The sequence below is a fragment of the Shewanella inventionis genome (genome assembly GCF_019931735.1).
Classification (GTDB): domain Bacteria; phylum Pseudomonadota; class Gammaproteobacteria; order Enterobacterales; family Shewanellaceae; genus Shewanella; species Shewanella inventionis.
Map to the genome: position 1 here is coordinate 3,056,590 of NZ_CP082926.1, position 461,373 is coordinate 3,517,962.

425 protein-coding genes, 16 tRNA genes, 3 pseudogenes, 2 riboswitches and 1 other annotated feature (2 of these 447 cut by a window edge) are annotated in these 461,373 nt (G+C 41.9%); of the genes and pseudogenes, 193 read left to right on the forward strand and 251 right to left on the reverse strand.

The features are described from left to right. Positions 1-409, reverse strand: partial view of an EAL domain-containing protein gene (locus K8B83_RS13505; protein WP_223417418.1) — the 5' portion only. The gene continues 365 nt to the left of window position 1, outside the view; only the first 409 of its 774 coding nucleotides appear in the window; its start codon is at positions 407-409; its stop codon lies off the left edge, out of view. Positions 410-481: 72 nt separating this feature from the next. Further along, positions 482-2,503 (reverse strand): excinuclease ABC subunit UvrB, encoded by a 2,022-nt coding sequence (gene uvrB / locus K8B83_RS13510; RefSeq protein WP_188736871.1) that lies wholly within the window; start codon positions 2,501-2,503, stop codon positions 482-484. A 1,464-nt stretch (positions 2,504-3,967) separates the two neighbouring features. On the opposite strand from uvrB, the gene K8B83_RS13515 reads away from it, so the two are divergent. The 13 genes from K8B83_RS13515 (at position 3,968) to nth (ending at position 13,702) form a co-directional block, all read left to right on the forward strand. Continuing rightward, positions 3,968-4,043 (forward strand) — tRNA-Asn (locus tag K8B83_RS13515). A 32-nt stretch (positions 4,044-4,075) separates the two neighbouring features. Further along, positions 4,076-4,151, forward strand: a tRNA-Asn gene (locus tag K8B83_RS13520). A 24-nt stretch (positions 4,152-4,175) separates the two neighbouring features. Next, a tRNA-Asn gene (locus K8B83_RS13525) sits at positions 4,176-4,251 on the forward strand. 31 nt (positions 4,252-4,282) lie between these two features. Next, positions 4,283-4,358, forward strand: a tRNA-Asn gene (locus K8B83_RS13530). A 27-nt stretch (positions 4,359-4,385) separates the two neighbouring features. Continuing rightward, positions 4,386-4,461 (forward strand) — tRNA-Asn (locus K8B83_RS13535). 457 nt (positions 4,462-4,918) lie between these two features. After that, positions 4,919-6,817, forward strand: a complete 1,899-nt coding sequence (locus K8B83_RS13540) for an EAL domain-containing protein (RefSeq protein WP_223417419.1) — start codon at positions 4,919-4,921, stop codon at positions 6,815-6,817. A 139-nt stretch (positions 6,818-6,956) separates the two neighbouring features. Then, on the forward strand, positions 6,957-7,535 hold the full coding sequence (gene rsxA, locus K8B83_RS13545; RefSeq protein WP_188736875.1) for an electron transport complex subunit RsxA: 579 nt from the start codon (positions 6,957-6,959) through the stop codon (positions 7,533-7,535). Position 7,536: 1 nt separating this feature from the next. Further along, positions 7,537-8,115 (forward strand): electron transport complex subunit RsxB, encoded by a 579-nt coding sequence (rsxB, locus tag K8B83_RS13550; RefSeq protein WP_223417420.1) that lies wholly within the window; start codon positions 7,537-7,539, stop codon positions 8,113-8,115. Further along, on the forward strand, positions 8,109-10,670 hold the full coding sequence (gene rsxC / locus K8B83_RS13555; protein ID WP_223417421.1) for an electron transport complex subunit RsxC: 2,562 nt from the start codon (positions 8,109-8,111) through the stop codon (positions 10,668-10,670). The genes rsxB and rsxC overlap by 7 nt, the downstream gene beginning before the upstream one ends. A 2-nt stretch (positions 10,671-10,672) precedes the next feature. Next, entirely contained in the window at positions 10,673-11,725 is a 1,053-nt protein-coding gene (rsxD, locus tag K8B83_RS13560) for an electron transport complex subunit RsxD (RefSeq protein WP_223417422.1), read from the forward strand. A gap of 23 nt (positions 11,726-11,748) precedes the next feature. Then, positions 11,749-12,372, forward strand: coding sequence for an electron transport complex subunit RsxG (rsxG, locus tag K8B83_RS13565; RefSeq protein ID WP_223420066.1), 624 nt, complete (start codon positions 11,749-11,751; stop codon positions 12,370-12,372). Then, a complete protein-coding gene (locus K8B83_RS13570; protein ID WP_223417423.1) occupies positions 12,365-13,060 on the forward strand; it encodes an electron transport complex subunit E in 696 nt (231 codons plus the stop codon). The genes rsxG and K8B83_RS13570 overlap by 8 nt, the downstream gene beginning before the upstream one ends. Positions 13,061-13,069: 9 nt before the next feature. Continuing rightward, entirely contained in the window at positions 13,070-13,702 is a 633-nt protein-coding gene (gene nth, locus K8B83_RS13575; RefSeq protein WP_223417424.1) for an endonuclease III, read from the forward strand. Positions 13,703-13,786: 84 nt separating this feature from the next. On the opposite strand, the gene K8B83_RS13580 is transcribed toward nth, so the two are convergent. Further along, the gene (locus tag K8B83_RS13580) at positions 13,787-14,677 is read right to left on the reverse strand and encodes a GGDEF domain-containing protein (protein ID WP_223417425.1); all 891 of its coding nucleotides are present in this window, start codon (positions 14,675-14,677) and stop codon (positions 13,787-13,789) included. Further along, positions 14,674-15,480: an alpha/beta fold hydrolase gene (locus K8B83_RS13585; protein ID WP_223417426.1), complete on the reverse strand. Its 807-nt coding sequence runs from the start codon at positions 15,478-15,480 to the stop codon at positions 14,674-14,676. Before K8B83_RS13585 ends, K8B83_RS13580 begins: the two co-directional genes overlap by 4 nt. 96 nt (positions 15,481-15,576) lie before the next feature. Between K8B83_RS13585 and K8B83_RS13590 the strand changes: the two are divergent. Further along, a pseudogene (locus K8B83_RS13590) lies at positions 15,577-15,909 on the forward strand (endonuclease III); the annotation flags it as partial. Between the two features lie 451 nt (positions 15,910-16,360). Continuing rightward, positions 16,361-16,771 carry a lactoylglutathione lyase gene (gene gloA, locus K8B83_RS13595; protein ID WP_223417427.1) on the forward strand — a complete coding sequence of 137 codons (411 nt, stop codon included), beginning with the start codon at positions 16,361-16,363 and terminating at the stop codon, positions 16,769-16,771. Positions 16,772-16,864: 93 nt separating this feature from the next. Here gloA and ruvB read toward each other — a convergent pair whose 3' ends face one another. From ruvB to K8B83_RS13625, 6 genes are all read right to left on the reverse strand, one after another. After that, the gene (gene ruvB / locus K8B83_RS13600; RefSeq protein WP_188736889.1) at positions 16,865-17,869 is read right to left on the reverse strand and encodes a Holliday junction branch migration DNA helicase RuvB; all 1,005 of its coding nucleotides are present in this window, start codon (positions 17,867-17,869) and stop codon (positions 16,865-16,867) included. Between the two features lie 31 nt (positions 17,870-17,900). After that, a complete protein-coding gene (gene ruvA / locus K8B83_RS13605) occupies positions 17,901-18,518 on the reverse strand; it encodes a Holliday junction branch migration protein RuvA (RefSeq protein WP_188736891.1) in 618 nt (205 codons plus the stop codon). Further along, positions 18,515-19,033, reverse strand: a complete 519-nt coding sequence (gene ruvC, locus K8B83_RS13610; protein ID WP_188736893.1) for a crossover junction endodeoxyribonuclease RuvC — start codon at positions 19,031-19,033, stop codon at positions 18,515-18,517. The genes ruvA and ruvC overlap by 4 nt, the downstream gene beginning before the upstream one ends. After that, positions 19,030-19,782, reverse strand: coding sequence for a YebC/PmpR family DNA-binding transcriptional regulator (locus K8B83_RS13615; RefSeq protein ID WP_188736895.1), 753 nt, complete (start codon positions 19,780-19,782; stop codon positions 19,030-19,032). Before K8B83_RS13615 ends, ruvC begins: the two co-directional genes overlap by 4 nt. 111 nt (positions 19,783-19,893) lie before the next feature. Continuing rightward, a complete protein-coding gene (aspS, locus tag K8B83_RS13620) occupies positions 19,894-21,669 on the reverse strand; it encodes an aspartate--tRNA ligase (RefSeq protein WP_223417428.1) in 1,776 nt (591 codons plus the stop codon). 171 nt (positions 21,670-21,840) lie between these two features. After that, positions 21,841-24,636 (reverse strand): diguanylate cyclase domain-containing protein, encoded by a 2,796-nt coding sequence (locus tag K8B83_RS13625; RefSeq protein WP_398410879.1) that lies wholly within the window; start codon positions 24,634-24,636, stop codon positions 21,841-21,843. Between the two features lie 534 nt (positions 24,637-25,170). Between K8B83_RS13625 and cmoA the strand changes: the two genes are divergently transcribed. The 10 genes from cmoA to K8B83_RS13675 all read left to right on the forward strand — a co-directional run bounded on the left by cmoA (position 25,171) and on the right by K8B83_RS13675 (position 37,836). After that, a complete protein-coding gene (gene cmoA / locus K8B83_RS13630) occupies positions 25,171-25,902 on the forward strand; it encodes a carboxy-S-adenosyl-L-methionine synthase CmoA (protein ID WP_188736899.1) in 732 nt (243 codons plus the stop codon). Further along, positions 25,899-26,891: a tRNA 5-methoxyuridine(34)/uridine 5-oxyacetic acid(34) synthase CmoB gene (cmoB, locus tag K8B83_RS13635; protein WP_188736901.1), complete on the forward strand. Its 993-nt coding sequence runs from the start codon at positions 25,899-25,901 to the stop codon at positions 26,889-26,891. Before cmoA ends, cmoB begins: the two co-directional genes overlap by 4 nt. A gap of 25 nt (positions 26,892-26,916) precedes the next feature. Then, positions 26,917-27,690, forward strand: a complete 774-nt coding sequence (locus K8B83_RS13640; protein ID WP_188736902.1) for an ATP-dependent zinc protease family protein — start codon at positions 26,917-26,919, stop codon at positions 27,688-27,690. An 8-nt stretch (positions 27,691-27,698) separates the two neighbouring features. After that, positions 27,699-29,207, forward strand: a complete 1,509-nt coding sequence (locus K8B83_RS13645; RefSeq protein ID WP_223417430.1) for an inactive transglutaminase family protein — start codon at positions 27,699-27,701, stop codon at positions 29,205-29,207. After that, on the forward strand, positions 29,207-30,163 hold the full coding sequence (locus K8B83_RS13650; protein ID WP_188736907.1) for an alpha-L-glutamate ligase-like protein: 957 nt from the start codon (positions 29,207-29,209) through the stop codon (positions 30,161-30,163). The genes K8B83_RS13645 and K8B83_RS13650 overlap by 1 nt, the downstream gene beginning before the upstream one ends. Continuing rightward, entirely contained in the window at positions 30,126-31,907 is a 1,782-nt protein-coding gene (locus K8B83_RS13655) for a hypothetical protein (protein ID WP_223417431.1), read from the forward strand. Before K8B83_RS13650 ends, K8B83_RS13655 begins: the two co-directional genes overlap by 38 nt. Next, positions 31,885-33,015 (forward strand): DUF3541 domain-containing protein, encoded by a 1,131-nt coding sequence (locus K8B83_RS13660; protein WP_223417432.1) that lies wholly within the window; start codon positions 31,885-31,887, stop codon positions 33,013-33,015. The genes K8B83_RS13655 and K8B83_RS13660 overlap by 23 nt, the downstream gene beginning before the upstream one ends. A gap of 102 nt (positions 33,016-33,117) precedes the next feature. After that, positions 33,118-34,005 (forward strand): LysR family transcriptional regulator, encoded by an 888-nt coding sequence (locus K8B83_RS13665; protein ID WP_223417433.1) that lies wholly within the window; start codon positions 33,118-33,120, stop codon positions 34,003-34,005. A 1,424-nt stretch (positions 34,006-35,429) separates the two neighbouring features. Continuing rightward, positions 35,430-36,465, forward strand: a protein-coding gene (locus K8B83_RS13670; protein WP_398409186.1) for an IS630 family transposase whose coding sequence is annotated in 2 segments (ribosomal slippage) — positions 35,430-35,894 and positions 35,896-36,465 — 1,035 coding nt in all. Because the reading frame shifts where the segments join, the coding sequence is not laid out codon by codon here. A gap of 708 nt (positions 36,466-37,173) precedes the next feature. Beyond that, positions 37,174-37,836, forward strand: coding sequence for a hypothetical protein (locus K8B83_RS13675; protein WP_223417435.1), 663 nt, complete (start codon positions 37,174-37,176; stop codon positions 37,834-37,836). 273 nt (positions 37,837-38,109) lie between these two features. Here K8B83_RS13675 and K8B83_RS13680 read toward each other — a convergent pair whose 3' ends face one another. Further along, complete coding sequence (locus tag K8B83_RS13680; protein ID WP_188738536.1) at positions 38,110-39,177, reverse strand: IS91 family transposase; 1,068 nt, start codon at positions 39,175-39,177, stop codon at positions 38,110-38,112. Continuing rightward, a complete protein-coding gene (locus K8B83_RS13685) occupies positions 39,174-40,064 on the reverse strand; it encodes a tyrosine-type recombinase/integrase (protein ID WP_188738534.1) in 891 nt (296 codons plus the stop codon). Before K8B83_RS13685 ends, K8B83_RS13680 begins: the two co-directional genes overlap by 4 nt. 244 nt (positions 40,065-40,308) lie before the next feature. On the opposite strand from K8B83_RS13685, the gene K8B83_RS13690 reads away from it, so the two are divergent. Further along, the gene (locus K8B83_RS13690) at positions 40,309-41,550 is read left to right on the forward strand and encodes a lysozyme inhibitor LprI family protein (RefSeq protein ID WP_188736915.1); all 1,242 of its coding nucleotides are present in this window, start codon (positions 40,309-40,311) and stop codon (positions 41,548-41,550) included. A 93-nt stretch (positions 41,551-41,643) separates the two neighbouring features. Here the strand turns inward: K8B83_RS13690 and K8B83_RS13695 are convergent. The 9 genes and pseudogenes from K8B83_RS13695 to thiC all read right to left on the reverse strand — a co-directional run. Beyond that, positions 41,644-41,900, reverse strand: a pseudogene (locus K8B83_RS13695) (group II intron reverse transcriptase/maturase); the annotation flags it as partial. Between the two features lie 1,483 nt (positions 41,901-43,383). Beyond that, entirely contained in the window at positions 43,384-44,682 is a 1,299-nt protein-coding gene (locus tag K8B83_RS13700) for a putative metalloprotease CJM1_0395 family protein (RefSeq protein WP_223417436.1), read from the reverse strand. A 2-nt stretch (positions 44,683-44,684) separates the two neighbouring features. Beyond that, positions 44,685-44,960: a chemotaxis protein gene (locus tag K8B83_RS13705; protein ID WP_188737082.1), complete on the reverse strand. Its 276-nt coding sequence runs from the start codon at positions 44,958-44,960 to the stop codon at positions 44,685-44,687. Positions 44,961-45,064: 104 nt separating this feature from the next. Continuing rightward, positions 45,065-46,183: a 2-iminoacetate synthase ThiH gene (thiH, locus tag K8B83_RS13710; protein ID WP_223417437.1), complete on the reverse strand. Its 1,119-nt coding sequence runs from the start codon at positions 46,181-46,183 to the stop codon at positions 45,065-45,067. After that, positions 46,180-46,950, reverse strand: coding sequence for a thiazole synthase (locus tag K8B83_RS13715; protein WP_223417438.1), 771 nt, complete (start codon positions 46,948-46,950; stop codon positions 46,180-46,182). The genes thiH and K8B83_RS13715 overlap by 4 nt, the downstream gene beginning before the upstream one ends. Before the next feature lies 1 nt (position 46,951). Next, positions 46,952-47,179 (reverse strand): sulfur carrier protein ThiS, encoded by a 228-nt coding sequence (gene thiS / locus K8B83_RS21740; RefSeq protein WP_223417439.1) that lies wholly within the window; start codon positions 47,177-47,179, stop codon positions 46,952-46,954. Next, complete coding sequence (locus K8B83_RS13725; protein WP_223417440.1) at positions 47,166-47,966, reverse strand: HesA/MoeB/ThiF family protein; 801 nt, start codon at positions 47,964-47,966, stop codon at positions 47,166-47,168. The genes thiS and K8B83_RS13725 overlap by 14 nt, the downstream gene beginning before the upstream one ends. Beyond that, positions 47,963-49,594 (reverse strand): bifunctional hydroxymethylpyrimidine kinase/phosphomethylpyrimidine kinase, encoded by a 1,632-nt coding sequence (locus K8B83_RS13730; protein WP_223417441.1) that lies wholly within the window; start codon positions 49,592-49,594, stop codon positions 47,963-47,965. The genes K8B83_RS13725 and K8B83_RS13730 overlap by 4 nt, the downstream gene beginning before the upstream one ends. Continuing rightward, complete coding sequence (thiC, locus tag K8B83_RS13735) at positions 49,591-51,582, reverse strand: phosphomethylpyrimidine synthase ThiC (protein WP_223417442.1); 1,992 nt, start codon at positions 51,580-51,582, stop codon at positions 49,591-49,593. The genes K8B83_RS13730 and thiC overlap by 4 nt, the downstream gene beginning before the upstream one ends. Before the next feature lie 199 nt (positions 51,583-51,781). Then, positions 51,782-51,881, reverse strand: a riboswitch (TPP riboswitch). 330 nt (positions 51,882-52,211) lie between these two features. Here thiC and K8B83_RS13740 point away from each other — a divergent pair. After that, entirely contained in the window at positions 52,212-54,269 is a 2,058-nt protein-coding gene (locus K8B83_RS13740; RefSeq protein ID WP_223420068.1) for a TonB-dependent receptor plug domain-containing protein, read from the forward strand. Positions 54,270-55,030: 761 nt separating this feature from the next. Here the strand turns inward: K8B83_RS13740 and K8B83_RS13745 are convergent. The 4 genes from K8B83_RS13745 to dnaQ all read right to left on the reverse strand — a co-directional run bounded on the left by K8B83_RS13745 (position 55,031) and on the right by dnaQ (position 57,478). Then, positions 55,031-55,107, reverse strand: a tRNA-Asp gene (locus tag K8B83_RS13745). Between the two features lie 77 nt (positions 55,108-55,184). Continuing rightward, positions 55,185-55,261, reverse strand: a tRNA-Asp gene (locus K8B83_RS13750). Positions 55,262-55,401: 140 nt separating this feature from the next. Further along, complete coding sequence (locus K8B83_RS13755) at positions 55,402-56,739, reverse strand: TIGR03503 family protein (RefSeq protein WP_188736935.1); 1,338 nt, start codon at positions 56,737-56,739, stop codon at positions 55,402-55,404. 10 nt (positions 56,740-56,749) lie between these two features. Further along, on the reverse strand, positions 56,750-57,478 hold the full coding sequence (gene dnaQ, locus K8B83_RS13760) for a DNA polymerase III subunit epsilon (protein ID WP_188736938.1): 729 nt from the start codon (positions 57,476-57,478) through the stop codon (positions 56,750-56,752). 77 nt (positions 57,479-57,555) lie between these two features. Between dnaQ and rnhA the strand changes: the two genes are divergently transcribed. After that, positions 57,556-58,026 carry a ribonuclease HI gene (gene rnhA / locus K8B83_RS13765; RefSeq protein WP_188736940.1) on the forward strand — a complete coding sequence of 157 codons (471 nt, stop codon included), beginning with the start codon at positions 57,556-57,558 and terminating at the stop codon, positions 58,024-58,026. A 136-nt stretch (positions 58,027-58,162) separates the two neighbouring features. Here rnhA and K8B83_RS13770 read toward each other — a convergent pair whose 3' ends face one another. Continuing rightward, complete coding sequence (locus K8B83_RS13770) at positions 58,163-58,894, reverse strand: methyltransferase domain-containing protein (RefSeq protein WP_188736942.1); 732 nt, start codon at positions 58,892-58,894, stop codon at positions 58,163-58,165. A 107-nt stretch (positions 58,895-59,001) separates the two neighbouring features. On the opposite strand from K8B83_RS13770, the gene gloB reads away from it, so the two are divergent. Beyond that, a complete protein-coding gene (gene gloB / locus K8B83_RS13775; protein ID WP_188736944.1) occupies positions 59,002-59,781 on the forward strand; it encodes a hydroxyacylglutathione hydrolase in 780 nt (259 codons plus the stop codon). Between the two features lie 149 nt (positions 59,782-59,930). Further along, positions 59,931-61,484, forward strand: coding sequence for a lytic transglycosylase (locus tag K8B83_RS13780; RefSeq protein WP_188736946.1), 1,554 nt, complete (start codon positions 59,931-59,933; stop codon positions 61,482-61,484). A gap of 260 nt (positions 61,485-61,744) precedes the next feature. On the opposite strand, the gene K8B83_RS13785 is transcribed toward K8B83_RS13780, so the two are convergent. Then, entirely contained in the window at positions 61,745-63,571 is a 1,827-nt protein-coding gene (locus K8B83_RS13785; RefSeq protein ID WP_188736948.1) for an AsmA family protein, read from the reverse strand. Between the two features lie 24 nt (positions 63,572-63,595). Further along, positions 63,596-64,090, reverse strand: a complete 495-nt coding sequence (locus K8B83_RS13790) for a putative 4-hydroxy-4-methyl-2-oxoglutarate aldolase (protein WP_188736950.1) — start codon at positions 64,088-64,090, stop codon at positions 63,596-63,598. A 172-nt stretch (positions 64,091-64,262) separates the two neighbouring features. Here K8B83_RS13790 and K8B83_RS13795 point away from each other — a divergent pair, with 172 nt between their 5' ends. Next, entirely contained in the window at positions 64,263-64,580 is a 318-nt protein-coding gene (locus K8B83_RS13795) for a hypothetical protein (RefSeq protein ID WP_188736952.1), read from the forward strand. Positions 64,581-64,746: 166 nt separating this feature from the next. Here K8B83_RS13795 and K8B83_RS13800 read toward each other — a convergent pair whose 3' ends face one another. Further along, positions 64,747-65,679, reverse strand: a complete 933-nt coding sequence (locus K8B83_RS13800) for a LysR family transcriptional regulator (RefSeq protein WP_188736954.1) — start codon at positions 65,677-65,679, stop codon at positions 64,747-64,749. Positions 65,680-65,851: 172 nt separating this feature from the next. Here K8B83_RS13800 and K8B83_RS13805 point away from each other — a divergent pair, with 172 nt between their 5' ends. The 5 genes from K8B83_RS13805 (at position 65,852) to K8B83_RS13825 (ending at position 70,511) form a co-directional block, all read left to right on the forward strand. Continuing rightward, entirely contained in the window at positions 65,852-67,072 is a 1,221-nt protein-coding gene (locus tag K8B83_RS13805) for an acyl-CoA dehydrogenase family protein (protein ID WP_188736956.1), read from the forward strand. A gap of 11 nt (positions 67,073-67,083) precedes the next feature. Then, on the forward strand, positions 67,084-67,923 hold the full coding sequence (locus K8B83_RS13810; protein ID WP_188736959.1) for an SDR family oxidoreductase: 840 nt from the start codon (positions 67,084-67,086) through the stop codon (positions 67,921-67,923). Next, on the forward strand, positions 67,923-68,990 hold the full coding sequence (locus tag K8B83_RS13815; protein WP_188736961.1) for a phosphotransferase family protein: 1,068 nt from the start codon (positions 67,923-67,925) through the stop codon (positions 68,988-68,990). Before K8B83_RS13810 ends, K8B83_RS13815 begins: the two co-directional genes overlap by 1 nt. Before the next feature lie 2 nt (positions 68,991-68,992). Further along, a complete protein-coding gene (locus K8B83_RS13820) occupies positions 68,993-69,694 on the forward strand; it encodes a histidine phosphatase family protein (RefSeq protein ID WP_188736963.1) in 702 nt (233 codons plus the stop codon). A gap of 67 nt (positions 69,695-69,761) precedes the next feature. Next, positions 69,762-70,511 (forward strand): SDR family oxidoreductase, encoded by a 750-nt coding sequence (locus K8B83_RS13825; RefSeq protein ID WP_188737084.1) that lies wholly within the window; start codon positions 69,762-69,764, stop codon positions 70,509-70,511. 136 nt (positions 70,512-70,647) lie between these two features. Here the strand turns inward: K8B83_RS13825 and K8B83_RS13830 are convergent, their stop codons facing one another. The 14 genes from K8B83_RS13830 to K8B83_RS13895 form a co-directional block, all read right to left on the reverse strand. Continuing rightward, positions 70,648-72,942, reverse strand: a complete 2,295-nt coding sequence (locus K8B83_RS13830) for a putative bifunctional diguanylate cyclase/phosphodiesterase (RefSeq protein WP_188737085.1) — start codon at positions 72,940-72,942, stop codon at positions 70,648-70,650. Between the two features lie 903 nt (positions 72,943-73,845). Further along, positions 73,846-74,379: a cell division protein ZapC gene (locus K8B83_RS13835; protein ID WP_188736965.1), complete on the reverse strand. Its 534-nt coding sequence runs from the start codon at positions 74,377-74,379 to the stop codon at positions 73,846-73,848. A gap of 171 nt (positions 74,380-74,550) precedes the next feature. After that, positions 74,551-75,570, reverse strand: coding sequence for a quinone-dependent dihydroorotate dehydrogenase (gene pyrD / locus K8B83_RS13840; RefSeq protein WP_188736967.1), 1,020 nt, complete (start codon positions 75,568-75,570; stop codon positions 74,551-74,553). Positions 75,571-75,630: 60 nt separating this feature from the next. After that, positions 75,631-80,475 carry an NAD-glutamate dehydrogenase gene (locus tag K8B83_RS13845; protein ID WP_188736969.1) on the reverse strand — a complete coding sequence of 1,615 codons (4,845 nt, stop codon included), beginning with the start codon at positions 80,473-80,475 and terminating at the stop codon, positions 75,631-75,633. A gap of 327 nt (positions 80,476-80,802) precedes the next feature. Then, complete coding sequence (locus tag K8B83_RS13850; protein ID WP_188736971.1) at positions 80,803-83,109, reverse strand: efflux RND transporter permease subunit; 2,307 nt, start codon at positions 83,107-83,109, stop codon at positions 80,803-80,805. A gap of 49 nt (positions 83,110-83,158) precedes the next feature. Continuing rightward, the gene (locus K8B83_RS13855) at positions 83,159-84,169 is read right to left on the reverse strand and encodes a WD40/YVTN/BNR-like repeat-containing protein (protein ID WP_188736973.1); all 1,011 of its coding nucleotides are present in this window, start codon (positions 84,167-84,169) and stop codon (positions 83,159-83,161) included. Between the two features lie 52 nt (positions 84,170-84,221). Beyond that, positions 84,222-85,586 (reverse strand): DUF1329 domain-containing protein, encoded by a 1,365-nt coding sequence (locus K8B83_RS13860; protein ID WP_188736975.1) that lies wholly within the window; start codon positions 85,584-85,586, stop codon positions 84,222-84,224. A gap of 13 nt (positions 85,587-85,599) precedes the next feature. Beyond that, a complete protein-coding gene (locus K8B83_RS13865) occupies positions 85,600-87,648 on the reverse strand; it encodes a DUF1302 domain-containing protein (protein ID WP_188736978.1) in 2,049 nt (682 codons plus the stop codon). A 316-nt stretch (positions 87,649-87,964) separates the two neighbouring features. Then, positions 87,965-88,180, reverse strand: coding sequence for a DUF2835 domain-containing protein (locus K8B83_RS13870; protein WP_188736980.1), 216 nt, complete (start codon positions 88,178-88,180; stop codon positions 87,965-87,967). A gap of 91 nt (positions 88,181-88,271) precedes the next feature. Continuing rightward, a complete protein-coding gene (gene pepN / locus K8B83_RS13875) occupies positions 88,272-90,833 on the reverse strand; it encodes an aminopeptidase N (RefSeq protein WP_188736981.1) in 2,562 nt (853 codons plus the stop codon). A gap of 140 nt (positions 90,834-90,973) precedes the next feature. Continuing rightward, positions 90,974-93,025 carry a carboxy terminal-processing peptidase gene (gene prc, locus K8B83_RS13880; protein WP_188736983.1) on the reverse strand — a complete coding sequence of 684 codons (2,052 nt, stop codon included), beginning with the start codon at positions 93,023-93,025 and terminating at the stop codon, positions 90,974-90,976. A gap of 21 nt (positions 93,026-93,046) precedes the next feature. Beyond that, entirely contained in the window at positions 93,047-93,667 is a 621-nt protein-coding gene (gene proQ / locus K8B83_RS13885; RefSeq protein WP_223417443.1) for an RNA chaperone ProQ, read from the reverse strand. Positions 93,668-93,943: 276 nt separating this feature from the next. Continuing rightward, a complete protein-coding gene (locus tag K8B83_RS13890; RefSeq protein ID WP_188736987.1) occupies positions 93,944-94,402 on the reverse strand; it encodes a GAF domain-containing protein in 459 nt (152 codons plus the stop codon). A gap of 50 nt (positions 94,403-94,452) precedes the next feature. Beyond that, the gene (locus tag K8B83_RS13895; protein ID WP_188736989.1) at positions 94,453-94,746 is read right to left on the reverse strand and encodes a YebG family protein; all 294 of its coding nucleotides are present in this window, start codon (positions 94,744-94,746) and stop codon (positions 94,453-94,455) included. 208 nt (positions 94,747-94,954) lie between these two features. Here K8B83_RS13895 and K8B83_RS13900 point away from each other — a divergent pair, with 208 nt between their 5' ends. Genes K8B83_RS13900 through K8B83_RS13910 form a run of 3 tightly spaced genes read left to right on the forward strand, consistent with a single transcriptional unit; the run spans position 94,955 to position 98,892 of the window. Continuing rightward, positions 94,955-95,584 (forward strand): paraquat-inducible protein A, encoded by a 630-nt coding sequence (locus K8B83_RS13900; protein WP_188737087.1) that lies wholly within the window; start codon positions 94,955-94,957, stop codon positions 95,582-95,584. Next, complete coding sequence (locus K8B83_RS13905) at positions 95,574-96,263, forward strand: paraquat-inducible protein A (protein ID WP_188736991.1); 690 nt, start codon at positions 95,574-95,576, stop codon at positions 96,261-96,263. Before K8B83_RS13900 ends, K8B83_RS13905 begins: the two co-directional genes overlap by 11 nt. Further along, a complete protein-coding gene (locus tag K8B83_RS13910; RefSeq protein ID WP_188736993.1) occupies positions 96,250-98,892 on the forward strand; it encodes an MlaD family protein in 2,643 nt (880 codons plus the stop codon). The genes K8B83_RS13905 and K8B83_RS13910 overlap by 14 nt, the downstream gene beginning before the upstream one ends. A 124-nt stretch (positions 98,893-99,016) precedes the next feature. Here the strand turns inward: K8B83_RS13910 and K8B83_RS13915 are convergent, their stop codons facing one another. Then, a complete protein-coding gene (locus K8B83_RS13915; protein WP_188736995.1) occupies positions 99,017-100,243 on the reverse strand; it encodes a nucleoside recognition domain-containing protein in 1,227 nt (408 codons plus the stop codon). 239 nt (positions 100,244-100,482) lie between these two features. Between K8B83_RS13915 and rsmF the strand changes: the two genes are divergently transcribed. Further along, a complete protein-coding gene (gene rsmF / locus K8B83_RS13920; RefSeq protein ID WP_188736998.1) occupies positions 100,483-101,934 on the forward strand; it encodes a 16S rRNA (cytosine(1407)-C(5))-methyltransferase RsmF in 1,452 nt (483 codons plus the stop codon). A 588-nt stretch (positions 101,935-102,522) separates the two neighbouring features. Here rsmF and K8B83_RS13925 read toward each other — a convergent pair. From K8B83_RS13925 to apbC, 9 genes are read right to left on the reverse strand one after another with little or no spacing between them, the layout of a single operon-like run. Continuing rightward, positions 102,523-103,311, reverse strand: coding sequence for a TatD family hydrolase (locus tag K8B83_RS13925; protein ID WP_188737000.1), 789 nt, complete (start codon positions 103,309-103,311; stop codon positions 102,523-102,525). A gap of 54 nt (positions 103,312-103,365) precedes the next feature. Continuing rightward, a complete protein-coding gene (locus tag K8B83_RS13930) occupies positions 103,366-103,692 on the reverse strand; it encodes a PilZ domain-containing protein (RefSeq protein ID WP_188737002.1) in 327 nt (108 codons plus the stop codon). Positions 103,693-103,738: 46 nt separating this feature from the next. After that, a complete protein-coding gene (gene holB, locus K8B83_RS13935) occupies positions 103,739-104,731 on the reverse strand; it encodes a DNA polymerase III subunit delta' (protein ID WP_188737004.1) in 993 nt (330 codons plus the stop codon). A 26-nt stretch (positions 104,732-104,757) separates the two neighbouring features. Beyond that, positions 104,758-105,405 (reverse strand): dTMP kinase, encoded by a 648-nt coding sequence (gene tmk / locus K8B83_RS13940; protein WP_188737006.1) that lies wholly within the window; start codon positions 105,403-105,405, stop codon positions 104,758-104,760. Continuing rightward, positions 105,402-106,415, reverse strand: a complete 1,014-nt coding sequence (mltG, locus tag K8B83_RS13945; RefSeq protein ID WP_188737008.1) for an endolytic transglycosylase MltG — start codon at positions 106,413-106,415, stop codon at positions 105,402-105,404. The genes tmk and mltG overlap by 4 nt, the downstream gene beginning before the upstream one ends. Further along, positions 106,415-107,245, reverse strand: coding sequence for an aminodeoxychorismate lyase (gene pabC, locus K8B83_RS13950; RefSeq protein WP_188737010.1), 831 nt, complete (start codon positions 107,243-107,245; stop codon positions 106,415-106,417). The genes mltG and pabC overlap by 1 nt, the downstream gene beginning before the upstream one ends. Continuing rightward, a complete protein-coding gene (gene dcd, locus K8B83_RS13955; RefSeq protein ID WP_188737013.1) occupies positions 107,245-107,829 on the reverse strand; it encodes a dCTP deaminase in 585 nt (194 codons plus the stop codon). The genes pabC and dcd overlap by 1 nt, the downstream gene beginning before the upstream one ends. Positions 107,830-107,851: 22 nt before the next feature. Then, positions 107,852-108,490, reverse strand: a complete 639-nt coding sequence (gene udk / locus K8B83_RS13960; RefSeq protein WP_188737015.1) for a uridine kinase — start codon at positions 108,488-108,490, stop codon at positions 107,852-107,854. Positions 108,491-108,499: 9 nt separating this feature from the next. After that, a complete protein-coding gene (gene apbC, locus K8B83_RS13965; RefSeq protein WP_188737017.1) occupies positions 108,500-109,615 on the reverse strand; it encodes an iron-sulfur cluster carrier protein ApbC in 1,116 nt (371 codons plus the stop codon). Between the two features lie 154 nt (positions 109,616-109,769). Here apbC and metG point away from each other — a divergent pair, with 154 nt between their 5' ends. Next, positions 109,770-111,821, forward strand: a complete 2,052-nt coding sequence (gene metG / locus K8B83_RS13970; RefSeq protein ID WP_188737019.1) for a methionine--tRNA ligase — start codon at positions 109,770-109,772, stop codon at positions 111,819-111,821. A gap of 387 nt (positions 111,822-112,208) precedes the next feature. On the opposite strand, the gene K8B83_RS13975 is transcribed toward metG, so the two are convergent. Together K8B83_RS13975 and K8B83_RS13980 are read right to left on the reverse strand one after the other, a co-directional pair. Further along, the gene (locus K8B83_RS13975) at positions 112,209-114,152 is read right to left on the reverse strand and encodes a monovalent cation:proton antiporter-2 (CPA2) family protein (protein WP_223417444.1); all 1,944 of its coding nucleotides are present in this window, start codon (positions 114,150-114,152) and stop codon (positions 112,209-112,211) included. 42 nt (positions 114,153-114,194) lie between these two features. Continuing rightward, positions 114,195-114,977 (reverse strand): Nif3-like dinuclear metal center hexameric protein, encoded by a 783-nt coding sequence (locus K8B83_RS13980; protein WP_223417445.1) that lies wholly within the window; start codon positions 114,975-114,977, stop codon positions 114,195-114,197. A 275-nt stretch (positions 114,978-115,252) separates the two neighbouring features. Here K8B83_RS13980 and K8B83_RS13985 point away from each other — a divergent pair, with 275 nt between their 5' ends. After that, on the forward strand, positions 115,253-115,600 hold the full coding sequence (locus K8B83_RS13985; protein WP_223417446.1) for a hypothetical protein: 348 nt from the start codon (positions 115,253-115,255) through the stop codon (positions 115,598-115,600). 82 nt (positions 115,601-115,682) lie between these two features. Here K8B83_RS13985 and K8B83_RS13990 read toward each other — a convergent pair whose 3' ends face one another. After that, positions 115,683-116,111: an outer membrane lipoprotein gene (locus K8B83_RS13990; protein ID WP_223420070.1), complete on the reverse strand. Its 429-nt coding sequence runs from the start codon at positions 116,109-116,111 to the stop codon at positions 115,683-115,685. Positions 116,112-116,223: 112 nt separating this feature from the next. On the opposite strand from K8B83_RS13990, the gene aat reads away from it, so the two are divergent. The 3 genes from aat (at position 116,224) to infA (ending at position 117,937) form a co-directional block, all read left to right on the forward strand. After that, positions 116,224-116,931, forward strand: a complete 708-nt coding sequence (gene aat, locus K8B83_RS13995; RefSeq protein ID WP_223417447.1) for a leucyl/phenylalanyl-tRNA--protein transferase — start codon at positions 116,224-116,226, stop codon at positions 116,929-116,931. Further along, positions 116,921-117,640, forward strand: a complete 720-nt coding sequence (locus tag K8B83_RS14000; protein WP_223417448.1) for an arginyltransferase — start codon at positions 116,921-116,923, stop codon at positions 117,638-117,640. Before aat ends, K8B83_RS14000 begins: the two co-directional genes overlap by 11 nt. A 78-nt stretch (positions 117,641-117,718) precedes the next feature. Continuing rightward, on the forward strand, positions 117,719-117,937 hold the full coding sequence (gene infA, locus K8B83_RS14005) for a translation initiation factor IF-1 (protein WP_011496276.1): 219 nt from the start codon (positions 117,719-117,721) through the stop codon (positions 117,935-117,937). A gap of 254 nt (positions 117,938-118,191) precedes the next feature. On the opposite strand, the gene clpA is transcribed toward infA, so the two are convergent. Beyond that, positions 118,192-120,450 carry an ATP-dependent Clp protease ATP-binding subunit ClpA gene (clpA, locus tag K8B83_RS14010; protein ID WP_188737028.1) on the reverse strand — a complete coding sequence of 753 codons (2,259 nt, stop codon included), beginning with the start codon at positions 120,448-120,450 and terminating at the stop codon, positions 118,192-118,194. A gap of 43 nt (positions 120,451-120,493) precedes the next feature. After that, positions 120,494-120,802, reverse strand: a complete 309-nt coding sequence (gene clpS, locus K8B83_RS14015; protein ID WP_223417449.1) for an ATP-dependent Clp protease adapter ClpS — start codon at positions 120,800-120,802, stop codon at positions 120,494-120,496. 196 nt (positions 120,803-120,998) lie between these two features. Here clpS and cspD point away from each other — a divergent pair, with 196 nt between their 5' ends. Then, entirely contained in the window at positions 120,999-121,205 is a 207-nt protein-coding gene (gene cspD / locus K8B83_RS14020; RefSeq protein ID WP_160052900.1) for a cold shock domain-containing protein CspD, read from the forward strand. A 139-nt stretch (positions 121,206-121,344) separates the two neighbouring features. Here cspD and K8B83_RS14025 read toward each other — a convergent pair whose 3' ends face one another. Next, positions 121,345-123,567 (reverse strand): NADP-dependent isocitrate dehydrogenase, encoded by a 2,223-nt coding sequence (locus tag K8B83_RS14025; protein WP_223417450.1) that lies wholly within the window; start codon positions 123,565-123,567, stop codon positions 121,345-121,347. A gap of 393 nt (positions 123,568-123,960) precedes the next feature. Between K8B83_RS14025 and K8B83_RS14030 the strand changes: the two genes are divergently transcribed. The 6 genes from K8B83_RS14030 (at position 123,961) to K8B83_RS14055 (ending at position 129,819) form a co-directional block, all read left to right on the forward strand. Next, positions 123,961-124,635, forward strand: a complete 675-nt coding sequence (locus tag K8B83_RS14030) for a pseudouridine synthase (RefSeq protein WP_223417451.1) — start codon at positions 123,961-123,963, stop codon at positions 124,633-124,635. A 33-nt stretch (positions 124,636-124,668) separates the two neighbouring features. Further along, the gene (locus K8B83_RS14035) at positions 124,669-125,202 is read left to right on the forward strand and encodes an NUDIX hydrolase (protein ID WP_223417452.1); all 534 of its coding nucleotides are present in this window, start codon (positions 124,669-124,671) and stop codon (positions 125,200-125,202) included. A gap of 226 nt (positions 125,203-125,428) precedes the next feature. Next, the gene (mnmA, locus tag K8B83_RS14040) at positions 125,429-126,547 is read left to right on the forward strand and encodes a tRNA 2-thiouridine(34) synthase MnmA (RefSeq protein WP_223417453.1); all 1,119 of its coding nucleotides are present in this window, start codon (positions 125,429-125,431) and stop codon (positions 126,545-126,547) included. A gap of 24 nt (positions 126,548-126,571) precedes the next feature. Beyond that, positions 126,572-127,183, forward strand: a complete 612-nt coding sequence (hflD, locus tag K8B83_RS14045) for a high frequency lysogenization protein HflD (RefSeq protein WP_373284868.1) — start codon at positions 126,572-126,574, stop codon at positions 127,181-127,183. 39 nt (positions 127,184-127,222) lie between these two features. Then, positions 127,223-128,593, forward strand: a complete 1,371-nt coding sequence (gene purB, locus K8B83_RS14050; protein ID WP_223417454.1) for an adenylosuccinate lyase — start codon at positions 127,223-127,225, stop codon at positions 128,591-128,593. Positions 128,594-128,679: 86 nt separating this feature from the next. Further along, a complete protein-coding gene (locus tag K8B83_RS14055; RefSeq protein ID WP_223420072.1) occupies positions 128,680-129,819 on the forward strand; it encodes a ribosomal protein uL16 3-hydroxylase in 1,140 nt (379 codons plus the stop codon). 58 nt (positions 129,820-129,877) lie between these two features. Here the strand turns inward: K8B83_RS14055 and K8B83_RS14060 are convergent, their stop codons facing one another. Continuing rightward, on the reverse strand, positions 129,878-130,318 hold the full coding sequence (locus tag K8B83_RS14060) for a DUF4826 family protein (protein ID WP_223417458.1): 441 nt from the start codon (positions 130,316-130,318) through the stop codon (positions 129,878-129,880). A gap of 278 nt (positions 130,319-130,596) precedes the next feature. On the opposite strand from K8B83_RS14060, the gene K8B83_RS14065 reads away from it, so the two are divergent. The 5 genes from K8B83_RS14065 (at position 130,597) to K8B83_RS14085 (ending at position 135,718) form a co-directional block, all read left to right on the forward strand. Next, positions 130,597-131,628 (forward strand): Glu/Leu/Phe/Val dehydrogenase, encoded by a 1,032-nt coding sequence (locus K8B83_RS14065; RefSeq protein WP_188737046.1) that lies wholly within the window; start codon positions 130,597-130,599, stop codon positions 131,626-131,628. Between the two features lie 211 nt (positions 131,629-131,839). Next, the gene (locus tag K8B83_RS14070) at positions 131,840-132,739 is read left to right on the forward strand and encodes a UDP-2,3-diacylglucosamine diphosphatase (protein ID WP_223417460.1); all 900 of its coding nucleotides are present in this window, start codon (positions 131,840-131,842) and stop codon (positions 132,737-132,739) included. 13 nt (positions 132,740-132,752) lie between these two features. Next, a complete protein-coding gene (locus tag K8B83_RS14075) occupies positions 132,753-134,492 on the forward strand; it encodes a GNAT family N-acyltransferase (protein WP_188737051.1) in 1,740 nt (579 codons plus the stop codon). 186 nt (positions 134,493-134,678) lie between these two features. After that, positions 134,679-135,065, forward strand: a complete 387-nt coding sequence (locus K8B83_RS14080; protein ID WP_223420074.1) for a CBS domain-containing protein — start codon at positions 134,679-134,681, stop codon at positions 135,063-135,065. A 308-nt stretch (positions 135,066-135,373) separates the two neighbouring features. Then, complete coding sequence (locus K8B83_RS14085; RefSeq protein ID WP_188737057.1) at positions 135,374-135,718, forward strand: hypothetical protein; 345 nt, start codon at positions 135,374-135,376, stop codon at positions 135,716-135,718. A 20-nt stretch (positions 135,719-135,738) separates the two neighbouring features. On the opposite strand, the gene K8B83_RS14090 is transcribed toward K8B83_RS14085, so the two are convergent. Next, positions 135,739-136,851, reverse strand: a complete 1,113-nt coding sequence (locus K8B83_RS14090; RefSeq protein ID WP_223417462.1) for a TonB family protein — start codon at positions 136,849-136,851, stop codon at positions 135,739-135,741. Between the two features lie 215 nt (positions 136,852-137,066). Here K8B83_RS14090 and K8B83_RS14095 point away from each other — a divergent pair, with 215 nt between their 5' ends. Genes K8B83_RS14095 through K8B83_RS14110 form a run of 4 tightly spaced genes read left to right on the forward strand, consistent with a single transcriptional unit; the run spans position 137,067 to position 139,363 of the window. Next, positions 137,067-137,804: a DUF1538 domain-containing protein gene (locus K8B83_RS14095; RefSeq protein ID WP_188737062.1), complete on the forward strand. Its 738-nt coding sequence runs from the start codon at positions 137,067-137,069 to the stop codon at positions 137,802-137,804. A gap of 30 nt (positions 137,805-137,834) precedes the next feature. Continuing rightward, a complete protein-coding gene (locus K8B83_RS14100) occupies positions 137,835-138,602 on the forward strand; it encodes a DUF1538 domain-containing protein (RefSeq protein WP_283104356.1) in 768 nt (255 codons plus the stop codon). A 3-nt stretch (positions 138,603-138,605) separates the two neighbouring features. Then, complete coding sequence (locus K8B83_RS14105) at positions 138,606-138,956, forward strand: P-II family nitrogen regulator (RefSeq protein WP_223417464.1); 351 nt, start codon at positions 138,606-138,608, stop codon at positions 138,954-138,956. Further along, complete coding sequence (locus tag K8B83_RS14110) at positions 138,953-139,363, forward strand: CBS domain-containing protein (RefSeq protein ID WP_223417470.1); 411 nt, start codon at positions 138,953-138,955, stop codon at positions 139,361-139,363. The genes K8B83_RS14105 and K8B83_RS14110 overlap by 4 nt, the downstream gene beginning before the upstream one ends. 191 nt (positions 139,364-139,554) lie before the next feature. Here K8B83_RS14110 and K8B83_RS14115 read toward each other — a convergent pair whose 3' ends face one another. Continuing rightward, positions 139,555-141,276, reverse strand: a complete 1,722-nt coding sequence (locus tag K8B83_RS14115; protein ID WP_223417475.1) for a diguanylate cyclase — start codon at positions 141,274-141,276, stop codon at positions 139,555-139,557. Positions 141,277-141,503: 227 nt separating this feature from the next. Continuing rightward, on the reverse strand, positions 141,504-142,382 hold the full coding sequence (locus K8B83_RS14120) for a LysR family transcriptional regulator (protein ID WP_223417477.1): 879 nt from the start codon (positions 142,380-142,382) through the stop codon (positions 141,504-141,506). A gap of 126 nt (positions 142,383-142,508) precedes the next feature. On the opposite strand from K8B83_RS14120, the gene K8B83_RS14125 reads away from it, so the two are divergent. Beyond that, on the forward strand, positions 142,509-142,826 hold the full coding sequence (locus K8B83_RS14125; RefSeq protein WP_223417479.1) for a putative quinol monooxygenase: 318 nt from the start codon (positions 142,509-142,511) through the stop codon (positions 142,824-142,826). Between the two features lie 3 nt (positions 142,827-142,829). Then, positions 142,830-143,852, forward strand: a complete 1,023-nt coding sequence (locus tag K8B83_RS14130; RefSeq protein WP_223417486.1) for a Gfo/Idh/MocA family protein — start codon at positions 142,830-142,832, stop codon at positions 143,850-143,852. Here K8B83_RS14130 and K8B83_RS14135 read toward each other — a convergent pair. Beyond that, a complete protein-coding gene (locus tag K8B83_RS14135; protein ID WP_223417488.1) occupies positions 143,814-144,194 on the reverse strand; it encodes an NUDIX hydrolase in 381 nt (126 codons plus the stop codon). The two genes, K8B83_RS14130 and K8B83_RS14135, sit on opposite strands and share 39 nt — an antisense overlap. Positions 144,195-144,277: 83 nt before the next feature. On the opposite strand from K8B83_RS14135, the gene K8B83_RS14140 reads away from it, so the two are divergent. The 3 genes from K8B83_RS14140 to tnpC (K8B83_RS14150) are packed head-to-tail and all read left to right on the forward strand — an operon-like array spanning position 144,278 to position 146,609. After that, complete coding sequence (locus tag K8B83_RS14140) at positions 144,278-144,637, forward strand: hypothetical protein (RefSeq protein WP_086904927.1); 360 nt, start codon at positions 144,278-144,280, stop codon at positions 144,635-144,637. Next, complete coding sequence (tnpB, locus tag K8B83_RS14145; protein ID WP_086904928.1) at positions 144,634-144,951, forward strand: IS66 family insertion sequence element accessory protein TnpB; 318 nt, start codon at positions 144,634-144,636, stop codon at positions 144,949-144,951. The genes K8B83_RS14140 and tnpB (K8B83_RS14145) overlap by 4 nt, the downstream gene beginning before the upstream one ends. A gap of 23 nt (positions 144,952-144,974) precedes the next feature. Continuing rightward, on the forward strand, positions 144,975-146,609 hold the full coding sequence (tnpC, locus tag K8B83_RS14150) for an IS66 family transposase (protein ID WP_223417497.1): 1,635 nt from the start codon (positions 144,975-144,977) through the stop codon (positions 146,607-146,609). Positions 146,610-146,854: 245 nt separating this feature from the next. On the opposite strand, the gene K8B83_RS14155 is transcribed toward tnpC (K8B83_RS14150), so the two are convergent. The 3 genes from K8B83_RS14155 to K8B83_RS14165 all read right to left on the reverse strand — a co-directional run bounded on the left by K8B83_RS14155 (position 146,855) and on the right by K8B83_RS14165 (position 149,573). After that, the gene (locus K8B83_RS14155; RefSeq protein ID WP_124014335.1) at positions 146,855-147,448 is read right to left on the reverse strand and encodes a tyrosine-type recombinase/integrase; all 594 of its coding nucleotides are present in this window, start codon (positions 147,446-147,448) and stop codon (positions 146,855-146,857) included. 616 nt (positions 147,449-148,064) lie between these two features. Beyond that, entirely contained in the window at positions 148,065-149,396 is a 1,332-nt protein-coding gene (locus K8B83_RS14160) for a tyrosine-type recombinase/integrase (RefSeq protein WP_223417499.1), read from the reverse strand. Positions 149,397-149,483: 87 nt separating this feature from the next. Then, a tRNA-Ser gene (locus K8B83_RS14165) sits at positions 149,484-149,573 on the reverse strand. A gap of 308 nt (positions 149,574-149,881) precedes the next feature. Here K8B83_RS14165 and punR point away from each other — a divergent pair. The 6 genes from punR to K8B83_RS14195 all read left to right on the forward strand — a co-directional run bounded on the left by punR (position 149,882) and on the right by K8B83_RS14195 (position 153,092). Next, the gene (gene punR / locus K8B83_RS14170; RefSeq protein ID WP_188739082.1) at positions 149,882-150,784 is read left to right on the forward strand and encodes a DNA-binding transcriptional activator PunR; all 903 of its coding nucleotides are present in this window, start codon (positions 149,882-149,884) and stop codon (positions 150,782-150,784) included. Positions 150,785-150,966: 182 nt separating this feature from the next. Then, a complete protein-coding gene (locus K8B83_RS14175) occupies positions 150,967-151,626 on the forward strand; it encodes a Bax inhibitor-1/YccA family protein (RefSeq protein WP_188739083.1) in 660 nt (219 codons plus the stop codon). Positions 151,627-151,691: 65 nt separating this feature from the next. Then, positions 151,692-152,081: a sulfurtransferase complex subunit TusD gene (tusD, locus tag K8B83_RS14180; RefSeq protein WP_188739084.1), complete on the forward strand. Its 390-nt coding sequence runs from the start codon at positions 151,692-151,694 to the stop codon at positions 152,079-152,081. Positions 152,082-152,098: 17 nt separating this feature from the next. Continuing rightward, positions 152,099-152,455: a sulfurtransferase complex subunit TusC gene (gene tusC, locus K8B83_RS14185; protein WP_223417501.1), complete on the forward strand. Its 357-nt coding sequence runs from the start codon at positions 152,099-152,101 to the stop codon at positions 152,453-152,455. Then, a complete protein-coding gene (gene tusB, locus K8B83_RS14190; protein ID WP_223417503.1) occupies positions 152,452-152,760 on the forward strand; it encodes a sulfurtransferase complex subunit TusB in 309 nt (102 codons plus the stop codon). Before tusC ends, tusB begins: the two co-directional genes overlap by 4 nt. Next, positions 152,754-153,092 carry a TusE/DsrC/DsvC family sulfur relay protein gene (locus K8B83_RS14195; protein WP_223417505.1) on the forward strand — a complete coding sequence of 113 codons (339 nt, stop codon included), beginning with the start codon at positions 152,754-152,756 and terminating at the stop codon, positions 153,090-153,092. Before tusB ends, K8B83_RS14195 begins: the two co-directional genes overlap by 7 nt. Before the next feature lie 262 nt (positions 153,093-153,354). Here K8B83_RS14195 and serS read toward each other — a convergent pair whose 3' ends face one another. From serS to lrp, 6 genes are all read right to left on the reverse strand, one after another. Further along, the gene (gene serS / locus K8B83_RS14200; RefSeq protein WP_223417507.1) at positions 153,355-154,641 is read right to left on the reverse strand and encodes a serine--tRNA ligase; all 1,287 of its coding nucleotides are present in this window, start codon (positions 154,639-154,641) and stop codon (positions 153,355-153,357) included. 18 nt (positions 154,642-154,659) lie between these two features. Further along, entirely contained in the window at positions 154,660-155,034 is a 375-nt protein-coding gene (gene crcB, locus K8B83_RS14205) for a fluoride efflux transporter CrcB (protein WP_223417509.1), read from the reverse strand. Then, positions 155,027-156,358 carry a replication-associated recombination protein A gene (locus K8B83_RS14210; RefSeq protein WP_223417511.1) on the reverse strand — a complete coding sequence of 444 codons (1,332 nt, stop codon included), beginning with the start codon at positions 156,356-156,358 and terminating at the stop codon, positions 155,027-155,029. Before K8B83_RS14210 ends, crcB begins: the two co-directional genes overlap by 8 nt. Positions 156,359-156,366: 8 nt before the next feature. Then, complete coding sequence (lolA, locus tag K8B83_RS14215; RefSeq protein WP_223420075.1) at positions 156,367-157,011, reverse strand: outer membrane lipoprotein chaperone LolA; 645 nt, start codon at positions 157,009-157,011, stop codon at positions 156,367-156,369. A gap of 11 nt (positions 157,012-157,022) precedes the next feature. Further along, the gene (locus K8B83_RS14220) at positions 157,023-159,653 is read right to left on the reverse strand and encodes a DNA translocase FtsK (protein ID WP_223417513.1); all 2,631 of its coding nucleotides are present in this window, start codon (positions 159,651-159,653) and stop codon (positions 157,023-157,025) included. Positions 159,654-159,960: 307 nt separating this feature from the next. After that, on the reverse strand, positions 159,961-160,458 hold the full coding sequence (lrp, locus tag K8B83_RS14225) for a leucine-responsive transcriptional regulator Lrp (protein WP_188739092.1): 498 nt from the start codon (positions 160,456-160,458) through the stop codon (positions 159,961-159,963). A gap of 178 nt (positions 160,459-160,636) precedes the next feature. Between lrp and ald the strand changes: the two genes are divergently transcribed. Continuing rightward, positions 160,637-161,752 (forward strand): alanine dehydrogenase, encoded by a 1,116-nt coding sequence (gene ald / locus K8B83_RS14230; protein ID WP_223417515.1) that lies wholly within the window; start codon positions 160,637-160,639, stop codon positions 161,750-161,752. Between the two features lie 77 nt (positions 161,753-161,829). Here ald and K8B83_RS14235 read toward each other — a convergent pair whose 3' ends face one another. From K8B83_RS14235 to K8B83_RS14250, 4 genes are all read right to left on the reverse strand, one after another. After that, entirely contained in the window at positions 161,830-164,088 is a 2,259-nt protein-coding gene (locus K8B83_RS14235; protein WP_223417517.1) for a bifunctional diguanylate cyclase/phosphodiesterase, read from the reverse strand. 240 nt (positions 164,089-164,328) lie between these two features. Further along, positions 164,329-165,543, reverse strand: coding sequence for an RsmB/NOP family class I SAM-dependent RNA methyltransferase (locus K8B83_RS14240; RefSeq protein WP_223417519.1), 1,215 nt, complete (start codon positions 165,541-165,543; stop codon positions 164,329-164,331). A 125-nt stretch (positions 165,544-165,668) separates the two neighbouring features. After that, the gene (locus tag K8B83_RS14245; RefSeq protein ID WP_223417526.1) at positions 165,669-166,937 is read right to left on the reverse strand and encodes a sugar MFS transporter; all 1,269 of its coding nucleotides are present in this window, start codon (positions 166,935-166,937) and stop codon (positions 165,669-165,671) included. 163 nt (positions 166,938-167,100) lie between these two features. Further along, complete coding sequence (locus K8B83_RS14250; RefSeq protein ID WP_223417528.1) at positions 167,101-168,735, reverse strand: alpha-glucosidase family protein; 1,635 nt, start codon at positions 168,733-168,735, stop codon at positions 167,101-167,103. A 501-nt stretch (positions 168,736-169,236) separates the two neighbouring features. On the opposite strand from K8B83_RS14250, the gene K8B83_RS14255 reads away from it, so the two are divergent. The 5 genes from K8B83_RS14255 to K8B83_RS14275 all read left to right on the forward strand — a co-directional run bounded on the left by K8B83_RS14255 (position 169,237) and on the right by K8B83_RS14275 (position 180,282). Then, positions 169,237-171,957, forward strand: a complete 2,721-nt coding sequence (locus tag K8B83_RS14255) for a TonB-dependent receptor (RefSeq protein WP_223417530.1) — start codon at positions 169,237-169,239, stop codon at positions 171,955-171,957. Positions 171,958-172,062: 105 nt separating this feature from the next. Beyond that, positions 172,063-173,586 (forward strand): tryptophan halogenase family protein, encoded by a 1,524-nt coding sequence (locus K8B83_RS14260; protein ID WP_223417532.1) that lies wholly within the window; start codon positions 172,063-172,065, stop codon positions 173,584-173,586. Positions 173,587-173,696: 110 nt separating this feature from the next. Continuing rightward, complete coding sequence (locus K8B83_RS14265) at positions 173,697-175,553, forward strand: glycoside hydrolase family 13 protein (RefSeq protein ID WP_223420077.1); 1,857 nt, start codon at positions 173,697-173,699, stop codon at positions 175,551-175,553. A 93-nt stretch (positions 175,554-175,646) separates the two neighbouring features. Next, positions 175,647-177,611: an alpha-amylase family protein gene (locus K8B83_RS14270; protein WP_398409249.1), complete on the forward strand. Its 1,965-nt coding sequence runs from the start codon at positions 175,647-175,649 to the stop codon at positions 177,609-177,611. 451 nt (positions 177,612-178,062) lie between these two features. Next, complete coding sequence (locus K8B83_RS14275; RefSeq protein WP_223417534.1) at positions 178,063-180,282, forward strand: putative Ig domain-containing protein; 2,220 nt, start codon at positions 178,063-178,065, stop codon at positions 180,280-180,282. A gap of 178 nt (positions 180,283-180,460) precedes the next feature. Here K8B83_RS14275 and K8B83_RS14280 read toward each other — a convergent pair whose 3' ends face one another. After that, positions 180,461-180,703, reverse strand: coding sequence for a YecH family metal-binding protein (locus K8B83_RS14280; RefSeq protein ID WP_188739103.1), 243 nt, complete (start codon positions 180,701-180,703; stop codon positions 180,461-180,463). A gap of 451 nt (positions 180,704-181,154) precedes the next feature. Between K8B83_RS14280 and trmY the strand changes: the two genes are divergently transcribed. From trmY to K8B83_RS14305, 5 genes are all read left to right on the forward strand, one after another. Next, complete coding sequence (gene trmY / locus K8B83_RS14285; protein ID WP_223417536.1) at positions 181,155-181,751, forward strand: tRNA (pseudouridine(54)-N(1))-methyltransferase TrmY; 597 nt, start codon at positions 181,155-181,157, stop codon at positions 181,749-181,751. Positions 181,752-181,971: 220 nt separating this feature from the next. Continuing rightward, on the forward strand, positions 181,972-184,080 hold the full coding sequence (locus K8B83_RS14290) for a glycoside hydrolase family 97 protein (RefSeq protein WP_223417542.1): 2,109 nt from the start codon (positions 181,972-181,974) through the stop codon (positions 184,078-184,080). Between the two features lie 410 nt (positions 184,081-184,490). Beyond that, on the forward strand, positions 184,491-186,032 hold the full coding sequence (locus K8B83_RS14295; protein WP_223417544.1) for an MFS transporter: 1,542 nt from the start codon (positions 184,491-184,493) through the stop codon (positions 186,030-186,032). 65 nt (positions 186,033-186,097) lie between these two features. Next, entirely contained in the window at positions 186,098-188,572 is a 2,475-nt protein-coding gene (locus K8B83_RS14300; protein WP_223417546.1) for a glycoside hydrolase family 15 protein, read from the forward strand. A 186-nt stretch (positions 188,573-188,758) separates the two neighbouring features. Continuing rightward, a complete protein-coding gene (locus K8B83_RS14305; RefSeq protein WP_223417547.1) occupies positions 188,759-189,154 on the forward strand; it encodes a DUF805 domain-containing protein in 396 nt (131 codons plus the stop codon). 165 nt (positions 189,155-189,319) lie between these two features. On the opposite strand, the gene K8B83_RS14310 is transcribed toward K8B83_RS14305, so the two are convergent. From K8B83_RS14310 to K8B83_RS14320, 3 genes are all read right to left on the reverse strand, one after another. Further along, complete coding sequence (locus K8B83_RS14310; RefSeq protein WP_223417549.1) at positions 189,320-190,252, reverse strand: DUF808 domain-containing protein; 933 nt, start codon at positions 190,250-190,252, stop codon at positions 189,320-189,322. Between the two features lie 85 nt (positions 190,253-190,337). Beyond that, positions 190,338-191,375: a LacI family DNA-binding transcriptional regulator gene (locus tag K8B83_RS14315; RefSeq protein ID WP_188739110.1), complete on the reverse strand. Its 1,038-nt coding sequence runs from the start codon at positions 191,373-191,375 to the stop codon at positions 190,338-190,340. Between the two features lie 44 nt (positions 191,376-191,419). After that, entirely contained in the window at positions 191,420-192,130 is a 711-nt protein-coding gene (locus K8B83_RS14320; protein WP_188739111.1) for a DUF3334 family protein, read from the reverse strand. Positions 192,131-192,403: 273 nt separating this feature from the next. Between K8B83_RS14320 and K8B83_RS14325 the strand changes: the two genes are divergently transcribed. From K8B83_RS14325 to K8B83_RS14375, 11 genes are all read left to right on the forward strand, one after another. Next, positions 192,404-194,008 carry a methyl-accepting chemotaxis protein gene (locus tag K8B83_RS14325; protein ID WP_223417555.1) on the forward strand — a complete coding sequence of 535 codons (1,605 nt, stop codon included), beginning with the start codon at positions 192,404-192,406 and terminating at the stop codon, positions 194,006-194,008. Between the two features lie 396 nt (positions 194,009-194,404). Continuing rightward, complete coding sequence (locus K8B83_RS14330) at positions 194,405-194,662, forward strand: HPr family phosphocarrier protein (RefSeq protein ID WP_188739113.1); 258 nt, start codon at positions 194,405-194,407, stop codon at positions 194,660-194,662. Positions 194,663-194,673: 11 nt separating this feature from the next. Next, complete coding sequence (ptsP, locus tag K8B83_RS14335; RefSeq protein ID WP_223417559.1) at positions 194,674-196,380, forward strand: phosphoenolpyruvate--protein phosphotransferase; 1,707 nt, start codon at positions 194,674-194,676, stop codon at positions 196,378-196,380. A gap of 79 nt (positions 196,381-196,459) precedes the next feature. Continuing rightward, positions 196,460-196,969, forward strand: coding sequence for a PTS glucose transporter subunit IIA (gene crr, locus K8B83_RS14340; RefSeq protein WP_188739115.1), 510 nt, complete (start codon positions 196,460-196,462; stop codon positions 196,967-196,969). A gap of 243 nt (positions 196,970-197,212) precedes the next feature. Beyond that, the gene (locus K8B83_RS14345) at positions 197,213-197,554 is read left to right on the forward strand and encodes an ArsC family reductase (protein ID WP_223417561.1); all 342 of its coding nucleotides are present in this window, start codon (positions 197,213-197,215) and stop codon (positions 197,552-197,554) included. Next, positions 197,554-198,684, forward strand: coding sequence for a succinyl-diaminopimelate desuccinylase (gene dapE, locus K8B83_RS14350; protein WP_223417572.1), 1,131 nt, complete (start codon positions 197,554-197,556; stop codon positions 198,682-198,684). Before K8B83_RS14345 ends, dapE begins: the two co-directional genes overlap by 1 nt. Then, a complete protein-coding gene (locus K8B83_RS14355; RefSeq protein ID WP_223417578.1) occupies positions 198,675-199,400 on the forward strand; it encodes a M15 family metallopeptidase in 726 nt (241 codons plus the stop codon). Before dapE ends, K8B83_RS14355 begins: the two co-directional genes overlap by 10 nt. Positions 199,401-199,417: 17 nt before the next feature. Next, positions 199,418-200,266: an alpha/beta fold hydrolase gene (locus tag K8B83_RS14360; RefSeq protein WP_223417584.1), complete on the forward strand. Its 849-nt coding sequence runs from the start codon at positions 199,418-199,420 to the stop codon at positions 200,264-200,266. Between the two features lie 109 nt (positions 200,267-200,375). Then, entirely contained in the window at positions 200,376-200,990 is a 615-nt protein-coding gene (gene can / locus K8B83_RS14365; protein WP_188739120.1) for a carbonate dehydratase, read from the forward strand. Positions 200,991-201,288: 298 nt separating this feature from the next. Continuing rightward, on the forward strand, positions 201,289-202,026 hold the full coding sequence (gene kdsB, locus K8B83_RS14370; protein WP_223417587.1) for a 3-deoxy-manno-octulosonate cytidylyltransferase: 738 nt from the start codon (positions 201,289-201,291) through the stop codon (positions 202,024-202,026). 64 nt (positions 202,027-202,090) lie between these two features. Continuing rightward, positions 202,091-202,333, forward strand: a complete 243-nt coding sequence (locus K8B83_RS14375; RefSeq protein ID WP_188739122.1) for a DUF2897 family protein — start codon at positions 202,091-202,093, stop codon at positions 202,331-202,333. 218 nt (positions 202,334-202,551) lie between these two features. Here the strand turns inward: K8B83_RS14375 and K8B83_RS14380 are convergent, their stop codons facing one another. Both K8B83_RS14380 and K8B83_RS14385 read right to left on the reverse strand, forming a co-directional pair. Then, a complete protein-coding gene (locus K8B83_RS14380) occupies positions 202,552-203,631 on the reverse strand; it encodes an AI-2E family transporter (RefSeq protein WP_188739123.1) in 1,080 nt (359 codons plus the stop codon). Between the two features lie 28 nt (positions 203,632-203,659). Further along, positions 203,660-203,881, reverse strand: coding sequence for a sulfurtransferase TusA family protein (locus tag K8B83_RS14385; RefSeq protein ID WP_188739124.1), 222 nt, complete (start codon positions 203,879-203,881; stop codon positions 203,660-203,662). Positions 203,882-204,008: 127 nt separating this feature from the next. Between K8B83_RS14385 and bepA the strand changes: the two genes are divergently transcribed. From bepA to K8B83_RS14405, 4 genes are all read left to right on the forward strand, one after another. Further along, positions 204,009-205,478 (forward strand): beta-barrel assembly-enhancing protease, encoded by a 1,470-nt coding sequence (gene bepA / locus K8B83_RS14390; protein WP_223417592.1) that lies wholly within the window; start codon positions 204,009-204,011, stop codon positions 205,476-205,478. An 84-nt stretch (positions 205,479-205,562) separates the two neighbouring features. After that, complete coding sequence (arsC, locus tag K8B83_RS14395) at positions 205,563-205,919, forward strand: arsenate reductase (glutaredoxin) (RefSeq protein ID WP_223417595.1); 357 nt, start codon at positions 205,563-205,565, stop codon at positions 205,917-205,919. 11 nt (positions 205,920-205,930) lie between these two features. After that, complete coding sequence (locus K8B83_RS14400; protein ID WP_223417600.1) at positions 205,931-206,308, forward strand: DUF2069 domain-containing protein; 378 nt, start codon at positions 205,931-205,933, stop codon at positions 206,306-206,308. Between the two features lie 152 nt (positions 206,309-206,460). Beyond that, the gene (locus K8B83_RS14405) at positions 206,461-208,407 is read left to right on the forward strand and encodes a PKD domain-containing protein (RefSeq protein WP_223417601.1); all 1,947 of its coding nucleotides are present in this window, start codon (positions 206,461-206,463) and stop codon (positions 208,405-208,407) included. 265 nt (positions 208,408-208,672) lie between these two features. Here the strand turns inward: K8B83_RS14405 and hda are convergent, their stop codons facing one another. Both hda and K8B83_RS14415 read right to left on the reverse strand, forming a co-directional pair. Further along, a complete protein-coding gene (gene hda, locus K8B83_RS14410) occupies positions 208,673-209,383 on the reverse strand; it encodes a DnaA inactivator Hda (RefSeq protein WP_188739129.1) in 711 nt (236 codons plus the stop codon). A gap of 85 nt (positions 209,384-209,468) precedes the next feature. After that, a complete protein-coding gene (locus K8B83_RS14415) occupies positions 209,469-210,566 on the reverse strand; it encodes a DUF2066 domain-containing protein (RefSeq protein WP_223417607.1) in 1,098 nt (365 codons plus the stop codon). 220 nt (positions 210,567-210,786) lie between these two features. Between K8B83_RS14415 and K8B83_RS14420 the strand changes: the two genes are divergently transcribed. Continuing rightward, positions 210,787-212,013: a uracil-xanthine permease family protein gene (locus tag K8B83_RS14420; protein ID WP_188739131.1), complete on the forward strand. Its 1,227-nt coding sequence runs from the start codon at positions 210,787-210,789 to the stop codon at positions 212,011-212,013. 261 nt (positions 212,014-212,274) lie between these two features. On the opposite strand, the gene K8B83_RS14425 is transcribed toward K8B83_RS14420, so the two are convergent. Then, a complete protein-coding gene (locus K8B83_RS14425; RefSeq protein WP_188739132.1) occupies positions 212,275-212,616 on the reverse strand; it encodes a Grx4 family monothiol glutaredoxin in 342 nt (113 codons plus the stop codon). Between the two features lie 421 nt (positions 212,617-213,037). Between K8B83_RS14425 and sodB the strand changes: the two genes are divergently transcribed. From sodB to K8B83_RS14445, 4 genes are all read left to right on the forward strand, one after another. Then, entirely contained in the window at positions 213,038-213,622 is a 585-nt protein-coding gene (sodB, locus tag K8B83_RS14430) for a superoxide dismutase [Fe] (RefSeq protein WP_223417609.1), read from the forward strand. Between the two features lie 297 nt (positions 213,623-213,919). Continuing rightward, a complete protein-coding gene (locus K8B83_RS14435; protein WP_188739134.1) occupies positions 213,920-215,854 on the forward strand; it encodes a PrkA family serine protein kinase in 1,935 nt (644 codons plus the stop codon). A 56-nt stretch (positions 215,855-215,910) separates the two neighbouring features. Further along, positions 215,911-217,176 (forward strand): YeaH/YhbH family protein, encoded by a 1,266-nt coding sequence (locus tag K8B83_RS14440; RefSeq protein ID WP_188739135.1) that lies wholly within the window; start codon positions 215,911-215,913, stop codon positions 217,174-217,176. 9 nt (positions 217,177-217,185) lie between these two features. Next, entirely contained in the window at positions 217,186-218,733 is a 1,548-nt protein-coding gene (locus K8B83_RS14445) for a SpoVR family protein (RefSeq protein WP_223417614.1), read from the forward strand. Positions 218,734-218,881: 148 nt separating this feature from the next. On the opposite strand, the gene fadR is transcribed toward K8B83_RS14445, so the two are convergent. Further along, positions 218,882-219,601 (reverse strand): fatty acid metabolism transcriptional regulator FadR, encoded by a 720-nt coding sequence (gene fadR / locus K8B83_RS14450; RefSeq protein WP_188739137.1) that lies wholly within the window; start codon positions 219,599-219,601, stop codon positions 218,882-218,884. Positions 219,602-220,190: 589 nt separating this feature from the next. Here fadR and nhaB point away from each other — a divergent pair. Further along, positions 220,191-221,783, forward strand: a complete 1,593-nt coding sequence (gene nhaB / locus K8B83_RS14455; protein WP_188739138.1) for a sodium/proton antiporter NhaB — start codon at positions 220,191-220,193, stop codon at positions 221,781-221,783. A gap of 112 nt (positions 221,784-221,895) precedes the next feature. Continuing rightward, entirely contained in the window at positions 221,896-222,417 is a 522-nt protein-coding gene (gene dsbB, locus K8B83_RS14460) for a disulfide bond formation protein DsbB (RefSeq protein ID WP_188739139.1), read from the forward strand. A 62-nt stretch (positions 222,418-222,479) separates the two neighbouring features. Here the strand turns inward: dsbB and K8B83_RS14465 are convergent, their stop codons facing one another. From K8B83_RS14465 to K8B83_RS14475, 3 genes are all read right to left on the reverse strand, one after another. Beyond that, complete coding sequence (locus K8B83_RS14465; RefSeq protein ID WP_188739140.1) at positions 222,480-222,926, reverse strand: YcgN family cysteine cluster protein; 447 nt, start codon at positions 222,924-222,926, stop codon at positions 222,480-222,482. 61 nt (positions 222,927-222,987) lie between these two features. After that, positions 222,988-223,950 (reverse strand): lytic murein transglycosylase, encoded by a 963-nt coding sequence (locus K8B83_RS14470; protein WP_188739141.1) that lies wholly within the window; start codon positions 223,948-223,950, stop codon positions 222,988-222,990. Positions 223,951-223,982: 32 nt separating this feature from the next. Next, positions 223,983-224,261 carry a YcgL domain-containing protein gene (locus tag K8B83_RS14475; RefSeq protein ID WP_188739142.1) on the reverse strand — a complete coding sequence of 93 codons (279 nt, stop codon included), beginning with the start codon at positions 224,259-224,261 and terminating at the stop codon, positions 223,983-223,985. 119 nt (positions 224,262-224,380) lie between these two features. On the opposite strand from K8B83_RS14475, the gene minC reads away from it, so the two are divergent. The 3 genes from minC to minE are packed head-to-tail and all read left to right on the forward strand — an operon-like array spanning position 224,381 to position 226,146. Continuing rightward, positions 224,381-225,046 carry a septum site-determining protein MinC gene (gene minC / locus K8B83_RS14480; protein ID WP_188739143.1) on the forward strand — a complete coding sequence of 222 codons (666 nt, stop codon included), beginning with the start codon at positions 224,381-224,383 and terminating at the stop codon, positions 225,044-225,046. A gap of 27 nt (positions 225,047-225,073) precedes the next feature. After that, positions 225,074-225,883 (forward strand): septum site-determining protein MinD, encoded by an 810-nt coding sequence (gene minD, locus K8B83_RS14485; RefSeq protein WP_188739144.1) that lies wholly within the window; start codon positions 225,074-225,076, stop codon positions 225,881-225,883. Positions 225,884-225,885: 2 nt separating this feature from the next. Further along, the gene (gene minE, locus K8B83_RS14490; protein WP_160052275.1) at positions 225,886-226,146 is read left to right on the forward strand and encodes a cell division topological specificity factor MinE; all 261 of its coding nucleotides are present in this window, start codon (positions 225,886-225,888) and stop codon (positions 226,144-226,146) included. A 73-nt stretch (positions 226,147-226,219) separates the two neighbouring features. On the opposite strand, the gene rnd is transcribed toward minE, so the two are convergent. From rnd to K8B83_RS14530, 8 genes are all read right to left on the reverse strand, one after another. Continuing rightward, complete coding sequence (gene rnd, locus K8B83_RS14495) at positions 226,220-227,332, reverse strand: ribonuclease D (protein ID WP_188739145.1); 1,113 nt, start codon at positions 227,330-227,332, stop codon at positions 226,220-226,222. An 85-nt stretch (positions 227,333-227,417) separates the two neighbouring features. Next, the gene (gene fadD, locus K8B83_RS14500; protein ID WP_223417619.1) at positions 227,418-229,091 is read right to left on the reverse strand and encodes a long-chain-fatty-acid--CoA ligase FadD; all 1,674 of its coding nucleotides are present in this window, start codon (positions 229,089-229,091) and stop codon (positions 227,418-227,420) included. Between the two features lie 202 nt (positions 229,092-229,293). After that, complete coding sequence (locus K8B83_RS14505) at positions 229,294-230,181, reverse strand: alpha/beta fold hydrolase (RefSeq protein WP_188739147.1); 888 nt, start codon at positions 230,179-230,181, stop codon at positions 229,294-229,296. 167 nt (positions 230,182-230,348) lie between these two features. Beyond that, complete coding sequence (locus K8B83_RS14510) at positions 230,349-231,110, reverse strand: class I SAM-dependent methyltransferase (RefSeq protein WP_223420080.1); 762 nt, start codon at positions 231,108-231,110, stop codon at positions 230,349-230,351. A gap of 98 nt (positions 231,111-231,208) precedes the next feature. Beyond that, entirely contained in the window at positions 231,209-231,883 is a 675-nt protein-coding gene (locus K8B83_RS14515) for a M50 family metallopeptidase (RefSeq protein ID WP_188739149.1), read from the reverse strand. Then, positions 231,876-232,205 carry a hypothetical protein gene (locus K8B83_RS14520; protein WP_188739150.1) on the reverse strand — a complete coding sequence of 110 codons (330 nt, stop codon included), beginning with the start codon at positions 232,203-232,205 and terminating at the stop codon, positions 231,876-231,878. The genes K8B83_RS14515 and K8B83_RS14520 overlap by 8 nt, the downstream gene beginning before the upstream one ends. Before the next feature lie 69 nt (positions 232,206-232,274). Further along, on the reverse strand, positions 232,275-232,976 hold the full coding sequence (gene tsaB / locus K8B83_RS14525; RefSeq protein ID WP_188739151.1) for a tRNA (adenosine(37)-N6)-threonylcarbamoyltransferase complex dimerization subunit type 1 TsaB: 702 nt from the start codon (positions 232,974-232,976) through the stop codon (positions 232,275-232,277). 72 nt (positions 232,977-233,048) lie between these two features. After that, complete coding sequence (locus K8B83_RS14530) at positions 233,049-234,974, reverse strand: ATP-dependent DNA helicase (protein WP_188739152.1); 1,926 nt, start codon at positions 234,972-234,974, stop codon at positions 233,049-233,051. Between the two features lie 225 nt (positions 234,975-235,199). On the opposite strand from K8B83_RS14530, the gene K8B83_RS14535 reads away from it, so the two are divergent. From K8B83_RS14535 to K8B83_RS14545, 3 genes are read left to right on the forward strand one after another with little or no spacing between them, the layout of a single operon-like run. Next, entirely contained in the window at positions 235,200-236,462 is a 1,263-nt protein-coding gene (locus K8B83_RS14535; protein WP_188739153.1) for a cation:proton antiporter, read from the forward strand. After that, entirely contained in the window at positions 236,462-236,932 is a 471-nt protein-coding gene (locus tag K8B83_RS14540) for a DUF6265 family protein (RefSeq protein WP_188739154.1), read from the forward strand. Before K8B83_RS14535 ends, K8B83_RS14540 begins: the two co-directional genes overlap by 1 nt. Then, entirely contained in the window at positions 236,932-237,489 is a 558-nt protein-coding gene (locus K8B83_RS14545) for a DUF1569 domain-containing protein (protein WP_188739155.1), read from the forward strand. The genes K8B83_RS14540 and K8B83_RS14545 overlap by 1 nt, the downstream gene beginning before the upstream one ends. Here K8B83_RS14545 and K8B83_RS14550 read toward each other — a convergent pair. Then, positions 237,482-237,859 (reverse strand): Fis family transcriptional regulator, encoded by a 378-nt coding sequence (locus K8B83_RS14550; protein WP_188739156.1) that lies wholly within the window; start codon positions 237,857-237,859, stop codon positions 237,482-237,484. The two genes, K8B83_RS14545 and K8B83_RS14550, sit on opposite strands and share 8 nt — an antisense overlap. 236 nt (positions 237,860-238,095) lie before the next feature. Between K8B83_RS14550 and K8B83_RS14555 the strand changes: the two genes are divergently transcribed. The 9 genes from K8B83_RS14555 to hisIE all read left to right on the forward strand — a co-directional run bounded on the left by K8B83_RS14555 (position 238,096) and on the right by hisIE (position 247,107). Next, positions 238,096-239,439 carry a hypothetical protein gene (locus tag K8B83_RS14555; RefSeq protein ID WP_188739157.1) on the forward strand — a complete coding sequence of 448 codons (1,344 nt, stop codon included), beginning with the start codon at positions 238,096-238,098 and terminating at the stop codon, positions 239,437-239,439. Positions 239,440-239,693: 254 nt separating this feature from the next. Continuing rightward, positions 239,694-239,812: a sequence feature (His leader region), on the forward strand. A 71-nt stretch (positions 239,813-239,883) separates the two neighbouring features. Then, a complete protein-coding gene (gene hisG, locus K8B83_RS14560) occupies positions 239,884-240,783 on the forward strand; it encodes an ATP phosphoribosyltransferase (RefSeq protein WP_188739158.1) in 900 nt (299 codons plus the stop codon). A gap of 5 nt (positions 240,784-240,788) precedes the next feature. Further along, positions 240,789-242,081, forward strand: coding sequence for a histidinol dehydrogenase (gene hisD, locus K8B83_RS14565; RefSeq protein ID WP_188739159.1), 1,293 nt, complete (start codon positions 240,789-240,791; stop codon positions 242,079-242,081). Positions 242,082-242,108: 27 nt separating this feature from the next. Further along, complete coding sequence (gene hisC / locus K8B83_RS14570) at positions 242,109-243,170, forward strand: histidinol-phosphate transaminase (RefSeq protein ID WP_188739160.1); 1,062 nt, start codon at positions 242,109-242,111, stop codon at positions 243,168-243,170. Between the two features lie 61 nt (positions 243,171-243,231). Next, complete coding sequence (gene hisB, locus K8B83_RS14575; RefSeq protein WP_188739161.1) at positions 243,232-244,299, forward strand: bifunctional histidinol-phosphatase/imidazoleglycerol-phosphate dehydratase HisB; 1,068 nt, start codon at positions 243,232-243,234, stop codon at positions 244,297-244,299. 9 nt (positions 244,300-244,308) lie between these two features. Next, on the forward strand, positions 244,309-244,971 hold the full coding sequence (gene hisH / locus K8B83_RS14580; protein WP_223417621.1) for an imidazole glycerol phosphate synthase subunit HisH: 663 nt from the start codon (positions 244,309-244,311) through the stop codon (positions 244,969-244,971). After that, the gene (hisA, locus tag K8B83_RS14585; protein WP_188739163.1) at positions 244,968-245,705 is read left to right on the forward strand and encodes a 1-(5-phosphoribosyl)-5-[(5-phosphoribosylamino)methylideneamino]imidazole-4-carboxamide isomerase; all 738 of its coding nucleotides are present in this window, start codon (positions 244,968-244,970) and stop codon (positions 245,703-245,705) included. Before hisH ends, hisA begins: the two co-directional genes overlap by 4 nt. Beyond that, on the forward strand, positions 245,687-246,460 hold the full coding sequence (gene hisF / locus K8B83_RS14590; protein ID WP_223417627.1) for an imidazole glycerol phosphate synthase subunit HisF: 774 nt from the start codon (positions 245,687-245,689) through the stop codon (positions 246,458-246,460). The genes hisA and hisF overlap by 19 nt, the downstream gene beginning before the upstream one ends. Positions 246,461-246,483: 23 nt before the next feature. Continuing rightward, positions 246,484-247,107 carry a bifunctional phosphoribosyl-AMP cyclohydrolase/phosphoribosyl-ATP diphosphatase HisIE gene (gene hisIE / locus K8B83_RS14595; RefSeq protein WP_223417632.1) on the forward strand — a complete coding sequence of 208 codons (624 nt, stop codon included), beginning with the start codon at positions 246,484-246,486 and terminating at the stop codon, positions 247,105-247,107. 86 nt (positions 247,108-247,193) lie between these two features. Here hisIE and K8B83_RS14600 read toward each other — a convergent pair whose 3' ends face one another. The 13 genes from K8B83_RS14600 to speA form a co-directional block, all read right to left on the reverse strand. Next, positions 247,194-248,063 carry a mechanosensitive ion channel family protein gene (locus K8B83_RS14600; RefSeq protein WP_223417634.1) on the reverse strand — a complete coding sequence of 290 codons (870 nt, stop codon included), beginning with the start codon at positions 248,061-248,063 and terminating at the stop codon, positions 247,194-247,196. A 48-nt stretch (positions 248,064-248,111) separates the two neighbouring features. After that, complete coding sequence (gene lpxM / locus K8B83_RS14605; protein WP_188739167.1) at positions 248,112-249,047, reverse strand: lauroyl-Kdo(2)-lipid IV(A) myristoyltransferase; 936 nt, start codon at positions 249,045-249,047, stop codon at positions 248,112-248,114. 417 nt (positions 249,048-249,464) lie between these two features. Continuing rightward, the gene (gene ihfA / locus K8B83_RS14610; protein WP_160052251.1) at positions 249,465-249,764 is read right to left on the reverse strand and encodes an integration host factor subunit alpha; all 300 of its coding nucleotides are present in this window, start codon (positions 249,762-249,764) and stop codon (positions 249,465-249,467) included. Positions 249,765-249,767: 3 nt separating this feature from the next. Beyond that, positions 249,768-252,155 carry a phenylalanine--tRNA ligase subunit beta gene (gene pheT, locus K8B83_RS14615; RefSeq protein ID WP_188739168.1) on the reverse strand — a complete coding sequence of 796 codons (2,388 nt, stop codon included), beginning with the start codon at positions 252,153-252,155 and terminating at the stop codon, positions 249,768-249,770. Between the two features lie 15 nt (positions 252,156-252,170). Further along, entirely contained in the window at positions 252,171-253,154 is a 984-nt protein-coding gene (pheS, locus tag K8B83_RS14620; protein ID WP_223417636.1) for a phenylalanine--tRNA ligase subunit alpha, read from the reverse strand. 555 nt (positions 253,155-253,709) lie between these two features. Then, positions 253,710-256,553: an ExeM/NucH family extracellular endonuclease gene (locus K8B83_RS14625; protein WP_223417638.1), complete on the reverse strand. Its 2,844-nt coding sequence runs from the start codon at positions 256,551-256,553 to the stop codon at positions 253,710-253,712. Positions 256,554-256,755: 202 nt separating this feature from the next. After that, positions 256,756-257,646 carry a putative ATP-dependent zinc protease gene (locus tag K8B83_RS14630; RefSeq protein WP_188739181.1) on the reverse strand — a complete coding sequence of 297 codons (891 nt, stop codon included), beginning with the start codon at positions 257,644-257,646 and terminating at the stop codon, positions 256,756-256,758. Between the two features lie 53 nt (positions 257,647-257,699). Continuing rightward, positions 257,700-258,050 carry a DUF3802 family protein gene (locus K8B83_RS14635; protein ID WP_188739170.1) on the reverse strand — a complete coding sequence of 117 codons (351 nt, stop codon included), beginning with the start codon at positions 258,048-258,050 and terminating at the stop codon, positions 257,700-257,702. 79 nt (positions 258,051-258,129) lie between these two features. Next, a complete protein-coding gene (locus tag K8B83_RS14640; RefSeq protein WP_188739171.1) occupies positions 258,130-258,708 on the reverse strand; it encodes a YceI family protein in 579 nt (192 codons plus the stop codon). 83 nt (positions 258,709-258,791) lie between these two features. Further along, on the reverse strand, positions 258,792-259,247 hold the full coding sequence (locus K8B83_RS14645; RefSeq protein WP_188739172.1) for a YaiI/YqxD family protein: 456 nt from the start codon (positions 259,245-259,247) through the stop codon (positions 258,792-258,794). 29 nt (positions 259,248-259,276) lie between these two features. Continuing rightward, positions 259,277-259,915 carry a pyridoxamine 5'-phosphate oxidase gene (pdxH, locus tag K8B83_RS14650; protein ID WP_188739173.1) on the reverse strand — a complete coding sequence of 213 codons (639 nt, stop codon included), beginning with the start codon at positions 259,913-259,915 and terminating at the stop codon, positions 259,277-259,279. Positions 259,916-260,130: 215 nt separating this feature from the next. Beyond that, positions 260,131-261,057: an S-adenosylmethionine decarboxylase proenzyme gene (locus K8B83_RS14655; RefSeq protein WP_223417639.1), complete on the reverse strand. Its 927-nt coding sequence runs from the start codon at positions 261,055-261,057 to the stop codon at positions 260,131-260,133. A gap of 107 nt (positions 261,058-261,164) precedes the next feature. Beyond that, positions 261,165-263,075, reverse strand: coding sequence for a biosynthetic arginine decarboxylase (gene speA / locus K8B83_RS14660; protein WP_188739175.1), 1,911 nt, complete (start codon positions 263,073-263,075; stop codon positions 261,165-261,167). A gap of 585 nt (positions 263,076-263,660) precedes the next feature. Between speA and K8B83_RS14665 the strand changes: the two genes are divergently transcribed. The 4 genes from K8B83_RS14665 (at position 263,661) to K8B83_RS14680 (ending at position 267,081) form a co-directional block, all read left to right on the forward strand. Further along, complete coding sequence (locus tag K8B83_RS14665) at positions 263,661-264,494, forward strand: CvfB family protein (RefSeq protein WP_188739176.1); 834 nt, start codon at positions 263,661-263,663, stop codon at positions 264,492-264,494. 111 nt (positions 264,495-264,605) lie between these two features. Then, positions 264,606-265,259 (forward strand): YceH family protein, encoded by a 654-nt coding sequence (locus K8B83_RS14670; RefSeq protein ID WP_223417645.1) that lies wholly within the window; start codon positions 264,606-264,608, stop codon positions 265,257-265,259. A gap of 92 nt (positions 265,260-265,351) precedes the next feature. Continuing rightward, positions 265,352-266,185, forward strand: a complete 834-nt coding sequence (locus K8B83_RS14675; RefSeq protein WP_223417647.1) for an ABC transporter permease — start codon at positions 265,352-265,354, stop codon at positions 266,183-266,185. Next, the gene (locus K8B83_RS14680; RefSeq protein ID WP_223417649.1) at positions 266,182-267,081 is read left to right on the forward strand and encodes an ABC transporter ATP-binding protein; all 900 of its coding nucleotides are present in this window, start codon (positions 266,182-266,184) and stop codon (positions 267,079-267,081) included. Before K8B83_RS14675 ends, K8B83_RS14680 begins: the two co-directional genes overlap by 4 nt. 990 nt (positions 267,082-268,071) lie before the next feature. Here K8B83_RS14680 and K8B83_RS14685 read toward each other — a convergent pair. The 32 genes and pseudogenes from K8B83_RS14685 to K8B83_RS14835 form a co-directional block, all read right to left on the reverse strand. After that, complete coding sequence (locus K8B83_RS14685) at positions 268,072-268,281, reverse strand: cold-shock protein (protein WP_011496716.1); 210 nt, start codon at positions 268,279-268,281, stop codon at positions 268,072-268,074. 248 nt (positions 268,282-268,529) lie between these two features. Next, complete coding sequence (rlmA, locus tag K8B83_RS14690) at positions 268,530-269,363, reverse strand: 23S rRNA (guanine(745)-N(1))-methyltransferase (protein ID WP_223417651.1); 834 nt, start codon at positions 269,361-269,363, stop codon at positions 268,530-268,532. 25 nt (positions 269,364-269,388) lie between these two features. Then, a complete protein-coding gene (locus K8B83_RS14695; RefSeq protein ID WP_188740720.1) occupies positions 269,389-270,195 on the reverse strand; it encodes a hypothetical protein in 807 nt (268 codons plus the stop codon). Positions 270,196-270,648: 453 nt separating this feature from the next. Then, entirely contained in the window at positions 270,649-271,062 is a 414-nt protein-coding gene (locus K8B83_RS14700; protein ID WP_223417653.1) for an autotransporter outer membrane beta-barrel domain-containing protein, read from the reverse strand. 15 nt (positions 271,063-271,077) lie between these two features. Beyond that, complete coding sequence (gpJ, locus tag K8B83_RS14705; protein WP_223417655.1) at positions 271,078-279,105, reverse strand: TipJ family phage tail tip protein; 8,028 nt, start codon at positions 279,103-279,105, stop codon at positions 271,078-271,080. Position 279,106: 1 nt separating this feature from the next. Next, on the reverse strand, positions 279,107-279,748 hold the full coding sequence (locus K8B83_RS14710) for a tail assembly protein (protein ID WP_223417657.1): 642 nt from the start codon (positions 279,746-279,748) through the stop codon (positions 279,107-279,109). Between the two features lie 157 nt (positions 279,749-279,905). Then, positions 279,906-280,148, reverse strand: a complete 243-nt coding sequence (locus K8B83_RS14715) for a hypothetical protein (RefSeq protein ID WP_223417659.1) — start codon at positions 280,146-280,148, stop codon at positions 279,906-279,908. A gap of 99 nt (positions 280,149-280,247) precedes the next feature. Then, positions 280,248-280,961: a C40 family peptidase gene (locus K8B83_RS14720; protein ID WP_223417664.1), complete on the reverse strand. Its 714-nt coding sequence runs from the start codon at positions 280,959-280,961 to the stop codon at positions 280,248-280,250. A gap of 83 nt (positions 280,962-281,044) precedes the next feature. Further along, positions 281,045-281,770: a phage minor tail protein L gene (locus tag K8B83_RS14725; RefSeq protein WP_223417666.1), complete on the reverse strand. Its 726-nt coding sequence runs from the start codon at positions 281,768-281,770 to the stop codon at positions 281,045-281,047. A gap of 27 nt (positions 281,771-281,797) precedes the next feature. Next, complete coding sequence (locus tag K8B83_RS14730; protein WP_223417667.1) at positions 281,798-282,133, reverse strand: phage tail protein; 336 nt, start codon at positions 282,131-282,133, stop codon at positions 281,798-281,800. Then, positions 282,133-284,913 (reverse strand): phage tail tape measure protein, encoded by a 2,781-nt coding sequence (locus K8B83_RS14735; protein WP_223417669.1) that lies wholly within the window; start codon positions 284,911-284,913, stop codon positions 282,133-282,135. Before K8B83_RS14735 ends, K8B83_RS14730 begins: the two co-directional genes overlap by 1 nt. 43 nt (positions 284,914-284,956) lie before the next feature. Beyond that, entirely contained in the window at positions 284,957-285,172 is a 216-nt protein-coding gene (locus K8B83_RS14740) for a hypothetical protein (protein WP_223417674.1), read from the reverse strand. A gap of 23 nt (positions 285,173-285,195) precedes the next feature. Beyond that, the gene (locus tag K8B83_RS14745) at positions 285,196-285,636 is read right to left on the reverse strand and encodes a phage tail assembly chaperone family protein, TAC (RefSeq protein WP_223417675.1); all 441 of its coding nucleotides are present in this window, start codon (positions 285,634-285,636) and stop codon (positions 285,196-285,198) included. 55 nt (positions 285,637-285,691) lie between these two features. After that, on the reverse strand, positions 285,692-286,156 hold the full coding sequence (locus tag K8B83_RS14750; RefSeq protein WP_223417677.1) for a phage tail tube protein: 465 nt from the start codon (positions 286,154-286,156) through the stop codon (positions 285,692-285,694). 84 nt (positions 286,157-286,240) lie between these two features. After that, the gene (locus tag K8B83_RS14755; protein WP_223417679.1) at positions 286,241-286,609 is read right to left on the reverse strand and encodes a DUF3168 domain-containing protein; all 369 of its coding nucleotides are present in this window, start codon (positions 286,607-286,609) and stop codon (positions 286,241-286,243) included. Then, complete coding sequence (locus K8B83_RS14760) at positions 286,606-287,070, reverse strand: HK97-gp10 family putative phage morphogenesis protein (protein WP_223417689.1); 465 nt, start codon at positions 287,068-287,070, stop codon at positions 286,606-286,608. Before K8B83_RS14760 ends, K8B83_RS14755 begins: the two co-directional genes overlap by 4 nt. 1 nt (position 287,071) lies before the next feature. Next, complete coding sequence (locus tag K8B83_RS14765) at positions 287,072-287,434, reverse strand: phage head closure protein (RefSeq protein ID WP_223417694.1); 363 nt, start codon at positions 287,432-287,434, stop codon at positions 287,072-287,074. Further along, positions 287,434-287,730, reverse strand: coding sequence for a head-tail connector protein (locus tag K8B83_RS14770; RefSeq protein ID WP_223417696.1), 297 nt, complete (start codon positions 287,728-287,730; stop codon positions 287,434-287,436). Before K8B83_RS14770 ends, K8B83_RS14765 begins: the two co-directional genes overlap by 1 nt. A gap of 27 nt (positions 287,731-287,757) precedes the next feature. Next, complete coding sequence (locus K8B83_RS14775) at positions 287,758-288,015, reverse strand: hypothetical protein (protein ID WP_223417698.1); 258 nt, start codon at positions 288,013-288,015, stop codon at positions 287,758-287,760. A gap of 85 nt (positions 288,016-288,100) precedes the next feature. Next, positions 288,101-289,291: a phage major capsid protein gene (locus K8B83_RS14780; protein ID WP_223417699.1), complete on the reverse strand. Its 1,191-nt coding sequence runs from the start codon at positions 289,289-289,291 to the stop codon at positions 288,101-288,103. 12 nt (positions 289,292-289,303) lie between these two features. Beyond that, positions 289,304-290,158 (reverse strand): head maturation protease, ClpP-related, encoded by an 855-nt coding sequence (locus tag K8B83_RS14785; protein WP_223417701.1) that lies wholly within the window; start codon positions 290,156-290,158, stop codon positions 289,304-289,306. Between the two features lie 3 nt (positions 290,159-290,161). Then, a complete protein-coding gene (locus K8B83_RS14790; protein WP_223417706.1) occupies positions 290,162-291,463 on the reverse strand; it encodes a phage portal protein in 1,302 nt (433 codons plus the stop codon). Further along, positions 291,460-291,621 carry a hypothetical protein gene (locus K8B83_RS14795; protein ID WP_223417708.1) on the reverse strand — a complete coding sequence of 54 codons (162 nt, stop codon included), beginning with the start codon at positions 291,619-291,621 and terminating at the stop codon, positions 291,460-291,462. The genes K8B83_RS14790 and K8B83_RS14795 overlap by 4 nt, the downstream gene beginning before the upstream one ends. Next, positions 291,618-293,366, reverse strand: a complete 1,749-nt coding sequence (locus K8B83_RS14800; RefSeq protein ID WP_223417713.1) for a terminase large subunit — start codon at positions 293,364-293,366, stop codon at positions 291,618-291,620. Before K8B83_RS14800 ends, K8B83_RS14795 begins: the two co-directional genes overlap by 4 nt. Then, positions 293,323-293,832 carry a phage terminase small subunit P27 family gene (locus K8B83_RS14805; RefSeq protein ID WP_223417714.1) on the reverse strand — a complete coding sequence of 170 codons (510 nt, stop codon included), beginning with the start codon at positions 293,830-293,832 and terminating at the stop codon, positions 293,323-293,325. The genes K8B83_RS14800 and K8B83_RS14805 overlap by 44 nt, the downstream gene beginning before the upstream one ends. An 11-nt stretch (positions 293,833-293,843) precedes the next feature. Then, positions 293,844-294,176: an HNH endonuclease gene (locus K8B83_RS14810; RefSeq protein WP_223417716.1), complete on the reverse strand. Its 333-nt coding sequence runs from the start codon at positions 294,174-294,176 to the stop codon at positions 293,844-293,846. Further along, on the reverse strand, positions 294,173-294,358 hold the full coding sequence (locus tag K8B83_RS14815) for a hypothetical protein (RefSeq protein WP_223417718.1): 186 nt from the start codon (positions 294,356-294,358) through the stop codon (positions 294,173-294,175). The genes K8B83_RS14810 and K8B83_RS14815 overlap by 4 nt, the downstream gene beginning before the upstream one ends. After that, a complete protein-coding gene (locus K8B83_RS14820) occupies positions 294,351-294,608 on the reverse strand; it encodes an HP1 family phage holin (protein WP_223417720.1) in 258 nt (85 codons plus the stop codon). Before K8B83_RS14820 ends, K8B83_RS14815 begins: the two co-directional genes overlap by 8 nt. A gap of 8 nt (positions 294,609-294,616) precedes the next feature. Further along, a pseudogene (locus K8B83_RS21785) lies at positions 294,617-294,805 on the reverse strand (hypothetical protein); the annotation flags it as partial. Continuing rightward, the gene (locus tag K8B83_RS14825; protein ID WP_223417722.1) at positions 294,723-295,247 is read right to left on the reverse strand and encodes a hypothetical protein; all 525 of its coding nucleotides are present in this window, start codon (positions 295,245-295,247) and stop codon (positions 294,723-294,725) included. The gene K8B83_RS14825 and the pseudogene K8B83_RS21785, both read right to left, overlap by 83 nt. Before the next feature lie 237 nt (positions 295,248-295,484). Next, entirely contained in the window at positions 295,485-295,997 is a 513-nt protein-coding gene (locus K8B83_RS14830) for a glycoside hydrolase family protein (RefSeq protein WP_223417724.1), read from the reverse strand. A 353-nt stretch (positions 295,998-296,350) separates the two neighbouring features. Beyond that, entirely contained in the window at positions 296,351-296,647 is a 297-nt protein-coding gene (locus tag K8B83_RS14835; protein WP_223417726.1) for a hypothetical protein, read from the reverse strand. 524 nt (positions 296,648-297,171) lie between these two features. Here K8B83_RS14835 and K8B83_RS14840 point away from each other — a divergent pair. Both K8B83_RS14840 and K8B83_RS14845 read left to right on the forward strand, forming a co-directional pair. Then, positions 297,172-297,738, forward strand: a complete 567-nt coding sequence (locus K8B83_RS14840) for a hypothetical protein (protein WP_223417732.1) — start codon at positions 297,172-297,174, stop codon at positions 297,736-297,738. Positions 297,739-297,805: 67 nt separating this feature from the next. Then, positions 297,806-298,336: a hypothetical protein gene (locus K8B83_RS14845; protein ID WP_223417734.1), complete on the forward strand. Its 531-nt coding sequence runs from the start codon at positions 297,806-297,808 to the stop codon at positions 298,334-298,336. Positions 298,337-298,526: 190 nt separating this feature from the next. On the opposite strand, the gene K8B83_RS14850 is transcribed toward K8B83_RS14845, so the two are convergent. The 17 genes from K8B83_RS14850 to K8B83_RS14930 form a co-directional block, all read right to left on the reverse strand. After that, positions 298,527-298,847 carry a hypothetical protein gene (locus K8B83_RS14850; protein ID WP_223417736.1) on the reverse strand — a complete coding sequence of 107 codons (321 nt, stop codon included), beginning with the start codon at positions 298,845-298,847 and terminating at the stop codon, positions 298,527-298,529. A gap of 39 nt (positions 298,848-298,886) precedes the next feature. Beyond that, positions 298,887-300,143, reverse strand: coding sequence for a Y-family DNA polymerase (locus K8B83_RS14855; protein WP_223417738.1), 1,257 nt, complete (start codon positions 300,141-300,143; stop codon positions 298,887-298,889). Beyond that, positions 300,131-300,559 (reverse strand): LexA family protein, encoded by a 429-nt coding sequence (locus tag K8B83_RS14860; protein ID WP_223417740.1) that lies wholly within the window; start codon positions 300,557-300,559, stop codon positions 300,131-300,133. Before K8B83_RS14860 ends, K8B83_RS14855 begins: the two co-directional genes overlap by 13 nt. A gap of 115 nt (positions 300,560-300,674) precedes the next feature. Then, positions 300,675-301,421 (reverse strand): DUF4145 domain-containing protein, encoded by a 747-nt coding sequence (locus tag K8B83_RS14865; protein ID WP_223417745.1) that lies wholly within the window; start codon positions 301,419-301,421, stop codon positions 300,675-300,677. A gap of 67 nt (positions 301,422-301,488) precedes the next feature. Then, on the reverse strand, positions 301,489-301,812 hold the full coding sequence (locus K8B83_RS14870; protein ID WP_223417752.1) for a DUF4406 domain-containing protein: 324 nt from the start codon (positions 301,810-301,812) through the stop codon (positions 301,489-301,491). Between the two features lie 243 nt (positions 301,813-302,055). After that, positions 302,056-302,661, reverse strand: a complete 606-nt coding sequence (orn, locus tag K8B83_RS14875; protein ID WP_223417753.1) for an oligoribonuclease — start codon at positions 302,659-302,661, stop codon at positions 302,056-302,058. 72 nt (positions 302,662-302,733) lie between these two features. Continuing rightward, positions 302,734-303,957 carry a tyrosine-type recombinase/integrase gene (locus K8B83_RS14880; RefSeq protein ID WP_223417755.1) on the reverse strand — a complete coding sequence of 408 codons (1,224 nt, stop codon included), beginning with the start codon at positions 303,955-303,957 and terminating at the stop codon, positions 302,734-302,736. Between the two features lie 29 nt (positions 303,958-303,986). Beyond that, entirely contained in the window at positions 303,987-304,556 is a 570-nt protein-coding gene (locus tag K8B83_RS14885; RefSeq protein ID WP_223417757.1) for a hypothetical protein, read from the reverse strand. Further along, positions 304,556-305,146: a hypothetical protein gene (locus K8B83_RS14890; RefSeq protein WP_223417759.1), complete on the reverse strand. Its 591-nt coding sequence runs from the start codon at positions 305,144-305,146 to the stop codon at positions 304,556-304,558. The genes K8B83_RS14885 and K8B83_RS14890 overlap by 1 nt, the downstream gene beginning before the upstream one ends. Positions 305,147-305,194: 48 nt before the next feature. Then, positions 305,195-305,692, reverse strand: a complete 498-nt coding sequence (locus K8B83_RS14895) for a hypothetical protein (protein ID WP_223417761.1) — start codon at positions 305,690-305,692, stop codon at positions 305,195-305,197. Beyond that, complete coding sequence (locus tag K8B83_RS14900; protein WP_223417767.1) at positions 305,692-306,006, reverse strand: hypothetical protein; 315 nt, start codon at positions 306,004-306,006, stop codon at positions 305,692-305,694. Before K8B83_RS14900 ends, K8B83_RS14895 begins: the two co-directional genes overlap by 1 nt. Then, positions 305,984-306,736, reverse strand: a complete 753-nt coding sequence (locus K8B83_RS14905) for an ATP-binding protein (protein ID WP_223417777.1) — start codon at positions 306,734-306,736, stop codon at positions 305,984-305,986. The genes K8B83_RS14900 and K8B83_RS14905 overlap by 23 nt, the downstream gene beginning before the upstream one ends. Before the next feature lie 2 nt (positions 306,737-306,738). Then, positions 306,739-307,656 (reverse strand): replication protein, encoded by a 918-nt coding sequence (locus K8B83_RS14910; protein ID WP_223417784.1) that lies wholly within the window; start codon positions 307,654-307,656, stop codon positions 306,739-306,741. 51 nt (positions 307,657-307,707) lie between these two features. Continuing rightward, on the reverse strand, positions 307,708-308,241 hold the full coding sequence (locus K8B83_RS14915) for a hypothetical protein (RefSeq protein ID WP_223417786.1): 534 nt from the start codon (positions 308,239-308,241) through the stop codon (positions 307,708-307,710). Between the two features lie 55 nt (positions 308,242-308,296). After that, a complete protein-coding gene (locus tag K8B83_RS14920; RefSeq protein WP_223417788.1) occupies positions 308,297-308,515 on the reverse strand; it encodes a hypothetical protein in 219 nt (72 codons plus the stop codon). Further along, the gene (locus tag K8B83_RS14925) at positions 308,512-309,018 is read right to left on the reverse strand and encodes a phage regulatory CII family protein (RefSeq protein WP_223417794.1); all 507 of its coding nucleotides are present in this window, start codon (positions 309,016-309,018) and stop codon (positions 308,512-308,514) included. The genes K8B83_RS14920 and K8B83_RS14925 overlap by 4 nt, the downstream gene beginning before the upstream one ends. Positions 309,019-309,036: 18 nt before the next feature. Beyond that, on the reverse strand, positions 309,037-309,255 hold the full coding sequence (locus K8B83_RS14930; protein WP_223417796.1) for a Cro/CI family transcriptional regulator: 219 nt from the start codon (positions 309,253-309,255) through the stop codon (positions 309,037-309,039). A gap of 136 nt (positions 309,256-309,391) precedes the next feature. On the opposite strand from K8B83_RS14930, the gene K8B83_RS14935 reads away from it, so the two are divergent. The 24 genes from K8B83_RS14935 to K8B83_RS15045 all read left to right on the forward strand — a co-directional run bounded on the left by K8B83_RS14935 (position 309,392) and on the right by K8B83_RS15045 (position 320,873). Next, positions 309,392-310,117, forward strand: coding sequence for a S24 family peptidase (locus tag K8B83_RS14935; RefSeq protein WP_223417798.1), 726 nt, complete (start codon positions 309,392-309,394; stop codon positions 310,115-310,117). A gap of 25 nt (positions 310,118-310,142) precedes the next feature. Next, the gene (locus tag K8B83_RS14940) at positions 310,143-311,039 is read left to right on the forward strand and encodes an exonuclease domain-containing protein (protein ID WP_223417800.1); all 897 of its coding nucleotides are present in this window, start codon (positions 310,143-310,145) and stop codon (positions 311,037-311,039) included. A 2-nt stretch (positions 311,040-311,041) separates the two neighbouring features. Next, entirely contained in the window at positions 311,042-311,761 is a 720-nt protein-coding gene (locus tag K8B83_RS14945; protein WP_223417802.1) for a HipA family kinase, read from the forward strand. Continuing rightward, positions 311,758-312,606, forward strand: a complete 849-nt coding sequence (locus K8B83_RS14950; protein WP_223417808.1) for a DUF3037 domain-containing protein — start codon at positions 311,758-311,760, stop codon at positions 312,604-312,606. The genes K8B83_RS14945 and K8B83_RS14950 overlap by 4 nt, the downstream gene beginning before the upstream one ends. Positions 312,607-313,659: 1,053 nt before the next feature. Continuing rightward, complete coding sequence (locus K8B83_RS14955) at positions 313,660-313,908, forward strand: hypothetical protein (RefSeq protein ID WP_223417814.1); 249 nt, start codon at positions 313,660-313,662, stop codon at positions 313,906-313,908. A 173-nt stretch (positions 313,909-314,081) separates the two neighbouring features. Next, positions 314,082-314,438 (forward strand): hypothetical protein, encoded by a 357-nt coding sequence (locus tag K8B83_RS14960; RefSeq protein ID WP_223417816.1) that lies wholly within the window; start codon positions 314,082-314,084, stop codon positions 314,436-314,438. Then, entirely contained in the window at positions 314,431-314,607 is a 177-nt protein-coding gene (locus K8B83_RS14965; RefSeq protein ID WP_223417818.1) for a hypothetical protein, read from the forward strand. The genes K8B83_RS14960 and K8B83_RS14965 overlap by 8 nt, the downstream gene beginning before the upstream one ends. A gap of 10 nt (positions 314,608-314,617) precedes the next feature. After that, on the forward strand, positions 314,618-314,839 hold the full coding sequence (locus K8B83_RS14970) for a hypothetical protein (RefSeq protein ID WP_223417820.1): 222 nt from the start codon (positions 314,618-314,620) through the stop codon (positions 314,837-314,839). Positions 314,840-314,973: 134 nt separating this feature from the next. Next, positions 314,974-315,534: an ead/Ea22-like family protein gene (locus K8B83_RS14975; RefSeq protein WP_223417822.1), complete on the forward strand. Its 561-nt coding sequence runs from the start codon at positions 314,974-314,976 to the stop codon at positions 315,532-315,534. After that, positions 315,527-315,928 (forward strand): hypothetical protein, encoded by a 402-nt coding sequence (locus tag K8B83_RS14980; RefSeq protein ID WP_223417824.1) that lies wholly within the window; start codon positions 315,527-315,529, stop codon positions 315,926-315,928. Before K8B83_RS14975 ends, K8B83_RS14980 begins: the two co-directional genes overlap by 8 nt. Beyond that, the gene (locus K8B83_RS14985; protein WP_223417826.1) at positions 315,925-316,278 is read left to right on the forward strand and encodes a hypothetical protein; all 354 of its coding nucleotides are present in this window, start codon (positions 315,925-315,927) and stop codon (positions 316,276-316,278) included. The genes K8B83_RS14980 and K8B83_RS14985 overlap by 4 nt, the downstream gene beginning before the upstream one ends. A gap of 9 nt (positions 316,279-316,287) precedes the next feature. Continuing rightward, positions 316,288-316,500 carry a hypothetical protein gene (locus K8B83_RS14990; protein ID WP_223417828.1) on the forward strand — a complete coding sequence of 71 codons (213 nt, stop codon included), beginning with the start codon at positions 316,288-316,290 and terminating at the stop codon, positions 316,498-316,500. After that, positions 316,497-316,811, forward strand: coding sequence for a hypothetical protein (locus tag K8B83_RS14995; RefSeq protein WP_223417830.1), 315 nt, complete (start codon positions 316,497-316,499; stop codon positions 316,809-316,811). The genes K8B83_RS14990 and K8B83_RS14995 overlap by 4 nt, the downstream gene beginning before the upstream one ends. Next, positions 316,808-317,026 carry a hypothetical protein gene (locus K8B83_RS15000; protein WP_223417832.1) on the forward strand — a complete coding sequence of 73 codons (219 nt, stop codon included), beginning with the start codon at positions 316,808-316,810 and terminating at the stop codon, positions 317,024-317,026. The genes K8B83_RS14995 and K8B83_RS15000 overlap by 4 nt, the downstream gene beginning before the upstream one ends. Next, positions 317,023-317,415, forward strand: coding sequence for a DUF7694 domain-containing protein (locus K8B83_RS15005; protein WP_223417834.1), 393 nt, complete (start codon positions 317,023-317,025; stop codon positions 317,413-317,415). Before K8B83_RS15000 ends, K8B83_RS15005 begins: the two co-directional genes overlap by 4 nt. Continuing rightward, complete coding sequence (locus K8B83_RS15010; RefSeq protein ID WP_223417836.1) at positions 317,390-317,767, forward strand: hypothetical protein; 378 nt, start codon at positions 317,390-317,392, stop codon at positions 317,765-317,767. The genes K8B83_RS15005 and K8B83_RS15010 overlap by 26 nt, the downstream gene beginning before the upstream one ends. A gap of 8 nt (positions 317,768-317,775) precedes the next feature. Continuing rightward, on the forward strand, positions 317,776-318,783 hold the full coding sequence (locus tag K8B83_RS15015; protein WP_223417843.1) for a phage N-6-adenine-methyltransferase: 1,008 nt from the start codon (positions 317,776-317,778) through the stop codon (positions 318,781-318,783). Further along, on the forward strand, positions 318,780-319,016 hold the full coding sequence (locus K8B83_RS15020) for a hypothetical protein (protein ID WP_223417851.1): 237 nt from the start codon (positions 318,780-318,782) through the stop codon (positions 319,014-319,016). Before K8B83_RS15015 ends, K8B83_RS15020 begins: the two co-directional genes overlap by 4 nt. Beyond that, positions 319,009-319,809, forward strand: coding sequence for an HNH endonuclease signature motif containing protein (locus K8B83_RS15025; RefSeq protein ID WP_223417853.1), 801 nt, complete (start codon positions 319,009-319,011; stop codon positions 319,807-319,809). The genes K8B83_RS15020 and K8B83_RS15025 overlap by 8 nt, the downstream gene beginning before the upstream one ends. Beyond that, positions 319,806-320,036 carry a hypothetical protein gene (locus K8B83_RS15030; protein ID WP_223417860.1) on the forward strand — a complete coding sequence of 77 codons (231 nt, stop codon included), beginning with the start codon at positions 319,806-319,808 and terminating at the stop codon, positions 320,034-320,036. Before K8B83_RS15025 ends, K8B83_RS15030 begins: the two co-directional genes overlap by 4 nt. Further along, positions 320,033-320,158 carry a hypothetical protein gene (locus tag K8B83_RS21650; RefSeq protein ID WP_263283549.1) on the forward strand — a complete coding sequence of 42 codons (126 nt, stop codon included), beginning with the start codon at positions 320,033-320,035 and terminating at the stop codon, positions 320,156-320,158. The genes K8B83_RS15030 and K8B83_RS21650 overlap by 4 nt, the downstream gene beginning before the upstream one ends. Then, positions 320,155-320,478, forward strand: coding sequence for a hypothetical protein (locus K8B83_RS15035; protein WP_223417862.1), 324 nt, complete (start codon positions 320,155-320,157; stop codon positions 320,476-320,478). Before K8B83_RS21650 ends, K8B83_RS15035 begins: the two co-directional genes overlap by 4 nt. Next, positions 320,462-320,668 carry a hypothetical protein gene (locus tag K8B83_RS15040; protein ID WP_223417869.1) on the forward strand — a complete coding sequence of 69 codons (207 nt, stop codon included), beginning with the start codon at positions 320,462-320,464 and terminating at the stop codon, positions 320,666-320,668. Before K8B83_RS15035 ends, K8B83_RS15040 begins: the two co-directional genes overlap by 17 nt. Beyond that, positions 320,661-320,873 carry a helix-turn-helix transcriptional regulator gene (locus K8B83_RS15045; protein ID WP_223417871.1) on the forward strand — a complete coding sequence of 71 codons (213 nt, stop codon included), beginning with the start codon at positions 320,661-320,663 and terminating at the stop codon, positions 320,871-320,873. The genes K8B83_RS15040 and K8B83_RS15045 overlap by 8 nt, the downstream gene beginning before the upstream one ends. A 104-nt stretch (positions 320,874-320,977) precedes the next feature. Here the strand turns inward: K8B83_RS15045 and K8B83_RS15050 are convergent, their stop codons facing one another. Then, entirely contained in the window at positions 320,978-322,189 is a 1,212-nt protein-coding gene (locus K8B83_RS15050) for a tyrosine-type recombinase/integrase (RefSeq protein ID WP_223417873.1), read from the reverse strand. A gap of 186 nt (positions 322,190-322,375) precedes the next feature. On the opposite strand from K8B83_RS15050, the gene sbcB reads away from it, so the two are divergent. The 5 genes from sbcB (at position 322,376) to K8B83_RS15075 (ending at position 328,612) form a co-directional block, all read left to right on the forward strand. Then, positions 322,376-323,797, forward strand: a complete 1,422-nt coding sequence (gene sbcB / locus K8B83_RS15055; protein WP_223417875.1) for an exodeoxyribonuclease I — start codon at positions 322,376-322,378, stop codon at positions 323,795-323,797. A 45-nt stretch (positions 323,798-323,842) separates the two neighbouring features. Next, on the forward strand, positions 323,843-324,739 hold the full coding sequence (gene cdd / locus K8B83_RS15060) for a cytidine deaminase (protein ID WP_223417877.1): 897 nt from the start codon (positions 323,843-323,845) through the stop codon (positions 324,737-324,739). 207 nt (positions 324,740-324,946) lie between these two features. Then, positions 324,947-328,027 carry a YdbH domain-containing protein gene (locus K8B83_RS15065; protein ID WP_449618984.1) on the forward strand — a complete coding sequence of 1,027 codons (3,081 nt, stop codon included), beginning with the start codon at positions 324,947-324,949 and terminating at the stop codon, positions 328,025-328,027. Positions 328,028-328,104: 77 nt separating this feature from the next. Beyond that, positions 328,105-328,269 carry a YnbE family lipoprotein gene (locus K8B83_RS15070; protein ID WP_188740747.1) on the forward strand — a complete coding sequence of 55 codons (165 nt, stop codon included), beginning with the start codon at positions 328,105-328,107 and terminating at the stop codon, positions 328,267-328,269. Between the two features lie 10 nt (positions 328,270-328,279). Further along, entirely contained in the window at positions 328,280-328,612 is a 333-nt protein-coding gene (locus tag K8B83_RS15075; protein ID WP_308419234.1) for a YdbL family protein, read from the forward strand. A 92-nt stretch (positions 328,613-328,704) separates the two neighbouring features. On the opposite strand, the gene K8B83_RS15080 is transcribed toward K8B83_RS15075, so the two are convergent. The 4 genes from K8B83_RS15080 to K8B83_RS15095 all read right to left on the reverse strand — a co-directional run bounded on the left by K8B83_RS15080 (position 328,705) and on the right by K8B83_RS15095 (position 334,141). Continuing rightward, entirely contained in the window at positions 328,705-329,109 is a 405-nt protein-coding gene (locus tag K8B83_RS15080) for a hypothetical protein (protein ID WP_188740724.1), read from the reverse strand. Between the two features lie 352 nt (positions 329,110-329,461). Further along, positions 329,462-330,085, reverse strand: coding sequence for a 2OG-Fe(II) oxygenase (locus tag K8B83_RS15085; RefSeq protein ID WP_188740725.1), 624 nt, complete (start codon positions 330,083-330,085; stop codon positions 329,462-329,464). A 202-nt stretch (positions 330,086-330,287) separates the two neighbouring features. Next, positions 330,288-332,027, reverse strand: coding sequence for a SulP family inorganic anion transporter (locus K8B83_RS15090; protein WP_223420081.1), 1,740 nt, complete (start codon positions 332,025-332,027; stop codon positions 330,288-330,290). 185 nt (positions 332,028-332,212) lie between these two features. After that, entirely contained in the window at positions 332,213-334,141 is a 1,929-nt protein-coding gene (locus K8B83_RS15095) for a choice-of-anchor I family protein (protein WP_223417880.1), read from the reverse strand. Between the two features lie 278 nt (positions 334,142-334,419). On the opposite strand from K8B83_RS15095, the gene K8B83_RS15100 reads away from it, so the two are divergent. The 3 genes from K8B83_RS15100 to ilvN all read left to right on the forward strand — a co-directional run bounded on the left by K8B83_RS15100 (position 334,420) and on the right by ilvN (position 338,515). Then, entirely contained in the window at positions 334,420-335,595 is a 1,176-nt protein-coding gene (locus tag K8B83_RS15100; protein WP_398410890.1) for a multidrug effflux MFS transporter, read from the forward strand. Positions 335,596-336,302: 707 nt separating this feature from the next. Further along, the gene (locus tag K8B83_RS15105; protein ID WP_223417881.1) at positions 336,303-338,021 is read left to right on the forward strand and encodes an acetolactate synthase 3 large subunit; all 1,719 of its coding nucleotides are present in this window, start codon (positions 336,303-336,305) and stop codon (positions 338,019-338,021) included. After that, the gene (ilvN, locus tag K8B83_RS15110; RefSeq protein WP_188740728.1) at positions 338,021-338,515 is read left to right on the forward strand and encodes an acetolactate synthase small subunit; all 495 of its coding nucleotides are present in this window, start codon (positions 338,021-338,023) and stop codon (positions 338,513-338,515) included. Before K8B83_RS15105 ends, ilvN begins: the two co-directional genes overlap by 1 nt. A 68-nt stretch (positions 338,516-338,583) precedes the next feature. Here ilvN and K8B83_RS15115 read toward each other — a convergent pair whose 3' ends face one another. The 9 genes from K8B83_RS15115 to K8B83_RS15155 form a co-directional block, all read right to left on the reverse strand. Continuing rightward, the gene (locus K8B83_RS15115) at positions 338,584-338,730 is read right to left on the reverse strand and encodes a hypothetical protein (RefSeq protein WP_223417883.1); all 147 of its coding nucleotides are present in this window, start codon (positions 338,728-338,730) and stop codon (positions 338,584-338,586) included. Positions 338,731-338,822: 92 nt separating this feature from the next. After that, positions 338,823-340,457, reverse strand: coding sequence for an IS66 family transposase (gene tnpC, locus K8B83_RS15120; RefSeq protein ID WP_223417497.1), 1,635 nt, complete (start codon positions 340,455-340,457; stop codon positions 338,823-338,825). A 247-nt stretch (positions 340,458-340,704) separates the two neighbouring features. Further along, a complete protein-coding gene (gene tnpB, locus K8B83_RS15125; protein ID WP_223417885.1) occupies positions 340,705-341,022 on the reverse strand; it encodes an IS66 family insertion sequence element accessory protein TnpB in 318 nt (105 codons plus the stop codon). Then, positions 341,019-341,378 (reverse strand): hypothetical protein, encoded by a 360-nt coding sequence (locus tag K8B83_RS15130; protein ID WP_086904927.1) that lies wholly within the window; start codon positions 341,376-341,378, stop codon positions 341,019-341,021. The genes tnpB (K8B83_RS15125) and K8B83_RS15130 overlap by 4 nt, the downstream gene beginning before the upstream one ends. 38 nt (positions 341,379-341,416) lie before the next feature. Next, positions 341,417-343,198: a monovalent cation:proton antiporter-2 (CPA2) family protein gene (locus tag K8B83_RS15135; RefSeq protein WP_223417887.1), complete on the reverse strand. Its 1,782-nt coding sequence runs from the start codon at positions 343,196-343,198 to the stop codon at positions 341,417-341,419. Positions 343,199-343,201: 3 nt separating this feature from the next. After that, positions 343,202-343,810: an NAD(P)H-dependent oxidoreductase gene (locus K8B83_RS15140; RefSeq protein ID WP_223417889.1), complete on the reverse strand. Its 609-nt coding sequence runs from the start codon at positions 343,808-343,810 to the stop codon at positions 343,202-343,204. 115 nt (positions 343,811-343,925) lie between these two features. Continuing rightward, a complete protein-coding gene (locus tag K8B83_RS15145) occupies positions 343,926-344,168 on the reverse strand; it encodes a YdcH family protein (RefSeq protein WP_223417891.1) in 243 nt (80 codons plus the stop codon). 10 nt (positions 344,169-344,178) lie between these two features. Further along, positions 344,179-344,994 (reverse strand): SDR family NAD(P)-dependent oxidoreductase, encoded by an 816-nt coding sequence (locus K8B83_RS15150; protein WP_223417893.1) that lies wholly within the window; start codon positions 344,992-344,994, stop codon positions 344,179-344,181. 80 nt (positions 344,995-345,074) lie between these two features. Next, positions 345,075-345,920, reverse strand: coding sequence for an enoyl-CoA hydratase/isomerase family protein (locus tag K8B83_RS15155; RefSeq protein WP_188740733.1), 846 nt, complete (start codon positions 345,918-345,920; stop codon positions 345,075-345,077). Between the two features lie 335 nt (positions 345,921-346,255). Here K8B83_RS15155 and K8B83_RS15160 point away from each other — a divergent pair, with 335 nt between their 5' ends. From K8B83_RS15160 to K8B83_RS15170, 3 genes are all read left to right on the forward strand, one after another. After that, positions 346,256-347,245 (forward strand): zinc-dependent alcohol dehydrogenase family protein, encoded by a 990-nt coding sequence (locus tag K8B83_RS15160; RefSeq protein WP_223417895.1) that lies wholly within the window; start codon positions 346,256-346,258, stop codon positions 347,243-347,245. A 140-nt stretch (positions 347,246-347,385) separates the two neighbouring features. Further along, positions 347,386-348,741, forward strand: coding sequence for an MATE family efflux transporter (locus K8B83_RS15165; RefSeq protein WP_223417901.1), 1,356 nt, complete (start codon positions 347,386-347,388; stop codon positions 348,739-348,741). 36 nt (positions 348,742-348,777) lie between these two features. Further along, positions 348,778-349,671 carry a LysR family transcriptional regulator gene (locus K8B83_RS15170; protein WP_223417903.1) on the forward strand — a complete coding sequence of 298 codons (894 nt, stop codon included), beginning with the start codon at positions 348,778-348,780 and terminating at the stop codon, positions 349,669-349,671. A 60-nt stretch (positions 349,672-349,731) separates the two neighbouring features. Here K8B83_RS15170 and K8B83_RS15175 read toward each other — a convergent pair whose 3' ends face one another. From K8B83_RS15175 to pdsO, 3 genes are all read right to left on the reverse strand, one after another. Continuing rightward, the gene (locus K8B83_RS15175) at positions 349,732-350,340 is read right to left on the reverse strand and encodes a class GN sortase (protein ID WP_223417905.1); all 609 of its coding nucleotides are present in this window, start codon (positions 350,338-350,340) and stop codon (positions 349,732-349,734) included. Positions 350,341-350,351: 11 nt separating this feature from the next. Continuing rightward, on the reverse strand, positions 350,352-352,511 hold the full coding sequence (locus K8B83_RS15180; RefSeq protein ID WP_223417907.1) for a marine proteobacterial sortase target protein: 2,160 nt from the start codon (positions 352,509-352,511) through the stop codon (positions 350,352-350,354). Positions 352,512-352,594: 83 nt separating this feature from the next. Beyond that, positions 352,595-353,356, reverse strand: a complete 762-nt coding sequence (pdsO, locus tag K8B83_RS15185) for a sortase-associated OmpA-like protein PdsO (protein ID WP_223417909.1) — start codon at positions 353,354-353,356, stop codon at positions 352,595-352,597. 237 nt (positions 353,357-353,593) lie between these two features. Here pdsO and pdsR point away from each other — a divergent pair, with 237 nt between their 5' ends. From pdsR to K8B83_RS15205, 4 genes are all read left to right on the forward strand, one after another. Beyond that, positions 353,594-354,283, forward strand: coding sequence for a proteobacterial dedicated sortase system response regulator (gene pdsR, locus K8B83_RS15190; RefSeq protein WP_188740742.1), 690 nt, complete (start codon positions 353,594-353,596; stop codon positions 354,281-354,283). Positions 354,284-354,286: 3 nt separating this feature from the next. Then, a complete protein-coding gene (pdsS, locus tag K8B83_RS15195; RefSeq protein ID WP_223417911.1) occupies positions 354,287-356,458 on the forward strand; it encodes a proteobacterial dedicated sortase system histidine kinase in 2,172 nt (723 codons plus the stop codon). 153 nt (positions 356,459-356,611) lie between these two features. Next, the gene (locus K8B83_RS15200; RefSeq protein WP_223417913.1) at positions 356,612-357,802 is read left to right on the forward strand and encodes a cystathionine beta-lyase; all 1,191 of its coding nucleotides are present in this window, start codon (positions 356,612-356,614) and stop codon (positions 357,800-357,802) included. A 30-nt stretch (positions 357,803-357,832) separates the two neighbouring features. Beyond that, on the forward strand, positions 357,833-358,258 hold the full coding sequence (locus K8B83_RS15205; protein ID WP_223417915.1) for a hypothetical protein: 426 nt from the start codon (positions 357,833-357,835) through the stop codon (positions 358,256-358,258). 58 nt (positions 358,259-358,316) lie between these two features. On the opposite strand, the gene K8B83_RS15210 is transcribed toward K8B83_RS15205, so the two are convergent. Continuing rightward, the gene (locus K8B83_RS15210; protein WP_223417917.1) at positions 358,317-358,829 is read right to left on the reverse strand and encodes a CreA family protein; all 513 of its coding nucleotides are present in this window, start codon (positions 358,827-358,829) and stop codon (positions 358,317-358,319) included. A gap of 15 nt (positions 358,830-358,844) precedes the next feature. Continuing rightward, the gene (gene yegD / locus K8B83_RS15215; RefSeq protein WP_223417919.1) at positions 358,845-360,251 is read right to left on the reverse strand and encodes a molecular chaperone; all 1,407 of its coding nucleotides are present in this window, start codon (positions 360,249-360,251) and stop codon (positions 358,845-358,847) included. A gap of 234 nt (positions 360,252-360,485) precedes the next feature. Here yegD and ppk1 point away from each other — a divergent pair, with 234 nt between their 5' ends. Continuing rightward, positions 360,486-362,636 (forward strand): polyphosphate kinase 1, encoded by a 2,151-nt coding sequence (gene ppk1 / locus K8B83_RS15220; protein ID WP_223417921.1) that lies wholly within the window; start codon positions 360,486-360,488, stop codon positions 362,634-362,636. A gap of 6 nt (positions 362,637-362,642) precedes the next feature. Continuing rightward, complete coding sequence (locus tag K8B83_RS15225; protein WP_223417923.1) at positions 362,643-364,130, forward strand: Ppx/GppA phosphatase family protein; 1,488 nt, start codon at positions 362,643-362,645, stop codon at positions 364,128-364,130. Positions 364,131-364,189: 59 nt separating this feature from the next. Here K8B83_RS15225 and trhO read toward each other — a convergent pair whose 3' ends face one another. Further along, a complete protein-coding gene (gene trhO, locus K8B83_RS15230; RefSeq protein ID WP_188739915.1) occupies positions 364,190-365,203 on the reverse strand; it encodes an oxygen-dependent tRNA uridine(34) hydroxylase TrhO in 1,014 nt (337 codons plus the stop codon). A gap of 229 nt (positions 365,204-365,432) precedes the next feature. Here trhO and K8B83_RS15235 point away from each other — a divergent pair, with 229 nt between their 5' ends. Continuing rightward, the gene (locus K8B83_RS15235; RefSeq protein ID WP_223417925.1) at positions 365,433-366,110 is read left to right on the forward strand and encodes a glutathione S-transferase; all 678 of its coding nucleotides are present in this window, start codon (positions 365,433-365,435) and stop codon (positions 366,108-366,110) included. 214 nt (positions 366,111-366,324) lie between these two features. Then, positions 366,325-366,525 (forward strand): hypothetical protein, encoded by a 201-nt coding sequence (locus K8B83_RS15240; RefSeq protein ID WP_188739913.1) that lies wholly within the window; start codon positions 366,325-366,327, stop codon positions 366,523-366,525. Between the two features lie 373 nt (positions 366,526-366,898). Here the strand turns inward: K8B83_RS15240 and K8B83_RS15245 are convergent, their stop codons facing one another. The 14 genes from K8B83_RS15245 to hinT form a co-directional block, all read right to left on the reverse strand. Continuing rightward, entirely contained in the window at positions 366,899-367,270 is a 372-nt protein-coding gene (locus K8B83_RS15245) for a VOC family protein (protein ID WP_223417927.1), read from the reverse strand. Between the two features lie 48 nt (positions 367,271-367,318). Next, the gene (locus K8B83_RS15250) at positions 367,319-367,633 is read right to left on the reverse strand and encodes an MFS transporter (RefSeq protein ID WP_223417929.1); all 315 of its coding nucleotides are present in this window, start codon (positions 367,631-367,633) and stop codon (positions 367,319-367,321) included. Positions 367,634-367,675: 42 nt separating this feature from the next. Further along, positions 367,676-368,488: an MFS transporter gene (locus K8B83_RS15255; RefSeq protein WP_223417930.1), complete on the reverse strand. Its 813-nt coding sequence runs from the start codon at positions 368,486-368,488 to the stop codon at positions 367,676-367,678. Positions 368,489-369,061: 573 nt separating this feature from the next. After that, entirely contained in the window at positions 369,062-369,610 is a 549-nt protein-coding gene (locus tag K8B83_RS15260) for an NAD(P)H nitroreductase (RefSeq protein ID WP_223417942.1), read from the reverse strand. A 101-nt stretch (positions 369,611-369,711) separates the two neighbouring features. Then, positions 369,712-370,305: an HvfX family Cu-binding RiPP maturation protein gene (locus K8B83_RS15265; RefSeq protein WP_223417944.1), complete on the reverse strand. Its 594-nt coding sequence runs from the start codon at positions 370,303-370,305 to the stop codon at positions 369,712-369,714. A gap of 69 nt (positions 370,306-370,374) precedes the next feature. After that, positions 370,375-371,220 (reverse strand): DUF6279 family lipoprotein, encoded by an 846-nt coding sequence (locus tag K8B83_RS15270; protein WP_223417955.1) that lies wholly within the window; start codon positions 371,218-371,220, stop codon positions 370,375-370,377. A 41-nt stretch (positions 371,221-371,261) separates the two neighbouring features. Next, the gene (locus K8B83_RS15275) at positions 371,262-372,311 is read right to left on the reverse strand and encodes a phosphotransferase (RefSeq protein ID WP_223417962.1); all 1,050 of its coding nucleotides are present in this window, start codon (positions 372,309-372,311) and stop codon (positions 371,262-371,264) included. Positions 372,312-372,335: 24 nt separating this feature from the next. Continuing rightward, positions 372,336-373,013: a nicotinamide riboside transporter PnuC gene (pnuC, locus tag K8B83_RS15280; protein ID WP_188739906.1), complete on the reverse strand. Its 678-nt coding sequence runs from the start codon at positions 373,011-373,013 to the stop codon at positions 372,336-372,338. A 5-nt stretch (positions 373,014-373,018) separates the two neighbouring features. Next, positions 373,019-373,279: a hypothetical protein gene (locus K8B83_RS15285; protein ID WP_188739905.1), complete on the reverse strand. Its 261-nt coding sequence runs from the start codon at positions 373,277-373,279 to the stop codon at positions 373,019-373,021. Positions 373,280-373,328: 49 nt separating this feature from the next. Further along, positions 373,329-375,530: a TonB-dependent receptor gene (locus K8B83_RS15290; RefSeq protein WP_223417964.1), complete on the reverse strand. Its 2,202-nt coding sequence runs from the start codon at positions 375,528-375,530 to the stop codon at positions 373,329-373,331. 57 nt (positions 375,531-375,587) lie between these two features. Further along, a riboswitch (TPP riboswitch) is annotated at positions 375,588-375,693 on the reverse strand. A gap of 145 nt (positions 375,694-375,838) precedes the next feature. Beyond that, positions 375,839-376,231 (reverse strand): YcfL family protein, encoded by a 393-nt coding sequence (locus K8B83_RS15295; protein WP_188739903.1) that lies wholly within the window; start codon positions 376,229-376,231, stop codon positions 375,839-375,841. Positions 376,232-376,268: 37 nt separating this feature from the next. Continuing rightward, on the reverse strand, positions 376,269-376,736 hold the full coding sequence (locus K8B83_RS15300; RefSeq protein WP_188739902.1) for a PaaI family thioesterase: 468 nt from the start codon (positions 376,734-376,736) through the stop codon (positions 376,269-376,271). Then, complete coding sequence (locus K8B83_RS15305; RefSeq protein WP_188739901.1) at positions 376,729-377,241, reverse strand: PaaI family thioesterase; 513 nt, start codon at positions 377,239-377,241, stop codon at positions 376,729-376,731. The genes K8B83_RS15300 and K8B83_RS15305 overlap by 8 nt, the downstream gene beginning before the upstream one ends. Then, positions 377,241-377,594 (reverse strand): purine nucleoside phosphoramidase, encoded by a 354-nt coding sequence (gene hinT / locus K8B83_RS15310; RefSeq protein ID WP_188739900.1) that lies wholly within the window; start codon positions 377,592-377,594, stop codon positions 377,241-377,243. Before hinT ends, K8B83_RS15305 begins: the two co-directional genes overlap by 1 nt. A 202-nt stretch (positions 377,595-377,796) precedes the next feature. On the opposite strand from hinT, the gene K8B83_RS15315 reads away from it, so the two are divergent. Further along, entirely contained in the window at positions 377,797-379,554 is a 1,758-nt protein-coding gene (locus K8B83_RS15315) for a M61 family metallopeptidase (RefSeq protein ID WP_188739899.1), read from the forward strand. Positions 379,555-379,671: 117 nt separating this feature from the next. Here the strand turns inward: K8B83_RS15315 and K8B83_RS15320 are convergent, their stop codons facing one another. The 20 genes from K8B83_RS15320 to yceD all read right to left on the reverse strand — a co-directional run bounded on the left by K8B83_RS15320 (position 379,672) and on the right by yceD (position 401,405). Next, positions 379,672-380,304 (reverse strand): LuxR C-terminal-related transcriptional regulator, encoded by a 633-nt coding sequence (locus tag K8B83_RS15320; protein ID WP_188739898.1) that lies wholly within the window; start codon positions 380,302-380,304, stop codon positions 379,672-379,674. A 238-nt stretch (positions 380,305-380,542) separates the two neighbouring features. After that, the gene (locus K8B83_RS15325) at positions 380,543-382,318 is read right to left on the reverse strand and encodes a bifunctional protein-serine/threonine kinase/phosphatase (RefSeq protein ID WP_188739897.1); all 1,776 of its coding nucleotides are present in this window, start codon (positions 382,316-382,318) and stop codon (positions 380,543-380,545) included. 20 nt (positions 382,319-382,338) lie between these two features. Then, positions 382,339-383,805 (reverse strand): NarK family nitrate/nitrite MFS transporter, encoded by a 1,467-nt coding sequence (locus K8B83_RS15330; RefSeq protein WP_188739896.1) that lies wholly within the window; start codon positions 383,803-383,805, stop codon positions 382,339-382,341. Positions 383,806-383,816: 11 nt separating this feature from the next. Then, entirely contained in the window at positions 383,817-384,143 is a 327-nt protein-coding gene (nirD, locus tag K8B83_RS15335; RefSeq protein WP_188739895.1) for a nitrite reductase small subunit NirD, read from the reverse strand. Further along, on the reverse strand, positions 384,140-386,740 hold the full coding sequence (gene nirB / locus K8B83_RS15340; protein WP_188739894.1) for a nitrite reductase large subunit NirB: 2,601 nt from the start codon (positions 386,738-386,740) through the stop codon (positions 384,140-384,142). The genes nirD and nirB overlap by 4 nt, the downstream gene beginning before the upstream one ends. 219 nt (positions 386,741-386,959) lie before the next feature. Further along, on the reverse strand, positions 386,960-387,640 hold the full coding sequence (locus tag K8B83_RS15345; RefSeq protein ID WP_188739893.1) for an ANTAR domain-containing response regulator: 681 nt from the start codon (positions 387,638-387,640) through the stop codon (positions 386,960-386,962). Positions 387,641-387,642: 2 nt separating this feature from the next. Beyond that, positions 387,643-388,803, reverse strand: a complete 1,161-nt coding sequence (locus K8B83_RS15350) for a glycosyl transferase (RefSeq protein ID WP_188739892.1) — start codon at positions 388,801-388,803, stop codon at positions 387,643-387,645. After that, a complete protein-coding gene (gene cobA, locus K8B83_RS15355; protein WP_188739891.1) occupies positions 388,796-389,668 on the reverse strand; it encodes a uroporphyrinogen-III C-methyltransferase in 873 nt (290 codons plus the stop codon). The genes K8B83_RS15350 and cobA overlap by 8 nt, the downstream gene beginning before the upstream one ends. Beyond that, entirely contained in the window at positions 389,668-392,424 is a 2,757-nt protein-coding gene (locus tag K8B83_RS15360; RefSeq protein ID WP_188739890.1) for a nitrate reductase, read from the reverse strand. The genes cobA and K8B83_RS15360 overlap by 1 nt, the downstream gene beginning before the upstream one ends. A gap of 291 nt (positions 392,425-392,715) precedes the next feature. Next, positions 392,716-393,051, reverse strand: a complete 336-nt coding sequence (cctA, locus tag K8B83_RS15365; protein WP_188739889.1) for a tetraheme c-type cytochrome CctA — start codon at positions 393,049-393,051, stop codon at positions 392,716-392,718. 648 nt (positions 393,052-393,699) lie between these two features. Further along, entirely contained in the window at positions 393,700-394,575 is an 876-nt protein-coding gene (locus K8B83_RS15370; RefSeq protein WP_188739888.1) for an NAD(P)-dependent oxidoreductase, read from the reverse strand. Positions 394,576-394,588: 13 nt separating this feature from the next. After that, complete coding sequence (locus K8B83_RS15375; protein WP_188739887.1) at positions 394,589-395,077, reverse strand: acyl-CoA thioesterase; 489 nt, start codon at positions 395,075-395,077, stop codon at positions 394,589-394,591. A gap of 89 nt (positions 395,078-395,166) precedes the next feature. Then, complete coding sequence (gene fabF, locus K8B83_RS15380) at positions 395,167-396,408, reverse strand: beta-ketoacyl-ACP synthase II (RefSeq protein WP_188739886.1); 1,242 nt, start codon at positions 396,406-396,408, stop codon at positions 395,167-395,169. Positions 396,409-396,570: 162 nt separating this feature from the next. Further along, positions 396,571-396,804, reverse strand: coding sequence for an acyl carrier protein (acpP, locus tag K8B83_RS15385; protein ID WP_011496723.1), 234 nt, complete (start codon positions 396,802-396,804; stop codon positions 396,571-396,573). 163 nt (positions 396,805-396,967) lie between these two features. Beyond that, complete coding sequence (fabG, locus tag K8B83_RS15390) at positions 396,968-397,714, reverse strand: 3-oxoacyl-ACP reductase FabG (RefSeq protein ID WP_188739885.1); 747 nt, start codon at positions 397,712-397,714, stop codon at positions 396,968-396,970. 10 nt (positions 397,715-397,724) lie between these two features. Next, positions 397,725-398,651, reverse strand: coding sequence for an ACP S-malonyltransferase (gene fabD / locus K8B83_RS15395; RefSeq protein WP_223417970.1), 927 nt, complete (start codon positions 398,649-398,651; stop codon positions 397,725-397,727). Positions 398,652-398,680: 29 nt separating this feature from the next. Then, positions 398,681-399,640 carry a beta-ketoacyl-ACP synthase III gene (locus K8B83_RS15400; RefSeq protein ID WP_188739883.1) on the reverse strand — a complete coding sequence of 320 codons (960 nt, stop codon included), beginning with the start codon at positions 399,638-399,640 and terminating at the stop codon, positions 398,681-398,683. An 8-nt stretch (positions 399,641-399,648) separates the two neighbouring features. Then, positions 399,649-400,677 (reverse strand): phosphate acyltransferase PlsX, encoded by a 1,029-nt coding sequence (plsX, locus tag K8B83_RS15405; protein ID WP_223417984.1) that lies wholly within the window; start codon positions 400,675-400,677, stop codon positions 399,649-399,651. 15 nt (positions 400,678-400,692) lie between these two features. Further along, entirely contained in the window at positions 400,693-400,863 is a 171-nt protein-coding gene (rpmF, locus tag K8B83_RS15410; protein WP_011636967.1) for a 50S ribosomal protein L32, read from the reverse strand. 17 nt (positions 400,864-400,880) lie between these two features. Beyond that, positions 400,881-401,405, reverse strand: coding sequence for a 23S rRNA accumulation protein YceD (yceD, locus tag K8B83_RS15415; RefSeq protein ID WP_188739881.1), 525 nt, complete (start codon positions 401,403-401,405; stop codon positions 400,881-400,883). A 249-nt stretch (positions 401,406-401,654) separates the two neighbouring features. On the opposite strand from yceD, the gene K8B83_RS15420 reads away from it, so the two are divergent. Beyond that, complete coding sequence (locus K8B83_RS15420) at positions 401,655-402,251, forward strand: Maf family protein (RefSeq protein ID WP_223417985.1); 597 nt, start codon at positions 401,655-401,657, stop codon at positions 402,249-402,251. A gap of 53 nt (positions 402,252-402,304) precedes the next feature. Here K8B83_RS15420 and K8B83_RS15425 read toward each other — a convergent pair whose 3' ends face one another. Together K8B83_RS15425 and rluC are read right to left on the reverse strand one after the other, a co-directional pair. Further along, on the reverse strand, positions 402,305-402,955 hold the full coding sequence (locus tag K8B83_RS15425) for an HAD-IA family hydrolase (protein ID WP_223417987.1): 651 nt from the start codon (positions 402,953-402,955) through the stop codon (positions 402,305-402,307). A gap of 61 nt (positions 402,956-403,016) precedes the next feature. After that, positions 403,017-403,973 carry a 23S rRNA pseudouridine(955/2504/2580) synthase RluC gene (gene rluC, locus K8B83_RS15430; RefSeq protein WP_223417989.1) on the reverse strand — a complete coding sequence of 319 codons (957 nt, stop codon included), beginning with the start codon at positions 403,971-403,973 and terminating at the stop codon, positions 403,017-403,019. Between the two features lie 633 nt (positions 403,974-404,606). Here rluC and rne point away from each other — a divergent pair. Further along, the gene (gene rne / locus K8B83_RS15435) at positions 404,607-408,080 is read left to right on the forward strand and encodes a ribonuclease E (protein WP_223417990.1); all 3,474 of its coding nucleotides are present in this window, start codon (positions 404,607-404,609) and stop codon (positions 408,078-408,080) included. Positions 408,081-408,190: 110 nt separating this feature from the next. Here rne and K8B83_RS15440 read toward each other — a convergent pair whose 3' ends face one another. Further along, positions 408,191-409,102 carry a bifunctional methionine sulfoxide reductase B/A protein gene (locus tag K8B83_RS15440; protein WP_223417997.1) on the reverse strand — a complete coding sequence of 304 codons (912 nt, stop codon included), beginning with the start codon at positions 409,100-409,102 and terminating at the stop codon, positions 408,191-408,193. Positions 409,103-409,254: 152 nt separating this feature from the next. Between K8B83_RS15440 and K8B83_RS15445 the strand changes: the two genes are divergently transcribed. Both K8B83_RS15445 and ylqF read left to right on the forward strand, forming a co-directional pair. After that, positions 409,255-410,094, forward strand: a complete 840-nt coding sequence (locus tag K8B83_RS15445; RefSeq protein WP_223417999.1) for an isopenicillin N synthase family dioxygenase — start codon at positions 409,255-409,257, stop codon at positions 410,092-410,094. Positions 410,095-410,246: 152 nt separating this feature from the next. Then, positions 410,247-411,188 (forward strand): ribosome biogenesis GTPase YlqF, encoded by a 942-nt coding sequence (gene ylqF / locus K8B83_RS15450; protein ID WP_188739874.1) that lies wholly within the window; start codon positions 410,247-410,249, stop codon positions 411,186-411,188. A 40-nt stretch (positions 411,189-411,228) separates the two neighbouring features. On the opposite strand, the gene K8B83_RS15455 is transcribed toward ylqF, so the two are convergent. Then, positions 411,229-411,723 (reverse strand): low molecular weight protein-tyrosine-phosphatase, encoded by a 495-nt coding sequence (locus K8B83_RS15455; RefSeq protein ID WP_223418001.1) that lies wholly within the window; start codon positions 411,721-411,723, stop codon positions 411,229-411,231. A gap of 93 nt (positions 411,724-411,816) precedes the next feature. After that, entirely contained in the window at positions 411,817-412,665 is an 849-nt protein-coding gene (locus tag K8B83_RS15460; RefSeq protein WP_223418002.1) for a DNA ligase, read from the reverse strand. A gap of 144 nt (positions 412,666-412,809) precedes the next feature. Between K8B83_RS15460 and K8B83_RS15465 the strand changes: the two genes are divergently transcribed. Continuing rightward, positions 412,810-413,178: a diacylglycerol kinase gene (locus K8B83_RS15465; protein ID WP_223418004.1), complete on the forward strand. Its 369-nt coding sequence runs from the start codon at positions 412,810-412,812 to the stop codon at positions 413,176-413,178. 347 nt (positions 413,179-413,525) lie between these two features. On the opposite strand, the gene hdfR is transcribed toward K8B83_RS15465, so the two are convergent. Further along, positions 413,526-414,386 (reverse strand): HTH-type transcriptional regulator HdfR, encoded by an 861-nt coding sequence (gene hdfR, locus K8B83_RS15470; protein WP_223418006.1) that lies wholly within the window; start codon positions 414,384-414,386, stop codon positions 413,526-413,528. A gap of 108 nt (positions 414,387-414,494) precedes the next feature. Between hdfR and K8B83_RS15475 the strand changes: the two genes are divergently transcribed. The 3 genes from K8B83_RS15475 (at position 414,495) to K8B83_RS15485 (ending at position 417,698) form a co-directional block, all read left to right on the forward strand. Continuing rightward, on the forward strand, positions 414,495-414,923 hold the full coding sequence (locus K8B83_RS15475; RefSeq protein WP_223418007.1) for a DUF413 domain-containing protein: 429 nt from the start codon (positions 414,495-414,497) through the stop codon (positions 414,921-414,923). A gap of 701 nt (positions 414,924-415,624) precedes the next feature. Continuing rightward, positions 415,625-416,536: a hypothetical protein gene (locus K8B83_RS15480; RefSeq protein WP_223418009.1), complete on the forward strand. Its 912-nt coding sequence runs from the start codon at positions 415,625-415,627 to the stop codon at positions 416,534-416,536. Between the two features lie 136 nt (positions 416,537-416,672). Beyond that, on the forward strand, positions 416,673-417,698 hold the full coding sequence (locus K8B83_RS15485; RefSeq protein ID WP_223418011.1) for a GGDEF domain-containing protein: 1,026 nt from the start codon (positions 416,673-416,675) through the stop codon (positions 417,696-417,698). Between the two features lie 77 nt (positions 417,699-417,775). On the opposite strand, the gene bioD is transcribed toward K8B83_RS15485, so the two are convergent. Genes bioD through bioB form a run of 4 tightly spaced genes read right to left on the reverse strand, consistent with a single transcriptional unit; the run spans position 417,776 to position 421,550 of the window. Beyond that, entirely contained in the window at positions 417,776-418,513 is a 738-nt protein-coding gene (gene bioD / locus K8B83_RS15490; RefSeq protein WP_223420085.1) for a dethiobiotin synthase, read from the reverse strand. 7 nt (positions 418,514-418,520) lie between these two features. After that, on the reverse strand, positions 418,521-419,273 hold the full coding sequence (locus K8B83_RS15495) for a methyltransferase domain-containing protein (protein WP_223418013.1): 753 nt from the start codon (positions 419,271-419,273) through the stop codon (positions 418,521-418,523). A gap of 33 nt (positions 419,274-419,306) precedes the next feature. Further along, complete coding sequence (locus K8B83_RS15500; protein WP_223418015.1) at positions 419,307-420,491, reverse strand: aminotransferase class I/II-fold pyridoxal phosphate-dependent enzyme; 1,185 nt, start codon at positions 420,489-420,491, stop codon at positions 419,307-419,309. Between the two features lie 6 nt (positions 420,492-420,497). After that, positions 420,498-421,550, reverse strand: a complete 1,053-nt coding sequence (gene bioB, locus K8B83_RS15505; RefSeq protein ID WP_223418017.1) for a biotin synthase BioB — start codon at positions 421,548-421,550, stop codon at positions 420,498-420,500. A gap of 114 nt (positions 421,551-421,664) precedes the next feature. Here bioB and bioA point away from each other — a divergent pair, with 114 nt between their 5' ends. Beyond that, a complete protein-coding gene (bioA, locus tag K8B83_RS15510) occupies positions 421,665-422,999 on the forward strand; it encodes an adenosylmethionine--8-amino-7-oxononanoate transaminase (RefSeq protein WP_223418019.1) in 1,335 nt (444 codons plus the stop codon). A gap of 4 nt (positions 423,000-423,003) precedes the next feature. Here bioA and K8B83_RS15515 read toward each other — a convergent pair whose 3' ends face one another. Further along, on the reverse strand, positions 423,004-423,906 hold the full coding sequence (locus K8B83_RS15515; RefSeq protein ID WP_223418021.1) for a LysR family transcriptional regulator ArgP: 903 nt from the start codon (positions 423,904-423,906) through the stop codon (positions 423,004-423,006). Between the two features lie 157 nt (positions 423,907-424,063). Between K8B83_RS15515 and K8B83_RS15520 the strand changes: the two genes are divergently transcribed. Then, positions 424,064-424,678, forward strand: a complete 615-nt coding sequence (locus tag K8B83_RS15520; protein WP_188739862.1) for a LysE/ArgO family amino acid transporter — start codon at positions 424,064-424,066, stop codon at positions 424,676-424,678. A 114-nt stretch (positions 424,679-424,792) separates the two neighbouring features. Here the strand turns inward: K8B83_RS15520 and K8B83_RS15525 are convergent, their stop codons facing one another. Continuing rightward, complete coding sequence (locus K8B83_RS15525; protein ID WP_223418023.1) at positions 424,793-425,332, reverse strand: Lrp/AsnC family transcriptional regulator; 540 nt, start codon at positions 425,330-425,332, stop codon at positions 424,793-424,795. Between the two features lie 218 nt (positions 425,333-425,550). On the opposite strand from K8B83_RS15525, the gene K8B83_RS15530 reads away from it, so the two are divergent. Genes K8B83_RS15530 through K8B83_RS15540 form a run of 3 tightly spaced genes read left to right on the forward strand, consistent with a single transcriptional unit; the run spans position 425,551 to position 430,272 of the window. Then, the gene (locus tag K8B83_RS15530; protein WP_223418030.1) at positions 425,551-427,710 is read left to right on the forward strand and encodes a TonB-dependent receptor; all 2,160 of its coding nucleotides are present in this window, start codon (positions 425,551-425,553) and stop codon (positions 427,708-427,710) included. A gap of 55 nt (positions 427,711-427,765) precedes the next feature. Then, entirely contained in the window at positions 427,766-429,082 is a 1,317-nt protein-coding gene (locus K8B83_RS15535) for a cytosine permease (RefSeq protein ID WP_223418032.1), read from the forward strand. Between the two features lie 56 nt (positions 429,083-429,138). Beyond that, positions 429,139-430,272: a DUF917 domain-containing protein gene (locus tag K8B83_RS15540; RefSeq protein WP_223418040.1), complete on the forward strand. Its 1,134-nt coding sequence runs from the start codon at positions 429,139-429,141 to the stop codon at positions 430,270-430,272. 17 nt (positions 430,273-430,289) lie between these two features. Here the strand turns inward: K8B83_RS15540 and K8B83_RS15545 are convergent, their stop codons facing one another. Continuing rightward, a complete protein-coding gene (locus K8B83_RS15545) occupies positions 430,290-430,889 on the reverse strand; it encodes a glutathione S-transferase family protein (protein ID WP_223420087.1) in 600 nt (199 codons plus the stop codon). Between the two features lie 27 nt (positions 430,890-430,916). After that, positions 430,917-434,336, reverse strand: a complete 3,420-nt coding sequence (locus tag K8B83_RS15550) for a hybrid sensor histidine kinase/response regulator (RefSeq protein WP_223418048.1) — start codon at positions 434,334-434,336, stop codon at positions 430,917-430,919. Between the two features lie 286 nt (positions 434,337-434,622). Between K8B83_RS15550 and acs the strand changes: the two genes are divergently transcribed. After that, positions 434,623-436,575, forward strand: a complete 1,953-nt coding sequence (acs, locus tag K8B83_RS15555; protein WP_223418050.1) for an acetate--CoA ligase — start codon at positions 434,623-434,625, stop codon at positions 436,573-436,575. A gap of 168 nt (positions 436,576-436,743) precedes the next feature. Here the strand turns inward: acs and K8B83_RS15560 are convergent, their stop codons facing one another. Continuing rightward, on the reverse strand, positions 436,744-437,151 hold the full coding sequence (locus K8B83_RS15560; protein ID WP_223418052.1) for a hypothetical protein: 408 nt from the start codon (positions 437,149-437,151) through the stop codon (positions 436,744-436,746). 219 nt (positions 437,152-437,370) lie between these two features. On the opposite strand from K8B83_RS15560, the gene K8B83_RS15565 reads away from it, so the two are divergent. Continuing rightward, positions 437,371-439,098 carry a DEAD/DEAH box helicase gene (locus K8B83_RS15565; RefSeq protein WP_223418054.1) on the forward strand — a complete coding sequence of 576 codons (1,728 nt, stop codon included), beginning with the start codon at positions 437,371-437,373 and terminating at the stop codon, positions 439,096-439,098. A 79-nt stretch (positions 439,099-439,177) separates the two neighbouring features. Continuing rightward, positions 439,178-439,438 carry a GrxA family glutaredoxin gene (locus tag K8B83_RS15570; protein WP_188739852.1) on the forward strand — a complete coding sequence of 87 codons (261 nt, stop codon included), beginning with the start codon at positions 439,178-439,180 and terminating at the stop codon, positions 439,436-439,438. 59 nt (positions 439,439-439,497) lie between these two features. Here the strand turns inward: K8B83_RS15570 and K8B83_RS15575 are convergent, their stop codons facing one another. From K8B83_RS15575 to K8B83_RS15655, 17 genes are all read right to left on the reverse strand, one after another. Beyond that, entirely contained in the window at positions 439,498-440,649 is a 1,152-nt protein-coding gene (locus K8B83_RS15575) for a DcaP family trimeric outer membrane transporter (protein ID WP_223418055.1), read from the reverse strand. Between the two features lie 130 nt (positions 440,650-440,779). Continuing rightward, positions 440,780-440,871 (reverse strand) — tRNA-Lys (locus tag K8B83_RS15580). Positions 440,872-441,041: 170 nt separating this feature from the next. Further along, positions 441,042-441,133: transfer RNA gene (locus tag K8B83_RS15585), tRNA-Lys, on the reverse strand. Between the two features lie 170 nt (positions 441,134-441,303). After that, positions 441,304-441,379 (reverse strand) — tRNA-Lys (locus tag K8B83_RS15590). A gap of 123 nt (positions 441,380-441,502) precedes the next feature. Further along, positions 441,503-441,578, reverse strand: a tRNA-Lys gene (locus tag K8B83_RS15595). Positions 441,579-441,621: 43 nt separating this feature from the next. Then, positions 441,622-441,697, reverse strand: a tRNA-Lys gene (locus K8B83_RS15600). 123 nt (positions 441,698-441,820) lie between these two features. Beyond that, a tRNA-Lys gene (locus K8B83_RS15605) sits at positions 441,821-441,896 on the reverse strand. A 123-nt stretch (positions 441,897-442,019) separates the two neighbouring features. Beyond that, positions 442,020-442,095: transfer RNA gene (locus K8B83_RS15610), tRNA-Lys, on the reverse strand. A gap of 203 nt (positions 442,096-442,298) precedes the next feature. After that, positions 442,299-442,374: transfer RNA gene (locus tag K8B83_RS15615), tRNA-Lys, on the reverse strand. A 273-nt stretch (positions 442,375-442,647) separates the two neighbouring features. After that, entirely contained in the window at positions 442,648-443,394 is a 747-nt protein-coding gene (ybgF, locus tag K8B83_RS15620; RefSeq protein WP_223418057.1) for a tol-pal system protein YbgF, read from the reverse strand. 55 nt (positions 443,395-443,449) lie between these two features. Then, on the reverse strand, positions 443,450-443,986 hold the full coding sequence (gene pal / locus K8B83_RS15625) for a peptidoglycan-associated lipoprotein Pal (RefSeq protein ID WP_160056541.1): 537 nt from the start codon (positions 443,984-443,986) through the stop codon (positions 443,450-443,452). Positions 443,987-444,009: 23 nt separating this feature from the next. Then, on the reverse strand, positions 444,010-445,338 hold the full coding sequence (gene tolB, locus K8B83_RS15630) for a Tol-Pal system beta propeller repeat protein TolB (protein ID WP_223418059.1): 1,329 nt from the start codon (positions 445,336-445,338) through the stop codon (positions 444,010-444,012). Positions 445,339-445,378: 40 nt separating this feature from the next. After that, a complete protein-coding gene (gene tolA, locus K8B83_RS15635) occupies positions 445,379-446,362 on the reverse strand; it encodes a cell envelope integrity protein TolA (protein ID WP_223418060.1) in 984 nt (327 codons plus the stop codon). After that, the gene (gene tolR, locus K8B83_RS15640) at positions 446,363-446,791 is read right to left on the reverse strand and encodes a protein TolR (protein WP_188739847.1); all 429 of its coding nucleotides are present in this window, start codon (positions 446,789-446,791) and stop codon (positions 446,363-446,365) included. Further along, positions 446,791-447,480, reverse strand: coding sequence for a protein TolQ (gene tolQ / locus K8B83_RS15645; protein ID WP_188739846.1), 690 nt, complete (start codon positions 447,478-447,480; stop codon positions 446,791-446,793). Before tolQ ends, tolR begins: the two co-directional genes overlap by 1 nt. After that, positions 447,470-447,871 carry a tol-pal system-associated acyl-CoA thioesterase gene (gene ybgC / locus K8B83_RS15650; RefSeq protein WP_188739919.1) on the reverse strand — a complete coding sequence of 134 codons (402 nt, stop codon included), beginning with the start codon at positions 447,869-447,871 and terminating at the stop codon, positions 447,470-447,472. Before ybgC ends, tolQ begins: the two co-directional genes overlap by 11 nt. A 1,025-nt stretch (positions 447,872-448,896) precedes the next feature. Beyond that, positions 448,897-449,766 (reverse strand): flagellar protein MotY, encoded by an 870-nt coding sequence (locus K8B83_RS15655; protein ID WP_188739845.1) that lies wholly within the window; start codon positions 449,764-449,766, stop codon positions 448,897-448,899. 186 nt (positions 449,767-449,952) lie between these two features. On the opposite strand from K8B83_RS15655, the gene rnt reads away from it, so the two are divergent. Beyond that, a complete protein-coding gene (gene rnt / locus K8B83_RS15660) occupies positions 449,953-450,615 on the forward strand; it encodes a ribonuclease T (RefSeq protein WP_223418062.1) in 663 nt (220 codons plus the stop codon). 115 nt (positions 450,616-450,730) lie between these two features. Here the strand turns inward: rnt and K8B83_RS15665 are convergent, their stop codons facing one another. Continuing rightward, on the reverse strand, positions 450,731-451,336 hold the full coding sequence (locus K8B83_RS15665) for a peroxiredoxin (RefSeq protein ID WP_188739843.1): 606 nt from the start codon (positions 451,334-451,336) through the stop codon (positions 450,731-450,733). 451 nt (positions 451,337-451,787) lie between these two features. On the opposite strand from K8B83_RS15665, the gene K8B83_RS15670 reads away from it, so the two are divergent. Next, complete coding sequence (locus tag K8B83_RS15670) at positions 451,788-453,110, forward strand: Na+/H+ antiporter family protein (RefSeq protein ID WP_188739842.1); 1,323 nt, start codon at positions 451,788-451,790, stop codon at positions 453,108-453,110. Between the two features lie 88 nt (positions 453,111-453,198). On the opposite strand, the gene upp is transcribed toward K8B83_RS15670, so the two are convergent. After that, positions 453,199-453,825, reverse strand: coding sequence for a uracil phosphoribosyltransferase (gene upp / locus K8B83_RS15675; RefSeq protein WP_188739840.1), 627 nt, complete (start codon positions 453,823-453,825; stop codon positions 453,199-453,201). Between the two features lie 239 nt (positions 453,826-454,064). Between upp and purM the strand changes: the two genes are divergently transcribed. Beyond that, positions 454,065-455,102, forward strand: a complete 1,038-nt coding sequence (gene purM / locus K8B83_RS15680; protein ID WP_223418064.1) for a phosphoribosylformylglycinamidine cyclo-ligase — start codon at positions 454,065-454,067, stop codon at positions 455,100-455,102. Continuing rightward, complete coding sequence (gene purN / locus K8B83_RS15685; protein ID WP_223418066.1) at positions 455,102-455,746, forward strand: phosphoribosylglycinamide formyltransferase; 645 nt, start codon at positions 455,102-455,104, stop codon at positions 455,744-455,746. The genes purM and purN overlap by 1 nt, the downstream gene beginning before the upstream one ends. A 64-nt stretch (positions 455,747-455,810) precedes the next feature. Here purN and cysB read toward each other — a convergent pair whose 3' ends face one another. Next, positions 455,811-456,788: an HTH-type transcriptional regulator CysB gene (gene cysB / locus K8B83_RS15690; RefSeq protein ID WP_188739837.1), complete on the reverse strand. Its 978-nt coding sequence runs from the start codon at positions 456,786-456,788 to the stop codon at positions 455,811-455,813. A gap of 385 nt (positions 456,789-457,173) precedes the next feature. Between cysB and K8B83_RS15695 the strand changes: the two genes are divergently transcribed. From K8B83_RS15695 to K8B83_RS15705, 3 genes are all read left to right on the forward strand, one after another. Next, positions 457,174-457,953 carry a hypothetical protein gene (locus tag K8B83_RS15695; protein WP_188739836.1) on the forward strand — a complete coding sequence of 260 codons (780 nt, stop codon included), beginning with the start codon at positions 457,174-457,176 and terminating at the stop codon, positions 457,951-457,953. A 176-nt stretch (positions 457,954-458,129) separates the two neighbouring features. Then, a complete protein-coding gene (locus tag K8B83_RS15700; protein WP_188739835.1) occupies positions 458,130-458,537 on the forward strand; it encodes a LexA family protein in 408 nt (135 codons plus the stop codon). Then, on the forward strand, positions 458,525-459,784 hold the full coding sequence (locus K8B83_RS15705) for a Y-family DNA polymerase (RefSeq protein ID WP_223418068.1): 1,260 nt from the start codon (positions 458,525-458,527) through the stop codon (positions 459,782-459,784). Before K8B83_RS15700 ends, K8B83_RS15705 begins: the two co-directional genes overlap by 13 nt. A gap of 57 nt (positions 459,785-459,841) precedes the next feature. On the opposite strand, the gene topA is transcribed toward K8B83_RS15705, so the two are convergent. Beyond that, on the reverse strand, positions 459,842-461,373 hold the 3' portion of the coding sequence (topA, locus tag K8B83_RS15710; protein ID WP_223418070.1) for a type I DNA topoisomerase. Its footprint extends 1,108 nt past the window's final position; the window shows 1,532 of its 2,640 coding nt (coding positions 1,109-2,640); the start codon falls outside the window, past its right edge — the gene reads right to left on this strand; the stop codon is at positions 459,842-459,844.

Sequence of the window (461,373 nt, forward strand, 5' to 3'; positions counted from 1 at the left end):
CTTCAATTTTCTCAACTTCAGTAAACTCAAACATGATCTGCTCTGTTGGAAACTGATATTTTTTAGCCGCTTCGAGCGTAGTACGAATACAGCGTTCTGGCTTGTATATCGCATTAGGTAAAAAGTTAATGCTCAGCATTGAATCAATACCCAGTTTTGCCGCGAGGGCAATGGCTTTAATACGACAAAGCTGATCAAATAAATATCGATTTTCGTCGTTAACCTGTGAAATAACCGAATAGGCAGACTCATTGTTTACACCACGCACTAACGCCTCATAACCAAACACTTTCATGGTTTGGCAATTAATGATGGGTTGAAACGCCATTGTAAAATCAAAATCAAGTTCTGGGGTGTCACTGCATTGATTACAAACAAGTTTGTCACAATGATTTTCGTCTACTTTCATATTTTATCCATAACAAACGTTTGATGTAATAACTGTAGTTTACGCCAGAAAATTAAGGCATAAAAATGCATGTTAGCTGTTCAATATAATCTGTTCACGAAGGTGTTTAACCTCATCACGTAAGGCTGCGGCTTGTTCAAACTCAAGGTTTTTTGCATGCTCATGCATTTGTTTTTCTAGCGCGTCGATTTGATGGCTTAGATCAGCAACACTAGAGTACTTGGCACGTGTATCTGCCACTTCAGCAAAACGAGTTTGATGCTTGTCTTGGCCTTTAGCTGACTTAGGATCGCCAACGTCCATCACATCAGTAATACTTTTAACTACACCGCGAGGAATGATGCCATTTTCAAGGTTGTGTTGATGCTGTTTTTCCCGTCGACGTTCAGTTTCACCCATGGCTTTGGCCATTGAGTTTGTGATCCTGTCTGCATACAAAATTACTTTACCATTAACGTTACGCGCCGCGCGGCCTATGGTCTGAATAAGCGAACGTTCTGAGCGTAAAAATCCTTCTTTGTCTGCATCAAGAATACACACCAGAGAAACTTCAGGCATATCGAGCCCTTCCCGAAGTAAATTAATACCAACCAATACATCAAAGTGACCTAAACGTAAATCACGAATAATCTCAACCCGCTCTACAGTATCAATGTCTGAGTGTAAATAACGTACTTTAACGCCATGTTCATCGAGGTATTCAGTTAAATCTTCTGACATACGTTTGGTTAACGTCGTCACTAATACCCGCTCGTTTACCGCGACCCTTTTAGCAATTTCAGATAATAAATCATCGACTTGAATTGCCACAGGGCGGACTTCTAATACAGGATCAAGAAGCCCTGTGGGGCGCACGACTTGCTCTGCAACTTCACCGTCACTTTTATCTAGCTCATATTGGCTTGGTGTGGCAGACACAAAAATGGTTTGCGGCATTAAGCGTTCAAACTCTTCAAACATTAATGGCCGATTGTCTAATGCCGAAGGCAAACGAAAACCATACTCGACTAGGTTCATTTTACGACTGCGATCGCCTTTATACATGGCACCAATTTGCGGCACTGTCACATGAGATTCATCAATAATTAATAAGCCATCTGCAGGTAGGTAGTCGAGCAGTGTTGGTGGGCCTTCACCGGTACTGCGACCAGACAAATAACGAGAGTAGTTTTCGATGCCCGAGCAATAGCCTAACTCAACCATCATTTCAATATCGTATTGTACTCGCTCGGAGATCCGTTGCGCCTCGATTAACTTATTATTGTCGAGTAAAAATTGCCTACGGTCGCGCAGCTCTTCTTTAATTTCTTCAGTTGCCGCTAATATTTTTTCTCTAGGCGTTACATAGTGGGTTTTAGGGTAAATAGTGGTACGGGCAATGCGTTTATTAATGTGCCCCGTTAACGGATCAAATTCACTTAAACGTTCAATCTCATCATCAAATAATTCAATCCGAATGGCTTCTCGTTCAGATTCTGCCGGAAAGATATCAATCACCTCGCCTCGCACCCGATAAGTGCCTCGCTGCAGTTCAATATCGTTGCGAGTATATTGCAACTCGCTTAGACGAATAAGTATGTCACGCTGCCCCATAAAATCACCTTGGCGCAAGTGCAACAACATTTTCATGTAGGAATCAGGATCACCAAGACCATATATAGCCGACACAGAAGCAATCAGCACGACGTCTTTACGTTCTAACAGTGCTTTGGTTGCCGACAATCGCATTTGTTCTATGTGGGCGTTAACCGACGCATCTTTTTCAATAAAAGTATTAGATGCAGGCACATACGCTTCTGGTTGGTAATAATCGTAATAAGACACAAAATATTCGACGGCATTGTGAGGAAAGAATTCTTTCATCTCGCCATAGAGTTGAGCGGCAAGGGTTTTATTGGGAGCCATAATAATCGTAGGTCTGCCCATTTGCTTAATCACATTGGCAATGGTGTACGTTTTACCCGAACCGGTTACGCCCAGTAACGTTTGGCTGGCAATACCAGACTGTAAACCCTCAACGAGTTGCTTAATTGCAGTGGGTTGATCGCCTGCTGGCTCAAATTTGGACTCTAAGGTAAAGACTGACTCTGACACTACGCGGCTTCCTTTTTGATTCAACTTGGTATCATATACCTAAACACTGATTGGTTGCGATAGCTAATGATGATTGATGGCTGATGGCCGTTAGTTGTTAGTTGTTAGTTGTTAGTTGTTAGTTTAAAAGCATTTCAATTAATAAGGTGAACAATCACAGTCACGCAAACTTTCAGCTTAAAGCGTATTACGAGCCTTTTGGTATAAATACCCAGTAACGATGTGCGGTGATTCATTAAACGGCAAGTCAATAAACAATAGCGATTGGCTTACGCCCTAGTCGGCCCATGTTCAGGCATTTTATGTATTGTTTAGGGATGATGACAAATTGGCGATCATTACATGAAATTAATATACAGACCTTAAGATCGGTTAAAAACAGTGTATAAATCGATGAAAAACTAATCTAAATCTCAATTTAATACACAATCTACAATGCAAACATATTACAATTTTGCAATACACAGAACAGTGAACTTACAAAACAGTTGATTTTTATATCTGTTTGAATTTAATCAAGTTAACTCACTGCTAATGAATAGGTATATTTTAACTACAAACCATACTCAGCAAGGGCTTGGAGGATATTTACAGCAGAAGTCCACAAGCTTATCCACAGAAATAGTGGATAAGTCACTAAACATCAATGTGGCTGCGGGGTAGCGCGTTTGTGGGATTCATAAAAACGTAAAGATATCATGATGAAATTTTATTACATTTGAAAACAATACGACTCATAGAGACAAGCAGTTCACAATTAAGTTAAAACAGGCTCTAAAAAAAAGTAAAATAAGTCGCGATCTTTAGCATGTCGATCACGATTTATTGTCGTAGATAAATTGATGAACGTATCACACACTAGGTGCTAAATACTTCTTATTGCAAAGAGTGTCCTATTATTTATTGCAGAGCGCTGATTAGCCTCGGGCAACCCAAGCGCTATTGCACAGGCTAAAATATTGTATAACACCATATCTAAACCAAATCCCTATAGGCATATGCAAACATGCAACAAGCATTGTGAAGATAAAGTTGCCTCAAGGAAAAATGCCACATATGTCTATTATCGACACCACATCGAGCGGCTACGAGAGATTACATGTTCCACTTTAGGCCACTAAACCTTGACCTAAAAGTTCGGAATTGAATCAGCATAGTGATTAAAGTGGCTATTGCTACAAACGATTGCGACTAACGATTGCACTTAAGTATTGTAACCGCACAACAAAGAAAGCCCTGTTGATTTAATGATTTGTTATATTGCACATCCAAAGGTTGAGATTAAATCGTTAATCGCATTATTGATTGTGTAAAAAATGACATTAATGTCCAAAACTCGTGCACGATGTGTATTTGATAACCAATTGGTCACATAAATGCGTTTTTTTTTATAACTCGAGTTGACTCAGTTACCAGAGCGTTTTACTATGCGCTCCGTTCTCAGCAATACATTGCTAAAACGATTCCCCAGTAGTTCAGTCGGTAGAACGGCGGACTGTTAATCCGTATGTCACTGGTTCAAGTCCAGTCTGGGGAGCCAATTTAGTTAGTGTGCAGAGAAATAAACGTAATTCCCCAGTAGTTCAGTCGGTAGAACGGCGGACTGTTAATCCGTATGTCACTGGTTCAAGTCCAGTCTGGGGAGCCAACGTTTATTGTTATCGAATTCGATTCCCCAGTAGTTCAGTCGGTAGAACGGCGGACTGTTAATCCGTATGTCACTGGTTCAAGTCCAGTCTGGGGAGCCATCGAGATAACACAGAAAATTGAATACACAATTCCCCAGTAGTTCAGTCGGTAGAACGGCGGACTGTTAATCCGTATGTCACTGGTTCAAGTCCAGTCTGGGGAGCCAATTCAATTAAACACAGTAATGATCAATTCCCCAGTAGTTCAGTCGGTAGAACGGCGGACTGTTAATCCGTATGTCACTGGTTCAAGTCCAGTCTGGGGAGCCATTATTGTTAGCCAGAGTTAGTACCCTACACTGCTAATACCAACACTCCAAGCAACATTTTCCATCACAACTCCCCCACTTTTTACCTTATTTTTTCAGTGTCATAACCTATTGCTTGTATATTTTCTTTGCGCCACAGCTAAACTGAATTCCATCTAATGCCAATTAGGATAGAATAAGGCAGAAATTGCAGCGAGATCATTGTTCTACCTTCAACATGTCTCACGACATTATAAGCAATGTTAGCCATTGAGAATGATCGCATTCTTGAATTTCATCTTTGTTTTTCCTGTTATTATAGTGCTTTAGGTTAATTAAAATTTTTTATTCCATCTGCTATGATAGTATTGGTTATTATATGAACTATTACTTTAGCAAAATGCCTTTCAGATAAACTCGCAATGAATGCACATGCTGTTTAAGGCGCTGATTGACAACTCGTAGGGAATGGATGTTTTATGGGCTTATCAAAATCCTTTCAACTGGTTCTATTTATTGTTTTCGGTATTTTACTATTCCGACTTTATTCGGTAGAAAATATTGAAGTACAAGAACAAGGTGAAATTGCACGCACACATTATGCGAAATATGTGCAAACCTACCGCAGCTGGGATAGCAGCGGCGAAGCCTTGTATCAGCAAATGTCAAAAGATTTTACTTTTCAATTTTTTCAATTTATCCATAGTACTGACAGTAATCTCAATTTCACCCATGGCAGTTTGCAACGTCAAGAGGATGATTTTGCAAGTAAGATTTTTAATATTGAACTAGGCCACATTGAAAACCTTTCTCATGCTCGCTTGCAGGTAAGATTAGATACCCCCAGTGTATTGTCTGCCAGTGTTCATGATTTAGAAGAAACAGCTGTGATCATCATTGGCATCTATATTGTGTTAATGCTGATGTTTGCTGTATTAGTGCAAATACATAAATCACGCATCAAGTATGCGGCCGAATACATTACTCACATCCCCGACTTATCATTTTTAGCCTTAGAGCGCTCACGTTTTCCTGGGGTTTTGCGCCCATTAGGAGATGCGCTAGAGGCCTGCCGCAGCCAATTAAAATTGAGTCTTGATCGTGTTAGAAAAGAAAATGAGCAACTGACAAAAGCCGCTTACCAAGATCCTGTCAGTGGTTTTTCTACTCGCCAACGTTTTACACAACATTTAGAAGAGTTGAGTCAGTCAGATAAACAACAATACGGTGTATTGCTTATGGTAAAGGCGGCTGAACTGGCTAACATTAACCAATTGCACGGGCGTGCAGCGGGAGATGACTATTTAGCAAAGTTAGCCAATTGCATTCGAAAAGCGGTTTCATCATTAGGTGTAAATGAGTGCTTTAGAGTATCAAGTGGTGATTTTGCTGTATTTATTGACAGTCTGACACTAAAAGAAGGTGAAAAGTATTTAGACATACTCAAACGTCACCTAGATGAATATGCCCAAAGTACTCGCAGTGATTCAATCGCCCATGCCGGCATGGTGCCGTATAAAGAAGGTTGCGAGCCTCTCGCGTTAATGGCCTTAGCTGATACCGCAGTCAGTATTGCACAAACACTGGGCCCTAACCGTTATTATCAATTAGAAAAGCTCTCCGGTGATGAGCAACTCGGTGAAGATCATTGGAAATTAACCATCGATGATTTAATCAATCGTCGAAGTATCAATTTTTACCAACAGCCCATACAGCCTTGTAATAATCAAACCGATGTTTATCGTGAGTTATTAGCGCGCTTTTATAATGCCGAAGGTAAATATTTGCCAACCACTACGGTTATTGCAATGGCCGAGCGGTACAGCTTAAACGTTGAGCTTGATAAAATGATTGTTATTCAAACAATTAAAGTGCTCAGTGAAAATCCAACCATTGTCGGAAATGTAGGTGTTAACATCAGTGCATTATCGGCATTGCAAGACAATTTCACGATTTGGCTCAGAGACTTATTAACCAAACACCGTCACATAGCATGCCGAATTATTTTCGAATTGAATGAAGCGGGCATGCAAGCAAACCTAGTGTCTGGTCGACAATTTGTCAGCGAAATGCACAAGGTGGGTGCAAAAGTGGCCATTGAACGTTTTGGATTAGGGTTTACTTCATTTAAATTCTTTCGTGAAGTTCGCCCCGATTTCATCAAGTTAGACAGTAGTTACAGTGACAATATTGAACAAGATAACAACAATAAATTTTTTGTTCGTATGATGGTGGATATCGCAAAACGAATTAGCATTAAAGTGATTGCGACAGGAGTTGAAAAACAAGATGAAAAACTCACGTTAGAAAAATTATTAGTTGATGGTCTGCAAGGTTATTATATTGCCAAGCCTGAAGTTTTGGTCAAAAAACAGTAATAACTAAGTTACTATAATGTGAAATTTAGTGTTTTATTCTAAGGTTGAGCAATTTATGTTTAACCTTATTTTTTATCCGTTGTTTCTTAGGCCTAAACCTTAGATAATACTAAGATCTATTGGTCAAAAAAATGAAGCAATGACAGAGTACCTTCTTCTATTAATCGGTACCGTACTGGTTAATAACTTCGTCCTGGTGAAATTCTTAGGTCTATGCCCTTTTATGGGGGTGTCGAGTAAATTAGCGTCCGCCATTGGTATGTCGATGGCAACGACCTTTGTGCTCACTTTAGCCTCTATTTTAAGCTATCTCACCAATGAATTCTTATTACAACCATTTGACTTAATTTACTTAAGAACGATGAGTTTTATTTTAGTTATTGCAGTGGTAGTCCAATTTACCGAAATGGTCGTACAAAAAACCAGTGCATCACTCCATCGTGCCTTGGGCATTTACCTGCCGTTAATTACCACAAATTGTGCGGTATTGGGTGTTGCATTATTAAACGTAAACGAAGATCACAACTTTATACAATCTGCAATTTACGGTTTTGGTGCCGCAGTCGGGTTTTCATTAGTGCTGATTTTATTCTCAGCCATGCGCGAACGCTTGGCCGCGGCAGATGTCCCTCTTCCATTTAAAGGCGGCGCTATTGCAATGATCACCGCGGGGTTAATGTCTTTAGCGTTTATGGGGTTTGCGGGGCTAGTAAATTAATATGACAAGTATATTTATTGCCATTGCCGTATTAAGTTTATTGGCATTAGTGTTCGGCGTGATTTTAGGGTTTGCATCTAAAAAATTTAAAGTCGAAGGCAACCCAGTCATTGACCAAGTTGAAGCATTACTTCCACAAACTCAATGTGGTCAATGTGGCTACCCAGGTTGCAGGCCTTACGCAGAAGCCATTGCCAACGGCGATCATATCAACAAATGTCCACCTGGTGGCACCGCGACAATGGAAAAAATTGCCGAGCTAATGGGGGTTGATGAAGAACCATTAAATGCCGAAGCCCAATCTGCAGTCAAAAAAGTGGCCTACATCCGTGAAGATGAATGTATCGGCTGTACCAAATGTATACAGGCCTGCCCGGTTGATGCCATTTTAGGCGCAGGAAAACTTATGCACACGGTTATCGCTAAAGATTGCACCGGCTGTGATTTATGTGTTGAACCTTGTCCTGTTGATTGTATCGATATGATCCCAGTTGAAACAACAATACAAAATTGGGATTGGAAATTAAACACCATTCCCGTCAAGGTGATTCATTCTGAGCAAGAGGAACAAGCGTGTTAACCTTATTAGAACAACTTGATAAAGGATTCTTGTGGCAATCACCTGGTGGGATCCACCCACCTCAATTAAAAACATTGTCTAATCAATCTGCCATATCTCGCTTGCCACTTGCTAAACGCTTTATTGTGCCAGTGCCATTAGTCGGTGAGCAAGCCATCCTCACCGTCTCTGTAGGTGACAAGGTATTAAAAGGGCAAGCGTTAACTGAAGGCTCAGGTTTTACCTATTTACCTGTTCATGCCCCTACCTCAGGTCATATTATTGCCATTGAACAACATGCCAGTAACCATGCATCTGCATTACCCATATTAAGTTGTGTCATAGAAGCTGACGGGCTCGATACCTGGTGTGAGTTAACCTCAAGTAGCCTCGAGCAACTATCAAAAACTGAGATATTATCCAAGATCAAGCAGGCAGGTATTGCGGGTATGGGAGGCGCAGCTTTTCCAAGCCATGTAAAACTTAACCCAGCCAGCGAAATTGACTTAGTGATTATTAATGGTATTGAGTGCGAACCCTATATCACCTCAGACGACAGGTTAATGCGTGATCATAGCGATGAAATTTTAGCGGGTGTGGGGATCATTCATCACCTTCTTAATCCACAGCGGATCATCATCGCAATTGAAGACAATAAACCTGAAGCAGCTAAAAACATGCAAGCTGCAATTGAACGCTCATCGTTGCCAAAGGGGCAAATTAGAGTCACTGTTATACCAACGAAATACCCATCAGGTGGCGAAAAGCAATTAATTCAGATTATTACCGGTAAAGAAGTTCCCAGTGGTGCAATACCCGCTCAGCTCGGTATTGTTGTGCACAATGTCGGCACAGCCTACGCGATCCAAGATGCTATTTACCATGGAAAACCCCTGGTTGAACGGGTCGTGACACTCACTGGCGAAAATATCGCTAAACCCGGTAATTATTGGCTACCCCTAGGTACAACCGTTGCTGATGCATTACAGGCTGTCGATTTTAAGCCATCAACACAGCAGAAAGTCATTGTGGGTGGGCCTATGATGGGTTATGCACTGGCTGATTTAGATGTGCCTATTTTAAAAGGGACTAACTGTTTGTTAGTGCCCAGTCCTGAAGAAATCGCACCCGACACCACTGAAAAAGCCTGTATTCGTTGTGGAGAGTGTGCAGTCGCCTGCCCTGCACTATTATTACCACAACAACTTTTTTGGCATGCAAAAGCACAGGAATATGACAAAGCCGCCAGTTTTAACCTAAAAGATTGCATTGAATGTGGTTGTTGCAGTTATGTTTGCCCAAGTGATATTCCATTAGTTGAATATTATCGTGTGGCTAAATCTGCATTAAAAACAGCGGCTGAAGAAAAACGTCAAGCAGAGCAAGCAAAAATCCGCTTCGAAGCGCGTTTACAGCGTTTAGAAGATGAAAAAAATGCACGTGAAGCCAAAGCAAAAGAAGCCGCCGCTAAGCGCCAAGCCAATATGAAGTCAAGTGACAAAGATGCTGTCGCTGCTGCAATGGCAAGAATAGCCGCAAAAAAAGCACAAGCAGAGTCAAACACAAGTGTTTCTGAAGCACCAACTGTTACTACACAAACAGCTATCGATCCCAAAAAAGCCTCTGTCAACGCAGCCATTGAACGCGCCAAAGCTAAAAAAGCTGCTCAAGCGGATACCAGTAATGTTAAGGCAACAGAGCACACTGACGCACTGCTCGATAATATAAACGCAGATGATGTAAAAACGGATGACAAACAAGCTAAAGTTGCAGCAGCAATTGCGCGCGCCAAAGCCAAAAAAGCGGCTCAAGCTAATGATGTCATTTCCAGCCAAACTGACGCCATAACGGGATCTGAGCACAATAAGGACCAAGTGACGCCACCTGATGATAAACAGGCACGCGTCGCAGCCGCAGTAGCAAGAGCAAAAGCGAAAAAGCTGGCTCAAGCAGCGGCTAATTCGTCAGTGGCTGACCCAATTGCCACACCCGATGCAAATGTTCCAACTGAGTCAACTGATCCAACTGATGCAAATGATTCAAGTGCTGATCATTCAACTGAACCGCTTACATCAAGTGAAAATGCTATAGAACCACAAACTGCAGACTCAAGTGTGAGTGATAAACAGGCACGCGTCGCAGCTGCTGTGGCCAAAGCAAAAGCGAAAAAGCTGGCTCAAGCAGCGGCTAATTCGTCAGTGGCTGACCCAATTGCCACAACCGATGCAACTGTTCCAACTGATGCAAATGATTCAAGTGCTGATCATTCAACTGAACCGCTTACATCAAGTGAAAATGCTATAGAACCACAAACTGCAGACTCAAGTGTGAGTGATAAACAGGCACGCGTCGCAGCTGCTGTGGCCAAAGCAAAAGCGAAAAAGCTGGCTCAGGTTGCTGAAGATAATCAGGACCAAAGTCTTGAGAACCAACATAATGAGCAACACAATGAGCAACACACGGAGATGAGCACAGCGCTCTCTCCAGAACAAGCCAAAAAAGCTAAGGTTGCTGCGGCAGTCGCCAAAGCAAAAGCGAAAAAACTCGCTAAAAGTGCTGAGCAAGAGGAACAATAAACATGGCATTTAAAATTGCCTCATCCCCACATGTGAGTACCAGTTTACACACAAATACCGTGATGAAACGAGTCGCATTGTGTCTTATTCCTGGCCTTGTGGTTCAAAGCTATTATTTTGGTTTTGGCACATTAATACAATTATTACTGGCTGTGAGTACTGCATACCTTGCAGAAGCTGCCGTGATGAAGCTACGCAATAAAAACATCAAAGCAACATTGAGCGATAACAGTGCATTGGTTACAGCAGCGCTACTTGCTGTTGCTATTCCGCCATTAGCCCCCTGGTGGTTAATTGTCATTGGTACCCTGTTTGCCATTGTCATCGTTAAACAACTTTATGGTGGCTTAGGCAATAATGTCTTTAATCCTGCTATGGCAGCTTATGTACTGTTATTGATATCGTTTCCTGTTCAAATGACATCATGGATAGCCCCACAAACGATAGCGTTAAATCATGCTGATATATTGAGCAGCCTATTCAGTATATTTGAGTTCAGGCATTCATTTTTGGCGGAGCACTTTCAGCTCAGTATTGATGGCACAACAATGGCAACCCCACTTGATACACTCAAAACTGATTTATCGATGGGCTTAACCACCACAGAAAGCATGACAAAACCAATATTCTCTGGCATGGCCGCTGAAGGCTGGTTTTGGGTTAATATGGCTTACCTTATAGGTGGTGCCATCATGCTCAAATTAAAGGTGATTCGTTGGCATATCAGTATTGCGATATTGGCCAGTTTATTTGTGTGTGCAAGCTTTGGCTATTTAATCAGTCCAGATACCTTTGTTAGCCCGTTAATGCACCTATTTAGTGGTGGCACCATGCTGGCGGCATTTTTTATTGCAACAGATCCAGTGACTGCAGCCACCAGCCCACGTGGACGTTTAATCTTTGGCGCAATGATAGGTGTGCTTATTTATGTTATTCGTACCTTTGGAGGGTACCCTGATGCAGTGGCATTTGCGGTATTACTGGCAAATATGTGCGCACCATTTATTGACTACTATGTGCGCCCTCGTAGTTACGGCCACCGCACAGGAAATTAATCATGACCATAAACGAAAACCCAATGATTAAAAATGGCTTGTTATTAGGTCTATTTGCCTTGTGTTGTACCGGTTTAGTGGCCCTTGTCAACGCCCTGACCCAAGACACCATTGCCTTGCAGCAACAAAAGCAACTAACAGAAACCTTAACTCAGGTGATCCCAACTGCGTTACATGATAACGCCTTATTTGAGCAGTGCATTTTAGTTCATTCACCAGAATTACTGGGAAGTGACACGTCATTGCCCGCTTATTTGGCTTATAAGAATCAACAACCCGTGGCTATTGCCATTGAAGCAATCGCACCAGATGGTTATAACGGTGAAATGAAGCTCATTATTGGGGTTGATAATAACGGCCAGGTATTAGGCGTGCGCACACTATCGCATCAAGAAACCCCAGGCCTGGGTGACAAAATTGAACTGCGAAAATCAGATTGGGTCACTCATTTTAGTGGCAAAATGTTTAACAACAATCCTGAGCAGTGGAAAGTCAAAAAAGACGGTGGCCAGTTTGATCAATTCACCGGCGCCACAATTACCCCTAGAGCGTATGTAAAAGCGGTTGCAAAAGCATTGAGTTTTGTTGAACAAAACCGCCAGGCCTTATATCAAAGTCATGTTAAGTGCGAGGGTAACCATGAGTAATTATCGCGATATTGCCAGCCAAGGCTTGTGGAAAAACAATCCCGGCTTAGTACAGTTACTTGGCTTATGTCCTCTATTAGCAGTAACAGCCACCATTACCAATGCTCTGGGTCTTGGCGTTGCAACCTTACTGGTATTAGTCGGTTCAAACATTTTAGTCTCACTGGTGCGTGATTATGTCCCAAAAGAAATCCGCATTCCTGTATTTGTGATGATCATTGCCGCATTGGTAACCTGCGTACAATTGCTTATCAACGCCTACGCGTACAACTTATACCTATCGCTTGGAATATTTTTGCCGCTAATTGTGACAAACTGCATTATCATCGGTCGCGCTGAAGCGTTTGCATCACGCAACACTCTAGCCCACTCCGCATTCGATGGTTTTATGATGGGTTTAGGATTTACGGCGGTATTAGTGGTATTGGGAGCAAGCCGAGAATTATTAGGCCAAGGCACGCTATTTGATGGTGCCGATTTGTTACTAGGTGAATGGGCCAGCAGTTTAACTATCCAAGTTTGGCAAGTCGATACCCCCTTCTTACTTGCAATGTTGCCACCTGGAGCATTTATTGCGATGGGATTATTGATCGCATTAAAAAATGTTATCGACAGCAAAATAAAAGCAAGACAACCTAAACCAGAGTCGGTCGCAGTAACCCGAGCAAGGATCACCAAGGTAAGTTAACAAAACATTATGAATAAAGAAAAACGCATTCAGATCTTAACGCGATTACGAGATAACAATCCAAAGCCTGAAACTGAGTTGAATTTTTCAAGCCCTTTTGAATTGTTAGTGGCGGTCACCTTGTCGGCACAGGCTACGGATGTCAGCGTAAACAAAGCAACAGACAAACTGTTTCCCGTGGCTAACACGGCACAAGCAATTTATGATCTTGGTGTTGATGGACTAAAAGAATATATTAAAACCATTGGTTTATATAACAACAAAGCCATTAACGTCATTAACGCCTGTAAAATGCTAATTGATTTACACGGCGGTGAAGTACCCGAAAATCGCGAAGCCTTAGAAGCCCTGCCCGGTGTAGGTAGAAAAACAGCCAACGTGGTACTTAACACGGCATTTGGCTGGCCAACAATAGCCGTCGACACCCACATCGACCGCGTATCTAACCGTACTAAATTTGCCATGGGTAAAAATGTAGTTGAGGTCGAAAAAAAGCTTTTAAAAGTAGTACCTGCCGAATTCAAAGTAGACGTACACCATTGGCTCATTCTACACGGCCGTTATGTATGCACTGCCCGTAAACCAAAATGTGGTTCATGTATTATTGAAGACTTGTGTGAGTTTAAAGATAAAACGGAGTAAAATTGGATCTGCATAGAGCCAATTTCCATTTTCAAAATGCTATTTCATGTGTTGAGAAATTTAGAACTCTTTAAATTAATTTCCTTACATATCAATTTCGGTGCGATTACGTCCTTTTTCTTTAGCTAAATACAGAGCTTTGTCCGCACGCTTTAGCACTTTATATAATAACTCATTCTCTCCTAGCTCTTTTTTATCCAAACTGGTTACACCAATGCTAACAGTTAAATTTTTATTGTTTGGTAAAACGATTAATTGAAATTTTTCGTGAAGGCGAGAAGAAAAATGTTCAGCATTAGTAATGTCTGAGTTGTATAAAATGATTAAAAACTCTTCTCCTCCCCACCGAGCCAATATATCCGTATTTCTTGAAACCTCTTTTAAGGTATTTGATAACTCAATTAATATCTCATCGCCTACTTCATGACCAAAGTTATCATTAATGCCTTTAAACCAATCTATATCGATTATTAAAAATGATATTGGAATAAACGAGCGTGTAAGCTGCTGTTGCATTTTCAAAAAATCATCAGCAGCGGCTCGGCGGTTAAGTAAAGAGGTTAACGGATCCTTACGTGATAACAATAACAGCTCTTCATTTTGCGTTTCTAAATGCTTTCTTGTTAATAGTAATTCTTGATAAAGTTTATCCCTATCTTCAGCGGTATAGATAGACCAATACAAGATTGAGCCCACCAGGCGGACATTCGCAACCGCTGGGACTTTTTTAGTTTGCCCACCAATCAAAGTTATTTGAACTTCGTTGCACTGGCCATTCTTGAGCAACTCAGGGTGAATATAACTTTCAAAAAAGATCCACGAAGCCTTAGATATAAGATCAAACACCGTGATACTTGTATCAGGGGAAATACCAAGAATGTCAATTGCATACTGGTTTGCATAGCCTAGGTGGTTATTTTCCAAGTCGGTTGAGAGAAGTAAACAAGGAAATAAATCTGGAGAAACCTTATTCAATCAATAAACCTTAGAAGAGCGTTGTAAACTGCTTCTGGCTTTGTCATATGTAAACAGTGACCATGGGCGTCTATAATATTTAGTTTAGAGTTTAAGATCTGACTCTGCATATAGCAACCTATTTCTTGAGACGCTAGATTGTCATTGCTGCTTTGCAGGATTAATGATGGAACTGTCAATTGTAATAACGCCGCTCTGTCATCAGAGAAAAAGGTGGCTTCAGCAAAAGGTTTTGCATATTTAGGATCCGTAGAACAAAAGCTGTTCTCTAACTCTTTGATGTATTCTGAGTCATTATTCTCACCCATTACAAGAGGAGCTAGGTAATTTGCCCATCCTATGTAATTTTTGTCCATAAGGTTGATGAGTTCCACTAAATCCTCTTTTTCAAAACCACCTAAATATTCTGGTGGAAAGTTTAAGAAACAAGGAGAAGGACATACCATAACCAAATGAGAAAAAAGTGAAGGGGATAAAATAGCTGCACGCATGCCAATAATGCTGCTTACAGAGTGCCCTATAAAGATAACATTTTCCAAACTCAATGCTTCACATACTTCTATTACGTCATGTGCATAGCCTTTTAGAGTCGAGTATCTCGTTTTGTCATATGAAGATAAATCGGATTTTCCGCAACCAACGTAGTCAAATAAAATAACCTTATAATTTTTTTCAAGCATAGGTGTCAAAAAGCGCCACATTTGTTGATCACAGCCAAAACCATGAGCGAGCATAATTGTTTTTTCACCTTGCCCAATAACGTTAACATTGTTTCTTAATTTAATATCGAGGTTTGAAATCATTTAAAGGTTACTCAACTGATTAATGTTTAACAGAGTTACTATTACAAAATTTTTAAGTATTAGCTGGTATCGAAATACAGTATAAGCTCATTTATGCAAAAAAAGTTAAATTCCCTCCCTTGTGCAAAAAATTATCTGGTAAGCTTAATTCCTCTATATCTACTTTCCTTATCTTTTGGCTGGCCAACAATAGCCGTAGACACGCACATTTTTCGCATGTCAAACAGGACTAAATTTGCACCAGGCAAAAATGTCGACCAAGTTGAACAAAAAATGCTAAAAGTGGTACCTGCAGAGTTTAAAGTCGATGTGCACCATTGGTTTATTCTGCATGGTCGCTACACCTGCCTAGCACGTAAACCTCGCTGTGGTTCTTGTATTATCGAAGACTTGTGCGAGTTTAAAGAAAAGGTTTATCCAGAGGATTAACTAAAACAATAAAGGCCAAAACACTTTGTATGTTTTGGCCTTTATTCAGTAATTTATTGTAGGTTAACTCATCAACTAACATGCAATAAACTCATGTTTTTCTGCTACATCAAACAGTATGTAGCGCTAGCAATGGAGCTTATTGTTGCTTAATACATTGCAACAAAAAATGCGCTAAAACAAATTGCGATTACAACGGTAGTGCCTAAGGCCATTTTTAATTCTGTAGTCATTCTCTTGCCTCCAAGTAGGTATAAGTGGAGAATAACGCCTTTTGCTTATGAACCCAAAACATATCATCACAAATGTGAGCTAAAGCAAAAAAATGTCCATTCATTACTGAACTAACAGCGATTTCAATCGCAGATAATCCACTGTATTGACGCGCGAATCTTTTCATTGTCATCAGAGCTTGTTAAAGTCAGATTTATTTTAAATAAGAGAGTAAAACATGTCGCAACTACTTCACACTATGATCCGCGTTGGCGATTTAGACCGCAGCATTCATTTTTATACCAATGTAATGGGAATGAAGCTATTACGAAAATCTGAAAACCCTGAATATAAATATACCCTGGCATTCGTGGGTTTTGGTGAAGAAACCACAGGCCAGGCTGTGATTGAATTAACCTATAACTGGGGTGTTGACAGTTATGACTTAGGCAATGGCTTTGGCCATTTAGCTATTGGTGAAGAAGACATTTATGCACGTTGTGATGCGATAACACAAGCCGGTGGTAAAGTGACACGAGCGCCAGGCCCTGTTGCTGGTGGCACAACAGAAATCGCCTTTGTTGAAGATCCAGACGGATACAAAATAGAATTAATCCAGAAAAAGTCAGCAACTGCGGCATTAGGTTAATTACGACATCAACACCAACAAAATACAAAGCCAGCTAAATGCTGGCTTTGTTATTACAATGAGCAGGTGTTATATCACACAACTCAACCATGTTTACTCAGGCTTGACCAAACTAAAATGCTCATAGGCTCGTTGTGTTGCTATACGCCCTCTTGGTGTGCGCTGAATAAAACCTTGTTGAATTAAAAATGGCTCGAGCACATCTTCAATGGTTTCTCTGTCTTCACCAATGGCTGCGGCAAGGTTATCTAATCCTACTGGCCCGCCCATAAATTTATCGATAATCGCTAACAGCAGTTTTCGGTCTAAGTAATCAAAACCTTGCATATCAACATCAAGTAAATCAAGCGCATACTCAGCCACTTTTTGGGTCACTTTGCCATCGTGTTTAACTTCAGCGTAGTCTCTAACGCGGCGCAATAAACGATTAGCAATCCGCGGCGTTCCGCGTGAGCGAGTGGCAATTTCAATCGCGCCTTGTTCATCAATTTCTAACGCCATCACTTTTGCAGAGCGAGTCACAATGGTGGTGAGATCTTTAACGTTATAAAACTCTAACCGAAGTGGAATACCAAAACGTGCCCGCAGAGGTGAAGTTAACGCGCCGGCTCGGGTTGTTGCCCCAACAAGGGTAAAAGGGGGTAAATCGAGTTTAATTGAACGTGCTGCAGGGCCTTCACCAATCATAATGTCGAGTTGATAATCTTCCATTGCGGGATATAAAATCTCTTCAACGACAGGGCTTAAACGATGAATTTCATCGATAAACAACACATCACCTTGTTCAAGGTTGGTAAGCAGTGCGGCGAGATCGCCTGCTTTTTCAAGTACTGGGCCTGAGGTAGATTTAATATTCACGCCCATTTCATTCGCCACAATCATGGCAAGGGTTGTTTTACCAAGCCCTGGCGGGCCAAATATCAACATATGATCTAAAGCTTCGCCGCGATTAATTGCAGCCTGAATAAATACTTTAAGCTGTGCACGGGTATCATCTTGTCCGGTATATTCATCCAACATTTTAGGCCGCATAGCTCGGTCAATTAATTCATCTTGACCTTGTACTTGCGGTTGGATCAGGCGATCTGCTTCAATCATTTATCGATACCCTAAAGATATGTGTAACGCGTTATAACATTGACTTTAACGCTGCTTTAATCAGCGTTTCTGAGCTCATGCCTTCAGCAAATGCTGCTGAAACAGCTTTGCTTGCCTGCGCCGGTTTGTAGCCTAATGATAGCAATGCTGAAATGGCATCTTCTTCTGCGCTGTCTACAACAGGAGCCGGTTTGTAGTTGCTTTGTAGCATAAACTCTCTTTCAGATCCGACTGACGCTTCGAGCAAGCTTTTGAGTTTATCACGCATTTCTATCACTAAACGCTCAGCGGTTTTCTTACCCACACCAGGTAATTTCACCAACGTGACAATATCATCACGTTCAACACAAGACACAAATTCACTGGCCGTCATGCCAGATAAAATCGTTAATGCAAGCTTAGGCCCAACGCCATTGGTTTTTATCAAGAGACGAAATAAAGCCCGCTCTTGTTTAGTAATAAAGCCATATAATAACTGCGCATCTTCACGCACCACAAAATGAGTAAAAAGCATGGTGGGATGATTCAGCTCTGGCAGTTCATAAAAACTGGTCATAGGAACTTGCAGCTCATAACCAACGCCATTAACGTCGAGTACAATTTCAGGCGCTTGTTTTTCAACTAAAATACCACTTAGACGACCAATCATTTATATCTTCCGTATGTTCTGCTGCTAGCCTTACCGCCCATGGCAATAAGACTCTGATAAGTATGAAAATGACAAACCGCAACCCCTAACGCATCTGCGGCATCGGCTTGAGGCGCCGCAGGTAATTTTAACAGTTGTTTTATCATGTGTTGTACTTGTGCTTTTTGCGCTCGGCCAGTGCCTACTACGGCACTTTTAATTTGCGTTGCGCTGTATTCAGCAACAGGTAAATTGGCACACGTTGCCGCAACGATAGCCGCGCCACGCGCTTGTCCTAACTTGAGCGCAGAATCAGCATTTTTTGCCATAAAAACGCGCTCAATTGCAAACTCATTGGGTTGATACTGAGTAATGATTTCGGTTAGGCCTGAAAAAATCTGCTGTAAGCGCTGAGGTAGATCATCTGCTGATGTACGAATACACCCACTGCCTAAATAAATTTGTTGTCTGCCTTGGCATTGGATCACACCATAACCGGTAATACGCGATCCAGGATCGACCCCTAATATAATCATAGATTATCTAATGCTTCCATTACGTCATTAGAAATCTCAGCGTTATGATACACTTCTTGTACATCATCGTGATCTTCTAAGGTATCAATTAAGCGTAAAAATTTCTCTGCGGTTTCAAGATCTAACTCAGCTTTAGTCGATGCCACCATGGTAACTTCTGCATTAATTGAGCTAAGCGAGCCATTATCTAATGCATCTTTTACTTTACCAAAGGTTTCAGGGCTGGTGAACACATCCATTGCACCATCATCATGAGTCACCACATCATCTGCGCCCGCATCCAAGGCCAGCTCCATCAGTGTGTCTTCATCTATGCTGTTATCATAGGAAATAACACCTAATTTAGTGAATAAATACGCTACAGATCCATCTGTACCCAGGTTGCCACCTGATTTGTTAAATGCATTACGTACGCCAGACACTGTGCGGTTACGGTTATCAGTCATGGTTTCTACCATCACAGCTGTACCACCAGGCCCATAACCTTCATAAATTATCGTTTCAAGTTGCTGGCCATCAACTTCGCCCGCACCTCTTTTGATGGCACGCTCTACCGTGTCGCGAGTCATATTATTTGATAACGCTTTGTCAATTGCAGCCCGAAGCCTTGGGTTTGCATCCGGATCTGAGCCCCCCTCTCTGGCAGCAACGGTCAGTTCGCGGATAAATTTAGTAAATAACTTGCCGCGTTTAGCATCTTGCGCGGCTTTACGGTGTTTGATGTTGGCCCATTTACTGTGCCCTGCCATGTAAAGCTCCTTTTTCATGCAAGTAGAACATATTACTCGTAAAAAACATACCGAGGCAGCAGCCTCGGTATGTGGTGCTCTTTAAGAGCGATTTATACTGAACGGTTTAGGTTATTCTTCAGCTTTAGGCTTTTCAATAACTGCAATTCCGAGTTCAGTTAATTGCACAGGATTGGCAAACCCTGGCGCATTAGTTAACGGACATGCTGCGGTAGTGGTTTTAGGGAATGCCATCACATCACGAATTGAGGTTGCACCCGTCATTAACATGATAATACGGTCTAAACCAAACGCTAAACCGGCATGAGGAGGTGTACCATAACGTAATGCTTCAAGTAAGAAACCAAATTTCTCTTTTGCTTCTTCTGGTTCAATACCTAATAAGCTAAATACCGTGCTTTGCATCTCTGCATTATGAATACGTACAGAACCGCCACCTAATTCACAGCCATTTAGTACCATGTCATACGCATCTGAAATTGCAGCAACAGGATCTGCGGCTAATTCTGCTGGGCTTATGCCACGAGGTGCCGTAAATGGGTGGTGAACGGCATGTAAGCCGCCATTGATTTTTTCAAACATTGGGAAGTCAACCACCCAAAGTGGGCGCCATTGACCTTCTAATAAATTAAAATCTTCACCAGCTTTTAGACGCAATGCCCCCATTGCTTCAGCAACAACATTGGCTTTATCTGCGCCAAATAAAATGATGTCACCGGTTTGAGCACCTGTGCGACTAATAATGTCATTAACGATAGATTCAGATAAAAACTTAAGTACCGGTGATTGAATACCATCCATGCCGGCGGCTAAGTCATTAATCTTCATCCAAGCAAGGCCTTTAGCACCATAAATGCCGGCATATTTGGTGTAGTCGTCAATTTGTTTACGAGACAGTGAAGCTCCCGTGGGGATACGTAGAGCTGCAACTCGGCCTTCTGCGTCATTTGCAGGACCGTTAAATACCGCAAATTCAACCTCTTTGACTAAGTCAGCAATATCAACGAGTTCTAGAGGGTTACGTAAATCAGGTTTGTCTGAGCCATAACGCTTCATGGCTTCAGCGTAGGTCATACGTGGAAAATCACCTAAATCAACATTGAGTAAATCTTGGAATAATCCGCGCATCATTTGCTCGGTTTTTTCCATGACTTGTTCAGACGTCATAAATGAGGTCTCAATATCAATTTGGGTAAATTCAGGTTGACGGTCTGCACGTAAATCTTCGTCGCGGAAACATTTAACAATTTGATAGTAACGGTCAAAGCCAGACATCATCAGTAACTGTTTAAACAGCTGAGGTGACTGTGGCAATGCAAAGAACTGCCCTTTATAAGTGCGGCTTGGAACTAAGTAGTCGCGGGCACCTTCTGGTGTTGCTTTTGTTAAGATTGGCGTTTCGATATCCAAAAAGCCATTATTATCTAAAAAGCGACGTACAGCACTGGTGACTTTTGCGCGAAAAATTAACCGCTCAGCCATTTCTGGACGACGTAGATCTAAATAACGATATTTAAGGCGTTGTTCTTCGCTGTTATTTTGATAATTGTCCATGCTCAATGGCAATGGTGCCGACGCATTAATAATGGTCAATTGCTTGCCAAGAATTTCAATTTCACCCGTTTTCATTTGTGGGTTTATTTGGCTGTCAGGGCGTGCACGAACAATACCCGTTACTTGAACACAAAATTCACTGCGTAATGTGCTTGCAATGTCAAAGACTTCTTTTAAGTCTGGATCATAAACAACCTGTACCAGCCCTTCTCTGTCGCGTAAGTCTAAAAAAACAACTCCGCCCAAATCACGACTACGGTTAACCCAACCGACTAAAGTAACTTCTTGACCAAGATGAGACAGATTAATGTCTCCACAATAATGACTGCGCATTGAACTCTATCCTTTATCCACAAAGCGGTATTTTTGGAAATCGAAAACGATAAAAACGGCATTATATACCGTGACTCAAACATATGCATTGAAGTATCAGTCAGTTTACGTCAATTAACCATACCTGCGGCACATAATCTCGCTTGACTGACTGAAAAATCAACAAAACAGTTAGTTCATTTTATATTGATGACCACCAATCTTTTTAGCTTGATACATTAATTGATCGGCCATCTTAAGTAATAATGGTGCGTTATCAGCGTCATCAGCAAAAAGTGCAATACCAATACTGGCCGAAATACTCACACTCACACCGTCGATATGGAACGGTTTTTTTAAGGCTTGCAATATGTTGTCGGCAACCTGTTGAGCGCTGCTTCTATTGTCTATATTATTGAGCAAGAGCACAAATTCGTCACCACCAAAACGTGCAACAGTATCAGACTCACGAACACACTTACGTAGCAACAAGCCAACGCGATGCAGTAGCTTATCTCCTATGTGATGTCCATGAAGATCGTTTACCGCTTTAAAACCGTCTAAGTCAATAAACAGGAGCGCAAAACGCTGTTTCTCCCTCTGATGTGTTAGCACTGCTTGGTGTAATCTGTCATCAAATAAGCCGCGATTGGCTAATCCGGTCAGGTTGTCATGGCTAGCCATAAATTTCAGGTTATCTTCTGCTTTAAGCCTTTTTTGGATTTCAATGTTTAAACGGCGATTAGACATAAATACGACTGCAGCAATCAATGTCAAAATCAATAATCCAAAAATCAAAATCTTTAGCCAACGCTCATAACGCAACGTGTCGCTGTTTAAATCAAGAGAAACCCACTTTTGATACATATTTTGCTGTTCGGTTTCATCAATAGTGGCTAACACCCGGTCAACAAGCGGAACTAATTCTTTGACTCCTGGAAAAAAACCAATACGACTATGTTGCTCGGTTAATTCAGCAACTAATGACATTTTTAAACTCGGGTATTGGCCACCTTTTAATGTGGAGGCTAACGAAGCGACTTGTTCAACAAACATGTCCGCAGTTCCGTTGATCACGGCTTGGATCCCTTGATTAGTATCAGCAACAGTAACCAGTTCTATCCCAGGATATTGTTGTCTTAATTGGGGCACAATATGGTATCCGTCAACAACCGCGAGTCGTTTACCTACAACATGTGAGATGTTAAAAATAGGTGGTTGCGTAATCGACGTCACTATCGCCCACGGAGAGGGCCAATAAGGCGCTGAAAAAGAAAGAGCACTTTCACGCGCAGTGGTTTGTGCCATGCTCGCCACTAAGTGGATCTCACCTTTTATCAGATCATTAACCATTTGGCCAAAATCATCATATGCAACAGGAATAATCGTTAAATTTAATTGCCTCACAAGTAAATTTTTAATGTCGGCATTAACCCCTAAAAACTGACCGTTTTTACCTTGAAACTCCATCGGCGCCCAGTTTTTTAGGTAACCCATTTTAATGGCGCCTATACTGGTAATATATTGTTTTTGCTGTTTTGTTAATTTAATTTTATTAGCTGTCGCAGCAAAATATCTATCATCAGGGTTAATTAACCATTTACGCTCAATTTGTATTTGTTCTTCTACAGAGATTAAATTGAAACCCGCCTCAATTCGGTCCGCTAATCCACTGTCATCAACACGCGTTAAGGTGTACATCTGAGTGTTAAATTCGATGTCTGTGTATTGACGAAAATTAGCCCACAATTTATTGGCAAGTAAGTAATGTGATGTCATTGCAGCAGAAGAAACAAACCCAACAATTTCATGATTCTGGGCCGCGTTAACCATCGCATCTAAGGTATCGTAAAATCGTAATTGAGCTTTAGGGAATGCGGTTTTAACCTCGCTAATATAGGGCGCAGTAGGAAACACCCCTATTCTCATGTCTGACGTTTCGATATTTTTAAGCTGTTGATTATTGCTAAAAAAACGACTCTTAACTGAAATGATATTCCATGCCTGTTTAAGCCCAGAACGCATATCTTGGCTTTCTGGGTAACCAATATGCACGTCTGCGACACCCCGTTTGACATCGTCAATGGTGGTGTTCATGTCACCTGAGACAAAATCTATATTGATGCCAGTTTTTTTAGACCATAACTGCCATAAATCAACTAACATCCCTGAAGGTAATCCATCAACACCAATATCAGCAAAAGGTTCTATACCCGTTTGCATTGCAATGACAACGCCAGAGGTTTGTTTATGGTAGCCTAGCCATCGACGCTCAATTTGTTTAATGACCTTGGGTGAAATTAACTCAAACCCTGCGTTAATTTTATCAAGCAGTGTTTGATTACCTTTTATCACTGCAGGCGATAAATTAACCTTTTTAATAAAAATTCGCGATGAACTATAAAAATTAGCTGCAATATCTTGCTCTAGCTCAACATTCCGTTGATAACCTTCAATACCAGCAAAAACAAATAAATCTCCTTTTGCTGCAGCTTGCAATAATTGTTTACGGTTTTTGTATCGCTTAAAACTCAAGCGAGGCTCCAGCTCATGGAGCATGACTTCATGCGAAGAACCTGCAACAACCCCTATTTGATAAGGGATCAAATCACTCACTTGTTTTTTATTAACAATGGATTTGTGTACATAAAGATAAGCATTTAACGAGGTAAACGGCATTGCAAAATCAAACAGGTTTGCGCGTGCTGCCGTTTGAGACATACCGATGTGGATATCGGCGTTGTTGTGCTCAAGTTGATCTAAAGAGGCTTGCCAATGACGGGCGACAAATTGCACCTTCGTGTTAGTCACAATTGACCACTCACGCCACATGTCGACTAAAATTCCGGCTGGATTACCTTGTTTATCTAAATATTGAAAAGGATAGGTATCTTCACCTAATACCACCACTAATGGCTTAGGTGGATTTAACCTCGATTGCTCATTTGTATTTGCATGTACTGCACTTACAGGAAGGCTTAGCGACATCAACACGAATGTCAGCACCCAATATATCAATTTCAAGTTTTTTCCCTAATACTTTCAGTTTTGATTATCAAACGTTAGCCTGTTGATTTTGTTGACTATTGGCTGATTACGTTAAACACCTTGTTGCCCAAATAATGGATTATGCTTTTAACCTAAGCACTTGTAGCTCAACAAAGATGATAGTTAACAAAAATAAAAAAATTAACAATGCTAATTGCCACAGCTGTGGGTACTCTCGTGTTTTAATTTCTGAGAATATTATCACTTTTTACCCGTCAGTCGCGCAGTTTTATTGGAACATAAAACACCTTTTGTCGCCTTTTATATACGCTTGGTAAACGTGGGTGACAAGATCAAGTGATCCAATGATGATTTATTGTGCATATTAACACCATTAAATCTGGATCTGTATTCATAGTATTAACACTTTGGTGAACTATTTGAAAAAAAACTCACAAATTATGAGTAGGATGCTTGCTGGAGTTAACCATGTTTAGCTAAAATACAGACTGAATTTTTTCCACATAACAGCTCATGAACTCTCAACAAGATACCATTTACGCTCACGCAGCCGATCAAATAGCAGACTTTCAATTTGATCAACGAGTTGCGGGTGTATTTAATGACATGATCCGTCGTTCTGTCCCGGGTTACGCACAAATTATCAATACCATTGGTGATTTTGCAGATCGCTTTGTTACCCCTAACAGTAATGTCTACGACCTTGGCAGTTCATTAGGGTCTGCAACCTTAAGTATTCGTCGTCAAATTGAAGGCAGACAATGCCAAATTTATGCTATTGATAACAGTCAATCAATGATTGAACGCTGTAAGGAAAATCTTGCAGCTTATGTTAGCGATACCCAGGTGAATTTACTGTGCGCAGACATACGAGACATTGATATAAAAAATGCATCAATGGTGGTGCTCAATTTTACATTGCAATTTTTACCCATTGACGATCGTAATTCGCTTATAAAGCGTATATTTGATGGCATGCAACCGGGTGGAGTGCTCGTCATTTCTGAAAAGCTCTGCTTTGAAGATGAACAAATTCAAGACCTATTAGACAGCCTGCATTTAAACTTTAAACGCGCTAACGGGTACAGTGAACTCGAAATCAGTCAAAAGCGCAGTGCACTGGAAAATGTCATGCGTCCAGACAGCTTAAACGTACACCAGCAGCGATTAACTGATAATGGATTTTCTCATGTATCGGTGTGGTTCCAATGCTTCAATTTTGCATCAATGGTAGCGATTAAATGATTAGCTTCAGTTCTTTTTACAAAGACATTGCCGATTCTAACTTACAACATTGGTTAGAAAATTTGCCCGCAATTTTGGGTCAATGGCAACGCGACCATAAGCATGGTAACTTGCCAAAGTGGGAAAAAGTCCTTAATAAACTCAATTACCCACAGCCCGATGTTGTCGAACTCAAACAGAGTGTCACCATTGGCTCTGGTGAGCAACTCACGCCCGGCCAGGCCGAAAAACTCAGTAATTTACTGGCGGTATTTCAGCCTTGGCGTAAAGGTCCTTTTACTGTCCATGGTATTGAAATTGATACAGAATGGCGAAGTGACTGGAAATGGGATAGAGTAAAAGGCCATATAGCACCACTTAAAAACAGAACCGTATTAGATGTAGGCTGTGGTAGTGGTTATCACATGTGGCGAATGCTAGGTGAAGGAGCGACTAGAGTTGTGGGGGTTGATCCATCACCGCTCTTTTTATGCCAATTTGAAGCCATTAAAAGGCTCGCTGGCAATCAACATCCAATACATTTGTTGCCTTTAGGCATACAAGAGCTGCCCGCATTGGATGCGTTTGATACCGTGTTTTCTATGGGGGTATTATATCATCGACGTTCACCTATCGATCACCTATTACAATTGCGTGATCAACTCAGAATGGGCGGCGAGTTAGTATTGGAAACCTTGGTTATCGATGGTGATGAAAATGCGGTACTTGTACCGTTAAATCGATACGGCAAAATGAATAACGTATGGTTTATTCCTTCTGTCGCAGCCTTAATGTTATGGTTAAAAAAATGTGATTTTACTGATATTCGTTGTGTTGACATCGATGTGACTTCGCTTGACGAACAACGAAGCACTCAATGGATGAAAAATGAATCACTCGTCGATTATCTCGACCCAAATGATGTCAGTTTAACCATAGAAGGTTACCCGGCCCCTAAACGGGCCATTATAATTGCTACAAAAAATCAACCGAACCAAGATTTAGTTTAACTTATACTATTCAACAGGAATTGACATGTTAAAGCAGGTAATTGCTCTATCCGTTGCAGCAGCCTTATTATCAGGTTGTACAACAACTCAAAAACCAACGACACCTCCGCTAACAAATGCTGAGTTGAATAGCAGTTTGCTTAATTCGCAAACGGTCGTCATTGATGCCATTAATGCTCAATGCAATCAACAAAGTGAAGAAATTAACGCCCTATCTGCTGAAATGAGAAAGCTCAAAACGCAGGTAAGTACTGCGATGGCACAAAGACCCAAAACGATTGTAGTGCCACCGCCACAGGTAGAAAGACCCATTGCAATACCCGCTCAATGCTCTGAAGCCACCATAGGTGAAAAATTCTTATTAGGTGAAGTAGAGAGTGTGCATGTTGACGAAGTTAAAGCAGTATTTGCTACACGTATTGATACAGGAGCAGAATCCTCATCGTTAGATGCGCGTAATATCGTATTATTTGAACGTGATGGCGTGCAATGGGTTCGCTTTGACGTAATGACAAATGGCATTGATCAACCGGCAAACACATTTGAATCAAAAGTAGAAAAGTTTGTGCGTATTAAACAAGATGTAGAGTCAGAGGATGATCGTCGCCCGGTGATCCACGCTCATTTAAAAATAGGAAAATACTCAGCAGAAACAGATTTAAACCTTGTTGATCGAAGCCACCTAGATTATCCATTATTGCTAGGTCGCAAGTTTATGAAAGACATCGCAGTCGTAGATGTAGGCCAAATCTATATCCATGGCAAAGCCAAAAACCAAATCACCACTATCATTAAATAGGATCAGTAATGCATTCTCGTAAACCGTTTTACATCTTTGTTGCGCTGCTATTTATTATTGGTATTAGCACCAGTATATACCGTGGGATTGAGCACAATGTGCCCTTCTTACCAGGCGAACAAGTTCAAAGTTGGGCTGTTGATGCAAAAGTCAGTTTTGTTGGTGGTGCTCAACCTGCAGAAGTGAACTTTTCGCTGCCTAATGATCCTGCATTTGACGTTCTTGTTGAGAATGCCACGTCGCCTGGTTATGGCCTAACCATCTCAAACGATGTTGCTAATCGTCGTGCAGTATGGTCTATTCGCGAAGCCACAGGACCACAAGCGTTATATTATCGAGTAACATTAGTGCCTACCGGCAAATTATCGATATTAGCCACTGAAGAACCCGTAACACCGGATCCATATTTGTGGCCTGCTACTGAAAAATCAGCTGCAGAACAAATTACCGAAGAGGTATGGGGGCGCAGTGCAACTAATTTATCGTTTGCTCAGCAATTAATGAACTTAATTAACGATACAGAGCAAAGCCAAAACATGGCACTGCTTTTATCGGCAAACACCTCAACTGATTTATTTTTACACATGCTGCACTCAAAAGGTGTTCCAGCACGTATTGTTAACGGCTTACAATTAGAAGATCAACGTCGCCGTCAGCAATTAACGTCTTATGTGCAAGTTTACAATAAAGGCGAGTGGGTGTTATTTGACGTCCCAAATAACAAACAAGGCCGTGATAACACTTTAGTATTGTGGGAATATTCTGGCCACTCAGTACTTGATGTAATGGGCGGTATTAACTCGCAAGTTAACTTTTCAATGCTTCAAGACACTCGTTCAGCATTAGCGACCTCAATCGACATGATGATGAACGATAACGCATGGGATTTCTCACTTTATCAATTACCACTTGAAGAGCAGAGTTTATTTAAAGGTATTTTGCTGATCCCTATTGGTGTATTAGTGGTAGTATTTTTGCGTGTGATTGTCGGCATTAAAACCTCTGGTACTTTTATGCCAGTGTTAATTGCCTTAGCCTTTATTCAAACCACATTATTGACCGGTTTAATCGGTTTCTTATTGATTGTGGCCTTTGGCTTAATGATCCGCTCTTACTTATCGACACTCAATTTACTGCTCATATCCCGAATATCCGCGGTTATTATTGTGGTTATTTTTATCATCGGTTTATTCACGCTTATTTCGTTCAAATTAGGCTTAAGCGAAGGGTTAACTGTGACATTCTTCCCAATGATCATTCTTGCATGGACCATTGAACGTATGTCTATCTTATGGGAAGAAGAAGGCCCTAAAAAGGTATTTGTTTCAGGTGGCGGTAGCTTATTTGTGGCCACCCTAGCCTACTTGGCAATGGACAATGACTTAGTGCAACATTGGGTGTTTAACTTTTTAGGAATTCACTTGGTCATTTTAGCTTTAGTGTTAGTGATGGGCCAATACACAGGTTACCGTTTAACTGAGCTAAAACGCTTTAAACCACTAGTTGGAGAGAAATAATGAAGTACGCCTGGCCTTGGGAATTGAGCCGTAGCGGTGTACTGAATATGAACAGGCGCAATATTAGCTATATTGGTCGCTATAATCAGCGTAAATTTTACAAACGCGTTGATGATAAGTTGATCACTAAGCAACTTGCGCTTGCTAATAACATTGCGGTTCCAGACCTCATTGGTGTTGTCAATGAACAACACAAGATTCAAGAAATCCCAGACATGGTCAATGACCGTACTGGCTTTGTTATCAAACCGGCTAAAGGTTCTGGTGGTAAAGGGATTTTGGTAATAACTAAGGTGAACAATGGCTGTTACTACAAGCCTAATGGTCATGAAGTCACTCACAGTGAAATTTACCGGCACGTGTCTAACATTCTCAGTGGATTATTTTCACTGGGCGGAAAACCAGATGTCGCGATTGTTGAAGGCTTAATTGAATTCGACCCCGTATTTGATGGTTTTAGTTATGAAGGCGTACCTGACATTCGCTTAATCGTATTTAAGGGATTCCCTGTAATGGGAATGCTACGTTTATCGACGGCGGCGTCAGACGGTAAAGCTAACTTACACCAAGGTGCTGTTGGTGTTGGGCTCGATATTGCAACAGGCAAAAGTTTGCACGCAGTGCAGTTTGACCTACCTGTTGATAAACATCCAGACACCCACTATCCACTGTCTAATATCACAGTGCCACACTGGGAAACCCTACTGCATACGGCATCAAGTGCTTATGAAATGTGTGAGTTAGGTTATCTTGGTACTGACATGGTATTAGATAAAAACAAAGGACCATTGCTACTAGAATTGAATGCCCGCCCAGGTTTAACGATTCAAATTGCTAATGGTAGAGGCATTTTACCTCGACTAAAACACGTTGAAGCCATGAAAGGCCCTGCGATGTCAGTCGAAGAACGCGTGGCGTATGCTAAAAAGCATTTCTCTAGTAATCCTAAGTTTTAGTTTATTGGCCACAGCGAATGCTGTGGCCAATCCGTTGGCACTGTTTGTTGAACAGTGCCTTCAATACTCACCTAACCTTAGTGCACTTGCACAACAATCTCCCGATAAAGCAGCAATAAATGCAGTAGAGTTTGAAAAACAAACACTTGCATTAAATAACATCAACGACCGAATTCAATACTATCGACCCTTTGCAAACGATAACCTGAGCAAGCAAGGCTTACTATGGTGTCAATTGCATTTAGCAGATGAGTTATATGCTTTAAATACTTCAAACAATACGCAGCAGCTTATTGAGTCGATGCACTTACTTGAATCGCCTTATAAACAACTTGCACAACGCTTAGAAAACATTCAACAAACTCAATGGGATTTAATCGAAAAATCTAAGTTACACAGTGCTCAAGCAACTGTGGATCAGGCGCTTTCTACCCGCCAACTGCAAATCAAATTTAACAGCACTGAATGCGTGCTAACACCTCAAACACCTGGCCAGACTCAAGAGCAATCGCAACAGAGCAATATTAATATTCATATTGCAAAGTATTTACATCAGCAAACAAACGAACAATGTAGGCAGCAAGCTTGGTTTGCTTATCAGCTAAGGGCAAAATCTAAAGTGCACTCTGCACTTAACGTTATACATCAATTACATCAGCAAAGAGCCCAAGATAAGGGATATAACAATGCTGCCCAACTCATGTTAGCCAACAGCCAACTTAGCCCTACCAACCTCAAAGAATTTTTAGACACACAAACGGCATCATTTTCAGTTGCCCCGTGGAATTTAGCTCAGGCGCTGTCGCGCACAGAAAAGTCACCCACCATAACACCGGTTGCGACCAAGGATTATTTAGCAAGATTATTATCGCAACTCTCCGTTTTTGGGATCCACACCGACCTTATTAAGGACAGTGCTATACAAACGGCAGAACTCACTCAAAACACAGGCGACCAAAAGCAGCATACTCAGATATTAAGAATATGGCATCATCAGCGGTTACTTGGCGAGATCTACACTTACCCACACACAGCACAAGAGCAACAATTACACGTTAAAGGACAACTCATAAGACAAAGCGTGATTGGGCATCAGTTTGGGCAATATGCACTGAGCTTTCCAATACAATTAACTCAGCAAAAACAACAAAAACAATTAATCGATGAGTTAAGCCAAGCCATAGTCTCGTTATCACAAGGTGGTCAGTTTTACTTACTCACTCATAAAGCACAAAATCAACAGCCCCATGCAATCGCAAGCATATGGCTAAGCCATTATTTAACTCAGTTTCAACACTTTGCTCCTCCATCTGAAAGAGAAAAGCTGATACAAAATTACCAAACCCAAATGCGAGTATTTAAAAGTAAAGTTGCTCTGGCATTTTACCAACATTCACGCAGTATAAATGACCCAGAATGGCTAACACTTAAAGATGATCTGTCTTTAGCTTTTACACAAGGTTTTGGCCAACCATGGCCCAATGCAACTGATACAATTTATAGTTTTCAGGCTATTGCTAATCAAGGAATTAGCTATTATCTTCCTCTATGGCAAGACGCAGTTGCGAAACTGATTATCAATCAAGCTTCAAGCACTTTTTCAGCAGTAGAAATTTTTAATATATTAGTTGTAAACGAAGCTTATTTATCATTTAACGATCAACTTGAACAACTCATCGGCGCCCCTATTGATCCACATTCACTTATTTGGAGAATAAAACATGTTGCAACTGCACAAGAGTAATACGCTCTCGTTGCTATTATTGTCAGCTAGCTTATTAAGTAGTGTGGCCATAGCCAAAGAGGCGGTTGAAAAGCATTCACATAATTTAACGGCTGAGCAAGTTTATCAAGGCATTAAAACTAACCTAGAATCAAACTTATATTCACTCCCTCCTCGTGTTCAGGGCCATTATGCCATTCGCCAATATCGCATGACAGGTGAAAATAAATACGCAAATGGCTCATTAATAGACCTATTAACCATTGCCGAACAACAAGCTTATTATTATTGTAATATAGATAAACCTGGATTTATTAAAACTGAATCACAAAAAGAAGTGGCTAAAATTAAACCCGGTATACGTGGCGATGCGCGTAAACTAGCCCTTGCTCCGTATCCAGAATTTATGTTTTACAGTGATATTTTATTACGTTTTGGTAGCCGAGTAGACGAATTTGGCTTTACAGGCCCCTGTCACGATTTAATGATAAACACGTTAAAAAATGTTGATTTACAACCAGCATTAACAGACAAAAATATGATTAAAGCTTGGGCTGCTCAATTAATTAACTATGTATTTTGGGCAAAACAACTTGGGGTTGGTGACTATTACTCAGCTTACAAAAAAGCATTTATTCAAACTTATCCTGACAATGAAGATAACAAACTAAATAAAAGCCAATATAAAAACAAAATTTACGGCATGACCCACTTTATTTTTGCTGCAAGCCAGTACTATCAATATCCGGTAGATGCTAAGGAATATCAGTGGATTTTAAATTATTTTGAAAAAAATATTGATCGTATATTAGTCGATACCACTGAAGACATTATTACTGAGGTCGGCATTAGTTTCTTGATCACAGGTAATCAAGACAATCCGGTTATTAATAAAGTCAAAAAACACATTATTGCGGCATATAATCCAAAATTTAACATGATCCCATCACCTAAAGGGGAAGCGATTTTATCTTCAGGTGAACACAGAAACGTGTTAGCCATGATGCTATTAGACTGGCCAGACACTTTACACAAAGGCCCACTTTTAGGTGAAATATCCAGTACTAAGAGGTATTTACCTAAACTAGTCACTCCTAAAGCAGCTGCAAAAGACTCTAAATCGCATTAAGGCTATTAGCTATACTTAAAATAGATCAATTAAAGGCAAGTGCACTGCATTTGCCTTTTTAATGTGTCAAAATAATTCATTGTTAATTGAACAGGTCAAAATATGAGCCGTGCAAAATCAACCTTAGAACAATGGCGCATCGTGCAAGCGGTCGTTGATTTTGGTGGTTATGCTCAAGCAGCTGAGCAACTTAATAAAAGCCAATCATCACTTAATCATGCTGTTGCAAAGCTACAGCATCAATTGGGCATTAACTTACTTGAGGTAAGAGGTCGAAAAGCCTATCTCACAGAGCAAGGCGAAGTGTTGTTACGCCGGTCTCGTCATTTAACTCAATCTGTTGAAGAACTTGAACAACTTGCAACAAACTTAGGTCAAGGATGGGAGCCTAATTTAACTATCGCACGTGAAATCGTTTACCCCATCGATACATTAGTTGAAGCACTCAATGCATTTTTGCCACAAAGTCGCGGCACAAGAGTGACGGTTCTAGACACAGTGCTCAATGGTACTAACGAACTCATTCAAAATAACCAAGTTGATTTAGCTATTTGCGCCACACCACCCAAGGGTCATATTGCTGAACCCTTATGTGACGCAGAGTTTGAACTGGTATGTCATCCTGAGCATCCCCTTGCGCAACTTGATGTTATCGAAGATGACAAACAGTTAGCCCAACATTTACAAATCGTCATCAAAGACACTGGGGGCAAATCCACAAATGAAATCGGTTGGCTAAAAGCTGAGCAACGATGGACAGTGTCAAACTTCCATGAAGCAAAAGCGATCTTAGCGAAAAACATTGGTTTTTGTTGGATGCCAAGCTTTATCGTTGAGCACGAACTAATGAATAAACAACTAACCCGCTTACATTTGCGTGGAAGCTCTCAACGTAAAACAATTTTAAACCTAGTGATCCCTAATCGTGATCAACAAGGGCCGGCGTCTAAATTACTTGAGGAACTTATTTTAAAGCAGCACGCTAAATAACCTCAGCTCTGGATAATAAATGTATTTCAAACAGCTCTTAACCAGAGTTGAGGTTAAGTAATCTAAATTATGGATTACAAACGCCATTGAAACAGTCTGTTATCTTGCTAACTACGTTGACTTTCTCGTCGTCCCGGCAATGCTTTTAAGTCGGGATCCAGGTGTTTGCTTTGTACTTATGGCCTACACACACTAACGTCGTAACGCTTCGCTGATTCCAGAGTTGGATTAAATGTTACTCTGATTCAATTAAGATTTATTAATCGTCGTCCCGGCAATGCTTTTAAGCTGGGATCCAGGTGTTTGTTTGTTGCTTTATGGCCTGCGGCCACTAACGTCGTGGCGCTTCGTTGGATCCTAAGTTAGATTAAATGTTACTCTGATTCAATTAAGTTTTATTAATCGTCTTCCCGGCAATGCTTTTAAGCCGGGATCCAGGTGTTTGCTTTCGACCTATGGCCTGCGGCCACTAACGTCGTGTCGCTTCGCCTACCAGAGTAAGAGTGTCCAATGAAAGTAAGCCGCTACTTTAGATGCTATCTAACGCATTTTTGGATGGAAAATTTATAAAAATTCAAATCAGGCTAAATTGAGGTGTTAGGCAAAGATACTCAAATGAAATCACTTCTATGACACGCGGTAAACCCATCCCTGGGCGCTCTGCGAAAACATCCATGTTTTCGAAGGTCATAGCCGCGATTACATCCGCCGTATGGGTATCTTCGATTCAACCTTATTTGTAATTGGAAGATCTAACGCATTTTTGGATGGAAGCTTGTTAGATACTTTGTCGTCGTCCAGGCAATGTTTTTTAGCCGGGATCTAGGTGTTTGCTTGTACTTTTGTACTTATGGCCTGCGGCCACTAACGTCATGGCGCTTCGCCCACACCAGACCAAGAGGAAACCAACTGCTATTCCCTCTTGGATCTCCCAGCCGCCACATCAAAATTATCTGAAAAGCGATAATTTCGCGACGTGGTTGAATCCAGCTTTTGACCGCGTTTCGGTGTTCTTCAGCCTTATTCGAAAATGCTAACGCTTCAGATGGGAGTCTGATGTGAATGGATTCACAAATGTCGTGGTGGCATGGATGCCAAGGAACGACCCTTCCCCTCTAAAGCTAGCTGGCTCTGATAGGCAGGATGCCTGAATGCCTTGAAGCACATGGCCAATGATGTTCCCTACATCATTGTGACATTTCCCATATCCATATGGGTCAGATGTGCGTGAAAGGCCATGGCTAGCTCACGTATTCTTTTGTAAAGAGTCTTCAATGGCCTCAATTTCGGAGTTGAATTTAGGCATTTTTAAAGAAATAAAAATTCATTTCCCAAAAACAAAAAAACATAAACTATTGTTTATTATACCATTCCGCGAAAAAATGTGATCTAATTGCTATATCCGTTACTCACCTTTTTTAGCAATGAAACAACACACCAGTTTCGAATTAATCAGGCTATCCAAGCAAACAGCAGATGCCCGAATGCGTTTGCGATTATTGGCCGTAGCACACTTTCTTGAGGGAGCGAATAGAACTCAAGTCGCTGCTATGACCAAGGTCAGTCGTCGGATTGTGAATCAATGGATCAGCAATTATTTAAGCCAAGGTCTAAGTGGTATTGAGAGTAAAAAGTCTTCAGGCAGACCACCGCGATTAACAGACGAGCAAGCCAAACAGTTAACCCTGATGTTGACAGAGGCTGCCAAATCAGAGGTCGGTGGTAGACTCACTGGTCAAGATATACGACGCTATATATTGAGCGAGTTTGGTATTTCGTTTCACCTCAATCACGTCTATAAAATACTTTATAAACTCGGATTTAGCTGGCTTTCTAGCCGTTCTAAACATCCGAAACAAGATGTTGAAGTCATGGAGGCTTTTAAAAAACTTCCCCTTGTCAACGATCGTTGACATCCCTGTTTTTGTGTCGCCGGCTGATGTAGATATCTGGTTTCAAGATGAGGCGCGTATTGGTCAGCAAAATACCACCACCAAACTTTGGGCTGAAAAAGGTACCCGTCCGCTCGCAGTGAGGCAACAGCAATTCGAGTATGTCCATCTTTTTGGTGCGGTTTGTCCGAGAAACGGAGCAACTGAGGCCTTCATTTCACCTTACATCAATAAAGAGGTAATGCGACAACACTTGGGACAAATTTCCTTGGCGACATCAAGCGGGCGCTATGCTGTCGTGATTATGGATGGCGCGAGTTGGCATGCTAATGATATTGCAGATGATTTTGAGAATCTATCTATCGTAAAGCTACCGCCTTATTCTCCGGAATTAAACCCAATTGAGCAAGTGTGGAGTTGGTTGAGGCAGCATAAGTTAGCTAATCGTTGCTTTGAAGGTTACGAGTCAATAGTTGATGCCTGTAGTGAAGCGTGGAATGCATTCATTGAAGATAAAGAGCGTGTGAAAAAAATGTGCCATCGACAATGGGCAACAATGATCACTTAGTTATGCGGAATGGTATTACGAGTCAATAGTTGATGCCTGTAGTGAAGCGTGGAATGCATTCATTGAAGATAAAGAGCGTGTGAAAAAAATGTGCCATCGGCAATGGGCAACAATGATCACTTAGTTATGCGGAATGGTATTATTTACTTTCCCATTATTCAACTAAATTCTTGTCGGGTCAAAAGGCCTGTTGCAACCAGCTCGTGGTCCTGGCAATGTTTTAGAGCCGGGATCCAGGTGTTAGCTTTTGTTGTTTGGTTGTTAGGTTGTTTGGTATTCATAGCCTGCGGCCACTCACATCGTGTCGCAACGTCCAGCGTTAAACAGCATCTTAACTGACTTAAAAATGACAGATAAATATCCTGTGTAAGCCATATTCTTCACCTTTATGTTGTGTGTACTGTAAACAAAAAAAGTTGTAATAGTTTTTAGTGTTTTTTTAGTTAAATCGGCTAGCAAGTAAACTAAAGTAGTACGATAAACAATTTGTTTACTCCATAACCACATGAATTAATTGTATTTTCATTTCCTGCCGAATATTGAGCCCACTTTTAACGTGCAACCTCGCTTTTATTTGTCAGTGGCGTTAAATAAAACTGCTTTACATCAAGAAGATAGTAAATGTAGGATGTTAATAATCAATAAGTTAAAGGGCCGACTTTAAATTTATTTTGCCCTTCAATAAGCTGTTATACCTAAAGGGAAAGTATGGAGTTAATCTTCGAGCATATCCAAAAACAACCAGAGTTTTATGCTTGGTGTTTTGTGATTGTAAATGGGCTATGGGGAGCATTTCTGTACTTCAATAAAAAGAGGCATCAAGAAGAATTAGAAGAAATAAAACAGTCATTGAATCTCGATTTAGAGCGCAGGAAAAAAGTATTTGAGATGAAAACATCTCAATACGAAGCATATTTTAAAAGCATAGACGAAATGCACAATAGGCACCAAACTGACTACCAAGAAATCGTAGTACCAATACTGAATAGGTTTAATGCCTCTTACCAAAGGGCTTGTGAACAAAATGACTCACAAGCAGCAACGGAAGCAACAATTCTACTTTCAAATGAGATAAGTAAAATAACTTACGACGGGTTTAAGGAATTGCAGGTTATTCGTTCAGAAACTAATGCGCTTAGACTTACGGCAAGCGATACCGTTGCAGCTCTACTAGATGAGTTACAAGAATTGTATGAGCAGCTTTTTCAAATATCTTCCAAAATGGTGTCTGACCTAGTAAAAGTAACTATCGAAAATGATCAGGCATTAGCTGCTGAAAATCAAAATAAAATGAATGTGTTGGGTGAATTAACCAAGTCAAAATTTAATGAATTAAGAGAACAAATGCGAAATGATCTTAAGCAAATTTAGGTATAACTAATAAGGATAGGCCGCGCGAAGCCGCGTCCTTATCCCAAGTGTTGAACAAGCCCGAACACGTGAGATGTGACTCTTTATTATGTAATTAACAGTTCGAGAAAACGCGCTGTTTGATGTGATTGTTAGCTCGCTACTTTTCAGTAGGCAGCAAGTTCCCTTAGCCTCTTTGCTAATTAGTTAACTCGCTATATTTCAGTATCTTAAATTAACCCTCCACGGTATTCAGTTAAGCCATTATCCTTATTATCATTTTCAACATTAGGGTCAGGGTATTAAGTTTGTCGGTCGTTTCACTATGCCCATAAAGCGCATTGGTTGCTGACAACAGGGGCAACGGCGCGTCGCTAATCTGCGCTTTATCTCTGGAATGATTGGAAATACAGCCCCAGCAACCGCCAGCATCAGTTGTATTTGTAGCCTGAGTTTTTTGGCATTGCCTCTGAGTAATCCATAGTCGCGCACTCGTCTTAATCCCTTCGGTAATACGTGTTGCAGTATTAACCAGAGAAATTCTATGGTGGGTAAAGTGCGGACTTTTGTTGACTTTGTTTGGCTGTCTTCATACTCGAAACTCACATTGTCATCGACGAGCCTTTTGATGTTTTTGTCAGGCAGTACACCACGATAAAGATAGCGTGATAGATATTGCAGTGCAGGCAACCCTTTGCCCACATGCTGGCAGTCAACCACCCATTTTTTCGGCAGTGAGGTTGGCAGTTTGAGATTCAGTTTTACCAACTGTTCCAGTAAACGTGCGCGCCACACTTTAGCTAAATTGAAAGCGTTGAACAGGTATTTGCCCTTATTCTTTTTCCAGTGTTGTTGGGTTTTGTTGAAACTGCCCGCTGGAATAATAAAGTGAATATGCGGATGTAAATCACGCCGCCGGCTGTGAGTATGCAATACGCCGGTAAAACCAATATCACCGCTAAGCTTTGGTGAATTAAGCGCAAAGTCTTTGAGCACACTGGCAGCCACTGAAAACATGGCTGGATAGAGTGATTCCGGTTGATATTTAGCCGCCACATGCAGTTCATATGGCAACGTAAATGTCACCATAAAGTAATCGACAGGTAACAGTTTGGTCTGCTGCTTCGCTAACCAATCTGCCGTGGTGTTGTACTGACACTGGGGACAACTGCGATGACCACATGACAGCGGAAAATCAGCTGTATGAGTACACCCCTGACAAGTCCAGAGGCTGGCGCGTTGGGTATGAGTGCGGCAACTCAGCATGGCATTAATCGCTTGACGCATTGATGTTGTTATTTGGCCGTCATAAGCTTGATTAAACACATCAAGATGGTCACGTAAAATATCGATAAACTTCATATGTCACACTCCCACTTCAACACCAAATTATTAGTGAGCTGGTTAACCGACAAGGCCGTGTTCTTACGGGTAATTTGAGTGAGACGTGTATACCTTGCTGTGGTGTTTAGGCTGTTGTGACCGAGCAGGTGTTGTACTGAGCGTAAATCTAATCCTTGCTCTAGCAAATGAGTCGCATAGCTGTGACGTAAATTATGTGGACTGATAGATTTGTGAATGTTGCACTCAGAAATCACCTTTTTCATGGCCTTTTGAATACCACCGCGGTCCATCAGCGAGTCTGGTTTACCGTCTTTACCGGGAAATACATGCCGAGGATGGCGATGGGTTTGCCAGTAATACCGCAGCGCTAACAATGTGCGTTGCGGTAAAGGTACTAGCCTATCCTTGCCGCCTTTGGCGTCACGAATATGCACCTGCATCAACGCTGAATCGATATCGCCAACCTGCAATGAAATTGCTTCACCGAGGCGCAGCCCCATACTGTATAAGGTTAAAAAGCACACTTGATATCGCAGCTTATGGGTGAGGCTAATGACGATTGAGACTTCGGCAGGGGTTAGAATATCCGGTAGGCGTTTGACCTGCGGCGGCTTAACAATGTTGAGCCACTCCCAAGATTGATTAAGGACATACCGGTAGAAAAACTGTAATCCATTACGGTCGAGTTTTACGGTACTCCAGGAGTGAGAGGCAATTAAATCAGCAAAATAACGCTTCAAATCATCGGTTGAAAGGTTATCAGGGCAACAGTCAAAATAAGCACTAATGCGCCTAACGGCGCGACTGTACGCATCGATGGTAGCAGGTCGCTTGCCTTGCAGGGTTAAATTGGTAAGATGTTGTTGATAAAGAAAATCAAAGCGTTGTTGTTCATGAGTTTCCATGGTGATACTCCTAGGTAATGCCAAGGTAGGCAGGGTCTAGTAAGTATTTATGATGGTGAGAAAGATGGGCTTTTATCTTTTCTGCCGCAGAGCGGCTTCGTTCAACAAGTTGCTCAAGTTCGTTCGTAAACTCACTGGGACAATTAACAGTTGGTTTGGCGCTTCGCGCAAGTTTAACCAACTGCTAATTGCCCCTTAGCAAAGCGTTATGCGTATATTCATTACATCAGGGAAGTTGTTACAAATGAAGTTTCTTATTCTAAATCTATTGTTGTTATTAGCTTTTTCGGCAAAGACTCAAGCGGCAAGTTTTGATTGTTCAGCAAAATTAAACATGACTGAAAAAACCATATGTTCAAATACCGCTCTTAATACGCTAGATGAACAATTATCTAAATTATATTTTTTACGATTGAAAGAACTAAGTGAAGCAGATAAAACTGTTAAAATTAGTCATCAACGTGCTTGGTTAAGGGATAGAAATAGAAGATGTGAAAGTAATATTAATTGCTTAGTAACTACTTATGCGTCGAGAATTGAGGAGCTTAGTTTACCAATTGAAAAAATAAACAAAGTAAGCGCAAAATTTTCACATGAACCTAAACTTGAAAGTTTTAAAGTTGAAAAAAAGTGTAGTTTTTCAGATGTTACATTTCCGCCAAACTTAATTGTTTATGCTGGAGGTGCTTACAGTGGCTACAAAGTTAATGTACAAATTGACCAAAGCGGCCATCAAACGACAAAGTTTAATGTGGCAGTAAACTCTCCCGATGCTCCAGTAGCCTTAATATTAGGAGCTTATGAACCATCAATTTGGGATATAAAATGGACAGAAAAAACAAAAATATCAGCTGTCTATGCATCTGGTTATCATAGGCAAGTAGTTACTGGCTTACCAAATAATGTTCCTGTCATCACAAGTAGTTCTAGGCAAACCCCAAATTGTAAAAGTAACTTCTATATTTCCGATAAATCACTTAATAAATTAAACCCACTTTCAAAACGTTTGTTTGATAAGAAGGTAACCTTAGTTACTTTTGCTCAAAAAGGTAAACTTGGTTTTGGCGAAGCTTTTAATACTAAAACCGAATTTTATACTAATTCAGGAAATGCCATTAAGCGCCATATTGATCCATCATTACCGCTTGCAGGCAAAAAAGGATTAGAACAGCTAGTTTCGGAAGGTTTTATGCGAAAAGCAACAAAGGAAGACAGTGATAGATGGGCAAAATTAAAATTTAATATCCTCAAAGAAGATTTACCGCCTGTTTCAGGGGGGAATCTAGAGTCGAGATACAGACCGAAATTTTCTGCTACAGGATATGTAATTCTTAAAGAAGTGAGAATTCCGGCCGGCTTATTTGGTGCTCATAGAACCAATTTCTTTTTAGAGAATGGCGTGCCTTTTCCTGAGGGGAATTTAGGTCATAGCAACTTGTACGACTTCAATACAATGAAATGCCATGGCTCACTGTGCAAATATTAAACGCATAATCGGGTAGCCGGAGGTATCTAACCTCCAGCCCCCACACCACCCTGCATGCGGCTCCGCACAGGGCGGTTCATTTAGAACCCCTAACTAAACTTTCTGGTTAGGATAATGAACTGCCATCCATCCATCTCTTAGTGAATATAATCCTGCTTTCTTCAGATACTCAGTGCTTGCTGTATCCCCGGTGTTTTAGAGCTACGCCAAGGGCCTTTACTTGTGATACCACAAGCAACAGCGGCTTGGATCCTGACGCCACGTTTAAGTAAGTTTTGTACCTTAGTCCGTGGTTTTCGCCACTGACGCCAGTAGCACATACGAATACGCCGTCGGATCCAATGGTCTATGAATTTAGTGGGGTCAGGGTAAACTTTTGAATTTAGTGGGGTCAGGGTAAACTTTTATAAAAACACTTCAATACTTGTCCCTTGATCTAATTTATATCCAGAAATTCGTATGATATTTCAATTACAAACACAAACAAGGCTAAATCGAAGATACCCATACGGCGGATGTCATCGCGGCTATGACCTTCGAAAACATGGATGTTTTCGCAGAGCGCCCATGGATGGGTTTACCGCGTGTCATAGAAGTGATTTCATTGAGTATCGTTGCCTAACACCTTAGTTTCTTTGAGTTAAATGTTATAAAACATCCCTATCCAGAAATGCGTTAAATCTCTCAATAACAAACAAGGTTGAATCGAAGATACCCATACGGCGGATGTAATCGCGGCTATGACCTTCGAAAACATAGATGTTTTCGCAGAGCGCCCATGGATGGGTTTACCGCGTGTCATAGAAGTGATTTCATTGAGTATCGTTGCCGAACACCCTAGTTTTTTGAATTAGATACCATCTAAAATAGTACCCTACTTTAGTTGACTACTCATGAACTGGTGCAGGCGTAGCGCCAAGACGTTAGTGGCCGTAGACCATAAGTAAATAACCACAAAACAAAGCAAAACACCTGGATCCCGGCTCAAAAGCATTACCGGGACGACGTGTGAGTTGGGGCAATATTTGAGTTAAGACGACGAGAAACTAGCTACCAAGCTTTGTCAAAAAATGCGTTAGTGTAACTACAAACAAGGTTGAATCGAAGATACCCATACGGCGGATGTCATCGCGGCTATGACCTTCGAAAACATGGATGTTTTCGCAGAGCGCCCAGGGATGGGTTTACCGCGTGTCATAGAAGTGATTTCATTGAGTATCGTTGCCTAACGCCTTAGTTTCTTTGAGTTAAATGTTATAAAACATCCCTATCCAGAAATGCGTTAAATCTCTCAACTACAAACAAGGTTAAATCGAAGATACCCATACGGCGGATGTCATCGCGGCTATGACCTTCGAAAACATGGATGTTTTCGCAGAGCGCCCAGGGATGGGTTTACCGCGTGTCATAGAAGTGATTTCATTGAGTATCGATACCTATTGGTAAAACAAAACCACACACAGTAAATCCTGCACAAAAGTTCAAAGCAAACATGACACCTGGGATCAGGCTCAAAAGCCTTACTATGACGGCGTGATAGTTGGCATGGTGTGATAGTTGGGACGGTGTGAGAGTTAGGACCATGAGAAAGTAGCTAACATGCCTTTGTCACAAATAGTGTGAGTTAAATTTTATAAAAAAATTTAATTGGAACCATGATATTTTCAAATCTTTATTACGCTCGAACATCAGGTTAAAAAGTGCTTAATGAGTATCAAGCCTGTAGGTTTTTATTAATATTCAACTCACTCAAACAACTCACTTGCACAAAAAGAATTAAAATATTAACGAGATGGCACGCGGTAACAACTAAGCTCGGTTAAATTGAACAACTTAAACAAAAAGTGATAGTTCATTGCTGCCTGATTGATTGCTGTTAAAAATAGCCTGTTTATTTTGATAAGGATTGTAACGTTCAGCATTGATGTTTTGGCTGAATAACTTTTGCCCTGAACCAGATGTTGAACTGTGTAACTCATTCACTGAACCCGCTGCAGACGATCTAAGCAGTGAATCAACACTTTTATTGGCAGTTAGCCTTGATTGGCTCGCGGCAAGGGTTATTGCTTCTAACTGATTATCTGACGTTTTAGATGAATCTTTCATAAAAGGCGCTAATGGGTCACTGTTTTCTGCACGATTAAACAGATTCCCTAATTGGGTTAATTGCTCGCTATCTTCAATACTCATTACCGACTCTTGACGTTCTACCGCTAAGGCTTGTTTTGCCTCATTCATATTTTGCAATGCTTGAGCCGCAACACGAATATCAGCCATTGAAGGCTGAACAGGTGCCATAGCCGCTGCATACACCTTTTGCATTTTGTTTATCGTTGCTTGTGGATCGCCAGAAACAATTGACACATCGATACTCACCTCACCGTCGACAGCGTAACGCCTTCCATCGGGCCCCTTTTCATACTCATACCGAGGGCTTTGCGCATAACTTCCCCCCACTGCGGCATGGGCTTGCTCATGAGTTTTTACTTCAGAATCACGTTTAGCCAATTCAGCTATTTGCTGGGCTTCGGCTTGTTCAATTTGTTGCTGTTTTTGCTCTATTTGCTTACTAACTTGCTCACGTTGGTCAGTGTTTTTTTGCTCATCCTGAGTGTCTGCTTGTTCATCGACAACAGCTTGTGCATTATCAATGTCACTGACAGCCTGTGGCATAGCTTGATCAGCAACACTTTGGTTAGGCTCGCCAAATAAGGTAGGTAGCTCTGAATTGACTTGAGACAAACTTTTTGCGGCCTGCGTTACGGGTTGATACTCCTTTATTGCTGTGGCATTTATGTTAGTGAGTCTATTATTAACAGTGCTCCCCTGCCCAGGTTGTTGTAACACTGCGGCAATTGTCATTGGACCACTTTTTAGACTAAAACTGCCGGTGAGATTTACATTATCAACCGCCATTGCCGACTTGCCACCATCAACTGACGCAACAGAAACCTGCTGCCCAAGTAATTGAGCAGCGGGTTGAGAATGAGTCGTTAATGTAGAAGATACAACAGTGGTTGATTGAAGGTTTGATGACTTAGAAACAACAGTAGCAGAAGAATAACTCCCTCTGCCCTGTTGAATAGAAGGACTGACGTTAGATGTAGTTGCGGAACCGATTGCCGCGTTCATGGTTACACTTCGATATCAATCAAGCTGCCAATAGACTCAGAAGCCGCCTCAATCACCTTAGTCGAGGCCTGTGCTTGATTGACCGATTCAGTCGCCGATATTAAAGCCGTAGCAGTATTACTTTGTGATACTGCTTGCGAGCTCAACGTCACAGTGTCTTGTGGTACGGCTGGTTTTTGTTCATCAGGTGTGGCAACTGACGTGGTTGCTTGCGCTAAACCTTGTTGTGCACTTTGCAATCCCTGCATTCCTGAAGCATACGCTGATTGTACTTGCATCATTTGGCTCCTGATGTAAATCGTAAACCTAAAAATAAATTACGTATTTATTATTGCCTAAACCACCCAAAATGTACAGTTTTTAAACAGCAAAATTGCTCAGCTTAACTGGTTAACCAAGCCCCTTCCCAGTCTTTCCATAATGGATTGAAACCCCGTTGTTTTAGCGCTGAAACCACCTGGTCAACAGAGCGTTCATCACTAATTTCAAATTGATCAAGTTCAGTCTGTGGGTGTTGATATCCACCGGGCTGTGTTGAGCTACCCGCACTGATATGTGTAATGCCTAAAGGCAATAAATTATCTCGTAAATGGGGTAATTCACGTGTTGATAGACTGATTTCTAACTGGGGGTTAAATAATCGAAAGGCACAGATCATTTGCACAAGGCCTGCATCACTGAGCTCAACTTTAGGCTTAATCCCACCGGTGCAAGGCCGTAACCTGGGTAACGATATGCTGTAGCGGCATCGCCAGTAGTTTTTTTCAAGGTAATCTAAATGATGTGCCATTAGTAACGCATCTAAGCGCCAATCATCTAAACCTAAAAGGACACCTAAGCCAATTTTATCAATACCGGCTTTGGCAACCCGATCTGGAGTGGTTAAACGATTAATAAAATCTTGCTTTTTACCTCTGGTGTGATGTTTGGCATAGGTCTGTGTTCGATAGGTTTCCTGGTAAACCATAACCGCATCGACACCTAGTTTTGCCAAGAGTTGATATTCTGGGGTTTCAAGAGGCTGGATCTCAATTGCCACATGATTAAAATGAGCTTTCACCAGAGGCATAATAGCTTCAAAATAACTCGGGCCAACCTTGGTTTCATGCTCGCCAGAAACTAACAACACCGAGTCAAAACCTCTGGCTTTGATAATGGCTATTTCTTGAATTAACTCATCTTGATTTAATGTCTTACGTTTGACTTTATTGCTCATACTAAAGCCGCAATAATCACATTCATTGGCACATAAATTGGAAACATATAACGGGACAAACAACCCCACATTAGCCCCAAATCGCTGCCTTGTTATTGCAGCAGCCTGCTGCGCCATAGGCTCAAGGTAAGCCATGGCTGCCGGTGATAATAGCGCCATTAAACTGTTTAAATCCCCAGCGGGGTTTCGTAATGCGCGCTCCACATCTGTTGCGGTTGCTGAATATAAACTTAGCGATAATGAATCAGGGTTCAATTTAAAAAAAGTATCTGCAAATGTGCTCATCTACTTTCCCCTAAAAAACCCGTTAGTGGACTTGTTGCATAGGCTTGTTGATTAACAGCACCAAGTCCGGCCTCATAAGCTTGCCTACCAGCAATAACAGCCTGAGCAAAACAATGTGCCATTTTTTGTGGCTGGGCACTGCTTGCAATCGCGGTGTTTACTAGCACAGCATCTGCGCCCATTTCCATCGCACGGCACGCTTGTGACGGTGAACCAATACCTGCGTCAACAATAACAGGCACTTTTGCTTGCTCAATGATGATGTGCAAAAAGGTCTCTGTCGCCAGGCCTTGATTACTGCCAATTGGGCTGCCAAGAGGCATTAATGCAGCACAGCCAACGTCTTCTAAGCGCCGACACAAAACAGGATCAGCATGCACATACGGCAACACTGTATAGCCTTGCTCACATAAGGTTTGAGCAGCCAATAGCGTTTCGACAGGATCTGGCATGAGGTATTTAGGATCGGGATGAATTTCAAGTTTTACCCATTTGGTTCCTAACAATTCGTATGCTATTTGAGCTGCCAACACAGCTTCTTTAGCATTTCGTGCACCGGCTGTATTTGGCAACAGCTTAACCCCTGAACGTTGAAGCGGTGTCAGTAAATTATCGTGTTCAAGGTGTAAATCAATGCGCTTCATTGCAAGTGTTACCAGTTGCGAACCTGAGCTGGCAAGCGCCGCTAACATAATATCTTGGTGGCTAAATTTACCGGTTCCAGTAAACAATCTGGATGAAAATTGATGATCGGATATCGTTAACATACTAACCCCCAGCCACAGCAGAAAATAGGCTAATTCTGTCATGTGATTGGCATAGCACATGGGACCAGCGACTTTTAGGAACCACAGCGTCATTGACCACAATGGCGACCGAGTTAGGGCATATGTTTTTTAATATCAATAATTCAGATAAACAGATTTTAGCTGGGAGTGTTTCGTTCGTGCCATTAATTTCTACCAGTAAAAAAGACTGAGTATTAGCTATTATCATCGTGACTCTCCCAGGCTAAATGTTGTTGTGTAGCCGTGCAAACCTCACAATCTGGATCTTGAACCATTTGTGCGCTTTGCCAGACAAAAGCTTGCGCATCGAATCGATGTAGCTTGCCATAAGCCTTAAAAGTATTGGTGATATGCTGCACACCAAACAAAGCTTGTAAACTCGCGACTACCCCTACAGCAGGGCCTAACACCCCTTGTTGAGCGCAATGTTGAGCAAGGTGAATATCTGCCGGGTACAAACAACGATAACAACCGTATTGGTTATGATTAAAATCGATACAAAACACCTGTCCTTGATATGCACTTATCGCCCCACTCACTAGCGTGAGTTTGTGAGCAACGCAAATCTGATTAATTAGCTGCCTTGTTTCAATGTTATCTGTGCAGTCAAACACCACTGCGGCTGTCATTAAGCGCCTTGCCCAAACGTCAAGATGTTGATGGGTTAGTCGGTGAGCAAACACAGTTAACTTGATATTTGAATTAGCCTTAGCTAAGGCGCGTTTGGCGACATTAACTTTTAGCTCACCAAGATCAGAATCAACATAAAGTAGCTGTCTAGGTAGGTTTGACAAGGCTACAACGTCGTTGTCAATTAAGGTCATTGATTTAACCCCAGCGGCGGCAAGATACTGTGCAACCAATTGCCCAAGGCCACCCAGCCCCACAATAACAACGTGACTATTCATTATGGCAAGCTGCCCTGCCTCTCCAATATCGTGCAATAATATGTTGCTTGAATACTGCATATATTGCCGAGCTGATAAGGTATTCATACCGCCTCCTTAATCAAGGCTGAAGGAGTGCATGTGTGGCGACTTCGCGTGAGTTGCAACCAGGCATGATGCAACTCTCGATAGGCTTGTGCAGGATGCGTAGCCTGAGTTATCGCCCTCACCACAGCAACGTCACCGACCTCGCTTTGAGCCACATCGCTAAGGCAGGCTTTATCAATTCCACCAATGGCGACGGTAGGATAGTCTCGGCCAAAAAGACTCACATAGCGTGACAACTTAGCGATCCCCTGGGGTTTTGAAGGCATTTGCTTTGTGGTTGTTGGATAAATATGGCCAAATGCAATGTATGATGGCGAACATTGATGAGCCAGCAATGCCTCAAAATAACTATGGCTGGAGATCCCTAAGGCCATTCCAGCCTCTGCAAGCGCAGTGAGATTGGCATCAGCAAGATCTTCTTGGCCTAAGTGCACACCAAATGCATGGTGTTTTAGCGCCAATTGCCAATGGTCATTAACGAATAATTGAGCATTACACTCTCTGGCTAAGTGTATGGCTGCTTTAATATCAGTTTCTAGCTGCTCAATCGCTAACTCATCGTTTGCGTCAGTTAATTTGCGGCGAAATTGAACCGTTTTACAGCCCGCACTTAAAACCGCTTTGATTTGCGCTAAAGAGTTAAGCACAGGGTAAACACCCAGAGGCCCACTTAACGCAGCGAATGAGCGCTTGTTATCTGTAATATTATCTTGGTGATAATGGCCAATATGTGGCATTAAGGCTAAGTCTGTTGGCCAAGCTGTTCGCGCCAACACTCCTGGGCCTTGACCGACTGCATAGCTGTTTTGTAGCCCTTTAGTGACATAGGCTTTTGCAAGTACAACTGCATCATGAACCACAAAACCATGGGCGCTGAAACTGGCAATAGCCGACGACAATGTGCAACCACTACCATGATGATTAACCGTTGCAACTCTTGGACTTGTTAACGTAAACACCTGATTGTCATGATAAGGACTTGCCCCAAACACACGTTTTGTCACATACACATCCATTGCTTTATTGCCTTGCCATGGTGCATCACCGCCTTTGGCAACGACCTGGCATTGGTATGCTGTCGCTAACCATTGTGCCGCCAAAACCATGTTATGTTCATCATCATCGTGACTTGGTGAAGGTTTAGTTATCGTTACCGCTGAGCATAAACGAAATAACTCATGTTGATTGGGGGTAAGAACACTAATAAGCCCTGAAAATGGCGTAAAATCAATTTGATTAAATACATCACCACTACTGGCAACCATGACAGGATCTAGCACCACAACAGGTAATAGATTTTGTTGTTTGAGTGCACTAAGCCAGCTCGTAATAACATCAACTTGCTGTTGATTGGCTAGTAGGCCAATTTTGATGGCTGCTGGAGGCAGATCTGCCCATAAGGTGACTAATTGCGCCAACAACATTTTGGCCGAAATAGGTTCAACAAGATCTACGCTCACTGAGTTTTGAGCTGTAATGCTGGTAACAACACTACAGCCATGGCAACCCAAATCATTCATCGTTAACAAATCAGCCTGAATACCCGCGCCGCCACCACTGTCTGAACCCGCTATACTCCACACAATGGGGTTACTGCTATGGGGTTGATTCAATAGAGTTGATGTCATGATTGAACCTCTTTTGCCAAGCCAGAAAATGACACATCACTCATACTAGGCTGACTGCGCTGAGTCACCTCATGATAAAGCGACGAGCCAGTTGCTTTAAATTCAGCAGACTTTTGTGCCATCGCGTCAGTCTGATAGGCATTAGCTGACACCACTGAAATGGCTTGCGCTTTTGCACCATCAAGCAAACTGGCATATTCACGCACTTCTTGAGTGATTTTCATTGAGCAAAATTTAGGACCGCACATGGAGCAAAAATGCGCGACTTTAGCAGATTCTTGCGGCAAGGATTCATCGTGATAAGCACGAGCGGTGTCAGGATCTAGACCAAGGTTGTATTGGTCTTGCCAGCGAAACTCAAAGCGCGCTTTAGATAAGGCATTATCGCGTATTTGCGCACCTGGATGTCCTTTTGCAACATCAGCGGCATGAGCTGCAATTTTATAAGCAATTAAGCCTTGTTTTACATCTTCTTTATTGGGTAAACCCAGGTGTTCTTTTGGCGTAACGTAACACAACATTGCTACGCCATACCAAGCCATCATTGCCGCACCAATACCCGAGGTAAAATGATCGTAACCCGGTGCAATATCGGTTGTTTGTGGGCCTAGAGTGTAAAAAGGAGCTTCATCACAGTGTGCTAACTGTTTTTCCATATTGATTTTGATGAGCTGCATTGGCACATGCCCTGGGCCTTCAATAAAGGTTTGAACGTCATATTCCCATGCTATTTTGACCAGTTCACCTAGGGTTTCAAGTTCTGCAAATTGAGCTTCATCATTCGCATCTGCGATTGATCCTGGACGCATACCGTCGCCCAATGACAAGGAGACATCATATTGAGCACAGATTTGACAAATATCGCGAAAATGCTCGTATAAAAAGCTTTCTTTATGGTGGCTTAAACACCACTTAGCCATAATTGAACCACCCCTAGACACAATACCTGTCAAGCGTTTTGCCGTCATTGGCACATAACGCAACAACACTCCTGCATGTATCGTAAAGTAATCTACCCCTTGTTCGGCCTGTTCAATAAGCGTGTCTCGAAAAATATCCCAATTAAGTGCTTCTGCAACGCCATTCACTTTCTCAAGTGCTTGATAAATCGGTACCGTACCGATTGGCACAGGCGAATTACGAATGATCCACTCACGGGTTTCATGAATATAGCGCCCCGTCGATAAATCCATGACCGTATCGGCGCCCCAGCGGGTTGACCAAACCAGTTTTTCAACTTCTTCTTCAATTGATGAAGTCACTGCAGAGTTGCCAATATTGGCGTTCACTTTAACCAAAAAATTTCGGCCAATGATCATGGGCTCCGCTTCAGGATGATTAATATTAAGCGGGATAATCGCCCTGCCTCGTGCCACTTCATCACGGACAAACTCTGGAGTGATGCGTAGTCCTATTTGAGCGCCAAAGGCCTCTCCAGGAGAGTGTTGTGTGAGTACACTGTCTGTAACAGTTTCACGAGCCATGTTTTCTCTAATGGCAATGTATTCCATTTCTGGGGTAATAATGCCTTTTCGAGCGTAATGCATTTGTGTAACACACTGTCCAAGCTTTGCTCTGCGTGGAGCGTTAAGCACATCAAATCGCAGATGATCTAGGCCATCATCAGCTAATCGTTGCTGGGTAAACCTTGAACTTGCTCCATCAAGTAGTTCTGTATCTTGGCGTTCATCAATCCATGCTTGGCGAATTTTGGGTAAACCGTTGCGTACATTAATCTCAGCATTGGGATCAGAATAAGCACCTGCGCAGTCATATACCATGATAGGAGGGTTACCTTGTGTGATTGGCTGTTCATCTGTGCCGCCAATGATTGTATCGGTTTGAGTTATTTGCCTCATTGAGACATTAATATCTGCGCGGCTACCCGATAAGTAGACTTTTTCAGAGTTAGGATGTTGCAGTGGTTTTAAGGTATCAATAAATTGCTGAGCATTAGCTCGCGTTTGACGACGTGATGTTTGCGACATTAGCAACCTCATAAATATAAGTAGAGTTGCTTGCCTGGAGGGTGTTGATAGCAAAAGTAAACAACAAAATGCTTGCTGTTGTTTACGTCAATAACCAATTAAAAAATGAAAAAGCTGTGTAAAAACCTTGATAACCAACAATACTAGGAATTAAAGGTTAACTTACCGATTTATCGCACATTAATCATCTTCAAAAGTCATGATTATTACGCTTGTTTCCTTCGCAGGTTCTAGCCTGATCAGGTTCAACGGATCCCGAATAAACGGTCTCAGCCATAATGGCACTCCGACAAGATGTCACGCAGTATAAGCAAGCTTTGAGGGTAAAAACAAGCCCTATCTCACATCACACCGTTAAGCGATAGAAAATTGAAATACATACCGTCAATGCTCAGCCACACCTATCACCTACAGTCATCCTAAAGATCCACCATAGCGTTGACAGGTGCGGCAATTTGTCGCATTCCATCTATTTATTAGCAAGTTATAATTAATCGACAACTTATAAATCGATGATAATTATTCATCCTAAAAATGATTCGGTGATAATCTTGAAAAATAATAGCCAGCAAACTGTTTATGCTAATAACCGTACACACCTAACTTACTCACCAATCGCTTTCGCAATCATGGTGCTCATATCGCCAAATGCCTTGGCCAAACAAGCTAATATTATTATAGATACAGACATTGAGCGCCTTGAAGTTCACGGACAACAAACAACAAATAAAGATGTAGTAAACTCAGCTGAAAAGTTACTGTCAAAACAAGGCGTTGATTTTTCACAGGCAGGAGGCGTATCTGCTTTGCCCATTTTGAATGGTTTGATGGGCGACCGCATTAAAGTATTGATTGATGGCGGTGACATCACATCATCATGCGCGAATCACATGAACCCACCACTGTCATATACAGCGGCAAACCAAATCACTTTAACAGAAGTGATAGCAGGCGTGTCGCCAGTCAGTGCTGGCGGAGATAATATTGCAGGTGTTATTAATGTCACAAGCTTAAACCCGGAGTTTAACCAAACTGAGAAACTAAGCTGGCAAAATGGCAATGTGTCTGCCGGGTATCGCAGCGCAAGTGACACACTGCTGGCAAGTATCAACACTCAAATGGCCAGTAAAAACATCAGTTTGAGCTACCAAGGCGCCTATGAGGATGCAAACAGCTATACAGACGGTAATGGCCATAAGGTTCTAGACACGCTTTATCAAGCTCAAAACCATGCACTTATCGCGGCATGGCAAGATGAAACACAACAAGTAGCCCTTAAATTAACTCACCAACACATCCCGTTCCAAGGGTTTGCTAATCAGTATATGGACATGACCAATAACGACAGTTTTGGCGCATTACTTAGATATCAACAAACCCTAGAAAATGATGGCCTATTTAGCGCTCAAGCCAATTGGCACAGTGTCGAACATGAAATGGGATTTTTTACCGCAGAAAAAACCGGCATGATGCCAATGGAAACCTCAGGAAATGATTTCAGCTATCAGCTACATTGGCAATTACCTCTTAGCAACAACCGCACACTATTGCTCGGACAAGAATACTACCTGTACCAACTTAACGATAGCTGGCCAGCCATTGAAGGTTCTACCATGATGGGCCCTAACGACTACATCAATATTAACGATGGTCAGCGTAAGCGCGCGGCCGTGTATGGAGAATGGCAACAGGCCTTCAACAACCAATGGTGGATGTCTGCTGGGGTGCGTTACGAGTACGTGTCTACTCGCGCCGGTGATGTGCAAGCCTACAACACCATGAGTATGATGGGAATGACAAATGTTAATGCGCTAGCAGCTAGCGAATTTAATCAACTTAATAGACAACGAGACAATCAAATAATAGATGCGACCTGGTTGGTTAAATATCAACTAAATCATAACGAAACCATTGAATTAGGACTAGCGCGAAAAAGTCGAGCACCTAATTTGTATGAACGTTACAGTTGGGGCCAAAGCACAATGGCAACAACCATGATAGGCTGGTATGGCGATGGCAACGGCTATGTAGGGAACCCAGATTTAGTAGAAGAAACCGCCCACACAATAAGTGTAGGTTACACTCTTACAACAGAGGATTATTCAGCCTCTGCCACAACCTGGTATAGCGACATAACAGACTATATTGATGCCGATGTTATCAGTAGCTTCACCCCATCTAATAATCACACACGCAACATATTAGAATTTAGTAATGTCGACGCCGCATTATTTGGCGCGAGAATGGATATCAGCTATCAGTTAACTGAAAAAGACGATGGCAACTGGACAATCACATCCAATATCAGCGCCGCTCATGGTGAGCGAAACGATACCCATACCCCTTTGTATCAAATTAAGCCATTACAAACAGAGTTAGCCATTGCCCATCAATTGGGACATTGGAAAAACAGCTTAAGCTGGCAATGGGTTGCAACCAAAGAGCGAGTTGACAACAATCGCCTCGAAAACGTTACTGGCAGTTATTCTCTGATTAACTTTACCAGCACGATTGAATGGCAAAACGTCACCATGACAGCTGCAATCAATAATCTACTTGACCATTACTATCAACTGCCTCTTGGCGGGGTCAGTATTGCCAACTATAAACAAGATAACACTCAAGGATTTGAACAAATGGCAGGTACAGGGCGATCTATCGACCTTAGTGTCAGCTATAAATTTTAGCCAACACACTGTAATTCAGTTTTAAAATGGCAAGTGAATGACAGCCTAACCTTATTAAAGGCTGACGAAAACTTATAACACTAGTCGTGTCATATCAGCAATATAAAAAGCCTCTACAACAATGTAGAGGCTTCGTTATTTGGCACAGCGGACGCTGATGTTGTAAGAGTGAACCCACGACGCTCTGCTATCTTCCACCTAGCTATCGAGCTAAAAGAATAAATAAAAAAGACCAATAAAAAAGCCCTTACATTTCTGTAAAGGCTTCGTTATTTGGCACAGCGGACGCTGATGTTGTAAAAGTGAACCCGCGACGCTCTGTTATCTTCCACCTAGCTATCGAGCTATCTAAATATCTAACTATCTAACTAACTATCTATCGAGCTAAAAGAATAAATAAAAAAGCCCTTACATTTCTGTAAAGGCTTCGTTATTTGGCGTAGCGGACGCTGATGTTGTAAGAGTGAACCCGCGACGCTCTGTTATCTTCCACCTAGCTATCGAGCTATCTAACTAACTATCTATCGAGCTAAAGGAATAAATAAAAAAGCCCTTACATTTCTGTAAAGGCTTCGTTATTTGGCACAGCGGACGCTGATGTTGTAATAGTGAACCCGCGACGCTCTGTTATCTTCCACCTAGCTATCGAGCTATCGAGCTATCGAGCTATCGAGCTATCTAAATATCTAAATATCTAACTATCTATCGAGCTAAAAGAATAAATAAAAAAGCCCTTACATTTCTGTAAAGGCTTCGTTATTTGGCGGAGCGGACGGGACTCGAACCCGCGACCCCCGGCGTGACAGGCCGGTATTCTAACCAACTGAACTACCGCTCCAAAACGGTTTGTATACACTTAATAAAAATAACAACTTTTCAATTATCTATTTTATTAAGTGCAAACAGTTACTTGATTGGCGGAGCGGACGGGACTCGAACCCGCGACCCCCGGCGTGACAGGCCGGTATTCTAACCAACTGAACTACCGCTCCACTCAAGTGCGATGAATAATAAAGTTGTGATAATTAATCGTCAACTGTTTTTTAATTGTTTTGACTCGATTAGCTAAAAAACAAACAGAAATTAGTTTTTAGTACAAAATTCAAACATTAATCTGATAACACAGAGAAGATTAATGTTTATCGTCAGGCATAGTTAAATCGATGTCATCTAAATCTAAGCTTTCAAGTTGACTTGGCTCAGCCTTTTGTTCTTTTGGCGGATTTTGTTTTAAGCGTTCTTCAGCTGCGGCCATTGCTTTAGCTAATGTTTGACGCTTACGCCACACCACAATCCCAATAATGCCGACAATAAATAACACACCATTGACCACAATAATCCAAAAAATAGCATTATCTTTAGCTATTTGCTCTTCTATTGCGGCTTGTTCGGCAGCTTGCTCAGCAAGTTCTTCAGCAGTTGGTCCTGGCTTGGGCGGCTCAATTAAATTAAAAAACATCTCAGGCAAATGAAGTACAATTTCTCGCCCTTCTACAGTAGTGGAAACAACACTGCCTTTGACTCGGTAACTCCCATATTCAGTCACTTTAGGTAAATACAATATCTGTTCTGCACTGGTCATGTTTTGCAATGAAATAGGTACCTGTAAACCTGCTGGGCCGACAAGTTCAAACTCAAAATGAGTTTCTGCAAGTAAAACTTGGCTTTCATCTACGGTTAACTGTATCTGCCAGATACCCTTTAGTGGATCATTATTGGGCACCATTTCAGCGGTAATAGGCTGTTTCGATAACTTAAATGGCATCACATATTCACGCTCAAACACGTTGTTGCGTGCTGTGACGGTCAACGTATAGTGACCTGTGGGTTGTTCAAGATTTTGGGCGCCGGTAAATATTCCATCATCAGGCGCTTCATCTAATTCTTCACCATTGTCTTTATAAGCCCCAACAATAATGGTGCCTGTGGCAAAATTATCATCTCCAGCAATATGTTGACTGGTAAAACGCGAAGTCCATTCAACCATGTATTCTAAGCCTGGCATTCTCATGGTTAAATTGTCGCCCAGCAATCTGGCTGTGATCTTAAGACGCTCACCCTGAAACAGTGGTTGTGGCAAGGGTTGTACTTCAATGTCGAGTTTAGAGATTTTTTGAATAGTTGAGCCTTCAGTTACTTGCCCAAGTAACTGCCAAGGACCTGGCATGGGGTTTTCTATTTGGATCATGTCTGCAGAAATGCCATCAACCCATTTTACATTTTGCGGATGACGTGTTGAATACCATTTGCTTCCATCAGGTAACACCACAACCACTGGCGCAGAACCATAATCGCGCTGTATCACTAACGTTAAGCTTTCCACCATATAATCAATACGAAATCGATTTTTAAGCTCAGCGGCAAGTGAAGCCTTAACGGGGGCCGCCAATGCACTCGATTGCCAAGCCATAATCGGGCTTAGTAATAATAAAACAACTAAGGTAATGTGACGTGAAAGGCTAACAATCATAAAGGTGGGATTACCCTCTCCAAAGACATTTTCCAGACTTGGCAATGAGGTCAAGTCGTTGTTCGTGTAATACTAATTCATCGGCCGTAGCCCCAACTACTTTAAGATTAAACGCTGCTGTGTCGATTTTTTTTATCCCACCCGCTTCTTGACCGGCCTTTTCATTAGACAAATTAAACTTAATTTGTCCACCCGTCATAATTAAGTATACATCAGCTAGAATTTCAGCATCTAGCAATGCTCCGTGATAGGTTCTACGACTATTATCGATACCGTAACGCTTACACAAAGCATCAAGGTTATTTTTTTGCCCTGGATGCAAGCGCTTGGCAATGGCTAAACTGTCTAAAATAGAGCAAATATCTTTGGTTTTAGGCCCGACAGGATTGAGCTTAGAAAACTCATGATCCATAAAGCTAACGTCGAAGCTTGCGTTGTGTGCAACAATTTCAGCACCATCAATGAAGTCTATGAAATCTTGAGCGATTTGATGAAACCTAGGTTCATGTGCAACACGCTCATTAGTAATACCATGCACCTGAATGGCTTCTTCATCAATAGCTTGGCCCGGATTGATATACTGATGGTAAGTGCGTCCCGTTAATCGGCGGTTAATCACTTCAACACAACCAATTTCTATAATTCTATGGCCTATATAAACTGGACCACCAGCCTGATTCATACCTGTTGTTTCGGTATCGAGAATAACTTGGCGACTCGCACTTGAAATAATGTTCATAATTTTTACTCTTTAAGCCCTCGCCCCTAACTAAATTAAGTATACTGGCGTGAATATTTTGCTATGGTAACAATTTGATGGCCGAACTCAAACAGCTGTATATCTTTACCGATGGATCATGTTTAGGCAATCCAGGATATGGCGGTTATGGTGTGGTAATGAAATACAAAAATCACACCCATGAAATAGCCGACGGTTTTGCATTAACAACCAATAATCGCATGGAATTACTGGCTCCCATTATTGCGCTTGAAGCCTTATATGAGCCTTGCAACATCATCCTAACCAGTGACAGCCAATATATGCGTCAAGGCATTACATCCTGGATCCATGGTTGGAAAAAGAAAGGCTGGATAACCTCAACCAAACAACCAGTAAAAAATGTTGATCTATGGAAACGTTTAGACGCTGTCAGTCAACTACACCGTATTGATTGGCGCTGGGTTAAAGGCCATGCTGGACATAAAGAAAATGAACGATGCGACACATTAGCCAGACAAGCTGCAGAAGCCAAACCAAAGCAAGTCGATGAGGGTTATCAACCTTAAGCTGGCATTGTCTGAGCACCACGCATTAACCTTCGATGATATTATCAAGTCAATGCGCTTTTTACTCAAGCGAACACCAATCACAACAAAGCCAAAAAAACGTTGGAGGCTGGATATCGCTTGAGCAAAAGTGATACTAGCGTTTTGACAAACCAGAGCGCCCCGCAGTTGGGGCTGTAGCCCAGTTGGGTGCGCTGATCTTAGATTTATCTCGTATAGGTGTTAAAGGCACTGTGAGTTTACGAGCCACAATCACATATACACTGCCTGTGCCCGGTAACCAATTGGCTAAACTTTTTTGCCACCAGGGATGCTGTTCTGGCTGACGGCTTACAGGCCCGAGTAGTGAATGATGCATTAAACGCTCATCTGCAAGCACTTGATACCCTAATAAGCCGAGCCAGTCTTTCACTCTGGACGGCATAAAAAACTGGCCACTCCACGGGAGTTGACCTTGATACTTGGGTAAAATTTTGCCCGCAAAAACTGGACTCACAGGGTTAAAGCCCACAATAAATATATAACCACTATTGATGAGTACGCGGTCAAACTCACGTAAAATTTGATATGGATTTTGTTCAAACTCTAATAAAAAACAACTTATCACAGCGTCAATAACATGTTGCTGTAATGGTAAATAATGAGGATCAGCTTGAATATTGGCGTCTTGTCCTTTAAATGAGGAATAATGACGAGCAATAGAGCAGTTCATTGTATTAATTTGACTGCTTAACGCACCGACTTTAAGTAAATGATAGCCAAAAATACGTGGCCACCAAGGAGCAAGAGCTGCTTCAATTTCAGCCTGCAACACCTCACCAAAAGGCAAGTCTAGCCAATGTTGCGGTACTAACCTAGGTTCGGTCACGGTTACTCCTCTGTCTCATTAATCTTAACGTAACCAGCATAGCACTTGATGTGATTTGGTTTTATCCGTTACCCTAACAGATAAATCAACTTCACTCGAGCCAGATTATGTTTAAGGTACATACCATTGCAGCATTTAAAGACAACTATATTTGGTTAATACATCAAATAGGTAGCTCTAAAGCCTATGTCGTCGACCCTGGTTGTGCTCAGAGTGTAATTGACTATTTAGCCACCACAACATTAAATCTAGTTGGTGTGTTAATTACCCATCATCATAGTGATCACACTGGTGGGATAGCACAATTACAACAGCATTTTGATCATCGTCTTGTTGTTTATGGCCCAAGTAACGAGCAAATTGCAGGGCTCACAGAGTCGCTATCAATCAACATAAACACCACGATAGACATTAGCCATTTGGGTAACGTACAAGTCTTTGCAGTACCTGGCCATACCTTAGGACACATCGCATATTATATCGATAACAAGCTCTTTTGCGGCGATACATTATTTAGTGGCGGTTGCGGTCGCTTATTTGAAGGCACACCTAATCAAATGCTGCAGTCGCTTAAAATGTTAGCCCAGTTACCCGACAATACTGAAGTGTATTGTGCTCACGAATATACCCGAGCAAATCTTAATTTTGCCCAACAAGTGACTCCTAACAATATCGAGTTGAACAAATATTCACAAAAAGTCGATCAATTACGCTCACAAAACATCCCTTCCATACCTAGCACAATTGCCATAGAAAAAGCGATAAACCCCTTCCTACGATGTCATATAAATGAGACTCAAGTCGCAATATCGAACGAATACAAAATACCAAATATAGATGAAATACAAACATTTACACTTATGCGAGAGTGGAAAAATAACTTTTAGCCCAACATGAAAACACTTTAATAAGACAAGCCAAATGTTTTAATCTACAATGCAAAACTGAACTAAAGCATGACCAAAAGAGTCTCATAGGCATTTGGTATGTTCGATCCCTATTTTAAGGCCTGAGAACTTGAGGAAGTGTATCTTCAATGAAAGTAAATTTATTCATTATTGCCGGCACCATAGTGGCGGTAACTGGGTGTCAGACACTCCAAACGTCAACTGTCCAAACAGACAATGAACCAACTAAAGTTGCACTAAAGGCAAAAAGCAAAAAATCGGCTACCGTTACACTTGATGAAATAGAAGAGCAAGTGGCAGAGGTAAACAATTTGTGGTTGCGGATCAGCAAACAAATGTCATTGCCTACGGTCGATAATGCTCTTGTGATGCAATACAAGCAATGGTATCTGGATAATCCAAAGCATTTAGAAATTATCACCCAACGTGCAAGTCCATTTTTATACTATATCGTTGAACAACTCGAAGAACGCAATCTACCAATAGAACTTGCCTTGTTACCTATTGTAGAAAGCGGTTTCGATCCCTTAGCTTATTCGAGTAGCCATGCATCAGGTTTATGGCAATTAACACCGCAAACCGCGTTGTCTTTTGGTGTCAAAACTAACTGGTGGTTTGATGGCCGACAAGATGTTGCATCATCAACGAAGGCAGCTCTAGATTTACTCCAATACTTATACCCTAAAATGGACAATAACTGGTTTTACACGATTGCAGCGTATAATTCTGGTGAAGGCCGCTTACTCAATGCCATTAAACGCAACAAGGCTAAAGGCAAGGCCGCCGATTTTTGGTCGCTATCATTACCAAAAGAAACCGCTCATTATGTGCCGCAATTACTTGCACTGGCAGATGTCATTAAGCATGCCGATAAATATGGCATAACATTAACGCCAATTGAAAATACACCGCAAATTGAAGTGGTTAATATTGAAAGTCAGCTTGATATTAATTTAGCCGCTGATCTAGCTCAAATCGACATCGTCGACTTAAAAGCGATTAATCCAGGTTTAAAGCGTTGGGCAACAGCTCCACAAGGCCCACATCAGCTAATCGTACCAAGCGATAAAGCAGCAACCTTTAAACGTGCATTAGCCACTATTGAGCCAGAATCACGCATTAACTGGGTACGCTACAAAATTAAATCTGGTGATAGCATTAGCCGTATTGCCGATCAATTTGAAACCACAGAAACACTTATTCGCAGCAGTAACGGCATTAAAGGCAACAATATCATTGCTGGTAAGTTCTTGATTATCCCTGTGGCAATCAAAGATCCTGATTTAGCAACCATGACAGCTGACCAAATTCTCGCTCGAAAAGCCGTCGTGAAATCTAGCCCTAACAAGCAGACTTATACGATTAAATCTGGTGATTCGTTATGGAAAATTGCGCAATCTCAACAAGTCTCTGTTGCTCAATTAATGAAGTGGAATAACCTTAAGCAACAATCAACATTAACTGTGGGTAAAAATCTTGTTATTTATCCTAATGAAGTTACCGCTAATACTAGCGGAACAGAGAAAACCGTAAACTACCGCGTTAAATCTGGTGATTCTCTAGCACGTATCGCGACGAAATATAAAGTGACCGTTGCTGAGTTAATTGAATGGAACAGTTTACAAAATAGTAAATTAATTCAACCAGGCCAAATCTTGAAATTGATTGTCACGAATAGTTAGAAACCATCAATTATTTAAGACATAAAAACGGACAAGATAAAACTTGTCCGTTTTTGTTTGTAATACCTATCAGGATAAATAAGTCATCAGAAATTATAGGATAAATCGCTTAAAATAAGGCAGAAATTGCAGCAAGCGAGTTGTTCTACCGTCAAAATTTCTAACAACATTATAAGCGATGTTAACCAGTAAGAATGATCACATTCTTGTGCTGATTGGTATCATTACGTTCGAATCATTATGACATTAGGGTTAATGGTTTAAATTCCTAGCTTTTTAAACAAGCCCTCTTTAAGCTTTTCTTTTGCTTTGTCTGCTTCGTCTTTAAATTGGCCTTCTAACAACGCTTTAGTATCTATGCCAAATTTAGGGTCTTGAAACGTCCCTTTAATTGTTACTGGTATATCAACCCCTTTAAGAGACTCATCAACGCCTTCTCCTTGACCTACTAGCGAACCAACAACACTTGTGGTTAACGAATAGTCTAACGTTTCAGTTGCAATATTAGCTAACCCATTACCTTTTAAACGAATAAGCGGTGACGCCATCGCAAGATCAGGGTTCGTTACAACCGCATCTTTAATGCTAAAACTGCCGGTTAAACTGGTAAAATCAGTTTTCAATTCTTCTTTGTTATCGGCAGATAAATCACCTTGTAGCTTTTGTTGTGCGCTACGGATCATTTGCGGGATATTTACTCCGTACAATGAACCATCAGACACCTCAAACTGGCCAGCAGCATCAAGATTTTGTTTGAGTTTTTCAGGGATTAAACTAAACCCATTGCCTTTAACTTGAAAGCTGGCTTTACCAGAAAGTAAATCAACTTCAGCGGCATCCTTTAATAAAGGACGAATATTAACGCCCGTCAATACTTTTTCAAACTGGTATGTTGGCACAGCTTTACGACCATCAAGCTTGGCTGTCAATGCAAGTTTGCCTTCATACAAATCAGCCGTTAATGACGATAGCGTTAGCACACCTTTATTAATAGCCATGTTTAATTGCCAATTTTGCGTCAACAAATTACTGACTTTAATCGACTTTGCAGAGAGTTTTACATTGGCATCGATAGTGTTAAACACTGATAAATCCGGTTCAACACCCTGAGCGGCCTCACTATCGGTCGAACTCGTTTCGGCTTGGTTTTCTTGTGGAGGAAAAAGTGCATCAACATCAATATCGCCAGCATCTAAGGACATCACAATTTTAGGAATACTGTTTGCGTAATTCACCTTAATATTACCAGTAGCTGCAATATCCATTGCACTGAGCTTTGTAAGCTGTAATTCAATGGTTTTTGCATCTAATGCCATGACCACTTGAGTTGTCATGTCGGCTGTAACCAACTGATTAGGTAAACTGTCGCCTTGCGCTTTATGGCTCATGATAAAATCATTAATGGTGACTTGTTTCAACGCTTGGTCAATTTTAAGCTGTCCTTTACCTGATGAAGTCACGGCCATGTCTGGTAACGCAGCCGAAAACTCGTAAGCAAAGTCTGCCAATTTACCCAAACTAAATTCACCTAATGTAAAACTTTTTAGGCTAAAAGTTTGAGTTGTATTTGTTGCCATATCAATTAAATTGATATTGGTGTTTGTCAACGCTACGCCACCGATATCGAGTGTTTGCAACGACATTGCTGCTTTTGTATCTTTTGATGCTGACGGTGCTTGTGTGTTGCTAGCGCCCTCACCGGTTAAGCCGTCAAAGCTTGTTTCACCATTTTTTTGTGTCACTAGATTTAACGTTAATCCATCGAGTTTTAATAACTCAACTTCAATCTGTTGACTAAACAATGGCATTAATGCCACATTCGCAACCGCTTCGTTAACATCTAACATTGATGCGGGGGTAAAATTTTCTGGGTTTGAAAGTGAGATACCACCAAGTTTGATCCCTAAAGAGGGAAATACACTCCAACTGAGATCATCTGTAATCTGTAAATCTCGACCCGTTTGCTTTTTAACAGCATCGACAATTTGCGGTTTAAAATTGTTAAGGTCAAAAAACATTGTTAAGTAAACAGTAATGCCTACAACCAGTGTTAGCATAATCGCTAATAACCACTTTACTAGTTTCATTGTTATTTCCTTATTTGAATTTTTCTATTGTAAAATAGACAAATCTAATGCTTGCTGGCTCACAGCTATGCCATTGAGATCGGCATAAATCATCATCCCTGGTGCAACGTTAACCCCTGCAATTTCGATAATAACATTGACTTCACCTACATCTTTTTTGTCTGTTTTAATCGGGTTCGTGCCTAAAGCTTGTACCCCAATTTGCAGGGTAGCGAGCGTGCCAACATCACGCACACAGCCTTGAATAATGATACCTTCCCAGCCATTTTTCACAGCATTGAGGGCTATCATGTCCCCTAAAAGCGCGCGTCTTGTTGACCCGCCACCATCTACAACGAGTACTTTGCCATGACCCGCTTTGGCTAGCTCAGATTTAACCATTGAATTATCTTCAAAACATTTAACCGTCACCACTTCGCCAAAAAATATCGGCTTTGCGCCATAAGATCGCCACGCAGATGACAATAATGTCAATTGTTCAGGGTAATGGTCGAATAAGTCAGGTAATAGATCGTGCATAAGTCCTCCTTGAAAATCAGAATCTTAGGTTACTGATAAATAAGCAACTGAACAAGTTTTGTTAATTATTGATAATCTAGCGTTTGCTTTTTACCTAAATCAACTAGGCGAGAGGTGACTTAGTAGTCAAATATGAATATAATCCCAAAAAATAACGTAGACAATCATACTTATGAGCAACGATTTAAATTTACAACAAATGATGAATGCGTTTGACGAATTAGATTTTGAACAACGCACAACTTCAAACCTTGAAAATGCCCGTAATAAACAACAAATGACAGCGTATATCAATTCGCTAGATTACAGTTTACGGCGTTTGTTGATTTTACAAGAGTCGGTCAATGCGATTGTTGAACAAAAGCAAGCCGATCTTATTAAACAAGAGCATATTCAAACTTATAAGACGAAAATAATTAATTTATCGCGCCAATATAATATTTCATATCAAGATGTCATTAATATTATGGCCCAGCTTTCACACCAATAGATGATTGGCATTTTATTTCAATTGTTAAGTCGTCGACACTTAAGGCGACTTAACTCATCAAAACTCTTACAAACGTTAATCATTGACTCAACACACACTTGACCATGTTAGCCAAAATATATTGGCTAAACACAATTAATGTTTAGTTGTGAATAAACATGCTTATTTATGCTGGCGAGTGATTGGGATTTGCCAATACTACAGCAGCATTAATGTGTTGACGAAGCCAACTAAGTGCATGATCAGTTTGCGTATTACTGTGCCAGTACAAATGCGTATCTATATCTGACAATGTAAAAGGTACGGCATACATCGCTAAATTAGGATCCGTAAATTGCAACGCAATTGATTGCGGCAATGTCAACATTAAATGAGTGCCTAACACAATTTTAGCTGCCGTTTGATAACGCTGACAACGGTATTTAATCAACCGATTCACCCCTTGTTGTTGCAATAGAAAATCCTCCATGACTCTGCCAGTTGGCCGATTTGATACCACGATATGCTCTGCCCTCAAATAATCTTCTTGTTCAATGGTGTTTTTAAGCCAGTTTCTGCTATCAACAAGAACACAAAATGGATCAGACAGTAACGGGGCGTGCATTAAAGGTGGATTGACAGCCCTGGCAACATCGATAGCCAGGTCAACTTCGCCACTGGTTAATTGCCGAGTGAGTTGCTCTCTTGATAACGCCATACTGACAATTTTGGCTCGGGGTATAAGTTCAACAAGGTGTTCAATCAACAGTGGCAAAATTTGGCTTTCTAATGCTTCATGAATGGCAATATTAAAAGTCTGCTCAGTGGTTAACGGATTGAACTCCCCACATTGCTGCAACACTTGGCGAATGTGATTTAATGCATTAATAAGTTGTGGCGCCATGCGTTGACATGCTGCGGTAGGTTGCATCTGCATGCCTTGACGTATAAAGAGTGGATCGTCTAGCACCAGTCGCAAGCGCTTTATTGCATGGCTAACAGCAGAAGGTGTAATAAATAATGACTTAGCGGCCGTTGTCATATTTTGTTGCGCATAGAGTGCTTCAAAAATTTTTAACAAATTTAAATCAAGTTGCTGGATTGCTTTAGTATCTGCCATTTTTTTCCTGCCGTGGTGTAAGGTGAACCGCAAGCGGTTATGAATACTATTCAACATAACCTATCATGTTATTTCATTTCGTTCACTCAAATTACTGGGCTATGCTGTCTACTGAATTCATAAACCGTACTCTCCATTAGTTACCTGTATATCCACTCAAATAGGTTTGAACATGAATATCTACGCTACAGAAAAATCACAACATTATTTAGCGCAAGTGACCTCATTTATTCACGATAAAATTTTACCCGTTGAAGCCGAATTACTTGCCGAAAATAGACGCCTAAATCATCATCAGGATTGGACTCAATGGCAGTTGCTGCCACACATTGAAACATTGAAACGCCAGGCAAAAACACTTGGTTTATGGAATTTATTTTTACCCGACTCCGAGCTTGGCCAAGGCCTGAGTTGTGTTGAATACGCGCCTTTAGCTGAAGAAATGGGCCGTTCACTGCTGGCTCCTGAGATATTTAATTGTAATGCCCCTGATACCGGTAACATGGAAGTGCTATATCATTTTGGAAATGAGCAACAAAAAGCCCAATGGCTAACCCCACTTCTGTCTGGTGATATTCGCTCCGTGTTTGCCATGACAGAACCGGATGTCGCTTCATCAGATGCAACAAATATGCAAGCCACCATCATCGAAGACGGCGATGATGTGATCATTAACGGTCGCAAATGGTGGTCAACTGGGCTTGGTCATCCTAACTGCCAGATCATGATTTTTATGGGGCTTTCAGATCCTGATGCGCCTAAACACCAACGCCACAGTATGGTATTGGTTCCTATCAATACCCCGGGAGTAACTATCACTCGAATGTTAAGCGCATATGGAGATTTTGATGCGCCGTACGGCCATGGAGAAATGGAACTTGTCAATGTTCGTGTGCCTAAAAGCCATGTCATTATGGGACTCGGCAAAGGGTTTGAAATTGCTCAAGGCCGCTTAGGGCCGGGCCGGATCCATCATTGCATGCGTGCTATCGGCGCAGCGGAGCGAGCCCTGTCGTTAGCAATAGAACGAGGCCAATCAAGAGTTGCCTTTGGCCAGCCCATAATAAAGTTGGGCGGTAATCTTGAGCGAATTGCACAAGCACGTATGGCAATAGATCAAGCCAGACTATTGACCCTAAATGCCGCATGGAAAATCGACAATTTAGGCGTAAAACATGCCATGACGGATATTTCTGCAATCAAAGTCGTGGTCCCTTCAGTGTTGAGCCAGGTTGTCGACATGGCCATACAAATTTATGGCGGCGCCGGTATGAACCACGATACACCGCTAGCAGGATTTGCAGCTATGGCAAGAAGTTTACGTTTAGCTGATGGGCCAGATGAAGTGCATATGGCAATGGTGTCTCGTCTTGAATTAGCAAAATATAAATAATGGTAATAGCGATGAAACCAAACACACAGTCTAGCAAAAATGTGGTAATAACTGGCGCGGCTTCAGGGTTAGGCAAAGCACTAGCGATAAAATGGGCTACTCAACAGGCTCACGTGTGTATAGTTGATATCAATCAACAAGCTGGTGAACAGGTGTGCCAACAAATAACCGCATTAGGTGGTAAAGCATTTTTCATACATTGCGACATTACCAACACTGCCAGCATACAAGCACTTATCAAACAACTTACATCGTACTGGCAAACAATCGATATATTAATTAACAATGCTGGCGTGGCCTCGGCCGATAAAATAGAGGCAGAACCACTAGCGCAATGGCGATGGGTTATGGAGATCAATCTTTTTGGTATTGTTAATATGTGCCAGCAGTTTGTTCCCATTTTTAAACAGCAAGGTGGTGGCACTATACTGAATGTCGCATCGCAAGCAGGATTGACCCCCATTCCCTTTATGTCCAGTTACAATGCCTCAAAGGCTGCTGTCGTGTCTTTGTCAGAAACATTGCGTTTAGAACTGGCCGATGACAATATCAACGTCAGTGTATTATGCCCAGGCTTTTTTAAAACTAACCTTGGCAGCAGTCTACGCACTCAACTGCCAACAATGGAAAAGCTCCTAGGTAAACTGTTTGATAAATCACCCATCAATGCAGAGCAAGTTGCTGACATTGCATACACAGGTGTCTCAAATAATCGATTTTTGTTATTAACCCATTCGCAAGGCAAACGTCTATACCAATTAAAACGAATATTGCCACTGAATTGGTACTGCAAATTGGTATTGAGACAAACACATCGTTTAAGGCAAATGTTAAAGGAGGAACAACGCTAATGGTTCAACAATATCTTGATAAAGCCAAAGCCATGCGTTCAGGTGAAGAGTTAGACCCAGCAATTATCGACCCATGGTTAAAACAGCACCTTGGTGGGCTTGAAGGCGATTTAACCATAACCCAGTATACTGGTGGCGCATCAAATTGGACTTACTGTTTAAGTTACGCCAATAAAGAGCTCATTTTACGCCGAGCACCAAAAGGCACTAAAGCCAAAGGAGCTCATGACATGGGGCGAGAGTATCGTTTACAGCAAGCGCTCAAGCCTGTTTACCCCTATGTCCCACGCATGCTGGCGCATTGCGACGATGAGAGTGTGTTAGGTACAGAGTTTTATGTCATGGAAAAGCTCAATGGCATTATTCCTAGGCAAAACCTGCCTAAAGGATTAACAGTAGATGAACAGCAAGCAAAGGCGCTATGCACTAATGTGATTGATTGTTTAATCGAATTACATCAAGTCGATATAGAAGCTGCCAACCTTAGCCATATAGGTAAAGGCGAAGGATATACCCAGCGCCAAATAGATGGATGGAGCCAACGTTACACCCAGGCTAAAACCTGGAATGTCCCTTCGGGTACAAAGGTGATGGATTGGCTACAACAACATAAGCCAACTCAAGAGCACATTTGCTTAACTCACAATGACTTTAGATTTGATAACGTAGTACTCGATCCTGATGACATCACCAAAGTGAATGGCATACTTGATTGGGAGCTGGCGACATTAGGTAATCCGTTAATGGATTTAGGTAACACCCTTGCCTACTGGGTTGAAGCTGATGATGATTTTTTAGCGCAAATGACACGCCGCCAACCTACCCACTTAAAAGGCATGTTAACGCGTAAGCAAGTGGTTGAATATTATTGCGATAAAATGAATATCACCATTGATGATTTTCGATTTTACGAAGTCTTCGGTTTATTTCGCTTAGCGGGTATTGTGCAGCAAATATATTACCGTTATCACCATAAGCAAACTCGAAACCCCGCCTTTAAGCAATTTTGGATTTTTTCACACTATTTATTGTGGCGTTGTCATCGTGCAATGGCGCAAAAAGGTTAACCATGACGAATATTTATTTAATCCGTCATGGGCAAGCCAGCTTTGGCACCAACAACTATGATAATTTGTCAGATTTAGGCCATAGCCAGGCTAGGTATTTAGGCGACTATTTTACTCAGTGTTTAATTCAACCTAATCACGTTATTAGTGGCAACATGACCAGACATCATCAAACCCGGGATGCCTGTTTGTCTAATATGTCAGCTAATCTAGCCAATAAATCATTACAAATAAGCGACAATTGGAACGAGTTCGATCATGAAAATGTGATTGCGGTTTATCGACCAGAACTGGCCAAGCCTGAAATGATGAAAGCATACCTTAGCTCACACCCATCACCGACAAGAGCATTTATTGAGCTTTTTAGCCAAGCCATTGAACAATGGCAACAGGCTTCAAACAGTGAACAATATACAGAATCTTGGCAACAATTTACTCAACGCGTGGCGGATGGATTGTCAGATTTATTACAACAGGCTACCGACAAAAACACTATTTTTATTTACACTTCTGGTGGTGTGATTAGTGCCGCAGTGATGCAAATTTTATCTATTCCTAAATCTGAGTTTTTTAATATTAACAGGCAATTAGTTAACTGTGGTATGACCCAATTACAACTTAAACGACAACGACTAAGTTTAATCACCTTAAATGAACATCGCTATTTTACTGGTGAGCAACACCATTTATTCAGCTTAATTTAACCCAAAACACTCACCCCTGCTCTTTGGCATGTTTTATTAAAGAGCTAACAATAATAAAGAGTCAATGATGAGACGAACAAATATATTAATTACTGGAGCAAGCTCAGGTTTAGGGCGTGGCATGGCCATTGAATTTGCTAAACAAAACCATAACCTAGCGTTATGCGCAAGGCGATTAGACAGATTAGAAGAATTAAAACAACACTTGCTCACCATAAACCCAAGTATCAAGGTGTTAATTAAACCACTTGATGTAAATGATCACCCGCAAGTATTTGATGTATTTAATCAATTTAAACAAGAAATGGGTCAACTCGATCGAGTCATCGTTAATGCAGGTATGGGCAAAGGTGCCTCAATTGGCACGGGATATTTTGCAGCTAATTTACAAACTGCGCAAACCAATTTTATTGCAGCAATAGCACAATGCGAAGCTGCCATGACTATTTTTCGTGAACAAAATAATGGCCATTTAGTCACCATATCATCAATCAGTGCCGTTAGAGGTTTTAGGCGAGCCATGACAGTTTATGCAGCAACAAAAGCGGCACTAACATCATTAACGGAAGGTATTCGGATAGATGTAATGAACACCCCAATAAAGGTCACATGCGTGCATCCTGGCTTTATTCGTAGTGAAATAAATGAAAAAGTTAAAAAAGTGCCCTTTATTGTTGATACAGAAACAGGGTGTAAAGCCATGGTCAATGCCATTCAAAAAGAGAAAGCCAACACATTTGTACCAAGCTACCCTTGGGCTTTATTACACTGGGTATTACGTATCGCCCCCATTAGCATTATCGCTAAAATGAGTTAATCTGCACTATCATCTGCATGGTTACTCAGTGCTGCACGCTTATTGTATCTTTATACTACGGATGCAATAAGCGTCATTCAATCTGGCTTGTTGTTCAACGTAAGGTTGAATGGTATATGCGTTAAGTCTACCTGTGTTATTGATTTTGTTTGATAAGTAGCTGTTCAAAATCAGCGACCGAAAGTGGTTTTGATAACAGATAACCTTGGCCTAAAGTACAACCTGCTGCAACCAGTAATTGTTTTTGCTCTTCAGTTTCAATACCTTCGGCGATCACTTGCATATTAAGCTTACCTGCCATCACAATAATTGCTTCACACAGTGCAGCATCGTTATTGTCAATTGACATATTTTGTACAAAACTTTGATCGATTTTTAAGTAATCAAATGCAAAATTCTTTAAATAAGAAAAAGAGCAATAGCCTGTACCAAAATCATCTATGGAGATGGTTATCCCCTGCTGACGTAATTTTTCAAGCGCTTCGACCACCTCAGCTTGATTTTCCATTAACAAATGTTCAGTAATTTCAATTGAGATAGCCTCACTTGATATACCTTGTGCAATCAGTGAATCAGCCCAAGCTTTAACAAGTTTACCTTCATTGCGATATTGCACTGGCGAAGTATTAATACTAATGGATAAATTTGCACAATAACGCTGTCGCCACTCATGAGCCTGTTGAGAAACCTGGTTGAATATCCATTCACTGATCTCAACTATCAGGCCAATTTCCTCGGCAATTGGGATAAACTCTATCGGAGAAATCATGCCTTTTTGAGGGTGGTGCCAACGAATTAATGCTTCAGCTTTGGTTATTTGATGAGTGCGTAAATCAACTATAGGTTGGTACACCAAATGAAATTGTTGTTGTTCAACCGCGGTGCGTAAATCATCAATCATTTCCATTCTTTTTAAAAAATCGGTACTCATATTTTCGGTAAAATAGTGAATACTATTTCGACCGCGAGTTTTAGCTCGATACATCGCTTGATCTGCATTCGTCATTAACGCATCAATGGTTAACCCATCATTAGGATAACAAGCAAGGCCAATACTGGCTGTACAATAAAAGTTTTTTTGCTCTATTACATAAGGTTGTGCCAGTGTGGTTAAAAGTTTTTGACCAATTTTATCGATATCTTCAGGAGAGGTAGTCCCAACAAAAGCAATGATAAATTCATCGCCACCTAAACGGGCAACAATGTCATTTTTTCGGATACTGTTTTTAATTCGACTTGCGCACTCAATAAGCACACTGTCGCCTGCTGCATGGCCCAAAGAGTCATTCACATCTTTAAATTTGTCTAAATCAAGCATTGCTATTACCAATTGCTTTTTATCTCGCTCAGCATTATCGATTGCGTTAGAGAGATGCTCATTTAATAAATGTCGATTGGGTAATTGGGTTAAGGTATCAAAATTAGCCTGATGCCAAATAATATTATCCGCTTTGTCGCGCTCTATAGCGATGCGAGTCAGATTGACAAATTGTTCAACCAAAGTAAATTCATTGTCTGTTAGCGTCACATAGGCATTAAAGTAAATCGCAATTGTGCCTAAAATATTGCCATGGTGGCTGATAATCGGTTCAGACCAACACGATACTAATTGCGCTTTATGAGCTAATTGTGCCCATGGTGTCCAATTTGGGTGTGAAGCTATATCACTTACAAATACTCTTATTCCAAGCGCTGCAGCTTCACCACAGGAGCCAACTCCCTTTTTAATAGGAATGACGTCGACGGCTTCTTTATAAAAATCAGGAAAACTTGGCGCGGCAATCAAACGTAATTGTGTCGCAGTATCATCGACTATAGAAATACTGCATATTGTTCCAGGTAATTCATTTTCAATGCCTTGCACCACAGTATTTAACACTTTAGATAATTTGCTCGAGCTGGCGATAAGTTCCAAAATAGTATTTCTAAGTTGGTTTATTTTATCTTTTTCCAGTAATTGCCGGTTTTTACGTTGCATAAATAAAGAAAAGATTAATGAGAAAACCCCAGTAACTACAAACGATGCCATAATGAGCGGTAAGGAGAAATGTTCAAAATCTTGATACGTTAATAGCCCTGCAATAGTGATTAATAAGCTATTAAGCACACAAGCTATCACTGTCGGTAATAGGTAAAAGCTGGCGATAATAATAGGAAAAAGCCAAAAAATTAATTCGCTTCCGACAATATGAATACCAAATAAAATAGTAACATGAGCAATGATGGCAAATAGACCACTAAAAAGCTTAACGTTACTCGTAAACCAGACACCGATGAAAATAAAAGAAATTCCGCCAACGGCAATCAGATCGACAATAATTCGGAGTGTATTGTTTTCGATGATACTTTTAATCAAAAATGGCGACAAAATTAGAATTGCTGCAGCAGTCACAGCAAGTAATATTTTTTCTTCTATCGAGCGATTTTCCATTTTCATGGTCATAGTTATTAGGCGCCCCATAAGCGTTATTCCGTTACATTTTCAACATTAGCACGTATAAAAAAGAATACCTAAACTGAGTTAACATTATTCAACTAAATATAAAATTTACAAAGGTATACAGGCAGGGCAACCGCATGAGTGCTTGCTTTTTGAACTCTATGTTTAACCTGCAAGCAGAAGAACAAGAAACCATCCTAACTATGAAGATTTATCGAACTACGGAAGTTTGTTAAACGACCTTAATCTGTTCGAAAAATGTTCGCGTTCTCGCCCTGCCGATGTTCCATAGCCTAATACCATTAATCAGCACAATAATGTGATCATTCTTACTGGTTAACATCGCTTATAACCTTGTTAAACATATTGAAGGTAGAACAACTCGCTCGCTGCAATGTCTGATCACTTATTTATCAAGATTAGTGTAATACCATTTCCATTAATTATGTGACCAATCAGAGTCGCTCAGACTGTTCAGTTTGAGGCGCATTGTTGAAATAATGGTTATTCCCTTCTAAGGCAATGCAACAAAGAAATGGACTGTCTGAGCGTCTCCTGCAAGGCGGGTTTCTGTGCCTTCTATGCTGCTTAATAGTATTTTGACGTACGACTGCATGGATGCAGGAGGTAGAGCAACGCAGGAGCAGTTGCCGAGAGCAACTATGCCTACAATCCTATTACTTGCCTAGAAGGCACAGAATTACCGCTGAATGACCAGATAATTAGTGGAATTGGTATAAGAGGATAATGAATTAACTGGTACAAGTAACATTGTGATAAGTGCGTTGTGTAGCAGAGTAACGTTGTTAATAGCAAAAATGCTGAACGATATTTTCAGCATTTGAGGAAAGAGTTGAGTCATAAAAGCGGTGATGGAACTCATTTCCGCTATGGCTATGCAGCTACAACCTGACGAGCTTTACGAAGAGGATGCAAGCGATTATGCATGACTTTAATGGTGTCAAATTGTGCTAGCGATTTACTGTCTGACAATTCGCAATGTTGCGATAAATTCATTACGGTAGCGGCTTGTAAGCCATTATCAATTACTAATACCAATACCTTAGAATAACCACATTTCAATTGAAATAACTTACCGATTTCGCAATACACGCATTCTTCACTAACATCAAAAAACCAAGATTTAGGCATTTGCGATTGCAATAAAAAATGAGCAGCAGTGGCATTTAACGCAGTTTGTACAATAGCAGCATCAGAGATTTGCAGCACTTTAGGAAGGGTTTCTAGCATTTTAAGATAAAATTTTGCGTGTTCAACACTAAACTCAGTTGCGCATAACGCATCTGGGATTAATTGTTTAGCTTTATAAGGGGTTAAGAACTCCATCTCGGAACCCAATGAAATACTCAGTTGCTTGCAAGTCTCATTGTATTCCCAATGCCAGTCCTTGTTTGGCATTAATAACATGGCTGTCTGCACCTAAATAAAAATGAACACCAGTGCATAATAGATGAATTTTAACGCAATATCAAAAAATAATTAAAAAATATAACATATGTATCATAGTGTTAGTGCGATCGAACGATCAGCAATTCGATCGCGGCATGATTTTTGATCAATAACTAAGCAAAATAGATGTTATTTTACGCAATAGGCTTTTACGATCTGATCAATTAATGTTGGGCCTTGATAGATAAAACCCGAATATATCTGAACCATCGTTGAACCGGCATCAAATTTTGCAAGTGCATCTGCGGCGCTATTGATCCCACCGACACCAATGATCGGGATCTTTCCTTGTAAACAGGTCGATAATTGTTTGATCACTTGAGTCGATAAATCAGTCAAAGGTTTACCACTTAACCCACCCATCTCTTCTGCGTGTTGCAATCCTACTACCGCATCACGGCTCAACGTCGTATTTGTCGCAATCACGCCATCAAAGGCATTACTAATTAAAGAGTCAGCAATGGCTTGGATCTCTTCGGCAGACAAATCTGGGGCTATTTTTAATGCTACGGGTACATATTTACCGTATTTTTCGGCTAATTCTTTTTGTTTAGCTTTAATCGAACTCAGTAAATCATCTAATAACTCACCGTATTGCATGGCGCGCAGACCTGGCGTATTTGGCGATGAGATATTGACCGCAATATAACTGGCATATTGGTACACTTTTTCCATGCAAATAAGGTAATCGTTTTTACCCTGCTCTACCGGCGTATCTTTATTTTTACCAATATTGACACCCACCATGATGTCTGTTTTTTTAGCAATAAGATTACGGACTAAATTATCAACGCCTTTATTGTTAAAGCCCATTCGATTGATAATTCCTTGGGCTGGCTTTAGCCTAAACAAGCGTGGTTGATCATTACCCGGTTGTGGACGTGGGGTAACGGTACCTACTTCAACATGACCAAATCCCATCGCATGGAACGCATCTATTGATTCGCCATCTTTATCTAATCCGGCTGCCAAGCCAACAGGATTTGGAAAAGTTAATCCCATGCATGTTACGGGAGCAGACTTTACATGCTGGCGATAAAAACAATTTAACGGCGTATTCCCGGTCATTTTCAAACTGCCGATAGCAACATTATGTGCTAACTCAGGGTCCATCTGAAACATGACTTTTTGTGCGATTTTGTAAAACATGGTTTCTCCTAGACCTAAAAAAAGCCCCGGCAATCGCCAGGGCTTATTAACATTATAAAACTACTTCTGACCTTCGCAATGCAAAATCAGTAAGTTCAGTTCTCTAAGGGCGACTGAGAACTTAGCAAATTCATGTGTTTGTGAAACCTTAAAGTCTGAAAGCATATGGTACCATCTTTCAAGCAATGGTTTGTTCAATGTCATCCATTCATTAATCACACTGTCAGCATTACAGGTATCTGTACAGGTTCGTAGCACAGCAGAACTTAACGCACGCTGTTGCCAATCAAGCTCTTCTCTAAACGCTGCTCGCGCTAGGGCTTGCCAATGGTTTGCAACAGGTTGAGCACTAATTTGTTCTAAGAACCAATGTAATTCTACCTTAGCACCTAATTTAAAATAGGTTTCAGACACTAACTCGAGTGTCTTATTCTCAACTTGAGCAATTTGAGCAATGTCTAACGCAGAGAACAATGTACTCATTTTTGCCACAACTTGTGCAACTGATTGAGGTACATTCTGGTTAGTAAGTTTTGTGATTTCAGCAGAAATTGCTTTCACTTCTGCTGCAATCATATATTGGTCAACATTTGCCTTAAGTTGTTCATATACTGGTTTAAAGAACGCAACCGTTTGCACAATATCCTGAGCACGATTACGGTGGCGAATAAACCAACGACATGCGCGGCGCATATTGCGACGTAACTGATGCAGCATTTCACCTTGTACATGAGCTGGAATAACACCGTTTAAGTCAGTTATTGATGTAGTGAGTTCATCAAGGCCAAACACTTCACGCGCCATAGTATAACAAATGGCGGCTTCAGCAACTGTTGCCCCTGTCTCATCTTGCATACGTTGTACAAAATTAAAGCCCATATCGTTAACTAATTCATTGGCTAACGAGGTTGCAATAATCTCACCACGCAGTGGATGAGCAGTCATTCTGTCGGCATATTTAGCTTGTAACTTTTTAGGGAAGTAAGCCACTAACAGTTTACTTAAAAATGCATCTTCTGTGATTTCTGGCGTCACCAACTGCTCTTTAAGTACCATTTTAGCGTATGCCACTAATACTGAGAGTTCTGGACGTGTTAATGCACGGCCGTTAGCTAAACGTTCTGCTAAATCATCATCACTTGGTAAAAACTCAAGAGCGCGGTCCAATTTACCGTCTTTTTCAAGATATTGGATAAAGCGGATTTGCTCTTTGAGCTGCGATACGCCATGCACTTGAGTTACCGAAATAGTGCGAGTTTGGTCTTTACAGTCTTGGATCACAATGTCGCTGACTTCATCAGTCATGTCTTCAAGTAAGCGATTACGTTGTTTAAGCGTTAACTCACCCTCTGCCACTAATGTATTCAAGAAAATTTTGATGTTCACTTCGTTATCTGAGCAGTCTACACCACCAACGTTGTCAACGAAGTCGGTATTCATACGGCCGCCATTAGCGCAGTATTCAATACGACCTAATTGAGTACAACCAAGGTTGCCGCCCTCACCAATAATCTTGGCGCGAACTTCTTTACCATTTACACGTAAAGCATCGTTGGCTCGATCGCCCACTTCGGCATGTGTTTCTTTACTCGACTTAACGTAAGTACCAATACCACCATTCCAAATTAGATCTACTGGCATTTTCAGTAGCTCTTTCATCAGTTCAGTTGGGTTCATGCTGTCTTTATCAGTGTCTAGCATTTGCTTGATTTCAGGAGACAACTTGATTGATTTAGCTGAACGTAGGAATATTCCCCCGCCTTTTGAAATCAATTTAGTGTTGTAGTCTTCCCAGCTAGAGCGTGGTAAAGCAAATAAACGTTGGCGCTCAATGTAGCTTTGTTCAATGTTCGGTGTTGGGTCGATAAAAATATGCATGTGGTTAAAGGCGGCCACAAGCTGAGTTTGCTCAGATAACAGCATACCATTACCAAATACATCACCGGCCATGTCGCCAATGCCTAAACAACTGAATGGCGTGGTTTGACAGTCAATGCCGATTTCGCGGAAATGTCGTTTAACCGATTCCCATGCACCACGAGCGGTAATACCCATTTTCTTATGGTCATAACCGTTACTGCCGCCCGACGCAAAGGCATCGCCTAACCAGAAGTTATATTCAATGGCAATCGCGTTAGCGATGTCAGAGAATGTTGCAGTACCTTTGTCTGCGGCAACCACAAGGTAAGGATCGTCTTCATCATGACGAACCACATCAACAGGTGGAACCACTTCACCGTTAATAATGTTGTCAGAAATATCTAACAAGGCGCGGATAAAAATGCGGTAACATTCTTGCCCTTCAGTGAAGAATGCTTCGCGACCGCCTTCAGTAGGCAGCTGCTTACACACAAAACCACCCTTTGCACCCACTGGCACAATAACGGTGTTTTTAACTTGTTGTGCTTTAACAAGGCCTAATACTTCAGTACGGAAGTCTTCGCGGCGATCAGACCAACGTAAACCACCACGCGCTACTTTGCCACCGCGTAAATGTACGCCTTCAACACGAGGTGAATAAACGAAGATTTCAAATTTAGGCAAAGGTTTTGGCATTTCAGGGATTAAGCCTGGAGCAAACTTAAATGAAACGTAGTCTTTAGCCACACCACCGGTTGCCGTTTGATAAAAGTTAGTCCGCAACGTAGCGTTAATTAAATCTAAGTAACGACGAATAATACGGTCATCATCAAGGCTTGATACATCATCGAGTTGTATATTGATCTGTTCTAAAAACTTACTCAGAGTACGTGTTTTTAGTTTTGGATTAAATTTACGGATGAACATTTTCACCAGTAAATCAGCCAATTTTGGATAACGACTGAAGGTTTCTTCAATATATGACTGGCTAAATGTGGCATCGATTTGGCGCATGTATTTAGCATAAGCGCGTAAAATAGACACTTCTCGACCACTTAGGCCTGTTGACAGCACCATGCGGTTAAAACCATCGTCTTCAAGTTTCTTTTGCCACACTTGTAGTAGCGCAGTTTGGAAACGGTCTTGGCTGTCGGCAAGGTTCTCAGTGGCAGCACCTTGCACTGTCATTAAGAAATCTAAAATCCAAAATGTTGCGCCGTCATTGGTTTTAACTTCATAAGGACGTTCATTAATCACACGTAAACCAAAGTTTTCAAGCATTGGTAACACGTCAGATAAATGAATAGGCTCGTCTTTATGGAATAACTTCAAACGTACTTTATTATCATTTAACGCAGACTCTTGTGGCTGATAAAACAACATGCCTAATTTGTGGTCATCGTCTAATGCTTCTAAATGCTGCATATCAACAACAGCTGAGCTTGGCAACACGTCATCTTTGTAGCTAGGCGGGAAAGCATTTAAATAACGCTTTGTCAGACCGGTACCGGCTTGTTCACCTAGGTCGTTATTTAATGCTGTATGTAATTTATCATCCCACGAGCGTGCAGCTTCAATAAGGTTTCTTTCAATAGCGGCCACATCAACATCCATATCATTATTATCAACTTTGATAATGTAGTGAGTTCGAGCCAAAGTAGACTCTGAAAAATACGTGGTGAACTCAACATCTTCATTACTTTTGAAGTGTTGTGCCAAAATTCGTTGAGTATCTTGACGTAATTTGGTGTTGTAACGGTCCTTAGATACATAAACTAAACACGATAAGAAACGACCAAAACCATCTTTACGAACAAAGAGTTTTAGCTTGTCGCGATCTTGCATTTCTAATACGCCATGGGCCATATTAGACAGTTCATGATCTTTAGCTTGAATTAGCTCGTCACGCGGTAAGTTCTCAAGAATATTCATTAGCGCTTTATAATCGTGCGAGCGCGGGGTTAATCCTGAATTATCAAGGATCCGTTGAACTTTTTCACCCAGCAATGGGATCTCTCGAGGGCTACGGTTATACAGGTTAGATGCATATAAACCGATGAAACGGTCTTCACCAATCACATTCCCTTTTTTATCGAAACGCTTAATACCAACATAATCAACATAAGCAGGACGATGAACGCGGCTTTTAGCAGAGCTCTTAGTTAATACTAATAAGGTGTTATCTAACGCTTCTTTACGAGCTGAATCAGATAAGGTTGACAATAAAAGCCCTCTCTCACTTTGAGAGGTTTTAGAGCGATTCATTAACCCAAGGCTAGAGTCTAAATCAGGTACAAGCTCCACGTCGCCTTCTACACGTTTTAAATCGTAATAACGGTAGCCCAGTAAAGTGAAGTGGTGATTGTTTAAGTAATTTAAAAAATTAATCGACTCTTGTAATTCAGTTTTATCGCCAGGAAATGGGCGAGAAGGTAATTGATTGATTGTATCAGTTAATTTATCCGTCATTAACTGCCAGTCATTCACAGACGCTGCAACATCAGCAAGTACCGATTGGATCTCTTTTTCTATAATTTTAATGTCTGCATCGGTATTTTGCTTGTCAATCTCAATTAAAAATACTGCAACACTGCCGCTGTTTTCTGCTGCATCTTTTAAAAATGACACGCCAGTAACTGCATTTTTTTCACGCATTACAGCTAAAGGAGTATGCAGCATCACGTGTGCAGTAATCCCCATGCGATTTAGCGCCATGGTTAACGAGTCAACCAAAAATGGCATATCGGGTTGGATGACTTCAATAATAGAATGTGACGATTGCCAGCCATGTTTCGCTTGGCTTGGATTAAACACCCGAATGTGTGTTTGTTCAGGTAAGGTTTTGTTTAGGGCGTTCCACAAACTTACAACTGCACCATACAAATCACTGTCATTACGCGCATTGAGATCGTCTTTTGACATATGGGCGTAGAGACAATTGGCAAATTGCTCCACTTGTTTAGCTTGAGAACTAGGGATTTTTGTGTGAATTAAATTGACTACATTTTCAAGTAGTACAGAAGGCATTGCATCTTTCAAGGCCATGTTGCAGATTCCTTAAGCGTCTATGGCAGCGCTCTTATCATTATATGGATGCTTCGGCTTGTTGATTCGGTCGGTCCGAGTCATTTGTATTTTTCACGTAAACAGCTGTTTTGCGTTTTACAAAAGAAACTCATATTTGAGATCCGCTGCAAAGTTTATTACTAAATTGCTGCTATATCGAGGAAAATTTTAGTGGTACATCCTCTATAAATCCAGTTGATAAGTGATATCTGTGTTTAAAATGACATTTAAGTCGTTTAGATAGACTAACTATGCAAAATAAAAAAGGGAGCCAAGCTCCCTTTTTTGTTCAATTGTATGTTTTAACTATTTTTTTCGCCAAAACACAGCTGAAAGTGCCGGTAGAATAATAATTGCGCCTAACATATTTACTAAAAACATAAAGGTCAGCAAAATCCCCATGTCCATTTGGAATTTAAGCGCTGAGAAAAACCAAGTGCTCACCCCAATAGCCAATGTTAAACCGGTGAAAATAACCGCACTGCCACGCTCAACTAACGCTTCAAAATAGGCTTGCTGGATAGGCATACCATTTGTGAGCTTATTCGACATAGTCGACAAAATATAAATACCGTAATCAACCCCAATACCGACGCCTAATGCAATCACTGGCAACGTACTCACCGCAAGGCCTATATCAAGTAAGGTCATCAACGCTTGAGCTAATGTCGACACAACATACAAAGGGATAATAACGGCAATGGTCGCTTTAAGTGATTTGAAGCTGATTAAACATAAAACAAATACAGCACCATAGACATAAATCATCATAGGCAACTGCGCTTCACTCACAGCCTCGTTTGTCGCGGCCATAACACCCACAGGGCCAGAAGCCAGTTTAAATTGCAAGGTGTCACTATTAAGCTCAGCAGCAACGGCTTTCACTTTTTTAACAACAACCTCAATGGTTTCAGCCTTGTGATCTTTTAAGAACAAATACACTGGCATAACAGAGCAGTTACCATTTAGTAAGCCTGATGTAGTGGGTACTTGCCCAACAGCCTGTACTAAACTTGCTGTAGTACGGGGTAAAATCTCCCAACGTGGATTACCTTCATTAAAGCCCGCATTCACTTTTTGAGCGACAGACGCCAAACTGGCCGTAGATTCAACACCTGGAGTGTTTGCAACCATCCATTCAAATTGGTCAATTTGCGACAACACAGAATGATAGGTACAAGCTTCAGGCTCTGCTTCCACAATCACAGTCATCACATCTGTAGTGATTGAGAAGTGATCTGTAATAAAAAAGGTGTCTTGGTTGTAACGTGAATCTTGATGCAATGCCGGGGCGCCACCTTGTAAGTCACCAATTTTCATTTTAGTGGCTTGCTGAAATCCAATACCGTACAAAATTACGGTAGACACCAACACGATAGCGGCATATTTAGGTGTGGCAAAATTCGATAACCAGCGCCATAGATTTTCAATTCGCTTGGCTTTCTCAGGATTATCTGGCGTTTTTGGCAATTCAAAATAAGAAATCACCAAAGGCAACAAGATAAGGTTTGTGAGAATAATTACCGCCACACCTAGCGAAGCTGAAATAGCAAGCTCTCGAATAATCCCAATATCAATGGCAAGTAAAGTTAAAAAACCAACTGTGTCAGATAATAACGCAACACCGCCTGGAACTAATAAACTGCGAAATGCTGACGCTGATGCCGCTTTAGTTGTTTGGCCATCAAGCACCCGACGGCGTACGGCATTAATCATCTGAACACCGTGGCTTACCCCAATGGCAAACACTAAAAATGGCACTAAAATCGACATCGGATCTAACCCAAATCCAACAACTGTCAATAATCCTAATTGCCAAAAAACAGCTATTAAACTACAAACTAACGGCAAAATGGTTAGCATTACCGATTTTGAAAACAAATACACCATTATTGCTGTAATAATGATTGCGATTAAGAAAAACAATAAAACGCCTTTAGCGCCCTCTGCTACATCTCCCGCCATTTTAGCAAAGCCAATAATATGAATTTTAATCTTATCGTTTTCAAACTTAACGCGCAGTTCTTGCTCTAATTGATTGGCAAACGCAATAGTATCAATGGGTTTACCAGTTTGTGGATCAAACTCCATCAACTGTGCGGTCACCATTGCAGAGGTATAATCATTACCAATCAAACGACCAACAATCCCGGCTTTTTCTATATTGTCGCGAACAACGTTTAAGCCAAATTCATCATTACTAAAATCGGCAGGGATGACGGGGCCACCGGCAAAACCATCTTCAACCACTTCAGTAAATCGAGTAGAGGGTGAAAACAGAGATTTAACTTGTGAGCGTTCTACACCCGGAATAAAAAATAATTGATCGTGCACATTTTTTAGCGCATCAAAAAATACCGGGTTAAATATGTTGCCACTCGTATCTTCAACAGCAACCATAATGCTGTTTGCACCACCAAAGTCTTTTTGATGTTTAGTGTAGGTTTTCATATACGAATGGTTGAGCGGAATATTTTTGCTAAAAGCCGCGTCCATTTTTAATTGGCTGGCTTGGTACCCTAAAAATAAAGTAATAAAAATAAACGAAAGAATGACCCATTTCCGATTTCGGAATAAATGAGATTCAAATCCATTGACCAGTTTTTCTAACATCTTTTCGGCCCTATTATTGTTGTTTTAATTATCCAATTTAACCTTTCGGTTAATTAAGCTGGAACAGTCCTTTAGAACCGGCAAACCATAATTGGCCTTCACTGTCCTTTGCTATTGCAACGATGTTTTCACCTTGGCGACGCGTGACCATTTCAGCTTGGGTGCCCTCTACCGACAAGACTATCCCAGCGTTACCCACAAGATATAATTCATTATTTGCAGTGACAAGTGCACCATTAATGGACGACTCGACAGGTAATTCAACCTGTTGCCACTGAGACAAACTCAAATCAGATTTAAACACATGACCACGCAACCCCATAACATAAATGCTGTCATTTACCTGTATGGCATTGAACATTGACCCATCATAATCAAAATCAACTTTTGTGAAGGTGTGTCCATTATCATCCGATACCGCAACCATACCTAACTCACCGACTAATAATAATCGTTGATCGGCTAAACGAATTAAACGATTAAAATGTGGTAATAACGCTGAGCGCTCAGACAAATACAAAGATTCATCTTCGGCTTTTAATTCATTTAAATAGGCAATATCTTCTTCAAATAATAATTCTTGATGAAATTCATCTTGCCAAGTTTTACCACCGTCAGCGGTTCGATAAAACAGGCCATAAGCGCCAACAGCAATACCATCATTAGGGGTATAAAAACGCACATCTAAAAAGGGCTTTTCAATCTTGACTGATTGCATCTGCACAGACCAGGTTTCACCACCGTCATTGGTATGAATAATCGTTGCATCATGCCCTACGGCCCACCCTTTCATCTCATCGAAAAAGAAGACTTTGGTTAATTGAGTTAACACAGGAGTAGCAACTTGCTGCCATTGACCATTTTTGAGCAATAGCACATTACCACGTTGCCCTACGGCAACCAGGCGATCACCCGCATTGGCAATATCAAGTAATAAAGAGGATTGAGCTAAAGGCTGAATTTGAACAGTTAATGGGTCGAGTTGGGCATCTACTGAAGCAGTATATAAACATGCACTAATCCCAATCGCCACTGCACTGCGAAGCATGCTAAACGTCATACAAACTTCCTTAACAATGAAGGGGCGCTTGGCGCCCCTATTTTATGGCTAATTAACGAATACCAGCGCGTCTTAATGCATCTGGTGTAAAGTTAGATTCAGAAAGAGAAGCATCAAAGTTATACATGCGACCTTCGTTATCTAACCCCATTGCCAAGTAGCGACGAGATTGCAAGTCATGGAATACTTCTAACGTACTCCAATTTGTTAATGCATCGTAATAGTTAATAGAATGAGCCACACCGACACGATACAACTCATCACGGTTGTCATACATATCAGTTAAGGCAATTTGCCATGAATCTTCATCGATATAGAAAACACGCGATTTATAGATATGGCGCATGCCGTCTTTCAACGTTGCTTTCACTTCCCATACACGATGTTTCTCGTAACGCGCAAATTCAGGATTAATATGACCAGGTTTTAAAATTTGTTCATATTTTAATTTGTCTGAATGTAGCTTGTAGTCATTGTAAGGAATATAAATTTCTTTTTTACCAACAAGTTCCCAGTTGTAACGTGAAGGAGAACCGTTGAACATATCGAAATCGTCTGTGGTTCTTAGGCCATCAGACACTGTGCCTGGTGTATCAAATGCCACATTAGGCGCTTTACGTACGCGACGTTGCCCAGTGTTATAAGTCCATGCTTGACGAGGCAATGCCTCTTGGTCCATGGTTTCTTTAACTAATAACGCGGTACCTGCTAAACGGGCTGGCTGAGTCACAACTTGCTTAAAGTAAAACAAGGTGTTGGTTTCTTTTAGCTTGTCTAATGTAATTTCAGGGCGAGTATACTCAAAGCGAATTTCTTCAGCATTTTCAACTAAGGTGTATGAGCCTGTTGAAGTTGGAGCCGCTTGGCTACGATATGTTTCTACATCCACACCACGATAGCGAAGAATATGATTCCAAATCACTTCTAAACCATTTGCAGGAATAGGAAAAGGTACCCCAATAGTCGCACCAGAAATACCATTACCTTGAGAAACTAGTTCTGCGCTAACAGCATTTTTCTTTGTTGCATCATAAACATACTGAGGAACAGATGCACTGCGACGTGTTTGATACACATTCATTTGGTACGAATCAGGATACAACTCAAACAGTTTGTTTTGTCCTGGAGTTAAAAATTCAGCATATTGAGCTTTATTGGCATTTGTGATGGTAAATAATATTTTATCATCAGGAAAAGGATCTGGGTGATGCATCCCCTTAGTATAACCCGCAACAGGCTGAGTAATACCACCATCCCAAGCAGGAATTGAACCATCTGCATTAGCCGCTTTATCACCGCCTAATGGCGTTAAAGTTGTGCCCAATTTGTCAGCGTCAGCTTGTGATACTTTCGCCAGCGCAGCAGGTGCACCGAGTGCCATAATCACTGCTGCCGATAATATCGTCAGTTTCTTCATTATAATTATCCTTTTAAATCGAATACTTGACGTTGAAAGAGATATAATCTCTGTCTGTCATCGCATTAGTTGTTCCTACACCACCAAAGAAGTTGTTGTAAGAAAGATCCGCTCCCCAACGACTCTGATAATCAAAGTTTAGACCCACAGCAACAGATTTTCTGCCTTCTGTGAATAAGAACATTGGATCAGGTGTTATACCATCAACGTCGTGCGAGAAAATCACGCGAGGAGACATGTTTACCCCAGCAAACACGTTATTAAAGTCGGCTTTAGCGACTAAACGGTAACCCCAAGCAAAATCGGTTGGGAATGGATTGGTTTCTGGACCGTTGTGTAATGCTTCAATGATACCTGGCATATCTGGATTACCACCAGAACGCGCAGTACCAGGACCACTTAAACGTAACTCATCAAAACCTGGCATATCATGGATCCATACACCGCCAACTTCAGCGAGCATGGTCAAATTATCTAAGCCAAGTGTTGGGCCAAATAAATGTGTGAATGTCATCTGAGCCTGAGTAGTATCTCGGGTGATATAACCGTCAACGGTTTCACCTGGATCATACACATCCATTTGTGAGATGCCATCTAAATCAGGACGTAGACCGGCGTTTGCCAACTGTTGAGGCATTGCAGCCAACAGTAATTCTACATCATCAATTTGTAACGGTTCATCAACACGGTGGGCAATCTCACCCGCTACTGAAGTTTCACCAACAAGCGTGTTAAAACTAAATCCATACAATTGAATATCTTCAGGATACACAATCTGAGCTTTAGTAAATGTTTCCATGCTAAGAAGTAAATCACGATCGATTTCACCACCGCTAGCGGCTAAACGTCCATAATCGCGACCGATAGCTTCTGCTGTAAAGTTAGACGCGGTACCACTGATGATAGGGCGACGACTGTGGTAGTTCATGTAGTATAAACCAAACTCTGTCTCGCCAAGCTCTGGTGAGTAATAGCCTAATTTAACACCAAACTGTCCATCATCACTTGGAGCTGCATCATCTTGAACCAGGGCCACTTTAGTTGAATATGCGGTCATATATGCAGCATATGCAGCATTAAAGCCTGTAGCGGCTGCAGCTTCATACAAACGTGAATATTCAGAAATTAAAAAGTCCTGATTGATGTCTGGATTAGAGTTAAAGCCTAACTGTGCGTTTTGGTCATAGCCACCAAAACCTGCAAAATCGTTGGTCGCAAAATTAGAACCTGGTGTAGGAACCCAAATACCTTGCCATTCATATTGATAAAAAGCTTCAACGTTAAGGTTTTCTGTTAGCCCTAAAGAAGCCCATACCATACCTTGAGGACGGAACGCTTCTTTAAGCTCTGAACCTGGCGCGTTTAGGATGTTAAGATCCACGGCGTTAATTTCAGAGATACCATGTGAAATGAGTGCGCTTTCACCCCATGAAACAACCTGACTACCCACACGAACACTCAGCGGGTTGGCACCGTCATTTAAATCCCAGTTACCATAAACAAATGCATCAAGTAAGCGAATGTCTTTACATTGCACTTCTGATGCTTGGCTGTCTTCACAAGGGTCAAATTCTTTACCTGTTAATGGGTCATTAAAATCATAATCGCCATCATTTAATTTGCGATCATAAAAATACATACCACGTAAGAACAAACCATAGTTTTCGTACTTAAGTGATAGCTCATGCAATCCTTTAACGATTTCAGAAGTGGTATCGCCTTTAGCATAAAGCAAATTACTTAAATCGTTGTTGCTTGAATATGAGCCTGATTGCGCCCAAATTTCAGCTGATGTGTACTTGGTTGAGCCAAAAGCTCCACCAAAAGCGGAATATCCAGACCAATCAAATTGCGGTTGGTTAACTTTACCAATTTGACCAGACCAGTCGCGGTCAGAAACACGCCAACTTGCACCCGCGGTCCATGTTGAGTCAAATGTGCCTTGCACATCACCCCAATCAAACGAAACCGCAGAGGCTGAAGTGCTCATGCCCAAAGTTAATGCCGACACCACCCCCAAAGCGAGAGCCGACTTGTTAAATCTTTTCTTAACAATATTCATTTTAGTTCATCTCCGTAACCTGTTGGATTAGTTGTTATAGGAATTGAAACCAACATCTTGTTAGCCCACAGGCAACACCATTGTTACAGCATTTAGCGATGTTGAGCAAGGTCAAAAAAAAGAAAATGTTTAAGAAAATTAACGATGTTTAGCCAAAAAAAACAGAAATAAGCACCGGAATATTTGAATTGAGAAAATCATCATTTTTACAAAGAATGAACAGTCAGCGAAAAAAGTTTATTTTCATACACTTAGAAAAAAACAAAATATTAACCAACCCATAACAGGAATCAATCAAGCGTTTGGAGTATATGCTCTATAATTTATTAAGGGATTTGAAGCTACCATCATTATTTAACACCAATTTAAACTTTCCTCGGATCCCTTGAGGAGTTAAAAAAGGCCTAAAGTACTTACCATTAATGTGCAGTACTCTTCCTTGGTCATCACGTACTTCAACTTTTTCTGCAAGCCCTTGGTAGTAAGGTAAAAAAGCATCGTAGCTGACCTGCAATGAAAAATGTAATTCCATCAATTTCTCCACAAAAAAAAGGAGAGTCACCTCTCCTTATTTAGTCACAGCATTGCCAAATTTATTCTGGATAAATGGCTATTCAACATGGCTATTCAAGCAAAGATTTTGTCACTTTTTCGTATAAATCTTTCGATAGATCCGGTAGTTCTTTAAGCTCTTTCAAACACTGCTTCATTAATTCCTGTCGTGAGGCATCAAATTTAGCAAATTGGATCAGCGGAGTAATCATTCTCGAAGCGACTTGAGGATTGCTTTTATTCAGCTTAATTAGAATTTTAGTCAAATAGCGATACCCTTCTCCATCAGCTCGATGAAATTGATAAGTATTTGCACCGGCAAATGCACCAATTAATGAGCGTACCCGGTTAGGGTTAGAGAAACTAAAACTACTGTGTTTAGTCAACAGCTTAATGTTATCAATCACATTGTCATGATTGATCAATGCTTGTAACGTTAGCCATTTGTCCATTACCAATGGAGTCGAATGCCATTTCGATTCAAAATCACTTAACAGTTGTGGCAAAATGCTTAATTGAGCCGTTGCTGCGGCTTTAAGCGCTCCCAAACAATCTGTCATATTTTGCGCTGAGTAATATTGTTTTTCGACTAAACTTTCGTGCATATCTGACACTTGGCACAATAAACACAAGGCGATATTTTTAAATGCACGGGCGCCAGCATTATCAAGAGGATTCAACTGACGGTATTGTGCTAATAACTCATCTTCACAAGCCGTTGCTAACTCTTCTACAACAAATTCTCTCGCTTTTGCTAGCGCATCTAAATCAACGTGATCAACCTGCTCAATAAGTGCTGATGCAGAAGGAATAGACAGAATTTCAGCCACAAGTGCCTGATCCACTTTATCGTCTAAAATAATGCCTCTAAACGCTTCAATAACACGGCTGTCTACTGTCATCACCTGTTGATATTGTAGATGAGATATATTGGTCCAAATCGTTTGGCTCACTAATTGAACTGACGCTTCCCAACGAGCCACTTCACTAGAAGCATGTCGCATTAAATGCACCAATTGATCAATTGAAAAATCATAAACTAATTTAACCGGTGCAGAGAAGTCTTGTAATAAAGAAGGTGTGGGTGCACTGTTAAGGCCATCAAACACAAATGTCTGGCTAGCCTTAGTGACATCTAATACTTTATTAACAATTGACGTACCGGTATTGTCAATAAGCTCAACACTAAACGGAATGTGTAAAGTTTGACCTTTTAAGCCTTTAGATACAACTTGCTGGCTAATGGTTAAATGATATTCGCCGCTATTTTTATCAAATTTATCTGTTACTGTCACGACAGGTGTACCAGCCTGACTGTACCATCGACGGAATAAGGTTAAATCTTTACCGCTGGCGTCTTGCATCGCATTAACAAAATCATCACAGGTTACTGCTTGGCCATCGTGGCGTTCAAAATAACACTTCATCCCGGCCTGAAACCCTGCTTCACCCAAAATGGTGTGCATCATACGAATAACTTCTGCCCCTTTATCGTAAACAGTAACCGTATAGAAGTTGTTCATTTCTATGACACTTTCAGGGCGAATTGGATGCGACATAGGCCCAGCATCTTCAGCAAATTGCTGGTTTTTCATTACACGAATAGCTTGAATGCGGTTAACCGCTCGAGAGCCCACATCAGAGCTAAACTCTTGATCGCGAAAAACAGTTAAACCCTCTTTTAGACTCAATTGAAACCAATCACGGCAAGTAACTCGGTTGCCGGTCCAATTATGAAAATATTCATGACCTACAACTGATTCAATACCGTGGTAATCATCATCGGTCGCACTGGCTTTGTCAGCTAAAACATACTTAGTATTAAAGACATTTAAGCCTTTATTTTCCATCGCACCCATATTGAAAAAGTCGACTGCAACAATCATATAAATATCTAAGTCGTATTCTAGGCCAAAGCGGGTTTCATCCCACTTCATTGATTTTTTCAATGAGGCCATAGCATGATCGGCTTTATGTAGGTTGCCTTTATCAACAAATACTTGCAGTTTAACTTCACGGCCAGATTGGGTTGTAAAACTGTCATTTAACACATCAAAATCACCCGCAACAAGGGCAAATAAATAACAAGGTTTCGGGAATGGGTCATGCCATTTAACGAAATGTCGACCAGAGCGAGGCATTTCGCCTTTATCGATTAAATTACCGTTACTTAATAAAAATGGAAATGCGGCTTTATCGGCTTCGATGCGCACGGTATAAATGGCAAGTACATCTGGGCGATCTAAAAAATAGGTAATGCGACGAAAGCCTTCTGCTTCGCACTGTGTGCAATACGCACCATCTGACATATACAAACCTTCAAGGCTCGAATTAGCTTCTGGATCCAATAAGGTGATTACTTCTAGCTCAAATTCAGATAATTCGGTATGAATAAATAATTGGTTATCATGTTGACGATAGTTTGCCGACACGCCGTTTAACTTTACCGAGCTTAATGAAACTTGCTCACCGTCTAACACCAAATCATGCTGATGCTCACCATTGCGAACCACCTTACTGGTGGCTGTCACTTTGGTGTTTTTACCATCTAAAATAACATTGAGATCAACATGAGTAATAGTGAATGCAGGCTTGGCATAATCTTTTAAGTGTTTTTCTTGTGCTTGGCTCATACTGGATCCTTTTAAACAAACGCATTGATATTCTATGTTTTTCACAAGTGTGCAGATTGCCTACAAAATTGTGCTACTTAATAAAAAAATAATTAAGAAAAAACGCGCATTAAGCGCGTTTTTATCGTGTACGAAAATACTTATTTAGCTGTTGTTTTAGCCAGCTTTTCAGCATCAGCCATATCTAAAGTGATGTAGGCTGTTTCATCTAAAAATGCATCAGGCAATTTGCTATCATCTGTTGTTTCAATGTCATCTAAAGACTTAACGGCCTCTAAACCTTGTTGTATACGACGAGCATTGGCTCTGTCTAATGCACGTTGATCATCAGACTCACGAGAAGCAATTCGTTCACTTTCAACCAACGAAATGGTTTTGTCATTATGATGCTTTTTAAATTCATTAATATCTTCGTAGATATAACTAAACTCAGTATCATTAACAATACGGGCTTTGTGCTTGGTATCGAGGTTACTGATTAAGCTTGGGGTTATATTACCCAAGGTATTATATTGCGCGACAGGGACTTTATCCCAAGGCAGTGCGTTTTTCTCTTCAGACTCACCATATTCTCCCGGCTCTAGCGCACTTGGGAAACGAACATCAGGAGTCACACCTTTTAACTGAGTGCTGCCGCCATTAATACGATAAAATTTAGCAATAGTATATTGAACATGCCCAATGGGCTTTTCATACATATCGTAAATGCGACCTAGGCTCTTGTGCTGTTGTACAGTGCCTTTACCAAAGGTTGACTCACCAACAATTAACGCACGGTCATAATCTTGCAAAGCCGCTGCAAAAATCTCAGATGCCGAGGCACTGTAACGATCTACCATCACGGTTAATGGGCCAGTGTAGGCACTTTTACCATCGTTATCTCGATTTTCATTAACGGTACCATTTGCATCACGAATTTGAACAACTGGCCCCATATCGATAAATAGACCCGTTAATAATGTTGCTTCGGTTAATGCACCACCACCATTACCGCGAAGATCAATAATGATCCCCTCGACATTGTCTTTTTCAAGTTTAGCGATTTCTTTGGCAACATCCTGGGATAAGTTCATATAAAACCCAGGAATTTGAATAACACCCACTTTACGGTTGGCGTATTGGCCTTCTGTTGGTTCTATCACTTTTGACGTTGCGGCGCGATCTTCTAAACGAATTTTGTCACGGGTAATGGTGACTTCAAACGTCTTAGCGTTGACCCCGCCTTTTTTAGGTAATATCTGTAATACGACTTCACTGCCTTTCGGGCCTTTAATTAAGTCAACTACATCGTCTAGGCGCCAGCCAATAACATCAACGATATCACTGCCTTTTTGACCAACGCCGACAATTTTATCTTCAGGGGATAGTTTTTCACTATTCGCTGCAGGGCCGCCAGCAACCAGACTTTTGATCACAGTGTAGTCGTCGTCCATTTGTAACACAGCACCAATGCCCTCAAGGCTTAGGTTCATTTCCATTTGGAAACGTTCTGCATTACGAGGCGATAAATAACTGGTATGAGGCTCAACACTGCGGGCAAAGGCATTCATAACGCTTTGAAATACATCTTCGCTTTGGGTCTGACTTAAACGCTTTATGGCATTGTTGTAGCGTTTTTCTAACACTTCAACTATTTCTGGCCAATTTTTTCCTGTTAGCTTTAAGTTTAACGCATCGTATTTAACACGTTGACGCCATAACTCATTGACCTCTGTTTCGTCTTTTGGCCACGCGGCTTCTTCTCGGTCAAATTCGTAAGCATCACCGGGTTTGGTGAAGTCAAATTCTTTATCTAGAAGAGAAAGCGCGTAAGCAAAACGTTCATAACGACGTTGCTGTACAAGATCATACATGGTAAATGCAGGGCTAATATCACCAGAGGTTACCATGTTATCGAATTCGCTTTTGTACTTGTCAAAACTGGCAATGTCTTGTGCTGTAAGTACATTACGTCGGTAATCAAGTTGTTCTAAATAACGAGAGTAGATTTGCTCAGAAAAGGCATCATCAAGGGTAAAACGATGGTAGTGCGAGCGAGTAAATAACGTTGTTACTCGCTTGCTAGCCACTTTATGTTGCGGCTCTTGTGCTAGTTTGGGTAACTCGCTGATTTGAATCGTTGGTGATATTGCCCACGCCGAAAAGCCGACAAATAAGCTGGCAATCGACACGGCCAAGGTAAGTTTTCGCATCAACAAGTACTCCTTAAATTTCTATAATAGTATGTGCTCTACACGTACTTTGATGGTCAAGCCAGTGTCTAACTGAACATGCACATCTTCTTTGTTAATATCAGTGACAACACCAGGAACCGGTGTCGCGCCTAACTTAACATTCACTCGTTGCTTTTGTTTTAATTCTTCAAGCTTTGCAGGCTCAAGTTTAACAACAGGCGCAGCGACAGGTGCTGGACGTTCTTTTTTCACTGGTGCACGTTTAGGTGCTGCTTTTTTTGCTGGCTTTTTAGGAGCATTTTTAGGTGCTTGAGCCTGACGCTTCGCTTTAGCCTTTTCTTGGCTTTCTTTTAACGTCGCTTGAGCATGATCGATGTGCTCTTGCTCTAACTCACCACAGTCATTGCCATCAAGATCGATACGCTTTGCACCGGCTTTTACGCCTTTAAGATAGCGCCAGCTACTTGTATAACGACGAAGCGCAACACGCAATTGTGTTTTACTGACTTTAGAATCATCAGCTAACCGTTCAGCCAAATCTTGAAACAAACCGATTTTTAATGGTTTAGTTTCACCTTCAGCAATAAAGCATAAAGGAAAGGTTTCATATAAATACGCTAAAATTGCGTTGGTGTCGGTCAACTTGTCTGTTGATTCCATTTTTACTTCCACGTTAATAAAGGGACTGTTAGCGGCATTAAAGTGCCATGCAGTCGTTCATCTTTCGCCAAACTTTATTCAATAAAGTCCAACGTACAAATTATCATTATCCGCCTGTTTGCTAAAGTCATTGAAACAAACCTTAACAATTTAACCGGACTCCCTATCAGCTTAAATCATCGCTCACAGTGAAATCCAGTATAAATGCGTGCAGTTGCGTATTATAAAGCCCGCAGCGGCGAATGCGACTATGATTTAGCCTTATTTGTTCGCAATTTAACCAAATAAGCAAGATTCAAAACTTTTTACCATCATTTCGAGTCCAATTTGATCTTCTTCATCAAATCGATTCAGCAAAGGACTATCGATATCTAACACTGCCACCACATCTTTGCCTTGACGAACCGGAATAACGATTTCAGAATTGCTCGCAGAATCACAAGCAATATGACCATCGAATTGGTGCACATCTGCAACACGCTGGGTAGCATTTAATGCCGCCGCAGTTCCGCAAACGCCCTTGCCCATATCGATACGTGTACAGGCAACTTTACCTTGAAATGGGCCTAACACTAATTTGTCACCTCTTTTAATGTAAAAGCCTGCCCAATTAAGGTCAGCAAGATTATCATTAAGCAGTGCAGAAAAGTTAGCCATAGCCGCAATTAAATCATCTTCGCCTTCAAGTAACGCTTGCGCTTGACGATTTAATGTTTGGTAAAATTCAGGTTTCATTCTTGATCCTTTGCTCAGGCGTTAGATGCTCGTTGTCGGCATTTACGTCGTTATTGTACTGATGTATTTTTGGCAGACGTTTTTTTAGGTTTTGCTGCTGCAGGGGTTTTAACCTGTACTGTGCCTTTTAGCAAGTTAGAAAGCTCATCTTTATTGCTTGCAAGATAAAATGCGAGTTGTTCGCACTTATTTTCATCAAGACCTAAATCTGCTTGAGTCAAAAATGGGAGCAAGTTGTCGGCAATATCAAGCATCTTATCGTAGGCATCGGCCTCCTTTTTCGATGTGAATGTCATCTTTTCCACCCCTTCTCTGACCACGACAAATTGGGTAATCACTGCCATGATATTATCCTCACTGTTTTTATATACAGTGCATAGAATCTCACATATATAACTTATGATGCAAGTATTCTGATTATTCTGATATTATCTGCATGTGCTGTTAAAATATTTCCCAACAGTATTTGCAGTAAACTAAGTAAAAGAGTGCAATTAATGCTACTTTTACCCTAATATTTTCGATGTCTACGACTATGGAATAACCATTTTGATGCATGAATTTGATGATCATGATTCCATCATCTTATGCCGATCATGTGATCTAGCGGTAAGAAAACGCGCACTGCCATCGAGTGCCCGGGCAATATGCCCACGTTGTGATACTGCGTTGTACGATTCACCCTACTGTTCAATTAATGGCATGCTGGCTTTATGTCTAGCGGCGTTGATTATTTTTATACCCGCTAACTTGCTTCCCGTTCTTGAAATTCATTTTTTAGGCAGTATACGCACAACAACCGTTGTTGAAGCGGCTGTTGCCGTGTGGGCACAAGGATATTGGGTGGTAGGGTTAGCCGTTTTGGTAGCGGCAGTCATTGCTCCTGCTGTGCTAATTTTGTCAATTTTAGCCCAGGTAATGATTGTTAAGTTAAAACTCAACCGGACTTTTTGGCAACGTGTTTACACCACTTTGCTCAAAAATCAGGGGTTAATTGCGCAAATGACCATGTTGGAGATTTATGTGATTAGCTTTTTGGTGTCAGCTTTTCAATTATCAGATTTTTCAGATGTGTACTTTGGCATGGGGACATTCAGCTTTACGATGCTTTTTGTCATCATTTTATTTTTACAACGTGAATATAACCTAGAACATATGTGGAGTTACGTCGATGAGCACTGAACATTCAGCCGCAGCTGATTTGCCAGTTGACGTGGTAACATCATCTCATTCAAGTGCTCAAGCACACTTACAAGGTAATCAGCTTGGTTTGTGTTTATGTCCTGTGTGTAAAAAGCTTAATCGCACGACAAACAGCCATTGCCGCCGCTGTTATAGCTCGTTGTCGACACGTAATTATGCAAGCGTACAACAAAGTTGGGCATTGCTTGTTACTGCAACCATTTTGCTAGTCTTGGCGAATGTCTACCCTATTACGTTATTAACAAATCGTGGAGTCGTAACTAACGACACAATATTCAGTGGCATTAGCCATTTAGTACAAACCGGCATGATCCCTATTGCCATCATTGTATTTACGGCGAGTATTTTAGTCCCTTGGCTTAAAATAGTTGGATTGGCAACATATTTGGCTGCAATAAGTTTTGACCTGCCCATTTCTAAGAGAAAATTAATGGTTGGTTTTCATATTATTGAGTGGATTGGCCGTTGGTCGATGCTTGATCTATTTGTTATTTCATTAACTGTTGCCCTCGTCAATATGGGGCAATTACTTGATGCTAAACCTGCACCTGCAGCAACGGCTTTTGCATTAGTGATTTTATTAACGCAACTAGCCGCTAAAGTGCTCGATACTCGTTTACTCTGGGACCGCTTGGAAAAAACACATGACACAAATTGAATCACCTAAAGTTGTGAAGAAAAAACTATTCTCGCCGATTTGGTTATTACCCGTGGTCGCGTTAATTTTAGGCGCATGGCTCGGAGTCAAAAGCATTAAAGAGTCTGGGATAGAAATCGTTATTCATTTCCCAAGTGCTGCCGGGATAGATATAGGTAAAACCTTAGTTAAATATCAAGGGTTAACTGTAGGTAAAGTATCTGATATCGGTATTGATGATGATTTAAAGGGCGTGAACGTCAAAGTGGTGATGGATTATCGTGCCGACCCTTTTTTGAATAAAAACACCTTGTTTTGGTTAGTCAAACCAAAAGCCAGTATCACAGGCGTTGAAGGTCTAGACACTTTATTTTCAGGTAATTATATTGCCATTCAACCAGGTGATGGCCGCTCAGCAACCGAGTTTGAAGCGCAGCGAGAAGCGCCTGCAATACTGCCAGGAAGTGAAGGGATTATGGTAGAACTCAAATCCCCCAAACTTGGCTCTATTGATGTTGGCTCGCCTGTATTTTTTAGGCAAGTTCCGGTTGGTAGTGTGGTGAGTTATCGTTTAGATGGTAATAAACAAATTATCATCAGTGCGTTTGTTCAAGAACAATATACTCACCTTGTTCATAAAGATTCTCGGTTTTGGAATGTTTCTGGGTTAAAAATCGATGCCTCTTTTTCTGGCATAAAAGTAAATACTGAAAGCATTGCCTCAATTTTGGCAGGAGGAATAAGCTTCGATAATGGCTCTGAAACAGAAAAAGCCCAAAATGGTGATACCTATACCTTATTCCAGGATGAGCAAACTGCCATTGGAGGAATAACCTTTACCTTATCAACTGACAGTGCTGAAGATATTAGTGAAGGGACGTCGATAGTTTATCGAGGGATAACTGTAGGTAACATCGACAAAAAACAACTCAATGAACAAACCGTATTGCTAAGCGCAAGAGTTGAGCATCAATATAAAAACTTAATCACACCGGACAGTCGTTTTTGGTTAAGTGGTGCTGAGCTGTCACTAAAAACCATCAAAAATGTCGGCCGATTAATTACAGGCAGTGTGATAAATGTGTTACCCGGCACTCAAGCACCTGCCGAGCAAATGCAATTTGAACTTGCAAAACAAGCACCCGATTTGCTTAACGATGCAAAGTTAATACTTAACCTTGTCGCTGATAGTCATTCAGGGATATCAAATGGCGCCCAGGTGCGTTACAAACAATTACCCATAGGGCAAGTCTTGAGTGTCAACTTGAGTGATGACTTTGCTCATGTTGAATACCAAATTGAAATTTTGCCCGAATTTAAAAACCTCGTCACAGAAGGCAGTTTTTTTGTACCAGAAAGTGCGCTCTCAATCGATGCATCTCTTGATGGCGTACAGGTGGCAACTCGCGATCTGACCACCATGCTTGAAGGCGCAATCAGCCTTGTGCCAGCTAAAAACAAAACTTTAGTCCAATCTAATAGTACTTTACTTCTTCATGAGTCCATTGCTGTTGCCAAGTCATTATCAGCTCAACAACAAATGATGACGTTACAACTAAACAGCATAGATGGCGCAGATTTAGTTGAAGGTTCGCCGATTTATTATAAAAAAATGCAAATTGGCGCTGTATCTAAGGTCAATTGGCAGGCTGATACCGACAGATTTTTAATCGCTATTAATATTGATAAAAAGTTTAAACCGTTAATTAAGCCTAACACCCTATTTTGGCGTAACAGCGCTGTTAAAATTAAGGCTGATCTTTCAGGCGTTGATATTGACGTATCACCACTTAAAGGCGCCATTAATGGTGGCATAACCTTGGGCCATCTTGACGGTAAAACTAACAGTGAGGCTCAAGCAGATTTGATGCTATACGACAGTGAAGAGTTAGCCCTAATGCAGGCAAAAGTCATTGAACTCACATTACCTGTCAGTGCTAAAGTTGCTGCGAAAACAGCAATCCGTTATCAAGGCCATCAAATTGGTGAAATTTCACAGGTTAAATTAGAGCCAACGCTGACTTCACTTAAGGCAAAAGCTTACCTCTATGGCGCCTATGCGGAACATTTCAGCCGTGCAGACAGTGAGTATTTTATTGTCGATGCTCAAATATCCCTTGCTGGGATCAGTGCACCAGAAACCTTATTAACAGGCCCTTACATTGGCGTAATTCCCGGTAAAAATAACAATACCTCTAAACAGTTTGTGGCTCAACTTCATGCACGTTTAGACGCCAATATTGCCGCTAACGCACTGAGATTTCAGTTGACCAGCAAACAGCTAGGCTCGCTAAAGGTAGGCACTCCGCTGTTTTTCCGTGGCATCAATATAGGCCAGATTGATGGTTATCGTTTAGCAGATTCAGGCGTCGACATCACCTTATTTGCCCATGTGGAACCTGAATATGCGCACCTTGTTAATACAAGCAGCCAATTTTGGAACGCTTCTGGAATTAAGATTGATGTTGGATTGTTCTCTGGGGCCAAAGTGGAAACACAATCCCTTGAAACTATCTTAGCGGGCGGGATCGCAATCGCAACAAGAGATGTGACCAATGAAGCAAACACATTATCTGAAAACGATCGCATAATACTTCACGATAAAATGGCTGAAGAATGGGCACAATGGCAACCAGAACAAACTAAATAATCTGAGTTCAGGTTAATACTAATTTTATAAACTAATTTCATACCAAAAGACCGATACTGTATCGGTCTTTTTATTTCGCTTAGTTAACCTCAACTCTGGATAATAAATGCATTTCAAACAGCCCCTAGCCATAAAACCAGTAACAGACGGCGATAGCGGCGCTAATGCCTGCTGCATCAGCCGCTAATCCACAACCAAGTGCATGACGCCCATTACGAATACCAACTGATCCAAAATACACCGCAAGCACATAAAAAGTGGTTTCTGTACTGCCTTGCAAAATAGCTGCCAGTCTACCGGCAAAAGAGTCAACGCCATGATGATTCATCGTTTCTAGCATCATCGCCCTCGCCCCCGAGCCACTAAAGGGTTTCATCAATGCGGTAGGCATTGCATCTATAAAGCGTGTATCCCAACCAAAACTGCTGACAAGAGAGGCTAACACCTGCAATGCATACTCTAAAGCACCAGATGCTCGGAGCACACCAATCGCTAATAACATCGCGATAAGATAAGGGATCAATGTAATAGCCTGATTAAACCCCTGCTTAGCCCCTTCAACAAACTCATCGTAAACAGCAACTTTTCGGTAACCTGCGGCAAAAATAAAGCTAAACACTAACATCAGCAAAATACCATTGCCCATTATCATTGACATCTCGCCAATAGCATCAGCTGACAGTGTCATTAAATAAGCAACGCCAGCCATTAATGAGCCTATGATCAGTCCGGCATAAGCAATAATCACACTATTAAACAGCGAAATACGCTGCACAGTTGCGACCACTAATAACCCCACAATGGTAGAAGCGCAAGTTGCGAGTAAAATCGGTAAAAAAACATCGGCAGGATTAGCTGCGTCTTGTTGAGCTCGGTATAAAAATACCGTAACAGGTACTAAGGTCACCGACGAAGTGTTAAGCACTAAAAATAAAATTTGCGCATTCGTTGCCACTGTTTTAATCGGATTTAAACCTTGCAAATCATGCATGGCTTTTATGCCTAATGGCGTTGCTGCGTTATCTAGGCCTAATATGTTTGCAGTTAAGTTCATACTAATACTGCCATAGGCTACATGCCCACGGGGAACCTCTGGCATCAACCTAGACAATAATGGCTCAAATGCTCGCGCAAATAAGTTAACCACGCCGGCTTTTTCACCCACCTGCATTAACCCCATCCACAGTGCTAACACACCAATTAACCCCAATGAAATATCCGCGGCAAGTTTGGCGCTGGCAAACATGGCAGTGACAGAGTCGCTCAATATCTCAGTATTACCGTCAATGAGTTGAACAGTAACGGAAATTGCAGCAACAATAAAAAACAATAGCCAAACGCGATTTAACACACACAACTCCATTTACAATTTAAATCCATTGGATATGAATCCAATCTACCTGAAAATGTTCAATTTCAGCAAGGAATTACATCTAATTATGCCATTTGGGTAATGATTTACCCATTGAGGATTGACTAAATTCCAAAGCACCAACAACATTGGTTATTTGCAAGCTATCATTGACGTTCGGTAACAACAATTCCGTGTTATGATCATCCTAATTCAGCAAAAACACGATTGTGCTTATTATGATCCAATTAAATCCAAACTTTATCCGTCACATAGAAAGCGAACTGCCACCACATCTTTCGTTAACTGACTTTATCGACTACTGTAATAAACCGCTTCGAAAGTCAATTAGAGTCAATACCTTAAAAATTTCTACTACAAAGTTTGTTGAAATTATGACCCAGGCTGGATGGACATTGTCAGCTATCCCCTGGTGTGATGATGGTTTTTGGATCGAGGGAAATGATGATATTCAGCTTGGTAATGCAATAGAACACATTCAAGGACTATTCTATATTCAAGAAGCCAGTTCCATGTTGCCGCCGACAGCCCTGTTTGCGCATAATAATCAACCAGAAGTCGTATTAGATGTCGCCTCAGCACCTGGGTCAAAAACCACCCAAATAGCCGCATTGATGAATAATAATGGCTTACTAGTCGCTAATGAATATTCAGCCAGTCGCGTTAAGGTATTGCACGCCAATATATCTCGTATGGGCGCAAGCCATACAGCTATCACCCATTTTGATGGCCGCGTATTTGGCGAGTATTTATTTGAATCATTTGATGCCATTTTATTAGACGCCCCATGTGGCGGCGAAGGGACAGTTCGTAAAGATCCATTAGCGTTAAAAAATTGGGATATTGCGGATGTCACTGCCATTGCTGAAACCCAAAAAGACTTGATCGAATCAGCCTTTTTAGCATTAAAGCCAGGTGGCAGCTTAGTGTATTCAACGTGTACACTCAGCCAAATAGAAAACCAACAAATCTGTCATCATTTACAACACACTTACCCTGATGCGGTAGAGTTTGTGTCACTAAATCATTTATTTACTGGTGCAGATAAAGCCTGTACAGAAGAAGGCTTTTTGCATGTATGGCCACAACTATTTGACAGCGAAGGATTTTTTGTTGCCAAAATTCGTAAAACAACGTCAGTAGAGCGCAATACTAAAGTCCCTAAACTGCAAAAAAACTTCCCGTTTTCTATCGCTGGGCAAAAACAACAGACCGAGCTAAGATCTTATTTTAAAGATACATTTTCTATCGAACTACCACAAGATGACATCATAATGATACGAGATGATGAGTATTGGTTGTTCCCGTCCCTATTTATGGATTTTATTGGCAAAATGCGTTTTCAGCGTATTGGACTAAAACTGGCTGACGCCATGAAAAAGGGCTTTAAGGCCAAACATGAGGCCATTATCGCTTTAACATCGACAACACACACTCACAGAACAATAGAATTGGTTGCAAGCCAAGCACAAGACTTTTTAATGGGACGTGACATCGACACCCAATCTTTTGATGATATATCACAACAAGCATTAGCAATAATGCCTCAAGGTGAGATGTTGGTCAGCTATCATGGTGCAGTGTTAGGGGTTGTAAAACACTTGGGTCATAGGTTAAAAAATAATTTACCGCGTGATCTGGTACGAGACAAGGTTAACTTAAGTCTATAATAAACATTATGTTAATTCACATGTGCTGGATGAAAAAACCATGGAATATATTTTTTTGATTTTTTCATGCAAACAAAATATGCCTGACTATAATTAAGATTATCAACATTTTTGAGCGGCTTTAACCCAAACAGCTGTTTGCTCCAAGCAGTTAATATGTGAAGCTCTAAAATTTTGGCTCTTGCAACGCACCAAGAGCCACACCTGTAGCGCAAGGCTCTTAAATGAGCCCTTTCCCTAGGCCCAAAACAATTGGATAGTTTTGGGTCTTTTTTTATCCTTATTTATTCAAATGCCACAAATAGATTTAACACTTAGCTAGGGTCTGTTGATCTTTGCTGGTTGAATTTTGTTCGAGTTAAAAACGTTTTAATCGAGGCGAATGGATTGATGCCTAGTCATCTAAGCAAAATCCATTCAACAAAGAGTAAAACGTTTTTAGCCGAACCTTTCAGGCAGCGTTTGTTGGCCATTTTTACTGCGTTATCGACTTTTTATGTAGAATAACTACACCTCAAAGTCTCTGCCTTGCAGAAATGACCAACAATTCGCTGCAAAAATAACCTTGAAAGATCTACAGACCCGAGGTTATCTGGCTATTAATTTAGCGGCATCTTTGAATAAGTTAAAAAAATTGTCCGTTGTGTACTGAGCTAAATCATCAAACGTCTCACCACGTAGCTCTGCCACAAACTGGGCAACATCGCGTACATAAGCCGGTTGGTTCTCCTGGCCACGATGTGGTACTGGAGCCAAATAAGGCGAGTCAGTTTCGACTAACAATCTATCTTTAGGCACTTTGCGGATAACACTGCGAAGTTCACCGGCGTTTTTAAATGTCACAATACCGGACACTGATATATAAAAACCCAAATCGATTGCCGCTTTTGCCATTTCCCAGTTTTCTGTAAAGCAATGCAGTACGCCACCGACCTTGTCAGCATGACCGGATTTAAGCATATTTATCGTATCTTCGCGGGCATCACGAGTATGAACGATCAGTGGTTTGTTCACGTCAACTGCTAACGCAATTTGTTGCTCAAAACAGGATTGTTGCAATGCTTTAGTGTCATTAGAATAAAAATAATCTAATCCAGTTTCGCCAATAGCCACAACACGCGGATCAGAAGCAAATCGCTTTATATCGTCAATATTTAAGCCCTCTTGTACATCTAATGGATGCACACCTGAAGACAAAAATACATTTTCAAAAGAGGCGACTTTATCACGCATGGCTTCAAAGCCTTGCTGACGAACGTTTACGCACAGTAAATAATCAACGCCTTGAGCTTTGGCGTTATCCATTATTGTTTGTAAACTGGCGAGATCGGGTGCCGCTTTTAAGCGGTCAAGATGGCAATGGGAATCGATTAGCATAGGTACTTTTTCACAACTACATTAGCAACTAAATAGATGCGCAAGAATACCTAGCTACATGGTGCAGGTCAAATCGCTTGATGACAGTTCACTGGATAATAATTTTTCTATATGGTGTTTATGGCTTTCAACATCAGACTTAATTTTTACACCAATACCAGCAGGACGACCACCCGATGCACCTAGAGGATTAATCCATACAACAGTACCTTTAAATTCATTGGCTTGTGTTGCATTAGGCAAACGATATGAAATGGTCAGTTCTTGGCCTAAAAAATGGCTTTCAGTTGTGGCAATAAACAAACCTGCCGGTTTAATAAACGGCATATATGCGCGATATAACTTGTGCAATGTATCGTAGTTAACAACCAGATCAACCATATATAGATGTATTCTTTGTGTAAGATAGTTAATTAAATATAGCTTATCAATGAGTTATTTTTTTGAAAGCTAAAACATATTGTTGACACAATGCTTGAGTATTCACACTTGGCATTGTTTCTAATTTTTGACGCATCTGCATAATGCGCCCTGCAAGATCCAATATTTTTGCCTGTACTAATGGGTTTAACCCAGTTAAATCCGTTTGTGCTGTGTGTAATTGCTGCTTACTATTACTTTTTAACACATATTGACGTAAGTACAAATATAAAACATTAAGTGCATCAACAATTTGTTGTTCCGACAAGTTCAATAAGCTATTACATAAATGACCAGATTGTAAACTTTGAGCCCAATCTTGGCGATAAGTTAATAATTGTTGATAATTTTGGTTTCGCAAACTGTTGGCCAAAGACAAAGGGCCGCCAACAACGCTTATACACCATGTTACATCATGCACTTTACCTTGTGCATTAGGCTGAGGTAACAAACGTTGTTCAGCTAACCATTGCTGAATATCGACTTTGCTTGGTGGTGTAAATGCCAGAGTTTGGCAGCGGCTGGTAATGGTTGGCAATAATTGAGATGAACGATTAGTTTGTAATATTAACATTACACCGTCACCTGGCTCTTCTAACGTTTTGAGCAACGCATTGGCAGCAGCAATATTGAGCCTTTCAGCATCAACAATAATAGCAACTCTAGCTCCACCTTGCTGTGCGGTTTGAGTAAGCTGTTGACATAGCTGACGAATTTGATCAACTTTTATTTGATTACCATCGGGTTCAACAATGTGTAAATCAGGATGTGTTTGTGAATGTAATAATAAACAGCTTTTACATTGACCACACGCACCTTGAGGCGATAACTGTTGGCATAACACCGTTTGTGCACAGGCATTTGCAAGCACCACACCACCAAGCGCGCGGTCAACATTTAATAAATGAGCGTGACTACTTTTACCACGAAAAAATACATCAACAAAACCTTGATGAGCATTTGATAACCAGGGGAGCTGCGCTAATTTGTAATCGCTCATTTATGCATAACTCTTATCAAATCTAGTTAGTCCTTGCTTTGTAATAGAGGCAAACGATTCATTAATTGATGACGAATATCTTGATGCACTTTCTCCATCGACTGACTTGCATCTATCACCACTATGGTGTCATCTTGCAAAGCTAACTGTAAATAGGTTTGTCTAGCCCGTTCAAAAAAATCAATAGCTTGCTGCTCTATTCTATCCAGTTTGCCACGATCTGCTGCCCGAGTTAATCCAAGTCTAGGTTCAATGTCTAAATAAAGCGTAAAATCAGGCGTAAAGCCACTAAGGCACGCATCACTCACCGCTGTCACTAATGGCATTAACCCACGACCACCGCCTTGATACGCCAACGATGATAGGTTATGACGGTCTCCTAAAACCCATTGTCCCTTAGCAAGTGCAGGTTTGATAACATTTGCAATAAGCTGAGCACGGGCAGCATAAATCAATAAACATTCTGCTTCGTCACACAATGGATCGCTATCGTCACCAATTTTTACTAAATCTCGTATTTTTTCAGCAAGTGGGGTGCCACCTGGCTCACGTGTACATACCGGCGCTTGCCCCGTGTGCTGCTCAATAAGGTCATTAACTAAGGCGATAGCACTTGATTTCCCTGCGCCTTCAAGCCCTTCAATAACAATAAACTTACCCGGTTGAGTTATCATTTTTTCTTTCTCTGAAATTCATTTACTGCGCGGTTATGAGCTTTTAACGTTGCAGAAAAAACATGGCTGCCATCATTTCTAGACACAAAATATAAGTAATCCACTTTGGCAGGATTAGCCGCTGCAAATAATGATGCACGGCTTGGCGCAGCGATGGGAGTAGGCGGTAAACCATCAATTTGATAGGTATTAAATGCCGTAGCCTCACGTAAATCTTTACGGGTAATGTTGCCTTTATAGCGGTCACCCATGCCATAAATAACCGTTGGATCAGTTTGCAAGCGCATGCCTTTTTTAAGACGATTATTAAACACGGCAGAAACCCAATCACGCTCTTCAGGTTTACCTGTTTCTTTTTCAATAATCGATGCAATAATCAACAATTCGTAAGGAGACGTCAGTGCTAAATCAGCATCACGCCCTTCCCAAGCTTGCTTAAGGCTCATTTGCATCATGTCAAAACTGCGCTGCAATACCGTTTGCACACTATCGCCTGCATGGTAGTGAAACGTTTCAGGGTAAAACTTACCCTCAGGTAATCCTGAAGTATCACCGTTGTTAATCAGGACCTGATTAAAGTCATCAGTCCCAAATACCAGGTGTTCGCTTTTAGCGAAAGTGTGTTGCCATTCTTTTATTGATTTACCTTCAATGAGTGTCAAGGTAAATACCGCTTCTTGGCCTAGACGTAAGCGTTTAAATAACGTTTCTAACGTATCGCTTGGCAATAATTGATAGTAGCCTGTTTTAATACTTGCTAATTTCGGCTCCAATTTGACAAGGTATTTTACTTTCCAACTGTCTTGGATCAGGCCTTGCTGCTCAAGTTGTTGAGCCAGCTTAATGACTGATGTACCTGACTCTACTTTCAAAGGCTGTGATTGTGTAATAAGCAAAGGCTGCTTTTGAAATGCAATTAAGTCAGTTGCAAACCAATAGCCACTCAAGCAAAAAATGGCAAATAAAGGAATTAAGCTAGCAAGTAGTCTTGTTGTTATCGTTTTCTTCATTATGGTAAATCTACACTCAGAACTTGCCTGAATCGCGATGTCAGCGTCCAACGGCTAAATTGAAATTGGTCAATGGTGTTAACATCTACAACACCAAATAAACTGTTTGTGATAAAAATATGATCGGCGCTGCAAATATCTTCATATCGCAACGGCTTTGTTGTTACGGCGAATCCTGCTGTTAATAATTGATCAATCATTTGTTCGCGCATAACACCACTAACGCCAGCATGTGTCATGGCTGGTGTGAAAATTTGCCCCTCTTTTATTGCAAAAATATTTGCCATTGATGACTCAATAACCCAACCATCTGTGTCCAATACTAACCAATCTTGAGTATTAGCGATTAATGGTTGAGTTTTTATCAATACTTGTTCGAGGCGATTTAAATGTTTCATCCCTGCGAGCAGTGGCTGGCGAGCTAACCTAATGGGGGATGTTGCGAGTGAAATGCCTTGTTGTTGCCACTGAGCGTAATGACTCGGTATAGGATGAACCGAAACCACTTCAGTTAACTTGGCTATATCGGGAGCTTGATAACCTCGCCCGCCTTCTCCACGCGTTAACACAAGCTTAATGCAATGATCAGGGTACGCCTTTGCCAACGATAATAATTGGTCAATAAGCAAATCGTTGGCTTGCCATTGAATACCTAAACGTTGGCTACTTTGTTGTAAACGTTGTAAATGCAAATCCATATACAAAACTGCGGCAGTCTGATGAGCGCAAGCGGTTCGCATTGTAGCAAAAACACCGTCACCATAAGCTAAACCTCGATCAAAAGGGCTTATGCGTCCTTGTTCAACGTGGTTCACCCAAACTGAAGTCATTACTTATCCTGGCTTATCCGGCTTGCTACCGCTTCTTGCTGATCTTTATATTTTGCACTCTTACGAGTGTTATAAGGACGGGCAACAGCCGAACTTAAACGTTCAAAGTTTAATGCGCCTATGGTCATACCCGGGCGAAGTGCCAGAGGTAATTTACCGCTATTGTAGCATTCTAAAACGATTTTCCCTTGCCAACCTGGGTCAATTCGGTGCGCCGTAACATGAACCATTAACCCTAAGCGTGCCAAAGACGAACGCCCGTCTAGCCAGCCAACGATATCTGCTGGCAACGTGACGCTCTCTAAAGTGACCGCGAGCGCTAACTCTCCTGGATGAAGAAAAAACGCTTCGTTTTCAGCTATTTCGATTTTATCGCTCATGACACGATCGAGGGCCATCTGCATTTCTGCACTTGGGCCACTCAAATCAATAAAGGGTGCGGTATGGTCTTTAAATACACGAAATTGACTCCCTAAACGGACATCAACACTGACACCTGAAATCGCCTCATTATTCGGGCGCGGGTCAATGACTATTGTGCCATTATCTAAACACTGTTCAATTTCAATATCTGTTAAACGCATACGGCACTCTCTCCCTGAAAGGCTATTTGGCTAATAAATGCTGTATTCTGGCTTTTAAAATATCGGTAGCAATACGGTTTTTACCACCACGAGGCACAATAATGTCAGCATATTGTTTTGATGGCTCAATAAATTGTAAAAACATTGGCCTAACAGTACGTTTATATTGAGAAATGACCGACTCCATCGTTCTGCCGCGTTCAGCAACATCACGAGTTAAACGCCTTAGAAAACAGATGTCTAGTGGGGTATCCATAAATACGGTGGCGTCCATTAAATCACGTAATTTAGGATCAGTTAATAATAAAATGCCTTCTAAAATAATCACTTTTTTAGGTTGCATGTCGATAGTTTCGCTAGTGCGAGTGTGCTCTGTATAGCTATAACAAGGAATATGAACCGCCTCACCTTGTTTAAGCTGCATTAAATGAGTCGCTAATAACTGATGGTCTAACGCTTTTGGGTGGTCATAATTAGTTTTAACCCGTTCTTCCATGGTCATATGACTTTGATCACGATAGTAGGCATCTTCGTTAATCACACCAATTTGATTAGTGCCTAAATCACTGCACAACTCTTCAAAAATGGTTTTGGCAATTAAACTTTTGCCTGAAGCCGACGCACCGGCAATCCCAATAATGACACACTGCTGAGAATTCATCTCTTAACCTTACTCGTCGTCTGATATGCTAATTTTTACGGTTGATGTAACATGTTGAAGTGCTAACTGCGCCCCTAATTTTCGGGCGATTTCGCGATAAATCCCTGACACTTCACTTTCTGGCTCACTAATTACACTTGGTGTGCCATTGTCCATAGATTCACGAATATTGATATGCAATGGTAATGAACCAAGTAATGGAACATTATATTTTTGTGCAATTTGACTGCCACCGTGGGTACCAAAAGGATGCTCTTTATGACCGCACTCAGGGCAAAGATGAAAACTCATGTTCTCGATAATACCGAGCACAGGAATATTCACTTTATTAAACATTGTGATGCCTTTTTTAGCATCAGCTAAAGCGATATCTTGCGGCGTGGTCACAATAACCGCGCCACTGACCGGCACCTTTTGCGACAAGGTTAACTGAATGTCACCTGTACCAGGTGGCATATCAATGATGAGGTAATCAAGCTCTGGCCATTGTGTTTCGTTTAATAATTGCGCCAAGGCGCCAGCGGCCATTGGTCCACGCCATACAGCGGCTTCATCACCACTGAGCATAAAGCCAATTGATTGAGCAGACACGCCATGAGCAGTGGCAGCTGTCATGTGCTTACCATCTGGCGATTGTGGACGAAAATTGGGAATACCTAACATTAAAGGAATCGATGGGCCATAAATATCAGCATCTAAAATGCCCACTTGAGCACCTTCGGCTTTAAGGGCTAATGCTAAATTGACTGCGGTGGTTGATTTACCCACGCCACCTTTACCAGATGCAACCGCAATCACTTGTTTTACATTAGGAATTGGCGCTATTGAAGGTAATGCAGAGTAAACTCTAGGCTGAAAATCGATTTCACATTCAACTTCATCAATGGCATCTAACACAGCTAAACGGTTTGTAATTGCCATCACGGTATCGCGGTATTGAGTCATACAAGGATAAGGATAAACTAAACCAAGCTGTAGGCGTTTGCCTGTTATTGATAAAGCGCTAACACATTGAGCAGAAACCAGGCCTTTATGTAAATAAGGGTCAACAAATGCCTCTAAAATATCTAACACTGGTGACAATAATTCATCACTTAATTGATAATTTGTATGGGATTTAATCAAAACCACCGCTCCGAACATGAAATTTTTACAAGTGTATCAGAACTTAGTAAAAAAATAGCGATTAATACACTTTTTAAGTCATGTTTTGATGAAAAATGTCAGTCAATAAGTTACGATTGAGCCATATTTGGGTGTAATTTGATATAGAGACAAAATGACGACATCACAGCGAAAAATACTGGTCACAAGTGCCTTACCTTATGCTAATGGTCCTATCCACCTTGGCCACATGCTTGAATATATCCAAACGGATATTTGGTCACGATACCAAAAGCTACGTGGACATGAATGTTATTACATCTGTGCAGACGACGCCCACGGCACGCCTATCATGCTAAAAGCACAGCAAATGGGCATCACACCAGAACAAATGATTGCTCAAGTGCAAAAAGAGCACGAGCAAGATTTCGCTGATTTTAATATTCAATTTGATAACTTTCACAGTACCCACAGTGACGAAAACCGCACATTAGCAAACAGCATATATTTAAAATTGCGAGATGGTGGCTACATCAAAACCAAAACCATTTCGCAATTATACGATCCTGAAAAAAACATGTTCCTACCAGACCGTTTTGTTAAAGGCACTTGCCCAAAATGTAAGTCTGAAGATCAATATGGCGACAACTGTGACAATTGTGGTGCAACCTACAGCACAACTGATTTGATTAATCCTAAATCAGCCGTGTCTGGCGCAACGCCTGTGATGAAAGACACTGAGCATTTCTTTTTTGATCTACCAGCATTTGAAGGCATGCTTAAAGAATGGATCCAGTCGGGTTCATTGCAGCAAGAAATGGCCAATAAACTGGGCGAATGGTTTGAGCAAGGCTTACAGCAATGGGATATATCACGCGATGCTCCCTACTTTGGCTTTGAAATCCCAGATGCACCGGGCAAGTTTTTTTATGTATGGTTAGATGCACCAATTGGTTACATGGGTTCATTTAAAAACTTATGCGACAAACGTGGCGACATCAACTTTGACGACTTTTGGGGCATAGATTCAACCGCAGAAGTGTATCACTTCATCGGCAAAGACATTGTCTACTTTCATAGCTTGTTCTGGCCAGCCATGCTTGATGGTGCCGGCTTGCGTAAACCTACCAGCGTCTATGCCCATGGTTATGTGACGGTTAACGGCTCAAAAATGTCTAAATCGAAAGGGACATTCATTAAAGCTCGTACTTACCTTGATAATTTAGACCCAGAATATTTGCGTTATTATTATGCCGCTAAGCTCAATAGCCGTATCGACGACCTCGATTTAAACCTAGAAGACTTTGCTCAGCGTGTTAACTCCGATTTAGTGGGCAAACTGGTCAACCTCGCCTCTCGTACGGCAGGTTTTATCAGTAAACGTTTTGACGGAAAACTGGCAAAAATTACAGACAATAGCCTGGCTGAATCGTTTTTGGCTAAAAGTGAAGTCATTGCCGAATTTTACGAAACACGTGAGTTTGGTAAAGCCATGCGAGAAATTATGGCTTTAGCAGACATCGCAAACGGTTATGTAGCCGATGCAGCGCCTTGGCAATTAGTTAAACAAGACGACAAGCAAGAAGAAGCCCATCAAGTGTGCAGTAATGCATTAAACTTGTTCCGCATTTTGGTCACTTACCTTAAACCTGTTTTACCTAAACTTGCCCAAGATGTTGAAGGCTTCCTGCAACTGACATTAACCTGGGATAATTTAGCCCAAGATCTTGCAGAACATGAAATAGCACCGTTTAAAGCATTAATGCAGCGCATTGAAATGAAAAACATCGAAGCTATTATCGAAGCATCAAAAGAAAATTTGCAAGCAAGTAACACCGATGCACCAACAAGTAAAGCCACTGAGCAAACGGTAGATCAGTTAGCACTCGATCCAATCAGCCCAGAGATAAGCTTTGATGATTTTGCAAAAATCGATTTACGAATTGCACGGATCAGTAAGGCTGAACATATTGAGAAGGCAAATAAGTTATTACGATTAGAACTGGATTTAGGCGGCGAAACCAAACAAGTGTTTGCTGGGATAAAATCAGCCTACGCACCTGAAGATTTAGTCGGCAAATTAACTGTGATGGTGGCTAACCTTGCACCTCGCACCATGAAGTTTGGCGATTCAGAAGGCATGGTCTTAGCGGCAGGACCTGGTGGAAAAGACCTGTTTATTTTAGAGCCACATGAAGGTGCACAACCTGGCATGCGGGTAAAATAACCTGGGCTCGGGATAATAAACAAAGCAAAAAAGACCGCCTCGGCGGTCTTTTTTATGGCTAAGTTTGTATCGGTTTTACACCAATCAGCACAAGAGTGTGATCATGCTTACTGGTTAACATCGCTTATTACGTCGTTAGACATTTTGAAGGGAGAACAATGAGCTCGTTGCATTTTCTGCCTTCGTTTAAGCGATTTTATCTTCGCACTCTGATCACTTATTTATCCTGACAGGTATCAATGCGAAGCCATTAAAAGGCATCAAACAATCAACGACGTACCTAAAGCGTGTCAATTTTGACTTAAATTAAAATGGTTGGATCAGGGCGTGTTGCACTTGTTTTTATCAAAAAAAGATCAACACGCTCTAAATTAATAAAATACTATTTTATTGATTCGCACAGGTTTCTGACTTTGCTTTTTCTGCAAGATGTTCACTGGAATTATTTGACGTTGGAGTATTATGTTCCTCACTTGCTTGATGCAAGACACTGTCTTCATCCATTGCTTGCTTTAACCTTTCTTCATAACGCATAAATAATGTAATAAAATCATTACTAAACTTTTCGCCTTCAGACTCAGTTAACCAAAACTCGTATAAACGCTTTGAAGCTTCTTTTTCGATACGTTTATAGGTGAGTTTACGCCGTAACACAGACTCTTCTGTGTGCCCAAGCAACTGCATTGATGATACCCCTAACTCCAATGCTGAATGGTGCGTTTCAGACTCAACCACATCGGCACCCGCTTCTTTTAATAAATGGCCATGGCCTCTATCAAACGCCCTGGCAACTATCTTTAACTTAGGGTATGTGTGATGTAAGTATTTCACCAACTCAACACTACTTTCTCTATTATCGATAGCCACAACAAAAAGTGAGGCCTCTTCAATACCTGCGGTTTTTAATAAATCTGGACGCGTTGCATCGCCGTAATAGGCTTTGGTATTAATCCGTCTAATAGTGTCAACTTGCGATACCTGGTAATCGAGTACCACAGTTTTAATATTATTAGACACTAAAAAACGATTCACCACCTGACCAAAACGCCCAATACCGGCAATAATCACCGTCCCTTCATCATCAATATTATCTTGTTCACGCTGATTGGTTTTAACTTGGAAACGCGGATAAATCACTTTATCAAATAAAATAAACAAACCAGGCGTTAAAAACATCGATAACGCAACCACAATCGATAAGGTTTGTGCAATATCGGTTGGTATAACATGTTGCTGTACACTAAAGCTTAATAACACAAAACCAAACTCACCGGCTTGCGCAAGGCTTAGGGTAAATAACCAGCGGTCGCTGCCTTTTATCTTAAATATCAAAGCAAGAAAATATAGCACTAACGCCTTGATTACCATGACACATAACGTAATGAGTATGATTTCGCCAAAGCTTGCAAACAACACAGAAAAATCAATACCTGCACCTACTGTAATAAAAAACAGCCCCAGCAATAGCCCTTTAAAAGGCCCAATATTGGCTTCTAATTCGTGCTTAAACTCACTGTTGGCTAATACCACACCGGCTAAAAATGTCCCTAACGCAGGAGAAATCCCTACCAGACTCATTAGCGCCGCGATACCTATAACTAACATTAACGCAGCCGCAGTTGAAATCTCCCGCGCACCAGACTCTGCCACCATTCTAAACAACGGACGACTCAAGTAATGTCCGCCTAGCACAACAATGCCAATAGCCAGCAAAAGCACAATGGCATAAGCCCAACCCGGTAATGAAGCCACTAAACTTAATTGTTCATGTTGCTCGCTCAAATGACTGGCTGCAGATTGGGCCTTTTCAACCAACTCAGGCAAGGCCAATAACGGAATAAACGCCAACATGGGGATAACGGCAATATCTTGAAATAATAAAACAGAAAAGGCATTTTTACCTGCATGGGTTTTATTAAGACGCTTTTCTGACAAGGTTTGCAATACAATGGCGGTCGATGACAATGAAAAAATTAAGCCCATAGTCAATGCAACTGAGTTTTGATAACCGGCATATATTGCGCAGGTCATCACAGCCACCACAGAGCCAGCAACCTGTAAACCGCCCTGACCCAGCAAACGATTACGCATAGCCCACAGCATCTTTGGCTCAAGTTCTAACCCGACCAAAAACAACATCATGACCACACCAAACTCAGCAAAGTGCTGAATAGTATTGGTTTCACTGCCAACCAGTCCAACAATAGGGCCAATGACCACACCTGCAATCAAGTAGCCTAAAACCGACCCTAAACCTAGCCTGTTCGCTAACGGTACCGCTATCACAGCAGCAGTTAGATAAATAAACGCCTGTAAAAAATATTCCGTCATTAACGTTCCTTAGACACAACACGACGACTCGACGTAATCAAATTACACCGGATTAACAATATCAATAAAATGATGGGTTAAATCAAATTTGCTGGCAAGGTGTTGCCCAAGCGCCTGAATGCCAAACTGTTCGGTAGCATGATGCCCCGCAGCAAAATAATGAATGCCCTGCTCCATTGCTGCATGATAAGTGCGCTCTGACACTTCACCACTAATGAAGGCATCAACGCCCATTTGTGCAGCATGATCGATATAGTCTTGAGCCCCGCCAGTACACCAGGCAAGGGTAGAAATTGGCTTGCTGGCATCACCAATATGCAATGGTTCACGTTTAAGAACCCTAGCAAGTAATTGGCTAAATTCATTCGCCGATAACGGCTTCTCTAAATGACCATGCCACAATAAATCTTGCGCAACGGCTTCATATACTCGTGGGCTTAAAATGCCTAACTGGTGTGCGAGCTGTGCATTATTACCTATCCCGTGATGTGCATCTAATGGTAAATGGTAACCAAACAAGCTGATGTCATTATCCATCAAGGCTTTAATTCGGCGATACTTCATACCTGTGATGATTTCAGGTTCATTTTTCCAAAAAAAACCATGATGAACCAAAATGGCATCAGCATTGACAGCAGCAGCTTGGTCGATTAAAGCTTGGCAGGCTGTGACCCCTGTGACAATCGTGTTAATCGTCGACTTACCTTGCACTTGTAATCCATTTGGCGCGTAATCTTTAAACGCAGACACATTTAAAAACTCATCTAAATAAGCCGCTAATTGTTGACGAGAAATAGATGAATGACCTTGATGATATGTTGACATAAAATTCCTACAAAATGAGACCTTGTCATAAAAACTAACGGTTCCTTCCCGCTGCAAAGCGCTAAAAGGGCATTTAAAAATACAGTGTAACCGTCTATAAGCCTTAATGTAACTTGCGCCAGATTATTTTGACCATAGCAGTGATAAATGCTGACAATATGCTATTTTCGAGTGATAAACATACAACTATGGCGACTAATTGGACTTTTGTATGGTTAATCCTTTAAAATTAGTAACAACCTTCATTTAACATGATAACAAATAGGTTATTAACTATGACAACATTGACTAAAGAAGAGGTCATCAGCCAACTGCAAATGGCACTTGAAAAACAATCAGGCAACACTGTGTCGATTGAACAAGCTGGCAGCTGGTATAAAATCGACGGTGGTAAATCGGTACGTTTTAGCGAACTTGAAACCATGCATAGTGAGCTTTGTGCAACAAACACTGAAATTAAAGCGACTAACGCAAAACCTGCGGTTAAAGCACAAGCGAAACCCGCTAAGAAACAACCCAGTAAAAAAACCACAACGACATCTGGTGGGTTAACGCCTAAAGAGTTATGGCGTCAAAAACTTGAAAACACCGCTGGCAATCAAACTTTGCCACGAGGATTCTAACTTAATACCGCTTAACTGATTGGTATAAATCAAAAAGGAGCCTAGGCTCCTTTTTGCGTTATGGTTAATTCAACCGGCCAGATTACATCGCTAAATCAACTCTAACATAACCCGTTAAGTACACCACCCGAACTTCATCCCCAGTGTTAAAACTCATGCCAGGGTCGAGATCTTGAATCACCATCACTTGGTTTCCATCTTCCAGAGTTATCATTAATTCGACGAGTTTATTCTCTAAATAATAAGCTGAACGACCATGCTGACTGCCTAAGCCGCCGCCAATTAACGCGCCAAGCACTGTGGCAACATCTTGACCAGAACCACTACCAAATTGATGCCCTATTACACCGCCAATTAACGCCCCACCAAAGGTTTTCCAACCACTGTGGCTGTCTTCAATTAATTGCTTTTCAGTTAAATGTCTCACGCTCTCAATGGTGCCATACACGACTTTTTCAACTGGTACGGCCTGATTACGCTCATAAGCGGCATTTGCCAGGTTGCTCAACATGCAAAATGTCAACAATACAGCAAAAAAACACTTTCCGGTGACAGTTATGATTTTAAACATCGCTATTTTCCGCTAAGTTAACGTTAAGGTATGCCAATTAATATACTCAATTGTGAACTCACTGTCCTATTTAAATCAATCGATCGGCTTTCCGTCGCCTGAACATGCGCTAACAGAGCCCAATGGATTACTCGCCATTGGCGGAGACTTACAACCGCAGCGCTTAATGAAGGCCTATTATGAGGGCATTTTCCCCTGGTTTAATGCCAGCGACCCTATTTTATGGTGGTCACCTGATCCTCGAGCTGTATTTAAGCCTACAGCGCCATTTGGCAGTAAAAGTCTGCTTAAGTTCCTTAAAAAGTCGAGCTGGCGCTATACCATTAATCATGCATTTTTAGATGTGTTGGCAGGCTGTGCTGCGCCGCGAAATAGACAAGATGGAACCTGGATTTCTGCCGAAATACAGATGGCTTATTACGAGTTGCATCTTCAAGGCAAAGCCCATTCTATAGAGGTGTGGGATCAAGAACATTTAGTCGGTGGATTATATGGCCTGCCTATTGGAAAAGTATTTTGCGGTGAGTCAATGTTTCATCGGCAGACTAATGCATCAAAAGCGGCATTTGCTATACTGAATCAGCATCTTGTTCAACACGATTTTCAATTGATTGATGCTCAAGTAATGAACCCGCATTTACTCAGTTTAGGCGCTAAAGCATTACCTAGAGCTGATTTTTTACACTTGCTGCATCAATACAGAGACAACACAATTGCTGCGTCAATATGGGCCCCACAAGAGGTGTTAATTGAATTCTAAATCTGTCAGCGTAGGGATCAGCCACCCTTTTGATTGTAACTACATCGAAGGCAATAAAGAGCAGTTATTAGTCATTCAGGAGCAGCATCTAGATGCTCATTTATTTGAACAATTACTGGCAATGGGGTTTCGTCGTAACGGCAATTCCATTTATAAACCGCGTTGTCCCAGTTGCCAGGCATGCCAATCTATTCGCCTAAACGTGCACGATTTTGCCCTGTCTAAACGCCAAAAAAGAACCTTAAAAAATAACCAGGATTTACATTGGAAAGTAAACTATCACACCCGGCCTGAACATTTTGAGCTTTATCAACGTTACATTAACGAACGTCATAACGATAGCCCAATGTATCCGGCATCACAAAACCAATACGATGATTTTTTATTGTCAGATTGGTTACCGCCAATGTTTATCGAAGTGTTTGATAAAGACAAATTAATTGCTGTGGCTGTCACGGATAATATGCCACACAGTTTTTCGGCGATTTACAGCTACTTTGACCCTGACTACAGCAATAGATCTCTGGGCTCACTGATGATTTTGATTCAATGTCAATTGGCTAAGTCTATGGGTAAACGATTTTTATATTTAGGCTATCAAATTGATCAAAATCGGAAAATGCGTTACAAGCGTCAATATCGGCCGTATCAAATTTTAACACCACAAGGTTGGAAAATTAGCGAAGATCTTGAGCCTCTTTCTTGTTAACACCCTTTACAGTTAAGCGTTTTTGGGGCATGATACGCCCGATTTTTCATATTTGAAGGCTAATGGGATAACTTATTAATGGCGAAAGAAGACAACATTGAAATGCAGGGCACTATCCTTGAGACCTTGCCAAACACAATGTTCCGCGTAGAGCTGGAAAATGGTCATGTGGTGATAGCCCACATCTCTGGCAAAATGCGCAAAAACTACATCCGTATTTTAACGGGTGACAAAGTCACGGTTCAGCTGACTCCTTATGACTTATCAAAAGGTCGTATCGTCTTCCGCGCACGTTAATCGCTAGCCTCAACATTGTAAAAGCCGACTCAAAGTCGGTTTTTTTGTTGAGGTATCTAACGCCAATCGTATCCATTATTTGATCACACAGTAAACATCCAATAGATGGATTGCCACGTAAAGAAGCGTTAACGTTCTTTACCGATGACATAATGAATGTGATGGGCGGGATTAACGCCAGTCTGTAAACACAGATAAAAAAAGATGACCTATCGGTCATCTTTTTCTTGTTAAAGACGCTGTTAAAAATCTGTTTAAGACACTTTTTCAGCAGCTTCGCAGTCTATATTAATTTCACCATCTTTGACGTCTATGTGTGCAATACCACCACGTTCTAGTACACCAAATAATATTTCATCCGCTAATGGACGCTTAATTAATTCGGTGACTACGCGTGACATAGGGCGTGCTCCCATTGACTTGTCATAGCCTTTTTCAGCAAGTAAGGTTCTTGCTTCGTCGCTAACATCTAAAGTCACTCGTTTATCATCAAGCTGTGCTTGTAGTTCAACTAAGAACTTATCAACCACTTTAGCGATAACGGTCATATCTAAATGGTTAAACCACACAATCGAATCTAAACGGTTACGGAACTCAGGTGAAAATACTTTGTTGATTTCCGCTAATGCATCTTGAGTATGGTCTTGCTGCTGGAAACCAATCGACTTACGAATGGTCTCTTGCACGCCGGCATTGGTGGTCATCACTAAAGTGACGTTTCTAAAGTCGGCTTTGCGGCCATTGTTATCGGTTAATGTACCGTGATCCATCACTTGTAAAAGTAAGTTAAACACATCAGGATGCGCCTTCTCAATTTCATCAAGTAGCACCACACAATGTGGATTTTTAATCACTGCATCGGTTAACAGACCACCTTGATCATAGCCAACATACCCAGGAGGTGCGCCAATTAAACGTGACACAGTATGGCGCTCCATGTACTCAGACATATCAAAACGAATAAGCTTAAGGTTTAAACATGACGCTAGCTGGCTGGTGACTTCTGTTTTACCCACACCGGTTGGGCCGGCAAACATAAAGCTACCCACAGGTCTTTTTTCTGAACCTAAACCACTGCGAGATAAGCGAATAGCCGCGCTTAAGCTCTCAATCGCTTTATCCTGACCAAACACCACCATCTTAAGGTTGCGCTCAAGGTTACGTAACATATCCTTGTCAGTCGACGATACCGACTTCTCAGGAATACGTGCTAATTTAGCAATAATGGCTTCGATTTCAGCCTGACCAATGGTTTTTTTGCGTTTACTTTGCGGCATCATCACCATACGGGCACCGGCTTCATCAATCACGTCAATGGCTTTGTCAGGTAAATGACGATCATTAATGTGTTTAGCCGACAAGCTCGCGGCACTGCTAATGGCTGCTTGGGTATAACGCACACCATGATATTCTTCGTATTTCGACTTTAAGCCCATCAAAATCTTGGTGGTTTCAGCGACCGACGGCTCATTAATATCAATTTTTTGGAATCGACGCGCTAATGCACGATCTTTTTCAAAAATACTTTGATACTCCTGGAACGTCGTTGAGCCCATACACCGTAACTTGCCACTTGATAACAAGGGTTTGAGTAAGTTAGACGCGTCCATTACACCGCCAGAAGCGGCCCCCGCACCAATGATGGTATGAATTTCATCAATAAATAAAATCGCATGCTCGTCTGCAGACAATTCTTTTAACAAGCTTTTAAAGCGTTTTTCAAAATCGCCACGATACTTAGTACCGGCCAATAATGAACCTAAATCTAACGAGTACACTGTGGCGTCGGCCATCACATCAGGCACTTGCTCTGTGACAATTCGATACGCTAGCCCTTCGGCAATCGCCGTTTTACCTACGCCCGCTTCGCCGACCAACAACGGATTGTTTTTGCGGCGACGACATAAGGTTTGAATAGCGCGCTCAATCTCTGCATCACGACCAATTAATGGGTCGATTGTTCCCTCTTTAGCAAGCTGATTAAGATTCGAGGCAAACTGCGCTAGCATGCTGCGATCTTCACTATTTTCTGATTGGTCCTCAATGCGCTCTTGTTCAGATGATTCACCTTTGTCTTCATCTTTGCTCATGCCATGAGAAATAAAATTAACCACATCTAAACGGGTAATTTCATTGCGGCGCAGTAAATATACAGCTTGCGACTCTTGCTCACTAAATATAGCCACAAGTACATTGGCACCTGTCACTTCATTACGACCAGAGGATTGCACATGAAACACGGCTCGTTGAAGTACTCGCTGAAACCCTAATGTTGGCTGGGTTTCGCGCTCTTCAGATGATTCGGCAATAATGGGTGTGGTTTGTTGAATGAAATTAGCAACTTCCTCACGCAGACGATTAACATCTGCGCCACAAGCAATCAATGCCTCATAGGCCGCAGGATTATCAATAAGCGCTAATAATAAATGTTCTACCGTCATGTATTCATGACGTGAATCTCTAGCTTGCTGAAACGCTAGGTTCAAGGTGACTTCCAGATCTTTGTTCAGCATAAGCACCCCCTAAATTTAACCACAGACTGTAAGAAAACGATTTTTATGCTTTCTCTAATGTACACAGTAACGGATGTTGGTTTTCTCTTGCAAACTGATTTACTTGAAAAACTTTTGTTTCGGCAATCCCAAATGGAAAAACCCCGCACAATCCTTTGCCCTGGTGATGTATCGCTAACATGATATCAACAGCTTGCTGTTCATTTTTATCAAAGAAACGTTGTAACACTTCAACCACAAAATCCATCGGGGTGTAATCATCATTGTTTAGCACCACTTTATACATATTGGGGGGTTGTAGCTCAGATTCAACCTTTTCTTCTGTATGTTCTACACTGCCTAATTTTGCCATTGTTTAATACTAGCCTCTCGTTTGGTTCCCGACCACTTGATATTATTAAATTAATTAAATGTTGTCTTTTTGTTAATTTATGCTTGACATCTTTTCGTACAAATTTCATTCTATTTGTCAGGCGGCGAAAAATAGACCGCTGGATAATAAGTTTTACTATCTTACTGGTAAGTAGACAACAGAAGGAAGTGGAAGTATGGCAAACGGAACTGTAAAGTGGTTCAACAACGCCAAAGGATTCGGGTTTATTTGCCCAGATCAGGGTGGCGAAGATGTATTTGCGCACTATTCAACTATCGAAATGGAAGGTTACAGAACCTTAAAAGCAGGTCAACCTGTGTGCTTCGAAGTTGAAGAAGGTCCTAAAGGAATGCATGCTTCAGCCATCTCACCTACAAAATAGTAGGTTGAGACTATAAAACAAAAAGACAGGGATTTTAATCCCTGTCTTTTTTTATTGTTCAAAATAAGCATTACTGAGTCATTAAAAGGGCCCACACCGCAGGTAAGGGCCCTATTTAACAATCATTAACCAGTAAGCATTAACCAATAAGTTTGTTCAATGTTGCACTTGGGCGCATGGCTTTTTCAGCTTTAGCGGCATCTAAACGGTAGTAACCGCCTAAATCAACCGCTGGGCCTTGTGAACCATTAAGCTCTGCTAAAATAACAGCTTCATTAGTAGATAACGATTGTGCTAAAGGCGCAAAATGTTCAGCTAGTTGAGTATCGGCTGTTTGCTTCACTAAAGCATTTGCCCAGTAAAGCCCAAGGTAGAAGTGGCTACCACGGTTATCTAACTCACCTACACGACGCGAAGGTGACTTGTTGCTATCTAAGAACTCGCCAATTGCCACATCTAAGGTGTCTGCTAGTACTTGAGCTTTAGGATTGTTAGCCGTTTGGGCTAAATGTTCTAATGATGCTGCCAGTGCTAAAAACTCACCTAAAGAATCCCAACGTAAATGGCCTTCTTTTTCAACTTGTTGCACATGCTTAGGTGCACTACCACCCGCGCCAGTTTCAAACAATCCACCGCCATTCATTAACGGTACGATTGATAGCATTTTAGCACTTGTGCCTAACTCAAGAATTGGGAACAAATCGGTTAGGTAATCACGTAACACGTTACCAGTAACAGAAATAGTATCTTCGCCTTTGATGATGCGCTCTAACGTCACGCGAGTTGCTTCAACAGGAGACATAATTTGAATATCTAGGCCTGATGTATCTTCTTCTGCGAGGTATGTTGTCACTTTTTTGATTAACTCAGCATCGTGTGCTCGAGCGCTGTCTAACCAGAAAATAGCAGGCGTGTTGCTTAAACGAGAACGTCTAACGGCTAATTTAACCCAATCACGGATTGGTGCATCTTTTACCTGACACATACGGTAAATATCGCCAGCTTCAACCTTGTGGCTCATTAACACATCACCAGCTTGATTGATTACATTCACAGTACCTGCGGCGCTGATCTCAAATGTTTTATCATGGCTACCGTATTCTTCAGCTTTTTGAGCCATAAGACCTACGTTTGGTACACTACCCATGGTTGTTGGGTCAAATGCACCGTGTTTTTTACAAAATGCGATGGTTTCTTGGTACACACCGGCATAGCAACGATCTGGGATCATCGCTTTAGTGTCTTTTAATTGACCGTCTGGGCCCCACATTTGACCAGATGAACGAATAGCTGCAGGCATAGAGGCATCAATAATGATGTCACTTGGTACGTGTAAGTTAGTGATACCTTTGTCTGAATCAACCATCGCTAATGCAGGACGTGCAGCATAAACGGCAGCGATATCCGCTTCGATTTCGCTGCGCTTAGCATCAGGAAGTGACTTGATTTTGGCATAAACATCACCAAAACCATTGTTTACATCAACACCCAACTCAGCAAATAATTCGCCGTGCTTGTCAAACACATCCTTGAAAAACACCTTCACAGCGTGACCGAATAACACAGGATCAGACACTTTCATCATGGTGGCTTTTAAGTGAAGCGATAATAAAACATCTTCTGATTTAGCCGCTTCAATTTCGCGGGTATAAAAATCAACTAACGCTTTTTTGCTCATTACAGCAGCATCGATAACTTCATCAGCAAGTAAGGCTAAGCCACTTTTAAGTACCACTTCTTTGCCATCAGCTTGGGTTAACACGATATTAACTTTGTCTGCTGCGGCTAACGTCACAGATTGCTCGCTACCGTAGAAGTCACCTTCATTCATATGTGCAACATGCGACTTTGAATCACTTGCCCATTTACCCATTGAATGTGGATTTTTCTTAGCGTAGTTTTTAACCGATGTTGGCGCGCGGCGGTCTGAGTTACCTTCACGTAATACTGGGTTTACCGCACTGCCTTTGATTTTGTCATAACGCGATTTAGCTTCTACTTCTGCGTCAGTTTTTGGCTCATCTGGGTAGTTTGGAATGTCATAGCCTTTAGCCTGTAGCTCAGCAATACATGCTTTTAACTGCGGAATTGACGCACTAATATTAGGTAACTTAATAATGTTAGCTTCAGGCTGGTTAGCCAATTCGCCTAACTCCGTTAACGCATCAGCAATTTTCTGTTCCGCTGTTAATTTTTCAGGGAAGTTAGCAATAACACGACCTGACAAAGAAATATCACGGGTTTCTACTTTTACGCCAGCAGCGTTAGTAAAGGTACGGATAATAGGTAATAAAGACAGGGTAGCAAGCGCTGGTGCTTCATCGGTTTCAGTGTATATGATCGTTGGAGTGTTATCTTTCATTTTATTTCCTACATTATTGTAAATTAATAACTTATTAGAATAAATTGTATAAGCATTTGACGGGCTTTGGTGGATAACACTCACCTGAGTGAACCTTGATTTGCAACTAGAGCACGCATCCTATGTGAGCTTAGTATGTGAAATCCCCTATCCCATTTTTTATTATATTTTTCTCGCGTTGCGATGGAGCGTTTTGTTAAAACACGCCATCAGCAACAGACAAATTAGGTACAGATCACAATTTTTAGGCGCACATCATAGATCATTCTTGGCAATTTTCAAATTCCACTAAGGGCGAATACACAGTAAACTGACACAAAAGATGTTATTTCTTGTTACAAACCCCGTTAATGCAAACTCCATTAAACAACTCAGGATAGTATCCATACCTTTATGGCAAACTCAGGTAAATTCAATTCATTTAAAAAAACGGCGCCCCAAAATAGTCGTACCAATTCGCTATCGGCAAAATCACCACGCACAAACAGAATAACTCGACGTAAAAGCCCAGCGAAACCTGCTGTCGAAAATCCTATTATCGTGTTGTTCAATAAACCATTTGATGTGCTTTGCCAATTTACCGATGAGTCAGGTCGCCAAACCCTTAAAGACTTCATTCCAATAAGTGATGTTTACGCCGCAGGACGATTAGACCGAGACAGCGAAGGCTTATTACTGCTTACCAACGACGGCCAATTGCAAGCTAAGTTAACCCAGCCGACTAAAAAAACCTTTAAAACCTATTGGGTACAAGTTGAAGGTGCACCGAGCCAAGCTGCCATACAAGCATTGTGTGATGGGGTTGAACTCAAAGACGGTATGACCTTACCTGCAAAAGTACAAATAATAGACGCACCCGATGTCTGGCCACGCGTCCCTCCCGTACGAGAGCGAAAATCAATCCCTACTACCTGGCTTGAGGTACAAATCTGTGAAGGTCGAAATCGTCAAGTTAGACGAATGACCGCTCATGTAGGCCACCCAACCTTAAGATTAATCCGTTATAAAATAGGTCAATGGTGTCTAGATGATTTACAAAGTGGCCAATACAAGCAAATAAACCAATAAACCAATAAACACGGCTAACAAGGAATGACATCAATGACTCAACGCTACAAACCCAACACCACGGTTGCCTGTGTGATATACAGCCAAGGCAAGTTTTTACTGGTCGAAGAAGTCATTAATGGTCAGGTGAAATTTAATCAACCCGCAGGACATTTAGAGGCAAACGAGTCACTTATAGATGCCTGTTCTCGTGAAGTTTTAGAAGAAACAGGGCTGGACATTGAACCGCAAGCCATTGTGGGTATTTATCAATTTAGTACCAGTGATGAACTCGCGTTTGTACGTTACACCTTTTGCATTACCCTTGACCAACCGATTGAAACCACGCCACTCGATAGCGCCATTACCCGTACCCATTGGTTATCTCGCGAACAAATTAGTGAGTTAGGCGATCAATTACGCAGCCCGCTCGTGCTCAAAAGTATTGATGACTATATACAGCAAGCCGGATTATTAGACCAATCGCCGCCAGCGATCAGAGACTTGACGCAAAAAACAAATGCAAAACCTTGTCCGCACCATTTACCATTATCCTTGCTTAATGCGGATTATTTGCACACCCGTTAGCTCAGTTTTAGCCCTATATTGACGGTGCTTCAAGATAGCCCAGCGCTAGAATGCGTGGTAGAATATGCGCCGCACAAATGCAATGTTTACACGATAAGATAAAGTTTACTTTATTTTTGACCTTGTTTAGCGGCTTTCAAGCTCAGTCAATTTCAATCATTACCTTGAAACCGTTAACAGACACCACCATATACATACTCTCTTTATTCAATGGTTTTTAGGATTTATGACATCAATCAACCCAACTTCTCATGGTAAAAAAGTCATTGTCGGCATGTCCGGCGGTGTGGACTCTTCAGTTTCGGCCTATTTGCTTATCCAGCAAGGCTACGAGGTTGAAGGTCTATTTATGAAGAACTGGGAAGAAGACGATACCGACGAATATTGCGCTGCTGCAGATGATTTAAAAGATGCACAAGCTGTGTGTGACAAGCTTGGTATTAAAATGCATACCGTCAACTTTGCCGCTGAATACTGGGACAACGTGTTCGAATACTTTTTAGCTGAATACAAAGCAGGCCGTACGCCTAACCCTGACATCATGTGCAACAAAGAAATCAAATTCAAAGCTTTTTTAGAATTTGCAGACGAGATTTTAGACGCCGACTACATCGCCATGGGCCATTATGTTCGTCGTCGTGACAATAGCGATGGCAGTGTTGAAATGCTCCGCGGCGTTGATGGCAATAAAGATCAAAGCTACTTTTTATACACATTAAGCCATGAACAAGTAGCACGCAGTTTATTTCCTGTAGGCGAGCTTGAAAAACATGAAGTGCGTGAGATTGCCAAAAAAATGGGTTTAATCACTCACGACAAAAAAGACAGCACCGGCATTTGTTTTATTGGCGAGCGTAAATTCACTGACTTTCTTGCCACTTATTTACCCGCACAGCCCGGCGACATTGAAACAGCTGAAGGCGAAGTCATTGGTACTCATCAAGGGTTGATGTATCACACCCTTGGCCAACGTAAAGGCTTAGGGATTGGCGGCTTAAAAAACAGCAGCGAAGACCCGTGGTACGTGGTCGAAAAAGATTTAATTCGTAATGTGTTAGTCGTTGCACAAGGCGCTAATCACCCTCGCCTTATGTCACATGGCATGACCGTTAACCAACTACACTGGGTTGACCGTAAAGGCCCTGCCAATAACAGCAACATCACAGTAAAAACTCGTTACCGCCAACGCGATGTGGCCTGTACGATAGTTTATACCGATCCAGACAATATTACCGTAACATTCGATGAACCTGTTGCAGCCGTTACGCCAGGCCAGTCAGCGGTATTTTATGATGGTGAAATTTGTTTAGGCGGCGGTATTATCGATACGCTGATCCGAGGGTAAATCGTGAGCCATAATCAAGACAGTATTTTATTTGAACGCACAATGGCCTTTGCAGGTATTTTACAGGCCATTGGTCAGGTGCAATATTTAGCGCGCCACGGTGAAAGTGATAAAGAAACACTAGCGGCAACATTACATACCATCTTAGTCACCGAGCCTGAAGCCACTGCCGATGTCTATCAAGATAAAAGTATCTTAGATAAAGGCTATCAGTTAATACAAAATCAACTGGGCGATGGCAGCAATAAAGATGTCGAAACCACGCGCTATTTAGTCGGTATACTTGCATTAGAGCGTAAACTCGCACGCTCGCCAAATGGCTTAGGCATGCTTGCTGAGCGAATAAATCAAATTCATCGCCAATTAACTCATTTTGCCATTACCGATGAGCAAGTTATTGCCAACTTTGCCAGCATATATAGCGACATCATCAGCGAACTTGGGCCTAAACTGCAAATATCAGGAAATCCTGACTGTTTAAAACAACCCATAGTACAACATAAAATACGTGCCCTACTGCTCGCCGCCATGCGCAGTGCAGTATTATGGCGCCAATTAGGCGGTAAACGTCGCCATTTAGTGTTTGCCAGAAAAGCGATATTTGATATCGCCAAAAAAAGCCAAAATAATAATTAATCGATTCACCCTACAACAAAGTTCATCAAGGAGCTTCAAATGGATCTTTCCGCACTAACTGCTATCTCTCCGGTAGACGGTCGTTATGGTAGTAAAACCGCCTCATTAAGAGGGATTTTCAGCGAGTTCGGTCTTACTAAGTACCGTGTTCAAGTTGAAATCAACTGGTTAAAGCTATTATCTAGCTGCCCAGAGATTGAAGAAGTTCCCCCATTTAGCGAAACCGCACTCGCGTTACTAGACAGCATAAAAGATAACTTTAGCGAGCAAGATGCACTTCGCGTTAAAACCATCGAAAGCACCACCAACCACGATGTAAAAGCGGTTGAATACTTCATTAAAGAAAAAATTGCTGACAATGCCGAGCTTGTCGCCATTGACGAATTTGTACACTTTGCCTGTACCTCAGAAGACATCAACAACTTATCGCACGGCTTAATGTTAAAAGAAGCACGCGAGCAAGTGTTAGCACCTCATTGCCAACAAATTATTGATGCCATTAAAAAGCTCGCCCATGACAACAAAAGCGTGCCTTTAATGTCACGCACCCATGGTCAGCCTGCATCACCGTCTACACTCGGCAAAGAAATGGCCAACGTTGCCGTACGTCTAGAGCGCCAATTAAAGCAAATCAATGCTGTTGAAATTATGGGCAAAATTAACGGTGCTGTGGGTAACTATAACGCCCACATCTCTGCCTACCCAGAAGTAAACTGGCATGAGCTGTCACAGCGTTTTGTCACCAGTCTTGGCATTAACTGGAACGCCTACACCACCCAAATTGAGCCGCATGATTACATTGCCGAACTATTTGATGCCATTGCGCGTTTTAACACCATCCTTATCGATTTTGATCGTGATATTTGGGGTTATATTGCATTAGGTCACTTTAAACAGCGCACCATTGCCGGCGAAATTGGTTCATCAACCATGCCGCATAAAGTTAACCCAATCGACTTTGAAAACTCTGAAGGTAACCTAGGTATTGCAAATGCATTAATGCAGCATTTAGCGGCTAAATTACCGGTTTCAAGATGGCAACGCGACTTAACTGACTCAACCGTGTTGCGTAACCTTGGTGTCGGTATGGCGCACTCACTTATTGCTTACCAAGCAACGTTAAAAGGCATTAGCAAATTAGAAGTCAATGAAGCACAACTGCTTGCTGAGCTAGATAAAAACTGGGAAGTATTAGCAGAGCCTGTACAAACCGTGATGCGTCGTTATGGCATTGAAAAGCCATATGAAAAATTGAAAGAGCTCACACGTGGTAAGCGTATCGATGCACAGCAACTTGCTGTATTTATCGATGCCCTAGAATTACCTGCAGAGGTGAAAGTTGAACTGAAAAAAATGACCCCAGCAAATTACATCGGCCGTGCAGAAGCCTTTGTCGACGAGCTAAAATAGTCATTTAATTTATACTAGTTAATCTTGGCGGTCGCATCTGTGACCGCTTTTTTATTGGATTTACCACTCTTTATCTGAGGTCAATGATGTACACATTAAATATTGATACCCAAGCCTTTATTAAACAGCATTGGCAACAGAAACCACTATTAATCAAACAGGCGTTTGTTGATTTTGAAGACCCCATTGCCGCAGACGAACTTGCCGGCCTCGCCTGTGAAGAAGAAATATCTTCACGCGTAGTGGTCACAAAAGGTGATGATTGGGATGTCATTCAAGGCCCATTTGAAGACTACGACCAATTTGGTGAAGACAACTGGCAATTGCTAGTTCAGGCCGTTAACCATTGGTATCCTGCATCTCAACCCTTAGTTGAAGCATTTCGCTTTTTACCCGACTGGCGCTTTGATGACTTAATGGTGTCGTTTGCCACACCAGGCGGCGGCGTAGGGCCACACATCGACAACTACGATGTGTTTATTATTCAAGGTGAAGGCGAGCGTCGCTGGAAAGTCGGTGACAAAGGCCAACATAAACGCCGTGGCGGTAATGAAAACTCGCCATTAGTGGACGATTTTGAACCGATAATTGATGTGGTTTTACAAAAAGGCGATGTGCTATATATTCCGCCCGGATACCCGCATTGCGGCGAAACTGTCACCTTAGCCATGTCTTATTCCATTGGTTTTAGAGCGCCGAGCCAACAAGAACTGTTAACTCAACTTGCTGACAGCCTTATCGACAATAATCAAGGCCACAAGCGCTTTATTTCTTCAGATGAGCCAGCAACTCCAGGCGTGATCAGCCAAACGCATCAACAAGGTATTATGGATTTATTAGTACAACTTGCTCAAGATCCTCAAGCCTATCAAACCATGCTTGGCAAATTATTGAGTCAAAATCGTTTTGAACTCGATATATGCGAAGGCGAAGAGCCATTAAGCAGCGATGACTTAATAGATGCCATAGAACAAGGTGCAATTATTCAGCGCATTGGGGGGTTAAAGGTATTACGTCTTGAGCAAGACAGCCAAGCGCGGTTATTTATTAATGGCGAAGAGTTTTCTTTAGCAGAGACTAGCGAAACCGAATTAATGTTTTTAGCCAATAACGTTAGCATTATGCCTGAGCAAGCTGGCGAGCTAGTTGAAAATACAGGGTTACTTGAGCTATTAACTCAGTTGATTAATCAAGGCTTGTACTACCTAGCCGAAGACGAATGCTAAAGCTTGGATAAAGTAAAAGGCACCTAAAATGAGGTGCCTTTTTTATATGTTTGGAATATTAACCCCAAAGTTTTTCATCTTGATGCATTCTGTGCAGGCTTTCAGCACGAGAGACCAATAGTTGAGCAAATTTTCGTTGTGTCTCATCACGTGTGGCGCCAGATTGATGGAGATTTTCAGCTTTGAGCTGCCACATCAATGAAAAATGACGAATAGCATCACGCGCAGTTGCCGCCACTTTAACGTCTACATAATCTGATGGTAAATCACCTGACATCACCCAAAAAGTTTGTTTTTTAGGTTGTTTAGATTCCATTTTCCAAATGGCTAAATAAGGCGCAAGATAGCGACTTTCACTGGCTAGCACATTACTTGGGATCACACCTTTTTCAGCTAAAAAGCGATTGGCTTTTTGAAACTGAGTACGCACCCACTCTTGTCTCAGCGCTTCTTGATCTACTTTAGGTTCGGTTACTGGCTCTGAAACTTCTTCAGTCATAATACTTCCTATCTTATTGTTATTTTTCAGGTTAGAACAAGAATTAACCTAAAATTCAATCTCAAAAACAATGATGAAACATAAGTTACTTTACGTTTACGTAAAGTGGCAAGCTAAATTGCCACATTAATCACAAAAATAACCAAATCATGCTTTGTTGAGAGTATCGCTAAATGCTATCGTGCTGCAATAAATATAACAAGCAGTCGTTTGTACCTTATGTACTCAAACGCTCAGTAAATCACTTTACTTTTACAAACAGCAAGCGGAGATTTCACGTGGCAGTATTTAATCATGTTTCGTTCGATGAACACGAACAAGTGGTATTTTGTCATGATAAGCAAAGTGGATTAAAAGCCATTATTGCCGTTCACAACACAAACCTTGGTCCAGCCGTTGGCGGTTGCCGTATGTGGAACTATCAATCAGACGATGAAGCCTTAACTGACGTGTTACGTCTATCGCGCGGCATGACATACAAAAATGCACTTGCAGGCTTAACGATGGGTGGCGGTAAAGCCGTGATCATCGCCGATCCAAAAACAACCGACCGCGAAGCCTTGTTTTTAGCCTTTGGACGTTTTGTAAATAGTTTAGGGGGTAAATACTATTCAGCAGAAGATGTTGGGGTATCAACATCCGACATCATGATAGCCAGCCGCGAAACAGAATTTGTTGCCGGCATGGAAGGTAAATCAGGCGACCCATCACCATTAACGGCATTAGGCACTTATTTAGGCATTAAAGCAGCGGTTAAACATCAACGCGGTATTGATAGCCTTAAAGGCATTAAAGTCTCAGTACAGGGTGTCGGACACGTTGGATATTACCTGTGTAAACATCTGCATGAAGAAGGTGCAGAACTCATTGTCACCGACATTCACCAAGCATCACTTGATCGCGTTGCAAGCGAGTTTGGCGCAACTGTAGTCGCCCCACAAGACATCTACACCCAAGATGTCGATGTATATGCCCCTTGCGCATTAGGCGCCACATTAAACGACAGCACATTACCATTACTAAAGGCCACTATTGTTGCTGGCTGCGCCAATAACCAGTTAGCAGAAGTACGCCACGGCGAAAAACTTAAGCAAATGGGGATTTTGTATGCACCAGATTATGTAATTAACGCCGGCGGGATTATTAATGTGTCATTTGAGAAAAACTATGACGCTGCCGCCTCTAAAGCAAAAGTTGAGCAAATCTATCATACCTTGTTAACCATCTTTAGCCGTGCAGATGCAGAAAATCGCACCACAGGTTCGGTCGCAGACGAAATGGCCAAAGCCATTATTGATGCGGCAAGATAAACAAGATTAATTAATGCGAGGGAAATACCAAGGTATTTCCCTTTTTTATTGCCCAAAATAACTCAACTCTCACAACGCTAAAGCACTTAAGCTAAGCGCAACGTTAAGATCAAGCTTAATCAAGCTGCAATAAATCGTTCACTTAATCGTCAAATAACTGCCCTACTCTTAATTAACACTGACTCAATCTGTGTATTAGGGTAAATGACAGATGATTTCACAGAGTAAAAAACGTAATCAGCAACGCCAGCCTTTATCACATTTAACCCACAAAACGAAAATTCAACATTTTCATGCAATGTGGTTATCAGATGTTCACCTTGGCAGTATCGACTGTAAGGCTGAATTTTTACTCCACTTTTTAAATCATAGCCAATGCGACTATTTATACCTTGTTGGCGACATTGTCGATGTATGGGCACTTAAAAAAAGAGTCTACTGGCCAGACAGTCACGACAAGGTCATCAAAAAGATACTTGAGCTGGCGGCCAATGGTACGCAAGTGATTTACATACCAGGTAATCATGATGAAGCATTTAAAGCCTATGCTGACAGTCACTTTCGAGGCGTAACATTAGCTAAACAGCACATACATGAATCGATTAATGGCAAACGCTTTTTGATGCTTCATGGCGATCAGTTTGACTCACAAGTGTGTGTTAGCCGTGTTTACGCTAAATTGGGCGATCATTTATACGACGTATTATTGTGGTTAAACCGCCAGCTTCATTCAGTAAGAAGCAGCCTGGGTTATCCTTATTGGTCATTAGCCAGTTACATCAAACTTAGGGTCAACAAAGCCCAGCAAGCCATTAATCAATACCGAGATGCCGTTTTACGTTACGCGGCTAAAAAGCAGGTCGACATGGTCATTTGCGGCCATATCCACCAGCCCGAATTGTCGCAGCACACCCTTAACCAACATCATCTTATCTATGCCAATGATGGCGACTGGGTTGAAAACTGCACCCTTATTGCAGAAACCCACGATGGTAACGTTCAACTGCTCAAATGGAACGAACAAACCCTGCAAGCAGAAACGGTGACCAGTATTGAGCTAAGTCATTTGCATGAAACCCCAATCGCACCTCAAAAACAGCACGTTGCATAAAAAGGATTAGGTCATGATATTTACTGTTGATAATGTGGTGGAGAAAAACCTACCAAATGTGCACAGCAAACCCTGGTTAGCCACGCCAACCAAGGCGATGTTGCGTTATTTACTCCACGAAAAACAATGTAATGACATAGCCAATGAACACGCACATTTATCGGGAGTGGACTTTGTTGAGCAAATTCTTGCCTGTTTAAACTTTACTTACAGCGTACCTAATAACGAAGTTGAAAATATCCCCCATGAAGGACGAGTTGTGATTTATGCCAATCACCCCATTGGCTCACTAGATGCGTTAGCGTTAATCAAACTCATTAGCCAGGTTCGCCCAGACATTAAAGTGGTGGCCAATGAATTGCTTATGGCCATTAAACCACTGCACTCAATTTTACTGCCGGTGCGAAATATGACCGGTGGTACGCCAAAGCAGCATTTAGACGAAATACACCACCACCTTAAAAATGAAGGTGCAGTGCTTATCTTCCCATCAGGTGAAGTGTCTCGCTTACGCCCAACAGGCGTAACAGATCTGCATTGGCACTCTGGTTTTTTAAAAATGGCACGCGCCTGCAATGCCCCGCTACTCCCAATATATGTCGATGCCAAAAATTCAGCCACATTCTATGGCGCATCAATGATATATAAACCTCTCGCAACCTTGCTGTTAGTCAAAGAAATGTTCAAGCAAGTAGATCAGGTGATGCCGGTGCGGATCGGGCAATTAATTGCAAAAGAAGTGGTTAACAATCAAGATTTCCCGTTAAAAACCAAAGTCAAATTGCTTAAAAACCATTTATATCGGATCGGAAAAAACCGCAGCCCATTATTTACCACTCAAAATGCCATTGCTCACCCAGAAAAGCGCAGCGAATTACAGCATGCATTATCTCAATGCGAATTACTCGGGCAAACCCAAGACAACAAACAAATCTACCTGTACAAGCATCAACACAGTAGCGCCATCATGCGCGAAATTGGCCGTTTACGTGAAATCGCTTTTCGTGCTGTAGGTGAAGGAACGGGCAAACGTAGAGATACCGACAAATACGATAATCACTACTTACACTTAGTACTATGGGATAAAGATGATTTAGAAATCGTCGGAGCCTATCGCTTTGCCAGTGCAAAAGAGTTACATGAAAAGGTGGGCGAAAACGCACTTTATAGTCAATCATTGTTTGATTACAAAGAGAGCTTCACACCTTATTTCGACCAGGGATTAGAACTTGGCCGTAGCTTTGTACAACCCAAATATTGGGGCCGCAGAAGCCTAGAATACCTTTGGCAAGGTATCGGTGCATTTTTAGTAAAACACCCTCAATATCGCTATTTATTTGGCCCGGTATCATTAAGTGACAGCATGCCGTTGCAGGCAAAAGAAATGCTCGTGTTTTTCTATCAACATCACTTTGCCACCGACGAAGTGCTAGCCAGTTCATTTAACGCTTATCAATTTACGCCACAAAGAATCGAGCAATTACAGCAGATGTTTAGCGGTAGCGACTACGCAGAAAACTTTAAAATACTTAAACGGACGTTAGCAAATATGGCAGTTTCAGTCCCCACGTTATTTAAACAATATGGTGAGCTGTGCGACAATCAGGGCGTTAAATTTTTAGATTTTGGTATTGATCCAGAATTTGGCGATTGTATAGATGGCTTAGTCTTGGTGGATATTCACCAACTCAAACCCATTAAATATCAAAAATACCTGGCAGGTCATTTGCCCGCAGGGCAAATAGCCTCTTAAGTTGCCCATTAATTTACCGATTACGATGTTGTTGTAGAGCGTTAAATGATTGTTACGCTATTATTTATCTGATATAAAAAGATAAATGAGCGGGAGTCACCTATGACAACATCGACAGATCCATTAGCACAAGCAACAGATCAAGCAGCGCAATCAACTTCTCGTCATATTTGTGTCGCAGATATTATGATAACCCGTGTTGTGACCATTGATATGGATGACAGGTTGTCATTGGCTAAAGAGATTTTCGATAATGTTAGTTTCCATCATTTGTTGGTTCTTGACGAAGATGACAAGCTGAGTGGGATTTTATCTCACCGTGATTTTTTACGCGCGCTTAGTCCTAACCTCGGGACTGCGGCTGAGTTAATAAGAGATACCGAAACCCTTCAAAAACGTGTCCATCAAGTGATGAGTCATCATCCTATTACCATTGCGCCTCATTGCACTATTAATCAAGCAAGCAAACTAATTTTAGACCACGACATTGGCTGTCTTCCGGTCTTAGAAAACAATCGCATTGTGGGTATTATTACCTGGAAAGATCTACTTAAGGCATATTGCAGCACGTAATTTTACCAAATCATATTGCCCAACAGCACATACAAATTACACAATCTAACTCACACTGCAATTTGACTGTGCAATCACATTCACCTGTCTAATCACAGTTAATTTGCAACTAAAATTTTAAAAATAAATATTCCTTTAACCAGCAATAACATAAGTGAAATTATTAAATTGTTCATATTTGTGTGCTGGAAAATGTCACATTGCTCTGCTTTTATTAGTGTATTAAGGATATCGAACCACGTAAAACCTTAACATCGCAAAGTTTGTATCGGTAATTTAGGCAGTTATCATATGGAAGGATAAACATTATGATTAAATTTTCTTACCTACTCAATCAAGACAATATTGAGTTACAAGCAAGCAATTGGTGTGGCCTAGAACGGGTGTATATTAATGGCAAGGAAGTCTCACGCAAATTTAATTTTGGCTTACAAAGTATGCATGATGTGCTACTCGACAACGGTAAAAAATGCCGTTTTCAACTCATCACCGATCCGCAAACCTCATTAGTGTCTTGCCGTATATACAAGCAAAATCAACTGGTGACCATTTTAAAACAAGGTAAACAACAGCTACAAAAAAGCCAGTTCATCATCGAATCTGGCTTTGTGGTTGTGTGTGTGGGTATGTTGAGTATGTATTTATTAAGTTAATCAATACTCAATGTGGCTTATCAGCCTAAGGTAAAGTCTAAACGCACTGTAGAAGTGCCCTTTGCCGGTTTTCCATCGACAAATTTAGGCGCATAACGCCACTGGCTTAGCGCCTCAATTGATTCTTTTTCAAACAAGCTACCGCCTTTTGACTCAAGCACCTGTGGCGATTGAACAAAACCTTGCTCATCAACGGTAAATTGTAATTTTACCCAACCACTTTTACCACGAGATACATAAGACATGGGGTAATCCGGTGGGGTTCTAAATAAGGGCGTTTGCTCTTGTTGTTCACTCCATGGCGTCATTTTACCAATAGCAACACAATGCTCAGTAGCTTTGTCTCTCTGGCCTCGCTTTTGATAAATATCAACCAATAATGCATGAGCACGCAGCTCATGCGGATGACTATAAGGCAATGCTTGATATTGTTTTATCACCTCAACTAATGCATCGATTGCTTTTGTGTGCTTGCCCATTGCTTCATTTAACGCCCCATAAAGGTATGTTGCATTAACACGCTTTATTGCATTTTCTGGTAGCTTGCGGACATAAATTTCGTAAGCATCAACAGCGAAATTTCTCACAGTTCGTGTATAAAACTCAGTACCCGTTAAGCGGTAAAATGCCAAGGTTTTCACTTCAGCTACGGTGAGTTCATGATCCGACTTTTGGGCAATCTCAATCGCCTCAAACAACACTTTATTGGCATAGGCATCGTCAGCTGTGGTTTGTGCGACACCAATCAGAGGATCAATGATGTCAATGTCATTTTCAGTAAGCAGTTGACGATAAACACCTAACGCAAATTCAAATAATTGCTGAGCTTTTTCCACCTGATTGTCTTGAACCACTCTGCCACTATTTTTTTGCTTCGATTGCTCAACAATGGCGTTAGCCCAGTTTATGGCTAACTTAGCGCTGTCAAGGCTATCGACGCCAAATTTTACCGCGCCAAGTTCATAAGCTTGCCTGGCATAGGTGATAATGTCTGTTTGGTTATTGGCTTTAACAGCCTGGTTGTACTCTTGGTATGCGTGTGAGAATCCCGCCGGATCGGTATCTGTTGGTACAGCATTAGCCATCTGACTGACAAAAATACTCACCACCGATAAACGTAAAAATGTATGCATGGGTATCAATTCCTTTTTGTGTTTTCCCTATACTCAAATCACTTAATAGATAAACAGATCGCTCTACATCAATGCCGTTTTATGACTGAGATCTCGTTACCAAAAATTATTGTAATCAATTTGTTGCCAAATATCTAACCTACGTCAAACTGAAGTAAAGGTGCTTTAAACACCAATATTTGTATTCCTTAATAACGGTTTAACAAGGAGACTCAATGTCAGCCATTGCTAAATTGATGCAAGCCATGTTAGCCAGTTTCAAAGATCTTATTCCTATTATTCTCGTTGTTAGTTTTTTTGAAATATTTGTCCTTCATCAAGCGCCTGCAGAGCTGGGTTCTATCCTTGTTGGTTTAGTCTTTATTGTTTTGGGATTAACATTTTTTGTGTTTGGTTTAGAAATGGGGTTATTCCCCATAGGTGAATCATTAGCAGAAGCACTCGCACGTAAAGGCAGTGTTTTTTGGTTAGTGATTTTCTCATTCTCATTGGGATTTGGCACCACATTAGCAGAACCAGCACTAACAGCTGTGGCTAACGAAGCGGCACAAGTTGCCGCTAATGCTAGGGCGATTGAGGCCAATGAGCAGGCCATGAGCACTTACGCGATGGGACTGCGAATTACAGTGGCCATTTCGGTGGGTCTGGCCATTTTGCTTGGGGTTGTGCGTATTCTTAAAGGTTGGCCGATTCATTACTTAATTATTGGTGGCTACATAATAGTGATGATCCTCACCAGCTTTGCCCCGGCCAATATTATTGGTATTGCCTACGACTCAGGTGGCGTCACCACATCAACCATTACTGTGCCCTTAGTGACTGCATTAGGTGTGGGGCTTGCCAGTGTGATTAAAGGCAGAAACCCAATGTTAGATGGTTTTGGATTGATAGCTTTTGCCAGCCTCAGCCCAATGATATTTGTATTAATCTACGGCATGGTATTTTTAAATTAATACCGCGTTACCACGCAACTAGGAGTGCGTTTGTTTCAAGAATTGCTCACGACACTTTTACTTACAGCCCGCGATGTCATCCCCATTGCGGTGATTTTGTTTGGCTTTCAGCTTGGGGTACTTAAACGCCCAGTAAACCAGTGGCGCAAAGTGCTGCTTGGATTTGTGTATGTGATTATAGGATTAACCTTTTTCTTAGTCGGTTTACAGCTCGCACTCTTCCCCATTGGCGAAAGCATGGCAAACCAATTAACCACCAGCGAGTTTTTACACCCAAATGGCAGCAAGGCACCTTTTATTTGGCAAGATTATTTTTGGGTATATGTGTTTGCCGCAGCTATTGGTTTTAGCACCACCATTGCAGAGCCGTCGCTCATAGCAGTAGCCATTAAAGCCAATCAAGTGTCTGCTGGCACCATTGGTATTCAAGGATTGCGTATTTCGGTCGCGATTGGAGTGGCCATTGGGATTACCTTAGGCTGTTTTCGTATTGTGGTTGGCGATCCCATTCATTATTACATTATGGCCGGTTACGTGATTGTTGTTATTCAAACCTTTTATGCACCTAAAATGATTGTACCTTTGGCATATGACTCAGGCGGCGTAACCACTTCAACCGTCACCGTGCCACTGGTTGCGGCATTAGGCCTTGGGCTTGCCACCAATGTTGAAGGCCGAAACCCGCTGATTGATGGTTTTGGTTTAATCGCCTTTGCCAGCTTATTTCCGATGATCACCGTAATGGGTTATGCCCAAATCGTTGATTATTTATCTAAACGTAAAGCGATTAAGGAGTAACCTATGCGCTTTAAACTGATCGTCGCTTTTATCGACGAAGACTGCACAGACAACGTGCTCGATGCCGCGCGTCTTGCTGGTGCCACTGGTGCCACGGTTATTAATCATGCACGAGGTGAAGGCTTAGAAAAAAAGAAAACCTTTATGGGCCTTACGTTAGATATGCAGCGAGATGTCATTTTATGGTTAGTTGAAGAACATATGTGTCGACATATTTTAGAGACTATCTCAACAGTTGGCGAGTTTGACACTAACTCAGGTAAAGGTATCGCTATTCAAATCGATGTTGAAGATGCCGTAGGTGTGGCTCATCAGGTAGAAAAATTAAGTAAAGACATTGAGGATCAAATATGAGTAGTAGAACCCCTACCCGTAATCGCGATGTGATGAATAACCGCTTCGCTATGGTGGACGGCATGCACACAGTTGCGGAGGCCATCCAAGTTGCCGTGACCAAAAATGTCAGTATTTTGGTCGTTGATAAACGCAATGAGCATGACGAATACGGTATGGTATTAATGAGTGACATCGCCCGTAAGGTTCTGGCAAAAGACAAATCACCAGAGCGAACTAACATTTATGAAATTATGATAAAACCGGTGTTTTCGGTACCTGCAGATATGGATGTGCGCTATACCGCAAGGCTCTTTGAACGCTTTAACATTAACAAAGCCCCGGTTGTAGAAAGCGGAAGTATTCTTGGGTTTGTCACCTATGACGATATAGTCTTAAAAGGGATGATCAACACGACCTCTTCATAATGCAAATGCCAAATTCCTAATTAATGTAAAAATGGCTGTTTCATGGTTTACGGTTGGTTGGGAATTTCCGCCAGCCAAGATAACGGACAAAGGTTTTAACACTATGCATTGGATTTTTTAACCAATGCCCGTTTTTAATCTGTAACCTGTAAAACGCTTTAAACACTATATAAAACATTAAGTGATTACAGCTAAACTGCGTCCTGCTGAGCCATATCTTGGGGTTGTGATGTCAGTGTATCAGGGGCTGAAATATCACAAACAATATTACGTCCGCTATTTTTGGCCTGATATAACGCCTTGTCAGCCAATTTAATCAGTTCTTCTAATTTTTTCATGTGGCAATGATACTCAGCCACGCCAAAACTGGCCGTGACAGATAACACCCCACCTTCATGAAATACCGCAATGGCTGCTATTTTTTCACGAATATCATTGGCAAATTGCATCGCTGCTAATTTAGAGGTATTGGGCAAAAATAAAATAAACTCTTCACCGCCCCATCGCGCCAGCACGTCGCTTTTTCTTGTATGTTGTTTTAATGTGTTAGCAATTGTTTTAAGAGCCAAATCTCCTACTGCATGGCCATATTGATCATTAATGGTTTTAAACCAATCGATATCTAACAGGATCATGCTAAATGGTGTTTGCTCCCTTACGCCCAACTCCCAAAGCGGTGTGGCATTAACAGTAAAAGCCCGCCGATTATACAAGCCTGTTAAGTGATCATATTGAGCAATGACTTCTGCGGTAATCCGCGCCTTATCAACCTCTTTTAAATTAAACGCTAATGCTAAAGCTAAAATCGACATTTCAATTAACATACCTATCTCAATACCATGAAATAAAAAGGTATTGTATGGAATAGCCCCCCAGGTTGTTGCCGCCGAAAAAGCCGCTCCTCCAGCCCCGAGAAAAACCGCTGGAATAAAAAATTTAACCATAACATGGCCATTTTTTAACGCTAGCAACCCAAGGCTGATAAAAATAACCACTAAACTCGAGGTCAACGCCACCCCAATATTCACCGCCAAGAGTTGATCGCCATAAATGAACACGCCCAACATAAGCAATATTAGCGAAGCATAAATGAGATGATTCAAGCGATATACACGAGGCAAGTAGGTTTTTAACTTCAGAAACTCAAAGCAAAATGCAATGCCAAAAAGAATGTAACAGTATAGAAAAAAGATCATAGCCCAACGTTGAACAAATAAAGCCTCCGGCCAGAACAATTTAAAACCATGGCCTGTATAAGCAACATTTAAGCTCAAAAAAGAAAGCAAATACAGAGAGTAATAAATATATCGACTGTCTTTTAAACTAACAGAAAGTACAATGTTGTACACCAGTAGCATTAAAAACGCGCCGTATAAAAAACCATAAAAGTAATTATTAATTTCTAAATTACGTTGGATCATTTTTTCTGTGGTCAAATACAGAGGGATCAATAACGGGTCTTTTGACTCAAACCTAATTAACACTTGGGTTAGGCCAGGCTTAAACTCATAAGCTTCGGATATCATCCGTGTTTGAGAGCGACGCGAACTAAAAGGAAGTGTGTCACCGGTAAAGACATTTGCGACTAACTTATTTTGCCGAACAAAGTAAAAGTTAGCACTGTCTAACCAGGCTGAATCAAGATAAAAAAACTTTTTTATGGGTAAATTAGATGCATTGTTAATTAACACAGAAGTCCAAATCACATCACGAGTAAAACCAAAGCTGACTTTACCGCCATGATTTGGGACAAAATCACCTTGCCGATAACGACTCAGTGCTTCTTCAAACGACACATCGCCACTCGTAACCTGTAAAATAGCCAATTGCTGGCTAATGAATAACTCATCAGCAACATTTGTTAATTCAACAGGTTTACTTGCAACGTAAAAACTGCAAAAAAATAGTAACACCAGTAAATGTCGAATAGCGAATACCCTAGCAATTTATTTAATATTAGATTAGCCCCAGATGTTATGTTTGTCTAACCATTCAGTGTCAGTAAATACAAGCATTTCCTTGGGCCATTTTTACTGCGTTATCGACTATTTATATAGAATTACTACACATCAAAGTCTCTGCCGAGCAGTAACATATGTAAATAATGTTCAACAATTTGGTGCAAAAAAACCTTGAACAATCAACAGGCCCTGGCTAATTCTGCAACAATAAAATCAATAAGAGTTCGGGTTTTAAGTGGTAATTTTTTATCTTTATACAATAAATGTATCGGCATGGATTCTGGCGGGGTTAAATTATCAATGTTAACCAAGAGCCCGGCAGCAATGGCCTCTTTAACAACTATCGACGGTTGCAATATCACCCCTAATCCATCAATTGCAGCTTGCGTTAGTACCAAACCACTGTTTGACAATAATCTAAACTGGCGTTTACCAAATATTTGCTGATGCGCTACAGACAAAGAAGCATTTGTGGAATAGCTAAAACCGAGGCATTGATGATCTTGTAAATCTTCACGAGAATAGATTATAGGGTGCGTGGCGAGGTACTGCGGCGAGGCACAAAATTGCATATCGTAATCCATAATATGTCGGCCTATGAGAGCTGAGTCGTGGAGTTCTCCAATTCTTACCACCAAATCAATATTATTATTCAGCGGATCTATCAAATTATTATCTAAGCGTAATTCAACATCAATTTGTGGATACTGAAGCAAAAATCGATTCACAATAGGCGCTAATACACAATTACCAAAACTCACCGGTGCGTTGACACTTATGCTACCTCGTGGCGTACCAGCAAGTAATTGCAACGTGTTTTCAGCCGCTGCAATAGCAGCTAATATCGTTTTACACTCTTGATAATACACTCGCCCAGACTCTGTGAGCGATTGCTGTCGAGTATTGCGATTAATCAACTTTATACCAAGATATGCTTCTAACTGATTAATGTGTTTGCTAACCATAGTGCGGCTGATATTAAACTGATGTGCTGCATCGCCGTAATTACCAACCTCTGCCACATAACTAAATACCTGCATCGCCACTAACTTATCCACTCAATACCTCATGACTGCGCCCAAATGCCACACAATTATAAACCTGTGGTGTTTTCTGTAAACACCAGCAGACCATTTAGCACGACGCTTAACTGGTTTACGATGAGGTTAAAGTTAATGGGAGTGATGATGAACAATAAACTGGATCAACAAGGCGTATTTATTACTGCCGAAATACACATAAAAAATGAGGTGTCACTAGCACAAGGTATGGCCGCCATACATCAATTTTGTGCCGACATGAACAGCGAGCCGGGCTGCTCTCTTGCAATGGCGTTACAAAGTAAAACGAACCCAAAGCAATTTGTATTTTGGGAGCGTTATGATGATCAAGCGGCCTTTGACGCACACTTTGCTGCACCTCATACTCAAGCCTTTATTAAAGCTGGGCTCACCGAGCTAAAACAAGCCTTTGATTATCAACGCCTAGCCACTGAGGAATAACCAATGAGTAAAATGATTAACTGGGGTATTTTAGGTACCAGCTTTATTTCTGGTGTCATGGCTGATGCGATAAAAGCACAGGGGCAAAGCGTTATTTATGGCGTAGCAGGGCGCAACACCACTACACTCGCTGAATTTTCCGCACAATATCAAATTCCACACCAATTCACTGATTTTGATGCGTTAATCAACTCTCCAAAAGTTGATGTTGTGTATATTGCACTGCCTAATCACCTACATCATGAATACATCATAAAAGCGGCCAATGCGGGTAAAGCAATTTTATGTGAGAAGTCCCTGTCGGTCGATATGCCATCTACCATTGCAAGCCTTGATGCAATTAAGCAAAACAAGGTGTTTTTTCTTGAAGGTTTAATGTATTTAGCCCACCCTTTCATGCAGCAGCTGAGTAAAACACTTGCAAGTGGTGTTATTGGTGAAATCAAGAGCATTCGTGGTCAGTATTGCGCTGCTATCAGCCAATTTGTCAATCCGGCCAGTCTTGGGGCGCTGTTTAATCTTGGTTGCTACCCAGCATCTCTCATGCAGTTAGTCATGCAACAACAGTTTGGCAATAACATCAGCCAGCAATATCAATTGCAAGCCACTGGCCGACGCGGGCAAGATGGCAATATATGTGAATCTACAGCTATTGTGACTTATGCTAACGGTGTGCAATGCCATTTACATACAGCTGAAGACTATGGCTTACACGCCGGATTTACCATTTTAGGCAGTTTAGGAAGTATTGAGTTCACCTCAAACCCCTGGTTGCCAGAAGCTCAGGGGAATCATTTTTCGGTGAGGTTATATGAGCAAGATGCAGAAATTGTGAACGTTGCAGCCAAAGGTAATGGTTTTTACTACCAGGTAGAAGCGGTATTTGCGGCGCTAGACAATAAGCAATACACAGTGCCAAGACCATTAGCACAATTGCAAGACTCGCACGATATCATGAACCTGTTAACCGCTTGGCATCACGCCGCGTTAGAAAGCAGCGCTGAAAACCTGACCGTTAAACGTTAGGCAATCGTTAATTCGTTGTTGCTGCACAGCGGACAGTTCAGCAACAGCGAAAAACGCATATTCACTGTGTTCATTACTCAACTGTATTTTTGCCCCCTTAGGCAACTCACAACGAAAAATAAACGCTTGTGATTGGTAAGCACGGTGAAAATACACTCCAGATAAATACTGAATATCAACATAACAACCAAGCTCTTCTAAACATTCACGTTTTAAAGCTTGATGGATTGTTTCGTTAGGATCAAGCCCGCCCCCAGGCAAACCCCAATGCTTATCGCCGTAGGTCGCTTTTAATAACAAAACTTCCCCAGCATCATTGGTAATAACCGCATGCGAGCTCAATCTAAAGTGAGCTTACGGCAGCGTAGCTCAACTTATTTCAATTAACCTGATTTAATCATTGTAACTAAATCAACCCGGTCACAATGATGCCAGATAAACTCCTTAACACCCTCGCTAACTTTGAACAGTGGCGAAGCAATAAACCTTCTCGAGGTAGTGCAATCCCTGAAAATTTGCGCCAGCAAGCGATCGCCCTTTTACCGCATTATTCAAAAACAACCATTGTTAAAAAGTTGCGTATTAGTCATGAGCAATTCAATACTTGGCTTACCGCCAACTCATCAAGTGATGTATCCAATCACTTTATTTCACTACCCAATGCAACGCCGATAACCGAGTCGCTTTCTATCTCCCTGAAGTTCAACAATGGCAATTCTTTAGCCGTATCTGGCGAAGTCAGCGAAACACGGTTTGCTCAGTTAATTGAGGCCATAAAATCATGATCCATTTAACCCGTCATAGCGACATTTTGATTGCTACCCAGCCCGCTGATTTTCGTCAAGGCATTGATGGGTTAGCTACGCTGTGTAAACAACGCCTTCATTGTGAGCCTCGCTCTGGTACCTTGTTTGTTTTTATTAATCGTAACAAAACCATGGTGCGCGCACTCGCTTATGAAAATAACGGTTTTTGGTTGATGACAAAGCGTTTATCTAAGGGCAAGTTCTCTGGCTGGCCAACCATTAATAGTGCCATGACGTCCGTGGACGCCAAACATTTACGGCAATTGCTCAGCGGGAATTACCACCCATTATAAATAACCGCTTGATTTCATTTTAAATGGGATCATACTCCATCCTCTTTTTTATTCCCGCAGGCAAAAGGCTTATTGTGGCAAAACCTTTTAACGATATCGATGCACAATCTCTCGATGATTTAATCAAGCGAGTGATTGAAGCCAAAGAAAATAATCTTGCGCTTAGCGCTGATGATTATCAGTTATTGCTTGATGCGTTACTGACATTAACAACAACACAAAACAAGCTAGCTGACCACGGTATCACCGTGCATAAATTACGTAAGTTACTTGGGATTGAAAAATCATCAGAAAAACAAAGCGACCTGTGTAAAGCACAGAAAAAAACCAGCAAGAAAAGTAAAAAACCAAAAACACAGGATGAAGACTTTACACAGGTCAAACCGGTTATCATCAAACATGCGTTAAACGAAGTAAATAAAGGGGATAGCTGCCCAGAATGTTTGAAAGGTAAGGTCTATAAAGTCGAGCCTGGCAGTTTGTTGCGCATTACAGGGCAAACGCCTTTTACCCCAGAGCAACATATTATGGAGCGCTTGCGTTGCAATGCGTGTGGTGCCTATTTCACGGCAAACCTGCCCGATGAAGTATTACATGACGGTAATAGTCATCAAAAATATGGTTACTCTGCGCGTGCGTTAATGGCGATTTATAAATACTTTGCAGGGCTACCTTTTTATCGTCAAGGCAACATCCAAAAGCTATTGGGCGTCAACATCACTGCGTCGACGGTGTTTGACCAAGTAGAGCTTGTCTGTGATGCGATTTATCCTGTTTACCAGCACTTGTTTGAGTTGGCTGGCGATGCAAAGCACTATTACTTAGATGACACCACCCACCGTATTCTTGACGCCAAGCCAGTTGAAAAGAAAGTACGTAATAGCGAGAAAACACGCTTGCGCTCAGGTGTTTATACATCAGGAGTGATTGCCAGCTTAAAAACGGGCCATGATATTGTGTTATTTGAAACCAATATTGGGCACGCAGGTGAGTTTATCGACCGCATACTCTACAAACGACAAGTCACTGTCGCACCGATATTAATGAGTGATGCGCTCGCCAGTAATCAGCCAAGTACTTGCGAGGTTGAAACATCACTTTGTAATAGCCATGCAAGGCGCCAGTTTGTCGATGTCATTAATCATTTCCCCGAAGAGGTTGAAAATATACTCACACTCTATGGTGAAGTTTGGCGCAATGAACAGACAACCATTGAACGTGAACTCACCGCACGCGAGCGACTTGAGTACCATCAGCAACATTCATTACCCATACTTGAAGCGATTAAAAGTTGGGGTGAAAAGCACTTTACTAATGAAAGCATTGAAGAAAATAGCGGTCTAGGCAAAGCTATCCGTTATTTTTTAAAACACTATGACGGGCTGAGTTTATTTTGCCATCACGAAGGGGTAAAAATAGATAATAACCGCATAGAATCGATGTTAAAAATAGTGGTGCGAGATAGAAAAAATGCGATGTTTCGTAAAAGCTTACTCGGTGCGAACATTGGCGATGTTATCACGTCGATGATAGCAACAGGCAATGAAGCAGGCATCAATGTATTTGATTACTTTACGCGACTGCAACGAGATGCGGATGATGCAAAAAAGCATCCTGAAAAATACCTACCTTGGAATTATCTCGACCAATACCAATAATAAACCGCTCATAATCAAGCAATGCTTGGGCCAGTGGCCTAAGTATTGCCGTGCCTGAAATTTAAGAAACCAGATTTTTTGCTTTATTACTTATGTCACGCCATGCTGCCGTAAGCTCACGCCATGCCTGAATACTTCTTATAAATAGTTTTATTTGATACATTAAAAACTTGTTTTTACGAAATTGTAATACTTGCTTTTACGGAATTAAAATACTTGTTTTTACAAATTTACACAAGTTACTTTTATGAATCAGTATCCTCTGAAATATTTAAAGCGTCTTCTAACTCTACACCCAAATAGCGGATGGTATTATCTAACTTAACGTGGCCAAGTAGTAGCTGTACTGCTCGTATATTTTTAGTTTTTGCATAAATTAATGTTGCCTTAGTTCTTCTCATGGAGTGAGTGCCATAACGGTATTCGTCATACCCTAACTCTCTTGCCCATCGATGAATAATACTAGAGTAGTAGCTGTAACTCATTGGATAACCGCTCTTTCTAGGGCTTGGAAATATATAATCTGCTGGGGTAAGTACCTTTTCATTAATCCATTTAGACAGAGATTGGGCTGTTCGAGAAGTGATTTCAAATTGAACATCGCGGTCAGTTTTACTCTGCCTGTAAATGACACGTGTATGGATTACGCCACCACTGCTAATATCTCTAACTTTCATTCTAAGTAAATCACAAGAGCGTAACTTACAATCTATCGCTAGATTTAACAAAGCGAGCTCTTTAATATTTTTTTCGATTTCTAATCTTGTCCTAATTCTCCAGATATCTTCAAGTTTGAATGGTTTTTTCTGTCCTGTTGAGTGGCCTGTTTGCGTCAACATAACGCACCTCCTTAATAACAACAAGATTGCCCTTACTAAGTTTAGTCGGTGAAAAAATTTAATCATTAGAATAAATGCATATCTGGAATTCCCAGTAAAAAGACAATTTAGATTTCGTTTCACTGATACAGAGATGGCAACCTTTCACATGAGAAAATATATGGAAAAAATGATCCACCGATATGTTTATAGGTTTATTTGCTAAATGGCTTTGGGGCATAAACGTTTTAGCTGGTTTCATGCAGAATCCCTATATATCTCCCAAAATAAAGATACAGTTAAAACTACTTACTCACTCTTTTATACAAATTAATTTCGCTCTCAGTGAGAGCGAAAAGATTTATTTCGCACTACCCTGTAGCTGATTCGTGCTGGGTTGCAGAGTATTTAAGACAATTTATAAAAAAATCAATGTTTGAAACGCTTGTTTGATTTATAAGTTTTTCTTCGCACTCACTGACTGCGAACCATTTTCAATACCATTATATTTCGCTCTCCGCTGTAGCGAACTAATTACTGCTTTGGCAGTGTTTGTGCCTCAACTGACACTGTTACTGCCAATCGAGACAGATTGTTAATTTAGGTTTAAAGTTTATTTATTAACCACACCCGATCATCAAATTTGATATTCAATTCTCTCAATATCCTTCAGCAATGCAGCAACGTTTATATCTTTGCCGTAACGACTGAAAGTGATGTTGGGATTAGCGTGACCGACGATTTGCGCCACGATGTGCTCGCTGATATCTAGTTGCTTCATTTCATCGATAAACGTGTGCCTGAAGCCATATGACGTGGGGCGCTGGTTCGCTTGTATGCCTATCTCGGTTTGAAGCTTGGCGAGCTGTTTACAGTAGGTTTTTGACCAATCTTCAATGATGCCGACAGGTTTATAATCAAACAGTTGGGTATGAGTTGATTTTCTTTGATCAACAAACGCAATAAAACCTTGCTCAAGCAAGCGCTGATGTACGGGCACATAACGTTTGGCATTGAGGTTCTTTAATCGTTGTGCTGCACCGCTGTCATCAATGCTAATACAGTGTACGCCATCGATTAGTTTGATATCTCCAGGTTTGAGCTGGCAGGCTTCTGAAGGCCTTAAACCACCATAAAGCATTAATCGGGTGACCCATTTGAAATCGGTTGTTGAAACCTTGAATGATGAGCTGCGAAGTAGTCGTTTAAGTTCAATGTGCGTCCAGCGGTCTCTAGCTTGATTCGGTTTAGCTTTTGGTTTTTGTCCGACAGTAACGCTTTCAAAGGGGTTGCTGGTGCAGTAATTCATTAATTGGCACCACTTAAAGAACTGAAATATGGCCGCTAAGTACTCTTTATTACTTTTGTAGCTTCGGGCTTGAGTTAGTAAAGCATCGCGATAGGTCATCGCATCAGCACTGGTGATGTCATGCACACATTTATCATCAGTTTTAAGCTTGGTTTTAAGAGTGGATTTTGATGATACGGTATCAATAAAATGCCGAATACGCTGCTCAAGCTGCTTAATAGAGAGCGGCCTGATGGCTGATTTTTGTTTTGAGATAATAAATGCGCTTAATGCTTCGTTTAACCCAATAACAGGCTTTGCTTGCGCCACAGCGATAGTTTCACGGTGTTCTGACAGCTTAGTGTCCCTAATAGGGATAGCATGAGATTTAGGCGTGATATTGAACGTGATACCAGGATCAGCTGTATCAAACTGAGCTCTGAGATGGTTAATGACCTCATCAACATAGCGAATAAAGTCATTAATACGGGTTTGATGGTCAATAGACTTGATGATTTTTTTGAGTGTTCCGGCAACCTCAATGTTGCGGATAACCGCTTCTGCTCTGTCACGAGTCAGTAAGGAGACTTTTACGTCAAAGGGGAAGCCCTTGTCGCGTAAATATTTGGATAAACAGATACGTGTAAAGTATACGTTGTTGGGTGCTCGATAAAGATACATTGTCTGAGTCAATCCTTATGGAGAGCCCCTCAAACGCCAAAAACAAAAAAAGCCGTTGATAATCAACGGCTTTTTTTGTTTTTAATGTGGCGGAGGGATAGGGATTTGAACCCTAGAACGGGGTAAACCGTTGCCGGTTTTCAAGACCGGTGCATTCGACCACTCTGCCATCCCTCCGAGCGGGCGAATAATATGACAATGACCGTTTTGTGTAAAGCGTAAATTGCAAATAATCTATCAACTGCTGAATAAACACTCAGCCATTTACCTTTGCTGCCCTAGAACTAATTATTGTTATCATCTGAAAAGTGAATGCGCTCCACTTCTTTAGGTGCCTTATTTGGGCAATGTGTATGTAAAACACAGTAAAACACATAACCAACTGCGAGATAAAACAGCTGATAACCTAGACTCTGCTTGATTTGATTTCGCTTAATGATTACCTTTAACAGCAAGTATTTATAAACTATGCCAAGGATAGCGTAATGCTTTCAGAACAAGCATTCGAGATGATCGACATTGTTGCCCGAGTGGGTAGTTTTACCGCTGCAGCCAACAAAATGAATAAAGTTCCTTCTGCTGTTAGTTATGCCGTTAAACAAATTGAAGATGACCTTGGCGTTATCTTATTTGAACGTCATCATCGCAGTGTCAGTTTAACGCCTGCGGGTGAGCATTTTGTTGCGCAGTCACGTGAAATAATGACCAAGCTTAACAACATAAAACGTGACACCCAGAAAGTCGCTAATGGTTGGCGCCCTTCGTTGTCGATTGCCATTGATAACATGGTGCGTGCAGACAAAATCAGTGTGTTAATTGCCGACTTTTATCGCCACTTTACTGATATTGAATTAATCATTCGACTTGAAGTGTATAACGGGGTGTGGGAGTCGTTGTCGACAGGAAAGAGTGATATAGCCATTGGTGCAACGTCAACTATCCCTGTTGGTGGTGTGTTTAAATTTAGAGACATGGGTATGATCCCTTGGCGCTTTTTGGTGAGTAAAAACCATCCTTTAGCTAAAGCGGAACACTTACTCACTGATGCCGAGTTATTGCCCTACCCATCTATTTGCTTGCAAGATACTGCCAGTAATATTGCTCATAGACCCAATTGGCTGCTTAACAATCAACGCCGCATTGTGGTGCCTGATTGGATCCGCGCATTAAACTGTTTTCGTGAAGGTTTAGGTATTGGCTATATGCCTTACCATTTAGCTGATGTGTTTATTAAAGCAGGTGCATTAATTGAAAAACAATTAGACAAACCAAAACAAGATACCGCCTGTTGCTTAGCCTGGAATAGCGCCAATATGACACCGGCAATGCAATGGGTGTTGGATTATTTAGGTGATACGCCCAAGCTTAAAAAAGAATGGTTAAGCTAAAAGAAGCTATTGAAGATGATAAGGTTATATTAATCTTAACTTTATGGTAACGTAGCGCCATTAATCGATGTGATAAATTAATTTATATTTAATGTACATTGCTTACGCTGGATTTAATGTCAGAGTGAAAGTAATAGGTTTTCACCTTGAACAAATCATTGAGTTAATCTCAGGAGACAATAATGAGTCAACAATCCGTTTTATCACCTAGTCTATCGACTACTGAAGTCAATAAACTGCTAAAAAACACTTATATGCTACTGTCTATGACATTGGCATTTGCCGCTGTAATGGCTGGTTTAAGCATGCTGTTTGAAATTGGTCGCTGGCCTTCACTCGGTTTATCCATTGGTGGTTTAGTATTGTTGTTTGTGACTTTGAAAAAAGCTGACACCGCCGCGGGTCTTTTTTGGGTATTTGCCTTTACCGGTATGGAAGGTGCGTCACTGGGTTATATTCTTAACCATTATGCTGGCATGGCTAACGGCCCAGGGCTTATTATGCAAGCGCTTGGTTTAACGTCGGTTATTTTTGTTGCCTTATCGGCTTATGCACTCACCACCAAAAAAGATTTCTCGTTTATGGGCGGGTTCTTATTTGCAGGTATGCTAGTGATGATTGGCGCATTAGTGATTAATTTATTTGTGCAAAGCTCTGTGATGTTTATGGCGATGAACGCAGGTATTGCGCTATTGATGACCGGTTTTATTTTATACGACACTAGCCGTATCGTGAACGGCGGCGAAACCAATTACATCCGCGCAACAGTGTCGCTGTTTTTAGATTTCTTAAACTTATTTATGAGCCTTTTACATTTAATGGGTATGGGCAACGACGATTAATCGCCGATAGAGTTCAGCGTTAAATTACGATAAAATGGCCCTAATTTAGGGTCATTTTTTTTATCATGAGCAAATTCATTATTCAGGTTAACGGCAGTGTTTACGGTACCAGTGCCAGTTTTAGAGCATTGTCTTTTTGCCAACATGCACTCGCCAATGGCCATGACATTATCACGGTATTTTTTTACCAAGACGGCGTGACCAACAGCAATGCCCTTACCTGCCCAGCTTCTGACGAAATAGACATGCATGCAAAATGGCAAGCCTTTGCACAGCAATACAACATCACACTCACTAATTGTGTATCAGCAGCGCTTCGCCGTGGGGTACTGTCGCAACAAGAAGCTGTTGAAAATGGTAAAAAGCATTGGAATAGTGATGAGACCTTTACCATGGGCGGCTTAGGTGAGTTAGTCGTTGGCATAGAAAAAGCCGATCGTTTAATCAGCTTTTAAAATCGATAGGATAAATAATGAAATCTGTGGCCATTGTATTTCGCCATGCCCCCTTTGGAACCACCAGTGGCCGTGAAGGATTAGATTTAGCCATGCTTAGCGCCAGCTTTGAACAACAAGTCAGTCTCATTTTTACTGATGAAGCGGTGTTGCACCTTATTGGCGGACAAACCCCAGAGCAAGCTGGCGCAAAGGATTATTTATCCGCGCTAAAAGCACTGCCGTTATATGATATTGATACGGTTTTAGTGTGTAGCGATTCGATGCAGCTATTAGGGCTCAAAGCCAGCGAACTCAATATTGAGGCTAAAGTGGTAAGTGCCGATGTGATCACCAAAACACTGCAAGCGGTTGATGAGGTATTAGTATTTTGATTTTGCATCATATTCAAACGTCAGTAACAACCGACAACGCACTCGCTACCTGTTTACGCTTTATTCACCCTAGCGACAGCATTATACTGGCTGGCGATGCTGTTAACTGTTTATTGCAAATGCCATGGCAACATCGGTTAGCCTCGGTTAACGTATTTATACTGCAAGACGACGTGCACGCACGTGGCTTACAACAGCATATAGAAACAATTGCGACGCGTATGTCGCCTGAGCTTTTTCATATTATTGATTACTCATCATTTGTTGAGCAATCGCTTAAGCATAACAAGGTCATCACTTGGTAAACTCTTTTGATTTTAACGGTCAGCAAATTGAAGTTGATCATCAAGGTTATTTAAAAAATGTCGCAGATTGGCAAGAGTCGATGGCGCCAGTTATTGCGGCAACTGAAAACATTGAACTCACAGAACAACATTGGGAAGTGATTAGATTTGTGCGCAATTTCTACTTAGAATACAAAACTAGCCCGGCTATCAGAGTATTAGTAAAAGCCATTGGCCAAAGCTTGGGCGCTGATAAAGGCAACTCTAAATACCTTTATACTTTATTTCCTGTCGGCCCTGCCAAACAAGCCACTAAAATTGCCGGACTGCCCAAACCGGCTAAGTGTTTATAGTCTCAGATTAGATAAAAAAGCCCAGTTAGCTTATGTTAACTGGGCTTTACGTTATGACTATGGAACCATATTATCTACAAAAATGAGTACAACTTGAGCAAGCAGTACCATTACTAAAATAACAAAAAACATTCCAATTGAAGACGATACAAATTTTCCGTTATTACGCTGACCATTAGCCACCGCGAGTTACCTTTTACAATACCCAACAACAAAACAAACTGAGATAAGTGCCTCAAGTATAAGCACTTAACTAAAGTGCTTAGCCAATAACGCTCAAACCACCCATGTATGGACGTAAGACTTCAGGTACAGTAATGGTGCCATCTTGGTTTTGGTAGTTTTCTAGCACGGCCACTAATGTGCGGCCAACTGCTAGGCCCGAGCCGTTTAGTGTGTGTAATAATGCTGGTTTATTGTCTACCTTGCTGCGGTATCTGGCTTGCATTCTACGCGCCTGGAAATCTTTCATGTTTGAACACGATGAAATTTCACGATACGTATTTTGTGCAGGTAACCACACTTCAATATCAAACGTTTTGCTCGAACCAAACCCCATGTCACCGGTGCACAACACCATTGTGCGGTGCGGTAAACCCAATAACTGCAATACTTTTTCAGCGTGAGCGGTAATTTCGTCTAGTGCTGCCATGGATTGATCTGGGTGAGCAATTTGCACTAGCTCCACTTTATCAAACTGATGCTGGCGAATTAAACCACGGGTATCACGACCGTATGAACCTGCTTCGCTTCTGAAACATGAGGTTAATGCTGTCATTTTCATTGGCAATTCGCTTTCATCCACAATCATGTCGCGCACATAGTTAGTTAATGGCACTTCAGCGGTAGGAATAAGCGATAACCCTTGGCCTTCTTCAGTAGCCGGTTTAGTGTGAAATAAGTCTTCACCAAACTTAGGTAACTGGCCCGTGCCAAGTAAGCTGTCTTCGTTCACTAATAACGGAACGTAAGCTTCTGTGTAACCGTGTTCGTTAGTGTGAAGGTCTAGCATAAACTGACCTAGAGCACGGTTTAAACGGGCAATTTGGCCGCGCATAATAATAAAGCGTGTACCGGTAATTTTAACTGCACTTTTAAAATCTAATCCACCAAGCGCTTCGCCAAGGTCTAAATGATCTTTTACTTCAAAATCAAATGCCTTAGGGGTGCCCCAACGTCGTACTTCAACGTTTTCGGTTTCATCTTTACCTACTGGCACAGACTCGTCAGGCAAGTTAGGTACGCTCATGGCGATTAAGTTGATTTGTTGTAAAAGCTCAGCAAGCTCGGTTTTTTTCGCGTCTAACTGAGCACCCAAATCCCCTACTTGCGCCATAATGGAGCTGGTGTCTTCGCCGCGTGCTTTAGCTTGGCCAATCGACTTAGAAATTGCGTTACGCGACGCTTGTAAGTCTTCGGTTTCTACTTGAAGCGATTTACGCTTTTCTTCAAGCTTGGTCAAATTATCAACATCAAGAATAAAACCACGAGTGGCTAAACGCTCGGCAGTGACTTCCAGTTCATTACGCAAAAATTTTGGATCTAGCATGTTGTCAGTTCTTTTTAGTTAAACGCGAGAAAATACAAGTTGTTGACCAATGTACACCATAAAAAGACACAAGGTGACATTCAACAACACATTTAAAACAGCCTTATACCAGTAGCCTTCCTGGAGCAGCAATAAGGTTTCATTTGAGAAAGTCGAAAACGTAGTTAACGCACCTAACAGACCAACGCCAATTAGGGCTTTAATTTCTGGGCTAACATGGCTCAGTTGCCCGAGCGCATATACCACACCCATTAAAAACGATCCCAATAAATTAACTAACAGTGTACCAAAAGGAAAACTGCTTCCAAATAGCTGGATCATAAATATTGACAGAAGATAGCGTAAAACTGCACCAATTGAGCCGCCTAACGCCACAAGCAACACATTAGTCATAACGCTTAATCTCACTTTGCCGATCAAGCTCATTAAGTTGGGCGAGTTTATCTTGAATGCGTTTCTCAAATCCACGATTAGTGGGTTGATAAAATTGGCTATCTTGCAAAGACTGCGGAAAGTAGTTTTCGCCCGCGGCAAAAGCGCCTGGTTCGTTATGGGCATAACGGTATTCTTTACCAAAGACAATTTCTTTCATTAACTGAGTTGGGGCATTACGAAGATGATTAGGTACCGGTTCGTGACCAGTTTGTTTCGCTAACTCACGGGCAGCGTTAAAAGCGGTGTATACTGCATTACTTTTAGGCGCGCTTGCCAGGTAAAGAATGGCTTGAGCAATGGCGCGCTCACCTTCTGCAGGTCCCACTCTGTGATAACAATCCCACGCATTAAGTGCAACAGTCATGGCCACCGGGTCGGCATTGCCTATGTCTTCAGATGCAATTGCCAGTAGGCGTCTTGCGACATACAGTGCATCACCGCCACCTTCTAATATGCGGCAAAACCAATACAATGCCGCATCGGGCGCTGAGCCTCTAACTGATTTATGCACAGCAGAGATTAAATCGTAAAATTGATCACCATTTTTGTCGTAACCCGCCGCTTGATGGCCAGCCACTTGAGTGAGCATATCAGAGGTAAAGTCGCCGCCGTCGCTCACCAAATCACTCATGAGTTCCAGCAAATTAAGGGCTTTACGAGCATCGCCTTCACTAATGTCTGCCAATTGCTTGGCAACTTGCTCAGGCAAGGTTAACTGGCGTTTACCATATCCGCGTTCAGTATCATTAAGTGCCTGGGCAATAATTAATTGGATTTCGTCGCTGGTTAAGCGGTTAATCAGATAAACCCGTGCTCGCGATAATAATGCATTGTTTATTTCAAATGAGGGATTTTCGGTTGTGGCACCAATAAAAATGACCGTACCGTCTTCAATAAACGGTAAAAAGGCATCTTGTTGGCTTTTATTAAAGCGGTGTACTTCATCGACAAAGAGTAAGGTGCGCTGGCCACGACTTTGAGCAATGGCTTTAGCTTGTTCAATGGCGGCGCGAATGTCTTTTACACCTGAGGTAACCGCTGAGATACGCTCAACATGAGCATTAGCGTAATGTGCTATCAGCTCTGCTAAGGTGGTTTTACCTGTACCTGGAGGCCCCCACAATAACATTGAGTGCGCCCGATTTGCCTCAAGCGCTTTTCGCAGCGGCTGGCCTTCACCAAGCAAATGCGCTTGGCCTATATATTCACTGATGTCCCTTGGTCGCATTCGTGCAGCCAAGGGCCTAAAATCAGGTGCAAAATCAAACCCTAAATTAGCCATTGACCGACTTAATTAACTTGCTTTAAACGTTGATCATCAATGTCGACATTGTCTGGCACTGCAAATTTAAACAACGACTTTTCTGCTGGAGTGACAGCACGTTGAGCTGACAATTGAAATTGGCTTAAATTGCCTTGCTCATCGGTCAGGTTAAACTGGGTTAACAGTGCGGCTTTAAAGCACACACTCACGGCCACTACACTGCTATTGAGTTTTTTTGGCTGAATATCAAAACAATTAGATTGTGCATCATTTTGACGTTTTATAACTGTGTATTTATTCCATGTTTCATCGTCGCGATGAACCAATAATGCCATAGGTGATGCATCAACGGCTTGCGATACATCCATTACGGTGACTTCTTCGGCAAAGGGATTATATACCCATAAATTTGCACTATCGGCAACAATCAATGACTCATCAGGCTCTGTTAAGTGCCAATAAAACTGATTGGGATAGGCCAATGCAAACACACCATTTCCACTTTGGATAGGCTTGTTATTGATGTCGGTCACTTGCTGAGAAAATGTAGCATGCAAATTGTCAACTTTAGCTAATTTAGCACGTAACTCTGAGGCATCATCGGCCCTTGCAGCAAGCGATAGCAGGCTTGTTGCTAATAATAGGCCTAACACTGTAATACGTTTGTTCATCATTATTCCTATTAGTTTCTTGGTGGTGGCGGAGCCAACACTTCTCGGTTACCGTTGTGACCTTGAGAGCTGACAATGCCCTGGCCTTCCATCATCTCTATAATGCGGGCGGCGCGGTTGTAACCAATTTTAAATTTACGTTGTACACTTGAAATAGAGCCTCGGCGAGTTTCTGTTACAAACGCCACGGCATCATCATAAAGCGCGTCATATTCTTCTTCGGTGTCTGAGGTTTCACCCGGCAACAGGACTTGTTCACCTTCTGACACCCCATTTAAAATTTCATCTATGTATTGAGGTTGGCCACGTTCACACCAGTCGGCGACCACTTTATGCACCTCGTGGTCGTCAATAAATGCACCATGCACCCGGTTGGGTACGCTGGTGCCGGGCGGCAAATACAACATATCACCCATGCCTAACAAGGTTTCGGCGCCTTGTTGATCTAAAATGGTGCGCGAGTCGATACGTGACGACACCTGAAACGCAATGCGTGTTGGAATGTTGGCTTTAATCAAACCTGTGATCACATCAACCGATGGGCGCTGCGTTGCTAATATTAAATGAATACCTGCGGCACGGGCTTTTTGAGCAATACGGGCAATGAGCTCCTCAACCTTTTTACCCACAATCATGATCATGTCTGCAAACTCATCAACCACCACCACAATGGATGGCAATTTTTCTAGTGCAGGCGCTTCATCTAGCATGCTCTCAGATGATTTCCATAATGGATCGGGAATGTACTCACCTTTAGCTGCCGCGTCTTTAATTTTGTAGTTGTAACCTTTTAAGTTACGTACACCTAATGCCGACATTAATTTGTAACGACGTTCCATTTCGCCCACACACCAACGAAGTGCATTGGCGGCTTCTTTCATGTCGGTGACCACTTCACACAATAAATGCGGAATGCCTTCATATACAGACAGTTCCAACATTTTAGGGTCAATCATGATAAAGCGTACATCATCAGGGCCCGATTTATACAGTAAGCTGGTGATCATTGCGTTGACCCCGACAGACTTACCAGAACCCGTGGTACCTGCAACTAATAAATGCGGCATTTTGCCCAAATCAACCACAACAGGTTCACCAGCAATGTCTTGACCTAGCACCATAGACAGAGTCGATTTACTGTCATTAAAAGCAGCGCTGTCAAGCACATCACGCATGTAGACTGTTTCACGGAATTTGTTAGGTAATTCAATACCCACATAGGCTTTACCTGGAATAACCTCTACGACTCGCACGTTTTCGGCAAGCAATGAACGGGCTAAATCTTTTGCAAGATTGGTGATTTTTGATGCTTTAACTCCAGGGGCCAGTTCAAGCTCAAAACGGGTAATTACAGGCCCTGGGAATACGCCAACCACATTGGCAATAATATTAAAGTCAGCCAACTTGGTTTCAACCAGCCTTGCAACTTGGTCGAGCTCTTCTTCGCTTATCGGGTTTTTCTTACGATCGGGTACATCAAGCAAAGTAATACTCGGCAAAGGATCCATTTTGCGTTTTTCTTGTGGAGCCTGGCCATCTATCACCACTAGTCCGTCTACAATTTTGGCTTCTTTTTTAGGTTGTTTTTGGGCTACCAAAGCACCGTTTGAGTGAGGCTTTTCAAATGCATCATCAAAAGTATCTGTTATATCAACATCGTCGCTAATATCGTCATTAGTGCTAAAGCCATTTTCATCATCGTTTTTAGTGGCTACCCATGGGGCAAATGTTGGTTCGTCATCTTCAAGGGTAATTGACGGCTCGAGGCGATCATCATAATCGATTTCATCATCGTCTATGGCAGTTGGTTCTATTGCCTCTGCCACTTTAGGTTTTCGACTGAAGAAACTGCGTTTTTTCTCAATCACTGGCTCGATGTCATCAGTGTCTAGCTTGCTTATTGGATTGTCTTTTAACGATTGTGGGGTGTCATTTTGCTCAAATGGCGATTGCTCGTCTAATTCATCGCGGCGTTGTTTAAATTTATCAACCAATGACATAAAGCCTTTGGTGTCTTCTGTTTCGCGTTCACGTTTAAATAAGCTCGGCAATGTCCAAATACGCTTAATACACCAAATTGCAGCAAAGCCTGTGAGCTCAATAATGGTAAGCCAGCTAATGCCTGTGGCTAAGGTAAAACCGGCACAAATAAAACACATTAACAGCAGCGTTGTGCCTAATGTATTAAAGTATGGCAGCATCGCCTGCCCTATTACATCTCCGGCTACACCTCCGGCCGAAAACACAAACATGTTTTCGGCATTCATGCTCACTAAAGCCGCTAGTGCCAGCAGCATTAACATAAAGCCTATGATACGAAGGCCCACTGAAAAATAATCGATCTCAAAAATTCGGTGAGCCCGATTGAAGATAAACCAACCCGTTGTGGCAATAATCACCGGGATTAAAAATGCAATAAAGCCAAAAAAGTAAAACAGCACATCTGCTGTCCAGGCGCCAACCGCACCTGTCCAATTATGTATTTCGCCTTGATAATGCGATTGACTCCACCCCGGATCGTTCGGGTTAAAACTCGATAGCGCCAATAGAATGTAGGTTGCAACCATGCAACAAATAATTAAACCACCTTCGAGCAAGCGTTGTAGGCCGCTGAGTGTTTTTAGACTATTTTCCTGAGTCAAACGAAAACATCCATAAAAGAGTGAAAAATAAGGGTTAAGATAACAGAATATCACTGTATTTGCAGTGATTATGCACCTTGATTTAATGAAGCTCAATGGATTGTTATCGGGAATTAATCCAGCCAATCAAAAGTCATGTACGTCTGTAAAATAATGGGTGTTTTATCGACAAAAACAATTCCTGATGAATCTATAAAATGAAGCAATAATCGCAATTTTATAGTCCATCAAGATTGCGTTAACCGCCCTCTGATCTTTGTGTTTTACTCACGCTAACAGGTTTTACCACTTACAGAGGAAGATAAGGTTATCCTAGATTGTACAACGCCACTTTATTGGTTTGTTTTACCTCTTCCATCACCACATAAGTACGGGTATCTGACACTGAAGGTAATTTCAGTAGGGTTTCACCTAATAAACGGCGATATGCAGACATATCTGACACTCTAGTCTTCAATAAGTAGTCGAAATCACCAGAGACCAAATGACATTCTTGAATATCATCTAGCAGTTGAACCGCTCGATTAAAGCGATCAAATATGTCGGGTGTGTCGCGATTTAAGGTGATTTCTACAAAGACAAGTAATGATGCACCTAAATAATGAGGGTTAACGAGTGCAGTATAGCCATTTATAAACCCTTGTTTTTCTAAGCGTTTAACTCTTTCCAGACAAGGTGTCGGGCTCAAACCAACTCTTTTAGACAGTTCTACATTAGAGATGCGCCCGTCAATTTGTAGTTCGTGGAGGATGTTGCGATCAATACGGTCTAAATCTTTAATTGAAACGTTTTTATTACTTGCCATATATTTAACCTTGTTTTGTCCCTAAAACAATATTTAAACCTTTTTAAAGGGAATTTTCAGCAGCATAATCTGCTTAACCAGCACTATACTAGAGTTCCCTGAAATAAGCACGTTCAGGTCACAATTAATAACAACTATACCCACTAAAAGTGGGTTTTATGCAAATTGAGGCTCAAAAATGATTATTGGTGTACCAACAGAAATCAAAAACCACGAATACCGTGTTGGCATGGTTCCTTCAAGCGTGCGCGAATTGACCATCAAAGGTCATGAGGTTTTTGTGCAGTCTGATGCAGGTGTCGGTATCGGGTTTACTGATCAAGATTATATTGATGCTGGTGCTTCAATTTTAGCAACTGCTGCAAAGGTTTTTGCTAAAGCTGAAATGATTGTAAAAGTAAAAGAGCCGTTAGCTGTTGAACGCGCTATGTTGCGTAAAGATCAAATTTTATTCACCTATTTACACCTTGCGCCAGATTTAGCGCAAACCAATGACTTAATAGCCAGTGGTGCTGTGTGTATCGCTTACGAAACAGTCACTGATGACCGTGGTGGTTTACCACTACTTGCACCTATGTCTGAAGTTGCGGGCCGTATGTCTATTCAAGCCGGTGCGCGTGCACTTGAGAAATCACTTGGCGGACGCGGTATGTTATTAGGCGGCGTACCAGGAGTTGAACCGGCTAAAGTTGTTATTATTGGCGGCGGTATGGTAGGTACAAATGCAGCGCAAATGGCTGTCGGTATGGGTGCTGATGTGGTTGTGTTAGACCGTAGCATTGATGCATTACGTCGTTTAAATGTGCAATTTGGCTCAGCGGTTAAGGCTATTTACTCTACGGCTGATGCCATTGAGCGCCACGTGCTAGAAGCGGATTTAGTGATTGGTGGTGTGTTAGTACCGGGTGCAGCGGCGCCTAAACTCATTACTAAAGACATGGTTAAGCGTATGAAGCCTGGCAGTGCCATTGTGGATGTGGCAATCGACCAAGGCGGCTGTGTTGAAACGTCACACGCTACCACTCACCAAGACCCAACATATATTGTTGATGACGTAGTACATTACTGTGTTGCTAACATGCCTGGTGCTGTTGCTCGTACTTCTACGTTTGCACTAAACAATGCAACATTACCTTACATCATTAAGTTAGCTAATCAGGGTTACAAACAAGCTTTATTAAATGACAAGCATTTATTAAATGGCTTAAACGTTATCCATGGCAAATTGGTATGCAAAGAAGTCGCTGAAGCATTGAGCCTTGAATTTACTGATCCAAAAAGCATGCTTAACTAATCGCTGTTGAAATAGTAAGTTTGTTTAATAAAAATGCCGCATTAGATGCGGCATTTTTCTGTATCAACATAATAGGGTTAATTTAGTTTTGCTTGCTTGGCTAAGAGATCAACAAAGGCATCTGCTGCCATAGGCTTATAGAAGAAGTAGCCCTGCACAGCTTCAATATCTTGCTGTTTTATAAAGTCCAATTCATATTGAGTTTCAACTCCTTCAGCTACAATCGATAAATCCAAAGCTCTACTCATACTGACAATCGCTTCAATGAGTGCTTCATGTCGGGCACCCATCGAAATCTTTTGGATAAACGATTTGTCTATTTTAACTTGATCCACAGGAAAATTAGCTAAATAAGACAGTGACGAATACCCAGTACCAAAATCGTCTACTGAAATCTGTAAGCCACGTCGGCGAAGTTCAATAAGCAACTGGCTAATACTTTCTTGTTGTTTCATCATTAATGATTCTGTGATTTCTAGGGTCAGTAGATGATAAGGCAATTGATTTGATTCAAACTCTGTTTGCTTATTATCGAAATACGCTAAAAACCGCTGTTGCAAATCATCGGTCCAAAATTCAATGGTCGACACATTGATTGATAAGGGGACTGCAAGTTGTTTATTTTGCAATCGCGTTAACATATTTAAGGCTTCAGTTCTTACCCATTCACCTATTTGCACAATAAAGCCAGACTCTTCTGCAATAGGGATAAACTCATCTGGAGAAATAAATTGGCCTTTATATTGCCAACGTAATAACACTTCAGCTTTAACAATTTTACCGCTGTTAGGATTGACAATCGGTTGATAATACAAGGCAAATTCATTTCGACTAATGGCTGACTTTACATGCAAATACAGCTCTGCATTACGTTCGGCATTCTTTTGTATTTGTTGGTTGAAAAATTGAAAACCATTACGACCACGCGATTTAGCATTATACATTGCTTGGGTAGCACAATTGAGCATCTGCTCCACTTTATCCGCATCGTCAGGATAACGCGCAATACCGGCACTGAGTGTTAATTTAAGGTGCTGACCTCCCACCGAAAAAGGATTATCGAGCACAGCAATAACATCGTTAACCATGTCGACTAATGACTCTGTTGTCATCTGGCCAGGTACGACTAAGGCAAACTCATCGGCGGCAATACGAGACAGCAACACATTTTCAGGGATTGTACTGGATAAACGTTTAGCAACCAGCTTTAACACTAAATCACCCTTATCATGACCTAAAGTATCGTTAATTTGTTTAAAGTGGTCTATATCTAACAAAATCAAATTAAACGCCTGCTCGACTTCATGATGAATGTCTTTTGCATCGACTAGGCTTTGAAGACTATGAAACAAATATTTACGGTTAGCTAAGCCCGTGAGTTGATCATAGTTTGTTTGAAAATGTATGGTGTTCTCTGCGGTTTTTCTAGAAGATATATCATTGATTAACCATGCAAAACAATTTTGTTGGGTGAAAGAATCACGGATAACAGCAACCGTTAACGATATATCAATAATATCATTGTCGGTTCTTAAGCCTCGTAATTCACCTTGCCAGGCATGACCTCGAGATAAATGCTCAAATAAATCGTCAACCACCTCTTTAGGTGAGTGGCTTAAAAAGCGCTGAACATCAAATAACTTAAGATTGGCATAATAAGTCGACGTTAACGCCCTAAATATAGGGTTGGCCAGTATGACCGAATTATCTTCACTTGTTATCACCAACGCTATAGGTAAACTATTGAAAATTTTACTACTTAATCGCTGAACGTGCATTCCCCGACTACGTTCTATCGCTAAACTTGCTAACCTAGCGGCTTCTTGGATTAAGATTAAATCTTGCTCTGTAGGGGATTTTATCGTGTCGTAATACATGGCGAAAGTGCCTAACACCTTACCATCACTGTCTTTAATCGGCTCTGACCAACATGCCTTCAACCCAGACTTAATAGGGATTTCTTTATATGCTTGCCAGTTAGGGTGACTGTCGATATCTTCAACAATAACGCGTTGGCACAAAAAAGCCGCCGCACCACAGGAGCCAACTTCTGGACCAATTTCAACTCCATTTATTACCTTGTTATAGGCATCTGGCAAATTAGGCGCGGCACCTGCAATAAGGCGTTTACCATCATCACTGAGTAATAAAACCGAGGCTCGAGTACCAATTTTTTGTGCTTCGATTAGCAACACTAACGCATTGAGCATTTCGCCTAACGGCAGACCTTGCAGCACCATGTTCAAAATAGTGCTGTAACGCTCCAGCCGAGAATCGTGATAGATATCTTGCGGGGATTTTTGCGATGGATTGTCGATATTCGGTCCTATATCCATGATGCTCCGTAATGATGTGAACTGGTTCACACAACAACAAACTATGTTAACAAGATTATGCATTTGTTGCGCGTTTATCAATGCTAAATTTGTATTTAATTTGCTAACGCTCTATAAAATCTAAATAATATTGTACAAATAAAAAAACAGCGCCTTAATAGGCACTGTTTAACATGAGTAAATATTTAACCATAGGTTATCGGGGTCAAATCTTAATTGGATATTTAACACCGCAAAGGACTATTCAGCAATCCGCTCCATTTTGGCAAGATAAAAACCGTCGAATCCACGTTCAGCAACTAAAATATTCTCATCTTCCAGTAGTTTGAACTGCGGGTTTTCAGCTAAAAAAGCATCCACTTGATGGCGGTTTTCTTCTGGCATAATTGAACAGGTCGCGTAAATCAACATCCCGCCCACTTTGACCATACGGCTGTAGCTTTGCAAAATATGTTTTTGCAATTCAATCAACACAGGTAAGCGATCTGGAGTATCTCGCCATTTTGAGTCTGGATTTCGCTTTAACACACCTAAGCCTGAACAAGGCACATCGAGCAATACTCTATCTGCCGTGAGCTTTAATCGTTTAATGGTTTTTGAACTGGCAATAATACGGGTTTCAACGTTATGCGCACCCGCACGTTTTGCACGCGCTTTTAGGTTGTCGAGTTTCCATTGCTCAACATCCATGGCCAACAAACGCCCTTTACCTTGCATTTGTGCTGCAATATGTAGCGTTTTACCACCCGCGCCAGCACAGGCATCGACCACGCGCATGCCAGGTTTTGCACCAACTGCGTCAGCCACTAATTGCGAGCCCGCATCTTGTTGTTCAAACCAACCATCTTTAAACGCATCGGTACGAAATAATGCAGAATCTGAGGTCACTTCAACCGCAGAGCTTACATCAGGCAATGCAACGGCGGTTACCCCTTCTTTTTGTAATCGTGCAATCAGCTTATCGCGATCGCACTTTAGCTCATTAACACGAAGGTAACGCTTAGGTTGCTCAGCTAATGCGGCGCGCTCAGCAGGCCATTTTTCGCCTAATTGGGTTTGGCCTAACTCGTTAAGCCATTCTGGGCAGCCATCCCATAACACAGGATCGGCTTTGGCTTTTTCAAGGTTGGCATCAAATGATGCTTGTTCAATTTTTAGGGAGTACTGCATTTTGGGCAAAACAAGGCCATGAAATACATGCCAGCCATTAAGCAGCTTTGATCCTTGACGGTCAAACTCATCTGGGGTGATATCAACTAAAAAACAATACAAATTAAGTCGACGTAAGATATCGCCAGTAACTTGGGTGATCCGCGCTTGTTCTGATGGGTTAAGTGATAAACCGGAAAAGTGCTCTGAATAAGCTCGGTCTAATGGTTTTCCTCGAGTTAACACCATCGTCAGTACGTTTAATACTAATTCAGATGAACTGCCAGACAGCGGATAAGTTAACATGGGCTCTCTCATAAAATAACAATCAGTGTAAAAACGTGCCGATCATAGGGATTAAGGGCGCTGATAGCAAGAAAAAGCGACCCGAAGGTCGCTTAGTGTGTGTGCCTGTAAACGGGTATCACAATTTACATTTTTGACCCTTTAGCGCCATAGAACAAAATAAAGCCATAACACACTACGGGTAATATAAAGGCAAGTTGTAAGCCCATGCTATCTGCCATAACACCTTGTAACAATGGCACAATCGCGCCGCCCACTATCGCTAGACATAAAATACCGCTACCCTGTGAGGTGTGAGGGCCTAAATCTCTCAGTGCTAAGCTAAAAATAGTGGGGAACATAATTGAGTTAAACAAGCCAACGGCCAAAATAGACCACGTAGCAATAGCACCACTGCTGTTCATGGCAATCAAAACTAATACCGCAGCCATTAAAGCATTGAACGCTAACATGGTGCCAGCAGGAATTTTTTGCATGACAGCAGAACCAATAAAGCGACCGACCATCGCCCCGCCCCAATAATAAGTAATGTATTTAGCGGCATCTGACTCTTGTAATCCAGCAATATGCTCTTCACCTAAAAAGTTAACTAAAAAGCTGCCGATAGACACTTCTGCGCCTACATACACAAAGATACCCACGGCACCTAATACCAAGTGAATACTTTGCCACGCACTGGTTTTACCGTTATGGGTAACAACACCATCGCTGTCTGACGATTCATTGTGTTCAGCAATGGTGGGTAAGTTTAGTTTGGCAAAAATTAATGCTAAAAGCCCTAACATACCGGCCAAAATTAGGTATGGCAATTTAACCACTTCAGCCTCGGCTTGAGCATGGCTTAGGCCTTCAACTGCGCCAGTGGCTACAGATAAAATCAACACAGCACCAAAATATGGTGCAACCGTGGTGCCTAATGCATTAAAAGCCTGAGTTAAATTTAAGCGGCTCGATGCTGTTTCAACGCTGCCTAACGCATTTACATAGGGATTGGCAGCAACTTGTAAAATAGTGATACCAGATGCCAAAACAAATAATGCGCCCAAAAATAAGCCATAGGTTGCAAAGGCTGCTGCGGGGTAAAACAATAAACAGCCTAAACAGGCAATTAACAACCCACATACTATGCCTTTTTGATACCCCATCTTTTTAACCAACTTACCTGCAGGTAGTGACACCAAAAAGTAAGCGCCAAAAAAGCAAAATTGGATCAACATGGCTTCAGTGTAATTTAGCGAAAACACGGCCTTTAAATGTGGTATTAAAATGTCGTTTAAGCAGGTGATAAACCCCCACATAAAAAACAATGACGTTAAAGACACCAGAGCAAAACGATAATTACCGTTACCTCCGTCTGTTGCCGTGTGTTGTGTACTTTGCATTGTTGAAGCCATATTAGGTCTCTTCTCGTTAGTTATTGTTATATATTTTTCATACTGGCAGTTATCATAAGCACATTGACACTGGCCAATATAACCAAATTTACTCTCAGTCTAGTCATGTTATAGATCACGGGATAAAAAAAGCTGAAACACTCAATGTTTCAGCTTGTTAATATTAGCCAACTTTGCCATAAAAACTGGCATACCCAGGTAAAATTACCGAGGTAGAACCGCCTTGTGATTCAACATGGCCAGACTCGAGCCCATGCCCTTGCACAATGTCAGTTACGTTTAATTGACCTAAATCGAAACGGCATTGTTGTGCTGTAAAGTTAAACAGAACCAACATACGTTGTGCGCCTAATGTTCTAATAAATGCTAATACATTTTGGCCCGCATCGATAAAATTGATGTCCCCTTCAATTAACACATCTTGCTGTTTACGCCAGGCTAAAAAATGACGGTAACTGTTTAAAATTGAGTGGCTATCTGCCTCTTGAACATCTACTGCGCTGTTGATATGTTCAGGGGCAATGGGCAACCAAGGCTGAGTATGGCTAAAACCCGCATTGTCTGCTGACTGAATCCAAGGCATTGGCGTTCTGCAACCATCGCGGCCTTTAAACATTGGCCAAAAAGCGATTCCAAATGGATCTTGTAGTTGCTCAAAATCTATTACAGCTTCAGTTAACCCTAACTCTTCACCTTGATAACTACACACGCTGCCGCGTAATGAAAACAACATCGCGTTGAGCATTTTTACCATGGTCGGGTTAGCTTGCTCTTTACCCCAGCGAGTAGCAACACGTTGAACATCATGATTTCCAATAGCCCAACATGGCCAACCATCACCAATGCTGGCTTCTAACTCTTCTACCGTTTGGCGAATATAGGCGGCGCTAAAATCATCAGTTAATAACTCAAAGCTATAGGCCATGTGTAAGCGGTCATCACCTTGGGTATATTCTGCCATGGTGGCAAGCGAGTCTTCAGACGACACTTCACCTAATGTTACCGCACCTGGGTAGCGGTTAATCAATGCACGTAATTCTTCAATAAAGCCCACGGTTTGTGGACGAGTATTATTGTAATAGTGATATTGATACGCATATGGGTTGTCTTCGCTAAAACCACGACCTTGTCGTTGATCTTTCGGTTTGGCTGGGTTATCCCGTAGCTGTTCATCGTGGTAACAAAATGTAATGGCATCCAGACGAAAACCATCAACGCCTTTTTTAAGCCAAAACTCGACATTATTTAACACAGCTTGACGCACTTGTGGGCAATGAAAGTTTAAGTCAGGCTGACTTTTAAGAAAGTTATGTAAATAGTATTGCTGACGGCGAGGTTCCCATTCCCATGCGCAACCACCAAAGATAGCGAGCCAATTGTTTGGGGCGCTGCCATCGTCTTTAGGATCGGCCCATACATACCAGTCGGCTTTATCGTTATCGCGACTTTGGCGGCTTTGCTCAAACCATGCATGTTGATCTGAGGTATGACTTAATACCTGGTCAATCACCACTTTGATATTACGAAGGTGTGCCTGCTCGATTAGCTGCTCAAAATCAGCCATGGTGCCAAACAAAGGATCAATTTCGAGATAGTCACTAATGTCGTAACCAAAATCTTTCATTGGCGATTTAAAAAACGGCGATATCCAAATGGCATCCACATTTAAACTCGCAATATAGTCAAGCTTGGCGATAATGCCTTGCAAGTCACCCACACCGTCGCCATTAGAATCCATTAAACTGCGAGGATAAACTTGATATATTACTCCACCACGCCACCAGGTTACCTGACTCATTGCTTCCCCTTGAATTAGTTAACCCAATTTCGACCCGAGAGTTAACTTAATGTTGCGTTCGCGTAATAGAACGCTGTTGTTATTTATTGTCTGTGAGGATACGTGAATAAGGAAATCAGGTTCAATACACCTGCATACGTATGCAAAGAAAAACATTTACGCCAAACATAGAAGAAGAACACATTAAGCTCATAAAATCATAACGTTAATCAACAATTCAACATTTAAAAAGATGTTTAATAAATGTAATAATCCGTCACAGTTTCATCTTCGCAACCTTTGAATACGTATGCATAATATTGTCGGCAAAAGTGTACTGGGAGTAGTATCGTCACTGTTGTGCAACAATTTGGTCATAACTTCAGCACTTATGCAGTCACTTAAAACAGTAATTAAGCATGCTGGAGCATAAACACAATAAAGACTGTAACCAAAATTCAAAAGGACACTAACACTCGACCTAAATCAAGTTGTTAAGCGTTCACTAAAGGGGAAAGATGAATGTTGCTATTTAAACCGAGCTTACTCACGCTAGCATTAGCCGCCGCAGGTGCAAGCATTAGTGCTTACGCTGCAGATGATGTAAACACAACAGAAACTGCAGAAGAAAATATTGAAGTGATCCAAGTGACGGGTATCCGTCGCAGTTTACAAGAGTCACAATCTTTAAAAATGTCTTCTTCATCAATCGTTGAAGCCATTTCTGCTGAAGATATTGGTAAGTTACCCGACGTCAGTATCGCTGAATCACTTGCGCGTTTACCAGGTGTATCAGCGCAGCGCCTTGATGGACGCGCAAACGTTATTTCTATTCGTGGCTTAGGCCCAGACTTCACTACTGCGACCTTAAATGGCCGCGAACAAGCCTCAGTCAACGACAACCGTGGTGTTGAGTTTGACCAATACCCATCAGAATTACTTAACCGCGTGGTTGTTTACAAAACGCCAGATGCTTCTGTTATGGCACAATCTATTGGTGGCACCGTAGACATGCAAACCATTAGTCCACTGACTCATGGTGAGCAAACTATTGCTGTGGCACTTCGTGGCGAAATGAACGATTTAGGTTCGTTAAACAGTGGATCAAGCGACACTGGATACCGTAGTAGTATTTCATACATCGACCAGTTTGCCGACGACACCATTGGTATTGCACTAGGTTATGCCCGCATGATGTCGCCAAACCAAGAAGAACGCTGGCAGGCTTGGGGTTACCCAACAAATGATGCTGGCGATAGTGTTTTGGGCGGAGCAAAGCCGTTTGTTCGCTCAAGCGAATTAGAGCGCGATGGCGTGTTAGCCGTATTTGAATACGCACCAAACGAGCAATTTACCTCAGTAGTTGACGTGTACTACACAAAGTTTACCGACGACCAACGCTTACGCGGTATTGAGATACCAGCAGCTTGGGGTGCTAACGGTGGTGTAACAGCACTAACAACCGAAGATGGACTGGTTACCCAAGGTACCATTAATGGTGCAGAAGTCGTTGTTCGTAACGACGTTAACAAACGTGATGCTGACTCATTATCGATTGGCTGGAACAACAAATACACTATTAACGATAACTGGCTTGTTGAAGCAGACCTCGCCATATCAAAAGTTGAACGTACCGACATTGGTATGGAAAGCTACAGTGGCACAGGCCGTGGTACAGGTGTTGGTGCAGTTGATGATTTGGGCTTTGCATACAATGGTAGTGGTGGCTACAACTTCACTCATAATTTAGATTATGCCAATCCAGATGTTATTAAACTAGGCGACCCATTAGGCTGGGGTAGTCCACTGGGTGCAAGCACACAAGATGGTTTTATTAACAAACCAGAAATTGAAGATGAGCTAACATCTTTCCGCTTAAGTGCAGAGTATATCTTTGACGAAGGCGCAGTGCGTAGCGTCGAGTTTGGCGTAAACCGCACCAATCGCGATAAAAGTAAGTTAGATAAAGGTTATTATTTAACACTTGCAGGATACGACGGTTCTGATAATTACTTAGAAACAGTGCCTGATCAATATCTATTGTCACCAACGTCACTCGACTTCTTCGGTATGGGCGATGTGCTCAGTTATGATTCGTTAGCATTTTATAATGACGGCGGATATATCGAAACTGACGTAGCCGATGTGGATTTATCACGAGCCACTAACTCGTGGGATATTTCAGAAGAAGTATCAACGTTTTTCGTAAAAGGTAACCTAGAATCTGAGTTATTTGGTTTTCCATTAACGGGTAACGTTGGATTACAGGCAGTGCACACTGACCAAAGTTCAGACGGTACTGTTGCAACGGTAGAAGATGGTAACGTTGTTGTTACGCCTCGCACCGCTGGTGACTCTTACGTTGAATGGCTACCAAGCGTAAACTTAGGTTTTGAAGTTGCTGACGGCCAAATGGTTCGTTTAGCGGCTGCTCGTACCCTAACCCGTGCGCGTATGGACAAAATGAATGCTAACGTTAATTTTAGCTATAACGAAAACCCAACTGACGGAGTTAACTGGTCAGGTGGTGCGGGTAATCCAGAGCTACGCCCTTGGCTAGCGCGTCAATACGACATTAGCTACGAAAACTACTTTAGCGATCAAGGTTATTTTGCTTTAGCTGTGTTCTATAAAGATCTTGAAAACTACGTTTATGATCAACAAACAGCGTTTGATTTCAGTACTATTTTACCGCAAGGCGCAGATGACAACCCAATAGGTCTTGTGACCCAACCACAAAATGGTGATGGTGGTTACATACAAGGTATTGAAGCGTCTTTCTCACTTGACTTTGGCATGTTTGCTGACCAACTTGAAGGTTTTGGTACCATATTAAGTGGCTCATACAACGACAGTGAAGTGAAAGAAACGCCAGACAGTGATCCAACAACCTTACCTGGTCTTTCAGAAAAAACATTTAACGCTACTGTTTATTATGAAAATGCAGGCTTTGAAGCACGCATAAGCTCACGTTATCGCAGTGACTTCTTAGGTGAAGTGACCGCAATCAGCTTAACTCGTGTCAACGTTAACGTAAAAGCAGAAACCGTTGTTGATGCACAAATTGGTTATGACTTTACTGAAAGCGGTATCGATGCCCTATACGGTTTATCGGTTCAGTTCCAAGTGAACAACTTAACCAACGAGCCATTTACCTCATACACAGGTGAAGATGCACGCCACGTTCGTGATTATCAAAACTATGGCCGTAACTTTATGTTAGGTGCCAACTACAAGTTCTAATGGGCTTGTATTTTGAACTACACTGACAAAAAGCCTCTGTAACCTATTACAGAGGCTTTTTATTTTGAGTTTTACAATCACCGGCACCATGAAAAGGCGATAACAATGAAAAACACAACTATAAAAGACATTGTCATTGTGGGCGGAGGTACATCGGGTTGGATGACCGCTGCCATGTTAGCCAAGCTGTTCAAAAAACAGTTAAATATTACCTTAATTGAGTCAGACACTATTGGTACTATTGGGGTTGGCGAAGCCACTATCCCCCCGCTACAGATTTTTAATAGCGTACTGGGCATTAAAGAAAGTGACTTTATTAATGCAACTCAAGCCACTTATAAATTGGGCATCGAATTTGAAAACTGGTACCAACAAGGTGATGCTTACATGCACGCCTTTGGCAATGTTGGCCGAGACTTAGGTTTTACTTCATTTCATCATTATTGGCTTTGTGCTCAGGCAGCTCAAACCACAAACTCAAACACGCAATACAATCCGGCAGATTTTTGGCGTTATTCCATTAATTATCAGGCCGCTAAACACAATAAGTTTCAACCTATTGCCAATATCCCCAATGCACAAATGTCAGGCATTACTCATGCTTACCATTTTGATGCCAGCTTATATGCCACCATGCTGCAACACTATTGTTTGCAAAGAGACGTTAAGCGTATCGAAGGTAAAATAGATAACACAACACTTGATAACGGCGGCAACATTGCCAGTGTTATCTTGCAAAACGGCCAGACTATAACCGGCGAATTATTTATCGACTGCTCAGGCTTTGCCGCCCTATTAATACAACAAGCATTAGGTGTCGATTACGAAAACTGGCAACATTGGTTACCTTGCGACAGCGCTTATGCCGTACCGTGTGAAAGCTCTGCCCCATTACTGCCCTACACTAAAGCCACTGCACATGATGCAGGTTGGCAATGGCGCATTCCGCTGCAACACCGCACCGGTAATGGCATTGTATACAGCAGCCAATACATGAGTGATGACCAAGCCAAACAGCAGTTACTCGACAACCTTGATGGCAAGCCGTTAGCCGAGCCGCGTAAAATCAATTTCACCACAGGTAGACGAGTTAAGCAGTGGCATAAAAACTGTATTGCTATCGGTTTATCGAGCGGATTTTTAGAGCCGCTAGAATCCACCAGCTTACATTTAGTGCAATCGGCGATTATTCGCTTAACTAAATTGTTCCCGCATCACGGTATTCAAACACAACAGATAGATGAGTTTAACCGTCAATCACAAACTGAGTTTGAACAAATTCGCGACTTTATTATTTTGCACTACCACCTTAATGGCAAACAAACGGAGCCTGATAATACAGGGTTATGGCAGCATTGCCGCAACATGAGTATTCCCGAAAGCTTGCAGCAAAAAATCGATTTATTTAGCCAAACAGCCTGCGTATTTAGGCATCAAGACGAACTGTTTACCGAAGCAGCCTGGATACAGGTCATGCTCGGCCAAGGCATAAAACCGACAGACTATCATCCATTAGCGGCGGCGGTTGATAATTCAGCCTTGCAAGATTACTTAGCCAATATACGTAAAGTGATAAATACAACCGTTGCTAACATGCCAGAACACAGTGAATTTATTTGCGCGCTTTAAACCAGTAAATGCATTAACACTATAATTAATAAGATTAAAAATTAGGACTCAATATGACTTTATCAACCGAGCTTTCTACACCGTTAAAGCCAATCAAAACACGTTTATTGATGGGCACGATAGCCTTAGCATTCAGTTGTAGTGCTTTATCGGTAAATGCAGAGGTCAACGTGGAACCTCTATCGTGGTGGGCTGGCATGCACAATCCGCAACTGCAACTATTAGTTGCTGGCGACAACATAAGCGGCCATCAGGTTAAGCTGCTTAACGCCCAGGGCGTAAAGCTTATAAACACAGAGCAAACAGCAAGCCCCAATCATTTGTTTATCAATTTAGATTTACAAGATGCCAAAGCACAACAACTAAAAATTGGCCTTTATGATAATAATCAACTCGTTGAGCAGTTTGATTATCAACTACAAGCTCGTGAAAATGGCTCAAGAGAACGCCAGGGCTTTAGCAATAAAGATGTGATTTACTTAATCACTCCAGACCGCTTTGTTAACGGTAATCCAGATAACGATAATCACCCAAGCATGCTAGAAAAAGCAGATCGCAGCTTTGATGGTGGCCGCCATGGTGGCGACATTATGGGGATCCGCAAAGCTCTACCCTACTTACACGATTTAGGTGTGACTCAGTTGTGGATTAACCCACTGCTTGAAAACAACCAAGAAAAGTATTCTTATCATGGTTACTCTACCACTGACTTTTATCAAATTGACCCACGTTTTGGCACTAACGAAGAGTATCTGGCACTTGTGCAAGAGGCGCGCAGTTTTGGTATTGGGGTGATTAAAGATGTTATCGTTAACCACATGGGTTCTGGGCATCGTTGGATGGCAAATTTTCCAAGCGCCACCTGGGTTAACGGCCAGCAAGCCTGGCAGCAAAACCCTAAAGATATAGTGTACACCAGTCACCGCCGCACCACAGTACAAGACCCATATGCCGTAGCCAGTGACACCGCTGATTTTGACAATGGCTGGTTTACCGACACCATGCCCGACATGAATCAAACCGATCTACACATGGCAACCTATCTCATTCAAAACAGTATTTGGTGGGTAGAGTATGCAGGCCTAAGTGGCATACGCGAAGACACCTACTCTTACGCCGACAAAGCCTTTTTAACCCGCTGGTCTAAAGCCATTATGGACGAATATCCTAACTTTAATATTGTTGGCGAAGAATGGACCAGCAACCCTATTACAGTGAGTTACTGGCAAGCAGGCAAACAAAATAACGATGGTTACACCTCATACACCCCAAGCATGATGGACTTTCCACTGTACGACACCTTAATTGCCAGCTTAACCGAGCCAGAAGGTTGGGACACAGGCTTAATTAATTTGTACGAACGCTTAGCCGACGATGTGGTGTATGCCAAACCAACTGAATTAGTGTTATTTGAAGGCAATCACGACACCAACCGCTTATTTAGCTTAATGAAAAACGATATAGGCTTGTTTAAAATCGCAATGGCTTACGTGCTCACCAGCAACCGTATTCCACAGATTTTTTATGGCACAGAAGTGCTCATGCAAAGCCCAAGTGAAGGCAGAAACGATGGCGCAGTGCGCGGTGATTTCCCAGGTGGTTGGCCGCAAGATAAGGTAAACGCGTTCACTAAAGAAGGCTTAAGTGTCACTCAAAAAGAAGCATTAGCATTTGTGCGCACACTTCTTAATTACCGTAAAAATTCATTGGCTATCCAGCAAGGTCAATTGCGTCATTTTGTACCAAAAGAGGGCGTTTACGTGCAAAGCCGTCATCATGGCGATGAAACCTTATTGATTATTTATAATAAAAATGACCAGAGTGTTGAGCTCGACTTACCCCGTTTTAGCAGCGTGTTTAATGGTAATACTCAAGGCGTTGATATTTTCAATCAGCAATCTTATCAATTAGATGCCCCGCTTAAGCTTGAACAAAAAGGCGTGACGATTTTGTCATTAAAGCAGTAAATATTTTTCATGGCGAGGTTCATGCTCATAAATGAGCCTCGCCATGATCTTGCAGCTATTGTTCTCAGTGCCATACCAATAAAAAGAGCCACTATGTTATTATCTTTTAAACCATTTTTTATAAAAAAGAGCCCCCTAGCCTGTATAACTGCATTAGGATTGAGTTTAAGCCTCAGCGGATGCCAACAAGCCAATACAGACACTCAAAAGGCTCAACAACCGAGTCAAGCGGCGGCGCCAATGCCTCAAACACAGCAAATATCAACAGCCGAAAAACCTGTTGTGTACCAGGTATTTACTCGCTTATATGGCAACACCAATACCACCAATAAACCCTGGGGCACCATTGCCGACAACGGTGTCGGTAAATTCAGTGACTTTACCGATACCGCCTTACAAGACATCAAATCCCTTGGTACCACTCACGTGTGGTATACCGGTGTGCCACATCATGCGGTGATTAACGATTACACCCATATTGGCATAAGCGACGACGATCCCGATGTCGTTAAAGGCCGTGCAGGCTCACCTTATGCAGTAAAAGATTATTACAACGTTAACCCAGACTTAGCGACCAATCCGGCAAATCGCCTGGCAGAATTTGAAGCCTTAATCGAACGTACCCACGCCAATGGCATGCAAGTGATAATTGACATAGTGCCCAACCATATTGCACGTAACTATCACTCTGTATCAGCTCCCAAAGGCGAACAAGACTTTGGCGCCAATGACGACACGACTCAAATTTATAGCAAACATAACAACTTTTATTATGTGATCGGCGAGGATTTTGCCGTTCCCGATGCGCCTAATGGCTACGCCCCGTTAGGCGGCGATGCTCATCCTCTGAGCGACGGCAAATTTACTGAATCTCCCGCAAAATGGACCGGTAATGGCTCACGCCTTGCCAAACCTGACGCCAACGACTGGTACGAAACCGTTAAAATAAATTATGGTGTAAAGCCAGACGGCAGCCACGACTTCCCTACTCTGCCAGCAGAGTATGCGACTAAAACAGCGGCAGAACACCTGGCGTTTTGGCAAGCACTGGCCGCAGATGATATTCCTGACTCATGGCGTAAGTTTGAACGTATTGCCCAATATTGGTTAGCAAAAGGCGTTGATGGGTTTAGATACGATATGGCCGAAATGGTACCGGTTGAATTTTGGAGTTACCTTAACAGCCACATTAAACACACAAACCCTAACGCGTTTATTCTTGCAGAAGTTTATAACCCTAACCTGTACCGCGATTATATTCACTTAGGCAAAATGGATTATCTGTACGACAAAGTGGATTTATACGACAGCTTAAAAGCCATTATTCAAGGAAAAGCCAGCACAGCGGTTATTGCCAAAGTGCAAGCAAAAGTTAGCGACATTGAGCAACACATGCTGCACTTTTTAGAAAACCACGACGAGCAACGTATTAACACTACCGATTTTGCCGGCAATGCATTTAATGCCCTGCCCGCAATGGTGGTGTCGACCACATTAAGCCGCTCACCCACACTGCTTTATTTTGGCCAAGATGTCGGCGAACAAGGCGCGCAAATGGCTGGATTTGGTCAACCGACTCGCACCAGTATTTTTGACTATGTCGGCGTGCCTGCACACCAACGCTGGATGAATAACGGCAAGTTTGATGGCGGGCAATCCACCCAAGATGAAAAGGCATTGCGCGCATATTATCAACGCTTATTAAACCTAAGTCACAATGCACCTGCATTAACGGGCGACTATGCCGAATTAGACACCTTGCAGCGCCAACAACACACCCAGGGCTATGATGATCAAGTATTTGCCTTTAGCCGTTTTAATGCAGAGCAGCAATTAATTATTGTCAGTAACTTTAGCCGGCAACAAAGTAAAACATTTAGCTTAGTGGTGCCACACAATTTGCTAATGCAGTGGAATATCACTAAAAACACGCTATTAACAGACTTACTCAACTCGGATCCTTTAGTCACTCAATTAATATTACACAGTGACAACAACGCCACAATTGATGTGCAGCTTGCCCCGTTACAGTCAGTAGTTATGGCGCTGCAACGCTAAAGTACAATGCTTTAAGCTCTTTCAATAACACTGCAACGTCCTTAGCCAATTGGTAACTGGACGTTGTAGGTTTTATCAAGTCATCTTTTTCACATTGGTATGCAGGGTAAGCAAGTCAACCATTTACGTTTACCTTGCAACCTCTATTTTCGATAAATAGCAGAGCATTTTAGCGGTTCCGGTTGCTATGATCCCTTTAGTTGCAAAAAAAGGTTGTCTTAAATAATTAGACCATTTCCATTACCTATGCAGTGCTTTAAGCCCCCGCCCCCCATCAACCACAAGCGAACCCGATCATACTAAAGTATTGCTTTATAAATAAAAAAACATCACTTATGAGTATTGAAAATAAATGACCCAAGTTTCATTATTTTCACGAAAATCCATCGGCTAAAGACACGCGATGAGGTTTTTTAACGTTCGTTTTAATCTTTTTTATTGGAGTAGGTAAATGGAATTAACACAAAAATGGCGGCTTTCTATCATTGCGACCGCACTGTCTTTTGTTTTAACAGGTTGTGGATCGTCAGATGATGACGATGACGCATCCAGCAATAATGTCGCACCGTTAATATCTTCTAGCGCAATTGTGACCGCTATTGAAGATACCCAATACACATATCAGCTAGCCGTTAACGACCCAGATGATGCCAATGATGGCACACAATTGACATACACATTAACAAATGCCCCAAATGGCATGACCATTAGCAATACAGGGCTTATTTCATGGACACCTATTGAAGGTGTATTAACATCTGGTGCAGTGACCGTTTCGGTTAGAGATGGCGGCGAAGATAATGCACAAAGTGCTTCACAAAGTTTTGAAGTACTCGTCACACCCGTCAATGATGCACCTGTGGTGTCTGCAATCGCGGCGCAAAGTGTTGATTCTGGCTCAACGTTTACCTACCAAATCCAAGTCTCTGACGTAGACGATACTGACACGGCCAATGACATTCATTTTGAACTGGTATCTGGTCCGAGTGGCTTAACCATTAGCCCTTTGGGTTTAATCACTTACACCTCTGCTGTCGCTGAAACAACCGCAACTGACATTGCTGTGCAAGTTACCGACGGTGGTGAAGATGGCGCTGCACCGGTTCAAGTTACGTTCAATTTAAATGAAAAGTATTTTTATACTATTTCAGGCAGCTTAAATAACTATTTTAATGGTGAAGCTATCTCAGAAGGTGTAGTCAATTTGTCTAATGGTGAGGTCGTTGTTAGTACATCAACGTCTGATACCCAAGGCTTATTCTCAACCAAAGTACAAGATACGCAACTAAGCGACAGATTAACTCTTGTTGCTGATGCTACCGATTATTCTGAAGCAGCATTGAGTATTTCAAGAAATGAATTAACTCAATCGCACAATCTTTTATTACAACCAGTACATGCATCGATTAGTTTCGATGCCACTCAAGCCTCTGAGCTTGCTGTCGATGGTAATGTACTGGTCAACTTACCCGAAAACAGTCTTGTCGACTTAAACGGCAACCTTGTGTCATCTGCGGTTGTTGCTGAGCTAACGGTAATTAACCCTGCGATTGATATCGAAATGATGCCAGGAGATATGCTCACGACAAACAGCGCAAACGAAATTGTACCAATAGAATCTTTTGGGGCTATTACGGTTAGCTTTACCGATGACGCCGGTAACAAGCTGCAACTTGCAACAAACAAAGAAGCGCAAATTCAAATTCCTGTTGCAGGTTCTAACCCTCCCGCCACAATTCCGCTGTATTATTTTAATACCACATCAGGCTTGTGGGTTGAAGAAGGTGAAGCGCAATTAGTGACGATCAATGGCGAGTCATTCTATCAAGGCAATGTAAGTCATTTTACTACCTGGAATGCTGACATGATTTACGACACCATTCTGGTTAATGGTTGCGTACAAGACGAAGAAGGCAACTTATTAAATGGCGCTCGTGTTATTTCAGACGGCCGCGATTATTTAGGTCGTTCTCTGACCTTCTCCAACATGGACGGCACGTTTAGTATCCCGGTAAAGCGTAATTCAACCGTGTTACTCGGTGCAACTATTGGTTTCCAAAGCCGCACATCTATTATTAATACAGATGAAACAGATATCACCCTAGCAGAATGTTTAGTGCTATCTGAAGCGCTCACCAAAATAACCCTAAACTGGGGCGAGGCGCCTCGAGATTTAGACTCACACCTCTTTATTACTGATACTGAAGGTAACCAAAACCATGTTTATTACGGTAATTCTGAAGTAACAATCAATGATACGATTATTTATTTGGATGTTGATGATGTAACAAGCTACGGACCTGAAGTTATTTCAATCCCGCAATTTCCGGTCGAAGGCAGCTATCACTACTATGTCCATAACTACTCAGGCGCTCCTGATATTGATTCAGCGACCACTCGCGTTGAATTTATCTTTAGAAATGAACAACGCATATTTAGTCCGCCAACAGAAGGTGTAACAGAATGGTGGCATGTTGCTAAAATTGAAAAAGATGCCGAAGGACAATTGGTATTGACCTCTATTAACGAATGGGTTGATGAGCCGGTAGCGGTTCAATCTGTATCAGCCCAAGCAAGACAAGATGTGCTATCTGTTGTCCCAATCAAACAGATCAACGCTATCGTAAAGGGGCTCATTAACAGCAAGTATTACGATAAACAAGTTAACTAAACGCACAAGGGATTAAGCCTACACTTAATCCCTTTTTTATTTATCGCAGCAAAGTGATTAATGACCTATGGCGTGTTTAGTATCTGAAGTGTTCGTTACGACATTGCTCATTTGCACTGACTCAGTGGTATTGAACACAGCAGCTATCTTTTATGTCTAATCGTTATCCGAACGACATTTAGTGGTTACAGATTTTATCTGCCGCGGTAGTGATACCGTTATCGCTTGCGATAAATTTGCCCTTGTTTTCTAAAAATGTAATCAACATATCAGCATCCATCTCACTTGCAGAGCAAGTATGGTAACGAGTATCTTCACCGAATGCGCAATGCATCATATTTTTAAGCTCATGTTTTGTAAGGGCGCTGCCGTGTTCTAGCATCATCTGCATCACTTGATGACCATGAATTGAGTCTGACATTGTATTTCCAGTTAAGATGTAAATTATTTATGCTTTATATCTTATTTTTGTCCACTGAACTCTGATCTCGCACACAACTTCAACAAAGCGGTGCCTAAAATGATATTGCTAAAAATAGAAGGCAATCAGGGTAAATAAGTGATCAGTGATTGCGTAGCAAAAATCGCTCAGAAAAAGGCTGAAATTACAGCGATCTCGTTGTGCTAACTTTAACATTTACAACGACGTTATAAGCGATATTAACCAGTAACAATGCTCACATTCTTGGGCTGGCTGGCGAAATAGTCAGATTTAAATAGTTGAAGCGTCACATGTTACAAGTGAAATTAATCGCATTACAGTCAGCATGAAAACTGTGATAATAGGCAACATACTTTGTCATTATCCAAACCAAGCACTTAAACCAATCAAGTCACAGATTGTTGATTATTATTTCCAATAGGATGTACCAATGCGCGCATTTGTAGTTAGAGCCAGAGCAGCCCCCGTTGACAGTGAACAATTTTTAGCAGGTATTGGCCAATCAGCCCACACTGAAATATTAGCCCACACACTCATGAACACCATTTTTGTGGCTCAGTCACATCGCGACGACGTTGTGGTGTATTTAGTATTAGAAAGCACCACCGATTTTTCACGTACCATTTGTTTTCGTTCAAATGAGTTGGGGCATATTGGCGGGTTTCATGAGCAAAACCTCACACATAAAATAGCCAAAGCGCTAACGGTATCTAAAGGTATGGCAAAAGAACAGTTACGTGAAGTCGAAGCCGGAATTACCGTTCGTACCGTTAGCTTTGAAAAGCTAGTACAAGAGTTAGCCGAAGATTATCAACTGTATATGTTAGAGAAAAAAGGCACCCCAGTTCGCGATATTGAATTTGCCGCAAACCCATGCTTTTTACTAACCGACCATATCCCCATGCCTAAAAAGAGCTTTAACAGCTTAAAACGCCTAGGTACACAACACATTAATTTGGGCCCCAAAATGCTGTTTGCATCGCAATGTGTGGTGTTAATTCATAATGAATTAGACATGAGATTGTAGGTATTAGCGGTGTTAACCTCACTTGTTTTTATTGATTCGCGTACATCATTTATGCTGCACTCAAGTCTTTAGGGGAAAGTTAACACCGCCTTTTATTTTTGTTGTGGCTTAGTTCCGCCATTCACGTTCTGAATACGTATGCAGATCTTTGCGGTAAAATTGAAAAGCGTCATATATTACTTGTTGAAAACGATATAATAATAATCAACAAGGATACCGTATGACACCCTCATACCCACAGACAACGGCGTTGTGTCGTCACACTCAGACCAAAGCCAAGTTTAATAAGCAATTGATTGCTTTAACCTGCGCCGCCGCGCTATCAGGTTTGGTATTGACTAACACAGCGCACGCCAAAACCGTCAATGTCACATCACCAGACTCACACATTGACATCAGTTTATCTGATGATAACGGCCGCCCTGAATACCAAATACACTTTAACGGCAAACCCGTCATTAGCCCGAGTAAGTTAGGCTTAGTTTTTGTCCAGCTAGGTGAACTTGGCAGTGAATTTACCATTAAGAATGTCACCCGTAATAGTGTCGACCAAACCTGGCAACAACCCTGGGGCGAACGAGAAAACATACGCGATCATTACAACAGCATTGTCGCGACGTTATCTAACGGAAAACTTGATTTTGACATTGAATTTAAAGCCTTTAACGACGGGATCGGTTTTCGCTACGTGGTACCCAAACAAGCCGGCTTGACGAGCACTGCTAAACTGGATATTACCGACGAACTCACTGAGTTTGTGATCCCCAATCCTCAGCTCACCACAGCATGGTGGATCCCAGGGCGAGGCTGGAACCGCTACGAGTATTTATATCGCACCACGACGCTAGACAAAATTGATCGCGCCCACACACCAATGACATTCAGAACAGCTGATGGCGTGCACTTGAGCATCCATGAAGCCGCACTAACCGATTATGCCGCCATGGTATTAAATCAAGGCCGCGATGGCACATTACGCGCAGATTTAACTCCGTGGTCCGATGGTATTAGAGTAAAAACCCAACCGGGATTTTCAACACCTTGGCGCACCATTCAAATCGCTAACGATGCTCCTGGATTATTAAATTCAGATTTAATCCTTAATCTAAACGAACCAAACAAACTTGGCGATGTGTCTTGGGTACAACCGGGTAAATACGTGGGTATTTGGTGGGGTATGCACCTCAACGAAAACACCTGGGGTAGCGGGCCTAAACACGGCGCAACCACCAGCGAAACCAAACGCTACATGGACTTTGCAGCACAATATGGCTTTGATGGCGTATTAGTTGAAGGTTGGAATGAAGGCTGGGACGGCAGCTGGTTTCACAATGGCGATGTATTTAGCTTTACTCAAGCTTATCCTGACTTTGATATAAACGCGATTAGCCAATACGGCAAGAGTAAAAACGTTCGCTTAATTGGCCACCATGAAACATCAGGATCTGTCACTAATTACCGCAACCAAATGAGCGATGCTTACGACTTGTATAAAAAGCATGGCGTTACTCAAGTCAAAACCGGTTATGTGGCCGATGGAGGCGACATAAAACGCGTTGATGAAAACGGCATAATAAGACACGAATGGCATGACGGCCAGTTTATGGTTAATGAGTATTTGCACAGCGTAACCGAAGCGGCAAAACGGGGTATTAGTATTAATACACATGAGCCGATTAAAGACACAGGTTTACGCCGCACCTACCCTAACTGGATTGCCCGCGAAGGCGCCAGAGGCCAGGAGTTTAATGCCTGGGGCAGCCCGCCAAATAATCCTGAGCACACCGCCATATTGCCCTTTACCCGGATGCTTGCGGGACCAATGGACTTTACCCCGGGCATTTTCAACTTAGCCCCACAAGGGTTAGATGCCGAAAACCGTGTACAAACCACATTAACAAAACAATTGGCGCTTTATGTTGTGTTATACAGCCCAATCCAGATGGCGGCTGACTTGCCGCGTAATTATGTGCAAAGGCTCGATGCGTTTCAGTTTATACAAGATGTCCCAACCGATTGGAGCGACAGTATCGCTGTGGCTGGTGAAGTAGGTGATTATGTGGCGTTTGCCCGTAAACAACGTGGCGCAGAAGATTGGTATTTAGGTGCACTTACAGACGAAAAGCCACGTAAATTAACCGTTAAACTTAACTTTTTAACGCCAGAAAAACGTTATGAAGCACAAATATACCGTGATGGTAAAAACGCACATTGGCTAACAAACCCATATGATTATGTCATTGAAACCCAGGTTGTCACGGCGAAAGACAGCTTAAGTTTGTCACTTGCAGCCAGTGGCGGTACTGCAATCCGCTTTAAAGCACTATAACCGACTTTATGTTGCACAAATGTGCAGGTTAAGTTACCCAAATAGCATGAATACGTATGTAGTAAGTTGTACCAGTATCAGGCTCGAGGCTACTATAAAACCAGCTATTTCGTTCTGGACTAGAGGATGAGAAGGGCTAGGTCGTTTCTGGTGTGTTAACCTTTGTGACCACCAGCTTTAAAGTACCTCCATTGACTTTATCGATAGTTTATTCGGATAAATAAACCATAGATAAAGCTTAGGTCTTGGCGAATACTTGTCTTAGGGAGATGCGTATTCGCCATTTTTTTATCGACACCATTGTCTCAAGTTTGCATTACCACACTTGATCAGTGAACAACATCAGTAACCGTCGTATTAAAAAGTCATAATAAAAAGTCAGCATAGCGACTGATAAAAAGGGATAAAACATGTCTGCGGATAATCATAATAATGTTACGCAACAGCCACAACTGAGCTTTTGGCAAATCTTTAATATGTGCTTTGGTTTTTTGGGGATTCAATTTGGTTTTGCTCTGCAAAATGCCAACGTCAGTCGTATTTTTCAAACCCTAGGCGCAGCCATCGACGACATTCCTATTTTATGGATTGCCGCACCACTGACAGGCCTAATCGTACAGCCCATTATTGGTTACATGAGTGACAACACCTGGAACGCCCTTGGCCGTCGCCGCCCCTACTTTTTAATTGGTGCCGTGTTAACCACATTGTCATTATTTATTATGCCTCACTCACCTGCCCTGTGGATTGCCGCAGGTATGTTATGGATCATGGATGCGTCAATTAACATTGCCATGGAACCGTTTCGTGCTTTTGTGGGCGATAATTTACCTAAAAGCCAACGTACCCAAGGGTACGCCATGCAAAGCTTCTTTATCGGTGTTGGCGCCGTTGTTGCCTCTGCCATGCCTTATATATTAACCAATGTGTTTGATGTGGCAAATACCGCTGCAGCAGGTGAGATTGCCGACTCTGTACGCTATTCATTCTACTTTGGTGGCGCCGTGTTATTTGTCGCTGTGGGCTGGACGATTATTTCAAGTAAAGAGTATTCGCCACAAGAGTTAGCCTCGTTTGAGCAACACGCTAATCATCTAAACACCTCAGAAAATACCAACAGCCGTACCAGTAAACAGTACCAAACCGGTGGCATCATTTGGATGCTAGTTGGCGCTATATTTACTGCGGCAATTTTAACGCAAGAGCTTGATAAACAGCTTTATATCCTTAGTATTGGCATTTTTGCTTTTGGGCCACTGCAATTGTTCTGTGCCCGCAAACTGACCCAAACAACCCAAGCAGCAAACAAACAACGTGACAACAATGGTATGCTGTTTAATGTGGTTGACGATTTATTTCATATGCCAAAAGCCATGCAACAATTAGCCGTTGTACAGTTTTTTGCCTGGTTTGCCCTCTTTGCCATGTGGATTTACACCACCGCGGCCGTGACCTCACACCATTACGCCACCAGCGATGTACTTAGCCAAGCGTATAACGACGGCGCCGATTGGGTCGGAATGTTATTTGCCTCATACAACGGTTTTGCCGCCATCGCCGCTATCATCATTCCGTTTTTAGCCAAAGCGGTCGGCATTAAGTTCACTCACACCATCAATATGTTTTTAGGTGGCATGGGGTTAATCAGCTTTATGTTTATTGAAGATCCTAATCAGTTATGGATCCCAATGATTGGAGTTGGTTTTGCCTGGGCCTCTATTTTATCTGTGCCTTACGCCATGTTGTCGTCTGCATTACCGGCAAAGAAAATGGGCGTGTATTTAGGTATTTTCAACTTTTTCATTGTTATCCCTCAGCTACTTGCCGCCAGCATTTTAGGCTTGTTGTTAAAAGTCTTTTTTGACAGTCAGCCAATTTATGCATTGGTATTAGGGGGTGTCTTTATGATGGTATCGGGCATTGCCGTACTGTTTGTAAAACAAGATAACTAAATCAATTTGATACAAAAAATAACAGTGATCTGTCATCGTCACAGACAATATTTTGGGGATGTTTTATGTTAACACTACACACACAGCGCAGTGCACTTTCGAGTGCCATCACCGCAGGAATTTTAGGCCTGGTGCTAAGCGGATGCTCGCCAGCTGACTCAACAGGTAAGGTTGAAACAGATGCTGCGACATCGTTAAATAAAGTTGCACCCGGCGCACCCGGTGTTGAGCCTACATGGGCCTTTTCGGGCAAAACAGGCATTGGCACATCTTACGAGCCGTATCTCAATGGCCAATATCAAGACCAAGCGACAAATCCTGTCAGTAAAGTATGGTTTTCTGTTGCCCAGGGCATACTCACCGAAACCATGTTTGGTCTTATTCATAATGCGCAATTAAAAGAGCTGCAATTTATTATCAGCGGCAATGGCTTTGTTGATACTGAAAAAGATAACACTATTAGCACTATAGAATATCTCGATACGGACGACCAAGGCCGTCCACAATCATTGGCTTATAAAATCATCAACAAAGATATTGAGGGGAAATACCAAATCGAAAAGCATATTTTTACCGATCCTGATAGAAATAGCTTGATGATGAACGTGACCTTTAGTGCTTTTGAAGCTGGAATTACTCCTCATTTGTACGTAAACCCACATATCGACAATAGTGGTGCTAATGATATTGCAGCGATTGAGGGTAAAGCACTTGTCGCACATACCAGTGATACAAACTCAACGGTTATGACCATTAAAAGCGATGTTGACTTTGTTCACGCGAGCGCCGGCTTTGTAGGCTCATCTGACGGGATTATCGATTTACAAGACAATGGTAAGCTTGACTCACTCTACCAAACCACAAGCAATACTAATCAAGGTGGCAATGTTGCCTTAACTGCACAGTACCCCACCCTGACAAAAGCAAATGACAGCCTAAGCTTTAACTTAGCCATCGGATTCGCTCAAGACAAAGCCAGCAGTTTAGCTACGGCACAGGCTACATTAGATGCCGGTTACGATGCGGTAAAACAGGCCTATTTAGGTGATGACAAGCATGTAGGTTGGAAAGATTATCTCGCCTCACTTACGCCGCTTGAAAGCATGAGCAACAACACCACAGACAATGGCAAACTGCTGTATTCCAGTGCATTAGTGTTAAAAGCACAAGAAGATAAAACCCATGCTGGTGCCTTAATCGCATCCTTATCAAACCCATGGGGCGATACCGTGTCTGCTAAAGTCGGCAGTACAGGCTATAAAGCGGTTTGGCCGCGGGATTTTTACCAATGTGCGATGGCATTTTTAGCCATGGGCGATACGCAAACACCTAAAGTGGCGTTTGAATATTTAAAGAAAGTCCAGGTTAATCAACAAACCCCAGGTTTTGCTGGCACACCAGGTTGGTTTTTACAAAAAACCCACGTTGACGGTGAAATTGAATGGGTTGGCGTACAGCTAGACCAAACTGCCATGCCCATTATGCTCGGCTGGAAACTGTGGCAGGCGGGCGTGTTAACAGATGCAGAGATCAGCAGCTGGTATCAGGACATGTTAAAACCTGCCGCCGACTTTCTAGTCACTGGTGGCAAAGTGAAGCTTGACTGGAATGAGACAAACATTACCCCGCCTAATACACAGCAAGAGCGTTGGGAAGAACAAGCAGGATTTTCTCCGTCGACTACAGCAGCAATTATTGCCGGTTTAGTCGCAGCCAGTGACATAGCGACACTGGCAAAAGATGCTGATGCCAGCACATACCTTGCGCTAGCTCAAACACTGCAAAGCCAGCTTGAAACAAGCATGGTCACCACTAGCGGCTTACTCAGTGCAACTGAGGCGGCACAAACAGAGGCTAACGCGGCGCCTTATTACGTTCGCATTAGTCCTAATGGCAACCCCAACACCGCAGACAAACTACTCGATAACAATGGAAAGCCAGGCTTAGATCAACGACTGATTTTAGACGGCGGCTTTTTAGAGCTAGTGCGTTATGGCGTAGTGGATGCACAAGACCCTGTCATTAAAAACAGCGTAATGCTCATCGATAATCAGCAACTTGAAGATAACTTACGGGTTAAGTACGAGTTTACCGCTAAAGATGGCAGTAAAGTACCGGGGTATCGCCGCTATGGTAACGATGGTTACGGTGAAGATACGGTCACAGGTTTTAGCTATGCTGAAAATGGCAATACCGAGGATCAACGCGGCCGAGTATGGCCCTTCTTTACTGGCGAGCGTGGCCATTACGAATTAGCGCTGGCAAAAGCCAATGGCAGCTTAACCCCAGACACTAAGCAAGGGTTAATAAACACCTATGTTCAGGGCATGGAAACCTTTGCCAACCAAGGGTTAATGTTACCAGAACAAGCGTGGGATGGTGTTGGTAACCCAACTCGCTATAATTACAAAATGGGTGACGGCACCAACTCAGCAACACCACTGGCGTGGACTCATGCTGAATACGTTAAATTGGTCCGTTCGATGACCGATGAGCAAGTATGGGACTTTTATCCTGTGGTGAAACAACTAGCTCAATAATGTTTTGAGACAATAAATAATCGCTAAACACTTATTTTAAAATGATGAGTATGTACCTCCCTACTAAAAAGCTGTTGCTAAATGCAATGGCTTTTTTTTGACCAAATCAAAATATAATATTGATAATTAAACACTATTTTGTAAAAATGATTAAGATTAATAAAAATTAACGTTAAGGACTAACGAATGAATTGGTATTTAAAGGTATTAAAGCAGTATTTTGATTTTAAAGGACGCGCGCGTCGTAAAGAATATTGGATGTTCGCATTAATAAGCGCAATTATCAGTATATTACTGACGTTAGTAGACATGGGAACAGGCCTGTACAATGACATTTACGGCACAGGTTTATTAAGCTCGGTTTATTCGTTAGCGGTCATCATTCCTAGTATTGCAGTCAGTGTGCGCCGCTTACACGACACCGATCATTCGGGTTGGTGGTTATTGTTATTACTTATCCCGCTGCTTGGCGCGCTGATCATCTTGGTGGTAATGTGCTTTAACAGTAAAGACGACAACGAGTATGGCCCAAACCCTAAAACCGAACCACAATTTACTGATCACGACAATTTAACCGTTTAGATTTTAGATTTTAGATTTTAAATTTTAAATTTTAAATTTTAAATCAAAGTCGCGGTAAAACAAAAAAGAGCAAGGTTAATAACCCTGCTCTTTTTTCATCATTCGCTTAGCGCGTTAATTTAATGCTACTGCATCATGTTTAACGAGCGCTTTAATACTGCTGCGTTAGCTTTTTGATGGCATCAATTTCATCACGCCATTCATTAATAGCACTGCTAAGCCACCGGCAACCACACCAAATACGGCATTAAGCACACTGGGCGTTAACAGCCCTAAAACGCCACCTACAACATTAATTTGCTCAACCACCACGGCCGCATGTTCTATCCATTCAAACACCACATGGATGCCGTGAGTTAAAATGCCGCCGCCCACCATAAACATGGCAATGGTGCCAACAACGGTGAGTATTTTCATTAAATAGGGCGCAGCAGAGACCAGCATTAAACCAATGTTGTGCCCTAACCCTTCAGCTTTACGCTTGGCAAGGTATAAGCCGACATCGTCAATTTTAACGATACCTGCAACTAAACCATAAACCCCTACCGTCATGACAAGTGCAATGACGGACAGGGTTAAAAACTGGCCCATTAAATCCATGTGGGCGGCCACACCAAGACTAATGGCAATAATTTCAGCAGACAGTACAAAATCGGTACGAATAGCACCCTTGATTTTATCTTTTTCATACTTGGCTAAATCATCTATATCTGCTTTGCCTTTGGCGACAATGGTTTCATCGTCAACTGGCGCGGACTTTTTATGCGTCATCGAGTGATAAACTTTTTCAAAGCCTTCGTAACACAAAAACAAGCCACCAAACATAAGCAACGGTGTAATCGCCCAGGGAATAAAAGCACTGATTAATAATGCCAGCGGCACTAAAATAAGCTTATTGCGAAACGAGCCCTTGGCAACGGCCCACACAACAGGTAACTCACGCTCAGATGCCACACCAGACACTTGCTGAGCGTTTAGCGCTAAATCATCACCTAATACTCCTGCTGTTTTGCGTGCAGCCACTTTACTCATTGCTGCCACGTCATCCAAAATTGTCGCAATGTCATCTAACAAGGTTAATAAACTGGCGCCTGCCATAATCGGTTTTATCCTGTAATCAGTTTGGTATTAGGTTATAAAATGATTTAACTGTATTTAAGGTTATTTAGTAAAACTAGGCTTTTTATAAATCGTCAGCCTTTGTGCCACAGGAGTTTCGCACCACCAAACTTGTTTTAATCAGTCGTTGGCTCACTTCTTGTCCACGAATGAGTTTAAGTACACTCTCTACTAATATTTCACCGGCAAACTGGGTATCTTGTTTAACGGTTGTCAGAGCCGGATTGGCAAAACTGGCAATAGGTATATCATCATAGCCCACAACAGCAACTTGCTCGGGCACGGTAACACCGCGTTTTTTTAATGCGCGCATCGCCCCAATCGCAATTAAATCGCTGCCGGTAAAAATGGCATCGAATAACACGCCTTTATCAAGCAACGCTATCGCGGCGTCATATCCTGATGCCTCTGTATTAATTGCATGATGTTGTAATTGCTTATCCGCTTGAATACCTGCCGCATTTAATGCTGCAACATGGCCTAAATAACGGTCACGAAACTCTGGGCTATGGCCAGATGCATCGCCTAAAAATGCAATTTTTTGACGACCGGCCCCCAATAAATGCTCGGTAGCAATATAGCCACCTTGGTGATTATCACAACCAATCGACAACACCGCTTTATTGTTATGTTCGGCTCCCCAAATCACAAAATGGGTATTCTTTTCAATCAGCTTATCTAGCTTATGAGCGTAATCCATGTAATCGCCATAACCCAATAAAATAATGCCATCGGCCTTATTACTGTCTTCATAATCGGCATGCCAATCACTGGAAAGCTGTTGAAACGAAACCAGTAAATCATAACCTTGGCGAGCAGTTGCACGAGTAATTGACCCTAACATAGACAAAAAAAACGGATTAATCATTGAATCGTCATTGGTGGGGTCTTCACAGATCAACAGCGCTAAAGTTTGACTATTTTGCATACGTAAATTACTGGCATTTTTATCAACTTTGTAATTTAGTTCTTTGGCAATAGCTTGAATGCGCTGGCGTGTCTCTAAGTTTACCAACGGGCTATTACGTAATGCACGAGACACAGTGGATTGAGATACACCAGCCTTGTAAGCAATATCAATAGAGGTCGCTTTAGATGTCATGTTCTGCATCGCCTTTTATCATTATTGTCGTTAACCTTTACTTACTATAAACCAAGCTCACTCAGTAAATCATCGGCATCATCAACCACAATCCCTTTTACATTTGGATCATTTAACACGTCTTTAGTTTGAGGAGATTTTTTATGGGTGATTTTACCATGAGCTTCAAGTAGTGCATCAGCATCAAATTCTTCATCCATCTCAAAATCTGCAGAACGAATAAACTCGGTTTGATCCATGGCAAACTCAAGATAAAAAATATGATTATTTTCAGTCTTAAACGAGACTCGTCTTGCAACGGCATTATCCAGATTGGTATCAACAGAAATCGTTAACTCTTTATTAATGGTTAACATTTTAGGCTGACTTTGGCTGATTGATGTTTGTAATTCTTTGGATATTTTGCCGATAAAATCACCCAATATTTGGTTCATCAATTCGCCCATCACGTTACTTACATCATCTGATGTGTGTGAAAAAGCCAATTCAGATTCTGGCATGCCCATATTGATCATATAGCGACGATAAATCTCAATGGCAGCATCGGCCGAAAAGTTAATCACGACTAAACCTGAAAAGCCGCCATCAAAGATTGAAAAACAGCCTAAATCGGGCTTCAAGCGGGTGCGTGAAATACTTTGTACCATACCAGCATGGCTAACCTGGCTTGCACTGGTACTCGACAAAACATGAGAAACCGAATGGCATAGCTTTAAAAGAATATCGTCATTATTAACAGTGTAACTAGAATTCATCGCGTTAATACCTTTTTGTTATTTAAGCTAATCTTGCGGGTAAAACATAAAAAAATCAAAATTAAAACAAACGATTAGACTATTTAATAGCCAAACACAGTAAAAGTTTGATTAACCGCATGATATACCTCTATTTTATATTCCAATTTACAGATAACTCTGAAATGTCAATAACTGCTGTTTGCTCACAAAAAATGGCAAAAACTGTTAATTTTTTCCTAAATGCCATTATAATTCAAACATTCAAAATGGATGTGAACCTCTGGACTATAAATGATTGATTTATTGAGACGTTTAACGATTTTAAAACGATTATTCATTATGTTGTTATTGGCTGCCATTGGCACGGTTGTGTTTGGCAGTTTTTCTGTTAAAGAACAATACAATCATTTGGTCGAAGAAAAACAAAAACAGCTGAGTGCTCAAGTCTCATTATTGAGCAACACCCTCAGCGCACTACAGCAAAAGCAGCCGTTATCTGAAAATCATTTATTGTCTCTAATTAATCAGATAAATTGGCATGATAATGTAGGCTTACTTGTCGTTGACCAGCAACAGCAAATCATCATTGACAGTCAATTTAATGCCCAAGGTAAATCATTTAACATGATTGTAAGCGGCAATAATCAAACCATAATTAAACAATTATTCATTGATGCACAACACACAGTCGCACAAACACAGTTAACCTTTAACGAGTCAAACAACTCACTGTCAGTTTTAGTTGCGGCAGTTTATTTACCCAGTCATCAGTGGACACTGATCACTCATGCCAATGTAAACGATATTCAACAAAGCATGAGCGGTATCATTGTTGATTATTTGATCATCATGATGATTATTTCTGTGCCGATATTCGCCTTCTTTTTATTGCTTAATCATTCTATTACCCAACCATTAAAAGCTGCAATCAATGCCATGGATAACATAGCCAAAGGCGAAGGTGATTTAACTCAGCGATTATCAACCCAAGGTAACGATGAAGTGGCACAAATGGCCCATGGTTTTAACCAATTTGTTATTAAAATTGCTCACATGGTCGCCCATTTACAACCTCTAGGGCACAGCTTACAAGATGAAGCAGACCATTTACTCAGTACGGTTACGCAATCTAATCAAAGTGCAAATCAAGTCAATAATGAAACCCAAAGCGTTGCCACAGCCATAAACCAAATGCTATCTACCAGCCAAGAGATGGCCCGCAACACGCAAGATGCGGCTCAAGGCGCTAGCAATGTCAAAGAGCAAGCCCAACAGAACCAACAGTTGATGCAACAAACCGTTGAGCATACACAAAGCCTAGTCAGTGAATTAAAACAATCTGAACAAGTGTCGTTAAGTTTAAGCCAATCCTCTGCTGAAATTGGCAGTATTTTAGATGTAATCGGTAGTATTGCAGATCAAACAAACTTGTTAGCTCTAAATGCTGCAATTGAAGCTGCACGCGCAGGGGAACACGGCCGAGGTTTTGCTGTTGTAGCAGACGAAGTGCGCGCGCTCGCCAATCGCACTCAATCATCGACCAATGAAATCAATAAAATTGTGAGCCAAATACAACAAGGCATCAGATCGGTAATTAATATCAATACACACACCCAACAACAATCGTCACAACTGCAAGTCAAAGCAATTCAGTCTAGTGAGGCAATCGCTGAGATTTTAACTCATATCGATAATATCAGTAATATGACCGCACAATTAGCCAGCGCAACTGAAGAGCAAGCATTGGTCACAGAAGATATTAACCGAAATATCACCACCATTTCAGAGCTAACAGAGTTATCGCTTCGCGCTAACGAAACTCATGCACTGGCAGCTCAGTCATTGCAAACGGTCAGTCAAGACATGAGCCAAACCTTAAGCCAATTCAAAATTTAACTTCTTCTTGTATCAATCAGGATAAATAACTGATCAGAGATTACGTATTTAGAATAGGGCAAAAATTGCGAGAGCGAGCTGTTTTACTTTCAACATGTATAACGAAGTGATAAGCGATGTTAACCAGTAACAATGATCACATTCTTGCGCTGATTGGCGTTAAACATGCCAGCCATCTTTGATACTGGCATGGGTTCACTTCGTGATAACCTAGATTGCGGTTTGCATCACTTTTAGCTCTGTATACTTTAGGGTATATTAGGCGCTTCAGATTGAATACCTGAGTATTTCAACCTTGCTTATTACTGTGTATCAATGAGTTGACCACATTATAACCACCTGAAATATAGCGTTAAATGAGTATTTAGTTGTCATTCATTAATGAGTATTTTCTCTATGTATCAAAAAACTGTTACGATTGTTGCTCCACATGGTATTCATACTCGTCCTGCCGCATTATTAGTAAAAGAAGCAAAAGCATTTACATGCGACATTATGGTAGAGTGCAATGGCAAACAAGCCAGTGCGAAAAGTTTATTTAAGTTACAAACACTCGGTTTATACCAAGGTGTCTCTGTGACAGTATTTGCAACAGGAGAGCAAGCGCAAGCAGCAGTCGATAAAATTGCTTCTTTGTTAATAACACTCAGTTAACAGGATTGTATATGTCATTCAACGGAATTGTTGTTTCTGCAGGCATTGCATTTGGTAAAGCGTTAACCATTACCACACACATGCCGCCGCTGGATTTTAAATTGCTTTCCTCTGCGCAAATAAAACAACAGCAACAACAATTGACCCATGCAATTGAATTACTGATCAAGCATTTGCAGCATTGCCAACATCATTTATGTCCAGAGTGTGAAAACTTTCAGCTCATCGATGCAGACATTATGTTGCTTGAAGATGAAGAGCTTCAACAACAATTACATCAACATATTGCACAATTTAACGTCAGTGCAGCAGTCGCAATTGATCGCATATTCAATCAGCAAGCTGCCGAGTTAGCCGCTTTAGATGACCCATATCTGGCCAATCGCAGTGGTGATATTCTGTGTTTAGCAAAACGCTTAATCAGCGCAATTCATGGCCATTTAAAATGGGATTTATCCACGCTAACTGAAGACACCATTTTATTAGCCGATGACTTAACCCCGGCAGAATTTGCCATTTTACCGTTAAAACACATCACAGGTATCGTATTGGAATCTGGTGGACTTACTAGTCACACTGCTATTTTAGCTCGCGCAGCGGGTATCCCTGCATTACTTAACTATCCATTTTCCAAGCTTTCGGTAAAAATTAAAGATGGCGAGCAATTGGTCCTGGATGGGATGACGGGTGATTTGCATATTGCACCATCGGTAACAATATTGGCCCAGCTGAAACAACAGCAAACGCAAGAGTTGCAACGCCGCCAGGCGCTCACCGCATACAAAGATTTACCCAGTTCAACCCAAGATGGTCATAGCATCACCTTATTGGCAAACGTCGGAAATTTAAGTGAAATTTCACATGTTACTGATGTAGGAGCTAAGGGCATTGGTTTATTTAGAACCGAGTTTTTACTTATGAATGCCAAAGCGTTGCCAGATGAGCAGCAGCAGTACAAATTATATTGTGACGCATTACAAAGCTTAAATGGCGAGGTACTGTCAATTAGAACCTTTGACATTGGTGCCGATAAAGAAATCCCCTATCTTGAGCAATCACATGAAGATAATCCAGCACTTGGGATCCGCGGCATACGTTACAGCTTAAGCCACCCCGACACTTTTATCACCCAAGTAAAGGCCGTACTTCGCGCTGCTAATCACGGCCCAATCAGATTAATGTTCCCCATGGTGAACCAAATCGAAGAACTAGAACACGGCATGGTATTCATTGAGCAAGCAAAAGCTCAGTTAATCGAGCAAGAAAAAGGCTTTGGTGAAGTAAGCTTGGGGATTGTGGTTGAAACGCCAGCAGCAGTATTTAATCTCCCCAGTATGTTACCCTTGCTTGATTTTGTCAGTATTGGCACCAATGATTTGACCCAATATACCCTTGCAGCAGATAGAACCAATCCCAATTTAGCTAAACAATTTCCGGTATTATCACCTGCCGTTATTCAATTAATGTCCATGACCATTAGCCACTGCAAGCAAGCGGGCGTTAAAGTATCTTTATGTGGCGAGCTTGGAAGCGATCCGCGGGCATTAGGACTATTAGTTGGCCTCGGCTTAGATGAAATCAGTATCAATCCAAGCAATTTATTAGACGTGAAAGCTGCGCTGGTTAAGGGGCGTTATCAAGATTTTATTATCCATGCGCAGCAGGTTGCATCATTAACGCGCATCGAAGAGATCCACGCTGCGATTCAACAGTGTTAATTACAATTAAAGCTGGTAAAGTTGACAGAGCTGTTTACAATTAAACACATAAAAATATTAATAAAAGGGGCTTTTTCTTATGGGATTTTTAAGCCGCATTAGACGACTAATTTCAGGCCAACCTCAGTTAACTGGCGGTGTCGCTATTTTAGCGCCCGTGTCAGGTGAGATTGTTGCTATTGAAAAAGTACCCGATGTCGTTTTTGCAGAAAAAATTGTTGGTGACGGTATTGCCATCGATCCAAAAGGTGAGTTTATCGTCGCGCCCATTGATGGCACTATTGGTAAGATATTTGAAACCAACCATGCCTTTAGTATTGAATCTCCACAAGGCCTTGAGTTATTTGTTCACTTTGGGGTTGGCACTGTTGAGCTAAGAGGTAATGGCTTTAAACGGCTAGCCGAAGAAGGCCAACAGGTAAAAGCAGGTCAACCCATTTTGTCGTTTGACTTAGCCTTTTTACGCGACAATGTGGAAAGTTTACTAACGCCTGTAGTACTGGCGAATATGGAAGATGTCACCAAATTAGACAAAGCACAAGGCACTGTAATAGCCGGTAAAGATGTTATTTTTACAGTACAAATGTAGCTTAGCCTAAACATTAATACCCCACATTTAGAACGTTATTGACTAGGATGCAGGCAACATATGCTTGCATCTTATGAATTCTATTCAAATCACTCCTTTACCCTTGTCCAGGCTGCAACTCAATGCCACAATGATGCAATAAGTTTACGTTGCTGCTGCCTCATGTTGTTCAAACCACAGTTAATGTAACTGCCAGATTGTATATACAATCTCCATACACAACCGCTAAAAAGGAGCGCTCCTTTGACGTTATACGGCATTAAAAATTGCGATACAGTGCGTAAAGCACGCAAATGGCTAGAAGCAGAAAAGATTGATTACACTTTTCATGATTTTCGTGAAAATGGCTTAACCGCTGACACAGTCAGTCAATGGGTTAGCATGGTTGGCTGGGAAAGCCTATTTAATAAACGCAGTACCAGTTTTCGTGAATTAAGCGAAAGTGATAAATCTGACATCACGCAAGATAAGGCGATTGCATTAATGGTGCAATTCCCCACCCTCGTAAAGCGCCCTGTTTTGGTCAAACAAAACAGCATTCTTATCGGTTTTAAAGCTGAACAATATCAAGCGTGGTTTGCATAATGAATGACGTTATTGAGTTAACCAAAGATTTAATTTCACGCCCGTCGGTAACGCCACTCGATGAAGGTTGCCAAACATTAATGGCCAACCGTTTAGCTGCTATAGGCTTTGACATTGAACCCATGGTCTTTGAAGACACCACCAACATGTGGGCTAGACGCGGAAAAGACCTGCCAGTATTTTGTTTTGCCGGTCATACCGATGTCGTGCCCACCGGAGACTTAAGCCGCTGGCATACTCCGCCTTTTGAACCCACCATCATCGATGACTATATTCATGGACGTGGCGCCGCTGACATGAAAGGCTCGTTAGCTGCTATGGTAATTGCAACTGAACGTTTTATAGCAAAACACCCAGACCATAAGGGGTCTATTGCGTACTTAATTACCAGCGATGAAGAAGGCCCATTTATTAATGGCACCACTCGCGTGATCGACACCTTAGAAGAACGCAATGAAAAAATCACCTGGGCATTAGTGGGCGAACCCTCTTCAACACACAAATTAGGCGATGTGGTCAAAAATGGTCGTCGTGGCAGCTTAACTGGCAACTTAACGGTTAATGGTATTCAAGGCCATGTGGCTTACCCTCACCTTGCTGACAACCCTATCCATAAAGCCTCGCCTGCACTAGCAGAACTTGCGCAAATGCATTGGGACAATGGTAACGAGTTTTTCCCGCCGACTAGTTTTCAAATTGCCAATATCAACGGCGGTACTGGCGCATCGAATGTGATACCGGGTGATCTTAAAGTCATGTTTAACTTCCGTTACTCGACAGAAGTGACCGCCGAAGAATTGATTAGCCGAGTGGTGAACATTCTTGATGCTCACGGACTCGATTACAATATTGATTGGGTATTTAATGGCTTACCATTTTTAACCGGCGACGGCCCACTGCTCGATGCAACCCGCGACGCTATTCGTGAAGTCACCGGCTATGACACAGATCCACAAACCTCTGGCGGTACCTCAGACGGTCGTTTTATCGCGCCTACTGGTGCGCAAGTGATTGAATTAGGTCCCGTTAATGCCACCATTCATAAAGTTAATGAATGCGTTAAAGTGTCTGATCTTGAAGTATTAGCCAATTGTTATGAGCGCATTTTGGAAAAACTATTGTGCAATTAACCGCGCCACTCTTGGTCGATATTCCCCAACAGCAATACAAATTGTACGGCTTAGATGCCCAACATTTAGTCGCTGTTGGTGAGTTTTTACTTGAAAAACACACCGCCGCGGCATTTTGCAACATGCAAACTAAAGCAGCAAAATATGGATTAGATTTACAATTATGCTCTGCTTTTCGCCCCTTTGAGCGACAAGTGCATATTTGGAATGCTAAAGCATCGGGTAAACGACCGTTATTAGATGCCTCATCAAAACCGATTGATTATCAATCACTCACAGATCCACAATTAATCGACGCCATTTTGATTTGGTCAGCCCTTCCTGGTGCCTCTAGGCACCATTGGGGGACAGACATCGATGTATTTGACGCTAATCAAATCAGTAAAACCGCATTGCAATTGATCAGCTCAGAATACCAAGCAAACGGCCCTTGTTTTGCGCTGTATCAATGGTTGGTTAAACACGCAGAGGAATTTGGTTTTTATTTTCCTTATCAAGCACAAAAAAGCGGTGTTAGCCCTGAGCCTTGGCATTTAAGTTTCTTTCCTGTTGCTCAAGATTATTTGCGTCAATTTAAGGCTGATGAGTTAGCAAAAGTGTTGTCTCACGCCGAAATATCATTACAATCGCAGCTCGTAGAGCGATTAACAGAGTTAGTTGACCACTATGTATTTTATGTCGCTCCCTCTCCGGCAGAAAGCCAATATGACACCTAAATAAAGAGTTAATCCTTATGCCAACCTTGTCACCTAGTATTATCATCGACGGACAACCACTGCACTATATCGATCAAGGCAAGGGTCCTGTAGTGGTATTTTGTCACGGTCTATTAGCAAACGCTCAAATATGGCAGGCACAACTGGAAGCTTTATCGGCACAGTATCGTTGTATCGCACTAGACTTTTGGGGCCATGGACAAACTAAAAACATACCGAAAAACTGTGAAAACTTACAGGATGTGGCGGCTCACGTTCTCAGTTTACTTGATGCACTTAATATTAAAAATGTTGCACTTGTTGGTCATGGCAGTGGCGGAGCCATTGCAGCAGAAATGGCCTTAATTGCCCCTGCCCGAATAAAGGCATTGGTCATGTTAAATAGTTTTGTGGGGTTCGAACCACAAGTTAACTGTGTTAAGTATCAAGGCTTTATGGCACAAGTCGCGAATAACCAAGCCATTCCTGCCGAATTAGCCACAAGCATTACTGAGTTGTTTTTTAGTAAACACGCCAACGAGCTTAGCCAGCATAATACTGATTTAGCACTTGCCATCACACAGTTTAACCAGCAACTTAGCCAAATAAGTAGCGAGCAAATTGCACCTTTACTTAAGTTTGCCAATATGGCTATTTTTAAACGCGATACCCTAGAGTCTGTAGAAGCATTAACCTTACCCACATTGATAGCCGTTGGGCTTGACGGTTACCTTCGCACGGCATTAGAAAGCTACTTAATGCACGACAGTATTGATGGCAGCCAATTGTTACACATCGACAATGCAGGGCATTTAGCTAATATTGAAAAAGCCACGAATTTCAACCAGCATGTGATTGAATTTTTGAATAAAGTGAATTTTAATTAATCAGCCAAATGGATAGACCAGATCAATAAACATTGCTGATATACTCGTAACTTAATGACATATTGTTGGTTATTATCTACCAACATAATACTGAATAATCCGAGCACCAATGAAACTTCTTAAACCATTATTTGATAATAATCGCCGTTGGGCTGAGCGGATCAACAAAGAAGATCCTACGTTCTTTCAACAACTCGCTAAACAACAAAATCCAGAGTATCTATGGATTGGTTGTTCTGACAGTAGAGTACCTTCAAACCAAATTATTGACCTTTTACCCGGCGAAGTATTTGTACACCGAAATATTGCCAACATGGTCATCCACACCGATTTAAACTGCTTATCTGTACTGCAATACGCAGTTGATGTGTTAAAAGTTAAGCACATTATGGTTGTTGGTCATTATGGCTGCGGTGGCGTAAGAGCCGCTATGGGTAACGATCGTTTAGGGTTAATCGATAACTGGCTTGGCCACTTACGTGATGTACACCGAATCCATCAAGCCGATTTAGAACCCTTGACTGAACAACAACGTTTTGACCGTTTATGTGAACTCAATGTGATGGAACAAGTGTCAAATGTGGTTTCTACCACCATAGTGCAAGAAGCATGGGCACGTGGCCAGGATGTGGCTGTGCACGGTTGGATTTACGGCATAAACAATGGTTTATTAACCGATTTAGACGTCACAATCGATCGCGTTCATGGCCGCAATATCCCGTAAATAACTTATCAAGATTAAATTCTAATGGCCTGCTATATTCACTTAGCAGGCCTTTTTTATGCGCCAGCTAAGCAATAATATTAATTGTACTAATACCATACTTTTCATAATCGTCAGTTTTTTAAACAAGCAAAGCGTGATAAACAGATGATTGAGTAAAATATGCAGATTAAAATATTACCTCGTATATAATAAAGCTCATCAGCTAACCCAAGTTGCGGTTAACTCACAACAAATTTAGTTATTGAGGTGCCTTTATCCTCAATAGATATTGTCTACAACCAGTAAGGCTAATTTAATGAACGTGACTCTCATCATTCCAGCACGATATGGCTCCAGCCGTTTTCCTGGCAAACCCCTCGCCCTCATTGCCGGTAAGCCGATGATCCAACGCGTGTACGAACGTGCAGCCCTGGCAAAAGGTATCGACAATATTTACGTTGCAACCGATGATGACAGAATAAAAAATACGGTAGAAGGTTTTGGCGGTAAAGCGGTCATGACCGATCCTGATGCAGCATCTGGTACAGATCGTATCAACGATGCCATTGAGCGTTTAGGCTTAGGAGAAGATGATTTAGTCATTAACCTTCAAGGTGATCAACCCTTAATCGACCCTAGCTCTATTGAGCAAATGGTAAATTTGTTTCAGCAACAGCCTGGTGAATTTGAAATGGCCACATTGGGCTTTCAAATTACCGAAGAGAAAGAATTAGACGACCCAATGCACGTTAAAGTGGTGTTTGATAACAATTACAACGCCCTGTATTTTTCACGTGCCCGCATCCCTTTTGGCCGCGACATTAAAGACTATCCCGTTTTCAAACATATTGGGGTTTATGCTTACACCAAACGTTTTATTAATGCCTTTGCTAAACTGCCTTTAGGTAGATTAGAAGACATCGAGAAACTTGAGCAATTACGTGCATTAGAAAACGGCTATAAAATCAAAGTGGTGATCAGTCAATACAACGCACCAGAAGTTGACGTACCAAGTGACATTGAGAAATGTGAACGCATATTAGCGACAAATTAACGCTAATCAAGTCATCACAAATGGAAATCAGGTGGCGTTAAGTCACCACCATAGGGAGTCACACATGAGTTTAGAAGGCTATGAAGTTTGGCTAATTATCATATTGGTGCTCGGTGTCATCGCCAGTAACCTTGCCGTACTTAAGTACTCGGCTAAATTTAAAATGCCGCAATTTGGCGACCCTAAAGACAACAAAGCCAAGCCGCAAACAAACGATTCAGAGGAGTTAGCCTCAAGCAAGCACGCCGCTGATACAAAAGCAGATAACGACAAAAAGCCTGATGTTTATACCAATCAGGATAAATAAGTGATCAGAGATTGCGTAGAAAAATCGCTTAGAATAAAGCTGAAATTGCAGCTAGCGAGTTGTTCTAACTTCAAAATGTATAACGACGTTATCAGTGGTTTTAGCCAGTAAGAATGATCACATTCTTGTGTTAATTGGTATTAACCCTTAAACGGAAAATAAAAACGCTAGCCTTTATTTGGCTAGCGTTTTTTATCGAATAGGCATGATCATAGACGCTATTCGTTATCAAGTGCCACTTTAGGTGACGACGCATTAGGCCATGCGTTTATTACAGCTTTAACTAAAGAGGCTAAAGGTATCGCAAAAAAGACTCCCCACACGCCCCACAACCCACCAAACACTAACACCGCTGCGATAATCACCACAGGATGCAAATCAACAGCATCAGAAAACAGTAACGGCACTAACACGTTACCATCTAACGCCTGAATAATGCCGTACCCTAGCATTAAATAACCAAATTCAGCACTAAATCCCCACTGGAAAAAAGCCACAAGTGCAATGGGTAACGTTACTAGCGTGGCACCAACATATGGAATTAATACTGATAACCCTGTTAACACCCCAAGTAATGCAGAATAACGCAATCCCATTACCGCAAAAAAGATATAACTTACCACGCCAACAATCACAATTTCGATGACCTTACCGCGGATGTAGTTGAAGATTTGTTGATCCATTTCAAACCAAACTGTGCGAGCAAGATCTCGATTAGCCGGGAAAAAACGTTTACTGCCAGACAGTAATTGGTCTTTATCTTTTAAAAAGAAAAACACCAACAAAGGTACCAAAATAGCGTATACCATTAGCACTAATAACGACGCAGAATAGCCTAAAAGTTGTTTACCTAAGTCCAACAAATGCTGAGTGTCTAGCATCTTATTGACTTCTTCCATCATAGAATCTAGCTGCGATGCACTCACAAATTGTGGGTAATCGGCACTAAATTCTCTAACGATTAACATGCCTTTATCTATCATGGTTGGCAGATCAGTGACAAGTGACACACCTTGACGCCATATACTTGGCACCAAACCCAGCAACAATATCAACATCAACCCCAAAAAAACAACAAGCACAATTGTGGCCGCCGCCGTACGACTAATGCCTAAACGCGACATTTGCGCCACAGGCCATTCAAGTAAAAATGCTAACACCAACGCAACCAATAAAGGAGCAAGCAAACCCGCACCAAAGTACAAAGCAAGTCCAATACCGATAATAATAAACATCAAGGTAATGGCTTGGGGATCGCTAAAACGGGTTTTGTACCACTCTGTTAAAAATGCCAGCATTGAACAACCTTTATATATAAAACACTAATTAGTTTGTTTTGGTAATCAACATCGATAAACAATGCGGTTCATCGTTGACAATTTCAATACCAAAACCCATTTTTTTCATTAACAAGGGAACATCTCGACGAGAACCGTGGTCAGAGAGAAGAACATGTAACGTTTCACCCACTGCTAAATCCTTGAGTAAAAGTTTCACTTTCACTAAAGGATAAGGACAAGAATACGGTGTTAAATCAATAAAAATCATTATGAACTTGCTTTAATCATTCTAGGGCTATTATCCTAGCTTGAACAACAAACCACAAGCGATGTTGCAAAACCAACTTGTGCGTTAAGCCAAGAACTTACGACTCATTTAGCATTATAGGTTTCGCTTGCGTAAATTATCATTATCGACCTTTTCAAAAGCATTAACAGCCACTGCCATTAGCATTGTATTTGCCGGTAGTATTGCCCATAGTTTTGCCAATAACGATCTTCCCGATCTTGGCACCGCAGCTGTTAACACCTTCAGTTTAGAAAAAGAAAGTGTGTATGGTGACGCATACATGCGGGTGATCCGCTCATCTGCACCGGTATTAAATGACCCTGTGCTTTCGCAATATTTATCTGAGCTTGGTAATAAATTAGTTGCCAATGCAACTGGAGTAAAAACCCCTTTTTACTTCTTTTTACTGCGCAATGATGAAATTAACGCTTTTGCTTTTTTTGGTGGACATGTCGGTGTTCATACTGGGCTATTTTTAAATGCAGACAACGAAAGCGAATTAGCCTCAGTACTGGCACACGAAGTCACCCACGTCACTCAACGACATTTAGCCCGCTCACTTGAGGCTCAGCAAAAAAGTTCAACAGCGACTATTGCAGGTATGTTAGGCGCGATTTTATTAACCATTGCCGCCCCACAAGCGGGGATGGCAGCATTAGCAACAACACAGGCGTTAGCAACTCAATCAAAAATAAACTATACCCGTCTACATGAAAAAGAAGCCGATAGAATAGGCATGCAAATCATGGTTGATGCGGGTTTTAATCCCAATGCTGCTGCAACATTTTTTGGCCAACTTGCAGCTCGTTACCGTTTTTCAACAACGCCACCACAAATGTTGTTAACTCACCCATTGCCTGAGTCTCGTATTACTGAAGCCCGAAACCGCGCGGCTCAATATCCAAATCGATTTGTGCCTGACAGCCTTAATTACCAACTCGCTAAAGCGCGTATTCAAGTCCGCTTTTCTAACTACAGTGACGATGGTGCATTATCGTTATTTGAACAACAACTCAATAAAAATAACTACACATTTGAAGATGCCGCTCTCTACGGTAAAGCATTAGCGTTATTCCGTTTAGAAAAGTTTGATCAAGCAGAAACTATTATCGATGCGTTACTCAAAAAAGATGATAATAATCTATTTTATCTCGACACTAAAACAGACCTGTTAGCCCAAAAGAAAGACTATGCTTCCGCCATTGCTTTACTTGAAGGGCAACGTAAGTTAAAACCAACATCGCAAGTCATTAACACCAACCTGGCCAATATTTATGTTGAAGCAGATCAACCCTTAAAAGCGATCCCGCTACTTGAAGAGCTTATCTTTTTTGACAAGAAAAACATGCTGCCATACCAAATAATGGCTGATGCATATCGTAAGCTCGATAACAAAGCGCTTGAATATTACAGTAATGCCGAAATTATGGCGTTAACAGCAAACTATCAAGGTGCGATTGACCAACTTAACTACGCTTATCGTTACTCAGAAGGCCAAACTCTTCAATTAGCGCGAATAGAAGCAAGGATCCGCCAGTTTAGACAAGCTGACAGAGAAATGGACCAGTTTAAGTAGATATAACTGTATCTCTTTACGCGTAAATTTTTGATAGAATAATGGCAAACGTATTGTTTGCCATTTTTTATGACGGAATGTCCAATGACTAAAACTAAAACAACAATTTTACACAATCCTCGCTGCTCAAAAAGTCGTGAAACACTCGCATTACTAGAAGCGAACGGAGCTGACATTACCGTAGTCGAGTACCTAAAACAGCCTCCGAATGAGACAGAAATCAGTAATATATTAACCCTTTTAGGATTAACAGCACGTCAAATGATGCGCACCAAAGAAGATGAATATAAAGCCCAAAATTTAGCCAACCCTGCACTCACTGAAGCACAATTGATTAGCGCAATGGTTGCTACACCAAAATTAATTGAACGTCCTATCGTATTGGCTAATAACCAAGCCGCCATTGGTCGTCCACCTGAAAATGTTTTATCTATTCTGTAACGAGCAACATAATGACCACACAAACCTTGTTCCAACTCAGCCGTATTGGTTACCTTGCATTACTCTTGCTGCTTAGCGGCTGGTTTATTCAACAGGGCTTAAATGGCACCTATTCGCTTGGTTTTAGTTTAATTTGGATTGTGCCTTTATTATTTCCCCTTAAAGGCATCATTACCGGTAATCCATACACCTATGCTTGGGCTAGCTTTATTTTGTGCGTGTATTTACTGCATGGATTAACTCTAGCTTATGTCACCAATGACGCGTTTGTCTTTGCCCTCATTGAATCAATATTGATTTGTATCTTATTAGTGACCTTCCCTTTTTATGCCCGCAAACGTGGCCGCGAATTAGGCTTAGGATTAAAGAAAAAATCTGAACAACAGTAGAATTATGCCTGTTATATTTATTTTGCAAAAAGCGCCTTTGGGCGCTTTTTTGTTTATTGCATTTAATAAACAATGCGTGCTAGGTTAATACGTTAACAAGATGTTATATAAGTGTATTTTATAATTCTAAAAAATAAACATGGAGTCGTTTAATGAATGTATCGCGTAATGTAGGCTTTTACAGTCTTATAGCCAGCGCCATATTAGTCAGTGCATGTGGAGGAGACTCTTCTGATGATAACTCAGGCGTACCATTCTCTTCAGCTTTTGAGATCTGCAGTGAAGATTCAAGCACAAGCTTAATATCCACCGATTCTGAACTGGTTTTTATCATTGAACAGGATTATGCTGCCAATAAACCTGGCAGTATTACCGCGTCAATAGCCGATCAAGACAGTGCCGGTCGTACGTTTCTATGGCAACAAGTCTCAGGCCCTAGCCTTGAGTTAGCCTCAGTGAATAGCCCAGTATTAGCCTTTACACCCAATAGTAACGATAACTACAGTTTTAAAGTGACGGTAACAGGCGGTTCGAGCAATTATGAAGAGTTGGTGTCAATAACTGCTGACTCTACTGATAATATTTTAGGGATTAACAATGACCATCAAATGGTGGCAAATATAGATGCTAGTTTAAGAATTCAAAATATAAATGGCCAAGTACCCACAGAGATCAGCTGGTGCATGTACCCAAACATCGACAACGTTGGTTTTAATAGCGTCGATTTAACTGACCTTAATCGACCACTGTTTAACGCACCAGACGTAAACAGCGACAAACTTATTAGCCTAAAAGCCACAGCAACCTTTGACGGCCAAACAGTCAGTGATGATGTGCATTTACTTGTCACAAAAGAGCAAGCTATCCCATCGAAGGCTTACATAACTTACCCTCTCGCACGGGTACACCCCTACAAAGCAGATTCAGCTTATGCTGATAACCTTGTTAACTGTACTTACTCTAACCAGCAAATTGACCCGTGTAATATCCTCAACGAGCTACCATTTATTAGCCAAGACAGCCAGCCAGACCCGATTGACACCATAATGGACAGAGTCGTAGTGTCCCACGACTGGATGGGACAGAATTTTGAAACTTACCTTCGTGCACAAACAAACACAGACTTTGTTGAGCTATTACAATCAGTAACTGCAGTCATTATTAGTTACGATATCAGGCCAGCTTATTATTCGGGTTATATCGGAGCCATCTATCTCGATCCTGAATACTTATGGCTAACATCGGCTCAACGAGACACCATCAACGAAACCCCAGACTATCGCAGTAATTTTGGTGAAGACTTAAATTACTTATCTCCATACCGTTATGTTAAAGATAATGCGTATGCTGGTGAATATATCGATAAAGGCAACCGCATGAACCGTACCATGGATAATATGTCTGCTAATCTAGCAAGACTCTTGTACCACGAACTGGCCCATGCCAATGACTTTTATCCGCAAAGTATTCATGCCACGCTGCAAGGGCCAAGCCTAAAAGAAGAGTGGGATCGTCGCTTTGCTTCAAATGACATGCCATCAAGCCAACTTCAACTGCGTTATCCATTACTCAGTGATGAAATGTATGGCCTTGCTAAGGTTCAATACGCAGGGGAATCTGCAAACAGTACTCAAAAAGCGTTTAGTCCCAGTGATGTCGCTGAATTTTTTGCTAATGATTTAGCAAATGATGATTATGCTTACTCGTCAAAACCTGAAGATGTTGCCATGTTGTTTGAAGAAATAATGATGAGCCATCGTTACGGTATTTTGCGTGATATCGCTATTACGGATAAACCCGAAGTACAAACCAGCTCAACCATTACCGTTGAATGGGGCAAGCGCGGCCGAGTTGGACAGGCTGAATTGCGCGATCGCGCCAGCTACGTTCTCGGACAAATGCTGCCCAATATTAACACCCAACTCGTGATGGACGGTTTACCAGAGCCCGTTGCGTTAGTGAAAGGCCAAACCTGGGCGCAAAATTTAGTTTTAACAGCAGATCAATCTACATCGCCACAAAAAGTCGCTAGCCAAACTGAAAGCACTGTCATTGATAATCAGCCTTTACAGTTTAGTGGCGACCAACATGCACATTAGTCATACCAATCAGGATAAATAAGTGAGCAGAGATTACGTAGGAAAAATCGCTTAGAATAAAACAGAAATTGCAGCAATCTAGTGGTTCTAACGTCAAAATTTCTAACGAAGTTATAAGCGATGTTAACCACTAAGAATGATCACATTCTTGTGCTGATTGGTATCACTCCCTTAGATAAACAAAAACGCCAAATGAATTCATTTGGCGTTTTTTATTGTCATTTACAATGTATGACTGCATGCTCGCGGCATGGATAAGCGTGTTTTATAACCTAAGCATTTCTTTAATAAATGGAATGGTCAGTTTACGCTGATGCACCATCGAAGCTTTATCAAGCTTATCGAGCACATCAAATAAGGTACGTAAATCACGTGCCATACGGGTGAGCAAAAAACGCCCTACTTCATCAGATAACTGCAAACCGCGCATTGCGGCGCGCCGTTGTAATGCGGCAAGCTTTTCATCATCGGCCATGGGTTGAAGCTGATAAATTAATCCCCATTGCATACGAGAGACGAGGTCTGGCAAAGAGAATCCTACCTCTGAGGGCGATGCATTACCACTGACTATTAAACGACAATCTTGCTGCTCTGCAATACGATTATACAGATGAAAAATAGCTTCTTCCCACACAGGATGTCCGGCAATGGCTTCAACATCATCGATACAAATAAGTTCTAGTGATTCGAGTCCTTCAAATAAGGCAGGCGAAATACTGGCGTGGATCCCAAGTGGAATATATAAGGTACGTCGCTCTAAATCATTTGCGTGGGCACACGCCGCATGCATTAAATGAGTGCGACCTGATTTTTCAGGACCATAAACATACAAAGAAGACGTCAATTTACCTTCAGCACTGGCTTGGAGCTTTTGGATAAGCTCATCATTACCCGACGCCGGATAGTAACTTTGAAAGGTTTCATCGTCAGGTAAATAAACGGGTAAAGATAATTGTCTTGGTGAGTTTTGTGTCACTCAGATAAGTCTCAACATCATAAACGAACAAACGTTATTATACATGTAAGCGCCCTATAATTACAGAGCGCCACCTTTTACTGACTTATTGCCCCAACCATTGATAGATTAACTTTGGCTGCGATACGTCTGTTTTTTGTTGATAAAATGACTCGACACTGCCCATGGTGTCTAATTTAGATAATCGACTGTCAATATCCAGTAAACGTTGCAAGTCATCCACATTACTATATAACACAAGGTTATAGGTGGCAGTGCTGCCTTTGAACGAATGTAAACTAATCGATTTAATTGCACTCAACTGACTCAAATAGGCTTCAATATTAACCACTTGGCTCATATTACTTAAGCCAGAAAAACTCACTTCTGTGGCTGCATTACTGCCTGTTGATGCTATGGCATATTGGCTAATGTGGTAATCAGCCAAAATACTCATCATGCGTTTTACTGCTTGTTGATTATCAGCCGCTTCGCCTTGCTGATTAACTAAAGGCTGTAACACACCATTGGTTCTGGTTTTATTGAACAATTTAATTGAAAACAACACACTGTTTGCCTGATTTTGAATATTGGCAATGGCAAAGTAATCAGATTGGTAACGCGCAGAGGCAACAAATACCACATCCGTAAACCCACCACGTACGTCATTTACCGTCACGCCCATCACGTCATCTAAATCCATAATAGGTAACATAACCGGTATGCCTTTATTGGCAGACTCTTGAGTTAAATCATTACGAATGTCAGACAAAGAAGCATCAGCTAAAATAGTGGGTTCGCTATTTTCATCAATCGTTATCCACATTAAGGTCAATGGACGTTGACTGCCCCACACAGGCAATCCAGCTTCGCGTAATTTGGCAACGACTCTTTGGTGATCAAAACTGGCTTTAAGCATTAACTCACCATTTTGCTCAAAATAGCCATACTGGGTCAAAATAACCTCAGGCTCATTTATTTGCGCTTTAATCAGTGGGTTTAACACCACACTCGGGCTTCCGGAATTTTTTAAAAACACCGCAGCCAGCGCTTCTTTTAACGCATTGTCTTTAACATCGTTTGCACGTGAACTTACCGCAATATCGGCTTCTTCTAGCTTACTGACTTCAGCAGCTTGAGCGAGTGAAATTGAGATAAACACGACTAACGGTAACGCAATGAGATTTATTAGTTTTTTCAGCATCTGATAAAATAAACGCGAAGAATATAAGTAGCAAAATTATATCATAATAAAAAATGGATAACGAAAACTCTTTTTCAGTGCAGGCCATTTTGACCAAGTATTGTAGCGATATCAAATAACTATAATCGCTACATAGGCCTAATACAGGTTATGAAAACACTGGTTTTTGTGTGACAATTCGCGCCGTTTAATCACACGCTAATTAATGATGGAGAATAATATGAAACGCGTGTTAATTCCGCTTCAAGGCGCACAAATGTTATTTGTCGCATTTGGGGCACTGGTGCTAATGCCACTATTAACTGGCCTAGACACTAGCGTTGCCCTGTTTACCGCTGGTTTTGGTACCTTGTTGTTTCAACTCGTCACCAAACGCCAAGTCCCTATCTTTTTAGCCTCATCATTTGCCTTTATTGCACCGATTTTATATGGCGTACAAACCTGGGGAATTCCAGCCACTATGGGCGGATTAATGGCCGCTGGTGTGGTATACATGTTACTTGGGTTATCAGTCAAATTGCGTGGCACAGGTTTTATTCACCGCCTTTTACCGCCTGTAGTTGTTGGCCCTGTTATTATGATAATTGGTTTGGGCTTAGCCCCTGTTGCCGTTAATATGGCTCTGGGCAAAAGTGGTGATGGCAGCCTAGTGATTGTTGAACAAAACACCGCATTAATGATATCCCTTGCCGCATTAATCACCACCGTTTTAGTTGCCGTGTTTGCTAAGGGCTTAGTTCGTTTAATGCCAATCCTTGCCGGTATTTTAGTCGGCTACGGTGCAAGTTTAGCTTTTGGTATTGTCGACTTTACTCCTGTAACACAAGCTGCATGGTTAGCTATGCCAAACTTTGTTGCACCAGAGTTTAACTGGCATGCCATATTATTCATGATCCCAGTCGCCATTGCCCCTGCAGTTGAACACATTGGTGATATTTTGGCGATTTCAAATGTGACAGGAAAAGATTACCTTAAAAAGCCAGGCCTACACCGCACGTTAACAGGTGACGGTATTGCGACCATCGCGGCATCTGCTCTAGGCGGCCCGCCAAACACAACATACAGTGAAGTGACAGGCGCGGTCACATTAACCAAAAGCTTTGACCCACGAATTATGACCTGGACAGCCATTACCGCGATTACCCTAGCTTTTGTTGGCAAGCTTGGTGCCTTAATGCAAACCATACCTGTACCGGTTATGGGTGGCATTATGTGCTTATTGTTTGGCTCTATCGCTGCGGTAGGCCTTAATACCTTGATCCGTCATCAAGTGGATTTATCAGAACCACGTAATCTAAGTATTGTGGGTGTCACGTTAGTCTTTGGGATTGGCGGCATGGCATTTGGGATTGGTTCTTTTAGTTTAACGGGTATCAGTTTGTGCGGTATTGTGGCAATTATCATGAATTTGATTTTACCTGCAACAAAACAACATCATCACGAGTAGGCATAACTAACCTGAACACAGAAAAATACTAATTAGGTAAGTAAGTGATCAGAGATTGCACTGTAAAAATCGCTTAGGATAAGACAAAAACTGCAGCGAGCTAGTTGTTATACCGTTAAAATGTCTAACGACGTTATAAGCGATGTTAACCACATAGAATCATCACATTCTTGTGCTTATTTTCTAAAGCACATTAAAAAGCCCCAACAGCATTCGCTTTGGGGCTTTTTTATAACACTAAAATCTGTTCAAGGTTTATGACTACTCAGCAGACTCTTCTTTACGGTACTTGTCGGCTGTTGCTTTAATGATAGGTTGAAGCTCACCTTTTTGATACATTTCAGTGATGATGTCACAACCACCAATTAACTCGCCTTCTACCCATAATTGAGGGAAAGTTGGCCAGTTAGCATATTTTGGTAATTCAGCACGGATATCCGGGTGCTGTAAAATATCTACGAATGCAAATTGTTCACCACAGTTGATCATCACTTGAGCCACTTGAGATGAAAATCCACAGCTTGGTAATTTAGGCGAGCCTTTCATATACACAATGATTGGGTTTTCGCTAATTTGCTGCTTAATCTTTTCTACAGTTTCCATTTGATTTCCTAAGTACGACGACTGAACACATTGTTGCTATTGTACGACACCTAAACAAATAACAAAATGCCACGATTTGTAAGGTTAATCTAAAATAGACCAAATCGATGGTTATAACATAGATAAAAATACCCTAAACAAAATCCGCACTTAAATAATAGCCACATAAACTTACATTATCATGTCCCAATTAACCTATTGAGCCTTAAAACGCTTAAATAAAATACATTAAAGACTAAAAAATGTAGCAAAAGCGATAGTTTAAGCACCATGAGTTGTTTGCTGTACGATTTTCCCCTTTCGCTGAGGTTAATTCCCTAAACAATGATTCACATCACAAAAATAATCAGTACAATAGCAGTAGAGCAATGTTACCTGATGGGTAAACAAAAACGATAACCTGAATCCATGGAGAGATATAATGGCTTTCGAACTACCAGCATTACCTTATGCAAAGAACGCACTTGAACCGCACATTTCACAAGAAACTATCGAATACCATTACGGTAAGCACCACAATACTTACGTGGTAAAACTAAATGGTTTAGTTGAAGGAACTGAATTTGCTGGCAAAACGCTAGAAGAAGTAGTTAAAACTTCAACAGGTGGCATGTTCAATAACGCAGCTCAAGTTTGGAACCACACTTTTTACTGGAACTGTTTAGCACCAAACGCTGGCGGCGAAGCCACTGGCGATATCGCTGCTGCGATTAACGCTTCTTTCGGTTCTTTTGAAGAATTCAAAGCTAAATTTACTGATTCTGCAGTAAACAACTTTGGTAGCGCGTGGACTTGGCTTGTGAAAAAAGCTGACGGTTCTCTAGCTATCGTTAACACTAGCAATGCTGCTACTCCGTTAACTGACGAAACGGTTACTCCACTATTAACTGTAGACGTATGGGAACATGCTTATTACGTTGATTACCGTAATGCTCGTCCTGAGTATTTAGCTCACTTCTGGCAACTTGTTAACTGGGAATTTGTTAACAAAAATTTTACTGCTTAATCTTAATTAACAGTAAAACGTAAGGAGCCTATATGGCTCCTTTTTTATGTGCGTCATTAATTGAAAATAAAACTTTCTTACTACTACTATTTTTGCAACTATTGCAAATGCTACTGTTTGTCATTGTTTTTATTTAATTTATTTTAAAATAAAATTTAGCTAACTCGCTCCCCCTGTCCTACACTTTAGTCGTAAAGCCTAATATAACGTGAATATCGCTATCACGTTAACCTACGGTCCGATATGTACCATTTAGGCTTTTAAGGTAGACAACTGCAAGGCTTTTAGGGGGTCATCATGGGCATTTTCGAGCATTATCAACAACGTTATGAGAAAAAACTCGACGAGGAATACACCTTAGAGCAATTTCTTGATATTTGTAAGCAAGACAAAAGCGCTTATGTGTCTGCTGCTGAGCGGTTATTAATGGCTATTGGTGAAGCCAAAATGATTGACACCGCCAAAAACCCAGTGCTTAGCCGAATATTTTCCAACCGACTCATTGCCAGTTATCCTGCATTTAAAGACTTTTATGGCATGGAAGACTCTATTGAGCAAATCGTGGCATATTTAAAACATTCAGCTCAAGGCTTAGAAGAATCAAAACAGATCCTCTATTTACTTGGCCCTGTGGGTGGCGGTAAATCATCTCTGGCAGAAAAACTCAAAGCATTAATGCAGCAAGTGCCCATTTACATTCTCAGTGCTGATGGTATGCGCAGCCCAGTTAATGACCATCCGTTTTGTTTATTTGATCCTGAAGAAGACAGCGAATTATTGCAAAACGAATACAAAATACCAGCTCGGTACCTTAAAACCATCATGTCGCCTTGGGCTGTCAAACGCCTGCATCAATATGGTGGTGACATTTCTAAATTTAGAGTGGTTAAAGTCTACCCATCAGTACTAGATCAAATCGGGATCGCCAAAACCGAACCCGGTGATGAAAATAATCAGGATATTTCTGCCCTCGTCGGTAAAGTTGATATCCGCCAACTTGAACATTTCTCACAAGATGATGCCGATGCTTACGCTTATTCAGGCGCATTGTGTCGTGCTAATCAGGGCTTAATGGAGTTTGTTGAGATGTTTAAAGCCCCCATTAAAGTACTGCACCCATTGTTAACTGCCACTCAGGAAGGTAATTACAACGGTACCGAGGGTTTATCTGCACTGCCCTACAATGGAATTATTTTGGCTCACTCCAACGAGTCAGAATGGTCGACTTTTAGAAACAACAAAAACAACGAAGCCTTTTTAGACCGAGTTTATATTGTCAAAGTGCCTTATTGTTTACGCGTTTCAGAAGAAATGGCCATTTATCAAAAGCTGCTGGCAAACTCTGAGTTATCGAGGGCTCCTTGTGCGCCTGGCACACTAGAAACGTTAGCGCAATTTAGTGTGTTGTCGCGTTTAAAAGCCCCAGACAACTCATCTATTTACTCAAAAATGCGTGTGTACAATGGTGAGAGCTTAAAAGACACCGACCCTAAAGCAAAATCTTACCAAGAGTATCGTGATTACGCCGGTGTTGATGAAGGTATGCAAGGGCTATCTACCCGTTTTGCCTTTAAGATTTTATCGCGAGTATTTAACTTTGACAGTGCCGAGATTGCCGCTAATCCAGTGCATCTTTTTTATGTACTTGAAAAACAAATTGAGCAAGAGCAATTCCCGAGTGAAACCGGCGAGAAGTACCTTGAGTTTTTAAAAGGTTATCTTATCCCTAAGTATGTTGAATTTATTGGTAAAGAAATTCAAACCGCCTATCTTGAGTCTTATTCAGAATATGGCCAAAACATTTTTGACCGGTATGTCACCTACGCAGACTTTTGGATCCAAGATCAAGAATATCGCGATCCTGAAACTGGTCAGTTATTTGACCGAGGTGCATTAAATTCCGAGTTAGAAAAAATAGAAAAACCCGCTGGGATCAGTAATCCTAAAGATTTCCGTAACGAAATTGTTAACTTCGTTTTACGTGCCAGAGCCAACAACGAAGGTAATAATCCATTGTGGACCAGTTACGAAAAACTGCGCACTGTGATTGAAAAGAAAATGTTTTCCAATACAGAGGATTTATTACCTGTTATTTCGTTCAATGCCAAAACCTCAAATGATGATCAGCGTAAACACGATGATTTCGTCAATCGGATGATGGAGAAAGGCTATACCAAGAAACAAGTCCGATTATTGTCTGAATGGTATTTACGCGTTCGAAAATCATCGTAATCAACACCCAGCCCTGGCTGAGGCTTACTCAGCCAGATCGTTGACTTGGGGGGCGTATGGCAAACTTTATAGATAGACGACTCAACGCTAAAGGAAAAAGCACAGTTAATCGTCAGCGCTTCATTGAGCGCTATAAAAAACAAATCAAAAAAGCAGTCAGTGATGCCGTTACTCGTCGCAGTGTCACCGATATTGATAAAGGTGAAAAAATTAGTATCCCAACTCGTGACATAAGCGAGCCATTATTTAGACAAGGCCAAGGCGGTAAACGTAATCGTGTCCACCCGGGTAATGATCAGTTTACTCGTGGCGATCAAATTCAACGCCCTCAAGGAGGACAAGGTGGTACGGGCCAAGGTGACGCCTCAGACAGCGGTGAAGGTCAAGACGATTTTGTCTTTAATATCTCAAAAGATGAGTACCTTGAGCTGCTATTTGAAGACCTAGAGCTACCGAACCTACAAAACAATCGACTCAATAAACTAGTTGAATACCAAACATACCGTGCAGGTTTTACCAATGACGGCGTGCCAGCCAATATTAATATTGTTCGTTCACTGCGTTCATCTTTGGCGCGTCGTATTGCGATGTCTGGTAGTAAAAAACGCGCGCTTAAGGAGTTAGAAGCTGAGCTTGAACAGCTACAAGATATGCCAGGCTCACAAGCTGAAAAAATACTCGCGTTAAAAGAGCAAATTGAACAGCTTAAAAAACAAATCGCTAATGTGCCGTTTATCGACACGTTCGATTTACGTTACAACAACTATGCAAAGCGTGAAAAGCCGTCCAGTCAGGCTGTCATGTTTTGCTTGATGGATGTGTCAGGCTCGATGGATCAAGCCACCAAAGATATCGCCAAACGTTTCTATATATTGTTGTATTTGTTTTTAACCCGAAGCTATAAAAACCTAGAAGTTGTGTATATCCGTCACCATACACAAGCCAAAGAAGTCGACGAGCATGAATTTTTTTATTCGCAAGAAACCGGCGGCACCATAGTATCTAGCGCATTAAAACTGATGAATGACATTGCGCAAGCTCGCTACCCTGAAAATGAGTGGAATATATACGCAGCCCAAGCATCTGATGGTGATAATTGGTCCGATGATTCGCCACACTGCCATGATTTATTGGCTAACCATATTTTACCTAAAGTGCGTTATTTCAGTTATATCGAAATCACCCACCGAGCCCACCAAACGCTCTGGGAACAGTATCAAAGTTTACAACAACAATTTGATAATATTGCCGTGCAACACATTCGTGAAGTCGAAGACATTTATCCAGTATTTCGCGAACTCTTTAAAAAACAAGCTGTATAGGGGGCAATCATGGTTAAAGCAACCCGTAAGCCGTTGGATGACGGACCCGAATGGACATTCGATTTACTGGAACAATACCAACACGAAATTGCCAACGCGGCTGAGTTTTTTAAACTAGACACCTACCAAAATCAAATTGAAATCATTACCGCTGAACAAATGATGGATGCCTATGCCGGTATTGGTATGCCCATTGGTTACACTCATTGGTCTTTTGGTAAACGTTTTATTGAAACCGAGCAAGGATATAAGCGCGGTCAAATGGGCCTTGCCTATGAGATTGTGATTAACTCAGATCCTTGTATTGCCTACTTAATGGAAGAAAACACCATCACCATGCAGGCACTTGTGATGGCCCATGCATGTTATGGGCATAACAGCTTTTTTAAAAATAACTATTTATTTAAAACCTGGACTGATGCCAGCTCGATTATTGATTACTTGGTATTTGCCAAAAATTACATCAGAGAATGTGAAGAGAAATACGGTATTGAACAAGTGGAATTAACCCTCGACTCTTGTCATGCCTTAATGAACTATGGCGTAGACCGTTATAAACGCCCTGCCGAAGTATCATTTAAAGAAGAGCAGGCACGACAAAAAGAGCGTGAAGACTACCTGCAAACCCAAGTTAACGATTTGTGGCGAACCATTCCCACTCAACCACAACAAACAGAGCAAAAAAGCAACAAGGTATTCCCTAAAGAGCCGCAAGAAAACATCTTGTATTTCATCGAAAAAAACGCCCCTTTATTAGCCCCCTGGCAACGTGAGCTGGTTAGAATTGTGCGCAAAATGGCGCAATATTTTTACCCACAAAAACAAACCCAGGTCATGAACGAAGGCTGGGCCACATTTTGGCATTACACCATATTGAATCATCTGTACGACACAGGCAAAGTCAGCGACCGCTTTATACTGGAGTTTTTACAAAGCCATACTGCTGTTGTTGCTCAACCGGCTTACAACAGCCCTTATTACAATGGGATAAATCCCTATGCTCTTGGTTTTGCCATGTTTGTTGATATTAGGCGGATTTGCGAAAACCCAACGGATGAAGATCAAAAATGGTTTCCCGATATCGCCGGAAGTGATTGGTTAACCACGGTGCATTTTGCGATGCAAAACTTTAAAGATGAAAGTTTCATTAGCCAATATTTATCCCCCAAAGTCATCAGAGACTTTAAGTTATTTGGCATATTAGACGATGAAAAGCGCAGTCACTTAGCAGTGTCGGCCATCCATGACGAACAAGGTTATCAAGAAATACGCAATATACTGTCGCAGCAGTATAATTTATCCAATATTGAACCCAATATTCAGGTACAACAGGTTGAAATTAACGGTGATCGCTCTATCACCTTACGCTACATCCCGTTTGACAACATTCCGCTAGCAGACAGTCATCAAGAAGTACTCAAGCACTTACACCGCTTGTGGGGTTTTAATGTAAAATTAGAACAAATAGATGAATTAGGAATGGTAAAAGTCATTTCAACCTGCCCTAACATTGCTGAACAAGAAACACCTTTACAAGGCGGTATCGCCATCGCGTAAATATAAAAGCCAATCACTCAACGATTGGCTTTTTATTTCACTGAACAATGTCAAAATCAAAATCCATGATATAAGCTAAGTCTTTAGATTAAGTCATAAGCTTAAGTCTTTAGATTAAGTCTTTAGATTAAGTCTTTAGATTAAGTCTTTAGCTTAAGTCATGACCTATTTCAGCAGGCATGTCATCACGTAACTTTTGCCATAATTTACCGCTTTCTATGCCATTAGTTCGCATAAGCGAAGGTACATCGGCGTAATTTTTATCTTTAGCAAGTTGCTCAAGTTTAATGTAAAAACGCATGGTCAACTCGCGTGCTTCCTGGCTTGAAAAATAGAAACGGCCAACGCGGTTATAGAGCCCTTTGAACCCGTTTAAAATTAGCACATACAATGGATTGCCAGAGGCAAAAGCCAAGGTGTGATGTAGTTGGTAATCAAACTCTGCATACGCTTCAGCATCGTTTTCTAGGTTATGAATACCCGCTAATACCTCTACCACTTTGTCAGGATTATGACGAATAGATGCACGGAAATAAATATTGCTCACATTGCCACGAGCTGACATAAGTTGATCGACTAGTAATGGAAAGCCATCGGGATTTAAATCGGCAATCGTTTCAAGAATATTAAGCCCTGAGGTTTCCCAAAAATTATTCACTTGGGTTGGCTTACCATGTTGAATTTTCAACCAGCCATCACGGGCTAATCGCTGCAGCACTTCACGCAATGTGGTACGTGTGACTCCAATGAGTTCAGAAAGCTCACGTTCAGCAGGTAAAATTGATCCGGGTGGAAACTTGTTTTCCCAAATGGAACGAACAATATACTTCTCGGCAAAACTTGCTGGGCCTTTGGCGTTGATGATCATTAGCCTTCTTATCCTATTGCTAAACAATGGCGAAACTATTGTACTGATCATACCAGAGCGGTAGAAAATAAAAACCATTGTTTAACCACAACACATATAATGTTTATTTTTTAAACACAAATACATGTCTAGTATTTAATTTAATCAATAAACATCACAATATGTGACTATTATCATCAACATACCTAAATTTATGTCGCTTAAATCTAACAAGTTTAGTATATACTCATGTAGCTAGTTTGTTAGTGGTGTGTAGCATTTTTAGCTACAACCATAGCATTACAATTATTTTTGTTTACGCTACACTAGCCACGAAAATACAAAACCATATCGAGTTTGCCACAATCACATGTGCGCTAACACATTGTTTGCCAAGTCAATACAGGGTTATTTTCAACACAGTAAAAGGCAATGTTGTATTACTGAAATCAGTCATGGTTTGATGAAAATTAATGAAACATTGATTTTCATCAAGTTTTTGATCTGAACTTGCCTCTATCCTCCCAAACTTGTTGAAAATAATAGTGTGTTGTTTGCTATCAATAAATGGTACCAATACTGTCACAATAACAATATCGGAGAGGCTGCTATGCAGGCAACCAAAAGTCAGGCGCTATTTGTTAACTTTTTAGGTAATTCACCTAAGTGGTACAAATACGCAATTTTGGCATTTTTAATCATCAATCCCCTGCTGTTTTTTTACGTCAGTCCATTTGTGGCCGGATGGGTACTGGTCGTGGAGTTTATTTTTACCCTTGCGATGGCATTAAAATGCTATCCGTTACAACCCGGTGGATTGCTTGCTATCGAAGCGGTAATGATAGGCATGACATCGCCCACCCAAGTTCTACATGAAATAGAAGCTAACTTAGAAGTACTGTTATTATTAGTGTTCATGGTCGCTGGTATTTACTTTATGAAACAGCTGCTGCTGTTTGTATTTACCAAAATGATCACCAAAGTTAGGTCTAAAATTGTCGTGTCGTTGATGTTTTGTACTGCATCAGCATTCCTATCTGCATTCTTAGATGCATTAACGGTTATTGCAGTCATTATTGCGGTCGCGGTAGGTTTCTACTCTATCTATCATAAAGTGGCCTCAGGCAAGAGTTTTAGTGACAATGACGGCCATGACCATACATCAGAATCATCGGGCCAACTCAACAATGATGAACTTGAATCATTTAGAGCATTTTTACGTAACCTGCTAATGCACTCTGGTATAGGTACTGCTTTAGGTGGTGTTTGTACTATGGTGGGTGAGCCACAAAACTTGATCATTGCTGCGCAAGCACATTGGCAGTTTGGCGAGTTCTTTTTACGTATGTCACCCGTGACAATGCCAGTTCTGTCTGCGGGTATTTTAACGTGTTTTCTTGTTGAAAAATTCAAATGGTTTGGCTACGGCGCAAAACTTCCTGATGCGGTGCATCGTATTTTAACTGATTATGCTGCGCATGAAGACTCGCACAGAACCAACCAAGATAAAATGAAGTTAGTGATCCAGGCCATCATTGGTGTGTGGTTAATTGTTGGCCTAGCCCTGCATTTGGCATCTGTTGGCTTGATTGGCTTATCTGTCATCATTTTAGCCACTGCATTTAATGGCGTCACAGATGAACATGCATTAGGTAAAGCGTTTGAAGAAGCCTTACCCTTTACAGCATTATTAGCGGTATTTTTTGCGGTGGTCGGTGTCATTATTGACCAAGGTTTATTTGCGCCAGTTATCCAGTGGGCACTGAGCTATGAAGGTAATATGCAGTTAGTGATTTTCTATATTGCTAACGGTTTATTGTCTATGGTGAGTGATAATGTGTTTGTGGGTACGGTTTATATTAATGAAGTTAAATCGGCTTTATTAAGCGGGCAAATTACTCGCGATCAATTCGATCTGCTTGCTGTTGCTATTAACACAGGTACCAACCTGCCGTCGGTTGCCACACCTAATGGTCAAGCTGCGTTTTTGTTCTTACTAACGTCTGCAATTGCTCCTCTTATTCGTCTTTCTTATGGCCGAATGGTATGGATGGCGCTGCCTTATACAATCGTGTTATCAATTGTGGGTGTGCTAGCCATTGAAACCGGTTTTTTAACCGACATGACACAATTAATGTATGATTCGCATATGATTATTCACCATTCTGCCAAAGATTTAGGTGGCATGGTTAGCGGTCATTAATAATCAAGGTTATTGGACTTAATAGGTAAATTATTTTAAAGTCAAATCACCGATTTGAAACGCCCTCAATTGAGGGTGTTTTTTTAGCTAAAAAAAGTACTAGGAGCAGTATTTGTTAAGGTTACAGCACTTTTGTCATAGCCGTATTTCTTGGGGCTTGCTTGCATTATCTGGGGTTGGTTTAGAGCTTGCTGCACTGTATTTTCAATACATAATGGATTTAGCCCCATGCGTAATGTGCATTTATATACGGGTTGCCGTTTTAGGGCTGATATTGGCAGGACTCATTGGCATGCTACAACCTAAACGCTGGTTTATTCGTTTTGTAGGAATTAGCAGCTGGCTGGTTTCATCTATATGGGGGTTGCGATTAGCTTACGATCTTAATGATATGCAGGTAAACCCATCACCGTTTGCAACCTGCTCTTTTTACCCTGAGTTTCCTAGCTTTATGCCATTAGATGTTTGGCTTCCGTCAGTATTTTCCCCCACAGGTATGTGCAGTGATTCTGTGTGGACTTTTTTGTCTGTGAGCATGGCACAATGGATGATGGTGTGTTTTGCCGTTTATATATTGCTGGCTTTAATCGTGTTGTTTCCAGCGTTAACGCGTTCAAAAACCAGTAACAAATAAGCATATTGCTAATTAAAAAAGACCTTAAGTAAGGTCTTTTTTATTGCTGTTAATTAAGACGGTTATTCCACATCGAGCAGTGGCCACAATACAATACAGTCTTCTAAATATTTTACTTTCATTTCATTAACGGTTTTACCTTGCACAGAAATGCCCGCTGCATGCATGGCATCTTTACTGCCAGTTAACAGCGGATGCCAGCTAGGCAAGCCTTTACCTAAATATAAACGTCGATAAGCGCAGCTATTAGGTAACCAGGTTAATTGGCTAATATTCTCTGGTGTGATAGCTGTACATTCAGGCACATATTTAAAACGCTCAATGTAGCGTCGACAGCCACAACTCTCACTGTCTAATAAATGGCAGGCAGCATTAGTGTAATAAAGCTCGTCGGTTTCATCATCGATAATTTTGTTTAAACAACATTTTCCGCAGCCATCACATAGTGATTCCCATTGCTCTGGTGTCATTTTTTCAAGCGAGGTGGTTGTCCAAAACTGAGTCATCATTGTCAATCTAACTGGTTAATAATTTACGTCTGTCAGTATTTTACACCTAAAGCAAGGTGAGTTACTGCTTAATTTTTTCAGAAAGGTAAGTTAATGCCAACGAGTCATGAAACGATGAGGTAAATTGATGAAGTAAACGAAAATTATCATATACTAGATAATAACGACCTTGTGTACCATCTGGAGCAATGAGTGATACATTCATATCACTGCGAAGCGGAAGACTTGCCCCGTTAAAACGCCTAATGCCGTAGGCCTGCCACTGTGGAAAAGTATGAGTACTCTCCATGCCAAACAAATTAGGGTCTAACATCATGGTGGGTTTAACTTGTCGGCCCCAAGTTGCATCAAATTGCCACCCTTGTTGATGTAGCATGTTAGCAGCTGTAGCAAAAGCATCTTCAGTACTGTTCCAAATATCAATCTTGCCGTCTTGATCGTTATCAACAGCATAGCGTAACACTTGCGTTGGCATCATTTGCATTTGCCCCATGGCGCCTGTTGATGAGCTAAGAAGTGAAGATACAGGGATTTGCTTTTGCTCTATCAGTTTAAGCGCTGCAATAAACTCATTAACATAAAAAGATTGATTTTCACCTTTAAATGCCAAAGACGCTAACACAGACAAACTCGGATATTTACCAGATTGCTCACCAAAACCAGATGTCACTCCCCACAGCGCAATAATAAAACGTGGTTGAACCTGATAACGTTGGCTTAATTGACTCAGCAGCACATCATGCTGCTGTAACATCGTTCTGCCCGTGCTCACGGTAATCTCGGGGATCGCTTGCGGAATATATGTATCCAATGAGTGTTGTTCTCGATTAGCTGCATTGGCTTTTTTAAACGTTTTAATCTCTGAAATATGGCGCTTTGCAAGGTCTGCAGAAACACCAGCACTAATAGATTGTTGTTGTAAAGAAAGAAGAAAATCTTCAAATTGGTGATGGCTGTTTTTTGCTATCACCAAAGGTGAAAATAAGAAGTAAATTAGGGTGCTTAAGATGATTTTTAGAATCATATGAGTCTTGTTTACTCCTCAAAAGATTCAGTTTATTGCTTAAAACCTATCTCTTGTTTGTGTTGGTCGAGCAAATTAATGGCAGGGGGCGGTATTTGCAAATAAAACCCTTTTTCATCTAAAGCCGCTTTTACCTTCTCAATATCTGCAATCCCAAGATGATCTCGCTTAGATAATGGCACAACCATGACTAATGTCGGTGCGCCAAACATATCCATTAACGGTGCGGGAACATCATCAAAAACATCACGTTTTTTGACAAAAAGGTATGTATCGGCTTTTCTACTACTTTTATATACTGCACAAATCATTTTAGTGTAAATTTCCAAAGGTTCAAACTTGATAGTCAACTAAGCACACTATAACATGGTGACTCAAGAAAATAATTGTAAATCAGTTTCTAGCTGATGTTTTGGAGAACGATGCCGGGATGGCTAAACAACACCTCGAATTAAAAGCCACGTCTTTTACATTGTCAGTTCTGCACATAAATACGAGTGATCTCAACCTTATTGCTGCTGAGTTAGATAACAAGTTAGCCCAAGCTCCTCAATTTTTTTTGGGCGCGCCTTTGGTGTTGAATCTTGCTGCAATTAAACATTCCCAAATCGATTTTTATGCACTTAAGCAATTATTAACTGATCGAAATTTAATTATCGTAGGCATTACTGATGCAAGTGCAGAACAGATTGCGCACGCAAAAGAAATGGCCATCGCTGTCGTAAAATCAGGTAAACAAGCACCCAAAGCTGAGCTACCCAAACGAGCGACTAAAATTGTTAAACAAAATGTGCGTTCTGGACAACAAATATACGCACAAAATGCAGATTTAGTCATTTTTGGTGCGGTTGGTAATGGCGCTGAAGTCATTGCTGATGGTAGCATTCATATCTACGGTGCGCTTCGTGGCAAGGCTATGGCAGGTGCCGCGGGCGATAATCAAAGTGTGATTATTGCTAACTCGCTCGAAGCTGAATTAGTGTCGATTGCTGGGCAGTATTGGTTAACAGAACATTTACAACAATACGCTCTAAATCAAAGAGGTTGTGTCCGCCTTGAAGGCGAGTCTCTCACAGTTGAATCATTGCCTCAATAATTGGCAAATAAAAGGATATAAAACAAAATGGCGCAAATTATTGTTGTCACATCAGGTAAAGGTGGTGTGGGAAAAACAACATCCAGTGCAGCAATTGCCACGGGGTTGGCTTTAAAAGGTAAAAAAACGGTTGTTATCGACTTCGATATTGGTCTGCGTAACCTTGATTTAATTATGGGTTGTGAGCGTCGTGTCGTGTATGACTTCGTTAACGTCATTAACGGTGAAGCAAACCTTAATCAAGCGTTAATAAAAGATAAGCGTTGCGACAAACTGTTTGTCTTGCCGGCGTCACAAACTCGTGACAAAGATGCCTTAACCAAAGAAGGTGTTGGCAGAGTACTTGATGATCTCGCTAAAGACTTTGACTATATAGTTTGTGACTCTCCTGCAGGGATTGAACAAGGCGCTATGATGGCCTTGTATTTTGCAGATATAGCCATTGTTACAACTAACCCAGAAGTGAGCTCAGTACGCGACTCAGACCGAATTTTAGGGATGTTACAAAGTCGCTCTCGCCGTGCTGAACAGTCACTCGAGCCAATAAAAGAATATTTATTACTGACACGTTATTCACCTGCTAGAGTAAAAACAGGTGAAATGCTCAGTGTGGAAGATGTAAAAGAAATTTTAGCCATCGAACTGCTTGGGGTTATCCCTGAGTCTCAGTCGGTACTTAAAGCCTCAAACTCTGGTATACCAGTGATTATTGATCAAGAAAGTGATGCAGGCTTAGCCTACAGCGATACTGTCGCACGCTTATTAGGTGAAGATGTACCGGTTCGATTTATCACAGAAGAGAAAAAGGGATTCCTTAAACGGATTTTTGGTAGCTAACTATGTCGATACTTGATTATTTCAGAAGCAATAAAAAACCTAACACCGCATCGTTGGCAAAGGAAAGATTGCAAATTATTGTGGCACATCAACGTGGAGAACGCGGTGCGCCCGATTACTTTCCAAAGATGAAACAAGAAATCATTGAAGTGATCCGTAAATATGTTCAGATATCAGATGACCAAGTCTCTGTGCAACTGGATCAAAACGATGATAATTTGTCGGTGTTAGAGCTCAACGTTACCCTGCCTGATTCAAAATAACGCATTACGCGCATTTTGACGTCACAAAAAGATACTCACGCTAACTGAGTATCTTTTTGTTGTTTATTGCTGTTTAGCTAAAACGAATATCGCCAAGCAAATCACCAATAAGTTCCCCTCGCCAACCACACAATAATAATGGCGTTGCTGTTTGTTTAGTGTGATAAAGCCATAGCAAATATTCATGAATATGGCGCTTAGAACCGACAAATTCCAGTGGCACATTTTCTCGTTCGCACACTTCAGTTAAGCGATTTTTTATCTCTTTAAACGCTGACTTGTAGCCCGACTTAAGTGCAACAATGTCGACTTCTTCAGGCAGATTATTAAGATCTGCTGTCGCCATAACGGCGATTAAATCTTTGCCATGTACACGTTTTTCTTGCTCAGTTAATTCTGTTAATCGGCTTAATTCTGCAAGCGTACTAGGTTGCTTTTTTGCCAAAGCAATAAGTGCATGATCTTTAACCACAAAACCTAACGCCAAATTACGATTGACAGCCTTATTTAAACGCCACTTTGCCAATACTTTTAAATAGGCCAATTGCTTACCATTAAGCTGAAACGCATTTTTAACTTTAAGATAAATGGTATCACCGTCGGGCAATGACATCCGCCCTTCGGTCATACGCTGACCTTCTTCAAACAACCAGGCTTCACGCTGCTTTTCTGCAAGTTGTTGCTGAAGTTGTGGGTACAGTTGATATAAGTAATACACATCATTTGCTGCGTACTGCAACTGCGCTTCAGAAAGTGGCCGTTTCATCCAATCGGTACGTGACTCGCCTTTATCAATTTCAACCTGTAAACACGCCTCAACCAATTTGGCATAACCTAATCCGTGCCCCATACCTGCAAGGCTTGCCGCAATTTGACTGTCAAACAGTGGACTTGGCTGACATTCACCATAATGGGCAAATACTTCTAAATCTTCACTACATGAATGCACTAATTTAACAATATTTTCATTGGTTAATAGCTGCCAAAATGGGCTGAGATCAGTAATGGCAATAGGATCAATCAAGGCCAGTGTTTTGCCATCATAAGCCTGGATAAGGCCTAATTTGGCATAATAAGTTCGCGTACGAACAAACTCAGTGTCTAGCACTAATAATGTGCTTTGTTGGTATTGTTCAACTAATGATAAAAGGCTGGCATCATCACTGATATATTCAAACGTTAACAAAATAAGCCCCACTCTATATACATGTCGATAAATGGCGTAAAAAAATCAACCAATAAAAAACCGGCATTGTTGCCGGCTTATCATTTTATGCTTGCTTCACTTCGTCTCGAAGTTGTCGGCGTAAAATCTTACCCACATTCGTTTTTGGTAATTCGTCCCTAAATTCTACCAGCTTAGGCACTTTATATCCCGTTAAATGATGTTTACAGTGCTTAATTAGCTCTTCTTCGGTGAGCGATTTATCTTTGGCAACCACAAACACCTTCACCAATTCACCACTTGCTTCGTGAGGTACACCCACGGCGGCAACTTCGATGACTTTGGGATGCATAGCAACAACTTCTTCAACTTCGTTCGGGAATACATTAAAGCCAGACACTAAAATCATGTCTTTTTTACGATCCACAATAAAGAAAAAGCCCTTCTCGTCCATGTAACCTATGTCACCTGTGGCTAACCAGCCATCTTTGTCGATAACTTTTGATGTTTCTTCAGGACGTTGCCAATAACCCTGCATAATTTGCGGGCCTTTTGCGAACAACTCGCCGGTTTCACCTTGCGCTAATACATTACCATCATCGTCACGGACTTGAATAAGCGTTGACGGTGCAGGAAAACCAATAGAGCCATTATAACCGTCTAAATTATAAGGACAGCATGTTACAAGGGGCGATGCTTCTGTTAGACCGTAACCCTCAAGTAGACGCGTTGTGGTTATTTTCTGCCATTTGTCTGCAACTGCACGCTGAACAGCCATACCGCCACCAATTGAAAACTTTAACCGTGAAAAGTCTAATTGAGTAAATTCATCGTTGTTCACTAATGCATTAAATAATGTATTTACCCCTGTTAACGCGGTAAATGGATATTTATTTAACTCACTAACAAATGCGGGGATGTCACGCGGGTTGGTGATTAACAGGTTTTTACTGCCTTTGTGTAAAAACAATAAGCAGTTCACTGTTAGCGCAAAAATATGATAAAGCGGCAATGCTGTTACCACAAACTCAACACCGTCTTTGAGCGCTGGCGAGTATGCACCATTGGCTTGTAGTACGTTACTAACCACATTGTTGTGGCTTAACATAGCGCCTTTTGACACGCCAGTAGTGCCACCCGTGTATTGTAAAAAGGCCAAATCGTCACCATTGATGTCTGCTTTAATATATTGCAGACGACGGCCTTTACTTAACGCATCGCGAAATGATCTTGCATGAGGTAAATGGTATTTAGGTACCATTTTTTTGATATATTTTACAACGAAATTAACTAAAGTACGCTTAGGGGCGCTTAGCTGATCACCAAGGCTAGTAATGATGACAGACTCTACTGGAGTTTGATCAACGATTTCCTCTAGGGTGTTAGCAAAATTTGATACCACGACTATTGCTTTAGCACCAGAATCGATTAATTGATGTTTTAATTCGCGAGGGGTATAAAGTGGATTAACGTTAACCACGACCATACCGGCCCGTAAAATACCAAATAACGCAATGGGGTACTGTAATAAGTTGGGCATCATTATGGCAACTCGGTCACCTTTATTTAAATGCAATTCATATTGTAAATAAGCTGCAAATGCCCGACTACGCTCTTCAAGTTTGCGATACGTCATCGTCGCACCCATGTTGATAAATGCAGCTTGATCGGCATATTTAGCCACTGAATCTTCAAACATGTGTACTAAAGAACTAAATTGAGATGAGTCTATTTCGGCCGGAACATGTTCAGGCAGGTGATTAATCCAAGGCTGGTCCACAAGTGTCTCCTAATTATTCCACTGTGCTAAGACGTGCATTCCCCGTCAGTGGTAAAATTTATCGCAACTGCATATCATTAATTTTGTTTTTGCAGGCTTTTTTATTTATCTTGTAGTGACAAAAATCATACAAGCGTTTTAATTTTTGACCATAATCACATAAATGAATTCAAAATAACAGTGATTTCAGCAGTCATAGACACTATTTTAGAATAAATGCTCCAATCGTTTCTGCCACCTGCTTAGCATTACCCATATGTAAGTGATGATCGCCCGCTAATGTTACCATTTTAATGTCGCTAAACCAGGTATTTGCATGATGTTCTGTTTGGGTGAGTTGTTTGTAGCCATCCTGTGCTGCAATAAAGAGTGTCCGGGTATCACTGCATGACATTAATCCATCAACTTGTTCAAAAGTAAAACGATTTAACGAATCAAGTTTTAATCTAGGGTCACTTCTCCAGGCACATTTATCATCGACTAGTTGCATATTTCGTTGGGTGATTAACTCGCACCATGGCAAAGCAAGACCAGTGAGTTGATGCCGAGCTTGGACCGCGACATCAATTGAAGAATAGGTTGGTGTTGGCCTCGCTAACTGACGATTAAAACCTTGTTGTTGCAATAAGCCTTTACGCAGTCGATTTTTGGCGTGCTGGGCAGACTCAAATAAAGGTGCAAGTGCTTCGATAAGAATAAGTTTTGCTACATTTTCGCCCATACAGGCATTATAAGCTGAGGCGACAATGCCTCCTAAAGAATGGCCAATCAATATAATAGGTTGGTTTTCGACTGATATAGCCTGAATAACGGCATGCAAATCATAAATATAGTCAACCCAATGTAGTGGATATCGTCCGGGCCGATGATCAGACAAACCATGCCCTGGCCAATCAATGCAAATCAGCTGAAACGTGTTTAGTATGCCTTGTTGTTCAAACTCATCAGCCAAAGGAATAAAACTGTCTACGTTGTCTAACCAGCCGTGCAACGCCAAAATGATTGGTTTATCGATTTTGCCATAACGCTTTGCTGCAAGGGTGATATGCGCCAATGGGATTTGAAATTCGGTTGAGTTAAGTGTCAGCATGCTGGGCTCACTTTTTTACGGCAAAACGACATTGGATGGCGCTAAGAATAGGTAAAAGAGACTGCACTGATGTACTGCCTATAGACCAAACCAATGATCAATGAGAACGTCAGTCAATTATTAGGGACAACCCACAGCATAAATGCTGTAGATTATCCCTTAGCCGCTTATTTAGCCGCTATTTTGGTGAACTTAAGCGTCATACGATCGCTTTCACCAATATCAAGATACTTTTGCTTGTCTTGCTCACCCATTGCAAGTCGTGGTGGCAGTGTCCACACGCCTTTTGGATAATCTTTGGTGTCTTTTGGATTGGCGTTAATTTCTGATGTTGCGGCTAATTTAAAACCGTATTTTTTGGCTAATTCGACCATTTGATTTTGATCCATATAACCGCTTTCTGCAGCCATACCAATATTAGCCCTATGTTCAACCACACCAAGTGAACCACCTACTTTTAGAACATCATAAGCAGCTTTAAACACCCCTTCTAGCTCGCCTTTCATTGCCCAATTATGCAAATTACGGAATGTCAGCACGTGATCAGCGGAGTTATCTTTGCCTAAAGAAAACTTAGCCGGTGGATCTAGGGTCACAAATTGCACATTACCCACACTGGCTTTGTTATCACTTGCCCACTTTTCAAATTTTAATCCCGCTGACTGATAATAAGCACTTTGCTTTGTATCTGTGGCAGGTTTTGTTTCAAAATTGGCAGCAATATATTGACCTTTCTCTGCCAGATATGGCGCGATAATTTCTGCATACCAACCACCACCAGGCCATAGCTCAATCACAGTTTGATCAGGTTTAACATCAAAAAAAGCTAAGGTTTCTGCTGGGTGGCGGTATTGATCACGCAATTTATTTTCAGGTGTTCTGAATTCACTGGCCACGACTTTCGCTAACGCAGCATTCACTTGCGGCATAGCTACTTGCTTTGTCGGTGCTACATCGGCTGCAAATACACTTGTGGTTAATCCCAGGCTCGATAACCCCATTAATGCACCTAACATCATGTTACGTTTCATTTACTTACTCCTTTGTTGTAATCGACTTTTTGCCAACATAACCATAGCATTAACCCACTGAATAACAGCCAGGTCATCACCCATATCCATGCAGGTATCCAGGTCAGTTGCGCTAACATTACGGCATCGCCCTGACCACTTAGCCCAAATAATACCATTGGGCTTGCCATGGCATTCAAAACTATCATGAGTCCTAATATACGCAGTAAGGTGTTTAATGCACTACTGTTTTTTAATTTAAGTGGTAACAAAAAAAGTATTGCTAATACAAGCAAGATGGCAATCGTGAGAATATCGCGCGCCCAGAACACCAACGAGGCCGCAACTGTTAATCCAAGTAAACTGAGGGTAAAGCGGATGATGCTTTTTTTCGTAGCGAGTAAAAATATTAAATACCCCCACACTGCAGCGCCAAAATAACCTGCGTAGGCAATTAACAAACTATTGCCACCTTGACTGAAACACAGGCCAGCACCATTAGGAAATAATTGAATATGGCTGACCATACCACCCGTGACTAATGTTGCAATACCATGAGATAACTCATGGAAGTAACTTTCGAGCCATTTAAACGGAATGGAGATGTAAGGAAAACGAGTCAGTAAAAAAGCCACCAGCAGTTCAAGCATAAATCGACTACGGCTTGGCGTTGCAGATACCGCATTAGGCATATAAGTCGATACCGACCATTTGTTGAATTTCTTCTCGTTTAGCAGAGTGTTGGGTCGTTAAATACTGCGCGATAGCACCACGTTGGCTTGTCGTTTCACGATCATATTCTACGCGAGCTTGTTGTTTAGCTGATAACGTCACATCATCAACGATTGCCAAGGTATTGCTGTTTTCGGTTTGTTGTTCAGCAACAGCAACACCCGGATTGACAATAATAGGATCGCGAGCTGGCGCAATGGGCCTATTTCCAGCAACAGCTTGGCTCAGGCTCACCGAGCCTGATTGATTATTTGCCAAAGATAATGCTGAATTAATCGTCATATGCGTAACTGGCTATCTCAATATAATGTGAAGTGTTGATTAAATAATATGCCAATTTATCCACATTGGCTATTCTCGACCAGGAAGTTTTTGCCAGGTCACGGTATCACGTAGGTAAACTGGCGCCAATTCATCGACACTAGTATGTAGCCCATTTTGGTAACCATGCTGTGCAAGCAATAACATGTATTTTGCATCAGGATAAGTAGCCATGTCACACACCGTCATGTGAGATGATAATGTCAACAACTGCGGATATGCTTCAAAGCCTGTACCACATGCTTGAATTTGTTGAGCACTATCAAGTAGTAATTCAACCGAACCTGGCACACTTACATGCTCTTGACCCACTAACGTTGCAATGCCATCTTTGGCAACAAATTGCCCCCAGTAAACTTCATTCATGCGGGCATCGATACAACATAGCACTTGAGTTGCCCCTGTTTCAGTAATAACAGCTTGCGCCATTGCAGCAAGCGTTGAGATACCAATAACGGGCAAATCAAGACCAAGCGCTAAACCCTGCGTCATGCTGGTACAAATACGTATACCGGTAAAACTGCCAGGACCACGGCCATATGCAATTAAATCAACATCGGCTAATGTCACTTGGGCTTGTGCTAATACTTCATCAACCATAGGTAATAGGCGCTGGCTGTGTTCGCGAGGCGCATCAGCAATTTGGGCAAAAACCTTGCCATTGACAGTAAGCGCAGCAGAGCAGGTTTCGGTGCAGGTATCAAGAGCAAGGACGGTTAACAGCTGTGACATTATGAAAAAGTACCCAGTAAAAAACATCAAATAAGCCCAGCATGATAACTGATGCGTTAGGTTTTAAAAAGCTTAAGGGATATGTTTTAAAAATTGCAGCGCTTTGTCTAAATCACGTGTGCGTTGCATTGGCGGCAGTGAATTAATAAAAGCTTGGCCATAAGTGCGATTCACGATTCGATTGTCACATAAAATCAGCACGCCACGGTCTTTCTCATCGCGAATAAGCCGGCCAACACCTTGCTTTAAGCTAATCACCGCTTGTGGTAACGAAATCTGAGTAAAGGGATCTAACCCTTGTCGCTCGGCATTTGCGGCTCGGGCTTTATAAAGGGCATCATCAGGTGACACAAACGGTAATTTATCGATGATCACACAACTTAATAATTTACCGCGCACATCAACCCCTTCCCAAAAACTACTGGTACCAAGCAATACCGCATTGCCAAGTTGCCTAAACTTATTGAGCAAACTTTGCTTACTCGCCTGCCCTTGTATCAATAACGGATAAGCTGTGCGACCGTGCAAGGACGACGCAACTTGCTCTAGCATCTGATGGCTGGTGAACAAAATAAATGTTCTCCCTTGCGCCGCATTAATGGCTTGTACGCACACATCAACTAATTGCTTTACTGAATGCTGCGATTGCCCCACTTTACCTAAATGCCTTGGTACACAAAACATTGCTTGATTAGGGTAGTCGAACGGGCTATCTAATATCACTTGTTTAGCCGAGGTTAAGCCTAACTCGGTGGCAAAGTGCGCTAAACTGCGATTGACCTGTAAGGTGGCTGACGTAAATATCCAGCGAGTATTGACATCAAATAATTGCTGACATTGTTTAGCCACATTGATTGGGCTAAGCCTTAACATAATAAACCTTGCACCTAACTCAACACTGTAAGCCGCTTGCATGTCTTTACATTCAAAATAGTCTTGAAGTTTTTGGCTAAGTTCGTGTAGCTGCTCAAAGGCTAAATCAAGTTGATCATCTCGCCCAAGATGATGCACCATTATACCAGCCAAATCCGCTAATGCTTGTTGTAGCGTCCAGGACACTGTTGCTAAGTGTTTATTGGCAAGCACTTTGCGCCAATCAGTTACCTGATGTTCAAACATCACATTATGCCATTCACTTAAGGCAATTAAGCCTCGCTGCGCCAATTGTTCTATTTGAATACTGTCGCGGATCACTTCTCGATGAAGTTTGATGATCCCGTTGAGTAAGGTGTCAATTTCGCGGCTTGAAATATGGCTGCCAAAGTAATTAATGCAAATATCGGGTACTAAATGGGCTTCATCAAAAATAACCACATCGGGATCGGGGAGTAACTCGGCAAATCCGGTATCTTTAAGTAATCTGTCGGCAAAAAACAAATGATGATTTACCACCACAAGTTTAGCATCCATGGCACGTAATCGTGCTTTACGAGTAAAACAGACATCGTAGTACTGGCACTTTTTACCTGTACAAGTTTCTTTAGTGCTGACCACACTCGGTAATACATCAGAATGCTCAGCAACCGAGGTTAAATTGCCGATATCACCGTCTTTGCTTAAATTTGCCCATTGATTAACTTTTAGTAAATCGTCAATGTAACTTTCACTAAAATGCGCAGCATTTTGCATTTGTTTTTCAAGACGTAATTGGCACAAATAATTATTACGCCCTTTCAGTAATGCAATGGGCACGTGCATATCTAACATCGAAAGCAATGCAGGTAAGTCTTTTAAAAACAACTGCTCTTGTAAATTTTTACTGCCCGTACTAATGACCACTTGCTTGCCACTGAGTAACGCTGGTAGCAAATACGCAAAAGTTTTTCCCACCCCCGTACCAGCCTCAATTAGCAGATTATGTTTTTGACTAATTGACTCACTCACCGCCATAGCCATATCGGTTTGGCTTTGTCGATTATGATAATTGTGCACGTTTTTGGCTAACGCACCATGCTCGCCAAAATGGTGAATAACGCTTTGAGTGAGTCTTGAGCTCAAAATACCCTCATTTGATATTATGTCTACAGGCAAAGATTGCTCGTATTATGCTGATAACAACAACATCTTCCAATCATTTATCGTAATTACACTCACTATGTCGCGAGTTTATTTCATCATATCGCTACACTATTTTAACAATACCCGCTTGACCGAACGTCGGCTCTATAGAATAGTTAGCGTCCTTGTAGACATTTAATAAAACAGCATTTCCTTTAAGGCAATATGAATACAATAGAGCTTGTTTTTGCTTTTTCATTGCAACTGTTAATCATCATTATTGCATCTCAAATAATGGGGTATTTAGCAAAATTTATAGGCCAACCTAAAGTGGTTGGAGAAATGATTGCAGGCGTAATGTTAGGCCCTTCTCTTTTAGGATTCATCTGGCCAGACTGGCAACAAGGCATATTTATTGAACAAACCCAATCTTGGCTTTACTTTGGCGCACAATTAGGTGTTGGCCTGTACATGTTTTTGGTTGGATTGGAATTCAATACCGACTTATTTAAAAAGCAGGCAAAATCAGCGCTGGCAGTATCATTAGCCGGCATGTTAGCTCCTTTTTGTGTTGCCATCTTGCTATGTATTTGGCTGGTAGATGTCCCTGGACTGTTCACCGAAAATATCAGTTTTACCCAAGCCGCATTATTTATGGGAGCTGCAATTGCAATTACTGCTTTTCCGATGCTGGCAAGAATCGTTTATGAACGTGGATTAGCAGGCACATCTTTAGGTACATTAGCCTTAGCCGCTGGCGCCATAGACGACGCTGCTGCATGGTTTATTCTGGCTATTGTTCTGGGCAGTTATGGCGGAGGTGCTTTGTTAGCATTAAAAGCCTTATGCGGTGGCGCTTTTTATGCTTATATTATGCTCACAAAAGCAACCACTTGGCTTCAACCGCTTGCGAATAAAGTGCAAAATACCGGTCAATTGGGCTTTGTTCCATTTATCGCGGTGTTAGGTTTATTCGCCTTATCAGCTTACGCGATGGAATGGGTTGGGTTGCATGCCGTTTTTGGCGGTTTTTTACTGGGCGTTGCTATGCCTAGAGGTAAACTGACTGACATACTTACCGCTAGACTACACACAATTACGTTAATGATTTTATTACCAATGTTTTTTACATATTCTGGTTTAAAAACTGAGTTAACCTTATTAGCTTCATGGCAATTACTCAGTATTACCGCAATAATTTTAGTGGCATCCATATTGGCCAAAGGCATTGCATGTTGGGCTGCTGCACGCTTAAGTGGTGCCGACAACCCAACCGCGATGGCCATTGGTGCCTTAATGAATGCCAGAGGATTAATGGAGCTCATTATTATCAATATTGCACTACAACACGGCATTATTGAGCAAGGATTATTTTCAATTATGGTAGTGATGGCAATTGTTACAACACTGATGGCCACACCGTTATTTGCACTAGTGTACGCAAGAAAACAGGCTAAGATAAACAATATCATTGCAGAAGGTAATTAATGAGATTAACAATACTCTGGCTGGTATTATTACTTCCAATCCCCTCTTGGGCTAAGCCTTGTGAAAAGATCTCAGACCTAGGCGCTTTAATAGGCACCTGGCAAAATGTGCAGCAAAAACGCATTATTCAAGAACAATGGCACCAAGTGAGTGACAACACCTTTGAAGGTAGTGGTGAAACCTACACAGACCAATGGCAGCACAACGAGTCATTACGCTTATTAAGCATGCCTGAAGGCATTTTTTATTTGGCAAAGGTTGCGCATAATCCATTACCCATCGCGTTTAAATTAACGCATTGTGACGGTAAAAGTGTGGTATTTGAAAACCTCGAACACGACTTTCCAAACAAAATTGAATATATATTTATTGATAAGCAGCATTTAACTGTTGCTGTTAGTGGCCAAAACAATAAAGGCTTTACCATTGAGTTTACTCGGCTGACCAAACCTAACAAAAAGGCTCATTAATGCAACGTAGACAATTTTTAAAAGTGGGTATGCTAACTTCTGTTGTTGGTATTAGCGCAGCGAGTGCGCTTTGGTTAAGCCAAGGTGGTGATGCTAAATCGCTAACGCTCGAAGCATTATTGTCTAAACTAGAAATGCTTGGCGCATTGCCAACTGAAGTGCTAACAAAAATGAGTTTAGGCCAATGGAATAGCGCTCAAGTATTTACTCATTGCGCCCAAAGTGTCGAATTTTCAATGAGTGGGTTTCCTCAGCATAAATCAGCTGTTTTCAAACGCACAATTGGCACCATTGCGTTTTCAGCCTTTGCCATAAAAGGGGCAATGACGCATAACCTTGCTGAGGCCATTCCAGCTGCTCCCGAACTGGACCCCAGTATAGACGCTCATCAAGCATTGGCTCGGTTGATAAATTCGCTGCAAGAATTTAAACAATATCAAGGTAAACTCGCCCCGCATTTTGCCTACGGGAAACTCAATAAGCAAGATTACGAGTTAGCACACGTACTGCACTTTTATAACCATCTGGACAACTTCAAATCATTCAGCATTAGCTAGCCCCGTTGCCTGCCCTACAAGATTTGAGAGTCGCTAAGCGTAATGCCCAATTTCCCTGGTGTTGCTGTTTACAAGCAGCTTCAGTATCAAACTGCACATGCTGAGTCATATTGTTAAGGACAATGCCATCTTTAGCTAAAGTGTGTTTAATCAGATTTATGAGCTCAAGCTTAGCCCCATTATGACTAAATTGAGCTAGCTGGAATTCGGTTTCAAACACGCACACAATCAGTAAACTTTTAGGAAACGCACCATAATCTGCGGTATGAGTGATCCACTCAAAGCCCGGATAAAGCTCAAGAGCATGTTCGCACACATTCGTTAACACCAGTCTCAGTTGATTATCTATTTTTTTATCACTTTTACGCATGATATAGCTCTCTAATACTCGATGATTATGCCTATACAAACTTCTACCCACATAAATAACAATGAATACGCTTGTAGCAATTAAGCTAACTGGCACAAATTATTGCAATTGCTTATGCATCATAATAACGTTATACCGATCAGGATAAATAACTGATCATTCTTGTGCTGATTGGTATTAAATGTCTTATATGCTATTAACAGCTTAAATGTGAATTGTGCTTAAGGAAAAGCAAAATGAAATGGTTAATTGTGGTGTTCCTCAGTTGGTGCATTGGCTTTATAAGCTACCCACTTATTTGGCAAAATGATGCTGATAATCCCCAAGGCCAGCAACCACTCACCACTGATACCGCAATATTTCAGTCCAAAGGAATGACAGTCTCATCCAAGACAACTATGAGTACATCACCACAGGACGATAACACAGGCCATGATAGTGAAGCGATAAAAGCACCAATATTACAAGATGCCACGCCATACATGTCAATATTTAAGATCATGCAACTCGCTGAACAAGATCCTTTAGAAGCCTTACTTATTGCTCAAGAAACTCAACACGAGGACTTATACGGCTTTATCTTAGAAATAGCCGGCAAAAAACAAATTTCGAATGTTATTTCTTGGCTTGAACAACAAAAACAGACTGAACAATACGAATCGTTACTCGACAGCTATTTGCGAGGCTTAGCTTCAGTTAATCCCCAGCAAGCGTTAAGCGAAGTTGACATACTCACCACCGAGCCAATGAAAAGCTCTGTCATTATGTCGATTGTTGACTCATGGGCCAGTACAGATGCTATGGCAGCATTTCAGTGGCTAAAGCAACAACCCGAAACGCCCTCAACGCTTAAAATGTACTTAAATACCATGTACTACTATATTGAGCAATCACCCACAGAAGCAGCAAGTCTCATATCATCACTCCCCCTAAATGAGTCTACTAATTATCTTATTACGTCCATGGTATATCAATTAGTTGAAAAAAATATTCAAGAAGCCATTGACTGGCTAGACAGCATTGCAATCGATCAACGCGCAAATGGTGTTTTTATTATTTCCCGTAAAATGGCAGAAACCGATCCGGAAGCAGCTTTGGCCTTTTTAAACAACCAAAAACAAACGTACGAATTAAATCTCGATTATTACAACAGCGCCGTTGCAGAGATTGCCAGCGTAGATCCCGACATGATGTTGGATAGAATTGAAAATTACGACGCCAATGTGCAACGCGATATTATCATTAATGCCAGTTACGCCCTTGCAGACTATTCTGAATCCCAATTTTTACAAGTTGTTGCCATGCTCTCTGAAGACAATCAAGATATTGCCTATCGCCAAAGAGCAAGCCAATTAACTCAAACCGATCCGCAACAAGCCTTTAATATTGCTGAGCGGATCAGCGACACCAGCGTCCGTTTAGAATCCATTATTAGTACAGTTAATGTGTGGAGTGGTTTTGATAAAAAAAATGCCCTAATTGCCATTGAGAACTCAAACCAATTAACCGCCAGCCAAAAAGCGGATATCAGTAGTCAAATGCAACTTCAGCTCACTTCCTCCAATATGATTTATCCATAACCCCAAAAGGAGACTAAATTAAGGTAAGCATCATGAGTAAAAATCATCATGAGCTCTTAATGCATAACTTATGCAAAAAATTTGGTAATAAAATGACAGAAATGCTTTGTTCACTATTGCAAACAAGCATAAATGCGGTTAAGTTAACTGCAAGTCGTTTTACACAGTAACAAATGAGTGAATAATTCCTCATTTAAAGTGATTTTTTAAGACAACCACAAGAGAACAAACATGAACATCCAAGTGACTACAATCCATCATCATCACCATATGCGGTAGCCTTCGGATGCTTACTGCCGGAGGACGTTATCCTTCTGGTGGTGAACACATTTTCACATAAACCCCTGGAAGGAATTTCAGGGGTTTTTTGTTTTCTGCTCTTTGTTTTTAGAAATAATATTTTAATTTACAACATTTTATAGTTAACACATAAGGAAGTATCACATGAGCCAGTCAAAGCGTTTACGCATCGCCATTCAAAAATCGGGGCGATTATCAAAAGAGTCACAACAGCTACTTAAAAGCTGTGGTGTGAAATTTAACGTTAATGAACAACGTCTTATTGCTCACGCTGATAACATGCCAATTGATTTATTACGTGTGCGTGATGATGACATTCCTGGTCTAGTTATGGACGGAGTGGTCGACCTAGGCATCATTGGCGAAAACGTACTAGAAGAAGAACAAATCGAACGTCAAACACTCAATAAACCATCAGCTTGTACCAAGTTACGTGAATTAGATTTTGGCTCTTGTCGTTTATCTCTTGCTGTACCAAATGAGTTTGAATACAAGGATGCCACCTCACTTGAAGGCTTACGTATAGCCACCTCTTACCCAAATCTACTGCGCCGCTTTATGCAAGAAAAAGGCATTAACTACAGTGACTGTATGCTAAAAGGTTCAGTTGAAGTCGCCCCAAGAGCCGGCTTGTCTGACGGGATCTGTGACTTGGTCTCTACCGGTGCCACACTCGAAGCTAACGGCTTATATGAAACCGAAGTGATTTACCGTTCAATGGCCTGCGTTATTCAATCAAACGAAGATCAAACGCCAGAAAAACAAGCGCTCATCGACAAAATTTTATCCCGCATGAATGGCGTTATCCGCGCTCGTGAAAGCAAATACATCTTATTGCACGCCCCAACCGAAACATTAGACCAAATTGTAGCGCTACTACCCGGTGCTGAAAACCCAACGGTATTGCCATTAAACGATGACACTAACCGTGTGGCAATCCATGCAGTAAGCAGCGAAGATTTGTTCTGGGATACCATGGAAGAATTAACCGCCCTAGGCGCAAGCTCAATTCTTGTTATGCCAATTGAAAAAATGATGGGGTAACACAGATGCAAATTCTCGATTGGGCCTCTTTGACAACGGCTGAGCAGCAGCAAACCTTAGCACGTTCACCACTGATTGGTGATGCCAGTGTTGAGCAAGGCGTACGCGATATTATTGAACAGGTTAGTAGTCAAGGTGATGCGGCGCTAATTAACTTTAACAAGCGTTTTGATGGTGTTGAACTCACCAAACTGGCATTAACGGCTGAGCAAATTAATGCTGCATGCGAACGTGTTAGTGTCGATGTTAAGCAAGCTATAGCACAAGCTGTTGCAAACATTGAAACATTTCACAAAGCACAAGTGTTTAATGGTGTTGATATTGAGACCCAAGCGGGAATTCGTTGTGAGTTAAGAAGTGAGCCAATTGAACGCGTTGGTTTATATATTCCAGGTGGTACAGCGCCACTTATCTCTACTGTGATGATGCTGGCTTTACCTGCAAAGATCGCCGGCTGTGAAAAACGTGTATTAGTGAGCCCACCACCGATTAACGATGCCATTGTGTATGCTGCTAATGTGTGTGGCATTACCGACATATTCCAAGTGGGCGGAGCTCAGGCCATAGCAGCATTAGCATTTGGTACTGAGTCTGTACCTAATGTAGACAAAATTTTTGGCCCAGGTAATCGCTACGTTACTGAAGCAAAACGTTTAGTGTCGCAAGACAGTCGAGTAAGCGTATCAATTGATATGCCCGCAGGCCCATCAGAAGTATTGGTGATTGCCGACAAAGACGCAAACCCAGCATTTGTGGCCTCAGATTTACTGTCACAAGCAGAGCATGGCGTTGATTCACAAGTGATGTTAGTCACTGACTCAGTTGACTTAGCGCAAGCTGTAAATCAAGCGTTAGTTGAACAACTCGCACAATTGAGCCGTAAAGACATTGCAGCAAAAGCACTAGAATGCAGCCGCAGTATTATTGTGAGCGACATGATTGAAGCCGCTAAAGTATCTAACTTATATGGCCCAGAACACTTGATAATTCAAACCAGCTCGCCACGTGATGTGCTTAAAAAAATACGCGGTGCGGGCTCAGTATTTCTAGGCGCATATACGCCAGAGTCTGTCGGTGATTACGCCAGTGGCACTAACCATGTATTACCAACTTATGGTTACAGCCGCTCGGTTTCAAGTTTGTCGCTCGCTGATTTCAGCCGCCGCTTTACTGTTCAAGAGTTGAGTGTACAAGGCTTACAAAGCCTAGGTCAAAGTGTCATGGTACTGGCCGAAAATGAACTGCTAGATGCCCATAAAAATGCCATCGCAATTCGCCTAGCCAGCCTACAACAATGATAGTTTAGTGAAATAGAGAACATAGCCATGAGCCAAAACACAGCAGCGCTTTTTGATCCAAAACAGTTGGCCAGACCAGAATTACTCAAATTAACCCCATATCAAAGTGCAAGACGCATTGGCGGGCGGGGAGATATTTGGATCAATGCTAACGAATCACCGTTTAACAACAGTGATTTAGATAAAGTAAACCGCTACCCAGAATGCCAACCTCCAGAGCTTATCAATGCATACAGCAATTACTCTGGTGTTAAGGCCAGTAACATTATTGCCAGTCGCGGCGCTGATGAAGCGATTGAATTGTTAATCCGCACTTTTTGCGTACCAGGTGTCGACAGTATCGCTTGTTTTGGGCCCACATACGGCATGTACGCCATTAGTGCTGCCACGTTTAATGTTGGAGTTACGGCGCTCAGTTTAACTGATAATTACCAACTACCTGATGCATGGCCGAATCAAATTGGCGACGCTAAAATTGTGTTTATTTGTAACCCAAATAACCCAACGGGTACTGTGATATCAAAAGAGAACATTGAGCAAGCCATTCAAGCTGCGCCAAATGCCATTGTTGTCGTTGACGAAGCCTATATTGAGTTTTGCCCAGAGTATAGCGTGGCAGATTTACTCAGCACCTACCCTAACCTTGTGGTGCTGCGCACATTATCAAAAGCATTTGCATTGGCCGGCGCGCGTTGTGGCTTTATGTTAGCCAATGATGCCATTATCGATTTAGTCATGTTAGTGATTGCGCCTTATCCAGTGCCACTCCCTGTATCAGAATTAGCCACTAAAGCCTTGAGCGCGCAAGGTCTTGACACCATGCAAACTCAGGTGGCCACATTAGTAGAACAAGGCCTGCGATTAAGTGCGGCACTAAGTGCTTTTGGCGCTCAAGTACTGCCAGCAAACGGTAACTACGTGTTAGCTAAATTTGACGATGTTGCCAGTGTAGCTGAGCGCTTACGTGAGGCAGGCATTGTTGCCCGTGCATATAAAGACCCTCGTTTAGCCGATGCTATCCGTTTTAGTTTTACTAACGAGCTACAAACCAATGCCATAATTGCATTGTTTAACGGCTCTGCGGCTTAAACCCAATTGACATTTGTAAAAATTAACTAAAAAAATTACACCCTATTGTTAAGGTAGTCACATGAAACAGAACATATTATTCATCGACCGCGATGGCACATTAGTAGAAGAGCCAGCAATCGATAAGCAATTAGACCGCTTAGAAAAACTGGTTTTTGAGCCGCAAGTTATCCCAGCATTACTCAAGTTACAAAAAGCCGGTTTTCGCTTAGTGATGGTGAGTAATCAAGACGGTTTAGGCACCCCTTCATTTCCAAAAGAAGACTTTGACGCCCCGCACAATATGATGATGCAAATCTTTTCTAGCCAAGGTGTTAAATTTGACGATGTGGTCATTTGCCCACACTTTAATGACGAAAACTGCAGCTGTCGCAAACCCAAACTTGGCTTGGTTAAAGACTACTTAACTCAAGGTAAAATCGATTTTACCACCTCAGCCGTGATTGGCGATCGTGACACTGACGTCGAGCTTGCCAATGCCATGGGCATTAAAAGCTTTAAATACGACCGTACAACGCTTAACTGGGATGACATCGCCAATGCCCTATTAAGCAAAGGCCGTATCGCCACGGTAGTACGTACCACCAAAGAAACCGACATTAAAGTGACCATAGACTTAGACAGCCAAGCCAAAGGGGTAATTGAAACAGGCATCGGCTTTTTTGACCACATGCTTGATCAAATTCAAACCCACGGTAATTTCAAAATGGACGTCCACGTCGACGGCGATTTAGAAATTGACGACCACCACAGCGTTGAAGACACCGCCCTAGCCATTGGTGATGCGATTCGCCAAGCATTAGGCGACAAACGTGGTATTGCGCGTTTTGGTTTTAGCTTACCGATGGATGAAGCCAGCGGCGAGTGTTTAATGGATATCTCAGGGCGTCCATTTATTAAATTCAATGCAGATTTTGACCGTGAAATGGTCGGCGAAATGGCCACCGAGATGGTCCCGCATTTCTTCCGCTCATTTGCTGATGGCCTTCGTTGTACATTACACATTGGCTCAACAGGCGATAACGATCACCACAAAGTAGAAGCACTGTTTAAAGTCTTAGGTCGCACACTTCGCCAAGCGGTGAAAGTCGAAGGCGACATACTGCCATCAAGCAAAGGCGTTCTGTAAGGAGTTAACGTGACACAAGAATCTGTTTCTTCAATCAATGCCAATGACTTAACTGTAATTATCGACACGGGTTGCGCCAATTTAAGCTCTGTGCGTTTTGCGTTTGAGCGCCTAAAAGCCAATGTCGTTGTCAGTGCAGACTTTGATGTTATTCGCAGCGCCGCTCGCGTTGTTTTGCCAGGTGTTGGCACAGCAGGTGCGGCAATGGATGCGTTAAAGCAAAAAAACTTAATCGAGTTGATTAAAAGTTTAACTCAACCAGTGATGGGCGTGTGTCTTGGCATGCAAATGCTCGCCAATTTATCTAATGAACATGGCGGACGCAGTGAGCAAGATATTACCTGCTTAGGGCTTGTGCCTACAGATATTGGCGACCTTGACAGCAAAGGCTTGCCTTTACCCCACATGGGCTGGAACCAAATAGAGGTTAGCGACCATCCGCTATTTAACGGGATTGAAAATGGCAGCTATGTGTATTTTGTTCACAGCTACCGCGCGCCCATTAGTGAATACACCTTAGCCAGCAGCACTTATGGCGAATCATTCAGTGCGGCCATTGGTAAAGATAACTTTTTCGGGGTGCAATTCCACCCTGAAAAAAGCGCCAAAGTCGGTGCGCAGATTTTACAGAACTTTTTACAGATGGGATTAAACATGGGGACATCACAGTGATTATTCCAGCCATTGATTTAATTGACGGCCAAGTGGTGCGTTTATACCAAGGTGACTACGACAAACAAACCACCTTCGACTTAAGCCCGCTGGCACAACTGCAATCTTATCAAGCACAAGGTGCCAAACTGCTGCATATTGTTGACCTCACAGGGGCAAAAGATCCCGCTAAACGTCAAACCCAACTGATCAGCGAGTTAGCCGCTGGCCTTGAGGTTGATATTCAAGTGGGCGGCGGTATTCGCAGTGAAGAGCAAGTTGCAGAGCTGCTCAATATTGGGGTTAAACGTGTGGTGATTGGCTCACTGGCCGTTAAAGAACCTGAACTGGTAAAAAGCTGGTTTGTAAAATACGGTAGCGACGCTATTTGTTTAGCCCTTGATGTCAACATTAATGAGGCTGGCGAAAAAATAGTGGCGGTTTCTGGCTGGCAATCAGGTGGCGGTAAGTCATTAGAATCGTTAGTCGCCGAGTTTGAAAGCGTTGGCCTTAAACATGCTTTAGTTACCGACATCAGCCGTGATGGCACTCTGACAGGCGCTAATACTGAGCTTTATACTGAGCTTGCATCGGTTTACCCAAACATTTTGTGGCAAGCATCGGGCGGTATCGCCACCCTAGATAACGTAGCCGCAGTGCGTGACAGTAAAGCCTCAGGCATTATTATTGGTAAAGCCTTGCTTATTAATCAATTTACCGTTGAGGAGGCAATACAATGCTGGCCAAACGTATAGTTCCGTGTCTTGACGTTCGTGAAGGTAAAGTGGTTAAAGGCGTGCAGTTTCGCAACCATGAAATTGTCGGCGACATCGTTCCACTCGCCGCCCGATATGCCGAAGAAGGCGCAGATGAGCTGGTGTTTTATGACATTACCGCCAGTGCCCACGACCGGGTTATCGATAAGTCCTGGGTGAGCCGTGTTGCTGAACAAATTGATATTCCCTTTTGTGTGGCCGGTGGCATTAAAACCATTGAGCAAGCGCGCGAGAAACTGGCTTTTGGTGCCGATAAAATCTCGATTAACTCGCCAGCATTAACCGACCCAAGCTTAATATCGCGCTTGCAAGATGAGTTTGGTCGCCAATGTATTGTGATTGGGATTGACTCATACTACGACGCTGCAACTGACAGCTACAAAGTGAAACAGTTTACCGGCGATGAAGCCGCCACCAAAGACACCCAATGGTATACGCAAGATTGGGTTGAAGAAGTACAAAAACGCGGTTGTGGTGAAATTGTGCTTAACGTTATGAACCAGGACGGCGTGCGTGGCGGTTACGACATAAAACAATTAAGCATGATCCGCGCTATTTGTGACGTGCCATTAATTGCTTCAGGTGGTGCGGGCACCATGGAACACTTTAAAGAGGTGTTTGAACAGGCTAAAGTCGACGCTGCATTGGCTGCTAGTGTATTCCACAAAGGCATTATTGATATTGGCGAATTAAAGCAATATTTACACGCCAATCACATTGCCATTCGTTTATAACCTTGCCGAAAAAGAGAACACCAATGACTGATATCGTATTTGACAGCACAAGCGTAGATTGGGACAAACAACAGGGGCTTATCCCTGCAGTTGTTCAACATCACCTAACCGGCAAAGTGCTGATGCTAGGCTACATGGACCAAGCTGCATTAGAAAAAACCTTAACCACTAAACAAGTCACTTTTTTTAGCCGCTCAAAACAGCGTTTATGGACCAAAGGTGAAACCTCTGGTAATACCCTTGATTTAATCGCTATTGATAAAGATTGCGACAACGACAGTTTTTTAGTGCAAGTCATCCCAAACGGCCCAACCTGCCACACTGGCACAGAAAGCTGCTGGAAAGACGGTAACGCGCACCCTTTTATTGATAATCTGACCCACTTGATTATTTCACGTAAAGGCCAAAGCGCCGACTCAAGCTATACCGCGTCATTATTTGAGCGTGGCACTAAACGTATTGCCCAAAAAGTCGGTGAAGAAGGCTTAGAAACCGCCCTTGCCGCAGCCACTCATGACAAAGAAGAGCTGGTCAATGAAGCCTCAGATCTCATGTACCACTTAATCGTGCTACTAGAAGATCAAGGGTTATCAATGGCTGATATTAATAAAAACTTATTAGACCGCCACACCAAAGCCAGCAAATAGCCTAAATATCACCATGCTTGAGTATGGCTACATAAACAATAAAAAAGACGCCGCGGCGTCTTTTTTACTAAAAGGTAAACGTAAGTTTAGTTTTTATCACTTCGGGTAATGGTGAGATTACCATCCACATGCAAATCACGTTGCGGGTAAGCGATCACGACGTTATGCTCGTTAAACAACTCATAAATTCTAAATCTTATTTCACTTCTACGGCGACGAATGTCGGTTTCAGACACCGCATTAACCCAAAAAACGGTATCGAATGTTAATGCGTTATCGCCAAAATCTTCAAATAATACCAATGGTTTAGGCTTATCGTTAATGTCATCCCGCTCTGCTAATACTTGAAATAACAGTTTTTGAACTAACACAACGTCTGAGCCGTATGCCACACCAACACGCACAAAAGTACGTGCATTTTGATCAATTAACGTCCAGTTGGTCACGGTGTTTTCAAGTAACTGGCTGTTTGGCACCAACATATGCACACCGTCGTTACGACGAATAAGCGTAGAGCGAGTATTAATACATTCAACCACACCACGAGCATCGCCTACTTCTAAAAAGTCGCCAATACGAATTGGGCGCTCCCACATCAAAATCCAACCAGAAATGAAGTTGTTAATGATGTTTTGCGCGCCAAAACCCACACCAATCGCAATCGCACCCGAGACAAAAGCAAATGCAGTTAATGGGATATTTAAAATATCCATACTAGTAATAACCAAAATAGCGATGGTGAGTACTAAATACATACGAGAAAATAAGTGCACGGCATCTGCACTTACGTTGCGTCTGCGTAATGCACTAACAATGATTTTTCCGACTCGGCTAACGATAAACCAAGCAAGAAAAATATAAAGTGGCACTTGGATTATTTGTAATAAAGTAATTGGACTACTGTCATAAGTGAACACCACAAACGACAGAGCAGATAGCAATTCGTTAAAATCCATATACACCTCTTATTATTGTTTAAACATCTTAAATGCCACGACCATATTTTAGTAAAACCTCTGCTCGCCTGGTGGTCGGGTTTTGAGTAATCTTAAAAACCACATGTATTGTTCTGGATAGGCAGTAATCACCTGCTCTACAACTTTGTTTAATGCCAACGCTTCGTTTTCTTTACCCACCATATCTTGGGGGGCAATTGCAGGCATTACTGTCATAATAAATTGCCTATCTTGTTCATTATAACCAATTTTAACAGGCATCACTTGAGCATTACCGGCTTGAGCAAGACGACCAACCACAGGCAATGTTGCTTTAACTGTACCTAAAAACGGCGTAAATACGCTTTTATCTGGCCCTAAATCTTCATCGGGCAAATAAAAGAAGCTGTTATCTTTTTTAAGCTCTGCTAATAACGCACGGATCCCAGCTTCACGCATGTACACTCGGCCATTTTGGCTGCTACGCATACGATTGCTAAACCAGTTAAATAAGTCATTACGATGAGCCTTAGCCATGGTCACTAACGGAATTTCCATATTAACACGTAGCCCTGCATACTCCATTGGCCACACATGAGGCATGATAAAAATGATTGGCTGACCGGCATCTCTGGCCGCTTTAACATGTTCAAAACCATTCATTTGAATGCGACGCTTTAAATGTGCGGTAGATCTAAACAGTAATTCGGCTTGCGACAATAAGACCAACACAAACATTTTTACATTTTGCTCAACTAACGCTTCAACTTCTGTTTCCGACATTTCTGGAAAACAATGACTGATGTTAATTCTGGCTATCCTGATTGGTTTTTTGGCTATTTTCATCACAATAACCGCTAAACGTCTGGCAATAGGATCGCGAACACTGGCGGGTAAAATACCAAACAAAAACAACACAGCAATGGCTAACCATGTTGGCCAAAAACGCGGGTGTAACAACGCCATTTTAAAACGGGTATCAAAATGTTTTGCTTCTCGAGACAAAAGAACACTCCAAATAAACGTATACGAACAAAAACATCTCAATGTTAATATTCGGTGAAATATTATTATACCATTGTGCGTGAATAAGTAATGACTTAGCGAGAGTTTAAAGGTTTAAACAAGGCACATGACTAAAGAAATCGTTATTCTTTTTCAAAATCATGCAGCACATTGTAAGCCATTTTAAAAATCGCCTAAAAGGTATGCTCCAGCGGTTTGTGGTAATTAAAAGGGAACAACCATTGCGGCATGCATCACTTTAATCAAAAACCGTTGGACGCATTCTGAGTAATCACTTAGTCATTCGGTTCGTATTATACCAAGGTTTGCTAAACTCAAAAACAAAAGAGCCACTCAATTAAGAGTGGCTCTTAGTCATACAGATCCAAAATTTGGATTGGCGTATTAACCAGTGATTTATTTTTTACCCGAGTTTGCAGCTTCAACGCGTGATTTTAACTTCTGTCCAGGACGGAAGGTAACGACACGACGTGCAGAAATGGGAATATCTTCACCAGTTTTCGGGTTCCTTCCCGGTCTTTGATTCTTGTCCCTAAGGTCAAAGTTGCCAAAGCCAGATAACTTGACCTGCTCACCATTTTCGAGTGCTTCACGAATTTCTTCAAAAAAAGACTCAACCATCTCTTTGGCTACACGTTTATTAATGCCTAACGTTTCAAAAAGATGCTCTGCCATTTCGGCTTTGGTAAGTGCCATACTTTAATCCCTCAACGATGCGTTGAACTCGGTCTTAAGAGCCGATAAGACTGAATCCATAGTTTCAGTGATATCTTTTTCTTCAAGTGTACGAGTAGTGTCTTGTAATGTAAGTGCGATAGCGAGGCTCTTTTTGCCAGGCTCAACACCTTTACCTTGGTATACATCGAACAAGTTTAAGCCAACCAACTGATTTTCGCCAACTTTTCTTATCAAATTCATAACATCAGTGGCAGAAACTGCTTCATCTACTACAAGCGCAATATCGCGACGGTTAGCAGGAAACTTAGATACAGCTTGGGCTAGCGGCAAACGGGCGTGCAATAATGCATCCAGTTCTAACTCAAAAACAATTGTTTTGCCATTGAGTCCAAACGGCTTTTCCAAACTAGGATGGATAGCGCCGATGTAACCAATGACTCGATTATTTCTTAATATTTCAGCACATTGTCCTGGATGCAGCGCAGGATGTGTTGCCCCTTTAAAACTAAATTCAGAAGAGGCAACTGTCAAGCCAAGAATTGCTTCTAAATCACCTTTTAAATCAAAGAAGTCGACAGTTTTTGACTCCATTGACCAATGTTCTTCGTTTTGCACACCTGAAATAACCGCGCCCAGCATGGCTTGCTGGCGAACGCCAGAATCTGCTTGTGCATCAGGAACAAAGCGCAAACCGGTTTCAAATAATCTTACTCGACCTTGTTGACGGCTCTGGTTGTAACCCACAGCGGTTAATAATCCAGTAAACATAGACAAACGCATTGCCGACATTTCGATTGAAATAGGATTTGGTAACACCATGGCTTCTTGGCCTGGGTGCACTAAATTTTGCATTTTAGGGTCAACAAAGCTGTAAGTTACTGCCTCTTGGAAACCACGAGCAACAAAAATGCTACGCACACGCTTAAGCGAAATGTCTGCTTCTTTGTGATCTGGCATGGTAAGCGATGCTTGTGGGGCGGTATTAGGGATGTTGTTGTAACCATAAATACGTGCCACTTCTTCGATTAAATCTTCTTCAATCGCCATGTCAAAACGGTAAGTTGCAGTTGTAACCTGCCATGCATCATTTGCTGTTTCAACGCTAAAGCCTAAACGCTGTAAAATCTCTACTACGTCAGCATCAGGAATATGATGACCTAAGGTTTTATCTAACTTACTGCGACGTAATGTGATCTTTGCCGCTTTTGGTAAATGCTCAGCAGATACCGCTTCAATCACTTGCCCTGCTTCACCACCACAAATATCAAGCACAAGACGTGTAGCACGGTCCATTACTTTGTGTTGTAGCTCAGGGTCAACGCCGCGTTCAAAACGGTGTGACGCGTCTGTGTGCAAGCCTAAACGACGCGACTTACCCATAATGGCAAGAGGGGCAAAAAATGCGCACTCTAACAAGATGTCTTGGGTGTTTTCATTAACGCCAGTGCTTTCGCCGCCAAACACACCTGCAAGTGCAACGGCTTGTTTGTCGTCGGCAATCACTAAGGTGTCGTTTGGCACGGTAATTTCGTTACCATCAAGCAAGGTTAACTTTTCAACGCCATCGGCTAAACGCACGGTAATACCGCCGTTTAGGGTGTTTAAGTCAAACGCGTGCATTGGTTGACCAAATTCAATCAGCACATAATTGGTAATGTCGACAATCGGGTCGATTGAACGAATACCGCTTCGACGCAGCTTTTCTTGCATCCATAACGGCGTGGCAGCATTAACATTGATATTTTTAACCACACGACCTAAATATCGTGGGCATAAATCTGGCGCAACCACGTTGATGCTAAATGGTGCATCAATTGTGGCATCAACTGCTTGCCATGTTGGCTCCGTTACTGCTTGACGGTTTAATACGCCCACTTCGCGCGCAAGACCTGCCATGCCTAAACAGTCGGCACGGTTAGCAGTTAAATCAACATCAATGATGGCATCATCAAGTTGTAAAAATTCACGTACATTCACACCTAATGGTGCATCTTGTGGCAGCTCAATAATGCCATCGCTTTCGATGTCGATGCCAAGCTCACCGTATGAGCACAACATGCCCATTGAAGGTTGGCCACGTAATTTGGCTTTTTTGATTTTAAAGTCGCCAGGTAATACTGCGCCAACCATAGCAACAGCCACTTTTAAACCTAAACGACAGTTTGGCGCACCACAAACGATATCAATTAGCTCGTCGCCACCCACATTGATTTTGGTTACACGTAATTTGTCAGCATCAGGGTGCTGGCCACATTCAACCACTTCGCCAATGATCACGCCGCTAAAATCAGCCGCTACAGGGTCTACGCCGTCGACTTCAAGGCCGGCCATGGTAATTTGGTGTGATAACTCGTCACGACTTACAGATGGGTTAACCCACTCACGAAGCCAAGATTCACTGAATTTCATCTAATTATTGCTCCGTTATTTGAATTGCTTAAGAAAACGTAAATCGTTTTCGAAGAAGGCACGTAAATCATTTACGCCGTAGCGCAACATGGTTAAACGCTCTACGCCCATACCAAAAGCAAAACCAGAGTATTTTTCAGGGTCAATGCCCACACTGCGCAGTACATTTGGGTGCACCATACCGCAGCCTAAAACCTCTAACCATTTACCGTTTTTACCCATTACGTCTACTTCAGCTGAAGGCTCAGTGAATGGGAAGTAAGATGGACGGAAACGCACTTCTAAATCTTCTTCAAAGAAGTTGCGTAAAAAGTCATGCAAAATGCCTTTTAGCTCTGCAAAATTAACATTTTCTGCCACCATCAAACCTTCAACTTGGTGGAACATTGGCGTGTGAGTTTGATCGTAATCGTTACGATAAACACGGCCAGGAGAAATAATACGCAAAGGCGGTTTTTCGTGTTCCATTGTGCGAATTTGCACGCCCGAAGTTTGGGTACGCAACATCACTTTTGGATTAAAGTAAAAGGTATCGTGATCGGCACGAGCAGGGTGATGTTCAGAAATATTTAATGCATCAAAGTTGTGAAAATCATCTTCGATTTCAGGCCCTTGCTTAACAACAAAGCCTAATTCACCAAAAAAGGTTTCTATCCGTTCGATAGTGCGAGTCACCGGATGTAAGCCACCGATCTCTAAGGTACGCCCTGGTAAAGTCACATCGATTTTTTCAGCAATTAATTTTGCTTCAAGTTCCGATGCTTTTAATCCGTCGATACGCTCAGACAGCTTTTGCTGTACCGCTTGCTTAGCTTGGTTGACGGCTTGTCCAAAGGCAGGTTTTTCTTCTGCGCTTAAGGATCCCATCATTTTCATCATGTCCGTGATTTTACCTTTTTTACCAAGGTAATCGACACGGATATCATCCAATGTCTTTAGATCACTGGCCTTGTCAATGACCTCTAAGGCTTGTTCTACGATCTCGGTTAACTGCTGCATGTTATCATCCACTGCATTTGTGCATATCAATGCGATTGGGCGTCTGCTTCGACTATCAAATAAATCAACTAATTTGATAGTGCCGACGCGATAGTTTAACTCGTGTTATTTGCACAACGAGCCAAAGCTAGGGTTAAAATAAAAGAGTGAAATTTTACGTGAGCGACCGCAAATTTGCTAGTCATAATTGGACTTTTTAGTGGCAAATAGCTGTATTTAACTGCTATTTCGTTTCGTTGGCTTATCAGACATGGCTCACGCGCTCAATTCACTACAAGGACACTGTAATATTTACTGCGTTATATATTAGCCATCACCACAAGAATGTGGTCTTTGTTACTGTTTAACATCGCTTATAACGCCGTTAGAAATGTTGAGAGTAGCACAATGGGCTCACTGCAATTTCTGGCTTATTCTTAGGTTTTTTTGCTACGCAATCTCTGATCACTTATTTATCCCGATTGGTATCATTGATTAACGACAAAAAAGGTGCATTGAGCACCTTTTTATCCGTAATGATTGTCATTTTAAATAGTGACCGTAGAGGTCATCATGTTAAAAATTAACACTGGTTTTGCCTTTCTCTCCGTCATTATCGACTACAGTTAGCTCAACGCTTTTTTCACGACGACTTAAGCTGTAGGTAACTATTCCAGATGCTTTTCGACCACTATTAAATAACCATTGATGCTGTTTAATCACCCCATCTTGATCATAACTGGTTGAAATAAACAACTTGATAAACCACAGATTAATTTGGCTAATTTGTGCTGTAGGCGCCACATTTTCGGCCTCAAGAACCACATTAACGGTTTGTGATGTGGTTGCCACCTCACCTTTGTCGTCGGTTACAGTTAATTGCACCAGGTATTCACCCGACTCTGCGTATTGATGTGATGCACTCGCCCCGACAGCCGTGGCGCCATCTCCAAAGTCCCACTGCAATTGAACAATGTCTCCATCACTGTCAGCAGATGTCGACAATACCTGTAATAGACTTCCGGTTAATTGCTGTTCAAAACTGGCTAAAGGAGCAAGGTTTACCGGGGTAAATTGCAGTGACACAATCACAGGATCATGATCTGATGAGCGAAACGCATGATCTTGATAGAGTGATTGTTGTTGCAGATCAGACTTATACTCTAGGTTATAATCAAGCACAATCGGTTCATCCGCATTGATGTGCCATTCCGTTATCCCTACTACATCATCAAGCAGTGCATTGTTAGCCAATGCATGATCAAGTTGTCCAGACTCGCCAGCAAACACATATGAATAAGGCGTTTGAACACCAAGGTGATGGCTTAATTCGTGGTAACCATGGCTTGCTAACATGCTCAACGGATCTTCTTTGGCATAGGCATTTAAATCGCCTATAACCAATACCTTGCTGTTTGGATACTGATCGGCTAACCATTGCCCTATCGCATCTGTGGCTCGCGTACGTGTGATATTACAATTACCTTGACCGTCAAGGGTGTCTGGATCATTTGCGCTATTGCAATCACTGCCTTTTGACTTAAGATGATTGACTGCTACTACCACAGTTTCATCGCTGCCATTCACAGTAAAAGCTTGGGTTAACATCGGCCTATTTTTGCTGTCATCAAATAATATTAATCCACTATCATCAACGGGTGAATTGCTTGATGACAAAATACGTGCAGCACCAGAAAGTGACAACTTATCGGTACGATAAATCATGCCAACACTAATGGCATCACTACCAATTTGCGCCACATTTGGGATAACAACATCATAGAGGCTTGCTCCAATGGCAGCATTTAATCCTGTCACTAAGTCGTAAATTGCAGAGGTGCTGTCATAGCCATCGTTTTCAATTTCCATTAATCCAAAAACATCGGCATTAATGGTGTGCATTGCACTGATAATTTTTGTACGTTGGCGCTCAAACTCAGCGGCAGAATCGGCACCACGCTCCGTTGGAAAACCGCCACCGATCCCATCACCATTAAAGTAGTTAAGTACGTTAAAACTGGCAATACGTAAATCACTATCACTGACCAGCTCTGGAGAGGTTTGACGAGGATTAGTTTGCACCACATTAACAACATGGGTAGGCAAAATACGATATTGGCTAAAGCCATAATGCATCACACCTTCAAGCTCTGTAATACTGTCGCCCACTCGTAATGAATTGTCTGCCGACAAACCTGGTGCTGGATATGGGATAACAGCAGGGTTTTGACTAGTAGAACCGTCATCTAAAATAATGCTGTCTTTGGCGTTTGCTTCAGTAACCGCAAGTGCATCTGCACCGGGCGTCGCAACTTGTGTACCAATAAAGTGACGTTGAGAGCCGAGTAATACCTCGCCGTATCGCCCTAAACTGTATACATCATTAACAACTAATGTTTGTTCAAATCTAACTCTCATGCCTTCTACACGCTCAAGCTGCTGAGTTTCTGCCATGGGTAATGTTACCGTTGCCGCTGCAGGCAATACCTGTTCATTAGCACATAAGGCAAACTGGCTCACTCCAGATAATTGAGTTGTGCCGTTATATTCAGACACAGTTGCAGCAATTCGAACACGATCGCCTACATTCACTGCTAAGGGCTGGTTAGCAGTGTAAACAAAAATACCTTCTGAGGTATCTGCATCAGCATCTACTTGGGCATCAGCCATTTGCAAAAACAGCCCTGATAAGCCTGTTTGATTATCGCTGGTTACAATAGCTTCAACCACCACAGAGTTACCGACCATAGGGCTGGTTTGTGTGTTACCTTGTATCTCATGGATTGCTACCGCAGCTTGACCACACACAAATTCGACAGGATCAACGGGGTCGACAGGATCAATCGGGTCAACTGTTCCTGTTCCAGAAAATAAACCTAAATCAGCCACATCATCTTGAGCAAAACCTTGCCAGCCCGTTAATGTTACCGCATCGTCAACCACGATATCTGGTGTCAGATTATCAATATCTCGACGGAGAGTATTATTTTGTGTCGATAAGTCTCCACTGCCCCACTCAGCTCCTGGGTCATTCCCCACTTGGCCAAGTGAATCAACAACCACATCATTATGGGTTAACACAATGGCGTCATCTCCATTGAAAAAACTGGCACTACTTGTCTGCTGCGCTAAAGCTAAAATATCTGCAGAAGCATCATTATCGGCAACCACAAAGGTTGCATTCGCTGCAACACTGCCAATTAAACTGATGTTGGTTGAGGCAGTTGTACTACCATTAAAATAAAATGATAAAACATAATCACTTAAATCAATGGTATTAGCCGTTGGGTTAAATAATTCGATGGCTTTATTGTTGCTGCTACCTTCGATATATTCGGAGATAAGTAAGTCTTGTGAATTGGCTTGAAATGCCATAAGTGTTGATATTGAAACGGCAAGCAAAGTCTTATTGCTCAACATAATTGACCCCTATTACGATTGATTAATGTAATTAATTACTTGTACTTGATATGTCTATTTAAGAATTATTAGATAAATATCAGTCAAGCGAGGGCAACTATATCCTTATGCAATGACACACCTGTTGCAATTGTGTTGCACAGGTGTTTCAGAAATATAAAAACCGCCCATTAAGAGCGGTTTTCAAGAAATACGATTGGTTTTAAGATTTTTTATTTACATCAACAATATAACGCCCTTGAAGCCAATTACGACCAATTAATAGTTTATAGCCCATTTTAGTGCGATCAGCTAAATTGACATCGACTAGGTATTCTTCGCCTGGCACACCGACATTTAATCTCACTGTATAGCGTGATTCAGTGCCCTGAGCATTACGGATCAACGCGGTGCTACGAATTTTGGTACGAAGCTCGACTTGTTCACCTTTTTCATTTTCAGTGGTAAAAGTAATGATTTTACCAATGTTGTTATCAATGTTGACTGTATCTTCGTTTTCGACTTGAATATTAACCGCATGCAACGAGTTTTGTCCCGCTCCGGTATCGATTCGAGTATCAAATAACAACCCTGTTTGCTTAATACTGAGGGTAGCAACCGGGCCTATAGTTTTATTATGTGCAACGTCAACAACATAACCTTTTTTTATAAAATTACGCCCAATAAGCAGCTTGTAATTCATGTGGCTGCGGTCGCGTAGGTTAACATATACCTTATGTAAATCACCGGGATGGCCCACGTCTAATTTAACCATATAACGGGTTTCTATGCCTTGAGCGTTTTTAACTTTTGAAGTACTCACAATCTCGGCCTGCATGCGTTGTTTTTGGCCTTGCTCATTTTCTGTGGTGAACTCAATCATTTTACCTATATTGTGTTTCATCTGCTCAGATGCACCACCAATAATGTGTAAATCGACTGCGTGTAAAGAGGTATTAACAGCGCCGGTATCAATACGTGCTTTAAACATTAATCCAGAATTGTCTACCGTCATTGACTCAACTTGACGCAAAAGTGTAAATTGCTCACTTGCAAAAACAGACACTGAAACTAAACAACATAACAAAGCAGAAAACACAATACTTCTAAACATCATCAATCCCAAAGAGTTAAAACATGTAACCTAAAATGTGTTGCATTTTGCGTTTAACGTAATAAATGATCAATTTCTTGATCGAATAAATTTTTAATTAGCCCAGAAAACTCGGTAATAAAAATGCTTTGCTCTGGAGTGGCATTTTGATTAGCCACTGAAGCTAAAATTTCTTCTAAATCATAGACAATTGCATCAATTTCACGGATAACCATGTTACGTTGAGCAAATGACAATTGCGGATTTTGACCACAAACCATAATGATCTGAGCAGATAATTGCTCCTCAAATAACTCCATCACAGTTTCCGCTGCGGCAGCATTGTTTTCAGACGCTTCAAACAAGCCTAAGTGCTCAGTCAAATACTGAATTAAATGCATATATCCGTCTTTATCGGTAACCATGTTTTCACCTTTATTTACGACTAATTTTATAAAAATGGCTTCGATCTATTGATAAAAGCCACAATTAAACTGTTCAGTGTTATTGCGATAATGTTAGCACAAATGACACTGGAACAACTAAGCTGATACTCGGTAAGCCTGCGATTTCTCTTAACTTTTCAACACCAGCCACCAAATTAAACTCATCAGCTTGAACCAACACAGGTGCAAAGCTACTCACGACCAGTTTATTATCTGATAACTTAGCAATTAACACGTCAATCGTTTTATTTTGCTTTTTACCATGCATAGCAACTGAGGCATTAATTTGTGTCGTGAGTGTATCACCCACTTTCATTCCCATTAAAAGCTTAGGATTAATGAGGGCGTTCACTTTAAGCTGTGGGAATTGTGCCACCTCAAACAAAATAGTTTGCATACGTTCGTCACGTATTTGTATTCCCGTATCAACCGAATTAAGATCAATACTTAATGCAAACGCACCAGCATCGGTTAATGAGCCGGCGACCTGCTTAAAGTGATGTACCTCAGCAATATCGTTTTTCTTGACTGAAATAAAGCTGACACGTGAATGATCTTGATTGACTTGCCAATCGCCTGCCATGGCTTGAAAACTTAATAACCCAGCAGCGAATAAAGGTAATGCTATTTTCATCATTTCGTCCTTTTTGTTAATAATGACACGTTATACCACTACAAAAACAAGTATAGATGACGACTCCACCGATTTGACAATTGTCATTATTTTACTTTCGCAAGCCATTTATCTAATGCTTGTGCAAATGCGTGCTTATCCGCTTGTGAGAAACTATTTGGTCCACCGGTATGTATACCACTGCTGCGCATTTCTTCCATAAAGTCTCGCATGGTCAGGGTTTGCTTGATGTTTTCAGTGGTATATACCGTCCCTCTAGGGTTGAGCACCAGCGCCCCTTTTTCAATTGCATCAGCCGCCAATGGAATATCGGCAGTAATCACCAAATCCCCTTTGCTTACCTGTTTAACAATATAATTATCGGCCTCATCAAAGCCTGAGCTGACTCTAATCATCGAAACAAATGGAGAAATAGGCACTTTTATCAGTTGATTAGCCACCAATACTAGCTGAATCGATTTGCGTTCAGACGCCCTAAATAACATCTCTTTAACGGCATTTGGACACGCATCAGCATCGACCCAAATTTTATTGCTTATCACGCGATAATGCTCCTGTTTATTAACACAGATTAAGGTGCTAACCGATCTATTTGCCACTCGCTATCTGTTTTACTGTACATAAATCTGTCATGTAGGCGATGCTCACCACCTTGCCAAAATTCGATACTGCTTGGACGCACTAAATAACCGCCCCAAAATTTAGGTAAAGGCACCTCGCCTTGGGCGTATTTTGCCTTCATTTCAGCAAATTTTCCTTCTAAAGCCTGGCGCGCTGAAATTTTACTCGATTGCTTTGATACCCATGCAGCAATTTGGCTGTCTTTGGGCCTACTCATAAAATATTTAGCCACTTCTATCATCGACAAAGGTTCAGCCTCACCGACGATTGCAACTTGACGCTCTAATGGGTGCCAAGGAAACAACAAACTGATTTTACTGTTTGCAGCAATTTGCTTGGCTTTACGGCTTTCGAGATTAGTAAAGAACACGAACCCCTTGTCGTCAAAACGCTTAAGTAACACGATGCGTTGAAAGGGTTGGCCTGTTTCATCTACTGTGGCGACACACATTGCGGTCGGATCTGTCAGCTGAGCATCTTTGGCCTGCTGGATCCATTTTTCAAATAAATCCATTGGATTTTGAGGTAAATCACCACGCCTTAAACCACCTTGAGTGTACTCACGGCGAATATCACTTAAATCACTCATTTGTGCTTCCTTGTTTATACTCACTCGATCTATTTTACGCTGAGCTATTACATAAAAGCCAACATCTAAACCTTGGCTTTACCATTTAATACCATTTCCAATCATGACCGGTTCAAACAAATAATGATTAAATGAGATAACACACCATTTTTTAATTAAGCCTTTACCGGAACCCAACAAAAGTAACCGAGAGTGGCTATCTTGTTTCGGCCTGATTACATTAATTCGGGGTTCAAAATTTCAGTACCGAGCTGTTGAAAGTGGCCAAAATACACCTGATAATTTTGCTCTATAGGGTATGTGCAATGGGCTAAACAGATATTTTTAGGCTGGTTTGCGGCTATAACGGGAACATTAAATCCAATTGAGTCCCAACTAATGGGTTGCAATAATGCCAATAATTGCGCAGCGACTGGATTATCAGAGTCTGCCATATCAAAATTGGTTTCTACACTCACATAAGAGCTTTGCTCCTGCGGAGTAATGTGAATGGTAAAATATTGCTCGTCTTTTATGCCGTTAACTGAAAAGCCTAATGGGCTAAATAAGTGAGCATCTAGGTTAAACCCAGCAAATAATGTGCTTAAACCTAATCGTTCACACACTTGCTCGACACTTTGCTCTGTTGAAGTTAAATACTGAGCGATAGGGCCGCTAATGTGATACATCAGTAGCTCGCTAGTCTTATCTTGTGCCGCGATCAAAGAGGTGTCACTGGTAAAAATAAAATGGTGATGACTGTCAAGGTGACCAATTCGACAAGCTTTTCCGGGTATGTATTGACGTAACCGGGCAATGTCATCGGCAAACGTAGAGGCTTGTAAATGGGCTAAATATTCATTCTTGCGTTGATAGCTCACAAACGCCACGTTTTTAACGCCAATATGCTCAAGCAATGCCAGTAAGCTGTCTATTAAAGTCGATAATCCGCAAGTTAACATAACAATGCGGTTATCCCATACAAATAGGCTCGATTCACTTAATAAATAGGCATCGCAATGTTGATTATCAATAACAGAAATAATGTCTGCTTTAGCAAGACTGACGATTTGAGTCCAAAAATCTGAGCCCAATAGACGTAATGAGCCATGAGTGGATGCGGTTATGATCTCAACTTTTTTTTCAGAACCTTCAAAAAACATCAGTGTAGTTAACCTTTAAATACAGTAATGGCGTCACGATAAATAAAGGCTTAGTTATTATGCATAACTAAGCCTCATATTACGTATTCATCATCTTACGCTTACATTTAGAAATCTTCTAAATAAGTGTAACCTTCGAGTCCGATTTGTAACTCTTCTAAAATGCTAGCACGCTCATCTTCAACAATGTGTTGAGTCACTAACTCTTCGAAGGTACGCATAAACTCATCAGCATCCAAGTTAACATAACGTAATACGTCAGCCACGGTATCACCTTGGAGTACCGACTCAATATTTGCAGCACCATCGGCATCAAGACGAACAACTGCCGAGTTAGTATCACCAAATAGGTTATGCATATCACCTAAAATCTCTTGATATGCTCCCACCATAAAGAAGCCGATTAAGTATGGGCTTTCTTCACTCCACGCAGGCACGGGTAATGTGGTTTCAATACCCTGACCATCTACGTATTGGTCTACAATACCATCTGAGTCACAGGTAATGTCTAACATTACAGCGCGGCGCTCAGGCGCTTTGTCTAGGCCAGACAAAGGCAATACAGGGAATACCTGATCGATACCCCATGCATCTGGTAACGACTGGAATAAAGAGAAGTTAACAAAAAACTTATCTGCAAGCTTTTCGTTAAGTTCATCAATAATTGGACGGTGGTAACGATTGTTATTACTCAACAACCCCTTCACTTCATGACATACACGTAAGTGAGTTTGTTCAGCCCATGCACGGTGCGCTAGGCTAAATTGGCCAACAGCAAATAATGAATGTGCTTCAGCGATATCACTTTGAGTATCATGATAAATCTCAATAATGGCACGTTGATCATGTCCGCCACTGATTTCTTCCCACGACTGCCACATATTGTGTAATAGTTGCGGTGCATCTTCTGCAGGCGCTTCAATTACTTCGGGCATGTACGCTTCTGTACCAATCACATCAGTAATTAATACCGCATGATGCGCAGTTAAATGGCGGCCAGACTCAGAAATAATACGCGGCATTGGCTGCTCGTACTCATTACATAAGTCAGTTAACACATTAACGATGTTGTTAGCATATTCGTTCAAACCATAGTTCATCGAATTGTTGCTTTGGCTACGAGTACCATCGTAGTCAACGGCTAAACCACCACCAACGTCAAAACACTTGATGTTTGCGCCTAACTGACGCAACTCACAATAAAAACGCCCCGCTTCGCCCACACCTTGGCGGATATCACGAATGTTGGCAATTTGCGAACCTAAGTGAAAATGCAATAGCTGAAGAGAGTCAAGCATGTTAGCGCTTTTTAGTTCAGCAACAACTTTCAATACTTGAGCCGCAGACAACCCAAACTTTGACTTTTCGCCGCCACTAGCTTGCCACTTGCCTTTACCCTGGAATGCCAATCGAACGCGCAGACCTAAACGAGGTGTCACACCTAACTTAGACGCCTCTTCAAGCACCATTTTAAGTTCAGACATCTTCTCAAGTACGATATACACTTTATGGCCTAGTTTTTCACCAATAAGGGCTAAGCGAATGTATTCTTTGTCTTTGTAACCATTACACACAATAACAGAGCTGGCTTTTTGCGCCATGGCCAAAACAGCCATTAACTCTGGTTTACTTCCCGCCTCTAGGCCAAGTTGTGGCACTTCTTTTGATTTTTGACTGGCAAGAATTTCTTCAACAACGGTTTGCTGTTGGTTCACTTTAATCGGGTAAACTAACAAATAATCATTTTGATAGTCGTACTTAGTAATGGCATCGTTAAAAGCTTCACATAAGCTTTCCACTCTGTGGTGCAAAATCTGTGGGAAACGCACAAGTACCGGTAACGAAACGCCCGCTTGAACCATATTTTTGGCTAATTCATTTAAGCCAACTTTATGATCAGGATTTTGAGGATCGGGTGACACCGTCACTTCGCCATCTTCACGTATACCGTAAAAACCTTGGCTCCAGTGAGTCACGTTATAACCCGCGCGAGCATCTTCGATAGACCAATCAGACATAATTATTTTCCGTATTTGTATCAAAGTTAGCAGTACTTTTTATGCGACTGCTTGTTAAAATCCAGATAACGACCTAGCGCTATCTTTGGTATTCAGTTGCCATCTTTTGTATCTTTAACATGAGGTTAGCGTCTTTACCGGCACGTTGAACTCTCGATGTTATAAATGTTAAATAAAACTACGTTATGTAAGGTCAAACATCCCTATTAACATGCTCATGTTTTAATTAAAGGCATAACACATCTTAGTCTTACATTTGCATGGCTTGCAAACATTGTCGGCTAAACATAATCCAATTTATGTAACGAGTGTTTTACTGTTTAAATTAAAAATAAGATCACTTTATCAACGATAAACCTACTTGTAAAAATCGGCGCAATTAAAACCTGCAATGCAGTCTAATGCAAGTAAATTACCCATTAATTACCATAAAAGCCCTGATTTTCTGCCATCAAACCAGTTCAATTAAGCACTAAGCCAATAAATCAATTTCAACTCACGGTAATTGGCACAACCTAGCGTTGATTTACGTGTATAATTAACCGATTGAAACACCTTTTCATCTTTTATTAAGTAGAGTCATTCATGATACAAATCGGTAAACGTTATTCATTAGAAGTCGTAAAGCAAGTGAACTTTGGGGTTTACTTAAATGCTCAAGAGCTAGGACAGGTCTTGCTTCCTAATAAATTTGTCCCTGCCGGTTGTAATGTCGGTGATATGGTCGACGTATTTCTTTACCTAGACTCAGAAGATATTGTGATTGCCACCACCCAAAAAGCACTTGCCCAAGTAGGCGAATTTGCTTACTTAAAAGTAGTCGCTACAGGCCCTTACGGTGCATTTTTAGATTGGGGATTAGACAAAGATTTACTGCTACCTTTTGGTGAACAACACAAACCGGCAGAAGAAGGCCGTTCATATTTAGTGTATGTCCATGCCAATCATGCCGATGAGCGCATTATGGCATCATCTAAAGTGGATAAGTTTGTCGACAAAACTGAAGCCCATTATAGCCCTGGTGAGCAAGTAAACTTAATTATCGGTGGCACCACCGATTTAGGCTACAAAGCCATTATTAACAATAAGCACTGGGGTGTTATCTACACCAATGAGGTTTTTCAAAAGCTTCGCTTCGGCCAAAAGTTAACCGGATTTATTAAAACCATGCGCAGTGACGGCAAAATTGATTTGGTTTTACAAAAAAGCGGTAAAGAAGATTTAGACAAAAACGCCCGTCTTATCATTAATAAACTGCGAAGCGCTGATGGATTTTTACCTTTGCATGATAAAACCGATGCAGACATCATTTACGACCAACTCGGTATGAGTAAGAAGGCCTTTAAAAAATCGATAGGCGGTTTATTTAAAGCAGGTGACATCAGCATTGACAGCGATGGTATTCGCTTAACCATGTAAATTAAGGTTATCGCAAATACATAATGAGTGGGTAGCGACTCACTCATTATGTCATTTCTTTCTAAGCCACAATAATACAAGTATTACAGCGATTTTTTATAAGGACAGTGTATGGAATTGACGTCATTAGAAGCCCGCGTTATCGGATGCTTACTTGAAAAAGAGCTCACCACCCCCGACCAATATCCTCTATCACTTAATTCGTTAACCCTCGCCTGCAATCAAAAAAGTAGCCGCGAACCTGTAATGTCATTAAGTGAATCCGAAGTTCAAACCATTATTGATGACTTAACTAAAAAACGTTTTATCAGTGAGCAAACCGGGTTTGGCAGTCGCGTTGTCAAATACAAGCATCGTTTTTGTAATACCGAATTTAGTGAATTGCAACTCAGTAGCGCTGAAGTCGCATTGATATGTGTACTGCTTTTACGTGGCCCACAAACACCAGGCGAACTTAAAACTCGAACACCGCGCTTACATGAATTTAGTGACGTGAGCCAAGTAGAGGCGACATTACTGGGTTTGAGCCAACGAGATACACCGCTTGTTGTGCAACTAGCTCGCGAGCCAAACAAGCGAGATTGCCGTTTTTTAGAGTGCTTTAGCGGCAACATTGATGAACACCAAATCAATAGCGGTGAGCATATACAAGTCTCAGCTCAAACACAGCACAGTTTGGCACAAGAAGCGCGCATCGCAGAATTAACAGAAAGAGTTGACGCACTAGAGCAAAAAATGGCTCGGCTTGAAACTTTACTCGACTAATCCGTTGAGCATGTGTGTAAACTCAAATATGAGGCCATCATTGGCATCATCTCAGCCAGACAATTAATGCGTGTCATCCAAGGATTATTTTTATGCAACACGTCTCAGTGCCCTCGGGGCTGTCTCATATTGGGTTATTGGCCAAATATGAACTTAGTAAACGCTTTACCAATAAAAGTGGCATGGTAGCCCTAATCGCTTTTATGCTTATTTGGGCGATTTTATTACTTTACCCTATCAAAAGTGCCTCTGAATTTATTATGGAACCTAATTTCAGAAGCTTCACAGAAGCCCTATTTGGCCCCGGCAGTTTACAACATTTATTTGAATGGCCTGTTGCTGAATTTGCCGTGTTTTGGCTCGCAGCTTTATATTTATTTCCTCTGTTCAGCATTTTTATTGCCGCGGATCAATTCAGTTCAGACAAGCAGCGTGGCAGTTTACGTTTTTTAACCTTAAGAGTAAGCCGCAGCAGTCTTTTTTTGGGGCGTTTTGCGGGGCAAATGCTGATCCAATTGTCGTTAATTATACTCACTCTACTCGCAACCATTATCATGGTTGTCAGTCGTGATATGACGTTACTGGCTGCGGCGCTGAGCACCAGCTTATTGGTCATGGTTAACCTTTTTATCGTAGTATTACCCTATACAGCAGCCATGGCGCTATTGTCATTGCATGCTAACTCAGCAAGACAGGCGAGTATTTTTGCGATTATTCTTTGGGCATTAGTATCCATTGTTATCGGATTAATTAATTTCAAATTTCCGCAATTGAGTGGATTGAGTATCATTTTACCTGGTTCTCAAATTTCGAGCATGATAAATACCCAAGGCATTAGCTCGCTAGCCTACTCGCCAATTCCGTTATTGCAAACCGTTGTTATTTTAGGACTGGGTAATTTATTAATGAAACGGAGTGCCCTATGAGCCTAATTCAATGCAATAACTTATCGAAACACTACCCTAATAAATTAGCGCTAGACAATGTTAACCTAAGCTTAAACGCTGGTGCACCAATTGCGTTAGTTGGCCCAAATGGTGCAGGTAAAACCACACTGTTTAGCTTACTGTGTGGTTATATTCAGCCCACTCAAGGCAGCGTGACGATCCTTGGTCATGCACCTGGTAGTAAGGCACTTCAAGGGGTGTTATCTGCCCTACCGCAAGATGCAGAACTTGACCCACATTTTAGTATTGCCTCGCAGCTACAATTTTTTGCAACACTGCAAGGCTTCAGTCAAGCCGAAGCCAAACAAGAAGTATCTCGAGTATTAAGTTTGGTCGATTTAGCACAGTCAGCACAAGCCAAACCCAAAAGCCTTAGCCATGGTATGAGCAAACGAGTCTCTATTGCGCAGTCGTTAATTGGCTCACCTAAAATTGTATTACTTGATGAGCCAACTGCAGGGCTCGATCCTGCCAATGCTAAAAAGATACGCCAAATCGTTAAAGATTTATCAAGTGAAACCACCTTTTTAATCAGCTCTCACAACTTAGATGAACTTGAAAAACTGTGCGATCAGGTGGTGTATCTTGAACAGGGTAAACTACAGAAATCGGTGTCGATTAAAGCCAGTCAGGCAACAGATTTTATTACATTAACGATGCAAACATGCGATATGGATAGCCTGCATCAACAACTACTCGGATTAGCCCAGGTTATTGAAGTTAAACGCAGTGGTGATGAGCAGTATGTTATTGAGTATCATAAACAAAGTAATTTTGAGCTAGAACAACAAATCCTGGGCTTGTTAGCAGAAAAGCAATGGCGATACAAAGCCATACTTAAAGGTCGAACACTAGAAGAAACCCTATTCTCATAAGCCATTGCAATATGTCAGTACAGGCCCGTTAACACGGGCCTTTTTATGGGCCTTTGTTTATAGCCTATGGGCTTTATTATGAGTCATATCAGCTTATTTAGCCTAAATTCAACTTCAGACTCAAGCTCTACCCAGCCGATTACGTGACGATGTTCTGCAATAAATTGACTGACTGACAAACGAACCAACACTGGGCTTGATGTATAGGCTGAATTTAAAAGTGATGCACAGATTCGAGTATTCTCTATGTATTAAGGTGTTTGCGCTTTAAAACATGGCGATAAAGTCGTGCGCTAAAATAAAATACTTATACCAATTCCAGCAATTATCTGGTCATTCAGCGGGAATTCTGTACCTTCTAGGCAAGTAATAGGATTGTAGGCATAGTTACTCTCGGCAACTGCTCCTGCGTTGCTCTACCTCCTGCATCCATGCAGTCGTCGGCAACTGCTCCTGCGTTGCTCTACCTCCTGCATCCATGCAGTCGTCGGCAACTGCTCCTGCGTTGCTCTACCTCCTGCATCCATGCAGTCGTACGTCAAAATACTATTAAGCAGCATAGAAGGCACAGAAACCCGCCTTGCAGGAGGCGCTCATACAGTCCATTTCTTTGTTGCATTGCCTTAGAAGGGAATAACCATTATTTCAACAATGCGCCTCAAACTGAACAGTCTGAGCGACTCTGATTGGTCACATAATTAATGGAAATGGTATTAAATGGAATGTCGAAGTGAAGTACTTTGCCAAATAGAGCATTAAAGTACCTGTGCTGGAATATATCTCTAGGAAAATAAGACCGCTGAATAGTAACAATGTCGACGAGGAAGAAATCGAAACATAAGTAGAAGCTGGAGTATAAGCTGTTTAACTCGTTTAGACGTTGGCATTAAACATAGCGTTCGTATTAGGTCTGTTAAATTTGCAAAAAAAAACTGCAGCATAAATGCTACAGTCTTATTATTAATATCTAGTCGAAACTAGATAGAAATATTAGCCAACTACTGAAACGTTTTCAGCTTGAGGACCTTTCTGACCTTGAGTCACAGTGAAAGATACTTTTTGGCCTTCGTCTAGAGTTTTGAAACCGTCAGAGTTGATAGCACGGAAGTGAACGAATACGTCTGGACCAGACTCTTGCTCGATAAATCCGAAACCTTTGTCAGAGTTGAACCACTTAACAACACCAGTAACTTGAGACATGATATAAATCCTGTAAAATATATAATTAAAGCCTTAACGGCGGTAAAGCTGGAAAATGCCGGTATTACTTATGTTCACAGGACGAAACTGGTCGTATTGAAACACATAAATATAAGCCCAACCTTCAAGCTAAGTAGACTATAAACCATTCTCAGAATAAGTCAACAAACATCAAGCAAAGGTCAATATTTTTTTGATGTTTAAACCGAACGGTTTATCTTTGAGCATCAACTAGTTATTTGTCTGATTTAATCAACACTTGATTGTTCGCGCTGGTGAATTTCGATTTTAAAATCGATCTCACATTCGAGTCCTTGCTCTATTATTTGCCGTTTTTGCATATCACTTAACTTCCATGCATAAGGTGTCATATTCAGGAAATGTTCAATATCATTGGCTTGGGTTAACGTTAACTGATAAGTAAGCGATTCATGGGCAAGATAGTTAAACCCCTCAAGCATGAGCGAGTCTTGTGGATGCAATCTAGGTTGGCTATAAATCTTTTGTTTCAGTGCAAAATGATGCATTGGGCCGGGCGAAACAGTAATCAACGTACTGCCTGGTTTCATTACTCGCTGTAATTCTTCCACTTTAGATGGCGCATATATTCGAATTGCCAAATCGATACTCTTGTCTGCAAATGGCATTTCAAACACACTTGCAACACAAAATTGTAATTCAGGGTAGCGTTTCGCAGCTGAACGTATCGCTGATTTAGAAATATCTAAACCATAAAGTTTGCATTGCTCACCTGAAGATTGTTGCATTGTTTCAAATAAACGATGGCTGTAATAACCTTCCCCACAACCGATATCCAAAAGAGTTTCAGCGTTTGGATGATATTGCGCTGCAAGTAAATTCACCTGGTCGCTTAAGGGTTGATAAAAGCCTCGACTAAGAAACTCTCTTCTTGCGATCATCATGTCTTTATTGTCGCCAGGATCTTTGGTTTTTTTCTTTTGAACTGGCAATAAATTAACGTAACCTTCTTTTGCACAATCAAATTGGTGCCGCTGAACACATGCCCAACTTTTATCGCTTAACGTTAATGGCGCAGAACATATAGGACAAATATACGGCATGGGTAGGCTCTAGAATGGTAAAAAATTAATTTTCGTCATCAGACAGCTTTTTAACCATGTCTGACACATCTTTTGGGGCTAATAGCTCAAAACAGTCTAGCTTACGCTGTAATTGTTCAATATTGCACAGCTGCTCATTTGATGAACGACCAAAATTTGGACGTTCTAAAGATTGATGATAGGTTCTCAATAGCCACTGGTGTTTATTTTGCAACAAATGATCAAGCTTTAACAGCTCAGTTGACACGCCCGGATGAATTTTGCCCGATTCACCTTTAAGGTATTCTCGTAAATCACGTCTAACTTGCTCAAGCTCACTGATGTGCACCGCCAAAACAGAAGAAGGCTCACTGTGATCGAATTTGCGTCCTAATATGGCTTTTGCCATCACCAAAGCTTGAGGCTCACTTAAAATACGCAAGTCTTGCTCAAGAGAAATTAACTCAAAACGCGCCAGAGGCGCCAAACTAAAATACACATTATCATCGGCTTGGATATCGACAACAACACCGGCCCTCAATTGTTCAATACATACCCTTGGTGCAGTCCCCATTTTGGAATATAAACGAGCCCCTTGTCCAAGCGTTCTGATTTGATCATATTGACTCACCACCTGTTGAGTATGATGATAAATCAATTCAACAAAAGGTTGATGACGCACAATCAATGTCGCATTGGTTCCATTTACTTGACTGACCACGAATTCAGCTATCGGATTTGTCATCGCAGATAACACCAACAAATCACTCACCGATTCAGACAAGCGAAGCGTTAACAGCGTAGGCTGTTTAATTTCGCTGACAATTGGTTGAGTAAAAATATGTTGATGCATTCAATATCCTTTTTAAATTGAGATCACCTACATTCGGTGTATCGCATATTATATAATTTATCTTACTTATTGATTAGAAACTAGCAAACCTGTGCTGATGCGGTATAAATTTGCAATATTAACGCTATTATCAATTTAAGGCTCATCAATGTTAATATGCCTGTAATCGAGAAAAGGACCTTATTTTTATTATGGCTAATGCAATTCAACCCACCCTATTTTGGCACGATTATAGAACTATGGAGTTCAAGCCATTAATTTAAAATGAAAAATAAAATATAAAAACAAGAATATGTACACACAGATGTACACAAAATTTAATTTGTCACAATTATACTAATAAAAGCAAAACCCCTCAATCAACCACAAAATTACAAGCTCTGTTAACGTCTGTTAAGGATTAAAGCTTAATCGCCAAGCAGGTTTTACCCGCTTGGACTCTTGTGAGTTTTATTACACTGAAAGTGTTTCAATAGAAACGCTATCAATAAAACCAGTTTGTTTTACCAAGTGAGAATAAGCGGCAGTCCTAGCTTCTAACTCTTTGTATTCATCGGCCAATAAATTAACGCTAAATACTTTTGTGCTGCGCCCTTCTTTTAGTTGTTCAATGGGCGGCTTGCCGTCATTAAATGCCTGTTCGTTCATGAATACACTTACCATGAAACTTGCATTTTTGCCGCCGTGGCTGGTTGTTACTATCTGATAATGTTCGTTAACAGCGTCACCATCACCAGGTGACGAAACAACATCGAGTCGCTCGCTAGTAGATACGTTATTGCTGACGTTTAAATCAGATACAACTGCCAGTGCGTTGGTTAACTCAAGCCCTGAAGAAAGGGTGATTGATGGGATTAATAAAGCCATTGTGGCCTCCTTTGTTTATTGTTCTGTTGAAATAACAGTTAGATTTTGGTTTTTGACATTCGATGTTGCGCTGTAGCGTGTGTGGCTAATCACTTTGACTCGATATGAAAAGTCACTCGTAGAGGTGGTCGTGTCGGTAAAGGTCGATGAACCGTTACAAAATTCTGTGATTATGTAGCGGCCAATTTCTGCTTCCCAAGTTGACTGAATTGAACCATTAAAAGTACCACTAGACACGGTGGCCCAACTGCCAGATCCAATCTTTCTTTGTAGTTGCCATGATAGTTGCACACTTGAGCCGCTCGGCTGGCTTGTAGCGTTCCACGCGGAATCATAAGAAAATGACACCACAACCGTTTTTGATTTGCCGCCTGAGCTAAATGGCCCAATCTCAACTGGGTAAGTATTCACGGCATAGGCGTTTTTATCAGGATTAGTCACACCCGTTTTAAGTATGCCGGCACTCAAGCTACCGCCAAAATATTCATCACCATTCGCATCAGTCCAACGGGTCGCATTTGATTTGCGAATGTTTGGCCAATTAGGTTGGCCATTCAATAGCAATTTGGGGCCACGCCACTCAATTAAATTATCTGGGCCAAACGGGGTTTCACTCTCAATTTTCATGGTGTTTGCACCAATCAATCGATATTCTCCACCCTCGATAATAGGGGATTCAATTTTTGAACCGGCTCTAATATGGTTGCCATCGATTGCATCGGCGGCGATGCTGTTAGCATTTAACCCACCAAACACGGCTAATCTGGATTGCAGAGTGTCAAACAGTGCTGATGTGCCAACCAATTTATTGATTAGCGCAGAATCGGCTAAAATCTCATTCGCCGTTAAACCTCCAAACGAGGCTATTTTTGATTTCAGCTGATTGAACAATCCGGTATTGGCTAATAGTTGATTGGCTGATATTTGTCCGCCACCTAATTCGGTAACACTCATATTAAGCCAGCGGTCAACCGTTGTGACACCGGAGTTGTAATAATTTAAGCCTCTTAACCTAACGTTTTTAGTGCTTGGGTTTAATAAGCAACAATATTGCGCATTTAATGTTTCTGGTATTGATTTGGGGTCAACCTCTGACCCAATGATATACGTCCTTATTTGTAAATATTCACCATCGTTAATATCACCATTCCAAAAGTAAAAATTGTTTGCCGATGGACCTACGCTTTTACTTTCAGGGTAGACAATGCTGACATATCCGTCACCATCGGCGCTAATGCCAAAATATCTAGTTCCTGTATTGCCACCACTAACCCTATGAATAGTGAAGTTAACTTCATAAATTTTAGTATGATCTACTGCAAAGTAGTTTGAAAAAATTGTGCCATTACCTGAACTTGGAAACTCTAACGCTTTAACAGTCTTACCTTTGTGATTATGGTCAACTAAATAACCACCCGACCAGCCATCAGTAACGCCTGTTTTTGAAACGTTGTTAATCAAATTTTTTGATAGTACGTCTAATTTATCGACAGTGATCGCGTTAGCAGCAATGCTATTGGCTGATAACCCCCCAAACGAGCCTAACTGTGCTTGTAACTGGTTAAATAAACCTTGGTTGGCAATCAATTTCTGAATAAGTGCCGTGTCTGCGGTTACTTTGTCTGCGGTTACTGCACCAGCTTGCAAATGATTAGTTGCTACAGCAAGTGCAGCGATTTTTTCGGCAGTAATCGCATTGGCACTGACTTTATCAACGGTTACCGCTCCAGCTTGCAAGTGGTTGGTTGCAATCGCCAGTGCGGCAATTGTTTCAGCGGTTAAGCCACCAAATGCTCCCAGGCGTGACTTTAAGCTGTTAAATTGACTGCTGTAGGCAATAAGGTTGCCAAAACTTGCATTACCTAATTTAAGATTGTTTAGGCGTTCATTGTTAATTTCCGTGGTTGGTGCAGGGGCATAGGCATTGGCGGCGGCATTTAGCGTTTCTTGGTTATAAAAAACGCTTGGCAAAGAGTTTATATCACTAGCAAAATGATAAATTGCACCGCTAGGGCCGCCGCCACGCAACATAAAACAGTAATATATATTGCTGCCAAAAATATAAGCATCGGCTAGCAATGCTTGATACATCCCGGTGTGCGATAAAAGTTGGTCAAAATAGCCAGCTCCACCCCAGCCACCAAAATTACCAAACCAATCAATATTTAACTGACCTTTATGAGTAGAGCTATACCAATCATTCGGCGCTTGCTCATTGTATGCGCGCCAAATTTTAATCCTACGGTTAACGTTCTGATCACCTCCACTGACAACAACAGGGTAAAACTTGTTGCTATCACCATAAATGACAAAATCACTTCGAAAAGGTAAGCCTGCGGCTGATAAAATGTTACTCAACCCATTCGCTTGCCCAGTGCTAATCCTAGCATCTAACGCGCTATTGGCCTGACTTATAGCCTGGGCTTTTGCGGCATCAGCCTTGGTTTGGGCGTCTGCGATAGCGCGGGTTTCCTCTGCTGTCACTTTGCCATCGGCATAGGCTTTTGCTGTTGTTTCTGCAAGATTAGCTTTGGTTAATGCGTAGTTTTCGGCGGCGGTTTGCGCGGCAATTGATTTGACCTGAGCATCATCACTGGCTAGCACTAAGTTTGATAGCGATGATAAAGACACGTTTTTTATATAATACTCACCGCCATAAAAAGATGCCTTGAAATATAGGTTTAAATCACGGCTGGCGGCAGTTTCTTTTAACACCTGACCATTGACTAAGTAATAGACTTTAATACCATCGTACTTAACCGACAGGACATCACCTACAGCCGGCGCGCGACTTAGCACAATGCCTTTGTAAACCCCTCCCTCATAAACTTTGTAATCCCCAAGATCTGAATAAATGGCAAAATTAATATCACCATAGCTGGTGTTGTTTGATGGTGTAGCGGTTAGCCCGAACATCATTCTCCGACTTGAACCCGACAGTCTATCAATCGTAGCCGTAGCCACTATGCCGCCCTGGTGGCTTATTGATGAGTAAACACTGCCATTCCAATCACCCGTTGTATGGTGGCCGCATGAATTACCCATTACCTCAATGTAAGAGCCAAGCGACTTTAGCCCTAATGCGTCTACGGCTTGTAATACAGCGGTGGCAGAGCCTGCGGGATCTGCCCCAACATCGCCAGCATTTAAGCTGTCTTTTGCGGCTAATGCTCCAGCTCTGACAGGGCTTCTTGATATAACCAGGTCTTGAACTAAAGGGGTTCCATAATTGCTAGTTGCTGCTATTTGTAAAAAAGGAAGAATTGCCGTGGCATCGCTTTTAACAGCTAACGAGCCTTGAACCCATGTCCAACCTTGCCCTGGATTTAATGAAGTAGCGATTAACCAGTCGTCTATTGACACCCCGTTAATCACCTTGCGATATCCAAAGTTCATTCTCTGGCTAGTTAATTGAGTATTAACCCACATACCCCAATATAAAACTTCTCCGCCTGTCACTGGGATAGTGTTTTGATATTCGTAACAATCTCTCGTGTTCAATGCTAGTGCATGGCTTCGCCCATCGAGTGCGCTCACTCCGGCTAATGAGCTAATTTGTATCACACTCCCTGTACTCCACCCGCCTTTATTTCCATCTTGTGTAAACGTAGAAAGACTGAGTAGATTTGGGCCGCCAGACTGTGCCATTGCTGCATTTCTTGCATTGTTCGCCTTTGTTGTAGCGTCAATTGCGGCAGTATTAATCGCGTCATTTTTAGCGATGCTAGCCTTATTTAAGGCATCTAGGGCGGCGGTGGCTTCTGCCTGGGATTTAGCGGCATTGGCTTTTGCTGTAGCATCATTCGCGGCGGTGGAAATTGCGGCGTTTTTTGCCGCATCAGCTTTAGACTGTGAACCGCTAATAGTTTCATTGGCCGGATCAACTGGTACTACAGCTAACCAATCAATCACCATGCAGTTGTTTAGATCCTCAGTTGAGCTAGATCCCGTACTACCCCAACCAAAATAAACATTCTCATTCAAGCCCCAATTATGAGTAAACTCTATCAACTCAATAACTTGGTAGGTTTCCGTTAATAAATGTGCTAAAGATGAATTTCCTGTTTTTGGGACTCCAGCGGCCTGACTTGAGTTGTAAAAAAACAAGTTCATGCTATTTAAATTACCAATTTTCCTAGCTCTACATATCATTCGATATTTTTTGCCAGGAACAAGACCGCCTATCGTTGGTTTGCCACTGGACGATGAAACCCAAGCATTAGCCGTCCAGCCGCGCCAAATAGCCATAGCACTATTATTTGATGCTAATGGGTCAACGATATTGATCCCATAACCCGTTGAAGTAGAAACGTACTTATTATCCCCATACGTAATCACACCACCCTCAACAGTATCACTATTAACAAGGTCTATTTTACCACCGCCAGCCCCAAGCAAATTACCACGCGAATCTAATGATATTCCCATTATTTGACTGCTTGCTGAAGCGACCGCATCCGCTCTGGCCGTGTTTGCCTTATTTAGCGCATCAAGGGCCGCATTCGCCTCAGCCTGTGCCTTAGCATTATTAGCTTTGGTAGTCGCATCCGTTGCCGCGGCAGCAATGGCGGCCGTTTTAGCAGCATCAGCTTTGGCTTGTGCATCCGCTATTGCTCGTGTTTCTTCGGCGGTAACTTTGCCATCGGCATAGGCTTTGGATGTGACTTCGGCTAAGTTTGCCTTGGCTAAAGCGTAAGTCTCTGCGGCGGCCTTGGCATTATTAGCCTTGGTAGTAGCATCCGTTGCAGCGGCAGCAATGGCGGCCGTTTTAGCTGCATCAGCTTTGGCTTGTGCATCCGCTATTGCTCGTGTTTCTTCGGCGGTAACTTTGCCATCGGCATAGGCTTTGGCTGTGACTTCGGCTAAGTTTGCCTTGGTTAACGCGTAAGTCTCTGCGGCGGCCTTGGCATTATTAGCCTTGGTAGTCGCATCCGTTGCAGCGGCAGCAATGGCGGCCGTTTTAGCAGCATCAGCTTTGGCTTGTGCATCCGCTATTGCTCGTGTTTCTTCGGCGGTCACTTTGCCATCGGCATAGGCTTTGGCTGTGACTTCGGCTAAGTTTGCCTTGGCTAACGCGTAAGTCTCTGCGGCGGCCTTGGCATTATTAGCCTTGGTAGTCGCATCCGTTGCAGCGGCAGCAATTGCGGCACCTTGGGCAATACTTGCCTTAGATTGAGCGCCAGATGGGGTTTCACCGTTCAAACTAGCCGCATCAATACCATTGTTAAGCAAAGCTAAGGAAGTAAGCAGGTTGTTAGCGAGCGCGGGGTTATTTAGCGCGTCTTGTGCCGCTAGCATGTCTTTATCGCCTGCAGGCAGTTTACCGGCCATTAAATTATCAAGTTGGGTTTCTTCTTCTGGCGTGAATACCGGCGGTATTTCAGTTTTAATTTTGGTCCAGGTGTAATCCTCCCAATTGCCACTTGGTGTTGATGTTTTCTTTTCGGTGGCAACACCTAGATAGTTTTTACCTTCGCCCTGAGTTTCATTGGTGGTAAAGCCTGTACCTGCATTATCATCAGCCCAGGCAAACCAAGTGTACACTTTAAAAGTTTCACCAAACAAAGCATCATAATCACCCTGAATATCTGACACTTCACCGCGAATCCAATTGCTCCATTCACCATGGTTACCGGCTTTATCAACTAATGATGCTCTGAAGAACTGAACTGTTCTTCTCGGTAAATTCTTTACTGAATAGCTATTGATTGGGTAAGCAATGTCAGCAATCTTTTTTGTATTACTGCCTGCTATATCACTAGCCATTTGTAATTCTGTGAATAATGTATCTTCTGAGCCAACAGGAAATGTCCAATTGACAACGATTTCAAAAGGACCTGATAAGGTAGATAAATTACTTACTAAGTGTTCATTCGAGTCCTTTCCAGTAATCGCTTTTAGCTCTGATTCTCGGGCAATAGACTTCACATTAGAAGAATTAATAGCTCTAACTCTAGCCAAGTATCTCCCAGTGTAAACGCCTCTAATATCCACTGATGTACTGTATACTTTAGGTAATGTTATCCATTCACCGTCGTCTTTACGCCATTCAACTTCATATGCAACAGCATTTTTTGCTGTTTCCCATTGAATATTCAATGTGGTAACAGAAATTGTCTGCTCTGTGAAAATCGATTGAGATAACATGACACTGGCCGGTGCCTCTTGAGCACCAATGGGAATCTTACTGATCGGTCTTTCTTCTAACCTTGCACCTGTATCGATATATGAGAACTTTCCTGGGTTGTGCTCTACAGCAGTGATTTCATACTCAATATTGTCACTTTCAGCTTTAACTACACGCAGAACCCGAAATTGCTGCAACTTTAATTCATCTGATTCAACAGACCACAGTAATTGAGTTTTAGGAATTTCTGAATATGCTGCAGTTACGGTGACTTCACGACCATTTATTGCTTTGATTGTTCTAGCTTGGGCTTTACCGCTTGGTAAGTTGATAACTAATCGATCATTAACAGCAATGTTGTCGAGTTGGTCTAGGGTGATTTTGTTCCCGTTAACGGCTGTAATTCGTCCTCCGATACGATTACCAGCAATCAGTTTATCTCCAACACCTATAACAAAACCTGGCATGGGAATACTGCCATCTAGACCGACTTTAAATGTAACAGTTCTATCATTATTATTTGTAAATATAGCCCATTTACCACGACGCTGAGCTTCAGATTCTCTTGTGCAACCTAACGCCGCTAACTCAACGACATTGTCTCCATATCTACGTTGCAATGATTGCTCAGACACAGAAGTGACATCTGATTCGTATGAATTTTCCGGATTATCCCAACTGATTAATGCTCGAGTGTATTTAACTTTTTCACTGCTAGATGAATAACTGAATCGGCCATCAATTACATTGGCATTATTATAGATATAATCCACATCACGAGGCATATCTGCAACCGTGTACATTTGACCATTAGACCAATATGTCATACCGCGATATATCGACGCCAGATCGCGTAATACTTGCCACGCCTCTGTCGATTGTTGAATATAGATATTACAAACGTAACGAGGCTCGGTGCCTCCATTTCCATCAGGCACTAACTGGTCACAATATTGTGCAATATTATATAGTTCCCATTTATCCACCAGCGAGGCATTAATTCTACGACCCGTACCAAAACGGTCATCTAAAATAATGTCATAACTAATCCATGCAGGATTATCTGACCAGGCGATTTTAAACGAGCCATCCCATGTACCTGTATAACTTCTGGTAATAGGGTCATAATTGCTAGGAACCTTAATTTTACGCATGTAAGGTTCGCAAGAAATTACGGGGATGTTTTGGAATTGACTAGCGTCAAACTCAACATAAAGTAACGCAGTGTTCGGGTATTTTAATTTACGATCAATGACATCCGTAATCGCGGCAATTTGCATCGTATCAGCCACACGATTATTATTTTGATTGGCTGTTAATCTACGGATCCGGATTTGCCAGTTGTTGCCTTGAGGTAAATCGACACGGTGACTTCTTTCATATGCTTGTGTCGTTTTACCATTCACAGCACCATTTAATAAAGTTTCATACTCACCGCCATCAGTTGATAAATCTATCGCATACGTTATCCGGTAACCTGTAACATCTCCGTTATCAAGTTGTTGTTGGAGCGCTGGCCAACGAAGGCGTACACGAACTGCAGACAACAATGAATTTGTGATTGCCCTGGTGTAAGGTTGACTGGATTTGAGTTCAATACCAACAGCCGTTTCATTCTCTAATGAGGGCAATCCAGGAATATAGCTCTGATGTAAAGAGCCTGGTCTAAAGTCCCAAATAACGCCTGGGAAGTTTTCAGCACCATTAGCATCTAATATTGGCGTGCCATCTAAGAACACATTTTGGCCAGTTAATTGACCTTCAAACTCCCCCTCACCAATGGCAAGTAGAATTTTTGCTTTAGCAATAGAGCGTAAATCATCAGGAGATTCGACAGGCGTTGTTTGGCCAGAGCTTCCACCTTTTTCACCCTGAATCAAGATAGAAGTTTGGGATTTTAACAATGAGGTCTTCATATTATTTTTCCTGCTCACTTCCATCGTTACCGCCACTGTTATTGCTATTGTTTTGCACTGTTCGTTTGGATACTGCTATGTCCTCAGCATAAATACCCGCACTAATAACCGCCCCACCAATCCTTCGTTTTCCATACCCTATACCGACAGGATTACCCGCAGCAGTCGTATTGACTGCACCGCCAAAAGCATAGCTTGGGGCATTCTCACTAGCTTCACGTCCTTTTAAGCTATTCACTTGAGGTGATAACATTTGGACAACCCCTCCAGCAACCATCCCCACCCCAGCTTGAACCATCCAGCCTTGACCAAAATAAGCACCGACAACAATCAAGACAGCACCCACAATCGTTTGCAAGATACCGCCTCGTTTACTGCCCCCAACAACAGGCACAATTCTTATTTCATTGGTGCCACTTAAATCAAACTCATCTTGACCAGTGTTTTTACCATTTCGAAATATCGCATAACGCAAACCTAACTTTGCCTGCTCTTTAATAAACGATTCAAACCCTTGAAGCGTATTTTTTATGGCACTAAAGGCTTCTGATGTGGTACCGGTTTCAAGCAACCGCTTGTGTTCGCGGCCAAACCTCTTGGCCAATGAGCCAGATAATTTAATCGTAGTGAATTTAGTGCTCATAATTACTCTCGAATTTCACATAAAAAAAACCACCTTTCGGTGGCTGTAATAATATTATTAAGTGCTCAACTTCATTTGTGTCTTAAAACGACTTGATTGTATTTAGTTTTTAGTTAAGACCTTATCTATTTTTAGCGGTAAATTTGAATGATTTATACTATTTTTTAGATTGAGCTAGAACAGAAGCCGCGAGCTCTTTTGTTACTTCGTTATATTTAGCGCTGGTTAAGACTTTAGATGCTAAAGTCTCCATTTCAGAACTTGTTTGCTTATTACCATCAATCTGAGACAAAGCTGATGCTGCTAGCTTTTTAGCTATTTGAGACGATTTATCATCTTGTAGGATTTTTGCTGCGTTAGATCCGACATTTGACGAGGTTTTCTTTGTATTTGTAGGCATAACTAACTCCATTTAGTCTTGATAAAAATTATCAACTCAAAGCTATGACGGTTTTAAGCATTAAGCAAGATAAACACTTGGCCTACGTTATTTTTTAGCTTAAGTCTCACTTTTCGCAACATATCTCACAATCATCCGAGTATTCCGTTGCCAGTAACCACCATAGATATCATAACGACTTAATCGGCCGTATAGATGGTGTAAAATTTTTCCATCGCCAACGTAAACTGCAGCATGATTTACACGTTTGCTCTGTATTTGCATTAAAATGCCATCACCAACTTGCAGTTGATCATGTACTTGGATAAATCCTGCTTTGGCAAAATTATCTAAATAAAGCTCTTCATCACCTTCCCACCAACCATCTTTGCGCTCAAAGTTGGGTAAATTGATTTGCAGTGTTTCACTGTACCAGTCTCGAATACAGCTGTAGCAGTCCCATATTCCATGAACAAATGGCCTACCAATTAGCGGAGGCGGCTCTCCTGTCGGTACGATTGAGCGCAAATCACCTTCTGGCCAACTCAATATATGCCATGGCAATTCGCTGGCCTCACACATGGCGATATCGCGTTGACTTGGTTTGCTTGTTGCATCCGGATGACTGTGACAAATACCGATGATTTCAGCCTGACTTTCTGCTTCTGCATATTCTTGGGCTGATATTTCAAACTCATCAGTTTTATTGTTGGACACATTAGTGCATGGCCAATAACATGCTTTATTCGCTTGCAGAATGATTAGTCCGCAGCATTCATTTGGATAACATTTAGCAGCATGCTCAATAAAAGCATGCAAGAGCATTGGGTGCATAGGGACCTACTTATTATTGCGTTCGACCACTTTACAGGTGTATGACTATTGGTTGACTGCTAATTCCCTCCTAGCGCATAACGTTAACGTATAAGCCGAACGCTGGGGAATCCACCATGAGGCAATTCTTCATTTTCACCAAATCGGAGGGTGCAACCAGCGATAGTGCCAGAGCACTGATCTAGTTCGGGGTTATCTGTTGGCAGATCATCCTCAGTGTACATTGCGTCCCCTATATACCCACAATCCGCACCTCGATACTCACCACGCTGGCACCAATAACAATACGACGTCATTTGTCTGCCAATTTTATAGCCCGATAGATCGGCTGGATTAGATAATTCAAAGGTAACTGAAACATTATCTTCGTTAACTTTCTTATCAACATACCAAATCTCAATTGACTCTTGAGTAGGATCTGCATCTAAATTTACTTGTTCAAAATTTGCAGTATCAAGATATTTTGCCAGTGTTCGCCTAATTGTAACCTTTGCTTGCTCCATATTTTCAAAATACAAGCACAACGCACTGATACTACCGTCGATGTTAGCAACAGTTAACATTGGTGTACTCGGAGAACCATCTGAATTAACTTCTAGTCCCTCAAGCTTTGCTGGCCAAGCATGGTATTCCTGATCCTGCCAGAATATGACTCTTGGCGGAATTTCGGCTTTATTCAGATCATCGCTGGTGTATGGGATGTTATGAGCATGAAATCTAATTACATCTGCGCCGAATGCACTGCCATCAATCTCGAAAAGAATAATTTCATTACCCGGCTCGAGAGTTTGAATATCACTATTAAGCATTTTAATTCTCTAAGGGCTCTATTTAAATTAAGGATGAAACGATTGTTCAAACGTGGCGGTAATACGGTACATACCACCTCCAAGCGGAGTGTTTGTTTGCTGGGTCACTTTCCACAATGAAGCGTTGCCGAATGGTGGCGTCCACTTAAATGCCTTAAAGCCTTGGTGGTCATCAAAAAAGGCGGTGATAGCCTCGGCGGTGGCTTTGTTTTTAGTAAACGTCAGTGGCCAGCTTTGAATTTTATTGTTGATACCATCGCCTACTGATTGGCTGTAGCCATCGCCAAATTGGGCGGTGCGAGTGCGATACAGGGTATCGCCTGTGGCGCCGTTATCTGGTGCCCAGGTAAATAATTGCGGCATTAGCGATACCCTCCAGCCATACTTCGGCCAATCTGACCGTTTGGTCGTAAATCTTTAGCCAATAGTTCTCGATATTTTTGCTCAACAAACCGGCCAAGCTCTGAGCCAAACTGACTAAAAGTGGTTGTATCTGTTGCGCTGGTTGCGCTACCTGTTTGGTCAATATGGACTTGTACATTCACGCCACTTGTATTTGCCATAGCCGCTACTGGTACACCATTATAAGCAGAGCCACCAACCAAACCACCATCTGCATAGCCCTTGTGGCCTTTGCGCATGGCTTCTACTGTAGCGACGCCGCCAGCTCGTGCAACATCACGCTGCGACCAAACAACCTCCCCCTTGTGAACAATACCAGCAGGCTGGTATTTTCCACCATCGCCAGTGTAACCTCCAGATGAAAAACCGTTACCAGACCCACCAACAACGCCACCCTCAGCGTAGCCACCAAACATGCTACCGACCAATCCAGCAATCGCTTTTTGCATAGCAATTTTGGCAATATCAGCCAGTATAGATTTTGCTAAATCTGCGAAATCAGCTTTTCCTGTAGTGACAAAATCGGTCAAGGCGTCTGTCATGCCGCCAAAAGCGCCATCCATCAAGGATTCAGTTTGCCCTGCCATGTCTGCGGCTGCGTCAATGTAATTTTGCATTGATGACCGGGCGCCATTTGTCCAGTCTGCTTGCTTTGCATCGAGTTCTTTGTAGTAATTATCTTGTTCATTAAGTAATGCGGTTTGATGATCTTTCAGCATAATTAGCTGCTGTTGATATTCTTCGTCTGTCGTTTTTCCTGCAATATTGTCCGACAACGCTCTGTTTTGCTGCTTTTCAATCCCGCGTTCGATACCTTGCTTGTCAGTCAATCGCTGCTGGGCTTTATCTCCCAACCCAAAACCAGCTAACTTATCTGCATTTCGTTGCTGCTCAGCGGCTAGGTTAGCAGTGAGATTGGCGCTGTAATTTTGTAGCCGAATGGATTCATTGCGTTTGCTGATTTCTTCGTCTAAGGCGACGTTTTTTTCTAACTGGGCACGTATAACCGATTGCTCCGCCAGTAAGCTTTTTTGCTGGGCGGTAAGTACTTCTTTATTTTTTATGTCTGCAATTTGCTGTTCAAACTGCACTAACTCTTTTTGCGATTGTGTGAGCTTAGCGTTTGACTCAAGTTGGCCTTGCAAACTGGCATGGGTTTCACGCAATCGCATAAGATAAGTCGTTGCCGCGTCATCTGCGAATGCTTTAGATTTGGTCGCGGAGTCTTTGAACTTTTCATCAATTGAAGCGAGGTCTTTCTTGATTTTGTCTGGGTCAAGCAGCGCACTATTCGGATCGGCCTTGCGTACTTTTTCAATGTTACTTAAGTATTCGGCTGTCGCCTTGGTGCGTTTTTGTTCATTGGTTAGTGTTTCGTCTGACACTTTTGCAATTGCACGCTGAGCTTCAATGGACTCTTGAGTTAGCTTTGCTCGCTGCGCTTGATCTTGTGCAAGTTTTTCGGCAGATACAATTTGCTTTACCAGCTCGTTTCCTTCTGCTTGTAATTTTGCAAGGAGATTTTCACGGCGTACTGCTTCACCACCAGATCCTTTACCTAATGCGATGAGCTCATTTATTTCTTTGGTGTTTACAGCGAGCTTTTCTTTTAACGTGTCCATTCTTCCAATATCAAGAATTTGGTCCCATGATATTGATGCACCGGTTTTAATTGCTTTCCATGCTTTTTCTATACTGCCAAGATTGCTGGTAATTTCGGTTGTTCTTTGATTAATAGCATCGCTGTATGATTTAAATGCTAAATCTGCTGCCTGTGTCGATTTACCAGCTTCTTTTAATGAAACAATTTGCTCGTATACAGCTGCGGTTAAAAAATTGTATTTTTTATTAAGCTCTTCTACTGCTTTAACTGGGTCATCTGCTAATTTGGAAAATTCAGAGACGGTATCCGCAACGGCTTTACCCGTTACGTTGTCCATTTGTACAGCTGCTAAACCGACTAACTCAATCTGATTGGCTGTAAACTTCCCAGTACTCGCAATTTCCGCCAATGCGGCCGCGGCCTGTCTTTGCGTTCCGCTATAGTTTTCAATTCGCTTTGCAGACTCTATGAGTTGATCTGATGTCGTACCAGCAGAGTTACCCGTTAGAATGAGCGAATTACGTAATCTATCCGCTTCCATGCTCCCCTGGTAATAAGCCAGCGCCATCACGCCCACTGCTACAGTCACTATAGAGGCTGGATTAACTAACCCTGCAATATATGATCCCATGGCTTTAGCTGCTGGGCCTATGCCACCAAACATATCTTTTAGCTGGCCACCTTGCTGCAAAAATACCGTCATAGGGTTCTGACCAGCCTGCAACGATACCGCGATATCTGTAAACTGAGCTGGCAACCCTCTTGTTGCAAACGCCATTTGCTTTGCTGATAGTCCAGCTTTATTAAATTGAATATCCGTTTTGTCTAGCTGTGAACCCGTTTTACCCAGTTCGCTACGCATTTGAGCCAAGCGACCTGCATAAAGTTCGTATTCACTGCCAGCTATAGCCCCAGACTCTCGATGTTTTTGAAGCTGTCGCTCCATTTTATCTAGCTTGGCGTACTCTGCGACAAGAGGATCTATCTGGCCCATTAAGCGCACTAAATCATTTTTCTGCTTAGCAGCCGCACGAGCAACTTTATCTAGTGAACGCTCGGCCTTATCCATACCAGCATTAAAACTGCCTGTTTCAGCGATCATGTTTAGCGTTAATGTGCTTAACGACCGATTAGACATTTGATTGCTCCAATGTGGGTGCCGTCCTTGGCATTTTTAAGTATTACGGTGTTTTTATGGCACTGGCTTGCAGCATGACAAATACATCATCAATGCTGGCTTCTTGCTGTTGCTGAGGTTCTGCTTGGCTAAATAGCATGAACACTGATAAATCAGCCTTGCCACCATGTACCGTGTTCATGTGATGCATTTGCGCGGCTGCGATGTGCTCTTGCCTAGCTTGCACACTTAATGGACCATACTTTTCGCGATAGGCCATCCAGTAAACAACTTCTTTATGAGTTAGGTTTTGCTTGGCATGTTCGACGGTTCTTCCACCGACGCCTGCGAGGACAAGCTCGTGCCAGAAGTCGTCGTCGGCGGTAAGGATTTTGGGTCGGGCGTTAACCCAAAACCATTGACTTCATTTATCGCGCCCCACAACGCCATGCCCAATGAATCGCAAATGGGGCCATGTGCATCATTACCTGTAATGTCGTCTACCTCAAACAGCGGGGTTCCATTTTCATCGACAATACTGGACACAATGCGTGAGGTGATGGAATCAATACCTGCATGAAAATGCTTGGCTTCTAGGTTGGCCGTGGCAAATGACTTTTTGCGTACGTAAACATTGGCGCTTACGGATTCACCTTTGTCATTTAACCAGGTAATTTCTCTCTGTTCTGGTTTTGCCGGTGAATACGAACCAGATTGTATGAGACTGGCTACACTTAATTGCATGATGTTTCCTTATTTAATAACGCTCACTTTTTACTGTGAGCGTTCATGAGTGCTATTAGGTTTTAGGAACCAAAATGGGGTCACCAGACACTTGAATACCTACTGTTGACTTAACGACATCGTTTTGAGCAAAACCAAATGGGTAGGCGGTCATAAATCCTTCGAATGTAATCCATGTTCTTGTTGCTGGTAGAACAAAGTCATCGTCTAATGAGGTTGGCGCAGTGCCAACTGCGTCAGACCAGCCTAACGCCCACTTTAGCGTGGTACCGGCCGTTTTTAATTGGTGTAAACGTAAATGGCTAGGGTTTTTAGGATCGACATTTATGCCAAATGTTGCCGCACCCGGCGACTTAAGGCCTGATACAAATTCACGCGCTAACGCTTCTAATGGGGTGGTTTCGATTGAATCGACGGCACTGTCGATACCATCGATACTGGTAACGGCAGTAATTGCCAAAACTGCGCCGCCGACGGGGTCGATTGCGTAGAGCTGGGTGCCCTGTGTTTTCATACTCATATTTTTGCTCCTAACAAACGCCTTACGGCAGATAAAAAAGCCCCTGCATTTGCAGAGGCTATTAATAGATAAAGCTGGACTAAATTATCGGGTGACTATCCAATCCACATCAAAACTGTGTCGATAATGGCCTGTTTGTTCATCGCGGCTGTCGCCGTTATAGCTTGTGGTGTAGGCATCTAGCTCAATGGCGAAACGTATCGCATCACCAACATCGGTTGCGGATGAACCGGACTCGGCATACACATCAATTTGCAGGCTAAACATGTCTGTGTCTGGCCTGTCTGACATGTAGTTGTCAGGGTTACCGCCGATGACTTGCCAAACAGCATAAGGTTTGGCTACGTTCTGCGGAGCCTGACCAAAAGGATAAAGCCGCGTGGGGTTAGTGCCCAGAAGTTGTGTTACGGCATCACTCGATGCGCATAAATAAAAGATGGGTGCACTACTCATGACAACGCCTTATCGAGCTCTTTTTCAAATTCGGTGACAAACTTATCTGTTACTTGGTTAACATTATTCGCTAAGGCTGGGCGCATAAATGGATTTGCTTTTGAACGTTCTGTACCGAGTTCAATTAAGTGCCAGTGTGGTGTATTTCCTTTGGCCCCCTCGTCCTTGTTTGGTACAGGAATACGACCTCGTTTACTGGCGACCCCTACCCGATACATGATCACCCCTTTTTGACGAAAAAGCCTGCTAGCAAACTGCAAGGTGATGTTGTCTCGAATGCGGCGGCCAGTCTTTGGATCATCTACTGCAAGCGCGTTTTGCTGAGCGGCTTTTTTTACAATACCAGTCGCTTTGCGCAACGCTGTGCGGGTGCCTGTATCATTAACCGTTTGGCTTACCTTGTTCATTTTTGCTTTGACATCTTTTATACCAAGCAAACTAAATTTAAACTCAGCTGGCATATTAAGCCCCTTGATTAACACCGTCTTTACAGCGTAAACGCCACTCTTGACGCCCTGTTAAGTCGGTTTCAATTGAGTGGATGTCGTACACTCTGCCATTCCACAATATGCGGCACTGATAAAATAAACTGATGTCGATGGGAAACCAGCGCAAATTAATTCTTGCGGTGGTTTCAGATTGTTTGGCATCCGCGGCAATAAATTCACGCCCGGCGCCTGTTAGCACTTCAGCTGGCAGATTATTGAGCGGCGTTGAAGCTAATAGGTAAGTTTGCCAACCGGTTAACTCTTCGCCTGATTGCGGATCTTGTGTTTTTACAGGCAGTTGTATATGAATTCGATGACGTAGTCTGTGAGATAACATTACACGCCCCAACCTGTTCGATACGGAGTTAATTTTATTTCAGCGGCTAGACGCAATTTGGCAACGTCATCTGGTGCAGCTTGATAGTTTGCTTGTAGCAATATCATTACCCCCATAGTCACGCTAGGCGGTAGCTTTCCTGTGCTTTCTACAATCAAATTGGTTAGGGAGTCCCTTCCCAAAAATTGACAGGCTTCGTCTTCAGCGGCATCAAGCAAAAGTTGTAGCTTTTCATCATCGGCATCATGAATGACATCAAGATATGGTTTTGCTTGAGTTAATGTTATAAGTCCCACTGCAGACTCCTGCTTAATTTAAAATAACTATTTTGATTTTTTGCCAGAGTCAGCCTTAGCCTTTAATGCTGCTTCTTCATCTGCTTTAGCTTTTAATGCTGCGGCTTCTTCGTCAGCTTTAGCTTTTAATGCCGCAGCTTCATCGTCTGGGGCAAGCTCTACCATTCCAAGCGCTTTTAGTTCATTGAAGTTATGCTGTTCAACCTCAAATGGTTTTGATTGTTTTGTTTTGACTTCTTTTACGAAATAAAACGATTTCAGTGCAATAGCCATAACAGTAGCCATGGGGTTCTCCTATTTAAAAACAATAAAGGCTGAACATTGTCAGCCTTATATTGATTTACTTGTCAGTTAAGTGATTAAGTAGCAGTTATACGAAAGTAAAATCGCCAGTCACAAATGCTTCAGGGCGATATACGGCTAATGCTAAGCGCTCTTCTGCACGGATACTGACCATATTGTTTTCGAAGTCTTTGTCGTTCTCTGTAGAGATTAAGACTTCAATGTCCATGCGGTCGTAAATCTGTGCACCCATTTGGAAGGCACCCACTAAAAATTCATTTTGAATAATTGATTGGGTTTCAACGACTGGGCGGTTCCAAAGCGTTGGTGAGGTTTGCCCCTGCGGCTTACCGATCAGGTAATTTTTATTACTGTCTTTGAGCATTTCAATGATTGCCCAATCGATAGGGTTTAAGACAATGCCGTCTGCTGCATACTCAGCTAATGCCGCTTGCAGTAATGCTAAGCGAATGCGGTCAATATGCTGCTCTGTGTCTACCGTTGCACCAGTGGGTTTAACGTAAGCGCTGGCTTGTGGAATAATACCGTGCAAATTAGCACCTGTGTTATTGCCGTACAGTAATTGCATTTCTTCTTTGAGCATTAATCCGTATTTAGCACGGGCATTAATAAAGCTTTGCAGTTGTTTTGCATCGTCTAAAATTTGGCGAGAGCCTTTAAACATGTGCGCGATAGTGCGAACTGCATTGTTAACCAGACTAAAAGTAATGTCTGAATACGGTTTTCCAGTGTTTTCTGCTACAACATCAGCATTGTTGGTAAAACCTGTCTCTTTAACATATTCAACGCTGTTACTTTCTGTTTCACCTGGTGCGATTAAGTCACGAATGGTGAGTCGACGTTCTGGGCCTGCAACAATACCTGCCATACGATCTGGCCGCACTAACGCCCCACCCGAACCACCGGCAGAGGTAATGGCTGAGCGTGGCATACCAACACGACGACTACCACGAAATGAGCTATTTACGCCTTCCATTTCTTTGTCGTTAGCAACACGCTCACCAATCGACATTTCGTATTCTTCTTCACGACTTTCTGGGCCTTTTAACAGCTTTTGCTCTGCTTCTTGCAAGCGAGATTGTAATGCACCCTGCTCAAGTAAAAGTTTATCCACTTTATCGCGAGTTTCCGCATGCATTTCACCAGATGCTTTAATTTGCTTGTTAGTTTCCTCTGCGGCTGATTTAATTTGATCGCCGATTTTTGCTAGGTTAGTACCTAACTCTTCAACTTGTTGTTCAAAATTTGGACTTGGCATAATCGCCTCCGATTAGTTAATTAAGATTGTTTTAGACGCATTGATTAATGCGCTTAGATCTGGGGCGACAGCGTTTTGCGTATCGGACACATCAGCATTGTGCGTGATGCCGCCAGTAGCGCTCGGCGTACTGGACTTTAAATCTTGTAGTAGTTGACGACGTTCGCTGCGAGGCACACCAGCTTTAGCCATGGCCGCATCCACTTTACGAAGCGAGTTTGCATTGGAATTGTCACTTGATTCGCTAATCTCATCTGCAGATAAGGTGCCTGATGCGAAACCCAGTTCGACCGCTTTTTTGCCACGAATAAAAGATTCTTCATCCATCATTTTGGCAATCGTCTTTTCACTTTGACCGCAACCTTCGACATATAAATCAACCATGGCTGCGTCGAACTCTTCCATGTCATCGGCAACGTTACGCAGTGCATGGCGATTGCCTACTGTGTATACCCAACAATTGTGGATCATCAAAAAAGCAGAACTGGCAACAAATCTGGCGCCGTCGGAACCGGCCATATAAATAACAGACGCTGCTGAAGCGGCAAGACCAAGCACCTTGGTAGTCACTTTGCCTTTGTGCTCAAGTAAGCGATTGTATATAGCAATACCCTCGAACATATCGCCACCTGGTGAATTGATGTACACCGTCACATCATTGTCATTACCAATACTGCGAAGTGCGGCATCGATACGCTTGAGAGTGACCCCTTCACCGTACCAGTCTTCGCCGATAATGCCGTAAACGGTAATGGTCGACTCGGTGTTTTCAACGGCGGCTTTAATGGCTGGGTTCCACAGTTCTTGCGCACGCGGAGAGATATCGCAGCGCACTCCGCTCTGCGTAAAACTTTTTGGAAAAGGCATGGTTTACTCCTGCTTGTCTTGATTTAGCCAGTTCATTAACGCTGATTGCGCTTTGTCTGATTCTGACTGGACGCCAAGTTTGTCGATGGGTGATAAGTTGGTTTGAACCGTTAGCACGTCTGCATTACCGCCTCGACGCGGCAAGTTTTCTTTAACCCGGCAGTCATCACGAGTGTAAATGCCGTTTTGAGTCATTTTGCTGTAGAACTCGGCACGTGATGTGCTATCTCCACGAAGTAATGCTTCTAGGTTGTACTGTGCATATTGGGTTTGACGCTGAACTGGCGTAAGTAAATTGATGTAAATTGATTGTTCGATGCGGCGTATCCATGATGATAATGTTAAGGTTACAAAACCAATCATCTTCTGCTCTAACCCTGTGCCCCAGTTGCTATCTTTACCGCCATAACCAATAAGTGATGGGTCAACTAAAAACCAACGGCAAATTTCTTCTACGCTGTGATTTCGAGACTCAAGCAACTGGGCATCTATGGGATTAATACCAATTAACTCTGGTGTAATACCTTGTTCTAACACAGGGGATTTACCCGCATTCATCGCGCCAGTGATGGTTTTGACATATTCACGAAATTCAGTTCTTTGCTCTGGCCTTAATACCCGATCAACTTTAAACGCAACGGTTTTTGTCATTCCGTTTTTAAAGGTGTTGGCACTGACATCTTCTGCCGACATGGCCCCACCAAACACGTTGGCACCGTATGAGATGGTGGATAAACCAATTAGGCCGTCTAACGAGAATGCTGGGATATGCATCATGTTTTGTTTGAGGATTTGGCGTTTTTTACCCTTGCGGCTTGTATACCAGTAAATCAAACTGCCGTTATCAGCTAAGTCCACATCCACTCTATGTGGCATTAAAAAATCCAGCGCAATGATTTCGTTACCAGAGCGATGAACTTCAATAAAGGCATTACCTCGCAAAAGCATTGAGGCTAAAACAGCTTCCCAGAATTGCATTGAAGTCATGTCTGCATTAGGACGATGGCTTAATACATTGGATAAGCTACTTTGAACTTGGCGTCTCCCACCATCTGATTGGCGTTCATACAAACCTAGTGGCAACATGGCTACTGTTTCAGAGATACGTCTTACACATGCCCACACTGCGGCTAGCTGCATTGCGGTGTTTGCATTGACAGTTTTACCCGTTTTGGACGTGGCCATTAATTGCGACCAAAAATCACCGTCAGTTAGGCGTAATGTTTTACCCATGAAACTGTCAAATGACGCAAAAGGTTGATTGGCAGCTTTTGCAATTGCATGGGTTAGTGAGTTTGGCTTCACGCTGTCATTCCTTTACGTAAAAATGAAGCGCCAGCAAATGAAAACACTGATGCACTGACTAAGGACCAACCAAGGCCGAATAGAATATATGTGCCAGCAACGGCCAGTAATGAACCTGACAACGCTAAGAATATGAATACTGCGAGTGGTAAGTTCATGAGTAAATTGGGTCCCGTATTGCCTCTAACCAATCTTCATCGTCATCAATGCCTTCAGACTCTAAGGCGGTGCCCACTGACATAGCTGCAGCAACCACACCATCGATGCGACCGGTTGATTTTTTCTTGGTGAATATTCGATTATCTTTGGCATCTGCTTCAAGCACTGCGCTAGCGGCATTCCACCGAAGACATGGATTAACTTTTATTCTGATTTCTTTGTCAGTGATCAGCTTTTCAAATAGTTCGATAGACCTTGGCATCCACAGATTTGATTCAGACGCCTTGTAATAACCTTGACCATGTTTGACCAGAGGGATGTAGACATTTGCTTCTACTAATACAGGTTCGAGGTAATTAATACGGTATTGGTCGAATCCAATACATTTAATGTCGAACTGTGCTGATAAATCTGCGATGCGTTCAGCAACAAAACTGTAGTCAACGGCATGACCTGGCGGCGCGTGGATAAACCCTTGCGTTAACCACGCTGTATAGGGCACATTGTCCGTGCGTTCACGATCTAAAAGCGTGTCTTTGGGTGTCCAAAACTCGACAAGTAACGTTTTAATCCGTGGGAAATAAAGTCCGAGCGCGGTTAAATCTCGAGTACCCGATAAATCTAAGCCACCGTAACACTCTTCACCGATGAGTTCGTTAATGTCGATATCGTCTTCACAATCTGTCCATGTGTCTGCTGATAACCAAGGCGATGCTGAATCAACCCACTGACAAAAGTTAAGCCGCCTAACGATGCTTTCTTTTGCTGGCATGCCCTTGGCTTGGGTAACCTGTTCACGCAAATATTTATGAGTGAAAGTATGCCCAAGCGATGGATTTGCCTTTGGCCAACAACTTTCATCATTGATGGGGTCATCGCCTTCGTCTAACGAGCAGATAAATGCAAAGAACGAATCATCTTCTTTGGTACCGGCACAAATTGATTTACCGTATTCATGGTATGAGTAACAAACGCTAGTTCGGTCATGACCTGAGTTGGTGATCATGAAGATCAACGCTTGCTTGCGGCCTTTGGTACCGGCTCGCATCATTTCTACAACGTTGTTATTTTTGTGTTCATGCACTTCGTCAATCAGTGCCATGTGTGGGCGTGGCCCTGATTGACCATTGTCTGAACTAATCGGCCTAAAGAACGAGTTTTTAGCGATATAAGCAAGGTTCCAGACACTTTGCCCTGTACCTGATTTTTTAAGTCTTGAGCTTAATTGTGGCGATTGATTGACCATGGAAACCGCATCGCGAAACAAAATCATCGCCTGGTCTTTTTTAGTCGCGGCTGCATACACCTCTGCGCTTGCCTCTCCATCAGCGACCAAACCGTATAAACCAATTCCGCCTGCTAACGGGGATTTACCAGAACCTTTGCCACTTTCGACATAGCACATACGGAACCGGCGAGTATTGTCTGCATCTTTCCAACCAAACAATGAGCCAACAATAAACGCTTGCCAGTCTAATAGTTGAAACGGTTTGCCTTCGTGATCACCGCCACTTAGCCTCAAGACTTTGGGGAAGAATGATATAGCCCGGTTTGCAGCGTCTAAGTCAAAATAAAGGCCACGTTCATGGCCTGTTTCTAAATCTTTTAGGTGACGTTTGCAGGCATTGCGAATGTCGGGACCTGCTAAAAACTCACCGGATACGACTTCCTTTGCCCAGCGTGTAACTCTGTCTTGATGGTTATCCGAAGAACTCGTCGATTTCTTCTTTTTTCTTACTACCATCGGTTACCTGTACTTTGCTTCTAGCGGAAGGGGTTAATCCAAACTCAACGAGATAACCTTTAAAGCGTCGGTCTGCGTCAGCTAGCATTTGCACTGCTGGATTTGCTTTCATCAGCATTTGCTCGACCTGGGTGAATTCTTGGGTTTCATCATCGACGTTTTCGCCAATGATCTTGATGCTTTGATAGGTTCTGCCGTTTTTCTTTATTTCATCACGTAATTCAAGGATTTCTGCGTAAACATCACATAAGCGCTCAAGGGCCAAACCATCGGCTAGGGTAAGAACACCCATATCTTTTAGCAGCTTGGTGAGCTTTTTCCACGCAGCTTTAGCTCTAGGGCTTAAGTGAGCTGGCATGCGTGGAATTCCAGGGGCAAGTTTTGGCTCTTTTTTATTTAGTGCGCGCTTGCCAGGATTGCCTGTGACTAACTTTAGCGCGGTGGGGGTAGCTTTTCTGCCAGCCACTTTTACCTCGCTTATTTATTCCAATGGTGTTTAGGATCCGTCGGTTGGCCACTTGCGTCAGCACCAAGCTTTACACCTCTATTCTCCATAATTTTCTTAGTGCTATCGTGACAAGGCTTACAAAGTGGTTGCCAGTTTGCAGTATCCCAAAATAGGGTTTGGTCACCTTGATGCGGCTTGATATGGTCAACAACTGATGCCCCTACAATTTTTCCTTGTTCTTCACAAAAGCAACAGAGGGGGTTACGTTTTAAAAATGTCTCTCTGGCTTTTTGCCATTTACCACCGTAACCACGCTCTGCGGTTTTGCGCTTATCATCACGCCAACTTATGCCTTTGTTCATAATGTGTTTGGTTCATCTAAATAAACTGGATCAGTGTTTTCTTCTGCATCCGCGGCCATCAGATGGTCCATTATGTCTAAATTACTGTTCACCAATTGGCTGATTGCGACTGTTTGCTGATTCAGCGCTTCGGTTTGTGCCTTTAATGCTACGATTAATTCTTTGGTTAATTCATCAGACATCAGAATCACCATGACTAATGTGGTTTTTTAACGCTTCCATCCTGGCTTTGTGATATTCACTGTCTCGCGCTTCCGCCGATTGCGTTCGTCGATACTGAACGATGAATAAAACAATCGTTGACGCAATACCAAGCAACAAGGCGATATTACTTAATGAAAGAAAACCGCCTATCGCGGTGGATATAGAAGCGATGTAACTTCCTGTTTGTACAGTTTTATCCATCATCGGCGTCATAGTTCTATTTATCATGTTTGAGCCTACTTAGTTGTAGACAAGTTAGATTGATGTTCATTAATCCAGGTCTGCAATGCGAACCAGTCAAGGTCACAAAGAGAAATCACTTCAATTAATGAATTTGTATAATTAGAAAGCTCTTGATTCGTTGTGCTGAAGTAATCCGGTACTAAGCATTGGCTTATCAGTTCCTTTGGCGGGAACACATAAACTGTCTTTGTTACGGTGACTGTTCGCACATTTGGCTGACTGCTCGAGCACCCGGTTAATATCCAAAGGAATAGGAGTGTTACTCCAAGAAATCGTTTTTTCATCGGTTGTCTCGTCAAAAATTTTCTTTAGCGCTTTATTGCTTTCTGCAAACTCATTCTTGATGGCAACTCTGTGTTGTTCTCTAGCGCTAAATGTTTTAGCCAGTAAAACCGCACTATCACGCAACTTGATTTTTTCTAGCTCGGCAGCTTCTAGCTGCTCAGTAATAGAGATCAAATCCCTTTGCAAGTTTTCCTTGGATTGCTCAGATCTGGCCAAATCACTCTTTAACAGTGCTATTTGCCCCTGATTGACCTTCAAAACTGCAACAAAACTAGCCATTATAACAATCAGCAAACCGATAACTAACGCAATGATTTTATTATGTAATGTATTGAACATTTTGATCATTCCTTCGCGCTATAAAAAAAGGTTCCATTTCGCGGTTTTGTATAAAGAGGGGAGCGAACGGTCAGGAAGCCAAAAGCCCCAAGGTTTCGACCCGCCCTCCCCATTGCAAACTCCCAACACGGCATAATAGGCGTTGATTTCAGGAGCTTTTATTAATTATTTGACATCTGAAGGGGCTGTTTTAAAACCCCTCTATAATCGTTTCTAATCGCGTTGAGCTGGGCGTGATTATCGTTGTGATTCAATGCATCGCCTGTGTCGGTCTTGGGCACGAATCCAAACCCCATAACATCTTTTATTCCCAGGTGTTGAACAATCATAACCAGCAACCGTTCGATACTGGGGCAGCAACAACGCATCACATGCCTGTATGTATTCACCATCAATCAAATGTGTTCGCATGGGCGAGGCTATCCAGCGTCCAATGCCATATTGATAAACCCAATCGACATACAGATCATATTCACCCTGGGTTAGCTCAACACCAGATAAGCTTTTACGAAATCGATTCTCATCAACTGATATGTGTGACTGAGCTGTCTGCAGTGCTTTAACTGGGGTAATCGTTTCACCCAACTTAACCGGGCTACCATCTGCATGATAAGTAGAACCAAATCCGACAGTCGGACGATCCCCTTTAACGGGTACGGTTGCAGTTGGTGAGAAACCTTCTGACACAATGAGAGTAATGAACGCAGCAGCTGAAAGACTAAGACCTGCGACTGCTAGTCTGTTTCGCATGTATACGGCCCTCGAAAATTGTCGATGGTGAAAACAAAAAGCCCCAGCAGATGCTGAGGCTTGAAAGTATTTAGTCGTTTATCGCTGACTTGCTCATTAACGGGGCGCGAACCCGACCTGCGTCATGTCGTTATCTAATAAAGAAAGAGCGACTTCTTTTCACTGACTGCGTTGATTAGTGAACTGTAGAAAGCAAAAAACCACCGGCAAGGTGGTTTCTTTAATGCGTAATTTTCACAGCATGGGAAAACGATAGACGAAAACATTAATCGGTGCAATAACTATTTTACGGTTATATAAATAAACTCGAATAAAACGGTACTAGCACTCATTACTTATCACTTAACTGATTACTAAAGGCTTTTATCTGCCTTACCTGAAAGGCCATGTTCAATGTCACTTTCAAATACATACCAAGAGTTATTCATACTATCAATGTCAGATTGCTTGTTTGGTGAAATGCCAGATGCGCTTTTTGCAGAGCTTACAGCTTCTCTCAGTTTTCCAGCTGTGTAGCCATTGAGCGAGCCAATAATACTAGACACCATAAAGTCTAAGCTCTTTGACGATATTGCCGCTTGTTTTTTGGTGGGCGAATTAGCTACTTCACAAAGTAAATCACGCAGTTTAATTAGTTTATTGCTATCCATAATCAGCCCTACTTCAGTTCATTTGATGCACAAGACTAAATCAGTATCGCAATTCGCCCAAGGCATTTAGCCTATAAAATATCTTCCTGTTTGGAAGATTCATAATGTAGCTAAAACATTTTTAATAACAACATCATTGCTTAAGCTGCCCATAAATATAATCTAGGTAATATCTTGGCGATAGAGGTGGTGTAATGGTAGGTTTAGTAGAAGTGTTTAGGTGTATTCTGAATATGCTCGCTTATTGTTTAGATTTAGCTGTATTCATTTGCTGTTTAAAGCCGTAGAACTCAGCCCCCGAAAACAGTGCTCTTCGAAGCATACATGCAAGACCTTTTTTGTTGCAAATCGAATTTGCAAGTCTAATGTACAAATTTTGCTTTGAAAAATAAGACTATTCACCGTACTATCAAAGGGTAAAAAGATATTTTAAATGGAAAAAACTATTGGTTAATCTGCTCTAGGCTGCAAGAACTGTTGAGCCTATAGCTGGAGGTCGTAGTATCAATCACAATGGAGTGTATATGGAATCATTTTTAAGAATCATGAGAGTTGCTGCTGTCAACTTCCCAGTTGCAGCCTCTTTTATTCAAATAAGTAATGAGCTTGATGCAATCAAAATTAAACAAAGACTTGATGCTTTAGAAGACCCTATCAGCGTTCTACACACAGACCTTCCAGCGTTATCTCAAGTGATTTATTTTGCTTTAGTTAAAAATGATTCATCCACATTAAATTTCAGAGATGAGATTTACACAAAATACTCAAGAGCCTTCGCTATACTCGACTCAAAAGGCTTAATTATGAAGTTTGATCAAGCAGATTCATTATATCCGGTTGCAATAAAAGTAACAGATCCTTGTTTTATTTTATATTTATGCGCCCGTTTTGAAGAAACTAAAAAAATGGATTTACTACTTTCGATTGTAGATAGTTGCGAAAGAGGTAAATGGTTGCAGGGTGCTGAAATTCAGAAAGAAATTCAACTTCCGATAGTATTTATCCAAGCTGTTTTTGATGTTTATCAAGCAAATGGTTTTGGTATATGCTCCAAAGCAATAGGAGCTTGTAGCTATTCAGCAAGCTCTTAACAACTGCCCCCTTAACTGGGGAATCTAGCTCCGTTAATCTGAATATTTAAAAATTAAGGACAATGTAATGTTCAAAGTTAAGTTAAAACTACTAAAAGTTGCAATATTTATCACACTAACCGGTTGTACAGGCATGAACGATGCAATGACACCATCTATGAACACACATAAAGACTCATTTGATGGTGCTCTCATAGTTTCTCAGGCTCCTGTGAGTTCCTCATCAAGCTTAACTGAGGGCTGGCATACTATGGGCTTTGAGTGGAATCAAAAATTTCCTGATGTAGTTTTCCTAGAAGTCGGAACAAACGGAATCACTAATGTTCAGGGGGTGGCTTTTAATGTGGACGGTGAAATAATTGAAAATATAACAGAAGCAAGTGTTCTCACAAAATATGGTAGCTGGTCTACTCGTCGTCTAGTTATGCCAATAAACGAATTTGTCAAAGTAGCAAAAGGTCGTGACGTCAAAATGAAATTAATCCAAATTGATACCTATTCGGTATCTAGTTTTGGAGCAAGTAATTCTGGTGCAGTTGTTAATTCTAAATTTCCTCCATTCCTAAATAAGCTGAAAGAGCTAGATGTGATCAAATAAAGCTAGTGCGCGAATGTTCATTTGCTAAAAAGCCACAGTTTGGTATAACAATCAACTAATTCAATACACGTATAATCGACGTATGCAGGCGTCTTAGAATTAGGGGGAGGGTTAAAAACCCTCCCTAAACCACATTAAAAACTAAGCTTATTGAACATGAAGAATCCCCTTAATAGAGATTATCCGGAATCTATTTTTTCAAACCTTCAGTTATTCTTGAGTGCACATATTTATTCATAGCAGCTTGTTGCATTTTTTCCCACGAGTTGAATGTCGTATTGTTTGTAATAAACGCCTCCCATTCATCATCAGGAATCGCCTTAAAGTCTTCTGGATTTTTAACGTCAAATCCACTCGCTATAAACAATTGATTTAAATCTGAGAAACTAGAGCATTCTCCTAAAAACTCAGGTGTTAAAATATCGCTTAATTCAACTTTGTGCGTACCATGTAAATCTTCTAAATTCTTTTTTAACTTATTTAATCCATTTGTTTCTATCTTAATTGGCATTGGTTCACTCCTTTGAATATGATGTTTAATGACATAACTTTAGCACTTTACTTTTGGCAAGCTATCCCATTTGGTTGTGTACTGGGGTGTCAATAATTGTCGTCGCATTGACCACTTCTGCTCGATGCCTTGAGCAGCTAAGAACAAAGTATCTCGTCCATATCGTAAGTTAATGCCATCAAGGGTTTTCATCAATGCATTATCCGCCTTAGTAGTGTTAAATAAGTCAAATTGTTGATACTTATCACTGCTTAAGTTAATCAGGCCCACACCTATCTTGTAATACTTAACACCTACCTTGAATAGCTTAGTTGCTGCGACAGTCGCGGCGTTCGTCATTTCAATTGTGCAGTTAGTGGGACTTGGAAAGTGGATAATTGATTTAAAACTAACGGGTTGTTCATCATAGGGCGAATTACTGGCAAATAGCAGCATTGATTTACAGCTTGAGCCTTGCCCCCTAGCCTTATTAGCTGCTATCGCGACATGCTTACTCAGTGCTTGCAGTAATGAATCAAAATCAATAATGCGCTCACCAACTGAGCGTGTCGAAAATATTTGCTGCTTATCAGCCTTAGCCTCATCCCACTGTTTACACTCTTGGCCATTGAGCTCTCGCACCGTACGTTCAATTTCGATACTAAATTGCTTTCTAGCGACTCCAGGAGGAACTTGAGCTAGTTCAAAGGCTGTTCTAACATTCATACACTCAAGTTTTTTACTAATACGTCTGCCGATGCCCCACACATCACCAACAGACATTTGTTTTAAAATACTAACCCGTTCTGTATCACTTTCTATCAGACATACCCCGTTATAACCTGGTAATTTTTTCGCAGCATGATTCGCAGCTTTAGCAAGCGTTAAGGTGGCTCCAATACCAACACAAACAGGCAGCCTGGCTTCCTTCCATACAGCGCGGCGAATCATATGCCCCTGTGTGTTAAGGTTCTTAATTGCTGGTGAACAGTGCTTAAACGACAGAAAACTCTCATCTATTGAGTACACATGTTGCTCAGGCCCAAATCTTCCAATGATTTCCATCATCTTACTTGAGAGATCTGCATACAGCTCATAATTAGACGAACACGCTATGACCCCAAGCTTAATACACAGATCTTTAACCTGAAAGTAAGGAGCAAACTTAGGAATACCTGCTTCCTTGGCTTGGCGGTTAGCCGCCACAATACAACCATCGTTATTACTTAACACTATTATGGGCTTGCCACGCCAATCAGGCCGAAACACTTGTTCGGCACTGCAGTAGAATGAATTGGCATCAACTAAGGCAAACATGCATTGCCAGCCAGTAAAGAGCAATGGTGATGAAGCCGCACAGAGCGAATAACTACCCCCTCTATGCAAAATTCATCATAGTCATGTATTTTGACAGCTTGATGCTTATCATTGGATGATAAGAGCAGCTTTCTATGTTTATCGAGGATCTTACACACAAACTCGCCATTGAAGTTTGCCACTATGACTGCCCCCTGCTGAGCGGTAATGTGGCGATCTACAATCAATAGATCACCATCAAAGATACCCGCACCTTGCATCGAGTCACCTTGTGCAACACCAATGAAAGTTGAACTTGGATGCAAAATCAGCAACTCATCTAGACTTAACCCCAACTGAGAGTACTCAGCTGCTGGGCTTTCAAAACCACTGATCCCCGCACTAGCCGGAATAGGGATAAAAGGAAATACACGCATAAACTCACGCCACTGTATATAATTACAGTGATTATAGCGCTTATGGTGTGGTTAGCAAATGCAGATTGCATGGTTGTCAGTTAAGTGATTTAGTATCAAACACAGTTACATATTTCTATTTAACTGGTCCTTTGTTTTTAATTATTCCTGCCGATAACACATCAAGCTCATCTTCTTCGGTAGGGAATAGTTTATCAAACACGTGAGCTAACAGTTTATAAGCATCAACATTATCTTTTCTACGTAACAGCCCTTCGCCATGTGTTGCGGCATTCCCAAGTAGCCTTAGGGCGTTCAACTTGTCCTTCAAAGACTGGCTTATGTCATTTATGTTTTCAACCCTTGTAGCTAAAGAAATAAATTTACCTTCAGCTGACTTATCTGGAACCTTAAGCACATCGAGCATCACCTCTACCGTTGCTCTAATCCTGTTTCCACATGCATTATCATCACAAAAGAATAAAGCAAACGACTTTTCCAACATCAGAGCTATTTCTTCAGGAACTGTAGGAGGAACGTTAAAGATTTTTATTGGTGGGTAGAAAAATATTGGTTTAATGCTAACAAAACGATTCTCTTGTTGCTGGCCGTATTCATCACAAAAATAATGTTCATCATGCTCACCAACGCCCGTTATCACTACTGTTTCTGAACATCTAGAGTTATTGCATTTGAGAAAGCCTGTAATGTTATATTTTACCCATTCATAATCAAACTCTGGGTGTTGATGTGATGTTAATGTGTTTGCTGTTTCTTGAATCAAAAGATCTTCTTTCCGCTCTAAAATACCTCTTTTGCACGTGGGGCATTCCCATTGAGGTAAATGATCCATATCAAACTTCTGTTTTAAAAATTCATCCATAAAAGGTAAACTTGTATCCGTGATTAAAAATACAAGTTAGCCTAATTATATTGAATTGATAAGTTTTTTATTTAACCCGGAAACAATGAGGTGATTCAAGCAGAACGACTGGCACATCAACAATCTTAAGCCCTATCTTCTTAGCGTAATAATACTCAGCAGTGGCGCCAGATGATTTACGCCAACCTGGTAACATAACCATCTCATTGCATGCGCGGATCATAGCAAAGCAAATATCCATGTACTGAGGTTCAGTTAACCCAACAGGTAAACTAGCTGAATGTAGCACAACACGACCACTTGATTGCAATTGCTCTGCAGCACTAAAGAACGCCTGCTTATTGATATCGATATTGCCACTGATTGGGCCTGCTATATAAGTAGCGATCATTATTTATGACATGGCGGTAACAAACTGGCAATGGCGTTATCTACAGTATTCTCTCTCCACTCATAGCTACAACAAACGCATGCTTTTAATAAATGTTCTTTTTTACAAATTATAGTGTAATCAAATGCCCTCGGCACATATTTAATGAATTCACTCATCTTGCCTTGTTGCTTGCTGGTACCTAAATTGAGGTCCTCTTCAACCCATTTAATATTGATGTCATTAGAGCCACACTTAATGCATTTATCCATTAAGACCACCAAACAACGCATTTTTATAACACTTTAGCTCTGCTATCGATTCTCGAATATCAGCCAGCGCTTCATGCTTAAATAGTTTCGCACCGACTGCCTTTTGCTCCAACTCAGGCGCCCATGCTCTGGCTGCTAGTGCGATAGCAGAGATATCTAACTGACGATAATGCAAAAATTCATGGAGGCGTGGCATTTGGCATAAGATGTACGACCGGTCAAACATGATTGAGTTACCAGCGAAAATAACGCCCTCTTTGGTTTCTCGGTTATAGGGCTCAATACCCATGGCTGTTAAGTGATCTAAAATCTGCTGCTCACATTCTGCCAATGAGTAATCGCCAAATCTAACCTCATCAAGCAAGCCGCTTTCAGTATGGGTATCTATGGCCCACTGATGTGAACGATTGATCACGCCTTCACTTTGATGAACCACAACTCTTAAAGCGCTGCCAACCTGGTTGAGCTCCCTGTCGGTGACAACAAGTGCTAATTCAAAAATTGGGTAATATTCCATCCCTAACTGACCATTATCCAAACGACCATTTAGGCCACCAGTCTCAATGTCACCGAACAAAAAATAAGGTTTATTACTCATTAAATATCTTCCCTTTGTGAAGATGTAAAAAACGACCTAAAACACCCACCAAGCCTGCGTTTCAGCCGTTCACTAAATGTGTTCTATCTTGGTACTATCTAGGTCGATTACCGAGGTAAACGGATTAAAAACCGCCATTAAATGGCCATGCCACAACTCGATTGCCGCCCTTTTCTGCTCTGCTAAATATGTGTGAATATACGCCTGGTCTAACTTGGTCATTGAGTGGTTCAACATCTGCTCTGCGACCATATAATCAACCCCTAAATCAGCCCAGCATGACCTTGCCAACTTACGTAAATCATGTGCCGTCCATTCACTTTGGCTAACCTGCTTCACCATACTATTTGCCAATCGCTCATCAATTGCACCTGCTCGCATTTTATGAGGAAACAAATAAGCCCCGCGATAACCGCCTGCCAATTGATTACGTTTATGCCAATCCAACACTTTAGACATCAACGCAGTGATTGGGATGGTTAACTGAGCCTGTGTCTTTGTGATTTCAGCAGGGATAACCAATTTAGCGTTCGCTTCATCGTAATACGACCACTTCAACAATCGGGTTTCACCAATGCGAGTTCCATAGGCCAGCATAATAAATATCAACACTGCACTATCCTTTTTAGCCTTGTCGATGTTGGTCAGCAGCTGCAGTAAATCAGTTGCTTGAAGTTTAGGCGGTTTAGTGGCAATAGGTGTTGAAATAAAGTCTGTAAAGCGAAGTGACGATAATGGGTCAACACTAATCAACTTAAGCACTGTAGCCTGTTTAAAGGCTTTACGTAAAATAGCGTAATACTGGCGAACACTGCCAATAGCGTATTTAGACTGCAGTGGCCAAATCAGTAATTCATCGACTTTATGGTGATTAAGCTCACTTAACAAAACATCCCCGAGCACAGGCAATAAATGCTTACTAATGGCACACTTAATGTTGCGTTTTCGCTTTGTCGATAAACTATTATCAGACTGCGACCGGGTTAAATACCACTCAAGCAACCCTTTGCAGCTTAGCCAGGTTGTTACGTTAATATTGTTGTCTTGCCTGTGTTGCACTGCCAACGAAGGTAAACCGTCAATAATCACCTTAGCACCAACAAGTGGCCAGCTACCTACCTTTTCCCAACGGTCTTTACCATCTTTATAGGTGATCAAATGCCAACTCCCCGCTGCGCGAGACTTTGACACTCTCAATCGCAGCGGATAACGCGGATCCCTAAGCTCAGTCACCGTGTTATCAACCATAGAACGTTTAATTGCTGCGTCACTAAATTGAATCGTTACCACTGCCATCAGTCCAACCTCATATTATTCGCGCTATTCTAGTAAAACTGAGCAACAGATATCGACTCTCTATCTTCAACCGACAGCCCACAATGAAACAAGGATTCAACCAACTTAGAGATAAGCTCAAACTCACCCATAATCACAGCCTGTTGCTTATTAACCAGGTCTGTTAACCCCTCAGCATGTACCCCACTGCCACCGCAAGCATCGCACTCATACACATAAAAAAGCGGCTTAGTATTGCCTGCTCCGTTACATACCTGGCAGCGTGGCAGACTGCGGATCTCAGACTTAACCTGGCTAACACGCTTAACCAACTGGTTGTATTTATCTAGCGATAAAACATGATTTTTACGGTATGTATCATAACGTTGCATAGCCAAAGACTGCATTGCTAACGTATTGGTCAAACGTAAATTTAAACGCTCTAACGGCTCGACTCTGTGGCTATCTGCATTACCTATTGCACTGTGACTATCTAATTCTTCTTGAATAACTCGAATACATGAATGCACTCCACATGCAGCCTCATGGCAACCCATTGACTCAAACTGTTCGGCCTCCCTGCTTAAACGAACAACCAAATCTTTTACGGTGTGGATCATTAGCCTTGACTCCCACACAAATGCTCAGCTTTGATGATGTTTAATATTTGATGCCCATAACGCTCTGCATCGTTAACCTGGCGATACAAATCATCAATTGCATCCATGTACAAGTCATAAAACACTTTACTGAATTGCTCTTGAGTCACAGTAACATTAACCAAAGCTGAGAACGTACCCGCTAAATTATCTGTGGTACTTAACCTAACGCCCGTACCGGCACAACTTGGACAACCACTATATGCATCATATCGCCTAGGCAAACGATAACCGGTACCATTACAGGTCTTACACGTTCTAGAATTACACACTTCAGCAACAACCATTAACGCCAATGCATTCGCTGCTTTTGGTTTTAAATTCTCAATAACAAACCTCGATGACAACGCCGCAATCAATGCTTTTTTCATGTCGCTGTCATTATTAACTCTAACCTCTAACACTCTTGCCCCAATTGGGAATTTTCCCTGGATCATCGCAACCACCCCAATCGCATCATCTTTACTAAAAACCCCAAAACCACCCATCACAGCCGCAATGTCGAGCGACTTAGGTGAAATCAAACAAAACAATCGCTCTAGAGATACCATTGCCAATCCTTATAAATATTCTGCAAGCGTGTAAATTAGTGCCAGTAATTAACCAAACAATGCAATCAACGCTGCATCACGGCTATCTTCATTACTGCGACCAGTCCAACCGGTAATTTTATTAAAATAGCTACTATTCTTTTTTGCCGCTTTAATTGGGCCGCGCAACGGTTTCACCAACTGAACACGAATACCGTTATCCTCGAGCACTTCTTTTATTAATCTGGCAGTGGCCTTAACCTTGCCTAAGTCCTCAGCAATACTTAAATTCACCTTCATTGCCGATCCACTCTGGCTAGGAGCATATCCAACGTATTGCAGCAATGGGTTTTGCCCCTTATTGGTTTGCTTAAGTCGTTTAGGAAAAACAGGCTTTTTGTTATCAACATCTTCAAGCAACACCGTTACCACGCCGTGTTCATGGGTTAATCCCACTACATAGGCAATCAATTCACTAAAGCCCAAACTTTTGATAAAAATGATTTTGCCGTTAACCACCACTGCAACACCGCTTTTAGTTAAATCAGGGTCTATTCCTACTTTCATCAACTCACTCCCCTGAACTGACTTGCTATGCCATGTAAATAGGTATTGGCCAGTTTTCTACCATTAGCCTTATCACTAAAAAACAATCTCACATACTCTTCAGACACTTCATGGCGCATTGATTTAGGGATAAAACGCATCTTTTTTAAAATCCATTCAATGTCTGATTTACCGTCAGCGTTTTTTTCTCGACTCCAAAACAGCGGATATTCTCTGCGTTCCAACCGATGAGGCTCGGCTTTGGGCGTTGCTTTTACCTCAACAATTGCACTGTACATGTCCGGTGAATCATCATTGATCTGCTTGAGTGCCATAACGCTTACGCCCCCTGTAGCTTGGCCAATTAAAGGGCACGGCAACACTCACCGCATCTTGCACTCGTTGATATGCTCGCTCGCCTAACAACTCGTGTAACCCCTGTTGATTCAAATTAGTGATAAACCCTGTTGGCCTGCGTCCATACAAACGCTTATCAATAATCCGGGTTAGCCACAGCACTTCATCAGCACTACCACGCTGTAAGCCAAGTTCGTCAATCACCAACAATTGTGGCTTCATAAATTCGGCAATCAGTTTTTCTTCGGTTAACGAATTGTCGCTGTAAGACATACGCAACCGAGCAAACAAATCCATTACACTGATCACCACAACCGAATAGCGCTTACGCATTAGCGCATTAGCCATAGCACTGGCTAAATGATTTTTACCGGTGCCAGGCGTACCCAAAAATAAAAAGCCTTTTCCCCCACTAAGTAACTCTTCAAACTTATCAACATAGCGCTTGGCAACATCTACAGCGCGTCGTTGTTCCTCAGTTTCAATCACATAGTTATCAAACGAACACTCTAAAAAATGGGTGTTAATCCCGCTGGAGCCCATCAACTTTTCAACAACTCGCTTTTGATGCTCTGCCGCGGCAGTAATTTCAGCCTGACGCTTTTCAGCCGCAATTTGATTACGGTCAAGCGGCTTAACACCATCAGGGCAACCCATTTTTTTTAATAACCGAGACAGTTCAGATGAAACAGATGGCATTGAATTCATAGTCATAGCTCCGTATTAAAATCGTTAGCAAAGTCAGCGTATGGGTTGTAATCACTGCGATGTGCGGGTACATGAAGCGGATTACTTGATTGATTCATCAACTGCGGCAATGGCGCCAGCCATGTTTTATTGGCAATAAACTTGGTTATGCCCAACACAAACTGGCCTGCGGCATTGATACCCCAATTAGGATCACGCTTGGCAGCAAGTGCCAGCCAATCAACCGCGGCTTGGCAGTCTTGGTCGGTTAGCTTTTCACGTTTCCATGCAGCCCATGCTGCTGAGTCAGAACCGCCTTTGCGGTGATTGGGGTATGCCTTAAAAAAATGGTTAAACGACGATTTAGCACAAATATCTTTTTGTCTTTCTTTTGTAGTATTGTCTTTCTTTTGTGGGGGTCTAGATTGACAGTTTTCACTGTCTAAACTGACAGGGCTATTGTTCAAATTGACAGTTTTTACTGTCAGTTTAGACAGGTTAGACCTGTTACTTTTTTTCGTTATTGGGGGCGAATCAGACTTACTACTCCACTCAGAAACAACTGTGTTTACACCGAGTTTTTTGCCTTCTTTTATTAAAATATTACGCTTTAACAGGCCACCAGCAATACGAGAAATATTGTTTGCATCAATGCCAGTCATTTCTTCTATTTGGCTATACGATAGCCAATCAAGCGCCTTACCAAAGCCATAAGTCCTGCGGATAACAGACATCAATACTCGGCTTTCTCTATCGCTTAATTTTGTCATACAGAGCGCGTCCACCAGCGTGTTAGACAGTCGTAAATATCCATCATCTAAGTCTGCCTTCACCACACCACCCCGCTTGCTTACATCACTCATATCTGCAATGGGCCTTAAAGGCACAACATTGCTATTCGCATCACTATTGACGCTGTCCACTGTTTTTTGTAACATCATCAAACCTCTCCGGTATTAAACCCACGGCCTCCACAGCTCTAGTGGGTTTTCTTATTTTTGAACTTTTGTTAAATCTATTGAGCACCCTGCTGCAACTAACAAATGCGCAATTCCTGTTGCACTGTTTGTCGGGCTGGTTCTTACAATTGCAGCAATTGCATCAACTTGCTGCTCATTGGTTAAACGCTCAAAATATTCTCGTTCCTCTGGTGACTCAACCACATCAACAGGTCGATAAACGAGTGGTTCATAATTAGGTTTATTGCTACTTAACAACCAATCACCTTTATTAACGCTACTCTCATGAATAAATTGATATGAATTGGGCGTGATATTCTTGTACCAGCAAATTTCACCATCCGAAGTTATACCAAAAGCTTCTGCGTCATTAGGTGCCTTCATAAAAATCACATGTGCATTACTAATAAGCTCATCAATAATCGGCATAGGTGTAACCGATGCGCAATAAGCACAGCACCCAAAAGTTTCACGCTGTTGAGCAGTAATTTGGTATTCAGTGCAATCAGGACAAAACGTTAATTCGTCTTGCTCTTCCATCGAGTTGTTATCACTTACCTGAGTCATTAGGTTTAGCTCCTTAAAACATCCAACAAAACAAACATAAAAAACGGTTTACTTATCACTTAAGTGATTTAGCACCTGTACCCAATTTTCCGTTTATTGCTAATCGCTCATAGTCATAACGGCAATCTGCATCACAAAAATGGCTAGTAGGTCCAAGAGGCTCTATGCAGTAATGACAAAAACCTAAAAATGGCAACACAGGCCTACGTACTTTTAGTGCAGCAGCAAAATGCAATTCAGCTTCTTTTGCCGCGTTATCGGCTGCATCACTCATGCGCTCACCTTTGCACTAGGCACATTTGTTAAGCTGCGAACCTGGCTACTCACTACAGCCTTCAGTGACAACACTTCTTTTACTGTGTTGGTTAACTCACGGCCTATACACTCGTATTCATCTTGCGTAATAACGCCATCGGCTCGTGATGCTCTAATCTCAGCGAGTGCCATCCCCATTTGTTCACTAATTTTTAATAGCTGGTCACTGAGCTCTTCATCACAGTTCACCGACTCAGGTAACTTAACGAACACACCACCACGGCTTTGACACCACGCAGTTAAAATACGGTCATCATTGGCAATGTCAGTAAGATGAATGGCATCACGCAAATACAAGTGATTACTGTCATTCTCTGGGTTTAACTTGTTGTACATAACACCAGGCTGCTGAAACAGCGTATGCGCTAGCTTATCAACGCCAAACTCATGGCCTAACGCATGGGCAGCATAGAGAGGATCAGTGCATGAAAGGGTGTTGCGCTTTAATGTGCGATTGCTCATGAGGAGGGATATCCTTATTTAAGATCGAGTAGAAACATCAACGGCATGAGCCGAACGTAATTCGAGTGACTTAGATGAATGAACGGTTAATTCACCATTTGTTAAGCGTTCAATTTGAAATGCACGCAACTCAGGAACGTCTTCGCCCCAACCAGAAACAGATTGGCTTTTTATTTTAAGAGCCGCAGCTGTAGCGGCTGTTCCGCCAAAAAATTTGAGGACGTCTGACTTTTTCATAAAGCCCCTTGTTGTTAGTAGTAAGAATACAACACCGATGTTAGTAGGTTTTCCTACCTATGTAAACTAAAACTACGATTACACACTCATAAATTTTGTGTAGTCTTTCCTACGCATAGAATTGAGGTTAGATAAAATGAAAAAGACAATGGGAAAGCGCATTGCCGATAGGAGAAAAGAACTTGGCTTATCTCAAGGGGATGTGGCTAAACATGTCGGCATTAATCGAGTGTCTGTTAGTAATTGGGAAACTGACGGTAAAAATGGTACCTCGCCAAAAGGGGCTAACTTAATAGCACTAACAGAAATATTAAATTGCACCCCTGAATGGCTGCTTACCGGCGATGACACAAAGGTCGTCAACACAGAGTCCAATGCCGAGTGGCATGCAGGATTTGAGCTATGGGATGGCGACACACCACTAAGGGATGATGAAGTGGCACTACCGTTTTTTAGAGAAGTAGAGTTGGCAGCCGGCAACGGCTCAACGTTCGTGCAAGAAAATGGTGGCTACAAACTAAGGTTTGCCAAATCCACATTGAAAAAAAGCCGAGTAGAACCGGAACACGCTGCTTGCGTTACCGTTTCTGGTAACAGCATGGCCCCTGTATTACGTCACGGCACCACAGTCGGTGTTGATACAAGTAAAAAAACCATCGTCGATGGTGAAATGTACGCTATTGATCATGACGGCATGCTACGTGTAAAAATGCTATATCGCACACCTGGTGGCGGTATCCGGATAAAAAGCTACAACAACGACGAGTTTCCTGACGAGTTTATTCAACCAGAAGACATGGGCAGTGTCAGTATTATCGGCTGGGTGTTTTGGTGGTCTGTACTTAACGTTTGGAATAATTAACCAAACACATATTCAAGGAATGAAAATGAACAGTGAACAAAAAGATTTTTTTGCAAAGTACCCTTACATACCCAAAAAATTTATTGCAATTGATGTTGAAACAACAGGTTTAAACGCCGGGGTTGATAAAATAATCGAAGTTGCAGCAATCAAATTTGATCTGTTATCAAACGAACATCTTGTTTTTGAAGAATTGATTAACCCAGGTTTTACTGTATCTAGCCTTATCACCAACATTACCGGCATCACTAATGCAATGCTCGAAGGCAAAGAAAGTTTCTTAGAAATAGCCCAAGATCTACATGAGTTTATAGGCGACTTACCTCTTGTTGCATATAACGCTCAATTTGATAAAAACTTTTTATTCAATGAATTCTCATTAGCTAATCTTGAACTCACCAATCCTTTCCATTGCCCCATGAATCTGTCAAAACAAGCATTTACATTACCAAATTACAAATTAGCTACCGTCGCTAAACATTGCAACGTTCCACTTGATGGAGCTCATAGAGCAAAGGCTGATGCTATTGCAGCTGGCCGTGTATTCATGTGCGCGGCAACGACACTTGGCCATATTAATGAAATTTCCCCAAAAAAGTTATCTGCCAAATCATCAGGAGCAAATCATAAAGACTACCCGCCGAATGAGCTTGGTAAACATTACGGTCAAACCATCGTCTTTACTGGCGAACTATCAATTAGCCGCGCTGAGGCATTTGAAGCGGCCGCAAAAGTTGGACTAGCAATTAAATCTTCCGTTTCAAAAAAAACTAACTATTTGATCATTGGTGAACAGAATGAAAACATAGTTGGCGCTAGCGGAATATCAAGCAAGCAGATAAAAGCCGAATCACTTATCGATGACGGTATAGACATTCAAATTCTTGATGAAGATGAATTTATGACGGTAGCAGAAGAGTAACCATGGCAATAGAAATAACTCAAGTAATCAGGCGAATGGAACAAGGGTTTACTCAACCCTATATATGTGGCTGCAGTGATGGAGCAAAGTATGTGGTTAAGGGGTCTAACACCACTGGGAATCAACTTGCGATCGAATTGATTTGCGCTTTCTTATCTAAAAACTTCGGATTACCTCTACCTGACTTCGCACTGATTCGTGTGCCACAAGAAATTATTGACAGTGGTGCATTTCCTGGGCTTGATATCGAATGGTGTTTTGGTTCAAAGCTTATTGACAGCCTGACAGAAATGCTCTTCACACAGATTAAAAAAATTGATAAACAAGTAATGCTAGACCTTTATATTTTTGATTATTGGATTAGCAACCCCGATAGAAGCCTAACCAAACATGGTGGGAACCCGAACGCCTTTTACGACATAAGTAAATCTTCACTTATTATTTTCGACCATAACTTAGCTTTTGATGAACAATTTTCAGTTGGAACTCATAAAGAACTTCATCTCGCATCAACTGTATGGAATTGTGAGCAAACAAGAATTGATGATAAACCTATGTACAGTGAACGGTTTGCTATAATAATGGATAATTGGCAACACATTATTGAACAAGTCCCATCAGAATGGTTCGAAAATGAAAATGCAAAATCTAGCTTCATGGCAAACATCAAGGTAAGATTGCTATCTTATACAAATAATCAATTTTGGGAGGGGATTAAATGAAGCAATTATGTCACTACTCTATCATTCGCTTTATGCCGTTTCTTGAAACTGAAGAATTTGCCAATGTGGGTATCCTTCTTGTTACACCACAAACTGGGTATTCTGCATTTCGATTAGCACCAAAACGATTTGCCAGAGTAACAGACTTTTTTAATGACCTAGACGGTAGTATTTATCAAAAAGGTTTACATCTTTTTGATGAAGAACTTAAACGAGTGACTCAAGAATACGGTTACAGAACTGGCAAGAACTTGTTAAATGCATTTCAGGAAGTAACCCGATTAAGAGAAGGTGTTTTCAGATTTGGTACTATGTCAGCTATTCTTTGTGATAACCCAGAACAACAACTTGATGAGTTATATGATTATTACGTAGGTAGAAACTTTGTTACGCCTGAGTACCGCGAACAAGTCATGGTAAAAAGTCTCCGTAATGGGTTACGTAAACACGTAGATGGCCTACGTTATGTGCAAAAACAATTGCACGGTGATTTGAACACCGCTATCAATATGCCATTGGTTGCTGCTGTTGATGATTATTACAAAGTGATCAAACCTCTGGCCTTTGATCAGACTAAACCCATTGGCTTATTGGAGCATGGCGAAAAATGGATCGGCCGCGTAAAACGCTTACTTAATAATAACGCTGTTCTGCCTCAAAATATGTTGTTTACTGTAGAAGAACCAGCGAAGAATAAAAGCGAGTTAAAAGCTGTATACTTAGAGGTTGAGCGAGAAATTGACAAATTGGGGATAAATGTTGTCCCCTTTGCCGACAAAGAAGCAATTTATCAATTTGCAAGAAAATTACATCAGCCAGAGGCAGCTCCATTTAGCCTAACCTAACTCAGTTAAGTTCAATCCATACACCAAACCCGCTTCGGCGGGTTTTTTATTGCCCAAATTCGACACCTACCCCTGTTATAGCGCGAAACCTCTACCACAAAACAACACATCACCGCCCCTGAAACCATAAAAAAATGTAAATAATTATAAATAGAAATAAATAAATGTAGGATTACCTACTAAATGTGTTGACACAAATTAGTAGGATAACCTACTATCTAATTATTGATTAGCAACTGCTCAGCAGAAACCCTAATCCGCTCTTTAACAAACTGAACCATGAACGACTAACCACTGGATGGTGCCCTCATCAATAAGGGTACCAAACAGTACTAGGTCACTCCAAGAGCCAGCGATGGAGGACAGAAATTCGCTGAAATAGACTTGTACGCCTATTGTGGCGACCGGGTATCAGATTGCTCAGATAGGCAACCAACCAGGGAAAACCCCTGCGGCTGATAAGGGACATGATCCCGCCCTGCGAGCATGACCCGCAACGCGTACAACCCCGCCAACCATCGGCGGCTAGGTAGATGGACAAAGCCCCTTACTTCTTTTTTGCAATAAAGATCAAGTGATGGCGCATTGGGAAGCAGTTTGCACAATCGGTTAAATGGCGCATTTTTTAATGCGCTGAGTTACGGCGTTACAAAGCGTCAGCCTATGACGAAAGCTCGGAAGGCCGTACACAAACTGCTTCACCAATGTGAGAAAGCCAACTAATACATAGGATGTGCGTAATGCGAGTTAAATATTGCCTAATATCAGGGTGGGTGTTGTTTTCAATCCATATCGTTTTGTATACCGCTTACTTTATTTCTGTGCAGTTCGATAGCTTTTTGGTGTTCGGCCTTAAGCCTTCTAATGCGATTGACCTGCTCTCGGTAGCGATTTACAGCAGTTATTTGTTGCTTGTATTTTTTTACGTCCTTGGTAATAGAAAAAAACAGAATGCCCATAAATAGCAAAGCTAAAGCCGAAAAGATGTAAATCAACACCAGCGATCCATCATTAATCAGTAGTTTTCTTATGCCTAATACTAAGGATTATGCCATGCAAACATATGGCCGAAGCACATTGGAAATTGCCGAAGACAACCTGCTTGAGCTGGTGAGCCCTGTGTTTAACATCAGCCGAGGTGATGCACAAAGACTGTGTATTCATCGCCGCGAACTTGGCTCTGATTTCAGAAAGGCAGGCCAAGTATTGCTAGATGCATGGGAAGGTACAAGGGAACAAATTGAAAGCGTTAATAAACTGCTACTTGCAAAGCGATTGTGCATTTTAAAAAACTGCAATTAGCGTTACCTCTAAATCGAGTTGATTCGAACAACCAAACAACTCGATTTATTAAAACTGCATGGAGTTTCGCTATGCAATCACAACACCCCGACTTTATCGATTTGCTCATGCAGCTGATCGCTAAATTAATCCCGTTCGATTTGTTTTAACCATCACATTAGCGCGAGGAAGATATGCAAATTAACTATCAAGAAAGTAAATCAGTGATTGAGGCCAAATTGATAATGAACCTTGGCATGGCATGTCGCCTCGCATTAATGCCAAACCTAATGAAATGCCCTACCGTTCGCCAGCGCATTAAAGAGCTGGAAGACTATTTGCAGTACAACACATGCACTGCGTCATTTCGAATTAACTATGTTGAATATTCAGGTCAACTCAATGACATCTGCTGCATGCGAGTCAATTGCGCTAATAAAATCCGAGTTTACCGTACCCAGCAGCAGCTAATGCCAGTAATACACACTTGCAACAGAATAAACGACTGGCGAAATCGTCAATTGGGTATGCAAGGAGTGAACCATGGGTAAACAACCTGCAACGCTAGACTGGTGCGATAAAAAGATTGCTGAAATGGACCAGATGATCCGCGATTTTCCGGAGCACACTCACAGGTTAACACGCTTAAAAGCGGGTTTTATCGTCACAAAAAAACGATTAACTCAAATCCACCAGCTGCATATTCGTCAATTTCAATGAGGGCATAACGATGTTTTTTGTATTCGGAGTAAGTGAAACGATAGTGAAAAAGGCCGCAGATAAAAAATGCAGTCGATTCACTGGGACTTATCCAAATAGACGAGAGCTATCACTTGAAGAATATCAACAAAAGTTAGCAAAAACCCGTGATGACCTGTTTGCCAAAATGAAAGCACAAAAACTGAGTCACGGTTTGTCAACACCCAGTTTAGCAAAGCATACGCAGAGCTAACCAAAGCACAAGAACGATGCCGTGACATTGAAATTAGGTACAGAAAGCCAACCGGTGCAGTTAATCCAAAAACGAAAAAAGACGTTTTGGAATGGACTACATACATAGGCTAACAATCGAAGAGAGCAGCGTTTATGAATAAACAAATACCAGCTTTTTTAATTGAAATGTCAAAGCAGATGCACGAGCAAGATAACCGCTACACCGCTGAACCAATTTGGCAAGTGCGCTATAAACGCTATTTAGTTACCGAGCAAGGTTATGACGAACATCATTGGGAAATAATTCGTGAAGATGACGGCGACCCAGTTTATCGCTCTCATATTGACAGTGACTACAAGAAACTTGCTGAGGCCTTAATTGATAGCGACAAAGATTGGTGCATCGAATGGTGTGACGATAGTGAAATTGTACTTGGTGATGAAGATGATTTTATCGCTAGCTTTTCAATGCAATATAACCCTGACGGTTGGATTGATTTACCCGATGGCTATAAGCGCCTATATCTTCAAGAAGTAGAAGAAGTAATTAAAACCTGTTTAACCGAAGCTGATGCAAGAGCTTTTATTGCACGAAAGCAGCACGATTACCCAAAGCTCTACACCTATGTTGAATCAATGGTGTATTGCCCTCAGATGATTGAACTACGCAACTGGATATTGTCATTGACTAAGGCAGAGGTGAGCAATGGCTGAAAAACTTACCCCTAAGCAAATCGCAGCCAGAGCGTATTACCGCGCAAATCGTGACTACATACTTGCTCGTTGTCGCGCCAAGTATCACGAATCAGTAGGTAATAAAGTACCTGATTTTGTGTCAGTTAAAGTCGCGAAGAAAGCAGTAAAAGCAGTTGAAACGCCCAAGCCTACAAAAGCAGAACCGACCAAGGCCGAAATTGAGTTTGGTAAACAGCTAGACCCGCAAAATCGATTTAACGGCGTGATTAATGCCGGTGATGAATACAAAGACCGCAAGGCCATCAATAAAGCCATTAGCGACCAAGGCAAGGTAAAAACAGCAGCACGACGCAGAGCCGAAGATATACGCCTAGCGCGGGAATTAGGGTTAAGTTTGGAGGATTTAGCATGAGCCAACGTTATAGATATTCAGATTTCGTTACCGAAGATGGCGTTAAATTGTTATTGGAAGTATTCAATGAAGTAAAGCAAACCCCAAAAGGTGCTTGGGTCGAGCATTCTAAATGGTATTCAAAAAAACGCTTTGTATTGAATGGTGGCGGCAAGCGTTATTGCCACCAAACCAAACAACAAGCTTGGAATGCTTATCGTCGGCGCAAGTTATCACAACGCAGACTCGCGGCCGATGCATTAGCCAAAGCTGAATATGCACTAGAACAAATAGCCCTGATGGATTCGCCACCAGAAGAAAGCAAAATTTTAGGCAAGCCAGAATACTGGTTTAACTACGTGTTTGATTAAGAGGTCAGCATGAACATGTTAAATGACGCAGCAGTTTTGAGCGTGATAATTAATTCAAAGATGGGAACGGCGCACTACTTTTCTTTGCAAATGAAAAAATCTGCAAATCCACTATCAAGAATTAATGTTAGCGCAGCGTTACAGCGTTTAAAGCGTAAAGGGTTGGTAACTAATGATGGACACGTTTGGCGATACTCGCCGAAGAAAGGCGGTGCAGCATGAAGCCATTTGAATATATCAACACATACTACAACGTTAATGCTGAATTAGGCAGAAAGGTAGTTGTCGATGGTGAGCCTGGCGTAATTGCTAAAGATTGCGGACACTACATTGGTGTCAACTTTGACAAACATAAACCTGGCGATATCTCTAACTGTCACCCTACTTGGCGCGTTGAGTACGGTGCAATTTGCAAAATAAGAAAACCGACAGCATCACAGCGTAGATACCAACGATACTTAGAGCGTGGCGATTGCTTTGATAGTTTTAAACATTTCTTGTTATGGGAATCGTCACAAGGCGGTGCAGCATGAATATACACCAATTAATTAATTTGGATATGGGCGAAGCTGTAGATTGGCTTATTAGTAATTCAAACGATTATGCCTTAGTACCTAGAACCCCAACAGAAGATATGTGTGAAGCATTTCATGATGCACAAGATGAATGGGAAAACGGCGGTATTGAATCACCAGACCACCAATGGTCTGCAATGATCAATTCACATGAAAATGGAGGGTCTGTATGAGTACTCAATCATTAAAATCGTTTACAGAAATACCAAAACAAGACTGGCCACCACACCAACAAAAAACATTAGTTAGAGTGCTCTTATCATCAGAGTTTCTTGTGCAGCAATTTGTTGAAACGGATGGCTTAATAAGATTAAGCATATGCAAAACAAATCGAAAAGGTAATCGTTGGGCTGATGGAATAACTTGGGACCAGCTACAAGAAATAAAAATGCATGCTGGATTTGGTAGTAAATGCGCTGTAGAGGTTTTCCCAGAAGATTCCAACGTAGTGAACGTGGCTAATATGCGGCACATTTTTATTTTACCAGAAAGACCTGCATTTGCCTGGACTAAACAACCTTCATATAAGGCAGAACATGAACTACCTTCTCCCCGGATTTGAATCGACAAAACGACTGACATTGATACTTTCACTCACTCGCATTAGCTCACCAGACATTATTTCTGCTCTAACCCTTCATTACACAACTTCATTACCAGCCGAACGTGCTGCGGCTCGTCACCAAATTGAATTATCTAACTTAGTGCGCAATCAAAAGAAGCTCGAAAAAGTGGCAGCAACCATTGAGTCGATAAAATCCATTGATTGGGAAAAGCATCAAGCCAAGTTAACAGCTGTTGAAGCTAGAGTAACGGAACTCGAAGCGTTAATTGAACGAGCATCAAATTACCTCAACGCGATCGGCATGAATGAAGAATTAGAAGCCGAGCTTTTTAGCGCTATCAATAAATAGGACTCAACATGAATGTCACCAGCAAATACGCACAATCATTAGCCGAATTAAAAGCAAAGCCTACTCACTATTTAAAAGAAGTGGGTGATCAATGGCAAACGCCACCAGCATTGTTTTGGGGGGTATTTGCTAAATTTGGTCCATTCGTTTTAGACCTATTCACCGACGGTGAAAACAACAAATGCGCCAACTATTACACCGCTGAAGATAACGCACTAATCCAAGACTGGGCAGATGACTTGAATGGATGTAAAGCATTCGCCAACCCACCTTACTCCCGATCAAGTTATGAAGATGAGCAGGCTATTACCGGGATGCGTAACATCATCGAAAAAACCCGAGCTGAACGAGACAAAGGCGCCAAGGTAATTTACTTAATAAAGTCCGCAACCAGTGAAGTATGGTGGCCAGAAGATGCTGATCACGTTTGCTTTATTCGTGGTCGAATTAGTTTTGATTTGCCAACCTGGTTCAAACCTGCAAATAAAAAACAAGCAGCATCAAGCGCGGGGTTTGCCTGTGCAATTGCGGTATTCGACAAAGACTGGCAAGGCTCACGCATGAGTTACATCAACAGAGACGACTTATTGCGCGATGGCAAAATCATATTAGATATTATCAATGCTGCAGCGTTGCACATTCCAACCGCGATAAATGCGCAAAAAACCATTGAATACAAAAACGCTAGCAAGGTTACAAATGAGTCAATCGACTTGGAAAATACAACTATTGAGTCTAACTATGGTGATGTCGTTACAAATGAGCAAATTGACTTAGAGCACTTGATTGCCCAGGTTAAGCATAAAGAAGCAGCTTTTAGTAAATGGCCAAGCGAAGTGCAGTATGTAGTTGAAGAAGCGTTTAAAGCCAACCCAAACAAGTTCAACGATTATCGACAAGCGGTATTAAGTGAAATAGCTAACACACGGTTACTCGAACAGCAGCGACCAAGCAAAATTATCGCAGAATTGTCTGAAATGCTTGAGCGAACTGAACCAATGAGGGCTGAAGCATGAAGAACAAGTTAATCGACTTAAACAATCACCTGTTTGCCCAAATTGAACGCTTATCTGATGAATCAGTTAAGGGTGAAGCGCTAAAAGAAGAAATGGCACGTTCAAAAGCCGTTGCTCAGATTGCATCGCAAATTGTAGCAAATGGTCGCTTGGCGTTAGATGCGCAAAAATTGTCACCTGAGTTACCAATTGGCCGACGATTGCCTCAAATGCTGGAGAATACGAATGGCTAGGTTTTTATACACAAAGCAAATGATTAGATTTTTAAAGCGTACATATAAGGATTATTCACTCGCTGAAACAACCCACTTATTTAACAGTAAATTCTCTCTCAACAAAACCATATCTCAAACAAAAAGCACACTGAGTAACCATGGCATAACCTGCGGCCGAACCACTGGAGAAATAAACAAGGGGAAATCTCGGTTATTTACAGCAGAGCAACATAAATGGATTGAAGCTCAGTATAAAAAACATTGCCTTAAAGACTTAACCGCAATCTTCAATTGTACTTTTAATACTTCTATGACGGCCTCCCAACTACGCTCATTCACCCGTAATCATAAAATCAAATCAGGCAGAACCGGGCAATTTAACCCTGGGCAAACAGCCTGGAATGAAGGAATGAAAGGCTGGGATGCTGGAGGTGACTCACATAAAGCAAGATTTAAAAAAGGACATATTCCCCTTAACCAAAAACCTGTTGGTTCGGAAAGAATCGATACTAAAGACGGTTATGTCATGGTGAAAGTTGCAGACCCTAACACCTGGCGATTAAAGCACATTGTTGAGTGGGAAAAGGTCAATGGGGAAATGCCTGATGATCACGTGCTTTGGTTTATTGATAACGATAGAACCAATTGCGATCCAAATAACCTAATGTTGGCAACAAAAGGCCAGCATGCCGTGGCCAATAAGCTTGGTTTAGGTAATGCAGATGCACAGTCAAAAGAAACGGTAAAACTGCTCGCACAATTATCCATTACCGCGGCCACTCGTAAACGAAACAACAAGGTGGAGATATGAACAAATTTAGTACTCGACAAGGCATTGTGACAATTTCACAGCCCTTCTTCACGCTCATGCACGATCAGCGACAGGTCACAGTGACATATACCCCTAATAATTTCAGCGGCTGGGGAATTTGCAAAGACTATAACGCAAATGAAATCGCCGATTTTACTCAACCCGATGCTGAGCTATTTGCCAGCAACGCTGATTCTAAACTTCGTTTACCGGGGTATGCAGCATGAAAAAGTCAGAAATAATTAAACAAGCGCTGCGTCAATGGTACACCCTGCCTCGTGATCAAGTGGGTTCATGCCAACAATACATGAAAACACTCGCTGAAAAACTGGCGAAGGAAGGTAAATGATGAATATTGTCATAGAGCAGAAGTCAAAATTGATTGAACATTACTACATAAGCGAGCATATGAGCGGTGATCAAGTTGCAGCAACTCTTGGTTTGAGCCCGTTCATGGTAAAAAAATATTTAAGAGAAAAAGGTCTGTCAAGAAATCGGCAGGAAGCAAGATTGAAATGCGCTGCAACTTTAAGGGGTAAAGATTCAAATATCTCATCAAGTCCTTACGAAATGCAAGAAGCAAGAGAGTCTCGATTGTCATTGCTAGCACTGCAACTTGTTGGAAAAAGGCACCAAAACTTAAGGAAAGTAAATGATGTCGATGAATGACTTATTGACCCAAGCACGCTGTGAAATCGCTAGCTTAAAAAAGCAAAATGCAGCATTAAAGCAACAAATAACGCTATTGTCTCAACGGCCTGAGTTTGACCTTTCAACGGTGCATGGGCGTGAACAGGCGGTCATAAGCAGGTTAAACAAGCAAATCAAACCGGATTCTATGGTGGTAAACGATGAATAACCAAGAGCAAAAAATTTTTACGGCAACTCAACAAGAGCCATTATTTTTAAAAACCAAAGAAGTCATGGAAAGATATCGCATTCGATCAAGTGCAACACTATGGAAATGGAGGAAGGAGCTCGATTTTCCAGCCCCTATTCATAACGGGCGGTTCTACAATATTCAAGCATTAGAGAAATGGGATGAAAAGCAGTTAAGCTCATAAAATTGCCTGATTGAAGGTTTCGCTATGCTAACAAGTTAGGTTTTGTTTTTAATGCAATTCCAAAGCTAAACCTAACTTGGTATTTAGATGCACAAACAGAAAACTTAAGCCCTTTTCTCTAAAAAGGCCACAGTCCTATCACCTTTCGCGGCTAGCAGTAGTCGCTCTGTCCACATTTTGTAAGCCAAAGCTTGCTCGTCCAACCAATCATGTTTGTTATACACAGCCATTACCCCGCCTAATACATGCCCCAGCATTTTTTCAGTAACATGGGGCAAAACTCCAAGCTCAGAAAGCCTAGTAGAAATAGTCCGTCTAAAATCATGTAGGCGCCAATCAGGAATATCAACTCGAGGTTTCAACTCTCGGACCAATTTGTTTACCGATGCTATACCAACAGGTTTTTTAAAATCGTTTGGAGCAGGGAAAGTCCAATCTGAGCGGTGTAACGCCCACTGTTCTTGTAGTAACTCAAGAAATGCCGCGCTTATTGGCCTGCGGATAGGTAAGTTAGTTTTACTGTTAACAACGGGTACCGTCCAAACCATACTGTCTAAATCAAAGTCGTCACGCCTAGATTTTAACAACTCAGACACACGTGCACCGGTCATCATGCAAGCTTTAATAGAATTGGTTATGGTTCTGGTTGCCCTTGTCTTATCTAATTCACGCCAAATTTTACCGCACTCAATAACGGTTAAGACTCGTGAGCCAACCGTTGAAGTAGAACCAATATCTGAAACCCTAAGCTGCAGAACATCAACTGTCGTAATAAGTTGACGGCGAACAGACCAGTTTAAAACAGTTTTTAACTGCTTTAATATAGCGCCCGATGTGACACGACTCACTTTTGACTTGTTATCAAAAAACTCTATCCACTCGCCTAGTGTGATATCTTCAACAAGACGCTCAGAAAAGGCTGAAAATAAATGTACACGAAAGCATGATTGGTAAGTCGCAACAGTACCAGGCTTTAACGAACTGCCCTGCTTCATGAGAAATTGTTCGCAACAATATCTTACAGTCGCCATGCCACGTCTTGTATTACGTTGTTTCCAATAGACTCTTGGATCTGTATCATTCGCTAAGGCGTTTCTTAGCTCAGGCACAAGTTTTCTTGCCTCAGCTAATTTAATATCAGGATAGCGGCCAAGCGTAAGACGACCAGGTGCAGAGCGATACCTGAATCGATATTGCCAAGTAATTGTTCCAGCATCAGTGATGCGAACACTAAGCCCATCTCGATCAGCAAGCTCTGGTTTACCAGAATATGGCTTGCCTACTATGGAGCGTAACTGTGTGTCAGATAAAGACATTTTGAAAGCCTGTGTACATATTTATAAAAATATCATCTGATTTTATGACACAAACAATGATATGTACACAGCAAGGTACACAAGACAACGAATAGCAAACAAAAACAATATAAATAAAAGCGAAAGGTTTTAAATTTATTTAACGATGAATTACATAAAGTTAAATGCAAAAATGAGTCAAATAAAATGAATACAAATCATGATAAAAAACAGTCGCTTTTCTGGCACGATTATGAAACGTTTGGTGCTAACCCAGCCAAAGATCGTCCGTCGCAATTTGCAGGGATTAGAACCGATCTCGAGTTAAACATTATTAGTGAGCCAGAAACTTTTTACTGTAAACAATCACCAGATTACTTACCGTCACCAGAAGCAATCCTCATTACAGGTATCACCCCACAACTGGCAAATTTAAAAGGCATTCCTGAAGCTGAGTTTATGCGCCGTATCAATAGCTTATTTAGTCAACCTAATACCTGTGTTGTAGGTTACAACTCATTGCGCTTTGATGATGAGGTCAGCCGTTATGGTTTTTACCGGAACTTTATCGACCCCTACGGTCGTGAATGGCAAAATGGTAACTCTCGCTGGGATATTATCGATTTAGTCAGAGCCTGTTACGCATTTAGGCCCGATGGAATTAATTGGCCGTTAAAAGAAGATGGAACACCTAGTTTTAAGTTAGAGTTGTTAACGCAAGCAAATGGGTTAAGCCATGAAAAAGCCCATGATGCAATGAGTGATGTTTACGCCACCATAGCCATGGCAAAACTTATCAAAGAAAAACAGCCTAAATTATACGACTATTATTTTAATTTACGTCGTAAACAAGCCGTTGCTGAGCATATCGATGTATTAAAAATGCAGCCTTTAGTGCATGTCAGTTCAAAAATCAGTTCGCTGCATGGTTGTACAACATTAATCGCTCCCGTGGCATACCATCCAACCAATAAGAACGCGGTGATCTGTGTCAATTTAGCCATGGATATTTCACCATTGCTCGAGTTATCTGCACAAAAAATTAGCGACAGAATGTACACTTCGCGACATGATCTAAGTGAAACAGAGCTGCCAATACCGATAAAACAAATTCATTTAAACAAGTGCCCATTTATTGGATCGCCAAAATTACTTGACGATGAGGTAGCTGCAAAACTACAGTTTGACAAAGCTTTTGCTCGTGAACAGTATAAGCGTTTAAAAAATAACCCTGAAATCCGAGAAAAACTCAACCAGGTGTTTGATTTAGAGTCTGATCGTCAACCAATTACCGACCCAGACCTGATGTTATATAGCGGTGGTTTTTTCAGCCATGCAGATAAAACTAAAATGGAGATCATTTGTCATACCGAGCCGCATAATTTAGCCGCTTTGGAATTGCAATTTGATGATCCACGCATAAATGAAATGTTATTTCGTTTTAGGGCGCGCAATTACCCTGAAACGTTATCCGACAATGAAGCTCGCCGGTGGCGTGATTTTTGCCAGCAGCGCTTATCGGATGCAGATTATGTGATTAAACTCGAAAACCTGGTCGAAGAAACCAGCGAAAATGAACACAAACAAAAGTTACTTAAAGCCCTATATCAATACTTACAGTCATTATAGTGAATTATCACTTAGCCCGATTTATTTCATTTAAGGATTAAGGGAATGCAAAATCGATTTTTAGACAGCATTACTCAGTTAGACAAACCATTAGCAACCGCATTGGCACCATTATTACATGACCAATTTTGTGGCCACATTGATGCAAACCAGTTTGCCATGCTTGTTAAAGCAAGCGGTAAAAAAGAGCAACAAGTATTAATGGACTTATTACCCATTGCAGCAGCACTTGCCAACCCACCTATTAGTGAGTTTTATGTTGGAGCGATTGCCAAGGGTGCCAGTGGCGATTTGTACATGGGCGCAAACTTAGAGTTGCCAGGTGAAGCATTGTTTCACAGCGTTCATGCAGAACAAAGCGCCATTAGCCATGCTTGGTTAAGCGGCGAAACTGAAATTGTTGATATTATCGTCAACTTTAGCCCTTGCGGCCATTGTCGTCAGTTTATCAATGAGTTAGTTAACAGTAGTAAAATTAACATTCATTTACCTGAGCAAGAAACTAAGCCTTTATCTCATTACCTTCCTTATGCATTTGGTCCAGCTGATTTAAATGTAACTCAGCCATTACTGTGTAAACGTGAAAAAGAATTTAGCTTAAATTCAGACGACCCAATGATAATTGAAGCACTTGACCAAGCAGGTTTAAGTTACGCCCCTTATACAAACAGTAACGCTGCTGTAGTGCTTGAAACAACCGACGGGGCGACTTTCTGTGGTCGATATGCCGAAAACGCAGCATTTAACCCCTCAATGCAACCGATGCAAATGGCATTGTCTAACCTCATTAGGCACAACCGTCAATACACTGAAATTAAACGAGCGGTATTGGTAGAATCCTCAGAAGGCAAAATCAGTTTAGTGGGCGCCGCGATGGATGCGTTACATGCTATCGCTGCTGTTGAACTAGAGCACATTGTTGTTGAACCTGTTCCAGCTTAATAGGTTAATCGAATCTGCAAAAGGCGCTTAAATGCGCCTTTTTTATTGCCATATTGGCGCACTAAAGGGATTAATTATCTTTTATAGGCTAATTCAATCAAACTGTTAACATGCTAATCTTAAGTTAAATCGAAATTGATTTAACGACATAATTGAGCTGTAACAACGCTAAAGCACAGCAAAACAGAAGCAACGAGTGAGTCACTATTGCGCATATTCACCATAAAACGGATTTTAATTTTTATACTGTTATGTACAGTAGGATTTGTGTGGGCAATTATCGAACACGCTAAACCCCTTACGGTTAAACTTGTTAACAACTTGCTGGCCGATTATCACATTGAAGTACTCAACTTTGATGTCGAATACGTTTCATTAAATCATCTTTATATTCCTAAACTTATCCTCAAAATAGAAGACAGTCATATTGCAATTCAAGAGTTTAACCTTGAGCTGCGCGACAGTATTCAAATACTGAAAAACCAGCAACTGAATGCAGATGACATCGTCAGTATTGACACCCAAAGCGTGTATGTTGACCTTGGTGAACGCTTTTTTATTAGGCAATCTCAACAAACTGAAGACTCGCCCGCCACATTACAATTAAATCTCACTCAACTGCCTACCATTAACCTGGGCAATATTACGATCACATTACCCGAATTAGAGCCCACACAGGTAAAACAACACAGTTTTGCCATGGATAATCTCACCTTATCAAAAACCGGGCAGTTAACAACCCTGTGGCGATTTGATGATTTCCCGCTTTTTGAAGTTGATGCCACCTTAGGAAAACGCCATTGGGAATTTAACACACAGGTCGATTTAGGTTTAAGTTATCATGGGCTTGAGTCATTACAGCAATACTTAGATTTGTTACACGAAAAACAATTTACGACCCATGCTAATAATAACCTTTTGAGTAACCTACAAAAGCAACTCAAATTTGTTCTAGCCCCAATTGAAGAACACCAAGTCGCGATTAAAGGCCAATGGACTAGCCACAACCAATTAAATTTACTGACAGGAGAGCTTTTAAGCCAACAATCTTTAAGTGAGTTTTCGCTATCCTCTGCACGTTGGCCAAGTGTTTTTTTTACCCCTGAACAACCGATACACTTTACTATGGGGTTAGGTGTTTACCCTGTAATCGATGCATTTACATCAGCAAAGGCAAGCAAACCACTTGAAACATATGCAGTAAAACTCAATGTCGCACCAATAAATTATCAGATTAGTCCCAGCGTTTCGGACACCGAACAACTACTGAATTTACTGATCACCGATACAGAAACCAGAAAACGGATACAGCAGCAGCTCCAACAGCTGACTGCGCCAGGTGAGCAAGCCCATTTGGCTATCCAAATGACAAAGCCCATCGACGCTTTCATTCCACTGCAAAACAGCACCTTAGCCGCTCAAATAGCAATACCCGACCTGACATTACGTCTTATGGGGCTAGGATTAAATACTGAATTGTCAATGAATCACATCAAGGCAAATAGCCAACAACAATGGCACAGTGAATTTGATTGGATTATTCTATTACCCCATCACGAAACAACAGCTGAAAATAAACAACGTATTAATTTAAAAACAGTATTACCCAATCTCGACATTGAACAATTAACCTTTGAAAGCGCAGCAATCAATCTTTCAGGTGAAGTCAGCTCTCACCAAAAAAACGATATCAAACTCAGTTTGCTCCCAAGCTCTAGTATCACGCTTAACCAGTTGGATTTTGCACAGCAAGAAGGAGATACCACAACCCATGCCATTCAAAAAAACACCACGGCAAACATTGCAAAGGTACTAGTGAGTGTTAAGCAATCCTCAACCTTTCATTACAATAAAAATCTCGACATTACGCTGTCCCCTTTCAGCATTGCAGTAAACAAATTAAGTGGCCAACATGTCGTTCGTCAAAAAGGCAGTAAAACGATCACCTCCTTTGCATCGGCAAATTTGGCGAGTATGGACGTTGAGCAAAAAATCTCTTTGGCCATTAATGCTGATGAATCAATAGAACAAGCCATTGAACGTTGGATACAAACGCCTATGGCAAACCAAATAGTCTGGAATATTAAGCAGCTCGATGCGACAAAGCAGACAGGGAAAAGTCGTCGCCAACCACTATTAGCTCTCGATAACGTTAACTTACGCCAACAACTTAACTTATCTAAAGGGTTATTAGTGGGCAGCGAGCAATGGCAACTCGATTCACTGACATTGAGTAGTTACCATTTGTTAAAATTTGCCGATCCAAAGAGCCCATTATCATTAGCAGGACAATGGACTTTTGATACCGATATAAACACCGCACTTAATATGCTAAAAAAAGTTCAACCATTACCCAATAACGTTTCCCTGCACGGCCATAGTCGTTTAGTTGCTGGGTTTGCTTTAAGTGAACTCAATAATAGCAGCCAATTTGAAATGAAAATTCAGCAGAAACTGTCGTCATTATCTGGCAATGTTGCTGGCAATGCCTTTGTGGGTGGCGATGTATTTGCCCAATGTCAATTTAACTGGCAACAGCAACACGACAAACCAAATACTCCATTGGAGGCTCAGCATTTTGCCCAAAGTCAATTGGTGTGCCCCCAAACTGCTATTAGCATAGAAAAAGCCAACATCGGCTTATTGATGACTAACCTCAACATCAATGCCAATATCGAACTAACAAAAGATGGCAACAAGCAGCCAGAAAACTGGTTACAGCAAATCACTGGCTTAAGTGAAACTAATGTCAGTTTAACCGCCAGTGGTGACATGCTTGACGGGCGCTTTTTACTGCCAGAATTTGTGCTAAAACTGCATGAAAAATCTCATGGCTACCTTTTACTGCAGGGATTAAGTTTGGCCCATTTTTTAGAAGAACAACCTCAAGTCGGTGTAAAAGCCAGTGGCATATTTGATGGTGTGTTACCCGCAGAATTGGTTGACGGTAAAGTGACCATAGCAGGCGGTAAACTCGCAGCTCGTTCACCTGGCGGTTTAATTGAAGTTGCGGGAAATCCTGCAATGGATCAACTTGAATTATCTCAACCTTATTTAGAAATAGTATTTACAGCACTTGAGCACCTTAACTACACTGAATTAGCCAGCACCTTTGATATGAACCCTAATGGCGATGCATTTATTCATGTCGCAGTAAAAGGGAAAAGCCGTGATATTGAGCGTCCAGTACACCTAAATTACGATCACCAAGAAAATCTTATTCAATTATACAAAAGCACACAAATTGGCAATCAACTGCAAAACAAAATAGAAACCAAAGTTCAATAACAAAAGCAACTGAAGATCATTGGTCTAAAAAGGAAATCCACGTGAAATATTGGTCGATATACAAGAGTAGCCTCAGCATGCTAATTGCTGCATTCGCCTTGTCTGCGTGCACACCAACCGTAAAGATTGATCCGCCAGACAAACCCATAGTCATTAATCTCAATGTTAAAATAGAACATGAAATTAAAATCAAAGTCGATAAAGAATTAGACTCTTTGATTGAAAATGATGAATTATTTTAGGCCCAGAAACATGATGAAATCTTCATTGGTTATCGTGACCCTGCTTGCCACCAGTATTCTGTGGTGCTCAAATGCTTGGGCAGTGACATTACAACAAGCCAAATCGTCTGGCTGGGTTGGGGAACAAACAAACGGCTATTTAGGTGTAATAGTTGATAATGCTGAAGTACAGCAGCTGGTATTAACAATCAATGCCAAACGCAAACAATATTATCAAGTTATTGCGACGCGTAATCATATTTCTCTTGATACTGTAGCTAAACTTGCAGCGCAAAAGGCCATACAAGCCGCTGAGTCTGGTCATAAAATACAAACGCCGCAAGGAGAATGGTTAACTAAATGAGCGTTAATTAACTGTTCCGCTTACGACGCTATCGACATTGATCGCGATACCATCAACATTTGAGGCAAAATCAACACTATATTGGTGCAATATTACATTGTCGCCATAATCCAATAGTCTAAGCGCTTTTGAGGCTCTGCAACTAAGCTCTTACAAGAGTCTTTATATTGCGTCATTAACGCGCCTAAGTTGTTCGAACCTGCCAGCTTTTCAATTTGCTTCTGTTTTGCCGTAACCACATCCTTATCGACCTGCTCAGGGCTACGATACTTACCAGCAAGAGTTATTGCATCAGTTGCAGAAGTCTTTAAACGCTCGCCTACCGCCATCATTTGCGGCGCATTCATCGCGCTTATCGCTTCAGAGCTAATTTGATAATAGGCAGCGCATTCCACTAATTCATCGGTAAAGGCTTTTTCAGCTGCATCTTCTGCAAATGAAGCCGTACTGAAACACACAAATGATGCAGCCAAAATCCACTTTGCTGGTTTGAACATTCTATTGTCTTCCTTATGTAAAATAATTTGATTTTCTAGTCGCCAGACCCTAAACAATCACACTCGTTAGGTCTTTGCTACGGTTAATAAAATTTGAACTCCCGCAGCACAAACCTATGATAAACACGACACATATCACATTATCGTATATCAATAACGTGTGAATTGAAAAGCCTCACTGAAGATAGGTTAGATCATTTATTGTAAGCGAACATACCAAGCAATACGCTTTACACACTGATGTGGGAGTAATTGAAATTAAAAAAGGTGTGATAAAACACAGATAACCGTTAGCTAAAACATTACCTGTGTTGAATATCATAATTATTTATTGTAAATCATGCCCTTGAGATTAAAAACCGTGGTTGGAGTTACTCACTCTAAACCAACCTGCAATACTCTTACGGGTTTTAAACGTTGGACGCACTTCGTGAGGAAAACGCTCACTTAAAAACAGCACCAGAGTACCAATTTTAGGGCTGACCACATCTAAAGCTTGGTCAAGTTCGTCATAAATAACCAGCTCGCCACCATCACATTCTTGCCAATCTGGATTTAAGAAAAACACTGTCGATAAAATTCGGTTTTGGCTTCCATGCAGAGCATCAACGTGTTTTTTATAAAACGCGCCAGGTTCATACACAGCGTAATGGCTTTCAAAATCAAACAAGCCCATAAATAGTCGACGATTTAAACCATCTTTTAACTGGTTCATAATAGAGAGATATTCGCGATCGGTATGATCTTGATTGTCTAACCAACTAATTTTATCCGAGCGGATCTCAGTATTGACCTGTTGCTCAATACCTCTACCAATGGCTGCTTTTTTAAAATCAATATCTTGCTCAGCTTGCATTTTTTCAAGCAAGGCTAAGCTTACATAATCAGGAATGATGTCAGATAAAAGAATGTATCCTTTATCGACTAACGCATCTGCGATCACATCCAGCATTGCTTCACTTACTTGCGAAACCATACATGCTACATCCAACAGAAAGACTACGCTTTTTACTTTACTTAAGGACTCTAAAAAGAAGTTAAGAGCCTGATTTTCGAGGGGGCGTCGATACAAGGTATGATTGCCATACCTCAGTTATTTTGTGCGATTTTATAGAATAAAATCGCACATAACAACAGTTATTAAAACACCATAAAATCAGTAGTTTAAAGCAGATTCATTAAATTTGACTGTGTGATAGTATCGATTGATTAGCTGCAGTCGTTTCTGCACTTTCTGACGTTGGCTCAGTCGTTGCTGCTAAATGGCTTTGATGTAACTTGAGCGCTAAATATAAATCTGAGCGAATGATAATCCCCTCTTCGCCTACCACCATATCCGTTTGCTCAAACCAACTGATTAGCTGACGTTTTCTGCCAGCTAACACTAGGCTTACACCGCGTTTACGCAGCAATGCCTCTATGTCGGTTAACATCGCCATCACACTCAAATCTAAATGTGTAAAACATGGCACGGCGTCAATCATGACACAATCAACGGATTCAAGCTGATTTTGCCTAGCAAACCGTTCAAGTAACCTGCGTTTAAAATAGGTTGAATTAAAGTAAGTTAACGGTGAATTAAAGCGGTAAATAAATACTCCCGGAACCGCCACAGCCTTGTCACTGCCGTCAATACTGCGAATAATCCCTTTAGCGTCAAGCCCTAACACTTGATCGGTTGGACGCATCACCGTTCGTAAAAATTGAAATAAACCAAGCAATACCGCGAGCGTAATACCAGGGATCACCCCAATAAATAGCACCGCAAATAAGGTTGTCAGGGCTAAATAAAATGCTTGGCGATCGCGAAGGCGTAGCACCCAAATTGCTTTAAAATCGATAAGGTGAACTGAAGCAATCACCAATACCACACCTAAAGCGGCACTGGGAATGTATTCAAGTGGCGCGGTTAAAAACACCGCCACTATGGCTATCAATACCGCAGCAATAATAGACACTAACTGGGTTTTACCGCCATTAGCATCGTTAACCGCGGTGCGAGAGTCGGCGCCACTCACGGCAAAGCCTTGCGATAACGCCGAGGCGATATTGGCTAATCCTAACGCTTTAAACTCTTTATCGGCATCAATATCATAACCGTTTTTTGCCGCAAAACTGCGGGCAGTCAACATCATACTCACAAAGCTGACCATGGCTAAGTTAAGGGCAGGCATCACCAGTTCTCGCGCAATACCAATATTAAACACAGGTGTTTGAAACGAAGGTAAACCGCCAGCAACAGAGCCAATGACTGCAATATCGTATTGATTGAGATTGAATAACCACACCAATAAGGCGCCCACGGCAATGGCAAACATTGACGCTGGCCAAGTAGGTTTAAGCCGTTTCATCACAAAGTAAATAATCACAGTAAGTACTGCCATTAAAAATGTAGGTACGTGGGTTTGCGATAAATAACTCGGGGCGCCACTTAAGCGCTCAAGAAGGTATTTTTCATCAAAGGTAAAACCAAATATTTTGGAGAATTGCCCTACAATAATGGTAACAGCAACCCCGTTTAACAGCCCCATTAAAATGGGTTTAGACAAAAAATCAGCCAGTACGCCTAATTTAAATCGACTGGCAATTAAGCACCAAAAACCCGTCATCACCGTCATGGTCATCACTAACTGCCAATGCATTAAGCTATCACCAGCAGCCAATGGTGTAACAACCACAGCAATCACAGCACAGGTGGCAGCATCAGGGCCAACAATAAGTTGTCTTGAGGTGCCAAACAAGGCGTAAACCAACATGGGGAGCACACAAGAGTACAAGCCAACAGCGGCGTTTACGCCGGTGAGCTGTGCATAAGCAATCGCAACAGGTAATGCCACGGCCGCAACAGATAAGGCTGCGGTCACATCGTCTTTAAGCCAACTTTTTTCATATCGAGCAAAGGTCTCTAAACCAGGCATAAACTCAAACAATCGATTTAAAATCACAACAACTCCAATGTAATCCCCTTGGTAGCTATCATAGTTTTATTTCAATTTGATTACGACACATTCAATTGTGACCTTTAAAAAAATTTTCTACCCAACATAAAAACGCCAAGGAAGTGAACCTTGGCGCTGTGTAAACTATGCTTTTGCGGCATCAATTACTTAAACGATAATTGATACACCGCCGTTGTACCGCTAACTTCATTACCAATAATCAATAAAGGCAATCCAGTTGGGCTATTGTTTGCGGCAATAAACTTCATCCCTTCTGGCCCTAAGTCGCCAGCCTGGGTCGCCTGTCCCTCAATGTCGCCACCATCAATAGCAAAGTCGGCAGTAAAGTCACGGTTATGTACGTAATCTACAAACGATACTGCAAAAGGATTACTAATATCATAAATCATAAAGCCTGAAGTGCGCTCTAAACCGATAAATGCATAAGTACTGTCACCAAGTTGCCCAATGGCTAACGCCTCAGGCTCTGGCCCTTTGTCATCGCTGCGACTATCACCCTTGTTTTCATCGTTATTGTTATTAAAATTCATCCCTAATAACGCACTGGTGATCTGCTCAAAATCACTGCCACTGTCATATACTTGTTGGCCTTGTGCGGTCCAAATCGAAAATGAACGTCCACCGTAGGCCATAATGCGATCAACTAAGCCATCGTTATTGTCATCACCTATGCTTGTTGTCACTTTTAAACGCGCCAGTTGCGTATCATCTTGAATAGATGCAAATTGCGGATGGTTTGTATCAAGGGTTAAGTCTTCGGCACGCCCTTCTTCAGAAAAACCATCATAATCACGTGCATCACCTTCATTGGCACTCACAATAAAGTCAGTGTTATTCCAACGGTAACTCACGATAGTGTCGGGTTGATACATTCCATAAACACCAGCGTAAGATTTCAGGTTTACCATATCGTCTTTATCACTGGCATCGATTTTGTTGTCTGCCAATCCAAAGTCTTTAGCCCCCAAGGCATTAATACGAGTGACCGTTTTTGCTTGTATATCTATGACGGCAATGGCGTTATTTTCTTGCAGGCTGACATAAGCAAACTGGCTGTCTGGTGACACCGCTATGTATTCGGGCTCTAAATCTTGGGCGACTGTAGCACCGGGGCCAGTAATGTTAATGTCGGCACTTAACTCACTAGCTCGCGCCGCCCCGACGTTAAAATCACTAAACCCCACCAGCGTTGCAACGTTTGCTGGCGAATTATTGATGATATCGATAATGGCAACAGAACCTTCTGGATCAACAGAATAATCGCTATTAGGCTCTCCCTCATTAGCCACTAACAACACGCTGCCATCTGGGCTAAATGTGACATTATCGGGTAGCGCCCCCACATCTACAGATGATAAATACTGTGGCAAAGACGATGCAGATAAACGATAAAATGCCACAATGCCATTACCTTGCGTTGCATTTCCATTCGCATCGGCACGCTCAACCGCTGCCGCGAGTAAATCACCCGACACACTAACACTATTAACGGCGCCAAGCAGGGCAAGTCCGGTGTCGGCATTAAGGTCAAGTTCGGCTAATTTGGTGATATTGTTTAACGTGTAACCCGCCTCCCCCACAACAGGTGTTTGAGAGAGTGTTGATAAGTCGAGCAAATCCACTTTGCCACTTTGGGCATTAACCACAAATGCAGTTTGGCTAGCCGCATGATAATCGACAATTTCAGCAGCACTTAATCCATACACATCTGACTGATAGCGCCCAACAAGTTCAACACTCAATTGCCGCTGTGACACATTACAAATCACCTGCGTTTGCGAAGCATCGACTTCTGCAACATCGAGCAAATTGTTATTGTTAGTGTCTAATCCCGTCTCAATTTGCTGACCGCCAAATGGACATTGTGCATTACCAGCCAACAGTTCAGTAATATTAACTAATGCAGAAACACCATTAGATCCATCCGTGCCATTTGTTCCATCTATCCCATTTGTACCATCAATGCCATTGATGCCGTCGTGACCATCATCGCCATCACAACCAGAAAGTAACGCAGTAGAAAGGAGTGCTGAAATTAATAGCGGGGCTTTACATTTTGCAAACTTCATCATTTTGAATGGTCCATTTCATCAGATTTAAAACCCATAAACTAATGTGCGAGTGTTAATATTTGATGATAAAAATGTTGCATAAAATATGAACGAGTTTGCGTTGCTTATTGTTGTAAAATCCGCTGTCAATTTTGATAATCTTTCCATTAATGCATGCTAAACTATGCCCTCTTTTAGGCAAATAGCCGCTCAGGTCTAATGACGCAGTCGAGGTTCATGTGGGATCGCCAGTAAAATCAACTCCACCCCAAGCCATATCCAGCATACCTAATTTGGCCATGCTCATTCCCATGTTAGCTGCCATTGTGGCCATTACACCTTTAGCTATTGATATGTATTTACCGGCAATGTCGGTACTGGCACTGGGTTTTGACGCCGACATTACCACTGTGCAGCAATCATTAAGTATTTATTTGGCAGGTTATGCCGTTGGCATGCTGACGTTTGGGCCGTTAGCCGACAAAATTGGCCGCCGGCCCTTAGTCATTTTTGGACTTTCAGGTTTTACTCTCATCAGTTTACTTATTGCTTTAAGTGGCAGTATTGAACAGTTTTTGCTATTACGATTTGCCCAGGCCTTTATCGGCGCAGCGGCAACAGTTGTTGTGCCTGGCTATATCAAAGAAGTCTATGGTGATAACACTGCCAAAGGTATGTCTTATGTCAGCTTAATTATGATGCTAGCCCCATTGCTTGCCCCCACTTTAGGCAGCTTAATTATGGAGCTAGGCGACTGGCACTTGATCTTTTTAAGCCAAAGTTGCTACGCCATCACCTTATTAGTTTTAGTGCTGTTTAAATTAAAAATGCCAAGCGATAAAAACCCCGACAATCGCAGCCAAAAGTCATTTTTACGTGCCTATTACACCGTATTTTCACGCAGTGGAGTCAAACTCAACCTCACAAGTGGGGTGTTAACCTCTTTCGCTTTTTTCTGTTATTTAACTGCTTCGCCGTTTATTTATATGGAAGTGTTTAACTTAGACAAATCATTATTTGCCATTTTATTTAGTACCAATGTGGGTGCGCTGATGCTGGCCAATATCGTGAACTCACGAATTGTTAGTCGTTACGGCTCAAAGCGCATGCTGCATGTATCGACACTGTTTGGCGTGTTGTCAGCTATCGCGTTATTGATGGTAAATCTCCTAGATTTTAGTTATCACTACACTGTGCTCACATTAATCCCATTAATGGGATCACTTGGGGTTATGTCGGTTAATGCTGATGCCATAGTATTGCTGAAATTCAAACAAGAAACCGGTACAGCCACCGCAGTAATTGGTACACTCCGCTTTGGTTTCGGCGCCACAGCAGGGCCATTTCTCGCCTATTTTTATGATGGCAGTGCAGTGCCTTTTTCAGCACTCATGCTAAGTGCTATCGTGCTTGTGGGCATTTGTCAGTTTTTACAAAGTCGCCTGCCTAAAAACCAACTGCAAGCACCAATTTGACATACTGTGGTAATCCGCAAAGTACACAGTTAACACATGTAAATTGAAATCCTTTGACACGCAACAATGATTGAACAATAAGGCCATCACATCGATGGCCTTATACCATTCCGCGTTAGTAAATGATCTCTCAGCGAGAATTTAAAAGGGCTTAAACAAGGCGAATGACTGAATGAATAGCTGCTCTCTTTCGAAGTCATGCAACGCAGTGTAAGCCCTTTTAAAACTCGCCTTAAAGGAATGCCCCAGCCGCTTTTGCTCTGCGTTCTCGCTATTTGAAAGGGAACAACCAATACTACATAGCGACGCCTTAATCAAAAACCGCTGGACGCATTCTGAGTGGTCACTTATTAATGCGGAATGGTATTAGTGTTTCTTGAGGCGAACCTTGCCAAAATCAATTCAACAATGACAATTTAAACGCTCACGTACCTCCTCATAATCAACTAGCCTTTAGCTCACAACCATGAAATAAATTCAAGCTTTAAAAAATATTAAACAAAAGGCTTGCAGTAAAATTAAATTTACATACTATGGAGTTCAGTGATTCAGTAGAGTCACTAAATGAACCAAGTCATTGAATTTAGCTACTGTTAAATTCAATCGTCGAGTTTGAATTACCATTCAGACTTATTTTTTAAAGCGATTACCGTCGTTGTATAACAAGATACTGTTTACCATACGGTAACTTAAAAAGGACTCATTTCATGGAAAAGCTTTCTGGCGCGAGTATGATCGTGCGCTCTTTAATCGATGAAGGCGTAAGCCATATTTTCGGTTACCCCGGTGGTTCTGTTTTAGACATCTATGATTCTCTTCATAAAATAGCTGGCGTAGAGCACATTCTTGTTCGCCATGAACAAGCTGCCGTTCATATGGCCGACGGTTATGCTCGAGCAACGGGTAAAGTTGGTGTTGTGCTTGTTACCTCTGGACCTGGCGCAACTAACGCCATTACTGGTATTGCCACCGCTTACATGGATTCAATCCCGCTAGTTGTTTTATCAGGTCAGGTACCGAGTAATCTTATTGGTAATGACGCATTTCAAGAATGCGATATGATTGGTATTTCTCGTCCTGTTGTTAAACACAGCTTTTTAGTGAAAGATGCCAAAGACATTCCTGAAATTGTCAAAAAAGCCTTTTTCATCGCGTCAACTGGCCGCCCAGGCCCTGTGGTAATCGACATTCCAAAAGATTGTTTAAGCCCAGACATACTCCATGATTATGTGTACCCAGAAAGCGTAAAATTGCGCTCGTATAACCCAACCACTACGGGCCATAAAGGCCAAATCCGTCGTGGGTTACAAGCCCTTCTTGCAGCCAAAAAGCCCGTGTTATATGTTGGCGGAGGTGCGGTAATATCGGGTTGTGATGCACAAATCCTTAAACTTGCAGAACGATTAAACATTCCTGTTATTAGCACTCTCATGGGATTAGGCGCATTTCCTGGTACCCATAAGCAAAGTTTAGGCATGCTAGGTATGCACGGTTGTTACGAAGCCAACATGGCAATGCATAACACCGACTTAATTTTTGGTATTGGGGTACGTTTTGACGACCGTACAACCAACAATGTTGAAAAATACTGCCCTAATGCAACCATTTTACACATTGATATTGATCCATCATCTATCTCAAAAACAGTGCGCGTTGACATACCCATTGTTGGCTCAGCAGACAATATTTTAGACAGCATGTTAGAACTGCTAGCAGAAACTAACGAGATAAATGATGCCGATGCGTTATCGACCTGGTGGCGTGAAATTGACATTTGGCGTTCACGAAAAAGCCTCGAGTTTGATCGCACTAGCGACCGCATAAAACCACAACAAGTGATTGAAACATTACATAAATTGACTAATGGCGATGCCTATGTTGCCTCCGATGTGGGTCAACACCAAATGTTTGCCGCCTTGTACTATCCATTTGATAAGCCACGCCGCTGGATTAACTCTGGTGGTCTAGGCACCATGGGCTTTGGTTTACCAGCAGCCATGGGCGTTAAGATGGCGTTTCCTGATGCAACCGTGGTCTGCGTAACGGGTGACGGTTCGATTCAGATGAATATTCAAGAGCTATCAACGGCACTGCAATACGATACTCCGGTAAAAATCATTAACTTAAACAACCGTTTCCTTGGCATGGTTAAACAATGGCAAGACATGATTTACTCGGGTCGCCATTCACAATCTTATATGGATTCGGTGCCTAACTTTGCCAAAATTGCTGAAGCATACGGCCATGTAGGCATGAACATCACTCACCCAGATGAGCTAGAGTCTAAATTGGCAGAAGCGTTAGCCATGAAAGACAAACTGGTATTTGTGGATATTAGCGTAGATGAAACCGAACACGTTTACCCTATGCTTATCCGCGGCGGTGCAATGAACGAAATGTGGTTAAGCAAAACGGAGAAAAGCTAATGCGTCGTATTATTTCTGTATTACTTGAAAACCAACCCGGCGCATTGTCACGAGTTGTTGGACTATTTTCACAGCGCGGTTATAACATTGAAAGTTTAACGGTTGCCCCAACCGAAGACACCACGCTTTCAAGGCTTAACATTACGGTTATCGCAGACGAGTCGGTCTTAGAGCAAATTGAAAAACAGTTGCACAAACTCATCGACATTTTAAAAGTAGCCAACATTACTGAGTCGGCTCACATTGAACGAGAAATTGCGTTGGTTAAAGTCAAGGCACAAGGTGATCAACGTGAGGAAGTAAAGCGTACTGCGGATATTTTTAGAGGGCAAATTGTCGATGTAACGGCGAATCTTTACACCATTCAAATGGTCGGCACGAGTGACAAAATTGACGCCTTTATTCACTCGCTAGGTGACAGTACTAAGGTTATAGAGATCTCTCGCTCTGGCGTAGTTGGACTAGCACGCGGTGAAAAATCAATGCGCGCATAAACGCTAAACTCAAACCATTAAAAACCGCTAGGTCACTTAATACTAGCGGTTTTTTATGGCATTTCCCTTTATAATTCAGGGTTTTTAGCCGTCCAGGCTTTGTCTAGCTCATCATCATCGGCATGTAAATCGCGCGTCATTAAGGCTTCTAACTCAGCATGCTTTTGTTGATAGTGAGAAATATAATGTGAGCTTACGGCAGCATGGCGTGACATAAGTAATAAAGCAAAAAATCTGGTTTCTTAAATTTCAGGCACGGCAATACTTAGGCCACTGGCCCAAGCATTGCTTGATTATGAGCGGTTTATTATTGGTATTGGTCGAGATAATTCCAAGGTAGGTATTTTTCAGGATGCTTTTTTGCATCATCCGCATCTCGTTGCAGTCGCGTAAAGTAATCAAATACATTGATGCCTGCTTCATTGCCTGTTGCTATCATCGACGTGATAACATCGCCAATGTTCGCACCGAGTAAGCTTTTACGAAACATCGCATTTTTTCTATCTCGCACCACTATTTTTAACATCGATTCTATGCGGTTATTATCTATTTTTACCCCTTCGTGATGGCAAAATAAACTCAGCCCGTCATAGTGTTTTAAAAAATAACGGATAGCTTTGCCTAGACCGCTATTTTCTTCAATGCTTTCATTAGTAAAGTGCTTTTCACCCCAACTTTTAATCGCTTCAAGTATGGGTAATGAATGTTGCTGATGGTACTCAAGTCGCTCGCGTGCGGTGAGTTCACGTTCAATGGTTGTCTGTTCATTGCGCCAAACTTCACCATAGAGTGTGAGTATATTTTCAACCTCTTCGGGGAAATGATTAATGACATCGACAAACTGGCGCCTTGCATGGCTATTACAAAGTGATGTTTCAACCTCGCAAGTACTTGGCTGATTACTGGCGAGCGCATCACTCATTAATATCGGTGCGACAGTGACTTGTCGTTTGTAGAGTATGCGGTCGATAAACTCACCTGCGTGCCCAATATTGGTTTCAAATAACACAATATCATGGCCCGTTTTTAAGCTGGCAATCACTCCTGATGTATAAACACCTGAGCGCAAGCGTGTTTTCTCGCTATTACGTACTTTCTTTTCAACTGGCTTGGCGTCAAGAATACGGTGGGTGGTGTCATCTAAGTAATAGTGCTTTGCATCGCCAGCCAACTCAAACAAGTGCTGGTAAACAGGATAAATCGCATCACAGACAAGCTCTACTTGGTCAAACACCGTCGACGCAGTGATGTTGACGCCCAATAGCTTTTGGATGTTGCCTTGACGATAAAAAGGTAGCCCTGCAAAGTATTTATAAATCGCCATTAACGCACGCGCAGAGTAACCATATTTTTGATGACTATTACCGTCATGTAATACTTCATCGGGCAGGTTTGCCGTGAAATAGGCACCACACGCATTGCAACGCAAGCGCTCCATAATATGTTGCTCTGGGGTAAAAGGCGTTTGCCCTGTAATGCGCAACAAACTGCCAGGCTCGACTTTATAGACCTTACCTTTCAAACATTCTGGGCAGCTATCCCCTTTATTTACTTCGTTTAACGCATGTTTGATGATAACCGGTTTGACCTGTGTAAAGTCTTCATCCTGTGTTTTTGGTTTTTTACTTTTCTTGCTGGTTTTTTTCTGTGCTTTACACAGGTCGCTTTGTTTTTCTGATGATTTTTCAATCCCAAGTAACTTACGTAATTTATGCACGGTGATACCGTGGTCAGCTAGCTTGTTTTGTGTTGTTGTTAATGTCAGTAACGCATCAAGCAATAACTGATAATCATCAGCGCTAAGCGCAAGATTATTTTCTTTGGCTTCAATCACTCGCTTGATTAAATCATCGAGAGATTGTGCATCGATATCGTTAAAAGGTTTTGCCACAATAAGCCTTTTGCCTGCGGGAATAAAAAAGAGGATGGAGTATGATCCCATTTAAAATGAAATCAAGCGGTTATTTATAATGGGTGGTAATTCCCGCTGAGCAATTGCCGTAAATGTTTGGCGTCCACGGACGTCATGGCACTATTATGGAGTATGATCCCATTTAAAATGAAATCAAGCGGTTATTTATAATGGGTGGTAATTCCCGCTGAGCAATTGCCGTAAATGTTTGGCGTCCACGGACGTCATGGCACTATTATGGAGTATGATCCCATTTAAAATGAAATCAAGCGGTTATTTATAATGGGTGGTAATTCCCGCTGAGCAATTGCCGTAAATGTTTGGCGTCCACGGACGTCATGGCACTATTAATGGTTGGCCAGCCAGAGAACTTGCCCTTAGATAAACGCTTTGTCATCAACCAAAAACCGTTATTTTCATAAGCGATTGCGCGCACCATGGTTTTGTTACGATTAATAAAAACAAACAAGGTACCAGAGCGAGGCTCACAATGAAGGCGTTGTTTACACAGCGTAGCTAACCCATCAATGCCTTGACGAAAATCAGCGGGCTGGGTAGCAATCAAAATGTCGCTATGACGGGTTAAATGGATCATGATTTTATGGCCTCAATTAACTGAGCAAACCGTGTTTCGCTGACTTCGCCAGATACGGCTAAAGAATTGCCATTGTTGAACTTCAGGGAGATAGAAAGCGACTCGGTTATCGGCGTTGCATTGGGTAGTGAAATAAAGTGATTGGATACATCACTTGATGAGTTGGCGGTAAGCCAAGTATTGAATTGCTCATGACTAATACGCAACTTTTTAACAATGGTTGTTTTTGAATAATGCGGTAAAAGGGCGATCGCTTGCTGGCGCAAATTTTCAGGGATTGCACTACCTCGAGAAGGTTTATTGCTTCGCCACTGTTCAAAGTTAGCGAGGGTGTTAAGGAGTTTATCTGGCATCATTGTGACCGGGTTGATTTAGTTACAATGATTAAATCAGGTTAATTGAAATAAGTTGAGCTACGCTGCCGTAAGCTCACAATATAATGCTCTTCTTCACAATGCCACTTGTAGAGTTCTGGCATCATTTCTTCATCTTTCTTACGGAAAATACGCGCTAAACGGTAAGCCTCATACGGGTCGATACCTAATTGCTGCAAAGCATCTTGGCCTAATGCCAGTGCACTGCCAAAGGTTTCACGGCGTATATGCTCAATATTTAATTCCATCAATTTAAAGCTTGCCTGACGGTCATCGGCATTCACCACAATGTTGAGGTGTGGATAATGCTTTCTTACCAGCTCAATTAAGGTCGTTGATTTTTCAATGTCACCAATGGTTATCACTAATAATTTCGCTTCTTTAGCGCCAGCAGCTTCAAGCAAATCTAAGCGGGTAATGTCGCCATAATACACCTCATAACCCAGTTTACGCAGTACATCAACGTTAGTTGAGTCATGGTCAATAATCACTGGCTTAACTCCAGCAGAGATTAAAAAACACCCTAAATCAGTACCTAAACGGCCAAAGCCAGCTAAAATCACCTCATGACCACTGTGCTCTATGTTGTCATCTTCTCGTGCATTCAACTGAGTATCGTCTTTCGATATCGCGAGTTTGTCATAGGCCATAAACATCAATGGGGTTAAAAACATCGAAATCGCTACCGCAGAGATTAACGGCTCTACTGTCTCAGCGCCCAGTACGCCATTGACCTTGGCAAATTGAAATAACACAAACGCAAATTCGCCGCCTTGTGCTAATGCAACAGCAAATAACGCTCTGTCTTTTTTTGCCACCTTAAAGACCTTGCCTGTAATGACTAATATTAGCCACTTAATCACAATTAAGCCCGCGGTTAAGCCTGCAATAAGCGCCACATTATCGCCAATTAAACTGAAGTTAAGGCTGGCACCAATTGAAATAAAGAACACCCCAAGTAATAAGCCTTTAAAGGGTTCAATATCGCTTTCAAGTTCATGGCGGTATTCACTGTCTGCTAACACCACACCGGCTAAAAATGTCCCTAACGCAGGCGACAAGCCCACCACGGTCATTAATAATGAAATTCCCACCACCAGCGCTAATGCCGCCGCGACAAAAATTTCTCGAACGCCTGTGGCTGCAATAGCTCTAAATATGGGGCGACTAGCATAACGGCCCAATACTAAAATCCCCACAACCGCAAGCAGGGTCGCAATCACTTGTAAATACGCTGGTAAAGTATTGATATCAAATAACACCGAACCATAATGTCCATCATCGCCTAAAGTTAACGTGGCCAGTAGTGGCATAAACGCTAACATGGGGATCACGGCTAAATCTTGAAATAACAACACTGAAAACACCGAGCGACCTGGCGCAGTATTCATTAAGGCTTTTTCTTTGAGGGTTTGTAGCACAATCGCCGTTGAGGATAATGACAAAATTAACCCGACCGCCAACGCTTGTTGCCAAGGCAAAGCCCATAGCGCAATAGCCGCCATGACAAGACTCGATAACACCACTTGCATGCCGCCCATGCCTAAAATGGGCGTACGCATCTGCCACAGCATAGAAGGCCTTAACTCTAAGCCCACTAAAAATAGCATCATCACAACGCCAAACTCAGTCAAATGCATCACGACTTCAACATCGCCAATCAGTGAAATCCCAAACGGACCAATGATCATCCCTGCAATCAGGTAACCGAGCACCGAACCGAGCCCTAAACGTTTGGCTATCGGCACGGCAATGGCTGACGCGGCTAAGAAAATAAATAACTGCAGTAAAAAATATTCCATTGTTTATGCCCTTAACATGATGTCGTCAAGATTTGCGTTTAAAAACTCAGCCTGTTGGGCTTTGTCTTTATCTAATACGCCATCACGAATAGCGATAATAAGACGTCGATACGCTTCTGCGTGGCCTGTAACTTGCTCTAAAGGCAAGCCACGGTGCACGCCCATCACCGCAAATGGCGGTAGCCACTCCATTAAGCATAAATTGGCGGTGGCACGCATTGGCGAGGTTAATTCAGCAATGGTAAATTGATTGGCGCCATCAAGTCGGTAAGTTGTCGCATCGCCCCCCGCGCTAATAGCTTGAAAGCACCATTTATCTTTTAACGCCGTGCCCGTTTTACCATATGCCCAGCCGTGCTCTAGCACTAAATCTAGCCATTCTTTAACAATTGCAGGCGTTGAATACCAGTAAAATGGATGCTGAAATATAATCACATCGTGGCTTTCGCACAGCTGTTGCTCGCGAGCGACATCAATTAAAAAGTCAGGGTAATTGGCGTACAAATCATTAATAGTCACACCTTCAATGTTTTCTACCGCGGCCCTCAACTGGGCATTAATGTTCGATCGCCCTTTCGCTGGATGGGCAAAATTGATCAATATTTTTTTCATTGCGATCCCTAACGAAATCAATAATGGCTGTTTAACGCAGACAGTACAGCTCTACTTTAGGCTGGAGTAATAACTGCTCATTGCCTGAACACAATAAGCAGTACACATAGTGATGTTATTGGCTCTGATGAAGACGCTGATATAAAGAATCTTTTAATAATGAACGACGATGCTTTAACTGGTGCATATCTTCATCATTAATTGGCGAACCGTCTAACTCTAGGGTGCGAATTTCTAGATCAAGTTCATGATACTGATTGGCATCTGCAGCAAATTGACTGTCGGCTGCATTTAGCTCAGTAATACGCTGGGTAAATTCTGGGAAATCAAGAATTAAACAATGGTTTTCACCTAACATAATAACCTCTTTATCCTACATTGACTTGGGCAATAATTGATTCAATTGCTGCCACTAACTGTTGATTTTTAACTGTGTTTAACGCATCTGTATGTGGCGAGGTAAATCGGCGCTGATCGTTATCGTAATAACGCCCACTTGCTTGAGCAAACTCATCAGACAATACCGCGCGGCAAAGAATATCTGCACCAATATTTAAATCAGCACCGGCCATTCCGTAGGCTTCTTTAACTAATTTACTGCCCAAAAATGACGCTGGATTAACGGCAATAAAAGCCGGTCCGCTATGTTGTAATGTCGTGGCTAAATGCACTGACCACATAGTGATTGCTAGTTTACTTTGCGCATATACCGCGCCATCAGCAGGCCCAGCATTGGCGCTGGCTAATGCAGCTAAATTAACACTAGCTTGAGCCGCAGAAGATAAGTTAACCACGCGACCAGTGCTGTCTAGCAAGGGCAGTAATCGCTGAGTTAATAGATAAGGCGCAATGGTATTAACCACAAAACGCACATCTAAATTATCTACACTGGTAATTTGAGGCACTTTGTACACACCGGCATTATTAATGATCACATCAAGCTTATTGTGCTGAGCACTAATGGCATCAGCCAATGCAGCAACATCAACTAGGCTCGATAAATCAGCGCGGTAGCTTTGTATTTCGCCGGCACCCGGTATGGCTTTGAGCTCGGCCTCAACCTGGTTTAGTTTTTGTGCATTACGCCCGTGAATAAGGACTTGATGCCCTTGTGCAACCAACATTTTGGCTGTGGCTAAACCAATACCGTCGGTAGCACCTGTGACTAAAATAATTTTTTTCATAATAATATTGTCTCGTTTAATTGAGTGGGTCATTCACGCTGACAAACTGCATCAGCGTTGATGATGGCACGCGATTAAGGTTAGTTTATTTCTTGCACCTTCATCACTAGCTCATTCCAGTTTCGTTGATTAACGATGTCATGCTCAAGCCCTTGCTCATCGGCAATGGTAAAACGTTTAATGGCTGGGGTTTTGCTGGTTGCTTGATATAACCAATAGGCTTCTGCTTTTAATGCTTCTTCAATCGGTTTGTCGATAGACTCATAAACGGCTTGTTTACAGGCATTAATTGATTCAGCAGGAAATTGAGCAATGCGCTGTGCTAATGCATCGACATAAGGGCCAATTTCGTCAGGATCTAATGCTTTATTGATGGTGCCGTACGCTTCTGCTTCATCGGCGCTAAAGTCACGAGCACTTAAAATAATTTCTAATGCACGGCCTAAACCGGTTTGACGTGCCATACGTGAAGCTCCGCCACCACAAGGTAAGATGCCCATGCCCACTTCCATTTGCATAAACTTATATTTACCGCGAGCAGCAAAACGCATGTCGCACGCTAAAGCAAACTCATGCCCACCGCCACGCGCAAAACCTTCTAATTTAGCGATGGTCGCTTGCGGTAACTTGCTAATTCGTTCAAGGATAACTTGTAAATCAAGTAGCTTTACATCATCACGAGACACGGCTTCTGTTGACATGTCTTTTAACAGGTTTGTGTCGTAGTGCGATACCCAAATTTCTGGATTGGCAGATTGAAACACCACCACTTTAACGTCGCGGTCACGCTCAAGTCGCATTGCTAGACCATTTAAATCCGCTAACATCTCTTGGCCTTGTACATTCACTGTACCAAAATCGAATGTGACCGTTAAAATCGCGCCATCTTGGCTTGCTTTAAATGTTGTATAACCTTGATATTTCATTGGATTTTCCTTGTTATTCGTATTTCGATATTCGTATTTTTTTGTGGAGTGCTATTAACATAATGTGTCAATTTCGATAAACAGATTAACAAGCAAGCCTACCTTTGATAATTGCCGGTACAACATAAATAGTTTTAATTAATTATTAATAATTACCGTTAAAATTAATTATTATCGATTTTATATTAATAGTAACAATGGTTTTTGGATGCTTTTTACACAACCAAAACGTGATTATTAATGAAAACTTAAAACACATTGTTGTTTACTGGCCATTATCATTAACACTCAAGCGCCTATACTAGCTTCACACAAACACAACGAGGTTTTACACAATGAAAGCTATGATAATTCGCGAATTTGGTGCAGCTGATGTTTTCGAGTCGGCAGACATTCTTAAACCAACAGTAAGTGCGGGTAATGTATTAGTCCGCTTAGCAGCAACAAGTGTTAATACCATTGACATGATGATCCGTGAAATGGGCGAAGCATTGCCTTTCTCACCTAAAGCCCCTGCAGTATTAGGAATGGACTTTGCCGGTACCATTGAAGCTGTCGGTGAAGGCGTCACTGAATTTAACGTTGGCGACGAAATTTATGGCTGCGCTGGCGGTTTAGGTGACTTACCAGGCACGCTTGCTCAATACATGTTGGCTGACGCTAAGCTTATTGCTCGTAAACCTAAAAACCTTTCTATGCGTGAAGCGGCAGCATTGCCTTTGGTGGGGATTACCGCATACGAAGGCTTAACACGTGCAGGTATTGCAGCAGGTAAAAGTGTACTGGTCCATGGTGGCGCAGGTGGTGTGGGGCACGTTGCAGTACAACTTGCAAAACATTTTGGTGCCAACGTTTTTGCAACTGGCGCTGAAGGCACTCAAGCTGAGCTCATTGAAAAGTTAGGCGCTAAAGCCATTAACTTTAAGACAGAAACGGTTGCCGATTACGTTGCTAAACACACTGACGGTGCTGGCTTTGATGTTATTTTAGATACTGTTGGCGGTGCAAACCTAACCAACTCGATTGAAGCCGCTAAATTAAACGGACAAATTGCCACAACCTTATCGTTCATTGAATTAGATTTATCAATGGTACATATGAAAGGGTTGTCATTGCATGTGGTCTTTATGTTAATCCCTATGATGCACAACATAGGTCGTAAAGTTCATGGCAATATTCTAGCTGAACTGGCTAACATTGTTGAAGCTGGCGCATTAGTACCTGTTGTTGATGAACAACGCTTTAGCCTAGAGCAAGTGACTGCTGCACATCAGCATTTAGCCAGCGGCAAAGCCATTGGTAAAGTGGTGATTGATATTAACTAAATCACTTTAGGGTTCACATTAGTTATGTGAACCCTAACCTTTCACCATGATGTTGTCACATTAATCCAATTGCTCTGACAACATCATGCATTTTGCTTTGGCTTAATTATCGCCCCGCCCTCATATAGTTCGGAAAGATTATGTTGACTGTATCTTCAACCCTTCGCACCCTTATTAATAAAACATTGCCATTATTCATTGGTTTGTTGGCCATTATGTCGGTGCAATTAGTTGACTCGGTATTTATCGGCTTATTAGGCGTTAATGAACTTGCCGCACATGGTATGACGCTACCATTTCAAACGCTGTTAATTGGCGTTCAGGTGGGTATTGGCGTTGGCGCCACGGCAATTATCTCTCAAGCAATTGGTGCAAAACAACACTATAAAGCCCGTGCTATTGCCTCGTTATCTGTCTGTGGTGGCATTATATTTATGTCATTAATTTGCTTACTTTTATGGCAATTAGACACGCTTGTATTACGTGTATTTATCAGCCCCAACACCCATGACCCGCTATCTATTATTTTGGTTAATTTATTTACCCCTTATTGGCCTTACTGGTTATTTAGCGCCCTAAGTGTGGCAGTGCTGTACCTGCTTACTAGTGTTTACCGCGCCCATGGCAATACCAAAACCACTGGTGCGATGTTTGTTACTGCCAGCATTATCAACCTCATTTTAGATCCATTGTTGATGTTCTATTTTGATCTCGGCATCATAGGTGCCGCTATTGCTTCAAGTTTAGGGTATGCTTTTGCCACTTTGTATGTACTGTTTGATGTAATACCAAGACCATGGTTTATTGTGCTACAGCCCCACATCGGCACCTTTAAATATTGCATAGAGCTGGCAAAAGTCACCTCAGCGACGATTACCAATCAATTTTTGCCTGCCGCCAGTGCGTTTGTCGCCATGATACTTATTGCCAAACTAGGAACCGACGCCATTGCTTTTTGGAGCCTGTTAGCGCGTATTGAAAGTTTTTTACTGGTATTTACTTTAGCGTTAACTATGTCTATTCCACCTATGGTTGGCCATTATGTCGGGGCGCGCCAACACCAAGCCATAGACAAGTTATTAACCGCCACGGCAAAATTATTGCTCAGCTTTACCGCCTTTATCGCTGTGTTATTAGTGCTAAGCATTGACATAGTGTTGCCACTTATCCCCCAAGACCCGACATTAAATACTTGGATAAAAGCAGCCCTGTGGATCATGCCCATCAGTTACGGGCCATTAGGAATATGCATGGTGGTAGTGTCGGTATTTAATGCATTGGGTACGCCAAAAACAGCATTAATGGTGTCGTTTGCCAGACTGTTTATCTTATATATTCCTGCCATTGCCATTGGCACCGCAACGGGTGATATGTTAAATACCCTCATTGCAGCCACAATCGCGAATATGTTGGCAGGCATCTTTGCATGGTTTAAGCTTAAAAATCACCTAAAAAGCACCCTAGCTCATACGCAACCTTGTGTTGCAAACGCCTAGATATTTTATGACGTTAACTTAATACAGGCTAAAAAGATGAATTTTGAACACCTAAAACTGTTTGTCCGAGTCGCGTCAACCCACAACATCAGCCAGGCTGGCCAGGAATTGGGCTTATCGCCTCCGGTTGCCAGTATGCATATCAACCGTTTAGAAGAAAGCCTAGGTGCGCGCTTAATTCACAGAACCACACGTAAAGTATCGTTAACCGAAGAAGGCATGGCTTTTTTACCCCATGCAGAAGAAATCATTCAAAGTGTGGTAGCGGCCCGTGCGGCGGTAGGTAGTGGCGATGCCCAGCCTCAGGGAACATTGCGGATCACCGCACCAGCTTCTTTTGGTCGTATGCATTTAATGCCTGCCTTTAAAGCATTTATAGCTAAATACCCGTCGCTGTATATTGATATACGTTTAACCGATTCGATTGTCGACTTAGTTGAAGGTGGGTTTGATGTGGCTATTCGTAACGCACAATTACAAGACTCGAGTTTAATTGCTAAAAAGTTAGCCGTAGATAAACGCATTATGTGCGCCTCTGCTGATTATGTCGCCCAATATGGCAAACCTAACACGCCAGAAGATTTACACAATCATCAATGCATTAATCAAGCAGGACTTGAAAACTGGGTATTTAGCACGCCAGATGGCCCATTGAGTATGAAAATAAAAGGCTCAATTCGTATCGACCATGGAGAAGCGGTTCGCGATGCTTGTGCCAATGGAATGGGCATTGCAAAATGCGCCACTTGGATTGCTTATGAGCATTTAAAACGTGGCGAAATGGTGCAAGTGCTTGAGGATTATCCATTAATTGACGAAGCCGCCATTTGGGCGGTTTACCCAAGCTCGCGCTTGTTAGCCCCCAAAGTCAGGGCTTTTATCGATTATTTTTCCAATTATTATGGCAACCCGCCCTATTGGGATAAATAACCCGTTAAATAACACAGCCCAAACGAACCTAGTTTGGGCTGTTTCTTTTAGCAGCAAAGGCTACACCATAGGCTTGGCCTGAACGATATAGCGGTATTGGGCATTACCGCTAAGCTGATCAAATGGATAGCAGGTGATTAAGGTTAATTGGCTGTTTTCGGTTTGATTAAGCACCTCTGTGGCGGTTTCGTGTACCACTTGCGTGGCGGTAATTTGGTATACCTGTAACTTTCCCGTGGCACTGTAAAGCTCAATCATGTCGCCGACATTAACATACTGTAAACGCATAAAATGGCTGTCGCGGTGACCGGCAATAATCGTATTGCCCTGCTCACCTACGCCAGCGCCGCCGAGCATTAAACTCGGGCCAAAAGCAAGATTACGACCCGATGCCCCAGCCAGCACATATAAATCGGGGCCTAATGCTTGTGTGCCTTGCGCATGGGTTTGCAATAAGCGCATTTTGGCAACCGGGTGCGTGTCGGCCCATGACCAAGGCTTATGAGGCTGATTGTCCACCAGCGTTTGTTCAAACGCACGCTCAATTAAAAACTGGGCAAAATGGGCTTTAGCTTGCATATATCCTCCTTGAACAATGAGCCCAAGGCCCAACAATATTATCAGCGCCATAATCCATAAATGTGTTGTGGTATATACAGATGGCTTCATCTCTTAACTCCTTAGGCATCGGCTTTAAGCACCAATACCTGCCCAGGTAAACGTTGACGTAACCACAAATAGTGCAAAATGCCCAAGCCAAGTAAGCTAAATCCAATCAATAACCATAAGCGGCTTGACGTTGCTGTTTGTGGTAAAACGTGTGCCGGATTACCCACCTGCAAGCCATGAGGTAAATGCGATTGCACATTGGCATCAGTGGTTTTCTCACTCATTTGGTTTACGGGCGTCACATCGACCGCCACTAAACTGGTTTGGCTGGTAACCAGGTGATACTGCATGCCTAAGGCTTCAACCTGCTTATTGACTCTTGGACCACTGGCGGTATTTTTATATAACTCAAGTGCAGTAATTTGCGCATTCGCCCACAACAAATCAATGCCTCTTGCGGGTTGGTTATCGGTAAAATCAAGTTGTTGCTGCCAGTATTGACCATTAATATTGCCGGACACTATGATAGGTTGTAACAACTGGCTAGGTGATTTAATACTGACCCACAATGGCTCGTTTTGATATAAATCGCTAATGGTTGATGGCCAGTAATCAGGCACACTGCCATCAAGATAATACAAGCCAATATTGGTCAGTACCGGTTGTTCTATTTTAGTCAGCAGTTGCTCAACCTTATCTTTTACCTCAGATTGTTTGCCAATGTAGGTAAAAGTGCCACGGCCCATAGTGGCTGCACGGCGCATAAAGTCTGAATTGGGCGCCGAACCAATGCCCACAGTAAATAAACGGCTATCACCGAGTTGATCGCTAATTAACTGATACAATTGTTGCTCATTGCCTACCGCGCCATCGGTCATAAAAATCACCTGGCGTAACATAGATTCACCACGCACATTAACCGCATCAGGTTGAAGCGTATCAACCAATGCAGCGGTAATCGCTGGCGCCATTTCAGTGCCGCCATTCGCCTCAAGTGAAGCAATAAAACGGTTCGCTACGCCCAGATTACGGCTAGTGGCAGTTAATGGCACGGGCGATAACATGCTTATTTGTTGGTTAAATTCAATAATATTAAAGGTGTCGATATCACGCAGCCCAGCAATGGCAAATTGTAATGCCTGCTTGGCTTGCACAATCGATTGGCCCGACATAGAGCCTGAGGTATCAATCACTAAAATCAATTCACGGCCAATTAAATGCTGCTCGCTCATTTCAACACTGGGCGGCATTAACATCACCAATGAATACACACTGTGATCAATCATTGGCGAACTTATATTGTCAGTTGAATTATCCTCAGCGCGATGGGTTTTACCGGTTTGATAAAAAGTCGCCGCTTGCGGCAATGCGCCTACATCTGCCTGCCATTGCAATACAAAGTCGCGGTCTGCAATTTGTTTACCGTTAAAGCTTACTGTGTAGCGCTGGCCGTTCACACTTTGCTTAATGGGGTGGTATAAACTGTCAAGTGAATTGAGGGCAAAGCCCGCATCAATATTGACGTGCATGCTGACATTAATCCCCTGAGCACTGCTGATTTCACTCAGTTGATTGGGAGTAATGCTTGGGTCAATATACGCTATCGTTAACGCCTGTTTATCTTTGTCGCTGCTTTGCTCAGGGTGATAACGCGGCGTAATGGCCATGGGAAAGCGCAGACTAAACAGACCATCTTTAAACCCAACCGTTTGTTGGTAACTTAACTCCACCACGAGCTGATCATGTGGCCCTAAGTTGGCTACTTCTGAGGTAAAAATATTGCGACGTTGTTGCTGCAATAAACTCGCCTGTTTACCTTGTTTTTTCGCTGTTTCAAATGTCTGCAGCGCTTGTTTTTTAGGCTGAATTTGCCCCGCAATAATCTTGTCACCTATACGCAGCTGCATACTATCTACTGCGGCATTTTCAGGTAACGGAAACACATAACGACCATTAAGCCACTGGTCTGAGTCATTAATAAATATCTGCTTAACCGTGACACGATTAAGTAAGCCAGACACGTCCATGCTCACCTGGGTATCCATAGCCAAAGCTTGTATCACTTGATCTTGAGCAAAATACACCAAAGTACCTTGAGTAATGTCATCGCCTGTCATAGCTGATGGTGACGCTTGTGCTGTAGCAGTGAATATCACTAACAACACTGTGATAAACCACTTTCGATAACTCAACAGTTCAGCTAAACCCGACACGTATAAAATAATCCACATAGCAACCCCCTGTCTTGTTACGCCAATACACTGGGGCTTGGCGTAACAAGGAAACCATTAATAATAAAATGAATACCAATCGATTAGTTTGCTGCCAGTTGCGCCGCTGGGGACATTAACGTCAGGGTGACTCGACGGTCGAAAAAGTCATTCTCAATGTTTTGCTCTGTGTGTAATGGTGAGGTCGCACCATAAGCTCTACCTTGAAGGCGTTGGCGGTCAATCCCCTGTAAAACTAAGTACTGAATAACTTCGGCCAATCGCTGCTCAGATAACGCCTGGTTATATTGGTCATCACCACGGCGGTCAGCATAGCCCGTTAAATCAATGGTTAATTCTGGCGATAAGGTCATCATGTACGCCACATTGTCTAACTGCTGCTTAAATAAAGGCTCTATCTGGCTTGAGCCGGTTTTAAATTGCACATTCATGCCAATGGTGAGTTCGTTGAGGGTTTGTTGCTGGTTTGCGTTAAGCTCCGCGAGGTTAGTTTGTAATTCATAATACTTCTCAGATACTTGCACCAACTCTTGTTGTTGCAGATCCATCGCTATAAGTTGCTGTTGTTGCGCTACCAATGTGTGCTCTTGTTTCACAAGCTGCTGATTTTTATCGGCAATTTCAGCTTCATCGCCCACGGTTTTACCAATAATGGTACCAGTGAACGCCCCAATGATTGCGCCAACAGGGCCAGCAATAACGGCACCAAGTAATATTCCAGAGCTTAAACCCACTAATTCTTCTGTGTGTTCTCGCGCCTTTTGAGGCTCTGCCACAACAGCCCACGAGGTGTGTGAAAATAAAATAGCGCTAATAACAGTGGCGGCAATAAGTTGCTTTTTCATAATGAGTCCCTTTTCGCAATGATGTGTAAAATGAAAGTCATTGAGTTAACGTGCAACCTCATAACTTTATGCCGCTATTAAACAAAATATAAATGGCTTTATTGGGGAGCAAAAATGGCAATGTGGCGATCAAATGTGGCAACAAAATGGCAATTGAGTTTCATGGCTTTTTTGGACGATAAAATCCTGTATAGTCAGCAATGTATCTATTTATGTCTTACTAAATGAAGTCACGCCATGAAACGAATTGCCATAGTTGAAGACGAAGCGGCTATCCGCGAAAACTACAAAGATGTGCTGCAACAACAAGGTTACAGTGTACAAGCCTATGCTAATCGCCCCACTGCAATGTTGGCGTTTAATGCGCGCCTGCCCGATTTAGCCATTATTGATATTGGCCTTGAGCATGAAATTGATGGTGGGTTTACCTTGTGTCAGGCTCTGCGCGCTATGTCGAGCAGTTTGCCAATAATCTTTTTAACCGCTCGTGACAGTGATTTTGACACTGTGTGTGGCTTGCGTTTAGGCGCCGATGATTATTTAACCAAGGATGTGAGTTTTCCGCATTTACTTGCCCGGATTGCCGCATTGTTTCGCCGCTCAGAGCTAATTGGCTCAAGCCCCATTGAAGATAACCTACTCGAGCGCGGCCATTTAACCATCGATGGCAACCGTATTCAGGTGTATTGGAAAACCCAGCCTATTGAACTCACCGTCACCGAGTTTTGGATGGTCCACGCCATGGCCAAACACCCAGGGCATGTGCGCAGCCGCCAAGATTTAATGCAAGAGGCTAAAATCTACGTCGACGACAGTACCATTACTTCCCACGTAAAACGCATTCGTAAAAAGTTTATTGCTATCGATAACGAATTTGATTGCATCGACACTGTGTACGGTATGGGCTATCGCTGGGACAATATATAATTTATGTATCTACCGCTAGGGCTTCGCGCCAAAGTCGTTATCTTGTCACTCTTTTTACTCTGCCTGCCCTGGCTTGGGTATGAATACGTCTGGGAGATGGAAAAGTACCTGCGTCACGGTCAAGAAAAAACCCTAGAAGGCACCACACAAGCACTTGCAACCGCGCTGCACGAACGGCCAAAACTGTTTGATAATCAGGCCAGCTTTTTAAATCAGGTTGAAAAAGGTCGCGACTTATACGCCTACCCCATAGCTGGCCCAATTCAGTTAGACGGTAAGTTAGCAGACTGGGATTTATACCAACACCGCGCATTAAATTATGCAGATGGCCACCTTATTTATAACCACAATGAGTCAGAACCCACCAACATCAGTTTTACTCACATGGTGGGAAAATACGGCGGCTATTTGTATGGCTATTTTCAAGTAAACGATCCACACGTGGTCTTTCGGAGCCGTAAAAGTCTGCGCGTCGACAGAAACGATCATTTAGTGATGGCAACCCAGTCGCCAGATGGTCAATTTAGACGCTACATAATTGCCAATACCAAAAGCGGTTGGTTAAGTGCATTTGAATTGCCTGCCGATCCCACGCAATCAACCCCAGTAGAGCCAGAATCGCGCATTCAGGGGCAATGGCTACAAACAGAGCAAGGCTATAATATTGAATTTAGGTTGCCGCTGACCATGGTAGGCAGCAAGCTCGGTTTTGCTATTCATAACATCAATGATGTCAATAACCGCCAACTGGTTAACGTGATAGGCACTTCTGCAACTGACTCTGTCGCCAGTTTAGGCACGGTATTAGTGCCCTCGCCTGAAATCGAAAGCATTATCAAAGGCATGAGCCACAACAGCTCACGTATTTGGGTGGTCGATAATCACGGTCGTGTATTAGCAAAATCGGGCGATATTCGCACCTCATCTAACACCTGGGCAGATGATTTAGACGTGAACCAGCCCAATACCTTTTGGCAAGGCGTGAAGCAAAACTACATATTGCCCTTGTACTACAAAATACTCACCCGGCCACCGCAAGATTTTATCGATTCACTGCAAGACTCAACCGAGCTGACCGGTAGCCACATTGAAAAAGCCTTAGAAGGTAAACAAGGCTCAACATGGCGCTTAACCCCAGACAACAAAGCGGTAGTTTTAGCCGCAGCCAGCCCCATTTGGATTGACGATAAAGTGATGGGGGTAGTGATTGCCGAAGAAACCACTCATGGCATTCGCAGTTTACGAAACCGCGCGCTTGAAAAACTCTTCAACGTCATTTTAACCATTATGAGTATGGGCACACTGGCGCTGTTTATCTTTGCCTCGAGCATCTCGAGCCGTATACGCAGTTTACGCGATCAGGCAGAGCTAGCCATCGACAGCCAGGGCCGTGTGCGCCAGCAAATTGTGGCCTCTAAAAACCCTGATGAAATTGGCGACTTATCACGAAGTTTTTCAAGTATTGTCAGCCGCTTAGGTCAATATACCCATTACCTTGAAAACATGTCGTCGCGCTTGTCGCACGAGTTACGTACCCCTGTCGCGGTAGTGCGTAGCTCGCTTGAACATTTAGGTTTACAACAACTTGATGAACCATCACAAAAATACGTGAATCGCGCCCAGGAAGGGGTGAATCGCCTCCACTTAATCTTAAACAATTTAAGCGAGGCAACACGATTAGAAGCCAGTTTAACCCAGGCAGAAAGTTGTCGTTTTTCGCTTAAAAAAGTGATTAGCGGCTGCATGCAAGGTTATCAAATTACCTTCCCCGAACAGGCTTTTAACGTGCATATAGAAGACAAAGCCATGCAATGCCAGGGCGTACCGGAATACATAGCACAGTTAATGGATAAACTGATCAACAACGCCATTGAGTTTAGTGAAAAAGACACCGCTGTTACCGTCAGCCTGACGCAGTTTAACAAACAAGCAATACTTAAAGTCAGCAATATTGGGCCCTTATTGCCTAAAGACATGGACAGCCAAATTTTTGAATCTATGGTGTCTATTCGCCCACAAGGGGTTAATGGCAAACCCCATTTAGGCCTAGGGTTATATATTGCTCGCTTAGTCACAGACTTTCACCACGGCAGCATTAAAGCCAGTAACATCACCGAAAACAACATGAGCGGCGTTGAAATCTGCTTGAGCTTACCGTTAAGTGATGAAAAATAGTCAAGCTTGTCAATTAGGCGCTTTTATTTAAACCACTTGGTGCTAGGATGGCACAACAACGAACATTACTGATCATTGCAGCGCATTTCGTCATAGTGTTAGTAAGCGCTTATATTAATAGTATGAACACTGCCCCTAACTGGAAAAATCAACATGAGCAAAAACGACAAATTAGCCACTCAAATTGTCAGTGTCGGTCGCGAGAAAAAATTCACCAAAGGCATTATTAACCCACCCGTATTTAGGGCCTCAACCGTGGTGTTTGACACCATGGACGATATGCGTTTTGCCACTAAAAACAAAACCAATGGTGAGATGTTTTATGGCCGCCGTGGCACCCCAACCCACTTTTCATTTCAACAAGCCATTAGCGAATTAGAAGGTGGCGTGGGCACCGCATTATACCCATCAGGAGCTGGCGCGATTAGCAGTGCATTATTATCGTTTTTAAAAAGTGGCGATCATTTGCTCATGGTCGACACGGCTTATGAACCCACGCGCGATCTATGCAATAAAATGCTTGCAGGATTTGGCATCGAAACCACCTACTACGACCCAATGATTGGCGAAGGCATTCGAGAACTGATTCGCCCCAATACCAAGGTGCTGTTTTTAGAATCCCCTGGTTCCATCACCATGGAAGTGCAAGACGTACCAACATTAAGCCGTATCGCACACGAACACGACATGATTGTTATGCTCGATAATACCTGGGCATCACCGATTAACTCGCGCCCATTTGATATGGGAGTCGATGTATCGATTCAGGCGGCCACCAAGTACATTGTCGGCCACTCTGACGTGATGATGGGCACCGCAACCGCCAATGAAAAATGTTGGGAGCAACTGCGCGAAAACAGTTATTTAATGGGGCAAACCACCTCACCAGACGATGTGTATTTAGCAGCCCGAGGTTTACGCACTTTAGGTGTGCGTATGGCGCAACATAATAAAAATGCCCTTAAAGTGGCAAACTGGTTAGCAAGCCGCCCAGAAGTCGACCATGTGCGCCATCCTGCGTTTGAAACCTGCCCTGGCCACGAGTTCTTTAAACGCGACTTTAGCAGTGGTAATGGCCTGTTTTCATTTGTATTAAAGCAAGGTGACTTAGCATCTGTTACTGCATTTGTTGAAAACATGGCACACTTTAAAATGGGCTTTTCATGGGGCGGCTTTGAAAGCTTGATCTTAGGCGTATTTGGTATTAATAATATCCGCACCGCCACCCAATGGGATAGCAGTAAACCACTGATTAGATTGCACATCGGCTTAGAAGATACCGATGACTTAATTGCCGATCTAGACGCGGCTTTTGAACGCTACAATGCCGTGGTAAACAAGTAAGCTTTTTATCAATCATTTAAAAGGACACAAATGAACTTTATCAGATTAATCATACTCAGCTTATGTATTGGGGTGACTTATTTCGCGTTAAGCATCGCAGCGATAGGACAGTCTGCTGCGGGTAATGTATTTTGGTGGTTTAACCTAAGTGGCTATCCTACCATCACCCATTTAGCTCAACACTTTGTCGGGATAGGTTTAGTGGCGTTTATTCCGGCATTTGTGATTAAAAGCTATGAGCCAAGCAAACAATGGTTAGCAATAACAGTGGTTGTTTTAGCAACCATGTTATTACACGGTAATCTGCATTACATGCCGTGGGATCCGATGGGCATTGTCAGGTTTATTTTTAGCACTTTATTGTCGGGCGATATCGGCGCTACTGTGATGTTTTTCTATATCACCGTACTACCCGTATTGTGGTTATTGATATTAAAAAGAGCGTCACGCATTTAACATGCCCGCTCATCAATAAAAAAGGCAATCTATTTTGATTGCCTTTTTTATTATGCGTTTATTTTGTGGTTAATGGCTTTTGCCATGCATCTGTACCGTATAAAGGCACCGTTGATAATGCATGTTTATGGCTGCCGTTGGTTTCTTTGGTTGAATACGATAAATACAACAAGGTTTGATTTTCAGCATCAAAAATACGACGTACTTTTAAGCTTTTAAACAAAATACTTAAAGATTCTTTAAACACCACTTCGCCGTTTTTACCCATGTCAATTTGGGCGAGCTCGGCCTGACTAATCGGACCGGTTTGACGGCAACTGATGCTCATGTCAGATGGATCAGCTAAATCTAAATTGGCCTCAATACGACTAATATGACAAGTCACCCCAGGTATTTTAGGATCGTGTTTTGCGTCAATAATCACATCTTTGGTGGTAAACAGTCCTAAACTGACTTTGCCTACATCATCACTACAGCCACTCAGTACTACACTGCCTAGCAATGTGGCTAATAACAGTGATGCCGTTTTAGACGCATTATTTGCAAACTTAAAGCTTAATTGACTGTGCATATTATTGACTCTTTTTTAGTTAAAAGCATGTTGGGCACAACGGGTTAACCCTGCCGTTACCGAACTAAAGTGATCACCAACCACCACTTTTGCAGCAGGATAAACACTGGCTATTTTTTGATATATCGCCGGGCTACGCGCTGTACCACCCGTAACATAAACAATATCAGGGCTGCTTGGCAAAGCGCAATCTTGTTGTTGTGCTTGAGCTGTTGCCGTTTGCATCGCTTGTTTCATTAAGGCTTCAACTTTGGCAAGTGGGTCACTGATGGCTTGTTCAAACTGAACCGCAGTAAGAGTGATAAACAAGTCTTTTTCAATAAAATCAAGCGAACACGAGGTGCTGTCGACATCAGACAAACTGATTTTTGCCATTTCAGCTTGACGTACCACTTGATAACTCATTTGGTTTTTTTGCACTATTTGTAAGCGTTTAAGTAGTTGTGGGTGTTCCGCCTCTTTTATCAACTGCTCAACTAATTTACGTGACGCTAAACTAACAAAATCGCGCTGGGCACTAATGTCGTTCACCGACACCGCATTCCAAAAAGGTGCTCTTGGCATAGGTTTACCGTTAGTCATTACGGTATCAGAACCAAAACTCGGCATTAAGCCTGTCATCGCCAAGGCAATATCTAAATCATTACCGCCAATACGCTGCCCAGAGTGACCCAAACAATCTTGTTTGCGATCGTGATTATTACAGTGCGAAGGCCCCATTTTCACGACAGAGCAATCTGTTGTACCACCGCCGACATCGACCACCAATACCGTGTTGTCACTGTCCAGGGTTGACTCAAAATCCATTCCTGCCGCTAATGGCTCAAATAGAAATGTCACTTCAGTAAACCCTGCTCGCGATGCCGCAAGACGTAAAATAGCTTCAGCTTGCTGGTTACTGTCTTCACCACCAATGCCTTGAAAGTTAACCGGTCGGCCAATTACAGCATGAGTCGATGCAGGCAATGATTTTTGTTGCAGGGCTTTATCGGCAAGGTTTTTCACGTGTTGCATCATTAAAGTGACGATGTCTTCAAACAAGCCTATCTGATCGGGACGCAGGCCGTTGGCGCCTAAAAATGATTTTGGCGAACGGACATAAAAACCTTCTTCTGGCATTTCAAGGTATGCGTCAATAGCGGCTTGCCCCACAAATACCGCTTGCTCATTGGGCAGCAAATCGAGTTCATGGCGCATTTGCTTAGCGCGCATTAACTGCGAACTACGAATATGAGAATATTGAGCTTTTAAAGGCTCAGGTAAACCTTGATATACCGCTTCAGCAATAAGCTCTCGGTCCATGGCATATAAGGTTGAAGGCATAAAATCTGAATGATTAGATAATGGCAGTAAGGTTACTGCGTCATTAATCATCACTCCTATTGCACAATTGGCACTGCCATAATCAAATCCAACAAACATTGGCTTACCTTCAGTCGTCTAATCGAAAAAAGCGCTCAAAATAACACACTTATGGCGCTTGCTAAACCATTTATACTATATACGGGTTTTATTGCCGCTTTGGGCAAGTGCAAGAAATAAATCTGTCATAAAAATCACATAATATGTTCGGTAACTTAAATTATCTCTAACGAGATAAAGCATATACTGGGTGTGAAGGAATTATCACAGCCTAATTCGTTGATAGGATCAGCAATGTCATCTGCTATTAGTGAGCAATTTATTGATAAAGAATTGTCGTGGCTTTCTTTTAATGAGCGAGTACTGCAAGAAGCCTATGACAAACAGGTGCCGTTAATTGAGAGAGTAAGGTTTTTAGGGATTTTTTCTAGCAATATGGACGAGTTTTTTAAAGTCCGTGTAGCCTCAGTGCGTCGAGCAATTCTATTATCGAGCTTGTCAGACTCACCTTGTTCTAGCCGTGAATTATTGAAACAAATTCAGCAAAAAGTCATTGATTTGCAGGAGCGATTTGATTCAATTTACCTCGAACTCATTAAAGAACTCGTGCGCTTTAATATTTTCTTAATCAATGAATTGCAGCTCAATGAGTTTCAGAGTCAATGGTTACATAAATATTTTAATGACAACCTAATGCGCCACATTGCCCCATTTGTTCTGACCAAACACAGTGAATTGGTTAAAAACATCAACGACGATGCCACGTATTTATGTGTCTGTTTGCATCAAGGAGACGAGAAGCAATATGCCTTTGTCGAAGTGCCCACAGCAAACCTGCCCCGCTTTATTGAGCTTCCGTCGCAACACAAAACCAAGGTTAAACATCTTATATTGCTAGACAATATCATCAGACATTGTATCGACCAGTTGTTTAAACCGTTTTTTGAATATGATCATATCGAAGTGTTTTCAATGAAAATGACTCGAGATGCGGAGTTTGATATAGCTGTTGAGCTAGACAAAACCCAGCTAGAACAAATGTCTAACGGCCTTAAAAAGCGTTTACGAGCACAGCCTGTTAGGTTGGTGTTTGACCGTGAAATGCCAGAGCACATGCTCAACACATTAAAAAAGCAATTAAACATTAGCTCAACAGAATGTCTTATTCCGGGTGGGCGTTATCATAGCTTTAAAGACTTTATTAATTTCCCTAATCTTGGGCGTAAAAAGCTGTTAAACGATAAAATACCCGCATTAAGTAGTGTGAAATTTAACGCTTGCGCCAACAACTTTGAAGCCATCCGTCAGCACGATATTTTATTAAATTATCCATACCATAAGTTTTCTCATTTTACCGAGTTAGTCCGTCAAGCGGCATACGACCCAGCGGTTACAGCGATAAAAATCAATTTATACCGCGTGGCTAAAAATAGTCACATTATGCAATCGTTAATCGATGCAGTTAAAAACGGTAAACGAGTCACCGCCGTTATTGAACTGCTTGCGCGCTTTGACGAGCAATCAAATATCGACTGGACCGTACGCTTAACCGAGGCGGGCGTAAAAGTGCATCATGGTATTCCTAGCTTAAAAGTCCACTCCAAGCTCTGCCTCATTAGCCGCAAAGAAGGCAATGAAACAGTATTGTATGCGCATATCGGCTCAGGGAATTTTAATGAAGGTACCGCACGCTTTTATACCGACTTTTCATTGTTTACTGCCGACCAAAACATCACCCAAGAAGTTAAACAAGTATTTGAACTATTAAAGCGCCCTTACCACAAAGACAACTTTGAACACCTTATTGTTTCGCCTTTTAATTCCCGCCAACGTTGGTTAGCGCTTATCGATGATGAAATCATTGCCGCCAAGCAAAAAAAGCCTGCAGCCATTACCCTTAAAATTAACAATCTTGTTGATGATATTATGGTTAACAAGCTCTATGAAGCATCACAGGCGGGCGTAAAAATTAAATTGCTAATCCGCGGCATGTGCAGCTTATTACCACAGGTAAAAGGCATGAGCGATAACATTGAAGTGCTCAGTATTGTAGACCGTTTTTTAGAGCACTCTCGAGTAATGCAGTTTTACGCTAATGGCGCCGACAAAATCTATATTGGCTCATCTGATTGGATGTCACGAAATTTAGATGAACGTATTGAAGTCTGTACGCCAGTTTATGATAGTGAGCTGAAAAAAATGATCACCGATATTTTGAACATCCAACTGAGTGATAATACCAAAGCTCGCATAATTGACCCTTTACAACAAAACCTCTATAAAGCCAGAGGCAATAAACGAAAAGTACGCAGTCAGATTGCTATTCATCATTATTTATCCCAATATGAATCAAAGCAGGCTCAAAGAATGATCGATGCAAGCGCTGATAACACAGCAGAAGTCGCAACAGATTGGCTTGAGCAACCACAACAAAAAAAGGCTTAATATCACGTGTCATCTACTGAACACTCATTACATTTTGTCGCCATTGACATGGGGTCAAATAGCTTTCATTTAGTTATTGCTCGTGAGCAACATGGCAGCATTCAAATACTGCATAAAGAAAAACGTCAAGTACAACTGGCAAAAGGCCTGCAACCCGACGGCACCCTAGACGAAGACGCCATCGCTCGTGGTCTGGCCTGTTTAACAGAATTTAATCAGCGTTTTTCAGATTTAGAACAAACTCGGGTACGATTGGTTGCCACCCACACGTTGCGGGTTGCGACTAATTGTCATCAATTTATTAAAGCTGCGTTGAAAATCATTCCTTATCCAATAGAAATCGTTTCTGGCCACGAAGAAGCACGATTAATTTACCATGGCATTATGCACAGCCAAACGTTAGCGGAGCAAAACCTGGTGATTGATATTGGAGGTGGCTCAACCGAAGTCATTGTGGGTAAAGCTTCTTCAACCTCTCATTTAGCCAGTTTAAAATGTGGTTGTGTTAGTTATCAGCAGCGCTTCTTTCATGATGGCGCACTGACTAAACACCACTTTAAGGCTGCGCAAAGTGCTGCTGACAAACAATTTTCACAACTCAGTAATGCGTACTTTAAATCGTCATGGCCACTGGTATTAGGCAGCTCTGGTACAGTTAAAGCCATATCAGAAGCCTTGCAATGCATAACCGATCCCCAGCAAAGTTTAACCTTAGAAAATTTAAAATCCTTAAAGCAGTATCTTATTGGTGTTGGCCACATTGACAACATTAAGCTAGACAACCTCGACCCAAAACGAATTCCCCTATTGGCTCCTGGACTCAGTATTTTAATCAGTTTTTTTAAACGCTTATCTATCAATGAAATGCAAGTAGCACAAGGGGCATTACGTGAGGGAGTGTTATATGAGCTGGCACAAATTGAGCAGCTTGAGGGCGTCAAACAACGTACAGTGAGTAGCCTGGCGCAGCTTTATCATATCGACCCGGATCAAGCTGCAAATGTAACAGCAACTATCGACCATTTATTTTCGCAAGTGGCCTCGCAATGGCACATTAGTGAGTACCAATGGCTGCTTCACGATGCCGCCATGCTGCATGAAATAGGTATTCAAATCAATTCACGTGCTCATCAACGGCACGGTGGCTACATAATTCAAAACAGTGACTTGCCTGGGTTTAATCAATTACAACAGCACCTACTCGCCTTGCTCGTAGCCAATCAACGTAAGCGCATAGATGTCGAGGCCATTAGCGAACTGGATGACGACGAACAGATCATATTGATTCGATTATTGGTTATTTTTAGACTGGCAATGGTCATGAACCTGGGGCGGATAAGCAACAGTATCGAACCGGTTAGCATAACCGTTGATGAACAAACCGTGACATTATCGTTAATAGAGGGTCAACGTTTACAAAATGATTTACTTTGCAGAGATTTAGCTCAAGAGCAGAAAAAACTGGCGTTGCTAGGGATAAGTTTACGTTTTTAATCTGTTATGCAGCCCAGCTTTACTGGGCTGCAAACATCAGCAGTTAATAGATAGTCTACTTACTTTTTCATTTCTTCTTGTGCTTTACGCTGCGCTTCTTTTTGTTGGCGACGTGCGGCAATCACTTGGTTAACGTCACTGCCTATGTGCGCTTCACCGCGTTGCTTAGCTAATTGCACCTGGCGCTCACGCTCAATAAAACGTTGGCGCTGCTCTTCAGGGATTTTATCAATACAATGCGGGCAACTCACACCTTGTACATAAGCCTCAGATTGTTTTTCAGCTTCGGTGATCGGCATACGACATGCATTACATTGGTCATATTGACCTTTCTCTAGGCTGTGGTTAACGGCAACGCGATTATCAAACACAAAACACTCGCCTTCCCACATGCTTTGCTCTTGGTCAACTTCTTCAAGGTATTTTAAAATGCCGCCTTCAAGGTGGTAAACCTCATCAAAGCCCTGCTCTTTTAAATATGCGGTCGATTTTTCGCAGCGAATACCACCGGTACAAAACATTGCCACTTTTTTATGTTTAGCAGGATCTAGGTTTTGTTTTACGTATTCAGGAAACTCACGAAAGGTTTCTGTTACTGGGTTAACCGCATTTTTAAAGGTACCTATTTTCACTTCGTAATCATTACGGGTATCAACCAAGACCACATCGGGATCAGAAATCAGCGCGTTCCAGTCTTTAGGCTTAACATAAGTACCCACCACTTTACGTGGGTCAATGCCTTCAACGCCCATGGTCACAATTTCTTTTTTAAGCTTCACTTTGGTGCGATAAAATGGCATTTCATCATCAAAAGACAACTTGGTTACAATGTTATCTAGACCTGGTTGGCTGTCTAACCAAGCGAGTAAGTTATCAATACCCTGCTGCGTGCTAGCAACCGTGCCGTTAATGCCTTCTTGAGCAAGCAACAATGTGCCTTTCACTTCGTTTTGTTCCATTACCGACAATAACGGCTGACGAATTGACTCAAAATTGGGCAAGGCAACAAACTTATAAAGGGCACACACAACAACTTGAACAGGGGATGTTTGGTCTACATTAATGTCTTGCATACAATTACAACTCCGCTGGCTGGAACTTAATTTCCAGTGCATAAATAAACCCGGCGCACCATGCGCTAAGTCAAAAAAACGGCCGAAAGTATACCTAAATCACAATTGAAACACACCCACAAATTCGATCTGTATTCAAATTAGCTTTACACTATCTCCGCTAATGGTTAATTCACCTTGCAAATGTTGGCATAAGCTAAGATTTTCGTTCCCTAAATAAGTGTATTTTATGAATTCTGCAATTTTGTATTCTTTTCGTCGATGTCCCTATGCCATGCGTGCTCGCATTGCACTGCATTTAAGCACACTTAACCCATACATTCGTGAAATAGAACTCAAAAATAAACCTGATGAAATGCTTGCTGTGTCAGCAAAAGGGACCGTACCGGTTTTAATCACGGCAGATGGCAGTGTAATAGCTCAGAGCATTGAAATTATGCAGTTTGCGCTAACACAACATCCCGATCTAACCTCCCCTTGGTTAAGCCCAAATACCTATCAAACCTTACTTAACAACATATCAACTCCACAAACCAATGAGCTGATAAATGCTAATGATAACGACTTTAAACCCTGGTTAGACAAGTATAAATATGCAGACAGATTTCCCGAGCAAAGCCAGACATGGTACAGACAACAGGCAGAACTGTTTTTGCAGTTATTAGAAGAAAAATTAGCTCAACAGGCGTACCTATGCGCAGATAGCCCAACATTAGCTGACTTTGCGATTTTTCCGTTTATTCGCCAATTTGCCAATGTAGAACCGCAGTGGTTTGCAACAAAACCGTACCCAAAGCTAAGCCAGTGGTTAAGTCAATTAGTCAACAGCCCTCTATTTTTAGCTGTGATGCAAAAGACACCTCTTTGGTTGCCACAGCGAAACATAATGAAGCTCAAGCAAGCATAGCAACAATAAGTAAATGTCATACCTTTGTGTAAAAATGAAAATTTTATGAATATTTAGTAGGTTACTGACTATTATTCTGTTTAATTTTACAGTAAATTATCAGTCAAATGTAAATAACAGCTAAAAACACGCAGTTTTGGTTGTTTTTTCTGCAAAAGTTAAATTTAGGCTTACACTTAATTATCGTCATTGCTGGAATGCAAAGGAACATGACATGAACAATATGGATATTACGTTAGTCTTCATGCTTATTGCATTATTGATTTTACACATTCATTTTTGCTATCGGGCATTTACCTCGAAAGCACATATCAAAAACGCCCAGCGTATCGTGTGGGCAATGCTCAGTTTGTTAATGGGTCCATTAGGGTATTACGTCTACCAAAACCTTATTCCACTTGAGTTTTACGAATAGATTGCGACAACACGTTTAGGTGTAATACCAATGGCTATATATTGTTAACTCTTTGGTTAAAAAGGCTTTACGGTATAAACAGGCGAGCGTATCCATTGTGTTCGCACTACACTTGAAAACCCAACTTTGTAGAACATGTTGGTACAAGATCCGTTGGGCTGTCCACCACAATGAGCTATGGCCTCGTTATGGTGGTTAACCTTCAAAAGGTACTTCAGTGCACGGATTCAACTGACTTTTTCGAGCACTGAGCCCTGAAATTTTTCACTTACAGCTTATTGTACGTAAATGAAACATGGCATTATTTGAACCTGTAACAAATCTTGTCATTGCTTTGCAGAGAGTTCAAATAGGTGCACCCGACACTTGTTTTTTAAACATGCTGATCGATGAGTATCGGGTTTCCATCAGGATCAATAATTGCAAAACTCGATGGCCCTCTGTCTCCAGTTATTGAATTTTCAACTATTTCGATACCTTTAGATTTAAACTGCTCAAGTAACTGACGTACATCATCAAATGCGTCTACACTTTTAGCATTTTGATCCCAGCCAGGATTAAAGGTCAGTATATTTTTTTCAAACATCCCCTGAAACAAACCGATATTGGTGTCCCCATGCTTCATGATTAAAAAACCATGGGACTCTTCGCCGGCGAAGACTTCGAAGCCTAATTTCTCGTAAAATGCTTTCGATTTTTTCAAGTCTTTTACCGCTAAGCTAATTGAAAAACAGCCCAATTTCATTATCTTGCTCCTTGGTGATTGATAAAAACAAATACGACTTTATTAACATTACTGTTTATTGGCTCTGTTAACAACAAAACTCAATGCAACCAAGCTGATACTCAGACAAACAACACCAAACCATCCTGCCAGATCAAACGCTTGAATGCCCACAAATGACCCCAGTGCCCCACCAAGATAATAACCAAGCATATAAATACCGTTTATGCGGCTTTGGGCCTGTGGATCGATTGAAAATACTCGTACCTGATTAGACACCTGAGCACTGAACACCCCAAGGTCGATAAGTATAATACCGACAATTAACCCCAATAATGTGTCGGCAAATAGACCAGAAATAACAAAACCAATCGCAATGATCACCAATGCCATCCTTATCATGTTACGAGAGCCAAAACGGCTAACTCACGAGCCAGATACTTTGGCACCTATAACACCTGCAAGAGCAATCACCCCAAACAGCCCTGCTTGCTGAGCATTATAATGAAACGGAGACTCGCTAACGTGTAAGGCTAACGTCGCCCAAAGCGCATTGAAGGACGCAAACCAAAGTGCGCCAGTAAAAGCCGAAGCTCGCAGTATGGCATGCTGTTTAAATAATGTTGCCATGCTCGCAACAAGCTTAAAATAAGGGATCTTAATTGTCGGTGTATTGGTTGGTAAAAAAACGGTTAACAACACACCAAACAAGGTTGCAATACAAGCTGACATAAGAAATACAGCCCGCCAGCCAAACTGCTCACCCACAAAACCACTGAGTGTTCGAGAAAGTAAAATGCCCACCGTCAGACCTGTCATCAAAGTACCTATGACCCGACCTTTGTTTTCGGGCGTGCTTAACGACGCGGCAAATGGGATCAACTGCTGGGTTATATTGGCACTTAAGCTAATGATAAAACAGGCAATAACCAAAGCAATAAAACCCGATGAAGAAAACGCAACCAGTGATGATAGCACTAACAATACGGATAAAATGGCAATGAGCCGTTTGCGTGGCAGGGTGTCACCTAAAGGAGATAAAAACAATAACGCAGCGGCATAACCAATTTGTCCAGCCGCAGGCACCACGCCTAGTTGTCCACCGGTTAACCCAAGCTCTGCTCCAATATTGGGTAAAATGGGTTGATTATAATAAAGGTTTGCCCCCGTTGCCGAGACCGCGCTCGACATCAGTAACAAGCGCCCTTGACTTAATGTTTCATTGTGGGTTGTTGACATAATCCCGCCTTAATTTTGTTTATCAATTCGGTGCCTGAGTAGATAAACAAATTGTAGGGCGAACCAATCAATAACAAAAATAGTATTTAAATCTTGAATCAATACGATTTATGTATAGATAAAATCGGCTCAGCAGTAAAAAAGCTTGGAATTAACCGATAAATGTCTCGGCTTTAGCTTCCTGCGTCGCTTTATTTTTTAAATCCATTTTGTTTTAGTGCCTTGATATTTCGTAGGAATGAAAGCGTCAGGCAGCATTCTTTATTTCAAAAAAATCGCGCTATAAGAGCCTCAATATGTGTTTGTATTATTTTATTGCTAAAAGCACGAGCCGGTTAAATTTAAAGAGGCGCCAAAAAATGACAAGGGTTTTGATACACAGTGCACACAACATAAAGATGGGAGACAGGGCTGACTGTAATGGTCTAATGACAAAGGATATTGATTCGATTTTTGTAGACAGATACAGATGAAGTGTAAAACTGGGCGAAGCGCCCAAGGTTAATGCCCGAAGGCCATCTACATGAAGATGGCCACTGGTCAAAACGTCAAAACGTGATGACCTTGTGATATTTACAAATAACGCGCAAATTGTTGGCCACTTTTAAGCGGTTTAGTGGGTGCGACCACCGCTGGGGTGCCGACATATAAAAAGCCCACAATTTGGTCTTCTGCTGCTAATCCTAGCGCGTTATTCACATCAGCATTAAATGCAAAATCACCACTGCGCCACACAGCGCCTAATCCTATTGCAAATGCCGCTTGTTGCATGGCCATGGTGGCGCAACCTGCTGCGATGTGCTGCTCAATGGCCGGCACTTTGTCATGCTGTTGTGTTTTGGCCACAACGGTGATTACCATAGGCGCACGATATGGCATGTTACCAGCCTTGGTTATCATGGCGTCATCGGCACCTTGCGCTTTGGCGGCGGCAACAAAAATGTCAGCTAACTTAGCAAGGCCATCGTCAACGGCAATAATAAATTCCCACGGTGTTAGCGCGCCATGATCGGGTACTCTGGCGGCGGCATCGAGTAAAAAAGTCAGTTGTTCATCGTTAGGCGCTGGGGCCACAAGACGGGGTGTTGATTGGCGGGTCAGTAACAGTTGTTTAGCGTCCAAGATGCAATCCTTTCATGAAATATTTTGCAAATGATATTAACAAAAATCCCACCAATTTGGTGGGATAAATTAAACGGGTTTCATCTGCACAGTGAACAACACTATTTTAATAAGCGACGGCGAATAAAATAATCGGCACTGGTGTAACGACCACCGCCAATGACCAGTAATGCTAACAACATAAATAAGTAGGTGATGGCAAATTCAATCCCGTTATTTAAAATCACAAAATTGCCTGAGCTGGTCAGCCATTCGTAATTACCGTGTTGTTGTAAAATAGACTTTGCCGCGGCTAACTTTTCTGCTGAGGCAATCACGTTCTCGTTCGCTAACCATGAACTAGCATCGGCAATCGCTAACCAGCCATTAGGTAAATGCACCGCAAAAGCAGCCACCAGCATGGTGATCATCATAGGTAAAGCCACTAATCTTGTCGCAAGACCAATTAATAATAATACTCCGCCAAAGAGCTCTGTGCCTGCGGCCAATGCCGTCATCACCTCTGGCATGGGTAACCCTAAGCCCCAATCTGGATTACCAAACCAGGCTGCTGTGTCGTTAAAGTGCGACAATTTATTGTATCCTGCTTGCATTAATACGGGGGCAAGGTACAACCTTAACGCCAAAGCGGCTAAGCCTTCTAAATGCTTAATAGTGTGTAAAAATTTTTGATATAACCCAATTAATACCTGCATAAATAGCCTATTTTGATTGTCTGTTGAATTAAAAGACCCGTAAGCTCAATAAAACATTTCAATCAAAGATTATTTATCTAGGTGTAATTCGGTTAAATCGTCAACAAGCTCAGCTAGTTTACGGTCAAAATGCTTACGCTGTTTATCGCTAAAGCTCTGATTAAGTTCAATTATCATGACACCAAACTTATGAGTATTCACATCAACATTGTCTCGGTAAACTGACGATTTGAGTTCATCGGGTGCGGTAAATAAGCGAGTCATTTGGGTGGTAAAATACTCTGTTTCATTGCGGCGCAATAAAGCTTGTTCAAATTGACGCTGCCATTCATGACGATATTCTAACCACATATCAAGTGTAGCGAGCCGCTCGGTGTTGGCCTGATGAATAATCTGTTTTTGTGCATCACTTACACTGCCCGTCCACTCTTTGAGCTGCTTTTCAATGCGTTTATCTGAGTCTTTTATTAACTCAGCCTGATCTTTACCAGCGTATTCTTCGATAAGCTCTTTTTGCTCCTTTTTAAGCTGAGTTAATACTTGCTGAACTTGTTTGTCATCAAAGCTGGCAATAATGGGCAGTAGCTCTGGCATAACAAAGTCAAAAATACGGTACCAATGTGCTTTGGCCATAGTGACTTGTTGCTGCCACAGCTCAGGGGTTAAAGAATAGTCATTGGCTTGTGTGGAGAGTATGGTTAATTGATCACGGTAACGTGGAAGCTCTTCTTGTCGATGCCATACTAAAAATTGCTCCACCAGATGATCAAACTTATTTTGCTGATCGCGGTTTAAGTCAACGTACTCTTCAACTTCCCATTCAATGGCCCAATCAAGAAAAAAATAACTCACCTTGGTTGAGCAGCCTACAAAGAAAATTGAACAGCACAATAACAGCAACAGTTTTTTGGTCACGATTGATCCCTCAAAATTTATATTGTTTATATGTACATTGATTAGTGGATGAGAGCCAAGTATTGATTGTAAAACTTAATGTATTTAGACATCGCTAATGTATCTTCTTGAGTGGTTTCAGCGGCCATAAGCAGCGCCCACATCGCCGAAAACAACCAAAAACAATTTATTGCTGCAGGTAATGCCGCCTTGGCAGCTGCCACGTCTGTTAAACTCGCCATTTGACAATATTGCACAATAACCTTGTGGGTCAATTGATTTACTTGTTCATTTGTTAACTCATGTGTAGCTACGGCACTGGCTAAATCAAATAGCGGGTGGCTGGCAACAGCGTATTCGTAATCAATACAATACAATTTCGCTTGGTCGACATTATCATCATGAGTTTGGCAAGCCGATGTACTGCTTAATAATAGGTTATGCGGTGTTAAATCACGATGACAGAAAATTGGCAATAATACGCACGACTCTAGTTGTGATAACCAATGCCTTACGCGAACATTCATGCACTGCAATTGTTGCCATGCTTGTTGCCATTGCCCTTGAGTTTGTTCTGCACTGTATTGTGCAAGTTGCTGGGCATACTGCTGCCATTGGGCGCTAACGGTGATACTTTTAGACGGTACAGGTAATTGACTCAGCGAGGCAAACAATTGTGCCAGCAAAGTAACTGCATCCACATGAGGATGAGACATCGCAGCCAATGGCCGAGCAGATGAGTGGCCAAACATTGATGAGAATTGACTCCAATCGCCATGAGGTTGAGCGACAAACTCACTTAAATAGAATTGCTTGTCATCACTCACCCATTCAAGTTGCGGGGCAATATTTGCATCAATGGCAGCTCGCCAACATTCAATTTCAAGCTCTCGGTTACACCAATTGCTGTGGCGTTGGTTAACGCGTAATACCTTGTCACCTGTGGGGCAAGACAATCGGTAATTTTGGTTACTTAACCCTCCATTTAATAAAGTTACTGCGCTGCATTGGGTTAATAATGAGTGATACATTGCAGCAGGCATGGCCTGCTGCAATGTTTTGATTAACTCACTTGGTAAAGTCAGCAAGGGTGATGGCATGTAATCTAACACTATAACAATCTGATAATGCAGTGATTATACACTAATTACTTGTGAAGAAACCTTGTCTTGCTCTACAACATTATGTTGATATTTTTTGCGCCACATCAGGTAACCCGCGAGTGCCATTCCGACATATAAAATAAATAAACCGCTAGTGAGCATTAAGCCTTTTTGAAAGTATAAATAGATAGAAACCACATCAATAACAACCCAATAGAGCCAGTTTTCGAGCACTTTTTTTGCCACTAAATAGGTAGTAACCACTGCAAAACAGGTTGTTGCTGCGTCAATATAGGGAAAAGCCGCAGAAGTATAATTTGCCATTGCGTAGCCAACAATCACAGACACTAAAGATGTCACGGCAATGACGATGCTATGGGTTTTAAGTGACCAACTGGTAATCTTAAGATGGGAGCTAACATGGTGTTGCTGCGTTTGCTGTGCTGGCGGCACATGCAGCCATAACCAGTAACCGTAAACCGCCATACCCATATAATAAATATTAAGTACCGACTCCATCAACAACGACACATTCCAAAACAAAACGGTATAAATTGCTGTGCTAATAAATGCAGCAGACCAACACCATATATTGGTCCGCATGGCCAAAATAAGATACACAAGTGCAAGCATGACCGCGATAGCCTCCCAAAAGGTCATTACCGATGCTTCGTTAATGGCTTGCTGAATCGCTAATATCATGTCATTCATGGTCATTATTCACTATGGCTTAGGTTAAGTTCGCCGCCAATAAATTTGCACACAAACACGGCTTTGCCCCACTTTTCGTGAGCGGCTTGCATTTCGATGGCTAACATTGACATCACATCGCTGTATTCACCACACACTTGCGTTGCCATGGCATTGGTAACACGTTCAATATTGTTGTAACTATCAACACGACCAATAAACCACTTGATCGGGTCAAGATAGTTTTCGTTAAAGGGATACATACTGATTTCTGCAGTTAATTTCATCGCTTATATCCTAAAAGGTATGCGGCACCGGGTGGTGCCGCTGTTGAACTTACATAAACTTATAATCGAATGTAACGCCCACTTGACGAGGGTCGCCATAACGTATGTATTGCTTGTCGGCCCAATCTAAATCGGGTTCGTTACCAAAGTAGAACCCGCGCACACCATATTCTTTATCAAATAAGTTTCTGCCCCATAAATAAGCAGACCAGGTTGCGGTTTCATAACCAATACGTGTGTTAAAAATGGTATAGGCATCTGAGGTTGATTCGTTACTGTCTGAGTAATAAAAATCACTTTTACCACTGGCATTAAGGTTAGCAAACCAGCCAGAGTCAGCCACATAAGTCATTCCGGCACTGTAGGTAAATTGAGGTGAATGAGCGAGTTCACGGCCAGATAAGTCGATAATAGAACCGTATTTGTCGCTGTATTCATATTGACCGTATTCGGTTTCCAACCAACCAACACCGCCGTAAAATTCAATATTTTCAGTAACGTACCACTTGGTATCCAGCTCTGCACCGTAATTTTGCGAACTACCGGCATTTTCAGTAAATAGCACAAACCGTTGAGGATTATCAGGATCTTGTAAAGACGCAGCCACTTGTTGATCTTCACGATCCATAAAGAATATCGCTAGCGTAGAATCAACTTGGCCGTTTAACCATGTCGACTTCATGCCGATTTCATAGTTATACAAAATCTCAGTATCAAACTCTTTTTTGTTGGCAAGCTCAGTAGGCAGGGTCATGTTAAAACCACCCGCTTTATAACCTCGCGCAATACGGGCATAAGTATTATGGTTGCTATTAATCGCTTTTGATAAAGCAATATGGCCGCCCCACATGTTTTCTGACGGGTCAAAATTATCATTATTGCTGTCAGTATATTCGCTGTCGCGGCGCTCAAAACGCAAACCGGTTGACAACAAATAGTCGTTGCCTAAATGACTGTCCAATTGCCCGAATACCGCATAATTTGTGGCTTCATAACTTGACTGCAGCACTTCATCTGGCCAGGTGTTGTACTCTGAGTACAAGTCGTTATCTTCATTGAGGTTCATGGCATACACACCCACTAACCAATCCGTTGAGCCTGCAAAAATACGCCCGGCATCTTTTGACGATAAACGAAACTCTTGGGTTAATGTACGACGGTCCCCCGCTTTATCCCAGGTGTAATCGTATACACAGGGCTCAGTGCCAATAACATTGTAATCGTCGTCATACGCTGTACATTGCTTACTGGCCCAGTAATCAGGGTTTGCCCAGTCGCCGTCATACGCATGATGATGATCGGTTTGTGCGAGTGATGTGAGCGAGGTAAAGTCAAATGCACTTGCACCACTGTAAATAAACTTAAGCCCTGCACCTGTGGTTTTTTGAGTATCAACACCCGGTTTATCCGTTAAGGTATTGCTGGTGTTATTATCGAGTGTCCAGGCATCGTAGCCATTATCAAAATTGGCATGCAGTAAGGTTAAATCAATTTGTAAATCGTCGCTGGCATACCAACGCAATTTAGCGCGGGCGCTTAGCTCATCACGCTCATTGGTGTCGTCACGGTTTAAGTATAAATTATCACGATACCCATTTTGATTGTGCTGCTCTACAGACACGCGATATAACAACTTACCTGTATCATTTAATGGCCCAGAGCTAAAACCAGAAAACGTACGTAAATCATCATCGCCCACGCTGACTTTAGCGCCATGCTCAAACGAGTCGGTTGGGTCGTTACTTTTAAGGTAAATTAATCCAGCTAATGCATTGGCACCATATTGCGTCCCTTGCGGTCCACGCAGCACTTCAACTTGCTGCATGTCATACATACTCGACACCATGCCAAGCCCAGACAAATCAATATCATCGACCACATAACCCACTGAAGAATTAGGCGCTCCTTGGTATTGCTCTTGCTCACCCACACCACGGATTTGAAAATACTTAGGGCGCGAACTTCCGCCTGACCAGTTAAAGTTAGCGATAGAATTGAGTACATCTTCGAAATGTTGAGCGCCTTCATCTTCTAATTGCTGCGCATCAATGACGGTGACACTCGATGGCATTTTATCAAGGCTGATATGACTAAAATCAGCATTGACAACAATCACTTCCATTTTTTCGTATTCTGGTGTGACGCGCTCAATATCTGCAGTTTTAGCCAGAGTAACGGGCGAGCTCAATGCGGTAATAACCGCTAAAGCAATTGGCGAATGGGATAACCCAAATGAATTTTTCGTGAACATAGGACCTCAAATAGTTATTTTGAGATCCGGCAAGAGTAGCGAATAAGAGGTGCACTTATAGATAGTGTGGCCCATTCCTACGCCGGTATAAGCCGGATCAGGTTCTAAGGGTTCGTCTTAAGACATCTCAGTTCAGTAGTGCTGAACACCCCTTGGCGGCCACGAGTATAAACTATCTAAAATTTGATTACACGATCCTTCATACAATTTGATAACACAAAATAGCGTGTCAATATCAAGTCGGTGTTTCTTTGTATTCAAGTAAACAAAGCCTTGCTCAGTATTGAGTTATCACATATCAACAGCGATTAATCAGAGTAGGTTTCGCGCACGTATATTTCAAAATGACTGACTTGAGTATTAGGTGCGACGGCACTCACTTGCAGTTGTTGCATGCCATGTAATTTAAGCGACTTCCAACTCGTTGCTTCATCTTCAATGGTATAGCCGTTGGCGTCAAACCAGGTGAATTTGTATTGCACGCGTTGGTCATAGCTCGATTTACTTTGAATTAATGCAGACGCTTTAACTAGGTCTCCAATCATTATTGATGAAATGTCAGTCACATTAACATCACTGGCAAAAGAGCTGCTATCCACTCGCACTTGCCCGTTAGAGTCAACGGCAATACCCGCGGTATTGTGGGCGCAGGCGCCAAATAACAAGGTTGAAGTGAGTACAAAAAATGATGCAAGTTTCATAATCTTTTCCTTAAATGTTACTGGCGGTATTGGGTTATTAGTCTAACAAAAAGTGCGCTCTCGCAGTCGCAATTAACTGTTTACGGTTTGTTTGCCAACAATTAATACTCACATTGGCCACCCGGCGACCTTGACGGGTAATCTTGCATTCTGCAAAGGTGTCTTGGTGTAAACCAGCCCGTAAATAATCAATTGAAAAATCGACAATTTTAGGCACCTTTTTAGCTTGCATAAACACCATTAATTGCACAATGGCCGACATTTCCATAAAACCAGCAATTACACCGCCATGAATAGCCGGCAAGATTGGATTACCAATATTGTCATCTTTAGCGGGCAGTTTAAACACCATTTCGTCGCCAAAACGGGCCACCGACATGCCAATAAATTGTGAATATGGCACTTTTTCAAGCAAATAACTGTAGTCATTTAACTCAATGGCGCGCTTTACCACATCTTGAACATCCAACTCACTTGATGCCGCTTGGGTTGTTTGCTCAGTCATCTTGACTCTCCGGCAAATTGCCCATTAGCGCTTGACGAAACTCTTCGCCAACCATTTCTGGGCTGATACGCATAAACGAACCAACGGCATGAGCAATGGGTTCATCAATACTGTCTTGATAAGCAATCGCGCGAGTAAAAGCCACACTTGACGACAAACGGTAGCATTCTGCAAAGGCATACACCGCTTTATGAGGCTCAGCAGGCTTCATGTAGTCAACTCGCAAATCTAACGTGGGCGACAACTCAAGTGATTGATATTTTTTTAAAATCGCACACACCACTGCAGTACCACAGGAGGTATCAATTAAGGTGGTGATCACCCCACCATGAATTACGCCTGTATCTGGATACCCAATAATATCTCGGCTATAAGGCAGTTCAATTAACACGTGGTGCTCGCTGGCTTCTTTAACACTTAACCCTAATCGGCGACACTGCGCCAATTGATTAACAAAGCGTGTTGCCACTTCCGTTAACGGAAAAAAGTCACTGTTAATCTTCATTATCCGCGGCTCAACATCGGGCCTAATGGCGCTCCACCAACAAGGTGCATATGGATATGATATACCTCTTGGCCGCCATGTTTATTGCAGTTCATAATCAAACGATAGCCATCTTTTGCAATACCGGCTTCATCGGCTAATTTAGCTGCGACAGTCATCATTCTGCCTAATGCTTTTTCATCTGATGCTTTGACATCATTGGCAGTAGGGATCAGATGATTAGGAATAATAAGAATATGCGTTGGTGCTTGTGGGGCAATATCACGAAATGCAGTGACTAGCTCATCTTGATATAAAATATCGGCAGGAATTTCACGACGAATAATTTTACTGAATATGGTTTCTTCGGCCATTTTAAGATCCTTAATGAATGACATCATGTTGCTGCGGTTAATAGTACCAAGTCTTTAATCTCTGACTCCAGAAAAAACACACAAAATCAGCTATCTTTTACATAAAATGGGATTCGTTTGCTTAACTGGGTCATTTTTGGCAGCATTGTCGATTATAGCTCAATCTTGTTGATTGTAATGCTTCTACTATTTGGAACTCTTTATGCATTTTCATATCCATGCGGTCGATCCTAAAGCACACTTATTTGAAGTGACCCTAACGGTTACCCAAGCCTTCCCCTCACAAATTTTTTGTTTACCCGCTTGGCTACCTGGCAGCTATATGATCCGTGACTTTGCCAAAAACATTATTGAAATAAAGGCCACAGAAAACCAACAAGCCTTAACGGTTACCCAGCTAGATAAGCAAACTTGGCAACTCAACAACCAGGGTAGCGACATCGTATTGTGCTACCAAATTTACGCCTGGGATTTATCTGTACGCACCGCCCACCTTGATACAAACCACGGCTTCTTTAACGGCAGTAGCGTATTTTTAGCCGCCAAAGGGCTTGAATCTCACCCTCACACAGTCACAATTGCAAAGCCCGCACTGCCTGAATTAGCCCACTGGATGTTAGCCACCAGCATGCAAAGAACCGCTGGTGAACAATTTGGCTTTGGCGATTTTAGTGCAGAAAACTACGATGATTTAATCGATCACCCAGTAGAAATGGGCGAGCTCACCATCGAAACCTTCTTCGCAGCAGGCGTGCCTCACGATATCGTACTCAGTGGTAAGCATCGCGCCAATATTGCTCGCCTGGCTAAGGATTTAACCGCCATTTGCGAATATCAAATTAATTTATTTGGCACACCGGCGCCGTTTGAGCGTTATGTGTTTATGACCACGGTTTTAGATAACGGCTTTGGTGGATTAGAACATAAAGCCTCAACCGCGTTAATGTGCTCACGTAACGACCTCCCCTTGTCACTCGATGGGCCTGTCGATAAAGGCTATCGCACCTATTTGTCGCTGTGCAGCCACGAATACTTCCATTCATGGAATGTTAAACGCATTAAACCTGCCGAGTTTACCCCATTTGATTTATCAAAAGAGTCGTACACAGAGCAGTTATGGGCGTATGAAGGGATAACCTCCTACTACGATGATTTAATTACTTTTAAATCAAAATGTATTGATGAAAAAGGTTATTTAACTCTACTGAGTCAAATCATGACGCGTGTGTATCGCGGCGAGGGGCGCTTTAAACAAACCTTAAAACAATCAAGTTTTAATGCATGGACCAAGTTTTACAAGCAAGATGAAAATGCCGCCAATGCCATTGTTAGTTATTACACCAAAGGCGCCTTATTTGCGTTGTATGTAGACTTAACCATCCGCATTGAAACCCAGGGTAAGCACAGTTTAGACGATGTAATGCGCGCGTTATGGCAACAATATGGCCTGCCACACATTGGCACTCACAGCATGAGCCACCAACAGATTGTTGAAAGCCTGCTAAATCGCCCCTGTGACGATATTTTTGCTTATTTAGACAACACCCAAGACTTACCATTGAGCAGTTTACTCGAACAAGTCGGCGTCACCATGACAGTGAGGCCAAGCGAAGGAGTCAATGATTTAGGGGGTGGAGAGGCTAAAGGCTATAAAATTGCTTTTGGCGCTAAAACAAAACCAGAATCCCTTGGCCTTAAAGTATTAACGGTTAGCCAAAACAGCCCAGCACACCAAGCGGGATTAAGCGCCGGGGATTTACTGATTGCCGCTGATAATTTACAAGTTACCGCCCAATTTGAGCAACAACTGCAAAGCTACAGCGTAGGACAAGAGCTCAATTTACATTGGTTTAGACGCGATGAATTAATGCAAGGGCAATTGCCTGTACGTGAAGCCGTCGCAGATACTATTTCTTTAACCATCAATGATGCCAGTAAAACCGCACTTTGGTTTAACTAACAGCGGCTTAACATATAGTGTCTTATTAATTGTGGTTAATCACGACCAGCTGACACAAAAATGGGTATCAATTGATACCCATTTTTATTTTGTTAATAAAAACAGTTGAAAATGAGGCTATACCCTCACCTCATGCATATGAGTTTGCGCCCATGCAATTGCTTGACCTCGGCTCGACACACCAATTTTTCTAAACGCTCGATATAAATGTGTTTTAATCGTCGACTCACTCACAAACAATTGATTAGCAATATCTAAATTGGTACTGCCTGACAACAGCGCATGTAACACTTCACGCTCTCTAATGGTCAGTTGCTCACCCTCTGCCTCAGTATCGTCATTCATCATTGAATGTAATAACTCTTGCGGCATAACACTGCGCCCTTTGAGTATTTCATTCAAGCCAAGGCTGATCTCAGCCAAACTGCTATCTGCATAAAACACCCCTAGGGTCGTTGCAGGATGAATAAGAAAGCGGGTGTCGAGTTGTTTAGGGAAATTAATAAAGACTGTATGTATGGCGCAATATTCACGCTCAATAAGCCGTTGCAATTGATAAACCTGTTGAATATCAATGGTTGATAAGTCAAAAAACACCACAGAAACAGGCTCTTCAACGAGCATTTTTGCCATGTTGCCAGGTTGAGCTTTAGTTAATTTAACCAAAAACTCTTGGGGCCAACGGCTATCGAGCAAATCACTTAGCAACTGAGATCGTGAAACAATCATCCAATTAACAACTTTAAACATCCCATACACTCCATGTGAACCAACTAAACGACTTCAACGCCAATCAATATTCAAACATCTTAATATTATCAATCAACGCCTTTGGTGCAAATAAGCCAAAAGAATAATCACAATAACAAACCTAGACTTTAGTACTATGACAATTTGCAATACCATCATTTTAGTCGAGTCGATCGATTATTGCGTTATTAAGCGATGAGTTTATGCCATTTTATTAATCGTCAATAAACTTAAGGAATTAAACCAACAAGCTCGTCATTAATGCCAAGAATAGGACTATCGAAGTTATTTGCCAAAACCTTACTGGGTTGCGACTCATAAAAGGGACAAAATGTTGCGGGCGTTGATTGGCACTTGCCGTAGTTAATTGATGAATAAGTTCACAGGTGTCAGCTTGACGAAGATTAGGTTCATTGTTTAAGGCTTTTTTTAAGGCTGCATCTATCCAGGTGGGCACCATAGGATTAAGCTGATGAGCATTCACATACTCCAGGCGTAAAAATGCTTGCCTTGTATTACATTTGGCCAATTTAGCATTAAAAGGTAACTCACCGGTCAACATTTCGTAGGCGATGACCGCCAATGAAAACAAATCTGCGCGACCATCAGCTTGATACCCTAATATCACTTCTGGCGCGGTATAATCTGCAGTACCCAAAATATGGTCACGTGTCAGAGGGGTGCTGATTTCAGCCACACCTTTAATAAAGCAAGAACCAAAATCGATAATTTTAACCACGCCATCACGGGTGATAAAAATATTATCTGGCTTTAAATCTTGATGCAGTGTCTCTCGGCGATGAAATGCCCTTACACCTAATTCAATTTGCTTAAGCAGTAACAGAACCTCTTCTACCGGAGCCCTTTTGTGCTGAACTAGCCATTGCGCTAAGCTCACGCCTGATAAATATTCGGTCAAATAATACAGTGCTGATTTAGGCTTGTGTTGTTCAACCACTTTCACCACATGAGTACTGTTTATCCGCTGACCTATCCAACTTTCAAGCATAAAACGTTCAATATAAGCGGCATCGTCAATGTAGTTTACAGAGGGGGTTTTCATGCAAAAAGCCTGATCTTGCCCATTAACAACACGATAAACCTGGCTTCGTTGCGACTGATGAATAATATGCGTGACCGTGTACCCATCTAGTTTCATCCCTACACTCAGGGGAGGCGGAAATGGCCGCTGAGACAAACTTAAGTACACATCATCGATTGCTTGCTTTGGAAGTTGTTCAACAAATAAGAGTTGCGCGCTGAGATTATCTTTACTACCTAAATCATAGGCTTTGCTGATTAATAGTTGGCAAAACTGCTCACACAAAGAGTCTGATAATTGAGGATGTAGCTGACAAAAAGTCGTGAGTTTTTGCTGTAATTCAAACTCGGTAAATTGATCGTGGATGCCATCTGTGGTTAATAAATACAGATCGTCTTGCTCTACACTCAGTGCTTTGTAATCTACATCGAGTTTAACATCCATGCCTAATGCACGGGTAAGATACTGATGTGATGCGTTAATTTTTGTGCTGTGATCATGACTTAATTGCGTTAACTCACCGCGGCGAAAGCGGTAAATTCGCGAGTCTCCCACATGTAACATGTGCACAGTACAGGATTTAAAAACCAAGGCACTGAACGTACACACAAAACCTCGCCGTGCATCGCGGTAGTCTTGCCCTAAGCCATACAACCATCGATTTAATGCAGTTAGTACTTTTGCACTTGAGGTTTGCACGCTCCAGCTTTCTGGGGTTGAGTAATAATCGGCTAAAAAATTACTCACGCTGATAGCCGAGGCTTGTGCGCCTCCCTCTGCCGTACTTACGCCATCGCTAATAACACTGACAATTCCTTTGGTCATCAATGAGACTCCGCTCGGAATACGGATCCCTATCGCATCTTCATTTTGCGATTTACGACCTTTTTCAGATGCTTGCCCCACCGCCAATTGCAAACTGGTTGCAAAAGGCAGCGAAGAATTTGGCTGCTGTTCGGGCTCAAGAGGCATAAATGTCCTATGTAATCAGTTTAGCTAACGCTAATTAAAGTCACTTCACCGTCTTCATTCACTTCGGCAATATGGCCCTTAGGTTCATTCATAAAGAATAAGGTGACAAAACCAAATACGGCACTTACCGCAATGACATAGAAGAACGTTTGCGTTGACACCATTGAATATACCGTTAAGAAGAACACAGCTCCAACATTACCGTAAGCACCTGTCATACCTGCAATTTGCCCCGTTAAACGGCGCTTAATTAATGGCACAGCAGCAAACACGGCGCCTTCTCCGCCTTGTACGAAGAAAGAACATGCCATCACCACAACCACAGCCAGTGGTAAGGCCCAACTAGAGTCGATTTGCGCGACAGAGAAATACCCTATTGCTAAGCCTGCTGTTAAAATCAATAACGTTGTTTTACGACCAAACTTATCACTTAACCAACCACCACCAGGGCGAGACATTAGATTCATAAAGGCATAACTTGATGCCACCATGCCTGCTTGTGCCATACCCAGTGCAAATGTTTCAGCAAAAAACAGCGGCAACATTGACACTACAGCGAGTTCAGATCCAAACGTGGTAAAATACAACACATTTAACACCGCTACTTGCTTAAACTCATAACGTTCAAACTCAGGTACTTCAATAGAAAACAAATGTTTATTAACTTGGTAGGTCTGATAAAAATCAACTAAAAACACCAATACAAGGCCAGCATAAATCAAATTAGTCACATCTTGAGTAAACATACTGACACCCGATGGTGACAGCTTCCAGCCTAGTAACGCTAACGTGGCATACATAGGCACTTTCATCACAATCAGTAACACCAAGTCGCCTTTGCTGGTCACCTCTAATCCGCCGCCTTTTTTAGGTTTAAAATAGGTTGAGCCTTTTGGGGTATCGGTTACGTTAAAATAATAAACAAAAGCAAATACTAAGCTCATTAAGCCTGTAATACCAATGGCATAACGCCAACCATCTGCGCCACCAAATGCCAGTGCAACCGCAGGTAATGTGAAGGCAGCAGCGGCAGAACCAAAGTTGCCCCAACCACCATAAATTCCCTCTGCTGTGCCGAGCTCTTTGGCAGGAAACCATTCACTGACCATACGAATACCAATCACAAAACCTGCACCGATAAAGCCAATCAAAAAACGCGCCCAAGCCAGTTGTTCAAAACTGTCAGCAACGGCAAACATAAAACACGGAATAGAACAAATAGCGAGTAATGCCGAATAGGTGATGCGCGGACCGTATTTATCAGTCACCATGCCTATCACTATTCGGGCTGGAATGGTTAATGCCACATTGAGGATCAACAAGGTTTTAATTTGTGCTGTTGTCAGCCCAAGGCTATCGGCTATCACACTAAGTAATGGCGCGGCGTTAAACCACACCACAAACGTGATAAAAAATGCCATCCAGCTTAAATGCATAATTTTCATTTTGCCGCTAAATGAAAACAGGTTAAATTTTTCTGCACTCATAGTGATATTCCTTATCCTTTTGCTAACACAAGGACCTGGCCCTGTTCGGTTTTAATATCAAAAGGACTGGCAATTAAAGCGTTATCCTCAATACACACACCCGTTCTCAATTGGTAATGTTGCTTATACAGAGGTGACGCGACACAAAGTTCACCGTCCATTTCACAGATTAATCCGCGCGCTAACACACTAACGCCGGTCGCAGGATCAACATTATCAATGGCATATAAACCATCTTTGCCTAAGTTAAAAATAGCGACAGCTTTACCCGCTACCCAGGCCGCCACTCCGGTTCCTTCAGGTAAACGAGATTCTTCACACACATTAATCCAACTCATGCTACTACCTCATCTGCTGTTGTTTGTTGCTCGGTGATGTCTTTAATGGCGATGGTGCCAGCTCCTGCATCTTTAATATTGGGAAAACGCTGTTCACGCACTCGCTGATAGGCATTGGTATCAAGTCCTGGCGCCTCATTTGGGTTCACAAACTCATTAAAGCGCGCAAGAAACTCTGGTTTCTCAAGACTGGTTTTCCATTCACATTGATAGGTGGCAACAATATGGTTCATTTGCTGCTCTAGTGCGGCATTAATGCCAAGTGCATCATCAATCACAACCGATTTTAAGTAGGCTAAGCCACCGTCTAACGACTCCATCCAGGTTGATGTCCGCTGTAACTTATCTGCCGTTTTGACATAAAACATTAAAATGCGGTCAATGTATTGGTATAACTCATCTGTTGATAGATCGGTGGCAAATAGGTCACCATGGCGTGGACGCATACCGCCGTTACCGGCAACATAGAGGTTCCAACCTTTGTCGGTTGCGATTACGCCTATATCTTTACTTTGTGCTTCAGCGCATTCACGAGTACAACCCGAAACGGCAAATTTCAATTTGTGAGGACTGCGTAATCCCTTGTAGCGGTTTTCTAAATCGATGGCAAAACCAACCGAATCTTGTACACCATATCGGCACCAGGTACTGCCTACACAAGACTTTACGGTACGCAGAGATTTGCCATATGCATGGCCTGTTTCAAAGCCTGCATCAATGAGTTTTTGCCAAATTTCAGGTAATTGCGATAAGGTTGCACCAAACATATCAATACGTTGCCCACCGGTTATTTTGGTATACAAGTCGTATTCTTGAGCGATTTGTCCCATCGCAATCAATTTGGCCGGTGTGATTTCACCGCCAGCCACTCGCGGCACAATTGAGTAAGTACCGTCTTTTTGAATATTACCTAGATATGCATCGTTGGTGTCTTGCAATTGCACATGAGCATTATCTTGGTTTAAAACATATTGGTTTTGTAAACTGGCAAAAATCGATGCCGCTGCAGGTTTACAAATGTCACAGCCATAAGTGAGACCATTTGCACAAGGCTTACCATGCTGGGTGATCAAGGTATTAAAATCGCTAATGCCTTCGACCTGGCAAATGTGATAAAGCGCTTGTCTGTCATGGTCAAAATGGGCACAAATTCCGGCATTAAAATCAAGCCCTGCAGCTTGCAAGGTTTGGTCAATAATCTTTTGCACTAAAGGCGCACAACCACCACAACCAGAAGCGGCACGAGTACAAGACTTAATCTCAGCCATTTTATGACTGCCAGCGTTCACCGCATTAACAATGTCCCCTTTGGTCACTTGATGGCAAGAACACACAATGGAGGTATCTTTGAGATCTGCTTCGTTTTCAGCCCCAGCCAGTAACAAATCAACGGCAGAGCCTTCAATCTCATCTTGCGATAAATACATATCAAGCAAACGGCTATAATCGCTATTGTCGCCAATTAACACGGCTCCTTTTAAAAACTTGCCGCTGTCATCAAGCCAAAGCTTTTTGTATATACCAGCTTGATTGTCTGATAATTCTACAAACTGAGCATGTTCAAACCCACGGCTAGCACCAATAGCCGCCACATCAACGCCTAACAGCTTGAGCTTGGTGCTCATGTCTGCTCCGGTAAATGATTGGCTTGGCACGTTTGAGGTCGATGAGGCTATGTGAGATGCCGCCACACGAGCCATTTGATAACCTGGCGCCACTAAACCAAATATTTTTTGTTGCCATAAAGCACATTCACCAATGGCATAAACATCTGGAGCTGATGTTAAGCAGTAATCATCAATTTCAATACCGCCACGCTCACCAATGCTAATATTAGATACTCTTGCCAGTGCATCTTGTGGGCGAATACCGGCCGAAAATACAATCATGTCGGTTTCAAGATACGAGTCATCATTAAAGGTCATTCGATGAATAGCGGTTTCGCCATCAATGATCGCTGTCGTGGCTTTAGATGTGTGTACACTGACGCCAAGCTGTTCAATTTTACTGCAAAGTAACTCACCGGCTCTGTCATTTAGCTGAACGGGCATCAATTGTGGGGCAAATTCAACAACATGCGTTTTTACCCCTAATTGCATCATGGCATTTGCAGCTTCTAAACCCAATAATCCACCGCCGACAACCACACCAACTTGGCTATTTTGCGCCGCAGCTTGAATGGCCTCGAGATCTTCAATGGTGCGATACACCAAACATTGCGCCCTATCGTTACCCTGAATAGGTGGCACAAATGGATAGGAGCCAGTAGCTAATACCAAGCGGTTATATGAATAACTGTCACCTTGAGCACTCGTAACGGTTTTAGCGGCAATATCAACAGACGCGATTGGCGTATTTAGGTGAAGCGTGATCCCCCAATCTTGATAGTCCTTTGCGCTTGTTAGCATGAGTGGCTCAGCGCTGCCTGTTTCAAAATATTTAGACAATTGCACTCGGTCATAAGCGGGACGAGGCTCTTCACCAAATACATGCACTTCAAATGTTTTATTGAGCCCTAAACTACACAGTTGCTCAACAAAGTGATGACCTACCATGCCATTACCGACGACCACTAATTTGGGTTTTGAGATTGTCATTTCCTACTCCTTCATGCCTGAGACCGTAAAAACAAAATGGCGCCAACTCCAATTAAAGAGTTGGCGCCATTGCCAGTTACAATCCCGAATTTTTAATTTTACTGGTTACACACTTTGGTTAATCAACCATTATCTATGCGCAGTAACATACTGTGATATTGCAGACTTTATGCCAACAGACATAGCAAAATAAACATCTGATTTTAAACAATTTAATACTTAACAACCTTTATGGTTAGTCGAGTTGATGTTCACCTTAGACACAACCGCACCAACATGGGGCGCACCATGATTGATCGGTTCAGCGCAATCACGCTTAGATTGATTGACAACCGCAATAATTTGAGAAGACATTTGTGCCAACGATAGGCCTTTTTGCATGGCTTGTTGTTGAATAATTTGGTGGGCTTTAGCTTCATCAAACCCTTGCTGCATCAAGATCAATTTAGCCTGGCTGAGTAATTTAATGCTGCGAATTTCATCATCCAGCTTTTTAAATTCTGCAAGCGTTTTACTGGCGGCATTAAAACGAATTTGAGCCAAACTGATCACGCTCGTTAAGCGGTTAACAGTTAACATGTCAGGAATAAAAGTAATGCGTCCACAATCGAGTAATTCAGACAACACTGTTTGTTCCCAGGATTTAGCATTGACGATAATCACCATGGGGTTGCTGGCTAAAGTGCGTTGAATTAACCCCTGAATTTGGCTATGTAATTTGTCAGTCAGTATCAGTAACGTATCAAACTGCTGCTGGTGAAGCCGTTGCTCAACCTGACTAATTGAAGCCAATACAGTGACGTGTCCAAATGCGGCCAAACAAGCCTGATATTGCACCATTTCGCAATCGACTACCGGCACAACTGAAAAACTGGGATCACACAAAATTAAGCTACGCATTGCTACTCCTTGTTGTGCCAATTAGCCAATGGACTATTTACAGAACTAAAACGATTTTGCCAGCATTGTTGACTGACACTGATGGCCTGCTCTACGGTAAAAGGTTGCTGTAAACCCAGTCTATGTTTCGATTGTTGATTAAGTAACAGCAAGACAACCGCTAACGTTGCAGTGATGCTACTCAGTGCTTGTTCTATCATGGTGCATGACATCAACTCACTGAGCATATTTGTATTTAACGATTGTTGTTCGCGCCATAACAGCGCAAGGATCTCACTAGACAATTCAGCTTGGCCGATTTTTGCACCAGAAAAACCTTCTAATAATGTTGGGATAGTGATACTCGACAACACAAGTTTATTAGCTTGCCCACTAATAACTCTGATATCTGTCGCCACTCTAGGGTTAATCTCTGTTTCACCTTGCAACCCTTTAAAAATAGCAATCTGACCTGCTGAGTAATCTTTATGTGCAAATAGGGTTTCGCATACTTGCTGATGTAAATCATCTAACCCAGGGTGAAAATAACTGCGTAAACTGATCGGTGCATTAGTTGGATTAATACAACGTGCTGCTGATTGAATTAAACTGCGTAAACCGAGTTCTTGATGTAATTGGCGGCAATCATCTAAAACAGGCACTAAATCCCCAGCACGAACATAAACGATATGATCAGAATTTAATGCATCCTGCGCACTGTTTGGGCAAGTGCAACAACGAATATTTAATGCATCGATGCAAGATTCAACATGACGACGATGAGGCAATGCCTGGCTATCGCCATGTAGCATCACTCTAATCCCTTGGCTTGCGAGCAGTTTTGCCACCAACAATAACCAAGGCAATTGCTCACGTTTACCGGCATAAACGGGCCAATCAATATCGACCGTGAGTGACTCCCAGCCAGTAACAACACTTCGGCGTAATCCGGCAACCATGCCTGCGACTTCGTCAACGGTTTCACCGCGCACTCGCATGAGCATCATGGCACTGGCCATTTGTACGCGAGTGGCATGCCCGGAGGCAAACCCTTCTATCAATAAAGCAGCCTCTGCAAAAGTTAACGCGCGCGAGCCCTTTTCACCTTTGCCAAGTGCCTTTATTAATAACCGAAAATCAAATGCTTCGGCTGATGTTAAGGTTAGCTCGCCAATTTTAGGCATATAAAGCCTCATATTCTTGATGTGGCTGTGACGAAGCAAAATCAATATCATTTAGTAACGAAGTTAATTGCTGACCAACGCCAACCACGTCACCAATAATAATCAAGGTCGGTCCAGAATCTTTAATGGTTAATGCGGCTTCAGCCATGGTTTTGACCGTTGCGTAAGTCACTATTTGATTCGGTCTGCCGCCATTGGTGACAAAGGCCACGGGTAAAGTTGCGTCACATTGTGCGTCAAGCAAACCCACTGAAATACGGGCGGCTTGTTCTTTGCCCATATAGAAAACCAACGTCGACTGAGCAGCTAATAAGGCTTGCCACTGAGCAGGAGCCACCGCATTATCATCATCCGACATTTTAGTACCGGTGATTAAGGTAACGCTGCGTGCCATACCGCGAAACGTAAGCGGAATGCCTGTACTTGAGGCACAACCTAATGCCGCAGTAACACCTGCAACAAACTGAGAACGAATGCCATGTTGGGCAAGATAAAGTGCTTCTTCAGAGCCGCGACCAAAAATATGCGGATCACCACCTTTTAAACGCACCACTTTTAAGCCTTGCCGAGCCAACGACAATAGCAATGCGTTGATGTCTTCTTGCTTGATACTCGGTTGGCCACACCGTTTACCAACAAAATGACGCTGGCAAGTGGGTGTTACCAAGGTTAGGATTTCACTGCTGACCAGGCTATCAAATACCAGTGCTTCAGCTTGAGCAACAATGCGCGCAGCTTTTATTGTCATTAACTCTAACTGACCACAACCGGCACCAACGATAGCAACCTCACCCGATTGCAATGATGTTGAGTTAACTGCACCAGTCAAGTTAACGCCTTGGATAACGCTATCTATAGTTTGCATTAGGCAACATCCTCTTCAGTTGAGTATTCTAAATCGACATAGGTTAGTGCTTGCTGCCAATGTGCTTGGGCACATTGTTTAACTTCACTTTGGCAACTACCACATTGACGGCCACAGCCTAAACTGGATTGAGTGGCATCTAATGCCTTATCAAATTGCAAATGCTGTTTGCCATGATGAAATACTTGTTGATCAAATTCGGCATTTATCTGGTTAGCAATTTGTGCCTCAGTCACCCCTGTGCAAGCACAAATCAATGGGCTGTTTCCAGCATTTATTTGCTGATGTAATTTCTTAATGAATGTCTTATCGATGGGCTTTCCGATAAACGCATTCATGGGCTCTAGTGCCAAATGAACACGGGTGGTAGACAACACTTTAATGGCACAAACGATGTCTTTTTCCATATTGCATTGCACATGCACTCGCTGGCCATTTACGTTAGCTGACCATAATAATGAGTGAGGTGTAGACTGATAAGCAAAACCATCTTCAGCTCGGCTAAAACCGATGTGATGGCATACTCCTGTTGTTAATGTTTGCGCAACCTGCCAGCACATACCTTGAGCTGAAGGATCATGAGAGCCAAACACAATACCTTGTAATGCCAGTTCTACAGGCTTAATAACAACCGCTTGAGACTTAAACCCAGGCTGCAAAGAAACGGGATCGACTCGGTTATCAAGGTACTGGTTCACACCCTTACCTAATGAAAATTGCTCAGACCAATGCATAGACATTAAAGCCATGCTCTTAGGTATATCTTGGTCAATCACCACACGTGCAAGCGCAAATTGGCTGGTATTATGTTGTACATCCGACTCAAGAGTAACGAGCTCGCCTTCTTTCACTGAATATTGTGCAAGTGTTTCAGGATGCAGTTGAATGATGGGCTCAGGAATACTTGCTCGCAAACTAGCAATATGGCCGGTACGGGTCATGGTGTGCCATTGATCGCGACTACGGCCGCTATTCAATATCACTGTACCGGTCGACGTTGTGCTATTGCTCATATTGGTGTCAGCAGGTGTGACAAATTGCGCCTTACCCGTTGGTGTTGCAAACACACCATGGGTAAATACCCGCACACCTTGTTGACCAATTTGATCAGCCGATGCGATTGGCCATTGCGTGGGTAATAAGTCGTTATACTCACTGTCACTTAAGTTTGTTAATCCACTTAAATCGAATATTTTACTTGGAAAAACCTGTTTCACCTTGGCAGATAACCCAGCAAACTCGCGAAATACACTCGCACTGTTAGTAAACTCAAAACCATTAAAACCCATTTTTTGAGCAACTTGACTAATGGCCCACCAATCTGGTTTGCTTTGCCCCTTTGCAGCAATAAAACCACGCTGACGCGTGATGGTGCGCTCACTGTTAGTAACAGTGCCACATTTCTCAGACCAACCTTGAGCGGGTAACAACACATCTGCCAGTTTTGCAGTATCAGAATCTGGACTGATTTCGGACACCACAACAAAAGGGCAATCTGCCAACGCTTGCGCAATTTTGTTGCTGTTAGGGAGTGACACAACCGGGTTAGTGCCCATAATCCAAATGGCTTTTATTGTGCCTTGTGCGACAGCATCAAACATATCGACCGCGGCGAGGCCTTTTTTGTCTGCAACATGGTCAACTTGCCAAAAATCGGCGAGTAGTTCACGCTCTGGAGCAGAAAACCCCATATGGCAAGCTAACTGAGTTGCTAGGCCGCCCACCTCACGACCGCCCATGGCATTTGGCTGCCCAGTTAAGGAGAAAAAACCGCTGCCAGCCCTGCCCACATGCCCCAAGGCTAAATGACAATTAATAATGGCGTTAGTGGTATCTGTGCCAATAACCGACTGATTAATACCCTGGCACGACGCTGTAAGTACATTTCGATTTTGCGTAAATAATTGATAAAACTGGGTAAGTTCAGCCTCTGTTACACCCACTTGTTTAGCCAGTTTTGCAACATCAGCACTCAACAGCTGTGCATCCCCGACCACCTCTTCAAAGCCTTGTGTATTTGTAGCGATATACTCATGATCAAGCTGTTTATTATCGGCTAAATACCCTAATAAACCATGAAACAACGCCAAATCCGCACCGGGTGCAACAGCGAGATGAATGTCAGCTTGTTTTGCAGTGGCGGTAGCAACGGGGTCTATCACCACTAATGTCGTTTGGTTGGCTTTTTTAGCGGCCAAAATACGCTGAAATAAAACCGGATGAGTCCATGCGGTATTGGCACCGATTAAAATAATCACTTCTGCATGTTCAATATCATCGTAGCAACCAGGCACAACATCTTCACCAAATGTTCGTTGCATGGCACTGACAGCAGATGACATACATAAGCGTGAGTTCGTGTCGACATTAGCGGTTTTAAGATAACCTTTAACAAATTTGTTTGCGACGTAATAATCTTCGGTAAGTAATTGACCAGAAAGGTACAGCGCAACAGAGTTGGGACCATACTTGGCAATCGTTTGGGCAAACTTATCAGCTATTAACGAACTGGCCTCATCCCAGGCTATTGGTATACCTGAACGTAACACTGGATAACGTAATACATTAGGCTGAGATAAGCTGTCGAGTAAACGCTCACCTTTAGCACATAGATGACCGTGGTTAGCAGGATGTTGACTATCTCCCGTTAAAGTGAGTGTAGACACGTCAGCATTTTCCCAATCTGCTTGAGTTGAGGACACACTAACGCCGCACCCTACACCACAATAAGCACAACTAGATTGGATTGTTGACATACATTGACCCTTTCAGATTAATCATTTCATGTGATTAATACTGCGAAAGCCGTGCCAAAAAAATTAACCTACTGATTTAACTTAAAAAGGGAGAGTTTTTACCGCGAAGTAACACTAAAATTGCGCAACATAAGTGCAACACAGCACAGTTAAAGTGCGCAACCAATTGAAAATAAAAGAATTTATATACCTCTAAAGAGGTATGTCCATAAGTTTAAGTTTAAAACGATACTCAGTCTAAAACAAAAATACCGACATAATATGTCGGTATTTTTTAATTAAATAAACGAATTATTTAGCAGTACGACCATCATCATGGCATGTATCGCATGTTGGCTTATCGCCCACTTTAGCTTCATGAGGTGAGTGACAGTCAGCACACATTAATACACCATCATGCGGTTTGTGGTTATCATCCATTTCAGCAAGTGAACCATGACAACTTTGGCATTGTTCAAATTCATATGCGCCATCAGCTGATGGCTCTTCATTAGCATGACAGCTTTCACAGCCACCCATTTCAACGTGAAACTCAGCAAGGGTTTCGTCAGCTGCAAATGATGCAGAAGACATCATCATTACCGAAAAACCTGCCGCAAACAATGCACTTAGCAGTTTGTTGCTCATTATTCATTCCTCCAATTTAGTGTATGCCCACATTCTTTTTATCTGACGCAGGTCCTACACCGAAGCACGACACTTAACTTAATTCATCACTCAACTATTTATATCGCTAATCATTAAATTTGATATCCATAGAGATCTAAATTAATGGACAATTTAAAAGTAGTTAAGCAAGTCACTTTAAGCAAAATTAATTTAGATGAAACAATGATAGCAGTGTTACTGGATTGATTATGTGCGCTACATCATGTAACTCGATGGTTTTTCGTGAATAAATTGAAAGTAAATAACTAGGGTCTGTTGATCTTTGCTGTTTGAATTTTGTTCGAGTTAAAAACGTTTTAATCGAGACGAATGGATTGATGCCTAGTCATCTAAGCAAAATCCATTCAACAAAGAGTAAAACGTTTTTAGCCGAACCTTTCAGGCAGCGTTTGTTGGCCATTTTTACTTCGTTATCGACTTTTTATGTAGAATAACTACACCTCAAAGTCTCTGCCTTGTAGAAATGGCCAACAATTCGCTGCAAAAACAATCTTGAAAGATCAACAGACCCTAATACAGCAAACGCCAATGTTGAAGCGATTTTCAATAAAAAGCCCCCAATTAAATGTGGAGGCTTGTTACTGTCAAACATCGATAATTGCTATATTAACTGCGTGATTTTTCTAGCCGTGCAAGCAAGCTTGAGGTGTCCCAACGGTTACCTTTCATCGCTTGAACTTCTGAATAAAATTGATCAACCAAAGCGGCAACGGGTAAATGGCTGCCATTACGGCGAGCTTCATCTAATGCAATCCCTAAATCTTTTCGCATCCAATCAATAGCAAAACCAAAATCGTATTTACCTTGCCACATGGTTTGATAACGATTTTCCATCTGCCAGCTTTGGGCCGCTCCCTTACTAATAACCTCAATCACTTTAAGACCGTCTAAACCAGCACTTTTAGCAAAATGAAGGCCTTCTGCCAAACCTTGCACAACACCTGCAATACAGATTTGATTAACCATTTTTGTTAACTGGCCAGCGCCTACAGGACCTAACAACTCTGCACAGCGACTATAAGCGTCAATAACCGGTTTTACAGCATCATAATGGGTTTGCTCGCCACCCATCATCACGGTTAACACACCATTTTCGGCGCCTGCTTGGCCACCAGATACCGGCGCATCAAGAAAGGCGATGTTCCGCAACGCTAAATGCGCAGCAATCTCACGGGCAACATCAGCTGAAGCTGTAGTATGATCAACTAACACCGCACTAGGGTGCATACCGTGAGCGACGCCTTGTTCACCAAGTACCACTTGGCGTAAATCATCGTCATTGCCCACACAGGTAAACACAAAATCTTGTCCCTTCGCGGCATCTTTTGGCGTTAACGCTAATTGGCCACCAAATTGCTCAACCCACTGAGTAGCTTTTGACGTTGTACGATTATAAACCGTAACCTCATGCCCTTGTTTGACTAAGTGACCAGCCATAGGGTAACCCATAACGCCTAAACCAATAAATGCAACCTTGGCCATGATTTTTCCTTATTTATTCAACAGATGGTTTAACATGTGCTTCCATTTCAGCACCAATGCGTTTACGCATATCCATTAATCGTAATGCACTATCACGTAAACGAACATCATCAGCAGTTTCAGGGATCCATTCAGGGACTGATGTGGGCTTACCTTCATAATCAACGGCCACCATAATCACGATACAATGTGTGGTCAAATGACGTTCAGACTCTTTAGGATCACCCGCTTTAACATCTATCGCAATATGCATCGAAGTGCTGCCGGTATAAATCACTTTACCTGTCACCTCTACAATATTGCCAACATGGATAGGTTTAACAAAACGAATACCGCCAGCGTAAACAGTAATACAATATTTACCGCTCCATCCAGCTGCTGATGCATATGCGGCCAAATCGATCCACTTCATCACAGCGCCACCGTGCACTTTTCCACCAAAATTTACATCTGCAGGTTCGGCCAAAAAACGCAATGTAAGTTGTCTATCTTTACCGGCCATAGAGCCTCCAAGTCATGCAATATTTACTAACGATACACTTAGTACAGGTACAAAAAAAGCGCACTTGGCGCTTTTTATCGTGAACATTTCTAATCTATTTTTTTGAATAACAGAGAACCGTTTGTGCCACCAAAGCCAAATGAATTACATAAAGCGTAATCAAATTGATGACGACGAGAAGTGTGCGCAACAAAATCTAAATCGCAACCTTCATCAGGGTTATCTAAGTTGATGGTTGGCGGAACATGCTGATCGCGCAGTGCAAGCAAGGTAATGATGGCTTCAATTGCACCAGCAGCACCCAGTAAGTGTCCGGTCATTGATTTAGTTGAGCTCACTAACAAGTCATAAGCATGTGGCCCAAATACTGCTTTTACAGCTGCCGCTTCTGCTTTATCACCCGCATTGGTTGAAGTGCCATGTGCGTTAATGTAGCCCACTTGCTCTTTTTTAATCTTAGCATCGTTAATGGCATTAACCATTGCAGCTGCAGCACCTGCGCCATCACTCGGAGGAGATGTCATGTGGAATGCATCACCACTCATACCAAAACCCACTAATTCGCCGTAAATTTTAGCGCCGCGTGCTTTAGCATGTTCATATTCTTCCATCACAATCACACCCGCGCCATCGCCAATAACAAAGCCGTCACGGTCTTTGTCCCAGGGACGGCTTGCCGCGGTGGGATCATCATTACGAGTTGATAATGCTTTAGCAGCACTAAAACCTGCCACACCTAACGGACAAGTAACATCTTCAGCACCACCAGCCACCATTACATCGGCATCGCCATAAGCAATTGTACGAGCAGCAAATCCAATGTTATGCACACCTGTTGTACAGGCTGTAGTCACGGCAAAGTTTGGACCTGTCATGCCATACATAATCGATAGATGACCCGCTATCATGTTGATAATGGTACTTGGTACAAAAAAGGGAGACACTTTACGTGGGCCGCCATTAAGTAAAGCAGAATGGCCTTGTTCAATTAACCACATACCGCCCATGCCAGCACCAATTGCGGTACCTACTCGAGCTGGGTTTTCTTGGCTCATATCTAAGCCAGAGTCTGTTAATGCTTGAATACCCGCGGCCATGCCGTACTGGATAAATAAATCCATTTTACGTGCATCTTTTTTTGATAAATATTGTTCAATATCAAAATCTTTTACCGAACCACTAAAACGAGTACCAAACTCACTGGCATCAAATTTAGTAATTGGGGCAATACCACTCTTACCTGCCAATAAGGCATTCCAAGAAGACTCTACATCATTACCTACAGGAGTTACGAGGCCAAGGCCTGTGATGACGACACGACGTTTAGACATGATATTTACCTTTTAATAAAATCAGCTACGTTGCCATTATTGCGATAAAACGTAAGAAAAATCAGGGGGAATGTTGTCATGCAATTAAATGGAACGAGCGTTTACCAATGCTTTAAACAAAAACAGGCGGCATAAATGCCGCCTGTTTCTGTGAATTCTTGATTACTGATTCTTAGAAACGTAATCGATCGCTGCTTGAACAGTAGTGATCTTTTCAGCTTCTTCGTCAGGGATCTCGGTATCAAACTCTTCTTCTAGAGCCATAACCAATTCAACAGTGTCTAGAGAATCTGCGCCTAAATCGTCTACAAAAGAAGCAGCTGATTTAACGTCTTCTTCTTTAACGCCAAGTTGCTCGATGATGATTTTCTTTACACGTTCTTCGATGTTGCTCATTAGTTTTCTTTCCTATTCAAATTACGCACTTGCGTAAGATTGCGAGTAGTTTATTCGAATTAGATAACAATGCAAGCTTAGATTTTGTGGTCTAACCACAAAAATTAACATTGAATTGTCACTAACACTGACTCAAATGAAGGTAGTTTCCTACCTATCGCCCTTAAACCATGTACATACCGCCATTCACATGCAATGTCTCACCTGTGATGTAAGCGGCTGAATCCGAGGCCAAAAACAATACTGCATTGGCAATTTCTTGTGCTTGCCCTAAACGTTCCATCGGAACTTGCGACATAATAGCTTGTTGCTGCTCAGGTGTCAGCTCATCTGTCATGTCTGTCTGAATAAATCCAGGTGCAATAGCATTCACTGTTATTTGACGAGATGCAACCTCTCTTGCAAGAGATTTTGTAAATCCTATCAAACCAGCTTTTGCTGCCGAGTAATTAACTTGGCCAGCATTACCCATTGTACCTACTACTGAACCGATACTGATAATACGTCCGAAACGTTTTTTCATCATAGATCGCATTACAGGTTTAGACAATTTAAATAATGACGTTAGATTAGTATCAATAATGTCTTGCCATTCATCGTCTTTCATTCGCATCAATAAATTGTCACGAGTGATACCAGCATTGTTCACTAGAATATCAACATCGCCAGCTTTTTCTTTGATCTGGGTATATAAATCTGCAACAGACTGAGTATCAGTGACATTTAACACCATCCCAAAGCCTTTGTCACCTAGGTATTGTTGAATCGCTTCTGCGCCCTTTTCACTCGTAGCTGTACCAATGACCACAGCACCGGCTTGCACTAAGGACTCAGCAATTGCACGGCCAATACCACGGCTTGCACCGGTAACCAACGCCACTTTGCCGTCTAGACTGATATTAAAGCTCATAAAAACTCCTTTATTCGGTTAATGCTGCAAATGAAGCAACATCATTTACCGCTTGAGCGGATATCGATTTATTAATTCTTTTTGTTAATCCGGTTAATACTTTACCAGGGCCACACTCTACTAAATTTGTAACACCTTGTGTCGCCATAAACTCAACGGTCTCGCTCCAACGCACTGGGCAATATAATTGGCGCACTAATGCATCTTTAATTGCATCGGCATCTGTTGGCATTGCCACATCAACGTTGTTAATTACTTTAATGGTAGGCGCTGAGAATGTCACTTGAGTTAACGCTTTGGCTAATTCATCGGCAGCGGGTTTCATTAAGGCGCAGTGTGATGGCACGCTAACAGGAAGTGCTACAGCCATTTTAGCGCCAGCGGCTTTACAAGCGGCAGCTGCACGTTCAACTGCATTTTTTTCACCGGCAATAACCACTTGTCCAGGGCTATTAAAGTTAACAGGGCTGACGACATCACCTTGAGCAGACTCTGCACACGCTGTGGCAATAGCATCATCATCAAGACCAATAATGGCAAACATGGCTCCAGAACCAGCTGGCACCGCTTGTTGCATTAATTTACCGCGTAGTTCAACTAGTTTTACCGCGTCAGTAAACTCAATCACACCAGCACACACTAACGCAGAATATTCACCTAAGCTGTGACCGGCTAGTAATGAAGGCATTGGTTTGTTAGACGCTTGATAAGCGCGCCAAATAGCCACGCTTGCAGCAAGCAATGCCGGCTGAGTTTTATCTGTTTCATTTAACGTTTCAGCTGGGCCATTTGCAACCAAATTCCATAAATCATAGCCTAACGCGCCACTTGCTTCGGCAAAAGTTTGCCCAATAATGGCATGAGATTGAGCTAATTCAGCTAACATTCCTACGGCCTGAGACCCCTGCCCCGGAAATACAAAAGCAACATTTTCCATAACTGGTTACCTGTAAAATAATGTAAAAGTTAAAAACGAATTAATGCACTGCCCCACGCAAAACCGCCACCAAAGGCTTCGAGCAATAATAATTGACCACGTTGAATACGACCATCACGTACGGCTTCATCAAGCGCGATAGGCACAGAAGCGGCCGAGGTATTCCCGTGCTTGGCAAGGGTAAGCACCACTTTATCTAAACTCATATTGAGCTTTTTGGCAGTGGCATTAATAATGCGAAAATTGGCTTGATGCGGGACTAGCCAGTCAATTTCTGACTTGTCGACATTATTGAGGCGTAGCGTTTCAGTGACCACATTAGATAATTGAGTTACCGCGACTTTAAATACGTCATTACCTTTCATAGTCATAAAGCTAACGGCTTCTGAGCCTTCACCTGAGCGAGGAGGAAAAGCGCACTTTAACAAGTCACCTTGGCTACCATCGGCATAAATATGAGTGGCAATGATACCAGGGGTGTCACTTGCACCAATCACTGCTGCACCTGCACCATCACCAAATAATATGACCGTTGTTCGATCGGCGGGATCGCACATGCGTGACAACACATCGGCACCAATGACGAGTACTTTTTTAGCCGCGCCCGTTTTCACAAACTGGTCGGCAACCGACAAGGCATAAACAAAGCCGGAACATGCCGCAGCAATGTCAAAGGCAGGAATATTTTTAACGCCTAATAGTGCTTGAATTTCGCAGGCGGCTGCAGGAAATGCATTAGTTGCACTTGTCGTTCCGCACACAATCATATCAAGCTCACTGGCGTCAATTCCGGCCATGTCAAGCGCTTGTAATGCAGCTTGATAACCCATGGTTGCTACCGATTCGTCTGTTGCAGCAATGCGCCGCTCTGAAATACCGGTTCTTTCCACAATCCATTGGTCACTGGTTTCAACCATTTTTTCGAGATCTTGATTGCTACGAACTTGCACAGGCAGATAACTGCCTGTTCCGAGAATTTTTGTATGCATATATGAGATCAGCTATTGATGTCTAAAAGAATCGACTCCAAACGATCTTTAATCATTTCAGGAAGACGACGTTTTGCTTCTGTTGCTGCTAAATTTAATGCTTGTAAAAATGCAGCTTCATCCGCGTTACCATGACTCTTTACTACTATTCCGCGCAATCCTATCAGACTTGCACCATTATAGTGGTCGGGGTTCATCTTACTGAGAACAGCTTGTATGTGTGGAGCGATGAGTTTGGAGAGTAAACGTACAAAAAAGCCGTCTTTTAACCCACGCTTTAATTGATGCACTAATAACTTGGCAATGCCTTCGGACGTTTTAAGGGTAATATTACCCACAAAACCATCACAGACAATCACGTCTACATTACCCGTATAGATTTCGTCACCTTCAACAAAACCAATGTAATTGACTTGGTCTGTGTGCTGTAACAATTGACCAGCCTGTTGTACCTGATCATTGCCTTTAACCTCTTCGATACCCACATTTAATAATGCCACTTTTGGACGAGCTTTTTTATGAACAGCTTCACATAATACTGAGCCCATAATAGCAAATTGAAATAATGCTTCAGAATCGCAAGACACATTTGCGCCTAAATCGAGTAAATAAACTGGCTTACCGGTGACAGCAGGTAAACAAGATACTAACGCAGGCCTATCGATGCCGGGCAACGTTTTAAGCAGCACTTTAGCCATTGCCATTAATGCACCTGTGTTTCCTGCGCTAACGCAAGCGGCTGCTTTTCCATCACGCACCAACTCCAATGCAATTCTCATTGAGCTATTTTTACGTGAACGCAACGCATGAACAGGCCTATCACACATGGTGACGACTTCAGTGGTATGAATTATTTCAATGCGGTCTAAATCTGCAGATGGAGTTTGAGGTAAACATTTTTGAATGTCGGTTTGATTACCAACTAAAATTATTTTTAGCGTACTATGAAATTTCAATGCCTGCATCGCTGCAGGCACTGTCACGTGGGGGCCGTGATCGCCCCCCATCGCATCTAACGCAAGCGTCAGATTTGTCATCAGATAATCAACAAATTACTTGTTGATTACCTTTTTACCGCGGTAAAAACCATCAGCAGTCACGTTGTGACGTAGATGTAATTCACCGCTAGTTGCGTCTACTGATAATTGAGCAGTGCTCAATGAATCATGTGAACGACGCATGCCACGCTTTGAACGTGATTTTTTATTCTGTTGTACAGCCATTTGACCTGTCTCCTAGATTACTTGCTCTTCAGTTTTTCTAACACTGCAAACGGATTTGGACGCTCCTCTTGAGCGGGTTCGATCTCGCCTACAACTATATCTTTCGACCCTAGGTTGCAATCAGTTTCCTGATGCATAGGGATGATCGGCATAGCGACTATCAATTCATCTTCAATCAATTGATGCAGACGTACTTCACCAATCTCATTACACTCAATTGGGTCATACGCATCCGGGAGCTCATCGATTTCTGCCTCAGTCCGACAAGGACTAAAACAAAAGTCGACCGTAACCTCAGTAGTAAATTGTGTCATGCAACGTTGACATAACAGAGTGAGCTCCGTCACAGCCTTCCCGCGAAGGTAGACTATCCCCTGTAAATCGACGCCACATTCCAACGACACAACTACGTCGGAACAGTCGCCGGCACATAACTCGCTTAATCGCTTTAGTTGCTTGCCTGGCACATAACCTTCATAACGAAGGCCGCTTGAGGCAGCGCGTATAGGATCAATTGAAACCGGTATCTTTACTGTTTGCATAAGGCGCGCATATTATAGTTTGAAAACGCTGGAGTCAAAGAAAATTTCCGTAAAATAACGGTAATTGCACCTAACACTGACTCATTAGGTATTCTTTAATCCTGCATTGAATTTGAAAGTTGGCAAATTTTACCGAACCCGCCCCCATCACACAAGCATTACTCGGTGAAAAATACTCCATTTGGTCCACTGATTACAGTAAACTGACGGATAATGGCTCATATCACACAGTGAAATTAAATAAACGCAATGAAATACAATCTTATACTCGCGTCCACCTCGCCTTTTCGACAACAATTAATGCAAAAATTAATGTGCCCTTTTGACTGCGTTAGTCCAGATATTGATGAATCAGCGCAAATCAATGAAACCGCCACGGCTTTAGTGCAACGTTTAGCTGAACAAAAAGCAAAGGCAGGTGCTCAACTAGCCGTTAACATTGATACACCCCAATTGATCATCGGCTCTGATCAAGTTGCCGTTATTAACGGGCAGATTATCGGTAAACCTCACACTGTTGATAACGCCATTGCACAGCTCACAGCGGCGTCTGGTCAGTCAATCACTTTTTATACAGGCCTTGCGGTTTACAACAGTACAACAGAACAGATGTTGTCTTGTGTGGAGCCTTTCATCGTTCATTTTAAACCATTATCGCAAGCACAAATCCAATATTATATCGACACAGAACAGCCATTAAATTGTGCTGGAAGTTTTAAAAGCGAAGGCCTGGGTATTGCGCTATTTAGCCGCCTAGAAGGTAACGACCCCAATACATTAATTGGGTTACCACTGATTAAATTGATTGAATTACTGCAGATGCACGGTATGGACGTATTAAGCTAAGCATCAATGTCACTAAAAGCCTTCACGCTCTTCTGTGAAGGCAAAACACTTGATTACAAATAATCACGAATAGCAGAAACTCGGTCAACAATAGCAAGAGGCTTAAGCGTTGATAACGTGACTTCATTATGAGCGCCATAGCTCACGCCAATACTGGCCATTTTTGCGTTGTTGGCCATGGTTAAATCATGAATTGAATCACCAACCATAATGGCTTTATTAGCCGCAACATCAAAATAGCCCAATAATGCATGTAGCATTTCAGGATGCGGTTTACTTTGCGCATCACTGGCACACCGAGATGCATGAAAATATTGGCCCAGCCCAGTCAGCTCAAGCACTCTATCAAGCCCTTCTCTTGCTTTGCCGGTAGCAATGGCCAATAAATATCCAGCCTCATGCAATTGCTTTATTAACTCTTCAACACCTTCAAATAACGGCGTGGGATAATCGCTCGCTAAATGATGACGTCGATAACAATCGATAATTTGTTGATGATCGTGATGCTGTGAAAATAAAATAGGCATAATGTTTGGCAAAGATAAACCAATAACATCTCGAACTTGTTGTTCTGTAGGTACTGGCAACATAAGCTCTTGGGCAACACTTTGCATGCAAGACACAATTTTACCGACCGTGTCCATCAAAGTACCATCCCAATCAAAAATGATTAAATCAAATGCTTTTTCTTTACTGTTCAACATCACGCCCTATTTTAGTCAATCCACGGCAACTTAAGGTTAACATGTTTGCGATTACGTTAATCTACGCTCTTTTAAGCCTATCTAATGTCTTAACTAACACTTCGTCTAACGGTGCTTTAACCTGCATCACTTCATTGTTTTCAGGATGCGTAAACTTAAGCTCTGCCGCATGTAAAAATAACCGGTCTAGTCCTAATGCACGCATGCTGTCATCAAATTGCTGTTCGCTATACTTATCATCGCAGGCAATCGCATGGCCGGCATATTGGCAATGCACACGAATTTGGTGAGTGCGTCCTGTTACAGGGCTGGCTTTTACCAACGTACATCCCTGGTAACGCTGCATAATTTTGTATCGGGTTTCAGACTCTTTACCTTCTTTGTTTACCCGAACAATTCGCTCGCCAGACTTTAAGGTAATCTTTAATAACGGCGCTTTTACCACTTTATCGCTTGCTTGCCATTCACCACGCACAAGGGCTAAATAATCTTTTTGCATGGTTTTGCTGCGAAGCTGTTCATGTAAATGTTTTAATGCACTGCGCTTTTTAGCAACCAACAACACACCTGATGTGTCTTTATCTAAGCGATGTACCAGCTCTAAAAATTTTTGTTGCGGACGCAAAGACCGTAATCCTTCGATCACGCCATAATCCACACCACTGCCACCGTGCACAGCAATACCAGCAGGTTTATTCAACACGATTAAATGATTATCCTCATGAATAATCCGCTCTTCTAATTGTGACACTCGAGATAAATTAGCAGACGGCGCGGTACGATTATCTTTTTCAGCCACTCGCACGGGGGGCACACGCACAACATCACCCATTTGCAATTTGTATTCTGGTTTAATGCGCTTTTTATTTACACGCACCTCTCCCTTTCGCACAATCCGATAGATCATGCTTTTGGGCACGCCTTTTAGCTTAGTCAGCAGAAAATTATCGATCCGTTGTTCAACATTATCTTCGTCGATACTCACGTATTCAACTTGGGGGGTAGTTTCAGTATTCATGATGCGCCATATAGTAGTAACCGCAATAGTGTACCTTATCTTGCAAATGATTGGCTATGACCATTGGTGACATGGGCGACTTGAAATAAATACACGAAAGAATATGGGCTTTTGATTGATGAACATAGTGTTTGTTGCTATATTTGCGCTCTGGCTGAGAGTAAACAGTGGATAAAGTGTTCACAACTTTCACCAAATGCGAAAAACTGTAATTAAGAAAATGAGCTTTATCGGTAGCAAACCATTGATTTGCAGGTTGTATATAAATAAAAAACGACAAAAAACGTTTCGACAATCAAACCGTAAGTATTCAGTAAAAATTTCAATTTAACTGCAGTAAATCGCCCCAAATTCGAACAAAATTTTAGCTTGTTATCAAACAAACCGATTCGACTTGGGCATTAACGGATTAAATACCATAATTTATGGGGTTGGTTGTAAGTCAACGAATTCCTTGTTTTTGTAAATATTAGAAAATAAGCCATAAATAGGATGCGACACGCAGCGACTGCGTTTTACAGAAATGAGCACCTAATTGCCTGAAACTAACCGTGAGGTTATACCGATTAATTCAGGCCCGTAATGCAGAAAATCGTGTTGTTTGATGACCTCATTTAGAAGAATCACGTCATCATGAAACGTATGTTAATCAATGCAACTCAATCAGAAGAGTTGCGTGTTGCCCTTGTAGATGGGCAGCAACTGTATGATCTCGACATTGAAAGTCCAGGTCACGAACAAAAAAAATCAAATATCTACAAGGGTAAAATCACCCGCGTAGAACCTTCACTTGAAGCGGCATTTGTTGACTATGGCGCTGATCGTCATGGTTTTTTACCGCTAAAAGAAATCGCACGCGAGTACTTTCCTAAAGGATACTCTTTCCAAGGTCGTCCAAACATCAAAGAAGTGGTGCAAGAAGGCCAAGAAGTCATCGTTCAAATTGATAAAGAAGAGCGTGGCAATAAAGGTGCCGCACTTACTACCTTCATCAGTTTAGCCGGCTCTTACCTCGTATTAATGCCAAATAATCCACGCGCTGGCGGGATCTCGCGTCGTATTGAAGGCGATGAGCGTACTGAACTAAAAGAAGCCATGAGTGAGCTTGAAGTGCCAAATGGCATGGGCTTAATTGTACGTACTGCGGGTGTAGGTAAAGAGTCTACCGAATTAAAATGGGACTTAAAAGTTCTACAACACCACTGGGATGCCATTCAAGAAGCCGCTCAAAGCAAAGCAGCACCATTCTTAATTCATCAAGAAAGTAACGTGATCGTACGTGCTATTCGTGACTATTTACGTCGCGATGTCGGTGAAATCCTTATCGACCATCCACGCATTTTTGAAGAAGCTAAACTACACATTGGCCTAGTTCGCCCTGATTTTGTTGAGCGCGTTAAGCTATATGAATCTGAAGTGCCATTGTTTACTCACTTCCAAATAGAGTCTCAAATTGAATCTGCATTCCAACGTGAAGTGCGTTTACCATCAGGCGGTTCAATTGTTATCGATCCTACAGAAGCATTAACGTCTATCGATATCAACTCTGCTCGCGCGACTAAAGGCGGCGATATTGAAGAAACTGCACTAAACACTAACCTTGAAGCCGCAGACGAAATTGCACGTCAATTACGTCTTCGTGACCTAGGTGGTTTAGTGGTTATCGACTTTATCGATATGACACCTGTGCGCCATCAGCGTGAAGTTGAAAACCGTTTACGTGATGCCGTTCACCATGACCGCGCACGTGTTCAGTTAGGCCGCATTTCTCGTTTTGGCTTAATGGAAATGTCACGTCAACGTTTACGCCCTTCGCTTGAAGAGTCAGCAGCACATCTATGCCCGCGTTGTCATGGACAAGGTACTATTCGCAGTACTGAATCACTTGCACTGTCTATTTTACGTTTAATGGAAGAAGAAGCCATTAAAGAAAATACCACGCAAATCGAAGCCATTGTGCCGGTTGATGTGGCAGCATTCTTATTGAACGAAAAGCGCAAAGCAATTCGTATCACAGAAGAACGTCATGAAGTTGAAGTGTATGTCATCCCAGATGCTCACATGAAGACACCAGAATATCGCGTCGTTCGTCGTAAGAGCGATGATGAAGTGAGCGAATCAAGCTATAAACGCGTTGAAAAGCCAGCATCAAAACTATACGAGCCACGTAAACTTGAGCGAGCTGCATCACCAGAGCCTGCTTTAAAAGGGTTTGCCGCCCCACAAAAATCAGCCACTGTTGAAGCTGCACCAGCTCAAGCGCAAGCAACTAAAACACCTGTTGCATCTGCACCATCGCAACCAGGCTTTTTTGCTCGTATTGTGTCAGCCATTAGCGCACTGTTTTCAACTAGCGATAGCCAAAACAAAGACACTAAAACAGCTACACAAACAACAGATTCAGCACAAAACAATAATCGTCGCCCTCGTCGCAATGACAACCGCAACGAAAATAGCAATCGCAATACAAGCCGCAACGACAACCGTCGTCAGCGTAATGACGGCGACAATGCAAAAAACACCAACGAGCCTCGTACTCGTAATAAGCGTAATGATCGTAATAGCAAAAATAACGCTCAAGACGACAACGCTAAGAACAAGCCGCGTACTGAAAGAACAGACAAAGCACTGCAACAGGTTAATGAACCCAAAGCGGCAGAAGTCAAAACAAACACGGAGAAGTCGCCTAAGCAAGAAGCTGCTCGCGAACGTCGTCAACGCCGTAATATGCGTCGTAAAGTGCGTATCGAGAACGAACAAAGCGAAGCCGTTGCAGCAAAAGCGACTGATGCAGACACAGCTAATAACACTGCAACAGACAAACCTGCAGTAGTGGTGGACGTGCCTGAGGTCAAAACAACGGAGCCAAAAGCAACTGAAGCAAAATCTGAAGCCAAAGCTCCGCGCAGCCGTCGCCAGCCACGTAAAGACAGAAGTGAGCAATCAACTGAGGCACAAGCTAAAAACGAGACAACTACCGTTTCAGAAAATGCTGATAACGCACCAGTAGAACCTGTATCTCAAACCGCTAACAACGGCAATAAAACAGATGCGACAGATGTCAAAGCGCAAACCAATAGCGATAATGTTGAAAAAACCACTGTCGCTACCAATGACGTGAACATCAATGACGCCTCTGTAGCAGCACAACATGCTTCAAATAGTGATGCATCTGATGACAGTGATGCAGAAACGGCTGAAGATACTAAAGTTGAAGGACGTGAAGGTCAACGCCGTAGCCGTCGTAGCCCTCGCCACCTAAGAGCCGCAGGTCAGCGTCGTCGTCGTGATGATACAGACACTAACCAACAAGCAGTATTTACCTCTGTTGATGAGTTAGAAAAGCAATTAAATGCTGAGCAATCTAAACAAACGGGATCAACCTCTTCAACTGAAGATACCCCTACAGTAAAAACTGACTCGGCCGAAACTAACACGCCAGCAGTTGAAGCGCCTAAAGCGGCTGAGCCAGTTGTAGAAGCTGCCCCTCAAGCGCCGAAAGAATCTGAGCCAGTTGCAGAAGCTGCCCCTCAAGCGCCTAAAGCAGTTGAGCCAGTTGCAGAAGCTGCCCCTCAAGCGCCTAAAGCAGCTGAGCCAGTTGTAGAAGCTGCCCCTCAAGCGCCTAAAGCAGCTGAGCCAGTTGCAGAAGCTGCCCCTCAAGCGCCTAAAGAAGCTGAGCCAGTTGCAGAAGCTGCCCCTCAAGCGCCTAAAGCAGCTGAGCCAGTTGTAGAAGCTGCTCCTCAAGCGCCTAAAGCAGTTGAGCCAGTTGCACCTGTCACTAATGACAAGTCAACGTTAAATGCTTCTGCGCCAATGGCAAAGCCTGCACCAGTTGTACGTCAAGCGAAAGTAGAAACGGCCGCTGAAACTCAGGTTGAAGTTCAAGCAGACACCATAGCAGTTGTTGAAACTGCACCTAAAGCGCCAGCAAAAGCCAGTCGTTTTGGTTCGATGGTGTCATCTGATATGACCAAACCTACTGTTGGTGTTCGTGAACAAAAAGCAGTGCCACAAGGCAAAGCTTATGACACACAGACTGAAAACAGCGCACCAAAATCAGTGATAGCTAACAGCGCATCATCAGGTATGGCGCGTCCAGGTAAGTAGTCAAAAAGACGTCTAATGACGCAAACATAAAAGCCATGCTAATTTAGCATGGCTTTTTTATTGCTCATTAACGAGGCTGATATCGCTAATATTTTCCTTATACCAACAGATTAACGCTTACGTATTTCGGCAAACTTTGCCATCACTTTGTTAAACTTAGGTTTTACCACTAACTGACAATAAGGTTGCTCACCGTGTTTAGCAAAGTAATCATCATGATAGCTTTCAGCGGCATAAAACGTATCAAAAGCACTTATTTGTGTCACGATGGGATTTGGCCAGATTTGCTGTGCTGTTAAGTATTCAATAAACGCATTTGCTGCATCGACTTGCTGGCTATTATGAGCAAAAATCACAGAACGATATTGTGGACCTTTGTCGTTACCTTGCTGGTTTAATGTGGTCGGATCGTGACTTTCAAACAGTACCGTTAATAATGTCTCGTAACTGATGATATTTGGGTCAAATGTGATATGCACCACCTCAGCATGAGCCGTTTTACCAGAACATACCGCATCGTAATTAGCATCTCTGGCATCACCACCACAATACCCAGACTGAACACTCAATACACCGTTTAGTTGAGCAAAAATAGCTTCTACACACCAGAAACACCCAGCCCCGAAAGTGGCTTTTTCGGTGGTAGAGGTAGCAACTTGAATTAACTCATTCACGGGTTTAAACACCATAGATACAGAGTTAACACAGTGACGGATATTTTTGTCCGTTAGCCTCTCACCTTCAAATACATGCCCAAGGTGGCCACCGCATTGATGGCAGGTGATTTCAACTCGACGGCCATCTGCATCCATTGTGCGATCAACCGCCCCCGCTATCTCATCGTCAAAGGCGGGCCAACCACAATGCGCATTAAACTTGTGCTCACTTTTATATAAGGGAGCTTCACATTTTTTACAACAATAAATACCTTGAGCATTATGATCGACATACTCACCACTAAAAGGACGTTCGGTGCCTTTTTGCTCAATAACGTATTTTTCAAATTCAGTTAATTTATTCATTGAAAGCTCTCATTAATTGCCGCCCCACAAACATTACGCAGATGAACGAATATCGGTTCAACCAATTACATGTGAAAACGAGCAAAGAATTGCGACAAAGTGTGACTAAGGTTACCATTAGCGTGGGTCAACACACTAATAAGAAATATATAATGAAACTTAATACAATTGATTATTTAGCACCAGATAGTGCTGCACGATTTGTCGAGTCACTTCGAGAAACTGGATTTGGGGTATTATCAAACCATCCAATCCAAAAACAACTGGTCGAAGACATTTACAAAGAATGGTACGAGTTCTTCTTGTCAGATGAAAAACATGACTTTTTGTTTAAACCAGAAACACACGATGGATTTTTCCCGGCTTCAATATCAGAAACCGCTAAAGGCAACACAGTCAAAGATATCAAAGAATATTATCATGTGTATCCTTGGGGGCGTATTCCTGACTCACTTAGAGCCAACATCCTCGCTTACTATGATCATGCCAACGCCTTAGCATCAGAGCTATTGGGGTGGATAGAAAAATACACTCCGCCAGAAGTTGCTGCAAAGTATTCAATTCCGCTCCCTGATATGATCGCAGCAAGTCAAAAAACATTATTACGTATTTTACATTACCCTCCAATGAAGGGCGACGAAGAGCTAGGCGCAATCCGCGCAGCCGCTCACGAAGACATTAATTTAATCACCTTATTGCCTGCAGCCAATGAACCTGGATTACAAGTAAAGGCCAAAACGGGTGAATGGATTGATGTACCAAGTGATTTTGGCAGCATCATTATTAATATTGGTGACATGCTCCAAGAAGCTTCAGGGGGCTATTTCCCTTCAACTTCCCATAGGGTAATTAATCCAGAGGGTACCGACAAAACTAAGTCGCGTATTTCTTTGCCATTATTTTTACACCCAAATCCAGAGGTAGTCTTGTCTGAGCGTTATACCGCAGACAGCTACTTGATGGAAAGGCTACGTGAGTTAGGTGTTATTTAAACGTATCGCATTTCAAAAGTACCAAGACTAAGCGCCTCCGGGCGCTTTTTTTATGTTTTTACTGAGCTAACAAGGTACAATATGGCTTTTACATTTCTCGGTAAATATTGATTTTATTTACTTGAGCAGGCATTCGGTTATAAGGCAACATCATGGCAATTCAGTGGTATCCAGGACACATGCACAAAGCACGCAAAGAGATCGAAGAGGCAATGCCTCAGGTCGATCTTGTTATTGAAGTGCTCGATGCTCGCATTCCCTACAGCAGTGAAAACCCAATGGTGTCACAACTTCGTGGCGATAAACCCTGTATTAAACTGCTCAATAAATCTGATTTAGCCGATCCAGCCGTGACAGAGCGATGGATTGAATACCTTGAACGTGAACAAGGGGTTAAGGCTTCAGCAATTACGACTTTACAGCCGGGCATGGTCAAAAATATTCCTGATATTTGCCGTAAACTGGTGCCACATCGTGATGTGATAGAAAAAGACATCCGTACCATGATTATGGGGATCCCAAACGTGGGTAAATCAACCATCATCAACACCCTTGCAGGGCGCACCATTGCCAAAACCGGCAACGAGCCTGCTGTTACTAAAACACAGCAACGGATTAATTTACGTAACGGTATTGTGCTTTCAGACACCCCGGGCATTTTATGGCCAAAAGTCGACAACGAAGCGAGCAGTTATCGCCTAGCGGTTACTGGTGCGATTAAAGACACGGCAATGGAATATGAAGATGTCGCCATGTTTGCCGCTGAATATTTTTTAAAGGCTTATCCTGAAGCCATGCTAGAGCGGTACAAACTCAGTTCATTGCCAGAGACAGATATTGGTTTACTTGAAGCCATCGCAGGCTCTCGTGGTGCACTTCGCCCTGGTGGTCGTATTGATTATCATAAAGTGTCAGAACTGCTTTTACACGATTACCGCTCTGGACGCATCGGACTATTAAGCTTAGAAACACCTGAAATGGCCGAAGCAGAAAAACTGGAAGTGGCGCGACTATTAGCAGAAAAAGAAGCATTAAAACAACAGAAGATTGAACAAGAAAAGTTAAAGCGTTCAGGTAAACGACATAACGATTAACCTTTAACGACCGCTAGAACATTAAAAAAGGGGTAATCATTTACCCCTTTTTAGCCTCTGCAATTTGCTGAGCTAATTTAGCTAAACTGTTTTCAAGTAAATCAATCACTAATTCAAAGCCATCATTGCCACCATAGTAAGGATCGGGCACTTCACTATTTTCATCACCGGCAAACACTAGCATTAAATTAAGCTTATGCTGATATTGCTTAGGGCAGCGCGCGTTCAAATCGTGTAAATTGGCGTTATCGGCTGCCAGTATCAAATCAAACTCGGTAAAATCACGCTCGGTAATTTGCCTTGCTCTCATTCCACTAAAATCTAAACCACGTTTGCGCCCAGCAGCCATACTGCGACTATCTGGCTCGTTGCCCTGGTGGTATGCTATGGTCCCTGCCGAATCAATCTTTAATGATAAACCATGCAATTTTACTTGCTGTTTAAAAACGGCCTCTGCGGTCGGAGAGCGACAAATATTCCCCATACAGACAAATAAAACAGACGACACATCTGCTAAACGGTGTTTATTGTTCATAAATTCAACTAGATATTTGTATTTGGTATAATCATACTATCAAAAGATAAAGTAAACCGACTAACACATAATGTGCTGTCATCTCGCTAACGTTTATTGAGCTGGACGCTCTCGTAAAAATGTCGCAAACCTTGGCGTTCCTTTTTGAGTAAACCCTGAATATTGGTACGTAATCGTCGCCCCAATGGCGGGAGGCACTTTTCGCTGCTTGTCAGTTAATCCGCTGCCAATATTAAATACAACACCATCTGGGGTTTTAACGGTTAATGCACCCAACAGCCCAAGGTACTTACCTTTACCTTCGGTATACCCAATCACAACCGCTTCGGCGTCATATTTAGGTTTGAGTTTTACGATAAATTGACTGCGACCAACCTGATAAAAGGCCTGCCGATAATGTAACATTAGGCCTTCACCGCCCTCATCAACAACCCTATCGAGCTGATTAAAAAGTGCCGTATTATCTGAAATTGATAACTGACTAATGGCTTGTAAATGCTTAGAGTCAACGTGTTTTACTAACTTTTGCATCGCAATGTATCTTTGCTCAAATGTACCCGGATGCTCTGGCAAATCAAATATCATAAACCTAACAGATTGCCATTCTTGCTCGAGTGTCTGCTCACGTCTGACTAATGCGGATATTTGTTCAAACTGCCCTCTGCCGAGCCACAGCTCTCCCTCAACAGGATAATCAGGAAACCCTTTTATGAATGATATTGGTAAGGCAATATCTCGGCCACTTCTGGTTAACATTTGTTTTCCTGTCCAGTAACCGCGCACGCCATCAAGCTTTTCACTGACCAGATAATCGCTCACCTCAAGATTGGCATCATAATGGCTGGCAAGTTGAATATCGGGTTTGGGCAACACGTCACTATAACTGTAAAGGCTAGTCATCTGTAATAGTGCTAACAGCATAAAACACACTTTGCGTAACATAAGCAATCCTTGCCAATGGCGAAACTATTGTAAAAAAGTAAAGCCTAGTACAACTCAGATAGATATCCATATTTCGCTAAATTAACTGTTTCCATAGCGCAACGATGTTACAATTGAGCCAGAGATAACCAAAAGACAAATATAATGAAACCAACAAATAATCATGGTCTTAAGCGCGTTTTTAGAGCTACTGGGTTTTCAATTAAAGGCTTATTAGCGGCATGGAAAAACGAAGCAGCCTTTAGGCAAGAAGCAATATTAGCCCTATTGATGCTGCCAATCGCACTTATCATTGATGTGAGTATGGCAGAGCGTATATTAATGATGATGACATTGATGATTGTCTTAATTGTCGAATTGATCAATTCAGCCATTGAAGCCGTTGTTGACCGGGTTGGCGATGAAATTCATCCCTTAAGTGGGCAAGCCAAAGACATTGCCTCAGCGGCTGTGTTTATCAGTTTAGCGCTGTGTGCAATCACCTGGGCAATGATATTAATACCGCTGATTTAACGCCTATAGGTTTAAGGGATATCGGTATATGATTAAAAGTTTGGTGTAAGTGCCTATGGCGGGTTGTCAGACATTAATGAAGCAAAAGCACTTACTCACAACATCATTCACCACATTAGGGCGTATTTATCTGTCAGACAAGCGTAACAGAATGCCGTTTAGCCCGTAGGATCAGTAAATTGATGGCCGTGCGGCTAAAAAACAGCCGCAACCCATCGCTCTGAGGCTAACATGACTCTATGGTGCGTTAAGTAATCTCGACCTAAGGCAACTATGGCCGCAATTATCTGCCTTACCAAAACCATTTTTATCTCTCAACATAAAACATAAACAAAGATAAACAGACCCTAAACAGTCTCATGACTTAAGGTTTTAGCTAAAATGGCAATCGTTTTTTCAATATAAACTAGTCGTTCATTTTCTGGCCAATACGCGGCATACACATTACGTGTAATGTTGTTTGCTCCTTTTACCATAAACAAGGTGTTATTGGTTAAATATGGCTTCACGAGCACTTCAGGTAAAAAAGCACACCCCCCATTATTTAATATAAAATCCAATGCCATTCTTGCCGAACTGGTATGCAATACCGGTAACGGCAACATGGTAAATTCTTGTGCATGGGTAATATTAAATGCCGTCCCCCAGTCAACCTTGATATATGGTATTGATGAGGTTTGCGCGAGGTTAAGGTTGTGCTGATCGGCAACCAACACCAAGTTTACTTGCGCTAATTTAACCAGTTCAAGTTTATCGAGTTTGGGTGGGTCAAAACTTATCGCGATATCAAGGCTACGTTCTATTAATTGTCGAGTCATAACCGATGCCGACAACACATCGGTTCGTAATGACACTCCATCTAGCTCCATATGCAATGGCTGCAAGTAGGGCTGCAAATAAGCTTCCCAAATATTCGGGCCTGCAGATACCGTCAATTGAATACTATGCTGTTGATTTAAAATAATATCTTGTTTTGCCCTTTCCCACGTATTTAATACAGCCTCTGCATGACCAAGCATTCGCTCACCTGCCGGTGTTGGCTGAATATTATTGCGTAAACGCTCAAATAACTCGACCCCGAGAATACCTTCTAGCTGCTTAATCCTAAAACTCACTGCACTGCGGGTTAGGTAAAGATTTTCAGCCGCCTTACCAAAATGACGTGTACGAGAAACCTCTAAGAAGGTTTTTAATAAATCTGTATCCATAAAAATTCTTTACCGTTAAGGACAAAATATTTTGATTTTAAAAATGATAATACTAGCCAATACTCCAGTTGAAAATCTTTATATCTCATAATCTAGAAGGTATTAGCTATGTCTCAGCAATCATTTGTCAATGCTAAACAAGGTATTGAAGCTCACACCAATGGGTCAAGTGACAGTTTCCGCTCTACTAAACGCTTCTATGATGACGCGAATTTTCCCAAAGGATTTAAGCGTTGCGGTGATTTTACCAGTAAGGAAGCTGACTTGCTTGAACAACATGGTCAAGCAATGAAAGATTTAGCTGAAGCAAAACAACTGCCATGCAATGTCGACGAAGACCAATTTGTAAAAGTGGCTCAAGGTATTTTACCCGCCTCGACCACAATGGAATTATTGTGGGTTAAATACTGTCGTTTAGCAAAAGGAAAACCCTTTTATGCTGTAGTAGGCACAATTCATGCCCCAGCAAGTGCTAAAATTGAAATTGAATTTGATGACGTTGAAGATGACGCATCTGACACAGATGAATCGGAATAACCCTTATTCAGTCATCAAAAAATGTCATTAATTCAATGACCACTCATGAGTAGAGCCATTAACACGACTCTACTCTTAGGTGCTCAACTCTGCCCTCACCACTAAATAAACATACTTTTTCATCACACCATGTTTTAGCAATTTAAAACCGTTCCCTTTTGGGACGCGTTTATCTTTCAAGATATATTGCTGTCTATTGTTGCTCGTTCAGAGATGGCTGAGGATTTTTCGTGTCGTTATTCTACATAAAAAGCCAATAACGTCTTAAAAACGAACAACAAGTGCAACCCGAAATGTTAGGTTAAAAACGCAGTATGCTTTGTTGAGCCAATCTGCTTCGATTACCATCCACTCACTCGCCCCGCTTAATCCATTTTATCTCGAACAACATTCACCCAACAAAGGTCAACTTGCCCTTGCTTTATTCTACTGTGGCTTGGTACCAGTTCACACCAACGAAAAAAACATGATTCTATGCAACATTTAGATACAAATACTTCACATCTTGTAGTGACCTGTTAGTATGTGTGCTGAACAGTTTGTGCTCATCTTTGTTTATTTGAATATCAGCCACGACACATTTTAATAACCCCACTTTGGTTATCTGTCGTAACAAAAAATTCAATCGCAAATACCGCAACTGCATCATATGAAGTCGCATACAAAGTCGCTTTAGAAAAAATAATAAGTGCGGAGTTTCAATGATTAAGTCCATTTTTTATATTGTCATAATGCTGTTGTGCACACAAAGCGCAAACGCTTCGAATATCGACAATAGTGATCCTATGTCCATTATGGACACGTTCTCCCTGGATTTTGGGGTGTTTTACGCTAACTCAGATTCAAATATGGCCGTCACTAACCCTAAAACAGGCGGCACGTTTCCCATAGATTTTGAAGACACGTTACTCCTAGCTGAAGAACAGTACCTTCCGTACTTTGAGCTAACCTACACATTCAATCAACGTCATCATTTTTACATCGACTGGAAATCTTTAGATCGCCAAGCAGATAACAACCATGTAAACGAGGATTTTATCCTCGAAGACATTGATGGCAAAGATTACTTAATCGAGGTGGGAACCAAACTCGATACCGAACTCAATATTGATATATTACGACTGGGATATGGTTATGATGTTTGGCAAGGCACTGATTATGCTGTTGGTATTTCTATCGGTTTTCATACCATGTTTATTGAAGCCGTTTTTAAAGGCACAATAGGCACTTGTATCCCAGACTCTTCTTTAACTAGCTTGTGCAGTAATGTGGTCGCAACACCCGAGGTTGTTGATGACACGCTTACGGCTCCATTGCCTAATGTCGGTATTTATGGTTCTTATGAATTGTATCATGGATGGACTTTTTCAGCGTATGCGCAGTATTTTTCAGTCGCTTATGATGATGTTGATGGTTCGCTAATCGATGTTCGATTAGGAATTGAAACTCAATGCTCTGAGAACTGGTCACTAAAATTGGCTTATAATTACTATGATGTTGATATCACAATAGAAAAACAACGAAAAATGAACAACAATGTACTAAAAACATTCGATCATAACATCAATTACAGCTTTACTGGCCCTCTGTTTGCTGTGTCATATCGTTTTTAGTTTGCTAACAATATCCTCTTCATAATCCCATTGATATGCTCTTTTGTGATCAGTAAAATGATAATGTATTGCTATAATCTCTATCATACTCAATAACCTTACCAGTCTTTTCATCGCGCTATGCATGAGGTACTTAATGCCTAACACCTTATTACAAACTGCTGCTGCTAATTTGAAAAAAGCAGTGCCGCTAATGCTTAAGTACAAAATCCCAACAACACCCACCAATTATGCGCTTTGGTATGCCTATGTTGGTGAACAAAATCCATTGTTGAACCAAGATCTCGACACCGCAATAAAGCAAAATCAAACCTGTTCACCTGTTACCAGTGAGTTACTTTATAGAAAACATGTAAGCGATCCTGTTGAGCTCGATGTACGCGAAATGCGTAAAAATCTTGATGCCATGGTTTGCGAGCTATCACAATCACTGCGGGATACTAATTTAGATACTGAGACCTTCCAGTCTCAAATTGACAAAGATTTTAAAAAATTAAGCGACCTGGAAACCAAAGGGTTTTCACTTGAGCAAGTGATTGGGGTTGTGAGAAGTATTGTTAAAGAGTCATCAAATATACGATCTAGTACAGTGAGCTTTACCGAACAATTACAAAAAGCACAATCTGAAATTGATACACTAAAAACGCGATTAGCAGCATCTGAAAAAGACATGTTATTTGATGCCTTAACAAATGTATTAAACAGGCGCGCATTTAACCATGATATTGAAGCACAGATTGATTTATCGCCTACTGGTACATGTTTGATTTTAATTGATATTGACCACTTTAAATCCTTTAACGACACTTTTGGTCATCAATTGGGTGATTTGGTATTAAAAACAGTAGCTAAACGTATCCAAGAAGCGTGTCGTGATGGTATAAAACTCTATCGTTTTGGCGGAGAAGAGTTTGCCATTATCGTGCCTAGCAGCCAATTAAGAGTGGCAAGGCAACTGGCTGAAGCGATCCGCAGAGCCATAGAAAAACTCAGCGTAAAAGACCGTCGTAGCGATAAAGTGATTGACTCAATAACAGCCTCATTTGGTGTGGCAGAGTGGAAACCCAAACAAAGTGTGGCCCAGTTAATTGAAGCAACTGACAAATTATTATATGAGGCAAAACGCCTTGGCCGTAACCGAGTGATGCCAATTGCCAGTTAAGTTAATTGGCCAAAAAACCATAAAACTCAACCTTGAGATGAATAAACCTTCATCCGGTTGAGTTTTTTATTAACTCATTATTCCGACTTTGGTAATTGCACATAAGCCGCCGCATTGTCGGCCGTCGGATTTGCAAGATGTGGCACATAGCCTAAAAATGGCGCTTGCATCATGTGTTGTAAACTTTGCAAGTTTTCATCAATAAACGCCATGTCGGCATCAACCTGATTGGCCACCCAACCAGCAATACTCAAACCATCGGCTAGCAGCGCCTCTTGCGTTAACAACGCATGATTTAAGCAGCCAAGTTTCATACCCACAACCAGAACGACTTCAATTTTAGTGTTTTTCGTTACAGCATGACTTAACTGAACACTATTGCCATAAGTGGATGTCTCTTGTTGAAGCTGAGTCTGCAATAACTTAACCGTGTCAGATAAATACTCGCCATTACCTAACGGTAAACGCCAACCACCAGCACCTTCAATTAAGGCAAAGTCAGCATTAACCATTGCCGGGTGAAACATCGCATCAAATACACCTTGTGCACTTAACGCAGCATTGACCTGCAATGCTGCAATATGCGGTGCAATTGCGGGTTCAAAACTAATTGGATTAATCTCTTGATACGCTAAGCCCATGTTTGATTGCGCCATTAACATCAATGCATCACGGTTGCGCAACCCATCGTCAGTCATTTCACAACCTGAGGCAATAGGTTTAAAACCGCATTTATGCCCTTGTGCTTTGGCCAGCAATGCCGCAGATATTAAGGTTTTGCCGCTATCGGTGTCGGTGCCAGTGACAAAATACAGCATACTTTTAGCCCCGTTTAGCGCGAATAAACGCGATTTGATATGTTAAAGGAATGCCTTTTTCTGTGCGCAGCCTCTGGGCTAATTCAACACGTTGTTGCCATTGCTGCTTTTTTAGCACTGTCCGGTTTGGGTTATGCTGAGCAAATGACGCCCCTACCCCTTTAATGGAGTACAGCAAGCTACGTAAATCATCAAAATAGACTTGAATGCATTCAAGTTTGATATCAATACTTTGCCATGTATTATTTTGAGTTTGCGATGACATAAATGCTTGTTTTAACGCCGAAACGGAGTTGAATTGATTGACATGAAAACCTAAGGTTTTCAACTCGGCTAAACTGCCATCGGCAACAATACTCACATGACACTCACCATTTGGGCGTAACACTCTATGCAACTCACAACATGCTTGAGGTAAATTTGGGCACCACTGTAAGGCTAAATTAGAATAAATACTGTCGACAGACTCGGCTTGTAACCCTAACGCCTGGGCATCACTGCACAGAGGCAAATACTCTGTAAATTGTTGAGTTAGCTCAGTTAACATGCCATGGGCGATGTCGACTGCCACGACTTGATTAACCGCAGTCAATGCTGAAAAATCTGTACCAGGCCCAGCACCTATATCCAATAATGTGCCGTTTAAATTCGCTTGTTTTAATAATTGCTGTGCACTTAAACGTTGCAATACATCATGTTGTTTATATTGGCGTGCAGCGCTTGAAAACTTATTGGCCAGTGGATTATCTAACGTCATGAGGTTTCTCATCGATCCAAATAAATGTCGTTACTATGTGGGTAACGTCGCTGATGTGTTTGTATCAACATCAGAATGATTAAGCGCTAATGCAACGGCAGCCACCAAGGCACAAATGTCGTCAGGCTGATGCAGAGCATTAAGGGTGATCCGTAACCGGGCCTGCCCTTTAGGCACTGTAGGCGAGCGTATTGCTCCCACCAAAAAACCTTGCTGAATTAACTGTTTGGCAATGGTAACAACACGCTGATTGTCTCCAACTATAATGGGCTGGATAGCCGTTAACGATTCAGTTAACGGTAATTGATTTTGTGTAGCGACCTGTCTAAACAGCGCGATATTGGCTAACAGTTGGGTTAACAATTGCGGGTGCGAATGCTGCCAATTAATCGCCGCTAACGCCAAATGGGCATTAGCAGGAGATAACGCCGTTGAGTAAATGTATTCCCGCGTTGTCGCCACCAAATAATCAATCACGTTTTGAGAAGCTAAAATGGCCGCGCCCTGGCAACCTAATGCTTTGCCAAAGGTCACCACTTGAATATCGACCTTGTCTGCGTTAACCAAGTCTCTGGGTAACACACCAAAGCCATGAGCATCATCAACAATCAACCAACAGTGATGCTCGCGACATAAATTTGAAAGTTCAGCAATGGGGGCGATATCACCGTCCATACTGAATACGCTTTCTGTGACCACTGCGCAGTTGGGATGGCGTTCAATAACACGCGCTGCACTGCTAAGATCATTATGTAAAAAACGGCTAATTTTGCATTGGCTGTCTTTTAAGCCATCAATCACAGACGCATGGACTAACTTGTCTGCAATCACTGTGTCATTGGCATTAAATAGGGTTTTCATCAGCGCGCTGTTTGCACTAAAGCCAGAACTGAATAGCATACACGCCTGATGGCCTGTTAATTCACACAAGCGCTGTTCAAGCTGTTGATGTGCAACACTGTAACCACTGACTAACGGCGATGCTCTACTGCCTACGCCGTATGTTTGCGCTCCTTGGTAAAGGGCTTTAGCTAACGCCGGTTCTTGCGATAACCCTAAGTAATCATTGTGGCTAAAATCAATAACCTTGGCTTGCGATACAAGCCCGTTAACCCGCCTTTGACGTAAAAGACCCGTCGTGTGTAATTGCTCAAGGGTAGTATTTATCCGCTGAGCGAGTGGATGGTTATCCGTTACTGACAGATCTGATTTTGCCATGGCTAATTACAGTGCCGCGGCATCGTAAAACTGCTTTGTCGACTTATCTTGCTTAGCACTGGCTTTAGCAAGTAATGCACTGTCGGACTCAATATTGGCTTGTGGGCCTTGCTCAGGGTGTAAGCCCAAACGACGGAACAGACTCATGTCATCGTTTTCTTCTGGGTTTGGTGTAGTCAGTAACTTACAGCCATAGAAAATAGAGTTTGCACCAGCAAAGAAACACATTGATTGCAGTTCATCGCTCATGTTTTCACGCCCGGCGGATAAACGCACCCGCGACTTAGGCATCAAAATACGCGCAACGGCAATAGTGCGCACAAATTCAAGTGGGTCGAGATCATCTAACTTTTCAAATGGTGTACCTGCCACTTTCACTAACATGTTGATAGGCACTGAATCTGGATGGTGCTCTAAATTGGCTAACTGTTGCAGCAAACCGGCACGGTCAGTGGCTTGCTCGCCCATACCCACTATACCACCAGAGCATACTTTCATACCTGAGGCGCGGACGTTTGTTAAGGTATCTAAGCGGCTTTGATAGGTACGGGTAGTAATCACGTCACCATAATATTCAGGCGAAGTATCGAGGTTGTGGTTGTAATAATCTAAACCCGCATCAGCAAGTTGCTCAGCTTGCTCAGATGACAACATACCTAAGGTCATGCACGTTTCCATGCCTAACGCGCGCACATCTTTAACCATTTGAGTTAAATACGGCATGTCTTTATCGCGTGGGTTTCGCCAAGCGGCGCCCATACAAAAACGCGATGCGCCAGCAGCTTTTGCACTTTTAGCCTCTGTTAATACTTTTTCAATTTCAAGTAGACGTTCTTTTTCAAGCCCAGTGTCATAACGCGCGCTTTGAGGGCAATATTTACAATCCTCAGGGCATGCACCGGTTTTAATCGACAAAAGACGACTGATCTGCACTTCGTTAGGGTCAAACGTTTCACGATGAATACTGTGGGCTTTAAACAATAAATCATTCATCGGCAATGCAAACAATGCTTCGATTTCTGCTTTTTGCCAATCGTGACGAACTTCAGCTAACGACATGGATCTTTCCTTTATTTTGATTTTATGTTGGCTAGGATACCCTGAGCCCGTAAACTGTCAACGCAGCGAACACCTCACACTTTACAAGTGATTAAAAAAAGAGCACCCATAATTATGGCACTTTCAGACACAAACACCACTATCGATTATGCTTTTGATGCACAGCATATTTGGCACCCCTATACCTCTATGACCCAGGCGCTGCCTGTATATGGTGTGGTTTCTGCTCAAGGTTGCGAGCTGACGTTAGACAGTGGTGAAGTGTTAATTGATGGCACCAGTTCTTGGTGGTCATGTGTGCATGGTTACAGTCATCCGACCATTTTAGCGGCCATGCAGCAGCAACTGTTAAGCCTAAGCCATGTGATGTTTGGTGGCATCACCCACCAGCCCGCTATTGAGGTTTCAAAACGCCTAGTGCAAATGACCAGCGCCAATTTAACCAAAGTATTCTTGGCCGACTCAGGCTCTATTGCCGTTGAGGTGGCCCTAAAAATGGCGTTGCAGTATTGGCAAGGCCGCAATAAGCCGCATAAACAGCGAATTATGACGGTAAAAAGTGGTTATCACGGCGACACCTTTGCCGCCATGAGCGTGTGCGATCCAGACGGCGGCATGCACACCATGTTTGGCAATAATGTCACTAAACAGGTGTTTATTCCTGCACCCACATCGAAGTTTGAAGAACCCCTCAATCAAACCGATATAGATGCATTGGAAAATGCATTCAACCAACATCATCAGGATATTGCCGCGGTGATCATTGAGCCTATCATGCAAGGTGCTGGCGCAATGCGTTTTTACTCGCCAGCCTATTTAACTAAGCTGCGAGCCTTATGCGATGAATACCAAGTGCTGCTGATTTTAGATGAAATAGCCACCGGTTTTGGCCGCACCGGAACCTGTTTTGCTTATGAGCACGCTAATATTGAAGCGGATATTTTATGTGTTGGTAAAGCACTGACTGGCGGTTACATCAGTTTAGCCGCCACCTTGTGCAGTGATGAAGTCGCTAATGGCATTAGCGACTCACCCGCTGGCGTATTTATGCATGGCCCAACCTTTATGGGTAATCCATTAGCTTGCGCTGCAGCCACTGCCAGTTTAGATTTATTGCTTAAAGGTGACTGGCAACAACAAGTCAGCACCATTGAAGCTCAACTTAAACAAGAGCTCGCCAGTGCCATTAATTTAGCGCAAGTTAACGATGTACGCGTATTGGGCGCCGTTGGGGTATTAGAAATGCACAGCCCAGTCAACACGGCTGATTTACAAAAAGCCTTTGTCGACTTAGGGGTTTGGGTAAGACCTTTTAGCCGCTATATCTATATTATGCCGCCATACACCATTAGTTCAGCACAGTTAAGCCAGTTAACGTCAGCCATGTTGGCCGTTGCAGGCTCTATTGTCCCTTCAAAAAGCAATCACACTTTGATCAGTCATGGGTAACCCACTACACGCCCTGATCTAATTCTGATTGAGCATGGCCGATAATGGCGTCTGAAATATCTTTATAGACACCTTTAAGTAAAATCCAATGGTGCCAGTAGAGCGTTTCAGTAATGATATGCTCTTTGCAGATGTGCACTAATTCACCTGATGCCAGTTCTGATTTAATTTGCGTTTTTGGTACTAAACAATAGGCTGCACCTTGTTTCGCCATAGTCACAAAGGCTTCAGATGAGCGCACTGTGTGTAATGGGTACTCACCTTGTGTTAAACCAAAATGCTGTTGAATGTATCTTGTGTGCATATTGTCTTTATGATCAAAAGCAATACCTGGGGCTTTTTTAAGACTATTTGCGCTAATTCCGTTTGGAAAATAATTACGCCTAAACTCTGGTGATGCAACAAGCAAGTAATCTACGCAGCCTAGCCGAGTTAATTGACACCCTTTAATGGCGGTTGATTGCAGAGAAATTGCCCCAAAAGCTTGACCGTCTTTAACACGATTTATGGTGTGTTCTTCACCATCAATGAGCAAATTGACCTCAACTAGATGTGACTTAATCACTGGAGCAATGGCAGGGATAAGCCAGGTCGCCAAAGTATCGGCATTACTTGCGATATGTAAGGTTAACGGGGTTTGTGGTGAATTAGGCATGGCACTTGGGAGTAAATCTGCCTCAAGTTGCACGACTTGGTAATAATGTTTTAATAGCTGCTTACCTAAGTCCGTCGCGTGAATGGGCTGGCTTCTTATCAGCACAGGCTGCGCAAACTGCTGTTCAAGCTGTTTAATACGCTGTGACACTGCCGATTGCGACAAACACAACACTTCTGCTGCGCGTTCAAAACTTTGCTCTTTTATAACACAGCTCAATGCGAGCAATAATTTGTAATCGAGTTTACTCACAACTACCTACCCTTTAGCAATATTGGCCATTATGGAAACGGCTAAATATTGGTATTACATTAATTATTCTTATGCTTAAGAAAATATATTAATTTAACTTATAAAACAAATCCTGCTACTTTAGCGACCTCTAACAATACAGGCAACTTATACTCTCATGGCTACTTCTGCATTATTTCAAGGGCTTATTCTCGGATTGGGAATGATTATTCCAATTGGTGCACAAAACTCATACATATTGAGCCAAGGCATCAAGCGCAATCATCATTTTTTAGCCGCCACCATATGTATGTTGTGTGATGTGTTATTGATTGGCCTTGGTATTTTTGGCGGAGGAAAATTAATCGCCAGTAGCGATTGGTTAATGCTTATTATTGGTTGGGGCGGTGTATCATTTTTAGTGGTCTACGCCATGATGTCGTTTAAAAATGTCATCACCAATCAATATACCATTACATCGCACGTTGCAGCGGCCAACAGTCGTAAAAAAATTATCGGTACCACCTTTGCTGTCACCCTATTAAACCCTCATGTTTATTTAGATACGGTTATGATTTTAGGCAGTGTGGGTGGCACTTTTGAAGGCAACGAAAAATGGGCATTTGCGATGGGTACCATGTTGGCATCAATCCTCTGGTTTTATACCATTGCCTTTGGTGCTGCTAAGCTGGCGCCTTGGCTTGGAACGCCTAATGTACAGCGTTTAATCGACAGTCTAGTTGGCGCGATTATGCTAATTGTGGCTTACTCGTTGTTGACCACCTTACTTTAGAATACAACTTGCTGCCCTACTAATGATAACCTTGAGCTAACCCGGGATAACTGATGAATTCATATTAATTAAAATCAAAACGTTACCTCGAACTCAGGTTAGTGAGCAGTTAATCTAAAGATTCACTCTTTCGGACATCAGCTCTTTGTCAAAATTATCGTCATCTAACCATTTCAACTTTGATAATGGATACCCCAAAAACCATTTAGCTCGCTCAAGTACAATTCGAGTATTAATGCGTTTGATTTTTAAATCCGCTTGATCGCTTAACTCTGAGCAAATTTGATTTAATGCCTTAATATTAGGAAAACAGCTAAGCGAAATATAATCCACATCACCACTTAACTGCATGCAGTCCATTATCTCTGGAATATCATTAATCCGATTAACAAAACGACGCCGAGCCGGTGCGCTATTATCTTCTAAGGTAAATTCAATGTAAGCCAGCACATGTTCACACAGCTGATCCAGATTGATATCGGCATGTAAATTACGAAAGTAACCCGCTTCTTTTAATGCTTTAACTCGTTGAAAGCAGGCACTGGGCGATAAGTTCACTTTTTCAGCTAATTCAATATTGGTAACCGACCCTTCTAAGTGCAATGTGGATAATATTTTTTTATTGTAACTGTCAATCTTCAATTTCTTCTTCATTGGCTCTATCCACTGGTTTAATGCAGCTTTCTATATTGAATCATCGTTAGTTAATTTGCAAAAACAAGGTGATTTTGTGCAAAACCGCTACAAAATTTTCGAATTTAGCCCTAATTACAAAATATTATTTTGCAAACAAAGTCCCAAAATGACTGTAGGTAATTTATTTAACAAATTGATTACGATTAAATACGACTATAACTCCAAGAGGGAACGCCATGAGCTCATATGCCCAGACTCTATTTGCAAAAAAATCTTTTGTTGCTGCAGCGATTTCGATGGCGATAAGCTCCCCATTATTAGCAGAAGAAAACCAAAGTAAAACAGAAGCCATAGATACTAATGGCGTAGAAAGGATTTCTATTACTGCCCGTGGTCGTGTCGAAACCTTACAAAATGTGCCCGATTCTGTTACCGCTTTTAGTGCAGACATGATTGAAACCCAGCGCATTACTAATTTTCGTGATGTCGCAGATATGACGCCTAACTTGAGCCAATTAGATAACTTTCGCCCAGGACTGGCACGCATTACTATCCGAGGATTAATTACCCCTCAAGTGGGTGATGCACCGCTGGCCTTTGTCGTTGATGGCGTTACCGCCCCAGATTTAGAATTTATCAACCAAGATTTGGTCGACATAGAACGTATTGAAGTGATGCGGGGGGCTCAAGGTGCGCTGTACGGTAAAGGGGCTATTGGCGGGGCCGTAATTGTTACCACCAAAAAACCAACCGAAGATATTGAAGGCTCAGTCAAAGGCTCTTATGGCAATGGCAACACCTATAATCTCAGTGGCGTGGTATCGGGCTCGTTAAATGAACAAGATAGCGCGTTTTTCCGTGTCGGCGGCTATACCAAACATAGCGACGGATTAATTGATAACGTCTTTTTAAATGATGAGGCTGACTATCTATCAGAAGACTCAGCGTTTGCACAGCTTCAATTTGATTTGTTTGAAGAGACAAGCATAAACCTTAAAGGACGTTATACCACCTCAGATGCAGGTTTTGCCTATTATCAAAATGTGACAGAAGACAGCAAAGAAGACTACGACCTAGAGACTTCACAAAACATTGATAACAATGACCAACGCGATGTTTACGAGTTAAGTGCCAAATTAACCCAAGAGTACGACCTAGGTACATTTGACTTCATCACTGCCTATAGCGATTCTGAAAACGAACATTTTTATGATGGCGATTACTCAGCAGATGCCACCTTCATTGATGAAGACGGCTTTTTTAGAGCGCCATTTGCCACCGAAGGGCTTTATGACATTGGATCATTCACCCTCGAGTCACGCTTTACCTCGCGTGGCGATCAAGCATTAAGATGGGCTGTTTCTGCTTTTTACCAAGATAAACAACGTGACAACACCATTAACTTTTTTGATGACTTTGCCGGTGATACGGCGCAATCTCGATCGGACTTTAATGACGACAGCCTCTATTTTACTATTGCCGATAAAAATAGCAGTAAAGCCTGGGCACTGTCAGGGCAAACAAACTACGATATTACTGACAAACTTGAATTAACCACCGCATTACGTTACGACGAAGACAAACGTGAATCCTATGACCCGGGTGCACGTGAAGAGACTTTTGCTCAAAAAACATTTAGCCAATGGCAACCAAAAGCCACGCTAGCCTATCAAGCAACAAACGACTTATTGCTATATGCTGGTTACTCAAAAGGCTTTAGAAGCGGCGGCTTTAATGAACCCGCAGAAGGCATTAGCCGTTCATTTGACCAAGAAGTGTCGGACAGTTATGAAACAGGGTTTAAATCGAGCTTATTTGATAACCGCTTAACCCTAAATGGCGCATTGTTTTGGATAGATCAGTCAAATGCACAAATCACTCAATTTAATATTGATACCTATACCCTAGAAAACCTGTCTATCGACAAAGTTGAAACAAAAGGGCTTGAACTTGAAGCCGACCTTGCAATCACCGATGACTTAGATCTGCGTTTCAGTGCTGGGATTGTCGATTCTGAAATCAAAGAGTTTGACCGTCAACCAGAATTGGTCGGCTACACGCAATTTTATGTCGCCGATTACAACTATGCACTGTCGATGAATCACCACTATCAATTCAATGGCAAATGGGCGTTATTGTCACGAGCTGACGTGCAAGTTGTTGGGCCACAATCATTTTCAATCGATATTGCAGACATTCGCTCATCGTCTTCAACCACATTTAATCTAGGTATTGGGGTTAAATCTGAGCAATGGACAATTCAAGCTTATGTTGACAATCTCACTGATGAGCGAAGCATAGAAGACTTGTTTATTGTGGCTGACGGAGTGACCGATCTTGCACGTCAACCCAATAAGCCGCGTAGCTTCGGTATCGAAGCGATTTACAACTTCTAAGCAATTTAACATGGTGTTAATGGCGCGAATACCTGCGCCTTTACTAGGAATCAATATGGCTGAGCCCCAAACAATCGATGACTTGCTAGAAGACTACGCAACCACGCCGGTGCCGAAAAATAAAACCCATAACGGTTGGCGTATTGGCATGGTCAATGGTGGCTTAGCCTTTGCGGTACCTGGACTCATTACCGGCCTAGAAATCGGCTCCGCGTTAGGTTTAGAGCAAAGCATATATGCCTTTTTAATCGGCGGGTTTATCTTGTCGGTGTTAGGCACGATTACAGGCTATGTGGGCATGAAAAACCGCTTAAGCTCGTGTATGACGATGAAATTTGTCTTTGGCTTGCAAGGTGCCAATATTGTCAGTTTAGCCTTTGTATTGTCATTACTTGGTTGGTACGGCGTTAACATCAATTTGTTTAGCGAGGTGGCGGCTCAGTTTTCAATGCAGCTTTTTGATTATGCGCCACCTATTTGGACATTCGATATTGCTGCCAGCATAGTGATCACCTTAACTACCTTATGGGGTTTTAAGTTTATTGAGCGCGTCTCAAGCCTTTTTGTGCCCATTTTGTTTTTACTGGTGGCCTACATGCTTTATCAAAGCTTGGGCTATGTGGTGAACGACACGCCCACAACAAGTGGTATAACATGGATAGATTTTACCTTTGGTGAAGCAGTGTCAGCCGTTGTCGGCAGTTTTATTGTGAGTGTGGTATTAATGCCAGACTTTAGCCGCTTTGCCGCTAAGCCAAAAGACACGGTCATCGCCTCTTTTTTACCTTTTATGTTTATCAGCAATTTTGTCTATATCGCAGCAGCAATTGCCGGTTTAGCAGTAGTGAACGCTGACATTCTTGTAGTGATGCTAACCCTTGGCTTAGGGATGTTTGCCTTTGTGTTATTAATTGCATCAAGTGCCGTGACCAATGTGGTCAACCTTTATAGTGCCGCATTAGGTTTTAATGCCATTACACCGCATTGGTCAGAATGGAAAATCATCATTGCTGGCGGAGTGTTAGGTGCCGTGATGGCATCATTTAATTTACTCGATAACTTTACCGGGTTCATTTTTAGTTTATCAATTCTATTTAGCCCTGTTGCCGCAATTTACATTGTCGACTTTTTCCTTATTCAACAGCAAAAAATTTATCAAATTGAACATTTAAATCAAACTGCTGCATTTAATTTTCACGCATTAGTGGCTTGGGTTGGCGGGATTGGGTTTGCCATGATGGCCAATAACGGCTGGCTAACGCTGACAGGTATTGAAGTATGCGACGCCATGTTAATCACAGCCCCACTTTACTTTGTCCTCAAAAAATTTACGGCAGGCAGTAAGCCACAAAACTCAACACACAGCTTATAAAACCAACAACAAAATAAATTAAACCACTGATTTAATTATATATACCAGAGAGTCATATGAAGTCATTAACGCGTTTAGAGCTAATAGATATTTTACACGGATGTGTTATTTTAGGCACAGGTGGCGGTGGCGAAATGGATGAAGGTATTGCCTACATTGATGCTGCACTCGCCGCAGGCAAAACCTTTACCCTTGTGGATGTAGACGAGGTCCCTGCAGGGAAAAAAATCTGCACACCTTATATGCTGGGTGCTTTATCGGCGCTATCTGAAGCCGAAGAAGCCGTTTATGCCAGATTACCTAAAAGTGATATGTCATCCATGATGACCGCATTTAAACGCCTTGAGCAATACACCAAAGATAAATTTTACGGCACCATTTGCTGTGAACTCGGCGGCTCAAATACGGCAATTTCTTTTTATGTAGCCGCAATGGCCGATGGCTATATTATTGATGCCGACGTTGCAGGGCGCGCCGTGCCAGAAATCACCCACTCTACCTATTATTTTAATGATATCCCCGCAGCACCAATTGTGGCAGCAAATGAGTTTGGCGAATGTTTTATTTGTGAAAATATTATTGATGATTTACGCGCCGAGACAGTGGTACGCGCATTATCTGTGATCAGCCGTAATGATATTGCCGCTATCGATCACGCCATGCCAATTGAACAAGTCAAAGACGCGGTAATTAAAGGCACAATTTCTAAGGCGCTGGCCATTGGTAAAGCTTACCGTCTTGCAAAAGAGCAAGGTCAAGATATTGCACAGGCCATAGCAATTCACGGTGAGGGCTATGTTGCATTTAGAGGTCAGGTTTCACAATCACAATTTAGCACCGAAAAAGGCTTTACCATTGGCACAGTAACCATTGATGGCAGTGGTGAGTACCAGCAAGAGCAATACCAATTAGAAATCAAAAATGAGCATCTTGTAGCACGCCGCAATGGTGAAGTTGATGTCACAATCCCAGACTTGATTTGCTGTATTGATATGGACAACCAAGTAGCAATTACAACTCCGAATCACCATGTTGGCTTAAATGTCGCTATTGTGATTTTACCGGCGCCAAAAGAATTTGTTACCCAGCGCGGCTTGCAAGCATTTGGTCCAGCTTATGTTGGCTTATCAACGCCCTATGAGCCTGCTGTAGCAAAACATTTTGCCAAACTGGGTAAACAAACCGCTTAAACAATACAATGTAAGTACTAAGCCCGCATTGCAACAAAGCCTGGTATTTGTGTAATGCGGGTTAACCAAGCTCTTATCTGTGGGTAATCAACTAAATCAAAACCACCTTCATGCGCCACATGGGTATAAGCATAAAGCGCAATATCGGCTAAGGTAAATTGCTCGCCACACAAAAAAGGCTGCTGTGAAAGTGTAAATTCCATGACGCTGAGCGCTTTATAGCCTTTAGCATGTAAAGCATGGTACTCGGCTAAACGATCATCCGGTAAGCCTAAATACAGTTGAATATAACGGGCCACGGCAATATAAGGCTCATGACTGTATTGCTCAAAGAACAGCCACTGATACATCTTCGCTTTGCTAAACTGATCGTCAGGAATGAGCGAAGAATTAGCCGCCAAATACCCCATAATCGCGTTTGACTCAGATAATACTCTGCCATCATCAAGTTCAATTAACGGTATTTTTCCTGTAGGGTTTTTAGCTAAATAGGCTGCGGTCTGTGTGTCACCATTAGCAATACTCATCTCTTGCCATTGGTGCTCAATATTGAGCATATGTAACACCAGTTGCACCTTGTAGCAATTGCCAGACACACTGTCGCCGTAAGCTTTTATCATGTTATTTCAACTCCAATGTAGCCACTATTTTTTAACTAAACTCGAGATCAGGGCGCGTAAAGCCGCTGGTTTTACCATTTTTGCCATATAGTGATACCCACGTCGTTCAATGTCATCAACAAGATCTTTATTGGTGTTAGCGGTGATTAAAATCCCGGGCACGTGTGCACCATAGCGTGAGCGAATATCATCCATGGCATCAACGCCATTTTTATCATCATCTAAATGATAATCAGCCAAAATAATGTCTGGCGCCACACCTTTAAGGCCTAACTTAATGCGAGCATCTGCAATATCTGTTGCACAAATAACTTCACATTGCCAACGGCTTAAAAGGGAATCCAGCCCTGCTAAAATGGCTTCTTCATTGTCAATACATAACACCTTAACGCCTGCCAGAGGTTGCATAAGTGAAGGGGTTGGTTTAGCCACCACCTGGCTAATTGTTTGCCCTAACGGCACCATGATAGAAAACATTGAGCCTTCTCCAAGCGACGATCGAACTTGGATAGGATGATCAAGCACTTTACTTATTCTGTCGGCAATCGCCAACCCAAGACCTAAACCACTCACATTACGGCTGCTAGGATGATTTAAGCGCTTAAACTCTTTAAAGATTTCTTGGGTTTCATGCTCATCAATACCACATCCGGTATCAAGCACCTGGATTTCGATATAATCACCACGATGACGACAACCCAATAACACCTTGCCTCCTCGAGCATAGCGATACGCATTGGTTAAAAAGTTTTGCAAAATACGCCTCAGTAACGATGGATCTGAATTTACCGTTGCCGAGCATGGCACCATCGAAAATGAAATTTGGTTATCTGCCGCCATCGCGTCAAACTCAACAGACAAGCCGTTAATGATTTCAGATACGGCAAAGTCGCGCCGATTAACGTCAACCATGCCGGAATCAAGCTTAGAAATGTCGAGTAAATCTGTTAGCAACTCTCCAGCAGTTTTTAATGAGCTATTAACGTGGGTTAAGGTTGTTTGCGCTTCTAAATCTAAATTAGGATATTGCGATAATGATGCTGTAAAAAGTCTCGCGGCATTGAGCGGTTGCATTAAATCATGTCCTACCGCAGCCAGAAATCGAGTTTTAGAAGCATTGGCCAGTTCCTCTTGCGCTTTTGCCTCAAGTAATTCACTGTTGAGCATCGCCAGTTCATAGGTGCGTTCTTTTACTCGACTCTCTAATGTTTCATTGGCTTCAAGTAAGGCTTTTTCTTGTAACCGGTATTGAGTAATGTCAGTAAATGTCATCACAAAGCCGCCATCAGGCATTGGATTACCTTGAATTTTTATCACTTTGCCATCTTTACGCTCACGCTCTGAAGTGTGAGGTGTGCCGTTGCGCATATGCTGCACCCTAACAGCAACTTGCTCTTCTATATCACCTTTACCACAAAACCCCCGTGAGGCATTAAATCTAACCACATCTGCTATTGGCATACCTTGCTGCAAAAAGCCTTCTGGGTATTGATATAAATCGGCGTATCGATAGTTCCAAGCCACTAAATTCAGGTCTTTATCTACCACGCTCATCCCTTCATAGGCATGTTCAATGGCACCACGAAGCATATCTTGGCTTAAAATGATTTTAGATGATGCTTCATCGACCAGGCTAAACACTTCGTCAAGCGCTAAATCCCTCCCTTGCAGCACAGAGTCCATCACCAGCGAAGCGCTAGACGCCCCAAGAACACCAGACAACATATGCTCAGTGTGGGCAATTAACTCCTCTGGAGCCGCCTTATACCAACCGTCACTTTTTACCGCGTCGGGAGAAAAACGGCTAAAGCTTTCATAGGCACGAGTCGGACTGACAAATCGACTTGCCAAAATAAGTAAATCTTGCTGAGATATCGGCCCCTGACGTTTATTTGCATCTTGTTTTAGCGCCCAGGGCTTAACAAAATTACTCGCCTGAATACGTTCAGCGACGCCGGCTCTGAACCAAATAGACCCTAAAACGTAACACACCACATTAGCCAGTAACGCGACTAACGTATCACTCACATTTGGGTTAATGGATCTCAGTAAGTCAAACTCGCCGCCAATAAACCTTGCGCCTGCACTTTGTAATAAAATAAAACACCACAAGCTAAAACCTACAGCAAGCCCCAAATAAACCCCGGTTCGATTACCGTGCTTCCAGTACAATCCTCCCACCAACGCTGGCGCCAATTGAGAAAATGCGCCAAATGACAACATACCTAGATGCGATAATGAGTCGCTTTCTGCTAGGGTTAAGTAACTTAAATAACCAAAGCCTAAAATCACCGCTATTGCTAAACGGCGTACATTGAGTAACAACTGCGAAAACTGACTAAAATTCTTTTCTCTGATTTGACCTGTACGCAACAAAAACGGCACCAGCCATTCGTTACTCACCATCACACTGATAGTTACCACGGCTACAATGACCATGCCAGTTGCTGCTGACAAAGTGCCTAATAGTGCGATTACAGCTAAAAAGGGTTGATCGAGTGCTAATGGCAGGTTGATAACATAGGTATCTGCTGCAACTGAGTCACCTAAATAAACTCGGCCAGCTAACGCTAACGGGGCGACAAACATACCAAATAGCACTAAATAAATAGGAAATATCCAGCGAGATTTCTTTAAAATATGCTCGCCGCCACACTCCACAACCATGACATGAAACTGTCTTGGCATACACAAAAAAGCCGCCATACCAACAAATAACTCGGGTAAAAATGACTCAAGGCGTAAATGGCTATTTTCTAGTAATCCTTTCGCTGAGGCCTGCTGCCAAATATCGCCAAAACCATCAAAAAAACCAAAACTAATCACAGCACCAACAATAATAAACGCCGCTAATTTCACTAACGATTCAAATGCAATAGCCACCATCATTCCAGGGTTGTGCTCTGTTGCATCTAATTTTCGAGTACCAAATAAAATCGCAAAAACAGCAAGGATGATGGTGATTAACAATGGTACTGCAACGGGGCTTAACGGGTTGTCGTCGGGTTGAAACAGATTAAGACTGAATACCATTGCTTTAAGTTGCAACGCGATGTACGGCATAATGCCAAATAATGCAATAAGGGTGACGATTGCGGCAAGTAATTGAGACTTACCATAACGGGCAGCGATAAAGTCAGCCACTGAGGTGATATTTTGCGCTTTTGACACCACCACCATTTTTCGTAGCATGCCAAACCCAAGCGTAAACACTAAAATAGGGCCAACAAAAATGGGTAAAAAAGACCATAAATCAGTAGCCGATTGCCCTACCGTGCCTAAAAAACTCCATGATGAACAATAAACAGCAAGACTTAATCCATAAATCCATACCTGCAATTTTTGACTTATTTTACTGAACCAACGCTCAGCACACCATGCCAAAATAAATAACAACGACACATAACACACCGCTATAGTGGCAACAATAAGAGTTAAATTCATTAAACGTCCGCTATCATTTTAATATTTATCCTTACCTCAGTTTTACAGATAAGATGACTCACAATCGATTTTACTTCTATCATAATCTAATGCATTGAGCATAAAACAAACTAAGCAAGGCCAAACCTCGGCATCAACGGCTACCTACATAGTTAATTGACTCACTGTAACACGTGCAACAGACTAAATATTAAGGATATTTTAAAACTAGACCAAGGTCTAATAGTGTTAACGGTCAGTTGCAGATGATACTTTACTCACGCCATTTTTAGAAAGGGAAGCCCCTATGAGCTCGCAGTCTCTTTACAAAGTTCCTAGTGACATCGCAGATAACGCACTGGTTAATAACGATCAATATAAGAAAATGTACCAGGAGTCCATCGTAAATCCAGAAGGTTTTTGGAGAGAACATGGCAAACGTATTGATTGGATTAAACCGTATACCAAAATTAAAAAAACCTCTTTTGATGACCACAACTTATCCATCAACTGGTTTTATGATGGCACATTAAATGCCTCAGCAAACTGTTTAGACCGTCATTTAGAACAGCACGGCGATAAACTGGCCATCATTTGGGAAGGTGATGACGCAAATGAACAGCGTAAAATCACCTATGCAGAATTACACGCTGACGTATGTAAATTTGCCAATGCACTTCGCAGCCAAGGTGTAGGCAAAGGTGACGTTGTGACTATTTACATGCCAATGGTGCCTGAGGCTGCGATTGCTATGCTAGCTTGTGCTCGTATTGGTGCAATCCACTCTGTAGTATTTGGCGGATTTTCCCCCGATTCAATTGCTTCGCGGGTCATTGATGGGAAATCAAAAGTATTAATTACTGCAGATGAAGGTGTACGCGGCGGTCGTAAAATTCCATTAAAACGTAGTATCGACGAAGCGTTATCAAATCCCGATGTAGACTGCGTTGAAAAAGTCATTGTATTACAACGTACCGGTGGTGATGTAGATTGGGTCGCAGGTCGCGATGTATGGTGGCATTCATTAATGGAAGTCGCTTCTGAATATTGTGCGCCAACAGAAATGAACGCAGAAGATCCACTGTTTTTACTTTATACCTCTGGCTCAACCGGTAACCCTAAAGGTGTGTTGCATACCACTGGCGGATACATGGTTTACGCCTCAATGACACACGAATATGTGTTTGACTATAAAGCAGATGAAGTGTACTGGTGTACTGCCGATGTGGGTTGGATTACTGGCCACTCATATATGGTGTATGGCCCGCTTGCCAATGCAGCGACGGTATTAATTCATGAAGGGGTACCAAATCATCCAACACCGGCACGATTAGGTGAAATGATCGACCGCCATAAAGTAAATATTCTCTACACTGCCCCAACGTTAATCCGTGCGTTAATGGCTGAGGGTAAAGAGCAATTTAGCAGTTACAAAGGTGATTCATTGAGGATTATGGGCTCTGTGGGAGAACCTATTAACCCTGAAGCTTGGCGTTGGTACCATGAGGTGATCGGCCATGAAAACTGCCCGATTGTAGACACCTGGTGGCAAACTGAAACCGGCGGTATTCTCATTAGTCCATTACCGGGCGCAACAGACACTAAACCCGGCTCTGCCACTCGACCATTTTTTGGCGTACAGCCCGCATTAGTCGACAACATGGGTAATATTGTTGAAGGCGCCACAGAAGGCAATCTAGTGATCCTTGATTCGTGGCCAGGACAAATGCGAACAGTATTTGGCGATCATGACAGATTTGCCCTGACCTACTTTAAAACATTCCGTGGCATGTACTTTACAGGTGACGGTGCTCGTCGAGATGAAGATGGCTACTACTGGATAACTGGTCGTGTAGATGACGTCATTAACGTATCTGGACACCGCTTAGGCACCGCAGAAGTCGAAAGCGCACTGGTTGCCCACGAGTTAGTCGCAGAAGCCGCTGTTGTTGGCTACCCGCACGACATTAAAGGCCAAGGCATATATGCATATGTCACTCTGACAAGAGACATAGAGCCAACTGAAGAGCTTCGCCAAGAGTTGCGTCAATGGGTACGAAAAGAGATCGGTGCATTAGCAACCCCAGATTTAATCCAATGGGCAAGCGGACTACCTAAAACACGCTCTGGCAAAATTATGCGCCGCTTCTTACGTAAAATTGCCGCCAATGAAGTGACTAATTTAGGTGACGCTTCAACATTGGCAGATCCTGCCGTGATTGACAGCTTAATTGAAACCCGTTTAAACAAAACCGAATAATTTATCCACCCATGAGAAATCCTGACCAATTTCTCGCTTGGCCCCTCCTGTGAGGGGCCTTTTTTTCATGTAAATTGCAGTTTCCAATAGCACGCCTTGACTGTGAAGCGAATCACTACTGCGTAAAATTTTATTTAATAAGGGTTTACAATAAAACTCGAGGTTGATTTAGTCTTTCTGAGCATCATCGTCATCTAATTCACCATACCGGGTATCGATATTTATTTTGTATAAATGATCATTTGCTCTTAATTTATAATGAGCTGAGCGCCCCACAGTTAATTTTAGCGCTTTGTCCCCAATTAATTTTGGAGCACCATTTGATTGATCATGCAAACTCACAAGCAGGTTAACTCTTTTACCTTGCAGTTGTTTTGACACAATTGTTACACCATAATCACCTTCAACATCTACAGATGCCGTTTCATTTAACCCCATTACAATTTTTGACATTGACATGGTCACATCCTGCGAGTTTTGCACGTTTTCTTCAATTGATATCTCAACGACAAGCCCTTGTTGCGCCATAACAAGCTGACTCATTATTAACAATATAAACGCTAATATGTATCGCATATATCCTCCTGAAACTGTTATTTTTATTATCAGTATATCGATTGCGTACTTTTCATAAATCTACACTAATTCAACAAAAAAAATGTGATTAACCCATCAAAGCAACATGCCTAATCAGCGTTAAATAACACTAAATCGTATTTATCCCGTTAATCTCTATGTTACTCTATTGCAAAATAATTTTAAGTCTACTGTTCATTAATAAAGCCTATCCCAAACATGAAAATTACCCTGCGAGACTACCAACAGCAAGCCGTAGACGCTGCTGTGACACATTTTAAACAAAGCAAAAAATCGGCAGTATTAGTGCTACCTACAGGGGCAGGCAAAAGCATTGTGATTGCAGAACTGGCAAGAATTGCCAATGGCAACGTATTAATACTGACTCATGTAAAGGAGTTGGTCGCACAAAACGCTGAAAAAGTAGGATTATTGACTCAAGAGGCTAATATTTATTCGGCTGGGCTAAAACAAAAAAAGGCCAATGGCAAAACCGTTGTTGCCAGTGTGCAATCCGCGTCTCGATCGCTTAATCAATTCAACCAAACATTTTCACTTGTTATCATTGATGAATGTCATAGGGTGAGCACTGAGCAAAACAGTCAATATCAGCAAATACTCTCGCACTTACGCACTAAAAACCCACAACTTAAATTACTCGGGCTCACTGCCACGCCATATAGATTAGGTTTAGGTTGGATATATCGACACCATTATCACGGTAAAGTCGGCAATACTGACACCCCCGTTTTTGAAAAATGTATTTTTGAATTGCCGATGCGTCCGCTCATTAAGAAAGGTTATTTAACTAAACCGACAATCTTTGATGGCCTCAGTGCTCAGTATGACTTTAGCCGTTTAGCGCCGCCTGAAGCCAATGAATACCCACAAGCAGAAGTGGATAATTTACTCAGTCATCAAGGGCGAGCGACTACCGCCATTATTAAGCAAGTGAAACAATTAGCTCAACAGCGTCAAGGTGCACTTATATTTGCCGCCACAGTTCGCCATGCAGAAGAGATAATGGCATTAATGGAAGATGATGCCGCATTAATAACGGCAAACACACCGAATAATGAACGAGATGACATCATTGAAAAATTTAAAAACAAACACCTTAAATTTATTGTCAATGTTGCCGTGCTTACCACGGGGTTTGATGCACCTCATGTTGATCTTATCGCTATTTTACGCCCCACAGCCTCAATAAGTTTATTTCAACAAATGATTGGTAGAGGGCTACGTTTAGCTGACAATAAATCCGATTGTCTGGTCATTGATTACGCCGCCAATGGTTACGATTTATTTTATCCCGAAGTTGGCCAAACTAAGCCAAACAGTAAGTCAGTACCTGTGCAAGTACACTGCCCTGTTTGCCAGTTTGCCAATACCTTTTGGGGATTAGTTGACGCTGATGGCGACATCATTGAACACTTTGGTCGTCGCTGTCAGGGATTGATAGATGACACTAAACAATGTGATTTTCGTTTCCGCTCAAAATCATGCCCTGATTGCGGTGCAGAAAATGATATCGCCGCGCGTATTTGTCAAACGTGCCAGTCAACCTTGATTGATCCAGACAAACGCCTAAAACAAGTACTCAATGCGCAACATCACCATTTATTTAAATGTCAGGAAATGCTGCTAAGTGACAAAGAAGGTAAGTTATTTATTCGCTATTTCGATATTGAAGGTAATGACTTTACGCAAACCTTTCAATTAACAACCAAAGCACAACAACGCGCTTTTTATGCCGTATTTGTCATAAGGCACACTCGCACACCTGGTTTATTACACCCACAATACCGTTGTGTTGATGACGTACTGATTGATCAAGCGCGTTTCAGAAAACCGGATTTATTATTGTTAAAAAAAAATAAACATCGTTGGGATTTAATTGAGTCATTTTTTGATTATCAAGGCAAATATAAAATCGATATGAGTTAAAACATAATTAATCGCTAAGCATTATGAATTAAAAAGCTCATATGGTATAAATTGCCCATACCATTAAACAGGAGTTACCATGTTTGTAGTTATTTTTGGCCGTCCAGGTTGCCCATATTGTGTTCGCGCTGTTGAGCTGTCTGAAAAGTTAGCCGCTCAAAATGAAGATTTTAAATTTAAATACGTCGACATTCACGCAGAAGGTATTACAAAAGCCGATTTATCTAAAAGTGTAGGTAAAACGGTAGAAACTGTGCCACAAATCTTTATTGATGAGCAGCCAATTGGTGGATGCACTGATTTTGAAGCTTATGTTCGTCAAAACAACTTGCTCAAGTAAGTCAAACTTAAGACTTAAAAAAGGCAACGTAACTGTTGCCTTTTTCTTTTTTTACGAGATTACAACACGTATTTAGCAGAAAAAATAATTCGATTTAAATCGCCTTCATAGCCATTTTCAAGCTCGTTTAGAGCATGCATAAACTCCACACCAAAGGTTAATGGTTTTGATGGTGAATACAATAAATTGACATAAGCTGAATAGGCCGATTTATTCACAGCCTCTCCAGTAAGAGCAATGTCATTATCAGCCGTAAATCCAGAAAATGTCACACTAGTACGCCATTGCTCCGTCCACCAGTGACGATATGAAACAAACCCACCAAACGACTTAATTGCTTGAATATCACCAGCGGCATCAATCACACCTGCATTAGCATAATTTAATGCCATATAACGGCCAAGCCCTTCACCGTAAGTTGCTGTAAATTTTAAATCATCTTTACCTACGGGTATCACCCCAGCAACACTTGCACCATACCCCATCTCTGACGAGTCATAAGACGTAGTACCAACCACCTGCTCAACATTAAGTTGTCGAACAATAGCCGCTACCGAAAAAGACGAACCATCCGAGGTATTAAAATTATATCGACCAACAAAATCCGGAACGACACCACTGCCACTGGTTATGCGTGAGCCACCACCAAAAGGAGTAATTGTGGTTTCAGGGTTTTCTATCGCAAATTGCCAATTACCGCTGCTATAGCGAATGAGCGACTGCCTAACAAAAGGAGTCCCCTCTGCGGCGCCCACAAAATCTAAATTTTCAGGTAATGCACCAGGGTTTTGAAACGTCGTCCATGTTTGACCTACAGTCCATTCATCGTAACTCACAAATGCATGCCGTATTCTGGGTGAATAACTGTTTGATACTCGCTCATTGCCATCCGTGTGTGTCATAAAATCTAATTCGATAAACCCCGTCAATGTATGACCATCTAAATCAGTAACTGTCTTAAAATTAAAACGAGACTCTCTCGCCTGGAAATCAACAACTTCTTTGCCATTTCCTTCTGTACCGTAAATCGTCCCTGGCACATAAAACTGCCTTGAAAGCGCACCTGAATCCGGTGCACCATTGCCATAATCACTAAACATAACATCGGCTTTAATATACCCACCAAATGTCATATCTGTTGCAGCATGAGCACCCCCACTCATCACCAATAATGCACTTGCAATAGATAAATTTAATGTCGCTTGTTTCATAACCATCTCCCTTATTGATTTTATTTTAATCCTCTGCAATATCGAACAATTAACATCCAAGTAACATTGGCAATAAGTCTATGAGACAAAAGTAGATATGCGAAAATGAATATGAAGAGAAATCAAGAAGTGGTGGGTCGTGAAGGATTCGAACCTTCAAGCAATGGGTTAAAAGCCAACTGCCGTTGTTGATTTAAACCAAAGTGACTGAGCTAACGACCCATCTTGGTTTTATAAGCTTTATTGCTTACGGGAGCAAAAGACAACTGTCTATGTTTCAAGACCGACTTAACTAACGACCCATTTTAGTTTTTAGCATCAATGCAAGCTGAATAATAAAACTAACAGAAAATTAAACTAACGAAGAGTAAATATGAAGAGAAATCAAGAAGTGGTGGGTCGTGAAGGATTCGAACCTTCTACCAATGGGTTAAAAGCCAACTGCCGTTGTTGATTTAAACCAAAGTGACTGAGCTAACGACCCATCTTGGTTTTATAAGCTTTATTGCTTACGGGAGCAAAAGACAACTGTCTATGTTTCAAGACCGACTTAACTAACGACCCATTTTAGTTTAGGTATAAACGAAAAATGTGATTATAAATCTGAAAGGAATTTAAACTAACGAAAAATAAATATGAAGAGAAATCAAGAAGTGGTGGGTCGTGAAGGATTCGAACCTTCGACCAATTGGTTAAAAGCCAACTGCTCTACCGACTGAGCTAACGACCCATCTAGGTTTTATAAGCTTTATTGCTTACTGGAACAAAAGCCAACTGTCTATGTTTCAAGACCCGCTGAGCTAACGACCCATCTGGATAAAACACTTAAATTCTTTAGCCACGATTTAAAAAGTGGTGGGTCGTGAAGGATTCGAACCTTCGACCAATTGGTTAAAAGCCAACTGCTCTACCGACTGAGCTAACGACCCATCTGGATAAAACACTTAAATTCTTTAGCCACGATTTAAAAAGTGGTGGGTCGTGAAGGATTCGAACCTTCGACCAATTGGTTAAAAGCCAACTGCTCTACCGACTGAGCTAACGACCCATCTGGGTTTTATAAGCTTTATTGCTTACTGGAGCAAAAGCCAACTGTCTATGTTTCAAGACCGACTGAGCTAACGACCCATCTGGATAAAACACTTAAATTCTTTAGCCACGATTTAAAAAGTGGTGGGTCGTGAAGGATTCGAACCTTCGACCAATTGGTTAAAAGCCAACTGCTCTACCGACTGAGCTAACGACCCATCTAGGTTTTATAAGCTTTATTGCTTACTGGAACAAAAGCCAACTGTCTATGTTTCAAGACCCGCTGAGCTAACGACCCATCTGGATAAAACACTTAAATTCTTTAGCCACGATTTAAAAAGTGGTGGGTCGTGAAGGATTCGAACCTTCGACCAATTGGTTAAAAGCCAACTGCTCTACCGACTGAGCTAACGACCCATCTAGGTTTTATAAGCTTTATTGCTTACTGGAACAAAAGCCAACTGTCTATGTTTCAAGACCGACTGAGCTAACGACCCATCTAGGTTTTATAAGCTTTATTGCTTACTGGAACAAAAGCCAACTGTCTATGTTTCAAGACCCGCTGAGCTAACGACCCATCTGGATAAAATATTTAAATTCTTTAGCCACGATTTAAAAAGTGGTGGGTCGTGAAGGATTCGAACCTTCGACCAATTGGTTAAAAGCCAACTGCTCTACCGACTGAGCTAACGACCCATCTTGGTTTTATAAGTTTCAACACTTACTGGAGCAAAAGCCAACTGTCTATGTTTCAAGAACGACTGAGCTAACGACCCATCTTGGTTTGGTAAACTTTAATCGCTGTGTGCAGTAACTACATTGAGGTGATTAACGCTTTTAAACCCCTCAGAAGGCTGTGCCGTTCTGAGGGCGCCTATAATACCTTTTTCAATTTCTCATGCAAGCGCAAATTTATAATTTCTTGTTGTTTGCATGAAAAACAGACTAAGAGGCTGTTTTTTGTCTTAATTAGCCTTTTAAAGCTGATAATTGCTGTTGAGCAAGGCGAGCAGATGCACTATCAGCGTATTCGCTAAGGACTTTATTGTATAACGCGCGCGCACCGGCTGTGTCGTTTTCTTTTTCAGCAATCATACCGAGTTTTACTAAACTATCGCCACGCTTATTAGAATCTGAAAATTTACTCACAACAGTACTAAACGCCTGTTTAGCAGCTGAATAATCGCCTTTGTTGTACAACAACTGCCCTAACCAATAGTTTGCATTGGCAGCATAACTAGAATCAGGATACTTGGTGATAAAATCACGAAATGCAGGAATCGCGTCATCGTATTTGCGATCTTTCAACACAAGATTAACAGCAGCTTCATAACTCGCTGTTTCTCCTAATGTTGAGCTGGCCGCTGCAACTGCGGCAGGATCCGCTTGTGTGCTTTCAGCTGGCGCGGCTGGAGTTGAAGACTTAGCAGTAAGATTAGCAATTTCCTCATACAGTTGACGCTGACGCTGCAACATTTGATTCATTTGATAATTTTGTTGCTCAGTAATGCCACGTAAATCCAACACTTCATTTTGTAATGAATCCATACGGCGTTGCATATCAAACTCAACTTGCTGTTTGGCTTTAATGATACGCTCTAATTTTGCAATTCGATCTTCATTTGAACCACCAGATGCGTCTGACACTGGCGCTGGCGCTGCAAATGCACTCGCAGTAGTGAAGAACATGGCCGCGACTAAAATGGATTGTTTCATTTTGTCTACTCCTAAAAAAGGCCAACCGAACAGGTTGGCCTTATATTTTTAACGCTTAGTAAACTAATACACCACGACGGTTTAAACCGAAACCGGTGTCTGTACGAGAGAAATCTAATGGCTTCTCTTCGCCGTAGCTTACAATACTCATTTGGTTAGGTTGCACACCCATACCTTGTAAGTATTTAGCAATCGCTTTCGCACGACGTTCACCAAGTGCGATGTTGTACTCTGGCGTACCACGTTCGTCGGCATGACCTTCGATCAATACACGTACACTTGGGTTTTCTACTAAATAGTTACCATGTGCTTGAAGAATGTCAGCATTTTCGCTTTGAACTTCACTGCGGTCAAAATCAAAGTAGATGATGTTTTGACGACGTAGCTCTTGTTCTTTTAAACGTTGCTGTTCAGCTGGGCTTAATACTGCACCAGCACCACCCGTTTCAATACCACCAGCACCATATTCACTACCAGTACCACTCATAGAACCGTTAGCGTCAGTTTCAGAGTCTGAAGTTGAGCTACAGGCACCCAGTGCCATAAGCGGAACTGCAACCAACATAGCTTTGAACAACTTATTCAGATCCATTTTAAATCCTTATCAATATCTATTTAGAGAAACGGAGACCATGCTGGTGACTTCACCTCGCCCTGGCCGACAGGCAATCTTGCTTTAAATCTGCCGTCTACAGAAACAGCAGCTAATACTTGTTTACCTTGATGGGTTGTACCATAGATAACCATAGTGCCATTTGGTGCAACACTTGGTGATTCATCAAGTTGAGTTGATGAAAGCACCTGCATAAAGCGTGTCGCTAAATCCATTCTAGCAATATGGAACTTACCATTAGTACGGTTTACAAAAATCATACTACGTCCGTCAGGAGTAATTGAACCACCAAGGTTCCATTCACCTTCGAATGTCATACGAGAGACTTTATTTGTATCTAAATTTACGCGGTATAACTGTGGCCTTCCGCCACGCTCTGAGGTAAATAGCAATGATTTACCGTCAGGGAACCACGAAGGCTCTGTATCGATCGCGTAATGGTCAGTAATGCGCTGTGAAGATTTAGTCGCAATATCGACAACGTATATTTCTGGTTGGCCATCTTTTGACAACGTAATGGCTAACTTTTTACCGTCTGGTGAAAATGATGGAGCGCCATTAATACCATTAAAACTACTCACCATAGTACGCGTTTGGCTATAGATGTCTTGTACAAAAATTTCTGCTTTTCTGTTTTCAAAACTCACGTACGCTAAACGACGGCCATCAGGTGACCATGTTGGTGACATAAGTGGCTCTGGTGAACGTAATAACATTTGCTCGTTATAGCCATCATAATCAGCAATCATTAAATGGTATGGTGCTTTTTGACCTTGTTTTACGACCACATAAGCGATACGCGTTAAAAATGCACCGCGAACACCAGTTAGCTTTTCATAAACGATGTCGCTAATACGGTGGCCGTATTGCCTAAATTGACTAGCACTAATGACAGTCTCACGGCTTTCAAGCAATAACTCATTGTTATTGACCGGGCCACTGTTCATTGCACTACGTGCTTTAAACAAGTCAATCAACTCAAAACTAACAAGGTATTGATCAGCACCATAAGGTTTTACGCTACCAACAACAATCGCCTCTGCATCAACGTTTGCCCAGTTCTGAGCAGCAAAACCACTAATAGATGACAAGGTTGTTTGTGGTAATGCACGCACATCTAATGACTTAAACGCACCACTGCGGGCTAGGTCTGAAGTCACAACATCAGATATAGACGCCGGTGCAGGACCTTGACCTTGCCAAATAAACGGCACAATCGCTATAGGTCTTGCAGCATCAACACCTTCTGTAATTACAATGTCTAACGCTGCGCGAGCAGGTGTTGTTAACACAACAAGTGCCAGTGTTAACCATTTAGCCAAATTCTTCATGCGACTCCTTTAATTTAATTCCATCTTACTATGTTTGATATTAATTAAATTCCGGTGAAACGGTTAAATTAATCTCTTTTAACTGTTGATAAACAGCAGGCTCTGGCGATACAGGTAAACGACCTGCCTTGTTTATAGACACTTTAGCTGCACGACAAACAACTTGATCACCTTCAAGGGTTTGTGCTGTCGTTACAAATCCATCTGATGCTAAGCGAATAAACACTCGACAACTTTTACCACGCATTGACTCATCAACGACTAAATTACGTTGAATCGTAGCAATAATCATCGCTTTATATTTATCAACTTCTGATAATACTTGCTTGTTACGCGTTTTAGACAACGAATCTTGTTCAGCCGCTAATGCCTCAGCCATTTCTCGCTCTTGCCTTGCTTTAGCTTCTGCTTCGGCTTTACGCTTACGTTCTGCATCTTCACGCTGTTTACGCTCTGCTTCTTCTTTGCGCTTACGCTCTTCTTCAGCTCGTTGGCGCTCTTCTTGCGCTTTTTTAGCTGTAGCTTCCTCTTGCTTGCGTTTTTCAGCAGCTTGCTTAGCAGCCTCTTCAGCAGCTTTTTGCTCTTTTTCTTTCTGTTTTCGGATCTCTTCAGCTTTTTGAGCCCGCTCTTTCTCTTGCTGCTGCTTAACCTGAGCGGCTTTTGCTGCATCATTAGCTCTTTGGGTCTCAGCCTCTTTCAACTTACGTTGGATTTCTAATGCTTTAATTTTTTCTTGCTCGCTTTCACGCTCACGCTTTGCCTCTAGTGCTTTGCGTTCGAGCTCAGCTTGACGCGCTTTTTCTTGCTGCAACGCATCTTGTTTTTGTTTTTTTAACTGTTCAACTCTATCGGTCACTTTTTGCTGATCAATCACAATAGCTTGAACAGCAGGCGCACTGGCTGCTGTTTGCATTTGTTTGGGTTTATCATCAAAACTTATCCCTAATGCAAGAATGATAATTGCCCCAATATGAATACCAGCAGAAATCGAAACTGGTACGGTTAAATCTGAGTTTCCAGACACCTAGTTCTCCTTCGGCGAATCAGTCATTAACCCAACAGCAGGCACTCCCGCACCTTGAAGGCTAATCATTAATTGAATAACGCTTTCATACGGAATTGAACGGTCAGCCTTCACAACCACAGGCCTTAATGGCTCGAGTTGAATTAACGCACCAACCTCAGTAGACACTTGTTCTAAATCCATTGCTAAAGAGTTAGAGCTACTGCCCACATTTAAAAAGTATTCGCCCGCGGCATCAATAGAAGCAACAATAGGCGGTTTACTGTCAGGAGGCAGGGTTTCGGCATTACCTTGCGGCAACTCAACCTTGACACCTTGCGAGACAATAGGCGCTGTTACCATAAAAATAATTAACAACACTAACATGACGTCGATATAAGGAACCACGTTGATTTCAGCAACGGGACGACGACGCTTACGCTGATACATTAACCGGCTTCCTTCTCGCTATATGCTTGACGTTGCAATATGTTTGAGAATTCTTCCATAAAGTTGGCATATGAATTCTCAAGCTTTTCTACATGAGTCGAGAATCTGTTGTAACCAATAACAGCAGGAATTGCTGCAAATAAGCCCATTGCCGTTGCAATAAGTGCTTCAGCAATACCTGGAGCAACCATTGCTAGCGTCGCATTTTCAACCGCACCCAATGCGATAAATGAGTTCATGATCCCCCAAACAGTTCCAAACAAACCGATATATGGGCTGGTTGAACCTATGGTTGCAAGTAAAGGCAAATTATTCTCTAGCTTTTCCATTTCTCGAGATAAACTCACACGCATCGCACGAGATGTACCATCCATCACGGCTTCAGGCGATTTACTGTTCACTTTACTCAAACGGGTATATTCTTTAAAGCCCGCAACAAACATGGCCTCTAAACCAGCGATTGAACTGCCTCGAGCAATGAGTTCTTTGTATAGTCGGTTTAAATCAACACCAGACCAAAATGTATCCTCAAAACGAAGTGCTTTTACTCTGGCTGAACTTAATAATTTATTACGTTGGATGATCACTGCCCAAGAGACAATCGATAATGCCAATAAGGTCAACATGACCAATTTTACCAACACACTGGCTTCTAAAAACAAGCCAATAAATGAAATTTCAGCGTGCACTGTCAAACTCCTGAACCATATTTAGGGGAATAGCGCGGGGACGCATACGTGACAAAGATATACACGCGACAACCACTGTCGCTTCACAATAGCAATCACCTTGATGATCTACTAAGCGTTGGTGAAACACCAATGACGCTTTCTTTAATTCTACGACCTTGGATTCAACCAATAGGTCCTGTTCAAATTTTGCTGCTTTTTGAAAATCGATTTCTGCATGCTTAACAACAAAAGCAATATCTTCTGCCAGCAATTGTGCTTGGCGAATACCCATCGCTTTTAACCATTGTGTTCGAGCCCGCTCAAAAAAATTAAGGTAGTTTGAATGATACACAACCCCACCGGCGTCGGTATCTTCATAATAAATTGATATAGGCCAAACAAACATAATCAGAACATCAATTCTTAGAAGGCAAAAGTTGGCTTACTATACCGAGTAGCAACACACTTGTGAATAATCTCAGGGGCTAAAAACAGACTTTATTTTGCTCAAAATACGCTAAAACACGCGAATTTGCTCAGAAACTGTAACAGATGAAGCTTTCTTAATGTTTCCGCTCAAAACGTTAACAAACTTTTAAACAAAAAAGCGTAATTAAACCATAGGTTATACAATAAAATTTTCCCAGAATGTAAACCCAAATAAACACTACATCTCCAAAACAAGCCGTTCGTGTTAAACGCATTTGGCACAGGCAGTTCAACAGATATTTTATGCACTTGATCTTATTTTATGCCCCAAGGTTTAATGATTAAATCTTTAGGTTGGAGTTATGCCATAGTGAAACCCTACTTTTATTAATTTAACCTTAAAACCACATGTTCATAACCTCGAGATAATCCCCTGCTTAACAATAGTAGAGAATGAAGCCCAAAAGGTATTTCTTGGGCATGTTGCCCAACAATTAAGTTATTTTACATCCCAAAAAATCGCTAAAAAAATCGACTATAGCTAAGTTGTTAAATATTATCGACGTGGTTATTTTGCTAATCCGATTAGTTATGCAAAATATATGCATAATAACCTGTAAAAGCGCTGTAATAGCTTATAAAGCCTTTTTTGTGTAAATATAAACAGCCTTAATCATTAGTTTTATTAATGCAAAACAGTAATTTTTCTAGTTTGTCGAATTAGTGCATTCATTCTACTATAGCCTTGTTTTCACGATGCATCCGATTCAGATGTTGAAAACAAAGAACGTCAAACTGATGTAGCCCAATACCTCAGTTTACCCTAGTTCTTATGCTTGACTTCCTTCCTTAAATTTGTTGATTGCAAATTGTTTAACCCACTTGGATTGAGTGGGTTTTTTTTTATCTTTTTTTCGCCCATCACAATTCAATACTCAAGCAGCAAGCAAAATAAAACCCAAGCAGTAAACTACTCGGGTTTGTGTATATCACGTTATCATTGCGCTATATTGGTTTCGTTATCTTAATGACCACACGACGGTTGATTTGCCTTTCTTGTTCAAGATCATTTGCCGCAACGTGCCGCTTCTCACCATGACCTTCTGTACGAATACGATCTTGAGGAATGCCGCTGGCAATAAGAATATCTTTAACTGAGTCGGCACGTTTGTCTGATACTCTTTGATTGACAGAGCGCCCTCCATAACTGTCAGTATAGGCGTCAATAAGAACAAGCTCGACTTCAGGATCAAATGACAAGTAACGTTGTACTTTTTGTAGCTGCATTTTGGAAAAACGGGTTAACTCCACCCCGCCCTCTTGGTAATTTAAAACGGTAAATGCAATGTCATCAAAACTGTAAGGTAATAAGTTCGCTAAACAAGAACGAAACTCACGGTATTTACCACCAAAATTTGCCGATGACAATCCAACCGCTATTTTAGCATTAGGATTATACCAATCGGCATAGTAAAAAGTCGGTTCCATGCCTTGGCTTAACTCATCTAACATCGACCATGCTGCTTTTTTTGGTACTTCACCATTAAATTGTTTTTGGTAGGTTAACTGGGTAATTTTCCGTGAGTTATGGCCTGGACGCCAACTCGGTGCACGGCTAATTAGCGTGGCATTGGTGACAGAATCTGGCTTTGACCACATGTCTAAGGTAAATTGTAAATTGAGTTCCTTGCCTGCGATACTAGTGAAAATAGCTCGACCATAATCAGGAATGTCATGCTCTAAGCGGCATTCTATAGGATTATTTTCGCCTACACGCCATGCTGAGTTTTCAAGAGACGCCACATAATGTCTCAAATCGGCATGAGCCGTTGAGCAAAGACACAAACTTGTGAGTACCATCAGTTTTCGCCACATAAAAACACCCTTTATACCGGTTACATAGTAGCTATCGGCCTTTTACAGGGTTTCTTTAGCAAGCAATCATGTTTAATCGTTGATAAAAACCACAATCAAACATGACAGTGAGCGTCAGTTTGCGCATAATACTCGGCTTAATATCATTTACTCTGAAAGTGATATCAATTGAGGAAAAAGAAGGTAATGACAGATATTTGTGACGCTAACAAGTTTAAACACCGCTTTCGTGGTTATTTTCCAGTGGTTATAGACGTTGAGACAGCAGGTTTCAACGCAAAAACAGACGCGTTACTTGAAATTGCTGTCAGCTTGCTAAAAATGAACAGTGACGGAGTCATTGAGCTCGATAAAACCTTACATTTTCATATTGAGCCTTTTGAGGGGGCCAATTTGGAACCCGAAGCATTAGCATTTAATGGCATCGATCCTACAAACCCGCTTAGGGGGGCTGTAGATGAAAAAGTCGCATTTTTAGAAATCTTTAAAGAAGTCAAAAAAGCGCAAAAGGCCGCGGATTGTCATCGTTGTATTATTGTGGCTCACAACGCCGCATTTGATTTGGGTTTTGTGAATCAAGCTATTGAGCGTAATAGTTTAAAGCGCTCGCCATTTCATCCTTTTGCAAGTTTTGACACTGCAACGTTAGCAGGATTAGCAATTGGCCATACTGTATTAGCCAAAGCGTGTAAAATGGCAGGTATTGAATTTGACAATAAAGAAGCACATTCAGCGCTCTATGATACTGAGCGGACTGCTGAATTGTTTTGCTATATTGTTAATCGTTGGAAAGCCCTTGGTGGGTGGCCTCTTGTCACTGCTGATGATGAAGATGCCAATATAGAGTAACTACAGCAAGCTATTTTTAATATTCTGCCTGTATGTATAAGATAAACTACGTAACAATTCACGCCCAATAAAAAAGCTGCCGCAGCAGCTTTTTTATTCATTCAAACTCTTAGCATTAAAGCTTAGCAGAGTTATCTTTTAAGTATGCAGCCACACCTTCAGTGCTAGCTGTCATGCCTTTTTCGCCTTTTGACCAGCCCGCTGGACAAACTTCACCGTGTTCTTCATGGAATTGAAGTGCGTCGATCATACGGATCATTTCATCAACGTTACGGCCTAATGGTAAATCGTTAACCACTTGGTGACGTACTTGGCCTTCTTTATCTACTAAGAAAGAACCACGGAAAGCAACGCCGGCTTCTGGGTGCTCAACATCGTATGCTTTACAAATTTCGTGCTTAACGTCAGCAACTAAAGTGTATTTAACTTGGCCAATGCCACCCTTTTCAACTGGGGTGTTACGCCACGCGTTATGAGTAAACTGTGAATCAATTGAAACACCAATCACTTCAACACCACGTTTAGTAAACTCTTCCATGCGGTGATCAAAAGCAATAAGCTCTGACGGACACACAAAAGTAAAATCAAGTGGGTAGAAGAAAATAACCGCTGGCTTACCTTTAATTGCGGTAGCTAGGTTAAATGTGTCAACAATTTCACCAGAACCAAGGACGGCTGCTGCAGTGAAATCTGGGGCTGGACGGCCTACTAATACGCTCATTATCAATCTCCATTTAATGGCTTTTTAACACGCTACAATGGTACGAATTATTCTTTCACAGTCATCCATTAATCGAAAATCCGAACCACTGGTACTTATTCAGTGATATACCATACAGTTAATTTAGCTTAGTTATAAGTTATTTCAGCGTAAAAAGCGTCTACCTGCTGAAAAATAAAACATGCAAACTCACTAATGTATACAAATGTAATAGTGCAGTGTGACAAAATCATTATCAAGCGCTTTAAAATGAACCGAGTCTGACTACACAAATGTGACAATTTATAAATAGCACCCAATACTCATCATTGATTGGCGACTCATTTGTATTAAAAACATTCAGTCATTCCTTTAAAACCTGCACCAACGATTAAAAATTTCATCTAGGCTGGACAAACTGCATGACTACAGTCAAAAATAGCGGTCTCATTTACTTTTAAGAATTACGATTATGAATGCGGTCGTTATCGCTGTTTGCTTGATGCTCTTTTTAAGCTTTATCCGAATTAACGTTGTCGTTGCATTAACCATTAGTGCAGTTGTTGCAGGCTTAGTCGGTGGTCTAGATATCCACCAAACAATATCAGCTTTTAATGATGGTTTGGGCGGTGGAGCCCAAATAGCTTTGAGTTACGCATTATTAGGTGCTTTTGCGGCAGCGTTATCTCACTCAGGCTTAACGACACTGATTTCTCATGCCATTATTCATAAACTGGGAAAAGAGCCAAACAGCAGCAACACTCAAGTAGTACGTTGGTTATTGTTAATCACCATTCTTGCAATGGCTATTTCATCACAGAACATTTTGCCAATTCATATTGCTTTTATCCCAATTTTAATTCCGCCGCTGTTGCATGTTATGACTAAACTCAACATCGATCGTCGCCTTATAGCGTGCATACTGACGTTTGGTTTAGTAACAACTTACATGATTTTACCTATTGGCTTTGGCGGGATTTTTTTAAACGACATCTTGCTCGCCAATTTAAATACCAATGGTTTAAATGCGGTAAATACCCAAATACCACAAGCAATGCTTTTACCTGCCCTAGGAATGGTATTTGGTTTATTAATTGCGGTATTCATCAGTTATCGTAAACCCAGACAATATATGATTGAACAACCTGTGTTAAGTGACACAGAAACACAGGTAATTAACCGTAAAAGTATTGTTATTTCAATCACGGCAATTATTATTACACTCATTGTTCAACTGCAAACTGATTCAATGATTTTTGGTGCATTGAGCGGGTTTATCATTTTTCGCTTTTCAGGGATTATTAAACAAGACATCAGTAAAGACTTGTTTAATCAAGGCGTTCACATGATGGCTAACATTGGTTTTATTATGATTGCCGCAGCAGGTTTTGCTGCAGTGGTTAAATCTACGGGTGAAGTGGGCACCCTGGTCACATCGCTAGGCGATATAATAGGTGACAATAAAGCATTAGCCGCCTTATTGATGCTGGTTGTAGGCTTATTAATTACCATGGGGATCGGGTCATCGTTTTCAACCATACCGATTATAGCCACCATTTATGTACCACTAGCTTTAAGTTTTGGATTTTCTGTTGCTGCAACAATCGCTTTAGTTGGCACCGCAGCAGCACTAGGAGATGCTGGTTCTCCTGCATCTGACTCGACGTTAGGTCCTACAGCGGGTCTTAATGCTGACGGCCAACATGATCATATCCGTGACAGTGTTATTCCGACTTTTGTGCATTACAACATCCCGTTACTTGTATTTGGCTGGATAGCAGCCATGGTGCTGTAAATCGCAAAATCTTGTTACTCAACGTAAAAAGAATACATAAAAAAATGGGAGCCAACTGGCCCCCATTTTTTATGGCTCAATACTAGAATTATTTAGTACCAAAAATTTTATCACCTGCATCACCTAAACCAGGCAAAATATAACCTTGTTCATTCAGGCATTTATCAATTGCAGCTGTGTATAGCTCAATGTCAGGGTGCGCTTCTTCTAACGCTTTAATCCCTTCAGGGGCGGCAACAAGCACTAACGCTTTAATTGAAGTACAGCCACGTTTTTTCAACAAATCTATTGTGGCTATCATCGAGCCGCCAGTGGCTAGCATTGGGTCAACCACTAAGGCAATACGCTCTTCTACGTTACTGACGATTTTTTCAAAATAAGGTACAGGTTGTAAGGTTTCTTCGTCACGATATATACCGACAACCGAAATACGCGCACTAGGAATATGCTCAAGCACACCGTCCATCATGCCTAAACCCGCACGTAAAATTGGCACAACAGTGACCTTTTTACCTTTAAGCTGTTCAACACTTACAGGGCCATTCCAACCATCAATTGTTACGGTCTCAGTTTCAAAATCAGCTGTTGCTTCATAGGTTAATAAACTGCCAACTTCGGTGGCCAGTTCACGAAATCGTTTGGTACTAATATCCGCTTCACGCATCAAACCGACTTTATGACGAACCAGTGGATGCTTAACTTCAACGACTTTCATTTCTTTCTCCTAGATTTCAGACTTTCAGGCAAATTTGACAAATGTTAGTCGATTTATCCCATGTATAAAACATAAAGTTTCAAAAATGCTGCAAATCGTGAGCTAAACCAATAAAAAATAGGCAATTCATCGTTTTCTTTTAAGGATAAAGTAAAAACATGGCTTTCGACCAATGAGACAAACTGATAGAATACTGCCGCATAAAATTCCATAAAACGATGTACCCTAGAGGATCCTCCGTGAGCACTCCTACCCCCCTAAGTTACAAAGACGCCGGCGTTGATATCGATGCAGGTAATGCGTTAGTTAACAACATTAAAACTGCGGTAAAACGCACTCGCCGTCCAGAAGTTATGGGCAATTTAGGCGGTTTTGGCGCACTATGCGAATTACCAACTAAATACAAACACCCTGTACTGGTTTCTGGTACTGACGGTGTTGGTACTAAATTACGTTTAGCCATTGATTACAAAAAGCACGACACCGTGGGTGTCGATTTAGTTGCTATGTGTGTTAATGACTTAATTGTATCTGGTGCTGAGCCACTTTTCTTTCTCGACTACTACGCTACTGGCAAATTAGACGTTGAAACAGCAACTTCTGTTGTCAATGGTATTGCAGAAGGCTGTTTTCAGTCTGGTTGCGCATTAATTGGTGGCGAAACAGCAGAAATGCCGGGCATGTACGAAGGCGAAGATTACGATCTTGCAGGCTTCTGTGTTGGCGTTGTTGAGAAAGCAGACATCATTGATGGTTCTAAAGTGAAAGCTGGCGATGCACTAATCGCTTTAGGTTCTAGCGGTCCTCACTCAAATGGCTACTCGCTGATCCGTAAAGTTTTAGAAGTCAGTCAAGCTGATACCCAACAGGATCTTGCTGGAAAACCGCTCATTGAACACTTACTCGAGCCAACTAAAATTTACGTTAAACCACTGCTAAAACTCATTGAACAATCAGAAATCCATGCAATGGCTCACATTACAGGCGGTGGATTTTGGGAAAATATCCCACGAGTGCTTCCTGAAGATTGTAAAGCCGTTGTAAATGGTAGCTCTTGGCAATGGCCTGTTGTGTTTGATTGGTTGATGCAAAACGGCAATATCGACAAGCACGAAATGTATTTAACCTTCAATTGTGGTGTTGGCATGATTATCGCGCTTCCTGCCGAACAAGTTGACGCGGCATTAGCACTGCTAAAAGCTGAAGGTGAAAATGCTTGGTTAATTGGTGAAATTGCAACGCGTCAAGGTGACGAAGAGCAAGTGGAGATCATTTAATGAGCTCAAGCTGTCGTGTTGTGGTGCTGATCTCTGGCAATGGCAGTAATCTTCAGGCCATTATTGATGGATGCGATGATAACTTAAATGCCGATATTGTCGGAGTCATTAGCAACAAACCGGATGCTTACGGGTTGATCCGCGCCCACCATAGCGAAATTGACACCAGTTGCGTGATTGCTTACAAAAACGAATCACGCAGTGAATACGATGCACGTTTATTGGCTGCTGTGAACAAATATCAGCCTGATTTAATTGTATTGGCTGGTTTTATGCGCATCTTAACCGATGAGTTTGTTAGCCAATTTTTAGGTAAGATGATCAATATCCACCCATCATTGTTACCTAAATATACTGGGTTAAATACTCATCAACGCGCAATAGATGCAGGTGATCTTGAACATGGTGCCAGCGTACATTTTGTCATACCTCAACTAGATGCTGGCCCTGTAATACTGCAAGCTAAAGTGCCGGTTTATACTGGTGATGACGCAACTGTATTAGCAGAAAGAGTACATGAACAAGAACATGCTATCTATCCGCTCGTGGTTAAATGGTTTAGCTTAGGGCGATTGAAAATGCTTGAGGGTAAAGCGTATTTAGATGGTCAATTAATAGGTCCTTCTGGTTACGCGCCAGACTAATCTGATTAATTAGTACATAAAAAACCTCGCTGCAGCGAGGTTTTTTTATGCTTTTTGTATAGCACTAACGCACTGGCAGATTTATATCAGCAAACATTTCGTCAATCAATTGCTGATCTCGCAGTGCTACCGCTTTTTCAACCACATCGCGAGTTAAGTGTGGAGCAAAATGCAACATAAAATCATACATATAACCACGTAAAAAGCTACCACGCCTAAAACCAATTTTGGTTGTGCTGTGAGCAAATAAATGGCTTGCATCAATCGCAACTAAATCTTTATCAACTGTCGGATCGATCGCCATTGAGGCTATCACTCCAACCCCAAGCCCTAATCTTACGTAAGTTTTCAGTACATCAGCACTCGTTGCACTAAATACAACTCGAGGGTCAAGATTTGCACGTTTAAACGACTTTTCAATTTCAGATGCTTTGTCAAAACCAAACACATATGTCACTAATGGGAACTGAGCCAAATCTTCGATACTAATTTTACCTGATTGAGCTGCCAAAGGGTGATCACGGTTTACAACAATAGAACGATTCCAATGGTAACAAGGCAACATAATTAAATCGGTATACAAATGCATGGCTTCTGTTGCGATGGCAAAGTCGGCATCACCTCTTGCTGCTTGTTCACTGATTTGCGAAGGGGTCCCCTGATGCATGTGCAAGTTAACTTTAGGGTAACGCTTAATAAACTCCCGAATAATTTGCGGAAGCGCATACCGCGCTTGAGTATCCGTCGTGGCAATATTTAATTCGCCTTGATTCGGTTTGGTGTACTCTTCGGACACTTTTTTAATGCTATCGACTTTGCTTAATATATCATTTGCAATATCAATAACTTGTTGGCCTGCCGGCGTTACATGAGTTAAATGTTTACCGCTGCGACCAAAGATTTGAATCCCTAACTCATCCTCAAGCATTCTCACTTGCTTACTGATCCCCGGTTGCGAGGTATAGAGATTTTCTGCTGTCGATGACACATTAAGATTATGCTTAACGACTTCTGCAATATATCTAAGTTGCTGCAGTTTCATGATGAGATCCTTGATTTAACCGTAACCTATTCACATGCATCGTGAATAAGAACAACGTCAATAGCGTTTAACGAAAATGAGCTATCGTTCAACTATGACAAAACGTTATACTAATTATGAAAATGTAATACAAATAGTAATAACGGGCAAGGAAAATACCGATAAATATCTCTGCACAGCTCACAATACATGATTGGCACTATCTGTTTACTGATTTATCGACAAAACAACTTATTATTCAACGACAGCTGTAATTACATACGCTAAGATATAGGGTAATTTTGATGGCATTTGCTAATCAATCTGATTACCCATTAAAATGCCTTTTTAGCCATGATTATTGGCTGTTTTTACCATGTGATATGCAAGATAAAATGGAACCTTTATGTCCTTAATTTTGGTATTAATTCTTATCGGTGCACTGCTATTACTCATTATCGGTTTTAGTATTGTCCAACAACAAAAAGAGCGAGCGGAAGCTGAACGCCGAGTTGAAATATCGCGCCAACGCGCCATTATCGACGAAACTGATGCCGTATTATCTAACACGGGTATGGCACCATGCTCTAGTCATATCATGCTCGTGCTGTATCGTCGTATTCAAGATGCATTAGAGCAATCTATTGTACATGCTTCTGGTCAATTAAAATCAGATTATGAGCGTCGACTTGCTGATATAAAGGCGCAAATAACCACGGTATCTAACTCTCCTAGCCAGGTGCCTGCCATTGAAAATTTTCGGCTTCCCGATAATGACAGACAAATATTAGAACTTGTCAAAACCCTTAAAAAACTCAAGGCGATATTGCGTGCAGAGCATAACAAAGGAAAAGTAGAACCTACAATATTTGCCGAAGAAGAAATGCGTATTGATAATTTACAACTGCGTATTAATGTTGAATCTATGATTAGCCGCGCCCGTGCAGCCTGTTTTATGAAGCAATATGGTTCAAGTAAACAGATGGTGACGAAAGCATTAAATACATTGCATACCATCAAAGCCCAAACCCCAAACGATCCATTTATTTCGCGTAAAGTTGATGAAGCTAAACAACTTCTCGATGAAATTATGGGCGCACAACGTAGCACAGAGCCCAGTGCCCCCAAGCCTAAAAAAGAAGGCGATGATATCGATATGCTGTTTCAACCTAAAAAGAAATGGTAAAGCTTGTCTTCACTTTAATGATCTAATCTAAATAGCCTCGTTAAGAGGCTTTTTTATTGCTCTTTCACTCCTTTCGCCACGATCTCTTACCCATGTTGATAATGAAAATTTGATCATTTTTATTTCACTGCTAGAATACTGTTTATTTATACAGTGTTTATATCGCAGGTGCTGATATGAAAGTGATCCCTATCTATATTGCAGGCGGCATTAGTGGCTTTGAATCGCCAGCAGCAGAGTACCAACAGCAGCCATTGAGCCTAGATGAGTTGCTAATTACTCACCCAAGCGCAACCTTTATTGGTAAAGTCCAGGGCGATTCGATGATCGGCATTGGTATTTTTGATGGTGATTTGGTCATTGTTGATCGCAGTAGTTCCATTAAAAATGGCCAAGTGATCGTGGCCAATCTTAATGGTGAATTTGTGTGTAAAATGATCGACCTCAAACGAAGATTACTCCTCTCCTCCAACGATGCTTATGCCGATGTGGTGATTAATCAATATGATGATTTTAGTATTGAAGGTGCGGTAAGGTATTCAATACGATGCCATGATGAGGCAATTGACTTATGTTCGCGTTAGTCGATGCAACCTCATACTACTGTAGTGCAGAACAGGTATTTAGACCTGAATGGCGTCATCGTCCTATGGTTGTATTGTCTAATAACGATGGTTGCATTGTTGCCGCCAATCGCCTCGCAATAAACTTGGGGATCCCCAAATTTCAGCCTTACTTTCAAGTTGCAGCAAAGTGCCGCCAACATAACGTTGTGGTATTGTCGAGTAATTATGAATTGTACGCTGACTTATCCACTAAAATGATGCAGGTGATTGGCCAATTTGCACCTGAACAACATATTTATTCTATTGATGAGTCCTTTTTATCGTTTAAACATTGTCAGCAGGCAATCCCTTGCTTAGCGACCCATGCAAAGCGTATTCGACAAACTGTGTGGCAATACACTCGTTTGCCGGTGTGCGTCGGTATCGGCCCAACACTCACACTTGCTAAGGTAGCCAATAAAGCCGCTAAGTTATTACCATCATCCCAAGGGGTTTGTGTTATAGATAATGAGGTGATCCGCCAAGCAACGTTAAACACACTTGCTGTTGGTGATGTGTGGGGAATTGGTCGTAAAACAGCGGCAAAATTAACCATAATGAATATCAATACCGCCTTAGACCTAGCCAATGCGTCTCCCACCATGATGCGCAAGCAATTTAGTATTGAAATTGAGCGCACTATTCGTGAGCTCAATGGTGTTGTATGCAAACAATGGGATGAAGCAAAGGCCGACAAACAGCAAATATTTTCAACCCGCAGCGTCGGCGAGCGCATTACCGATATCGACAGCTTACACCAAGCCTTATGTATGCATATCTCTATTGCAGCGGCTAAAGCCAGAAAACAACACTCTTTATGCAAGGTAATGATGTTATTCGCACATAACTCTCCTCACGACAGTCACCCGCAAAGTTTTAAAGTCAACGTTAACTTTGCTTGTGCAACCCACTGTAGCGTTGAAATGACACAGGCAGCATCGCAGGTTATCCAGCGGCTGTACCGTCCGGGTCTTCATTATTATAAAGTGGGCGTAGGCCTACTTGATTTAGTCAACAGTCAACATCAACAACTCGATTTATTTAATACAAGTAAAGCCAAACCACAATTGATGCAGGTACTCGATAACATTAATCACCGCTATGGTAACGATACCCTATTTTTAGGCGCACAAGGTGCACAACAAAAATGGGCTATGCACAGAAACTTTTTAACACCACAATACACCACTGATTGGCGCCATATTCCAATTATTCATTGTGAGTAAATTACAGACATAAAAAAGCGCTACCCGGAAGTAACGCTTTTTCGATTAAAGTAAAAATTACTTCTTAGCTTTTTTCTTGGTTGATTCACTCACCCATTTGCCATTAACAAATTTAGCAGACCAACCTGTCGCTTTGCCGTCAATTTCTGTCGCAACGTATTGCTCTTTGGTTTTACGACTAAATTTAACAAGCGCTTTGTTGCCGTCTTCATCTTCGGTTGGGGCATCAGCAAGATAGGCATACTTAGGCCACAACAATTTGCGATAGGTAACAAGCTCCTCAACTAAAGGCGCGCGAGTTTCACGTGATTTAGGGAAGGTGCTTGCTGCTAAAAATATACCTGCTGCACCATCTCTTAATACAAAATGGGCATCTGATTTAGTACATTTTAATTCTGGCAGGTAGATAGGATCTTCTTTTGGTGGCGCAGCTTCACCGTTTTTAAGCAGTTTACGAGTATTTTTACACTCGCTGTTTGTGCAACCAAAATACTTACCAAAACGGCCATTTTTAAGCTCCATATCATTGCCACAACGATCGCATTCAATGATAGGGCCTTCATAGCCTTTAATCTTAAACTGGCCCGCCTCGACTTCGTAACCGTCACATGATGGGTTATTACCACACACATGTAATTTACGTGCTTCATCAATAAGATAACTGTCCATTGCTGTACCACACTTGCCACAGCGATGTTTAGCGCGTAGTGCATCTGTTTCAGCATCTTCGTTATCGCTAACAGCTTCTTCACCAGGAGTGAGGTTGATCGTTGTTTTACAGCGCTCTTTTGGCGGTAGTGCATAACCAGAACACCCAAGAAATACTCCAGTAGAACCGGTACGGATCCCCATTGGACGGCCACAAGTAGGGCATTTGATGTTCTCTGTGAGTACCATCTCATTCGGGCGCATACCACCTTCTGCCGGATCTAATTCTGCCAACAAGAGTTGCTTGGTAAAATCCCCGTAAAACCCATCAAGGACTTTTTTCCAGTCCAGCTTGCCTTGAGCAACATCATCTAACGTTTGCTCCATGCTAGCGGTAAAGTCATAACTCATGAGATCTTTAAAGCTGTCAACTAAACGTTCGCTAACAATCTCGCCCATTTTTTCGGCAAAAAAGCGGCGGTTATCTACTTTCACATAGCCACGATCTTGAATCGTTGAAATAATCGTTGCATAAGTTGATGGACGACCAATACCACGCTTTTCAAGCTCTTTAACTAACGATGCTTCACTATAACGCGCTGGCGGCTTAGTAAAGTGCTGCTTTGGCAATAGTTTATCTAGAGCGAGCTTGTCACCCTTTTCAACCACTGGCAGCGTATTGTCTTCATCGTTTTTCTTACCCATTGGCGGTTGAACGCGAGTCCAACCATCAAAACGTAATGTACGGCCACTGGCTTTTAACTCGTAATCGCCTGCGGTTACCGTTAGTCGAGTCGCATCATATTGCGCTGGCGTCATTTGACAAGCCACAAACTGGCGCCAAATCAGCTCATACAAGCGCTGAGCGTCACGTTCCATGTCGGTCAATGATGCAGACTGCACTGCAACGTTTGAAGGTCTAATCGCTTCGTGAGCCTCTT

Excerpts from the sequence above, each read along its gene's own strand:
- kdsB (WP_223417587.1), top strand. The coding sequence starts at position 201,289 with ATGAACGTGACTCTCATCATTCCAGCACGATATGGCTCCAGCCGTTTT.
- cmoA (WP_188736899.1), top strand. The coding sequence starts at position 25,171 with ATGAACTCTCAACAAGATACCATTTACGCTCACGCAGCCGATCAAATA.
- gloA (WP_223417427.1), top strand. The coding sequence starts at position 16,361 with ATGTCGCAACTACTTCACACTATGATCCGCGTTGGCGATTTAGACCGC.
- K8B83_RS14360 (WP_223417584.1), top strand. The coding sequence starts at position 199,418 with ATGCCAACCTTGTCACCTAGTATTATCATCGACGGACAACCACTGCAC.
- K8B83_RS14825 (WP_223417722.1), bottom strand. The coding sequence starts at position 295,247 with ATGTTCAATACATTACATAATAAAATCATTGCGTTAGTTATCGGTTTG.
- yegD (WP_223417919.1), bottom strand. The coding sequence starts at position 360,251 with ATGTTTGTTGGATTTGATTATGGCAGTGCCAATTGTGCAATAGGAGTG.
- K8B83_RS14810 (WP_223417716.1), bottom strand. The coding sequence starts at position 294,176 with ATGAACAAAGGCATAAGTTGGCGTGATGATAAGCGCAAAACCGCAGAG.
- K8B83_RS14680 (WP_223417649.1), top strand. The coding sequence starts at position 266,182 with ATGAGCCTAATTCAATGCAATAACTTATCGAAACACTACCCTAATAAA.
- K8B83_RS13640 (WP_188736902.1), top strand. The coding sequence starts at position 26,917 with ATGTTAAAGCAGGTAATTGCTCTATCCGTTGCAGCAGCCTTATTATCA.
- K8B83_RS14210 (WP_223417511.1), bottom strand. The coding sequence starts at position 156,358 with ATGGCTAATTTAGGGTTTGATTTTGCACCTGATTTTAGGCCCTTGGCT.
- K8B83_RS14055 (WP_223420072.1), top strand. The coding sequence starts at position 128,680 with ATGTACACATTAAATATTGATACCCAAGCCTTTATTAAACAGCATTGG.
- K8B83_RS14860 (WP_223417740.1), bottom strand. The coding sequence starts at position 300,559 with ATGCGTGTATTTCCTTTTATCCCTATTCCGGCTAGTGCGGGGATCAGT.
- thiH (WP_223417437.1), bottom strand. The coding sequence starts at position 46,183 with ATGAGCACATTTGCAGATACTTTTTTTAAATTGAACCCTGATTCATTA.
- K8B83_RS13790 (WP_188736950.1), bottom strand. The coding sequence starts at position 64,090 with ATGCACGATCTATTACCTGACTTATTCGACCATTACCCTGAACAATTG.
- K8B83_RS13835 (WP_188736965.1), bottom strand. The coding sequence starts at position 74,379 with ATGTTATTAATGCCAAACAAGGACTGGCATTGGGAATACAATGAGACT.
- K8B83_RS15200 (WP_223417913.1), top strand. The coding sequence starts at position 356,612 with ATGAGCAAAAACGACAAATTAGCCACTCAAATTGTCAGTGTCGGTCGC.
- K8B83_RS14420 (WP_188739131.1), top strand. The coding sequence starts at position 210,787 with ATGAAACGCGTGTTAATTCCGCTTCAAGGCGCACAAATGTTATTTGTC.
- K8B83_RS14475 (WP_188739142.1), bottom strand. The coding sequence starts at position 224,261 with ATGATTTGTGCAGTATATAAAAGTAGTAGAAAAGCCGATACATACCTT.
- tusD (WP_188739084.1), top strand. The coding sequence starts at position 151,692 with ATGAGCAAATTCATTATTCAGGTTAACGGCAGTGTTTACGGTACCAGT.
- rsxB (WP_223417420.1), top strand. The coding sequence starts at position 7,537 with ATGACAAGTATATTTATTGCCATTGCCGTATTAAGTTTATTGGCATTA.
- thiS (WP_223417439.1), bottom strand. The coding sequence starts at position 47,179 with ATGATAATAGCTAATACTCAGTCTTTTTTACTGGTAGAAATTAATGGC.
- K8B83_RS14920 (WP_223417788.1), bottom strand. The coding sequence starts at position 308,515 with ATGAGTGATGCAGCCGATAACGCGGCAAAAGAAGCTGAATTGCATTTT.
- K8B83_RS14110 (WP_223417470.1), top strand. The coding sequence starts at position 138,953 with ATGAGTAGTAGAACCCCTACCCGTAATCGCGATGTGATGAATAACCGC.
- infA (WP_011496276.1), top strand. The coding sequence starts at position 117,719 with ATGGCGAAAGAAGACAACATTGAAATGCAGGGCACTATCCTTGAGACC.
- K8B83_RS14915 (WP_223417786.1), bottom strand. The coding sequence starts at position 308,241 with ATGACTCAGGTAAGTGATAACAACTCGATGGAAGAGCAAGACGAATTA.
- fabG (WP_188739885.1), bottom strand. The coding sequence starts at position 397,714 with ATGAGCTTTAATATCAGTCTAGACGGCAAAGTGGCGTTGGTTACCGGT.
- K8B83_RS14260 (WP_223417532.1), top strand. The coding sequence starts at position 172,063 with ATGAAAAACACAACTATAAAAGACATTGTCATTGTGGGCGGAGGTACA.
- K8B83_RS15655 (WP_188739845.1), bottom strand. The coding sequence starts at position 449,766 with ATGTGGCGAAAACTGATGGTACTCACAAGTTTGTGTCTTTGCTCAACG.
- udk (WP_188737015.1), bottom strand. The coding sequence starts at position 108,490 with ATGAATTCTCAGCAGTGTGTCATTATTGGGATTGCCGGTGCGTCGGCT.
- tnpB (WP_086904928.1), top strand. The coding sequence starts at position 144,634 with ATGATCCATTTAACCCGTCATAGCGACATTTTGATTGCTACCCAGCCC.
- K8B83_RS14265 (WP_223420077.1), top strand. The coding sequence starts at position 173,697 with ATGGGCACGATAGCCTTAGCATTCAGTTGTAGTGCTTTATCGGTAAAT.
- K8B83_RS15165 (WP_223417901.1), top strand. The coding sequence starts at position 347,386 with ATGTTGACTGTATCTTCAACCCTTCGCACCCTTATTAATAAAACATTG.
- K8B83_RS14445 (WP_223417614.1), top strand. The coding sequence starts at position 217,186 with ATGGTTAAAGCAACCCGTAAGCCGTTGGATGACGGACCCGAATGGACA.
- K8B83_RS14985 (WP_223417826.1), top strand. The coding sequence starts at position 315,925 with ATGAGCCAACGTTATAGATATTCAGATTTCGTTACCGAAGATGGCGTT.
- K8B83_RS15540 (WP_223418040.1), top strand. The coding sequence starts at position 429,139 with ATGAAGTCATTAACGCGTTTAGAGCTAATAGATATTTTACACGGATGT.
- K8B83_RS14935 (WP_223417798.1), top strand. The coding sequence starts at position 309,392 with ATGAAAAAGACAATGGGAAAGCGCATTGCCGATAGGAGAAAAGAACTT.
- K8B83_RS14880 (WP_223417755.1), bottom strand. The coding sequence starts at position 303,957 with ATGGCAGTGGTAACGATTCAATTTAGTGACGCAGCAATTAAACGTTCT.
- K8B83_RS14470 (WP_188739141.1), bottom strand. The coding sequence starts at position 223,950 with ATGATTCTAAAAATCATCTTAAGCACCCTAATTTACTTCTTATTTTCA.
- K8B83_RS15500 (WP_223418015.1), bottom strand. The coding sequence starts at position 420,491 with ATGGCAAAATCAGATCTGTCAGTAACGGATAACCATCCACTCGCTCAG.
- dcd (WP_188737013.1), bottom strand. The coding sequence starts at position 107,829 with ATGCGTTTAACAGATATTGAAATTGAACAGTGTTTAGATAATGGCACA.
- K8B83_RS15320 (WP_188739898.1), bottom strand. The coding sequence starts at position 380,304 with ATGTTTAAAGTTGTTAATTGGATGATTGTTTCACGATCTCAGTTGCTA.
- K8B83_RS14655 (WP_223417639.1), bottom strand. The coding sequence starts at position 261,057 with ATGTTTTTTGAAGGTTCTGAAAAAAAAGTTGAGATCATAACCGCATCC.
- K8B83_RS15290 (WP_223417964.1), bottom strand. The coding sequence starts at position 375,530 with ATGTTCACGAAAAATTCATTTGGGTTATCCCATTCGCCAATTGCTTTA.
- K8B83_RS15570 (WP_188739852.1), top strand. The coding sequence starts at position 439,178 with ATGTTTGTAGTTATTTTTGGCCGTCCAGGTTGCCCATATTGTGTTCGC.
- K8B83_RS13685 (WP_188738534.1), bottom strand. The coding sequence starts at position 40,064 with ATGGAAACTCATGAACAACAACGCTTTGATTTTCTTTATCAACAACAT.
- thiC (WP_223417442.1), bottom strand. The coding sequence starts at position 51,582 with ATGTCGCAAACATCACGTCGTCAAACGCGAGCTAATGCTCAGCAATTT.
- K8B83_RS14965 (WP_223417818.1), top strand. The coding sequence starts at position 314,431 with ATGGGTAAACAACCTGCAACGCTAGACTGGTGCGATAAAAAGATTGCT.
- K8B83_RS13700 (WP_223417436.1), bottom strand. The coding sequence starts at position 44,682 with ATGAACGCGGCAATCGGTTCCGCAACTACATCTAACGTCAGTCCTTCT.
- rnhA (WP_188736940.1), top strand. The coding sequence starts at position 57,556 with ATGGCCGAACTCAAACAGCTGTATATCTTTACCGATGGATCATGTTTA.
- tnpB (WP_223417885.1), bottom strand. The coding sequence starts at position 341,022 with ATGATCCATTTAACCCGTCATAGCGACATTTTGATTGCTACCCAGCCC.
- serS (WP_223417507.1), bottom strand. The coding sequence starts at position 154,641 with ATGCTAGATCCAAAATTTTTGCGTAATGAACTGGAAGTCACTGCCGAG.
- K8B83_RS13865 (WP_188736978.1), bottom strand. The coding sequence starts at position 87,648 with ATGAATATTGTTAAGAAAAGATTTAACAAGTCGGCTCTCGCTTTGGGG.
- K8B83_RS15375 (WP_188739887.1), bottom strand. The coding sequence starts at position 395,077 with ATGGCCGGTAAAGATAGACAACTTACATTGCGTTTTTTGGCCGAACCT.
- mnmA (WP_223417453.1), top strand. The coding sequence starts at position 125,429 with ATGACATCAATCAACCCAACTTCTCATGGTAAAAAAGTCATTGTCGGC.
- K8B83_RS15495 (WP_223418013.1), bottom strand. The coding sequence starts at position 419,273 with ATGACGTTAGATAATCCACTGGCCAATAAGTTTTCAAGCGCTGCACGC.
- K8B83_RS13660 (WP_223417432.1), top strand. The coding sequence starts at position 31,885 with ATGTTGCAACTGCACAAGAGTAATACGCTCTCGTTGCTATTATTGTCA.
- K8B83_RS13800 (WP_188736954.1), bottom strand. The coding sequence starts at position 65,679 with ATGGCAGATACTAAAGCAATCCAGCAACTTGATTTAAATTTGTTAAAA.
- K8B83_RS14710 (WP_223417657.1), bottom strand. The coding sequence starts at position 279,748 with ATGAGCACTAAATTCACTACGATTAAATTATCTGGCTCATTGGCCAAG.
- K8B83_RS15095 (WP_223417880.1), bottom strand. The coding sequence starts at position 334,141 with ATGATGAAGTTTGCAAAATGTAAAGCCCCGCTATTAATTTCAGCACTC.
- K8B83_RS13855 (WP_188736973.1), bottom strand. The coding sequence starts at position 84,169 with ATGACGTTTAGCATGCTTCGCAGTGCAGTGGCGATTGGGATTAGTGCA.
- K8B83_RS15285 (WP_188739905.1), bottom strand. The coding sequence starts at position 373,279 with ATGAAATTAACTGCAGAAATCAGTATGTATCCCTTTAACGAAAACTAT.
- K8B83_RS13925 (WP_188737000.1), bottom strand. The coding sequence starts at position 103,311 with ATGCTAATCGATTCCCATTGCCATCTTGACCGCTTAAAAGCGGCACCC.
- K8B83_RS14970 (WP_223417820.1), top strand. The coding sequence starts at position 314,618 with ATGTTTTTTGTATTCGGAGTAAGTGAAACGATAGTGAAAAAGGCCGCA.
- purN (WP_223418066.1), top strand. The coding sequence starts at position 455,102 with ATGAGCTCAAGCTGTCGTGTTGTGGTGCTGATCTCTGGCAATGGCAGT.
- K8B83_RS15560 (WP_223418052.1), bottom strand. The coding sequence starts at position 437,151 with ATGCGATACATATTAGCGTTTATATTGTTAATAATGAGTCAGCTTGTT.
- ruvA (WP_188736891.1), bottom strand. The coding sequence starts at position 18,518 with ATGATTGGTCGTCTAAGTGGTATTTTAGTTGAAAAACAAGCGCCTGAA.
- K8B83_RS14815 (WP_223417718.1), bottom strand. The coding sequence starts at position 294,358 with ATGTCTGATGAATTAACCAAAGAATTAATCGTAGCATTAAAGGCACAA.
- K8B83_RS14870 (WP_223417752.1), bottom strand. The coding sequence starts at position 301,812 with ATGATCGCTACTTATATAGCAGGCCCAATCAGTGGCAATATCGATATC.
- K8B83_RS14075 (WP_188737051.1), top strand. The coding sequence starts at position 132,753 with ATGATATTTACTGTTGATAATGTGGTGGAGAAAAACCTACCAAATGTG.
- K8B83_RS13690 (WP_188736915.1), top strand. The coding sequence starts at position 40,309 with ATGAAGTTTCTTATTCTAAATCTATTGTTGTTATTAGCTTTTTCGGCA.
- K8B83_RS15445 (WP_223417999.1), top strand. The coding sequence starts at position 409,255 with ATGAAACTTAATACAATTGATTATTTAGCACCAGATAGTGCTGCACGA.
- K8B83_RS15115 (WP_223417883.1), bottom strand. The coding sequence starts at position 338,730 with ATGTCACGCCATGCTGCCGTAAGCTCACATTATATTTCTCACTATCAA.
- K8B83_RS13850 (WP_188736971.1), bottom strand. The coding sequence starts at position 83,109 with ATGTTAGAAAAACTGGTCAATGGATTTGAATCTCATTTATTCCGAAAT.
- K8B83_RS14130 (WP_223417486.1), top strand. The coding sequence starts at position 142,830 with ATGAGTAAAATGATTAACTGGGGTATTTTAGGTACCAGCTTTATTTCT.
- K8B83_RS14415 (WP_223417607.1), bottom strand. The coding sequence starts at position 210,566 with ATGCTGAAAAAACTAATAAATCTCATTGCGTTACCGTTAGTCGTGTTT.
- hisF (WP_223417627.1), top strand. The coding sequence starts at position 245,687 with ATGCTGGCCAAACGTATAGTTCCGTGTCTTGACGTTCGTGAAGGTAAA.
- K8B83_RS14830 (WP_223417724.1), bottom strand. The coding sequence starts at position 295,997 with ATGCGAAACAGACTAGCAGTCGCAGGTCTTAGTCTTTCAGCTGCTGCG.
- arsC (WP_223417595.1), top strand. The coding sequence starts at position 205,563 with ATGACTAAAACTAAAACAACAATTTTACACAATCCTCGCTGCTCAAAA.
- K8B83_RS14240 (WP_223417519.1), bottom strand. The coding sequence starts at position 165,543 with ATGTTAACTTATCCGCTGTCTGGCAGTTCATCTGAATTAGTATTAAAC.
- K8B83_RS15440 (WP_223417997.1), bottom strand. The coding sequence starts at position 409,102 with ATGAATAAATTAACTGAATTTGAAAAATACGTTATTGAGCAAAAAGGC.
- rpmF (WP_011636967.1), bottom strand. The coding sequence starts at position 400,863 with ATGGCTGTACAACAGAATAAAAAATCACGTTCAAAGCGTGGCATGCGT.
- K8B83_RS14125 (WP_223417479.1), top strand. The coding sequence starts at position 142,509 with ATGATGAACAATAAACTGGATCAACAAGGCGTATTTATTACTGCCGAA.
- K8B83_RS14635 (WP_188739170.1), bottom strand. The coding sequence starts at position 258,050 with ATGGTTACCGATAAAGACGGATATATGCATTTAATTCAGTATTTGACT.
- K8B83_RS14955 (WP_223417814.1), top strand. The coding sequence starts at position 313,660 with ATGCAAACATATGGCCGAAGCACATTGGAAATTGCCGAAGACAACCTG.
- K8B83_RS14925 (WP_223417794.1), bottom strand. The coding sequence starts at position 309,018 with ATGAGCAATCGCACATTAAAGCGCAACACCCTTTCATGCACTGATCCT.
- tolR (WP_188739847.1), bottom strand. The coding sequence starts at position 446,791 with ATGTATCAGCGTAAGCGTCGTCGTCCCGTTGCTGAAATCAACGTGGTT.
- K8B83_RS14795 (WP_223417708.1), bottom strand. The coding sequence starts at position 291,621 with ATGAACTTACCACTCGCAGTATTCATATTCTTAGCGTTGTCAGGTTCA.
- K8B83_RS13705 (WP_188737082.1), bottom strand. The coding sequence starts at position 44,960 with ATGCAAGTACAATCAGCGTATGCTTCAGGAATGCAGGGATTGCAAAGT.
- rne (WP_223417990.1), top strand. The coding sequence starts at position 404,607 with ATGAAACGTATGTTAATCAATGCAACTCAATCAGAAGAGTTGCGTGTT.
- K8B83_RS15040 (WP_223417869.1), top strand. The coding sequence starts at position 320,462 with ATGATGTCGATGAATGACTTATTGACCCAAGCACGCTGTGAAATCGCT.
- K8B83_RS14670 (WP_223417645.1), top strand. The coding sequence starts at position 264,606 with ATGGAATTGACGTCATTAGAAGCCCGCGTTATCGGATGCTTACTTGAA.
- hisC (WP_188739160.1), top strand. The coding sequence starts at position 242,109 with ATGAGCCAAAACACAGCAGCGCTTTTTGATCCAAAACAGTTGGCCAGA.
- K8B83_RS14630 (WP_188739181.1), bottom strand. The coding sequence starts at position 257,646 with ATGTTTAGAAGTATTGTGTTTTCTGCTTTGTTATGTTGTTTAGTTTCA.
- cspD (WP_160052900.1), top strand. The coding sequence starts at position 120,999 with ATGGCAAACGGAACTGTAAAGTGGTTCAACAACGCCAAAGGATTCGGG.
- rsxD (WP_223417422.1), top strand. The coding sequence starts at position 10,673 with ATGGCATTTAAAATTGCCTCATCCCCACATGTGAGTACCAGTTTACAC.
- K8B83_RS13715 (WP_223417438.1), bottom strand. The coding sequence starts at position 46,950 with ATGTTAACGATATCCGATCATCAATTTTCATCCAGATTGTTTACTGGA.
- pdxH (WP_188739173.1), bottom strand. The coding sequence starts at position 259,915 with ATGAGTGATTTAAGTGATATTCGCCGTGAGTACACTCAAGGTGGTTTA.
- K8B83_RS14740 (WP_223417674.1), bottom strand. The coding sequence starts at position 285,172 with ATGGCCTATCGCGAAAAGTATGGTCCATTAAGTGTGCAAGCTAGGCAA.
- K8B83_RS14535 (WP_188739153.1), top strand. The coding sequence starts at position 235,200 with ATGAATACAATAGAGCTTGTTTTTGCTTTTTCATTGCAACTGTTAATC.
- K8B83_RS14745 (WP_223417675.1), bottom strand. The coding sequence starts at position 285,636 with ATGCAATTAAGTGTAGCCAGTCTCATACAATCTGGTTCGTATTCACCG.
- K8B83_RS14080 (WP_223420074.1), top strand. The coding sequence starts at position 134,679 with ATGATAACCCGTGTTGTGACCATTGATATGGATGACAGGTTGTCATTG.
- K8B83_RS15255 (WP_223417930.1), bottom strand. The coding sequence starts at position 368,488 with ATGTCAACAACCCACAATGAAACATTAAGTCAAGGGCGCTTGTTACTG.
- K8B83_RS15070 (WP_188740747.1), top strand. The coding sequence starts at position 328,105 with ATGCTAATTGCTGCATTCGCCTTGTCTGCGTGCACACCAACCGTAAAG.
- K8B83_RS15005 (WP_223417834.1), top strand. The coding sequence starts at position 317,023 with ATGAGTACTCAATCATTAAAATCGTTTACAGAAATACCAAAACAAGAC.
- K8B83_RS14400 (WP_223417600.1), top strand. The coding sequence starts at position 205,931 with ATGACCACACAAACCTTGTTCCAACTCAGCCGTATTGGTTACCTTGCA.
- ptsP (WP_223417559.1), top strand. The coding sequence starts at position 194,674 with ATGTCATTCAACGGAATTGTTGTTTCTGCAGGCATTGCATTTGGTAAA.
- K8B83_RS14675 (WP_223417647.1), top strand. The coding sequence starts at position 265,352 with ATGCAACACGTCTCAGTGCCCTCGGGGCTGTCTCATATTGGGTTATTG.
- K8B83_RS15075 (WP_308419234.1), top strand. The coding sequence starts at position 328,280 with ATGATGAAATCTTCATTGGTTATCGTGACCCTGCTTGCCACCAGTATT.
- K8B83_RS15475 (WP_223418007.1), top strand. The coding sequence starts at position 414,495 with ATGTCTCAGCAATCATTTGTCAATGCTAAACAAGGTATTGAAGCTCAC.
- K8B83_RS14175 (WP_188739083.1), top strand. The coding sequence starts at position 150,967 with ATGAGTCAACAATCCGTTTTATCACCTAGTCTATCGACTACTGAAGTC.
- K8B83_RS21650 (WP_263283549.1), top strand. The coding sequence starts at position 320,033 with ATGAAAAAGTCAGAAATAATTAAACAAGCGCTGCGTCAATGGTACACC.
- orn (WP_223417753.1), bottom strand. The coding sequence starts at position 302,661 with ATGAGTAATAAACCTTATTTTTTGTTCGGTGACATTGAGACTGGTGGC.
- pal (WP_160056541.1), bottom strand. The coding sequence starts at position 443,986 with ATGGATCTGAATAAGTTGTTCAAAGCTATGTTGGTTGCAGTTCCGCTT.
- K8B83_RS15140 (WP_223417889.1), bottom strand. The coding sequence starts at position 343,810 with ATGAAAAAAATATTGATCAATTTTGCCCATCCAGCGAAAGGGCGATCG.
- K8B83_RS13570 (WP_223417423.1), top strand. The coding sequence starts at position 12,365 with ATGAGTAATTATCGCGATATTGCCAGCCAAGGCTTGTGGAAAAACAAT.
- cctA (WP_188739889.1), bottom strand. The coding sequence starts at position 393,051 with ATGAGCAACAAACTGCTAAGTGCATTGTTTGCGGCAGGTTTTTCGGTA.
- K8B83_RS14465 (WP_188739140.1), bottom strand. The coding sequence starts at position 222,926 with ATGATGACTCAGTTTTGGACAACCACCTCGCTTGAAAAAATGACACCA.
- K8B83_RS14305 (WP_223417547.1), top strand. The coding sequence starts at position 188,759 with ATGAATTGGTATTTAAAGGTATTAAAGCAGTATTTTGATTTTAAAGGA.
- nirB (WP_188739894.1), bottom strand. The coding sequence starts at position 386,740 with ATGACAATCTCAAAACCCAAATTAGTGGTCGTCGGTAATGGCATGGTA.
- K8B83_RS15700 (WP_188739835.1), top strand. The coding sequence starts at position 458,130 with ATGAAAGTGATCCCTATCTATATTGCAGGCGGCATTAGTGGCTTTGAA.
- K8B83_RS13845 (WP_188736969.1), bottom strand. The coding sequence starts at position 80,475 with ATGGCCTTGAAAGATGCAATGCCTTCTGTACTACTTGAAAATGTAGTC.
- K8B83_RS13890 (WP_188736987.1), bottom strand. The coding sequence starts at position 94,402 with ATGAAACCTGAATTTTACCAAACATTAAATCGTCAAGCGCAAGCGTTA.
- K8B83_RS14330 (WP_188739113.1), top strand. The coding sequence starts at position 194,405 with ATGTATCAAAAAACTGTTACGATTGTTGCTCCACATGGTATTCATACT.
- K8B83_RS14545 (WP_188739155.1), top strand. The coding sequence starts at position 236,932 with ATGCAACGTAGACAATTTTTAAAAGTGGGTATGCTAACTTCTGTTGTT.
- K8B83_RS13985 (WP_223417446.1), top strand. The coding sequence starts at position 115,253 with ATGACAACATTGACTAAAGAAGAGGTCATCAGCCAACTGCAAATGGCA.
- K8B83_RS15350 (WP_188739892.1), bottom strand. The coding sequence starts at position 388,803 with ATGCCTAAAATTGGCGAGCTAACCTTAACATCAGCCGAAGCATTTGAT.
- K8B83_RS13900 (WP_188737087.1), top strand. The coding sequence starts at position 94,955 with ATGCATGAATTTGATGATCATGATTCCATCATCTTATGCCGATCATGT.
- K8B83_RS13830 (WP_188737085.1), bottom strand. The coding sequence starts at position 72,942 with ATGGAAAATCGCTCGATAGAAGAAAAAATATTACTTGCTGTGACTGCT.
- K8B83_RS15705 (WP_223418068.1), top strand. The coding sequence starts at position 458,525 with ATGTTCGCGTTAGTCGATGCAACCTCATACTACTGTAGTGCAGAACAG.
- ihfA (WP_160052251.1), bottom strand. The coding sequence starts at position 249,764 with ATGGCACTTACCAAAGCCGAAATGGCAGAGCATCTTTTTGAAACGTTA.
- K8B83_RS14850 (WP_223417736.1), bottom strand. The coding sequence starts at position 298,847 with ATGCCAATTAAGATAGAAACAAATGGATTAAATAAGTTAAAAAAGAAT.
- K8B83_RS14950 (WP_223417808.1), top strand. The coding sequence starts at position 311,758 with ATGAAGCAATTATGTCACTACTCTATCATTCGCTTTATGCCGTTTCTT.
- tsaB (WP_188739151.1), bottom strand. The coding sequence starts at position 232,976 with ATGTCACAGCTGTTAACCGTCCTTGCTCTTGATACCTGCACCGAAACC.
- K8B83_RS14760 (WP_223417689.1), bottom strand. The coding sequence starts at position 287,070 with ATGCCAGCTGAGTTTAAATTTAGTTTGCTTGGTATAAAAGATGTCAAA.
- K8B83_RS15050 (WP_223417873.1), bottom strand. The coding sequence starts at position 322,189 with ATGTCTTTATCTGACACACAGTTACGCTCCATAGTAGGCAAGCCATAT.
- K8B83_RS14385 (WP_188739124.1), bottom strand. The coding sequence starts at position 203,881 with ATGATTTTTATTGATTTAACACCGTATTCTTGTCCTTATCCTTTAGTG.
- tnpC (WP_223417497.1), bottom strand. The coding sequence starts at position 340,457 with ATGGGATCATACTCCATCCTCTTTTTTATTCCCGCAGGCAAAAGGCTT.
- K8B83_RS15330 (WP_188739896.1), bottom strand. The coding sequence starts at position 383,805 with ATGAGTGCAGAAAAATTTAACCTGTTTTCATTTAGCGGCAAAATGAAA.
- K8B83_RS14295 (WP_223417544.1), top strand. The coding sequence starts at position 184,491 with ATGTCTGCGGATAATCATAATAATGTTACGCAACAGCCACAACTGAGC.
- K8B83_RS13755 (WP_188736935.1), bottom strand. The coding sequence starts at position 56,739 with ATGATTGTTAGCCTTTCACGTCACATTACCTTAGTTGTTTTATTATTA.
- fabD (WP_223417970.1), bottom strand. The coding sequence starts at position 398,651 with ATGGAAAATGTTGCTTTTGTATTTCCGGGGCAGGGGTCTCAGGCCGTA.
- K8B83_RS13975 (WP_223417444.1), bottom strand. The coding sequence starts at position 114,152 with ATGACGGAATATTTTTTACAGGCGTTTATTTATCTAACTGCTGCTGTG.
- minC (WP_188739143.1), top strand. The coding sequence starts at position 224,381 with ATGGCTAAACAACACCTCGAATTAAAAGCCACGTCTTTTACATTGTCA.
- K8B83_RS13650 (WP_188736907.1), top strand. The coding sequence starts at position 29,207 with ATGAAGTACGCCTGGCCTTGGGAATTGAGCCGTAGCGGTGTACTGAAT.
- K8B83_RS15455 (WP_223418001.1), bottom strand. The coding sequence starts at position 411,723 with ATGAACAATAAACACCGTTTAGCAGATGTGTCGTCTGTTTTATTTGTC.
- K8B83_RS15360 (WP_188739890.1), bottom strand. The coding sequence starts at position 392,424 with ATGTCAACAATCCAATCTAGTTGTGCTTATTGTGGTGTAGGGTGCGGC.
- prc (WP_188736983.1), bottom strand. The coding sequence starts at position 93,025 with ATGCGAAAACTTACCTTGGCCGTGTCGATTGCCAGCTTATTTGTCGGC.
- K8B83_RS14625 (WP_223417638.1), bottom strand. The coding sequence starts at position 256,553 with ATGTTGAGCAATAAGACTTTGCTTGCCGTTTCAATATCAACACTTATG.
- K8B83_RS15525 (WP_223418023.1), bottom strand. The coding sequence starts at position 425,332 with ATGAAGAAGAAATTGAAGATTGACAGTTACAATAAAAAAATATTATCC.
- K8B83_RS14035 (WP_223417452.1), top strand. The coding sequence starts at position 124,669 with ATGACTCAACGCTACAAACCCAACACCACGGTTGCCTGTGTGATATAC.
- K8B83_RS13585 (WP_223417426.1), bottom strand. The coding sequence starts at position 15,480 with ATGATTTCAAACCTCGATATTAAATTAAGAAACAATGTTAACGTTATT.
- tnpC (WP_223417497.1), top strand. The coding sequence starts at position 144,975 with ATGGGATCATACTCCATCCTCTTTTTTATTCCCGCAGGCAAAAGGCTT.
- clpS (WP_223417449.1), bottom strand. The coding sequence starts at position 120,802 with ATGGCAAAATTAGGCAGTGTAGAACATACAGAAGAAAAGGTTGAATCT.
- K8B83_RS14440 (WP_188739135.1), top strand. The coding sequence starts at position 215,911 with ATGGCAAACTTTATAGATAGACGACTCAACGCTAAAGGAAAAAGCACA.
- K8B83_RS14885 (WP_223417757.1), bottom strand. The coding sequence starts at position 304,556 with ATGATCCACACCGTAAAAGATTTGGTTGTTCGTTTAAGCAGGGAGGCC.
- K8B83_RS15235 (WP_223417925.1), top strand. The coding sequence starts at position 365,433 with ATGAATTCTGCAATTTTGTATTCTTTTCGTCGATGTCCCTATGCCATG.
- K8B83_RS14140 (WP_086904927.1), top strand. The coding sequence starts at position 144,278 with ATGATGCCAGATAAACTCCTTAACACCCTCGCTAACTTTGAACAGTGG.
- K8B83_RS13615 (WP_188736895.1), bottom strand. The coding sequence starts at position 19,782 with ATGGCAGGGCACAGTAAATGGGCCAACATCAAACACCGTAAAGCCGCG.
- K8B83_RS14505 (WP_188739147.1), bottom strand. The coding sequence starts at position 230,181 with ATGCTGACACTTAACTCAACCGAATTTCAAATCCCATTGGCGCATATC.
- rsxA (WP_188736875.1), top strand. The coding sequence starts at position 6,957 with ATGACAGAGTACCTTCTTCTATTAATCGGTACCGTACTGGTTAATAAC.
- K8B83_RS14840 (WP_223417732.1), top strand. The coding sequence starts at position 297,172 with ATGGAATCATTTTTAAGAATCATGAGAGTTGCTGCTGTCAACTTCCCA.
- ppk1 (WP_223417921.1), top strand. The coding sequence starts at position 360,486 with ATGTCATCTGCTATTAGTGAGCAATTTATTGATAAAGAATTGTCGTGG.
- K8B83_RS14930 (WP_223417796.1), bottom strand. The coding sequence starts at position 309,255 with ATGAAAAAGTCAGACGTCCTCAAATTTTTTGGCGGAACAGCCGCTACA.
- K8B83_RS14235 (WP_223417517.1), bottom strand. The coding sequence starts at position 164,088 with ATGGATATAGGACCGAATATCGACAATCCATCGCAAAAATCCCCGCAA.
- K8B83_RS15035 (WP_223417862.1), top strand. The coding sequence starts at position 320,155 with ATGATGAATATTGTCATAGAGCAGAAGTCAAAATTGATTGAACATTAC.
- acs (WP_223418050.1), top strand. The coding sequence starts at position 434,623 with ATGAGCTCGCAGTCTCTTTACAAAGTTCCTAGTGACATCGCAGATAAC.
- gloB (WP_188736944.1), top strand. The coding sequence starts at position 59,002 with ATGTTTAAGGTACATACCATTGCAGCATTTAAAGACAACTATATTTGG.
- K8B83_RS13680 (WP_188738536.1), bottom strand. The coding sequence starts at position 39,177 with ATGAAGTTTATCGATATTTTACGTGACCATCTTGATGTGTTTAATCAA.
- K8B83_RS13740 (WP_223420068.1), top strand. The coding sequence starts at position 52,212 with ATGGTGCTCATATCGCCAAATGCCTTGGCCAAACAAGCTAATATTATT.
- pabC (WP_188737010.1), bottom strand. The coding sequence starts at position 107,245 with ATGACTTCAGTTTGGGTGAACCACGTTGAACAAGGACGCATAAGCCCT.
- pdsO (WP_223417909.1), bottom strand. The coding sequence starts at position 353,356 with ATGAAAAAGCAACTTATTGCCGCCACTGTTATTAGCGCTATTTTATTT.
- K8B83_RS15085 (WP_188740725.1), bottom strand. The coding sequence starts at position 330,085 with ATGGTTTCGCAAGTAAGTGAAGCAATGCTGGATGTGATCGCAGATGCG.
- pdsR (WP_188740742.1), top strand. The coding sequence starts at position 353,594 with ATGAAACGAATTGCCATAGTTGAAGACGAAGCGGCTATCCGCGAAAAC.
- K8B83_RS15025 (WP_223417853.1), top strand. The coding sequence starts at position 319,009 with ATGGCTAGGTTTTTATACACAAAGCAAATGATTAGATTTTTAAAGCGT.
- K8B83_RS14600 (WP_223417634.1), bottom strand. The coding sequence starts at position 248,063 with ATGGATTTTAACGAATTGCTATCTGCTCTGTCGTTTGTGGTGTTCACT.
- K8B83_RS14785 (WP_223417701.1), bottom strand. The coding sequence starts at position 290,158 with ATGCCTTTTCCAAAAAGTTTTACGCAGAGCGGAGTGCGCTGCGATATC.
- cmoB (WP_188736901.1), top strand. The coding sequence starts at position 25,899 with ATGATTAGCTTCAGTTCTTTTTACAAAGACATTGCCGATTCTAACTTA.
- K8B83_RS15175 (WP_223417905.1), bottom strand. The coding sequence starts at position 350,340 with ATGAAGCCATCTGTATATACCACAACACATTTATGGATTATGGCGCTG.
- K8B83_RS14290 (WP_223417542.1), top strand. The coding sequence starts at position 181,972 with ATGACACCCTCATACCCACAGACAACGGCGTTGTGTCGTCACACTCAG.
- hisG (WP_188739158.1), top strand. The coding sequence starts at position 239,884 with ATGAGCCAGTCAAAGCGTTTACGCATCGCCATTCAAAAATCGGGGCGA.
- K8B83_RS15485 (WP_223418011.1), top strand. The coding sequence starts at position 416,673 with ATGCCTAACACCTTATTACAAACTGCTGCTGCTAATTTGAAAAAAGCA.
- K8B83_RS13820 (WP_188736963.1), top strand. The coding sequence starts at position 68,993 with ATGACGAATATTTATTTAATCCGTCATGGGCAAGCCAGCTTTGGCACC.
- K8B83_RS15240 (WP_188739913.1), top strand. The coding sequence starts at position 366,325 with ATGAACAATATGGATATTACGTTAGTCTTCATGCTTATTGCATTATTG.
- K8B83_RS14425 (WP_188739132.1), bottom strand. The coding sequence starts at position 212,616 with ATGGAAACTGTAGAAAAGATTAAGCAGCAAATTAGCGAAAACCCAATC.
- bioA (WP_223418019.1), top strand. The coding sequence starts at position 421,665 with ATGGCACTTTCAGACACAAACACCACTATCGATTATGCTTTTGATGCA.
- K8B83_RS14995 (WP_223417830.1), top strand. The coding sequence starts at position 316,497 with ATGAAGCCATTTGAATATATCAACACATACTACAACGTTAATGCTGAA.
- speA (WP_188739175.1), bottom strand. The coding sequence starts at position 263,075 with ATGTCTGATTGGTCTATCGAAGATGCTCGCGCGGGTTATAACGTGACT.
- K8B83_RS14940 (WP_223417800.1), top strand. The coding sequence starts at position 310,143 with ATGAACAGTGAACAAAAAGATTTTTTTGCAAAGTACCCTTACATACCC.
- can (WP_188739120.1), top strand. The coding sequence starts at position 200,376 with ATGAAACTTCTTAAACCATTATTTGATAATAATCGCCGTTGGGCTGAG.
- K8B83_RS14695 (WP_188740720.1), bottom strand. The coding sequence starts at position 270,195 with ATGCATCAACATATTTTTACTCAACCAATTGTCAGCGAAATTAAACAG.
- K8B83_RS14750 (WP_223417677.1), bottom strand. The coding sequence starts at position 286,156 with ATGAGTATGAAAACACAGGGCACCCAGCTCTACGCAATCGACCCCGTC.
- K8B83_RS13655 (WP_223417431.1), top strand. The coding sequence starts at position 30,126 with ATGCTAAAAAGCATTTCTCTAGTAATCCTAAGTTTTAGTTTATTGGCC.
- K8B83_RS15205 (WP_223417915.1), top strand. The coding sequence starts at position 357,833 with ATGAACTTTATCAGATTAATCATACTCAGCTTATGTATTGGGGTGACT.
- K8B83_RS15665 (WP_188739843.1), bottom strand. The coding sequence starts at position 451,336 with ATGAGCGTATTAGTAGGCCGTCCAGCCCCAGATTTCACTGCAGCAGCC.
- pyrD (WP_188736967.1), bottom strand. The coding sequence starts at position 75,570 with ATGTTTTACAAAATCGCACAAAAAGTCATGTTTCAGATGGACCCTGAG.
- K8B83_RS13825 (WP_188737084.1), top strand. The coding sequence starts at position 69,762 with ATGAGACGAACAAATATATTAATTACTGGAGCAAGCTCAGGTTTAGGG.
- nth (WP_223417424.1), top strand. The coding sequence starts at position 13,070 with ATGAATAAAGAAAAACGCATTCAGATCTTAACGCGATTACGAGATAAC.
- K8B83_RS13860 (WP_188736975.1), bottom strand. The coding sequence starts at position 85,586 with ATGAAGAAACTGACGATATTATCGGCAGCAGTGATTATGGCACTCGGT.
- minD (WP_188739144.1), top strand. The coding sequence starts at position 225,074 with ATGGCGCAAATTATTGTTGTCACATCAGGTAAAGGTGGTGTGGGAAAA.
- K8B83_RS15210 (WP_223417917.1), bottom strand. The coding sequence starts at position 358,829 with ATGCACAGTCAATTAAGCTTTAAGTTTGCAAATAATGCGTCTAAAACG.
- K8B83_RS14800 (WP_223417713.1), bottom strand. The coding sequence starts at position 293,366 with ATGGTAGTAAGAAAAAAGAAGAAATCGACGAGTTCTTCGGATAACCAT.
- ruvC (WP_188736893.1), bottom strand. The coding sequence starts at position 19,033 with ATGATTATATTAGGGGTCGATCCTGGATCGCGTATTACCGGTTATGGT.
- K8B83_RS14105 (WP_223417464.1), top strand. The coding sequence starts at position 138,606 with ATGCGCTTTAAACTGATCGTCGCTTTTATCGACGAAGACTGCACAGAC.
- K8B83_RS13930 (WP_188737002.1), bottom strand. The coding sequence starts at position 103,692 with ATGGTTGATCTGGTTGTTAACTACGATACATTGCACAAGTTATATCGC.
- K8B83_RS14765 (WP_223417694.1), bottom strand. The coding sequence starts at position 287,434 with ATGTTATCTCACAGACTACGTCATCGAATTCATATACAACTGCCTGTA.
- K8B83_RS14945 (WP_223417802.1), top strand. The coding sequence starts at position 311,042 with ATGGCAATAGAAATAACTCAAGTAATCAGGCGAATGGAACAAGGGTTT.
- K8B83_RS13675 (WP_223417435.1), top strand. The coding sequence starts at position 37,174 with ATGGAGTTAATCTTCGAGCATATCCAAAAACAACCAGAGTTTTATGCT.
- K8B83_RS15105 (WP_223417881.1), top strand. The coding sequence starts at position 336,303 with ATGGAAAAGCTTTCTGGCGCGAGTATGATCGTGCGCTCTTTAATCGAT.
- K8B83_RS14070 (WP_223417460.1), top strand. The coding sequence starts at position 131,840 with ATGATTTCACAGAGTAAAAAACGTAATCAGCAACGCCAGCCTTTATCA.
- K8B83_RS14700 (WP_223417653.1), bottom strand. The coding sequence starts at position 271,062 with ATGGCTTTATTAATCCCATCAATCACCCTTTCTTCAGGGCTTGAGTTA.
- K8B83_RS14855 (WP_223417738.1), bottom strand. The coding sequence starts at position 300,143 with ATGTTTGCCTTAGTTGATGCCAATTCATTCTACTGCAGTGCCGAACAA.
- K8B83_RS14310 (WP_223417549.1), bottom strand. The coding sequence starts at position 190,252 with ATGGCAGGCGCCAGTTTATTAACCTTGTTAGATGACATTGCGACAATT.
- hinT (WP_188739900.1), bottom strand. The coding sequence starts at position 377,594 with ATGGCCGAAGAAACCATATTCAGTAAAATTATTCGTCGTGAAATTCCT.
- minE (WP_160052275.1), top strand. The coding sequence starts at position 225,886 with ATGTCGATACTTGATTATTTCAGAAGCAATAAAAAACCTAACACCGCA.
- K8B83_RS14085 (WP_188737057.1), top strand. The coding sequence starts at position 135,374 with ATGATTAAATTTTCTTACCTACTCAATCAAGACAATATTGAGTTACAA.
- K8B83_RS15170 (WP_223417903.1), top strand. The coding sequence starts at position 348,778 with ATGAATTTTGAACACCTAAAACTGTTTGTCCGAGTCGCGTCAACCCAC.
- K8B83_RS14160 (WP_223417499.1), bottom strand. The coding sequence starts at position 149,396 with ATGTATCTTTATCGAGCACCCAACAACGTATACTTTACACGTATCTGT.
- K8B83_RS15370 (WP_188739888.1), bottom strand. The coding sequence starts at position 394,575 with ATGGCCAAGGTTGCATTTATTGGTTTAGGCGTTATGGGTTACCCTATG.
- K8B83_RS14910 (WP_223417784.1), bottom strand. The coding sequence starts at position 307,656 with ATGATGTTACAAAAAACAGTGGACAGCGTCAATAGTGATGCGAATAGC.
- K8B83_RS15465 (WP_223418004.1), top strand. The coding sequence starts at position 412,810 with ATGAAACCAACAAATAATCATGGTCTTAAGCGCGTTTTTAGAGCTACT.
- K8B83_RS15550 (WP_223418048.1), bottom strand. The coding sequence starts at position 434,336 with ATGAATTTAACTCTTATTGTTGCCACTATAGCGGTGTGTTATGTGTCG.
- rnt (WP_223418062.1), top strand. The coding sequence starts at position 449,953 with ATGACAGATATTTGTGACGCTAACAAGTTTAAACACCGCTTTCGTGGT.
- K8B83_RS14405 (WP_223417601.1), top strand. The coding sequence starts at position 206,461 with ATGAATGTATCGCGTAATGTAGGCTTTTACAGTCTTATAGCCAGCGCC.
- K8B83_RS14325 (WP_223417555.1), top strand. The coding sequence starts at position 192,404 with ATGATTGATTTATTGAGACGTTTAACGATTTTAAAACGATTATTCATT.
- K8B83_RS14640 (WP_188739171.1), bottom strand. The coding sequence starts at position 258,708 with ATGATGAAAATAGCATTACCTTTATTCGCTGCTGGGTTATTAAGTTTT.
- rsmF (WP_188736998.1), top strand. The coding sequence starts at position 100,483 with ATGATCCAATTAAATCCAAACTTTATCCGTCACATAGAAAGCGAACTG.
- K8B83_RS14975 (WP_223417822.1), top strand. The coding sequence starts at position 314,974 with ATGAATAAACAAATACCAGCTTTTTTAATTGAAATGTCAAAGCAGATG.
- K8B83_RS14255 (WP_223417530.1), top strand. The coding sequence starts at position 169,237 with ATGTTGCTATTTAAACCGAGCTTACTCACGCTAGCATTAGCCGCCGCA.
- K8B83_RS14315 (WP_188739110.1), bottom strand. The coding sequence starts at position 191,375 with ATGACATCTAAAGCGACCTCTATTGATATTGCTTACAAGGCTGGTGTA.
- K8B83_RS14905 (WP_223417777.1), bottom strand. The coding sequence starts at position 306,736 with ATGAATTCAATGCCATCTGTTTCATCTGAACTGTCTCGGTTATTAAAA.
- acpP (WP_011496723.1), bottom strand. The coding sequence starts at position 396,804 with ATGAGCAACATCGAAGAACGTGTAAAGAAAATCATCATCGAGCAACTT.
- K8B83_RS14375 (WP_188739122.1), top strand. The coding sequence starts at position 202,091 with ATGAGTTTAGAAGGCTATGAAGTTTGGCTAATTATCATATTGGTGCTC.
- K8B83_RS15295 (WP_188739903.1), bottom strand. The coding sequence starts at position 376,231 with ATGAAACTTGCATCATTTTTTGTACTCACTTCAACCTTGTTATTTGGC.
- K8B83_RS14090 (WP_223417462.1), bottom strand. The coding sequence starts at position 136,851 with ATGCATACATTTTTACGTTTATCGGTGGTGAGTATTTTTGTCAGTCAG.
- K8B83_RS13725 (WP_223417440.1), bottom strand. The coding sequence starts at position 47,966 with ATGAATACCTTATCAGCTCGGCAATATATGCAGTATTCAAGCAACATA.
- K8B83_RS15670 (WP_188739842.1), top strand. The coding sequence starts at position 451,788 with ATGAATGCGGTCGTTATCGCTGTTTGCTTGATGCTCTTTTTAAGCTTT.
- K8B83_RS14725 (WP_223417666.1), bottom strand. The coding sequence starts at position 281,770 with ATGCTTAATAGTGATATTCAAACTCTCGAGCCGGGTAATGAAATTATT.
- K8B83_RS14300 (WP_223417546.1), top strand. The coding sequence starts at position 186,098 with ATGTTAACACTACACACACAGCGCAGTGCACTTTCGAGTGCCATCACC.
- K8B83_RS14960 (WP_223417816.1), top strand. The coding sequence starts at position 314,082 with ATGCAAATTAACTATCAAGAAAGTAAATCAGTGATTGAGGCCAAATTG.
- tusC (WP_223417501.1), top strand. The coding sequence starts at position 152,099 with ATGAAATCTGTGGCCATTGTATTTCGCCATGCCCCCTTTGGAACCACC.
- K8B83_RS15080 (WP_188740724.1), bottom strand. The coding sequence starts at position 329,109 with ATGTTCAAACCAGCAAAGTGGATTTTGGCTGCATCATTTGTGTGTTTC.
- rlmA (WP_223417651.1), bottom strand. The coding sequence starts at position 269,363 with ATGCCGTATATTTGTCCTATATGTTCTGCGCCATTAACGTTAAGCGAT.
- nhaB (WP_188739138.1), top strand. The coding sequence starts at position 220,191 with ATGCAGGCAACCAAAAGTCAGGCGCTATTTGTTAACTTTTTAGGTAAT.
- K8B83_RS14060 (WP_223417458.1), bottom strand. The coding sequence starts at position 130,318 with ATGACTGAAGAAGTTTCAGAGCCAGTAACCGAACCTAAAGTAGATCAA.
- K8B83_RS15150 (WP_223417893.1), bottom strand. The coding sequence starts at position 344,994 with ATGAAAAAAATTATTTTAGTCACAGGTGCTACCGACGGTATTGGTTTA.
- K8B83_RS13895 (WP_188736989.1), bottom strand. The coding sequence starts at position 94,746 with ATGGCAGTGATTACCCAATTTGTCGTGGTCAGAGAAGGGGTGGAAAAG.
- K8B83_RS14250 (WP_223417528.1), bottom strand. The coding sequence starts at position 168,735 with ATGAGTCAGGTAACCTGGTGGCGTGGTGGAGTAATATATCAAGTTTAT.
- K8B83_RS13785 (WP_188736948.1), bottom strand. The coding sequence starts at position 63,571 with ATGAAACTAGTAAAGTGGTTATTAGCGATTATGCTAACACTGGTTGTA.
- hisD (WP_188739159.1), top strand. The coding sequence starts at position 240,789 with ATGCAAATTCTCGATTGGGCCTCTTTGACAACGGCTGAGCAGCAGCAA.
- K8B83_RS14900 (WP_223417767.1), bottom strand. The coding sequence starts at position 306,006 with ATGGCACTCAAGCAGATCAATGATGATTCACCGGACATGTACAGTGCA.
- K8B83_RS13810 (WP_188736959.1), top strand. The coding sequence starts at position 67,084 with ATGAAACCAAACACACAGTCTAGCAAAAATGTGGTAATAACTGGCGCG.
- K8B83_RS15460 (WP_223418002.1), bottom strand. The coding sequence starts at position 412,665 with ATGTTACGCAAAGTGTGTTTTATGCTGTTAGCACTATTACAGATGACT.
- pheS (WP_223417636.1), bottom strand. The coding sequence starts at position 253,154 with ATGCAGCAGTTAACCGAGATCGTAGAACAAGCCTTAGAGGTCATTGAC.
- K8B83_RS14555 (WP_188739157.1), top strand. The coding sequence starts at position 238,096 with ATGAAATGGTTAATTGTGGTGTTCCTCAGTTGGTGCATTGGCTTTATA.
- K8B83_RS15575 (WP_223418055.1), bottom strand. The coding sequence starts at position 440,649 with ATGAAACAAGCGACATTAAATTTATCTATTGCAAGTGCATTATTGGTG.
- K8B83_RS15030 (WP_223417860.1), top strand. The coding sequence starts at position 319,806 with ATGAACAAATTTAGTACTCGACAAGGCATTGTGACAATTTCACAGCCC.
- crcB (WP_223417509.1), bottom strand. The coding sequence starts at position 155,034 with ATGACTAATGTGTTGCTTGTGGCGTTAGGCGGCTCAATTGGTGCAGTT.
- dnaQ (WP_188736938.1), bottom strand. The coding sequence starts at position 57,478 with ATGAACATTATTTCAAGTGCGAGTCGCCAAGTTATTCTCGATACCGAA.
- K8B83_RS14715 (WP_223417659.1), bottom strand. The coding sequence starts at position 280,148 with ATGCCTACAAATACAAAGAAAACCTCGTCAAATGTCGGATCTAACGCA.
- K8B83_RS15325 (WP_188739897.1), bottom strand. The coding sequence starts at position 382,318 with ATGCCTCTTGAGCCCGAACAGCAGCCAAATTCTTCGCTGCCTTTTGCA.
- K8B83_RS15020 (WP_223417851.1), top strand. The coding sequence starts at position 318,780 with ATGAAGAACAAGTTAATCGACTTAAACAATCACCTGTTTGCCCAAATT.
- K8B83_RS15265 (WP_223417944.1), bottom strand. The coding sequence starts at position 370,305 with ATGCAGGTATTAATTGGGTTATATCAAAAATTTTTACACACTATTAAG.
- bioB (WP_223418017.1), bottom strand. The coding sequence starts at position 421,550 with ATGTCGTTAGCTGAAGTTCGTCACGATTGGCAAAAAGCAGAAATCGAA.
- K8B83_RS14775 (WP_223417698.1), bottom strand. The coding sequence starts at position 288,015 with ATGGCTACTGTTATGGCTATTGCACTGAAATCGTTTTATTTCGTAAAA.
- K8B83_RS13645 (WP_223417430.1), top strand. The coding sequence starts at position 27,699 with ATGCATTCTCGTAAACCGTTTTACATCTTTGTTGCGCTGCTATTTATT.
- K8B83_RS13730 (WP_223417441.1), bottom strand. The coding sequence starts at position 49,594 with ATGACATCAACTCTATTGAATCAACCCCATAGCAGTAACCCCATTGTG.
- K8B83_RS14895 (WP_223417761.1), bottom strand. The coding sequence starts at position 305,692 with ATGAAAGTAGGAATAGACCCTGATTTAACTAAAAGCGGTGTTGCAGTG.
- dapE (WP_223417572.1), top strand. The coding sequence starts at position 197,554 with ATGAATGACGTTATTGAGTTAACCAAAGATTTAATTTCACGCCCGTCG.
- cdd (WP_223417877.1), top strand. The coding sequence starts at position 323,843 with ATGCAAAATCGATTTTTAGACAGCATTACTCAGTTAGACAAACCATTA.
- K8B83_RS14280 (WP_188739103.1), bottom strand. The coding sequence starts at position 180,703 with ATGTCAGACTCAATTCATGGTCATCAAGTGATGCAGATGATGCTAGAA.
- rsxG (WP_223420066.1), top strand. The coding sequence starts at position 11,749 with ATGATTAAAAATGGCTTGTTATTAGGTCTATTTGCCTTGTGTTGTACC.
- K8B83_RS14245 (WP_223417526.1), bottom strand. The coding sequence starts at position 166,937 with ATGGCTTCAACAATGCAAAGTACACAACACACGGCAACAGACGGAGGT.
- nirD (WP_188739895.1), bottom strand. The coding sequence starts at position 384,143 with ATGAGTTGGATTAATGTGTGTGAAGAATCTCGTTTACCTGAAGGAACC.
- K8B83_RS13980 (WP_223417445.1), bottom strand. The coding sequence starts at position 114,977 with ATGTCAACATATCATCAAGGTCATTCATCTATTTCTCGTCAACAATTA.
- K8B83_RS14980 (WP_223417824.1), top strand. The coding sequence starts at position 315,527 with ATGGCTGAAAAACTTACCCCTAAGCAAATCGCAGCCAGAGCGTATTAC.
- tolB (WP_223418059.1), bottom strand. The coding sequence starts at position 445,338 with ATGAAGAATTTGGCTAAATGGTTAACACTGGCACTTGTTGTGTTAACA.
- K8B83_RS15090 (WP_223420081.1), bottom strand. The coding sequence starts at position 332,027 with ATGCCTGGTTTAGAGACCTTTGCTCGATATGAAAAAAGTTGGCTTAAA.
- K8B83_RS14865 (WP_223417745.1), bottom strand. The coding sequence starts at position 301,421 with ATGGATGAATTTTTAAAACAGAAGTTTGATATGGATCATTTACCTCAA.
- fabF (WP_188739886.1), bottom strand. The coding sequence starts at position 396,408 with ATGTCTAAACGTCGTGTCGTCATCACAGGCCTTGGCCTCGTAACTCCT.
- K8B83_RS14320 (WP_188739111.1), bottom strand. The coding sequence starts at position 192,130 with ATGAATTCTAGTTACACTGTTAATAATGACGATATTCTTTTAAAGCTA.
- rluC (WP_223417989.1), bottom strand. The coding sequence starts at position 403,973 with ATGAATACTGAAACTACCCCCCAAGTTGAATACGTGAGTATCGACGAA.
- K8B83_RS14275 (WP_223417534.1), top strand. The coding sequence starts at position 178,063 with ATGGAATTAACACAAAAATGGCGGCTTTCTATCATTGCGACCGCACTG.
- K8B83_RS14685 (WP_011496716.1), bottom strand. The coding sequence starts at position 268,281 with ATGTCTCAAGTTACTGGTGTTGTTAAGTGGTTCAACTCTGACAAAGGT.
- clpA (WP_188737028.1), bottom strand. The coding sequence starts at position 120,450 with ATGCTGAACAAAGATCTGGAAGTCACCTTGAACCTAGCGTTTCAGCAA.
- K8B83_RS14515 (WP_188739149.1), bottom strand. The coding sequence starts at position 231,883 with ATGCCTAATGCGGTATCTGCAACGCCAAGCCGTAGTCGATTTATGCTT.
- hisB (WP_188739161.1), top strand. The coding sequence starts at position 243,232 with ATGAAACAGAACATATTATTCATCGACCGCGATGGCACATTAGTAGAA.
- K8B83_RS15045 (WP_223417871.1), top strand. The coding sequence starts at position 320,661 with ATGAATAACCAAGAGCAAAAAATTTTTACGGCAACTCAACAAGAGCCA.
- K8B83_RS15565 (WP_223418054.1), top strand. The coding sequence starts at position 437,371 with ATGAAAATTACCCTGCGAGACTACCAACAGCAAGCCGTAGACGCTGCT.
- K8B83_RS14730 (WP_223417667.1), bottom strand. The coding sequence starts at position 282,133 with ATGCCGCAATTATTTACCTGGGCACCAGATAACGGCGCCACAGGCGAT.
- ylqF (WP_188739874.1), top strand. The coding sequence starts at position 410,247 with ATGGCAATTCAGTGGTATCCAGGACACATGCACAAAGCACGCAAAGAG.
- K8B83_RS15100 (WP_398410890.1), top strand. The coding sequence starts at position 334,420 with ATGCTCATTCCCATGTTAGCTGCCATTGTGGCCATTACACCTTTAGCT.
- K8B83_RS15305 (WP_188739901.1), bottom strand. The coding sequence starts at position 377,241 with ATGAAGATTAACAGTGACTTTTTTCCGTTAACGGAAGTGGCAACACGC.
- sbcB (WP_223417875.1), top strand. The coding sequence starts at position 322,376 with ATGAATACAAATCATGATAAAAAACAGTCGCTTTTCTGGCACGATTAT.
- K8B83_RS15420 (WP_223417985.1), top strand. The coding sequence starts at position 401,655 with ATGAAATACAATCTTATACTCGCGTCCACCTCGCCTTTTCGACAACAA.
- ruvB (WP_188736889.1), bottom strand. The coding sequence starts at position 17,869 with ATGATTGAAGCAGATCGCCTGATCCAACCGCAAGTACAAGGTCAAGAT.
- ilvN (WP_188740728.1), top strand. The coding sequence starts at position 338,021 with ATGCGTCGTATTATTTCTGTATTACTTGAAAACCAACCCGGCGCATTG.
- trhO (WP_188739915.1), bottom strand. The coding sequence starts at position 365,203 with ATGCAAGACATTAATGTAGACCAAACATCCCCTGTTCAAGTTGTTGTG.
- K8B83_RS13540 (WP_223417419.1), top strand. The coding sequence starts at position 4,919 with ATGGGCTTATCAAAATCCTTTCAACTGGTTCTATTTATTGTTTTCGGT.
- mltG (WP_188737008.1), bottom strand. The coding sequence starts at position 106,415 with ATGAAGAAAACGATAACAACAAGACTACTTGCTAGCTTAATTCCTTTA.
- K8B83_RS15155 (WP_188740733.1), bottom strand. The coding sequence starts at position 345,920 with ATGAAATATCAAGGTTATACAACATTTAAAGCAAGCCAAGATGGCGCG.
- holB (WP_188737004.1), bottom strand. The coding sequence starts at position 104,731 with ATGAGCGATTACAAATTAGCGCAGCTCCCCTGGTTATCAAATGCTCAT.
- K8B83_RS14835 (WP_223417726.1), bottom strand. The coding sequence starts at position 296,647 with ATGGATAGCAATAAACTAATTAAACTGCGTGATTTACTTTGTGAAGTA.
- pdsS (WP_223417911.1), top strand. The coding sequence starts at position 354,287 with ATGTATCTACCGCTAGGGCTTCGCGCCAAAGTCGTTATCTTGTCACTC.
- K8B83_RS14510 (WP_223420080.1), bottom strand. The coding sequence starts at position 231,110 with ATGCCGCAAGTGAATGCTGCGTTAGCGAAAGTCGTGGCCAGTGAATTC.
- K8B83_RS13625 (WP_398410879.1), bottom strand. The coding sequence starts at position 24,636 with ATGTCGCTAAGCCTTCCTGTAAGTGCAGTACATGCAAATACAAATGAG.
- lrp (WP_188739092.1), bottom strand. The coding sequence starts at position 160,458 with ATGGCAAGTAATAAAAACGTTTCAATTAAAGATTTAGACCGTATTGAT.
- pheT (WP_188739168.1), bottom strand. The coding sequence starts at position 252,155 with ATGAAATTCAGTGAATCTTGGCTTCGTGAGTGGGTTAACCCATCTGTA.
- yceD (WP_188739881.1), bottom strand. The coding sequence starts at position 401,405 with ATGCAAACAGTAAAGATACCGGTTTCAATTGATCCTATACGCGCTGCC.
- K8B83_RS13780 (WP_188736946.1), top strand. The coding sequence starts at position 59,931 with ATGAAAGTAAATTTATTCATTATTGCCGGCACCATAGTGGCGGTAACT.
- plsX (WP_223417984.1), bottom strand. The coding sequence starts at position 400,677 with ATGACAAATCTGACGCTTGCGTTAGATGCGATGGGGGGCGATCACGGC.
- K8B83_RS13905 (WP_188736991.1), top strand. The coding sequence starts at position 95,574 with ATGAGCACTGAACATTCAGCCGCAGCTGATTTGCCAGTTGACGTGGTA.
- fadR (WP_188739137.1), bottom strand. The coding sequence starts at position 219,601 with ATGATCATCAACGCCAAAGGCCCAGCAAGTTTTGCCGAGAAGTATATT.
- K8B83_RS14820 (WP_223417720.1), bottom strand. The coding sequence starts at position 294,608 with ATGATAAATAGAACTATGACGCCGATGATGGATAAAACTGTACAAACA.
- metG (WP_188737019.1), top strand. The coding sequence starts at position 109,770 with ATGACGACATCACAGCGAAAAATACTGGTCACAAGTGCCTTACCTTAT.
- upp (WP_188739840.1), bottom strand. The coding sequence starts at position 453,825 with ATGAAAGTCGTTGAAGTTAAGCATCCACTGGTTCGTCATAAAGTCGGT.
- purB (WP_223417454.1), top strand. The coding sequence starts at position 127,223 with ATGGATCTTTCCGCACTAACTGCTATCTCTCCGGTAGACGGTCGTTAT.
- ald (WP_223417515.1), top strand. The coding sequence starts at position 160,637 with ATGATTATTGGTGTACCAACAGAAATCAAAAACCACGAATACCGTGTT.
- pepN (WP_188736981.1), bottom strand. The coding sequence starts at position 90,833 with ATGAGCCAAGCACAAGAAAAACACTTAAAAGATTATGCCAAGCCTGCA.
- K8B83_RS13795 (WP_188736952.1), top strand. The coding sequence starts at position 64,263 with ATGAGCAACGATTTAAATTTACAACAAATGATGAATGCGTTTGACGAA.
- K8B83_RS15300 (WP_188739902.1), bottom strand. The coding sequence starts at position 376,736 with ATGACTGAGCAAACAACCCAAGCGGCATCAAGTGAGTTGGATGTTCAA.
- K8B83_RS14270 (WP_398409249.1), top strand. The coding sequence starts at position 175,647 with ATGTTATTATCTTTTAAACCATTTTTTATAAAAAAGAGCCCCCTAGCC.
- K8B83_RS14095 (WP_188737062.1), top strand. The coding sequence starts at position 137,067 with ATGTCAGCCATTGCTAAATTGATGCAAGCCATGTTAGCCAGTTTCAAA.
- K8B83_RS13805 (WP_188736956.1), top strand. The coding sequence starts at position 65,852 with ATGAATATCTACGCTACAGAAAAATCACAACATTATTTAGCGCAAGTG.
- K8B83_RS14755 (WP_223417679.1), bottom strand. The coding sequence starts at position 286,609 with ATGAGTAGTGCACCCATCTTTTATTTATGCGCATCGAGTGATGCCGTA.
- K8B83_RS14780 (WP_223417699.1), bottom strand. The coding sequence starts at position 289,291 with ATGCCAAGTCCAAATTTTGAACAACAAGTTGAAGAGTTAGGTACTAAC.
- K8B83_RS14990 (WP_223417828.1), top strand. The coding sequence starts at position 316,288 with ATGAACATGTTAAATGACGCAGCAGTTTTGAGCGTGATAATTAATTCA.
- K8B83_RS15400 (WP_188739883.1), bottom strand. The coding sequence starts at position 399,640 with ATGCATACAAAAATTCTCGGAACAGGCAGTTATCTGCCTGTGCAAGTT.
- K8B83_RS15130 (WP_086904927.1), bottom strand. The coding sequence starts at position 341,378 with ATGATGCCAGATAAACTCCTTAACACCCTCGCTAACTTTGAACAGTGG.
- hdfR (WP_223418006.1), bottom strand. The coding sequence starts at position 414,386 with ATGGATACAGATTTATTAAAAACCTTCTTAGAGGTTTCTCGTACACGT.
- K8B83_RS13910 (WP_188736993.1), top strand. The coding sequence starts at position 96,250 with ATGACACAAATTGAATCACCTAAAGTTGTGAAGAAAAAACTATTCTCG.
- K8B83_RS14735 (WP_223417669.1), bottom strand. The coding sequence starts at position 284,913 with ATGTCTAATCGGTCGTTAAGCACATTAACGCTAAACATGATCGCTGAA.
- punR (WP_188739082.1), top strand. The coding sequence starts at position 149,882 with ATGCTTTCAGAACAAGCATTCGAGATGATCGACATTGTTGCCCGAGTG.
- sodB (WP_223417609.1), top strand. The coding sequence starts at position 213,038 with ATGGCTTTCGAACTACCAGCATTACCTTATGCAAAGAACGCACTTGAA.
- K8B83_RS15145 (WP_223417891.1), bottom strand. The coding sequence starts at position 344,168 with ATGTTAGGTGAAAACCATTGTTTAATTCTTGATTTCCCAGAATTTACC.
- K8B83_RS14540 (WP_188739154.1), top strand. The coding sequence starts at position 236,462 with ATGAGATTAACAATACTCTGGCTGGTATTATTACTTCCAATCCCCTCT.
- K8B83_RS14435 (WP_188739134.1), top strand. The coding sequence starts at position 213,920 with ATGGGCATTTTCGAGCATTATCAACAACGTTATGAGAAAAAACTCGAC.
- K8B83_RS14025 (WP_223417450.1), bottom strand. The coding sequence starts at position 123,567 with ATGAAAGATAACACTCCAACGATCATATACACTGAAACCGATGAAGCA.
- K8B83_RS14890 (WP_223417759.1), bottom strand. The coding sequence starts at position 305,146 with ATGGTATCTCTAGAGCGATTGTTTTGTTTGATTTCACCTAAGTCGCTC.
- tmk (WP_188737006.1), bottom strand. The coding sequence starts at position 105,405 with ATGATAACTCAACCGGGTAAGTTTATTGTTATTGAAGGGCTTGAAGGC.
- K8B83_RS14550 (WP_188739156.1), bottom strand. The coding sequence starts at position 237,859 with ATGCGTAAAAGTGATAAAAAAATAGATAATCAACTGAGACTGGTGTTA.
- K8B83_RS14845 (WP_223417734.1), top strand. The coding sequence starts at position 297,806 with ATGTTCAAAGTTAAGTTAAAACTACTAAAAGTTGCAATATTTATCACA.
- K8B83_RS14030 (WP_223417451.1), top strand. The coding sequence starts at position 123,961 with ATGGCAAACTCAGGTAAATTCAATTCATTTAAAAAAACGGCGCCCCAA.
- cobA (WP_188739891.1), bottom strand. The coding sequence starts at position 389,668 with ATGCAAACTATAGATAGCGTTATCCAAGGCGTTAACTTGACTGGTGCA.
- K8B83_RS13665 (WP_223417433.1), top strand. The coding sequence starts at position 33,118 with ATGAGCCGTGCAAAATCAACCTTAGAACAATGGCGCATCGTGCAAGCG.
- K8B83_RS14720 (WP_223417664.1), bottom strand. The coding sequence starts at position 280,961 with ATGCACCCAATGCTCTTGCATGCTTTTATTGAGCATGCTGCTAAATGT.
- K8B83_RS13870 (WP_188736980.1), bottom strand. The coding sequence starts at position 88,180 with ATGGAATTACATTTTTCATTGCAGGTCAGCTACGATGCTTTTTTACCT.
- hisIE (WP_223417632.1), top strand. The coding sequence starts at position 246,484 with ATGACTGATATCGTATTTGACAGCACAAGCGTAGATTGGGACAAACAA.
- K8B83_RS15695 (WP_188739836.1), top strand. The coding sequence starts at position 457,174 with ATGTCCTTAATTTTGGTATTAATTCTTATCGGTGCACTGCTATTACTC.
- K8B83_RS14665 (WP_188739176.1), top strand. The coding sequence starts at position 263,661 with ATGATACAAATCGGTAAACGTTATTCATTAGAAGTCGTAAAGCAAGTG.
- K8B83_RS15180 (WP_223417907.1), bottom strand. The coding sequence starts at position 352,511 with ATGTGGATTATTTTATACGTGTCGGGTTTAGCTGAACTGTTGAGTTAT.
- K8B83_RS15010 (WP_223417836.1), top strand. The coding sequence starts at position 317,390 with ATGAACTACCTTCTCCCCGGATTTGAATCGACAAAACGACTGACATTG.
- K8B83_RS15345 (WP_188739893.1), bottom strand. The coding sequence starts at position 387,640 with ATGCGTAGCTTAATTTTGTGTGATCCCAGTTTTTCAGTTGTGCCGGTA.
- K8B83_RS15530 (WP_223418030.1), top strand. The coding sequence starts at position 425,551 with ATGAGCTCATATGCCCAGACTCTATTTGCAAAAAAATCTTTTGTTGCT.
- K8B83_RS15520 (WP_188739862.1), top strand. The coding sequence starts at position 424,064 with ATGGCTACTTCTGCATTATTTCAAGGGCTTATTCTCGGATTGGGAATG.
- K8B83_RS15135 (WP_223417887.1), bottom strand. The coding sequence starts at position 343,198 with ATGGAATATTTTTTACTGCAGTTATTTATTTTCTTAGCCGCGTCAGCC.
- gpJ (WP_223417655.1), bottom strand. The coding sequence starts at position 279,105 with ATGAAGACCTCATTGTTAAAATCCCAAACTTCTATCTTGATTCAGGGT.
- K8B83_RS15160 (WP_223417895.1), top strand. The coding sequence starts at position 346,256 with ATGAAAGCTATGATAATTCGCGAATTTGGTGCAGCTGATGTTTTCGAG.
- ybgF (WP_223418057.1), bottom strand. The coding sequence starts at position 443,394 with ATGAAACAATCCATTTTAGTCGCGGCCATGTTCTTCACTACTGCGAGT.
- lolA (WP_223420075.1), bottom strand. The coding sequence starts at position 157,011 with ATGAACAAACGTATTACAGTGTTAGGCCTATTATTAGCAACAAGCCTG.
- K8B83_RS15000 (WP_223417832.1), top strand. The coding sequence starts at position 316,808 with ATGAATATACACCAATTAATTAATTTGGATATGGGCGAAGCTGTAGAT.
- pnuC (WP_188739906.1), bottom strand. The coding sequence starts at position 373,013 with ATGAATGACATGATATTAGCGATTCAGCAAGCCATTAACGAAGCATCG.
- K8B83_RS15315 (WP_188739899.1), top strand. The coding sequence starts at position 377,797 with ATGCATTTTCATATCCATGCGGTCGATCCTAAAGCACACTTATTTGAA.
- crr (WP_188739115.1), top strand. The coding sequence starts at position 196,460 with ATGGGATTTTTAAGCCGCATTAGACGACTAATTTCAGGCCAACCTCAG.
- K8B83_RS15245 (WP_223417927.1), bottom strand. The coding sequence starts at position 367,270 with ATGAAATTGGGCTGTTTTTCAATTAGCTTAGCGGTAAAAGACTTGAAA.
- aspS (WP_223417428.1), bottom strand. The coding sequence starts at position 21,669 with ATGCGCAGTCATTATTGTGGAGACATTAATCTGTCTCATCTTGGTCAA.
- trmY (WP_223417536.1), top strand. The coding sequence starts at position 181,155 with ATGCGCGCATTTGTAGTTAGAGCCAGAGCAGCCCCCGTTGACAGTGAA.
- K8B83_RS15015 (WP_223417843.1), top strand. The coding sequence starts at position 317,776 with ATGAATGTCACCAGCAAATACGCACAATCATTAGCCGAATTAAAAGCA.
- cysB (WP_188739837.1), bottom strand. The coding sequence starts at position 456,788 with ATGAAACTGCAGCAACTTAGATATATTGCAGAAGTCGTTAAGCATAAT.
- K8B83_RS14155 (WP_124014335.1), bottom strand. The coding sequence starts at position 147,448 with ATGTTGACGCAAACAGGCCACTCAACAGGACAGAAAAAACCATTCAAA.
- K8B83_RS13815 (WP_188736961.1), top strand. The coding sequence starts at position 67,923 with ATGGTTCAACAATATCTTGATAAAGCCAAAGCCATGCGTTCAGGTGAA.
- proQ (WP_223417443.1), bottom strand. The coding sequence starts at position 93,667 with ATGGAATCAACAGACAAGTTGACCGACACCAACGCAATTTTAGCGTAT.
- K8B83_RS14380 (WP_188739123.1), bottom strand. The coding sequence starts at position 203,631 with ATGCTGGCATTTTTAACAGAGTGGTACAAAACCCGTTTTAGCGATCCC.
- K8B83_RS15535 (WP_223418032.1), top strand. The coding sequence starts at position 427,766 with ATGGCTGAGCCCCAAACAATCGATGACTTGCTAGAAGACTACGCAACC.
- K8B83_RS15425 (WP_223417987.1), bottom strand. The coding sequence starts at position 402,955 with ATGTTGAACAGTAAAGAAAAAGCATTTGATTTAATCATTTTTGATTGG.
- K8B83_RS14520 (WP_188739150.1), bottom strand. The coding sequence starts at position 232,205 with ATGACGATTAATTCAGCATTATCTTTGGCAAATAATCAATCAGGCTCG.
- K8B83_RS15480 (WP_223418009.1), top strand. The coding sequence starts at position 415,625 with ATGATTAAGTCCATTTTTTATATTGTCATAATGCTGTTGTGCACACAA.
- K8B83_RS13990 (WP_223420070.1), bottom strand. The coding sequence starts at position 116,111 with ATGTTGAGCAACCTGGCAAATGCCGCTTATGAGCGTAATCAGGCCGTA.